Source organism: Bradyrhizobium sp. USDA 4538, assembly GCF_024171045.1.
GTDB lineage: Bacteria > Pseudomonadota > Alphaproteobacteria > Rhizobiales > Xanthobacteraceae > Bradyrhizobium > Bradyrhizobium australafricanum.
In genome coordinates this window covers 6,432,256-6,887,042 of the sequence record NZ_JALJZE010000001.1, presented here as the reverse complement: position 1 = coordinate 6,887,042, position 454,787 = coordinate 6,432,256, and the positions used below count along the sequence as shown (strand labels likewise).

Below are 454,787 nucleotides of genomic sequence, written 5' to 3'. Positions count from 1 at the left end.
CAATAGGCGCCGAAGCGCATCTTGACGATCACCTTATCGCCGATGGCGACACCGGTAGCGTCATTGACCTCGACGACATCGCCGGCGGCTTCCGAACCCGGCGTGAACGGCAGCGGCGGCTTGAGCTGGTACTCGCCGGCGGCCATCAGGATGTCGGGAAAGTTGATCCCGGCGGCCCGGATCGCAACCCGCACCTGGCCCGGCTGCAAGGGCACCGAGGCAAAGTTCTCGAGCTGCAGACGCTCGGGCGGGCCGAGCTCGCGGCAAACGACGGCTTTCGGCATCAGGCGGCCCGCGCCTTGAGGCGTGCCAGCGCCTCGCGGATCAGCGGCAAGCGGTCGTTGCCGAAATACATGTCGGTCTTGTCGAGATAGATCGTCGGCGAGCCGAAGCCGCCGCGCGCCATCACCTCCTCGGTGTTGGCCTTGAGTTGATCCTTGATCGCCTGGTCGCCGATGCCGGCAAGGAATTGCGCCGGATCGATCCCGAGTTTAGTGCAGATCTCGGTCAGCACCGCATCCTGCGAAATGTCCTTGTCGTCACCCCAATAGGCCTCGAACACCGCGCGGGCGAACGGCACCATCTTCTCGTTGCCGAGAAGGATGCAGCCGCGCATCGCCTTGACGCTGTTCACCGGGAACACGGTCGGCGGCATCTTGATCGCAAGGCCGGCCGAGCGCGCCCAGTCGGTGAGATCCTTCTTCATGTAGCGCGCCTTCAGCGGCACCGGCTTCTCGCGCTGCGAGTAGACCGACGGGTTGACGGTGTTGAAGATGCCGCCGACCAGGATCGGCCGCCAGGTGATCGGAGCGTCGAACTCCTTCGCGATCGGCTGGATGTTGTGCCAGGCGAGATAGGTCCACGGGCTGGAGCAGTCGAAGAAGAATTCGATCATGGCGTTTCCCTTTGTCTTTTCCACATTCATTCTCGTCATTCCGGGGTGCACCGCAAGGCGCAGGGCTCGCGACTGTGTCGCGCCGCGGAATAACGGGCATCATTTCTTCTCGACCAATTCCTTCGCACGCTGGCCGAACATGTTCTTGCGCGATTCCTCGTCAAACGGCTCCTTGACGAATTTTCCGATCGCAAGCCCCGCCTGCACCTGCGGGCGGGCGCGCACGGTGGCGTACCAGCGCTTGATGTTCGGGAAATCGTCGAGGGTAAAACCCTGCGCCTTGTGGGTCATGGTCCAGGGGAAGCAGGCGATGTCGGCGATCGAATAGTCGTCGCCGGCGATATAGGCGCCGGTCCTGCCGAGCTGGCGGTCGAGCACACCATAGAGCCGCGCGGTCTCGTCGCGGTAGCGCTCGATCGCGTAGGGAATCTTCTCGGCCGCATAGAGCGCGAAATGGCCGTGCTGGCCGAGCATCGGCCCGAGGCCGCCCATCTGCCACATCACCCATTGGATGACGTTCGACCGCGCACGCAACTCCCGCGACAGGAAACGGCCGGTCTTGTCGGCGAGATAGATCAGGATCGCGCCGGTCTCGAACACCGAGAACGGCCCGCCGCCGCCGGCCGGTTGATGGTCGACGATGGCGGGGATCCGGTTGTTCGGGCTGATCGCCAGGAATTCGGGCCGAAACTGCTCGCCGGCGCGGATGTTCACCGGGATCACCTTGTAGGGCAGCCCCAGTTCCTCCAGCATGATCGAGATCTTCCAGCCGTTCGGCGTCGGCGCGTAGTGCAGATCGATCATCGGCGTTCTATTCCCATCACAAAGACTTTTGTTGTTCTGTACCTCCACCTTAGGACATGGCACACAGGCCCTCAATCAGAACCCAACGGGAGGCACCCATGCTGTTTCCAACGACGATCGCAGGCTCGCTGCCGAAGCCGGAATGGCTGGCGGAGCCGAACATGCTGTGGGCACCCTGGAAGTCGGAGGGCGCCGAGCTCGCCCGCGCCAAGCGCGATGCCACGGTGCTGGCGGTCAAGCTGCAGGAAGATGCCGGCGTCGACATCGTCACCGAGGGCGAGCAGGCGCGCCAGCATTTCGTGCACGGCTTCCTGGAGCGGATCGAGGGCATCGATTTCGCCCACAAGGTCGAGATGGGCATCCGCAAGGACCGCTATAAGGCGATGGTGCCGCAGGTGGTCGCACCGCTGCAGCTCAAGGGACGCGTCCACGAGAGCGAGGCCCGTGCGGCCCGCGCGCACACCAGGAACCGGCTGAAATTCACCATTCCCGGCCCGATGACGATCATCGATACCATCGCCGACAAGTATTACGGCGACCGTGTGAAGATGGCCTTCGCTTTCGCCGAGCTTTTGAATCAGGAGGCGAAGGCGTTGCAGGCCGACGGCGTCGACATGATCCAGTTCGACGAGCCCGCCTTCAACGTCTACATGGACCAAGTGCGCGACTGGGGCATCAAGGCGCTGGAGCGCGCCGCCGAAGGCCTGACTTGCGCCACCGCCGTGCACATCTGCTACGGCTACGGCATCAAGGCCAACACCGACTGGAAGCAGACGCTTGGCGGCGAGTGGCGGCAATACGAGGAGACCTTCCCCGTCATCGACAAGAGCACGATCCAGCAGGTCGCGATCGAATGCCGCAACTCGAAGGTGCCGATCGAACTGCTCGCGGCGCTTCCCGGCAAGATCGTGCAGGCCGGCGTGATCGACGTCGCCAGCGACGAGATCGAGACCGCTGAGGACGTCGTCAAGGTGATCGAGGCGGTCGCGAAGCACGTGCCGAAGAGCAACATCATCGCGACCACCAATTGCGGCATGGCGCCGATGCGGCGGGACATCGCCGAAGCCAAGCTGATCGCGCTGGGCGCCGGGGCCAAGCTGGCGCGGCAGCGGCTGGCGTAACGACTGCGCCGGCCGATCAACCCAGAACGGCCATCGCGCTCGGATGCAACACCGGCCGGTAGCCGGCCTGGAAGGCGCGCAACGTCGATGGCGGCGTCAGCAGCATGGCCGGCTCCGGTACGTCGGCCCGGCTGTAACCGGCGAACGACCAGCGCAACGTGGCGCCGTCGGCGACGAGGTAGCTGTCCCCGCTCGCCTGCAGCATCGTCCCGTCGGGCAAGTCGCGCAATCGCGTCGACACCGGATGCAGCCGCTTCTTGCCGCGGTCGAGCCGCTCGGCATGCAGCACCGCGTCCATCGCCTTGGCGCTGAGATCGCTCACGCCGTTGCCCTGCTCCCAGCAGCTGCGAAACCGCTTGGCATCGTCACGGCGGCAGTAGAAGCAGGGCCGGTGTCCGGCCGCAAACGCGGTGGCCTCATCGAGGAAGAACAGCTCGGTCCAGCTCTGCCGGCTCATCACCTTGCGCCGCCGTCCCCTGAACTCGCAGACGCAGGTGAGCCAGGCCGGGCTCGACCAGCGCTTGTTCAGAAGCGTGCGCGTCGCCGGATCGTGGATGATGCCGCGATTGCCGGTGAAGGTGCCGCGATGGTCGGTCGCGACGATGTCGCCGGTGGGCGTGACGCGGTTTTGCAGGGGCATGGCAAATCCGATCGTTCGTCGCTGTCATTCCGGGGCGATGCGAAGCATCGAACCCGGAATCTCGAGATTCCGGGTTCGCGTCTTCGACGCGCCCCGGAATGACGACGACGTCATGCCGCCCCGTCGCGGATCGGCGGCTGGAACGACAGCGCGGTATCCCAGGGAAAGTAGATCCAGGTGTCCTGCGACACCTCGGTGATGTAGGTGTCGACCAGCGGCCGGCCCTTCGGCTTGGCGTACACGGTCGCGAAATGCGCATCGGGCAGCAATTGGCGCACCAGCCTGCCGGTCTTGCCGGTATCGACCAGGTCGTCGACGATCAAGAGCCCCTTGCCGGTGCCGCCGCCGAGCTTGGCAGTCTGCTCCGAAATGCCCTTGAGCACTTTCAGATCGCCCTGCTTGTCGTGGTCGTAGCTGGCGACGCAGACGGTGTCGATCACCCGCAAGCCGAGCTCGCGCGCCACGATCGCCGCGGGCACCAGCCCGCCGCGGGTGATCGCGATCACCGCTTGGAACGGGCCGACCTCATTGAGCCGCCAGGTCAGCGCCCGGCAGTCCCGATGGAATTGATCCCACGAGACCGGAAACGGCCTGCCGGCTCGCTCCTGTGCACTCGGTTCGGAATTTCGTTCAGCCATATCGTCTCAACCCGCCGGCTTCTTCTGCGCGGCCTGCACTTGCTTCAGCATCTCCTTCACCGCGATCATCGCCGCGGCGAGCTTTTCCGGATCGCGCGAGCGGACCACGAGATTGGTGTTCGGCTTCTGGTTCTCGTCCTGGAACGGATAGCTGCCGATGATGGTGTCGGGATTGGCTTCCGCGATCGCCCGCAGCGGGCCGCCGATGTCGCCTTCCCGCGCGTCGGCCCTGACCGAGTCCGACAACATCCGCACGCCGGATTTCAGGGTCGGCGCCACGATGTCCATCATCGCCTGCATGATGGTGGGGATGCCGGCCATCACGATGACATTACCGAGCTTGAAGCCCGGCGCCAGGATGGTCGCGCTCTGGATCAGCTCGGCGCCGTCAGGCACCCGGGCCATGCGGAGCCGCGCCTCGTTGAGGTCCTGCTCGCTCCAGCGCTCCCTGAACCGCGCCACCACCTCGGGGTGATGATGGATATCGACCCCGAACGCCTTCGCCACGCTGTCGGCGGTGATGTCGTCATGGGTCGGCCCGATGCCGCCGGTGGTGAACACGTAGGTGTACCTATGCCGCAGCGCATCAAGGGCAGAGACGATGTCGGCCTCGTCATCGGCGACGACGCGGACCTCCTTCAGGTCGATGCCGATGTTGGTCAGGTATTCGGCGATGAAGCCGATGTTCTTGTCCTTGGTCCGGCCGGACAGGATCTCGTCGCCGATCACCAATATCCCCGCCGTGACGATCTCGCTCATGGTCTCATTCCCTAACTTGATCCCCTGACATTGCCGATCCAATGCCTTGATGTCACGGGGTTTTGCCGCCGAATTAAGCAGACCTCAGCCGGTTTTTCGGGCAGGCCTTCCACTTCACCCATAGCAAATGCCGCAAGCCAATGCATATCGCGCTGGCCCGCCCCTTGCTACCATCCCATCAAGTCATGCACTGTGTCACATGGCTTGGGAGGGCAGTCGGGCTATATGGCAGTCGCGTTCGATGAGATGAATGGCCTCGGCGAGGATCTCCGCCCGGCCTACCAGGAGCTCTCCCGCTGGCTCAAAGAGACGCCGCCGGATGCGCTCGAATATCGACGCCAGGAAGCGGAGCTCTTGTTCCGCCGGATCGGCATCACCTTCGCGGTCTATGGCGACGCCGAGGCCCAGGAGCGGCTGATCCCCTTCGACGTCATCCCCCGCATCATGTCGGCGACCGAGTGGACGCTGCTGGAGAAGGGCCTCAAGCAGCGCGTGCTCGCGCTCAACATGTTCTTGAAGGACATCTATCACGGCCGCGACATCCTGCGCGCCAACGTCATCCCCGAGGACCTGATCTTCCAGAACCCGGTGTTCCGGCCGGAGATGAACGGCCAGGACGTGCCGCACGACATCTACGTCCACATCGCCGGCATCGACATCATCCGCACCGATCCCGACAATTTCATCGTGCTGGAGGACAATGCGCGCACGCCATCCGGCGTGTCCTACATGCTGGAAAACCGCGAAATCATGATGCGGCTGTTTCCGGACCTGTTCGCGCGGCACCGCGTCGCGCCGGTGGACCGTTATCCGGACGAGCTGCTGTCGGCGCTGCGGTCGGTCGCGCCGCACAGCGCCTCCGCCGAGCCGACAGTCGCGCTGATGACGCCGGGCGTCTACAACTCGGCCTATTACGAGCACTCCTTCCTCGCCGACAAGCTCGGCATCGAGCTGGTCGAGGGGCGCGACCTCATCGTCAAGAACGACGAGGTGTTCATGCGCACCACCGAGGGGCTGAAGCGGGTCGACGTGATCTACCGCCGCGTCGACGACGATTTCCTCGATCCCCTCACCTTCCGGCCGGACTCCGCGCTCGGCGTCCCCGGACTGATGTCGGCCTACGCCGCCGGCAACATCACGCTCGCCAATGCAGTCGGCACCGGCATCGCCGACGACAAGGCGATCTATTCCTACATGCCGGACATCGTAAAATTCTATCTCAGCGAGGAGCCGATCCTGAAGAACGTGCAGACCTGGCGCTGCCGCGAACCGCAGGATCTGTCCTACGTGCTCGACAACCTCGCCGACCTCGTCGTCAAGGAGGTGCACGGCTCGGGCGGCTACGGCATGCTGATCGGCCCCGCCGCAACCAAGGCGACGATCGAGGCATTCCGCGACAAGCTCAAGCGCGAGCCGGAGGGCTTCATCGCCCAGCCGACGCTGGCGCTGTCGACCTGCCCGACCTGCACCGACAAGGGGCTGGCGCCGCGTCATGTCGACCTCCGCCCGTTCGTGTTGACCGGCTCCAGCCACACCACCATCGTGCCCGGCGGGCTGACCCGCGTCGCGCTGAAGGAAGGCTCGCTCGTCGTCAATTCGAGCCAGGGCGGCGGCACCAAAGACACCTGGATACTGAGTGAGTGATTTGAAGCCAAACGCGCTGCGCGAGCCCTCCCTCCCCCTGCAAGGGGGAGGGTCGGGGTGGGGGTCGGCCGCATACGCCGAATGGAGAGAAAACCCCCACCCGCCGCTGCGCGTCGACCTCCCCCTTTCAGGGGGAGGTGAAACACGTTTCGCCTTGTAGGGACTATCGCATGCTGTCGCGCACCGCCGAAAACCTGTTCTGGCTGGCCCGTTATGTCGAACGCGCCGAATATCTGGCGCGTACGATCGATGCGACCTTGCGCGTCACCGCGCTGCCCGCGGCCTATGTCGGCAAGACCAATGAGTGGGATTCCGCACTGCTCACCGCCGGCGTCGGCGCGAGCTTCTACGATCACTATGAGGAAGCCGACGAGCGGAACGTCATCGAATATCTCTCCTTCTCGTCGGACAATCCGTCCTCGATCAAGAATTGCATCGAGGCGGCGCGGCTCAATTCACGCTCAGTACGCACAGCACTGACGTCGGAGATGTGGGACACCATCAATTCGGCCTGGATCGAGCTGCAGGCGGTCTGGAACAAGGGTCCCGCCAACCGCGAGGAGCTGGCCAAATTCCTGCGCTTCGTGCAGGAGACCTCGCTGCGTTTTGACGGCTCGGCCTACCGCACCATGCTGCGCAACGACGCCTACTGGTTCTCGCGGCTCGGGGTGCATCTCGAGCGCGCCGACAACACCGCGCGGATTCTCGACGTGAAGTATCACATGCTGTTGCCCGAGGAGGAGCATGTCGGCGGCCCGCTGGATTACTACCAGTGGACCTCGATCCTGCGCTCGGTGTCGGCAACGACCGCCTATCACTGGGTCTACCGGGAAACCCTGAAGCCCTGGCTGATCGCCGACCTGTTGATCCTCAACGATACGCTGCCGCGCTCGCTTGCCAGCTGCTACAGCAACCTCGTGCGCAACCTCGACCAGATCGGCGTCGCCTATGGCCGCCAGGGCGCCTCGCAACGCCATGCCCGCGGCATCAGGAACCGGCTCGAGCACAGCAACATGGACGATATCTTCCAGCACGGCGTGCACGAATTCATCCAGGAGTTCATCGCGGACAACTCACGGCTGGGTGAGATCATCACCAAGCAATATCTGATCTGACCGGTTTTGAGGCAAAATCTCGTCATGGCCGGGCAAAAGCGCGAGGCGCGTCTTTCGTGACATAGGTGACCCCCGGCCATCGACATCTTGATTTCGCGGCCGATTAGGAAGAAAGACGTGGGTGCCCGGGAAGGGTCCGGGCATGACACTCCTGCCCTGAAAAGACCGATTGAACACCGGTTGAGCCATGCGCCTGCGGATAGCCCACACCACCACCTATCGCTACGAGCCGGCGGCCTCGGGCGTGATCCAGATTCTGCGGATGACGCCCGGCAGCCATGACGGCCAGTATGTCGCGGATTGGCAGATCGACGTCTCGACCGATTCCCGGCTCGACACCCATGAGGACGCCTTCGGCAACGTCACCCATGTGCTGACGCATGGTTCGATCAGTGACCTCACGATCCATTGCGAGGGCCTGATCGAGACCCAGGATACCGGCGGCGTGCTGCGCGGCAGCGACGAGCGGTTTCCGCCGAGCCTGTTCCTGCGTCCCACACCGCTGACCGACCTCAACCCGGCAATGACGGCCGTCGTGCGCGAGCTGCGCGCGGAAGCCGGCGCCGACGTGCTCGGTTTCCTGCACGCGCTGATGGTGCAGATCTACGAGCACATGACCTTCGACGAGGACCCGACCAACAGCGCCACCTCGGCCGCCGAGGCGTTCGCGCTGAAGCGCGGCGTCTGCCAGGACTACGCGCACATCCTGATCGCCTGCGCGCGCGCCGGCGGCGTTCCGGCGCGGTTCGTCTCCGGCCACTTCCTGCGCTCCGATGGCATGGTCAACCAGCAGGCCGGCCATGCCTGGGCCGAGGCCTTCGTGCCCGATCTTGGCTGGATCGGCTTCGACGCCGCCAACGGCATCTGCACCACCGACGCCCATGCCCGCGTCGCGATCGGCCTCGACTATCTCGGCGCCGCCCCGGTCCGCGGCACCCGCTATGGCGGCGGCAACGAGACGCTGACGGTCGCGGTCAAGGTCGACCAGGCCGGCCGTCCAGGACAGTGGCAGAGCCAGACGCAGTCGTAGGGCTGATCCCTCTCCGCGTCCGTCATTGCGAGCCAACGGGTCGCGCGAACGCGCGCCCGATGACAGGCTCCGGGAAGCAATCCATCTGATCGCTTGCGGAGGCATGGATTGCTTCGCCGCTTCGCTCCTCGCAATGTCCGCAGGGGTGCTATGATCGCTGCTTCAAACCACACCAGCGGGACAAGCCATGGCCACCGTAAAACTGCTTTCCGACGACGAGCTCTCGGCGGAGGCACGCGCCGTCTTCGACGACATCCGCAAGACGCGGAACTCGGACTTCGTCAACAATTTCTGGCGCGCGCTGGCGCATGATCCGAAGACCCTGCGGCGGACCTGGGAGAGCATCAAGGAGGTGATGGCACCGGGCGCGCTCGATCCGAAGGTCAAGGAGATGCTCTACGTCGCCGTCTCGGTGGCGCACGGCTGCAGCTATTGCATTCACTCGCACACCGCGAGCGCCCGCGCCAAGGGCATGACCGACGCCGAATATCAGGAAATGCTGGCGATCGTCGGCATGGCCGCCGAAACCAACCGGCTGGTCACGGCGCTCGGCGTGCCCGTCGACGAGGCCTTCCTCGTCGACGCACCTGCGGGACCAAGGCAGGAGCCGTGACGGCCCTGCCTGGCTCGCGCATGAGTGATGTCACGAAATGCGCTCGATGTCGGATTTGAGGACAACCAGGAAACGGGCAGCTTCGCCGCCCGTCACCACCCGATGATCGAAGGTCAGCGATAGCGGCAGCGTGCGTCGGACCGCAACCTGCCCCCGAAGCGCGACCACGCGCTCCGAAATCCGCCCGGCACCGACGATCGCCGTCTGCGGCGGCACGATGATGAGATTAGCAAACCGGCCTCCGATCATTCCGAAGTTCGACAACGTGATCGTCGCACCGCGCAGTTCCTCCGGGGGTATCGCGCGCGCGATTGCGTCGGCTCGCAGACGGTCGAGCCCGGCCCGCAGGTCCGATACGCTCCGCTCCGCGACATTGCGCAGCACGGGAACGATCAGGCCGCCGCCGGTGTCGACGGCGATGCCGAGATCGATGCGCTCGATCAGGCGCCGTTCTCCCGTACCGGAATGATACCAGGCATTGAGCGCGGGCTCTGCCTTGCAGGCAGCGGCGATCGCCCGCGCCAGGCGGATTGTCACGTCCTCGCCCTGCCGCCAATCGTCGATGTCGGCTTCATCGGTAACCGTCGCGGGGACGATTTCCGCATGCGCTGCTGTCATGCGTTGGGCCATCGCGCGGCGCAAGCCGCGCAGCGGCTCGGCGGGTCCGCTGTGAGACATCCGCTTCGCCGCCCTCTCGACATCGGCCCGCGTGATGGTGCCGCCGGGCCCGGTCGCCTCGACGAGATCGAGCGCGACGTCAAGCTTGCGCGCAAGGGCGCGCACTGCCGGAAACACTTGGGCTCCCTGCCCGCTGGGCGGCGAAGCAGTTGCTGGCGCCGGCCGCTGCTCGCCGGTGTCGAGTTCGCCCACAATCGTGCCGGTGTCCTGCCCTGCGTCCTCGGCAAACTCGACGAGCGGCGCGCCGACCTTCACGATATCGCCCTTGGCACCGAACAGGCGCGCGATGCGTCCGCTCGACGGCGCCGGTATCTCGACCACCGCCTTGTCGGTCTCGACCGAAACGAGCGGCTGATCGGTCACGACGTGATCGCCCTCGTTGACGTACCAGGTGACGATCTCGGCTTCTTCAAGACCTTCACCAAGGTCCGGCAACGTGAACTGGCGCATCGCACAAGGTCCGTTGGTGTTCAGTTGTACTGGTGCGCCTTTCGGGCTGCGGTCACGATGCGTCCGACCGACGGCATGTAGCGTTGCTCGAGTCGAGCCATCGGGATGATCGTGTCGTAGCCGGTGACGCGGGTCACGGGTGCGAGCAGCGAGGACAGTCCGCGCTCGGCGATCATGGCCGCGATCTCCGCGCCAAATCCGCCGGTGTGCGCGGCCTCGTGCACGATGACGCAGCGCCCGGTCTTTGTGACCGACCTGAGCACGGTGTTTTCATCGTAGGGCTTGAGCGTGGCGAGGTCGATAACCTCGGCAGCGATGCTCTCGTCGGCGAGCGCGTCCGCTGCGGCCATCGTTTCCTTCAGCATCGCACCCCAGCTGATCAGCGTGACGTCGCGACCTTCCCTCTCGACAAAGGCGCGATCCATCGGCAACGCTTCGCCGTTGTCCTCGACCTCGCCTTTCACGGCGCGGTACAACCGCGTCGGCTCCAGGAACACCACCGGATCGGGATCGCGGATCGCGGCGAGGAGAAGTCTATAGGCGCGCTCCGGCGACGAAGGTATCACGACACGCAAGCCCGGAATGTGGGCCAGCATCGCCTCAGTGCTCTCGGAATGATGCTCGGGTGCGCGAATGCCGGCACCATGCGGCGTGCGCAGAACCATCGGACAAGTGAGCCGTCCCTGGGTACGGTTGCGCATCCGTGATGCGTGGTTCACCAGCTGATCGAGACAGGGATAGATAAATCCCATGAACTGGATTTCGCCGACCGGCTTCAGTCCCTGCGCGGCCATGCCGACGCAAAGCCCGCTGATCAGGAGTTCGGCAAGCGGCGTATCGAGGACGCGCTCCGGACCGAAGCGCTCCTGCAAGCCGACGGTCGCGCGGAAGACGCCGCCATTGACGCCGACATCCTCGCCGAGCACGACCACATCGGGATCATCCGCCATCGCGCGGCCGAGCGCCCGATTGATGGCTTCGACCAACGTGAGTTCAGGCATCGTCCTCTCCCGCAAGTTCGCGACGCTGCGCGGCATACGCCTCGGGCAGATCGGCATAGAGGTTGTCGAACATGGTTTCTGCTCGGCGTGGCGGCGTCTTCAGATAGCGCTCCACCGCCGCCTCGATTCGCTCATGGCACTCGGCGGCAAGCCGCTCCTCATCCGCCTTGGTCCACATCTTCTGACCCACAAGATAGGACCTGAGGCGCGCGATCGGCTCTTCCTTCCAATGCGCCTGGACTTCTTCGGCCGAACGATAGCGCAATGCATCATCTGACGTCGTGTGATCGCCGAGCCGATAGGTGACCGCTTCGATGAAGTGAGGGCCCTTGCCGTCGCGGGCAGCGGCAATGGCCTCCTCGGCCGCGGCACGCATCGCCACCACGTCGCTCCCGTCCACCTGCTCACCGCTGAACCCGGCGCCGATGGCCTTCTGCGCCAGCGTCTCGGAACCCGTCTGCAGACGCAACGGCACCGATATGGCCCATTGATTGTTGGTGGCGACGAACACGAGCGGCAATTTGTGAACGCCGGCGAAATTCATGGCCTCGTAGACATCGCCTTTCGAGGTGGCGCCGTCGCCGAACATGCAGACGGCCACGCGCGGCTCCTTGCGCAACTTCAGGGCGTAGGCAACGCCGGCGGCATGCGGCGCCTGTGATCCGACGGGAACGCAGAACGGGAAATCGTGCACCGGACCGGAGAATTGATTGCCGCGTTCATCGCCGCCCCAGAACAGCAGGATCTCCTCCAGCGCGACGCCACGCCAGAGCAACGCGCCGTTGTCGCGATAGGAGGGCAACAGAACGTCATCCTCCCGCATCGCACTCGCGATGCCGACCGACACCGCCTCCTGACCGAGCGAAATGGCATAGGTTCCCAGCCGACCGGTGCGCTGCAATGCAACAGCCTTTCGGTCGAACAGACGCAAGAGCACCATCGACCGGTAAAGTTCGACCAGCAGCTTGGCGTCGGTGGCGAAGGCAGGAAGCGGCCGCTCTATCGAGCCGTCGGGCGCGAGGTAATTGCGGCGGCGCACCTCAAAGCGCGCAATGACGGGGAGCTCTTCGTTTGCTCTTTTGCTGGCCACGCGCTCATTCCTGGAGCGGTTCTGCCTCCCACATTCAGTTATTTGGTGTTAGGGCCGCGACGATGCAATACCGTAGCAGCATCGCTCTTGGCGCACGCGTCAGCGGCCGGGTCGTGAGGATCGATCGACAGGATCCGTGGAACAGCGCCGCGACTGCGGTATAAGAGAGCATGGCAAATGGTCAGGTTGTCCTCGTAACAACTGCACCGTTGGACGGCGGCCCGCCGGTCCGCTCGGTCTTCTTCGTAGCCGAAGGAGACGCGGCAAAGGCTACGGCGATCATTGCGGACGTGATGGCCCCCAATGAAACGGTCGAAGCGTTGGGGCCGCTTCCCGAAGCGGCTGTGAAGGCGCTCGGGTTGAAACCCGGTGACTACACCCACACCTGACTTGCATCGGATAGCTGTCCGGCGCGCGATGGTCTGCGGCCGCATCCTTGCGCAGAGGGTGTGATCTTGACGCGGCACCCTCGCTTACGCGGTCCCGATCACAACGCGGGGAGCCCTCTTTCTCGAGCAAGGGACATGGCGTAATCTGCAGCGAGCTGCCCTTGGACGGGACGGGCCGACGTCGCCGTTTGAAGTAACGGGCAGCGGTCAGGCCGTCGGCAGGCATCGCAGTCTGAAAGCAGCGCCTGCCTTATGTGGCGCTCCCTCAACTTCAACATGAAGCAGGTTGGCCTGCCGCGCGCGCGGCAGACAAGGGCAATGCTAAACCCTTGGAGGACGACATGGCGACATTCATATTGAGGATCGACTGGACCGACCAGGGAATTCGTAATGTCAAGGAAGCTCCCAAGCGCAGCCGAGCGGCGAAAGAACTCGCCAAGACGCTAGGTGTCGAAATCAAGGAGGTCTATCTCACCTCCGGCGAGCATGACATCCTTCTCCTCGCCGAAGCACCGCTCGGCGACAACATCACAAAGCTCGCGCTTGCCCTCAGCTCTCTGGGAAACATACGCACTTGCACCTCACGGGCCTGGCCGGAGGCGGAGTGGACCAAGCTGATATCCGAGCTCCCGTAGCTACGTCGGATATCCCGATGGATCTCTGCGCGGCCTGACTGACGGGCGCCGTCGCAGACTTGCCCCGGCGATCGGCGCGGGAGTGCGCGCATGCGCAGGACCAGCCGCGGCTTTGGTCGTGTGAATAAATAAGGATACGAAGCGCACGAGGGCAACGGCACACGTCGTCGCCGGCGGGCCACCACGCGCTACTTATCCAGCCAGACATCCTCGAAGCGCAGATTGTTGTACTGGCTGTTGTCGTGCGGATGGAAATTCTTCACGTAGGGCTGCCAGCAATTGCCGGCCGATGAGTGCAGGATAACCGGCCGCGCGGCGTCGTTGACCAGCAGGTGCTCGATGTCGAATACGATCTTGCGGCGCTTGTCCTTGTCGACCTCGCGCGACTGCGCCGCCAGCAGCTTGTCGACCTCGGCGTTGCAATACTGGGTGTAGTTGCGCTCGGAGTTGCAGGAATAGTTCTCGACCAGATTGCCGTCGGGATCGTCGACGCTGACGCCGGTCACGTTGAGGCCGATGGTGTAGTCCTTGCGCTGCAGCCGCGAGTACCAGCGCGGCGTGTCCAGAATGTCGAGCTCGGCTGTGATGTAGATCTTCTTGAGCTGGTCGGCGAGGATCACCGCCGGGTCGCGATAGGTCGGCAGATTGCGGGTCTGGATCTTGATCGACAGCGGCTTGGCGTCGCTGTAGCCGAGCTTCTGCATGATCGCCTGCGCCTCGGCGAGGTTCTTCCCGGTATCGGGGCCGTATCCCATCAGCGTCGACAGGATCTCCGCCGGCATGCCCCACTCGCCTTCGGGCTTGGCCTGCATCGCGCCGCCAGGCCGGCCGGTGCCTTCGAACAGGATGCTGTTGAAGGCCTTGCGATCCAGCGCCAGCGACATCGCCTTGCGGATATCCGGATTGTCGAACGGCGGATTGACGCGGTTGACCAGAAGGTTGACCTGCAGATTGGTCGACGTCATTTCGCAGATCGCGTTCGGCGCCCGCGCCTTGACGTCCTTCATCAGGGGAATGCTGACGTCGGACGGAAAGGTGATGTCGTAGTCGCCGGTCGCGAATGCCAGCATCCGCGTGGCACGGCTGTCGATCGAGCGCACCGTGATCTCGTCGAGATACGGCCGGTCCTTCTTGAAATAATCGGGGTTGCGGATCAGACGGATGGAGTCACCGCGTCGGAACTCGACGAACTTGAACGGCCCGGTGCCGACCGGCTTGGTGCGCATCACCTGCTGCGGCACGTGGCAGGGATAGACCACCGAGAAGGCGCTGGCGAGCAGCGCCAAGAGACCGGGCTGCGGCTCGGTCAGCTCGAACGTCGCCTCATCGTCGCCATTGATGCTGACATCCTTGAGCTTCGAGTACCAGACCTTGCGCGGGTTGCGCTTGAAGTCCGGTGTTTTGACGTCTTGGGTCTCGCTCTTGCCGATCAGCATCCGCCAGGTGCACTGCACGTCCTTGGCCGTGAACGGCTGGCCGTCATGCCACTTCACGCCGTGCCGCAGCTTGAAAGTGAGCTTTGTGTTGGTCTGGTCCCACGACCAGCTCTCGGCGAGATCGGGGATCACGGTGTCGATGCTTTCGTGCACCTTGGCCGGATCGAACACCACGAGGTTGTTGAAGACGGCCGCGAACGGCATCACCGAGGCAATGGTGGATTCCTCGAGCAGCGAGGTCGAGGGCGGATTGTCGTTGTGATAGAGCCGCAGCGTGCCGCCCTGCTTCTGCGCCGATGCAGGGCTCGCGGCCATCGCCGCGATACCCAATGCCACGATGCACGCGGCCAGTTTGAACGACATTCCCGCCTCCCGAAATTTCTTGTTGTCGTCGGTTGCAGGCAGTCGAGCACAACACCCCGCCCCTCGCAACGACGCGAGGCCAAGATCATTGCCGGCTGCGCGCCACGCAGAGCGAGACCGGAATGCTCGCGACCTCGATGGCCGGAACAGGGCACCCGGACGGACCATCGCCAGGACCGGCGGCCCCGACCCGCGCGACCGGCCATCGCACGTCCCGTCACGGGGAATTGGGGTTGGATGCATCCTCGAAATTGGCTACTAGTTTCCCGCCGAGAAACTCGGACCGTCTGAGGGCTTTAAATGACCTATTGCTGCGGAATTCTGGTGCGCGACGGGCTCGTCATGATCGCCGATACCCGCACCAATGCCGGCCTCGACAACGTCTCGACCTTCCGCAAGCTGCACATCTTCGAAAAGCCCGGCGACCGCATCATGGCGATCGCCAGCGCCGGGAATCTGGCGATCAGCCAGTCGGTGCTGTCGACCCTGACCGAGGGCATGGAAAATCCGGACACCGGCGAGCTCGAGACGCTGATGAACGCCCCGACCATGTTCCAGGCGGCGCAGCGGATCGGCCGCGCCATCCGCTCGGTGCACGCCACCGAGGGCGATGCGCTGCGCGCCGAGGACATCTCCTTCGACGTCTCGTTCCTGTTCGGCGGCCAGATCAAGGGCTCGCGGATGCGCCTGTTCATGGTCTACACCGCCGGCAACTTCATCGAGTGCACCACCGACACGCCGTACCTGCAGATCGGCGAGCACAAATACGGCAAGCCAGTGCTCGACCGCGCCATGCACTACGACGTCGAGCTCTACGAGGCGCTGAAGACCGGGCTGATCTCGATGGATTCGACGATGCGCTCCAACCTCGGCGTCGGCCTGCCGATCGACGTGCTGGTCGTGCGCACGGACGCCTGCGAGGCCGATCTCAACCACCGCATCGAGGCCGGCGAGCCTTATTTCCACGACCTGCGCTCGCGCTGGTCGGCGGCGCTGCGCGCGGCGCACCAGAACATTCCACGCCCACCCTACAAGAACGAAACCGAAGCAAAAACCAAGTAAGAGGAAACTCGGATGACTGAGGCAACCAGCAAGATCGCACTCGTGACCGGCGCCGGCACCGGCGTCGGACGCGCCGCGTCGCTCGCTTTGATGGACAAGGGCTACACCGTGGTGCTCGCCGGACGCCGCATGGAGATGCTGGAAGAGACCGCCAAGCTCGGTCCCGCCGGCAAGAGCCTGTGCGTGTCCGCCGACATGGCCAACCCGGCCGCGATCGCGGCGCTGTTCGACAAGGTGAAGGCGACCTATGGCCGGCTCGATGTGCTGTTCAACAATGCCGGCATGGGCGCGCCGCCGGTGAACTTCGAGGATCTGCCGCTCGAGCAGTGGCAGGCCGTGGTCAACACCAACCTGACCGCGCCGTTCCTGTGCACCCAGCACGCCTTCCGCATCATGAAGGACCAGACGCCGCGCGGCGGCCGCATCATCAACAACGGCTCGATCTCGGCGCATGCGCCGCGGCCGTTCTCGGCCGCCTACACCTCGACCAAGCACGCCATCACCGGCCTCACCAAGTCCTCCAACCTCGACGGCCGCATGTATGACATCGCGGTCGGCCAGGTCGATATCGGCAATGCCGCGACCCCGATGACCGACCGCATGGTCAACGGCCCCGGCGTGCTGCAGCCGGACGGCACCACCAAGCACGAGCCGCGCATGGACGCCAAGGCGGTCGGCGACGCCGTTGCCTACATGGCAGGCCTGCCGCTCGACGCCAACGTGCTGTTCATGACGGTCATGGCGACCAAGATGCCGTTCGTCGGCCGCGGCTGATCTGCTCCTTCTCCCTGCTTGCGGCAGGACTATCGCGACGGCCGGCCGGGCTTGTCCCGGCCATGCCGTCGCAGGGGGCGCCGCCAAAATATCGAAAACAACCCCATGCAAAGTAGCCGGCAGCTGCCGGCGTTCGACACGGCAACTTGACACGTCGGGCAAATCAGCGATACTTTTCCATTATTCCGAAATCATGAAAAGCTTGCCCCGGGGCTCATCTTCCCCTTCTCCCCGCGCGCGGGGAGAAGGTCGGGATGAGGGGGAGTCTCCACAAGGACGGTGAGAGACAAACGCGCGGAGAGTCCCCCTCACCCGGATTGCTGCGCAATCCGACCTCTCCCCGCAAGCGCAGGGGTGTCCGGGGAATGATTCACTGTGTCGCGGTGCATGCTCGGCAGGACCGAGGCAAATCGGTCTTTTCTGGTTGTCGAGACACAGAGGGCCGAGCATGCGATATCGCGGTAGCATTTTTGGAAGGCTGCTTGAACCGATCAATCGACGGCAGTTTCAGACGGTTGTGGATCGTCTGGACGGGGATGCCTACGACAAGTCGTTCAGGAGCTGGGATCATCTGGTGGCGCTGATCTATGCCCAGCTTAGCGGCAACAGCAGTCTGCGCGGGGTGGTGACTGGCTTCAACGCCAATTCGCAGCATCACTATCACTTGGGAACCGGCAAGCTGTCGCGCTCGACGTTGTCCGATGCCAATGCCCGCCGTCCGATCGGCATTTTCGCGCAAACCTTTGCGGCGCTGTCGGCGATGGCGCGTCGCCAGCTGCGGAGTGAAGGCATGGAGATGGTGCGTCTGATCGACGCCAGTCCGATCCCGCTCGGCAAGGTCTGCAGTTGGGCGACGTGGAACGGCCGCATCCGCGGCATGAAGCTGCATGTCGTCTACGACCCAAGGAGCGATGTCCCGACCTGCGTCGAGATGACGGCCGCGAACGTCAATGACATCGAGATCGGCCGACAGACCCCAATCCAGCCCGCCACCACCTATGTGTTTGACAAGGGCTATTGCCGTTTCGACTGGTGGCAGAAGATCAATGATAGCAAGGCTTTCTTCGTTACCCGGGCGAAGACGAGCATCCGTCTTCGCTCGCTCAGGCATCGCGCCATCCGCAAGCGTAACGGGGATGGCTTCGAAATCCTTGCCGATGACGAGGTGAAGCTCACCAGCAAGGGCGATTCGCGCCTTCCAATCCCGCTCCGCCGCATCAAGATCAGACGCGAGAAAGGCGGCAAGATCACACTCCTGACCAACGACCTTGTCCGTAGCGCCGTCGAGATCGCCGCCCTCTACAAGAGCCGATGGCAAATCGAGCTGCTGTTCCGCTGGATCAAGCAGCATCTCGATATTCGCAAGTTCCTCGGCGCCAACGACAACGCGATCCGCCTTCAGGTGCTCGCTGCGATGATTGCCTACCTGCTGCTGCGCATCGCCGCTCACACCAACTGCATCAAAATGCTCCCGCTCAGGTTCGCCGAACTCGTCGGCCAGCTCCTGCTCACGCGTCGATCCCTCGCTGCCATCGACAAACCTCCGCCCATCAACCCCAGCCGTCGGAAATCAACCATCTCACCTGACCAGATGGAGCTCCGCTATGCCTGAATTTCCCCGGACACCCCTGCCGCACGCGGGGCGAGGTAAGGGAAGTGCCCTACTCCAGCTTCTCGACGTCCCGCAGCGTCGGGAATAGCTTCATCCAGAGCAGCGCGACCGCAACCGTGGCGACGCCGCCGAGGACGGCCGACGGCACGGTGCCGAGCAGCGCCGCGGTGACGCCGCTCTCGAACTGGCCGAGCTGGTTCGACGCGTTGATGAACAGGAAGTTCACCGCGCCGACACGGCCGCGCATCTCGTCGGGGGTGGCGAGCTGCACCAGCGAGAAGCGGATCACGACGCTGATCGTGTCCGCGGCGCCGAGCACCGCGAGCGCCAGCGCCGACAGCCACAGCCAGTGCGACAGCGCGAACACCACCGTCGCGACGCCGAACACGATCACCGCCTGGAACATGCGCATGCCGACACGGCGGTTGATAGTGTGCCGCGCCAGCACCATCGTCATCAGGAGTGCACCGACCGCGGGCGCGGCGCGCAGGATACCGAGGCCGAGCGGGCCGGCTTGCAGGATATCGCGCGCATAGATCGGCAGCAGCGCGGTGACGCCGCCGAACAGCACCGCGAAAAGATCGAGCGAGATGGTGCCGAGGATCGCCGGATTGCTGCGAACGAAGGTGACGCCGGCAAACAGGTCGTCCGACGACTCGCCGTTCTTCACCGGCGCCTGCTGCAGCCGGCCGATGCCGCCGGTCAGCAGCGCGCCGAACAGCCAGAACACCATCATGATGCCGTAGGGCGCGCTCGGCATCAGGGCATAGGCGAAGCCGCCGAGCGCGGGTCCGGTGATGGTCGCGACCTGCGCCGCGCCGCTCGAGATCGCGGTCGCCCGCTGCAGCGAGCCTTGCGGCGCGATCAGCGGCAACAGCGCGGCGGTCGCCGGACTCTCGAACGCGCCGGCGATGCCGAGCACGAAGGTCGCGACGAAGATCTGGATCTCCGAGATGGTGCCGGCAAAGGTGCTTCCGGCGAGAAACAATGCGGTCAGCGCCTCAGCGATCTGGCAGGCCTGCACCACGCGCTTGCGCTCGAAGCGGTCGGCGGCGTGGCCGGCGACGAACACCAACAGCGCGGTCGGCAGAAACTGCACCAGTCCGACCATGCCGAGGTCGAACGCGCTGCCGGTCAGATCATAGATCTGCCAGCCGATCGCCACCGCGCCGATCTGGCTGGAGAAGCGCGACAGGCTGCGCGACGACAAGAAGAACAGGAACGGTCTGTGGCCGAGCAGATCGCGGGCGCCGGCCGGCGTGGCGGAGGACATGGATGATTGCGTGGCCGAGCGCCTGCAACTTGTCAATGGATACGAGATGAACGCGCAACAGCATTGCGCTGCGCGAGGCCCCTGCCCATAATCCCGCGAGGTTTTTTGGGGGCGTGATGCTGCAGTTGCAATCGGCGTTCGGCGTGGTGGCGTTGCTCTTGATCGCCTGGGCGCTGAGCGAGAATCGCCTGAAGGTGTCGCTGCGCCAGGCGGCGATCGGACTTGCCGTCACGATCGTCACTGCGCTGGTGCTGATCAAGGTGCCGCTGGTGACGCAGGCCTTCGGCGCGATCAATGACGCCGTCGGCACCATCGCCGCCGCGACGCGCGCCGGCACTGCCTTCGTGTTCGGCTATGTCGGCGGCGGCCCGGCGCCGTTCGATCCCAAGGCGCCCGGCTCGGATTTCATCCTCGCCTTCCAGGCGCTGCCGATCGTGCTTGTGATGAGCGTGCTGACGACGCTGTTGTTCTATTGGCGCGTGCTGCCGCCTGTCGTGCGCGGCATGGCCTGGCTGCTCGAGCGCACGCTCGGCGTCGGTGGCGCGGTCGGGCTCTCGACCGCGGCCAATATCTTCCTCGGCATGGTCGAAGCCCCGCTCTTCATCCGTCCCTACCTCGCTCAGCTCACCCGCAGCGAATTGTTTCTGGTGATGACCGGCGGCATGGCCGGGATCGCCGGCACGGTGCTGGTGCTGTACGCCACGCTGCTGGCGCCGCTGATCCCGGATGCGGCCGCGCATTTCGTCATCGCCTCGGTGCTCGGCGCGCCGGCCGCGATCCTGGTCAGCCTGATCATGGTGCCGGAAACGTCCAGCAAGCGCACCGGCGGATCGCTCGACAATCCCGACATCCAGGTGTCGTCGACGATGGACGCCATCGTGAAGGGCACGGCCGCCGGGCTCGAGCTCTTGATGAACATCATCGCGATGCTGCTGGTGCTGGTCGCGCTGGTGTATCTGGCGAACGCGATCATCGGCCTACTGCCGGAGATCGGCGGCGCGAAGATTTCGCTGCAGCGCCTGCTTGGTTACGTCATGGCGCCGGTGTGCTGGCTGATGGGCCTGCCCTGGCCGCAGGCGATCACGGCGGGAAGCCTGATGGGCACCAAGACCGTGCTGAACGAGTTGATCGCCTATGTCGACCTGTCGAAGCTCGGCCCCGACGCGCTCGATCCGCGCTCACGGCTGATCATGCTCTACGCGATGTGCGGCTTTGCCAACTTCGCGAGCCTCGGCATCATGATCGGCGGCCTCGGCATCATGGCGCCCGAGCGACGCGACGAGATCAACGCGCTCGGGTTGAAGTCGATCGTCTCAGGCACGCTGACGACCTGCCTGATGGGCGCGATCGTGGGGATGCTGACACAGCCGTAGACGCAGTAGCCCGGATGGAGCCAACGGGTCGCGCGAACGCGCGCCCGATGACAGGCTCCGCGCAATCCGGGGCGGTGCTGACGCGGTGAAGCTCCCTGTCAAGCGGATCATTGTTGGGCCGGCCGACGGCGCGGACGCACGTAGCCGCGCATTGAGCCGTCGCTTGCAATAACGCGATGACAGGGGATCGATGGGTCGTCATTCGTGCGCATTATGGCACCGACCGCGCGTGCAGCCTTCGGATTGCCGGCTTTGGCAGCGACAGCTTTGTACGTCATGGCCTTCCCCTTTGGGATCTTGCGCACGATGTCGCGGACCTTATCTGAAAAGGTTTTCATAGGCCGAGTGTAGCAGATTTCTCAGAGGGTTTGTGGGCAGCTATTGGCCCCTAGCGTCGTTTGCCGCGCAGTGCCGGCGTGGACGCAAATGGAGCATTGCGGACATCGACCGGCGGCTCAGCCCGATGCGATTCGACGTGAATGGACCCAGCTCGGACATTCGGCAAACGTCGAGCTATTTTTCTGCTACATGTGGCATCGGATTTCCCGGGCGGGGGGGGGGGGGGGGGGCGCCATGAGCGACGAGCGCGTGGAGCGGAGACAAGCAGCCGTGCCGTCTGCAGACGAGGCGAATATCGAGCCCATCTTGCCGGATATGGCTGCACGCACCGAACTGCATTCGATTGACACCTTGACGCTATCGGATACGCAATTTTTGCGCGGTGAGGCCGTCGGGAAGGCAACGACGACTTCTGGACAGCTCCGGCTCGCGACGAACTCTGGTCAGTTGCCGGTCGTGGTCCTGCAGCATGGTTCCGCCGGTATGGCGCCTAACGTCGAGATGTGGGTCAGGGAGCTCAACAAGATCGGCGTTTCGACATTTGCGCTCGACGGCTTCACTGGACGTGGGCTCATCGAGGTAAACACCAATCAAGCCCTGCTCGGCCGCCTCAATTTCATACTCGACATCTATCGTGCCCTCGAGGTGCTGGCGAAACATCCGAGAGTCGATCCGGCACGCATCGCGCTGATGGGCTTTTCGCGTGGGGGCCAGGCCACCCTCTATGCGAGCCTCAAGCGCTTCCATCGGCTGTGGAATAGGTCAGGCGTAGAGCTTGCGGCCTACGTTTCGTTCTACCCGGATTGCGCGACGAAATTCCTGTCAGATACCGATGTCGTCGGTCGACCCATCCGCATCTTCGGCGGTACGCCGGATAACTACAACCCGATTGCCGCTTGTAAGGCGTACGTCGAGCGGCTGCGAGCCGCTGGCGCAGATGTCCAACTGACCGAGTATCCAAACGCCTCGCACGCATTCGACAACCCGCTCGGTGCGCAGCCTGCAGCGATGCAGCCTGCATACCAGAGTGTGCGCAATTGCTTGATCGAAGAGGATGCCGATGGGCTGCTCATTAACACCGACACCAAGCGGCCATTCGCCTATACGGACACGTGCGTCGTGCACGGCGTGCACATCGGCCACGATCCGGTCGCTACCCGTGAAGCCAAGCAAGCCATCAAGGCAATCTTCAAAAAGGCGTTCCAACTCCCATGATCGGGCGACGACCGGATGTCGCCTATTGGCCCATCGCGACATCTTGCGTTGCCGCACGAACTTGGTCGCTATCGGGGCAAAGCGGACGTAGAGTCACGCCGACGGTTTTATGGGTACACGGCCTGGAAAATCGGCATGCCCGCGCTTGACCGGGCATCATCAAAACTGAAAGAGTCTTGCGAAGCAGGATGGATGGCCGGGTCAAGCCCGGCCATGACGAGCGCGTGAGCACTACGCCTTCAGCTCCACCGTCTTGAACTCGGCCGGCAGGATCACCTCCAGCAGTTCGACGTCGTCGGAGTAGTCCAGGATCATGTGCCGGATGCGCGGCGGCTGGGTCCAGGCGCTGCCTTGCTGCATCAGCGTCTCGCCCTCGCCTTCCATGTAGGTCTTCACCCAGCCCTTGAGCACATAGACCATCTGGAAGTCGACATCGTGGAAGTGCAGCTTCGACACCTCATCGGGATTGCACGGTCCCTGCAGCCGGATGACGTGTGCCTGCGCCAGGCCATGCGAGGCGGCGGCGATGCCGAGGTCGCGGTACTTGGCATAGGCGCGCAGCCCGTCGGCCTTGAAATCCTCTTCGCGGTGATGGCTGATCGCGACGCGCTGCTTCGGCCGCGCCTTGGTCGCAGCTTTCGGCGCGCTCTTCTTGGCCGCCGAGACGCGGCCTTTCGACTTGATGGTCTTGCGCGCGGACGATTTCGCGGACGTCTTCTTGGCGCCGGCGCCGAGCCCCGACCATTTCTTCTTCACCGCGGTCTTGGCTGCCGATCTTGATGCCGTCTTCTTGGCCATTGTTTCGCCTCCCGTCTTTTTGTGACGGAGAGAGGCTAACACAAGTCGCGCGCCGCGAGGCGAGCAAAGGCGCACAGCGCGCTTTTGCCCCCTTGCCCACTAATGCAGCCGGAACACGCCGTCGACGGCACGCAGCTCGGCCGGCTTGACCAGCTTGGAATGCGCCACCGTCACCGAAAACAGCGGGCCTTCGAGCTTCGCCTGCCAGAACGCGAGGAAATCCTGCAGCGCCGGGAATTTCGGAAACAGGTCGTAGTTCTGCCAGACATAGGTCTGCAGCAACGAGGGGTGATCCGGCATCCGATAGAGGATTTGCGCCGTCGTCAGCCCGTACCCCAGCAACTGCTTCCGGAAATCGTCGGAAACAACCCCACCAACTCGCGAGACCATGCCAACCTCCTGTGACGGAGCGCATTCACGTGGTGGCCGACCTCCCCCGCCGGACCACCGGCAATGGATGCGCTCACATGAGAGAAATGTGACGCACGCGACTAACCCATCTCAAGCCTAAATGTTTAATAGGTTGTTGAAATTTCTTGCGTTGGCAGCAGCTTACCGCATCTGCTAATAGCCCCGGCGACCCCTCTTGGGCGGCATTAAGGATGCCGAAATGATCTCGGCATCCTTTTGGCAGGCCGCACTCACGAGTGCCAATTTTTCTGCTAGAGGCACTTGCCCGCCGCCAAGGCTTGGCCTATCTCCTGCCCAACCAGTCTGGCACTCGCTTGGCTGGACTGCCAACTCTCCAAAAATCTACAGCATCTGCAAATGTTTAGGAGGACTGCATGAAATTCCGTCCGCTTCACGACCGCGTCGTGGTTAAGCGTATCGACGCCGAAGAGAAGACTGCTGGCGGCATCATCATTCCGGACAGTGCCAAGGAAAAGCCCTCGCAGGGCGAAGTCATCGCCGTTGGCCCGGGCGGCCGCGATGAAGCTGGCAAGCTGATCCCCATCGACGTCAAGGTCGGTGACCGCGTCCTGTTCGGCAAGTGGTCGGGCACCGAGGTCAAGATCGACGGCGAAGACCTGCTGATCATGAAGGAAAGCGACATCATGGGCGTGCTCGACGTCCCCGCTTCCAAGAAGAAGGCGGCCTAAGCGCCTCTTTCCCTCCCAGGTTAAATCTCTCAAGGAAAAACTCAGATGGCAGCTAAAGAAGTCAAATTCTCCGTCGAGGCGCGCGACAAGATGCTGCGCGGCGTCGACATCCTCGCCAACGCGGTGAAGGTCACCCTCGGTCCGAAGGGTCGCAACGTGGTGCTCGAGAAGTCGTTCGGCGCTCCCCGCATCACCAAGGACGGCGTCACCGTCGCCAAGGAGATCGAGCTCGAGGACAAGTTCGAGAACATGGGCGCCCAGATGGTGCGCGAAGTCGCCTCCAAGTCCGCAGACGCGGCCGGCGACGGCACCACCACCGCGACCGTGCTCGCGGCTGCGATCGTGAAGGAAGGCGCCAAGTCGGTCGCCGCCGGCATGAACCCGATGGATCTGAAGCGCGGTATCGACCTCGCGGTCGAAGCCGTCGTTGCGGACCTCCAGAAGAACTCGAAGAAGGTCACCTCGAACGAGGAGATCGCCCAGGTCGGCACCATTTCGGCCAACGGCGATGCCGAGATCGGCAAGTTCCTCTCCGACGCCATGAAGAAGGTCGGCAACGAGGGCGTGATCACGGTCGAGGAAGCCAAGTCGCTCGAGACCGAGCTCGACGTCGTCGAGGGCATGCAGTTCGACCGCGGCTACATCTCGCCCTACTTCGTCACCAACGCCGACAAGATGCGCGTTGAGATGGACGACGCCTACATCCTGATCAACGAGAAGAAGCTCTCCTCGCTGAACGAGCTGCTGCCGCTGCTCGAGGCCGTGGTGCAGACCGGCAAGCCGCTGGTCATCGTCGCCGAGGACGTCGAAGGCGAAGCCCTCGCCACCCTCGTCGTCAACCGCCTGCGTGGCGGCCTGAAGGTCGCGGCCGTCAAGGCTCCGGGCTTCGGCGATCGCCGCAAGGCCATGCTGCAGGACATCGCGATCCTGACCGGCGGCCAGGCCATCTCGGAAGACCTCGGCATCAAGCTCGAGAACGTCACGCTGCAGATGCTCGGTCGCGCCAAGAAGGTGATGATCGACAAGGAGAACACCACGATCGTCAACGGCGCCGGCAAGAAGGCCGACATCGACGCCCGCGTTGCTCAGATCAAGGCGCAGATCGAGGAGACCACCTCGGACTACGACCGTGAGAAGCTGCAGGAGCGTCTCGCCAAGCTCGCGGGCGGCGTCGCGGTGATCCGCGTCGGCGGCGCGACCGAGGTCGAGGTGAAGGAGCGCAAGGATCGCGTTGATGACGCGATGCACGCGACCCGCGCGGCTGTCGAGGAAGGCATCGTCCCGGGCGGCGGCGTCGCCCTGCTCCGCGCCTCCGAGCAGCTCAAGGGCCTGCGCACCAAGAACGACGACCAGAAGACCGGCGTCGAGATCGTGCGCAAGGCGCTGTCGGCTCCCGCTCGCCAGATCGCGATCAACGCCGGTGAAGACGGTTCGGTCATCGTCGGCAAGATCCTGGAGAACAAGACCTACAACTACGGCTTCGACTCCCAGACCGGCGACTATGCCGACCTCGTCAAGAAGGGCATCATCGACCCGACCAAGGTCGTGCGCACCGCGATCCAGAACGCTGCCTCGGTTGCCGCGCTCCTGATCACCACGGAAGCGATGGTTGCCGAGCTGCCGAAGAAGAACGCCGGCGGCCCCGCGATGCCTCCGGGCGGCGGCATGGGCGGCATGGACTTCTAAGCGACGAAGTCGTCCCGGACGGTGCAGCGCGAAGCGGTGCACCGCAGAGCCGGGATTTCGCTCAACGACAACGAAATGCAAAACCCCGGCAGCGATGCCGGGGTTTTTGTTTGCGACAGGCTCGCCCGGCGAATTGCCGCAGCGCGGCCAATGTGAATACGTCCATAATCTCACGCTGTCGCAGCAGCCTCACGCTGCTCTCAGCATGCAGGTTATGCACAACACTCTCCGTAAATATACGTTGGTCTGAGTTGACAATTTCAAAAAAAATTTCGTGCGAGAGTCGCAAACCGAACCGACAGCGTCATCTTCGTCCCGCACAGTAGGCTCGGGACAAGATCGAAGTTCACTCTCAACAATCTGAATTGAGCACGGAGCGTCAGCTCCCGTGACGCGAGCAAGCGTTGCGGAGAATGCTTTCACTTGCGAGGGAGGCAGTGCAGTGAGCGAAAGCGACAAGGTTCTCAGCCGAGCCGCCTGAAGAAGCGGCGTTGAAGTCACATCGAGGATTCGTTCAAGGAGGGACCTGGCCGGTTGGAAGAAGCCCAGTGACGAGAGCATGCAGCCCCCACTGCCCGATGCTCCGTCAACCGCCGCAGGTGCGCGATGCCCCCCCAACTACCCCGCGCACCGACCTAGGGCCAATCCAACCGGCCGGACTATTCTGCAAGGCAAAAGGCAAAAAGCAAAAGGCAATTTGGGAGGGAGGCGCTCATGGGCATGGTGATGGTCAGATGTCCGCAAACCGGGCACGCGATTTCCACCGGAATCAAGACCGATCGCGAGAGCTTTCGACGCAGTACCGTGTTCTTCTCGCGCACGGCCTGTCCATTTTGCCGCGCGGATCACGCCTGGTTTGCGCGGGACGCCTGGGTCGATGAGCCGAGCATCCGCGTGCGGCGACGCCGCGGCGGCGGTTCACCGGCCTGAAAGTGGCCACCACTTTTGACGACCGCGATGGAGGGACACCATGGCGCAGGTACAGATCACGACGGAAACGTCTGCCTGGCTGCTGCAGGCCAAGGACTTTCTCGATGAAGCACGACGGCTGAAGCCCGGTCCGAAGCGCAATGAGTTGCGCGAGACCGCAAAGGTGCTGCGCGAGATTGCGAAGCTCGAAAGGGTATCCTCCCCCACGCGGGAGCTTGATCGGCGGCCAGGAAGCTGATCGCAGCAGGGAACGCGCTTACACGGCGTCGTCAGCCTCGATTTCCGGGATGCGCGGATCGTTGGCCGGCGCCATTCCTCGCGTTCGAACCTTGTCGCCCGAGAAAATCTCCTCGGCCTCGAGACGCATGACGCGATGGCATTCGCACGCCGCCGCCAATAGCCGCGCCCGGTCGATCTCGATCTGGCCTCGTTGATCCGACCTGATCGCACCGCGCTTGCGCAGATTGCCCATCAGCAAGGTCACCGTCGTTCGCCGTACGCCGAGGATTTGCGACAGCGCTTGCTGGGTCAGCGGGAGGACGTCGCTGTCGACGCGGTCGCGAAGCTGAAGCAGCCAGCGCGCCATCCGCGCCTCGACCGGGTGGAGCGCATTGCAAGCGGAGCCGAGCTGAAACTGGATCAGCATCGATCTGACGTGCTTCTGGATTGCCTGCCGAATCCCTGCACTGCGGCCGAAAGCGGCATGAAAGCGCGCCGCCGGAACCCGCGAGGCGGTACCGGCCGCACGAACGACGGCGGTAATGCCTGACGGCGAGGCTCCGAGCACCGAAAGACTGCCCACGGCCCCTTCGCATCCGACCACGCCGGTCGCGACCGTCTGCCCATCCGCCATGTCGATCATCAACAGGATCGCGCCACTGTGAGGAAAGAAGACGTAGTCGATCTCGTCACCGGCGCGCGCCAGGACTGCATCCTGTTCGAGCGCAACGGTCTCAAGTTCGGGTCTCAGGAGGTCCAGATCCGCCGGCGACAATGTCGCGAGAAGGCGATTACAAGTTCCACCGGAATTGCTCACCTGCGGGAACGTCAATGGTCGCACAGCATACTCACTCGAACACGGGATGAAAAACATATTCCAAACGCTTGACCGCAAGGCGGAATTCTCCGCGGCGGCGTCCTTAAAGTTAGATGCAAATGCGCCAGCGGACGCAATAGCAAAATGCGCATTGTCGCACCGTAGAACTTCGGGAACCCAACAGTTCCAGTTTCGTATCGCTCGCGGCGCGCGCGATATCCGAGCCTGCTCTTTCACCATCTGCGCGGGCGTGGGCGGACGCGGTGTGACCGCGCCGCTGCGGCACCCGTCAAGACGCGCGCGAGTGGCGGTCCGGCCACTGATGCGCCTGCGCGAGCAGTTCCTGCGCGTCCTTGATCTCGGCAAGATCAAGCGCCGGATCGAAACCGGCGAGCACCGGCGCCAGCAATTGAGATATCTCCTCTGCGCGGCCGCTGCGGCTGTAAAGACGTGCAAGTCCCAGCGCGCTGCGCAGCTCGAACGTCCTGGTCTGCTGCCTTCGCGCGATCTCGAGGGCGCGATGGAAGGCATCCTCGGCGCCGGACATGTCGGGGCTGTGACGACGCGACAGCAGCCCACCCTGCACGCGGTAGAGTTCGGCATCCAGCCAGTGCTGCCCGGACTGCTCCGTCGCCTCGATCAACTCATTGATGATGTCGAGCCCGGCATCGACATGCCCGGCCTCCGCATTCGCCACGGCAATCTGCAATCCCCAGAACGGTTCACAGAGGTAGCAGTCGTTCTCGTGAAGCAACGACCAGCCACGTTGCATCTCCGCGAGACCTGCGGCGCGGTCGCCGGCACGCCACTTCTCCAGACCATTGAGATAGGTGCCGGCGGCGACATACAACGGCATCGTGTGATCGCGCGCCAGGCCGAGGGCCAGGATCGTGTCGGTCTGGCGCAACCTGCTGCCGCACAACCCGTCGAAGACGGCCTTGTGAACCAGCGCATTGGCGCGCGCGAGCGCGCGCTGTTTCCCGGCGACGTCCACCGCTGCGCCCGCGAGCTGCCGCGCCCGATCGATCTCGCCACGCGGCCAAAGCACCAGGGCGAGGAATCTCATGATGACGAACGGCAAGTCGAGCGTCGACGCCTTGAAGGTTGCCGGATCCGGCTCGGTCGCATAGGCCGCGAAGGCCTGCTCGAGATGGATGCCCGCGTTCACGTACTCGCCCGCGAACCAGGAGGTTACCCCGCTGGTCCAGCGCGCGACGATGCTCGCCACCGGCGACTGCGGATGCCGCTCCGCTGCGCCCATGATCGCATCCGCCAACTCCCGCATCGGCGCGAGCTCGCCGTGGGTCAGGCAGGCGTTGAAGAGGCCCGACTGGATCGGCGCCAGTTCGATCGGATCATCGATGTCGGAGGCGAACTGCCGGGCGCGGGTCCAGGCGGCGACCGTCTCGGGGGCGCTGTGCCCGAGACTGCCCCGCAGCGCGCGGCCGTAGGCGATTTGCAGATGGAGCCGGCCGATCATCCGATCCGGCTCGTCGGGCAGTTCATCGGCGATGGCGACCGCCTTGCCGAGATGCGCGATCGCCTCGCAATAGGCCGAGCGCTTCAGCGCCTGCTGACCGGCCTTGCGCCACCACGCCAGCGCGGTCTCGCCGAGCCCTGCCTCGGTGAAATGGAAGGCGACGACTTCCGGCTCGATCTCGGCCATCTCGGCAAACTTGTCGCGCAACACATCGCCGATATGCTTGTGAAGCAATTGCCGGCGGCTCTTGAGCAAGCTCTCGTAAGCCGCTTCCTGGACCAACGCGTGCTTGAAGCTGTAGCTTGCGTCCGGCGGCACGCCCCGGCGCAGCAGCAGCTCGGCCTCTTCGAGCTGGGCAAGCGCCGCGGCAAGCGTCAGATCATCGCGCCCAGCCACGCTGCGCAGCAGCGCATATGAGAACTCGCGGCCGATCGCGGCGCCGATCTGCGCCACCTCCTTGACCGGCGCCAGCCGGTCGAGCCGTGCCATCAGCGAGTCCTGCAGCGTTGCCGGGATCGCCAGCGGCGGCAGCGGATTGTCGAGGCGATAGCGCCCGGCATTCTCGACCAGCAGCCCCGACTCCATGACCATCTTGGTCAGCTCCTCGACGAACAGCGGGACACCATCCGTCCGCTCGATGATCTGCGCCATCATCTCGCCGGGCAGCAACCGGCCGACGGTCACCTGCTCGATCAGCGCGCGCGTATCCTGCCGGTCGAGCCGATCGAGCCGCAGCAGGCTGACATTGGCGAGCCCCGCCCATGGCGGCTCGAACTCCGGCCTGAACGTCATGAGCATCAGGATCGGCAGCCCCCTGATCCGGTCGACCGCGAGGTCGAGCAGCTCGAGCGACGTGGCATCGGCCCAATGCACATCTTCGCAGACGACAAGCACCGGCTGCTGCCGGGCGAGGCCCTCGAGCTGGTCGAGCAGCGCTGCGAATGTCTGCCGCCGCTGCTGCGCCGGGCTGAGGCCGAGCGGCGGATAGCGGTCGCCGGTCGGGATCGACAGCAGCGCTGCGATCAGCGGTGTCACGGTGGGCACATGCTGCGTGCCGAGCGCCAGCATGGCTTCGAGCTTGTCCAGCTTCTGCTCCGGCGCATCTTCCGACCTGATGCCGGCGGCACGCTCGAGCTGGCCGACAAAGGGGTGCAGCGCGCTGTTGGTGTGATAGGGCGAGCATTGATACCGCACACGGCGGTGTGTTCCGGGCGCCAGGCTGTCGGAGAGCATCGCCACGATCCGCGATTTGCCGATACCCGCTTCGCCCGATATCAGCACCGCCTGGCCCTGGCCCTGCCACGCCAGTTGCTGGCGCGACAGCGCAAATTCGATCTCCGCCTTGCGGCCGACGAAGCCGATCGAGCGCGCGGTGCGCACCGCCTCGAAACGGCTTTCCGATGCCGGCTCGCCTTCGACGGCCCACACCGCGATCGGCTCGGAGATGCCCTTGACCTCGCGGCGGCCGAGGTTGCGAAGCGTGAACAGATTGCCGAGCAGCCGGCGGGTCGAGGCCGCCACGACGACGACGCCCGGCTCCGCCAGGCTCTGCAGCCGCGCGGCGATGTTCGGCGCATCGCCGACCAGCGCCTGCTCCTCCGACGCGCCGCCAGAGACGAGGTCGCCGACCACGACGAGCCCGCTCGCGATCGCGATCCGCACCGCAACGCCCTCGTCCGCGCGGGTCTCGAGCTTGCCGATTGCGGCGATGACGTCGAGGCCGGCGCGCACCGCGCGCTCCGCATCATCCTCGTGGGCACGGGGATAGCCGAAATAAGCAAGGATCCCATCGCCGATAAATCTGGCAACGGCGCCGTCATATGTCGTGATCACCTGCGCACAGGCTGCGCGATAGGCGCGGATCACCTCCCACATGTCCTCGGGATCGAGACGTGCCGATAACGCCGTCGAGCCGACCAGGTCGCAGAACATCACGGTGAGGTGGCGGCGCTCGGCATCGTGCGGTGAAACCGGCGCGGCGATCAGTTCGGCTTGATTGAGATCGGCGATCGCGCGCAGCATCTTGCGGCGATGGCCGAGCAGGACGCCGAGCCTGTCGAAGTCTTCATCCGTCAACTCGGGAAGAACGCCGAGGTCGATCCCGTTCTCGGCAAAACGCAGCGCGTATTGCCCAAGTCCCAGCTTCTCGAGCCATTCCGCAATCTGCTGCACTGGCTTCACCGACGGGTTGACGGCTGGCCGAATGGACCACGGTGCATGAACGTTATCGCAATCTGACCGGAGTGGCACCCTTGTTTTGCGGCGTGGCGCGGGACATGCGAACAGTACCGTGGCGGTGCCCAGTTACAGCCGTCTGCACGCTAACATTCGTACGGGTGCCGGCGGTCCGTCCCGGCGAAAAAAATCGAAGGGCCGCCCGTGGGCGGCCCTTCCTGTCTTACGCGCTCTCGGGCGCCTTGAGACGCACCAGCTTGGTCAGCAGCGCATCGAGGCCCTGGCCCTCCCCCGCATGCAGGTCGATGCGGCCGACCTTCTCGACCAGACGCTCGAGCGACTCCAGCTCCTTGAGCCGCAGCAGCAGAGGGTTCTCCTCCATCAGCCTGGCGGTGTTCAGGAGCGAACGCGTCGCCGCGGTCTCCTCCTGGCGGCGGATCAGGTTGGCCTTCGCCACCCGCTCCGCCTCCACCACCTTGTTGACCAGCTCGCGGATCTCGCCGGGCAGGATCACGTCCTTCACGCCGAGCTCGGTGACCTCGACACCGCTGTCCGCGACACGATCGCGGACGAAGTCGCGAAGCTCCGTATCGAGCGCCGCCTTCGCAGACAGCACCTCGTCCAGCGTGCGGCCGGCCACCGCCTCGCGGATCGCGAACTGCACCAGGCGGTACAGCCACGCATCCACGTCGGGCACCGTTGTCACGACCCGCTCGGGATCGACGATCCGGCGGAACGCGGTCAGCGTCACGCGCAGCGCGATGCGATCCTTGGTCAGCATCTCCTGCGCCGTGATCTCGACCGCCTGGGGACGCAGATCGAGGCGCTTGACCTCGATCTTGCGGCCCGCGATCCAGAACGCGTGCCGGCCGGGCGCGAGCCGCTCGACCAGCTTGCCCTCGACCGTGAGCAGACCGGCCTCGTGGTTCTCGACCACCGCCTCGGTGATGACGCCGGCCCGGTTGGGCTGGATCATCGCGAGATGGCGTGCCGTGACCCGGGGATCGCTGGTGACGTCGATGCGCTCGACCTCGACCGACGTCGCGACCTTCCAGTACACGCGCGTCTGCCAGGGCGTCATCAGCTGCACGGGACGACCGTCGAGGCTGACGATCGCGATCTCGTTCGCGCGGGTTTCGACCGCCTCGAACAGCTCGTCGGCGAGATCAGGGCGCGCGGCCTTGATCACCGCGAAGCGATCCGCGGGGAATTCGGTCCGCACGACGCTGAACAGCTCGGCCTTGAGCTGATGCAGGGGATCGAACAGGCGGTGACGTCCGGGCGCGAGCACCTGCTCGAGCCGGCCGTTGCGCGTCAGCAACGCGCGCTCGCCATCCTTCACCGTCAAATTGGTCGTCAAGAAGTGCCAGGTCATGACACGCCTCCATCGTTTGCCATCAGGCCCATGGGCCTGAGAGCGGGTTGCATTTGGCAAAGGACGTGAGGACGCGAACGCGGCTTCCTGTCAGCCAAGCGGGCCGTGGCTTAAGGCTTGCGCGATGACGGGCGCACGCGCGCGTTCGCGCGACGAATGTCGCGCAGCCGAGCGGAGCCACCCGGCATCAGCGCAAGCGGTATCCACCGCGGCGCAAAGCCGGTCTCACAGTGTCGATGTTCGGACGAAATGCCTTGCGGCAGGACGGCCGGACTGCGACTGAAGCGCGCGTCCGGTCCCCTTCAGAGGTATCAGCTTTACAGGCTGAAACGGAGCGCTTGGAGCGGGAATCGAACCCGCGACCCGATGAGTATCATTCACCTGCTCTAACCAACTGAGCTATCCTTTGTGAGAGACCGGATTCGAACCGATGCCTTCGGGATTTCATCCCCGACGCTCGACCATGAGCTTCATCTCGCGATCTTCATTTCGGCGGAACACGACACCGCAAAGCGGCTCGCGCCAGTCGGGATCTCAACGAGCCCGAACCCGTGGCCGAAGCAAAGGAGCGGGCTAATAGACGAAGCACGTCCGGGTTGCAAGGGGGCTGCGTGTGATTTTTTCATGACGGGGCGCTGCTGTGACCCACGCGTCGCGGCACGTCCCGCCATTGCGAGGGCACCTCACCCCCTCTGCGCGGCATCCTGGAAGCAGGCGCGCAGCCAGTCGATGGTGACGCGCGTTGCCGCGTCGCGCTTGAGATGGTTTTGCACCAGGAGCCAGACGTCGCGTCGCTTCGGCAGCAGCGTGGCGCGCAGACGGCGGTCGGTCAGCAGGCCGGCACAGCTGTGCTCCGGCAACACGCCGACCGCGTGATGCGACTGAATCAGCGTGTGGATGATCCGGACATTGTCGGTGACGCAGCGCGCGCGAAGCCGCTTCGCGCGCAGGAACTGCATTTCCGGAATCCCTCCAAGCTCGTCGGGATAGGCGCACAGCATCGCTTCGCCCGCTGTCGTCGCGGCCGGCTCGAAGAAATACGACCTGACCTCGGCAAGCTTCGAGATCGCAAAGTCGCCCTTGTCCGGCTTGCGCAAGCGGATCGCGAGATCGGCCTCCCAGCGCGAGAATTTTACATTGTCGCTCGACGTCAGAAACTGCAGCGTCAGGCCTGGATGGGCGCGCAGGAATTCACTTGTGCGCGGCGCCAGCACCTCCTCGGCGATCGCGCTGGTGGAGGCGATGCGCAGCCGCCCGACCGGACCAGGCAGGCTTTCGCCGATCCGGCCGATCTCCTCGGCATGCGCCGCCATCGCCTCGATATGCGCGAGCACCATGTCGCACTGCCGAGTCGGCTTGCGGACGCCATCGACGGCCTCGAACAGGCGCAGGCCGAGCGCGCGCTCGATCCGCGCCAGCCTGCGCCCGACCGTGGTCTCGTCGATGCGCAGCCGCGCGCTGGCGCCCGCGTAGGTGCCCTCGTCCCTGACGGCCGCGATGATGCGAAGATCGTCCCAGTTCATGGCGGCAGGCTACATCGCGCGGCTGCCGCCTGCAATAACGCAGCCACTGGCTGCAATATCCCTGCATAACAGCAGGCCGATCTCGGGCTATGTTTTCGGCGACACATCCGCTGGAGAACGACCATGACGTCAGCCAAGACATTGATGCAGCTTGCCGGTATCGACCTCACCCCGCCCCGCCTCGGCGACAGCTGCCTGGTGCTGATCGATATCCAGAACGAATATCTGGCCGGTCCGCTGGCGCTGCCCGACGCCAACCCGGCGATTGCGCGCGCCACCGCATTGCTCGCGCGCGCCCGGGAAAGCGGCGCCGCGATCATCCACATCGCGCACAAGGGCCAGCCGGGCAGCCTGTTCGACCGCAGCGCGGAGCGTGGCGCGATCGTCGCGCCGCTGGCGCCGCGGCCGGGCGAGATCGTGATCGAGAAGCAATTGCCGAACGCGTTCGCCGGCACCGACCTCAACGCGCAGCTTGCCGCGACCGGCCGCAAGGAGCTGGTGCTGGCCGGCTTCATGACGCATATGTGCGTGAGCTCGACGGCCCGCGCCGCGCTCGATCTCGGCTTCCGCACCACGATCGACGCCGACAGCTGCGCCACCCGCGACCTGCCCGACGGCGTCGGCGGCACGATTGCCGCAAGGCTGATTCACGACGTCGCGCTCGCCGAACTGTCCGACCGCTTCGCGATCATCGCCCGCGGCAACGCGCTCGCCTGAGGGCCGCTCCGCTCTGCGTTCGCTACTGAAACGCGACCTCGGCAAAGCTGCGCAGCTTGCGCGAATGCAGGCGTTCGGATTCCTGCTGCTTGAGCCGCTCCAGCGCCCTGAGACCGATCTCAAGGTGCTGGCCGACGCGCTGGCGGTAGAATTCGCTGGCCATGCCTGCGAGTTTGATCTCGCCGTGCAGCGGCTTGTCGGAGACGCATAGCAGCGTGCCGTAGGGTACGCGGAAGCGATAGCCGTTGGCGGCGATCGCCGCCGATTCCATGTCGAGCGCGACCGCGCGCGACTGCGACATGCGCCGGATCACCTGCGGCCCGCTGATCTCCCAGTTGCGGTTGTCGACGCTGGCGACCGTGCCGGTGCGCATCAGCCGCTTGAGCTCGAAGCCGGTGAGCCCGGTCACCTCGCCGACGGCTTCCTCAAGCGCGACCTGCATCTCCGCAAGCGCCGGGATCGGCACCCAGAGCGGCAGCTCGTGATCGAGCACGTGGTCCCCGCGCACATAGCCATGGGCGAGCACATAATCGCCGAGCCGCTGCGTGTTGCGCAGTCCGGCGCAGTGCCCGATCATCAGCCAGGCATGCGGCCGCAGCACCGCGACGTGATCGGTGATGTTGCGCGCATTGGACGGACCGATTCCGATATTGATCAAGGTAATGCCGCGATAGCCGGGCCGGACCAGATGAAAGGCCGGCATCTGCGGGACGCGTTCGGACGGGGTCCCGGTGGTGCCGCCGCCGAGCCGCGCATTGTGCATGATCACATTGCCGGGCGCGACGAAGGCCTCGAGACCGGCCTCGCCCGACGCAAGCCGCTGCTGGGAGAGCTGCACGAAGGCATCGACATAGAACTGGTAGTTCGTGAAGATCACGAAATTCTGGAAGTGCTCCGGATCGGTGCCGGTGTAGTGGTAGAGCCGGCGCAGCGAGTAATCGACCCGCGCCGCGCGGAACAGCGCCAGCGGCTCCGGCACGCCCGGCGTCAGCTCAAAGGTCCCGTCGGCGATCGCATCGTCCATCGCGGCGAGATCGGGCGTATCGAAGATGTCGCGCAGCGACCTTGTGAACGCCGAACTGTCGGCGATGGTCAGCGCCGCCTCGATATTGATGTCCCGGCGGTAGGCGAAATGGATCGGGATCGGTTCGTTCGACTCGCCGATCTCGACCGCCACGCCATGGTTCTTGATCAGGAGCCCGATCTGCTCGGTGAGATAGGTCCGGAAGATATCGGGGCGCGTGATGCTGGTCTCGTGGACGCCGGGTCCTGCGACGAAGCCGTAGGCAAGCCGCGAGTCGAGCCGCGCATGTGACGAGGTCGTGATACGGACGAACGGGTAATGTGCCCGCACCCGCGTCGTGAACGGCACGCCGTTGACATAGGCCTCAAAGCGATTGCGAAGGAAGCCGGTGTTGCGCTCGTAGATCTCTTCGAGACGGACAACGGCGGCTGCGGCATCGACGAACGCTTCGGTCGTGATCGGCGGCGGGATTTCGATGGAGGGTGTGGGAGACATGTTCGCGTTGCACCAGATCCGTTGCCGAGCTTGGACTCGCTCTGGATCAGTGCAGTATAGCGACTATGGCATCCAGTTCCAGACGTCGATCAGGCCGCGGCGGTGGGCCGCTGCCCGCTCTGACTACTGAATCCGCGCGAGCACCGCGAGACGGCGGATGCCCTTGTTACGGTAGGCGTCGAGGAACGCGTAATAGTCCTTGAACGAGACGCAACCGTTGGAGTCGCCGTTCGGACCGAGCATGAAGGTGTGCGCGAGCAAGCCGTCGCGGTTGAAGATCTTGCCCTCGCCGCCGATCGGATTGAGCCGCAGTGCCGGCACGCCGTGGAACAGCGCCTCGCGCGGCTTGAGCTCGTAAATGTGCGGCGGCGTCACGCCGACCATCTTCAGATGCGAGGACCTGGGGTCGTCGAGCCTGGAGCCGAGGCCCGAATGCGCCTCGAGGCGCGTGCCGTCGGGCAGGTACACGGTCTTGGCTGAGATGTCGTAGACCGCGGTCTGACGGTCATAGGGCGGCGAGCCGCCGAGCATCGGGTTCTGGTCCAACGTCGAGGGGATGCTGCCGGTCACGTTCGCATCGGCTGAAGCGAAGGAGAGCAGTCCGCCGCTCGACTCCCGCTTGCCCCACAGTTTTTCGACCATGGTCTGCCGCTCGTTCGATGCGATCGACATCACCGCGGCCTTGGCGCGCGCGGCCATGTCGCGAACGCCGCCGGACTTCGCAGCCTGCTTGGCCTCGGCAGGCTTCGCCTCGGACGCCTTCTCGGCCCCCTTGGGCTGAACGTCCGCGGTGGAATCGTTGAGCGCCACCTTCAGATTGGCGGCGGCCTGCTTCTTGGCGGTCTCGACCGACTTCGGCGCCGGCAACGGCTTCGATGTCTCGGCAAGCTCCGCGGAGGCGACCGCCCTCGCCGCTTCGGCGACCTTGGGAGCAGCGGCCTGCTTGATCGGGTCGATCTGCGATGCGGCGTCAGCCACGACGCTGGACGCGACGCCCTCGGGCGAGGCGGCCGCAAACCGATCGTTAAACATAAGCGACGATGCCGGGACTTCCGACTTCGCGACCTCGGTCTTCGCGGGCGCCGCCGGTGCGGGCGTCAAGGACGCGAACACCTCGTTGAAGGCCGGCGTCGGCCGCGCAGCGACCGCGACGGGCCGCTTCACCACCGGCGCATCGAACGACGCATTGCCCACGGAGGGATAGACGCTCGCCGCAAAAATGTTGGCGTAGACGGTCCAGGCGCAGCCAAGCACCAGCCCCGCCACCGCGGCGCTGCCGAGGAAATGCTGTGGGAGAATTTTTCGGGAGGATTTCTTGCGGCTTGGCGCCCCAAGAACATACGCACTCGCACTCGTACCCATACGCCCGGCGCTCAAAACAGGTCCACCTTTGTCCCTCACTCGACGCGGGGTCGAACGGGTGTTCGGCTCAACGTCGCGCGGGGGCACAGACGGCCATTAAGGCGACTTTTAGTTAAATGCGACTTAACCGGATGCGATCCCCTGCAGCGCGGGAAGTGCCTGTGGCGTAGGGCTTTTTTAAGATGACATTGGACCGCCAAAGCGGCTTTTCTGTCCCATCATGGGACATTCCGGTATGCCGCTCCAGCGCGGCATACCGGAATATATTCAGGGGAGAATTTCCTTGCCGATCGCCCCGTAATCGCGCGGGGATCGAGCAAAAACCATCTCTCAGTAGCTGAGCTTCGGATACCAGTCCTTGCCGCGTCCTTCAGGCGTCGTGTCGAGCAAGGTCCACAGCGGATCCATGTCCGGTGCGCCGCGCGGGTCCTGGCCGGGGTCCATCGTGCCCGCACCCATTTCGCCTGCCCAGAAATGACGGATCGTGCCGTTGTGGCGCGTGAAGACATTGTAGCCCGGCAGGTCGCTGTCATCCTTGCTGACATAGTCGCGCGTGTAATCACCCGACGCATCCGAGTAGATCCTGTGACGCGTCCAGCCGCGCGCCTTCTTCGCCTCGATCAGCCGTGCGATCGGCGAGCGCGCCACGAACACGAACGACACGCGCTGCTCGATATCGGGCAGCTTCTCCTCCCACGTGCTCATGAACGACGTGCACATCGGACACGGCTTCTCGCGCTGCGGGCCGTACATGTAGCTGTAGATGATGAGGGTCGGCTTGCTGCCGAACAGATCGGCGAGCGATGCCGCACCGGCCTCTCCGATGAACTCATAGGACTTGGTCACCTCGCCGCCCGGCGGCAATGCGCGGCGTAGCGCGGCGACGCGCTCGATATGCCGGCGCAGCTCGATCTCTTCGACGAGCAATTCCTGGCGGGCGCTTCGATACTCGGCGCTCTCATTGGGAAAGCGCCTGACATTGGTCGTGGCGAGTTCGGCAGCAGGCTTGAGGACGGAACTGGTCATGTTGGAACCTCGCGTGGTTGACGGGCTGTCTGGAAGACGACCCGGACCCGGACGATCCGACACTCAACGGCGAGGATTTATTGCAGTTCCGGCGGCGGGGAACGGTCGAGGATCTCGCCCTTTGCGCCTTCCAGCAGGTCGAGCGCGTAGGTCTCGATGGTCAACGGCCCCCGCATGCGTTTGGCCTCGGCCACCGTTTCGACACGGGCGAAATTGTCGCGCAGCGAGGCCGGCATCGCCTGCTCGACCTCATGCACATAGAGCAGCTTGCCAGCCAGTTGCGCCGGGCTCGGCTCTTGCATGTTGACCCAGCGAATGCGCTGGCCCTGCTGGGCGACGCAGGTGCCCTTGGGGAGATAGAAGGCGAGCCAGCCGGTGGTGCCGTAGTCCGCCGCCAGCACGCAGCTCGCGCCGGTCCGGACGCGGGTCGCCTCGATCTCGTCCGTAAGCTCCTGCCAGCCGACACCGACGCTGCGCACGGTGGCGTCGCGGCGGTAGCCCGAGAGCAAACCGGTGTTGGCCTGCACGATCAGCAGCGCGAACAGCACGACGCCGACGGGTGCGGCCCAGCGGCGGCAGAAATCGACCGTGCGCTGCTCGCGCGACGCCCACTGCACCTGGACTGCCGCGACCGCGGCCGCTACGGCAAAGGCGGGATAGACCGGCGCGAACCAGTTGGCCTCGACCCGCGCATGCAATGCGTGCCAGGTGAAGTAGACCACGATGGTCCAGAACATCGTGTTGACCAGCACGCGCGCCTCCAGCGCGCCGGCGCGGCGCCGATAGAGCGCGTAGAGGCCCATCACGCCGAGGATGAAGACCAATGGCGTTGCGAACGCAAACTGGGTCGGGATCAACTCGGCGATGTAGGTCGGGCGGAAATCCTCGATCCGCGCGCGGCCCATCTGCTTGATGAAGGACACCCAGTGATGGTCGGCATTCCAGCGGATGACCGGGCTGAACAGGCCGAGCGCGACCAGGCCGCCGAGATAGAGCCAGGGCGACAGAAACCAGCGCCGCAGCTTCGGCACCATCGCAAGCCAGATCAGGATCGCCGGACCAAAGAACAGCGCCGAGTATTTCGACAGCAGCGCCGCGCCGGCGCTGGCGCCGACCGCAAGCCACCATTCGCCGCGACCGCTCTCCAGCACCTTTGCCAGCGCGTACAGCAGGAGGCTGGCAGCGACCAGCAGCGGCGCATCCGGCGTCACGATCAGCGTGCCGACGGCGGCCATCAGCGTGACATTGAGCAGGATCGTTGCGCTCGCGGCGATGCGCCGGCCGCCGAACAGGATGCCGGCCGCCCGGTAGATCGCCCAGCTCATCGGCAGTGCGAGCAGGATCGACACCAGCCGCACGCCGAACGGCGTATCGCCCGCGATCATGGTGCCGAGCCGGATCACCACCGCCACCATCGGCGGATGGTCGTAATAGCCGCCGGCGAGCGACTTCGACCACATCCAGTAATAGGCTTCGTCGAAAGTCAGCGGCGTCCATGCCGCGGCGGCCAGCCGCAACACGACCAGCGCGCACACCGCAAGCGCGGTGTTTCGGGCCAGCCGCGCCTCGCTCGCGTTCATGCCGCCGTCATCGCTTGCGCCAGACGAACAGCCCGGACATCGCGTAGTTCCAAACCACGCCCATCAGCGCGCCGGCTGCGCCCGCCAGCCACCAGATCGGCTCCTGGTCGTAGACCGAGAACGCGACGCCGACATTGGCGAGCAGGCCGACGCTGCAGACCAGATAGAACAGCAGCAGGCCGCGCAGGATGCCAAAGCCCTTCAGCCGCTGATCGCGATAGGTCAGGAAATTGTTGAGGATGAAATTGCTGGTCATGGCGACGATCGCACCGGTGGCCTGGGCCTCCGGGAATGGCGCCTTGAACAGTTCGAGCGCGATGAACAGCATGGTGAGGTGCACCACCAGGCCGAGCCCGCCGACCGCCGCGAACAGAATGAAGCGCAGCGAGATCAGATCATTGGTCAGCTTCGCCAGCACCAGGCCGAGGAAGTCGAGCGCGACCATCGAGTCGAGCTTGCTCTCGCCATGCTGGCGGGCACCGAAGGTGTAGGGAATCTCGACCGCGCGCAGCTTGCCCTCCGCAGTCGCCACGACGTCGAGCAGAATCTTGAAGCCCTGCGTCGACAGCTGCGGCGCGAGCTGTTCGAAACGGTCGCGGCGGACCATGAAGAAGCCGCTCATGGGGTCGGCGATCTCGACCTTCAGCGCGCGGCGCGCGATCTCGGTGGCGAACGCGCTGGCGCCGGCGCGCTGCTTGTTGAAGCCGTCGGCCTTGTAGCCCTCGATGTAGCGGCTGCCGACCACGAGTTCGGCCTCGCCGCTCTGCAGCAGCGCCACCATCTTCGGCAGCTGGGTCTCGTCATGCTGCAGGTCGGCATCCATCACCGCGGCATAGGGCGCGCTCGAGGCCAGAATGCCCTCGATGCAGGCGCCGGACAGGCCGCGCCGGCCAATCCGGCGGATGCAGCGCACGCGGGAATCCTTCCGCGCCAGCGCGCGCACCACGTCCCAGGTTCCGTCGGGCGAATTGTCGTCGACGAAGATGACTTCCCAGGACACGTCCTTCAGGATCGCGTCGAGCCGGCGGTACAGCACCGTGACATTGTCGCGTTCGTTGAAGGTCGGGACGACCACCGAAAGCAGCGGCAAGCTTGCTGCCTGCGATGAGGTTTCGGGGCTCGGCTTGATGGCTTGGTTCATGAGCGCCAGCGTATAGCCGCAGCCTCTCCCGCTGCCAAGGCAGGCCGACCCAAACGCACGCTCGGAAAGCGGGAAAACGGGGCAAAACACCCCTGAAAATGCCAACGACCACGAACAAGGGGCGCGCGTACATCCGGCGCAGCCAATCAATGTCGTGGTCGTCCGGCGCCGGAGCCCTGAAGCTGCAACGTCGCCGTTGGCAGCAAGATAGGAAGGCCCCAGGCGGTCCGCAAGGGGCGCAGGAGGCGCTAGTTGTTCGGGACTTCCCGGATCACCGGGCCGCGTGGCGCCGGGGCTGCCGGCGCGGCCTCGGCAGCTGGAGCCGCCTGCGGCTGTGCGGCGGACCGGGTCGGGTTACGGAGCTGGCTCGGCGACGGCCCGTAGATGAACGCCGCCGCCAGCGCGACGGCCGCGACCAGTGCGCCCAAGAAACCTGCCGTCGATTGTGATCTCATGCCGATGATCCCCTCGCCTGCGCGGATTGATATCAAAAATCGGCCGGCCGCAACAGGATTTGGGAACCTATTTGGCCGCGGCCCTGCGCCGGATGAAGGCGGTCACGATGTCCTTCTGCGCGAGCTCGATCGCACGGTTGGCGGTCGTCAGATTCGCGTCGGCGTCCTGCTTCGGAAATTGCAGCGACAGGAAGTCGATCAGCGACACACGGAAGTTCTGCCGCTCCGACGGACAGACATTGGCGATCAGCGAGGTGAACTCCTGGTCGGACATCGCCTTGTTGCTGTCGCGGGGATATTCGCGGGCGAGACAATTCCAGTAGGCGTCGCGGCCGGTGATCGCGAGCTTGTGCGCATCGTCGACCTCATCGGCCATTGCAGCGGAGGATATGGCGGCGGAGGACATGATCAAGAGGGCGGCCGCAACCAGCATGCGCATTGTTGTTCTCCATTTTGGCGCATCGTAGCGAAGAGCGACAGCGACGATAAGCGCCGCCGTGCCGATCTGGCAAACTGGCCAATCACGATTATTTTGATTAGTCTTGCTTCCTGTTCCCTCCCTCACGATGAGTGCAGTCGTGGCCAAAGCTCCCACCAAGGCGACCAAGACCGACGCAGGCAACATCTATATCGGCATCGGCGGCTGGACCTTCGAGCCGTGGCGCGGGGTGTTCTATCCGGAGAAGCTCGCGCAAGCGAAGGAGCTGTCCTACGCCGCCTCCAAGCTGACCTCGATCGAGATCAACGGCACCTATTACGGCTCGCAGAAGCCGGAGAGCTTTCGCAAATGGGCCAGCGAAGTGCCCGACGGCTTCATCTTCTCGCTGAAGGGACCACGCTTCGCCACCAACCGCCGCGTGCTCGCCGAGGCCGGCGATTCGGTGAAGAGGTTCTATGATTCGGGCGTGCTGGAGCTGAAGGACCGGCTCGGGCCGGTGCTCTGGCAGTTCGCGCCGACCAAGAAGTTCGACGGCGCCGATTTCGGCAAGTTCCTCGAGCTGCTGCCGCGCAAGCTCGACGGCCGCGCGCTGCGCCACGTCGTCGAGGTCCGCCACGACAGTTTTTGCGTGCCCGAATTCGTCGCCCTGATTCGCGAACACGAGGTGCCGGTGGTGTTCGCCGAGCACGGCAAATATCCGGCGATCGCCGACGTCGCGAGCGACTTCGTCTATGCCCGGCTGCAGAAGGGCGATGACGAATTGAAGACCTGCTATCCGCCGAAGCAGCTCGACGCCTGGGCCAAGCGGTTTCAGGACTGGGCCGGCGGCAGCGAGCCCGACGACCTGCCGAAGGTCGACAAGGCCGCGCCCAAGAAGGCGCCCCGCGACGTGTTCGCCTATGTGATCCACGAGGGCAAGGTCCGCGCGCCGGCCGGCGCGATGGAGCTGATCGAACGGGTGAAGTGAGCGAGAACCGATGGCGAAGGCCAGGAAGCTGTTCACCATCGGCTACGAGCAGACGCCGTCGAAGGCGGTGCTCGACGAGCTCGAGCAGGCCGGCGTCAAGCTGCTGGTCGACGTCCGCGCCATCGCCTCCTCGCGCCGGCCCGGCTTCTCCAAGACCCAGCTCGCCGCCGGTCTCGACGAGCGCGGCATCGGCTACGTCCATCTGCGCGGTCTCGGCACCCCGAAAAGCGGACGGGAAGCGGCACGCAGCGGGCAATATGCGCTGCTGCACAAGATCTATTCGGCGCACCTGAAGACGGCGCAGGCCAAGGAAGAGCTCGACGAGCTGTCGGCGCTGGTCAAGCAGTCCGGCCCGGTCTGCATCCTCTGCTACGAGCGCGACCACCAGCACTGCCACCGTCGATGGATCGCCGAGATCATCGAAGAGCGCGACGGCGTCAGGATCGAGAACCTGGCGGCACCGCAGCTCTAGCCTGCCTCGCCCGGCACGTTCAGCGTTCCCTCCATCATCGTCACGCAGCCGCCGCCGACATGCACCGAAGTGATCGCGCCGCCTTGCTTGCGCACGCGCGTCAGCAACAGGCTCGGCCGGCCCATGTCGACGCCCTGCCCGATCCGCAGCCGCAATTCGCCATCGCGCGCGGGATCGATATCGGCGAGCAGCGCCGCGCAAGCCGCGGTCGCGCTGCCGGTGGCGGGATCCTCGGACAGGCCGCTGGCGCCCGGATGGAACATGCGCGCCTGCAGGTCGAGCGGCTGCTCGCTCGCCGGCACGTCGCTTGTGTAGAAATAGACCACGTCGCGGCCGATCTCGGCCAGCGTCCTGGCGAACGCCGCAGCATCGGGCCTGGCGCGCCTCAGCGCCTCGCGCGAGGCGATCTCGACCACCAGGAACGGCAGCCCGACCGAGACGACCTGCGGGGCATGCCGATCGGTCTTCACATCAGCCGCCGTCAGCGACAGGCACGCGGCGGCCGCGGCCGCGCTGACCTCATTGGTCCGCTGCAACGCCTGCGGCGCGGTCAGCTCGGCCCCGATCACATTGCCGCCGTCGGACAGGATCTCGACCGGCACGAGGCCCGCCTTCTCCTCGAACCTCAAGCGCGCCGGCGCCTTCGCGGCCCGGCTTGCCAGCACGAAGGCGGTGCCGACATTGGGATGGCCGGCGAACGGAATTTCCGAGCGCACCGTGAAGATGCGAACCTGGGCGTCGTTGGCCTTGTCCTGCGGCGGCAGCACGAAGGTCGTCTCGGAATAGTTGAACTCGGTCGCGATCGCCTGCATCGCTTCGGTCGACAGCCCTTCGGCGTCGAGCACCACGCCGAGCGGGTTGCCGCCGAAGGCGCGGTCGGTGAAAACGTCGACGGTGATATAGCGCCGCTGCATCTTGCTTGTCCTCGTGCTCCGGTCATTCCGATGACGTCATCGTAGCACGGCGCGCGCGATGCCCTTCAGAGCACTCGGTGCAATCGCGGGTAGTCACATGCAGGCAGCTCGCGCGGCTTGAGGAGCCGTGCGTGATTGCCTCGGATCATGTGAGCGTCGCCGCCTACCCCAACTGCCAGACGTGCACCGGGTGCTCGTAGCCCCGCACCGGGATCTCGCCGCGCGACACCGCGTCCTTGCAGTCATCGCCGAGCGCCTCGCGCACCGCGGAGGAAATCAAAAACTGCGAGCCAAGATCCTTGTTCAGTGCCTCGAGCCGCGCCGCAAAATTCACGGTGTCGCCGATCACGGTGTATTCCTTGCGCCGGGGCGAGCCGATATTGCCGGCGACGACCTCGCCGATGTGGATGCCGATGCCGATGCGCAGCGGCCAGCTCGTCGCCGCGTTGGTGCGCTCGTTCGCGGCGAGCATTTCACGCGCGGCGGCGACCGCCTGATGCGCGGCGTCGCCGGTCTCGAACGGGGCACCGAACAGCGCGAGAAAGCCGTCGCCCAAAAACTTGTTCACGATGCCGCCATGGCGATCGAGGATATCGACCAGCACGGCAAAGGCGCCATCGAGCCTGTCGACCACCTCTTGCGGCGAGCGGGTGCGCGCACCGGCCGTGAAGCTACGGAAATCCACGAACATCACCGCAACACGGCGGATGTCGCTGCCGGTGCCGGCACCCTCCGTCATCAGACGTTCGACCACCTGCGGCGAGACGTGCTGGCCGAACAGATTGGTGATGCGATCGCGCGCGGTGGCGGCCGCGATGCTGGCCGCGAACTGCCGGCGCAGCTGCATGCCGACCGCGCCGGCCAGCATGCCGCAGATCAGGATGATCGAGCTCCGCGCGGCGTGATAGTAGATGCTGGTCTCGGCCGCGCCGCCGCCCGAGGGATGGAAGAACACCGCCATGTAGAACAGCTCGGCCGCCGCGACGAAGCCGGTGAAGGTCGAGAGCCAGAAGTCGAGCCGCAGCGTCGACAGGATGATGAAGACGAAATAGATCAGCGGCGCCACGAAGCCGAGCGCCTCTTGCGGCCCCATGCTATTCATGTGCAGCGCCAGCACGACGGTCGGCAGCGACGTCTCGACCAGCACGCCGATGTAGCGCCGGACCACCGGCAGGTCGCGCCCCTTGCGCATGTGCCAGCTGATTGCCCCGTGCACCCAGAGCTCGAACAGGATCAGCGGAATGGTGACGTAGAAGACGTAGACGGGGCTGAGGTTGCCGTGCCAGACGCGGCTGACCGCGTCGGGCGCAAAGAAATACACCAGCAGACTGATCGCCGCGAGAGCAGCGGCGGTAGCGATCAGCACCTTGATGCGGAGCAGCTCGGTGGTCATCACCTCGCGCATCAGGGCGTGATGGAAATCGGCGGATACGGTTGTGTCTGCCGCTGCGCCGCTTTTGTCCGAAGATTCCGCCATGCCTCCCACCCCGTCATCCCGGGGCGCGAAGCGAACCCGGAATCTCGAGATTCCGGGTTCGATGCTTCGCATCGCCCCGGAATGACGATCATTGATGGCATCCATCATAGCCTCAATCGAGCGTGCGGCGGAAGCGCGTCACCGCGATCGTCATGGCGAACAGCATCAGGGCGACCAATGCGACGGTGTCGTATTGCAGGTTCTGCATCGCCGCCCCCTTCAGCATGATTGCCCGGACGATGCGCACGAAGTGGGTCAACGGCAGCCCCTCGCCGATATATTGCGCCCAGACCGGCATGCCCGCGAACGGAAACATGAAGCCGGACAGCAGGATGCTCGGCAGGAAGAACATCATCGAGAGCTGCATCGCCTGCAGCTGGTTCTGGACGATGGTCGAGAAGGTGTAGCCGATCGACAGATTGGTGGTGATGAACAGTGTGGTGAGCAGCGCCAGCAGCGTCAGGCTGCCGAGGACCGGCACACCGAACAGCACAATGCCGATGGCGATGATCAGCGTGGCCTGGATGAAGCCGACCAGCACATAGGGGATGATCTTGCCGAACATCACCTCGACCGGCTTGATCGGCATCGACAGCAGGCTCTCCATGGTGCCGCGCTCGATCTCGCGCGTCACCGAGAGCGCGGTGAAGATCAGCATGGTCATGGTCAGGATGGTTCCGACCAGGCCGGGCACGATATTGAGACGCGAGTCCGCCGCCGGGTTGTAACGGGCGTGAGCGCGGATCTCGAACGGCATGTCCGGGGGATCGCCGACGTGCAGATCATGCGCCAGCGCCGATTGCACCAGCGGCCCGAGCGCGCCGAGCGCCGAGCCCGACGCCACCGGGTCGGTGGCATCCGCCGCGACCAGCAGCGCCGGCCTGTCGCCGCGCCGCACCGCGCGCTCGAAGCCGCGCGGGATCTCGACGCCGAACAGCACCTTGCCGGATTGCAGCAGCTCGTCGAACTCCTCGACGGTGTGGACCTCGCGGACAAAATGGAAATAGGCGGTGTTCTCCATCGCCTTCAGGATCGAACGGCCGAGATCGCTGTCCTCCTGGGTCAGCACGGCGGTCGGCAGATTGCGCGGCGTGGTGTTGATGGCGTAGCCGAACAACGTCAGCTGCATCACCGGCAGCATGATGATCATGGCGAACGAGACGCGGTCGCGGCGGAGCTGGATGAACTCCTTGACCAGCATCGCGTAGCTGCGCCGCCAGAAGCCGAATGCCGGCTCCCTCGCCTCGCTCTTCTGGATCGTTTCCGTTGCGCTCATCGCAATTATCCCTGGAAATTATCCTTGAAAGTTATCCTTGGAAATTATCCTTGGAGCGCCCCATCAAATCGATGAAGACGTCTTCGAGCGACGGCTCGCTGGCCTGCCAATGCCATTTCGAATTGTCCCGATAGGGCGCAATCGCGGCCTCGAGCGCCGCCTTGTCGCGGCCGGAGACGTGCAGGCTGGTGCCGAACGGCGCCACCATGTCGACGCCGGGCTTGTCCGTGAGTTCGGCCATCAGGCCATTGAAATCCTCACCCGTCACCGTCCAGGTCGACAGCGCGGAGGCGGCGATCACCTCGTCCACCGTGCCATGGGCCAACAGATGGCCGTAGGCGATGTAGGCGATCTCGTGACAGCGCTCGGCCTCGTCCATGTAATGGGTCGAGACCAGCACGGTGAGGCCTTCGGCGGCGAGCGCGTGGATCTCGTTCCAGAAATCGCGCCGCGCCTTGGGATCGACGCCGGCGGTCGGCTCGTCCAGCAGCAGCAATTGCGGATTGGGCAGCGTGCAGGCGCCGAGCGCCAGCCGCTGCTTCCAGCCGCCGGAGAGATTGGCGGCGAGCTGCTCCTCGCGGCCCTTCAGCCCGATCCGCGCGATCATGTCGGCCGCAGCCCCGCGCGCGTCCGGCATGCCATAGAGCCGCGCCACGAATTCGAGATTCTCGCGCACCGACAGATCCTGGTAGAGGCTGAAGCGCTGCGTCATGTAGCCGACCTTGCGCTTGATCTTGTCGGCATCGCGCCGGATGTCGTAGCCGAGGCAGGTGCCCTCGCCGCTGTCGGGCGTCAGCAGGCCGCACAGGATGCGGATGGTCGTGGTCTTGCCGCTGCCGTTGGGACCGAGGAAGCCGTAGATCGAGCCGCGCTTGACCTGCATCGACAGGTCATGGACGACCTCGCGTCCGCCAAACGACTTGGTCAGGCCCTTCACATCGATCGCGATGGAGGGTGCGTTGGACCGCGCGCTGGTGGAGCCGCCGTTCATCTGCGCTCCGCCACCGGCGTCTTGGGATTGAGGTAGATGCTGATCGGCTGACCGACGCGCAGCACATCGGGCCGGCTCGGCCGCGCCTGGATCAGATAGACCAGCTTGTTGCGTTCATCGAGGCTGTAGATGACCGGCGGCGTGTATTCCGCCGTGGTGGCGATGAAGTAGATCTTTGCCGTGAGGTCGGCGGCGCAATTGTCGCAGGTCACCCTCACCTCGTCGCCGAGCGCGAGCTTCGGCAGCTCGGCCTCCGGCACGAAGAAGCGCAGCTTCATGTTGCCGGGCGGCATGATCGACAGCACCGGGCGCTGCGCCTGCACCATCTCGCCCTCGCGGAAATAGATCTGCTGGATCGAGCCCGCGATCGGCGCAAAGCCCTTGCGGCGGTCGAGCCGGGTCTGCGAGGTGTTGACCCGCGCCTCCGCGACGCGCAGCGCCGAGACCGCGGAATCCAGATTGGCCTGGGTGCCGGCGCCGGTGCCGCGCAGCGAGGCCGCGCGGTCATAGCTCTGCCGCGCGTTGGCAAGGGTCGCGTTGTTCTGGTTGAGATCGGCGCGCTGCAAATCGTCGTCGACCGAATAGAGCAGATCGCCGGGCTTGACCTCGTCGCCCTCGCGCACATTGAGCTTGATGACGCGGCCGGATTCATCGGGGCTGACGAAGATCATATCGGCCTCGACCCAGCCCTGGAAGCCGGGATCACGCTTCTCCTGGCAACCGGCCAGCGCCGCCGCCAGCACGACTGCGGTCACGAGCTTCATCATGCGCGAGACGGTCATGACTTGCTCCGTTCGCCGAAGATCAGATCGAGATGAACCTTGAACATCGCGAGAGCATCGAGCGGCGCGTGCCGGGCAAACAGGCTCTGCCAGATCACCGCGACGATCGCGGGCGCCACGACGAGTTGCGGAAACTGCGCGAGCTGGCGCTGCCTGATCTCGCCGCGCGTGATCGCAAGCTGGATCAGCGCCTGCATCGCGGCCATCCCCTTCGACACCACCTCGCGGAAATAGAAGTCGGCGATCGTCGGGAAGCGCGGCCCTTCGGAGACGATCAGGCGGACGATGTCGCCGCGCCGGGTCGACACGATCTCGCGGATGAAGGTCTCGGCAAACCTCTCCACCGCATCGCGCACCGGACCGGTGATGGTGGGCGGCGCGGCCATGCGATTGACCAAGGGCACGACTGCGGTGCGGATCAACTCCTCGAACATCGACTCCTTGTCCTTGAAGTACAGATAGAGCGTGCCCTTGGCGACGCCCGCCCGCTTAGCGACATCGTCGAGCCGCGTCGCGGCGAAGCCGCGCGCAATGAACTCGTCCATCGCCGCCTCGACGATCGCAGCGCGCCGCTCCGCCGATTTCTCGGCGCGGTTCGCGGCGGGCTTCGGCTCAGGCAGCTTTGCCGAGGCCACCTTCGGGATCTTCGCCGCGGCAGCCCGGATCGCGGTGGTCCGGCGCCTGGCAGGCCGGGAGCGGCTCGTTTCTTCGATGCGCTTTGTCATGGCCATAATATGACTGACCAGTCAGTCATTGTCAATGCGTTCAGAGAAAACGCCTGCCGGCCGGAAGCGTTCCTGTCGGCCTTTCCGGGTCCTCAGGATGCGCATAGATTCGCGATCTCGCGGCGCAAATGCCCGAATTTGCTGCTTATTTCCGCCCTTCTGGGAACAGTGGGCGCAGGGAAAGCCGGGTGGCGATCGCACCCGCGGGCCCTGTGCAACAAAAAGGCACAGGGGTGGCACCACAGGTGTAACCGGAGCAATCCGGCTTTCCCTGCGCGATCGGCTACGGCTCACCTCGTGCTCTCCCCGGCGAGATTGGGGGGATTTTGATACAAGTGATCGGCTGGGGGAAACACCTATGAGCGATTGGTTACACAACCTTTCTGTGCCGTGGATGGCCTTCATCGTCTTCGGCTTCACCTATCTTGTTGCCGTTCTCATTTTCGCAGGCGTTGCGATCCTGTCGACCAAGGAGCGCGCAACGTCTTTCAAATCGATCTCTCCCGGCATGTTGCCGGTGCTCGGCATCCTTTTCGGCCTGTTTGTCGCGTTCACCGCGGCACAGGTCTGGAGTGACAGCGATCGCGCCACCGCGGCGGTGAGCCGCGAAGCCAGCTCGTTGCGGGCGGTCATCTTGCTCGCCGGCGGTCTGCCGCCGGAGCAGGAGGCGCGCCTGCGCGGCCTCGTTCGCGACTACGTCAAGGAAACGGTCGCCGTGGAATGGCCGATGATGGCGCGCCAGGCTGCATCGCTCAAGGCAGCGCCTCCCGCGCTGACCGCGGCGTTGCGCCTTGTCGTGTCAACGCCCGCGCAAAACCCGGGCCAGCAGACGACCCAGCACGAGATCATCACCAATCTGAATTCGGCACTCGATGCGCGACGACAACGGATCATCGTCAGCCAGACCGAAGTCGACTCGATCAAATGGTGGTGCCTCTACCTTCAGGCCATCTGCGAGCTATTGGTCATTGCCCTTGTTCACTGCGACAACCGGTTGGGATCCGCCATCGCGATGGGCCTGTTCGCGACCGGCGTGGCCACATCGGTTCTGCTGATTGCCGCGCATGATCGACCATTCACCGGCCAGATATCGATTGCGCCGACGCCGTTGTTGCAGATCATGCCGGACAAGGAGGCGAGCCGATAAGCGCCGGACCGCACTACGCGCGCTGTCCGCTACGTGTGAAACTTCAGCCCATCGAGGATCTTGTCGACCACCTTGCGCTCGGCGCGAATGGCGAGGCCGACCAGGTTGAGCTCGCTGCGCACGACCGCCTTCACCACCTCGCGGTTGGCGGCGTCATGCGTGGTCTTGAACATGTCCTCGGTGTAAAGCGCCGGCTGCACGTTGCGCGCCAGCGCTCGCGATAGCGCAGGCCCGTCGGCGCCGTAGATCAGAATCGGCTGGCCTATCAGGGAGAGATATCTGGTCCCCGAGCCGTCCTGGTAATTCTCGCCGATACATTCGGGGAAGGAAGCCGCGATGCCGCCGGCAAGAAACGACGCCACGTTGAGCTTCTGCCAGACTTCCAGGTCGGTGCGGATCACGACCGCGATCTTGGTGTCGAACTGCATGGCGATAAATCTATCCGCAGGTTGACGACAAACGCCAGTTCTGACCGCGCATCCCTCATCTGCCCGCCAGGCGCTGACGTTAGTTTCTTGAGCAACCCACGTGCGGACCCTGCCCGCCTGCTGATATCGCTGCGGCGAAGAAGCTCAACCCACACGTCGACCGCTAGCCGTGCGACGTCGCAAAGGCCCGATCCGTGCCGGGACGGAAAGCGATAGTCAGCTCCTGCGCCGCGTAGTAGGCTTCGGGCGTTCGATGACCATCAGCATATTTCAGGGCATTGCATCATGATCAGCAAGGCCGATGTTGTTGTTATTGGTTCGGGCGGATTGGGCGCGGCCACAGCCTATTACCTGAGCAAGCGTGGAGGTCTCAGCGTCGCCCTTGTCGACAAGCATGAGATCGGATCGCAAACTTCCCCCCGCGCGGCAGGCATGGTGAGTTGCGCGCGCAAGAGCGACTTGATGATTGGCCTCATCAAGGACGCATGCCGCAAGATCGAGGCGTTCACGGAAGAAACCGGCCAGCCGCTCGACTGGGTGCATTCGGGCAGCCTCAAGATTGCGCGCCGGCCGCAGGACGCCGAAGTAATCGAGGACGACTTCGAGCGCGGACGCCGCACCGGCCTCGATGTCGAGCTGATCTCTCCGGAACAGGCGAGCGGTCTCAATCCGTTCTTGCAGCCGACGGGCGTCGTTGCGGCGATGCGGATCGGCGACGACCGGTATTTCGACCCGGCGCAGGTTGCCGTCGGTTTCGCCACAGCCGCCGCGGCCAACGGTGCAACCTTGCTGCCGAAGACTGACGTGCGCGCCGTCAACATCGTCGGCGGCACCGTGATCGGCTTGACCACCGCGAACGGCGTCATTGAAAGTCCGGTTGTCGTCGATGCGGCCGGCGCGTGGACGCGGCAGGTCGCGGAGGCGAGCGGGATCCGCGTGCCGCTGGTGCCGACCCGGCAGCAGTTGATCGTCACCGAGCCTTTGGATGGCGTCCGTGCCGACCTGCCGATGATCCGCATCATGGATGCTGCGGTGTATGCCCGCCCGTGTCAGGGCGGCTTCCTGTGGGGTGTCTACGAGGAAACGCCGCGCTTCTTCGATATGCAGTCGCTTGGGGCCGGCTTCGACGTCAAGGACATGCCGCTCGACATCGGCGTGCTTCATGCAGCCGCCGATGAGGTCAAGGACCAGCTCCCGTTCCTGCAAACCGCCAAGGTGCGGGAGTTTCGCGGCGGCATTCCGACCATGACCGCCGACGGCCATCATATTCTCGGCCCGGCCGCCGGCGTGACCGGCTTCTATTTTGCGAGCGGGTGCAACGTCGCCGGTCTGTCGATCTCGCCGACCGTCGGCGAGGCGCTTGCGGCCTGGATCGTGGACGGCAAGCCGCCCGTCGATCTATCGCCGATGTCGGTCATGCGGTTCAAAGACCAATCGTGGTCTGAAGACCAATTGGAGCGCGACGCCGCCTGGCAATACCGACACTTCTATGGCGCCGTCTGAGCGCGGCAGCGCGCTTTGCCCACCAGGCGGATTGCGGCGACTGCCCTACCCCTTGGCGTCGCAGGCCCAGGCGCGGATCACGCATTCCTTGCCGCCATAGTCGTAGCATTTCTTGGTCGCGGCATTGAGCGAGCTCGAGATCTTCGGCGCCACGGCATAGCCATGGGCGCCGCAGGGATTCTTCATGTCGATCGAGAGCGCGGCGCAGGCCCGCTTCATGGTCACGGTGGTACAATCGCCCTTGCACTGTTTCAACGCCGCGGCACGCGCCGCGCCTTCCGCCGGATAGTCGTAGGCCTGGCCATAGGCCCCGCACTTGCCGACCGCGAACGCGCCGGCCGCGCGCGCCTTGGGCACGAAGGTTTCCACGGAGAAACGCGTGGCGCCGAGCAGCAATGTCAGGACGAGAATCGTCAACGCGCGACGCTGCGCGGCGGCGGTCGAAATGATCAAGCGGAAATCCCCCAAAGCCCGGCGCGGACTGTACGCAGGGGTCGTTTCCAGATGGTGAATGACGGGTTGAGGGTGAGTTCTATCCGCATGTCGTCCCGGCGAAGGCCGGGACCCATAACCACAGGGTCGAGTTATAGAAGGAAGCTGCGGCCCCAACGTCGCGCAACAATCACCTTCGGTGGTAATGGGTCCCGGCTTTCGCCGGGACGACGCGGATGGAGCTAGCCGCGCCGCGCGGCTTCGAGCGCCTGCGGCGTGTCGATGTCGAGGAAGGCGCAGTCGCCTTCGACCGGGACCTCGGCGACCACCTCGGCATGCTTGGTGATCAAGTGACGCGCGCCGATGTCGCCGTCGAGCGTCATCAACTCCTTGAAGAAGCGCCGCGACCACAGCACGGGATTGCCGCGGCGGCCCTCGCTGACGGGGACCGCGATCAGATGGCCGCGGTCCGGCGCGAAGGTCTCGATCAGGCGATCGATCAGCTTCGCATCGATCAGCGGCATGTCGCCGAGGCAGACGATCGCGCCGTCGGCGCTGTCGGACACAGCCGCAATGCCCGCCTTCACCGAGCTGGCGAGGCCGCCGGCGAAATCCGGGTTGCGGACGAATTTGACCTTGAGGCCATCGAGCGCCTGCTCGACCAGCTCGGCCTGATGCCCGGTGACGACGATGACCTCGGAGGCCTTCGACGCCAGCGCCTGCTCGGCGACGATGCGCGCGAGCTTCTTGCCGTCGAGCTCGGCGAGCAGCTTGTTCGGGCCGCCCATCCGGGTCGAGCGCCCGGCCGCGAGCACGATCGCCGCGACGTTGCGGTTGCCTTCGGTGTCCGGCACGGTGCGCGGCTGCGGCCGCGTCACGATCTCCATCAACAGGCCGCCGACGCCCATGCCGGTGAGATCCGATCGCGTCACCTTGATGCCGGCGAGCAGCCGCATCAAGACCCAGTCAAAACCATTCTCGACCGGCGAGCGCGCGCAGCCCGGCGCGCCAAGGACCGGCACGCCATCGGCGCTGCCGATCAGCAGCAGATTGCCGGGATCGACCGGCATGCCGAAATGCTCGACGGCGCCGCCGATCTCGGTGATCGCAGCGGGAATGACGTCGCGGCGGTCGGCGATCGCGGACGCGCCGAACACGATGACGAGCTCGGCCCCCAAGCCGAGCAATTCCTTGATCGAGGCCGCCAGCACCGTCTCGTCATGCGGCACGCGGCGCTCGGCGATGATGGTGGCGCCGGCCGGCGCGAGCCGTTCGGCGGTGACGCGCAGCGTCTTGTCGATCACCTTCGGCGCGAGGCCCGGCAGCAGCGTCGAGACCACCCCGACCTTCTGGATCACATAGGGCGCGATCCGCAGCGTATCCTTGCCGGCCACCGCGACGGCGGCATCGCGTAAGCGCCCCTCGACGCCGAACGGGATCAGCTTGACGGTCGCGATCATCTCGCCCTCGACCACCGGCTTGAACGCGGCGAGGGTTGCGAAGGTGATGGCCTCGTCGACGTCGTTGATGCGGTCGACCGCGGCGCGATCGATCACCAGCACGCCGGGGCGCGCCGCGAACAGATTGGCGCGGCCGGTGAAGGCGCGCTCGACATTGACGCCCTCGCCGGCCACCGCCTGCGCGATGCTGGCGGCCGCGGCGTCCTCGGAGACGTCGCCCTCGTCGAGCCGCACCACGACGATCTCGTCGACGCCGGCCTTGGTCAGCGCATCGACCTCGGCCGGGCCGATCGTGGTGCCCTTCTTGAGCACCAGCGCGCCCTGGCGGAGGGTATGCACGGTGACGCCGCCAATCGCGTCGGCCGGACTGGCGGGACCGAATTTCATGCCGCTTCTTCTTTTTGCTTGGGAGGCAGGCGCAGCTGCGCGGTGATCTCGGCCATGATCGCGACCGCGATCTCCGACGGAGACACCGCGCCGATGTCGAGGCCGATCGGCGCGTGGATGCGCGCGATGTCGCTGTCTTTGGCGCCCTGCGCGCGCAGCCGCTCGGCGCGCTTGGCGTGGGTCTTTCGCGAACCGAGCGCACCGATATAGAAGCAGTCGCGGTCGAAGGCATGCAGCAGCGCCGGATCGTCGATCTTCGGATCGTGCGTCACCGCGACGAAGGCGGTGTAGTGATCGACGTTGAGCGGCGGCAGCGCGACGTCGGGCCATTCGGCGACCAGCGGCACGTCGGGGAAGCGCTCCGGGCTCGCAAACGCGGTGCGCGGATCGACCACCGTGACGTCATAGTCGAGCGAGCGCGCCAGCGGCGCCAGCGCCTGGCTGATATGGACCGCGCCGATGATCACGAGCTTTGCGGTCGGCGCGTAGACGTTGAGGAACAGTTTTTTGCCTGATACCTCGACATTGCCGCTCTTGCCCATCCGCAGCTGCTTTGCGAGCTCGGCGCGCAGCGGATCGGCGGCGATGTCCGCGGCCTTGACCAGGCGCTGATCGCCATTGGCGGTGTCGGTAACGATGATCACCGGGCGGCGCGCGGCGCGCTCGGCGTTCAGCTCTTTCAGGATCTCGAGTTTCACGGCTAACCGACCTTCTCGACGAAGACGCGGATGGTGCCGCCGCAGGACAGGCCGACATTCCAGGCGGTCTCGTCGGCAACGCCGAATTCGAGCATTTTTGGCTGGCCGCTCGCGATGACGTCGAGCGCTTCCGTCACGACCGCGCCCTCGACGCAGCCGCCGGAGACCGAGCCAAGGAAGGTGCCGTCGTCATTGATGACGAGGCTCGAGCCGGCCGGGCGCGGCGCCGAGCCCCAGGTCTCGACCACGGTGGCGAGCGCCACGCCATGGCCCTCTTTCTGCCAGGTCTCGGCGGCCTGCAGAATGTCTTCGTCGCGGTTGAGCATGAGAGCGTCTCCTCAAGCAACAGAACGGATCAGGCTGCGGTGGTGCGCCGGCGGCGGGGATGACAGCGCCCCGATCAAGCCCTTGATGGACGTCAAGTTATGCACCGGGCGAAATTCGTCAACGTGGGGCAGCATCATTTTGATGCCCTGCGCCTTGGCCTCGAAGCCGGAGTAGCGCAGCAGCGGATTGAGCCAGATCAGGCGGCGGCAGGAACGGTGCAATCGGTCCATCTCGAAAGCCAGTTTGGCATCAGCCTCCCGTTCTAGTCCATCGGATATAAGGAGGACGATGGCGCCCTGCCCGAGCACCCGGCGGGCCCAGAGCTGGTTGAAGCTGTGCAGCGAGGTCGCGATCCGCGTCCCTCCGGCCCAGTCCTCGACCGAGGACGAGCAGCTCGCCAGCGCCTCGTCGGGGTCACGCGCCCGTAACGCCCGCGTCACATTGGTCAGGCGGGTGCCGAACAGGAATACCGAGACCCGCTTGCGGGCATCGGTGATGGCGTGCAGGAAATGCAGGAACAGGCGAGTGTACTCGCTCATCGAGCCGGAGATATCGAGCAGCGCCACGATCGGCGCCGGCTTCTCGATCCGGCCGAGCTTTCGGATGTCGATAATCTCGCCGCCGGTGCGCAGCGAGTTGCGCACGGTGCGGCGCATGTCGAGCCGTAGGCCCCGCGCGTCCGGCTGGTAGCGGCGGGTCACGAGCTCGGCCTGCGGCAGCCGCATCTCGGCGATCTCGCGCGTCACCTCGGCGATTTCCGCCGCGCTCATCTGCGCAAAATCCTTCTTCTGCAGGATCTCCTTGTCGGAGACCGAGAGCTTCAGCTCCTGCTCCTGGGCCTGCGGCCGCTCCTCGCTCCGCGCCGGCTGCGCCATCGCCTCCTGGACGCGGCGCGAGGCCGGCGGCGGCTTCTTCCTGGCGTGGTCGGGCAGCGGCACCGAATCCAGCATGCTCTTCCACTCCTCGGCGGCGCGGAAGAACAGCATAAAGGCCTGGCGGAAGATCAGCGCGTGCTCGTGGCGCTTGACGAAGATCGCTTCCAGCGTGGCGTAGAAATCGGCGCGATGGCCGACCTCGATCAGCTGCAGCGCATCGAGCGCGTCGATCACCGAGCCCGGCCCGACGGGAAGCCCGGCCGCCCGCAGCGCGCGGGCAAAGCCGATCACGTTGTCAGCCATGTGGCCGGTCGGAGGCGCGAGGTGGTTGATCGCCATTGTTGTTTGGCCTCGTCATTCCGGACCGCACGAAGTGCGGATCCGGAATCTGGAGATTGCGGCGCGAGATTCCGGGTTCACGCTTCGCGTGCCCCGGAATGACGGCTAGTCGCTCGTCGCTTCCTTCAATGTCTTCTGCAACGCATCGCCCTGCATGCGCGCGATGTCGTCCTGATACTTCAAGAGCGCGCCCAGCGTGTCGCCGACGACCTGCGGGGTCAGCGAGCGGGCGTCGAGCTCGGACAGCGCGGTGGCCCAGTCGATGGTCTCGGCGACGCCCGGCGACTTGTAGAAATCCTGGTTGCGCAGCGCCTGCACGAAGCGGACGACCTGCTGCGACAGCTTTGCGGAAATGTTCGGCACCCGCGACTTGACGATCGCGAGCTCGCGCTCGGCTGTGGGATAATCCACCCAGTGATAGAGGCAGCGCCGCTTCAGCGCGTCATGAATCTCGCGGGTGCGGTTCGAGGTGATGATCACAATCGGCGGCGCCGGCGCCTTCACGGTGCCGAGCTCGGGAATCGTGACCTGGAAGTCGCTGAGGATTTCCAGCAGATACGCCTCGAACGCCTCGTCGGCGCGGTCGAGCTCGTCGATCAGCAGCACCGGAGGGCCCGCGACATCGGGCTCGAGCGCCTGCAGCAGCGGCCGCTTGATCAGGAAGCGTTCGGCGAAAATGTCGCTGGCGAGCTGGTCGCGATCGGTATCGCCGGAAGCCTCCGCCAGGCGGATCGCGATCATCTGCGCCGCACTGCTCCACTCGTAGACCGCGGAGGCGACATCGAGGCCTTCATAGCATTGCAGGCGGATCAGCTTGCGCCCGAGCGCCGCCGACAGCACCTTTGCGATCTCGGTCTTGCCGACACCGGCTTCGCCCTCGAGGAACAGCGGCCGGCCCATCCGCAGCGCGAGATAGGTCACGGTCGCGAGCGACCGCTCGGCGAGGTAGCCGCGCGAGGTCAGGAGATCCTCGAGCGCATCGACGGAAGTGGGTAACGCCGATGCACTCATGGAACAGCCAGTCTTCGAACAGAGGTCAGCAAAGTCACGCCTTGGTACTTAGTCCTTGGCGTTCGCGGCTTCCACCGCCCGGCGCGTCAAAACGCCGATCAGATGGGCGCGGTATTCCGCACTGCCGTGCAGGTCGCTGTTCAGCCCGTCGGCCGAAACGGCGATGCCGTCGAGCACCTTGTGCGAGAAGCGCTTCTTCAGGGCGTCCTCGAACGCGGTGACGCGGAAGACGCCGTCGGAGCCCGCGCCGGTGACCGCGACGCGCACGTCGGACGGACGCTTGGCCACGAACACCCCGACCAACGCATAACGCGAGGCCTGGTTGCGGAACTTGACGTAGGCCGCCTTCTTCGGCACCGGGAACATCACCTTGGTGATGATCTCGTCGGCCTCCAGCGCGGTCGAGAACAGGCCCTGGAAATACTCCTCGGCCTTGAGGCGGCGCTTGTTGGTGACGATGGTCGCGCCCAGCGCCAGCACCGCGGCCGGATAGTCGGCGGTCGGGTCGTTGTTGGCGAGCGAGCCGCCGATGGTGCCGCGGTGGCGCACGGCGGGATCGCCGATCAGGCCGGCAAGCTCGGCCAGCGCCGGGATCGCCTCGCCCACGACCGCGGAGTTCGCGACTTCGGCATGCTTGGCGGTGGCGCCGATGACCAGCGAGCGGCCCTTCATCTCGATCGTATCGAGACCTTCGATGTGGGAGAGATCGACCAGATGCGGCGGGCTGGCGAGCCGCTGCTTCATGACCGGCACCAGCGTGTGACCGCCGGCAATCAGCTTGGCGTCCTCGTTCTTCACCAGCAGATTGGCGGCCTGCCGCACGGTGCCGGGACGGTGATATTTGAATTCGTACATTGGAATGTCCTGATCGCGCTCGCGATGAATTGCTGACTAGGCGAGGTCCGACTTCGCCATCGCCTTGGCGCCGGCGGCGATCGAAGCAACGATGTTCTGGTAGCCGGTGCAGCGGCACAGATTGCCTTCCAGCTCCTCGCGGATCACCTCGTCGGAGAGCTCGTGGCCCTTGCGATGGACCAGGTCGACCGCGGTCATGATCATGCCCGGCGTGCAGAAGCCGCACTGCAGGCCGTGATGCTCGCGGAAGGCCTCCTGCATTGGATGCAGCGGCGCACCATCGGCTGCAAGCCCCTCGATGGTCTTGACCTCGTGACCGTCGGCCATCACCGCAAGCGTCGTGCAGGACTTCACCGCCCTGCCGTCCAGATGCACGACGCAGGCGCCGCACTGCGAGGTGTCGCAGCCGACATGAGTGCCTGTCAGCCGCAGGTTTTCGCGCAGAAACTGGACCAGAAGGGTACGGGGGTCGACATTCGCGTTCACGGGGTTGCCGTTCACGATCATTGAAATCTTGGCCATCAGCACTCTCTTATCTGCGCCACCGCATATCGGCGAAGCAGGCGGTTTTAAATCATTCCAGACGGCATAATATGGGCGCGCCCCGCGATGGGCAACCTTTCGAGCCACCCATCCAGGACATGGCCGGACCTGAATAATCCAGCCGAAAGGCGGGGCTAACCCTGCACCGCCTTGGCGAAATTTGCAAAGAATTCATCGGCCAGCTTCTTGGCGGCGCCGTTGATCAGGCGCTGGCCGAGCTGGGCGAGCTTGCCGCCGATCTGCGCCTCCACATTGTAGCTCAGAAGCGTACCGCCATCCTTGTCTGCAAGGCCCACGGTGGCGCCGCCCTTGGCAAAGCCGGCGACCCCGCCCTCGCCTTCGCCTGAGATCTTGTAGCCGTTCGGCGGGTCGAGATCGCTCAAGGTGACCTTGCCCTTGAAGCGGGCGGAGACCGGGCCGACCTTCATCTTGGCGGTGGCGCGGAAGCCGCCCTCGTCGGTCTTCTCCAGCTCTTCGCAGCCGGGAATGCAGGCCTTCAACACTTCGGGATCGTTGAGCTTGTCCCACACAGCCTGGCGCGGCGCTGCAAGCTGGACTTCGCCGGTCATTGTCATGGCCATGGGGGACCTCCTCGATCGCTAGAACCTTTTCCCCCAAGTAAAGCAGCCGGGACACAAAGGAAAGGGCACCTTCGGAGGATGAGCGATGCATATTCGCAACCGCAGCAAGCCAAGCCCATTGTTCACGAAATCGCGCAATCCCCGTTGTTGAAAATGCAGGCAGCCCCGGGGCATTGGCATCGACGCGCGACAGTGGTTAGGTCGCCGGCCATGAGCACAGCCCTCTCTCCCCTGCTTGCGCCGATGCTGTCGAGCGCCGCGATGCGCACGGTGTGCGACGACGCCGCCACGCTGCAGAACATGCTGGATTTCGAGGCCGCGCTGGCCCGCGCCGAGGTGGCTTGCGGGGTGATTCCCGCAGCTGGCGCAGGACCAATCGGCGCCGCCTGCAAGGCCGAATCATTCGACCTGGCCGCGCTGGCCGAGGCCGCGACGCGGTCCGGCAATCTGGCGATCCCGCTGGTGAAGGCCCTGACCGCCAATGTCGCCAAGGCGGACGCCGAGGCGGCGCGCTACGTGCATTGGGGCGCGACGAGCCAGGACGTCATCGACACCGCGACGATGCTGTCGCTGCGCGCGGGGATCGACGCGCTGCTGGCCGACCTCGACCGCGCCGTTGCTGGCTTCGCCAAGCTCGCGCGCGCCCATCGCGACACCGCCGTGGTGGCGCGGACCTGGCTGCAGCATGCGCTGCCGATGCCGTTCGCCCTCAAACTCGCCGAATATGCCGCGGCGCTGCATCGCTCCCGCAAGCGCTTGCTGCGCCTGCGCCGCGAGACGCTGGCGCTGCAATTCGGCGGTGCCGCCGGGACGCTCGCAGCGCTCGGCGACAAGGGGCTGGCGGTCGCCGCCGCCCTTGCGCAAGAGCTCGATTTGCCCCTGCCGGATGCGCCCTGGCATACCCATCGCGACCGCATCGCCGAGGCCGCGCCGGTGTTCGCCATCCTCGCCGGCAGCTGCGGCAAGATCGCGCGCGACGTTTCGCTGATGATGCAGACCGATGTCGGCGAGGCCTTCGAGCCTGCCGGCGCTGGCCGCGGCGGCTCCTCCACCATGCCGCACAAGCGCAATCCGGTCGCCGCCGCGAGCGCGCTGGGGGCTGCGACCATGGCGCCGAATCTCGCCGCGACGATCTTCGCCGCGCAGGTGCAGGATCATGAGCGCAGCGCCGGTCCGTGGCATGCGGAATGGCCGACCTTACCGGGCCTGATGCTGGTGACCTCGGGCGCGCTTGCTGCCATCGTCGATCTCGCCGAAGGGCTTGAGGTCGATGCGGCGCGGATGCGCGTCAATCTCGATGCGACTCAAGGGTTGATCATGGCGGAAGCCGTCACCTTTGCGCTCGCCGACAAGATCGGAAAGAGCGACGCCCATCATCTGATCGAGGCCGCCAGCAAGCGCGCGGTCGCGGAGAAGAAGCACCTGCGCGAGGTACTGTCGGCGGACGCCAAGGTCACCGCGCATCTCGACGCGAAACGAATCGCGGAGCTGTTCGAGCCGATGGCCTATCAGGGCGCCTCGCAAGCGCTGATCGACCGCCTGCTGGCTTCACTGGATGAAAAATAGCGACGATGTCATTGCCGGGCAACAGCGCGAAGCGCATGTTCGCGCAGATGACCCGGCAAGCGCATGACGAGAGGGACAAGACGATGCCGATGATCAACGCCGACGGGTGCCTGCTCAACGTCCAGGCGGACGGCCGCGACGGCGGACCGACCTTGATGCTGTCGAACTCGCTCGGCTGCACCTTGCAGATGTGGGAGCCGCAGATGCGGGCGCTGACGCAGCTGTTCCGCGTCATCCGCTACGACCGCCGCGGTCACGGCAAGTCCGGCGTGCCGGCGGGCCCCTACTCCATGGAGCGCTTCGGCCGCGACGTGCTGGCGATCCTCGACGACCTCAACATCGAGAAGGTGCACTGGTGCGGCCTGTCGATGGGCGGCATGGTCGGACAGTGGCTGGGAGCGAATGCCCCGGAAAGATTCGGCAAGATCATCCTCGCCAACACCGCCTGCTACTACCCCGATCCGACCAACTGGCTAAACCGCATCAAGGTAGTGAAGGAAGGCGGCATCGCCGCCGTCGCCGATACCGTGATCGCGGGCTGGCTGACCGCCGATTTCCGCGAGCGCGAGCCGGAGACCGCGGCGCGCATGAAGGCGATGCTGGTTGCCTCGCCGGTCGAAGGCTATCTCGCCTGCTGCGAGGCGCTGTCGACACTCGACCAGCGCGCGCTGCTGCCGAAGATCAAGAGCCCGACCCTGGTGATTGCAGGAAAGCAGGACATGGCGACGCCGGTGTCGGCAGGCGAAATGATCCGCAGCGGCATTCCCGGCGCCAGCATGACGCTGCTCGATGCCGCGCACATTTCCAACGTCGAGCAGTCGCACGCCTTCACCGAGGCCGTGGTCGGCTTCCTGACGCAACGGTAACGGTCATCGTCATTCCGGGGCGATGCGAAGCATCGAACCCGGAATCTCGATCCGCATCCATAACTTCGAGATTCCGGGTTCGGTCCTGCGGACCGCCCCGGAATGACGTAACCGGGAAAGATGCTCTATGGGCGACAATCAGCACGTAGCCCGGATGCAGCGAAGCGAAATCCGGGACAAGTCCTTCGGCCAACGCTGAAGCCCCGGATTGCGCTGCGCTCCATCCGGGCTACGATTTCATGAGGAGACATCCATGGACGACAATCAGCGCCGCGACGACGGCATGACGCAGCGCCGCAAGGTGCTCGGCAATGAATGGGTCGACAAGTCGATCAAGAACCGCAACGCGTTCAACACCGACTTCCAGGACCTGATCACGCGCTATGCGTGGGGCGACATCTGGACCCGGCCGCATTTCGATCACCGCACCCGGCGCGTGCTTGTGATCGGCACCATGGTCGCGCTCGGCCAGTGGGACGAATTCCGCCTGCATGTGCGCGCCGCGCTCGCCGAGGGCGGCTTCACGCCCGAGGACATCAAGGAGATCCTGCTGCAGCAGGCGATCTATTGCGGCGTGCCAGCGGCCAACCACGCCGTCAAGGAAGCCGGCGCGATCATTGCCGAGCTAGGAGCATGATCCGGAAAAGTGCGAAGCGGTTTTCCGAAAAGATCATGCGCAAAAAACGACTAAAGCGCGAAGACTATCGCGCTTTAGGGCTGCTGAAGGGATAGCTGGCCTGCGGGCGTTTCGGTGGTCGTTGCTGCATTGGCAGACGCTTGAGCTCGCTTCGGCGAGGTCTCGAACAGCATCACGATCGCGGTCCCGAGCAGCATCAGAAGCTCGGACGCATGCATGCGCATCGCTTCGACCTCGCCGACCTTGGAAGCCATCATCATGCTGGCGAAGCTCAGCACGCTGCCAAGGCAGAGAGCCACCGCGAGCGCCTCGTCGGCGCCACTGCTGCTCTTGCGCAGCGGCGAGAAAGCGGCCATCGCGAGGAAGACTGTGAAGAACGCCACCACGGTGATCCGCGCCAGCGCGAGCAGCCATGCGAGGCGCACCGTCGCCATCTTGCCGAGGTGCAGATAGTCGCTGGCATAGAACGCGATCGACACGCTCGGCCGCTCATAGAGGCCGTGGATCGGCGACACCATGATGCTGAAGGCGATGATGGTCCAGACCGGAATGAAATAGGCCGCAAGCAGCGCGCCATTGAAGGAGCTGATCCGCCAGTTGTTCGACATTGCCGCTTCCCGTGCTTCCCGCGCCTTTCAGACCGGCGACGGTTCAGGGCGCGAGCTAACGCCGATCAATTGCCGGCAGCAATTTAAACCCTTTGTTAAGGTTAAGCGCGATGCGATGGTTCCGGATCGATGCGATCGGGCCCGGCCGGGATCTGCGCAAGATCGGCGCCGGCCGGGGATAAAGGGGGCAAAATGACCGAAAGAACGCGCGTTTTTGTCGCAACGCCCTGCTACGGCGGCGATCTGAAGATGGCCTATGTGTTCTCCGCCCTGAAGCTTCAGGCCGCGGCCACCGCCCGGGGCATCGACATCCAGTTTCATCTGATCGGAAACGAATCGCTGATTGTCCGCGCTCGGAACGAACTGGCCCACCAATTCCTTGCATCCGGCGCCAGCCATCTCCTGTTCATCGATGCCGATATCGGGTTCGAACCCGAGTCCGTCTTCCGGCTGCTGGATTGCGGTGCCGACGTTTTCCGCCGCGGCCTATCCGCTCAAGCACATCGATTGGGCAAAGGTGCAGCGGGCTGCGGACGCCAAGCGCAACAACCTCGCGTCATCCTCGCTGGACTATGTCGTCACATGGGAGGGCAACCAGATCACATCTCGCGGCGACGGCTTCGCCAAGGTCCGATATGCCGGAACCGGCTTTCTCATGATGAAGCGATCCGCCCTCGTCAGGCTGCGCGACGCCCATCCCGAACTCAAATATCGGGCGAACCACAAGTCCAACGACTTGAACACCGGCGGCCTGGTTCGCGCCGACCTCGACCGCATGTCGCTGTTCGAATGCATGATCGACAAGACGACCGGCGAGTATTTGTCCGAAGATTACGCGTTCTGCCGACGCTGGATCGATCTCGGCGGCGAAATCTGGCTCGACCTTCGGAGCGAGCTCACGCATTTCGGTTCGTACGCCTTCCGCGGCCGCTTCGCCGACCAGTTGGCCTGAACAAGACAGCCCAAGCGAAAAGGGTCTAAGCCTGAACAAGGAAGGCCTCGCCTTTCGGCGAGGCCTCCGTGCTAGTTCGGCTCAATTGTCCGAATTAGCGCTCCGGATTGGGCTTCTGGCCCGGCCGGCCCGGATCCTGCTGTTGCTGGCCGGGCTTCTGGCCGCCGCCCTGCTGCTGCTGGCCGGGCTTCTGATTGGGGTTCTGGTTCGGCTGTCCTGGATTCTGATTTGGGTTGCTCATTCAGCTACTCCCTTTGCTTTCATCAAGCTGGGGACAACGCGCGCGTTGCAAGCGCAGTTGCTCGGGGAACACGGGTTCCGGCGTGATCATTGCAGGGCAAAGCCATGTCGGCCCTGTGACATCGGAACCGCATCCGCCAAACTAGTTATGTACAAGCCCTTTCTGCTACTGCCACGCTGTTGCCGCGGCCGGGGTTCCACTGTTAGAAAACGACACGACGCGACGGATCAGGCTGCCGGGGCCCTCGCCGCGTCACCCTCGATGAAGCGTTTTCGAGCGAAGCGGGAACCGGTTCGCGTGAAGAAAGCGCGTCCAGATCAAAACGAGAGCCTGGTCGGTTCTCAACCGAACGGGCTCTGACGGCAGCGCATGGATTATTTCGCCCAGCAACTGATCAACGGCCTCGTGCTCGGTTCGATCTACGGCCTGATCGCCATCGGCTACACGATGGTCTACGGCATCGTCGGCATGATCAACTTCGCGCATGGCGACATCTTCATGATCGGCGGCTTCATCGCACTGATCTCGTTCCTGGTGCTGGTGTCGCTCGGCCTCACCGCGATCCCCCTGATCCTGCTGATCGTGCTTTTGGTCTCGATGGCGATCACGGCGCTCTACGGCTGGACCATCGAGCGCATCGCCTACCGACCCTTAAGGCATTCGTTCCGCCTGGCGCCGATGCTGTCCGCGATCGGTATGTCATTCGTGCTGACCAATTTCTCACAGGTGTCGCAGGGCGCGCGCGTCAAGCCGGTGCCGCCGATCATCACCGGCGGCTACACGCTGCATGAAGGCTCGTCCGGCTTTGCCGTGCAGCTCTCCAACATCCAGATCATGGTCGTGCTCGCCACCATCGTCGTGCTGGCGCTGTTCACCTGGCTGGTCTCGCGCACCCGGCTCGGACGCGACATGCGCGCCTGCGAGCAGGACCAGACCATGGCCGCGCTGCTCGGCGTCGACGTCGACCGCACCATCTCGATGACCTTCGTGATCGGCGCCGCGCTCGCCGCGGTCGCCGGCATGATGTATCTCCTGTATTACGGCCTGGTCGATTTCTTCATGGGCTTCGTCGCCGGCATCAAGGCGTTCACCGCCGCCGTGCTCGGCGGCATCGGCTCGCTGCCGGGCGCGATGCTCGGCGGGCTCGCAATCGGCCTGATCGAGACGTTCTGGTCGGCCTATTTCTCGGTTGAGTACAAGGACGTCGCCGCGTTCTCGATCCTGATCGTGGTGCTGATCTTCATGCCGACCGGCCTGCTCGGCCGTCCCGAAGTCGAAAAAGTCTGACAGGCACTTCGTGAGCGCGACCTCAGCCCGCCCCTCGCACGCCGCGCAGCCCTCGGGCAGCGCCTTCATTCTCAAGAAGGCCCTGATCAGCGCCCTTGTCGCGCTGGTGCTGTTCTCGCTGATGATCGGCATTCGCACCGAGGCCGGGCCGCAGGGCGGCTTGATCTACTGGACGCGGTTCGGCGACCTCGCAGCCCTTGTCGCTACCGTGTTCGGCGGCAGCATCGTCGTCGAGTTGCTGCGGCAATGGTGGGGACCGGTCGACAAGGACCGCATCGTGCCGAAGCCGGTGCAATCGGCGATGTCGTTCGCCGGCCGCTGGCTGGCGCCGGCGCTCCTGGTGTTCACCTTCCTCGTGCCTGTCATCTTCTACAACCAGCGCTACATTCTCGACCTGTCGATCCTGGTCCTGACCTATGTGATGCTGGGATGGGGATTGAACGTCGTGGTCGGCCTCGCCGGCCTGCTCGACCTCGGCTATGTCGCGTTCTACGCGGTCGGCGCCTATTCCTATGCGTTGCTTGCGACCAATTTCGGATTGTCGTTCTGGGTCTGCCTGCCGCTTGCAGGCATCCTGGCGGCGTTCTGGGGCGTGCTGCTCGGCTTCCCGGTGCTGCGGCTGCGCGGCGACTATCTTGCGATCGTGACGCTCGCCTTCGGCGAGATCATCCGCCTCGTCATCATCAACTGGCAGAGCCTGACCGGCGGCCCCAACGGCGTCTCGGGAATTCCCCGCCCGACCATGTTCGGCATTCCGCTGACGGCGGGTGAAGACGGGCTCGCCGCCAAGCTCGGCATCGAATTCTCGCCGACCCACCGCCTCGTCTTCCTGTTCTATCTGATCCTGGCGATGGCGCTGATCACCAACTGGGTGACGATCCGGCTACGGCGGCTGCCGATCGGCCGCGCCTGGGAGGCGCTGCGCGAGGACGAGGTCGCCTGCCGCGCGCTCGGCATCAACACCACGACGACCAAGCTGACGGCGTTCGCGACGGGTGCGATGTTCGGCGGCCTCGCCGGCGCGTTCTTCGCCACCCGGCAGGGCTTCATCAGCCCGGAATCCTTCACCTTCCAGGAATCGGCGCTGGTGCTGGCGATCGTGGTGCTCGGCGGCATGGGCTCGCAGCTTGGCGTGGCGCTCGCCGCGCTGACCATGATCGGCGGCTTCGAGCTGTTCCGCGGCCTCGATCAATACCGCATGCTGGTGTTCGGCATGGCGATGGTGCTGCTGATGATCTGGCGGCCGCGCGGGCTGATCGGCCATCGCGCGCCGACCGTGTTCCTGGAACGCAACCAGGCGATCTCGTCCGACCTCGTCAAGGAGGGCCACGGATGAGCGGCGACCCTATCCTCACCGTCGACCGCCTGATGATGCGCTTCGGCGGCATCGTCGCGGTCAACGAGCTGTCCTTTGCGGCCGAACGGCGCAAGATCACCGCGCTGATCGGGCCGAACGGCGCCGGCAAGACCACTGTGTTCAACTGCATCACCGGGTTCTACCGGCCGAGCGGGGGCGCGATCCGCCTCGCCCATGACGACGGACGCACCATCCAGCTCGAGCGGCTGAACGATTTCCGCATCTCCAAGCAGGCCAAGGTGGCGCGGACCTTCCAGAACATCCGGCTGTTTCCCGGCATGACGGCGCTGGAAAATCTGATGGTCGCCCAGCACAACGCGCTGATGCGCGCCTCGGGCCTGACCCTGCTCGGGCTGCTCGGCCTGCCGTCCTGGCGCGAGGCCGAGCAGCGCGCCATCGATCTGGCGCGGACCTGGCTCGCGCGCGTCGGCCTGCTCGACCGCGCCGACGATGCCGCGGGCAACCTGCCCTATGGCGACCAGCGCAGGCTCGAGATCGCGCGCGCGATGTGCACTGAACCGGTGCTGCTCTGTCTCGACGAGCCGGCGGCCGGTCTGAACGCGCGCGAGAGCGGCGGGCTCAACGAGCTGCTGCTGTCGATCCGCAACGAACAGGGCACCTCGATCCTCCTGATCGAGCACGACATGTCGGTCGTGATGGAGATCTCCGATCACGTCGTGGTCATGGATTACGGCGTCAAGATCGCCGAAGGCACGCCGCAGACGGTGCGCGACGACCCCAAGGTGATCGCCGCCTATCTCGGCGCCGACGAGGAAGAGGCGATCGCCGTGATGGAGAGCGGCACGTGAGCGCGGCACAGGCAACGACACCCCTGCTCGCGGTGCGCGGCGTGCGCGCGGCGTATGGCAAGATCGAGGCGCTGAAGGGCGTCGATATCGAGATCAATCGCGGGGAGATCGTCGCCCTGATCGGCGCCAACGGCGCCGGCAAGTCGACGCTGATGATGACGATTTTCGGCAGGCCGCGCGCCCGCGCCGGCGCCATCGAATTCGACGGCCGTGACATCACCGGCGTGCCGACCCACGAGATCGCGCGGCTGCGCATCGCACAATCGCCGGAGGGCCGGCGGATCTTTCCGCGCATGAGCGTCGCGGAAAACCTGCAGATGGGCGCCGATGCCACCGAATGCAGCGAGGCCGAGCGCGCAGCCGGGCTGGAGCGGGTGTTCGCGCTATTCCCGCGCCTGAAGGAACGCGTCGCACAACGCGGCGGCACGCTGTCGGGCGGCGAGCAGCAGATGCTGGCGATCGGCCGCGCCCTGATGAGCCGGCCGCGGCTGTTGATGCTGGACGAGCCCTCGCTCGGGCTCGCGCCGCTGATCGCGCGCCAGATCTTCGACGCCATCCGCACGCTGAACCGGCAGGACGGCCTCACCGTCCTGATCGTGGAGCAGAACGCCAACCATGCGCTGAAGCTCGCCCATCGCGGCTATGTCATGGTCAACGGGCTGATCACGCTGGCCGGAACCGGCGCCGAATTGCTGCAGCGCCCGGAAATCCGCGCCGCCTATCTGGAAGGCGGCCGCCGCGGCTAGCTTGACGTTCCGTGCCGCCCCCGCAAGCAAGACGCGGCGGATGCAGCGTCGATTTGCCTGAAAATTGCCGGTGACTTCGCCGCGAAATCAGCTGAGAATGCCCGCGGTTTTGGGGCCCGGCGTGCCGGGCCCTTCCGCAAGAGGCAACGACCACGAGGGACGTCTCATGAAATCACTGAAGCTGATCGGCCTGGCACTTGGCGCTTCGTTCGCATTATCGGCGAGCGCGTTCGCGCAAGACATCACCATCGCCGTCGCGGGCCCGATGACGGGCTCCGAATCCGCTTTCGGCCGGCAGATGAAGAACGGCGCCGAGCAAGCGGTCGCCGACATCAACGCCGCCGGCGGCGTGCTCGGCAAGAAGCTCGCGCTGGAAGCCGACGACGATGCCTGCGATCCGAAGCAGGCGCGCTCGATCGCGGAAAAGATCGGCTCTTCGAAGATCCCGTTCGTGGCCGGCCATTTCTGCTCGTCGTCCTCGATCCCGGCCTCCGAGGCCTATGCCGACGCCAACGTGCTGCAGATCACCCCGGCCTCGACCAACCCGCTGTTCACCGAGCGCAAGCTCTGGAACGTGGCGCGCGTCTGTGGCCGTGACGACCAGCAGGGCCTGGTCGCCGCCGACTACATCATGAAGAACTACAAGGGCAAGAACGTCGCGATCCTGAACGACAAGACCACCTACGGCAAAGGCCTCGCCGACGAGACCAAGAAGGCGCTGAACAAGGCCGGCTTCCAGGAGAAGATGTTCGAGTCCTACAACAAGGGCGACAAGGACTTCAACTCGATCGTCTCCCGCCTGAAGCGCGACAACATCGATCTGGTCTATGTCGGCGGCTACCATCAGGAAGCCGGCCTGATCCTGCGCCAGATGCGCGACCAGGGCCTGCAGACCGTGCTGATGGCCGGCGATGCCATGAACGACAAGGAATTCGCCTCGATCACCGGCCCCGCCGCCGAAGGCACGCTGTTCACCTTCGGCCCCGACCCGCGCAACAAGCCGACCGCGAAGGCGATCGTCGAGAAGTTCAAGGCCAAGAACATCGACCCCGAGGGCTACACGCTCTACACCTACGCCGCGATGCAGGTCTGGACGCAGGCCGTCGCCAAGGCCGGTTCGACCGACGCCAAGAAGGTGATGGACACCATCAAGGCCGGCGAGTGGGACACCGTGCTCGGCAAGATGGCCTTCGACGCCAAGGGCGACATCAAGGCGATCGATTACGTCGTCTACAAGTGGGACGCCAAGGGCAACTACACCGAGATCAATCCGAAGGGCTCCTGAGCCTCTCGCGCGTCTGATCCAATCAGAGATACGAGAACGCCCCGATCCGCCGGGGCGTTTTTCTGTTTGCCGGATGCCTGCAAGTCTTACCGCACGTCTCCGCCCGCCCGTGCCCGACGGTTGATGCATCCGTCGCGGCTGCTATACCGGATCGATCGGACAGCAGGCGGATGGACCCATCGTGAAAAACCTTCTCACCGATATTGCCGGCGTTGCCGTCGGCCATGCCGACGATCCCACAGTCGCCTCCGGCGTCACCGCCATCCTGTTCGAGCGGCCGGCGGTCGCCTCGATCGATGTCCGCGGCGGGGGTCCGGGCACCCGCGAGGAAGCGCTGCTTTCGCCGCACAACGTCGTCGAGGCAATCGACGCCATCGCGCTGTCCGGCGGCTCGGCGCACGGGCTCGACGCCGCCGGCGGCGTGCAGGCCTGGCTCGCCGAGCGCGGCCGCGGCTTCCGCATCCGCGACGCGGTGATCCCGATCGTGCCGGGCGCGATCTGCTTCGACCTGCTCAACGGCGGCAACAAGGCGTGGGGACGCTTTCCGCCCTATCGCGACCTCGGCTACGCGGCGGCCAATGCCGCCTCCGATGACTTCGAGCTCGGCAGCGTCGGCGCCGGCATGGGCGCGACCACGGCCAACCTGAAGGGCGGCCTCGGCTCGGCGTCCGATATGACCGACGACGGCGTGACGGTCGCGGCGCTCGCGGTGGTCAACGCGGTCGGCAGCGTCACGGTCGGCAGCGGCCCCTGGTTCTGGGCGGCGCCGTTCGAGGTCGGCGGCGAATTCGGCGGGCGCGGCCTGCCGCCCTCGTTCACGCCGGACATGCTGAAGGCGCGGCTGAAGGGCGGCGCCGACGCCAGCGCCGCCGAGAACACCACCCTCGTCGTCGTGGTGACCGATGCGCAGCTGACGAAGCCGCAGGCGCGGCGGCTTGCGATGATCGCGCAGACCGGCATGGCGCGCGCGATCTATCCGGTGCACGCCCCGCTCGATGGCGACGTGGTGTTTGCCGCCGCGACCGGCGCCAAGCCGATCGATCCGCTGTTCGGCCTCACCAGGCTCGGTGCGCTCGCCGCCAACACCGTGGCGCGCGCCATCGCCCGCGGCGTCCATTCAGCGACCGCGTTGCCATTCGCCGGCGCGCTGCCGAGCTGGCACGATCGGTTCGGTTAGGCGAAGGGTTTTACAGCCCGGCGCCGCCTTCGTCATTGCGAGCGAAGCGAAGCAATCCAAATCCATCTCGCCGCTTGCGGAGACATGGATTGCTTCGTCGCTTCAGCGCAAAATTGCTTTGCAATTTTGTCGCCGAGCTCCTCGCAATGACGGCTAGTAGCAAATTCGCCTTAGGCCCTGACCGAAATCGCAGCGAAGTCCTGCGCCGAGATCGCCTTCGCCTGGCGCTGGATCAGCTGCTCGACGATATTGTAGGACGAGGCCGCGTTGAGGGTCGCGGAGGATGCGGCCGGCGTCGTCATCGCCACCTTCGAGCCGTCGGCATAGGTCGTCGTCGTCGTGGTCGAGCCGTCGCTGTTGGTCACCGACGTCGAGGTCGCACCGTCGAGCGCCTGCATCAAGGGATCGGAGCTCGATCCGCCCGCGCCGGAGCCGGATCCGTCGGTCGAGCCGCTGGCCATGTGATGGCGATGATGGCCGCCGCCCTTGTGGCCCTGCAAGGCCTGGGACATCTCGTCGAGGCTGACGTTACCGTCGCCATTGCTGTCGAGCTTGGAGAACACGTCGTCGGCCTGCGCCGTGTTGGTGCCGCCGGCGCCGAGCGCGTTCTCGAATTCCGACTGGGTGATCTTGCCGTTGCCGTCGGCATCGATCTGCGAGAACAGGTCCTTGAGCGCATCCGAGCGGCTGGCCGCCGTCGGGCTGTTTGAAACCGCGGTCTGGGACTGGCTTTGCGCGGAAATCAGCGCGCCCATCGTCAGCGGCGAGATCTGCGGAGAGCCGCTGCCCGAGCCGGTACCGGTGCTGCTGCCTGTCGACGTCGATGTACCGGTCGAGGGGGCGAACAGGCCGGTGGTCTTAGTCCCCTGACTGGAGCCGCCGGTCTGGGTCGTCGACTTCGACGACATCAGCGAGCTCAAGAGGTCAATGGCCGACGACGCAGCGCCAAGGGCGAACAGCATGGCAATACTCCAACAGGGCCGCGCCTGGCGGCTCTAACGCTGGTCAGTGGCTGAGCAAAGGGCGTGCCATGGCAAAAACCCAGTAAAACCAGGCGTTCCCACTTCGAAGCGGGTTCCGCGCACCCGGCAAGAGCTGCCGCCGGCGGAAGAATTTTCCGGTCGCAGAGCGCCGTCCGCTCGCATTGCCCGCCACGCGTCCGCATGTTAGGCGGACTCACCCGTCGCCCCCTGAAGTCTTCCGGAACAGCTGACATGACTCAGTCATTCACCCCGCGTCCCCTCGTTATCGCTCCGTCGATCCTGGCGTCGGATTTCTCAAAGCTCGGCGAGGAGGTCCGCGCCGTCGACCAGGCCGGCGCCGACTGGATCCATCTCGACGTGATGGACGGACACTTTGTGCCGAACATCTCCTACGGCCCCGACGTCATCAAGGCGATGCGGCCGCACACCAAAAAGATCTTCGACGCCCATTTGATGATCTCGCCCTGCGATCCCTACCTGGAAGCGTTCGCCAAGGCGGGCTGCGACCACATCACGGTGCATGCCGAGGCCGGCCCGCATTTGCACCGCTCGCTGCAGGCGATCCGCGCGCTCGGCAAGAAGGCCGGCGTCTCGCTCAATCCGGCAACGCCGGCGAGCGCGATCGAATATGTGCTCGACCTGATCGACCTCGTGCTGGTCATGTCGGTCAATCCCGGCTTCGGCGGCCAGGCCTTCATCCGCTCGGCGATCGGCAAGATCAGCGATGTCAGGGCGATGGTCGCGGGCCGCCCGATCGACATCGAGGTCGACGGCGGCGTTGCACCCGACGTCGCGGGCCAGCTCGCGGCCGCCGGCGCCAACGCCTTTGTCGCGGGATCCGCCGTGTTCAAGGGCGGCACGGTCGAGGCTTACAAGACCAACATCGCCGCGATCCGCCATGCGGCGGCCGAGGCACGCGGCGAAGCGATCTGATGATCCGGGGGAGCTAGAACACTGCGGGCGGCGTGGCCGCGGCATTCGCCGCTTGCTCCGCCGCCTCATCGCCCTCGCCGTCGTCCGCTTGCGACGCCAGCCGCGACGGCCGCACCACGGTCACCGTGCACGGCGCTTCCCCCGCGACCCTGGCGGACACGCTGCCGAGCAGCGCGCGCCGCAGCGAGTTCTGCCGCGCGCCGATGATGATGTGGTCGACCAGGTTGACCGCGGCGAATTCCAGGATCGCGGCGGCGGGATCGATCGCCTCCAGCACATGCACGGTCAGCCGCCCCTCCTCGAGCCCGAACGGCCGCGCCCAGTGCTGCAGCGCCACCAGGCGGTCGACATGCTTGTTCTGGCCCTGCTCGTCATGGGTGCGGTCGATCGCCAGGCGATTGAGCTTCAGCACATTCACGCAGGCGAGCCGCGCCGACGGCGAGGTCGACAGCACCCGCTCGGCGGTGACGCGGATGGTGTCGTTCAGTGCCTCGGCACCCTCGCCGATATCGAGCGCGACGGCCACGATCGGGCTCGAGGCGAGCTGGGCCGCGACATCGGACTTCGGCCGCGGCGGCACCGCGCCGAGATTGAAGCGGCGGCGCCAGACCGTGCTGAGCGGATCGCGGCGCAGCCGCTGCGCCCGCGCCGTCAGCTTCACCTGATCGGGATGGCCGAGATCGAAGGCAAGCTGCGCCGCGGTCGGATAGCGCGCGGCGGGGTCGATCTCCAGGCAGCGCAGCACGATCTCCTGCAGCCAAGGCGGATAGTCGGGCTTCAGCTCGCGCGGCGGATAGGGGTCACGCCACAGCCGCCGGCGCATGCCGCGCAGGCTTTCGGTCTCGCCGAACGGGCGCACGCCGGTGGTGAAGAAATAGAGCAGCACGCCGAGCGAAAACAGATCGCTGCGCGGATCGTCGCGGACGCCGAGCAGGCGCTCCGGCGCCATGTAGGGCGCGGTACCGTAAGGCAGCCGAAACTCCTCCTGCAACAAATCGGGCAGATGCCGGTGATGCGAGAGGCCGAAATCGATCAGCACCGCCGAGCCGCGCTCGCGGAACATGATGCTGCTCGGCTTGATGTCGTGATGGATGACGTTCTGCCGGTGCAGGCTGGCGAGCGCGGTGGCGACCTTGCCGCCGATCACCCTCACCTCCTCATACGGCATCGGCAGCTCGCCGAGCCGCTTGTAGAGCGTCTGCCCGGGGATGCGCTCCATCACGACATAGGCCTGGCGTTCGAAGTCGCCGGTGCCGAAACAGGCCGGCACGTGCGGCCCCGACAGCCGCGGCAGGATCATCTGCTCCATCTCGAAGCTGACGATCGCGGCCGGATCCTCGCCCTCCGAGGTGAGCGGCACCTTCATCAGCAGCGGCACGGTGATGCCGGGATGGGTGACGCTCCACAGCGTCGCCATGCCGCCGCGGTGCACGCGTTCGCCGATGGTGAAGCCATCGATCTCGGCGCCCGCCTGCATCGCCAGCGCCGCCATCGGCGTCACCGGCCGAGCGGCAGGCGGTCGGCGAGCCAGTGCGGCAGGCCGTTCGCCTTGATCCGCGCCGCCGCGGTTGCGACGTCGTAGGGCACGCGATGAAAGGTGATCTCGCGGCTTATGGTATCGAACATCGCAAACGACGCCGCGGGATCGCCGTCGCGTGGCTGGCCGACCGAGCCGAGCACCGCAAGCCAGCGCCGCCCCGGCAGCAACTGAACGGCGATGCCCGAAATCGGAACGAAGCTCGTCATCTTGGCGGTCGAGGACATCGAATAGAGGCCGGGACGATGGATGTGGCCGCAGAACGTGATCTGCAGCTCGGTGGCCATCATGCTGCGCGCGGCGTCGGCGGTGTCGCGCACGTAGCGCCACCTCGCAGGCTCCGAAGCTTCGGAGTGCACGTAGAGCCGGTTGTCCTCCTCCCGCGACATCGGAAGCTCGGCGAGGAACGCCTTCTGCTCGCCGCTGAGCCGGCCGCGGGTCCAGTCGATCGCGGCCTGCGCCTCGGCATTCATGCTGTCGCTCGGTACGCCGATCGCATTGTCATGATTGCCGCGCACCGCGACCGCGCCCTTCGCGACGAGGTCCATCACCGTGTCGACGGCCCATTCGGGATCGGCGCCGTAGCCGACGATATCGCCGAGGCAGATCAGCCGCTCGGCGCCGCGCGCATGCGCAGCGTCGAGGCAGGCGGCGAAGCCCTGCCGGTTGGCGTGAATATCGGCGAACAGTGCAAGCCGCATCGTGATCCGCGTTGCTGATCCCTATCCGATATCAAGCACACGCGGCCCCGGGCCGGCAATCGGGCCAAAGGCATCAGGTGGTCAGGGGATGTCGGCAGAAAGCTCAGCTAGGGCTTGCAGACCCGCAGGCCCTTCAGCAGCAGGGCCAGCAGCGCATCGATCCGCCCCGGGCATTCCGGCTTGGCCCATTCCTCAGCATGCGCCGGGTGATGGTAGCGGACGGTGGCGTCGAACACAGCGCGCGCGGTCGCCTTCACATTGTCGATCTCGAACACGCCCTGCGCGACACCGTCGGACAGGATTTTCGCGATCAGATCGACCTGCTTGTCCTTGTAGGCTTCCACCACCTCGCGCGCGTCCTGCGCCAGCGCCAGGTAGGTCGCGAACATCTCGGGATCGTCACAGACCTTCTTCTGCTTGATCGTGAAGGCGGTGCGCAGCCATTGCTCCAGCCGCTCCGGCGCCGGGCCATCGCCGGCTGCGATCTTGCACAGCGGCTCGTTGGCGCGGTCGAGCCAGCGCTTGGCGACGGCATCGCGCAGTGAGGCTTTGCTGGGGAAGTGACGGTAGACGCTGCCGTGGCTGACATCCAGCGCGCGGGCAACGTCGACAACGGTGGCCTTGGTCAGCCCGAAGCGCCTCAAGACATCCTCAGTTGCCTCAAGGATCCGCTCGGGTGTCAAAACCACCGCCTCGTTCATGCGTTTACCGTCTGGTTATCGCTGTCCTGCCCGCGGGTGAACTTGGCGGCCTGGGCGGCCAAGTGGCGGGCGACGCGAAGATTGAGCCACTGTTGAATCTGGGCGGTCAATTGAAAGATTTCTATGGTCATGGAGGTAGTCCTTCGAGGTAGTCAAATTAAGTCCGGCTCCGCCGGCCAAACGCCGGAACAGCCACTGGGCGCCCTCCTCCCTTGGGCTGATGAGTATATACACCATCCCGCTGACAGATTTCAATATCTGTCAGACAATATTTTGTGAAATGACAGCGATCCTCCCGGGCAAGCCCCCGGCTGATGGGCGCTACAACGTTCCGTGAGCAGCGGGGGCGATCTGCCAATCCGCGCCTATGTCTCGCTCGGGGCTACCTGGGAGAGACTTGCATGGACCGGCCAGTGACCTTGAAGGAGATCGCCAAGATCACCGCGGGCGCGGTGGTCTCGCTTGTCATTGTCGGGTGGCTGATGGTTCTTGCGATCGCATTCCTGACGGTGCTGTGAGCCCGCCTCGACGCGCCGGCCCCTCGCCGTACCTTGCCACCGGAATCGAAAGGGGCCGCTTCACGCAGCGGCCCCTTTGCCGGGAAAAATGGCTTGGGGATAAAATCTAGCCCCGGTTAGCTCCAAGAGTACACGCTTCAGGCAATTGAGGAATTCCGGATGATTACTGTCCATCCCGCTGACTGATTATTCCCGATCCCTATTTTTGTGCCACCCTCCCGGGGAGGCATCCCGCTATCGCTGCTCGTCCTTGGGCGGCATCCGGGGCGGCGGCAGCGGCGTGAACACCGACCCTTGCGCGCCGGCCGGCGGGGCCACGAACGTCCCCGTCGTGGAATCACCGCCGGTCGTCTCCAGGATCGTCTTCGGCGTGATGTACTCCCTGACGAAGTCCATGATGGTGCCGTCGCCGCCGCCGAAATCCGCCGCCCGTCCGCCTTGCGGGTGCCCGGCCTTGATCTCGTTCTCGGCGGTGTGGGTCTGCTCCGCCAGCGCGTCGCTATAGGGAATGCGGAAAGCGCGCGGGATCGCGCTCGGCCGGTTGTCCTCGTCAAGCTCCTCGACCCAGAGATAGATCGAGCCGGGGTCGCCCTCCAGCGAATGCGGCTCCACGATCCGCGTCGACAGCAGCTTGAAATTCGCCGGCAATTTTTCCGCGGACGCCCAGCCGAGCAGATCGCGCATGCCGCCGAAGCTGACGAAATAGAACGCGCTGGTCACGACGATGACGACAGCCTTCAGCGACCAGTGCAGCCGCGCATAGACCAGCACGATCAAGAGCAGCGCACCGACCACCGCGTATGCGACCGCAAGCGTGAGGATCACCGACTGCAAGCTAATCATTGCGGAGCACCCTGACGCCGGATTTCGGGACGCCGGTGTTCGGATCGAGGTCGCCGCCGTTGCGCCAGCTGCTGCGGAAGGTCTCGAGCAGCGATTTCGGCCGCCGGTCGACGTTGATCACCTTGCCCTCGGCATCGAGACGAAACCTGACCGCGGTCTTCTCGTCGCCGGTGTGATCGACGGTCAGCTTGTCGTCGAAGATCACCTGCGCGGTCGGATTGAGCTTCTGCACCTTCACATTGGCCTGCACTGGCTGGCCGGTCGTCGCCTGGAAATGCGAGACGTTGACGGTGTATTCGCCGGCGACGACGCCGCGCAGCGTGACGATCTCCTCGCGGATCGGCGATGCGATCTTTTTGCCGTTGACCACGATGAAGTCGTTGGCGCCGCCGCGGTCGTCGCGATCGAGCGTCAGGAAGCCGGCCTCGCGATGCCGGTACCAGGCGATGTTGCCGGCCGGATCCTGCACGAACAGGTCGAGATCGTCAGGATGGTTGTCCGGCCAGTCCATCGTGATGATGAACTCCGCCTTGGATTCGATCTTGCCTTCCTTGGAGTCCGGCGACACCGCAAGCAGCGCCAGGAAGAACAGGAAGGCGATGACCTGCAGCGCCTTGAACAGCATCACGCCGAGCGGATCGAACGGCTCCTCACGCGGATAGAGCCCGAACTCATCCATCATGACGGCGTACCGAGGCGACGTTCCAGGGCCGGCGTGACGTGCGTCTCGGTCAGCACGACGGCGTCGGAAAACACCCGCTGGGTCGCGGAATCGAGCATGTAGTACTGGATCCGGACCAGGATCGATCCGATCAGCCCGGCCAGCGTCGTGTACATCGCGACCGCCATGCCGTCGCTCATCAGGCCCATCGACGATTTCATCGCGACCTTGTCGGCGGCATCCAGCGAAGCGATCGGCGCCAGCATGATGATGAAGCCGATGATGGTGCCGAGCAGGCCGAGCTTCATCAGCGTGTCGGAGACGAAGGCGCCGAAGCCGTTGGACCCGCGCAGCCGGTCCGCCAGCGTCCGCAGCAGCAGGGTCTGGTCGATGCGCCCCTTGGCCTGCGCCTCGGCCTTCTGCACCAGGCTCTTGATGTGATCGGTGACGAGCCCGCCGGGCAGGCCGCGGGCATTTGATGCGAGCGCCCCTGATGCAAGGATCTTGGCGCCATCTGGCGCGGCGAGGATGGTGCGGCAGGAGCGCGCGACCTCGCCTTCCCGCGCGATCGCCCGCGTCCGCCAGAAGCAATGGATGCAGGTGACGATGTAAAGGACGGCGATGACGCTGGAAATGTAGGTGCGGTCGGAACTGATCATGAGGCGGATCAGCCCGTAGCGCCACAGCAGGAATGCGGCGAACACCGAAAGGCCGGTGAAGATCATCCAGAGCAGCAGGGCGCTGCGCTCCGCCGCGTCCGTGCCGGCCGATGCGGCCGCGACGTCGACCTTGGCATCCATGCTGCGTGAGCTCCCTGTGTTCCGTGAGGCGCGGCGCGGGCCTCACCTTCCGTTAGAGCAGAGCCGGCCTGCGCCGTCCAAAGACATCTGCCCAGATTCCGTCAGGCAAATTTCCCGACCTGCATAGCTTCGCATGCTTGCGATTGGCGGGGAACAGCGGTGCTGTTAGCATCGCACCTCTCGTTTGAGCATGACCAGCCGCTTCTCTCCGTTCCGGATCATGCTCTGGCCGTGGAGTGATCGCATGCGCCTTGTGCTTCAACTGGTCGCCCGCCTGCTCGTGATCGTCGCGCTATGCCTCGGCGCGGCCACCGTCTGGGCCACGATCGACGCCTATCGCAGTGTCGATCGTGCCACGCAGGCATCCGCCGAGCGGGTTTCGCAATCGCTCGAGGCGCTGTACTGGCGCGAATTGCTGCTGCGCAGCAACCGGATGCGCGAGCAATTGCTGCCGGCACCGGACTGGCGCACCATCGAAACCATGGGCCTGATCGCGCCCGGGATCTGCGTGCAGTTCGAACCGGCCGGCGCCTTCGAGAAGCCGCTCTGCGGCCAGAGCAAGGGGATCGGCAAGGCGCCGCCGCGCTGGTTCGCGGCCACCGTGCAGATGATACTCGGCGATCACGCCACCGTGGAGCGGCCGATCAGCGCCCGCGCCGCGACCGCGGGAACCGTCCGCGCCATCGCCGATCCGGACGCCGCGATCGCGCTCGCCTGGCAGCACATTCTCGACAACATCCATGTCGCGCTGTTGATGGCCCTCGCCATCGCGCTGCTCGCTTCGCTTGCGATCGCGCACACGCTGGCGCCCGCCCACTCGATCGTGTCGGCGCTGCGGCGGATGGCCGACGGCGAGTACCGTACGCCGCTGCCGCGCGTCCGCTCGATGGAGCTCGCGATGATCGGGCGCGCCGTCAGCGATCTCGGCGACCGCCTCGCGCTTGCCGAGGAGGAACGCACGGTGCTGACCAGGCGGCTGCTCGAAATCCGCAACGACGAACGCCGCACGCTGGCGCGCGAGCTGCACGATGAGTTCGGCCAGAATCTCACCGCGATCCTCGCCTTCGCCAACACGATCGAGGCAAGCGCCGGAGACAAGTACGCCGCCGGCACCGAAATTGCGCAGGATGCACGGATGATCTCGCAGGCGACGCGCCGCATCATGGCGTGCCTGCGCGATACACTGAACCGGCTGCGCCATCCGCCGGCCGAAGAGCTCGGGCTGGAGGCAAGCCTCGTCGATCTCGTCGACAGCTGGCGGTCGCGCACGGCGCAGCCGATGATCCAGCTCGATCTGCAGGGCGACCTTGCCGACATCAGCGGCACGGTCGCCGCCACCGCCTATCGCGTCGCGCAGGAATGCCTGACCAATGCGCTGCGCCACAGCTCGGCGCGCGAGATCGTGCTGCGGATCGAGCGGCGCACCGGAAGCGAGAACGCCCTGCTGGTGCGCGTCGAGGACGACGGCGGCGGCGATGCGGCCAAGGTGGCGCAATCCGCGGGCTTCGGCCTCACCGGCGTCAGCGAACGCGTCACCGCCCTCGGCGGCTCGCTGTCGATCGCGCGCGCCAGCCGCGGCCTGTCGGTCGCCGCCACGATCCCGCTCGCCGCCTGAGATGACAACCGTGACGACGACAACGGCGAAGATTCGGGGCATCTCGATCCTGCTGGTGGACGATCATCCGGTGGTCCGCCAGGGCTACCGGCGCGTGCTCGAGCATCAGGACGATTTCCACGTGGTCGCCGAAGCCGACAACGCCGCCAGTGCCTATCGCGCGTTCAAGTCGCACCAGCCGGACGTGGTGGTGATGGATATCTCGATGCCGGGTGCGAGCGGACTGGAAGCGATCCGCAACATCCGCGCCCGCGACGCCGACGCGCGCATCCTCGTCTTCAGCATGCACAGCGAGGCGGCCCAGGTGAAAGCGGCATTCGGCTCCGGCGCCAGTGGCTTCGTCACCAAGGGCAGCGAACCGGCCGAGCTGATCGCGGCGATCCGCTCGGTGGCGCGCGGCGAGCATGCGATGAGCGACGACGTCGCCCGCGTGCTGGCGATGGAAAGCCTGGTGCCGACCCGATCGGCGCTCGACCAGCTCGGCGAGCGCGAGATCGAAATCCTCCGGCAGCTGGCCGCCGGCAGCACCAAGGAGCAGATCGCCGCCAACCTCAACCTCAGCACCAAGACCGTGCAGAACTATCACTACCTCATCAAGGCCAAGACCGGCATGCGGACCGACGCCCAGCTGGTCCGCCTCGCCGTCGAATGCGGGCTGGCGAATTTGTAGCCCGTTCCCGTAGCCCGGGTGAGCGCAGCGACACCCGGGGCTGGTTGTGCATATCCCCGGATATCGCTTGCGCTCATCCGGGATACTGACGCCATTCCCGCGTGACAAGTCGGCGGGTTACGCTACGCTGACCCGCCCACCAAAGTTCACAAGAAACGGACGCTCCCCATGCCCATCGTCCATCGCGTTGCCGCCCTCTCGGATGAAATGGCCGCCTGGCGCCATGACTTCCATGAGAATCCCGAACTGCTCTACGAAGTCCACCGCACCGCCGGCATCGTCGCCGACAGACTGCGCGAGTTCGGCTGCGACGAGGTGGTGACGGGGATCGGGCGCACCGGCGTGGTCGGCGTGATCCGCGGCCGCAAGTCCACTTCGGGAAAGACCATCGGCCTGCGCGCCGACATGGACGCGCTGCCGATCGCGGAGGCCTCGGGCGTCGCCTACGCCTCGAAGATTCCCGGCAAGATGCACGCGTGCGGCCATGACGGCCACACCGCAATGCTGCTCGGCGCCGCCAAATATCTCACCGAGACGCGCAATTTCGACGGCACCGCGGTCGTGATCTTCCAGCCCGCCGAGGAAGGCGGCGCCGGCGGCAAGGCGATGGTCGACGACGGGCTGATGACCCGGTGGGGCATCCAGGAGGTCTACGGCCTGCACAACATGCCCGGCCTGCCCGAGGGTTACTTCGCGACGACGCCGGGCCCGATGCTGGCCTCGTCAGACACGTTGAAGATCGTGGTCCACGGCAAGGGCGGCCACGCCGGCGCCGCCCCGCACGAGGCGGTCGACAGCGTGCTGATCGGCGCCCAGATCATCAATGCGCTGCAGTCGATCGTATCGCGCAATGTCGACCCGCTGAAATCGGCGGTCATCTCGATCACCATGTTCGAGGCCGGCACCGCGTTCAACGTGATCCCGGAGACCGTGACGCTGGGCGGCACCGTGCGCACGCTCGATCCCGGTGTGCGCGACCTGGTCGAGCGCCGGATCGGCGAGGTCGCCTCCAGCATCGCCAAGGCCTATGGCGGCTCGGCCGAGACGGATTATGGACGCATGTATCCGGTGACGTTGAACCACGCGCGCGAGGCCGGCGTCGCCGCCGAGGTCGCCCGCGATGTGGTCGGCGCCGACCGCGTCAACGACAATCTGGTGCCGGTGATGGGCGCCGAGGATTTCGCCTTCATGCTGGAAGCGCGACCCGGCGCGTTCGTCTTCCTCGGCATGGGCGACGGTCCGATGTGCCACCACCCCGCCTACAAGTTCAACGACAACATCCTCGGCCACGGCGCCTCCTACTGGGTGCGGCTGGTCGAGAAGCAGATGCCGGCGGGCTAGCGCCGCTCGTGCAGCCACGGTCCGGTCGCCCGCTTCGCGACCGGGCCGCCAGCTTTCACAAGCGCGGCTGCTGCTGCGTCACGCAGTGGATGCCGCCGCCACCGGCGGCGATGCCGTCGATATCGAGCTGGATGATTTCCCGGTCCGGGTACAGGTCGCGCAGCTTGTCGCGCGCGTTGCGGTCCGCTGCCGCATCACCGAATTCCGGCGCGATCACGGCACCGTTGCAAACGTAGAAATTGATGTAGCCGGCGGCGAAGCCGTCGTCGTTTCCGTACTTTGGACGGACCGTCGACGGTCCCTGCAACTCCACGACCTTCAGGTGTCGACCTCTTGCGTCTGTCGACTTGCGCAGGATTGCCAGGTGTTCTCTCGTCACCTCGTAATCGTCGAACGACGTATCCATCTCCAGGCCCGCGACAACGACGCCCGGGCTGGTGAAGCGCGCGTAGAAATCGGTATGGCCGTCGGTAATGTCGTCTTTGTTGTGACAGCCGGGTAGCCAGATGATCTTGTCCAGTCCGAGCAGGCGAGACAATTCGTCTTCGCATTTCGCCTTGGGGACGTCGGGATTGCGATTTGGGTTGAGGACGCAGCTCTCGGTGATGATGGCCGTCCCCTCGCCGTCGACCTCGATCCCGCCGCCTTCCAGCACCAGATCGGCCTTCAAGAAGATTGCCTGCGCGGCTCCGGCCAGATGCTCTGCCACCTTGGCATCGCGTGCATATAGATGCTGCTTGCGTGCATACGGTTGCGGCTTGTTGCCCCAGCCGTTGAAATTGAACCCGACGGCGCCGAGCTGCCCGGCCGGATTGGTCACGAAGACCGGTCCGGTATCGCGCAGCCACACATCATCGAGCGGTTGAACGACGAGGCTGACCGAGGGACCGCACAGCCGCGCGGCGATGTCGTAGTCCTCCTCGCGCACGAGCATCTTCACCGGCTCATAGACCGCGATTGTCTTGGCAACGCTGGCGAGATTATTTCTGATGACGGGAAGCAGCTTCGTGCCCCAGAGCTCCACGTCGGCGCCAAAGGCCATCCAGGTGGCGGCATGCGGGGCGCCCTCGTCCGGCATGCGCCAGTTCGTTTGATGTCGTGCAGAATCGTTCATGAGCATTCGAACCGCGATGGCCGCCCCCGTTCGTCACAGGGTAGCGCAGGTGTCCCCGCGCGGGCGACCATTTTTGGAACGCACAGAGCCGGCCGCCCCCGCCTAGCGGGCGGGGTCGACCTCGCTTGTCCCCACCATCCGCGCGGCGACACGGTCGCGCTTGACGAAGTGGTGGAGGGCGACCGCGGCGAGGTGCAGCACGATCAGCGCCAGCAAGACATAGGCGAAGAAGATGTGGCGATCCTCAAAGGCATCCGCCGCCGCCTTGTCGGGCGAGGTGATCTGGGGAACGTGAAACAGGCCGAAGAAGCTCGAATAATCCTGGGCGCGGGCGCCGGAATGCGCCCACCCCAGCATCGCCACCAGGAGGGTGACGGCGTAGAGCGCGCCGTGGCTGACCCGGGCGGCGATCCGCTGCCAGGAGGGCATCTCGGCCGGCAGCGCCGGCGTCGGGTTGACGCCGCGCCAGACCAGCCGCAGCACGGTGAGCAGCAGCACCAGGTAGCCGATATCGGCGTGGATCGAGCGGTAGAAGAACTTGTCCGCCCGCGCCGGGACGTGGTTCATCCACCAGCCATAGGCCAGCATGCCGATGATGGCGATGCCGAGCACCCAGTGGAACGCGCGGGCGAGCGAGCCCCAGCTCGCGGCGGTATTGCGGATCATGTCGCGTGGCCCCCTTGCGGCCGCATTTTTGGATTTCACACGTCGCAGCAATAGTTTGCCGTGATACTTGCAGCTATCGGTCAAGGCCATGTGAAATTCCCGGCTTCACCGCCTTTTGTCGGCCGAAGCGGCCGGATAGCCAAAAACAACTGAATGGTAACCCTGCTTCGGATAGAGTTTTCGCGTGTCCACTCCCCCGACCATCCTTGTGTTCGATTCCGGCCTCGGCGGCCTCACCGTGCTGCGCGAGATCGTCCGCGCCCGGCCCGACGCGCATTACGTCTATGTCGCCGACGACGCCTTTTTCCCCTATGGCCACCACGGCGAGGACGAGATCATCGCCCGTGTGGTGCCGCTGGTCGGTGAGCTGATCGCGGCCCACGCGCCCGACCTCGTCGTGATCGCCTGCAATACGGCATCCACCCTGGTCATGTCGCATCTGCGCGACGCCTATCCTTTGCCCTTCGTCGGCACCGTGCCGGCGATCAAGCCGGCCTGCGCCTCGTCGAAAACGAAGCGCGTGTCGGTGCTCGGCACAAGGGGCACCGTGAAGCGCGAATATACCCGCAAGCTGATCTCGGACTTTGCGCAGGGCTGCGAGGTGACGCTGGTCGGCTCCGGCGAGCTCGCCTCGCTGGCGGAGGCCGCCCTCAGCGGCGCGAGCGTGCGTGACGAGGATATCGCGGCCGAGCTCGCGCCCTGCTTCGTCGGCGATGGCGCCCACGACCCCACCCGCACCGACACCGTCGTGCTCGCCTGCACGCATTATCCGCTGCTGCTGGAACGCCTCAGGAGGCTCGCGCCCTGGCCGGTCGACTGGATCGATCCGGCGCCGGCGATCGCACGCCGCGTCGCCGACCTGCTCGGCCCTGCCGGCCACGAGAGCGACCAGGCCGGCGCCGAGATGATCTTCACCTCGAAGCGCCCGCACGCGCTGACGGAAGCCTTGACGCCATTCTTCGGCGGCCGCGTCCCGGCCTGATCCTTTTCGCCGTCACAACGCGCTGCTAGCCTCTGCTCTCCTTCGAAGGAGGACCGAATTTGACCGCAGCCCCGCTGACGCCGCTCAATCGCCTGCGCGAGGCGTGGCGCGACAAGCGCCCGACCTTCGGCGCGATCGCGACCATTCCGAGCATCCAGACCGTGCAGATCATGGCGCAGTCGCTGGACTGGATCATCGTCGATCTCGAGCACGGGCCGATCGATCTCGGCACCGCCCATGCGATGATCGTGGCGACCTCGGGCACGCCCTGCGTGCCGATGGTGCGGATCGCCGCCAACGAGCCGCATCTCGCCAAGGCACCGATGGACATCGGTGCGCTCGGCATCAATTTTCCGATGATCTGCAACGCAAGCGATGCGGTGAAGGCGGTGCGCAGCGTGCGCTATCCGCCGCAAGGCGACCGGCTCTGGGGACCGTTCCATGCGCCGTTCCGCTGGGGCGTCTCGATGAACGACTACATGGCGACCGCTGACGACGACATGATCTGCATGATCACGATCGAGCACGTCGATGCCGTGAACCGCATCGACGAGATCATGGCGACACCGGGCATCGACCTCGCGGTGATTGGACCCGGCGATCTCGCCACCTCGATCAACAAGCGCGGTCTGCCCGACGATCCCGAAGTGGTCGCGCTGATGCAGCGCGCCGAACAAGGCATCATGAAGAGCGGCGTGCCGATCGGCGGCGTCGCACGCACCGCCGAACAGGCCAATGCGATGATCGAGCGCGGCTACCTCGCGCTCGCGCTCGGCTTCGACTGGTCGCTGTTCCAGCGCGGCATTGCGGCCGCGTTCGCGGGGATCAAGCGGTAGGCGTCAAACGCGGCCGCGCGGCGCTCCGCTTGTTCACAGCTGCCGGCGAGCAGGTTCCAGTCACGTCGTGAAGGAACCGCGGGTGCAACTTCCGGCATCGCGCCTGCGACGGAGTGAACGATGCGTGTCGCCGATACAGCTCGTTCGCCTGAGTAGCTCATGAATAAGCTGCGCAAACCTGCGCTATTGGATGAACCGACTAATCCCAACGTCGCAAGTGCACATCACACATCGCCCGCTTTCCGCCGCGATTCCGCGCTGCTAGAGATTCGCGGGTTGGGAAGAAAATCCATGTTCAGGAAATTACTGCTTGGTCTCACCGTGATTGCCCTTGCCGGTGCCGGCGCTGCGCTGGCGCAGCAGAGCGGCATCAAGCGGACGGCGCTGCAGAAGGTCGATTTTCCGCCGGGCTACAACACGGTCACCGCGATCGCCGAGGTTCCGGCCGGGGGTGCGTCGGGACGTCACACCCGTCCCGGCGCTGAAACCGGCTATTTGCTCGAAGGCGAGCTCGAGCTTCTGATCGACGGCAAGCCGCCGCTGAAGCTGAAGGCGGGCGATTCCTACCAGATCCCGGAAGGCGCGGTGCACGACGCCAAGACGTCCGGCGACCAGCCGCTCAAGGTGCTCGGCGTCTATGTGGTCAAGGCCGGCGAGCCGTTGGCAAAACCAGCGCCGTGAGCAGAACCCCTTGGTCTCCGACCAGTTGGTTCATCTGAGCTTCAGGTGCGGCGAGCAACCATTTGAGCTCGCCGGGCCTTTGATTTTTTGCCTGTTTGCTAAGGAACTGAACCGAACGGATGCGCGGTAAATTTCGTCAAATTTCATTGCCGCGCCGTCTCGTCGCCGATCTGATGCATGCATCGGCCGGCGTGCCGCTGGTCTCCCTGAAGCGCACCCTGAACGTGCGGGCAATCGTCGAGGCTCGTGCACGTGCGGCGCAGGCACCGGGCTGGGCCGCCATCTTCGTCAAGGCATTCGCGCTGGTCGCCAGGACCGAGCCAACCTTGCGCACGCTGCACGTCAAATGGCCCTGGCCTTGCCTCTACGAGTTGCCGCGCAGCGTCGGCATGGTGGCGATTGCCCGCGTCGAGAAGGGCGAGGACTGTGTGCTGTTCGAGCGCGTCTGTGCCGCCGACGAGATGCCGCTCGCCGAGGTCGACGCGCTCATCCGCCGCGCCAAGACCGCGCCGCTGCACGAAATTCCCTCGTTCCGCAAAATGCTCTGCGTGACCCGCCTGCCGCTTCCGCTGCGCCGCCTGGCGTGGGCGATCGGGATGAATTTTGGCCGGCAGCGCGCCAATTTCTGCGGCAGCTTTGGCGTGACCTCGGTCGCGGCCTATGGCCCCGGCGAATTGCACGCGCTGAGCCCCGGGCCATTCCTGTTGAGCTATGGCGTGATCAGGCCGGACCACACCGTCGACGTGGTGGTGCGCTGGGACCATCTGGTCTGCGACGCCGCCCTGATCGCGCAGACCTTGATCCGCCTCGAGCAGGTGCTGGGCGGCGAAATCGCCGCCGAACTGGGCGCGGGCCGGCCGCAAGCCGATGCCCGGCTGGTCCGGGCGGCCGGAAGCCGCCTCTAACGGACGAAATTGGCCAATTTTGACGCCGATTCGGCCCAAAATGCCCTGCGTTTTGTTTGACAGAACCGGACTTTCTCCTTAAGACCACCTTGCTCGCGGGCCGGTTTCGGCCCGCGATGCGTTTCGCGACCCGTGGTCCTCCCCGAGCTTTCGAGGCGGACCTGTCGGTACAGGCCTTTTGGCCGGTACACAGGAGGGCGCGTCTCCTCAAACCCTAGACTGACAAAACGCCGGGCGCTGGGTGCGACGGCTGTACAAAGAGGACGCGATGACAAAGCGCAGTGAGGCGAAGTACAAGATCGATCGCCGCATGGGCCAGAATATCTGGGGCCGCCCGAAGAGCCCCGTGAACCGCCGCGAATACGGCCCCGGCCAGCACGGCCAGCGCCGCAAGGGCAAGCTCTCCGACTTCGGCGTGCAGCTGCGCGCCAAGCAGAAGCTCAAGGGCTACTACGCCAACATTTCCGAGCGCCAGTTCCACGGCATCTATGTCGAAGCCAGCCGCCTGAAGGGCGACACCGGCGAGAACCTGATCGGCCTCCTGGAGCGCCGTCTCGACACCGTGGTCTACCGCGCCAAGTTCGTCTCCACGATGTTCGCCGCGCGCCAGTTCATCAACCACGGCCACATCAAGGTGAACGGCCGCAAGGTCAACATCGGCAGCTACAAGCTGAAGGTCGGCGACCTCATCGAGGTCAAGGACTCCTCCAAGCAGCTGACGCCGGTGCTGGAAGCGGCCCAGCTCCCTGAGCGTGACGTGCCCGACTTCATCGAGGTCGATCACTCCAAGATGACCGCGACGTTCGCGCGCACCCCCGGCCTCTCGGACGTGCCATTCCCGGTGCAGATGGAGCCGCATCTGATCGTCGAATTCTATTCGCGCTGATCACTGCAGCATTGCGATATCCGAAAGGCCCCGGTTTTGCCGGGGCCTTTTTGTTTGCCCACAAGACGACTATGATATTCGGGACTTGGCAGATGACTGCCCGTTGAGGTTTCTTGCCGATGACCCGGTTACTGGAACAGGCCTTCGAGACAGTTTCAAACTTGCCTGACACAGAGCAGGACGAGCTCGCGCGCATCATGCTGCAGCTTGCCGGCGTCGACCAACCACCGCTTCAGCTCGCGCCGGAAGAAGACGCCGATCTGGCTGAAGCCGACTCCGAGATTGCACGCGGCGAGCTGGCAACGGCCGAGGAAGTCCGTGCGATGTGGGCAAAGCACGGGCTGTGAACGTCCGTTACACGCGACGCGCTCTTGTTCAGATTGATCATGCACTCTCCTATATCGAGACACGATCGCCCCAGGGGGCGGTCGACGTGCGGGACCGCATCTTGGCACTTGTCACGCTGCTGCAAGAGCAGCCGCGTGCAGGGCGCCCGACAAGCCGCTCAGGCGTCCGCCGGCTTTCGGCGACACCTTATCCCTACCTGATCGACTATCGCGTGACGCCCACCGAGATCATAATTATGCGGTTTCGTCACGCTGCCCGGAGGCCTATACGCTAGCGGCGATTCCGCACGCCAGCGGAGCGATGAGGAAAGCCCATGCACTACACCCCTGCCCGGCCCGATCCCAAGGCCCCGCCCGTCCGCATCAACCTTCTGTCCGATACGCAGACCAGGCCGACGCCGGCGATGCGCGAGGCGATGGCGAAGGCGGAGGTCGGCGACGAGCAGGTCGGCGACGATCCGACCACCAATGAGCTCTGCGCCCGCGTCGCCGATCTGCTCGGCAAGGAGGCCGCCGTGTTCATGCCGTCGGGCACGATGTGCAACGTCGCGGCGACGCTGGCCTATTGCCGCCCCGGCGACGAGATTTTGGCGCATGCGACCGCGCATATCATCGCGCGCGAGGGCGGCGCCCATGCCGCGCTCGGCGGTTTCCAGATCACGCAGCTGCCGGGTGATGACGGCCAGTTCACGCCTGAGACCTTCCAGGCCGCGCTGCATCCGCGCACCCGCTACCAGCCGCCGCAGGTGCTCGTCAGCGTCGAGCAGACCGCCAATATCGGTGGCGGCACGATCTGGAAGAAGGCGGTGCTCGACGAGGTCGTGCGCATCGCCAAGGCCCACGGCCTTGTCACCCACATGGACGGCGCGCGGCTGCTCAATGCGACCGTGGCGTCCGGCATCACGCCGCGCGAAATGACGGCGGGCTGGGATTCCGCCTGGATCGATTTCTCCAAGGGCCTCGGCGCGCCGATCGGCGGCGTGATCGCCGGCACCCGGGCCTTCATCGACGATGTCTGGCGCTGGAAGCAGCGGCTCGGCGGCTCGATGCGGCAGTCCGGCGTCTGCGCCGCCGCCTGCATCCATGCGCTCGATCACCATGTCGACCGCCTCGCCGACGACCACGCCAATGCCCGGGCGCTGGCGCGCGGCCTGTCGCAGATCAACGGCATCGCGGTGCAGACGCCGGAGACCAACCTTGTGTTCTTCAAGCCCGACGGTGCCGGGGTATCAGGCGACAAGATGGTCGCCGAGCTGCGCAAGCGCGGCGTGACGCTGGCGATGATGGACGGCCGGATCAGGGCCTGCACGCATCTCGATGTCACGGCAGCGATGATCGAGGAAGCGATCGGACACGTCAGGGACATCGTGCGCGCGGCGTAACTCCCGTAGCCCGGATGGAACTGCACGAAATCCGGGCTGCCAAACTACGGCAGCCGCTTTCCGACATGGTCAGTTCCTTCCTGGTGAAGGGTCACTTGCATTGCCGCGTTCCGACCGTCCGTGTCGAATGACAGCACGGCATCGACGACTTTGAAAAAGAACTTGCGATCGCTGGTGGCGAAGATTTCACGCCGCTCCTGCCCTGTCGCCTCGCTGAACAGGCGATTGCCCTCCCTCGTGACGCGGATCGAAAATTCCGGCGTGAACCGATAGGTTCCGACCAGACGATCCAGCGCCTGCGGGCTCACTGCAATGAACTTGCCGACCTTGGCCTGGCGATCCGGCCAGCGGTACTCGGCCGCGATGCTGCGCAGGATCTAGTCGACGAGGATCCGACCGCCCCAACCATTCGTCATCACGACGGCACCATCGCCGTTCTCGAAAATGACCATGGTGTCGATGAAGCCCTCGTTCACCCCGTTGTGCCAGAATTGCCGGTTCGGCGCCGAGCCGCGAACCAGCCAGCCCAGCCCGCGTCGTCCGATCCCAGGGGGTAGCCCGTCGGCACTACCGAGTACCGGCGAGAGCATCGCGGCCGTCATCGATTGCGACAGAACGGGATTGCTCCGACCGGCTAACGAATCCAACACGCCGAGCAAGAGACGGGCGAGATCGGTCGGCGTCGTCCATAATCCCGCGGCGGCCAGTTCGGGATAGACATGCGGGCCGCCAGGCACCGGCGCGCCGTCCGACCGGTACGGTGTGGCGGCCATCGTCAAACGATCCGCAGGCAATGGTTGCGCAAAGCTGGAATGCGTCATCCCGAAAGGCTTGAGGACGACGTCGTCGAGCAGCGCGGGAAACGGCCGTCCCGTCACATCGACGAGCAGTTGCTGAACGATCGTGTAGCCGCTGCCGGAATAGCGGTCCTGCTTGCCGGGCTCGTGCTCGACCCGGACAGGCGCGCTGTTCGCAGGCGGCGTGCCGTCGAGAATCTGGAGGAGCGAGGGGACCGGCTGGCCCGCCTGATAGCCCGGGTAGAACGGCACGTTGGTCCCGGCCGTATGGCTCAGCAACCGCCGAACTGTCACCCGAGATTGGGGATACGGATAGTCCGGAATCTTCCAGCTCTTGAGCGCAGTGTTGACGTCCGCATCGAGATCGAGCTTGCCAGCCTGGGCCAGCGCCAGAGCAGCAATGGCGGTCACCGGCTTGCTGATCGAGGCCGCCTGGAACAGCGTTTCCGGCACCACGGGCGGACCGCCGATGGCGACCGAGCCAAAGCCGCGCACCCATTCGATGGCGCCGCCGTGAATCACCGCGATGCTGACACCGGGAACGTGCAGCTCGTTCATGCGATCGGCAAGCGTCATTGGCGCATCGCCGTCGACGACGATCGCCGTCCTCAGGCCGTTCAAGACATGGTCGATCCGCTGCATGACGTCGGCATCACTGGGGCGGCGAGGTTCTTCGGCCAGAACAGGCCAGCACGCAGTCATGGCTGCAGACGTGACGGCCGCGAGGATGAGCTTGCGGAAAGTGAATGTCATCGCCTGCATGACCACCTCCGCGCGCCACGTCTACCGCCCCATCGCCCGGTAGATCAGCGTCTTCAGCTCCTGCTGGATTCGGCCGCGCTGCGACGGCGTCTGCACCATGAAGATCCCGAACAGGTCATCCGCGGGATCGATGAAGAAGAAGGTACCGCCGACGCCGTCCCAGCGATACTCGCCCAGCGGCCAGTCTGTGTTCGCCGGCACCGAGGTGCGGACCGCGAAGCCGAGGCCGAAGCCGGAATTCGGACCGGGATAGTAGTTCTGGTCGCGCACGACGCCGGTCTCCGGACCGATATGGTCCCTCGCCATCAGCGCGATGGTCTCCGGCTTCAGATAGCGCCTGCCCTCATAGCTGCCGCCATTCAGCAGCATCTGCGAGAAGCGCGCATAGTCGCCGATGGTGCCGACCATGCCGCCGCCGCCGGATTCCCATCGCAGCGGCTTGCGCGGATTGCGGACGTCGGCGACCGGACTGATAGTGCGATCCTTCGGCATCGGCTCGGCGATCAGCGGCCATTTCGCCCGGTCGGCGACATAGAACGCGGTCTCGTTCATCCCGAGCGGGCCGAGCAGCCGCTCCTTCTCGACCTGAAACAGCGATTTCCCCGTGATCACCTCGATGATGCGGCCGAGCACGTCGGTGGAATGGCCGTAGTCCCATTGCGTGCCGGGTTGTTCGGCGAGCGGCAATGCCGTAAGCCGCGCCACGAATTCGGCATTGTCGGGATCGTTGTTGAACAGGCCGGCATCGGCGTAGGTCTTGTTCACGACACCACCGCCGTAATAGCCGTAAGGCAGGCCGGCGGTGTGGCGCATCAGGTCTTCGATGGTGATGGGGCGCCTCAGCGGCTCCAGCGTCATCGCCATCTTGCCCTCATCGCCGCGCTTTTCCACCCCGACCTTCATATCGGCAAAGGCCGGGATATATTTCGACACCGGATCGCCGAGGGCGAGCTTGCCTTCCTCGACCAGCATCATCGCGATGACCGTGGTGATCGGCTTCGACATCGAATAGAGGCGGAAGATGGTATCGGCGCTCATCGAGAATTCAGTGGCGACATCGCGAACCCCGAACTTCTCGTAGTAGACCGGCTTGCCATGCTGCTGCAGCAGCAGGATCGCGCCCGGAATCTTTCCGGTCGCGACCTCGTTTCTGACATAGTCGGAAACCTTGGCGAGGCCTTCCGCCGAGAAGCTGTGCGCGGCCGGCCCCGCGGAGCCGGCCTTCGCAACCGTTGCGACCAACGCGAACGCGAGTGCCGCGACGAACGCGCGGCCCCCACGCGTGCAAGCGCATGAGCCGATCCGCCTGAATCGGATCATGCCGTCATTCCCTTCTTTTCAACGCGCTGCTTCACGCGAATCGGTATCCACTTCGCTCGAAAACGCTCTAGTTTTCCATGGCTTCATAGACGAGCTGCTTCAGCGTCCGCTGGATGCGCTGACGCTCGGTCGGCGTCTGCTCCAGCAGAACGAAGAAGAAGTCCTGCTTGCGGTCGATGACATAATAGCAGCCGCTGGCGCCGTCCCATTTCAGCTCGCCGAGATCGCCGGGCGGTGGTGGCTTCGCAGTGCCGGGATCGGTGCGCACCGCGATCCCAAGCCCGAAGCCGAAGCCGTCGCCGGGGAAGTAGAAAAAGTCGCGCTCGACGCCGGAGCCCGGTCCGACGCGGTCGGTCGTCAGCTCCTTGAACGTCTCGGGCTTCAGGATGGTCTTGCCGTCGAGGGTGCCGCCATTGAGCAGCATCTGCGCGAAGCGCGAATAATCCGCCATGGTCGAGACCATGCCGCCGCTGGCGGACTCCCATTTCTTGACCTTGGTCGGATCGTTGACCCGGCCGACCCGGAAGTCGCTGTCGTTCGGCATCGGCTCGGCCATCAGCTTCTGCTTCTCGGGATCGGTGACGAAGAAGCCGGTGTCCTTCATGCCGAGCGGATCGAGCAGCCTTTCGCGCTCGATCGTCGAGAGCTTCTCGCCGGTGGTCACCTCCATCACGCGCGCCAGAATGTCGGTGGAATGGCCGTATTGCCAGAGCGCGCCGGGCTGGTTGTGCAGCGGCAGCTTGGCGATCCGCTCGGCGAATTCGGCGAGATCAAAATCTCCGCCGTAGATATTGGCTTCCTTGTAGGCTTTGCGGACCAGGCTGTCGCCATAGAAGCCGTAAGTGATACCCGACGTATGCGTCATCAGATCGAGGATCGTGAGCGGCCGCTTTGGCGGCACCAGCTCCAGCGTCTTGGTGCCGTCCTCGGCCTTCTTCTCGACGCCGACCTTCACGTTGGCAAAGGACGGGATGTACTTCGAGACCGGATCGTCGAGCTTGTATTTGCCCTCCTGCAGCAGCTGCATTGAGACGACGGCGGTGATCGACTTGGACATCGAAGCCAGCCGGAAGATGGTCTTGTCCGTGATCGGCACCTTGCTGACCACATCCTGCACGCCGAAGGCCTCGTGATAGACCGGCTTGCCGTGCTGCTGGATCAAGACGATGGCGCCAGGAATCTTCCCGGTCGCGACCTCGTTCTTGAAGAACTCGCTGATCTTGGCGAGCTTGTCGCGGTTGAAATGCGCACCCGCCGGAATCTCGTAGGTGCCCTCGGTGTGCGGGTACGCCGGCGCCGCCAGCACCACCGCGGCGGCCGCGGCCGCGCACGTCAAACGAAATGAATGCATTTGGATTATCCCTCCCCGGAAATCACGGGGAAGTGTAGCGGCGGTATCATCAGGCACAAGGGCTGCCAAAGGCCCCCAGGACCTTCTGATGAAGCTCGCCGCTTTGGGCAGAAAAGCAGCAAAAGATCACCTGCGCGAGGCCGGGTGCGGCGGCCAGGGCATCGACGACGGCCTTGACCGCGATGTCGGCGGCGCGGTCCGGCGGGAAGTGATAGACGCCGGTCGAGATGGCGGGAAATGCGATGGAGCCCAGCTGATTGGCGTGGCACAGCTCGATGCCGCGGCGATAGCAGGATGCGAGCAGCGCATCCTCGTTTTGAATGCCGCCGTGCCAGATCGGGCCGACGGCGTGGATCACGTGCTTCGCCGGGAGCCGATAGCCTTTGGTGATCTTGGCATCGCCGGTCTTGCAGCCGTGCAGGGTGCGGCACTCGGCGAGCAGCTCGGGGCCCGCGGCACGATGGATCGCACCGTCAACGCCGCCACCGCCGAGCAGCGATGAATTGGCCGCGTTGACGATGGCGTCAACGCGCAGGGTCGTGATGTCGGTAACGATGACTTCGAGCCGCGCCTTGCCGATCTGGCGCGCCGTCAAGGTCAGGCAGCCACGTCGACCGGGATGCCCTTGTCGGCAAACAGCTGCTGCAATTCGCCGGCCTGGAACATCTCGCGGATGATGTCGCAACCGCCGACGAACTCGCCCTTCACATAGAGCTGCGGAATAGTCGGCCAATTCGAATAGACCTTGATGCCGTTGCGCAGCTCGGCGGATTCGAGAACGTTGAGGCCTTTGTACCCGACGCCGATGTGGTCGAGGATCTGCACCACCTGACCGGAAAACCCGCACTGCGGGAATTGCGGCGTGCCCTTCATGAACAGCACGACGTCGTTCGACTTCACTTCGTTGTCGATGAATTGCTCGATGCTCATTTTCGCTTCCTTCGGGGGCGGCGCTCTCAGGCCTTGACGGGCCGGCCCACCCTTCTAACCCGTGACTGACTATATATGTAGCTCAAACCATTGTGCATCCAAAGCAAAATGGCGGAAATCTGGCATGCGCCGGGCGCTGGGGGCGCCCAAAATGGGCCGGGATTATCTGACGGCCCCAATATCATCGCGGGGGGAGGCTTTTTTCCCGTAACGGAGCCCCTATCTAGGACGAACTGTCCGTTGGGAACCAGTTTGCCGAAGCAACGTTCTCTCCATTGAATCGGAGACCCCTGTGACGAAACCAGCCTCTGCCGCGGCCGCCCTTCCCGCCGTCCCCCCGTCACTGTCCTCCGAATCCGGACCGCTCACCCAGCGCTTGGTGGACGCCTATCGCGCCGTCCGCGACGAGACCGAACGGCGGGCCGCACCGCTGTCGCCCGAAGACCAGCTGATCCAGTCGATGCCGGACGCGAGCCCGGCCAAATGGCACCGCGCCCATACCACCTGGTTCTTCGAGCAGTTCCTGCTCGGCGAGCATGTCAAGGGCTACACGCCATTCCATCCGGACTACGCTTATCTGTTCAATTCTTATTACGTCAGCGCCGGTCCGCGGCACGCCCGCCACCAGCGCGGCCATTTGACCCGCCCGACCGCCGACGAAGTCACCGCCTACCGCCGCCATGTCGACGCCGAGGTGGTGAAATTCTTCCAGACTGCCGGTGCCGATACGCTCGAGGCGCTGGTGCCGCTGGTCGAGGTCGGCCTCAATCACGAGCAGCAGCATCAGGAGCTGATGTACACCGACATCCTGCATGCCTTCGCGCAGAACCCGATCCCGCCGGCCTACGATCCGGCGTGGCGCTTCCCGGCGTCGCAGCACGGGGTTGAGGAATGGGTGACGCTCAACGAAGGCATCCACACCGTCGGCCATGGCGACGACAGCTTCCATTTCGACAATGAGAAGCCCGCGCATCGCGCTTTGGTCGGCCCGGTCAAGCTCGCGAAGAACCTCGTCACCAATGCAGAGTGGCTCGCCTTCATGAAGGACGGCGGTTATTCCACCGCCACGCTGTGGCTGATGGATGGCTTTGGCACGGTGAGCAACGAGGGCTGGCAGGCACCCGGCCACTGGCGCGAGATTGACGGCGAATGGAGGATCATGACGCTCGGCGGCCTGCAGCCGATCGATCCGTCCGCGCCGGTTTGCCACGTCAGCTATTACGAGGCCGACGCCTTCGCCCGATGGGCCGGCAGGCACCTGCCGACCGAGATGGAATGGGAGGTCGCCGCGCGCGCCGGCCTGCTCAACGACGCCTACGGCATCGTCTGGCAATGGACCCGTAGCTCCTACTCGCCCTATCCGGGCTACCGCGCGATCGAAGGCGCGCTCGGTGAGTACAACGGCAAGTTCATGGTCAACCAGCTCGTGCTGCGCGGCTCGTCGCTGGCGACGCCTTCAGGTCACAGCCGCGTCACCTATCGCAACTTCTTCTATCCACACCATCGCTGGCAATTCACGGGGTTACGCCTCGCAGACTATGCCTGATTGAGTCCTGTCGACATCAATAACGCGTCGGTAAGCGCGTTCGGGAGAGTATCATGAATGTGCATGCCGCCGCTTTGGCCAAAGCGTATCCGTTCGACGAAGCGACATCGGTGTTTGCCGGCGACGTGATTGGCGATCTCGCCCGTCACCCGAAACGGCTGTCGCCGAAATATTTCTACGACGCCACCGGCTCCGAGCTGTTCGAGCAGATCACGGTGCTGCCGGAATATTATCCGACGCGCACCGAGCTTGGCATCCTGCGCGACCGCGGCGACGAGATCGCCGCGATCATCCCTGACGGCGCGGCGCTGGTCGAGTTCGGCGCCGGCGCGACCACCAAGGTGCGCCTGCTGCTCGAGCATTGCGAATTCGGAGCCTATGTGCCGGTCGATATCTCAGGCGATTTCCTGAAAGCCCAGGCCGACGGGCTGCGGAAGGATTTCTCTCGCCTCGGCATCTACCCGGTCGCTGCCGATTTCACCACGCCGTTCACGCTGCCCGAGGCCGTCGCCGCGATGCCGAAGGTCGGCTTCTTCCCCGGCTCGACGCTCGGCAATTTCGAGCCGAGCGAGGCCTTGGCCTTCCTGCGCAGCGCGCGAAAAATCCTCGGCCACGGCGCGCAGATGATCATCGGCGTCGACCTCGAGAAGGACGAGCGCGTGCTGTACGACGCCTATAACGACGCGGCCGGCGTCACCGCGCGGTTCAACCTCAATGTGCTGGTTCGCATCAACCGCGAACTCGGCGGCAATTTCGATCTGTCGGGCTTCACGCACCGCTCGATCTACAACCGCGATCGTCATCGCATCGAGATGCACCTGATCAGCCGCAAGGCGCAGACCGTGCGCATCCTCGGCAACACCTTTGCGTTCCGTCCGGGCGAGAGCATCCATACCGAGAACAGCTACAAATACTCGCTCGAGCGCTTCACCGCGCTCGCCCGTAGCGCGGGCTGGACGGTGCGCGAGAGCTGGACCGACGCCAACACGATGTTCTCGGTGCACGCGCTGGTCGCGGACTAGCGCCCAGACCAAGAGACGGGGCAAATCATGGGCAGGCGTCCGCTGCAGATCGCGACGGCGTTGCTCGCCCTGGTCCCGATCCTGACCGGCATCATCACCATGCTGGGCGTCAGTGATCCGCTCTACGCCTCCGCGGGCGTCCCAGCGCTGCCGGTGCTCGACAGCAATCTGCGCTTCTTCGGCGGGGTCTGGCTCGGTCTCGGCCTCGCGCTGCTCTGGCTGGTGCCGCGGATCGAAAGCGAGAGCGTGCTGTTTCGGGTGGTCTGGGGCGGCATCTTCCTCGGCGGCATCGGCAGGCTGCTGTCGATGCTGATGGTCGGCTTGCCGCCGCTGCCCTTCGTGGGCTTCACCGCGCTCGAAGTGATCGGCGCACCGCTGTTCGTCTATTGGCAGCACCTGGTAGCAAAGGCCGCCCGCAAGTAGCGGCGGCCGCTATCCCTCTTCCCCCGTCGACCGCAGCGAGATCGACTCCCATGCCGCGACCACGATCATGATCGCGGTCGTGACGAGCGAGAGCACCAGCGGCGACATCTCGCGGGCGAAATAGGCCGTGATCGCCAGCGCGACGATGCCGACGCCGTGCGACAGCTGCAGGAAGTTGCGGATCACATATTTGAACAGGATGGTCCCGACCAGGAACAGCATGGGCCCGCCCACCGAGCTGACGATCGTGTTCAGATCGGAATGACCGGACGGGTGCTTCAGCACCAGTTCGTCGGCCACCGCGGTGAGGATGATGCCGCCGACGATCGGCATGTGCAGATAGGTATAGGCGATCCGTGCTACGCGGCCGGATTCCTCTGACCTGGAGATCATATCCGAGCCGGCCTCGGCGCCCTTGTGGAAATAGATCCACCACATCGCGATGCTGCCGACCAGCGCCGAGATGAACGCGGTGACATTCTCCGGCGTCCAGGTCAGCTCGGCAAAGGTCGCGCCATCGACCACGATGGCCTCGCCGAGCGCAATGATGATGAAGCCGGCGCAGCGCTCGGCCATGTGGCCACCCTCGACCGACCACGCCTCGATCGAGGAAAAGCCGAGCCCAGGGGTCCAGAATCGCGCGGCCGGCGCGATATATTCGATGGTCAGCGCCGCAATCCAGAGCCACATCCGCGTCTCATGTTCGGCGAATCCGCCGAGAATCCACAGCACGGCCGAGCAGGACAGCCAGGTCAGGATGCGGATGGCGTTGTGGCGCACCGCCGTCCGGCGCCGCGGCGTCGCCAGCAGCCAGAACGTGGTGCGGCCGACCTGCATTGCCGCATAGGTCCCGGCGAACCACAGCCCGCGGCCCTCGAAGGCGGTCGGTATGGAGGTCGACAGCAACAGCCCGCCCAGCATCAGCACGAACAGCAGCAGGCGGACCGGCGTCAGCTCGGGATTGAGCCAGTTGGTGACCCAAGTGGTGTAGACCCACACCCACCACACCGCGAGGAACAGCAGCGTGACCTGCACCGCCCCAAGCAGGGTGAAGTGGTGCAGCAGCGTATGCGACAGCTGCGTGACGGCGAAGACGAAGACGAGGTCGAAGAACAGCTCGGCATTGGTGACGCGGCTGTGCTGGTTCGGCACGATGACGCGAAACATCGCGCCACGCGGATTGTCCACCATGCTTGAGGCCCCCGCCCGCAGCTTTGCCGGGCCCTAGCCTTCCGGCACGCCGGTCTGCAGGGCCAGCGCGTGCAGCACGCCGCCCATCTGGCCCTTCAGCGACTGGTAGACGATCTGGTGCTGCTGGACGCGGGACTTGCCGCGGAATGACTCGGAAATAACAGTGGCGGCGTAGTGGTCGCCGTCGCCGGCCAGATCGCGGATCGTCACCTCGGCATCGGGAATCGCTGCCTTGATCATCGATTCGATATCACGGGCGTCCATCGGCATCCCAGTCCACCTCCGTCAGGTCGTTCGAATCAGGGCCAGATCGGCCAGATAAACCTAAGGATAAAACCTAGCCCTTGGGGTCTTCTAGGTCATCCCGGGCACACTATATTCCCATTCCCAGCGATTTAAACCTGCATCAATCGGTCACAAGCCATCACACCGAAATGACCAGAAGAGGCGCAGAATCATGAAGCTCCCCGGCCCCGATCATCCCATCACGATCACGCCCAATGCCAAGCGCGTCCGCGTCATCGCCGACGGCGTCGTGATCGCCGAGACCACCCATGCGCTGACCTTGAAGGAAGCGAGCTATCCGGCCGTGCAATACGTCCCCCGGCAGGACGCCAACATGGAGCTGTTGACCCGCACCGAGCGGACCACGCATTGCCCGTACAAGGGGGACGCGAACTACTTCAGCATCAAGGCCAACGGCAAGACGCTGGACAACGCGATCTGGACCTATGAGGAGCCCTTCCCGGCGATGACCGAGATCGCCGGCCACCTCGCCTTCTATCCGGACAAGGTGAAGATCGAGGAAGTCGCCTAGGGTCGCCTGCCGCAAGCGCCGGGCCTCGCCCGGCCTTTGGTCGCGCGCTGACCCAGCCTGCAGAACGGCAATGCCCGGGCGAGGCCCGGGCATGACGTCGGGAGCGCTTGGCCCCGATCCCGGCTATACCCTGAATATCGTGAGCCCGAGGATCAGGAGCACCAGGAAGATCACGACGAACACATAGAACAGAAAGCGCGCGATGTCGGCGGAGGCGGCGGAAATGCCGGTGAAGCCAAGCAAACCCGCGATGATCGATACGACAAGGAAGATCAGCGCCCATTTCAGAATTGTCATTACCCGCTCCTCATCACCGCGCGTGTCCGCCAGGTCGGACGAGAACGCCCGCACCCGACCGCAGTTCCAAAGACGAAACAGCTTCGCCGAGATGACCGACCTCGATACTCCCCCGTCCGGCCGATTGGGCCTTGCTGAATCAGGTTCCCGACTGCAACATCAGGGTGCAGACCCGGCTGGTGGCACCATGAAATCGATTGCTCACGCGGCTCCGGCCGTCGACATCCAGGCAGCACCGAAGCTCCACAAGCGCAATGTCGCGCTGGACCGCGCGCGCACCTTCCTGACCCTGGTCGTGCTGCTGCACCACGCGGTGATCCCCTACACCTATTTCGGGCACACCGACCCGACATCGTGGATCGGCTTCGACTGCGTGGTGCTCGCCACCGACAGCTTCTTCATGGCGATGTTCTTTTTCCTGTCGGGGCTGTTCGTCTGGCCGGGGCTCGGCAACAAGCCATGGCTGATCTTCCTGCGCGACCGGCTGCTGCGGCTCGGCCTGCCGTTCGTGATCTGCGCTGTCACGATCATTCCGATCGCCTATTACGCGATCGCGCTGCGCGCGACGCCGGGGCTGAGCTTCTCCGAATTCTGGTGGAAAACCATGACGGTCGGGCCGTGGCCAAGCGGCCCGATCTGGTTCGTCTATGTCCTGATGGCCTTCGACCTGACGGCGAGCATGCTGTACCGGGTGTCGCCGCGTCTGCTCGATCCGATCAACCGTCTGTCGATCAAGGGATTTCAACGTCCCTCGAAGTTCTGGCTGTTCCTCGTCATCGTCAGTGTCGCCGCCTACCTGCCGATGCTGGTCCATTACGGCCAGAACTACTGGTTCGAGTTCGGACCGTTTTCGGTGCAGGCGAGTCGCGTGCTGCTGTATGCGTCCTATTTCTTCATCGGCGCGGGAATCGGGGCGGCGAACCTCGAGGGCGGCGTGCTCAGCGCGCACGGACGGCTGACCGAGCGCCGCTGGTTCTGGACCGGCATCACGCTGATCCCGTACTGTTTGATGTGGGTGATGATCTACATCAAGCGCATGATCATCGGTAATCCCGATCCGCTGCCCGGCTGGTATCTCGGGATCTACGGTACCTTCTATGTGCTGTTCAGCGCCTCGATCCTGTTCGCGATCCTGGCCTACTTCCTGCAATCGAAATCGTCGGGCCCGACGCTGCTCGACCGTATGCAGGGCGACGCCTACGGCATGTTCCTGGTGCACTATCCGATAGTGCTGTGGCTGCAATACTGGCTGTTCGATATGGATCTGCCTGCCTTCGCCAAGGCCGCGATCGCGTTCTTCGCCACCGTGGCGCTGAGCTGGGCGGTCACGGCCGTGTTGCGCAAGATTCCCGGCTCGAAATACGTGCTTTAGTTCGCAGCACCAAGTATTCGTAACATCGGGACCGTGTCCCCTCTCCCGCAAGCGCAGGGGTGTCCGGGGAAATTCAGGCATAGCGGAGCTCCATCTGGTCAGGTGAGATGGTTGATTTCCGACGGCTGGGGTTGATGGGCGGAGGTTTGTCGATGGCAGCGAGGGATCGACGCGTGAGCAGGAGCTGGCCGACGAGTTCGGCGAACCTGAGCGGGAGCATTTTGATGCAGTTGGTGTGAGCGGCGATGCGCAGCAGCAGGTAGGCAATCATCGCAGCGAGCACCTGAAGGCGGATCGCGTTGTCGTTGGCGCCGAGGAACTTGCGAATATCGAGATGCTGCTTGATCCAGCGGAACAGCAGCTCGATTTGCCATCGGCTCTTGTAGAGGGCGGCGATCTCGACGGCGCTACGGGCAAGGTCGTTGGTCAGGAGTGTGATCTTGCCGCCTTTCTCGCGTCTGATCTTGATGCGGCGGAGCGGGATTGGAAGGCGCGAATCGCCCTTGCTGGTGAGCTTCACCTCGTCATCGGCAAGGATTTCGAAGCCATCCCCGTTACGCTTGCGGATGGCGCGATGCCTGAGCGAGCGAAGACGGATGCTCGTCTTCGCCCGGGTAACGAAGAAAGCCTTGCTATCATTGATCTTCTGCCACCAGTCGAAACGGCAATAGCCCTTGTCAAACACATAGGTGGTGGCGGGCTGGATTGGGGTCTGTCGGCCGATCTCGATGTCATTGACGTTCGCGGCCGTCATCTCGACGCAGGTCGGGACATCGCTCCTTGGGTCGTAGACGACATGCAGCTTCATGCCGCGGATGCGGCCGTTCCACGTCGCCCAACTGCAGACCTTGCCGAGCGGGATCGGACTGGCGTCGATCAGACGCACCATCTCCATGCCTTCACTCCGCAGCTGGCGACGCGCCATCGCCGACAGCGCCGCAAAGGTTTGCGCGAAAATGCCGATCGGACGGCGGGCATTGGCATCGGACAACGTCGAGCGCGACAGCTTGCCGGTTCCCAAGTGATAGTGATGCTGCGAATTGGCGTTGAAGCCAGTCACCACCCCGCGCAGACTGCTGTTGCCGCTAAGCTGGGCATAGATCAGCGCCACCAGATGATCCCAGCTCCTGAACGACTTGTCGTAGGCATCCCCGTCCAGACGATCCACAACCGTCTGAAACTGCCGTCGATTGATCGGTTCAAGCAGCCTTCCAAAAATGCTACCGCGATATCGCATGCTCGGCCCTCTGTGTCTCGACAACCAGAAAAGACCGATTTGCCTCGGTCCTGCCGAGCATGCACCGCGACACAGTGAATCATCCCCCGGACACCCCTGCCGCTTGCGGGGGAGGGCTAGGGCGGGGGCTCTCTCCACGAGTCGCACTGTGGAGAGAGCCCCCACCCGGATCGCATTCGATGCGATCCGACCTCCCCCGCAAGCGGGAGAGGTTACAGCCAGCTCGGCGGCGGACCGACTGAACCAAGGTCCATGCTGCTCTACGCCGCGATCTCGCCCCTCGCCGCCACGCTTTCCAGCCGCGGGGCGGCCGCGGCGCGATGGTCGCGGGCGATCAGGATGTAGAAGGTCGGCAGCACGAACAGCGTGAACAGCGTGCCGATCAGCATGCCCATCACCACGACGATGCCGATCGCGAAGCGGCTCGCCGCACCGGCGCCATCGGCATAGAGCAGCGGCGCGAGCCCTGCGACCATCGCGGCGGTCGTCATCAGCACCGGCCGCATCCGCACCGCGGCCGCCTTCTGGATCGCGGCGACCCGGTCGAGCCCTTCGTGGTGCTGGATCTCGTTGGCAAAGCTCACCATCAGGATGCCGTGCTTGGAGATCAGCCCGATCAGGGTGACGAGGCCGATCTGGGTGTAGATGTTCAGCGTGGTGAAGCCGAAATACAGCGGCAGCAGTGCGCCGCAGACCGCCAGCGGCACCGTGACCATGATCACCAGCGGATCGCGAAAACTTTCGAACTGCGCCGCCAGCACCAGGAAGATCACGATCAGCGCCATGCCGAAGGTGACGATGAGACGGTTGCCCTCCTGGACATATTGCCGGCTGTCCGACAGCCAGTCGACGGTCATCCCCGGCGACAGCTTCTGCGCCTGCATGAACGACACCGCCTGCCCCATGGTGACGCCGGGCCTCAGCACCGCCGAGATCGTCGCCGCGTTCATCTGATTGAACTGCGGCAGCCGGTTCGGCTCCGGCTTGACGTTGACCTTGATCACCGTCGACAGCGGAAACATCTGCCCCGAGCTCGAACGGACGTTGAAGTTTCCGAGCCCTTCGGGCGTGACCCGGTCGGCCTGGCGCACCTGCGGGATCACCTCGTAGGAGCGTTCAAAGAAATTGAAGCGGTTGACATAGTTTTCGCCGACCAGCACCGCGAGAGTGTCGGCGATGGTCTGCATGCTGACCCCGGCCTCTGCCGCCTTGGCGTGATCGATGGTGATTCGCGCGGTCGGGCTGTGGAAGGCAAGATCGCTGTCGACGAAGGCGAACAGCCCGCTCTTCCATGCGGCGCCCTTCAGCGTCTCGACCTCCTGATAGATCGTGGCGAAATCGCCGGCCGAGCGCACCACCATCTGGAACGGCAGGCCGCCGGTCGCCGCCGGCAGCGCCGCCGGCTGGAACGGCGTCACGCTGGCGCCGAGCACGCCGTAGGACATGCCGTAGAGCTGGTTCTGGATGTCGTTGGCCGAGCGCTTGCGCTTGTCCCAATCGGTCAGGGTGATGCCGCCAAAGGCATGGTTCTGCCCATCGGTACCGTTGATGAACCAACTCGCGTGGTATTCGGGAAACGAGCGAAACAGCTGCTCGATCTGGTCGGAGGAGCGCGTGGTGTAGTCGACGCTGGCATATTGCGGCGCGCGGAGCACGGTGAACACATAGCCCTGGTCCTCGGAGGGCGCGAGCTCGCGCTGGCTGCCGAGGAACAGCACCACGATCGCCGCCAGCACGCCGAATGCCACCAGCAGCACCGCTGCGCGCATCTTAAGCGTCGCGGCCAGCAGCCGGCCATAGCCACGCGACAGCCTTGAGAACTGATGCTCGACAAAACGGGCAAATCGGCCGTGCGAGGTGGCTTCGCCGAGCAGCTGCGCGCTCATCATCGGCGACAAGGTCAGGGCGATGACGCCCGAGACCACCACCGAGCCCGCCAGCGTGAAGGCGAACTCGCGGAACAGGCTGCCGGTCAGGCCACCCATCAGGCCGATCGGCGCATAGACCGCGGCGAGCGTGATCGTCATCGCGATCACGGGACCGATGATCTCGCGCGCGCCAATCAAGGCGGCGTCGCCGGGGCTCCGCCCTTCCTCGATGTGACGATGGATGTTCTCCACCACCACGATGGCGTCGTCGACCACGAGCCCGATCGCCAGCACCATCGCGAGCAGGGTCAGCAGATTGATCGAGAAGCCGAGCGCCAGCATCATCGCGGCGGTGCCGACCAGCGACAGCGGCACGGTGACGACAGGGATCAGCACCGAGCGGAACGAGCCCAGGAACAGCAGGATCACCACCACCACGATCGCGATCGCCTCGGCCAGCGAATGCTGTACCTCCGATATCGAGGCCTTGACGAAGTGCACGATGTTGAAGACGTCGGCGACCTTCAATCCGGGCGGTGCCACGCGGTTGAGGTCCTCGATCACCTTGGCGGTGGCGGCGACAATCTCCAGCGGGTTGCCGTCGGGGGTCGGCTGCACCGCGATGTAGACGGTGGGCCTGCCGCTGTCGCGTGCGTTGGAATCGTAGTTCTCGCCGCCGATCTCGAGGGTGGCGACGTCGCCGAGCCGCACCAGGCCTCCGCCGCCGGCGCCGGTCTTGATCACCATCTTGCGGAAATCGTCCAGATTGCGCAGATCGGTCGCCGCGGTGATGTTGGTGACGGTCATCTCGCCGCGCTGCCGCCCCGGCGCCGCCTGCACGTTGTTGGACCGCAGCGCGGCGGAGATATCGGCCGCGGTCAGCCCGCGTGCCGCGAGCTTGAACGGATCGATCCACACCCGCATCGCCAGCGACGATCCGCCCGAGGTGTCGGCCGACGCCACGCCGGGCACCGAGGTGAGCAGCGGCTGCGCCACGCGGGTCGCGAAGTCGGTGATCTGCGCCGGCGTCAGCGTGTCGCTGGTGAAGGCGATGTACTGCACCGCCGAGGCGCCGTCGGTGATCTTGGTGATGACAGGGTCGAACACGCCGGTCGGCATCCGGTACTTGACCTGCTGCACCTTGGCGAGCACCTCGGTCATGGCGCGGTCGGCATTGGCGTTGAGCACCAGCTTGGCCTTGATCTGGCTGAGGCCAAGCGTCGAGTTCGAGGTCATGTACTCGATGCCGTTGGCGGTCGCGATCGACTGCGCGATGACGGACGTGACGAAGCCCTGCATCACGTCCTGGGTCGCACCGGGGAACGAGACGTCGACCTGGATCGTCGCGCTCTCCATGTTGGGATATTGCCGCACCGGCAGCGAGACCATCGCTGCGGTGCCGATCAACAGGATCAGCAGGCTGACGACCGTCGCCAGAATCGGCCGGCGGATGAAGATGTCGGTGAAATGCATGATGCTTGCCTTTGGTCGCCTACCGCTCGCGGGTCAGCGCCCCTTCTCCGGCGTCTCCGCCATGGTCGTCTGGACGGCCGCGCCGGGCATGACGCGGAGCTGGCCCGCGGTGACGATGTGATCGCCGGGCGCAAGCCCCTGCTCCACCACGACACGCTCGCCGATCCGTTGCCCGGTCTTGACAGCGACGCCGACCGCCTTGTTGTCGCGCACCACAAGCACGCTCTCGCCGGATGCGCTGGTCTGGATCGCGGTCACCGGCACCACGATGGCGTCGGCCTGCGGCGGCAGCACGACGTTCACCATCACGAAGAGGCCCGGCCGCAGCAGCCGGTCGGGATTAGGAAACAGGGCTTGCACGAGGACATTGCGGGTGTCCTCGGCGACCTGCGGTTCGATGGCGTTGATCTTGGCCTCGAACACCCGATCGGGGAAAGCATCGGTACGGATCGTCACCGCGCCTCCGACCTTCAGATTTGACAGGCGCTGCTGCGGAACGGTGAAATTGGCATAGAGCTGGTCGAGCGCGGTCAGCGTCGCGAGCGCATCGCCGGCATTGACGTATTGGCCGAGATTGACCTTGCGCAGTCCGATCTGGCCCGCGAACGGCGCGCGGATCGTCATCTGCGCGATCTGCGCATCGAGCTGATCGAGCGAGGCGTCGGCCTGCTTCAGATCCTCCTGCCGCTGCTGCAGCGTCTCCTGGGTCACGAAGCCGGACGGAGCGAGGCCCTGCGAACGCTTCTCCTGCAATTGCGCGAAACGTCCCTTGGAGACCGCAACCGCACGCGCGGAGCGCAGCGGCGCGTCATAGAGCTGCACCAGCGGCGCGCCCTCGGCGACATCGATGCCGGCATCGAAATTGATCGCGGTGACGCGGCCGGCAACCTCGGGCGCCAGAATCACCTGACGCACCGCCTGCAGCGAACCGATCGCCTCGATCGAGCGCGGCAAGGTTTCGGTCCGCACCACCATCGCCGCGACCGGCGTCGGCGGGGCTTCCGCGGTGGGCTTGGCCGAGGCGCTGGATCCGCCTGCGCGCCAGGCAAACAAGCCGGCCGCGGCACAGGCGAGCAACAGAACGGTGATGCCGAACGGCCTGGCACGAAGCCCGAGCCAGCGGCGCGACGAAAATGATGCGGACGGCATATTGCTTCCAAGAACGAACCCCGGCGTGTCGGCCGGAAGCTTGCCCCTGCAAGCCCGCAACTGATATAGAACCTCAAGTATGGTTGAGGTCAAGGCTGACAGCTTGCAGGACTTCTAATCCAGGATTTGCAATGACGCTTGCGCAGGAGCTTTCAGTCGGCGAGGTGGCGCGGCGCAGCGGACTTGCCGTCTCCACCCTTCACTTCTACGAGAGCAAGGGACTGATCGCGAGCCGCCGCACCGGCGGCAACCAGCGCCGCTACATGCGCGGGGTGCTGCGGCGGATCGCGGTGATCAGGATCGCGCAGCGCGCCGGGATCCCGCTGGAAGAGATCAGGCAGACCTTCGCCGCGATCCCGCTCGATCGCGCGCCGACCGTGCGCGAATGGGAGCGCGCGATGCGGGCCTGGACCGAGACGCTCGAGCAGCGCATCAACGATCTCACCGATCTCCGCGACAAGCTGTTCAACTGCATCGGTTGCGGCTGCCTGTCGGTGACCGATTGCCCGCTGCGCAACTGCGACGACAAGCTCGGCGCCCAGGGGCCGGGCCCGCGCATCCTGATCACCGCAGCCGAACGCCGGGCACGGCGCAAACGGCGGGGCTGACGGCATTTTTCGCGGCGGACAAGTTGCGCACAACCTGCCTTTGGTCACATCCCGCCAGGTGATTCTCAGGTATGCTGGCCGGACTGCTTGACCCTAGGGAGTCCTGAGATGAACGACCCTCAAGTTGGATGGATCGCCGCCATCATCGTCGGCGGACTGGCGGGCTGGCTCGCCGAGATGTTCATGAAATCCGGAACCGGCATCTTCATGAATATCATCCTCGGCATTGTCGGCGCCGCGCTGGCGAACTGGCTGTTGGGTCTGCTCGGCGTATCGCTCGGCGGAGGCTGGCTCAGCTATCTCGTCGCCGGCTTCATCGGCGCCTGCATCATCATCTTTGCTTGGCGCGCGGTCCGCGGCGCGACATAAGGCATGATCCGAAGGGATCACGTTCGGAATAGAAATGGCGCGATGATGGGTTCATCGCGCCATTGAATCGTTGCTCGCGGCGCCTGATCCAGCCGGATCAGGCGGCAGTGCCGTGCATGTAGTTCGGCAGCCAGTGCTCGAAGGCGCGCGACAGGCTTTCGACCGCAATCGGCGACTCCCCAGCCACCGCAATCGCGTCGCCGCCGGTGGTGCCGATGCGCGCGCAGGGCACGCCGGCGCCCTTCATCTTGGCCAGCACGAGGCCTGCGTCGGCGGCCGGCACGGTGACGATGTAGCGGGCCTGATCCTCGCCGTACCAGTAGGCATGCGGCACGATCGAGGATGGCGCCGCCATGAGCTGCGCGCCGATGCCGCTGGCGATCGCCATCTCGGCGAGCGCGATCAAAAGACCGCCGTCGGAGACGTCGTGCACCGCGGTCGCGGTGCCGGCATGGATCATGCCGCGCACCACGTCGCCATTGCGCTTCTCGGCGGCGAGATCGACCGGCGGCGGAGCGCCCTCCTCGCGGCCGCAGACGTCGCGCAGATAGACCGACTGGCCGAGCCAGCCCTGCGTGTCGCCAACCAGAAGGATCGCCTCGCCGGCCGCCTTGAACGCCAGGGTCGCGGACTTGGTGAAGTCGTCGAGCAGGCCGACGCCGCCGATCGAGGGCGTCGGCAGGATGCCGCGGCCGTTGGTCTCGTTGTAGAGCGAGACGTTGCCGGACACGACCGGGAAGTCCAGCGCGCGGCAGGCCTCCGAAATGCCCTTCAGGCAGCCGACGAACTGGCCCATGATCTCGGGCCGTTCCGGATTGCCGAAGTTGAGATTGTCGGTGATCGCGAGCGGCCGGCCGCCGACCGCGGTGATGTTGCGCCAGGCTTCCGCGACCGCCTGCTTGCCGCCCTCGAACGGATCGGCCTCGCAATAGCGCGGCGTGACGTCGACGGTGAGCGCAAGGCCCTTCGGTCCGTCCTCGACGCGAACCACCGCGGCATCGCCGCCGGGACGCTGCATGGTATTGCCGAGGATGACGTGGTCGTACTGCTCCCACACCCAGCGCTTCGAGCACAGCTCGGGCGTGCCGATCAGCTTTTCCAGCGCGTCCGCGATGCCGAGCGGCGGCTTGACGTCCTGCCCGCGGATCACCGGCAGCGCATTCGAGGCGACATGCGGACGGTCGTAGACCGGCGCCTCGTCGCCGAGCTCCTTGATCGGCAGATCGGCCATCACGTCGCCAGCATGCTTGACGACGAACCGCTTGGTCGGCGTGGTGTAGCCGACGATGGCAAAATCGAGCCCCCATTTGCGGAAGATCGCCTCGGCCTCTTTCTCCTTCTCGGGCTTGAGCACCATGAGCATGCGCTCCTGGCTTTCCGAGAGCATCATCTCGTAGGCGCTCATGCCGGTCTCGCGGGTCGGCACCGCGCTGAGGTCGAGCTCGACGCCGAGATCGCCCTTGGCGCCCATCTCGACCGCCGAGCAGGTCAGGCCCGCCGCGCCCATGTCCTGGATCGCGATCACGCAACCCTTTTCCATGATCTCGAGGCAGGCTTCCAGCAAGAGCTTCTCGGCGAAGGGATCGCCGACCTGCACGGTCGGGCGCTTCTCCTCGGAGGCGTCGTCGAATTCGGCCGAGGCCATCGAGGCGCCATGAATGCCATCGCGGCCGGTCTTGGAGCCGAGATAGACGATCGGCATGTTCACGCCGGAGGCCGCCGCGTAGAAGATCTTGTCGGCGTCGGCGAGGCCGACCGCCATCGCATTGACCAGGATGTTGCCGTCATAGCGGGTGTGGAAACGCACCTGGCCGCCGACCGTCGGCACACCGAAGGAATTGCCGTAGCCGCCGACGCCCGCGACCACGCCGGACACCAGATGCCGGGTCTTGGGATGCTCGGGCGCACCGAAACTCAGCGCGTTCAGGCAGGCGATCGGCCGCGCGCCCATGGTGAAGACGTCGCGCAGGATGCCACCGACGCCGGTGGTCGCGCCCTGGTAGGGCTCGATGTAGCTCGGGTGATTGTGGCTCTCCATCTTGAAGACCACGGCCTGCCCGTCGCCGATGTCGATCACGCCGGCATTCTCGCCGGGGCCCTGGATCACCCAGGGGGCCTTGGTCGGCAGCCCGCGCAGATGGATGCGCGACGACTTGTACGAGCAATGCTCGTTCCACATCGCCGAGAAGATGCCGAGTTCTGTGAAGGTCGGAACCCGCCCGATCAGCTTCAGGATGCGCTCGTACTCGTCCGGCTTCAGCCCGTGGGCGGCGACGAGTTCGGGGGTGATTTGGGGCTCGTTCTTGGGGTCGTTCTTGGGCGCGTTCATGGGACCCTTAATAGGTAGATAGAACGGGGGCGAAAAGGCCTTTTAGGGCCCATTTCCGGCCTGTCCAGAGCTTTGCGGCAGCTGACCGCGGCCCGGGATCTGCTCCCGGGATTTGCACAATGGGGATGGATCGGATTTAAGGACCCGAACCCGATAATTGAAGGCCATATTTCGTGAACGAGCTCGCCAAAACTGCATTCAACCGCCGCCCCGACCTGCACGTCGAAACCGAGGGCGAATTCGCCGGCTGGCGAACCTGGACCCGGGACAATTTCGAGACCCATACCGGCCCGTTTTACCACCGCATGGACGAGAACGGCCGCATCACCTGCGCGTTCCGGGTCGGCAAGAAGCATCTCAACGGCTCCGGCAACGTCCACGGCGGCTGCTTCATGACCTTCGCGGATTACTGCCTGTTCGCGCTCGCCGGCTCGGTGCTGCAGGGCCCCGGCGTCACGGTGTCGTTCGCCTCGGAATTCCTCGACGCCGCCCGCGAGGGCGACCTGATCGAGTGCACCGGCGAGGTCACCCGCGCCGGCATGTCGCTGATCTTCGTGCGGGGCATGCTGACATCGGCGGAGCGGCCGCTGTTCACCTTCTCCGGCACCATCAAGCGGGTGAAGCGCAGGACGCCGGCGCAGGCAACGGCGTAAAGCGTGTGACGTCTGTGGACGCACGCCGTCATCCAGCCGTTACATCGCCACGGATTGAATCGACAGCACAGCTCTAGCGCGTTGTGTTCACGCGCGTTCTTCGCGTGAGGCAATACGAACTGCGGTTGTGACGCATCGACGCACTGTCGTTGCGTCGTCGCGCGCGCGTCACATGCGCGTCAGGCAAGCCCCCGAAGATTGCTGAACGGTTTCCGTTTGTGCGTTCGCGCAGCGAAGTTGGGGCATTCTCATGAAATTGAAGACGTTCGTTTCCGTTACGACGGCGATGTCGCTTGTCGCATCGCTGGTGTGGACTGCAACTCCGGTGCGCGCCGGTCAAGACGGCGATAATGGTGATCGCGGCGTTGGCGATGCTCGCGGTCATGATCAGGATCAAGACCAGGATCATGACGGCGGTCATCACGGCCGCAAGCCGCGCGTGGTGATGATCTCGCTTGACGGTGCCAAGCCCGATTTCATCCAGAAATTCATCGAGGAAGGCGTACTGCCGCGCGACGGCGGCCTCGCCCGGCTCAGCCGACGCGGCGCAGTGGCGTTGCAGAACGTGACGGCGTCACCGTCGCTCACCGCGGTGTCGCATATCGCGATCGCGACCGGTTCGACGGCGGTCCACAACGACATCCCCTCGAACACGTTCGAGCCGATCGTCGGGCCGATCTCCGGCAGCATCAGCGGCTTTGCGGCGCCGATCGGCGGCTACAGCGAGAATCCGCTCGGGCCGTCGCCGCACCCGACCGCGGTGCCGTTGTGGGTGCAGCTGCGCCAGCAGGGCAAGAAGGTTGTCACGGCGACCTGGCCCGGCGGCGACGGCGCCGACATCTCCATCAACAAGACCGTGGTGCAGCCGGCCCAGCCGACCCGCATCACCGACTTCACGGTCCCGTTCGGCGCGTTCGGCGGCATCGGGGCCCAGGGCTTCTCGCTGTCGCGAGGCGACTTCACGGCCGACCCGAGCATCGTGACGGCGCTGCAGGCTGCCGGCCATTTCTCGTTCAGCCCGGTGCTGGTGACCTCGGCACCGATCGAGACGTTCTCCTGCTCGGCCGCGGCAACCGCGACCTGCACCAATGCCTCGACGCTCGATGTCAAATATTCGATCCGCGTCGCCGCGATCGACACCACCAACGATCGCAAGGTGAACTACGACACGCTGGTGTTCTTCGACGCCAACCGCGGCATCACCGCAGGACCGTTCCACGCGCCGTCGACCGGACCGGCCTATGTCAAGTTCGGCGGCGAGAACGCACCGTTCTTCTTTGAAGGCAGCGGGGCGAAGGTTGGTGCCGCGTACTTCGTCTCTGCGCTGTCTCCCGATCTCTCGGTGGTGCGCTTCGCCCGCTACGGCGCCAATTACATCCCGCGCAATACGCCTGTGCTCGCCGACGTCGACGACATCAACAACAACATCGGGTTCTGGCGTCCGCAGGCCGACTTCCGCATTCCGGAGCGCCTGAGCCCCGGCTTCACCAGCTTCTCCGACGTCGAGATCGAGACGATGTTCGAGGACATGGTGAAGACCTTCGTGCGCTACCAGGCCAATATCGGCGAGCGCGCGATCAAGACCCATCCGGACGCCGACCTCGTTATGGTCTATATCGAGCAGCCCGACGGCTCCGAGCACCAGTTCCTGCTGACCGATCCCCGCCAGGGCACCAACCCGACCGATCCGAATTCGATCGGCGCCAACCAGGATGCTGCCAAGGTCAAGCGCTACGCGTCCTACATCCGTTTCGCCTACCAGACGGCCGACAAGGCGGTGAAGCAGATCGCCGATGCGGCGGGCCGCGACAGCAACGTGATCGTGGTGTCGGACCACGGCTTCGCGCCGTTCCACACCTCGGTCAATCTCACCAACATCCTGCGCAACGCCGGGATCGACACCAGCAAGGTCGGGATCCGCACCTCCGGCCCCGCCGCCGACATCTACATCAACCTGCAGAACCGCGAGCTCGGCGGCACCGTTGATCTGGCGACCTACCGCACCCTGGTGGCGCAGATCACTGACGCGGTGAAGAACGCGGTCGACCCCAATGCCCGCTTCAACTACTCACTCAAGGACCAGCGCATCTTCACCGTCGTCGAGACCCGGCCGCTGCAATGCGACGCCGGAACCGGACAATGCATCAGCAAGACCATCGGCCAGGACTATGGCGACGTATTCGCGCTGATGGCGCCCGGCTACAATTTCGACGGCATCCAGAACCCCGGCGTCGCGCGCCAGGGCGACGCGCCGTTCAACGCGGCAACCACCATGCTGTCGATGCCGAACTTCTATGGCGCCCACGGTCACGACCCCGAGCTTCCGGTGATGAGCGCGACGTTCATCGCCGCGGGCCCGCAGATCCGCAAGGACACCGTGGTGCGGCACATGCGCAATATCGACGTGGCGCCGACCATCATGCGGATCCTCAGTTCGGCACCGCAGCAGGTCGACGGCGAGGTGCTGGGCCAGGTCCTGCGCTAGAGCATGGTCCGGCATTTCAGGCACAGCTCACGCGATGGACGCCGGAGCGGCGTCCATCGCTGATTCGTTCTCGCCAATCCTGCGCCACTGGCGTTCACCGAACGGAAGTGTCAAAATCAAATTTATTCGCCGTTATTTGAAATGACGCCGTGGTGAACCCCTGCCACCCTCCCGGCAGGCCCGAACCAGGGACGACATGTTCACCCGGCTGCACCAGCAGTGACAACCAATTGGGATCAAGTCATGAGCGCGGCAACACCGGAACATATTATGCAGATTGGTCTGGGCTTTTGGGCGTCCAAAACGCTCTTGAGCGCCGTCGAACTGGGCGTGTTCAGTACGTTGGCCGATGGCCCCGCTGACCTGCCGACGCTGCAAAGGACGCTTGCGTTGCATCAGCGATCGGCCCGCGACTTCCTCGATTCGCTGGTGGCGCTTAGATTGCTTGAGCGCGAGAACGGCATCTACAGCAACACCCCGGACACGGACCTGTATCTCGATCGCGCCAAGCCATCCTACATCGGAGGCATTCTGGAGATGGCGAATGCCCGGCTCTATGGCTTTTGGGGATCGCTCACGGAAGCCCTGCGCAGCGGCGAATTGCAGAACGAGGGCAAGGGCGGAGGAGAAGACTTATTTGCGGCATTGTATGCCGATCCGGATCGGTTGCGGGGATTTCTGACCGCGATGAGCGCAATAAGCGCGGGTGCGGCGCATGCTATTGCCGGCAAGTTCCCTTGGAGCGAGTACAAGACTTTCATGGATCTCGGTTCGGCTCAGGGCATGGTGCCTGCCACGCTCGCACACGACCATCCGCACCTCACCGGCATCGGCTTCGACCTTCCCGCGGTCAAGCCGGTGTTCGAGGAATTTATCGCTCAGCGCGGGCTGGAGGATCGGGTGCGGTTTCGGGGAGGAAACTTCTTCGAGGACCCGCTGCCGGAGGTTGACGTCATCATCATGGGTCACATCCTTCATGATTGGGACCTTGCCAAGAAACGGGCGCTTCTCGGCAAGGCATTCGATGCGCTTCCGAAAGGTGGCGCAATCATTGTTTATGACGCCATCATCGATGACGATCGCCGCGAAAACGCTTTCGGGCTTCTGATGAGCTTGAATATGCTGATCGAAACCGCCGGTGGGTTTGACTACACAGGCGAAGACTGTCAGGCTTGGATGCGCGACGTCGGATTTTCCCGAACGCGGGTCGAACCGCTCGTTGGCCCGGATTCGATGGTGATCGGATTTAAGTAGCGTATCCGCGTGGTCTACCGATCAGTCCGCTTTCCGGACGCCGCTGCCGACGCCGTAAGCGCCTCGAAATTATGCTGCCAATACTGCTCGATCTGCTCGACCAGCGTGGCCGGCAGGGGAACGTAGTTGAGCAATTGAGCCTGCGGCTTGCCGCTCTGCAATGACCAGCGCAGGAAGTCGATCGCGGTTGCCGACCCGTCGGGCGATTTCGGCTGCTTGTGCATCAGGACGAAGGTCGTGGCCGTGATCGGGTATGCGTCCTCGCCGGGAGCGTTGGTGAGGACCTGGTAAAAATCCTGCGTCGTCGTCCAGTCCGCACTCGACGCCGCAGCCTGGAACGATGCGGCGTCCGGAGTGACGAAATTGCCGGCACTGTTCTGCACCAGACCGAAGGAAATCCGGTCAAGCCGTTGCAGCGCGTAGGCATATTCGAGATAGCCGATCGCCCCGGGAATCAAACTGACGAGCGAGGCGACGCCATCATTACCCTTGCCGCCGAGCCCTACCGGCCACTCGACCGACGAGCCCTCTCCGACGCTTGCCTTCCACTGCGCACTGACCTTCGCAAGATAGTTCGACCAATTGAACGTCGTCCCCGACCCATCGAGGCGATGCACGACGGTGATCGCCGTGCGCGGCAGCTTCAGATCGGGATTGACCGCCTGGATGGCCGGATCGTTCCACGATTTGACCTTGCCGAGATAGATGTCGGCGAGCAGCTGTCCGGTGAACTGGATCTGGCCGGGCTTGACGCCCGCGATGTTGACCACCGGCACGACGCCTCCGATCACGATCGGGAATTGCACCATGCCGAGCCTGTCCAGCTCTTTCGGATCGAGCGGCATATCGCTCGTCCCGAAATCGACGGCGGCCTTCTTGATCAGGCCGACGCCGATGCTCGAGCCCACCGATTGATAGCTGACCGTGTTGCCGGTCTTGGCCTTGTAGGCATCGATCCATTTCGCCATCACAGGCGACACGAAGGTTGAGCCCGCGCCCTTGGTCTCCGCAGCAAAGCATTGCGTTGCGACGACGAGTGCAGTGAAAATGATCGGTAATTTGAAATGCTTCGTCATGCTGTTGAGCCTAGCAGGACGAGCCAGACGCCCGTGTGGGCCAAGTCACAAAACGGTAGCATACGCCGGAGGCGTCGGATTGGCACCCGGACGACGCCAGCCTCAGTCCCACAGACGCAGCCCGCCAATTCCTCCAAGCGGGATATCGGCGTAAATTCAATACCCTAGCCTTGCATCGCGCCGCCGCGCTAGATTGCTGCTTCGCGCGCCAATGCGCGAAGGGAGCCAAATCAAGGTGCCGAAGAGCACAGCGAAAACGGGCGGCGTGACGGCTCCCGAGAAAGTGCCCACCTCGCCCACGCCAGCGCCGGGCGCGCGCGGCTGGCGCGACTATGCGCTGCTGCTGGCGCTCGCCTGCTGCTGGAGCTCTACCTATCCATTGACCAAGATCGGGCTCGGCTCGATCCCGCCGGTGACCTTCATTTCCGCGCGCTCGCTGGTGGCCGCCGCCTTCCTGCTCATCGTGCTGCGCATTCGCGGCATCCGCATCCCGACCGACCTCAAGGCCTGGAAGCTGTTCGCCTTCCAGCAGACCATCAACTCCACGATCCCGTTTTTGGTGATCACCTGGGCGCAGCTTTACGTGCCGGCATCCAACACCGTGGTGCTGGCCTCGACGACGCCGATCTTCGCCTTCCTCATCACCTGGGCGATCACGCGACACGAGCCGGCCTCTCTGCTCAAGCTGGTCGGCGCGATCCTCGGCCTCGCCGGCACGGTCGCGATCATCGGCCTCGACGCACTCTCAGGCTTCGGCAAGGAGATCTTCGCCGAGATCGCGATCCTGCTCGCCACCGTCTCGTTCGCCTGCGCCACGATCTTCGGGCTTCGGCTGTCGGACTATGATCCGATGGTCGTGGCGGCCGGCTCGCTGTTGTTCGGCGGCACCGTGCTGCTGCCGGTCGCCCTGATCGTCGACCATCCCTGGACCCTGCACCCGACGCCGCAGGCGCTGGTCGCCACCGTCGTGATGGGCATCTTCTCCAGCGCGTTCGGCCTGATGCTGTTCTACATGTGCCTGACGCGGCTCGGCACGCTGACGACGAATGCGCAAGGTTATCTTCGCATTCCGATCGGCGTCGCGCTGTCGGTGATCCTGCTCGGGGAATCCGTGCCGTCGAATCTCGCGCTCGGCCTCGTGCTGGTCATGGCCGGCGTCGCCGCGATGACGGTGCCGGGCGAAGCAGTCAAACGGTGGCTGCGCAGGCTTTAGCTGCTGCTCATCGAATCTGACAGACCCGCTATTTGCGGTCGCCTATCTCGCTTCACAGCGCGCTTTGCGACTCCTCTTCGGCGCGCTTCGCACGCTCCGATCTCGCCTGCTTTTCCTCCGCCGAAAGCACCTCCTCGATGACCTTCGTCTCTTGTGCGGGTCCATCGTAGGCATCAGCGAATCCGGCGAGCGGCACGGTCAAGCTGATCGGCGAATTGGCCTTATCGAAGGCTTCCAGAGTGAGCGCATGCGCTTGCTTGAGCTGGTCGACCATTTCCGGTCCGGCGTCGTAGTCAGCCGTGCAACCGTAGGCAAAGCAGCCCGCGTAGGGCCGCTCAATCGCTTGTCCCTGATCGATAATGATCCGAACACCACGTTCGACTATCACCCGGGTCGGCAAGAAAACGCGCAACGTCTTCCTGGAATCTCCGGTGCGCGCGATCAGCGCGGCTGCCACGACTGCCCCGCAGTCTATGTTCTCTATCTTCGATCGCCCCTCTCGCCCGACAATGCAGGTGTCGGCTATGCAGAACTTCGTCCAGGGGGGATAAGTCAACGTAGCCTGTTCGCCGGCTACTGGGCCGGCAACCAGCCAAGCAAGCGCCATGCCGGCGCAGCAACGCAAGATCACACGGCGCATGGCCGCTTTCCCCGATCAGACCTGAACTCAGGCTCGTCGCGGACTGTGTCCGCATCAGGGCGTTGCACGCCGCAGAAATGCTACTTCTTGTCGTCCTTCGCAACGTCGCGGGTCACGAGTTGCTGCAGCACCTCGGCGCGCGAGTTCATTGGCGTCGGGTACGACCGTCGACAGGTCGACGAATCGCTTCTTCACCGCTTCGCTCGCACTCGGGCGCAGCCATGCGGGCGACGATGCTGGATCCCGGCTTATTGCACGCTGACCAGCGTGAGGTCGACGAACCACGATTGGGGCGACACAAAACCCTTCACCTTCGGACTCATCGCGCGAGGGTTCAGATCGTGGACAATATAGAGCCAGGGCGGATCGTCGACGAGGCGCTCATGCGCCTTGCGGTAAGCCGCCGAGATCACTTTCGGATCGGTCGCTTCCGAAATCGTCTTGAGTGCGGCTTCGAACTCGTCGTCCTTCCATTGCTCGAAATTGAAACCGTTCGGTGAAAAATTGGCGGCCAGGAAATAGCGCGCCATCACGCCGGCGTCCGACGAAGGCGAGCTGATATTGAGCGCCATGGCGCCGCGCAAAGTTGGGCTGTCGGGCGTGGCCCGGGCCGCCGTCAGAAGCACCTGCCACTCGATGACGTCGAATTCCACATCGACCCCGCAGGCTTCCTTCAGGTTCTGCTACAGGAATTCGTTCATCGGCAGGGGCAGCATCTGCCCCGAGCCTGAATTCGAGATCAGCACCTTGAACGCCAATGGCTTCGCCGACGTGTAACCCGCCTCGGCAAGCAGCGCCTTGCCCTTGGTCGGATCGAACTTGTAGTGATTGACCGGCGCGCCGAAATCGGGATCGCTGGCCTTGAGCCAGCCGACCGACGGCTCTGCGGTCCCGTTGAGCAGGGACACCAGCCCGTCCCGATCGATGCAGTAGTTCAGGGCCTGGCGAACCCTGACGTCCTTGAACGGGCTGTTGGCGGCGCCGATGTTGTAGAACCACGGCCAGACATGCGGATAGGAGCCGGTGGTAATGGTGAAGCCGGCGGATTTCAGCGAGTCGACGCCATCGGCCGGCGGCACTTCGATCCAGTCGACCTGGCCGGCACGCAAGGCGGCCAGCCGCGAATTGGCCTCGGGGATCGGCAGCAACACGACATTGTCGACCTTCGCTGTCTTGCTCGTGTCCCAATACTTGTCCCAACGCGCCAGATCTGCCTCTTGCCGCGGCACAATCCTGGTGATGCGGAACGGCCCGGTGCCGGCAGCCGGCAACGTCGCGACCTTGGCCCAGTCGCGGCCGGCCTTTTCGAATGAGGCGGGCGAGGTGAACAGAAGATAGACCGCCATATAGGGAAAATAGGATGCCGGCTTCGTCGTCGAGATCGCCACCGTTGCGTCATCGATCTTCCGGTAACTGCCCATCACCGGGACCCGCGCCCGCGACATCGCCGAACTCGGCGGCTCAAATTGCGGGCTCTCGCTGTTGAAGTAGCGATCGAGATTCCAGATCACGGCATCGACATTGAAATCGGTACCATCGTGGAATTTGACGTCCTGGCGCAGATGGAAAATCCAGGTCTTGTTGTCGACGGGGTCCTGTTCCCATTTCTCCGCGAGTCCGGGACGCAAAGTCGCCAAGCGGTCGGTTCCGCTCAGATTCCACAGCACCAAACCTTCAAAGATCGGATAACCGAGAAAGCGCATGCCTTCGAAGCCGTTATTCGGCAGCCCGGTGGCCGTCGGGATATCGGACGCCGTCATGGCGATGCGCAACGTGGTCTCGGCCATCGCCCAATGCGACCACAGCAGCGCGCATAGGAACGCAATCGTGCAGTGAGCCTTGCGAATGAGCATGATGCGCTCCCGTCCTGATCGATCGGGAGATCACCAGCAAATTTCAGGCCAGTCTGGCGAGCGGCTGACGCAAGGCTCGCCGCCTCGGCGACCGCGTCGAGGGCAGAGCCAACGCAGCGACGATGACCCTCTACTTCTTATCGTCCGCCAGCAGCGTGCGGTATTTCGCGACGTCGCGGGTCACGAGCTGCTGCAGCGCCTCGGGCGCGAGCTCATTGGCGTCGGGGGCGACGGTCGACAGGTCGGCGAAGCGCTTCTTCACCGCCTCGCTCGCAACCGCGGTGCGCGCGGCGGCGTTGAGCTTGGCGATGATCTCGGGCGGTGTGCCCTTCGGCGCGAACAGGCCGTTCCAGCCCTGCGCCTCGAACTCGGGCAGTCCGGCCTCGGCCGAGGTCGGCAGTTCCGGCAGCGAGGCCAGCCGCACGGTCGAGCCAACGACGACCGCTTTCACCAGCTTGTCGTCGATCGCCTGCGACACCGAGGCCGCGGCATCGCAGACGCCGTCGATCTGGCTGCCGATCGCGTCCGTCAGCGCAAGCGCTGCGCCGCGATAGCCGACCAGCTGCACGTCGATGCCGGCGGCATGAACAAAGCTCTTGCAGATCAGGTAATTCGAGGAGCCCACGCCGGCATGGCCGAGATTGACCTTGCCCGGATTGTTCCTGGCGTAGTCGATGAATTCCTTGAGGTCCTTGGCCGGAAAATCCTTGCGCAGCGCGACGATGCCGAAGGTCTTGGCGACCACGGCGATCGGCGCGAAGGAGTCAGGCATAAACGGCAGCTTCGGATAGATCGTGTAGGTCGCGGCGTTGGTGCCGGCATTGCCGATCGCGATGGTGTAGCCGTCCGGCTCGGCGCGCGCGGCGCGGGCGAGCGCGGTCGAGCCGCCGGCGCCGCCGACATTCTCGATGATGATGCTCTGGCCGAGCGCAGCGCTCATCTGGTCGGCGACCGCGCGGGCGATCACGTCGGAGGTGCCGCCGGCCGTGAACGGCACGATCATCGTGATCGGACGCTTCGGGAAGTCCTGGGCGTAGGCCGACGTCGCAAGCACAAGCGCCGCAGCCGCGGCAACGCACCACCGCCGCAGCATTTTATTCTGACGCGTTTTCTTCACGCGAACCGGTCCCCACTTCGCTCGAAAACGCTATGGTGATTACGCCGCCTTTTCGAACTGCTGGACCAGGCCTGCGAACAGGCCGCGGCCGTCGGTGCAGCCCATGATCTCTTCGACGTGGTTTTCGGGATGCGGCATCATGCCGAGCACGTTGCCGCGCTCATTGACGATGCCGGCGATCGAATGCGCGGCGCCGTTCAGATTGGAGGCCTCGTCGACCACGCCCTCCGGCGAGCAGTAGCGGTACAGCACCCGCCCGTCGCCTTCGAGCCGCTTCAGCGTCTCTTCGTCCGCCTCGTAATTGCCTTCGCCGTGAGCCACCGGCACGCGGATCACCTGGCCGGCATTGTAGCCGCGGGTGAACGGCGTGTCGGAACGCTCGACGCGCATATGCACGTCGCGGCAGATGAACTTCAGCCCGGCATTGCGCATCAGCACGCCCGGTAGCAGCCCCGACTCGCAGAGGATCTGGAAGCCATTGCAGACGCCGAGCACGAGCCCGCCCTTGGCGGCGAAGTCGCGCACCGCGTCCATCACCGGCGCGCGCGCTGCGATCGCGCCGCAGCGCAGGTAATCGCCATAGGAGAAGCCGCCGGGCACCACCACGAGGTCCGTGCCTTTGGGCAGCGCGGTCTCGGCGTGCCAGACCATCGCGGTCTCATTGCCGGATGCGAGCTTGAGCGCGCGCGCCATGTCGCGCTCGCGGTTGATGCCGGGGAAGACGAGGACGGCTGATTTCATGGAGTTGGTACTTCGTTCAATTCGAGACGTGTCTCTATGCGGTCAAGACGCCCTTCGTGGCGAACCAGCGTCGCGTGAATACCGGAAATCTCCTGGAACACGCCGGTAATTTCCTGGCGGATACCATTCTGAGACGTTCGCGATGCCTGCATTTCCTGCTTCAACTCATCGATCTTGCCGTCGACCTGAGCCAAACGCGCCTGGACCGATTTCATCACTTCGAACATCAGCTCCATCGTCACGTCGGCCATTTGCTCGCCCCTTACGCCTTCAGTTCGATGGCATAATTCTCGATCACGGTATTCGCCAACAACTTGTCGGCGGCGGCCTTCAGCGCCGCTTCCGCCTTGGCCTTGTCGGTCGCGGCGAGCTCGATGTCGAACACCTTGCCCTGGCGAACGCTGGCGACGCCGTCGACGCCGAGCGATTTCAGCGCACCCTCGATCGCCTTGCCCTGCGGATCGAGGATGCCCGACTTCAATGTCACAGTCACACGTGCCTTCACGGTCGTCCCTTCACCTTAGCTCTTCACCAGCACCGGGCCGCTACCGGCCGGCCGCTCGTTTTCAATCAGAATGCCGAGCCGCTTGGCGACCTCGGTGTAGGCCTCGAGCAGGCCACCCAGATCCCTGCGGAAACGGTCCTTGTCGAGCTTCTCGTTCGACTTGATGTCCCACAGCCGGCAGGAGTCCGGCGAGATCTCGTCGGCGACGATGATCCGCATCATCTCGTTCTCGAACAGCCGTCCGCACTCCATCTTGAAGTCGACGAGGCGGATGCCGATGCCGAGGAAGAGGCCGGTCAGGAAGTCGTTGACGCGGATGGCCAGCGCCATGATGTCGTCGATCTCCTGGGGCGTCGCCCAGCCGAAGGCGGTGATGTGCTCTTCCGACACCATGGGGTCGTTGAGCTGGTCGTTCTTGTAATAGAACTCGATGATCGAGCGCGGCAGCTGGGTGCCCTCCTCGATCCCGAGCCGCTGCGACAGCGAGCCGGCGGCGACGTTCCGCACCACCACCTCGAGCGGCACGATCTCGACCTCGCGAATCAGCTGCTCGCGCATGTTGAGGCGGCGGATGAAGTGGGTCGGCACCCCGATGTCGTTGAGGTGCTGAAACAGGTACTCCGAAATCCGGTTGTTGAGGACGCCCTTGCCCTCGATCACCTGGTGTTTCTTGGCGTTGAACGCGGTCGCGTCGTCCTTGAAGTGCTGGATCAGGGTTCCCGGCTCGGGGCCTTCGTAAAGCACCTTGGCCTTGCCTTCATAAATACGGCGTCGACGGCTCATTGGGATGTACCGTGTTTTGTTGAAATCCATGGATTTGGGTGCTCCGGATGACTTGGGGTTACGACCCACGACGGAGCTGCCGCGGAGGCCTGGAACCTGGGCAATCCAACTGGAAACAGAACAAGAACCATGCCTGTTGGCAACCTATCCGATTGGCCCATCCAGCACAATCGATAGTGCCCCCTTGAGGGCACTTATACCGCCCTATCATAAAGAGCCGATTCCGCCAGTTTTGCCTGCGGCTTAACGGCTCGTTGTCTTGCCGATTCCTCCCACCTATCTAGGCAGGCATCGGGGTTGCCGCAACGCGCGGCGGCCCTCATTCAGCAAGGGAATTGGAACTTCAGCCATGAGCGAATTCAACAAACGCGAGGAAGGTTTCGAGAAGAAGTTCGCCCTCGACGAGGAGCAGAAGTTCAAGGCTGAAGCCCGCCGGAACAAGCTGCTTGGCCTGTGGGCCGCCGAGAAGCTCGGCATCACGGGCGATGCCGCCAGCGCCTATGCCAAGGAAGTGGTCGCCGCCGACTTCGAGGAAGCCGGCGACAACGACGTGCTGCACAAGGTTCTGAAGGACCTCTCCGCCAAGGACCAGGCCGTCACCGAGCGCGATATCCGCGCCAAGATGGACGAGCTGCTGGCGGTGGCCGCGGCCCAGGTCAAGGCGGGAAGCTGAGTTCCCGGTACACCCTACCAAGTCGACTTTTACGCGCGCCGGACACCGTTCCGGCGCGACGTATTTGTGCCCCTCGCCTTGGTGAAGTCGGCACGGAGGATGTCGAACAGACGGCGTGAGGCGGCGCTAAGGAAGCCGCCATGCCGCGTCACGGCGACGACCTCGTGACTTGCGGCGAGATCGCCGACGCGGATCGTCGCGATCCTCGAGCTACCCAATTCCTCCGCCGCATTGCTTTGTGACAGCAGCGCGATCCCGAGCCCGGCCTCGACCAGCCGCTTCTGCGCCGTCAGGCTGTCGACCGGCGTCCAGGCGACCTCGCCGAGCCCGTGCGTCAGGAACAGGGCGAAGACGTGCGAGGCGGTGATTTCGCGGCGTCCCGGCACCTCCGGGAAGGCGATCCAGCGCTCATCCCTGAGATCGGCAAGCTTGCCGACCCGGCGTCCCGCCAGCGGATGGTCCGGCGCGCAGACCACCCCGAGCGGCTCGGCAAACAGCACCTCGCAATCGAGGTCGCGCGAGCGGTCGCGGTCGTAACGCAACCCGATCGTCGCCTCGCCGCGCCGGATCAGGTCGCTGACCTCGGCGCTGGTCGCGGTGCGCAGCGTCAGCGCAACGTCCGGGTGCCGGCGGGCAAAGCGCTTCAATACGTTCGAGAGCCGCTCGCCGGCGAGGGTACCGGTCACCGCCAGCGCCACCGGGCCGGAATTGTCGCGCAGCAGCGCGCGCACCGCGTTCTCGGCATCCTGCGCCGCCGCCACCGCCCGTTCGGCATAGGGCACCATCACCCGCCCGGCATCGCTCAGCCGCGTCTTGCCCGCGATCCGCTCGAACAGGGGCACCCCGAGCTCCTGCTCGAGCAGCGCTATGCGCCGCGAAATCGCCGGCTGCGAGCGGTGCAGCGCCTTGGCGGCATGCGAGATCCCGCCGCGCCGATGCACCACCAGGAACGTGTTGAGCGCGTCGCTGTCCATCGCTCTCCCATGCAAAAAGCTGATGATATCGAGAGAAATAACAAATTTGTCTGATGGGCGAAACCGCCCTATCGCTGCTTTCAGTCGCTTTTGACAACAGCAGGAGTTCACATGCGCACCCAGGCGGACAAGGCAGCACGGTTTCGCGAGCTGCATCAGCGGCCCGGCACCTTCATCATTCCAAATCCGTGGGACGCCGGAACGGCGAAGCTGCTCGCATCCATGGGCTTCGAGGCGCTCGCAACCACCAGCCTCGGGCTCGCCAATACGCTCGGCCGTTCGACGGTCAGCCTCGATGAGATCATCGAGAATTGCCGGGTGATCGCCGAGGCCACCGACCTGCCCGTCAATGCCGATCTGGAAAAATGCGGCGCCGACATGCCGAAGCTCGCGGCCGAGGCGATCCGCTTCGCCGCCGAGGCCGGCGCGGTCGGCGGCTCGATCGAGGACTCGACCGGCGACCCGCAGCGCCCGATCTACGATTTCACGCTCGCCGTGGAGCGGGTCCAGGCCGCGGTCGAGGCCGCACGGGCGCTGCCCTTCCCGTTCACGCTGACGGCGCGGGCGGAAAACTTCCTGCACGGCCGCAAGGACCTCGACGACACCATCAAGCGGCTACAGGCGTTCGAGGCCGCCGGCGCCGACGTGCTGTATTCGCCGGGCCTCTACGATCTCGCCACCATCAAGACCGTGGTGTCATCGATCAACAAGCCGTTCAACCTCGTGATGGGCTTTGCCGATCCGACCCTGACCGTCGAGCAACTCGCCGCCGTCGGCGTCAAGCGCATCAGCGTCGGCGGCGCGATGCAGCGCCACGCGCTGGCTGCGTTCCTGCGCTGTGCCCGCGAGATGAAGGACAACGGCGCATTCAGCTTCGTCCGCGACATGGCGCCGGTGAAGGAGGTCCGCGCGGCATTCGCCGCAGCGAAGGGCGAATAGGGCGCAGCGAATAGCTAATCGGAAAGCATCCATTCGCTATTCGCGCTTCTCTCATCTCCTCGAAATCCGTCTTCCGACAAGTCGCCACTCACGTCGCGGCGTGCCTTGCGCGGCCTCGATTCTCAGTCTGCGCACGACATATATGGTCTCCTCCTCCAGGGTGAGTGAACAGCTTCACACAACCGTCGGTGAATCGGACGTAGAACACGACGGGCGCAGGCGTACGATCAGTTCATTCCAATCGATCCTGCGCACGTCGATCCAATCTACACCGCTGATCAGAGGCGGCGTCTCGTCGCCATGGGGGATTTCCAAAATGAAGAGCTGGTTGTTTTCCCTGCACAAGGGCGTTGGAAACAGTCCGCAATTTTTTACGAACGTCTTCAACGGCGAGGCCTGGAGCGGCGATGTCCCGATGCCGGGGAACACCTGGATCAGCAACACGCCGGCAGCCGTCGTCTTCAACACCAACCTGTATGTGTTCTATCCGATCAACCAGTCCCTCTATTACAGAGTCTATGACGGCGAGCTGTGGACGGCGGCAGCCCAGGTGCCCAACATGGCCGGCGTCGGCGGCGGAGTGGCGGCCGCCGTGTATGACGGCCTGATCTATCTGCTGTACTCGAATCCCGGCCAGTCCGACCTGATGTACAAGACCTACGACGGCACCAGCTTCGGACCCGAGATCAACACATCCGGAACCAACCATCTCATCTCCGTCGCCTACCAGAACGTCGACACCCCGGCCGCGGTCGTGCGCGGCGACACGCTCTACGTGTTCGGCCGCGGGCCCGGCTATAGCGAACCCGGCAACATGAACCGCTTCTGGTACGCGACCTTCGACCGCAGCACCTGGCGAAGCAATCCGGTTGCCGGCACGGAAGGCCTCAGCAACGGTCCGGGCGCGGCTTCCTACAAGGACTGGATCTACCTGTTCTTCAACGACCCCACGGGCCTCTTCTTCTTCAAGCGGTTCGACGGCATTGGCAGCTGGGGAGCCGACCGCCAGGTCCCCGACACGCCGGGCAATTTCGGCAATGCCGCGCCGGTCGTGTTCAACGACACATTGTACGTCCTGCACCAGGGACCCGACGGCCAGTTCCTGTACAAGACCACTGACGGCGAGGACAACTGGACCAGCGACACGGCCGTGCCGAACACGGCCGGCCTGAGCCGCGGACCCGCCGCAGTGACCTTCTCGCTCTGACGCGGGGCGAAGCATGCCTGCGCCGCCCCGGATTGCCCGAGGCGGCGCCTTCCTGAATCTGGTATGCTGGCGCCAGCACCGCAAGCCCGGCCGAGCGTTACCAGACCTGACGATTCATCGCAGGTCGCGGCTTGCAGCCAGCCTCAGGCAATGCCAAGAGAGCGGGATGTCCCAAGATCACATTTCCAACGTCCTCGCCGAACGTTACGCTTCGCCCGCCATGCGCGCCATCTGGAGCGGCGAAGGCAAGGTCCGCCTCGAACGCGACTACTGGATCGCCGTGCTGAAGGCCCAGCGCGATCTCGGCATCGCGGTGCCGGATGGCGTGATCGAAAGCTACGAGCGCGTCAAGGACCAGATCAACCTGGCCTCCATCATGAAGCGGGAGCGCGTCACCCGCCACGACGTCAAGGCGCGCATCGAGGAGTTCTGCGAGCTCGCCGGTCACGAGCACCTGCACAAGGGCATGACCAGCCGCGACCTCACCGAGAACGTCGAGCAATTGCAGGTCTACCGCGCGCTGCAGCTCATCGAGACCAAGAGCATCGCCGCACTCATCCGCTTTGCCACGCGCGCGAAGCAATTGCGCGACATCCCGTTCACCGCGCGCACCCATAACGTGGCCGCGCAGGTCACGACGCTCGGCAAGCGCATCGCCATGTCCGGCGAGGAGATGCTGCTGGCGCATCAGAGCCTGGTCAATGTGCTGCAGACCTATCCCGCCCGCGGCCTGAAGGGCGCGGTCGGCACCCGTCTCGATCAGATCACCCTGTTCAACGGAGATGCCGGCAAGGCGCGCGCGCTCGAGCAGCGCGTCCTCGTTCACCTCGGCCTGCCGAAGGCCCTCGATGCCGTCGGCCAGGTCTATCCGCGCAGCCTCGACTTCCGTGCGGTCAGCGTGCTCACCGAGCTCGCCAGCGGGCCCGGCAATTTCGCCAAGACCATCCGCCTGATGGCAGGCCACGAACTCGCCAGCGAAGGTTTTGCCAAGGGCCAGGTCGGCTCCTCCGCGATGCCGCACAAGATGAACAGCCGCTCCTGCGAGCGCATCAACGGCCTGCATGTGATCCTGAAGGGCTATCTCGCGATGGCCGCAGGCCTTGCCGGCGATCAGTGGAACGAAGGCGACGTCTCCTGCTCGGTCGTCCGCCGCGTCATGCTGCCCGATGCCTTCCTCGCCATGGATGGCCTGCTCGAAACCTTGCTCACGGTGCTTGACCAGATGGAGGTGTTCGAAGCCGTGGTCGAGACCGAGCTCAACCGCTATCTGCCCTTCCTGCTGACCACCACGGTGATGATGGAAGCGGTGAAGAAGGGCGCGGGCCGCGAAGGCGCCCACGAGGCGATCAAGGAGCATGCCGTCGCGGCCATCGGCGACCTGCGCACCGGCAAGATCGTGCAGAACGATCTGCTGCAGCGCCTCGCCGCCGACAAGCGTCTTGGCTTGAGCGCAGCCGAGTTGCAGCACGTGCTCGAACAGGGTCGCGCCAACTCCGGCGACGCCGGCGCCCAGGTCGATTTCTTCGCCGAGCAGGTCGAGGCTTTGGCCAAGGCCAAGCCTGAGGCGGCTCGCTACAACCCGGGCACGATCCTGTAGCGATTGGTGAGGTGCGAGTAGCGAATGGGCAGGAATCCATTCGCTACTCGCCATTCGCCCCCTCGCCTTACTCTTCCTTGAAGCCGTATTCAGGCACGTTGCCGCTGGCGCCGTAATATTTGTACGGCAGGAACTTGCCGCTCATGGTGATCTTGACGCGGTCGCCCTTCGGATTGGCGACGCGCTCCAGCGCCATGTCGAAGTCGATCGCCGACATGATGCCGTCGCCGAATTCTTCTTCGATCAGCGCCTTCCAGGCCGGGCCGTTGACCATCACCATCTCGTAGAAGCGGTAGATCAGCGGATCGGTCGGCGGCATCGGCGTGCCGGTGCCGCGCATCGGCACCTCGTTGAGCATCGCGATCTCGGCCTTCGACAGCCCGAACAATTCGCCGGCATTCGCCGCCTGCGGCTTTGTCAATTTCATCTGGCCGAGGATCGCGCCCGTGATCAGCACGTCGGAATAGCCGCCGATCTTCTCGCAGATGTATTTCCAGCTCCAGCCCTTCTCGCGCTTGATGTCGAGCAGCTTCTCGGTGAGGTCTTCGCGTTTCATCAGGTTTCCTCCTTGGGCTTCAGCGCGCAGCGCTCTGCGCGGGATTGGGTTCGACGGCGCGTGGCGGCGAGACGATCACGGGCTCGCCGACGCCGGGCCGCACCGTCGGCACGCGGCGCGGATCGTGACCGGTCACCTCGGCGGCAAAGCTCTTGCTGCGGCTGACCAGGAAATCGACGATATGGTTGCGCAGCGCATAGTAATAGGGATGGCGGTGCAGGTCGATGCGGCCGCGCTCTTTCGGCAGCGGGTTCTCGACGATCTCGGCCAGCACGGCGCCGGGACCGTTGGTCATCAGGAAGATCTTGTCGGCGAGAAAGATCGCCTCATCGACGTCATGGGTGATCATGAAGGTGGTCTGCCCGGTCTCCAGGCAGATCCGCCGCACCTCATCCTGAAGCGTGCCGCGGGTCAGCGCGTCCAGCGCCGAGAACGGCTCGTCCATCAGCATGATCTTCGGGGTGATCGACAGCGCCCGCGCGATGCCGACGCGCTGTTTCATGCCGCCGGAGAGTTCGGACGGATGCTTTTGCTCCGAGCCGGTGAGCCCGACGAGATCGATGAACTTCTGCGCATGCGCCTTCACCCGCGCACGGTCCCATTTGCGCCATTTCGAGCCGACGGCATAAGCGACATTGCCCGATACGGTGCGCCACGGCAGTAGCGCATGGCTTTGGAAGATCACGGCGCGGTCGAGGCTGGTGCCCTCGATCCCCTGCCCGTCGACGATCACCGTGCCCTCGCTCGGTTCGTCGAGGCCGGCGAGGATGTTCAGCACGGTGGTCTTGCCGCAGCCGGAATGGCCGATCACGCAGCCGAACTCGCCGCGCGCCATCGACAGCCAGAAATTCTCGAACACCGTGGTGGTCCCGCCGCCGGCGCCGGGATAGCGCCGCGCAATGCCCTCGATCGAGATGAACTTGTCGGTCATCCGCGGTAGCTCCACGAATGGACTGCGCTCCCTCGCCCCGCTCTTCGCGGGGAGAGGGTTGGGGTGAGGGGCTTCCTCCGCGAGCACGGCGGCAGATAGACCCGCGGAAACTCCCCCTCACCCGATCGCTTTGCGATCGACCTCTCCCCGCAGGCGGGGCGAGGTGAAGGGGCTGCAATGCGGCTGTCGGTCATCGCTACTCCGGAAACGTTACCATGCGCGTGAATCGCGCCAGCACCTGGTCGAGCAGCATGCCGACAAGGCCGATCAAGAGGATCGCGATGATCACGTTGGTGATCGACAGGTTATTCCACTCGTTCCAGACGAAGTAGCCGATGCCGGTACCACCGACGAGCATCTCGGCGGCGACGATCACGAGCCAGGCGATCCCGATCGAGATCCGCATGCCCGTCAGGATCGTCGGCGCCGCCGCCGGCAGGATCACCGTGAAGGCGCGCCTGACGGTGCCGACCTCGAGCGTGCGCGCAACGTTGATCCACTCCTTGCGCACACCGGCGACCCCGAACGCGGTGTTGAGCAGCATCGGCCAGACCGAGCAGATGAAAATGACAAAGATCGCCGAGATCGAGGAATCCTTGATCGTGTAGAGCGCGAGCGGCATCCAGGCCAGCGGCGAGATCGGCTTCAGCACCTGGATGAAGGGATCGAGCGCCCTGCTGATCAGCGGCGACATGCCGATCATGAAGCCGAGCGGAATCGCGACGACGACCGCGATCAGATAGCCGAGCCCGACGCGCCCGATCGAATAGGCGAGCTGGATGCCGAGCCCCTTGTCGTTCGGGCCATTGTCGTAGAACGGCCGCTTCAGATGCTCCCACAGCTTGGCACCGACATCGAGCGGCCCGGGCATCGCCGACTTGCCCTGCGTCGCGGTCAGCCCCATCAGCCTGGCGTATTCGGGGCTCATCGCCGCCGTCGTGCCGCTGCTGCGGGTGGCGAGGTGCCAGGCGCCGAGGAAGCCGGCAAGCAGCGCGATCGAGACGATGGCGGCGCGGAGACGGAGGGAGAAGGTCACGCGCACTCCCTCCCCGCGTCGTCCCTGCGAAAGCAGGAACCCATAACCACCGGCCCCAATTGTTGCGCTAAGTGTCTCCCCGCGCGCCTAACCGAGAGAGCACGGCGTATGTGTCCCTGCTTTCGCAGGGACGACGCCGTGGAGAAAGCCTCGCCCGTCACGACGATTTCCTGATCTTGAAGCTCGCGAGATAATCGTCGGGCTTGGCCGGATCGAAGCTCTTGCCCATCACCGAGAACGACTTGTACGAGGTGGCGGGTGGCGCGAGGCCCATCTCGGCCATCACCTTCTTGGTATCGGTGGCGAGATAGACCTGCTCGGCGACCGCCTTGTAGTCGACGTCGCCCTTGATCTGGCCCCAGCGCTTCATCTGCGTCAGCATCCACACCGCAAAGGACTGCCAGGGGAACGGATCGAAATCGACGCGCTTCGGATCGGTTTTCACGCCACCGAGCCCGTCGGCATAGGTGCCGGTCAGCACCTGCTCCAGCACCGTCACCGGCGCGTTGATGTAGTTGGCCGGCGCAATCGCTTCCGCGATCTGCTTGCGGTTCTCGGCCTTCGCCGCGTAGCCGGTGGCATCCACGATCGCGCGGGTCAGCGCCGCGAAGGAATTCGGCGCCGTCGTGATGAACTCGCGGCTGGCGGCAAAGCTGCAGCAGGGATGGCCGTCCCAGATCTCCTTGGAGAGGATGTGCAGGAAGCCGACCCCGTCATAGATCGCGCGCTGGCAGATATTGTCGGGCGCGAGGAAACCGTCGATGTTGTCGGCGCGCAGATTGGCGACCATCTCAGGCGGCGGCACCGAGCGAAGCTGCACGTCGGTATCCGGATCGAGCCCGTGCTCGGCGAGGTAATAGCGCAGCAGGTAATTGTGCATGGAGTAGTCGAACGGAATGGCGAACTTCATGCCCTTCCAGTCCTTCGGATCGCGCCTGTCCTTGTGCTTCATCGCCAGCGTGATGCCTTGCCCGTTGATGTTCTCGATCGCAGGGACCGTGAACGGGATGGCGTTGGCGCCAAGGCCGAGCGAGATCGCGATCGGCATCGGCGCCAGCATGTGGGCGGCGTCGTATTCCTTGTTGATGGTCTTGTCGCGAATGACCGCCCAGCCGGCGGTCTTCACCACCTCGACGTTGAGGCCCTGCTTGGCATAGAAGCCGAGCGGCGCCGCCATGATGATCGGGGTCGCGCAGGTGATCGGGATGAAGCCGACCTTGAGGTCCTTCTTCTCCGGCGGTCCGGCGTCGGCGAACGCCTCTGTCGCCGTCTTCAGCGGGAAGAGCTGTGACAGCGCGGCGAGCGCCGTCGCGGCGCCAACCGATTTCAGGAAAGCGCGGCGCGCGACATCCTGCGGAAACACCGCCCGCATCACCGCCGACGCGACGATGCCTTCGTAACGCTTCTGTTCGCTGAGGTCGGCGACCGGCTCGCAGCGCAACGTGCGCGCGGCCTGCTCATGCTCGGCGGCTGAGCGATGCCAGCCGCAGGCGCAACCCGATCGCGTGAGCACGCGGTCGGCGTCGAAGGGATCATCTGACATGGACATACTGCGCCCCATTGTCGCACCGAAACGCGGAGAACTCCGCGATCCGGTTCATTGATCGGCGTCCGGCCGCGTTTTGCGCCGCCGGACACCAACAAACATGCAGGTTCTATGCCGCCTTGCCGGTGACGACGGCCGCGGTCGGCAAGCCCTCGTCGATCGGCAGCGACGGGTCGCGCGACCACTCGTTCCAGGAGCCGAAGTACATCCGCACGTCCTTCACGCCGGCGTTCTTCAGCGCCAGGAAGGTGTTCGAGGCGCGTGCGCCCTTGAAGCAGTAGAGATAGACCGGCGTGGTCTGCGAGATGCCGACGGTGGCGCACTCCGCCAGGATCTCGTCCTTCGACTTGAAACGCGGGCCCTCGGCGGTCGGCTTCATCATGCGGTACCATTCCAGCCACACCGCACCGGGGATGCGGCCCTTGCGCGGGCAGAAATCCTTGCCGTAGGGCGAGGAGCTTTCGCCGATCCACTCGTCGACGTCGCGCACGTCGAGGATCGCAACACCGGGCTTGCCGACCGCCGCCAGCATCGCCTTGGCGTCGATCATGATATCGCCGGCCTCCGGTACGATCGCAAAGGAGGCCTTCGCCGGCACCGCCACGTCGGTGGTCACCGGCAGGTCGGCCGCCTTCCAGGCATCGAAGCCGCCATGCAGCACCTTGATCCTGGGATAGCCCAGCATCGTGAGCAGGTAGTAGCCGCGGCAGGACTGGCCGAAGCCGGAATTCATCGACTGCTCGTAGATCACCGCGGTCTCCTTGCCGGAGAGACCGGCGGCACCGAACGCGTCGGCGAATTTTGTCTTGAGCTCGTGGATGCCTTCCGGCGTCGAGGTCGCGAGGAAGGTGAAGATGTCATGCACATTGACGGCACCGGGCAAATGGCCGGCCGCATAGGCATCCGGATTTCGCGTGTCGATGATGACACACGGGTCTTTCTTGACGAGCTCGGCAAGTTCGCCGGCGGTGATCAGAACGTCCGTCATGGCAGCCTCTCCTGTCTGTGGTTGCAGTTGTGGTGGTCCCGAACTTGTTTGAGCATGATCTCCGCGCAAACGCGTTCCGCGTTTGTCGCGAGGGAAAACCGGTTTCCACTTTTCCGGATCATGCTTCAGCCGTCCGCCAGCATCTTGCGCAGCTGCTTGGTGGCGGGCGTGACGATGGCGACAAAATAGGCCTCGCGCAGCCTGCGCTGGGCGCGGTGGCTCATCAGGTAGCCGCGCGCGCCGCAATGGAGCATCGCGGCATGTGCGAATGCGACGCTGGCATCGCCGATCCGCAGTCGCAGTGCGACGACGCGGCGCCAGTAACTGTCATCGGCATTGTAGGGATCGCTTGCCAGCGCCATTGCCTCCTTCTCGAACTCGGCATGGAGCTCGCGGAATTGCAGCGGCTGTTGCGGCAGATAGCGGTTGACGTGTCCGAGCGGCGCATGGACCTCATCCATGATATTGATGCAATCCTTCATCAGCCCAAGACCCATGCCGGCCTGCAACAGGATGAAGCCGGCGCGGATTTTCTTGACGAACGGCGCAGCCGGCTCGGCCAGGATCAGTTCGTCCGGCACGAACACGTCGCGAAACTGGACGCCATAGGTACCGGTGCCGTCCATCGCCAGGAACGGCTTGCAGGGCGTCAGCGTGATCGCGGGATCGGAGCAGTCGGCGAGGAACATCACGGTGCTGCCCGGCTCGCCGCTTGCGATGCCGCCCGGCTCGCCGCCTGCGGTGCCGCCCGGCTCGCCCTTGGCGCCCTCGTCCTCGCGCTCGAAGATCGTGCCGAAGTAATGGCCGGGACCGAGATTCGACACCCAGGGCAGCGCGCCGCGGACGATGTAGCCGCCCTCGACCTTGCGGCCCTTCAGCTTCAGCCGCTCGATGCCGAAGAAGCTCTTCATCGGGTTGGAAAGCCCGGTGCCGCCGAGCGCGCGCCCGCGGGCAAAGCAGTCACCGAAGCGCGCGGCGAGCTTCATGTTGGTGGAATTGGCGACGTACCAGACCAGCGTGTTCTGGCACCACGCCATGAAGGCGGTGGCGCCGCAGACCTCGCCGAGCGCGGCCATCGACTGGATGGCCCAGCGCAGGTCGGCAGGCCCCTCCTGCGGCACATGGCTGCTCCAAACGCCGACCTTGCCGAGCCGGCGCAGGAATTCGCCGGGATAGACCGAGCCGGCATCGATCGCGGCTGCGATCGGCGCCAGCTCCTGACGGGCAAGGCGGGCAACCTCGTCCGCAATGGTCGGTGCGGGATCTTGAGCTGCGACCCGCGATAAAGCCAGTGAACCCATGGATGATCTCCGCACCTTGAATTGCCGGTCGGGCGTTTACGCGCTGACCTCGAGATTGACGGGACGGGTGAAGGTGTTGGCGACCGGCGACCACTTCTTCACATGCGCCACCAGCGCGTCGATCTCGGCCTGCGAGACCCCCTCGCACTCCATGTCGACCTTGACGCGGACGTCGGTGAAGCCGACCGGCTTCTCGCTGACGTCGCCGGTGCCCCACACCGCGGTGATATTGAGATCGCCCTCGAGCTCGAGCTCGAGCTTGTTGACGATCCAGCCGCGATGCACAGCGTTGGCGTGCAGGCCGACCGCAAGGCAGGAGCCGAGCGCGGCGAGCGAGGCCTCGGAGGGATTGGGCGCGGTGTCGTCGCCGAGCAGGCCCGGCGGCTCGTCGACGATGTAGGGCGCGAGGTTGCGGATGTAGTTGGCGTGACGGAACTTGCCCTCGGCCACCGTCTTGCACTTCAAGGTCTTGATCACCTTCGGGTTGGCCTTGCCATTGGCAATCAGCTGCTCGAGCCCGCCTTTGTCGATCGGCGCGAGGCAGCCGGTCAGTGCGGTTTTCTGGGCGACAGCGGTCATCAGTTTTCTCCCTGGGAGCGATGGAATTGGTCAGGATACCGAACGGTCTGTTTCCTGCACGAAGCGTGCCAGTCCTGCCGCAAATCAAAAGCCGAAATCCCGCAGGCGCTTAGGCGGACCTGCCTGCGGATTGATCAGCGCGCGGCTGCTCAAACGCGGTGCATCTGCGGCGCCGCCGCGATTATTTTGAGCGCAGGACGGCGCACATGCCCGCCCCCGTGAAGATGCGGCTTGATGATTTCGGCGCGCTCCGATTTACTGCCGCGCATGGCCAAATCGCTTGCGAAGAAAAAATCTGCCGCCGCGTTCACCGCCGGCGACGATGAATCGGCGCGCGGGCGCCTGCTGAACGCCGCAACCCATCTGTTCTGCAAGAACGGCATCAACGCCACCGGCATCGATGCGATCATCGACGAGGCCGGAACCGCGAAGACCACGCTCTACAAGCTGTTCGGCTCGAAGACCAACCTCGTGCATGCGGTGCTGGAGAGCGAAGGCCGCCAGTGGCGCGAATGGTTCATCGGCGCGATCGAGGCCGGCGGCGGCGATCCGCAGACCAAGCTGTCGCGGATCTTCCCTGCCCTGAAGACCTGGTTCGCCGAGGAGCGCTTCTACGGCTGCCCCTTCATCAACGCGGTCGCCGAGCACGACAAGGACGCCAAGCAGTTCCGCAACATCGCGCTGAAGCACAAGAAGGTGGTGCTGGCGCATATCGAGAAGCTCGCCGGCGAGATGGGCGCGGCCGAGCCGGCCGTGCTCGCGCACCAGCTCGCGCTTCTGATCGACGGCGCCATCGTCGCGGCCATGGTGTCGTGTGATCCGACCGTCGCCGACACCGCGGGCCTTGCCGCGAGCAATCTGTTCGCGCCCGCCAAGGCGAAGAAGCCGAAGCGCGCCGGCGGCGCGGCGGAACAACAGCTCCTCGCCGTGTAACGCAACGGCCGCCGCAATCCGCGGCAGTCCTGCCCTTCTCACATATCGTAGTCTGCCGACGCGGCGTCCGCGCTGTTTCGGCGCGTCCGCCACCCTGGCAAGGCCGGCATTGGCGCAGACTTCATCCTTCTCGCCGCCGGCCGAACCGATCGTCGCAACCTCCGGCGTCGGTATTTCTGCGGCGCGATCGCCCGCCGGGTTTACCTGCCGTCAATCACGCCGCGCGATCGGCGCCGGCCTTAAACGCCTGTTAGGTCGGGCCGGGTCAGTTGCGCGGTGAAAGTACGAGGCAAGAACAATGCAGTCCGAAAAAGGACGATACAGCCAGCCGCGCTGGGGCGTGACGCGCTGGCTCGCCGACGCCGGACCGGGCGTACCTGACGACATCCGCGCGGCGCTGATCGGGGATCTCTACGGCTCGCTGCCGGTGTTTGCGGCTGGCGCGGTCAATACGGTCGCAGTCGCAGCCGTGATCGCGATCCGCGAGCCGACCGCGCTGTTCATCACCTGGGTCGTCCTCGAACTCGTCATCTGCCTCTCGCGCCTCGCCGTGCTCGTGGTTGCGCATCGCGCCGCGCGCGAGCAGCGGCCGACCCCGACCGATCTGCATCTCGTGCTTGCAGTCGCCTGGAGCGCCAGCGTCGGCTTCGGCATCCTGATCAGCCTCGCAAGCGGCGACTGGGTGGTTGCGCTGCTGGCTTCGCTATCGGCGGCGGCGATGGTCGGCGGCATCTGCTTCCGAAATTTCAGCGCCCCGCGCCTTGCCGGCACCATGATCCTGCTCAGCCTCGGCCCGATCGTTCCGGGCGCGGCCCTTGCCGGCGAGCCGCTGCTCTTCATCGTCGTCATGCAGGTGCCGCTGTATCTCACGGCGATGACGGTGGCAGCCTTCCGCCTCAACAAGATGCTGATCGCCACGATGCGCGCCGAGCGCGAGAACGGCCATCTTGCCCATCACGACACCCTGACCGGCCTGCGCAATCGCGCCGGCTTCGTCGCGGCGCTGAACGCAAAGCTGGCGGCCCCCGCCGAGAATGGCGGGCCCTTTGCGCTGCTGTTCTTCGACCTCGACAATTTCAAGCCGGTCAACGACACCTATGGCCACGCCGCCGGCGATCAGGTGCTGATGCTGACCGCGGAGCGGCTGCGGCGTGCGCTGCCCGAAACCGCGGTAATCGCACGGCTCGGCGGCGACGAGTTCGTGGTGCTGGTCAACGGCGTCACGGCGGAACAGGCGCTCACGGCCGGCCAGCGCATCATCCAGACCGTCACGATGCCCTATCAGCTCGCGGGCGGCATCTCGGCCGAGGTCGGTGTCAGCGTCGGCATCGCGGTGTCGCCTGAGCACGGCACCGAGGCCGAACAGCTGCTGGCGTCCGCCGACGCCGCGCTGTACGAGGCGAAATCCGAAGGCAAGGCGCGGTGCCGGATGGCTTCCGTCGCGACCAATGTCGCCGCGCTGCGCCGCCTCACGCAGCACGGCCACGCGCCCGCCACCGATCGCAGCGCCGCCTGAGGCGCGGCGCTCGCCGTTACAGGTCGAAATTGGTCGGCAGCATCACGACGTCGCGGATGGTCATGCCGCGCGGCCGGGTCAGCATGAACATCACGACCTCGGCGACTTCGCTGGCCTCCAGCAGGCTTCCGGCCGCCTTGGCCTCCGCAAGCTTCTCGGGCGGCCAGTCCGCCAGCAGCGCGCTGATCACGGGTCCTGGCGAGATCGAGCCGACACGGATGCCGTGCTTGAACACCTGGCGCCGCACCGTCTGCACGAAGCAGTTGACCGCCCATTTCGACGACGCATAGACCGGCTCCCACGGCGTCGGGAAATGCGCGGCGAGCGAGCTCGTCACGATGATGTCGCCGGTGCCGCGCGTGATCATGTGCGGCAGCACGTCGTGCACGTTCTTCATCACGACGTTGACGTTGAGGTTCAGCATCCGGTCGATCGCAATCGTATCCGCATCGACGAGGTCGCCGCCGACATAAATGCCGGCATTGGCGTGCAGGATGTCGAGCTGGCCGGTCTTCTCGAGCACCTTGGGCAGCAAGGTTGCACACTGCGCGGGATCGAGCAGGTCGATCACCAGCGGGACCACCGCATCGCCGTGCTTGCGGGCGAGCGCTTGCAGCGCGGTGGCATCGCGGTCGACCATCACCACGCGCGCGCCCGCGGCCAGCATCGCCTCGCTGCTCGCCAGTCCAATCCCCGACGCCGCCCCGGTCACGGCCGCCACCTTGCCTTCCAACACTTTCGCCATCGGTCCACCCTGCTGAGATCACCACGACAGTCGCCGCAGTATAGCAATCCCGGACGGCATGTCGGTAACCGAGGATGGGGGAACGCGGCCTCCGCGGCTGACATCGTGCGAAAATTTCAGATGGTAGCGACTGCACACAAGTCCCAAAGCACCGCTGTGGAATGCTGCGCGCCGACATGCCCGTCAGAGGCTGCCAAACGGCCAACAAGAAGAAGCGGAGGACTACAATGACAAGGAACCGTTCGCCCCGGCTATCGCGCCGTCATCTCATCAAGGGCGCCGCGGCCACGTCAGCCGCGCTGCTGCTCGGCAGGCCCGCGATCGCCAGAGGCAAGACGGAGGGCAAGACCGAGATCGTCATCGGCAACATCGACGCCTATTCGGGACCGGCCGCGGTCTATTCGTCGATCGGCCGCACCCCCGGCGGCTATTTCAAGATGATCAACGAGCAAGGCGGCATCAACGGCCGCATGATCAAGTACATCACCTATGACGATGCCTACAGCCCGGCCAAGACCGTCGAGCAGGCGCGCAAGCTGGTCGAAGGCGACGAGATCGACGTGCTGTTTGCGCCGCTCGGCGCGCCGACCAATGCGGCGATCATGAAGTACATGAACCAGAAGAAGGTCCCGCACCTCTTCATTGCCTCGGGCGCGACCAAGTTCGGCGACTACAAGAATTTCCCCTACACCATGGGTTTCCAGCCCTGCTACCAGATCGAGGGCCGCGCCTTCGCGCAGCATGTGCTGTCGACACAGAACGATCCCAAAATCGGCATCGTCTACCAGAACGACGATTTCGGCCGCGACGTGCTGAAGGGCTTCAAGGACGGACTTGGCGCCAGGACGTCCGCAATCGTGGCGGAGCTGTCCTATGAGACCGCCGACCCGACCATCGACAGCCAGGTGGTCCGCTGCAAATCCGCCGGCGCCAACGTGTTCATGAGCATGACCACGCCGAAATTCGCCGCCCAAGGCATCAAGAAGATCGCCGAGCTCGGCTGGCAGCCGGCACATTACATCGGCAACAACGCCTCCTCCGCCGGCTCGACGCTGAAAGCCGCGGGCTTCGACGTCTCCAAGGGAATCATTTCGAGCGCCTACCTGAAGGATCCCGTCGACGCCGCCTGGGACAGCGATCCCGCCATCCAGAAATGGCGCGCGTTCCTCGACAAATATGATCCGGCCGCCGCCAAGAACGACATCTACGCGGTCACCGGCTATCTCACCAGCCAGATCCTGGTCCAGGTGCTCAAGCAGTGCGGCGACGACGTCTCGTCCGAAAGCATCATCAAGCAGGCGGCCAACCTGAAGGATTTCGAATCCGACATGCTGCTGCCCGGCATCCGGATCAACACCTCGCCATCAGACCATTATCCGCTCGAGCAGTTGCAACTGGTGCGCTTCAGCGGCGAGCGCTACGAGCCGATGGGACCGGTGATCGACGGCGGCATCTCGAAGGCTTGATCGTCCGGGGCGTGCACCGCCGACGCAAAATGCGCCCGTAGGCTTTGTCGAAACCGCGCGCCCGACCCGGGACAAGGACGACAATAAGACATCAACTACGGATTGTAGGCAATCGTTTCAGGCGCTGCGACGCAACAGGCGGGCTTGCCTGCCTGACGTATCCAACCGACGGATTCTGAGGTAGCGTGTAGCGACCTCGAACGTGGCGAGCCATCATGCTCACGCTCTATTCCTATCCGCCGCTGTTCGGCGTCGCCGACAACAATGGCTATGGTCTGAAGGTGTTCGCTTTTCTGAAGCTCGCCGGCGTACCGTTCCGGCACGAACATATTTTCGATGCATCGAAGGCACCGCGCAAGCAATTGCCCTATGTCGTCGACGGCGACGACACTGTCGGCGACAGCGAGACCATCCTCGCCTATGTCACCGGAAAATATGACGTGACGCTGGATGCCGCGCTGACGCCGGCGCAGCGCACGACCAACCTCCTCGTCACGCGGACGCTCGACGATCTCTACTGGGTGATGTCCTATTCGCGCTGGCAGGACGCGCGCTATTGGCCCCAATTCCGCGACGCGCTCAAGCGCGAGCATCCAGCCCTCACCGACGACGGCTTGATGAAGGCCAAGGAGTTCAACGCGCAGCGCTATTATTACCAGGGCATCGGCCGCTTCGAGCCCGACGCCGCGATGGCCCGCGGCCTCGCCGATCTCGCCGCACTGGCGAGCCTGATCCCGAGCCAAGGCTATGTGCATGGCGACAGGCCGACGACTATCGACGCCGGCATCTATGGCTTCGTGGCCAATATCTACTTCTACGACATCGAGACGCCGTTGAAGCAATTCGTGGTCTCGCACGACGCCCTGGTACAACATTGCTGCGCCATCCACGCGGCAGTGAGTACGTGAGCCCGGGCGAACTCAACCTCTAACTCGATAGTTACCTTCGCGGCGGTGAGCGAACAGGCCGTTGCTCCGTCCACGGCGCAGGTGGAAATATCTGCGCTGGCGTGTCGCAGCCGGCCTCTCGCCAATAGATCGATTTCGGGGGTAGTATCCCGTCCTTGCGCTAACTGCGGAGCCGGTCATGGCTTCAAAACTGTCTTCGGGCATTATCGCGTTAGTCCTCGTTGGAGCAGCAGTGCTTTTGGTTGCAGGTCCGCCACCTGCATGGGGCCTGCTGTTGCTCGGCGCCTTCGCACTGGCGGCGCTCTATATTTTTGCGAGAATGAGGTCGCGCTACGATCCGCTCGATCCACGCTTCGGTAGCTGCATCCCTCCGATTTCCAAGCCGAAGGGCGGCGGCAATGAATCCACCACCTGAGCGCCGTCCAGCATCGATCAGATGCGGATCGCGCGAAGACGTCCTGATGGCCTAGAGCCGAGATGCAAAGCACGTCGGCTGCAATTCGCTAATGCCCGGTACGGAGATTCAGCTTCGCGTTCGATCTGGAATTTTGTGCAGTTTGTTTCAGACGACACTCCATTTTCAGCACCAGGAGATTGATCAAATGCAGACGCCCACGCCAAACCCCCGAGGAGCAGAGTTCTGGAACAGCACCATGGGGCACTCATGGGTTTCGCAGCAAGCCGTGATCAGCGAAGTCTTCACGTCGGTCACCAACGTCAGCCTGGGTGCCGCGGCGGCAAAGCCGGGTGAGCGTGTCATCGATATCGGATGCGGCACCGGTGACACAGTGTTGGCGTTCGCCAAGGCTGTTGGTCCGTCGGGTGCTGTGGTGGGTGTCGATATCTCGGTCCCGATGCTGGATCTGGCCAAGCATCGTGTCGCCGAGGCGGGATTTGGCAACGTGACCTGTGCGCTGGCCGACGCAACGATCTACGGCTTCGAACCGCGCTGGGCGGATCTGATGTATTCGCGTTTTGGCCTGATGTTCTTCGATGACCCGGTCAAGGCCTTCACCAACATCCGCGGCGGCATGAAAGCGGGCGGGCGGCTGGTGTTCGTCTGTTTTCGCACCATGCCGGAGTCGCCGTGGTTTCGCGTACCCATCGAGGCGGCCCGACCGCACGTGCCGCCACAGCCGCCGCTCGATCCATTGGCGCCCGGGATGTTTTCGTTCGCGCGCGAGGATCGCGTTCGCGGTATCCTGACCGAGGCCGGGTTTCACGAGATTGCGCTCAAGGCCACCGACGTACCGATCCATGGCGGCGACATCGCGCAAAGCATGGCCTTCATCACGCAGGCCGGCCCGCTGCCTGCGCTGCTCGAGAATGCCACGGACGATCAACGTCATCGCGCCATGGAAGCGGTACGCAACGCGCTCGCCGCAAGCCTCGGAGCTGATGGCCGCGACCTGCATGTGGGTCTGTGGCTCGTGTCGGCACTAGCCTAGCGAGATGCTGCCTTCGGGATTGTGACGGCAGAAATCGTGCCATCTGCGGCGCACCAACACGGTGTCGTCCTGGCGAAGGCCAGGGGACCCATTACCCCAAATCTCAATTGTTGCGCGACGCTGCGGCCTCGATCCCTTTCACAATCCAATGCGGTGGTTGATGGTGTGGACGGCCCCCTACGGCATCAGTGTGCCAGAATGAGGTTGTCTAGATCTCATACAAGGGAGCCGTCCGTGAACCAGATTATCCGCATTGGGATTGATACGTCGAAGTATATTTTTGTGCTGCATGGGGTTGATGCGGCGGAGCAGGTGGTGCTGCGCAAGAAGCTGTCGCGCAAACAAGTGCTGGAGTTCTTCGCCAAATTGCCGCCGACTGTGATCGGGATGGAGGCCTGCGGGGCTTCGCAACATTGGGCGCGTCAGCTTTCCAAGCTCGGTCACGAGGTGAAGCTGATGGCACCGCAATTGGTCAAACCCTACGTGATGCGGAACAAGAATGACGGGCGGGATGCAGAAGGCCTGTGTGAAGCGATGAGCCGGCCGAGCATGCGCTTCGTGCCGGTGAAGACGGCCGAGCAGCAGGCCGCGCTGATGCTGATGGGTGTCCGCGACGGATTGATCGTCCGGCGCACCCAGCTGACCAATACGATACGCGGCCACGCGGCGGAGTATGGCCTGATCGCCCCCAAGGGACTGGACGCGATCGAACCACTGCTGGTGCGGATTGCGCAGGACGAGACGCTTCCGGTTCTGGCGCGCGAGCTGTTTGTGGTGCTGGGCCGGGAGCGCGTCAGGCTCGAGGGTGAGTTGGAGGCGGTTGAGGCCAAGCTGATGGCCTGGCACCGCGCCGATGCCACGGGCCGGCGCTTGGCTCAGATCCCCTCGGTCGGTCCGATCGTTGCAACCGCGCTGGTGATGAAGACACCTGATCCGCGCACGTTCCGTTCTGGTCGTCATTTTGCGGCCTGGCTGGGATTGACACCCAAGGACCACTCCACCGCTGGCAAGACCAGGCTTGGCAAGATCACGCGGGCTGGCGATGAGAACTTGCGCCGTCTGCTGGTGGTCGGGGCCACAGCGGTGATCCAGCAGGCCAGGCGGGGACGCGGTCATCACTCGCGCTGGCTGCTGGCCCTGATCAAGCGCAAGCCGCCGAAGCTTGCGGCCGTGGCGCTCGCCAACAAAGTGGCCCGTATCGCCTGGAAGCTGATGGCAACGGGCGAGAGTTACGAGGCGGCACGGATGAATCCCATGACAGCCGCCGCCTAATCGATTAGCCGGCGGGCTCGCTCGCCGGCCGACCGGAGCTGCAAGAGCAGATGGAGCGATCGATCGAGCAACGATGCGAGACAGTCCGCAGGACCCATCGGCCGCCAACAGGCCGCGTGGTTGTTTGGAACTCGCATCGCGCAAACCATCTTGGCCAGCGATCCATTCGATCGCACCCAACAGGCCGGACATATGGATGCAAGCGATCCGATCTCACCAAACAGCTCTTGTGCCACGGGGGCCGTCCACATATGGGTCCTGGCTTTCGCCAGGACGACGTGTGGAAAGAGTCGCTTACTCGAATCCCGTTCTTGCTCCGCGGACAGAGCAATTGCGTAAGCTACCGCTCCTGCCGCAGCCCCGCCTCCAGCCGGGCGAGCTCGGCGTCGAGGTCGCGCTCGACATCGGCCACCCGCATGTCGACCACCCGATAGTCGCGCGCCTCGAGCCAGGCTCTGCGCTTGGCACGGTCGGCACCGATGGCCTCGCTCTCGTTCGGGTTGACCAGCTCGATTGCAAGCCGGTGCACGAAGGAGACGAAGTCGGGGATGTGGCGGCCGACCGGGGTCTGGCGCTTGAACTGGCCGGCGAAGCGGCGGTCCCGCGTCAGCGCCTGCCACAGGGTCCGTTCGGCGTCGGTCGGGTTGCGGCGGAGCAGCCGGGCGAGCCCGCGCACGGTGCTGCTGCTGTCGGCGGTCGCGCCGCCCTGCCCCTGCTCGGCAAGCAGCGCCCGCAAGCGCGTCGCCTGGGCGCCGTCGAGCACGCCGCCCTTGGCCGGGCCCTTGCGGCCCTCGGCGATCGCCATCACCACGCCGTGCAGCGTGTGCATGTCCTGCTTGGTCGGATCCATCCTCGTGAAGATGTTGCGCAGGTTTACCAGCATGGTGTCGCGCTTCTCCGCCGGCCGCAGGAACTCGACCTTGTCGAGCTCGGCGACGAGATTGTCGAAGAACGCCTGCATCTGGTGCTGGGAGGCCGGCTCGGACCGCTCGGGCATCGCGAACGGCAGCGCGCCCGCGGTCGAGAGCTTGAACCACTCGTAGCCCATCAACAGCACCGCCTGCGCCAGATTGAGCGAGGCGAAGCCCGGATTGACCGGGAAGGTGATGATGCGGTTGGCGAGCGCGACCTCCTCATTGGTCAGGCCGGCGCGCTCGCGCCCGAACAGAATGCCGGCGCCGCCGCCGGATGCGACATGATCGACGATCTCACTCGCCGCGCCTTCCGGCCCGACCACCGGCTTGGCCTGGTCGTGGGCCCGGGCGGTGGTCGCAAACACCAGCGTGAGATCGGCGATCGCCTGCTCGACGGTGTCGAACAGCTCGACGGAACCGATGATGTGGTCAGCACCGGCGGCCGCGCGCTGGGCGGCAATGTTCGGCCAGCCGTCGCGCGGGTTGACGATGCGCATCCTCGACAGCGCGAAGTTGCCCATCGCGCGCGCGGCCATGCCGATGTTCTCGCCAAGCTGCGGTTCGACCAGGATGACGACGGGACCGGCAAGGTCGTGCCCTGCCTTGGTCTTGTCGGTGCCGGACATCTCACTTCACTTTCTGATTCAACGTCTGAAGATTTTGAATCAGCTTCCGAGGAGGCTGATTCAAAATCTCATGCAGGGGCCCAAGACCGCACCGACCAGCTTTGCACCGGTTTTGCGCGAGACCATTTTCTCCAAGGGGATAACAGGGTTAGCGGCGTTTGCGAATCCTCAATCGGAGTCCCAATCGCACGAAGCGAAGGCTGCCGCTTGCGCGCACTTGGCCTTCGGATAGGCTATCAACCACAACCAAAGCGAAGCTGTAAAGGCACGCTTGAGACGCCGGGTTCAACGGCGAGGCACCTTGGGGGGACGACGATGCGGGGCAGATGGACGCTGGCGATTGTGGGCTTGATCTTGGTCGTGGCGGGGGGCCTGCTCGCCCACCTCACGCAGACCGCCGGCGGCATCCGGATCGAGGATGTCCGCTTCAAGGGCGCCAAGGGCAATACGATGAGCGCCCTGCTCTACATCCCGCCGAATGCCACGCCGCAGATCCCGGCGCCCGGCATCCTCGCCGTCCACGGCTATATCAATTCGCGCGAGACCCAGGACGGCTTCGCCATCGAGTTCGCCCGCCGCGGCTACGTGGTGCTCGCGCTCGACCAGACCGGTCACGGCTATAGCGACCCGCCCTCCTTCGCCAACGGTTTTGGCGGACCTGACGGCCTTGCCTATCTCCGCAGCCTCCAATTCGTCGACAAGGAGAATATCGGGCTCGAGGGCCATTCGATGGGCGGCTGGACCGTGCTGGCGGCTGCCGCCGCGATGCCCAACGACTACAAATCGGTGGTGCTGGAGGGCTCGTCCACCGGCAAGCCGTTCGCTGCCGAGGGCACTGCGAGCTGGCCGCGCAATACCGCGCTCGTGTTCGCGCAGTACGAGGAATTCCCCGACCTGATGTGGGGTGTCCAGCTGGCGCGTGACGTCACCACGAGCCCGAAGCTCTGGGCGCTGTTCGGCACACAAGGCGCGGTCGAGCCGGGCAAGGTCTATGGCGATCCGGCCAACGGCACGGCCCGGGTGCTGTACACCCCGGCGATGACCCATCCGGCCGAGCACATCTCACATGAGGCGATCGGCTACAGCCTCGACTGGTTCGCCAAGACATTGAAGGGCGGCACGGCGCGGCCGGTCGACGACCAGATCTGGTTCCGCAAGGAGATCGGCACGCTCATCGCCCTCGCCGGTTTCATTGCCCTGGTCATCGGGACGTTCGACGGGCTGCTGGAAGCGCCGATGTTCTCCCGCCTGCGGCTGCCGGCGGTTGCCGACGGCACCATGCCGCCGCATGCGGCCGCGAGCGGCCGGCGCTGGACCGCGGCGTTCATCCTGTCCGCCTTCATCCCGGCGCTGACCTATTACCCGGCCTTCGCACTGGGCGGCACCTTCGTCACCCCCAGCGCGCTCCTGCCGCAGGGCATCACCAACCAGATCCTGGTCTGGGCCATCATCAACGGCCTGATCACGCTCGCCCTGATGCGGTTCGCCCCGAACCGCGCCAGCCGGACCGGCCTCGTCGGTCAATCCGTCGTGATCGCGGTGGCTTCGGTCGCGGTCGGCTACGCCGCGCTGTGGCTCGCCGACCTCGCCTTCAAGATCGACTTCCGCTTCTGGATCGTCGCACTCAAGTTGATGAGCGCGAAGCAATTCCTCATCTTCCTGATCTATCTGATTCCGTTCACGACGTTTTTCGTCGTGGCGCTGCACGTGCTGCACCGGAATTTCTCGACCATGGATGCGCCGCGCGGGGCGCTGTACCTGACCAACATCCTGGCGCTGACGTTCGGTTTCATCGTGTTGCTGGTGCTGCAATACGGCACGCTGTGGCTGACGGGGAAGCTGTTCAACCCGGTCCCGGACCCCGGTTTCGTGCCGCTCTCGACCATCGTCGCGATCCAGTTCGTGCCCCTGCTCGCGATCGTCGCCGTGATCGCGACCTTCACCTGGCGGCGGACCGGATCGAGCCTGCCGGGGGCCCTGATCGCGGGCCTGTTCGTGACCTGGTACATCGTGGCCGGGACGGCGACGCAGGCGGCGTTCTAGAGGGTTTTCAAGCGAAGTGGGCACCGGTTCGCGTGAAGAAAACCCGTCAAGAACAAGGGCCGAGAGGCGCTATTCTGGTCCGTCCAGAATGGCGGTTCTCGGTGAAAAGATGGGCTGAAAGTGCATAACCCCTCCGCTTCCGCCCGCCCCCGGGCGGTGCTATAGCGCAGGCGTATTTTCCACCCCCGCCGTCAAAAGCGCGCCGTTCCCAAGAGGGCCTCCCCGTCATGGCAAAAATCAAGGTATCCAACCCCGTCGTCGAACTCGATGGCGACGAGATGACCCGGATCATCTGGCAGTACATCAAGGACAAGCTGATCAACCCGTTCCTGGATGTCGAACTGCTCTATTTCGATCTGGGCATGGAATACCGCGATGAGACCAACGACCAGGTGACCATCGACGCCGCCGAAGCCATCAAGAAGGTCGGCGTCGGCGTCAAATGCGCCACCATCACCCCCGACGAGGCCCGGGTGAAGGAGTTCGGCCTGAAGCAGATGTGGAAGTCGCCGAACGGCACCATCCGCAACATCCTCGGCGGCTGCATCTTCCGCGAGCCGATCATCTGCAAGAACGTGCCGCGCCTGGTTCCCGGCTGGACCAAGCCGATCATCATCGGCCGCCATGCCTATGGCGACCAGTACCGCGCCACCGACATCAAGTTCCCCGGCAAGGGCACGCTGTCGCTGAAGTTCGTCGGCGAGGACGGCACCGTGATCGAGAAGGAAGTGTTCAAGGCGCCCGGCGCCGGCGTCGCGATGGAGATGTACAATCTCGACGACTCCATCACCGATTTCGCCCGCGCCTCGTTCAATTACGGCCTGATGCGCAACTACCCGGTCTATCTGTCGACCAAGAACACGATTCTGAAGGTCTATGACGGCCGCTTCAAGGACATCTTCCAGGACGTCTTCGACCGCGAGTTCAAGAAGGAATTCGAGGCCAAGGGCCTGACCTACGAGCACCGCCTGATCGACGACATGGTGGCCTCGGCGCTGAAATGGTCCGGCGGTTATGTCTGGGCCTGCAAGAACTATGACGGCGACGTGCAGTCCGACACCGTGGCCCAGGGTTACGGCTCGCTCGGCCTGATGACCTCGGTGCTGCTCACCCCGGACGGCAAGACCGTGGAAGCCGAGGCCGCCCACGGCACCGTGACCCGCCACTACCGCGAGCACCAGAAGGGCAAGGAGACCTCGACCAACTCGATCGCGTCGATCTTCGCCTGGACCCGTGGCCTCGCCCATCGCGCCAAGCTCGACAACAACGAGGCGCTGGCCAAGTTCGCCACCACCCTGGAGAAGGTCTGCGTCGCCACCGTCGAAGAGGGCTACATGACCAAGGACCTCGCGCTCCTGGTCGGCGCCGACCAGCGCTGGCTCTCGACCACCGGATTCCTCGACAAGGTGTCCGACAACCTCGTGAAGGCGATCGCGGCCTGAGGCCGTCATCCTGGGAAGACAGGTGCGAGCATGACCATGGCCCTTGTCAGAGCCGTCGTGCTCGCATCGTTCTCGCTAACCGCGTCGGCGGCATTCGCTGCCGATCCCCTGCCCGACGCCGTCGCGGCGCCTGGCGAGTCCAAGATCCTCACCGTCCATGCCGAGGGCGTGCAGGTCTATGAGTGCAAGCCGGTCAGCGACGGCAAGCTCGCCTGGTCGTTCCGCGAACCGATCGCGACCCTGATCGCCGACGGTCGCACGGTCGGCCGGCATTATGCGGGTCCGAACTGGGAGCATGTCGACGGCAGTGTCGTGACCGCCCGCACCGCCGGCAGCGCACCCGGCACCACCGCCGCCGATATTCCCTGGCTGAAGCTCGAGGTGATCGCCCACCGCGGCAACGGCCTGCTCTCCGGCGTCGCAACCGTGCAGCGGATCAACACCTCGGGCGGCGAGCTCAGCGGCGCCTGCGACAAATCAGGCGCGCTGAAGAGCGCGGCGTATTCGGCGGATTACGTGTTCCTGCGACGGGACTAGCGTTTTCAAGCGAAGTGGATACCGGTTCGCGTGGAGAAAACGCGCCAAACGAAGAATCGAGAGCCTCGTTCCGATTCAATCGGAATGAGGTTCTAGTCGCGGATGCCGCCGTCGGTCTCGCGCGGCGCCTGGGCGATCTCCGCGGCGGCCAGGTCGCCGCCGGCCGCGAGCGGATCGGCAAGCCGCGCCTCCGCGGTCTCCCGGACATGCGCGGCGAGCGCCGGCATGCGCTCGATCAGGGCATGGAAGTCCTGCGCATCGAGCACCAGGAGCTTGGTCTTGCGCGTCGCCGTCACCGTGCCGGAGCGGCTGGTCCGCCGCAGCAGCGCGATCTCGCCGAAGAACGCGCCGTCGGAAAGCCGCACAAGCTGGCTCGGCAGGTCGATCTCGACCTCGCCCGCGGTGATGAAATACATCGATGACGCCGCATCGCCGCGCCGCACCAGCACCTCGCCGGCCTCGATGGTCTGCGACCGCAGCAAGCGCATGATGTCGGAAATATCGGCAGCGCCAAGATGTGAGAACAGCGGCACCCGCGCCAGCATGCCCCAGGTCACGACGAAGTCGCGGCGCCGGACCTCGTCGGCGAACGCGGTCGAGATGATCGCGACCGGCAGCGCGATCATCGCGAAGCCGACCACGATCGCGACCACCGTGACGGTCCGGCCGAGCGGCGTAATCGGGACGACGTCGCCGTAACCGACGGTGCCGAGCGTCACGATCGCCCACCACATCGCCTGCGGCATGGTGCCGAACTTGTCCGGCTGCACCCTGTGCTCGATGGCATAGAGCAGCGAGGCAAACAGCAGCACGGCGCCGGTCAGGATCACCACGCAGCCGAACAGCGTGCGCCGCTCGGCATGCAGCGCCGCCAGCAGCGAGCGCATCGCGGTCGAGTAGCGCACCAGCTTGAGGAACGGCAGCATGCCGAACAGCACCAGCGCGGTCTTGTCGCCGATGACAAGCGCGACGGCCGATGGCAGGAAGGCCAGCAGGTCGATCACGCCGAGCGCCGAGAAGGCGTATTCCAGCCGTGCCCGTGCCGGCGTCATGTCGCGCAGCGAGTGGCCGACCACGCTCCAGAGCCGCGCGGCATATTCCAGCGCGAAGGCAATGACCGCCGCGATCTCGATGGTCGTCAGCAGCCAGCCGAGCTGTGCGTCGATCTCGGGCACCGAGGCCAGGATCGCCGCCAGCACATCGACGGCGATGATGGCGACGATGATCCGGGCAAAGCGCAAGCCGCCCGAATGCGGCAGATCATCGCGTTCGAGCAGCTCGTAGAGACGGTCGCGCAACCCGGGATCGCTGATCGTGGGCTTGAGCGGAGCCGTCGCCACGATCAGCCTCTCCGTCAGGCGCCGGCCGATGCCTGTTGAGTCATGGCCTGTTCGATCGCCGACAGCGCGGCGTCGGCCTTGGCGCCGTCGGGCCCGCCGGCCTGCGCCATGTCGGGCCGGCCGCCGCCGCCCTTGCCGCCGAGCACCTCGGAGCCCTTGCGCACCAGCTCGACCGCGTTGAACCGCGCGGTCAGATCGGCGGTGACGCCGACCACGATGCCGGCCTTGCCGTCCTCGGTGACGCCGACGATCGCGACCACGCCGGAGCCGATCTGCTTCTTGCCGTCGTCGACGAGACTCTTGAGATCCTTGGTCTCGACGCCCTCGACCGCGCGCGCCAGCAGCTTGACATTGCCGACCTCGCGAACGGCTGAGGCGGCGCCGTTCGACGCACCGCCGCCGCCCATCGCGAGCTTCTTGCGGGCGTCGGACAAATCGCGCTCGAGCTTCTTGCGCTCTTCCATCAGAGCTGTGATGCGCGCCGGCACGTCCTCGATCGTGGTGCGCAGCTCCAGCGCCGCGGTCTTGGCCAGCGCGATGGTGTCGTTGGCGTGCTTGCGCGCATGATGCCCGGTCAGCGCCTCGATACGGCGCACGCCGGACGCGACCGCGCCCTCGCTGGTCACGGAAATCATGCCGATGTCACCGGTGCGGCGGACATGGGTGCCGCCGCAGAGCTCGACCGACCAGCCAAGCGCGTTCTGGCCGTGATCGCGGGCGCCCTTGCCCATCGACACGACGCGAACCTCGTCGCCGTATTTCTCGCCGAACAGCGCGCGGGCGCCGGCCTCGCGGGCATCGTCGACGCCCATGACCCGGGTCGTGACCTCGTCATTCTCCAGCACGACATCGTTGGCGATGTCCTCGATCCGGGCGAGCTCTTCCGGCGTGATCTGCTTCGGATGCACGAAGTCGAAGCGCAGCCGGTCCGGCGTGACCAGCGAGCCGCGCTGCGCGATGTGATCGCCGAGCACCTGGCGCAGCGCCTCGTGCAGCAGATGCGTCGCCGAATGGTTGGCGCGGATCGACGAGCGCCTGGTGTGATCGACCTCGAGCTGCAATGTGGTGCCGACGCCGAGCGTGCCCTGCTCCACCGTGCCGAGATGCACGAACAGATCGCCGGCCTTCTTCTGCGTGTCGGTGACGCGGAACTTGACGCCCTCCCCGGTCAGCACGCCGGTGTCGCCGACCTGGCCGCCGGACTCGCCGTAGAACGGGGTCTGGTTCAGCACGATCGCGCCGCTCTCGCCGGCCTTCAGGCTCTCGACCTCGGCGCCGTCCTTGATCAGCGCCGTCACCGCGCCTTCCGCGCTCTCGGTCTCGTAGCCGAGGAATTCGGTCGCACCGAGCTTCTCGCGCAGCGGGAACCAGATCGCCTCGCTCGCCGCCTCGCCCGAGCCCGCCCACGAGGCACGCGCCTTGACGCGCTGCCGCTCCATCGCGTCGGTGAACGACGCCTGGTCGACGCTGATGCCGCGCGACTTCAGCGCGTCCTGCGTCAGATCGAGCGGGAAGCCGTAGGTGTCGTACAGCGTGAACGCGGTGTCGCCGTCGAACATGTCGCCCTTCTTGAGGCCGGCGCTCTTCTCGTCGAGGATCGACAGGCCGCGCGCCAGCGTCTTGCGGAAGCGCGTCTCCTCCAGCCGCAGCGTCTCCTCGATCAGCTTCTCCGCACGGACCAGATCCGGATAGGCCTGGCCCATCTCGCGGACCAGCGCCCAGACCAGGCGATGCATCAGCGGCTCGCTCGCGCCCAAGAGCTGTGCATGGCGCATCGCGCGGCGCATGATCCGGCGCAGCACGTAGCCGCGGCCCTCGTTCGACGGCAGCACGCCGTCGGTGATCAGGAACGCGGACGAGCGCAGATGGTCCGCGATCACCCGATACGACCCAACGTTCTGCTCGTTCGGACCGTGCCCGAGGGTAGACGCGGCGGCATCGATCAGATTGCGGAACAGATCGGTCTCGAACACGCTCTCGACGCCCTGCAGGATGCAGGCCATGCGCTCGAGCCCCATGCCGGTGTCGATCGAGGGACGCGGCAGCGCTACGCGCTCCTCCTTCGTCACCTGCTCGTACTGCATGAACACCAGGTTCCAGAATTCGAGGAAGCGATCGCCATCCTCATCCGGGCTGCCCGGAGGGCCGCCCCAGATGTGCTCGCCGCGGTCGATGAAGATTTCGGAGCACGGTCCGCACGGGCCGGTGTCGCCCATCGCCCAGAAATTGTCCGAGGTCGGGATGCGGATGATGCGGTCGTCCGAGAAGCCCGCGATCTTCTTCCAGTAGCCGGCCGCCTCGTCGTCGGTGTGGTAGACGGTGACCAGCAGCTTGTCCTTCTTCAGCCCGAAATCCTTGGTGATCAGATTCCAGGCGAGCTCGATCGCGCGCTCCTTGAAGTAATCGCCGAACGAGAAGTTGCCGAGCATCTCGAAGAAGGTGAGATGGCGCGCGGTGTAGCCGACATTGTCGAGGTCGTTATGCTTGCCGCCGGCGCGCACGCACTTCTGCGACGTCGTGGCGCGCTGGTAGCCGCGCTTCTCGACGCCGGTGAAGACGTTCTTGAACTGCACCATGCCGGCATTGGTGAACATCAAGGTCGGGTCGTTGCGCGGAACCAGCGGCGACGAGGCCACGATCTCGTGCCCGTTCTCCTTGAAGAAGTTCAGAAATGTCGACCTGATGTCGTTGACGCTGCTCATGTTCATCCAATCGGAAAAAGGGGCCGGCCAGCCGCAAAAAGGCGTCATTTTCCGGCCGAACGCTTTTAGACATTGCCAGCTGCGGTGTCCAGAAACTGTGCAGGCGGATCATGGGCTTGCCGCGGCAGCACAAAGCCCATTGGATAGTTGCTGCAGCTGCGTTGACAGTCTTGGTGGCGCCGTGTTTTCTACCTACCTATACCTAGTCACGTCGGGAGAGACCGGCCTTACCGCCGGCGCCGAAGGAGCAACCGCCCCGGAAACTCTCAGGCAAAAGGACCGCGTGACGTCTGACATCTGGAAAGAGACGCTGGGGTTCGCCCCGATGCGTCCGCCGACGGGATAATACTCTCAGGCACAGCGACAGATGGGGCTTTCTGCAGGTTTCTCAAGGGGAAATAGGTCCCCGGCGGGAACCGCGAGGGCCCTGTGATGCTTGCGCGCGAAACCTCCCCGCTGAAACAGACCCCGCTGCACGCGCTGCACCTTGCGCGCGGCGCCAAGATGGTGCCGTTCGCCGGCTATGACATGCCGGTGCAATACGCGGCCGGCGTGCTGAAGGAGCACCTGCACACCCGCAAGGAAGCCGGCCTGTTCGATGTGTCGCACATGGGCCAGCTCGTGCTGAGGGCCAAATCCGGCAAGGTCGCGGATGCCGCGCTCGCGCTGGAAAAACTGGTGCCGCAGGACATCGTCGGTATCGCGCCGGGACGGCAGCGCTACGCGCAATTCACTAACAATGACGGTGGCCTGCTCGACGACCTGATGGTGGCGAATTTCGGCGATCACCTGTTCCTGGTGGTCAACGCCGCCTGCAAGGCCGAGGACGAGGCGCATCTCCGCGCGCATCTCTCCGACGCCTGCGAGATCATCTCGCTGGCCGACCGCGCGCTGATCGCGCTGCAGGGCCCGAAAGCCGAATCGGCGCTGGCGAATCTTTGTGCGGATGTCAGTTCGATGAAATTCATGGACGCCGGTCCGCGCCGCGGCGACGTCGACTGCTTCGTCTCGCGCTCCGGCTATACCGGCGAGGACGGCTTTGAGATCTCGGTGCCCGCGGACAAGGTGGAAGCCCTGGTCACCGCGCTGCTCGACAATCCCGACGTGTTGCCGATCGGGCTCGGCGCGCGCGACAGCCTGCGGCTCGAAGCCGGGCTGTGCCTCTATGGCCACGACATCGACACCACGACGACGCCGGTTGAAGGCGCGCTGGAATGGTCGGTGCAGAAGGTTCGCCGCGGCGGCGGCGCCCGCGCCGGCGGCTTCCCAGGCGCCGACAAAATTCTCGCGCAATTCGCAGATGGCGCTGCGCGCCGACGGGTCGGCCTGAAGCCTGACGGCCGCGCACCGGTGCGCGAAGGCGCCGCGCTGTTCGCCGATGCCGGCTCGACCGAGCAGATCGGCAAGGTGACCTCGGGCGGCTTCGGCCCGAGCCTCAATGCGCCGGTTGCGATGGGCTACCTGCCCACGGCCCTTTCCGCCGTCGGCACCACCGTTTTCGCCGAAGTGCGCGGCCAGCGGCTGCCGCTGAAAGTCGCCGCTACGCCCTTCGTCCCCAATACCTACAAACGCTGAACGCCAAAGGATCGACCCCATGACGACGCTGTACACGTCCGACCACGAATGGCTCCGCATCGAGGGCGACGTCGCCACGATCGGGATCACCGACTATGCGCAGTCGCAGCTCGGCGACGTCGTGTTCGTCGAACTGCCCAAGGTCGGCCGCAGCCTGAAGAAGGCCGAGGCCGCCGCTGTCGTCGAATCCGTCAAGGCCGCTTCCGACGTCTACGCGCCGATCGCCGGCGAGGTGGTCGAGGTCAACGACGCGCTCGCCGCCGAGCCCGCGCTGGTCAATTCCGACGCCGGCGGCAAGGCCTGGTTCTTCAAGCTGAAGATTGCCGACAAGGGCGAGCTCGGCGGCCTGATGGACGAGGCCGCCTACGCCGCGCACACCGCCTAAAGGATCACCCCGAGGATCACGTCATGAACGCGCCCTTCAAGCCGATCAACGAAGCCGCCACCGATTTCGTGCGCCGCCACATCGGACCGTCGCCGCGCGACGTCAACGCGATGCTGGAGACGGTCGGCGCCGCGAGCCTGCAGGCGCTGATGAACGAGACGCTGCCGGCGTCGATCCGGCAGAAGGCGCCGCTCGATCTCGGCCGGGCGCTGAGCGAGACCGAGGCGCTCGCGCATATGAGCGAGCTCGCCGCGCAGAACCAGGTGTTCACCTCGCTGATCGGCCAGGGCTATTCCGGCACCATCCTGCCCGCGGTGATCCAGCGCAACATTCTGGAGAACCCGGCCTGGTACACCGCCTATACGCCGTACCAGCCGGAGATCAGCCAGGGCCGGCTCGAGGCGCTGTTCAACTTCCAGACCATGATCTGCGATCTCACCGGGCTCGACGTCGCCAACGCCTCGCTGCTCGACGAGGCGACCGCCGCGGCGGAAGCGATGGCGCTCGCCGAGCGCCACTCGCAGGTCAAGGCGAAGGTGTTCTTCGTCGACAAGGAGGTGCATCCGCAGACGCTGGCGGTGATGCGCACGCGCGCCGCGCCGCTGGGCTGGGCGCTGGTGGTCGGCGATCCCCTGACCGAGCTCGACAACGCCGATGTGCTCGGCGCGCTGTTGCAATATCCGGGCACATCGGGCGCGGTACGCGACCTTAAGCCTGCGATCGCGTCGCTGCGCGCCAAGGGCGCGCTTGCGATCGTCGCGGCGGACCTGCTGTCGCTGACGCTGCTCGCCTCGCCCGGCGAGCTCGGCGCCGACATCGCGATCGGTTCGGCGCAGCGGTTCGGCGTGCCGACGGGGTATGGCGGACCGCACGCCGCCTACATGGCGGTGCGCGACACGCTGAAGCGCTCGCTGCCCGGCCGCATCGTCGGCCTCTCGGTCGATTCGCGCGGTGCGCCGGCCTACCGCCTCGCGCTGCAAACCCGCGAGCAGCATATCCGCCGCGAGAAGGCGACCTCGAACATCTGCACCGCGCAGGTGCTGCTCGCCGTGATCGCCTCGATGTATGCGGTCTATCACGGTCCCGAGGGCCTGACCCATATCGCACGCAGCGTGCATCGTCGCGCCACCGTGCTCGCCGCCGGCCTGCGCAAGCTCGGCTTTGCGCCGACCAGCGAAGCGTTCTTCGATACCGTGACCGTCGAGGCAGGTAGCAAGCAGATCGAGCTCGTCACCCGCGCGCAGGCCGAACGGATCAATCTGCGGATCGGCGCGACCACGCTCGGCATCGCGCTCGACGAGACCTCGACGCCGGAGACGGTCGAGGCGGTGTGGCGCGTGTTCGGCGGCAAGCTCAGCTATGCCGAGATCGAGGCCGGCGCGCACGAGGCGCTGCCGAAGGAGCTGCGGCGCACCAGCGCCTTCCTCAGCCATCCGGTGTTCAATACGCATCGTTCCGAGACCGAGCTGCTGCGCTACATGCGCAAGCTCAGCGATCGTGACCTCGCGCTCGACCGCGCGATGATCCCGCTCGGCTCTTGCACGATGAAGCTCAACGCCACCACCGAGATGATCCCGCTGACCTGGCCGGCGTTCGGCAATCTGCATCCGTTCGCGCCGGCGGATCAGGCCAAGGGCTATCACGCGCTGTTCAAGCGGCTGGAGCAATGGCTGTGCGACATCACCGGCTATGACGCGGTCTCGCTGCAGCCGAATTCCGGCGCGCAGGGCGAATATGCCGGGCTGCTGGCGATCCGCGGCTATCACCTCGCGCGCGGCGAGCCGCACCGCAAGGTGTGCCTGATCCCCTCCTCCGCGCACGGCACCAATCCGGCCTCGGCTGCGATGGTCGGCATGGAGGTCGTGGTCGTCGCGTGCGATGCGCGCGGCGACGTCGACGTCAATGATCTTCGCGCCAAGGCGGAGAAGCACTCCGCCAACCTTGCCGCGGTCATGATCACCTATCCGTCGACCCACGGCGTGTTCGAGGAGCATATCCGCGAGATCTGCGACATCGTGCATGCCCATGGCGGCCAGGTCTATCTCGACGGCGCCAACATGAACGCGCAGGTCGGACTGTCGCGGCCCGGCGATTACGGCGCCGATGTCAGCCATCTCAACCTGCACAAGACCTTCTGCATTCCGCATGGCGGCGGCGGCCCCGGCATGGGCCCGATCGGCGTGAAGGCGCATCTTGCGCCCTATCTGCCGGGCCATCCCGCAACCGACGGGGCAACTGCGCACGCCATCGGCCCGGTGTCGGCCGCGCCGTTTGGCTCGGCGTCGATCCTGACCATCTCCTACATCTACATCCTGATGATGGGCGGCGAAGGTCTGACGCGCGCCACCGAGATCGCGATCCTCAACGCCAACTACATCGCCGCACGGCTGCAGCCGCACTTTCCGGTGCTGTACCGCAACGAGCGCGGCCGCGTTGCGCATGAGTGCATCGTCGATCCGCGGCCGCTGAAGACGACCAGCGGCGTCACCGTCGACGACATCGCAAAACGCCTGATCGACTACGGCTTCCACGCGCCGACCATGAGCTTCCCGGTGGCGGGCACGCTGATGATCGAACCGACGGAATCGGAATCGAAGTTCGAGATCGACCGCTTCTGCGACGCCATGATCGCGATCCGCGACGAAATCGCGGAGATCGAGAAGGGCCGCTGGAAGGTCGAGGCCTCGCCCCTGCGCCACGCGCCGCATACCGTGCACGACATCGCCGACGATGTCTGGAACCGGGCCTACACCCGCGCCGAGGGCTGCTTCCCGGCCAGCGTGTCACGGTCCGACAAATACTGGAGCCCGGTCGGCCGCGTCGACAACGTCTATGGCGACCGCAATCTGGTGTGCTCGTGCCCGCCGGTCGAGGATTACGCGCAGGCGGCGGAGTAAGGAGCTACTGCAGCTATGTGGCGTTGCGTCTCTGACGCCTGATTCACTCGGTGTCATTCCGGGGCTCGCGAAGCGAGAACCTCAGGTGCGCAACTGCGCACCGGGGAATCTCGATCCACGACCTCTGGATTCCCCGATGCGCCCATTGCGCATCTGCGGTTCGCGACTTCGTCGCGCCCCGGAATGACGGACTGGCCCGCCCGCGGCAGGAGGAAACATGCGCGAGGAATTCCGGTTCCATTTCCCGTTTCGCGTCCGCTATTCGGAGGTCGACGCACAGGCGGTGGTGTTCAACGCCCACTACCTCACCTATTTCGACACCGCCATCACCGAATATTTCCGCGCGCTCGGCTACGACTATCTCGGCGAGGTGGCGCGGACTGGCATCGACTTCCACACTGTGAAATCGGTCGTCGAATACAAGGCGCCGATCCGGTTCGACGAGGACATCGAGGTCTGCGTCCGCGTCGCGCGGATCGGCCGCTCCTCGATCAATCTTGCGCTCGCGATCTTCGCCAAGGGCTCCGATGAACTGCGCGCCACCGGCGAGATCATCTGGGTCGCGACCGATCAGAAGACCCATCAGTCGGTCGCGGTGGCCGAGGATTTGCGGGCACTGATCGCAAGCCGGGAGAAGACGCTGGCATAGGCATAGGCTGATTGCGTACACACGTTGTGCGGATCAGGCTTACGGGGCAACCAAGGCTCGGCTCTCGGCGTCCCAGCGCCACAGACGCTCATTGGTCAGTTCGGTGCCGCCCCACCAGCGATGGATCGTGTTGTATTGGCTGAAGTCGAGCTCGCGATCCGACACTTCCTGGCCGAAATCGGTGAGCGACAGCCGACTGTGCAGGAGTCGGTTGTTTCGGGCCTTCAGATCGTCGGGCGCTTCGATCTCCGCGGGGAATCCGGTCAGGACCGGTGATGGACAATAGGCGAGCCGGTCCAGGATCAGCTCCGCTTCCTGAAAATCGAACACGCCGCGTTCCCTGTTCAGCTCGCTTGAAAGGACCTGTGGGCTTGTCTCGCCGTCGGCGACGAGATCCAGCATCCGCAGTTCGGACGCGCCGAGGCCGGTGTCTTGCCCGGGTAGCTCCTCGAGCAACGCAATCAGTGCCGCGCGGAGCTGCGGGATGGCCGACAGATCCTGCATGAGAAGGTCGAAACAGGGCTCGGGCGTCGGAGCGCGATAGGCAGTCCAGGCGCGACCGGCCAATTCCAGCCGATCATCGGTCACCGCAAGTGCAGGCAATCGCCATTTCGCCAAGCTCTCGCCTCGGTACCTGCCGATCTCGACATCGGTCTGGACCAGCTTGAGCTTCGCTACGATGTGGCGGTGCGGGCGGAGCACGTCGAGCAACCAGGCCAGCACCAACTGGTCATTCGGCTGGGGATCAGCCCATAGCTCGACGCTATCGCAACGCTCGCACAACTCGACAAGCCCAATGTCCCGACCGATCGAGCCGGTCCATCTTGAACTGGCGAAGTCGAGCCAGTGCGTGTCGAAATCGACGTGCTTTGCGGAACGCGGTTCCAGCAGGGTCGTGAGGTCATCCGACGAGGGCATTTTCCCCCAAACGAAGCGCGGCCTCAACCCGACGACGATGTCCGCCCTTCCCGCCTGCCTCAGGCGATAGCTCGCGAGTTCACTTGTCGCCAGGATCAGACTTGTCACGATGCTCTCCGGCTACGCGGGATGGCATCAGCACCGCAAGCTGAGGATCAACTGCTTTACAAAAGACACACAAAACCAAACGGGCGCCGAGGACGTCGGCAACTCAACGTCCTCAGCGCCCGCTTGCAGGGAAGTCATGTGATCGCTTGAGCATGATCTCCGCGCAAACGCTTCGCGTTTGTCGCGAGGGAAAACCGCTTCGCACTTTTCCGGATCATGCTGGAGGCTTACTCTTCCGTCGGCTCCTCGCCCTCGGCGTCGCGCTCGGGCGTGCCGGCGAGGATCTGCTCGGAGATCAGGCCGGAGTTCTGCCGGATCGCGGCTTCGATCTTGGCGGTGATGTCGGGATTCGACTTCAGGAACGCCTTGGAATTCTCGCGACCCTGGCCGAGCCGCTGGCTGTCATAGGAGAACCAGGCGCCGGACTTCTCGACGATGCCGGCCTTGACGCCGAGGTCGAGGATCTCGCCCATCTTGGAAACGCCCTCGCCATACATGATGTCGAACTCGACCTGCTTGAAGGGCGGCGCCAGCTTGTTCTTCACCACCTTGACGCGGGTGGTGTTGCCGACGACTTCGTCGCGCTCCTTGATCGCGCCGATGCGGCGGATGTCGAGACGAACCGAGGCATAAAACTTCAGCGCGTTGCCGCCGGTGGTGGTCTCCGGCGAGCCGTACATCACGCCGATCTTCATGCGGATCTGGTTGATGAAGATCACCATGGTATGGGACTTGTTGATCGAGGCGGTCAGCTTGCGCAGCGCCTGGCTCATCAGGCGGGCCTGCAGGCCCGGCAGCGCATCGCCCATCTCGCCCTCGAGCTCGGCCTTCGGCACCAGCGCCGCAACCGAATCGACCACCAGCACGTCGACTGCGCCGGAACGCACCAACGTGTCGCAGATTTCCAGCGCCTGTTCGCCGGTGTCCGGCTGCGAGATCAAGAGCTCATCGATGTTGACGCCGAGCTTGCGTGCATAGACCGGGTCGAGCGCGTGTTCGGCGTCGATGAAGGCGCAGATGCCGCCCTTCTTCTGCCCTTCCGCCACGGTGTGCAGCGCCAGCGTGGTCTTGCCCGAGGATTCCGGCCCGTAGATCTCAACGACGCGTCCCTTCGGCAGACCGCCGACGCCGAGCGCGATATCGAGCCCGAGTGATCCCGACGACACCGTCTCGACATCCATCGAACGGTCGTTCTTGCCGAGCTTCATCACCGAGCCCTTGCCGAACTGGCGCTCGATCTGGGAGAGCGCGGCTGAGAGGGCCTTGGACTTGTCCATGGAGGATCCTTCGACGATACGCAGTGCAGTGGCGGACATTTGGGATGTGCTCCTTATTGCGGGGATTCGCTAGCGGGACAAACGGGCGATGAGATCAGGCGGAATGCATTGTTGATGGGAACCTACGTACCACGTTTGTTCTATGTTCGCAATATGTTCTTCGAGCCAGACCGGTGCTGTCCGTATTTAAGCCCCCGTGTCCTAAATTGAATTTCAGAGTGTCCTAGTTCGGATTAAGCGAACGGAAACCGTAGCTTGGCGGTTGTTCTCAGTAGGACTACCGAGAGCGCCATTGGATGTTCTGGCTCCATCAATTTCCGTGGGACGCTATCTGTTCTTGATTTAGCTCAACGAGCGGAACAGCCGGCGTCTGTTAGCGCGGTTTGTAAATCGCAATGACTTGGCGGAATTCGTCGTCGTCATCGACGGTCAGTAAACCGACGACCATCCAGCCTGCGCATAAGCCGAGAACCATCAGCGCCGTTTTTAGCCACTGTCTCATAAAGGCTAGTATGCTCCGAGAACCAGGCATTTTACCACCCCATGGCGCGTTGCCGTGGCACAAATTGCACTAGCGGCTATCCGGCATTCAGGAATAGGATTTCAACCCCAACCGCAGGGGTTGTGTCATGGGCAGTGACCTACCTTTCAATGCGCTCATTGTGGCGCTCGGGCTGAGCCCCATCGCAATAGTGGCTATCGTCCTATTGATGTGAAAAACGGAGGCCGCCTCAGTTGGCGGCCTCTTTCGGTGCATCAGGCGGCAACGGGATTGGCAACTCAAGCTGATGTTCGAAACCAAATCGTTTGGCGATTTTGTTTTCGTATTCCTGTTTATCCTCGGAGGACTCTGCCATTTCCAGCACTCGCCCTAGGTGCCTGCCCAGCGCGCGCGCTCCGATGATATTCAAAAACTGAAATAGCTTCTTCGCTCGATCTCCTCCGCGCGTCTTATGCGCCTTGAGAAGTTCGAAGATTTTCCCGCTGCTCTGAGCAAGTGGATAATAGACATGGTTCACCATGCCGCAACGGTGAGCCTGTACGTGGCCCACTACAATCTGTGCCGCGTACATGAGGCACTGCGGACCACGCCGGCGGTCGCGCTGGGCATTGCTGAGCGGGTCTGGACGATTGGTGATTTGCTGGACGCCGTGCTGCCGTTGGAGCCCAACCGGCCGGTTCGCGTACAGCGGAACTTCCGGGTAATTGATGGGGGCAAAGGCCAAAGCTAGATTGGAGTTGTGTGACGAATTGAACACAACTCATTAACTATTGAAGAAACCGTAATTTTTCAGGAACATTTAGGTGTTGACAACTGTTTACACATGCCTAAGTTCTGGGTGTGTCGATGGCCGGTAGGCCAAGGCATCCAAACAAGGAAATCGAGGGGGCCGTTCAATATGCAGAAGCAGCAGGTTGGACGGTTACAATCTCTAATGGGCACGCGTGGGGCCGAATGTATTGCGCCCATCATACACGCGAAGGATGCCAAGTCAGTATTTGGTCAACTCCAAAAAATGCAGAGGGGCATGCAAGGTCTTTGAAGAGATCAGTTGATCGTTGTACGTGCGGGAGATGAAGATGAAAAAGTATGAGTTCACCATCATCGCTTCGGGTCTCGATCCAAACTCTCCTGATTTCGAGGATAAGTTTTTCGAAGCTGGATGCGACGACGCCACTATTGCATTTGTGAAGGGCCGCATTCTTGTTGAGTTCGAGCGCGAGGCTCGGAATTTTATCCACGCCCTTGTCTCAGCCATTGTGGACGTACAAAAGACTGGCGCGGTCGTTGAGCACATTGAGCCGGACTATCTTGTGAGCCTGTCAGACATCGCCGACAGGACCAACATGTCGCGGGCCGCCATCTCTCTATTTGCGAAGGGCGAGCGCGGTCAGGACTTCCCTGCCCCTGTTTCGCGCATCACAAGTGAGAGCCCGCTATGGGACTGGTTCCATGTGGCTCGATGGATGTACAAGCGCGGATCGCTGACGTTAGAAAGCGTAATCCGCGCGAAGATGGTAAGGCAGGTCAACCGCGCCGTCTCAGAAACAGGTGGCCGGCTAGAGCAGTCCCGATACGGTCGTAAGCTATTGCAAGAGATTCATGCAGTAGCCGCATGATCCGAGAGCCCGGCGCGAGCCGGGCTTTTTGGGGCCCCAAAGAAACGGCCCCAGCGAGCGGAGGGTTAATCACGCGAACAGAAGCCACACTATGCTGGCAAGAAGCGAGATGAACGAGACCGCCACGAGACCGACGAGAGCAATCTCCACACCGTCTATCCGATCAGAATACAGCCGCATTGAAATCATCCCTCCCAGCGATAAGGGATCGACTTCTGTAACGGATCGGAAGGTGTCCTAGTTCCCGGCAGCGGGTGTCCTAATTAGGACAGCACCAGCAGACCAAGTGCTGTCCGTCTTTAAGCCCCCGTACCCTAATTTGATTTTTGGAGTGTCCTAGTTCGGATTAAGCGAACGGAAACCGTAGCTTGGCCGGTGTTCTCAGTAGGACTACCGAGGCACCCCATTGGATGTTCTATCCCCGTCCCGCCTTTGACCGAGATCAGGGAATTTAATCTTGAGAGAACGAACCGGGGGCAACGGAACGTGATACGATATCACCATCACCGGCCAAGGCTTTGCCCGTAGGCGTCGGTGGCTGAGAGACCAACAGCGCTCCCGCCTGCATAGGAAGGGAGCGCGGCCATGCCGAACCATTCCACAATAGCGCACCGCGAGATGCAGCTTCGCCATTTGGAGCAAGCCGAGCAGCATATTGCCCAAGGCGAGCGACACATCGCCGAGCAAGAGGAACTGATCGAGCACCTTGCCAATCACGGGCATGATCTAGCGGAAGCGAAGAAGCTTCTGGATAACTTCTACTCATGCCAGGTTTTGCACGTTCAGCACCGCGACCGAATCCGCAGAGAGCTGGGAGAGTAAAGGGCCACCTCAGTTGACGGCCTATTCTCATCTAGCGCACGATTAATTTCCTAGCGTGGCACAAACTGCACTTTGTTTTGGTGGTCATCCCGAGTTAGATTCCAACCTCACGCAGAGGTTGTGTCATGACCAGTGACCTACTTTTTAGAGCGAGCATTGTGGTGCTGGGGCTGTGCCCCATTGCTATCGCTGCGATTGCAATACTCATGTGAGAAAGAGGCCGCCCCACCTTGGCGGCCTCTTTCATTACAGGCCCTTCCCGTCGAATCGCTGCGACATATGACGTGAATCCCGGTCGCGTGAATGAGGTGCTGAAAGGCTCTCGACATCGCGGCAGTCGAGAAGCGGCGCTATCTCGCAGGTCAGCTTGAACTATGAAGCCCGGCGCGAGCCGGGCTTTTTTCTTAGTCCAAAGAATGGCCCCAGCGAGGGGGTACACGCTGAGGCCAAGGCGGTTGGATCATCCATGAGATGACAGGCTCACCCGATCAACAGGGCGCCTATGCCTACGATGAGCGCTACGAACGATATCGCCGCCAACGCCCTGAAGCTGTACTCGACGCCGTCGTGGTGACTGAGCCTGAACACACAGGGAGCTTGCGCCACGGCCTTCGTGTCCGCATTAAAGTAGGCATGTCAGCGTCAGCGCCCTAATTGCGGTTCCAGCCTTAACTTAAGCGAAGATTTTTGAAACGATTCCCACGATGCCGCTTTTATTGCTCATGCAACAGGCGACCGAGGTTCATCTAGTCCGCGTGACGACCGATGACGGCGAGGTCCAAATCTGGCTCGCCGCGACCTCGCGCGAAGAAGCCGTTGACCGAGTGCTGGATGCAATCCCGGAGGGATGGGCTGTTAGCCTCATTCAGCGACAGGTGGCCGCCGATCACATCCCAATTCTCAACATGGCGGTCGGAGAAGTTCGCCGGCATCAGGCGTCCTGAAGAAACGGCCCCAGCGCGTTGGAACGAACGCTGAGGCCGCCTCACCGCGCCGCTACTGGGCAGGGACCGCTCCGAGTGTTGCGGCCCCAGCTGAACTGGATTCTACATAAACAAACGGCCCCAGCACCCCGACAGGGAGGCTGAGGCCGAGGAGCGCCCGTGGGGTAGGGAAAGATTCTGGACACCCCCACCTCAAGCTAGAACCTCCATGGCGCGGAAGGGCATTTGCATAAGTGAATGAGTGTCCTGATTTCCCCAAGCGAGCGTCCTAACTAGGCCAGCACCAACGGACCGGTGCCGGCCTGTTTCCATTCACAGTTTGATTTTTCGAGTGGCCCGGTTTGGGTTTAACCCCGTCGTAACCAAGGGTTAGCCGATGTTCTCGGTAGGACTACTGAGAAGGCCCTCAGATGTTCTGGCCCTATAATTTCCTGCGGGTCGCGATCTGTTCTCGCGGAATGTTTACTGGAACAATCGACCCGGCAGTGCCCTTATTTCAGGGCCCCCAGCCAGACAGGTAGCCCCCCGACTGCTGGAGGAAAACCCGCCTCCGGGACGGGTTGGCGGCCCCCTGTCGGGGCCGTTTAAAATTCCGTAGTTCTCCGGCCAAGAACAAAGTTCCGGGCCATGCGACATGCTTCGCGCCCGAAGTTCCCCTGATAATCAACAGGTTAACCTGACAGGCTCGACGGCGTCCGATAACGGCTGGCACAATCTGCATACTACCTTCGTACCCCTCCTGAGCCCTGGAAAAACTCCGTAGCGTTCGACGGAAGACTCAGGTTCCGCCAGTGTTCGTAAGATTGGCCTGCCCAACCAACGCGAATTGCGCGGCGCTGGGCAGCCAACATTGCTGGCGACCGTTCCGTGGCGACGCTGCCGGCGGACGAATCCTTTCCGGAATCCACAACAACGGCTCGAACGGGCGCGGCCTTTCACACGATCTTTTCACGGGTGCTGATCATTACTACAACTAATGGTTTAAATATCGACGACCGCCCTTCATTCGCGGAACCGTTACAGATGATCCACAGGGGCATCGAGTTCAGCGTCACTCAGCTGATGGCCGGCGTCTGGAAATGGCGCTTCCAGATCGGCGATCGCGTCTTCACGGGCAAGACCGAAGCAAAGCTCGATCTTCTGGCAATCCGCCGCGTGCAACTGCGGATTGATCGCGAGCTGAACAATCTGGGGCGGAAACGGACCCGCGGCAGCAATGGGGACTGAGGCACAGTCTATCGTGCACGCCCCGGTGCCCTGACGCGCTGGCCTGCAGAGCTTCGGTTCTAATTAAAATTAGAACACACGAACCGGCGCCCGCTTCGCTCGAAAACGCTTCAATCCGCGCTGGCCAGCCGCCGCATCGTGAACTCGATGTCGCCGCCGGGAAGCTCGCGCCAGCTCTCGACGGCGCTCATATAGGCCGCCTTCGGGTAGCGCTTGAGAAAGTCACGCGCCCTCACGCGGGCCTGATCGCGTGGCAGGCTGAAGGTCTCGCGCAGATAGCCGTCGTCCGGCTTTCGCCGCTCGGCCATCCGGCTGGCGAGATCGCGCGGACGAGACACCATTCCGCAACTCCGGACCAACTGACGACACCCCAATATAGGGGCGGCGGCGGGAGAATCCGAGTCTGCGGGAGACGGACGACGTCGCTCCGAATGGGCGTTACTGGCTGCGCGGCGCGGCGCTTCCCGGCTGCGCCGAGCTTCCGGTCTTGGTCTTCGGCTTGGCGGGATGGGCGGCCGCTTTCGGCGGATCGCTGCGCACGACGCCCCAGGGATCGGACGATCCCTTGGCATCGGGAATCTTGCTGAGCGAGTCCTTGTAGGCCTTGTCCCTGACCGCGTCCTGCTCCTTCTCCTCCTGGGTCCTGGTCTTGACCTCAGGCATCAGGTTGACGTTCGGCATCTGCGCATAGGCCGGCGCCGACAGCAGCACCGCAACCGCAACTGCGCTCAAAACTCTCATAAGAACACTCCCTGCGTTTTCGTCGGCGGTATATCACCGCAAGAAAGCCGCCGCCAAGCGCGCCCGCCCCGGCCCTGGATCATGATGCGTTTCCACGGAATCGCATCATGATCTCATCTCTTTGTTTGAGCATGATCTTTTTCGGAAAACCGGTTTCCACTTTTCCGGATCATGCCCCTAGAGATGGTCTGACTTGCAGGATTTCGGCGACTGCATCCAGTCGTCCCAGATCGGACCGCAGCGCGTGCAACCGCTGAGCGCAAGTCCGATCGCAACCACGCCGCCGAGCACCACCAACCTGCGGAACATGTACGCCCCCACCACTCGCGAGCAGGCGACTGGGCGCCGAAACTGGGGCATTTTCAAGCCGGGCACGGCGCTTGCAGCGCAGCGCAGTGCGCGTCGGAGCGCAGCGCAGTGCGCGTCGGAGCGCAAGCGCGCGTCGGACGGGCTGCCGGCGCGCACTGGTTTGACCGGGCGGCCGCGCAAATTACACTGCGCAACAAAGCAGAAAAGGAATCGATCAAATGACTTTGGCGATGAGCTGGGACGAGTGGACGCAGCACGACGGGACGGCGCTCGCGGAGCGCGTCCGGAACGGCGAGCTGACGCCCCGTGAGCTGGCGTCGCAGGCAGCCAGCGCCGTCGCCAAGGTCGATCCCGCGCTCTGCGGCGTCGTCGAGCTGTTCGACGATGTGATCGCCGATCCGGCACGCGACGGCGCCGACCTCGACGGCCCGTTCGCCGGCCTGCCCTTCCTGATGAAGGACCTCGGCCCGACCTTGAAGGGACGGCTGCAGGAGATGGGCTCGCTGATGATGCGCGGCAATCGCGCCGCGGCGGATACCTTCCTGACGGCGAAGATGCGCAAGGCCGGCCTCAATCTGATCGGCCGCACCACGACGCCGGAGTTCGGGGTCTGCAGCTCGGCGGAAAATCCCGCGGTCTATGTCACGCGCAATCCCTGGAACACCGACTACACCACCTGCGGCTCGTCGGCAGGCAGCGCGGCGATGGTCGCCGCCGGTGCGGTGCCGATCGCGCATGCGACCGACGGCGGCGGCTCGATCCGCATTCCCGCCGGGGTCAACGGCAATATCGGCCTGAAAGTCTCGCGCGGCGTGTTCTCGCTCGCGCCGCATCTGTCCGATCTCACCGGGCTGGTCTCGATCCAGGGCTGCCAGTCGCGCACGGTGCGCGACACCGCTGGCTTCGTCGATGCCTGCCGGGGACCTGCGCCCGGCGAGTTCATGCCGTTCTGGACCTCGCCCGAGCCATATGCCGCGATGATCGCGCGTGATCCCGGCCGGCTCAGAATCGCGCTGTCGCACACATGGGGCGACTATCGCGCGACGCCGCACATCACAGCCGAGCTCGAGCGGGTCGGACGTTTCCTCGAAGGCCTCGGCCATCAGGTCGATTACGCACTGCCGGCGATCGACTATCGGGAAGCCTTCGCGGCGCAGACCACCTGCTACATCAGCAATTTCGCCGTCGTGATCGGCAACATGCTCGCCGCGCGCGGCCTCGAGCGGCCGCCGGCGGAGCTGATCGAGCCGATCAACATCCGCATCTGGGAGCATGGCCGCGACTTCAGCTTCGCCGATCGCGCACGCATGCAGGCCGTCTTCAACACCACCTCGCGCGGCTTCGGCGCCTTCTTCGAGGACTGGGACATCATCCTGACGCCGATCACGGCACTGCCGACGCCGAAGGTCGGCACCACGGAATATCTCACCATCAGCGACAATCCGTCGGTGCTGGACTGGTTCGGCAATCTCTGGCGCAACTTCGCCTTCACGCCGCTCGCCAATCTCTGCGGCATCCCCGCGATCTCGCTGCCGCTCGCGACCAACGAGCACGGCCTGCCGCTCGGCATTCAGGCGATCGGAAAGCAAGCGAGTGACGGGCTGTTGCTGCAGCTCGCCGCCCAGATCGAACGGGCGATCGACGGCAAGTGGAATGCGGGCAACACGCCGGCCGTGCATGTCACGCGCAACTAGAACAAGATAGATAGCATCAACAGAGGGAACGGGACGTCATGCAGCAGCAAGCCGAGGAATTCGGGATCGACGACGCGAAACGCGTGCTCGGCGACGTCTTTGCGCCATGGGTGCAGGACCTCAATCTGTCGATCGAGCAGTTCGACATCACGCCGCCTGCCGGCGATGCCGACTGGCAGCCCGGCGCCATCCTGCGCATGCCGTTTTCCGAGCGGTTGTGCCGCAATGGCGGCATCGTCTGCGGCCAGGCGCTGATGGCGTTCGCCGACACCGCGATGGTGCTCGCCAACCTCGCGGCCAACAAGGGCTACCGGCCGATGACGACGGTCGACCAGACCACGCATTTCATGCGCGCGGTGACGGCGTCCGACGTGCTGGCCGACGCTCGCGTGGTCCGGCTCGGCCGCACCATGAGCTTCGGTCGCGTCACGCTATCTTCCGCCACCGACAACAAGCCGGTGGCGATGGTGTCGAGCGCGTTCGCGATGCTGCCGGGATAGGACGCTGAGGCGACGCGCGTGGAATGAACTACGCTGCCTCACCGTCATCCTGAGAGATGTGAGGCTTTGTCCGCATCTACTGTTGTCGTCGCCCGGCTCGACCGGGCGACCCAGTACGCCGCGGCCTATCGGCTCAAGCACGACCGTCTCTGGAATACTGGATCACCCGCATGCGCGGGTGATGACACTGAGCAAGCTGAGTAAACCAATTCCGTCGAGACGCGCGTTCCGCGCTCCTCACCATGAGGGTTCAGGCTAATCACGCTGCAAGATTTACTTGCCGAGCACGGCCTCCGCCGCATTAACGATGCTGATCGTCGGGTTCTTTCCGCAATAGGTGCCGAACTTCTTGGCGTTCTCGGTGAACACGTCGGTGTCGATGATCGCTTCGTCGGAATCGCCCTTGTACCAGCCGTCCATCCACACCAGCACCATCTTGATGGTGTCGTCGCCGCCGTCGACGAACTGCTTGCAGGTCATGGTCGAGAGATCGAGCACGGCCGCGCTGGCCGGTGCCGACGACAGCGCGAGCGCGGCGGCAAGCATGATCGAGGCAGTGATCTTCATCGCAATCTCCATGGGCAATGATCTGGAATGAACCGGTCGCTGGGAAAGCCAGCGTGTCCGCCCGCGACCCGTAAGCGATGCGTTACATCGAACGCAAGCACGGCATCGCGCAAGTTTGCCTGCACGTCGCTTCAGTGCACGGATTGAGAATTCGTGTTTCTGATTTGTGACGGCGCCGCGCTAAAGCGTGATGAGAACAGGGCGTGTAGTCGAGAATCCAGTGTATGCGAGCGGGGATAGCGAGGTCGGTGTCGCTCTCAAAAGCCGACATCGGCGATGCTGCGGTGAATGTCCGCTCGAGGCCATCAGGCGATATTAGCAGTGTAGCCCGATCTCCCGATCCGTCGTACAATATCTCGTCGGTTGGGTTGAGAGCCATGGTGCAGGAGCGGCCATTCCCTGTCGAGCGGAGGTTGTCGGCGATATTAGCCGCCGATGTGGCTGGCTATTCGCGGCTCATGCACGATGACGAGGAGACGACACACGCCAAATTGACAGCGCTCCTGGCGGACGCTGTTGTGCCAGCAATCGCTGAACACGGCGGACGTATCGTGAAGAACACTGGCGATGGGTTCTTGGCGGAGTTTACAAGCTCAGTTGAGGCTGTCCGAGCCGCCATACAGTTTCAGACCCACATCAAGGAACTAACAATCCAAGAGAAGAAAGAAAGGCGCGTTGCCTTCCGCGTGGGAGTCAACATCGGCGACGTAATCGTCGAGGCCCATGACATATTCGGGGACGGCGTTAACATCGCGGCGCGGCTTGAAGGTTTCGCAGAGCCGGGCGGCATCTGCATCTCGTCTTCTGCCTACGATCAAGTGCGAGGCAAGGTCGGCGTTGAGTTCGTCGATTTGGGCGATCAAAACTTCAAAAACATCACCCGCCCGGTCCGGACCTATGCCGTGACGTGGGATGAATCCGGCCCAACGACACGATCTCACCGCACGGAATCGAGCGCGCTTTCACCGCCTCGTCTTTCCATCGTTGTGCTGCCATTCGCCAACCTCAGCGGCGATCCTGAACAGGACTATTTCGTCGACGGTGTAACCGAGAACTTAACGACAGACTTGTCGCGCATCAGTGGCTTGTTCGTAATCGCCCGGAACAGCGCGTTCTCGTACAAGGGCAAAGCAATCGACGTACGGCAAGTCGGCCGCGAGTTGAACGTCCGGTACGTGCTTGGAGGTTCCATGCAGCTCAGCGGCAAGCGGCTTCGAGTGAACGTGCAGCTCACCGATGCAGAAAGCCGCAAACATCTTTGGGCCGAGCGCTTCGAAAAACCTGTCGCCGATCTTTTCGATATGCAGGACGAAATCGTATCAAGGCTCGCCAACTCGTTAGGTGTCCAGCTCTTTGTAGTCGAGGCACGAAAGGCGGAGCGGTTGCTGCACCCCGACGCAATAGACCTGTTCTTTCAGGGTACTGCCTGCTTCTACAACGGGCCGACCCTTGAACACGCGACCCGGGCGCGCGGCTTTTTTGAGCGTGCTTTGGTGATCGATCCCCGAGGGGCCGGAGCGATTTGGGCGTTGATCGGCATGGCAAACGTCGATCTGACAGTGGGAGCCGACCTGCTAACGGACGAGCGAGCCGCGCTTCTTTCGGCAGCCGAAGCGAACGCGATCAAAGCACTTTCACTAGCTCCCAACATTGCCGCGGCCCGTCTGATACTCGCACTCGTCTACATTAACACAAACCGCGCCGCGCAAGGGATTACCGAATGCGAGCAGGCATTAGCACTTGATCGCAATTTGGCTTATGCTCATGGCGTTATCGGTTTAGCCAAACTCTATATGGGTTGTCCTACCGAGACTGAAGGCCATGTACTCGAGGCTCTCCGTCTGTCCCCTCGCGATCTCGTTGCCAACCGGTTGATGCGTTTTGTGGGCACTGCAAAGCTACAGCTCGGTGCGGATGCCGAAGCGGTCAGTTGGCTGCGACGAAGCATTGAGGCCAACCGCACTCATCCTCTTGCCCATTTTTCGCTCGCCGCTGCCTTGGGCTTGCTCGGCGCGCTGGATGAGGCGCGAACTGCTGCGAAAGCGGGATTTGCGCTCAACCCAGGCTTTACGATCCGCCGCTTGCGCGCCGCCAAGATAAGCGACAATCCTATTTATCTCGCGGGACAAGAGCGCCTTTGCGAGGGCATGCGCGTAGCCGGGGTGCCGGAGGGATGATGTCGGAGATGGGTCAAATGCGGCGGTCGAGGATCGTTGATGAGAAGTCCGGACTGCACCCAATACCGGACCAGTCAGAGGCGGCGAAGAACCTGAATTCATCGCGCTTTAGCGGAGCGAGGCGATGCTTGCACAATTTCGGAATAGTGGAAATATAGCCCTGATTTGCCCGACGTGTCAAGTTGCGTTTCGAACGTTGCGTTTCGAACGTTGCGTTTCGAACGCCGGCAGCCGCTGGCTCCTTTGCATGGGGTTGTTTTCGATATTTTGGCGGCGCGCCTGCGGCAGGCCGCACCTAAGCGGATCGCGAGCGACGGCTCCGCCGCCAGCGCCACAACAGCGCGACGATGGCGACGAGCACAAGACCGCCGGCCACAGCCTTGGCGGTGAACCGCCCGCCGGGACGATCGATCAGGCGGGTCCACAGCGAAGCATCCTCGCCCTGGCGCGGCAGGCGAAACGCCACCACGCTATCGCCGATTGAGGTGCCGGCTTCGGAATGGCCGCCGGCGCCGATCACGACGTACTGCTCGCCCTTCCAGAGATAGGTCATCGGATTGGCGACGCCCGGCACCGGAAGCCGGCCGAGCCACAGCTGCTTTCCCGACCTGGCATCGAACGCGCGCAGATAGGCATCCATCGCGCCGGTGAACACCAGGCCGCCCGCGGTGATCGCGACGCCGTTGACCAGCGGCGTGCCGGTATTGAGCGCGATGCCGAGCGGCGCGAGATCCTCGCTGGTGCCGACCGACGAATGCCAGAGGATCTTGCCGGCCTTGAGATCGACCGCCACCGTCTCGCCCCATGGCGGCTTGTTGCAGGGCGACCCGACCGCCGACTTCGCCAGCGCCCGCGACATCGCGAACGGCGCCCCTTCCTGCTGGCCGAATTCATGACCCGGCGGCGGATTGAAGCCCTTGGCCTGGTCGCGCGGAATCAGTGTGACGATGTGCGCCGCATGACTGACATTGGCGTAGAGGAGCTGATTGACCGGATCGAACGCCGCGCCGCCCCAGTTCACCCCGCCGCCTGTCATCGGATAGATCACGGTGCCTTGCGTCGACGGCGGCGTGTAAAGGCCCTCATTACGGGATTGCGCGAGCAGCGTCTCGCAAGCCGAGCTCCCGGTGCCCGGCAGCAGGCCGTCGACATCGTCGGCCGTCATCCGCTGCGTCAGCAGCGGCGGCACATGGGTCGGGAACGGCTGCGTCGGCGACAGCCTCTCGCCCTCGGCACCGTTCTGCGGCACCGCGCGCTCCTCGACCGGCCACACCGGCTTGCCGGTGTCGCGATCGAGCACGAACACAAAGCCCTGCTTGGTCGGCTGGATCACGACGTCGCGCTGACCATCGCCGGTGTCGATCCGCGCCAGCGTCGGCTGCGCCGGCAGGTCGTAGTCCCAGACGTCGTGATGCACGGTCTGGAATGCCCATGCGAGTTCGCCGGTCTCGATCCGCAGCGCGACCACGGAATTGGCGTGCTCGTCATTGCCGGCGCGCTTGCCGCCCCAGAAGTCCGGACTGGGCGATGTCGTCGGCAGGAACACCAGGCCGCGCTCCTCGTCGACCGACATCGGCGCCCAGACATTGCTGTGGCCGGCCTCGACGCCATTATGCACGAGCGGATCGAAGCTCCAGCGCGGCTGGCCGGTTCGCGCATCGAAGGCGCGCACCGCGCCGAGCGGCGCGTCGACCCGCCGGTTGTCGCCGATCGCGGACCCCACCACGACCACGCCGCGTCCCGTCACCGGCGCCGACGTGATCTGAAACTCGCCCGGCCATTCCAGCTTCATGCCAACGTCGATCTTGATCTCGCCACCGTTGCCGAAATCGGCGCAAGGCTTGCCGGTTCTGGCGTCGAGCGCGATCAGGCGCCTGTCGTTGGTGCCGGTGAAGATGCGTGACTTGCAGGCGGCGCCTTCCGCCGCGCGATCATCCGTCCAGTACGCGACGCCGCGGCAGACAAAGCGATTGGCCGGCCGTTGCGCCATGCTGATCTTCGGATCGAAACGCCATTTCTGCGCACCGGTGCCGGGATCGAGCGCGATCACTTCGTTGAACGGCGTGCAGAGGATCAGGCTGTCCTCGACGAACAGCGGCGTCACCTCGAACTTGGTGCGCTTCATGACCTCGGGCGGGCGAGTATCGAGATCGCCGGTGCGGAATTCCCAGCCGCGCAGCAGCTTGCCGACATTGTCTGATGTGATCTGCGTCAGCGGCGAGAAGCGTTGTCCGCCGCGGTCGCCGCCCCAATACTCCCAGGCGCGCGCCGGCTGACCACACAGCAGCAGCGCGGCAAGCAGGCAAAACAGCGACCGCATCGCGTCCTCCCCCAGGATGCGATCACCGGGCGCCGCATCTCATGCGGGAAAGCATTTACGCGATCGTCGCGTCAGTATCCACCCCGGCGATAGCCGCCGCCGTAGTTACCGCGATAACCACCACCGCCGCCGCCGATGCCGATCCCGATTCCGATTCCGATCGGCGGTCCGGCAGGCTCGTAGACCACGGTTGGAGGCGGACGGCGCACCACCACGACGTCGTCCTCAACGACGACGCGCTGCGGGCGCTTGCCCGCGCGCCGCGGCGGATCGGGATCGGCACGCTTTTTCACCGGCACGTTGGCCCTCTGCTGCAGCGGCTGTTGCGGCGGCGCCGCGTTGCAGGGACAGGTCGGTGCCGCCAGCGCGACGCTGGTCGCGGGCACGCTGAGCGCGACGGCGGGCGCCGGATCGGGACGGTAGCGCAGCCGTTCGATCATCTTGCGCGCGGTCGCTGTCAGGTCGGTGTCAGGATATTGCGCGAGGAAGCCGCGATAGGCCGCCGCCGTGTTGATGAGGATCGCGTTATTCCACGCTAGCATGCGGCGATGCCGGTCGAGCCAGTCGCGCGCCTGCAGGCCGCGCGGCGTGCCGGCGAAGATCGCGGCGAAGGCCTCATAGGATTCGTCGGAGCCATCGATCACCATCAGTTCATTCGCGGCCTCGATCGGCTTGCCCTGCAATTCGCGCTTCCATTCGTCGACGGTGCGTTTGGCCGCGGCCGGCGGCGGCGTCACTGCGGGCGACGCCGCAGCACCCGCCATGAAACGGAAGTCGTCGGTGAGCGAGGACGAGTCCCACGGCGTCTGGCGGCCGTCAGTTGCCTTGTTCACCGCCAGGCGAACGCGCTTGAAGGTGTCCTCGATCGGGATACCCGGCTCCTTGGCCGAGGCCAGCAACGCGGTGGTGTAGGGGCTGTTGGCGCCGCTGCCGTCCTCGGCTTCCGCTCCCGGCGAGGTCGAGAACGAGACAAACGTGCCGGGCGCGCCGACCCTGGCATCGACGATGGCGAGCCCATGCCCCGCGGTCTTGCTGAGTTCCGGGAATGGATTGTTGCGGCAGGCATCGAGCAGCACGATGCGCATCCGACTCGGAACTGAGGTGAGCGTATTCAGGACGTCGTTGAGCCGAACCGCCTGGATCGGGATATCAGCCTCGCGCTTCGGATCGACATCGACCGGCACCAGATAGTTCTCGCCGTCGATCTGCAGGCCATGCCCGGCATAGAACACCAGCGCCACGGTATCGGCGCCTTTCGCCGCCACCTGGCCAGCGAAATCGCTGAGCCGTGCGCGCATCTCGTCCTGCGACAGGTCCGATGCGGCCGTCACCGCAAATCCGGCATCGGTCAGCATTTGCGACACAGCCTTGGCGTCGTTGGCCGGATTCGGCAGCGCGGGCACCGACTTGTAGGCCGACTGCCCGATCACCAGCGCCAGCCGGTTTTCCGCCGACGCCGGCACGGCGCCGAGCAGGATCGCTGCCGGAACGATCAGGCTGAGGAGCGAACGGCGAAGCATGGCGACCTCCGACAATGACATCGAAGATGGGTCGGAGGCCGTCAGGCCAAGGTTCATGCCTTGCGGCAAATGTGCTGCCGACCGACGCCGGTCGAATGTCGAATGGCCGCCGAGACCTGGTGAGGCCGGCTATTTCGGCTTCTTGGCCGGATCCGCTGCCGGCTTGGTGACACCCCAGGGATCGTATTTCTCCTTGGGCTCGGGGATCCGATCGAGCGCGGCCTTGTAGGCCTTCTCGTCGACCTTGGGCTTCTGCTCCGTCTTCGTATCGCCTCCACCGCCCCCGCGCCGGCCCTGGGCCAGGGTGGGTGTCGCGAGCAGCGCCAGAATGACGGCAGCAACCGTGAAGCGTTTCATGTCAGTCTGTCTCCCCGCCGCCGCAGCAACATCCGGTAATACCTCTACCCCAACGATAACTTGTCGCTCGACATTTGTTGATCGACAAAGCGCCGCCTGATGCGAATTCAGCGCCACCAGGGGGCGCAATCCTGACGGCGGCACATTAAATGCGCTGAATGGGACAGGGACAAGTACATCTGGCGGCGCTGCTGGCCGGCGTCGCCTTAATATTGAGTGGCTGCGGGCTGGCGGACAGCCACGCCGTGTGGCCGGAGGCCTTGAAGGTCAAGGCCGCCGAGCCGGCGCCGCTCGAGATGCCTCCGGACGTCAAACGGCTGGTCGCGGGCAAGCTGGATTCGGTGTTCACGGCCGGTTCACAGCCGACCCATGTGCGGGTCTCCGCCCCGCTGCACGACCCGCGCGGCACCGGCTGGACCGCCTGCGTGCGCGCCGAACTGACATCGGTGATCGGCAAGCCGCTGGGGACGCAGACCTATCGCGTCTTCATCAATGAAGGCTCGATCTTCGATCGCCGGCAGGTCGGGGCCGACGACAATTGCGTGACGGAGACTTACGAACCGGTCGAGAGCACCGTTGCGGCGGAAGCGCAACGGAGCGCCAAACCCTAGCGCTTGAGCCGGCGACCCGGCCGGGCCGCCGCGCACCGGTATGCTGAACGGCCCGTTAACACGACCGTTCAAATTGCGCGGTGGCCTCAACGGCATTTTCCATTTCTTTCCACTAGCGTTGCCCTGACGAACGCAAGGCCAATCAGCCTCGCGGACTGGGGAAACAGGGACGTGGCCGATATTGCTGACCAGGCAATGATCCACCGTGCATCGCGCAAGGATGCCACGGACGATCGCACCTTGCCGCCGTTGTCGGCCACGCCGCTCAATGCATGGCGCGCGCTTGCCGCGCGCGCGATCGAGGCCAATGGCTACTATCAGGCGGACTGGGAATTGGCGGTCGATGCCTCCGCGCGCGGCCGCACCGGCGCGGCGCTGCTCAGCGCCGCCGGCGATGCCGGGCAACTGATCGGGCTGTTGCCGGTCGTTCCGATGCGGCGGATCTACCGGATTCCCCTGCCCGCTTTGGTCGGCGCCGAACCTTATGGCACGCTGTGCACGCCGCTGCTCGACCGCGACGCCGCCGAGGAAGCGGTGGGCAAGATGCTGCGGCAGGCGCGCAATGCGGGCGCGCATGCGCTGATCCTGCGCACCATGTCGCTCGAGGGCCCGGCCATGGCGGCGATCCGCGCGGTGCTGGCCCGAGACGGGTTGCAGCCGCGCATAGTGAGCGCCTATCAGCGCGCCCAGTTGGATGCGACGCGCGATGCCGACGAATTGTTGCGCGACGCGCTCGGGCCCAAGAAGCTGAAGGAGCTGCGCCGCCAGCATCATCGCCTGTCCGACCACGGCGCGGTGCGCTTCGATGTCGCCTGCACGCCGCGCGAGGTTGCGACGGCGCTCGAGACTTTCCTTGTCCTCGAAGCCGGTGGCTGGAAGGGAAAGCGCGGCACGGCGCTGAGCCAGCATGCCGGCGATGCGGCCTTCATCCGCCGCGCGACGTCGGCAATGGCCGAAGCCGGCCGCTGCGAGATCATCACGCTGCATGCGGGCGACACGCCGGTCGCGGGCGGCATCGTGGTGCGCCACCAGGACCGCGCCTTCTTCTTCAAGATCGGCGTCGACGAGCGCTTTGCGAAACATTCGCCCGGCACGCAGTTGACGCTGGAGCTGACGCGCCATCTCTGCGCCGATCCCGCGATCAATTCGGCCGATTCCACCGCGGCGCCCGGCCACCCCATGATCGACCCGATCTGGCGCGGCCGCTTCGCGATCGGCGACGTCTTGCTGCCGCTGCGGCGCCGCGATCCGCTGGTGCCGGCCATTCACGCCGCGCTGACCCTGAACAACTTCGCCTACGAAGGGGCGCGCGGCGCCGTCCGCTTCATCCGCAGCCGGCGCGGCAAGCCCGAATAATGCGGTTTACCCTTTCGTAGGCATGCAGACACATCGGGAAACAAGTGACTGCTGCCGTCAGGTTGGTGTCAGCTGGCCCGACTAGCGTTGCGGCGCGCTGGTTCTCAGACGGCGCGCGCCCTTGCTTCGAAAGCCTCATCTGATGGAAACATCGGATGGGGCTTTTTGCCGGCGCTCGCGACGTCCTGACGGCAAACGAAAAGGCCGCCTCAACCGGCGGCCTCTCTGTCTCGCGCTCGGCGCATCATTGGGAAACGCGGCGCGACCAGCGCCTGCCCTTACTGCAACGGCGAGTGCGGTGCCGGCAGCATGATGGTCGAGTGCATCTCCTCGAGCACCTGCGTGCCCTTGCTCAAAAATTCCAGCCAGGCCGGATCCTTCATCGCATTGCCGCGTGCGGCGGCGCGGGCGTTGAGATCGGGATAGGCCCAGATGTGGCAGACCTCGTTGGGCTGCCCGGCTTCGGTGGTCCAGAGACCGACGATCTTGGAGTATTTCTCGCGCTCCGGCATCACGCCGGTGATCAGATCGAGCCATTGCTTGGCGCCGCCGACCGGCTTGGCGCGGTAGTTGCGGAATTCGTAGATGTTGCCTGATGTCGCCGGCGCCACCGGCGGGATGATTGCATTGAGCAGCCGCACCTCCTGCCGCACCAGCAGCGGACGGATCACCGGAATATACTCGCCGGTCCAGCGCGGGTTCTTGGCGAGCTCGGCGCGCAGCCGCGTCCGCTCGTTGAGATCGGCGTAGCTCCACATGTGCATGACCTGATTGAGCGGACCGATCTCGGTGATCCAGTAGCCTTCCAGCTTGCCGAAATTGTCGGCGCGGATATCGCGCGAGATCGTGCTCGCCGCCTTCACCATCTCGCCGACGGCGCCTGGACGGACCGTATAGGTGCGCAGCTCATAGATCATGGTGGTCTCCCCTGATTGTTTCCGATGGATGATGTGGGCAAACGAAAAAGCCCGGCATGAGCCGGGCTTTCGATAGGGATTGCGGACTACTCCGCAGCCTCTGTGTTGATCTCGGCCGAGACCTGGCGGATGGCGCGGGCGAGCTGCTCGGCCGGCTGGGCGCCGGACACCGCGTATTTCTGCGCGAACACGAAGGTCGGCACGCCGGAAATACCCTTCTCGGCGGCCTCCTGGGCCTGCGCCGAGACCAGGGCGACATCCTCGTCGGTGGCAAGACGCTTGCGCACGTCGTCGGCATCGAGCCCGACATCGCTTGCCGCCTGCACCAGCACGTTGCTGTCGGTGAGATCGCCGCCGTCGCGGAAATACAGCTCCATCAGCCGCTGCTTCATCTCGGCCGCCTTGCCCTTGGCCTCGGCCCAATGGATCAGGCGATGGCAGTCGATCGTGTTGGGCTGCCGCTTGACGAGCTCGGGATGGTAGGTGAGCCCCTCCTCATTGGCGGCCGCGACCACGCGGCCGGCGATGCCCTTATAGGCATCGACCGAGCCGAACTTGGCGGTGAGATATTCCTCGCGGCTGATGCCCTCGCGCGGCACCCAATTGTTGAGGAAGAACGGCCGCCAATGCACCTCGACCGGCACATCGGGCACCAGCTTGAGCGCATCCTCGATCCGATGCTTGCCGATATAGCACCAGGGGCAAACGACGTCGGAGACGATGTCGAGGCGAAGCGGCTTCAGATCGCTCATGGCGGGGTTCCCGGCGGAAAATGGAACCCCAAGGTTAGGCCGAACGCGCCCCAAGACAAGCCGCTATTTCATACTGGCTGCCATCTGCCGCATCCGCTCGGCGGTCAGCTCATCGGCCGGGAAGAAGGTCTCCAGCGCCAGTTCCTGCAGCGTGATGTCGACCGGCGTGCCGAACACCATGGTGGTCGAGATGAAGCTCAGGATCTCGCCATTGAGGCGGAGCTTGAAGGGAAGCGCGACGTTGTTGTCGGTGGTGATCGGGGCCGACCGCGCCGGGATCGGATAGGACTTCAGGTCCTGGTAGAGCTTGAGCAGCTCCGGATCGGCCGTTGCCTCGCATTGCCGATGCAGCCGCTCCAGAAGATGCGCGGCCCATTCCGCGAGGTTCACGGTGCGCGGGGCGAGGCCCTCGGGGTGGAAGGCAAGCCGCAGGATGTTGAAGGGCTGGCCGAGCAGCCGCTGCGGCACGCCCTCGAGCAGCGGCGCCACCATGCGGTTGGCGGAGACCAGATTCCAGTGCCGGTCATAGGCCAGCGCCGGATTCGGCTCGTGCGCCTTCAGCACCAGGTTGATGGCCTCGCGCGCCGATTTCAGCGCCGGATCATCCAGCGAGCGTTGCGGGAATGCGGGCGCGAAACCCGCGGCGACCAGCAGTACGTTGCGTTCGCGTAGGGGCACGTCGAGGCGCTCCGCCAGTTTGAGGACCATGTCGCGCGACGGCGCCGAGCGGCCGGTCTCGACGAAGCTCAAATGCCGCGCCGAGATCTCGGCATCGACGGCAAGGTCGAGCTGGCTGAGATGACGGCGCTGCCGCCACTCGCGCAGGTGCTCGCCGATCGGGACGGGTTTGGCGGGCTCGGCCCGCGCCATGGATGCATGTGCGTTCATGGTGCAAAACCTACCATGCGGAATTCGCCCGTTCCATTACGCCTGAGGTAATCGAATTGGCGCGCCGGCCGGATCATCTTCGACGACACAGGAGATGACCATGCTGATGCTGTCCCTTGTCCGCGTCCTCGCCGTCCTGCTCCCGTGGCTGGTGCATCTGGCCACCTGGCTGCTGGCGCGCTCGCTCAACATGCCGCAGCCGCTCGTGCACGCGACCGGCGTGTTCGTCTTCGCGCAGGTCTATGCGGTCGAGATGAGGGTCGGCAAGGCGCTGTGTCCGCTCCGGCTGTGGCGTCAGCTGCAGTCGCAGTTCCGCTGACCACCCCCATCCCAACCAGAGGAGACACTGCCATGATCCATTCGTCCCAGCTGCTGCGCCGCGCCTTGCTTGCCGACGCCGTCTTCAGCGGCGTATCCGCCATAGCCATGGTGCTCGACGCCGGCGCGCTGGCATCGCTGCTCGGCCTGCCGGAAGCGCTGCTGCGCGAGACCGGCCTGTTCCTGATCGCTTATACCGCGCTGGTCGGCTGGCTCGGCACGCGCATGTCGGTGCCGAAGCCGCTGGTGATGCTGGTGGTCGTCGGCAACGCGGCCTGGACGCTCGCCAGCATCGCGCTGCTGCTGTCGGGCGCGGTGTCGCCGAACCTCTTCGGGACCATCGTGATCCTGGCCCAGGCGATCGCCACCGGCGTTTTCGCCGAGCTGCAATATGTCGGGCTGCGCCGCAGCGGTGAGGCGGTCGCGGCGTAAATCGAATGCCGGACGTGACGAGCGGCCGTCGCGGCAAACGCGGCGGCCGTTTCCGTCAGCTCAGCACGACCGCGACGATCATGCCGGCAAAGGTCAGCGCCAGGCCGATGATCAGCATCGGCACCAGACTGCTGCCGGAAAACGGATCGGCCTGATCCTGATGAAACCACGCGCCGTCGATGGCGCGCGCAATTGCCTTCGCCCTGTTCCTCATTGCACTGCTCCTGCTTCGCTTCGCCTGTAACGCTCGCCGACCGCCAGCATCACGCCCTGTCCGCTGGCGACGCCCATCTCGAGGCTCGAGGCGATGCGCCGCGCGCGATCGATGAAATGCGCCGCCGCGTCAGGCGGGCACAGCTCGGCCGCGGTCGCTTCGAACAGTTCGAGCCAGCGGTCGAAATGCGCGGCGTCGATCGGCAGTGGCATATGCTTGATCATCGGCGTGCCGTGATAGCGCCCGGTCATCAGCGCGACCGAGGACCAGAACGCGCACATCTGCGCCAGATGCGGCTCCCAATTGCTGATCCTGGTCTCGAACACCGGCCCGATCATCGGGTCCTTGCGGACCTTGGCGTAGAAGGCGTGCACCAGCTGCTCGATCATGGCCTCGGTGATCCCGGTCCGCGCGACAATCCCGGCGGTGATCTGCTCGCGGCGCTCTGCTCCTGTCATGGCTTACATCCTAAATAGGTATTTCAAATGCCTATTTAGCCTGCTATAGCTGATCCGCCAAGTGCTGATTTCGAAGGGCTTCCATGCGCCTGACATCGTTCACGGATTTTGCGCTCCGCGCCCTGATGCGGCTGGCCGGCGAGCCGGACCGGTCGTTTGCGACCAGCGAGATCGCGGCCGAGTTCGACATTTCCCGCAATCACCTCGCCAAGGTGGTGCGCGACCTTGCCGACGCCGGCTTCATTGCCACCCAGCGCGGCGCCGGTGGCGGGTTTTCGCTGGCACGGCCGGCGGAGACCATCACCCTCGGCCAGGTTGTCCGTGCGCTGGAAGGCGACAGCGCGCTGGTCGAATGTTTCAGGGATGATGGCGGAGATTGTCTGCTGCTGCCGCGCTGCCGGCTGAAGGCGAAGCTTGCGGCGGCACGCGAGGCCTTCATGCGCGAGCTCGACGGAACGACGCTCGCCGAATGCGCCTACCTGCCGCGTCCCGTCCGCCATCCCGCGAGGGCATCATGACGACGATCACATTCTCGGACGGCGCGTTCGAGGTCGACGCCAACATCGTCGCCGAAGGCCTCGGCATCGCGGTTCCGCTGCTGCAGGCCGGGATGCGCTCGGGCGCAATCACGACGCGCTCGGAGCGCGGGCTCGACGCCGATCAGGGGCGCCATCGCCTCACATTCTTCTCGGGGAGCAAGCGTTTCCGTCTCGTTATCGACGAGCACGGCACGATCATCCAGCGCTCGACGCTGGATTTCGGCAATTCCCCGTTGCCACGCGCGGCGCACCGGCCGAGCGGCTAGAGCGTTTTCGGGCGACGTGGTATCAGGCGTTCAGCGCCCGAGCGGTGCCGCGCTTCGACGAGGCAGCCTTCTTGCCCGCCGTGTTGATCAGGCTGTGACCATTGAGGTGACTGCCGTTCAGCGCCGTGCCGTTGGCGAGCTTGCCGTTTGCTTTGGCAGCCTTCTTCGCCTTGCGCTGCCTGGCCCGCTCCTCGGCGAGCTTCTCGGCCTTGCGCTGTGCCTTCCGCTCGGCTCTTTCCTTCAGCCGCACCCGCTCCGCCCTCGCCTCCGCGCGCTTCTTCTTGCGCTTCTTCTCGCAGGCATCGCACTTGCAGCCGATCGGCTTCAGATAGGCTTTGAAATAGTCGGTTCCGTAGTCGTAATTGATTTCGTCGCCCGGCTCGATGTCCTTGATGGCGCGGATGAACACCTTGCGCTTGCGTGGGCGAACGTCGGATTCCGCGTTCGGCCTGCAGGCATGGTTGATGTAGCGGGCGACGTTTTCGCGGATCGAGCCGTCGATGGTCCAGCGGTTGGTGAGCTCGAACAGATATTTGTTCTCGATCTCGTCCTCATCCTTCTTCGAGTCGAGCAACGGCCCGAAATAACGGATGATCTTGGTGCCTTTCTTGATCGGCTTGGTGGCGAAAAGGCCAAGACCGGTACGGGAACGGCCGACGCGATAGGGCTTGTTGGATGATATCGTGGGCATGACGATCGAGGTTACGGCACGCAGGTGCACGCGACAGAAGTTGCGAAGCCGCCCTTCTAGGACGATTCCGCGCGCCTGTCAGGTGTTTCCCGCGTGTCTATTGAACCTTCCCCAGATTGCATATGTCAGACACAAAGTAACGTCCGGATCGCAGGTTTCCCCCGATGAAATACCTTGCTTTTGCAACAGTCTTTATGGCGGCTGCCAGCGCAAATCCCGGTCATGCCGGCTCCGAGACGATCAGCAGCAGCTACACATCGACCGCGCCGAAGGCCTGCCGCATGATCGGCAAGCCCAGCGAAGAGGACGGCAGCACCACCAGGGTCTGTCCGGGAAAATCCGGGCTTGTGGTGCTGATCAACGAGGGCGACCTGCGTGAAGTGGTCTCGGTGGGCCGAAACGGCGAGGCAGCCGCCAGGGAACCGGCCGCGCAGGCCTGGTTCGGCCCGTTCAGTTCGACCGGCGACAGGGTCGAATGGCGTGCAGCCGGCGGCAGGCCGTTTGCGATCATCCAGCGCTGGCAGATCGCCGACAACAGCGAACAGGACAAGCGCGGCGGTCCTGTCTCGCGGGCAATGCTCGCCGTGACCCGGCTGCCGCCGGGCGATGTCTGCCATGTCGCCTTTGTCGACGTCGCGGCCAATCCCAACGCCAACGCGCTGGCGCGGCAGGCCGCCGACGATTTCGCCCGCGATTTCAAATGCGGCACGGATACGGTGAAGACGATCGGACAGAGCGGCCGGACCACGTCGCTTGTGAGGCGCTAGTGTGCTGAATGCGAAGTTCGTGCGATTTCGCGGCAGCCACTTTCACGAACTTCGCATTCATAAAGCACACTAGAATCATAAGTTTGCTAGTGTCCTTATCGAATCCGAACTTCGCTCCGAAGGTGCGGCAAATGATGCGAACTTCGGATTCGGGACACTAGTCCACGGGCAGCACCGGTTATTGCCGCGCCGAGCGGCCCGCGGACAATCGCAGCATTGCGGTCAACAGCGTTTCCGCGGATGTGCCCTCGGGCGACCGATCCAGGATCGTCTTGAGGCGTCCGTCGAGCAGCAGCATGGTGAAACCATGCACCAGCGACCAGGCCGACGCGATCGCGGCGGCCTGATCCAGCGTAAGCTGCTCCTTGGAAATCTGCTCGTGCCGGCTGGCGCCGACGCCGCGGGTCAGCCCTGCGAACGAAGCCTCGGATGCCTCGTGCAGCGACGGGCGCGAATGATCGAGCCGCTCGCTGCGGAACATCAGCCCGTACATGCCGGGATGTGCCTGCGCATAGGCAACATAAGCCTTGGCGCTCGCCACGCCCTTCTCGGGCGTCGTGGCCGCCGAAGCGTCCGCAGCCGCCATCGCGAGGCCAAATTGCCGGAAACCGATCGCCGCGAGTTCGCTGAGCAAACCGGTGAGATCGCCGAAATGATGCGTCGGGGCGGCGTGCGATACGCCGGCCTCGCGCGCCACCGCACGCAATGTCAGCCCCGCCAATCCATCACGCTCGAGCACGCGCTCGGCGGCCTTCAACAGTGCCTCATGCAGATCGCCGTGATGATACGGCGTGTCGTTGGCGCGGCGCCGTTGGACCGGACGAGCTGCCACAGTCCGTCCAACCCGGCGGGTCGGAGCCCGTGCCGGGCGAGTCGCCTTGTTTTCTTTGGAGATTCTTGCCATCGGGCCCTTATAGGTCGCAATTTTTACACTGTAAAGATTTTGCTTGACGATCGGCGGCGTCATCCTTACTGATATCTTTACGATGTAAAGATCATAATGCAGGGAGATGCGGAATGCTCGACCAGGTCACATCCAACGCTGCGCGCACCAATCTGGCGCCGATCCCATTCGAAGCCGACGCGCCGTTCCTGAAGATCTCGGGCGAATTGCCGCGCGAGCTGAACGGCACGCTCTATCGCAACGGCCCCAATCCGCAGTTCGAGGCGCCGGGTGCGCACTGGTTCGTCGGCGACGGCATGCTGCACGCCTTCCATCTCGAGAACGGCCGCGCCAGCTACCGCAACCGCTGGGTCCGTACGCCGAAATGGCAGGCCGAGCACGATGCCGGCCGCGCGCTGTTCGGCGGCTTCGGCCGCAAGATGCCGGATGCGCCGGCCACCACGACGACGGACGGCGGCGTCGCCAACACCAACATCATCTTCCATGGCGGCCGGCTGCTCGCGCTGGAGGAAGGCCATCTGCCGACCGAGATCGAGCCCGGCACGCTCAATCGCCTCGGCTATTGCGACTACAAGGGTGCGATCTCCGGCCCCTTCACCGCGCATCCCAAGATCGATCCGGCGACCGGCGAAATGGTGTTCTTCGGCTACAACGCCGCGGGCCCGCTGACGCCGGCGCTGTCGTTCGGCGCGGTGAGCTCGTCCGGCGTGGTGACGCGGTTCGAACGCTTCGAGGCGCCCTATGCCAGCATGGTGCACGACTTCATCGTCACCGAGAATCATGTGCTGTTTCCGATCCTGCCGATCACCGGCAGCATGCAGCGCGCGATGCGCGGACAGGCGCCCTACGCCTGGGAGCCGGAGAAAGGCGCCTATGTCGGCGTGATGAAGCGCAGCGGCGCGTCAAAGGACATCGTCTGGTTCCGCGCCGAGACCTGCTACGTTTTCCACGTGATGAACGCATGGGAAGACGGCAACCGCATCATCGCCGACGTGATGCAGTTCGAGGAAGCGCCGCTGTTCAATCATCCCGACGGCTCGCCGACGGACCCTCGGAAGAACCGCGCGCGCTATTGTCGCTGGACCTTTGACCTCTCCGGCAACACCGACCGCTTCACGCAAACCTATCTCGACGACCTCACCGGCGAATTTCCCCGCGTCGACGATCGCCGCGCCGGATTTGCCAGCAATCACGGCTGGTACGCCTGCGCCAACCCCGATCTGCCGATGTTCGGCGCGCTGTCGGGCATCGTGCATGTCGACGGCCGTGGCAAGCGGCTCGGCCACTATCTGCTGCCCGCCGGCGATACGATCTCCGAGCCTGTGTTCGTCGAGCGCGGCGCTGACGCCGCGGAAGGCGACGGCTGGCTGCTCGCGGTGGTCTGGCGCGCCCGCGAAAACCGCAGCGACCTCGCCGTGTTCAACGCGCAAGATGTCGAAGCGGGCCCGACCGCGCTGGTCCATCTCGGCCACCGCGTGCCCGATGGATTCCACGGCAATTGGGTGGGGGCGGAGTAGCCAACGATCACCCCGGACGTCAGTGCGCCAACCTCTCCACGCGTCGTGCCCGGGCTTGTCCCGGGCATCCACGTCTTTGCCGCCGCCGACCGAAAACGAGCGGTCGCCACTTTATGTCATTGGCAAATCTTTTATTTTTCCGCCACCTCACGATTTTGACACTGTAAAGATTTCGCTTGACGCCTCCGTTGCTCACCGTTAGGGTATCTTTACATTGTAAAGATAAGCCGATGAGGCTCACCATGACGATCTTCCTGATCCTCGCTCCCTACGGCGCCTTCGCCATGCTGATGCTGGTGACCTCGGCCACGGTGAGCCTGCTCAGTGCTGCACTGATCTGCCTTGCCGTGATCGCGTTCGATGTCGCGCGCGGCCGCAGCATCAAGATCCTCGGCGTCGGTTCGGTCGTCATCTTCGCCGCGATCGGCTTCTACCTCACCTTCGTCGATGCGACGCCGAGCAACACCGCGGTGAAGATCGCGGTCGATGCCGGCATCCTGCTGGTGTCGCTCGGCTCGATCATGATCGGCCGTCCCTTCACGCGGCAATATGCGCTGGAGCAGGTCGATGCCGAGACCGCGAAGCTGCCCGGCTTCCTCCATGCCAACTACCTGATCACCGGCGCCTGGACCGCCGCGATGCTGCTCATGCTGATTGGCAACGTTGCGGTGCTATACGTGCCGGCGCTGCCGCTGTGGACCGGCCTCTTGATCGCCTTCGCCGCACGCAATGCCGCGGTCGGCTTTACCCACTGGTATCCGCACTATCGCGCGGTCAAGGACGCGACGCCGCCGGCCGGCGCGCTGCCCTCACGCTAGACGCTGCCATAACGACATCACCACGATCATCCCGAGGAAACGGAAACCACGACGATGAAGAGCGTATTTGCCAGGCTTGCGAGCGACTTCCTCTCCACCATCGTCTTCCTGGTGGTCTATTTCGCCACCGACAATGTCCTGATCGCCACCGGCGTTGCGATCGCGGGCGCAATCGCGCAAGTGGTCTATGCGCGGGTCAAGGGACAGTCGCTCGGCTACATGACCTGGGCGAGCCTTGGGCTGGTGATCGTGCTCGGCGGCGCGACGCTTTTCACCAACGATCCGCGCTTCGTGCTGGCGAAGCCGGCCATCGGCCACATCGCGATCGGCGCGATCATGCTCAAGCGCGGCTGGATGCTGCGCTATCTGCCGCCGATCGTGACCGAGACAATTCCGGAATACGCCACCCTCGCCGGCTACGCCTGGGCCGGGCTGATGTTCATTCTCGCCGCCGGCACCATTGCGATCGCGGCGACCGGCGACATGAAGCTGTGGGCGTTCTACGTGTCGGTGGTGCTGGTCGGCGCCAAGATCGCCGCCTTCGCGATCCAGTATGTCGCCTTCCGCGTCCTGGTCGGAAGCCGGCTGCGCGCCGCCGCCCGCGCCTGATCGCAGCAAGCCGCGAACTAGGCGCGCGCGGCAAGATGGGCTATACCCGCGCAAGCGTTTTCTTCACGCGAACCGGTAGCCATTTCGCTTGAAGGCGCTTCACCTGGAGGGGAGACATCAATGGCGGTGGACGGAAACTGGAATCTCACGATGACGACGCCGATGGGCGAGCGCAAGGCGACGCTGTCGCTGGCAAGCTCGGGCGGCACGCTCACCGGCACGCAGGGCGCCGAGGGCAACTCCACCGAAATCTTCGACGGCACCGTGAACGGCGACGACGTCGCCTGGAAGGTTTCCATCACCAACCCGATGCCGCTGACGCTCGAATTCACCGGCAAGGTCGCAGGCGACGGCATCTCCGGCGAGATGGGCATCGGCCCGATGGGCAGCTTCCCCTTCACCGGCACGCGGGCATAACCGCGGCACACGCACACGCATGCGCATCCTGGCATCCGTTACCGTCCTGGCGTTGTCAGCCACGACGGCTTCCGCACAGCAAGCAAGCGAAGCCGAACCGGCGTGGCGCGCGAGCGCGGTCGCGCTGGTGCCGGCCGGATATGTTGCGGGCAGCTCTTCCAGCACGGATACCGCCGGCACCACCGGCTACCTCGCGGTCTATGCCGCGAGCGCAGACGACCCGAAGACGCCGGCAAGCGTCTTCGCGCCGCGTCAGATGATGGTTGTGACCCTAAGCAAGGATGGCACGACGGCGCTGTCGGCCGAATTGAAGCCGCGCGGTCCCGGCGACATCGCGACCGGACATGCCGACGGGTCGGACAATGACTTTGCCGCACGCCAGACCGAGCTTGACGCGAACCGAAACGCACTGCCCGCTGGCACCGAGCCATGCGACCTCGGCGCCTGGTCGGAGGACAAGGACCTCGCGGGCCTCAACGTGCGCGCGGAGCCGTCGGTGAAGGCACGCGTGCTCGGCAAGCTGCCGCCACCCTACCATCTCAAGATGGGCGGGGCCGAGAACACGCCGGAGGGCGGCTGGCTCACCGAGTTTCGTATCATCGGCTTCAAGGACGGCTGGTTCCTGATCGAGGGCGCGATGCCGCCGGGCAAGGCCTATGAAGATGACAAGCGCTATCCGCGCAACGCGCCAAAGCCTTATGCCGGACGCGGATGGGTTGCCGCCAACAAGGTCGGCGCGAGCTACGCCAACGGCTACACCCGGATGGGCGGGCTGTTCCAGGCGCCCTTCGTCGATGCCAAATGGACGCCGGCGCTGCGCAAGCTCGGCGGTGAGTTCGATACCGACGATGGTCCGAAACGCATCCTCGCCTGCAGCGGGCACTGGGCGCTGGTGGAGAGCCATGACGGCGTGCGCGGCTGGTGGCGCAGCCTGTGCTCCAACCAGGTGACGAACTGCAGCTAGAACCAGATCTGCATCGGCAGATCGTGCGCGTCTCGCGGCGGCGCTTCGGGAACGCTTCCGCATGGTTCGCGCGCAGCCAGCGCCACTGCACACGCATCCAGCACATCGTCGCGCTTCGCGCCGGTGCCGATGCGCACCTCGATGAGCCAGCGATCGATCTCGCGGAAGCCTGATCGCTTCAGCAGCCTGCAGCGCAGCGCATCGCCCTCCTCCGATTTTTTGCGCGGCAACGGCTCGCCGCCGTTCAATTGCAGGAACACCAGCTCGGGATGCACCTCGCGGATATCGCGCGTGGCGTTCGCGCGCACGAACCCGTCGACCTCCATGATCTTCTTGCCGAGATGCCAGAGCTGGCGCGACACACGGGTCTGGCCGCGGCGCAGTGCTTCCGCATTCGCGAGATCGGGATCGTCAAACTGCTGCCACAGCCAGCGCCGCGCGCCGGTGAAGACGCGCGAGGTGTGCGGGCGCAATCTTACGCGCGCGAGAAGGTCGCAATCGCGCTCGCCGTTATCGGTCAGACCGATCGGGATATCGATCCCGGCCCGATCGAACGGACGCGAAAGCGCGTCCGCAATATCGCTGTGAAAGGAAATCGTACGCTGGTCGCCGTCGATGGTGACGGCGACCCAGCCCTTGGAGAACCCGTCGAGGCCGACCGCAATCAACCCCGATCCTCAACCGAGATTCAATTCCTTGAAGAAGTCGTTGCCCTTGTCGTCGATGATGATGAAGGCCGGGAAATCGACCACCTCGATGCGCCAGATCGCTTCCATGCCGAGCTCGGGATACTCGACCACCTCGACCTTCTTGATGCAGTGCTCGGCGAGGTTCGCCGCGGCGCCGCCGATCGAGCCGAGGTAGAAGCCGCCATGCTTCTTGCAGGCCTCGCGCACCGCGACCGCGCGGTTGCCCTTGGCGACCATCACCATCGAGCCGCCGGCCGCCTGGAACTGGTCGACGAAGGAATCCATGCGTCCCGCCGTGGTCGGGCCGAATGCACCGGAGGCGTAGCCGTCGGGCGTCTTGGCGGGACCGGCGTAATAGACCGGATGGTTCTTGAAATAATCCGGCAACGGCTCGCCCTTCTCCAGCCGCTCGCGCAGCTTGGCGTGCGCCGAGTCGCGCGCCACGATCATGGTGCCGGTCATCGAGACGCGGGTCTTGATCGGATATTGCGACAGCGTCGCCAGGATCTCCTTCATCGGCTTGTTGAGGTCGATCTTGACGACCTCACCGCCAAGCGACTGCTCCACCGCAGGCAGATACTGCGCCGGGTTGTGCTCGAGCTCCTCGAGATAGACGCCGTCCCTGGTGATCTTGCCGAGCACCTGGCGGTCCGCCGAACAGGAGACGCCGAGCCCAATCGGCAGCGAGGCGCCGTGGCGCGGCATGCGGATCACGCGCACGTCATGGCAGAAATACTTGCCGCCGAACTGCGCGCCCACCCCCAAGCTTTGCGTCATCTTGAGGATTTCCTGCTCCATCTCGAGGTCGCGGAACGCATTGCCGTCGGCCGAGCCGTGGGTCGGCAGCGCGTCGAGATAGCGGGCCGAGGCAAGCTTCACGGTCTTCATGCAGAGCTCGGCCGAGGTGCCGCCGATCACGATCGCAAGGTGGTACGGGGGACACGCCGCGGTGCCGAGCGTCAGCACCTTCTCCTTCAGGAAGGCGAGCAGCCGGTCCTTGGTCAGCACCGAGGGCGTCGCCTGGAACAGGAAGCTCTTGTTGGCGCTTCCGCCGCCCTTGGCCATGAACATGAACTTGTAGGCATCATCGCCCTCGGCGTAGATCTCGCACTGCGCCGGCATGTTGTTGGCGGTGTTCTTCTCCTCGTACATCGACAAGGGAGCGACCTGCGAGTAGCGCAGATTGCGGCGCAGATAGGCATCGCGCGCGCCTTCGGACAGCGCAGCCTCGTCGTCACCGTCGGTGATGACGTTGCATCCCTTCTTGCCCATGATGATTGCGGTACCGGTGTCCTGGCACATCGGCAGCACGCCGCCGGCCGCGATGTTGGCATTCTTCAGGAAGTCGAAGGCGACGAACTTGTCGTTGTCGCTGGCTTCCTTGTCCTCGAGGATCGAGCGGAGCTGCTTCAGATGACCCGGCCGCAGATAGTGGTTGATGTCGCCGAAGGCGGCCTCGGAGAGCGCGCGCAGCGCCTCCCGCGACACCACAAGCATGTCCTTGCCCAACACCTTCTCGACCCGGACGCCCTCGCTCGTGACCTTCTTGTAGGGCGTGGTGTCGGCACCAAGCGGGAACAGAGGCGTGTGCTTGTAGGGCGGAACAGGCTTTTGCTGGTCGGGAAAGGCTGAGGGGGCGTTCATGAGCTGCTCGTCGGTTTCGAAAGGCCGGTGCCGGCCGCGGGGCCGCCGGCAATGTAGAGCCGTTCTAAGCCTTTTTCCGACAAAGGAAAGGGAAGCGGGCCGCCTTCCAGCCATGCGCGGGACTGGCAATCCACGTGCTATGTTTCATGCCATCGTAATCCCAAGTTGCCACAACGCCGGCAAGCCGCGGAACGGCCAAGGAAACCATCAGGAAGCCATCAGGAGACCTTCATGAAGACAGCGCTTTTCGTCCGGTTCGCGGCGCTGGCCTTGTTGATCGCGATCCCGACCGGCGCCGATGCCGCCCGCCTCGGCAGGCCCTGCGGCGGCCTTGCCGGACTGCAATGCGGCAGTCGCGGCCAGTTCTGCCAGTTCAAGCCCGGGACCTGCGGCCGCTTCGACCAGACCGGCACCTGCGCGTTCCGCCCGACGATCTGCAACAAGATCTTCAAGCCCGTATGCGGCTGCGACGGCAAGACCTACGGCAATGATTGCGAGCGCCGGGCCGCCGGGGCTTCCAAAGCGCAGGACGGCAGGTGCGCGTCCTGACGTGGCCGTATTGACGCGCTCCGCGGGAGCCTGCATGTAGCTTCGCGTACTTTCATACCGCGGGGGGTATTTCGTGACAGCATCGTTGCGCCGACGCTTGCCTTTGGGCATCCGCTCCACTCTGCCGGCCGCGCTGATCGCGCTGGCGACGGTTTTCGTCGCAGCGCCTGCGCATGCCGATCCCTGCGTGGACATCGCCAAGCAGCTCGCCGGCCAGATCGACGGACTGAAGGTCAATTTCAGCGCCGCCAACATCACCTACCTCACGCATCCGGCGGCAAAGGAATTGTCGCTCGGCTGCCGCGGCAAGGATTATTCGATCGAGCTCTACGCCAAGACCGATCGCAAGATGAAGCCGGAGTTCTTCAACCTGGTCGGCTCCGCCACCGCGCTGATCTTCACCGTGCCGAAGGACGACGCCGTCACCGGCACCTCGCGCTGCCTGAAGCGCATGGGCATCTTGCGCGGCAACACCATCACGATGCGCTATCGCCGCCTCAACCTCGAATGCACCCGCAACAAGACCGACGCCTCGATCACGGTTCGCCGCGGCAACAACGAGTGATCAGCCTTCGCTGGTGATGCGCGCGATGGCGTCGAGCACCCGGCCCCATCCCGGGCTCATCATGTCGAAGGCGAAGCGGTTGCCCGGCAGCACGAAGCCGTCATGCACCATCCGCAGATGGGTGCCGCCCTCGACCGGCGTCAGCGTCCAGGTGACGATCGTGTCGAGCTTCGAGCCGTATTCCGGATTGGTATCAGCGCCGCCCTTCCAGGAGTAGCGCAACAGGCGCGGCGGATCGCAATCCAGCACCTCACAATGCACGACACCGTCCCAGTCGCCCATCGGCTTGGTGTGGAAATTGAAGCGATGGCCAACGGCCGGCACGAAATCGTTCGGCATCAGCCATTTCGTGATCCGATCGCTCGTCGTCAGCGTCCGCCAGATCTTCTCGGCCGCGTAGGGCAGCACCTTCTCGACCGTGATCGCGTGCGTCTCACCCATCACTCACTCTCCTTCAACAGCCGTTCCAGATTTGCGAAGCGCTCGGTCCAGAACGTCTCGTAGTGGCCGAGCCAGTCGATCAGCGGACCGAGCCCCTTCGGCGCGATGCGATAATGGATATGGCGGCCCTCGCGCCGCTCGGCGACCAGCCCGGCATCGCGCAGCGCGCGCAGATGTTGCGACACCGCCGGCTGCGACACCTTTGAACCCTGCACCAGGCCGGTCGCGGCGATCTCGCCTTCCCGCGCGATCCGCTCGAACACCGCTCGCCGCGTCGGGTCCGCGAGGGTCTTCAACACATCGGTCAGCTGCGTGGCGACAGGCATGAAAATATATAAGCAATTGCTTATATGATTGTCAAGACAGTCGCGACGCTGGAACGTCTCGCCTGCTCCGAAAGTTGATCGCTGCGGTCGCATGTTTGCCGGGAAAACGGTGCGATAATATCAACTGGAATCGCGCGGAGCCGCTCATGATCGCAAAGCTCCTTCTGCAGAATACCTTCTTCGTCATCGCCATGGCCGTGCTGCTGTTTGCCTTCGCAGGTACGCTGCACTGGCCCGGCGCATGGGCCTATCTGATCGCCTCGGCCGTGATCGGCCCGGCCTGCGGGCTGTGGCTCGCCAAGGTCGATCCCGGGCTGCTGGCCGAGCGCATGCGCCTCACCGCGCGTGAAGGCCAGCCCACCGAGGACAAGCGGTTCATGCTGGTGTTCCTGGTCGTTGCCGTGCTGTGGTTCGTCGCGATGGGGCTCGAGCGGCGCTTTGGCGACGTCAATGACGGCGTGCCGCTGATCGTGCTCGGCCTTGTGCTGTATCTGGTCTCGACCGTGGCGATCCTGTGGGTGTTCCGCACCAACTCGTTCGCCGCGCCGGTCGTGAAGGTGCAGACCGAGCGCGACCATCACGTCATCTCGACCGGTCCCTACGCGCTGGTCCGCCATCCGATGTATACGAGCGTGATGCTGTTCTTCATCGGCGTGCCGCTGACGCTCGGCTCCTGGTGGGGCCTCGCCTTCGTGCCGGTGTTCTTCGTGATGTTTGCGATCCGCACAGGGATCGAGGAGCGCGCGCTGGTGACGGGGTTGTCAGGCTACGCCGATTATGCGGCACGGGTGCGCTACCGCCTCGTACCCGGGCTGTGGTGAGGGATCATCATGGCAGAGAGCAAGACCTACACCGGCGGTTGCCATTGCGGACAGGTCCGCTTCGAATGCACCACCGATATGGCCATGGTGACGGCCTGCAACTGCTCGATCTGCACCAAGAAGGGCCTGCACTTCGTGTTCATGCCGCCGTCGAGCTTCCAGCTTCGCGCCGGCGCCGAGAACCTCAAGGAATATCTCTTCAACCGCCATGCGATCCGCCATCAGCTTTGCGTCGATTGCGGCGTCGACGTGTTCGCGCGCGGCAAGAAGCCCGACGGCACCGACATCGTGGCGCTGAATGTCAGCTGCATCGATGGCATCGATCTGTCGAGGATCGCGATGACGCCGGTGGATGGGCGGAGCCGGTAGCCTTCCACGCCGTCATTCCGGGGCACGCGGAGCGTGAACCCGGAATCCAGAGATTGTGGCGCGAGATTCCGGGTTCGCTTCGCGCCCCGGAATGACGGCGATCACAAATCCAGTGCCTTGTAGCGCCGGAAAATGCCCTCTTCGTTGAATGGAATCCGCCGCTCGCTCGCCAGATACGCCTTGATGTTCGGCCGCTCGGCGACGCGATCGCGCAGCGCGATCAGGCGCGGGATCTTCTTCTCGAACGCCGCCATCCGCTTCGGAAACGCGTAGCGCAGGCCCTCCACGATCTGGAACAGCGAGAGGTCGGCGTAGGTCAGCCGGCGTCCGGTGACGAACGCACCGCGGTTGGCTTGCACGAGATCCTCGAAATAGCCGAGATATTTCGGCACCCGCGAATCCCAGAACTCCGCGGTGCGCTTCTTCGCCGGAGCCTTCTGGTCTTCGTAATACAGCGATGGCCCGAGCGGATGATGGGTGTCGTGGATCTCCACCACGAAGTCCGCGATCGTCAGCTGCAGCTGGTGCACCCAGAGCTTTCCGCCCTCCGCCTTCGGCGCGAGGCCGTGGCGCGCGCCGAGATAGAGCAGGATGTTGGCGGTCTGCCCGATCACGAGACTGCCGGCCTTGAGGAACGGCGGCGCGAAGGGCGGCGTGCCCTTGTGTGCCTCCATCATCTTCGTCATGGCACCCATGCCGCTCTTGGCGCGCGCGACATCGGTGTAGCCGGCGCCCGCATCCTCGAGCGCGAGGCGGACATATTCGCCGCGGCCCTGGATCATCGGCCAGTAGTAAAGTTGATAGTGCATGCACTTACCTCCGAAAACTTCGCCGCATCGCTTCGCTTCACCTCGATCGTAGCCACGCCGCGGTCAGATCGTCCATCGCGCACCGCTGCCTGTGCGAACCGCACAGAGGCTGCTAAGGTTCCAACGTCGAATCTTTCGATGAGGGATCATCTTATGGCGGACAGCAAGAAGAAGCGGGGCGCGGCAGATCGCGCTCTGATCGCGTTGAGCGAGTCCTACGAAGTTGCGTACTGGTCCAAGAAGTTCAAGGTCACGCCGGCGAAGCTGAAGGCCGCGGTCAAGAAGGTCGGGCATTCCGCCAAGAAGGTGGAAGCCCATTTCGAGGAGCAGCGCCACAAGGCCGCCGACCGCGCGCGGATCGCGATCAGCGAGCCCTACGAGGTCCGCTACTGGTCGAAGAAGTTCAAGGTGACCCCTGCCCGGCTCAAGACCGCGGTCGCCGCGGTCGGACATTCCTCGAAGAAGGTCGAAGCCTATTTCGCGGCGAAGAAAAAAACCGCGAAGAAAAAGAAGGCCGCGAAGAAGACCGCAAAGAAGACCGTCAAGCGCAGGAAGAGCTGAGCGCGATCGTGCTATCCCGTCATTGCGAGGCGCGAGGCGACGAAGCAATCCATCGCTCCGGGCCTATGGTAGGATGGATTCCGTCGCTGCACTCGCAATGACGAAGCAGATGCGCTCTCTCAGTTAGCCGCGAAGCAGTACAGCAGGCCGTCGCCGCCGGTGCTCTTCAGGTCAGCCTGCGAGCAGCCGCCGTCGGGACCGCGCGAGGGATGCGACGTGTTCCAGGATTTTGACGGCTCGTCGTCGCGCAGGCCCTTGCGGTCGAAGTGCCCGAGCATGGCGGCGCCTTGTGTGCTGCTTGTCCAGTTCTTGCAGGTGCGGTCCTCGCCGGCCGCAAACGCTGTACCGTCTGCTTGCGACCCCGTCAGCACGTCGTGGCGGTTCGGCGTGTCGCCGGCACCGTTGACGACCTCGCCCTTCTCGGACAGCGCGGTCTGCTTGGTGAGATTGTTGCCGGCGCTGTGCAGGTCGGCGACGTCCTTGGCGACCACGACGCCCTTTACATTCTTCCACGGTCCCTTGCCGATACGATCGCGCGCATTCTCCGCTGCCTTGCCGTCGGCCGCCTGGGTCGAGAGATAGGCGCGCCAGGTCTTCGGCGCACCGAAGCCGGCGGCCTGCGCCAGCGTCTGGCAATGATTGTCGGCGCCGGCGAGCCCGCCGAGATTGCCGCCGTTGCCGATGCCGTTGCTGGTCAGGAAGAAGCTGGTGTCGGCGGTCTGCGCCGCCGCCGGCGGCGCCGCCACGACGACGAACGCAAGACAGGCCGGAACCGCAATATGCGCAACGATCTTCATCTCAATCCTCCCGATGGTTGTTATGGTCCGCTGAGATCAACCCGCAGGCCCTCCGGATATTCCGGCGCCGCGACATGTGAATGAAGGCACAAAACAAAGGCGCCGCGGACGAGGCCGCGGCGCCTTGTATCTGCCATTCTCCGGCAACCGATCAGTTGGTCTGCTGGATCGCCGAAAGCTCCCAATTGCCGCCGCGCTGGCGTACGAAGGTCCAGACCTCAGTGACCTCCTCCGGCTGCGTGCCGCCGCCGACCTGACGGCCGGTGCCGCGCTCGAGCACGGTGTCGACCAGCGAGTAGCGCATCGCGACCGTCGCATACTCGCTGTCGCCTTCGCGCCAGGCTTCCGCCAGATCGCCCTGCAGCAGCTTCACATTGGTCACCTTGTTGGTGACGTTGCGCGCCTTGTTCTCCTCGAGATCCTTCGAGAAGTACGACACCATCTCCGGCGTCGCGAGCGTGTGCAGCTTCGCGATGTCCTCGTTCGACCACGCGGTCTGGATGTCGCCGAGCAGCCGTTCGAACGTCTCATAGTCGCCAGGCGCGATCTCGACCGGCGCATTCGATCCGCCGCCAAGGCCGAAGCCGAAGCCCGAGCGGGCGTTCGCCTGCGGACCGGGGCCGACGTCGGGGCCACCGGCATAGGCGGCCGCCGGCGTGTTGCGGCGCTGCCACCACGACATCGCAAGGCGAACCACGAGCACGATCAGACCGATCTGCAGCAAGAGGCCGAGCATCGACGACAAGCCGCCGAGACCCGAGAACAACCCGCCGCCGAACAGCATGCCGAACAGGCCGGCGCCAAGGAAGCCCGCGGCCAGGCCGCCGAGCAGGCCGCGGCCCATTCCGCCGCGACCAAACAGGCCGCCGGAATTTGCCGCCGCCGGCGAGCCCATGTTCGGGCTACCAGGCTGGCTGAAGGTGCGGTTCATCGGCGCAACCGAGCCCGGCGCCGTGTTGGTCGAGGGCGGCGCGGAGAATGTCCGCGAGCCGCGCGAGCCGCCGCCGCCAACGCGGGCGTCGGCCGCCGAAACGGTCATCATCACGGGCAGCGCCAGTGCCATCGCGACGGCGATCGCCCGAACAATTCCACGCGTGCGTTGCGAGAAATTCATGTTGGTTTCCTCAAAGGATTCCCCGGCATGGGGAAACGCCCCTAAGATGGGCAGGGACGGTTAAAAGTGAAGCGGGAAACGGGAACCGCGGCTGCGGCCCTCGGTCGCGGAGATGTGACACTATGGTCCTTGTGGATGCGACGGCGCGTCCTACCGCGGGATGAGGCCCGGTTTCAACCACAGTTACCGCGGAATTTCGCCTCGCACTTGCGAGAAGTAAAGCCGGTTGCCGCGGCAACCGGCTAGTTCGCCGTCATGGTTTCCTTCACCGCGGCGACCAGCTGCGTCAACGTGAAGGGTTTCGGCAGGAACGCGAACTGCTGGTTCTCCGGCAGGCTCTTCTCGAATGCGTCCTCGGCATAGCCTGAGACGAAGATGATCTTCAGCTCCGCGTTGCGGCTGCGCATTTCCTTCAGCAGCGTCGGGCCGTCCATCTCCGGCATCACGACGTCGGAGACGACGAGATCGACGGCGCCGTTCTTCTCCTCGAACGCCTCCAGCGCCTCGACGCCGTTCGCCGCCTCGATCACGCTGTAGCCGCGCGAACGCAGGCCGCGCGCATTCAGCGAGCGCAAACCGTCCTCGTCCTCGACCAGCAGGATGGTGCCCTGCCCGGTCAGGTCCGGCTTCGGCTTGGCGGCTTCCGTGACGGCGGCGGTTTCCTTGGCCGCACCGTTGCCGGCCTGGGCCTCCGGTGCGACCTCGTGCTGCTGGCGATGCCGCGGCAGATAGATCCGGAACGTGGTGCCGCCGCCCGGCACGGAATCGACATAGACGAAGCCGCCGGTCTGCTTGACGATGCCGTAGACCGTGGACAGGCCGAGACCGGTCCCCTTGCCGACTTCCTTGGTCGAGAAGAACGGCTCGAAGATCTTGTCGATGATCTCGGCCGGAATGCCGGTGCCGGTGTCGGCGATCTCGATCTTCACATAGTCCGCCGCCGGCATGCCCTTGTTGGCGAGTTGGGCGGCTTCCTCGGTCGGCACATTGGCGGTGCGGATGATCAGCTTGCCGCCGTCGGGCATCGCATCGCGCGCGTTGACCGCGAGATTGACCACCACCTGCTCGAACTGCGAGACGTCGACCTTCACCGGCCACAGGTCGCGGCCATGCACGAGGTCGAGCTTGACCTTCTCGCCGATCAGCCGGCGCAGCAGCATGGTGAGGTCGCTCAATGCATCGCCGAGATCGAGCACCTGCGGCCGCAGCGTCTGGCGGCGCGAGAATGCAAGCAGCTGCCGCACCAGCGTCGCGGCGCGGGTGGCGTTCTGCTTGATCTGCATGATGTCCTGGAACGACGGGTCGGTCGGCTTGTGCGCGTTCAGCAGGAAGTCGTTGGCCATCATGATGGCCGACAGCACGTTGTTGAAGTCGTGCGCGATGCCGCCGGCGAGCTGGCCGACCATCTCCATCTTCTGCGACTGGTTGATCTGGTTTTCCAGCGCGCGCCGCTCGGTGGTTTCGAGCATGTAGACGATCGCGGTCTCGGCGTCGCGCTCGTCCTTCTCGACGGTGGTGACGAAGAACTGGGCAAAGCGCTCCTTGGGCCCGTCGAGCATCACCTCGACCGGCGCGATGTCGCCCTGGCCCTCGGCCGCCTGGTTGATCGCGGCGATCAGCAGGCCGCGGTCGCGCGGATTGACGGCGCGGAAGATCGACTTGGCGGCGCCGCCGTCGCCGTTCAGGCCCTGCGCCAGCTTGGCATAGCGCGCATTGGCGCCGACCACATTGCCGCCGCGATCGACGGTCGCGATCGCCATCGGCGTATGGTCGAAGAAGCGCATGAAGCGCACCTCGGCGGCGCGCTCCGGATCGGAATGCTCGTCGCGGGCGCGGCTGATCACCAGCGTGCGCGAGGCGCCCGCCGCGCCGTCGGAGCCGAAAGCGAGCTTGTGATAGAGCCGCACCGGCACGGTCTTGCCGCCGCGCATCCGCAGGTCGATGTCGAACACCTCGGTCTTGACCTCGCCCGGCACCGCCGCAATCGAGGTCAACAGCGCCGCGCCGTCGCCCGAGACGATGTCGGTCAGTTTCAGGCCGCCCGAGCCGATCTCGGCCAGATCGTAGTCCAGCCAGTTGGCCAGCGTGGCGTTGACATAGGCGATCTCGCCGGCCGGATTGACCGAGAAGAAGCCGCATGGCGCGTGATCGAGATATTCGATCGCGTGCCGCAGCTCCTGGAACACGTCTTCCTGGCGCTCGCGGTCGCGGGTGACGTCGGCGATCGACCAAACCGCATATTTCGCATCGCGCTTGCCCTCGCCGAGTGGGCGTACCCGCAGGCGCAGCCAGCGGCCCTGGCCGGCCTCCTGGCCGGCGACGCGGACCTCCTCCTGCTGCCGCTTGCCCTCGCGGGCAGCCTTCAAAAGGCGGAACACGGCCTCGGAGACGTCGGGGTTGCCGATGAAGACGCGCTCGACCGGACGGACGTCCTGCGGCCCGGCCGCGCCGGTCAGCGTGAGATAGGCGGCGTTGGAATAGACCACGTGGCCGCGGGAGTCGGTGACGACGAGCCCTTCCTGGGCCTGGTCGGCGATCCGCGCCATCACCGGATCATCGGTGGCACGGTCGGAGAAGCGGATGATGCCGGCGGCAAGGGCGAACAGGTTGAACAGCCCGACTGTGGCGAGCAGCGCCAGCACGCCGAGGATATAGGGCTGCGCCTCGGTGCGGCCGATGGTCATCAGCCAGACCGCCACCGCGACGATGCCGGCGGCGATCAGGACCACCAGCAGGATGCTGCCGTTCCGCCGCGCTGGCCCGTGGGCCACGAACGGCTCGGTCACGGAAGGATCGTTGCTATCGGCGGTCATCTGGAGAGACATGGCTCGTCTGCATCACGAAGGCGACCGGCCGGCCACCTCGCCCCTGAGTGCCTGAATCGGACCCGAAAACGCAAGTCCAACAGGCGGCAATTTCGCAAGTTACGCGCATTTCAAGCGGGTTTTCCGCCCCTTACTGCCGCAGGCCGGACAGGCCGCGCCTCAGCCGCATCACGTAGCCGATGATTTCGGCAACCGCGTGATAGTGCTCGACCGGGATCTCCCGGTCGAGCTCGACCGTCGCATAGAGCGCCCGGGCCAGCGCCACGTTCTCCACGATCGGAATGTCGTGCTCCTTGGCGATCTCCCGGATCTTGAAGGCAAGATTGTCGACGCCCTTGGCGACGCAGATCGGCGCCGACATGCTGCGGTCGTAGGCCAGCGCCACCGAATAGTGGGTCGGGTTAGTGATGATCACCGAGGCCTTCGGAACCTGGGCCATCATGCGCTTCTTGGCGCGCTGGACCCGCAATTGCTTGATCCTGCCCTTGACGTGCGGGTCGCCTTCCGACTGCTTGAACTCCTCCTTCATCTCCTGCAGCGACATCTTGTGACGCTCGTACCAGGTCCGGTACTGGAAGAAGTAATCGGCGATCGCGACCGCAGCGAGGATGGCGACCACCGCCGCCAACAGGTGCACCGTCATGCCGGTGATGGCGGGCAGCAGCTCGGCCGGATCGACCCGCAGGAAGGATTCCATCCGCATCCGGTCGGGCCACAGCACCGCGACCATCACGGCGCCGAGCGCAATCAGCTTGAACAGGCCCTTCAGGAAATTCGCCACCGCCTGCTTGCCGAACAGCCGCTTGAAGCCGGCCGCCGGCGAGATCTTGGAGAATTTCGGCTTCAGCTGCTCACCCGACCACACCAGCTGATGCTGCACCATGTTGCCCGCGATCGCGGCCAGCGCCAGCAACAGGAACGGCACGCCGATCGCGGCGACCACCGCGTAGCCGAGCGACTGTGTCAGCGCCAGCAGGCCGGCGCCGTCGGTGCGGATCATCCATGAATTGGCGATCAGGTTGCGCAGCGGCATCAAGATGCCGCTGCCGATCGAGCCCGAGAAGGTCGACAGCACCAAGGTGCCGCCGGCGATCACGAACCAGGTATTGACCTCCTGGCTCTTGGCAACGTCACCTTTCTCGAGGGCTTCATCGAGACGTTTTTGCGTAGGGTCTTCTGTTTTGTCTTCGGTATCGTCCGCCACTGCTTCTCCCCCTAATTCATCGGAGCGAGCTGGCGCATGACGCCGAGGAAATAGTCGAGATAGGTGTTCATCATCGCGGCGAGCACGACGCCGAAGATCAGGAACCCGACCATGATCGAGAGCGGCACGCCGACGAAGTAGACCTGCATCTGCGGCATCAGCCGCGCCAGCACGCCAAGCCCGATGTTGAAGACCAGGCCGAACACCAGGAACGGCGCGGACAGCTGCAGGCCGATCTTGAAGGCGGCGGAGAAGGCCGAGGTCGCAAGCGCTGCGACATCGCCGGTCGGCATGATCTCGCCCGGCGAGAAAATGCGGTAGCTCTCGCTCAGCGCCGCAATGACGAGATAGTGGCTGTCGGTCGCAAACAGCAGCGTGAGGCCGAGGATGGTGAGGAAGTTGCCGATAATCTGGCCCTGCTGCCCCTGGGTCGGATCGACCGCGGTGACGAAGCCGAGGCCGAGCTGCTGCGCGATCACGGAGCCCGCGACGTTGAGCGCCGACAGCGTCACCCGCGCGGTCGCGCCGAGCACGATGCCGATGATGAGCTCATGCACCATCAGGACGCCGAGCGAGGAGATCGACGTCAGGTCGACATGATAGGCGTTGCGATGCAGGGGAAGGATGATCAGCGTCAGCAACAGCGCGATCGACAGCTTGACCCGCGCCGGGATGTTGCTCTCGCCGAAACCGGGCAGCAGCATCACCATCGCGCCCACGCGCGCGAAGACCAGCACGAAGATCGCGGCCAGCGCCGGCAGCAGGGAGACATCGATGCGCATGACCGCGGCATTAGTGCATCAACCGCCGATGATTCGCGATGAAATCCGCATCATGTGGCTACTGAGCGAGTCCGCCATGAACGGCAGCGCCAGCAGCAATGTGACGAAGATCGCGAGGATCTTCGGCACGAAAATCAGGGTCTGCTCCTGGATCTGCGTCAGCGCCTGGAACAGCGACACCACGACGCCGACCACGAGGCCGACCACCATCAGGGGCGACGACACCACCACGATGGTCCAGATCGCATCGCGCGCCACGTCGAGGGTTTCGGGGCCGGTCATTGTTGAGTTCTCGCTGTCAGTTGTTTGCACCGTCGTTCCGGGGTCGATGCAAAGCATCGAACCCGGAACCTCGAGATCTTTGATGTGCAATTGCACATCTGAGGCTCGATGCTGCGCATCGCCCCGGGATGACGTCGCAAGCGACGTCAGATCGGCATCTTCATGATGTCTTCATAGGCCTGGATCACGCGGTCGCGCACCGAGACCAGCGTCGACACCGCAACGTCGGTGTCGGCGACCGCCGTCACCACATCCATCACGTTCGCCTTGCCCGAGGTCATCGCCATGGTCTGCGCGTCGGACTTCTTGCCCGCCTCCAGGACGCTGCCGACGGAGTCCTTCAGCAGCGCGCTGAAGGATGGGCCGGCGACGGCCTGCCCGGCCTTCTCGGCGCCGCCGCGCTCCATCATCTTGGCGAGGTTGGCGTAGGCGTTGGCGGCGACTGTCGGTGAAGCCATGATTTACGTTCCCTGTTCTTGTTGCGTCAGGACTTGAGGATGTCGAGCGTGCGCTGGATCATCCGCCGCGTCGCGCTGATGATGTTGAGGTTGGCCTCGTAGGAGCGCTGGGCGTCGCGCATGTCGGTCATTTCGACCATCGCATTGACGTTCGGATATTTGACGTTGCCCGAGGCGTCCGCCGCCGGATTGCCCGGCTCGTGCTTGACCCGGAACGAAGACTGGTCGGGGCGGATCCGGCCCAGCGCCACGACCTGGGCGTCGAGCGTGCGATCGAGCGTGGAGGAGAAGGTCGGCACCTTGCGGCGGTAAGGGTCGCCGCCCGCGGTCTGCGCCGTCGAATCGGCATTGGCGATATTTTCCGAGATCACCCGCATGCGCCCCGCCTGCGCCCGCAGGCCTGAGGTCGCGATGCTCATCGAGCGGGCGAAATCGCTTGTTCCATCTGCCATGGGATCCTCCTGCCGCCGTCAGGCGGGCTAACCCTTGCTCTAGCCCTTGCCGATCGCAGTCTTCAGCAGATGCAGGCTGCGGCTGTAGAGCGAGGTGACGGCCGCATAGTCCATCTGGTTGGCCGACACTTTCAGCATCTGCTCCTCGAGATTGACCGCGTTGCCGGCCGGACGGGTCTGGAACCCGCTCTTGCCGCGATCGTTGTCGAAGCTGTCGGGCGCGCCGGACGCCGCCATGTGGGTAGCGCTGGTCTGCATCATCGGCAGCGTCCCCACGCCGCCGCCAACCGTGGCGCCGGCCCGGTCGAACTTCGGCTCGACCAGGTCCCGCGGCCGGAAGTTCGGCGTGTCGGAATTGGAAATGTTCTCGGCGAGCACCCGCTGGCGCTCCTGGTGCCACTGCATCTTGGTGCGCAACGCCGACAGGATCGGGAGATCGTTCATGGCCATCGCCGCGGCTCCGTTAACCTCAGGGCTCTTCCGAGGTAGGCAGAATTTGCCCGGTGCATGGTTAACGGGTGGTTAAAATGCCGGACGGATCCGTGGAGAACGCCGCAACTGCGGCCTGCGAGCGCATTTTCGCCACGAATGCTGCGTTAACCAGCACAAACCAAGACAGCGTGGGGCGCTGAGAAGTCGTTTTGGGACAAGCGATTCTTGGTTTATTAATAGAACAGTGGGCTGCAAGCCGCTGGGAATTAAGAAATAAGGCGAATCTCGGGCGCGATTCGCTGCGCAAACCGCACCTATCAATCCGCGCCCGTTGATGGCGAAAGCTGAGGAAGGCCAAGATGGCCGGGGACTCCAATATGCAGGTCATTACATTCGTCTTGGCATTCGTTGTCGTGCTGGCGCTGATCGGCGTGACCGCATGGCTCGTCCGCCGCTTCGCCGGAAACCGCCTCGGGGCCAACGCCAACCGCGGGCGCATGCCGCGCCTGGCGGTGATCGACGCTGCCGCCGTTGACGGGCGGCGCCGCCTGGTGCTGGTCCGCCGCGACAACATCGAGCATCTCCTGATGATCGGCGGCCCCACCGATATCGTCGTCGAGCCGAATATCGTCCGCGCGATGCCCGCGCGCGATCAAATGTCGACCCGCCCCGCGGTCGCAGCCGATGCCGCGCCGCCGCGCGTGGCGCCGCTTCCGGATGCAGCCTGGAACGAGAGCGATGCCGCCCGCTCCGACAATTTCGACCTTCCCGAGCCGGAGCTGCCGCCGCGTCAGACGCGGCCCTCCTTCGCCGACGAGCTGCGCCGGCCCCCGCCGCCGATCGCCGAGCGTCGCAGCGATCCGCTCGCGGGCTTCACGCCCGAACGCGGCGAGCCGTGGCCCGATCCGATGCCGCCACGCCTGCCGCCGCGCTCCGAGCCGGTCGTCCCGCGTCCGCCGCGCGGCGCCGCCGAGCCGCCGAAGGCGCCGCCACCGCTGCGCACAACCGAGCGCGCCGTGACGCCGCCGCCACCGCCTTCCCAGGCACCGCCGCCGGCTGCAACGCAGGCGCCTCCGGCTCCGCCGCCTCCATCGAACGCCGACGCCAATCTCGCCGAGATGGCGCAACGGCTCGAAGCGGCGCTGCGCCGCCCGACCGGCGCCGGCGAGACCGTCGCGCCGCCGGTTGCGCCCGAGGCGCCGCCGGCGCGCCCGCAGCGCAGCGAGCCGCCCGCCCCGCCCGCCGGCGGACAGAAGAGCGGGTTCGAAAATCTCGAGGACGAGATGGCCTCGCTGCTCGGCCGACCGAAGAATCCTTCGTGAGGCCAGGGGCAGTCCCGCGTAGAGTTTTTTTCATCGCTGTCCTGATCGCCGCCGGATCCCTCGCTGATCCGGCGGTGGCGCAGGATATCAGCATCAATCTCGGCGGCGGCAATGGCGGCGTGACCGAGCGCGCGATCCAGCTGATTGCGCTGCTGACGGTGCTGTCGATCGCGCCGTCGATCCTGATCATGATGACGTCGTTCACGCGCATCGTGGTCGTGCTGTCGCTACTGCGCACCGCGCTCGGCACCGCCACCGCGCCGCCGAACTCGGTGATGATCGCGCTTGCGATGTTCCTCACCGCCTTCGTGATGGGGCCGGTGCTGCAGAAATCCTATGACGACGGCATCAAGCCGCTGGTCGCCAACCAGATCGGCGTTGAGGACGCGTTGCAGCGCGCCTCGGTCCCCTTGCGCGGCTTCATGCAGAAGAACGTCCGCGAGAAGGATTTGAAGCTGTTCATGGACCTCTCGGGCGAGCCGCCGCCGGCGACGCCGGAGGAGATGTCGCTGCGCATCCTGGTGCCGGCCTTCATGATCTCCGAGCTGAAACGCGCCTTCGAGATCGGCTTCCTCTTGTTCCTGCCGTTCCTGATCATCGACCTCGTGGTCGCCTCGGTCCTGATGTCGATGGGCATGATGATGCTGCCGCCGGTGGTGGTCTCGCTGCCGTTCAAGCTGATCTTCTTCGTGCTGGTCGACGGCTGGGCCCTGGTCGCCGGCAGCCTGGTGCAGAGTTACGGCGGGTAGCGCCCTGCGAAACATTCATGGCCCGTCAGCTGGATCGGCCACACCGTTGCACTATCATGCGCGGCACCGCATCCAGGGAGCCGCGCCGTGCAGCAACCATTCGACCGCGCCGCAGAAGATCTCGGCAACGCCATCCATCTCGAACATGTCAACGTGCAGGTGCCGGACCAGCGCCTCGCCACGCTGTTCTACGTCGCCGGCATCGGGCTGACGCGCGATCCCTATCTGATGGTCTCCGACAGCAACATGTGGGTGAATGTCGGCCGCAGCCAGTTTCATCTGCCAAGCGGCCGCCAGCAGGTGCTGCGCGGCCACACCGGCATCGTGATCGCCGGGCGGCAGGCCCTGCTGCAGCGGCTCGCCGCCGTCGCGCCCAAGCTCGAGGGCACCGCGTTCAGCTATCGCGAGCGCAATGATCACGTCGAGGCCATCTGCCCCTGGGGCAACCGCCTGCGCTGCTTCGAACCGGACGCCGAACGGTTCGGGCGCATCGCGCTTGGCATACCCTATGTCGAGTTCGAGGTGCCGCGCGGCACGGCTGAGGCGATCTGCAGGTTCTATCCTGAGATCATGGGCATCCCCGCCAGCGTCGTGAACGGCGACGGCGTCGTCGCGCGCGCAAAAGTCGGCAAGGATCAGTACCTGCAATTCCGCGAGAGCGACGCTGCGCAGGGCGAATTCGACGGCCATCACATCCAGATCTACATCACGGACTTCTCGGGCCCCTACCAGCGACTGCGCGAACGCAATCTGGTCTCCCGCGAAGACAATCAATACCAGTACCGCTTCTGCGATATCGTCGATCCGGCCGACGGCCGACATCTGTTCACCGTCGAGCACGAGGTGCGCAGCGCCACGCATCCGATGTTTCTGCGGCCGCTGGTCAATCGCAATCCGGCGCAGACCAACCGCACCTTCGCCAACGGCTATGACCAGGCGCCTTGGGCGATGGGGCCGGACCAGTATGACGGATGAGCGCGCGCTCTTCGGCGTCACGTCATGATCCGCAAATTCCAGCAAACGAGACGACATGCTTCCCTCCCAGCGCCATCTGTTCGAGATTCCACGCGAGGTCTGCTACCTGAATTCGGCGTCCTACAGCCCGCTGCCGCTGAAGACGCTCGATGCCGGCCGCGCGGCGGTGGGACGCAAAGGCCAGCCATGGACCATCGATCCCGGCTTCGCCGGCCGGCAGCATGAGCGCGCCCGTAGCGCGGCGGCCCGCCTGATCAAGGCCGCGCCCGACGATGTCGCGCTGATCCCCGCGATCAGCTACGGCGTCGCGACGGTGGCGAAGGCGCTGAGCATTCCGCGCGGCACCCGCGTCATCGTGCTGGAGAACGACCATTCCTCGCCGGTCCTCGAATGGCACGCCTGCGCCGAGGCGCAAGGGTTCGTCGTCGACACCGTGCGCCAGCCCGCCGACGGCGACTGGACATCGGCAGTGCTTGCAACGATCGAGCGGCCGGGCGCGCCGCCGGTCGGCCTCGCCTCGATCTCCTCGGTGCACTGGTCGGACGGCGGCATGATCGACGTCGACAAGGTGCAGGCCGCGCTTCGGCAGCACGGCGCAATGTTCGTGATCGACGCGACGCAGAGCGCGGGTGTCGTGGCGATGGACGTGACGAGGCTCGACCCCGACGCCGTGATGTTTCCGACCTACAAATGGCTGATCGGCCCCTACGGGCGCGCCTTCCTCTACATTGCAAAACGCCACCAGAACGGCGTGCCGCTGGAGCAGACCTCCAGCGGCCGCCGCAACGTGAACTCCGAGAATCCGGTCTATTTCGGCGATCTCGCCTATGTCGACAACGCCACGCGTTACGACATGGGCGAGCGCGATCATTTCATCACCCTGGAGATGGCCTCGATCGGCATCGAGATGATGGCGGAATGGGGCGCCGCGGCCGTCAGCGCGCGGCTCGCGATGCTGAACGAGCGGATCGCGGGCGGCGTGCGTGACCTCGGGCTCAACGTGCCGGCGCGCAGCGTGCGTGCGCCGCACATCCTGAGCCTCGGCATGGCGGGCGGCATCCCGAAAGAACTTATCGCGCGGCTCGCCGCCGAGAACATCCATGTTGCGCTGCGGCTTGGCCGGATGCGGATCTCGCCGCACGTTTTCAACGACGAGGCCGATGTCGATCGCCTCGTCGCTGTCTTGACCAAAACGTTGCGCGGTTAGCTGGACTTGTGCCGCAGTCCCACGACGCCGAACAGTTCGATCGCCAGCGCGACGACCACTCCGGCCGCGCCGATCGCGAACAGCAGCGCATAGTCGCCGCCGCTGCGTGCGAACAGCCAGGACAGGCCGTAAGCGCCCGCCGCCTGGAACAGCGCGAAGGTCGTGGTGGCCTGCGCCCAGGCTGAACGCTGGCTCGCCGCGGAATGCGGGATCAGCTCGTGGATGCGGCCGATCACCAGCGGCACGATGCCGGGCGTGAAGCCGCCGACGATCAGGCTCGACGCGATCAGCGCAGCAGGCGAATTCGTCACGGCGGGCAGCGCAACCGCAACGGCCTCGATCAGGAACGCCGCGCGCAGCGCCGCGGCAAAGCCGGCGCGATCGGCGAGGTGTCCCGTGAGCAACGGTCCGATCACGGCGCCGATACCGTACAGCACCCAGTAATGCGATCCCGCCGCGATGCCCTGCCCGAGGCCGCGCGCGACGAAGTCGACCAGGAACACCATGTGCGGCACCAGCGCCAGCGCGTTGAGGCCATATTCCAGGCACAGCGCGATCACCAGCGGCGAGCGCAGGCCATGCGACGCGACGGGCTGCTCGACCACGCCACGCGCGGCAGGAGCTTCGGCGGGCCACGCCCTCCAGCTGATCAGTGTCAGCACCGCCGACAGCACGCCAAGGCCGTACCAGGCCTGCTTGACGCCCTGCTGCAGCAACAGCGGCACCAGTGTGCCGGATGCGGCGACGCCGAGGCCAACGCCGGCGAAGATCACGCCGCCGATCAGGCCGCGCTTGCTCGGCGCGGTATGCGGCAGGATCGCGGTTGCCGCCAGCACCATGATCACGCCGCCACTGACGCCGGCGAGAAAGCGGAAGCCGAAGAACCACACGAAGGAGATCGGCACCGCGCAGGCAAAGCAGGTGATCGCGGCGAGCACCATCATGCCGCGCAGCGCCCACACCGAGCCGATGCGCGCTCCGAGATCGCGGGCGATCAGCGCGCCGGCGAGATAGCCGGCAAGGTTGGCCGCACCGAGATAGACCGCTTCCGCCGGCGTGAACCACTTTGCGGCGATCAAAGCCGGGATCAGCGGCGTGTAGGCGAAGCGCGCCAGTCCGAGCCCGACCAGCGAGGCGCACAGCCCCGCGGCCGCGGACAGCCAAAACGGCCCGCCTGCATCGCGATACGGCGCGGCGTGATGATGGCGCGGCTGATGATTGACGTTGGCTGACATGGACATCGCAGTAGGCCCTCCGGCCGTTCGTGAAAAATGATTAGTTGCGATCGCAGCAATCGCTCGCAGCGATCACGGCTCACCTCTCCCGATCGGGAGAGGTGCACATTCGGTTTGGGGGAAGCCTTCAGCGGGAAGATTTGGACGCCGCAGCTGCAGCGAGCTTCTTGCGATAGTCCAGCGCGGGCAGCCCGCCCCAGCCCCAATTATCGGTATCGACTTCTTCGATGATGACGAAGGTCGACTCCATCGGCTTGCCAAGCACGTCACGCAGCAACTCGCTGGCGCCCTTGATCAATGCAGCCTTCTGCTCCGGCGTGGTGGACGACGCCCCCGGCGCCGTCCCCTCACGCGTGACCTGGATGGTGACGATAGGCATGGCACTCTCCGGATCGTGCTCGTTAATGACCGGCGCTCTGGCCACCGTCGACATGCAGGATCTCGCCGGTGACGAAGCCCGCGCCTTCCAGGAACAGCACGGCGTCGACGATGTCCTTGGCTTCACCCATGCGTCCGACCGGATGCTGCTTGGCGAGGAAGTCGTGCGTTGCCGGCGCGTGCATCGGTGTCCTGATCACACCGGGCGAGACCGCGTTCACGCGGATGCCCTTGGCGGCATATTCGATGGCGAGCGACTTGGTGGCGGCGTTCAGGCCGCCCTTGGTCAGCGAGGCCAGCACCGAGGGAACGTTGCTGTTGGCGTGATCGACGAGGCTGGTCGTGATCTGCACGATGTGTCCGGAGCCCTGCTTCTCCATCTCCCCGGCGGCGCGCCGGCTGATGTAGAAGAAGCCGTTGAGATTGGTCGCCAGCACCTGCGCGTAGTCCTGGTCGGTGTAGTCGGTGAACGGCTTGGCCAGGAAGATGCCGGCATTGTTGACCAGCGTGTCGATGCGGCCGAAGCGCCCGAGCGCCTGCTTGACGATGCGGTCGGCAACTTCGGGATCGCCGATGTCGCCGGCGACGGTCAGAATGTCGCTGTCGGTCGACGGCTTGATGCTGCGGGAATTGGCGACGACGCGCCAATTGCGGTCGCGATAGCCCTTGACGATGGCCTCGCCGAGGCCCTGCGACGCACCGGTGATAATGGCAACCTTCTGCTCTGCACCCATGATCTCTCTCCATCTGTTGCTGAAGCGACCCAGCGCCGCTTCGATGGAGAAGAAGCTAGATACATCCGCTTTCCGCGCGAATGTCCGTTATTCGGCAGACACTCTTCCGCGGCGCGAACGAATGGCGCCAGCCTTGCTGGCCTCGCGCGACAGCCGCTCGAAATAGCGTTTCAGCCGCGGCGTCGCGAAATCGACGAAGGCGCGCACCTTGGGCACGTCGAAGCGGCCCTGCGGCGCCAAAAGATGCACCGGCAGCGGCGGATGCTCGTCGCCGGGGAGCAGGATCTGCAACCGCCCGTCACGGATTTCGTCGGCGATGTGATACGAGAACAGCCGGGTGACGCCGTGTCCTTCGCTGGCGGAGGCCACCGCCGCGCGCACCGTGTTGACGACCAGCCGCGGCGTGAACTGGACCGCGCGCGCGATCTTCGACTTCGCGGCCGGCGGGAAGCTCCAGGAGTCGAGCCCGAAATGCGTCATGGCGATGATCTGGTGCTTCGTCAGATCACCCGGCTCGCTGATCAGCGGATGCTGCGCGAGATAGCCGGGCGATGCCGCCACCACGCGGCGCACCTCGCCGAGCTTGATCGCGATGAAACTGGAATCGGCGAGATGGGCGATGCGCAGCGCGACGTCGATCCCCTCGTCGATCAGATTGACGGTGCGATCGAGCATCACGAGCCGCACCGACACCGCCGGATAGTCCGTCATGAAGGCATCGAGCACCGGCCGCAGCAAATCCTCGCCGACCACGACGGGCGCGGTGACGGTCAGCGTGCCGCGCGGCACCGACCGCTCGCCACCCGCCGAGATGTCGGCTTCCTCGAGCTCGCTGAGGATACGACGGCATGCGGCTGCATAGCGCTGGCCGGCATCGCTCAGCTTCAGCGAGCGCGTCGTGCGATGTAGCAGCTCGGCGCCGACATAGTGCTCAAGGAAAGCGATCGCCCGGCTGACCGCCGCCGGCGAGCGCCGCAGTTTCCGGCCGGCACCGGCGAGGCTGCCCTCGTCGACCGCCGCAACGAAAACTTTCATGGCGTCGATGCGGTCCATGACGGCTCCTTCGCTGGAGACACCTTGGACGACATTGACGTCGATCTCTCACTTGTCGCCGAACTGTATCTTGCCGATGACATCGAAATTCGTCCCATTGAGCCGAAGTACAAAGAAATCTCCCATGGCGATCGATGGTTCAAGAACGATGTTTGAGATGTTGAGATCGTGGGTAATCATCACCAGGTTTGCGGAAGACCGATACTCAAGGATGTCTTGCAAGACCCGCTCCTGATCCGAATTCGCCTGGCTTTCGGACAACACACCTGGAGGCATCAGATATTGGACAGGCGTCGCGCGACCGAATGCAAGCTTCCCAGTGTCGATGCAACGGCAATACGGGCTGGTCAGGACCTCTCCGACCGCAATCCCGTGGGCACGGAACGCTTCGCCGATCCGCTTGGCTTGCTCAATGCCGCGGGCGGAAAGGTTTACTTCCTCGGAGCAGTTTCCGGGCGCGAGGTGCCCGATCCCTTCTCGCATATCGACGTGGGTATGGCGCAGCAGGACAACCATGCCGCCTCGCTTCAATGCCACCCAGGCCTGTTCGTCATCGCCAAAGGCGTGACCGGCCGAGATCGCCAGCGAACATGCCAAAGCGAGGAGGACCATTGCTATTCTGCTGCTCAAGACTGAAAGCATTGGTCGGGAATGCTTGGGTTCAACGAGCCCTTAGCGATACCATGGATTCGGTTGAATGATCGAGATCGGGAATGTCGCCGGTTGGCCCATGGCGTCAACATAGGCGTGGCTGCCTGGCGCCGCTCTCGGGGCAAGCGGCCACAGGCATTCGTCGATGCAGGCCTTAGTCGGCCTCCACGTCATACTGCTTGCTGAGATGGTCGCCGATCTGCACCAGCATCGCGACGCATTCGGGATAGCCGGGCCTCGCCACCGTGGCGTCATCGGCGCTGGCGCGAAACTCCCAGCTGTCGCCGTCGCGCAGCACGGAGATGTCGATGCCGTCGGGGCAGTCGGCATGGGCCTTCAACTCGGCCCGCGCCATCGCGATCAGTTCGGCTTCGGTCTTGATCGGCTTGCTCATGTAACGACGTCCTCCCGGCGCTGTGCAACGGACGCCATGGTTGCCGATTTGACGGCACGATGTCGAGAGCATCGCGTGCGATCACAACCAGTTGCAATTGACAAAATACTCGTCCCCGGCGAACATTTGGCAGGGTCGATACCACCCGCCGCTTGCACCCCGCCCGGGGACGGTGAAGGTATCAAGCCATGCTTCAGGCTTCCTTTGCCCGCACGAACGGGTCAGCAACGCAAGCCCCTGACGCTTTCCGTTCGTCGATGCAAAGGTTGATCCCATGCGCGACTTTCGTGATGCCAAGGCCATGGCTCAGACGCTGCGCGAAGCGCTCGGCGCCAAATCGATCCCCCTCACCCACAGCGACAGCCTGGAACTGATCGCCAAACTATTCGGCCAGCGCGACTGGAACACGCTGGCGGCACGGATACGGGCCGCCGGCGGATCCGCCGATGTGCTGCCTTCCGCTCAGCAATCGCCGCCGGACGTCATGCGGCAAGAGATCGCAGTCGCTGTGGCGGTGCTCGACCGCTATGCCGGCTTCTACCAGCTCAGCGAGCAGGCCGTCCTCAGTGTGATGCGCGAGGATCACCACTTGGCTGTACAGCTCACCGGGCAGCGTGCCGTACCGTTCTTTGCGGAGAGCCAGACCGAGTTTTTCGCCAGGGAGGTCGACGCGCAGATCAGCTTTGTCATCGCGGCTGACGGTCAGGCGACGTCACTGATCCTGCATCAAAATGGCGACAAGCCGATGCCGCGCATTGACGCTGCAAGTGCGAAACAAATTGCGGATCGCACCGCAGAGCGTGTGAAGAAACAGTCGCCGGCTCCAGGAACCGAGGCTGCGGTCCGCCGCCTGATCGAGGGGGTCGCATCGGGACAGCCCGACTATGCGGACATGACCCCTGCGCTCGCCGCGGCGACCCGCGAGCAATTGCCACACCTGCAGCCTTTCCTCGCCGACCTCGGCGCGATCGAAGCCACCCGCTTCCTCGGCGTCGGCGCGCAGGGCGAGGATGTCTACAGTGTGCGGCACGCCAACGGCGCCTCGCATTGGCGGATCGCGCTCGACGCCACCGGGATCATTTCGACCGCGTGGGTGTCTGCCGGGCCGTGAGACCCAGCGCGGCTACGGCGCCGCGCTGGCGCGGCGCTCGCCCTTGATCGCCGGCAGCGCGCTCACCGGCGCGACCTTTGGCTTGTCAGTCACCGATCCGGTCGCGACCGGATCGGGCAATGGCGCGCGGGCGGTGGCGTCGGGGAAGCGGGTCTTCATCTCGCGGATGAAGCCGTCGAGCGTGTCGACGCTGGCGGCCATTCGCGCGATCTGGGCGAATTCGGCGCTGGACGTCGCCACCGGCTTGCTGGCCGAGTCGAAGGCGAGCTTGTCGGCATCGCCGGACATCAGCGGCGCGTATTTCTCGCGGAACCGGGACAGCCCGATGGCGTCCTCGGCAAGCGCGTAGCCGACCACGGCGCGGATGATATCGGCCTTCTCGCCCGGATTGAGCGGGGTGAAGTCGCGCCAGCGGTCGCCATAATAGAGCTCGATCTGCTCGGACGCCTCGCGCCAGCGCCGCGACGCCCAATAGATGTCGGAGCGCAGCCGGATTGCCTCGCGGCCGGTGATGTTCGAGATGATGTCGAGCGCGAGATCGTGCCGGCCAACGTCGCTCTGCGCGCGCGCCTCGAGCAGCAGCCGCTGCTGGCGCAGCTCGCCGGAGAGATCCGCGATCCGCGTCGAGCGCAGCGCGGCAATGGCGCGGTCGGGCTTGCGGTTCATCAGATAGACCATCGCAAGGCGCGCCGCGACCTGGGCGCGGGCCGCGCCTTCAAGCCGCTTGTCGACCTGGTATTGCAGGAGGTCGGCGGCCTGGTCGAGCAGATCGACGCCGACCAGGCGGTCGGCGAGACGGCGGATCATCTCGTCGCCGCGGCGGCCGATCGGCGTCAGTTCGCGATATTCGTAGAAGGTGCCGAGCGCATCGATCGGCGACATCTCGTCGCCCCTGGGGCCGAGGTAGAGCTGCACGAACAAGGCCGAGGCGCCATCCTGCGCCTGGCGCGATTCCGGCGCATTCGGCTGCAGCCGGGTCGCCGCACGCGTCACCGCGAAGGCGTCGGCATAGCGCGCCGTCTCGGCGTAGATCTTCGACAGCACATACAGCGTCTTCAGCTCGATATTGTCGCCGCGCCACAGCATCGACAGCAGCTCGAGCTCCTTCAGCACATCGTCGCGGCCGATCTCGCCGCGCTTCTGCTTGAGCAGCGTCTCCAGCAACCTGCCTTCGGCGGCAGCCTGGCGATCGGCCGAATTGGCGGCGAAGCGATAGGCGTCGAGCGCATCCTTCTCCTGGCCGAGCGCCTCGGCCAGCCGGCCGCGCAGCACCGCAACCGCGGGCTTCAGTTCGCCGGGAACGCCGACTACGTCGAGATCGCTCTTGCGCCGCGCGGCGCCGGCATAGTCCTTGACCTCGAGCGAGGCCTTCATCGAGTCCATGGTGACGATGCGCTGCAAATCGGGCGGCAGCGTCGCCACCGCGAATTCGGCGTTTTTGAACTTCTCGCGCGCCTCGGCCCATTTGCCCTCGCGGGCGAAGGCGAGCCCCTTCCACAATTGGGAATCGTAGCCGTTGCCGATCACGGGATTGGCGAGATCCTTGAGGCCCTGCGCCGGGTGGCCGATCAGGATGCTGGCGACCGCGTGCACCATCACCACCGACGCCGTCTCGCTGCCGCGCTTGCTCTCGGACAGGATCAGATTGGCGACACCATGGGCTTCCTGGTACATGCCGCGCGCCATGTAGAAGTCGGCGAGATCGAGCCGCGCCTGCGGCAGCTGCTCGGCATTGGCCGACGCGGTCGCCGCAATCAGGCCGTCGAGCTGCTTGAGGAACGTGTCTGACTGGTTCTTGCGCCACTCGTCCGGATCGAACAACGGCTTCACCGCCGCGGTCGCGCGCTCGGCGGCGACGTCGGCCGATGACAGCGTCAGGCCGCCCGGCCGGCCCAGCATCACCTTGTCGGCGCCGACCTCGGCCTTGACGTCGTCCGCGTTCGGATGAACCACGACGCCGTGGATCGATTCCAGCAGCGAGAGCTCGACGAAATCCTGCCGCTTGATGATGCCGCGGGTCGGCGGCGGCGCGGTCACCACCCAGAGCGTATCGCCGGCGTCGGGATCGACCAGTCTGTGCAGCTGGCCGGGATTGGCGAGCGGTACGCTGACATTGGCGAGCGAGGGCTCCGAGATGTTGCGCACCACGGTGAGCGGCAATGGCGGCTTCTGCACGCGGTCGGCAAAGGTCAGCGTCCAGCTCACGCCGCGCGAGCGGTCGTCGCTTTCGAGCGACGGCATCTGCGGCCGGTTGAGGCGGAAGCGCACCGCCTGGCCTTTCTCCAGCGCGATCCGGCTGACATCTGATATCAGCGAGCCGGCCTTGGCGCGGACCGGATCGACGTCGATTGCCTCAGCCGTGTCGAACACCATCCAAACCGTGTCGGCGCGGCGGAACAGCGCCGCCGGCGTCGCGCCGGGGAATGAGAACGTCACGCGCAGGCCGTCGCTGTCGCGCTGGGCCTCGACCGCGGGCTTGCCGCCGGCACGGGCCTCCGCAGCGGGCGGCGATGGCGCCGCAGCCGCCTCCGGCGCTTCCATCGCCGGCGCGGCGGCGACAGCAGGCCCCGGCCGTGGTGCGTCGGTCACGGGCGCCGTGTTCTGTTCCGCCGCAGAGCCGGCACCACCGTCGTGCGGCGGGGTCGGCGCAGCAGCGTTCTCGGCGTTGGCCGCAGGTGCCGCCGCGATTTTCGGCAGCTCGGGATCGGACGGTTCCGATCGGGGCTGCTCCGTTTTGGCGGGCGCGGCCGCCGGTTGCTCGCTCGTGGCTTGCTCCGGCTTGAGCGGCTCGGAGCGCAGCGGTTCGGACTTGGCAGGCTCGGACTTCGGCGGTTCGGTTTTGGACTGTTCAGGCTTGATCTCGATCTTGGCCTGCTGGGCGATGCTTTCCGACGTCACCGGCGCGATCGCCGCGGCGCCTTTCGGTTTGGCGCGCGGCGTCGGCAACATTGAGCTCAGCGAGGGCTTTGCCGCCTGCTGCTCGTTCTGCTGGAAGGCGACGTCGACGATGTAGTTCTTCTCGTCGCGGAACGAATGCACGTCGACATCGCCCATCAGCGACACGTCGACTGCCGACGTGTCCGTGTCGGCGCGCGCGCTGATCGACGCGACATTCGGTGGGGCGGCGACCTTGGCATCGGCAAGGTCGAAGGTCAGGACCGAGTTGAAGGACAGTGTCAACTTCTGCTCGTTCAGCACCGAGGAGACACTGACCCCGTCGGGCACCTCGAACACGAAACGGACGAAGGTGGGTTGCACCAGCGCGCGAACCCGCACCGGCGGCTTCTTCTTGGCGGCGTCGGCGGCACGCTGCATGCGCAGCAGGCGCTCGGCGGCGCGGGCGCGCTCGGCAAGCTCGCGGATCACCTCCTGCGGCAGCGACGGCGGCGGGCCGGTCCAGCTGTCGGGCAGGAAGTCGATGAAGATGCGCTCGCCGGCGGTCATGGTGTTGATGGAGACGCGGCGCGCCAGCGACAGACGGATCGCCGAGCCGTCGGGATCGCGGCGCGCGGCGCCGACATAATCGGGCACCGCATCCTGCAGTTTCTCGACGGGGATATCGACCGGACGTTTGAAGCGGATCACGATGATCGAGCCGGCGGTCGTGACCTCCGACTCGACATCCTCCTTCAGCTTCAGCACCAGCCGGGCATAGCCGTTCGCGGCAGAGAATGTCGCCTCACCTGGCACCGCGTCTTCGGCCCGCGCCGCAGTCGGATAGGTAAGGGTTGTAAGCGCAAGGGCGGTGGCAAGCAGGCACAGACGCGCGGTCCGCGCCCAGGCGCGGCCTAGCGACCATGTTCCAGCGGCAGCCGTTCGCGCCATCTCGAAACGTTTTCTCGGGACCCCAGCCATACCAAGCGCGAAGCGCCCTCGCCCACGCTTCCCGATCTTGGATCGGGCGGCGTTAAGGAGCTGTTAACGTCAACGGATTGTTTCGGACCGGCCCCTGCCACGGAATGACTGTGTACTATAGTTGACAAATCGACCGCGTTGTGTATGATAATACACCTGATCCAGGTCGTTCAGACCGACGCTTTTGCGCACTGGCTCAACTCGCTAGCCGACATAAAAGCGGTCGCCCGGATCGGCGCACGCATCCGGCGTCTCGAACTCGGAAATCCAGGCGATGTGAAATCGGTGGGCGAAGGCGTGAGCGAGATGCGGATCGATTACGGCCCCGGCTACCGGGTATATTTCACGCGTCGAGGCAAAACCATCGTGCTCCTGCTCTGCGGCGGCGACAAGCGAACCCAAAGCAAGGACGTCAAGGCGGCCCAGAAGATGGTGAAGGAGATTTGAGATGCCGCTCAAGACCACCAAGTTCGACATCAACGATCATCTGAAGACGCTAGAGCAGCAGATCGCCTATCTCGAAGCGGCGCTGGAAGAGGACGATCCCTCGTTCATCGCGACAGCTATCGGCGACATCGCCAGAGCTCGCGGCGTATCGCAGTTTTCGCGCGAAACTGGCTTGAGCCGCGAAGTGATCTACAAGTCATTCCGGCCCGGCGGCAATCCGACTATTGAAACCCTGAACAAGGCGACAAAAGCGCTCGGTTTGAAGCTGAAGCTTGTTCCGAGCGCCGCCTAGCTGCGCAGATCGCGGCGCGCGCTATCCTCGCAGAATTGGAGTCAGCCAGGGGCCCGCTGCGCGGCTGTGACCGGACAGGAATTGGCCTTGCAACGAGCCTTACTCCGCGCTGCCGGGTACCGTGCGCAAATACGCCACGATGGCATCGAGGTCATCTGAACTGATCCGTGCGTAGTAGTGGTATCCCATCGGTCGACCGAGACGGCTGCCGTCGCGGCTGACACCGTCGGTGATCGCACGCTTGATCTCGTCGTCACTCCATGCGCCGATCCCATTGGTCTTGTTCTGCGTGATGTTGCGTGAAACCGAGATACCCCACGGCCCGGAGAATTTGACGCCACCCGCGCCAAGACTGCTCTTGTATTCTCGTCCCCTCGGTCCAATCGGCGTATGGCACGCCATGCAATGCGCGATCGTGACGAGATAGAATCCCTTCTGCACCTTGTCGCTCATCATCGGTTCGGCGAATGGGTTCTCGCCGCCCGGCGGAACGTTCTCGACTTGAGGCACCTTGTAGATCGGATCGGGCACCTTGTTGTGGACCGGCGTGATCGTACGCAAATATGCGACGACCGCGTCGAGATCATTTTCCGTCAGGATGTGATAGAAGCTGGTCGGCATGATCATCGCGGTATGCACGCCCTTTGGGGTTTGCCCGGTCCGCAGCAGTTTCTTGATATCGGCGTCGCTCCAGCTTCCGATGCCTGTTTCCTTGTCTTGCGTGATGTTGGCGGCATGCACTGTGAACGGCGGCTCGTCCCAGTATCCCCCGCCCGAGAACGCCTTCTCCAAAACATCGCCGTTCGGTCCTTTGGGCGTGTGGCAATTGCCGCAAGCCAGAATGCCGTTGACAAGGTAATCGCCCCGCTTGACGAGTTCGGGTTGGGCCCATGCCAGATTGGTGGTGGCGATGACGACAAGCATCATGAACGGGCTACGCATATTGGTTTCCTCGAAATTTCTTGGTGATGAAAAATTCAATTTCTGATCGGGCGCAGCTTCGCGCCCGGCACAAGAGCATTCAATCAATCAACTCAAGCGGCGGTCCATGCGATCGCAATCGCGGAAGGCTCCAAAACAGCGAAGTCACGCTGGCCTTCCTCACGCCAATGCTAGACCCGCATCAAGCACTTTGGCAATGTCCGCGATGGCTCGGTTGCAATGGCCTTGGCGCCGCCAGCGTTGTTCTGCGCCCTTGCTCCCGCGCCAATGGCAACGCGACTGATTTATCGCGGCGGTGGATGCTCCGCCGGATCAAAGCCCAGCAGCCCAGCGCTGGACACTCCCCGCGATGTTACGGAGGTCCGAGTGAGGTACTCCGAACTCAGACCGTCGCGACCTCTCGTTCGCCATGCGCCGCTTGCCCCGTCTGCATGCTCTCCCGGACCAGCAACCAGCAGAACAAGATGATCACCGGAGAACCAAAAGGCAGCGGCTTCACGACCGACAGTTGATAGAGGACAGGTAGGTAGAAGACCATCGGCGCGAGAAACGTCACGCCAAGCACCATTTTCGACCAGGCCGGAAAGCCGACCTTCAACCACTCGCGGAGCATCCAGGCCAGCGGCAGCGCCATGATCAGCATGTCGTAGAACAGGCAGAACGGCGTAATCAGAAGGCAGGCGAGCACGATGATCGAGCGTTCAGTGGCAGCACTGATTTTCTGACGCAACATCCAGACCAGCACACACGTCATGCCCAGCGCCACGAGGCCGTGAATGATAAAGGCCGTGTTGACGCCGGCGCCGAGCAGGCGCGCTGTCGCGTACACACTCTGCAGCAATGAAAACTCGACGTCGCCGTTCTCCAGAGCCTGCCGGGCCGAGTGAGAGACGTCGAGGAAGTTGAGCCACGTGTCCAGGCCGAACAGCAGCGCGGACAGCACGACGAGCGAAATCGACGACATGCCTGCCCAGATCAGCGTGCGCCAGCGACCTGTGACGATCAGGGCGATCGGCACGGCCAACGCCAAATGCGGCTTGATCACCATCAGCCCGAGGATCGCGCCCGCGAGCTTTGGCCTCCGGTCCATGATGTTGAGACCGCACCCAAGGATCGATGCCGTCAGAAAGGCGTTCTGCCCCGCCACGGCATTAAGATAGACCGGCGCATAGGCAAGGATCGCGACCAGGCACCAAGGCGTTCGCAAGATACGCCAGATCACCGCGGCGAACGACGCCGCCGTCATACCAATGAACACGAACAGCGAGACGAAATACGGCGCGAGCGCGAGCGGCACGCACAAAAGCAGCATCGTCGGCGGATAGAAGAACGCCTCGTAGCCCTCTCGCAGGTATGGAGCTTCCGCGAGCAGATGCAATTCGGGCACATAAACCTCGGCGGGATGCCCGGCCAGAACCTGAAGCGAGGCCGCCCAGAACGTCAGGAAGTCCGAGCCGAGCAGAAAGTTATTCGCGCCATAGCCGCCATCGCGGTAAAATAGCAAGAGCGACCTCGCAAGGGTCAGCACCAGCACAATTGCGACGCCACTCACGTATAATCGGGCGCGCGGCGCGGTGAGCCATGGCATGTCTTTCAGCATCGGCAATTCCTGAAACACCACCTTGAGACATAGCGACTTCAATTCCAGAATGACAAATCGGTTGCAACTTAACGCTACCGTTTAAGGCTACCATAACCGGCGTACGCTTCTCGGCGTCGATACGCGTTTGGCTTCGCGGAGACTCCCTCGAGCCCACATCATCGGAGGCGGCGAACATCCGCGTCTGCATCGAGAGGATTACCCCCGGTCCACCAGGCATGCGCGGAACTCCCAGCGATTAACCCAACGCCGCAGGGAGATCGGCCACTCGCTTGCGCCACCGCCAGTTGCGGTATACAACCGCTTACATTTCAAGCAATTCTTAGTTTCTGGCAGTTTCATGAACGGATTTGGAATGGTGCGCGCCCGTGCGGAGCGCAGCGGATACGACCGTGCATTGGCCATTGCCTGCCTCATCGTGTTGGGCTTTACCCTGTACTGCGTGTTACCGAAAGTCGTTGACGGTACCGGCGCGACCGGGCTCGACTTTTCGTGCTTTTGGAGCGCGGGGAAAATGGCTCTCGATGGCCATGCCGCCACCGCCTACGATTGGCCGCGGTTGCGGCAAGCGATCATTCAAATACATCCCAGCTTGAACGACGCTCCGTTCCCCGTTTACGAGGTGCCGATACCGTTTTTCTACCCGCCGTTTTTTCTCTTTGCGGCGACACTGCTGGCACTGCTGCCGTTTCCGACCGCGTTCTGGATCTGGAGCACCGCAAAGCTGCTGTGCTGGGCGCTCGTTGTTTCCGCCATCCGGCTGCGCTTCGCGGTACTGCTGCTGGCATTCGCCGTGCCGGCCGTCCTGTACGATTTCATTGTCGGACAAAGCTCCCTGCTCGCGGCATCGCTGCTCGGCGCGATTCTGCTGACGCTGGACAGGCGTCCGATCGTCAGCGGCTTCCTGATCGCGCTGCTGATCTTCAAGCCGCAATATGGCGTCCTGCTTCCCCTCGTTTTGATCGCTACTGGACGCTGGACCGTCTTCATCACAGCCAGTTTGGTGACACCGGTGCTCTTGCTGCTCACCGGGCTTACCTTCGGCTGGGACACTTTTGAGGGGTTCCGCGAAGCCGCCGTCTTCGCGACGACGCAGTTCCATCTCACCGGCACACTGGCTTGGTACAAACTGCAGAGCGTCTACGGCGTGCTTCGGTTTGCCGGTTTTGGCTATGGATCGGCCATGGCACTGCACGTCGCGGTCGCTGCGGCAGCCGCGACGTGGACGCTGATCATATGGCGCCGCAACGTCAGCTTCGCCGTCAAGGCCGCGAGCCTGCTCGTCGCGACCCTGCTCGTCTCTCCCTACTTCGCGATCTACGATACGGCGCTACTGGCTCTCGCGCTCATCTTTCTGATGAACGCGCCCATGGCCGAACATGGCTCGCTTCTCTCGAATCGCTCCGAACTCCGGATCGGGTTCGGCGTGCTTGTCCTGGCGGGGTTCACCTACCCGGTCGCACTCGTGCCGGTCGGTCCGTTCATGTGCGCGACCCTCATCGCGATGATCTGGATGCGATGCAGGCAACCCGGCGTCAAGTCGGATCTGGCTTACGGCTGAGGAGTCCACCGCCAATTGACGGACTCTCAGATAGCTCCCATCAATTCGTCTTCGGCGTGAGCATCTTGCCTTCGATCTTGGGAAGATCGTCGGTCGAGGCCGACTTGTCGCCGCCGGCACGGCGGGCGAGTTCGACCGTGAGCCGTTCGGCGGCTTCCGGCTGCATCAGGCCGAGGATGTCGGACATCTTGCGCGGCTGGATCTGCGAGGCGATCTGGTAGAGCACGTTCATTTCCAGGCGATCGAACACCTTCGCGGCGTCCTTCGGCTTCATGTTCTCGTACATGGTGACGATGCCCTTGAAGCGCGCGGCATCGGCTTCCGCCTTTGCCGCGGCATCGGCATTCGTCTTGGCATCATTGGCCTTGGCCTCCTCGACCTTGGCCTCGATGCGCTTCTCGGCGGCCTTCAGCAGGCTTTCGCGGATCTCGACCTCGCGCGCACGCGTCTCGAGCTCCTGGCGGCGCGCCTGCAGCCGCTCCAGGATCGCGCGCTCGGATGCCGACACTTGCGGCGGCGCATCCAGGTTGACGACGACGCCATCGGGCTTGGACGGCTCCGCGGCCGGTGCGGCCGGCTTCGGCGCCTCGTCCTTCTTGGCGTCCTTGTGCTCGACCGATCCCGTGATGTCGCCGGGATCGGCCTTGATCTTGCTGTCCACCACCGCCTTGCCGACGCCGGGGAAGTTGAAATTCTGTTGCGCCCAAGATGGGCCAGCCGGGCCGGCCGGCGGCATATCGTCGGCAAACACGTAACCGCCATCGAGCACGAGGCCGGCGACCTTCAGCACCATCAGGCCGAAGATCGCGACCAGCACCACGGGCATCACTCTGATGTCACGAAGCAACTTCATGCAGCGAGGCCGCCGGCCCTCCTGCGCTCGGTGAAGGCTTCAGCCGCCGCGGCAACCGCGTGTGCGGCCGAGACCCTGGGCGCCGGCGCCGCTGGCGCGGCGGGCGCAGCCGCCGGTGCCTGTGCGGGCTCGGACGGCCGCGCGGCCATCGCGATTTTGGACAGGCGGCGCACCACGTGGTCGCCCTCCGCCAGCTGGTTCTTCAGCAGTGCCGACATCTGCGTCGCCGCATCGAGCTGGTTGCCGAGGTTCTCATTGACGTCGCGCACCGCGTGCTTCAACCCGCCGATCGCCCGCTCGGCGATCTCGGTCGCGGTGATCAATTCGGCGATCGTCGCCTTCAGCGAATGCTCGTCGGCCTTCAGCCGCTGCAGGCGCTTGTTGAGCAGCCAGCAATAGCCGATCGTCAGCATCAGCAGCACGGCTACCAGACTCTCGATTGCTAGTCCAAGCACATGACTCATGGTGCCTCCATCATCTTGGTCCGCTCGTCCGCCTTCTCGAACATCGCGAAGGTGGTTTGGGGTTTACGCAAATTCTTGGTGACGCGGATCGCGACACGGTCGCCGACCCGGCCCATGCGCCCTTCGGTCAGGGTGACGTTGCCGCAGCGCACCGAGACCAGCGCGTCGGAGCGGATATCCAGCGGCAGCGTGTCGCCGACCTTGAGCTTCATCAGCTCCTTCAGCGGGATATCGGCCTCATAGAGCACCGCGTCGACCGAGATCTCGGCCTGCGCCACTTCGGTGGCGAAATGGCCTTCCCAGATCGGGTCGCGGCCGAACTTTTCGCCCATGAACATCTGCAACAGCACGTTGCGGATCGGTTCAATGGTGGCGTAGGGCAGCAGCAATTCGACATTGCCGCCGCGGTCTTCCATGTCGATGCGCAGGCGCACCAGGATCGCGGCATTGGCCGGGCGGCTGATCGCGGCAAAGCGCGGGTTGGTCTCGAGCCGGTCGATCGTGAAGGTCACCGGCGACAGCGGCCGGAACGCCTGCTCGGCATCCGACAGCACCACCTCGACCAGGCGCTTGACGAGGTTGGTCTCGATCGTGGTGTAGGGCCGGCCCTCGATGCGCAGCTGGGTCTGGCCGCGGCGGCCGCCGAGCAGCACGTCGATCATCGAATAGATCAGGCTGGAATCGACGGTAGCGAGCCCGAAGTTCTCCCACTCCTCCGCCTTGAACACCGAGAGCACCGCCGGCAACGGGATCGAGTTCATGTAGTCGCCGAAGCGCACCGAGGTGATGCGGTCGAGCGAGACCTCGACGTTGTCGGAGGTGAAATTGCGCAAACTGGTCGTCATCAACCGCACCAGGCGGTCGAACACGATTTCGAGCATCGGCAGACGCTCGTAGGACACCATCGCGGAATCGATGATGGCGCGGATGCCGGAATGGTCGTCGAGGCTAACGTCGCCGACCGTGAAGCCGAGGAGATTGTCGATCTCCTCCTGCGACAGCACGCGCTCGCCATTGGTGCTCTTGCTGCCGAAGTCGCGGCTGCCGTCCTCGACCATGGCGGCCCATTGCAGCGCCATGTTCTCGGTGAGCTCGTTCTTGGCGGCTTCCGCCGCGGCCGCCGCGGGATCCTCGGAATCGAGCGAGGCTTCCCACTGCGCCGCAATGGCGTCCTGGTCCATCTGGTCGTTGCCGGCCATGGCTTTACATCCACCCCGTCACTGGATCACGACTTCCTTGAACAGCACCGCGTTGACCTGGTTAGGTGCCAGCGCAAGGTTGACGCGCTTGGTCAGTTCTTCCTTGAGGCGGAACAGGCCGGCCGAGCCGTTGAGGTCGCTCGGGCGCAGCTCGCGCATGTAGGTCTGGAACAGGTCGGTGACGCGCGGCAGCGCCGGCTTGATCGCCTCGACCTGCTTCTCTTCCTTGACCTCGAGCACGAGCTTCAGCTTGAGATATTGCACGCGCTCGCCGGGCGCGCCGACCAGATTGACCAGCATGTCCGGCACGTCGACGAAGCTCGGCGGCTTCGGCGGCGGCGCTTCGGCGTGCTGCTCCTCGCCGTGGCCGCGCATGAAGACGAACCAGCCGCCGGCGCCCGCGCCGAGCACGACGAGGAAGCCGACGACGGCAATGATCAGCTTGAGCTTGCCCTTCTTCGGAGCGGCCGCGCCCTCGCCGCTGTCCGTCTTTTCCTCGTCCGCCATCGTCCGCCCGCTTCACTCTGAAGGATGCGAACGCGATTTGCCCCAGCCTTGGCCTGAAGACGCGATACAAATGCCGCCGGCGCACACGCGCCCCAATGCCGGCAACACTGGGGTCATAATGGTTAACGGAAGCTTAGGATTTACCATCCACTAGGAAAAAACTGCCGGGCAAACATGGTCAACAAGACCTTTCTGCCGCCCCGGGCCACACCCGATAAAACAACTAAACCATTCAAATAACACACTATTCCAAGTTGGCACGGCTTTCGCTGAGAGGACGGCGTAACCCGCGGGTTTGGGAGAACCCAATGGTTACCGACGGGTCCGGCGTGAAGGTTTGGGAGAACCTGCATTCGGATCGCCTCACAGGGGGAGAACCACCGATGCAGAATACGCTTCTGGTCGGCCTATCGAAGCAGATGGTGCTGGAACGGCAGATGGATGTCGTCTCCAACAACATCGCGAACATGAACACCAACGGCTACAAGGCCGACCGGTCGCTGTTCCAGGAATATCTGTCCTCGAACGCGCATGAGGACAATTTCGCCTCGTCCGACCGCCGCGTCTCCTTCGTGCAGGACCGCGCGACCTTCCACGATTTCGCGCAGGGCCCGACCGAAGAGACCAAGAACCCGCTCGACGTCGCGATCGACGGCAATGCCTTTCTGGTGGTGCAGACGCCGGGTGGCGAGCGCTATACCCGCGAAGGCAGCCTGCAGATCAACAATCGCGGCCAGCTGGTCACCGCCTCGGGCTATCAGGTGCTCGGCACCGCCGGCCCGATCACCTTCCAGCAGACCGACCACGACGTCTCGATCGCCGCCGACGGCAACATCACCGTGCTCGAGGGCACCTCCCGACTCGACTCGATCCGCGGCAAGCTGCGCCTCGTCTCGTTCGCGCAGGCCCAGCGCCTGCTGAAGGAAGGCTCCAACCTCTACGCGCCGGGCGAAGGCACGCAGGCGCTGCCGGACACCAAGGCCCAGATCCGCCAGGGCTTCATCGAGAAGTCGAACGTCAATTCCGTCGTCGAGATGAGCCGCATGATCGAGATCACGCGGACCTACACCCAAATCGCCTCGCTGCTGCAGCAGCAGAGCGACCTGCACAAATCGGCGATCGAGAAGCTCGCCGACGTGCCGAACTGATCCGAGGGATTGACCGATGCGCGCACTTTATACAGCTGCGACCGGAATGGCGGCACAAGAACTCAGCGTTCAGGTGATCTCCAACAACATCGCGAACCTGCGCACCACCGGCTACAAGAAGCAGCGCGCCGCGTTCCAGGACCTGATCTACGACCATGTGCGTCGGGTCGGTGCGCAGGCCTCCGACCAGAACACCATCATGCCGATGGGCATCGACCTCGGCGGCGGCGTCAAGACCGTCGGCACGCCGCGCATGATGACCCAGGGCACGCTGTCGCCGACCGGCAACGATCTCGACATCGCGATCCGCGGCGAAGGCTTCTTCAAGATCCTGATGCCGGACGGCACCTTCACCTACACCCGCGACGGCTCGTTCCAGATGGACAATCAGGGCCGCATCGTCAACGCGCAGGGCAATTTGCTGCAGCCGACGATCACGATCCCGCAGAACGCATCCGGCCTCACCATCAATGCGCAGGGCCAGGTCTCGGTGACGCTGCCGGGTCAGACCGCATCGACCAACATCGGCCAGATCGGCCTGACCCGCTTCATCAACAAGGCCGGCCTGATGCCGATCGGCGACAACCTGTTCCAGGAAACGCCGGCCTCGGGCCAGCCGCAGGACGGCACCGCCAACACCGACGGCTATGGCGACATGCAGCAGAGCAACCTCGAACAGGCCAATGTCGAGGTGGTCTCGGAAATCTCGGACCTGATCGCCGCGCAGCGCGCCTATGAGATGAACTCGAAGGTGGTCTCCGCCGCCGACCAGATGATGCAGTCGACCTCCAACCTGTTCCGCTGAGGATGATGTCGATGATCGCCCGCTCATTCCTGATCGCAGCCGCGCTTCTTGCAGCCTCGATGACTTCGGCTGCCGCGCAAAGCCGCCGCGAGACCATCGCGGTGCCGACGCTGCGCGCCAGCATCACGGTCGCCGACGACATCGTGCGGGTCGGCGACCTCATCGACAATGCCGGCAGCGCCGGCAGCGTCGCGGTCTACCGCGCGCCGGACCTCGGCACGACAGGCACGCTGCCGGTCGCGCAAGTGCTCAACGTGTTGCGCTCGCACCAGGTGATCGGCGTCGACACCCGCGAGCTGAAGGAGATCACCGTCACCCGGCTGGCGCGCACCATCGACAGCAGGGAGATCGAGCAGCAGGTGTCGCGCGCGCTGGAGGGCCGCCACGGGCTCGGCAGGGCCGGCAACATCGCGCTGACCTTCGACCGCGATCCCGGCGACATCCGCCTCGAGGCGACCAATACCGGCGCGATGCAGCCGATCGCCGTGCGCTACGACCCGCGCTCGACGCGTTTCGACCTGACCTTCGAGATCGGCAACGACGCCGGCGCCGCGCCGTCGAAGCTGCGCTTCACCGGAACCGCGATCGAAACCATCGAGGCCGCCGTGCTGACGCGCAATGTCGAGCGCGGCGACGTGCTGAAGGCCTCCGACGTGATCGTCGAGCGCCGTCCGAAAACCGAGATCGGCAACGACGCGGCGGTGCGCGACAGCGCCGTCGGCATGCAGGTCCGCCGCCAACTCCGCCCCGGCCAGGCGCTGCGGGTCGCCGACCTCGCCAAGCCCGATCTCGTCACCCGCGACCAGAACGTCACGCTGATCTATCGCACTGCCGGCCTTTACCTGACGATCCGCGGCAAGGCGATGGATGGCGGCGCCGAGGGCGACACCGTCAGCGTGATGAATCTGCAGTCCAAGCGTGCCGTCTCCGGCGTCGTCACCGGCCGCGGCGAGGTCTCGATCTCGGTCGCGACCCCGCGCCCGGCGCCGACCGCCGACGCCACCGAATCCAATTCCGCTTCCGTCAAGCTGAGTTCAGTCGCACCAAACGCCGAGTAAAGTTCATGTCCCAGTACCGCATCAACCGCCTCGTCCTGACCGGTGCGCTGCTCGCGCTCGGAACGATCGCCAGCGGTTGCTCGTCGATCGACCGTCTCTCCCAGATCGGCGAGCAGCCGAAGCTGTCGTCGATCGACAATCCGACCACCCAGCCCGGCTACAAGCCGGTGCAGATGCCGATGCCGAAGCCCGAGGTCGCCTCCTACAGTCCGAACTCGCTGTGGCGCAGCGGCTCCCGCGCCTTCTTCAAGGACCAGCGCGCCGCGCGCGTCGGCGACATCCTGACCATCACGGTGAACTTCACCGACAAGGCCGCGATCGCCAACGAGACCCAGCGCAGCCGTACCAACTCCGAGGATTCGGGCGTCACCAACTTCCTGGGCTCGCAGACCATCACGCAGCCGAACAAGATCCTGCCCGGCCGCATCCTGACCGCCGACTCCACGGCCTCCAGCGACGGCAAGGGCTCGGTCAACCGCCAGGAAGCGTTGCAGACCAACGTCGCCGCGGTCGTCACCCAGGTGCTGCCGAACGGCAACCTCGTGGTCGAAGGCAAGCAGGAGATCCGGGTCAACTTCGAAATCCGCGAGCTGATCGTGGCCGGCATCGTGCGCCCGGAGGACATCCAGAGCGACAACACCATCGATTCCTCGAAGATCGCCCAGGCCCGCATCGCCTATGGCGGCCGCGGCCAGATCACCGACGTGCAACAGCCGCGCTACGGCCAGCAGGTTCTCGACGTGCTGCTGCCCTTCTAACGGCATGATCCCGCAAAGCGGAAACCGGTTTTCGGAAACGGATCATGCCTGAGTAGGACCTTTACGAGCTCCCACATCTCGTCGCGAACCTAGGCGCGGCGCGGTGTACCAACACGGCCCTCGCTAGCTCCCCTGGCGAGGGTCGTGGTTTTTTGTGACCGGTGGCGTGCGCCGGCGCGATCGCCGCGCACCAGTCCGATACCGCTTCACGAAAGTCGCGCCATCGCCTTGTCGGTTCGTTAACCCTCGCAGCAGCGCACAGTAGAAGTCCCGGCGCTTGCAACGTAGGGAGACGACAACGCAGGGTTTTCTGTTTGTATGACGGTCATGCAAAGAGACGGACGATATGCGGCGTGGTTCCGGACGCCGCGGGGCGAAGGCACCGGAATAGTCCAGCTTGCAAATGGCAGGATCTCGGGCGGCGACGCCATGTTCATTTATGGCGGCACCTATCAGCTCGATCAGGACCGCTTCACGGCGACGCTGACGACGCACCGCTATGCCGACGGCCCGTTCACCACCGTGTTCGGATGCGACGAGGTCGAGGCGCAGCTGACCGGCTCGTTCAACGGCAATCGGGCGGTGTGCTCGGGTACGGCCAAGCAGGCTCCCGGCGTGCTGTTCGAAGCCACGCTGTTTCTGCAGCAACAGGAGCCGGAGCCCGCCCCCGGCCCAAGGACCACGACAACGCGCGCGGGTGTGGCGAGGCTGCCGAAGCTCCCCGGCCGGCGCACGACGGTCGTGAGCAGGCGTTTCAGCTAATCCGTCCGCAATCCCGATGGCGTCGCCACCCGGTCCGGCGTACGATCGCGCATGCGCGAAGCGCAGCCCGATCGATGCAGCCGGAAGGAGGAACGCATGTATGCCGCCATCCGTCACGCCAAGGCGAAGACCGGTAGCGCCGAGGAACTCGCGCGCCGGATCAAGGAAGGCGCAATCCCGATCATCAGCGACGTTGAAGGCTTCATGGCCTATTACGTGGTCTATGCCGGCGACGATACCGTCACCGCGATCAGCGTCTTCAACAACCATGCCGGCGCCGAAGAGGCCAACCGCCGCGCGCTGGCCTGGATCGATGACAATCTCGGCCCATTGCTGGTCGGCCAGGCCACCGCGGTTGCGGGTCCAGTGATCGTGCATACCAAGGCATAACGGCCGCAACCGGGTTGCGGGTCCGGTGATCGTGCATACCAAGGCATAACGGCCGCAACCGGGTTGCGGGTCCAGTGATCGTGCATACCATAGCCTGAAGGCCGCAACCGGCAAACTTCGCCCGGCAGAAGCTGCCGGCTGCGCGTCGTGCGCGCGTGGCGGCGTCGCGATCCCGTTGAAATCACGGCTGCAACGGATGGCACGCCATTTGCTCCACGATTGCAGCATTGCAATGGGGACTGCGCGCGCAGATGACGTCGATCTCGGCCCTTGGATCGGTCACCGCCAGCATGACGACTGGCACATTGAAGAAACCGCTGACCGCCGACGCCACCGGCGGCAGCTCGCTCGGCGACACCGTCGAGCAGAAGTTTCTCAAATATGCGCAGATCAGCCCGATGGACCGGATGCGCGCGAACATCCTCAAAAGCATGGGCATGTCGGAAGAAGATCTCAAGAACATGACGCCGGATCAGCGCGCCGCGGTCGAGCAGAAGATCAAGGAGCTGATCGAGCAGGCGTTCCAGAAGAACGCCGGCAAGGCCGGCCAGGCGGTCGACATCTCGGCGTAGCTTGCCTGCGCGGGAGCGCGACGGCCGCATTCACGCGTCGGGCCTGTCGCTCAGGACAATGAAGACCTTGCCGCCGAAGTCGTATCGCGCGACCTCGCGCATGCCGAGCCGCAGATGCGCCTTGAGCGAACGCGGGTTGTCTTCCCTGATGAACAGGATTGCCTCGCGGCCGGGGAACGTCGCCTGAAGCTTCGCGTACAACGCATCCAGCACGCCAAGGCCGCGCGCGTCCCGCGAGACGCACACCGGACCATAAACATACGCATCTGCCCGCCCCGGCCAGGCCTTCAGCATGGCCTGCACCGGCGGCGCCTCGCCATATCCCTTCTCCGACGTCAGGAGCGCGCCGAGCAGTCTGCCCTCATCGTCGGTCGCGACGACGATCGATTGCCCGCTTGCAATGCGCGTCTCGATCACGTCGCGCGGCCATTGCCCGAGCAGCATGCCACCGTGCTCCCCGTTGTTGGCCGTCAACAGCGCGGAGATGGCGTCCGCATCGGACAATGTGGCGAGCCTGGTCTTGATCATCGCGGATGGATCGCGAGCACCATGGCGGCGCAGCTCACGCCTTCTTCTTTGCGGTCGCGCGGGTACCCGCGGCCTTCTTTGCCGGCTTCTTCGCAGATTTCCTGGATTTGGCCTGGTTGAGTTCGATCGCAGCACGAATGAGCGTCTTCAGCGCAGGGGCGTTGATCTTGTCGCCCTCGAACAGATCGATCGCGCGCCGCGCATTGCCCTCGAAGCCGGTGTTGAACAGCTTGTCGGGGTCGGGCAGCTGCGCGCCATACATGAAGGTCAGCTTGACCTTGCCCTTGTGGGCGTTGCCGACCGCAATGATGCCGTCGCGCGACCACACCGGGCTGCCCATCCACTTCCACTCCTCGATGATCTCAGGATCGGCGGCGAGGATGCTCTTGCGCAGGCTGGCGAGCGTCTTGCCGCGCCAGTCGGTGAGGTCCTCGATCATCTGGTCGATACGTTCCGATGCCGTCATTGCTGTCTCTCGCGCCTCATCCGCCCCAAGTCGTCACGTCATGCAATCACACTTGGGACGCGGACGTCGATCCCCCATGCTGACGCCGCGGCGACAGATATGGCAACGCGAACAGATAAAGGCCGCTGAGCAGCATGAAGATCAGCGGGAACAGCGCTAGCAAGCCGATCCAGACCGCCTGCTGCTGCAGGACCATGGCGACGATGTTGATGATGACGGCGACCGTGAAGGCGATCGAGAGCCAGCGGTGCGATTGCCGGATCCAGTTGTTCCAGTTCAATGTGACCTCCTGTTGGTGAGTGAATGATCCAGCGTCATTGCGAGGAGCTCCCGACAAAATTGCAGAGCAATTTTGCGCTGAAGCGACGAAGCAATCCATCTATCCGTGTATGCGGCACGATGGATTGCTTCGCGGAGCCTGTCATCGGGCGGCGCTATGCGCCGACCCGTTGGCTCGCAATGACGAGAGAGAGAGAGGCCGTCAACCTTGCCGCGCCATCAGCTGATCGAGATTCTCGAGGAACTGCTTCCATCCGGCATGAGCGCCGCCATAGGCCTGCTTCTGATGCGGCTGGAAGCCGGACTGCTCGACGCGCAGATGGGTGCCGGTCGCCGTCGGCGTCAGCGTGAAGACCACAACGCTCTCGAGATTGTAGGCGGCATCCGCATGCACGAAATTCCAGGTGTAGGACAGCGTCCTGTGCGGCTCCACAGCGAGCACCTTGCAGTCCAGCACGCCGCCCCACTCGCCGCGCAGGTTGAAGCTGTGCCCGACCTCGGGCTTGAAGTCGTTCTTCATCAGCCACTCCTCCATCAGATGCGGTTGGGTCAGCGCGCGCCAGAGCTTTTCCGGCGGATGAGGAAATTCACGCTCGACGATCGCGGAACGCGTTTCAGCGGTGGTCTTGTTCATTGGTCCATCCTTTTGAGGAGATCTTCGAGGTGGTCGAACCGGTTCTGCCAGAAGCCCGCCATCTGGCTGGTCCAGTCGATCAGCGGCGCCAGCGCGCCGAGTTGCGCGCTGTAATGGGTCTGCCTGCCTTCATGGCGGTCGCGCACCAGCCCGGCCTGCTTCAGCACGCCGAGATGCTTCGACACCGCCGGCTGCGAGATCCTGGCGCGGGCCGTCAGCGCGCCGACGGTCTGCTCGCCCTCGCGGCACAGGCGCTCGAAGATGGCCCGGCGGGTCGGGTCTGCGAGGGTTCGAAACAGGATGTCGTGAGCGTCTGGCATTTGCGATCAATAACCCATTGGTTATGGATTAACGTATAACCATCCAGCTATGGATAAGTCAACCGCAAACTTCGGCGGCTCGACAGCGGCCGCGCCACCTGAGGCTTTCCGGCTCGATGGCACAACAAGACCGCCCGCGCCTTTCATAACCCGCAGGTTATCCGGTGGCGGCGATCGGCCCGTCGGGCAAATCCGGGCGGAACGAAGAGCAAAGCTCGGGCAAATCATGTCGCGAGAACGCGGAAGTTTGACTCACAACGCGCGCAACACATTCAATGTCGTCCTGGCGAAAGCCAGGACCCATTACCCCAAATGAGAGTTGTTGCGCGATGCTGGGGCCACGATCCCGTTCATCATCAGGTGCGGTGGTGGGTCCTGGCATTCGCCAGGACGACGATCGTGTGTGTGGAATCCGCTCTGTTATCACCCGGCTCGCCGCCTCCGCTGAAGCTTCGGCGCGCCAAGGATGCGTGGCCTCGTCGAAGCCTTGGCGAAGACGGGACCGGGCGATCCAGTACGCCGCGGCCTCTCGGATCAAGCACAGCCGTCTCTGCAATACTGGATCACCCGCTTTCGCTTTAGCGGGTCATCACACCGCGCTGTTTGACATCTTGAATTGCGACTCGTCCTCACCGTCATCCCTGCCTAGTGCGCAATTGCACATGGGAGCAGGGACCGAGCATGAAACCGTGTCGTTGCGGTGGCACTGCGCATGATCTACAACCTTTGCACGGACGCGATTGCTATTCCCGGATAATTTTACGGAGATTTTTGATGTGCCAGCTTTGCGAAATCACAGCTCCCACCCAGACCTCCCGGCGCCGCTTCCTCGCTGCCGCGGCCTGCACCGCAGCCAGTCTCGCCCTTGCACCGCCGGTTTCCGCCAAGGAAACCAAATCGCCGCCGAAGCCGCAGAATGTGCTGGCGCCGGACGCGGCGCTGGAGCGGCTGGTGAAGGGCAATCTCCGCTATGTCGAAGGCGTCTCGCGGCGGCATGATTTCAAGCACGAGCGCGAGGCGCTGGCCGGCGGACAGAATCCGTTCGCCGGCATCCTGAGTTGCGCGGACTCCCGCATCGCACCGGAATACGCCTTCGACACCGGCCGCGGCGATCTGTTCGTCTGCCGCATCGCCGGCAATTTCGCCAGCGACGAGACCATCGCGAGCCTTGAATATGCATCGGCCGTGCTGAACGTGCCGCTATTCATGGTGCTCGGCCACGACAGTTGTGGGGCGGTCGACGCCGCCATCAAGTCGCTGAAGGACAACACCACCCTGCCCGGCCATCTGCCCTCGCTGGTCAATGCGATCGCACCGGCGGTGAAGGCGACCGAGGGCAAGGGAGGCGACCGGCTCGCCAACGCCATCAGGCAGAACGTCATCGACAACGTCGCGAAGCTGAAATCGGCGACGCCGATCCTTAGCGCCGCGGTCGATCAGGGCAAGCTCAGGGTGGTCGGCGCGGTCTATCGGCTGACCGACGGCAAGGTCGAGCTCGTCACGGACGCCAAGCGGCCGACGACTTGAAAGTCAGGTGAATTCAGTAAAGTCAGGTCAAGGTCGCAAGGTCGCGCTGCACACTCGGTGTCGTCCCTGCGAAAGCACTAGCGTATATACATATCCTCCGCAGTCTTTCCGGAGTCTTCTCAAAGAGTTGGCCGAAAACCGCAGAGAACTTACTCATCTGCACTAGGGTTGCGCCCGCCGATTTCGGCTCTCGCCTAGTAGCTAACCCCTTGATGATGAGTCGGTTTTCTAGCCTCGAAGAGATGTGTAAATGCCCTAGTGCGAAAGCAGGGACCCATACCCCGCAGCGGCTGTCGCGAACCGCGCTCGTCGCTCCCGCGCCGCGCAACAATCAGCATTTGTGGTTATGGGTCCCTGCTTTCGCAGGGACGACGTCCTTATGTGGAGGCAGGCTCGCACAACGTCACCTCACGTAAACGCCGCTTCCACGTTGCCGAGACCGTCGAGCTCCATCACGACCGTGTCGCCCGCGTTCAGCCACACCGTCTTGACCAGGCTGCCGGTCAGCACGATCTGGCCGGCATGCAGGCCACGGCCCTCAGTGGCGAGATGATTGGCGAGCCAGGCGAGCGCGTTGTGGGGATGCCCGAGCACGTCGGCGCCGGTGCCGCGGCCTTCTTCCTTGCCGTTGACGATCGCGCGTCCCGCGACCGCGCGCAGATCGGGCACGGTGATGCGCGGCACCTCCTCCCCGAGCACACAACCGGCGGCGAAGAAGTCGTCGGCAATCAGCGTCGGCGCGCCCAATGTCTCCCATTTGACGTAGCGGTCGTCGACGATCTCGATCGCGGGATAGTAGGCATCGATCGCTTCCGCGACCCATTCGGCGGTAAACGGCGCCTCGCTGGGAGCGAGATTGCGGGCGAGCCGCACCGCGATCTCGCACTCGACGCCGACATGGACGAACTCGGCCGCCGGCAGCCGCACGCCACTGTCATGCACGACCTTCTCGAACACGCCACCGACGCAGGGGTGCGGGATGTTGATATATTCCTGCATCACCGCGCTGGTGCAGCCGATCTTGTAGCCGACGAGGCTGCCGACGTGTGGCTGCATCAGAGCGTGCAGCGCGTACTGCACCTGATAGCCTTCGGCCTCGTCGCGCGGCACCACGTCCTTCGGAAGCGCCTTGAGCGGCGCCCGGCTGCGGCGCGCGCTGGCAATCGCCTTTGCGGCCGCGAGGACCCGATCCATCTGCGCAGCCTCCCTGGTGTTCTCGGCGGCGCGGTGGCGCCTCCGTCTGCTCGCTGCAATTCAGCACTCGCCGACGCGTCTGGCAAGCACGCTGCACGGGAGCCGCCGTCAGGCCTTGACGAGGCCGAGCCGGATCAGGCTCTCGGCGGTCGCGACGATCATCTCCTCATTGCCGCGCGGGCGCCAGCCGAGCAGGTGCTGCGCCTTGGCGCTGGTCGCGCGGCGCACCTTGCCGAGCAGCGGCAGCGCGGCACGGGCCATCGGGTTGCGCCGTGCGGCGAGCCGCATCATCCAGTCCGGCGCCTGGAACCGCGGCACGCGCCGCGCCTTGCTGCCGAGCTTTGCGCGCAGCACCCGGGCGACCCCGAGGATCGACATGGTCTCGCCGGCGACCGCCAGGAAGCGCTCACCGCGGGCCTCGGGCGACATCATGGCGCGCAGATGCAGGTCGGCGACATCGCGCACGTCGACGAGCCCGAAATGGATCCGCGGCACCACCGGCATCGCGCCGTCGAGCAGCGCCTTGATGATGCCGATCGACTCGGAGAAATCGGCACCGAGCGCCGGGCCGAACACCGCGGTGGGGTTGACCACGGCAAGCTCGAGGCCATTGCCTTCGCGCGCGACGAAATCCCAGGCGGCGCGCTCGGCCAGCGTCTTGGATTTCGGATAGGCCTGCACGCCCTCGCCATCGAGATTGGACCATACGGTCTCGTTGAACGGCGCCGCCTGCGGCGGATGGCCGTAACCGATTGCCGCGAACGACGACGTCACGACCACGCGCTTGACGCCGGCGTCGCGCGCGGCGCGCAACACCCGCAGCGTGCCTTCCCGCGCCGGGACGATCAGCTCGTTCTCGTCCTCGGGCACACGGGCGCCGAGCGGTGATGCGACATGCAGCACGTAGTCGCACCCGGTGACCGCTTCGCGCCAACCGTCGTCGCGCAGCAGGTCGGCGGTGACGAAGCCGACCTGTTCGGGCGCCAGCGCGCCACCCTCGCGCAGCATCGCGATCACGTCGTTGCTGCGACCCGGATTGCGCACCGTCGTTCGCACCGCATGCCCGTCGGCGAGCAGCTGCAGAATCGTATGCACGCCGATGAATCCCGATCCGCCTGTGACCAAAACCGTGCTCATGTCCCTGCCCTCTTCATGGTTCGGCGGATGGGCCCAACATTGCACTGCCCGCCCTGCACAGGCCGCATCTGGTCACTATCTGATCTTGGACAAGTAGGATGAAATTCGAGACCGGTATGGAAAACAATACCAGCGATATGTGTGACGGCGGTGAATGCGAGAGCTGCCCCACCGACCCCAATGTGCTGATCGAATTCAAGCACGCGATCCATGCGCTCGGGGGGAAATGGAAGCTCGAGATCCTGTTCACGCTGATGAATGGCGGTGTGCGGTTCGGCGCGCTGCGCCGCGCGCTCGCGCCGATCACCCAGCATGCTGACTGCGCAGCTGCGCGAGCTCGAGCGCGACGGCCTGGTGGCGCGCAGGGTGCTCGCCGAGAAGCCGCTGCAGGTCGAATACGAGCTGACGGATTCGGCCTGGAGCCTGACGCCGGCTTTCCGCGAATTGCTGGCATGGTCGAAGACGTTCGGCCCGCGCCGCAATAGCGCGGCAAGCTGAACGTCGTCTCGCCATAAACCGTTTCGGCATAGGAATTACATTCCCTCTCCCGCTTGCGGGGTCCGAGGCGAGCGAAGCTCGCTCTCGAGCCTAGGGTGGGGGTATCTCCACGAATCACATCGCGGAAAGAGCCCCCACCCGCACTGCATCTGTCGATGCAATGCGACCTCCCCCGCAAGCGGGAGAGGTGCAGCGAATGCGTGGCAAGGCTTGAGCACGCGTCATCGCGCCTCACCCCATGCCAAGTGCGCGCCGGATCGCGATCTCGACCGGCGAATACGCGCCGTCCGCACGTTCCAGCCGGTACGGTTCGCCGGCAGCGAGCGACGGCTGGGCCATGAAGCGCGGTGTCGTGCCCCGATGCTTCTGCGCGGCATGCACCAGCAACGGATGGCACAGATAGACCGTGCCGGCCTCCCCGGTCGCGAGCGCGACCTCGCAGTCGGCGCCGACATCGTCGAGCACCATGCGTGCGCGCCCGGCCTCGCCCGCCGGCGCGAGGTAGCGGGCCATCGGCCAATGCGAGCCGACCCTGATCCGGGTCGGCGCGTCGTCCTCGCCGACGTCGGAGAACAGGAACAGCAGCAACAGCGCCCGGCCGCGCGAGACGACATTGGCCCGCCAGGCGGAGAAGTCGCTGCGCTCGTTGGGGTCGCAATCCTCGCCGGGGAAGCTGACGTCGATGTGCCAGCCGGCATCGCCGGGATCGTCCGGATGCGGGAAGCGCACCGGAAAGGTTCCGATGTCGTCGCGCGGGCGCCAGCGGCCGGGACCGGCGATCTGATCGAACGCCCGGTGCAGCAGCGGCGTGTTGATCGCCTGCCGGAACGGCGCGCCGCCGTAGCCGGGCAGCCGGATCACCGGGCGCGTCCAGGTCGCAGGGTCGTGCCCGCTGCACGGCAGGTCACGCCACATGATGGCGCGTCCCTGGTCGGCGAGTTCCCGGGGAAAGGCGCTGTCGATCCGGACAAAGCCCTGTTGGATGAATTGCTCGATCTGCGCGCCGTCAAGCGCACGCGCGTCGTTTCGATGGGTCATGATTGTCTCTCAAACTGTCGCCAGCCATCGATGCTCCGCGATGCGCGGAACCTGACCGGCTCATTCGGTTTCACTGGAATCCCAGGAGCGAAAGCTCGTGGGGCCGCTCAGCGCTTCCAGGAGGAAGCGGGATCAGCCCAGCAAAAACACCGAAGCGATGCTGAGAGTGCGTGTCATCATGGCGGCGCGAACGTACAACCGGTACGCGCCGGCAGCAATCCGTGGCGATCCGTCGCCACTATTCGTCGCGATAGACCTTCTCGCGCTTCTCGTGGCGTTCCTGCGCCTCCACCGACAGCGTTGCGATCGGGCGGGCTTCGAGCCGCTTCAGCGAGATCGGTTCACCGGTCTCTTCGCAATAGCCGTAGGTGTTGTCTTCGATGCGCTGGAGCGCCGCGTCGATCTTGGAGATCAGCTTGCGCTGACGGTCGCGGGCACGAAGTTCGATCGCGCGGTCGGTTTCCGAGGACGCTCGGTCCGCGAGGTCGGGATGATTGACGTTCTCTTCCTGCAACGTCTGCAACGTGACCTTCGATTCGCGGAGGATTTCATCCTTCCAGGCCAGCAGCTTGGCGCGGAAATAATCGCGCTGCCGCTCATTCATGAAAGGCTCTTTTTCAGTCGGCCGGTAGTTCTTCAGCTTTTCCAAAGGCAGCCATGTCCCTGTCAGGCGGAGGGAACACAACTCCTCCGCGCGGCGCCTTATATAGCCACGTCATGTGACAGACAATATCTGCCACCGCGAAAGGCGGGCCGCCCCCAAGGCCTTGCACAGGCAAACTTATCCGCCCTGCCCGGGGACGGCCCTGCCCCTCAATAGCCGACCGTGAAACGCCGGCGGATATGGGCCGGGCGCTCGATTTCGTCGGCGAGTGCAACTGCGAAATCCTCGAACGAGATCGAGCTTTTGCCGTCGGCTGCGGTCAGAAGCTGGTCGGTTCCGAGGCGGAACTTGCCGGTCCGCTCGCCGGCCACGAACAGCGCCGAGGGCGACAAAAAGGTCCAGTTCAGGTCCTTCTCCTGGCGCAGCAGGTCGAGGAATTCAGCCCCCTTGGAGGCCTCGGCCTTGTATTGGGGCGGAAAGTTGGGGGTGGTCACCAGGCGGACGCCCGTCGCCACCTCGAGGCTGCCGGCTCCGCCGACCACGAGATAGCGGCCGACCCCGGATGCCTTGGCAGCCCCGATCAGCTTGGCGGGGTCGCTGACCAGGAAATGGATCGAACTGATCGCGGCATCGTGGCCGGCCCACAGCGCGGCCAGGGCGGCCTGGTCGTTCGCGTCACCCTTGCGGGCGGTGACATTGGGCAGGCTGGCGATCTTCTCCGGGCTGCGGGCGATGGCGGTGACGGCGTGGCCGCGGCGGGCGAGTTCCGCGGTGATACGCGAGCCGGCCTGGCCGGACGCGCCGGCGATGGCGATCTTCATCTCAAGTCTCCGATTGATAGTTTCCAATGGTGACTAGATAGCGAAAAGGATGTAGGTGTGAAGAAGGCACTCTCGCCTCACCTGATCACGCCGGAGTAACCGCGATGAAAGCCACGAGCCTCAAGCCGGACGCCTATGCCGCCAATTGCCCGACGCGCCAGATCCTCGACCGGGTCGGCGACAAATGGGCGGTGCTGATCCTGCTGCTGCTCCGCAGCGAGCCGATGCGCTTCAACCAGCTCCGACGCGCCATCGAAGGCATCTCGCAGAAGATGCTGTCGCAGGTGCTGAAAAGCCTGGAGCGCGACGGGCTGCTGCGCCGCCGGGCGATCGCAACGGTGCCGGTGACGGTGGAGTATTCAATCACGCCGCTCGGATCGACGCTCGCCGAAGCCGTCGATCCGCTGCGCGACTGGGCCGAACGGAATCTGAAGGACGTGCTGGCCGCGCAGCGCCGCTACGACGCGCAGCGCAAGGCGCTGGCGGCCTGAGGCACCTGCAGGCACCAGCGGCGTCGGACAGGTGAGTTGATCGGGAGGAGCCTAGTATTGCCCAGCCTTGGCGAGCTCGACCTCGACGCGCAGTTCGATCTCGCCGAGCACGGCATCGAGGCCGGGGTCGCCGGAGGATTCCTTCAGGCTCGCCGCGGCGTCACGCAGCCGGTTCACCGTGGAGGAATCGAAATTGCCGGACAGCAGGCCGAGCTTGAGCGCATCGAGCACGTCGAGCGCGCCCTTGCCGCGGGCCACCGAGCGCTTGCGGCGCTCGGTCGGGTCTTCGACGCCCTGCAATGCGAGTAGCGCATCGAGGCTGGTGGCGGCCTTCGGCGCTGCGGTGGAGCGGACCTCCTCCTGCGCGGTCGTCGCATCCGGCAGCGAGAAGCCGCTCGACGAGGTGCGCCGCGTGGCGCTGGTGGACGTGCCAAGCGTGGTGCCGTTCGGTCCGTAGATGCGCATCGTCGTGATGATCCCGCAGGCCTGAATGGGCCGAGCATCGCTGTTTTATGGTTAACGGCGCGTAAACGACCCGGCAATTTCTGCCGCCGCGCGGCAGTTTCGCGCTCCCTGGCGAACCGGAGTAAAACGACGCTCCGACAATTTCGATAAATATATCAACACATTGCCAAAGCGAAGCGGAGTGGCACGCAGCTCGCATGGTTAATGGCGGATCGCCGTCATGGGAGTGTCGTTTGATCCGCGAGTTCAGTTCGAGGGGAGCATCGGGATGCCCGGCATCCGCATCGCAAATCTGTTCGGAGTGGCCTGCGCCGCGTTGCTGGCGCTGGCGGCCTCCGTCATGCCGGCGGCCGCGACGTCGCGGATCAAGGATCTCGCCAATATCGAGGGCGTGCGCCAGAACCAGCTGATCGGCTACGGCCTCGTGGTCGGCCTCAACGGCACCGGCGATACGCTCAACAACATCCCCTTCACCAAGCAATCGCTGCAGGCGATGCTCGAGCGCATGGGCGTCAACATCCGCGGCGCCACCATCCGCACCGGCAACGTCGCCGCCGTGATGGTGACCGGCAATCTGCCGGCGTTCGGCACCCAGGGCACGCGCATGGACGTCACCGTCTCGGCGCTCGGCGATGCCAAGAACCTGCAGGGCGGCACCCTGCTCGTCACCCCGCTGCTCGGCGCCGACGGCAATGTCTATGCGGTGGCGCAGGGATCGGTGGCGGTCGCCGGCTTCGCGGCCGAAGGTGCCGCCGCCAGCGTCGTGCGCGGCGTGCCGACCGTCGGCCGGATCGCCAACGGCGCCATCATCGAGCGCGAAATCGAATTCGCGCTCAACCGCCTGCCCAATGTGCGCCTCGCGCTGCGCAACGCCGACTTCACCACCGCCAAGCGGATCGCCGCTGCGGTCAACGACTATCTCGGCGTCAAGACCGCCGAGCCGATCGATCCCTCCACGGTGCAGCTTGCGATCCCGACGGAATTCAAGGGCAACGTCGTCGCCTTCCTGACCGAGATCGAGCAGCTGCAGGTCGATCCCGATCTCGTGGCGAAGATCGTGATCGACGAGCGCTCCGGCATCATCGTGATGGGCCGCGACGTTCGCGTCGCCACCGTCGCCGTCGCGCAGGGCAATCTCACCGTCTCGATCTCCGAGAGTCCGCAGGTCAGCCAGCCCAATCCGCTGTCGCGCGGCCGGACAGTCGTGACGCCGCGCACCAGCGTCGGCGTCAGCGAGGACGGCAAGAAGTTCGCCGTGGTCAAGGACGGCGTCTCGCTGCAGCAACTGGTCGACGGCCTCAATGGCCTCGGCATCGGACCGCGCGACCTCATCAGTATCCTGCAGGCGATCAAGGCCGCCGGCGCGATCGAAGCCGACATCGAGGTGATGTGATGGCGAGCCTGATCAACAGCACCACCGGCAGCATGCCGAACAAGGCGTTGATGCCGATGTTCAACGGCCGCCCCGATCCCGTGCTGCAGGACGCGTTGAAGAAGGTGACGCCGCAGCAGGCCGCCAAGGCGAAGGCGACCGCGACCGATTTCGAATCGATGTTCCTCAATTCGATGTTCTCGCAGATGACGACCGGCCTGAAGGGCGATGGCCCGTACGGCGACACCGTCGGCACCGGCGCGTGGCGGTCGATGCTGACCGACGAATACTCGAAGAATTTCGCCAAGGCCGGCGGCGTCGGCATTTCCAACGAAGTGTTCCGCTCGCTGATCCTGCAGCAGGCGAACGAGAGCTAGGGTTTCAAGGAGCAGCGCGATGAACCAGCGTCCACAGCAGCCGCGGCCAGTAGCATCCGCCTCCGCCGCGCGGTCCGCGACGTCGACGCCGCCGGACGTCGCGCGTCTCGCCAACGAGCTGACCGAAGTGATGAGTGGCCTGCTTGCCGTGATCGAACAGGAGACCGAGTTCGTCCGCGCCGGCAAGATCCGCGAGGGCATGCGGCTCGAGCCGCAGAAGTCCGAGCTGTCGCGGCGCTACATGCTCGCGGTGGAGCATCTGAAATCGATGCAGAAGATGCTGTCGCAGACCGATCCCGAGCTGCTCGCGACACTGCGCCGTCATCACGAGACATTCCGCGCCATGCTGCAGGTCAATTTGACCGTGCTTGCAACCGCGCACGCCGTCTCCGAAGGCATCGTGCGCGGCGTCAATGCCGAGGTGCAGCGCCGCAACATTCCGAACACCTATACCGCGAGCGGACAGCGCGCCACGCCGGGCCCCCGCAACATGACGCCGATCGCGATCAGCCGCACACTCTGACGCCTACGCCTACAATTTAGCTCAATTCGACGCCGCCCCGGCAGCGCGGCATTCAGCGTGTTTTCTAACAGCCTATTGAGAGGTTCCCCGTAGAGTTGCGGACCGTGAGGGGTTGGGATTTGACTCAAGCAAACTAGTGCCTGTGCACTACGAGGCTGCCATGAGTACAGATTTCAGCATCAAGCCGGTGGGGGCACCGGTCGCGGCGCCGATGGTCTCTCCCACGAGCGATACGGCGCAGAAGGCGGTCAAGACTGAACTGCCGGCGAGCCAGAGCGTCACCGCTCCGGAGCCGAGCGTGCGCGTCACCATCGATCCCAACGCCGTCAACGCATCGATTTCAAATCAGGCTCCGTCGGTCAGCGATCAGGTCATCATCGACCGCGACGCGCGCGCCGTGGTCTATCAGGTGGTCGATAATCGCACGAATTTGGTGGTGAGGCAGTTTCCGGAAGAAGCCGTATTGCGCCGCCGCGCCTATTTCCATGCGCTCGATCTCAGCAAGGACGCGCCGACGCGGGTGCGCGCCACCGATCGTCGCGCCTAGGCGCGGAGCAACGACCGCTCAGGTCTTCTGCGTGGCGTAGGCCTTGTCGAGATAGGTCGCTCCGGTGGCCGGATCGGTGACGACATTGGCGATCAACGCCGTCCCCTGCTGCACCAGCGCGAACTTGGTGTCGCCGATCCGGAACCCGCCATCCTTGATCAGCACGTCCTGATACTTGCTGGTGCCGTCGCTCTGGTAGTGGACCTTGGCGCGGAAGCCATCGACGTTCGACACCGAGATGTTGAACGACTTGTTGTTGGCGTACTTGCCGCTCCAGCTGCCCTCATAGAGGTTCGGATCGACGGCCACATAGGGCGTCTTCGACGGGACCGTCAGGCCGGCGGCCTTGTAGTTGGCCGACAGGATGCTCAACACGTCGGCCATGCCGAGGGCTCCGTCAGGAATCGATCGATCAGCCGCGACCCGAGAGGCCGGCGGCGATATTGCAGTTGATATCGATCAGCGACTTCAGTTTCGCCGGATCCGGATTCATCTGGATGTCGACGGTCTGCTTCATCACGAACACGCCGATATTGGCGATGTTCTGGCGAATCTCGAGCGGCTGCGGATTGTCGTCGCCCTGCGCGGCGCTGAGAAAGATCGACCACAGCCGGCGGTTGAACAGCAACGCGTGATCGAGCGCCTTGTCGGGACCGTTCCAGTTCGTCTGGACTTCCTGCAGCTGCCGCGCGGCCTTCAACAGCGCCTGCGCTTCGATTTCACGTGGGGACGCCGTCGTCGTGGAGGTACGAGCGTAGGCCTGGGCTGCATTCGACATTCAATGACCTCGATGGGATGCGGATTTCTCGAGCCGCGAAGACGCAATTCTAGCGCCCGATATTTATGCATCCGGCGCCTTTAAATATGGTTAGCAGCCGTTACGAAATGCGTCGTTCTGACGGCATGGACAGACACCGTAATATCCCGGAGACAAAAGAAAACGGCGGGGTTTCCCCCGCCGTTCTCGAAGCACTTGCCGGCGCGTTTAGCGGAGCAGCTGCAGCACGCTCTGCTGGCTCTGGTTGGCGAGCGCCAGCGCGGAGACCGCGATCGACTGGCGGGTCGACAGCGCCTGGCTGTTGGCCGCTTCCTCGTTGGTGTCGGCCAGCGTCAGGTTGGACGAACCGGTCTGCAGCACGTTGATCAGGTTCTTCGAGAAGTCCTGACGGATCTGCACGATCGACAGGTTCGAACCCAGCGTCGAGGCTTCGCTGCGCAACGCGGAGCTCGCCGAGCTCAGCGACGAGATGACGCTGTTCGCCGAGTTGTTGTCGAGGAAGTCGGTGCCGGCGGTCAGCGCCTTCAGTCCGAGGCCGCTGGCATTGAAGGTGACGCCGGTGATGCTGAGCGTCGACTTGCCGGTCTCGTTGAAGGTCAGCTTTAGGCTGTCGCCGTTCAACAGGTTGATGCCGTTGAACGAGGCGTCCTGCGCCGTGGTCGTGATCTGCGCGATGGTGTTGTTGTACTGCGTCACCAGAGCGGCGCGCGCCGACTGCGAGGCCTGGTCGGCAACCGGCGCCGTGCCGGCCGCGCTGAACGTCGCGGTGCCGCCGCCGGTGTTGGTGAAGGTCACCGCACCGATCGTCGAGGACGCCGCGTCATTGGTCGTGGTGATGACAAGCTTGTTGGAGCTGTCGAGGCTCGCCGTGAGGTTGCTGGCCGCCAGCGACGTGTTCAGCTGCGCCAGCGACGTGCTGGCCCCGAAGGTGAAGCTGAAGGCGGGTTGGCCGGCCGAAGCCGCGATCGCCAGCACGTCACCGCTCTTGATCGTGGTGCCGTCGACGAGGTTGGCAGACGTGCCGCCGAGCGCCGCGGTCGAGGTGACCTGCGACCTGGTGGTGTAGCCGGTCGGGCTCTGCAGCACCTGGTTGGCGATCGACTTCGCGGTATCGACCAGCTTCTGCAGCGAGGTGATGCCGGTGTTGGCGGCCTGCAGCACCTGCACGCCGTTGCCGATGCCATCGAGCAGGTTGTTGATGTCGCTGGCGCGGTTGTCGAGCGACTGCGCGGTGAAGAAGTTGGTCGGGTTGTCGAGCGCCGTGTTGACCTTCTTGCCGGTGGCAAGGCGGTTCTGCGTCGTGGAGAGCAGATCGGCGGTGGATTGGAGGGAGAGGAGGTTCTGACGAACGGAGGAGGAGAGAATGATATCGGACATTTTCATACCTTTCTGGTGTGAAACTGAGGAAAAAGCCGCTCCAATCCTTTCTGATCGGGCGGATGGCCGATCCTGCGGTCTGGCCGCGAAGGAAAAAGAAATCTCCAGCACGGCATTTGAGACAAAGGCCGAAGAATAAAATTGTCGCCATTGGGCGAGGTTCGTCCCGAAAACTACTGAGACGATTGACAATTCCGGCCAGATAACGACGCCAGCGCCCGCCCCTCGTTCACCAAGCATTAACCATCATGGGAAAGGATCGCTGTCGCATCGGCCCCTGCCCGCAACGGCGGCTGCTAAGCAGTGCCGAACCACTTCGCTCCGCCAGCGAAGACATCGCGCGACTGCAGGCAAAGGAGAACGGTCATGGCCCTGAAGGTCGAACTCAAACCGAACGAACGCATCATCGTCGGCAATTGCGTGATCACCAACACCGACCAGCGCGCCCGCCTGCTGATCGACGGCGACCGCATCCCGATCCTGCGCGAGAAGGATATCCTGACGCCCGAGACCGCGGACACGCCGGCAAAGCTGATCTATCTCGCCGTGCAGCTGATGTATCTGTCGCCGGACCCGATGGCGCACCACCCGACCTATTTCAGTCTGGTGCGCGACATCATCACCGCGATGCCGAGCGCCTGGCCCTTCATCGAAAGCGTCAACAACTTCATCCTCAACGGCGACCTCTATCACGCGCTGAAGGAATCCAAGAAGCTGATCGCGCACGAAGAGAAGCTGCTGGAAGCCGCGCGCGACCAGCAGAACGCCGAGCGGGACGACACACGCAAGAGCGCGTAGAGCTTCTTGTTCGGACACGTTTTCTTCACGCGAACCGGCGTCCACTTCGCTTGAGAACGCTCTAGCCCCACTCGCCTCAATCGGGATAGGGGGGAGCCTCGCAGCCCCTCCCCTCCCACACCACCGTACATACGGGTCCGTATACGGCGGTTCGCTGGATTAAGCGGCAAGAGTTGTTCTGTTGCCGCCGTAGTTTGGGTGTCAGCAATCGTCGCGCCAGCTTCGACTCCTCTGATCAGCGTCAGTCAGGGTTTCACCCCTTCCCGCCGTTCCGAGGCCAGTTGCCCGGAATTCAGTCGCATGGCCGATGCGATATCGCTGCATCTACTCGTCACTTCCAGCGTTCAGGCCTTCGGCGAAACTCGTTCCGCCTACTATGCCCTCTGCTGACTTCTGCACTGCGGTCAGATCGCCTTACGACGACCTCAGTCTCGTTGCCGAGACGCAGCGCAGATCTCCCGAGGTAAGATCGACCGCCTTCGCCGCACGCCCGCCGGATTTACCACCCCGGCCCTTGATGACCGTGGACTTCGCGATCACGTGCTCGCTCGTCCGGCCGGGTAGGCCTCGTTATCCGGTTTTTGTCCATCGGGCCGCGGCTTTGCTCCACGCTTCCTTCAGACCCCACCTCGCGATGACGCCCTTGCGCTTCGCTAATCCTTCACCGTCATCAGGCTGGATAGAGGACTTCCACCTCCAAGCTGCCGGTCATGCTCGGCACACACGAAAAAGGCCTCCGCGCGGAGGCCTTTTTGTTTGGCTGGAGATGAAGGGCGCGCGATCAGCTGATCGGTAGGTATTTCAGCAGCGTCGTCTGATACAGCATCGACGTGGTCTGGTACGACGCCTGCAAGCTGGTTTGCAGCGCCAGGATCTTGGTCGCGACCTCGTCTTGATTGACGCCCTCGACGGAGTCGAGCATCGTTTCCGCCATCCCCTTCAGCTGGGTCTGCCGATCGGTGGCCGCCTTGGTCGCGGTCTGCGCACCGGCGAATTCGGCCTGCACGTCCTGGATCTGCTGCTGACCGTTTTGCGGGGCGAGGTTGCCGCTGACGCGCTGCGCGAGCGCCGTCACCTGCGCGCTCGCATTCGGGTTGCTGGCATTGGTGGTGACGGCTGCATACACCGCGACGTTCTGCAGCAAATAGCGGAAGGCCTGCTCGTTGGCGCGCGCGCCATACTGCACGGTGATCGACTGATCGACCTGCGCGACCGCGGTGCCGCGCGCCGACCCCGGGCCGTTCTCGCCGGTGTACCAGTAGACGGTGTTGTCGGGCGTGCCCGCGACCAGGTTGGTGGCGGTGTCGAACGGCGGTCCCCCTACCCTGAGCGGCGCCGGCGCTGCGGTGGTGTTGTTGGCGATGCCGAGTGCGCCGAGTGCGGTCGTGTTGGAGCTCGAGATCGACAGGCTCTCGCCATCGGCGCCGTGCAGGGTGATCGCGCCGTTGTTGATGGTCGACGGGTTCTTGGTGCCGCTGATCTGGTCGATCTTGGCCATCAGCGTCTGCACGCTGTCGGTGACATTGACCTGGTTGCCGGTGGCGCCCGAGGCCACGAAGGTGATCGGCGTGCCGTTCACCGTGATGGTGTCACCGGCGGCAAAGCTCGTCGACAGCGAGTCGGTGCCCGCCGCCCCCGACAGCGCCGTGGCGCCGCTGATCGGCGCCGGCGGCGTGTTCTGGTTATTGACCGCGGCGCCCGAGACGGTCGCGACCGGATTGAAGAAATTGTTCGACGCCGCGACCGCGGACGCCGCGACCAGCGACGTGTCGCTCAATGTCTTGATCGACGAGGTCAGCGTCGACTGCAGGTTGGCCGTCGTCGCCGCGGTGTCGGCGCCGATCAGGAACGAGCCGGCGGGCGGCGGGTTCGTCGTCGTCGCCGTGAGTTCGATCGCTTCGGTGGTGCCGTCCGGCAGCGTGAAGTTGAACTTGATCTTGTCGCCGTCCTTCGGATTGACGGCGCCGAGATCGACCGACGCCGACTTCGGCGTGCCGGTCGGCTGCGTCACCGTGGCGCCACCCGTCAGCGACGACTGCACAGACAGGAGTTTCAGGCCGAACGGCGAGCCGTCCTCGGCGATACTCGTGACCGTCGTGGTCGCCGGCGGCGACGAGACGCTCAGGCGCCCCATCATGCCGGCGCCCTGATCGGCCTGCTTGCGCTCATTGATGAGCTGCGTGAGGCCGGCCTGGGTTGCCGTGCCCTTGAGCATGGTATCGGCGGACACCGTGGCCGGCGTATCCATCGCGCGGCCGGAGAACAGATAGCGGTCGCCCGACTGGCTGTTCAGCATCGCGACTGCGTTGGCGAAGGCCGCCTGCGCCGTGATCTGGCCCGAGGTCTGGCCGCTGTCGTTGAGCGTCAGCGTCGCCGTCGTCGCGGCGTTTTTCACCTGGGTCCCGACGTCGGATAGGCCCTGCAAGGTGAGGTTCGCGACACTCAGGCGCGTGTTGAGGTTGGTGGCGGTATCGGAGAACGCGTTGATGCCGCTGATCTGCGCGCGCAGGCTGAGCGCAAACCCGCGATCAAGCCCCTGCCCCGCATAGGTCGTCGAAACCTTGCCGGTCGCAAGCTGCGTCGTCAGGTCATTGAGCTGATTCCGCAGGTTGAGGATCGTGGTGCCGATATAGGAAGTTCTGCCGCTTACGCCGTCGATCGACATGTTACCCTCACGTGAGCTGCAGCAGCGCGTCGTACATCTGCTTGATCGACGACATCACGCGCGCATTGGCGGAATAGGCGTTCTGCAGCGAAAGCAGATGCGCCATCTCCTCGTCCATGTTGACGCCGGAGGTCGAGTCCATCTTGGTCTGCAGCGTGTTCAGCACGACGTCCTGGCCGTCAGCCAGTTGCTTGGCGGCGGTCGCCGACTCGCCCTGCTGGCTGATGAACTGCTTGGCAAAGTTGAGCAGCGTGCCGGTGAACGGCGCGCCTGACGTGCCAAGGCCGGTCTGCGGCGAATAGCTGTACGAGGCGTTCGACAGCTGGTTCAGAACGAGGTTGGCGCGCGTGGTGTCGCCGGCCGGCGTCTGCGGATTGGTCGAGTACACCACCATGCGCGAGGGATCGCCGATCAGGCCGGTGTTGACGCTGATGCGCGCGGCAAGGCCGGTGGTCTGCGAGCCGTTCGCGGTGATCGCGCCGGTGTAGAGTCCGCCATTGTCGGTGAACAGCGGAAGGTGCGGATCGCCCGAGGTCAGCGACGAAACCGTCGACGTGACCGACGCCGCGGTCACATCGGCCTTGTTGACGGCGCCGTCGTCGAGCACGCGCAGCGTCGATCCGGACGGGTTGGAGAATTGCAGGCCGGTTCCGCCGAGCGCGCCGTTGAGCTGCGACAGCACCGAGCTCATGCCGCCTGAGAAATCGATGCCCAGCACCTCGTCGTTCGGATCGACGGTCGCGGTATTGCTCAGCGGCAGCACGCTCGGATCGTCGACGCGGATGATCGACAGATTATGCGTCAGGCCGGTGGTGTTGTCCTTGTAGGAGACGTGGATGGTGTTGCCGTTCTGCAGCCCCGAGAGGTCGAGGTCGAAGCCGGACTGCGCCCCCGCCGTCGCCGCGGTGCCTGCGGTCGTCTTGTCCGACAGCGCGCTCGACATCGCGGCGGCGAACTGATCGATCTGCGTCTGGGCCTGCGCCAGCGTGTTGTCGCGCAACTCGAGATAGGCGGCGATCTTGCCGGAGCGGATCGAGTTGGTCGACACCATGTCATAGGTGCCGCCATGCGGGAACGTGATGGTGATGGTGCCGACCGTGCTCTTGGTCGGGTCGGTATTGTACAACGTGTTGGGCGTCATCGTGCCCTGGGCGTTGAAGCTGAGCGTCGCGGCCTCGGTGCCGACCAGCTGCACGCCGGAATTGGTGAACACGCTCACCTGGTTCTGGCTGTTGGTGACGGTGCGGATGTCCATCAGCTGCGAGAGCTGCGTGACGTAGCGGTCGCGCTGATCGAGCAATGCCGCGGTCGAGGCGTCGGTCGTGCCGCCATTGGCCGCCAGCTGGACATTGAGGCGAGCAATCTGCTGCAACGCATTGTTGGCGCTGTTGATGGAGTCGCTGATGCCGGCCTCGGCGTTGGCGCGCAGCGTCTGGATTCCCTGCGAGGTCGCGTTGAGCTGCTGCGCCATGGATTGCGCGGCATTGATCACGCCGATGCGGGCCGACTGCGATTCCGGGCTGGTCGACAGCCCCTGCAGCGCGGTCAGGAACTTGTTGTAGGCATCCTCGATCGTGCCGGTGGAGTCGGGATTGCCGTACACGCCCTGCAGATTGGCCAAGAAATCCGAGCGGACGTCGGCGTAGGCCGCGCCCGACGTCTCGGTGCGAAGCTGGGTCTGCAGGAATTCGTCGAGCTGGCGGTTGACGCCGGTGATGAGGACGCTCGATCCGTACTGGCCGGTGGTGCCGGTGACCTGGTTGAGCGTCTTCCTGACGTAGCCGGGCGTCTCCGCGTTGGCGACGTTCGACGACACGAGCGAGAGCGAGGCCTGCGTGGCGCGCAGGCCCGACATCGCGGTGGAGAGGGCTTGGCTCAAACCCATGATGTGTACTCGCCTTTACTTCTTCACACGTGCAGCAACGATGCGATCAGCGCACCACGTTCAGGAGATCCTGCACCATCGAATTGGTTGTGGTGATCACCTTGGTGTTCGCCGAATAGGCCTGCTGGGTCACGATCAGCTTGGTGAATTCGTCGGCAATATCGGTGTTCGAGCTCTCGAGCGAGGAGCCGACGATGGTGCCGGCCTTGCCGAACAGCGCCGCGCCGGACTCGTCGGTTGCCTCGAACGCACCGCCGTCGATGCGCTTGAGGAAGTTGGTGCCGTTGAAGGTCGCCACCGAGATTTCGGCGAGGTCGATGTTGCGGCCGTTGGTGTAGTTGCCGACGATGCGGCCGTTGGTGGAGACGCTGACCGACTGCAGCTGGCCGGCGGGGAAACCGTCCTGCTGGATCTGGTTGACCTGAACGTTGCCGTTGGCGTCGGCGAACTGCGTCACGCCACCGGAGCCGAAATTGATCACGGGGCTGCCGAGCGACACGCCGTTGACGACGGCATTGGTGAGCGCCACCGAGGAGATCGCCGGCGACATCTGGCCGTTCGAGGCGAAGGTGAAGTTGACGTTGACGTTTTGCCAGGAGACCTGCGTGCCGGTCGCATTGGGGTTGACCTGATAGAACAGGTTCCAGGTATCGGTATGTGTGCCGCCCAACGAAGAGCTGTCGGTCTTGGCCCAGCGGAATTGCAGGTTCACCGGCGCGCCCGAGACGTCGTAGGCCGTGACGGCGCCGCCCGAGACGGATTCGTTCAGGAAGGTCGAGTTGTCGTTGCCGATAACCTGGCCGGTGCCGACCGTGCCGCCGCCGCCGCGAACCGCGACCGCCGAGCCGGTGAAGCCGAGCGCCGCGAAGGCGGTCGAGTTCGAGCTCGTCACGTTGAGGTCGGCCAACTTGCCGGAGTGCAGGGTGATCTTGCCGCCGCTGATCGTCGATGGCGTCGTGGTACCGGTAATCGCGTCGATCTTCGCGAGCAGCGTTCCGATGCTGTCGGTGACGTTGAGCTGGTTGCCGGTCGCCCCCGACGCCACGAAGGTGATGACGGTGCCGTTGACCGTGATCGTGTCGGCGGGCACGACGGGCGGGCCCGCAGAGCCGGCGCTGAAGTTGGTATTGATCGAATCGGTGCCGGCTGCGCCCGAAAGCAGGGTCGCGGCGGTAATGGCCACCGACGGCGTCGCCTTGTTGTTTTGCGCGGTGCCGGTGATGGCGGAATCGGTATACGGCGCAGCCGGCGTGCCCAGCACCAACGGATTGTTTCCACTGCTGAACGCGCCCGGCCGGATCAGCTCGGAACCGGGAACCGAAGTGTCGTGCGCGGTGGTCAAGGGATAGGACGCGAGGTTGGCGCGATAGTCGATCTTGGTCGTCTGCTGCGCCGGCAGGAAGTCGTTCTTGAATTGCAGCACCTGCGGCGATGAGCCTGCCGGGTTGCCGGTGGTCGGGTCGATCGGCACGCCCTCGAGATAGTAGCCGGCGCCGTTGACGAGATAGCCGTCCTTGTTGAGCTGGAAATCGCCGCGGCGGGTGTAGCGGTCGACGCCGTCGAACACCGGGGCACCGTCGGTGAAGCTGCCCGGCTTCTGCACCGCGAAGAAACCGTTGCCGTTGATCGCCATGAAGGTCGCGACCGATGCCGACTGGACGTCGCCCTGCACCGAGTTGGTCGAACGGGACTGCGCGGTGACGCCGCCGGCGAGCTGCGCGGTCAGCGCGGTCTGCGGGACGAGATCGAGGAATGAGGTATCGATGCGCTTGAAGGCGGTGGTCTGCGAGTTGGCGATGTTGCCGGAGATGTTTTCGAGCGCGTAAGACCCCGCGCGCAAGCCACCGACAGCCGTCGTGAGAGCGCCGAAGATACCCATGACATGTTCTCCAATTCGATTCCCGGCGGCTGGCAATCACAGGAATGGCCGCATCGGCGGAGCATGTCGCAAAGGTCGTGCCACGAAACAAAACGTAACAAAATCATCCGCTTGAAAAAAATGCCCCGGTCGTTCGACCGGGGCACATTTGCCGGGAGCGGCAACAATTGCCGGGAAGGAATGTCAGGTCGCCGACGGCGCCGCCGGATGAAACACCAGCGCGAAACCGTCCATGCAGTAGCGCAGTCCGGTCGGTTTCGGGCCGTCGTCGAAGACGTGGCCGAGATGGCCGCCGCAGCGGCGGCAATGCACCTCGGTGCGCACCATGCCGAAGGTGCGGTCCGATGTCGTGCCGACCGCATTGTCCAGCGGCTTGTAGAAGCTCGGCCAGCCAGTGCCGCTCTCATACTTGGTCTCGGACGAGAACAGCGGCAGGTCGCAACCGGCGCAGGCGAAGGTGCCCTTGCGGTGCTCCTTGAGCAGCGGGCTCGATCCCGGCCGCTCGGTGCCCTGGTTGCGCAGGATCTCGTATTGCTGCGGCGTCAGCTGGGCGCGCCATTCGGCGTCGGTCTTCTCGATCTCGAATTTCTCGGCGGCCTGCGCCGGCGAGGCGCGCAGCCAGCGGAAGGCGGCGAAGCCGAACAGACCGGCGACGGAAGCAAGCAGGATGCGGCGATCGATCATCAATCATCTCCGGTGCGGGCGGCTCAGGGGGCGCGCCCGAGGTTCGTCAACAGATACGAACCCCGCCGCCGGACGTTACATCCGCCCGTCGGAGATCCGCTCACTTTCTTGCGAGGCATCCGGATACGGCGCCTCACCGTCGTCAATCTGCCTGGGCGCGGGCGGCCGCGCCGGCCGCACGGCCGACGGGGGTGGACGGCGGGGTGCGGGTCCCCTGGTTCCCGCCCTGAGATTGGCCTCGGCGAGCCGCGCCTCGCGCAGGCGTTCCTTCGCACGTGCACCCTCGCGGTAGCGCGCCAGAACACCCGCCACGGACGAGGCCCCCCTCGCCCACAGGCTGACGAAATGACCGGCGACGCGGCCGGTGGCGCCGCCGGCCCAGACCAGCTCGAACGGCGAAAACAGCCGCCAGCGATCGTCGCCCCACAGGATGCTGCGCGCGATCAGCTGCCCGGCGAGCGCCGAGGTGTTGAGTCCCTGCCGGCCGAAGCCGCTCGCCACCCACAGGCCTCGGCGCAACTGGCCGATCTGCGGCATGCCATGCACGGTGACGCCGACCGCGCCGCCGAACATCTCCGCGACCGGAACCTTGCCGAGTTGCGGAAACACCGTGGCGACGCGGCGCTGCACCGCGGTGCCGAGGCGCTTCGGCCGTGCGTCCCAGGTGGTTTCGGGGCTCGCCCACAACAGCCGATCGCCATCGACGACACGGAAATGGTCGATGCCGTCGCTGTCGACGACCGAGCCGGGAAAGGCGATGGACTCCGCCAGCCGCTCCCCGAGCGGCTCGGTCAATGCCGCGTAGCGCCACACCGGCAGCAGCGTATCGGACAGCCGCTTCAACGGCGCACCGAGATGGATATTGCCGGCGAGGACAATATGGTTGGCCCGCAGCCGCGCCGTCGGCGTCACGATGCGTTTGCGGATGCCCGAAAAATCGATGCTGACGACCGGCGTCTCCTCGAAGATCCGCACGCCTGCCCGCGTCGCCAGCGCGGCGAGGCCGTGCACATATTTGCGGCCATCGATCTGGAACGCCTTCGGATAATAGATGCCGTGGAAATAGCGGCCGGTCCTGAGCACGCTGCGCACGCGATCGACCTGCCAGCCCTCGACCTCGGTCGCGAAATCCTCGCCGAGCGTCTGCAGACGGCCGATCAGCGCCTCGCCGACATCGACATTGGAGACTTCCAGCGCGCCATCGCTCGGCTTGATGCCCGGGATCAAATCTTCGGTAGCGGTGGCGCGGACATAGTCGGCGCCCTCCTTCGATAGCGCCCACAATTCGCGGGCATCGTCGCGGCCGACGCGCTCGATCACATCTGATATCGGCAGGCCGAATCCCGGCATCACGGTGCCGAGATGATGACCGGAGGCGTTCCAGCCGATCTGGCGGCCTTCGAGCACCGCAACGCTCGCACCGAGCCGCGCCGCCTCACGCGCCACGGTCAGGCCGGCCAGCCCGGCCCCGACCACGCAAATGTCGACGTCGAGGTCGAACGCCAGACGGTCGCGGAACGGCGAGGCCGCCTGATCGGGGCCGTCCGCCGCACTTGTGGAACTCTCGCTCATGGCGTTTCTTACGGACCGCTGCGGCGCTTGTCACCTTGTCCAGGGCATGAGCCTGTAGAATTAATTCGACCTGACCGAATCGAGAATGGAAGTCCATGCGCCGTTTGCTGCTGCTGCGTCACGCCAAAACCGAACACGACGCGCCTTCGGGGCACGACCAGGACCGCCGTCTCGACGAGCGCGGCCACCGCGACGCAGCGGAGATCGGCGGCTGGATCGCCCGTCATCCACCCCTGCCCAATCTGGCGCTGGTCTCGCCGGCTGTCCGCACCAGGCAGACCTGGGAGATCGTGCGCGAGGTGCTGAAGGGCGCCGGGTCTGCGCCGAAAGTCGAATTCGTGCCGGACCTCTACGGCGCTGATCCGGCGCAATTGCTGACCGCGATCCGGATGGCTTCGGTCACCGATCCGAAGCGGCTGATGCTAATCGGCCATAACCCCGGCATGCACGAGCTCGCGCTGACCTTGACCGGCAGCGGCGACGAGGCCGCAAAGCGCGCGCTCGGCGACAATCTGCCGACCTCGGGGCTCGCCGTCTTCGACTTCGCGACCGACGACTGGAACGACGTCTCGTTCCGGCGCGGCAAGCTCGTCCTGTTCGTCAGCCCTAAACTGTTGAAGCAGGCCTCGCGCAGCTGACGCAAGCGGACAGCGCCGCGCCGCCATGCTATATTGACCTCTGCGCGACAGGGGGACCGGTTCGCGTCGATACCAGACCGACTTCAAGAAAAAGAAGGCGCGCGTCCCGGCACAGGGACCAAACGGCTCCAGACCAATCGCGGACAGGAGGCGCAGATGTACAAGTCCATTCTCGTTCCGATCGACCTCGCCGATACCGACCTGGCGAAGCCGGCGATCGCAACCGCCGCGACGCTGTCACAGACATGGAACGGGGCGGTGCGTCTGCTCAACGTGCTGCCGATGACGCCGGTGATGCTCGCCGAATACGTGCCGGCGGATTTCGACAGCCAGCAACGCGAAACGTCGGAAGAGGCGCTTGCGATCGTCGCGCGCGAATCCGGCATCGCGCCCTCCCGCATCTCGGGCGTAGTCCGTCAGGGCGGCATCTATCACGAGATCCTCGAGGAGGCGGCGGCCATGAAGGCCGACCTGATCGTGATGACCTCGCACCGGCCGGCGATGCGCACCTATTTCCTCGGCTCGAATGCCGGACACGTGGTGCGCTACGCCAAATGCTCGGTGCTGGTGGTGCGGCACTAAAGCGGGATGCGTTACGGGGCCGTCGCAGGCGGCGCTGCCAAAATATCGAAAACAACCCCATGCAAAGGAGCCGGCGATGACCGGCGTTCGACCACGCGACGTTCGACCACGCGACTTGACACGTCGGGCAACTCAGGGGTATTCTTCTAATATTCCGAAATTGCTCCCGCATCCCCTCGCCCCACACGTCGCAGGCGGGAAAGGGAAACGCGCCCTTGCGGGCGCAGCCTAATCTCAGCCTGCTTTAATCCAACCAGGACGTGGACTAGTTGGCGCGTAGCCACAGCCGGATTGACGCGAGTTAGATGAACGCGAGGCAGTTGGCAGCGCGTTTGTCGTAGCGCGTTGCCACACGCCGGCAGTGCTCGAGCGAACTTCGCTGACGAGTTTGGAATAGTGGTCCGATACAGCTGTTTGTTCGCTATCTCCTTAAGGTCGAGGCAATCGCTACCGCCGCGCCAGATTGAGCCTTCAGCACGGCGCCGGTGGCAGCGTTACCGGCGCTGCTATTTCGTGAATCTGGGCCTTGTGGATGTCGGCGGCGTTGGCGCCGCGGGCTGAAGATTGAACGTCAGCCAGACGTTCCAGCCCGCTGGCCGATTTTCATTGGCGAATTCGCCGTAGCCCTTCAGGTTCAGATATCCCTGCATGTCTCCGACCGGGAAAATGTAGCCGACCTGCGGGCCGACGCCGGCCACGCGCGACCGGAAGCAGCCGACGCGATCGCCGGAGCCGCTGTCGCAGCCGAGCTGCTGATAGAAGTAACCGACGAGGCCGACCTGCCACTGCTTGGTCAGGAATTGCGATGCTCCCCAGTCGAGGTGCATGTCGACGCCGCTTTGATATTGGGTGGAGGGGTTGACGAAGTTGTAGGTGAATCCCAGCACCGTCGAAAATTCATGCCCGGTCTTTGGATCGAAATAGGTGTAGCCGCCGCCCGCGTCGACCGCCCAGTGCCCAATCCCCAAATTCGCCAGGCGGCCCGACTGATAGGCGCCGACCGGAAGGTCGGCGGTAATGTACGTCATGTAATTGTTGACACCGGCATTCCAGCGCAGCGCGAACTGCGGGATCAGGTCGCCGAATGCAATGAGCGAGCTGTCGATGCTGTCAAACCGGGAGAAGGGGAACGTGCCGCCGCCCGGTCCCGTCAATGTCCCAACGAGCGATCCCGCCAGCGACGTGGAGTTGGAGCCGTAGGTCGCCAACAGGCTGGCAGAGGCCTGACCGCCCAGCACCGGCGTTGCAAAGGTGTAGGTCCCCGCGACAAGGCCAAGATTCACATTCGCATTGACGCTCGCGTTGACGTTCGCCGTCAGATTCGCAGGAAAGCGACCAAGCGTGATTTCGCGCGACCGCGCCACGTCGCCGCCGGCGGAAACAGAGGTGTGATAATAAACCGTGGTCACCGACCAGCCCGGCGCCTGCTGAGGAACAGCCGCGAGGCTGCCAAAAAATCCGGGTATCCAAAAGCTGATGCCATTTTCATCGGCGCGCGCCGCATCAATGGGGAGCCCAAGTAAGGCAACGACTGCCGCCGCGCCCAACCGCAAAACGAAACTAGTCCTCGATATCGATTTCCTGCCCTTCATCGCGGATCTCCCACCCCTCCACGGCCTGTAACGGACCGAGGTTGCACGACCAGAAATTTTCCGAATCTCACTCGTTGCAGACGGCTTCTATCTCTCCGGGAATAGTAGAGACAATTGGGCTCGCAATTGCCAGTTTGGAGCGCCGGTTGGACGAACGACGTTGTAATAGCCGGCTATATTTGCACTCACTGGCTGGTCGCCGAGCTTGAAGATTCGACCAAAGCCGCCGCCGATTGGGACGGTCCACTGCTGACCCGGCGCCGCCAGCCAGTCCGCGGTGATAACTGGTGAGCTTGTCAGGTACCACCCGTGCGCCATGTTGTAGTTGACAAACGGCTGCGCGAGAAACTCGTTCACGGGCGGCCGCAACGGATTGCCGCCAACTGACCACTGATTGTTAACCAGTACGCCGATCACCCAATGTCCGGGCGTTACGAGGGCAACGGCGGTCGGACCGAACAACGCCTTACCGGTTCCGAGAATCGGATCGGTCGCGGACGGAACCGTAAAGACGGGACCGACGCCCCAGATTAGAGAGCCTGGATGGGTGGGGGTGAAAAAGAACTGCTGAGTGATGTCGCCAATTCCATTCGTGTTGTTGTTGAAGAACGGATTGGGCTGACTGACTACGGGGATGATAGTGCGCGAGATCACGTTCCAGTCCGCGTTGATGCGCAGCGGTATGACTGGCTGAATGTTGAGCACTTCCTGGGTACGGTTGAACGGCCCGGCGTTGAAATTCGTATTGCTTTGGAACGGAACACTGACGAGATCGGCAATAGGATTCTGCGATTTTTGGGCGAGGTCTTCGTTTTCGGAGGGTTCAGCAGAATGCGCGGCTCTTGTCGGCGCGACCGTATCGGCAATGCCGCGCTCAAATTTGTAGTTTGCACCGAACTTGACCATTTGAAGGTCACGATTCAACTGGATTGGCGGGACGGTGGGCGAAGTCCAGCTTCCCAGCCCAATGTAATCGTACTCGAGTCTGAGCGTCCAATTCGGTTTGAAGCCGTACTCGACACCCGCTCCAGCTAACCAGCCGGAGCTGGTGTTGGACCCCTGCCAGGTAACACCGGGGAAGTTCAGCGTTGCATTGCTGTGCACCCAGCCGCCGCCAAGCTTGGCGTAGAGGAGCCACTTATCCTCCACGAGGCCGAAGCGGCCTGCAATCGTTCCCGCCCAGTTCTGCCTCACGGTGCCGAGCGTAGGTGTCGGAAGCACGGAATGACCAAAAGTCGCCCCATCGAAATCGCCTTCCACACCAAGCAAGAGTTGGCCGGCTTGAAAATTGTAGCCGGCCTGAACACCACCGATGAATTCGGTGATGCCGCCATACAAGTTGTTACCTGAAATAGGCAGGCTGCCGCTGGTCCACGCTCCACCGAGATTTGCACCGAGATAAAATCCCGACCAATTGTAGGGTGGCGTTAAAGCGGGCGGAGCCTTCACGTCCGCGGCACGCGCTGTGAGACTCACGCAGACTGCAAACAGACCCACGCTTGCAAGGAATGATTTCATGGAGCCTCCCAAAAAGGGGAATGATGCTGCCATTGCGAAAAAAACCTGCGTCCGAAACCCGGTCCAAAGCACCGCATCGCCGATCCCCGACGCTCGCGAGCCCGCCATCGCTCCGGCGGGGTAGAAACTCGGAAAGAATAAGCTGACGCCGCCGTTCGTCCACGCGAATTCGGCACACTTGAGTTCAGCCGGAGGTTTATTGGAAGGTTGTGTCCATGACGCCACAACCCTGGCACTTTTTGCATAGTCATCAGGGCTCTCGACAAGGCAACAGCCGCCGGCTCGATTGATCTAGATCAATGAAGAAGGGTGCGTTGCTGAAAGCATCTCGTCCGGTCCTTGGTCTGCAGACGTAGCGTTGCCGCTTGGCCACCGCATTTCCATTTCTAACGTCCATCCTACCGGACGTCGCCTAAGGTTCGCTTTCTCTTGTCGTGATGGCGACGTTGAGACTGAAGCCCTCTTCCCCGAAGCAAGCCTTTGATCGGAGGACGCTATGGGTACCTTCTCGCAAACCGTGGCACGACTTGGCGGCATCGGTGCGGGTGCCATGGCAGGGCCGGCCATGGGATTGACCTTGGCAATGCTGATGGCGAGCACGAGCATCCCCTCGGCCTACGCTCAACAAACCACCGGCACGCGAGGCTCGCCCAGCGCCACGACAACGATTGATGGCCGATATCTTCCCGCAGCGCCTCAGCAGTTTCGGGGCGAGATAGGGCTCAACGCCGCGCAGTCGAAGTCGGCGTGGCCGGCGCGTGTGGTGCCGCCGAAGGATGCGCCGAATATCCTCTTGATCATGACCGACGATGTCGGCTTCGGCGCCCCTGCGACCTTTGGCGGGGTCATTCCGACACCAACGCTCGATCGCATCGCTGCCAACGGCCTGCGCTACACCAACTTCCATACGACCGCGATGTGCTCACCGACCCGTGCCGCTATCATCACCGGGCGCAATCACCATAGCGCAGGCTACGGTGTTATCGGCGAGATGGCGACAGGATTCCCCGGCTACAACAGCATCATTTCCAAGGACACCGTTACGATCGGCCGCATTTTCTCGGAGAACGGCTATCGTACCTCCTGGTTCGGAAAGGATCACAACACGCCAACCTATCAAACCAGCCAGGCTGGGCCATTCGATCAATGGCCGACCGGGATGGGCTTTGAGTATTTCTACGGCTTCATCGCTGGCGATACCAGCCAGTGGACTCCGTTGCTGTATCGCAACACGACGCGGATCACACCCTATGTCGGGAAACCGGGGTGGAATCTGACCACTGCCATGGCCGACGATGCCATCGACTGGTTGAATCAATTGAACTCCATCAATCCGTCGATGCCGTTCCTTCTCTACTACGTCCCTGGCGGCACCCACGCGCCGCATCATCCGACACCCGAATGGATCAAGAAAGCGACCGACCTGCACTTGTTCGACAATGGCTGGAACGCGGTGCGTGACCAGATTCTCGCCAATCAAAAGAAGCTCGGCGTCGTCCCCCAGGATGCCAAGCTGACGCCCTGGCCGGACGATCTGCTGAAGAAATGGGACACCCTGTCGGCCGACGAGAAGAAAATGTTCATCCGCCAAGCCGACGTATACGCCGCGTATCTCATGTACACCGACCACGAAATCGGCCGAGTTGTCCAGGCGGTGCAGGATCTGGGCAGGCTCGACAACACGCTCATCATCTTCATCAGTGGTGACAATGGCGGGAGTGCTGAAGGCACGGTGAATGGAACGGTCTCGGAGAATCTTGCGGTCAACGGCGTCAATATGCCGGCCTCCGAACAGTTGAAGTATTACGACATCTGGGGCACCGAGCAGACCTTCCCGCTCTACGCGGTTGGTTGGGCCTGGGCATTCAACACGCCCTACAAATGGACCAAGCAGATTGCGTCATTCTTCGGCGGCACGCGCAACGGCATGGCGATTTCGTGGCCGGCGCGTATCACCGACAAGGGTGGCATCCGCAGCCAGTTCCACCATGTCATCGATATCGTGCCGACGATCCTGGAGGCGACGGGCATTCCTGCGCCGATCATGGTGGACGGCATCGCGCAAAAGCCGATCGAGGGCGTCAGCATGGCCTACAGCTTCGACAAGGCCAACGCCGAGGCGCCGTCGCCGCATCGCACCCAGTACTTCGAGATGATGGGCGTATATGGCCTCTACAACGACGGATGGATGCTCAGCGCGGTCCCCATCCGCCCGCCCTGGCAGATCGTCGGCACGGCAATCGAGAACCCTGCCACCGCTTACAAGATGGAGCTCTACGATATCCTGCACGACTGGACGCAGTACACCGACGTCGCCGCGGCCAATCCTGACAAGGTGCGGGAGATGACAGACCTGATGTTTGGCGAGTTCGCCAAGTACCACGTCCTGCCGCTTGATGCTTCGGCGATCTCGCGCTGGGTGTCCCAGCGCCCCTCGGTGACCGCGGGACGGAAGGTGTTTACCTATTTGATGCCGGTCACCGGGCTGCCCGACAGCGTCGCCCCGCAGTTCCTCAACACCTCCTTCACAATCACGGCGGATATCGACGTGCCGCAGGGAGGCGGCGAAGGCTCGATTGTTGCGGAAGGCGGCCGGTTTGGCGGGTATGGACTGCACTTGCTGAAGGGCAAGCCGGTGTTCAGCTACAACCAGCTTGGCCTCAACTGGGTGCGCTGGGAGGGTCCCGAGGCGCTCTCGCCCGGCAAGCACACCGTCGTGTTCGACTTCAAGTATGACGGGCTCGGCTTCGCCACGCTGGCCTTCAACAATCTGAGCGGGGTTGGACGTCCAGCAACTGGAACGTTGACGGTGGACGGCAAGGTCGTCGCGACGCAGACGATGGAGAAGACAATTCCATTCAGTCTGCCCCTCGACGAGACCTTCGACATCGGCTCGAAGACCGGCACGTCGGTGGACGACCGCGATTATCAAATTCCATTCACGTTCACCGGCAAGCTCAACAAGCTGACGATCTCCGTCGAACCGCCGAAGCTGACGCCGGAGGACGAGAAGAAGCTGGCGGAGGCACGCCGCGCCGCTCAGGACGCGAAGTAAACTGGCAAGGTCGCGCGAGAGCCGAGGGCCTCACGGCCCTCGGGAGCGGACAAGGAAAGCAACTGGCTGCCGGCGCCGAGCGGTCCGTTCTCACTCTACATCCGCGCCTATTGGGCCGATCAAGCCATGATCAACGGCTCCTGGAGGCCGCCAGCGGTGCAGAAGGTCGACGCCGGTGGTGCCACTGTCGGCCGCCAGCAATGAGCTGAGCGACTTGAAGGGGACGAGACAGCGGTTCGCCGGCTTCAAGGCCAGTCCGCGCCAGGGGCGCCTCGCGCAGGGGCGCCCGCACGACCAGCTTACGACTTAAACCCTGTTTGTTTTTGTAAAGGAAAGGATATCCGATGCACCCCGCAATCATGGCTATGGCGGCGGCTACTCAATTGTTGACGCCCATTTCCGATGCTATCCCAAAATTCAACGTTGAGGCTACTTGCAGAGGATCGGTAGAAGCCGATAAGGCGATGGGTTTGAGCCTGCCGCAGAGTTTCGACAAATGTTTGAGCGATGAGAACTCAGCGCGTGAACAGCTGGTCCCGATTTGGTCTTCGTACTCCCCGGCAGTCAGGACCCAGTGTGAGGGAGAGGCGACGATAGGCGAAGCGAGCTATGTCGATCTCTTGACCTGTCTTCAAATGACCGATGGATCAGTCACGACCTCGGCAGCAGCTTTGAAGGGTGCGAGCAAAAAGAAGAAGGCTCCAAACTAAACCGTATTGTCGCCATGACGCCTGCTGCCAGGGCATGATCGGGAAAAGATAAGCCCCCACCGTCGCCGTTGGTGCGTGCGAATTCGGCATACTTGAGTTCAGCCGGAGGCTTATTGAATAGTTGTGTCCATGACGCCACAACCCTGGCACTTTTTGCATAGTCATCAGGGCTCTCCACAAGGAACGGGCGACCTGGCTCGATTGATCTAGATCAATGGGAGAAGGTTGTGCCGCTGCGAACGTACCACCGCTTCAGATGTTCGATTGTCATGTTGACTGACTAAGGTGTTAAGCCGCGCTCCTCCCCGGCAGAATCGGCGCTAAAAAAGCTGCCGAGAGAGAGATTCCTGGGGCGACGCTCGTAATTTTGAAACTCGTTCACTGCGAGTAGCCCATGCACGACGTTGGCGTTGCGGCAGGCGTACCTTTGTCGGATGGGCCCAGTGAGAGGGGCATGATCTGGATTCCGGGCGGCACGTTCCGCATGGGCTCCGACAGCCACTATGCCGAAGAGGCGCCGGTCCATCGCGTCTCGGTGAGCGGCTTCTGGATGGACCGGACGCCGGTCACCAATCGCGATTTTCGCAAGTTCGTCAACGCAACCGGCTACGTGACGTCAGCGGAGACGCGGCCTGACGCAAAGGACTATCCGGGCGCACTGCCGCACATGCTCAAGGCAGGCTCGCTGGTTTTCACGCCACCGAAGCGTCCGGTCGATTTGCGCGACTGGTCGCAATGGTGGAATTTCAAATTTGGCGCCAACTGGCGCCGGCCATATGGCCCCCGCAGTTCGATCAGCGGCCTCGACGATCATCCCGTGGTCCACATTGCCTATCGCGATGCCGAGGCCTACGCGACATGGGCTGGCAAGGACTTGCCGACCGAAGCCGAATGGGAGTTTGCCGCGCGCGGCGGCCTCGACGGAGCCGAGTTCGCCTGGGGCGACGAGCCGATGCCCGGCGGCAGGCCAATGGCGAATACCTGGCAAGGTGTTTTTCCATACCAGAATCTTGGCGACGATGGTCAGGCGCGCACCTCGCCGGTGATGGCGTTCCCACCGAATGGCTACGGCCTTCATGACATGATCGGCAACGTCTGGGAGTGGACCACCGATTGGTGGTCCACCAGGCATGCGCCCGACGCGGCCAAGGCGTGCTGCGTTCCTCAGGATCCACGCGGCGGGCGAGAGCAAGACAGCCACGATCCGTCTCTGCCCAGGATCAAGATTCCCCGCAAGGTTCTCAAAGGCGGCTCGCATCTCTGCGCGCCGAACTACTGCCGTCGCTATCGCCCGGCTGCGCGCCATGCGGAAGCGGTGGATACGTCCACGAGCCATGTTGGCTTTCGATGCATCATGAGGAAGGGAGCAAGTGATGAGCGACGACAAGGATAACGCCTCACGCGATATGAGCCGTCGAAATGTTTTGCTCGCGACGACAAGCCTGGCGGCGGCATCCGCATTAGGCGCCGCCGCATCGGTCGAAAAGGCACTGGCCCAGGCGCAGCAGGCACCGAGCGGCCAGCGGCCCAATATCGTCGTCATCATGGGGGACGATATCGGCATCTGGAATATCGGTGCTTACCATCGTGGCATGATGGCCGGCCGGACGCCGAACCTCGACAAGATCGCCGCAGAAGGCATGCTGTTTACCGATTATTACGCCGAGGCGAGTTGCACCGCAGGCCGCGCCAACTTCATCACCGGCGAGCTGCCGATCCGCACCGGCATGACAACGGTGGGCCAGGCCGGCGCCCCCACGGGCTTGCCGGCGGAGGCTGTGACCATCGCCACCGCGCTCAAGGGCATGGGCTATGCCACCGGCCAATTCGGCAAGAACCACCTTGGCGACAAGAACGAATTTCTGCCGACCGTGCACGGCTTCGACGAGTTCTTCGGCTATTTGTATCACCTCGACGCGATGGAAGATCCGGCTCACCCTGCCTATCCGCAGGAGCTGTTGAACAAGGTCGGCCCGCGCAACATGATCCATTCGTGGGCGACCAATGTGGACGACGCCACCGTGGATCCCCGCTGGGGCAAGGTCGGCAAGCAGAGGATTGAAGACGCCGGAACGCTCTATCCCAAGCGGATGGAAACGGTGGACGATGAAATCCGAGACTTCGCCTTGTCGTTTATTGAAAGGGCCAAGGCCGATAACAAGCCGTTCTTCTTGTGGCTCAATCCGACCCGCATGCACATCGTCACGCATTTGTCGCCGAAGTACGAGGCGATGCGCAACTCCAAGAACGGCTGGTCGATCCATGAAGCCGGCATGGCGCAGCTCGACGACGATGTCGGCCTCGTCATGAAAAAACTCAAGGACATGGGCGTGGATGACAACACCATTGTCATCTTCACCACGGATAACGGCACCGAGGTCTTCACTTGGCCGGATGGCGGGCAGACGCCTTTCGCGCAGAGCAAAGGTACGGTCATGGAAGGCGGCTTCCGCGCGCCAGCGATGATCCGCTGGCCGGGCAAGGTGCCGGCGGGCAAAGTCGAGAACGGCATCATCTCCGGGCTGGACTGGTTCCCGACCTTGCTGGCGGCTGCCGGCAACCCGAACATTGCCGAGGAACTGAAGAAGGGCAAGCAAATCGGGGATCGCAACTACAAGTGCCATCTGGACGGCTATAATCAGATGGACATGATCACCGGCAAGGGGCCGTCGAACCGACACGAAATCTGGTACTTCGGCGAGAGCGAGCTCGGGGCCGTGCGCATCGACGACTACAAGTATCGTTTCATCGACCAGCCTGATGGCTGGCTGGGTGCAAAAACCAAGGTTGACGTCCCCTACCTGATCAACCTTCGCCTGGATCCGTTCGAGCGAACGGGCTGGCCCGATAGCGGGACCAAATACGGCGCGCAACAGTACTTCGACTGGTTCAAGTATGAATTCTGGCGCTTCGTGTTCGTTCAACAGGAAGTCGAGAAGCTGGCCATGACCGCAATCGAGTTTCCGCCGATGCAGAAGGGCGCGAGCTTCAACCTCGATGCTGTGAAGGCGAAAATCGAGGCCGCCAGGACGGCAATGGCAAAATGAGATTCATGATCGTGTTGGGCGGCGTCCATGCCGCCCAACACCGTCTCCTTCAGCCTTTCGATATCGCAGGTCGGTTTACCGAAATCCGCTTCCGGGAGTGGAGCGGGCCAAGAGCGGTGTTCGCCTAGAGGCGATTCCGTTGCGGCTGCATCCGACGCACCTCGCGCTCGATACTGGCGGCGACCAGCGGCGCCTTGTCGGCGGCGATCGGCGGGGAAAACACGAAGCCCTGCACCAAATCGCAATCGAGCCCGCCGAGCACGTCCAATTCGGCGGACAATTCGGCGCCCTCCGCCACGACCGTCATGCCGAGCCCGTGCGACAGGGCGATGATGCCGCCGAGCAGCTTGCGCTTCTCCGGCGCGGTGGAAATGCCATCCACGAAGGCCCGGTCCACTTTCAGGCAGTCGAAAGGAAGGCGCGTCAGATAGCCGAGCGAGGAATAGCCCGAGCCAAAATCGTCCAGCGCCAGCCGCGCGCCTAAACCGGACAGCGCCGTCAGCGTGCGACTGATCCGTTGCTCGGTATGATCCACGAACAGGCTTTCGGTCAGCTCCAGGCAGAGCAGCTCCGCCGGAAAGCCGGTCTCTGCCAGGATGGCCGAGACCGCGGTCTCGAAATCCACGCTCCAGATCTGCGCCGGCGAGACATTGACCGAGATGGAGCGCGGCGGCAGCCCGGCGTCCAGCCAGGCGCGGCCCTGCCGGCAGGCCTCGCGCAGCACCCACAGGCCGAGGTCGACGATGAGGCCGGAGCTTTCGGCGATCGGGATGAACTCCGCCGGCGAGATCGGTCCGCGCTCGGGATGGGTCCAGCGCAGCAGCGCCTCGAAGCCGGTGACGCGGCCGGTCTTCAGGTCCACCTGCGGCTGGTAATGGGCCTCGAGGGCGCCGGCCTCCACCGCGTGGCGCAAATGGCGACCGAGATCGAGCCGTTCATCGACCGCCTGCGCATAGACCGGCTCGAACAGTTGCGCCCGGCCGCGCCCGGCCTCCTTGGCCATGTAGAGCGCGAGGTCCGCGTTGCGCACGGCGGTCTCCGCCGTCGCGCCGTGCTCCGGCAGGCGGGCGATGCCGATGGTGGCGCCGACCGAGGCCTCGCCCTCGGCGAGATCGACGGGGCCGGACAGTTTGCCGACGAGCCGATCGGCAAGCCCGGTCAGCGCGGCGTCGGACGTGTCGCATCCATCCGCCAGCACGGCGAATTCGTCGCCGCCGAGCCGGGCGATGAAGGCGCGCGGCCCCAAGTCCTGCCGCAACGCAGCCGCCACCTTGATCAGCAATTCGTCACCGGCGGCATGGCCGAGGGAATCATTGACCTCCTTGAAGCGATCGAGGTCGATGAGCAGCAGCGCACCAGTCCGGCCTCCCCGGGCGCAGCCTTCGGTCAGGGCGGCGAGCTGGCGCGTGAACAGCGCGCGATTGGCAAGGCCGGTCAACGGATCGCTGTAGGCGAGCTGCTCGAGCTGGCGCTCGGCTTCCTTGCGCTCGGTGACGTCCTGCACGGTGCCGATGATGCCGATGACCTTGTCGTGGGCAACCTCCGCCTTGCAGATCACAGCCAGATCGCGGGGCATACCGTCCGCGTGCAGGATGCGCAGGTCGGTGGCCTCGGTCCGGCGGGTGCGCAGCACCCGTTTCTGCACATCCCGGAAGCGGTCGGCGTCGCCGTCCAGGAAATAGGGCCTCATGTTCTCATCGGTCGGCTCGAACGTGTCGGGCAAGCCGAGGAGCTGGTAGAGTTCGGGCGCCCAGATCGTGCGGCCGCTGTCCAGCCGGTGGCTCCAGGTGCCGATCTTGCCGAGACGGTGGGCTTCCTCCAGCGCCCGCGTGCGCTGGTCGAGCAGCGCCTTGGCCGCCCTGAGCTGGGTGATGTCGCTGGAGGTGCCGCGATAGCCGAGAAAGCTGCCGTCATCGGCGAAGATCGGCTTGCCGCTGGTGCAGATACTGACGCGCGAGCCGTCCTTGCCGATCAGCGTATAGGTGAAGTCGCGAAAAGGGCGATGGGCCTCCATATCAGCCCGGTGCCGCGCCATCGCCTCCCCGTCCTCGGGCGCATAAGTCAGTTCCCAGCGCGCCTTCCTGCCAGCGGCCACCGTCTGGAACGCCGCATTGCCGGCAAGCGATTTGGGATAGGGCAGCAGCCGATGCTCGGCGTCGCTCTCCCAGCACCAGTCCGAGGCGGTGCTCACGAAATCGGCCAGCCGTTGCTCGCTCTCCGCCAGGCGCCGCAGCGCGGAGGTCTCCTCCGTGACGTCGCGGACGATGCCGGACACGCGCCGAACCTGGCCGTCCGCGTCGAATTCCGGCTCGCCATGCACCACGCAGTCGAGCAGGCTGCCATCGAAACTGCGGAGTCTCGCGCGCACCGCATAGGGCCGCCCCTCCGCCCAGCAGGCCGCGTAATGCGCCTCCAGGAGCTTCCGGCTTTCAGGCAAATAGCGCTCGCGCACCGTGGCGATGGGGATGTAGCCGTCGGCGGTGTCGAATTCGTAGAAGGCGGCGAGCTCGGGCGATATCCAGAGATCGGTCGCGGCGGCACTCTGCGACTCCCAGTAGCCCATGCGGGCCAACCGGATCGCACAGCGCAGCGATCGCTCCTCATGCCAGCGGCGACGCGCTTCCCGGGTCGGGGCCTGCCCTTGCGACAATTTGCGAGCGGCCATCGGTCCCCAACTCAACGCTAGCGTACGCAGCTAACAGGCTAGCATAGAGCGTCACAACCTTGGAGCGACGGCGGTGACGAGATGGGGCTCTTCCGCTTCTTTGGTGTAGTTTCGGTGAATTCTGCAACCGGCAGTCGGCGCCCGGCCCTAAAGCGCGACGTGATTGGGTTGAATCGTCATCGCGCTTTAACTCTTTGTTTGAGCATGATCTCCGCGCAAACGCGTCCCGCGTTTGTCGCGAGGGAAAACCGCTTCGCACTTTTCCGGATCATGCATTAGCGCAGCACCGGCATCTTAACGGATCCGCACCAGCTCCAGGTCGAAGTCGCCGGTGACGGCGGTCTCGATCTGGCAGCGCGAGAGTCCGATATCGCGCAACGCCCGGTCATCGAGCTGGCGCAGCGTCTTGATCGCCTCGCGGCGCACCCAATAGGTCGCGAGTGCATCGCCCCACACTCGGAGCAATCGGAGCAATCCGCCCAACATGTTGGACCGCGCGGGCGCTGCGGCGGCTGAGGATATCGCTGACATTGTCATCTCCTTCGCTGCCCATGGGCAAAGCTATGCCGTTGACACAGATGCTGTTTTAGCGCCTGCGCCGTCAGGACCTCGGATTGCTTGCGCGCTCCTCGGTGCAATCATGGGCTTGTTCCCTCTTAAATGATCCGGTACATTGCTCGGAGCAAGTAAAACATTGCTCTCGGTGCAATAATGTCGAGGTTCGAATATCTGAAGCTGGCGGATGCGGTGGCCGCCGAGATCGCCAGCGGCGCGCTGAAGGCGGGCGACCGGCTGCCGCCGCAGCGTCATTTCGCCTATGACCGCAACATCGCCGTCTCGACGGCGAGCCGGGTCTACACCGAACTGTTGCGGCGCGGGTTGGTAGTCGGTGAAGTCGGCCGCGGCACTTTCGTGTCCGGCGAGGCACGCCGCGGCATCACGGCCCCGACCGAGCCGCGCGGCGCCCGCATCGACCTCGAGTTCAACTATCCGCTGCTGCCGCACCAGGCGACGATGATCGCCAAGAGCCTCGAAGGACTGGAGCGGCCCGAGGTGCTCGAGGGCGCGCTGCGGCCGGCGACCAGCTTTGGCACGCGGGCGGCACGCACCATCTCCTCGGAATTTCTGGCGCGCAAAAGCTGGACGCCAAATCCCGACCAGATCGTGTTCACCGCCAATGGCCGGCAATGCATCGCCGCCGCGCTCGCCGCCGTGGTGCCGCCCGGCGGACGCTGCGGCGTCGAGGCGCTGACCTACCCGTTCGTCAAGGGCATCGCGGCGCGGCTCGGCATCTCGCTGGTGCCGCTCGCGATGGACGAGCACGGCGTGCGACCGGATGCGGTGCAGAAGGCGCATCGCGAGGCGCACCTGTCCGCGATCTACGTCCAGCCCACGATCCAGAACCCGCTCAGCATCACCATGCCGGCCGAGCGCCGCGCCGAGCTGTTGCGCGTGGTGGAGAAGCTCGGCCTCATCGTCATCGAGGACGGCGTCTACGGATTCCTCGACGATGAGGCGCCGCTCGCCGCGCTCGCGCCCGACAGCTGCATCGTGCTCGACAGCCTGTCGAAGAAGGTCGCGCCGGGCCTCGCGCTCGGCTTCATCGTGTCGCCGCCGCGGCTGCGCGAGAGCATCATGGCCGCGGTGCGCTCGGGCGGCTGGACCGCGTCGGGCTACGCCTTCGCCGCGGGGCAGCGGCTGATGGCCGACGGCACCGCCGCCGAATTGTCACGGCTGAAACGGATCGATGCCGGCCGCCGCCAGCTTCTGGCGGCCAAGCATCTGGCCGATTTCGAAATCCAGACCAATCCGAAGTCGTATCATCTCTGGCTGACCTTGCCGCCGCATTGGCGCTCGCAGACACTGGTCGCGGCCGCGGCGCGCCGCGACATCGCGCTGACGCCGTCGACGACCTTTGCCGCCACGCCGGGGCACGCGCCCAATGCGGTGCGGCTCGCACTGGCCGCACCGCCGATGGAGCAACTCGACCTCGGCCTGCGGACACTGGCGGGAATGCTGAGCGCGACCGAAGAGGATTTTGACTCGACGGAGTGACATCGCACGTTCACTCCGAAGCAGCGCCGCAGTCCAGAATTGGATAGGAGTGGCACTCGCAGCGGCCCATTTCCAGTGAGCGCCAGGGCATCAAAAGCCACAGGCCGCATACGTCTTTCTCACGAGACGAAAATGCGCGCCCTCGGCTACGAAGTCCACATCCATGCACTGGTTGCCTTTGCGATACTCCCCGATCACGCCGCACTGCAGATATTCGAGGTTTATCCGCCAGCGCTTTTCTTGCGGCGAGTAGGTCGCAAAGTCGTGCTGCGCGACCGGCGTTCCCTTGCAAATTCCGGCAACGTATCGCCGCACGTCGGGCGGCAGATTGTCGACGTGATTGTGATCAAGCGGATCATGTTTGTTGCCCACGCTGCCCTTGGAAAGAGCCGGCGGGATGCTCAGGAGCACAAGGCACAGAGCCAAAAATGGGGTCCGGATTGTCATCTGACGCTCCAGCCAAAAGCAAATCCGTCGCCGAGTTTACAGCGCGTTGCTTACAACCCGCTTACAGTCCGGCCGCGCGAACCGCTGCCTCACCGATTGCGAACCGCCTTCGGCAGCAGCGCATCGGGCAATTGATCGAAGCTGTAGCGCCGCGGCCGGTTGCGCGTGACGAAACCGCCGACCTGCCAGGTGAACAGCGCCGCAAAGCCGACCAGGAACAGCGCCCCCATCCAGTTCGAGGTCAGCAGCGCCGTCAGCAGCAATCCGATCATTGCCACCGCAAGGTAGGCCAGCAGCGCCAGCGCGGCGGTGTACGTCTTCGGTCCGAGGCCTCCGACCAGCCTGGCGTTGCTGCCCGCCGCCTGCATCCGGCGATGCAGCTCGACGATGAAGTCGCGGTAGAGATGGCCCTGCGGCGCCACCAGCGTCGCGGTCTGCCAGGTGGTCGAGAGGATCGCGATCCGCCCGCCCTTGGCGTTGTCGATGTCGGCGCGAAACCGCTGCTGCTGCATCGAGACCGGGCGATAGGACAATTTCACCGCGGAGATGTCGGCATAGTCCCACACGCCCGACCGGCCGGCGATCCGCCACGACAGCCCGTCCTCGGTCAGCTCGAACTGGTGCGCCGAGCCGATCAATGAGGCCTTGTAGGCATAGCGCAGCGGCGAGCCCTCGCCTGCCTCCGATCGATCCTGCAACGTTGTTGGCAAGCCGCCGTTCCACCCGTCCAAATCCATCCAAGCGCTTGCGCGGGACGTCACGGCTATCCTACAAGCGAGCCATGCCCGAGACGACCTATTTTCCGCGCTACCTCATCCTCGGCGGCGCGATGATATCCGGCGTGCTGCTGGCGCTTGCCGTACACATGCTCGGCGCGCGTTATGGGCTCGATCTCGGCGGCCTGTGGCGCTCCGACAGCCACGAGTTCATGCCGGCGGGCGCCGCGATTGCGTGGTGGCTGATCGCGACCGTCGGATTTTCGGGCGGCTACTTCACCGCCAATCTGATGCACAGCGCGGTGGCCGGCCAGATCCCGCAGCGGATGCGTAACTTCCTGATCGTCGTCGGCGTGCTTATGCTGGCCGGCGCCGGCCAGGCCGCGTCGGCGCCAAGCACGGTCTCGACCATTTCCGCCGTGCTCGCCGGCCTTGCCGCCCTGTGCCTCGGCGCGGTGATGGCGTTCTGCGGCGCCTATTTTGCCCTGCGCAAGAGCTAGAGCGTTTTCGAGCGAAGTGGACGCGGTTCGCGTGAAGAAAACGCGTCCAAACCAGAATCCAGCTCCCCGGCCTTCCAACTCAGGCGACCGATCGTTCCGGCACCCTGCGCAACATCTTGGCGACGTCGGCTGCCGGTCGCGGCGGGCTGAACAGATAGCCCTGCGCTTGCGTGCAGCCCTCCCGACGCAGCAGGTCGAACTGGGTATCGGTCTCGACCCCTTCGGCTGTCGTGACGATGCCGAGGCTCTTGCCGAGGCCGGTGACCGCGCGCACGATCGCCATCGAGTCCTCGCGTGTCGCAAGGTCGGTGACGAAGGACCGGTCGATCTTGATCTTGTCGAACGGGAAGCTGCGCAGATAGCTCAGCGAGGAATAGCCGGTGCCGAAATCGTCCAGCGAGATGCGGACGCCGAAGCCGCGCAGCTCATGCAGCACCGCGAGCGTCGCCTCGCTGTTCTGCAGCAGCACCGATTCGGTGATCTCGAGCTCAAGCCGATCCGCCGACAGGCCCGATGCTTGCAGCGCCGCCTTCACCGACGACACCAGGTTCGGGTTCTTGAACTGCACCGGCGAGAGGTTGACGGCAACCGCGACGGCCTCGGGCCAGCCCGCGGCATCCGCGCAGGCCTTGCGCAACACGATCTCGCCAAGCGGAACGATCAGCCCGGTTTCCTCGGCGACAGGAATGAAATTGTTCGGCGCGATCAGGCCACGCAGCGAATGGTTCCAGCGCGCCAGCGCCTCGAAGGCGACGATCCGATCGCCCGCGACATCGCGGATCGGCTGGTAGTAGACCTCGAACTCGTCATGCTCGAGCGCAAGCCGCAGGTCGCGCTCCAGCAGGCGGCGCGCCTGCGCACGCGCATCCATCCCGGTCTCGAAGAAGCGATAGGTGCCGCGGCCGTCGGCCTTGGCGCGGTACAGCGCGAGATCGGCCTTTTGCAGCAATTCGTCGGGATCCTTGCCGTCCTCGGGCGCGAGCGAGATGCCGATGCTGACGCCGATCACGAGCTGATGGCCGCCGATCTCGTAGGGCGCGGCGATCCGCTCGACCACGAGACTTGCCAGCGACGACACGACGGACGGCTCGCAATTGCTGCAGAACTGCACGATGGCGAATTCGTCGCCGCCAAGCCGCGCCACGGTGTCGTGCTCGGTGACGCATTCGCCCAGCCGGCGCGCCACTTCGCGGAGCAGCGCGTCGCCGATCGGATGTCCGAGCGTGTCGTTGATTTCCTTGAAATGATCGAGATCGAGACAGAGCACGGCCAGTTGGTCGGAGCGCTTGGCCAGTCTCGAGGCCTTCTCGAGCTGCTCGCGGAACAGCGTCCGGTTCGGCAAATTGGTCAGCGCGTCATGCCGCGCCATGTGTGAAATCTGTTCCTGGGCCTGCTGCCATTCGGTGATGTCCTCGAAGGTCGCAACCCAGCCGCCGCCCTTCATCGGCTGGTCGACGACACGGATCGCGCGCTCGTTGCGGCTGACGATCCGCGTCGCGCTGTGGCCGGCCTTTGCCTCGGCGACGAGAGCATTGCAGAACTCCTCGGGATCGCCGTCCCACTCGCCGATGGAATGGAGGTCCTGCAGGACATCGATCAGCAGGCGTCCCTGCAGCGGTATGCGACTGCGCCCCATCATCTCGCTGTAGCGCTCGTTGAACAGCATGATGCGGCCGTCGGCATCGAACATGCACAGCCCCTGCGACATGTTCTCGAGCGCGGTATCGAGCACCACCTTCTGCTTGTGAAGTTCGGTCTTGGCGCGACGGTCGAGGATCGAGGCGATCAGCGAGAGGCCGAGGATCGCGAAGGCCGCAACGGCGGTCATGAACGAGAGCACGCGCGGCGAGACCGTAAGTCCGCCGGAAACGATGGTCGGATCCGGGACGAGCGTCACCGCGCCCATCGCGGTGAAATGATGCGAGACGATCGCGACGGTCAGAAGACCGGTCGCGGCGGCGGTGGTGCCGAAACGTTCGCCACGGGTGGCAACGACGAGCGCGAGCGCGCCGAACAGGCTTCCGAACGCGATCGACGAGGCGACGATGCCGGGCGACCAGACGATGCGCGCGGGCAGCTCCAGCCCGAGCATGCCGGTGTAATGCATCGCCGCGACACCGGCGCCGACGATCGCGCCACCGGCCGCAACCGTCTGCCAGCGTCCATCGAGCGTGGCGACGGCCAATCCGACCGCCAGGATCGCAACCGCGAGCACCAGCGACAGCAGCGTGATGGGAATGTTGTACCCGGCCTCGATGCCGGGATCGTACGCCAGCATGGCAACGAAATGGGTGGCCCAGATACCGCAACCGCCGACCGCCGCATCGAGGCCGATCCAGATCTCGCGGGCCCGCCCCTGCGCAGCGCGGGCACGGTGAAACAGGCTGATCGCGACGGCGCTGGCGAGCAGGCAGATCACCCCGCCGAGGACGACCAACCGCCAGTCATGTTCCAAAGTGAGACAGGTCAGAACGCGATACATATAGGCCCCCTTTATGGACCTATAAGAACAGACGCATTCGTGTAGGAACGGTAACCGCACCGCAGCAAGGTTCCACGCATGGTGAAGAAGCCTTGAATGCAGGCGATCGGGTCAGGGCAACGCGGAGATGCCTCGCTGCGGTTCGTCTCAGCGCCGAGCCTCTGACCATGCGCCGATCCAGATCAGCGCAGCGGCCGCCAGCAACACGCCGGCGGAGATGACGAGGGCCGCATGCAGGCCGGTGATGAAGGCCGCGGACCGGCTGACCATCGAGCCGAACAGCGCGACACCGAGCACGCTGCCGGTCTGCCGGGTCGCGTTCAACACCCCGGCCGCGATGCCGGCATGCTGCGGCCCGGCACTGCCGAGCAGCGCCGATGTCAGGGGCGGCACCAGCAGGCCGAGGCCGCCGCTCATGGCCAGCAATTGCAGGCAGATCGCGAGGTAGCTGGTGCCGGGGCCGATGAACAGCATCGCAAGACATCCGGTGGCGGAGAGAGCGGCGCCGAGCGCGATTGTCGCCGGCGCGCCGATCCGCTCCGCGACATGCGGTGCGATCAGGTTGGCGGGCAGCACGGCGCCGAGCATCGGCACGAACGCGAGGCCAGTGGCGAACGCCGACAGCCCGTTGACCTGCTGGAAGTAGAGGCTGAGCACGAAGATCAGGCCGTAGAACGCGACATTGACCAGGAGGCCGACCAGCGAGGTCAGGGCAAACATCCGGTGGCGGAACAGCGAGAGCGGCAGCATCGGCTGCGGCGCGCGCGCCTCACGCCAGACGAACAGCACGGAGAAGACGGCGGCGAGAGCGAAGCCCGCGATCACGAACGGGTTGCCCCAGCCGAGCGCGCCGCCTTCGATCAGCGCGCCGGCCAACGTGCCGAGCGCGGCGATCGCCGCGACCTGCCCCGGCAGATCGAGCCGGTGTTGCTGATGACGCGTGGTTTCGCTGGCAAAGCGCCAGGCGAGCCACAAGCCGGCGAGGCCGATCGGCAGGTTGACCAGAAAGATCGCGCGCCAGCCGACCAGCGCGATCAGTCCGCCGCCGACGAACGGGCCGGCGGTCAGCGCAAGGCTCGCGCCCGCGGCCCAGACACCGACCGCCCGTCCCCGCGCCTTCTCGTCTTCATAGGCATGGCGGAGCAGCGCCAGCGAGTTCGGCACCAGGATGGCCGCGGCCAGCCCCTGCACGCAGCGCGCGGCGATCAGCGTCGCCGCATCAGGCGCGACCGCGCAGGCAACCGATGCCGCGGTGAGGATCGCAAACCCGGCCATGAAGATGCGCTTGGCGCCGATCCGGTCGCCGAGCGCGCCCGCGGTCAGGATGAAGGCCGCAAAGGCAATCGTGTAGGCGCTGACCACCCATTGCAGTTCGGCAACGCCGCCGCCGAGCGAGGCGCCGATCGCGTTGAGCGCCGTGTTGACGATGGTGACGTCGAGCTGCACGACGCCATAGCCGAGACTCATCGCGGCGAGCGTCAACGTCGCCGCGAGCCCGCTCGTTTGCTGATGCAACGTTGCGCGGCGGTCCGGCATGTGCCGGACGTTCAGGGATGTCTGTTGCATGGTCTTGTCCTTGCTCTCGGCAACCAATGCGAGAGATAGGCCTTCGTTTCGCCGCAACACTTCGCCACGGATCGAAGTGTGAAATCTCGTACCCGGCCGATCTGTCCGACGGCGGCCCGCTTGCGCGGCGTTTTGCCTCAATAGACCTACGGACCGCCCTCGCGCGGCTCACCGGCCCGAGCGCAGGGCGCATCATGCGCATGCGCGCGTCGACTTCACACTTTGGTAAACGTCACAGCCGGCTCAGCCGTCCCCATGCTGACGCATATCGTCCATTCGCCTCGCGCCAGCTAACCCGCATCGACGCCGGGACGGCCGCAAAATCGGCAAAAAAGCCGGCGAAACCGCCTGAAACGGCGGTACATGCAGTGGCCCCATCGCGGTCCTGCGACTCACATTCCGCAGAGCGAGAACATATGTAGCCAATATGACAATGACGCTGGACGAGGGCCGAAGGTTGGCTTGTCAAGGGCTGCACAACGCATCGGTTTTGCCTTATGGGTCATCGCGTACGGTGCGTTTGCCCGTCACCCGTCGCCGTCCGTGATCGGGTCCCACTGAAATTTGCCGCCCCGCCGGGAGGATGAATGCTTCGGCTGCTGACCACGCTCGGGCGTGGTTTCAAGGAAAAGATCGGCTGGAAACGGCTCGGGATCGCCGCGAGTGTGTTGATCATCGCGTTCGCGATCACGTCGCTTGTTCACACTCTGAAGGGCGTCGATACCGGCATCATTCTCACCGCGCTCACCAACATCGCGCCGCACCGGATCGCGCTGGCGGCGCTCTGCGTGGTCGGGGCGTTCTGCACGCTGACCTTCTACGACTTCTTCGCGCTGCGCACGATCGGCAAGATCCATGTCCCCTACCGCATCGCAGCGCTGTCGAGCTTCACGAGCTACACGATCGGCCACAATATCGGCGCCACGGTTTTCACCGGCGGCGCGATCCGCTTCCGGATCTATTCCGATTATGGCCTCTCCGCGATCGACGTCGCCAAGATCTGCTTTCTGTCGGGCCTGACCTTCTGGCTCGGCAATTTGTTCGTGCTCGGCTTCGGCATGGCCTGGCACCCGGCGGCGGCGTCGGCGATGGACCTGCTGCCGCCGGCGATGAACCGGCTGATCGCGCTCGGCTGTCTTGCCGGCATCGGCGCCTATTTCGTCTGGCTCCTGACCGGCGAGAAGCGCCGCGAGCTCGGCCAGAACGGCTGGAAGGTGGTGCTGCCCTCGGCCAAGCTGACGCTGTTGCAGATCCTGATCGGAGTGGTCGATCTCGGTTTCTGCGCGCTCGCAATGTACCTGCTGATGCCGACCGAGCCGCATATCGACTTCGTCTCGCTGGCGGTCGTGTTCATCCTGGCGACGCTGCTCGGCTTCGCCAGCCACGCCCCCGGCTCGATCGGCGTGTTCGACGCCGCGATGCTGGTGGCGCTGCCGGAGTTCAGCAAGGAACAATTGCTGGCGACGCTGGTCGTGTTCCGCATCCTCTACTTCCTGATCCCGTTCGGGATTTCGATCTCGATCATGGGCATGCGCGAGCTCTGGCTCAACGTGGTGCAGCCCTGGCAAGAGCGGAAACGACTAAGCCAAGCCTGCACGGCTTCGGCGACCGTGCGGCAACCGATCGAAAGCCGGCAGCAGCGGGTCAGGCAGCTGAAACGGTAACGGACAACGTTATCGGCCCCCTGTGCGGGCCCCTCGACCCCGGATTTTCGATCCTCGCGGCCGCTTCTCTTATTTTCGCCGTACCGCTCGCGTCAAACCGCGCCATGATTGGCTTTTTGGTTCGATTTTCGTTACGGGTGACGGTCTGCAGCGTGCTGCTCGGCAGCGCGCTGGCCGCGGTCTTCGCATCGGCCGCGGAGGCGCAGGACAACCAGCTGCAGATTTCCTGGGAGGTCCGCAACCGCTTCCGCCTGTTCCGAGAGGAACGCGACTTCCGCCTGCATGTCGAAAGCGGGCTTGGCCGCAGCGTGCTGGCCTCGGAACAGACGCTGGAACTGCAAAGCGACGGCCGCGGCTGGGCGCGCAACACCGTGAACCGGCTCTGCATCGACCTGCAGGGCCGCGTCAGCGAGCCCTGCACGCGCGACAACGTCAAGGAAAGCTATCTGACGCCGATCGATCATCCGATCGTCGTACGGCTCACCGGGCCGGTTCCGGTCGGCGCGACCTGCGCCTGGTCGTTCGACGACGGCGATGGGCCGCAATCCTCGACATTCGATTGCGCCGAGCCGATCAACCTGCGCGTCCGCTACGGCCGCACCACGGTCGCGACCGTCGACGTCGCAAGCGGCTCGGACGCCAACCAGCGCGTAACGACGCCGATCGAGGTGCGCGACTTGCTGATCGCGGGCCTCGGCGACAGCATCGCATCCGGCGAGGGCAATCCCGACCGCGCGATTGCGCTCTCCGACGAGGGGTTCTGCTTCCGCTCCTATCTCGGCGGAGCGCAATATTACCGGCCGAGCCGCGCCGGCTACAAAGGCGGCCGCGCCTGCGAAGCACCGGATACCCTGACCAACTGGCAGCGCCAGAGCGCGCTGTGGCTCAACTCGGCGTGTCACCGGTCGCTGTACAGCTACCAGACCCGCACGGCGCTCGCGCTCGCCGTGCAATATCCGCACATCGCGGTGACCTATCTGCCGCTGGCCTGCACCGGGGCCACCATCGCCGACGGCCTGCTCGGCTCGCAGCAGGCGCGGGAATGCCTGCCGACGAAGACAGCCAACACCTGCTCGGGCACCGTCAACGGCCAGATCGCGGAGCTGCGCACGGCACTCGCCGCCGCCAAGCGCCGTCAGCCCGACCGCACCCTCGACCTCGTGCTGCTGTCGATCGGCGCCAACGACATCTACTTCTCCGGCCTCGTCGCCAACGTGATCGTCGACACGCCGACCGAGCGCACGCTGTTCAGCCGCGGCGGCTCGATGGCCAGCGTCGACGATGCCCGTTCGGCGCTGGCGCGCGACCTGCCGGCCGATTTTGCCAAGCTGCGCGACGCGCTGAAGCCGCTGGTCGGAGGCGATCTCTCGCACGTGATCTACACGGCCTATGCCAATCCGGCGCTGGCCAATGGCGGCGCGCCCTGCCCCGGCGGCCGCGCCGGCTTCGAGATCCATCCCTCGTTCAACGCAGATCCCAACCGCCTCGCGTCGGTCTCGAGCTTCGTGCAGAACGAGTTCCTGCCGCAGCTCAAGGCGATCGCGCAGTGCCAGTCCGGCATCATCTGCCGCAATCCGCAGGCCGATCGCATGACCTTCGTCGATGCGCATCAGGACGCGTTTGCGAGCCATGGCTTCTGCGCACGCGCCTCGACCGATCCGGAATTCGACCGCGACTGCTTCGCCGCCAACGGCGACAGCTTCGTCTCGGACATCGTCGCCGCGGCCAACCAGCCGCTGAAATGCGGCCGCAGCGCCGGCGAATACCGCGCCTATCTGCCGCGCGCGCGCTGGATCCGCGACGCCAATGACAGCTACTTCACGGCGATGACCTACCCGCAGGGCCTGCCGTCCTCGATGCAGCCAAGCGACATCCACGACGCGACATGGGGCATCCTGTCGGCGGTGTATGGCGGCGCGGTGCATCCGAGCGCCGAAGGCCATGCCGCGATGGCCGATGCCGCGGTCCCCGCGGCCGCCACCGTGCTGCAGCTGAACACCGCGGTGCCCGAGGTGATTACCGAGCCGGTCGCGCCACTGCCGATGCCGATTGCACCGACGGGACAGCGCTGAACGCTCACGTTGCCACGCAAGAGCGGAGCGTGAGCGTGCGCAGATCGGAGCGTTAGAGAGAAGTGCTAAAGCATGATCCGGAAAAGTGCGAAGCGGTTTTCCGAAAAGATCATGCTCAAACAAAGAACTAAAGCGCGATGACGATTCAACCTAATCTCATCGCGCCTTAGTGCCGCTTCGTCGCGGGCACCGGCGCCGCCGGCTTCGCCACCGCGGCTTGCGCCGGCAGATATTTGGCGACGATCGCGGGATCGAGCTGGGCCACCGCGGTGTCAGGCAGCCGGGTCCAGACCTCATCCTTGCCGAACAGCGAGATGCCGAGAAAGCCGCGCATCGTCAGCGTCTGACCATCGGCGCTCAACGTCATCTTGGCCTTGTAGACCTTGCCGTTGCGCGGATCGAGCACGTTGCCGCCTTCATAGGCGAGCCCGTTGCGCTTCATGTCGCGGATGAGGGGAATGCCGAGCCACGGCATGTCCTTGCGATCGTCGGTGCATTTCGAGCAGACCGGATTGGGCGGATCGCCGGGCGATGAGAACATCTTTGCGATCATGCCTTCGAACAGGCCATTGCGCTCGATCACCAGGAACCAGCCCTCGGGCTTGCCGTCTTCGATCTTTTGCCACAGGCCGGCAGCCGACGGATCGGCCGCCGAGGCCGCAAGCGGAGCAGCTAGCGCAAAGGCCGTGGCGATCGCGAAGATCAGCCGAAGTCTGGATAGCGTGTTCCGCATCATCATCACCTGATCAATCGACCAACTCGACTACAAGCAGACTACGGCCATTTCACGGAGTGTTCCAGTACTCGCGCCGCGCAGGAAATGGCCCATGCCCCTGGCACTGGTCTCCGCTCGAGTGAAATCAGTTCACCCCGAGCTTCTTCTGCAGACTCGATGACGAGGTTGTGTACTGGAACACCAGCCGCTTGTCCGGATACACGTAGCGGTGCGCCTTCTGCGCCATCAGCGCACCCTCGTGGAAGCCGGAGAGAATGAGCTTGAGCTTGCCCGGATAGGTGTTGATGTCGCCGATCGCGAAGATGCCTGACACGTTGGTCTCGAACGCCGCGGTGTCGACTGGCACCAGATTGTTCTCCAGCGCCACGCCCCAGTTCGCGACCGGGCCGAGCTTCATGGTGAGTCCGAAGAACGGCAGCATCGTATCGCAGGCGATCGTCGAGACCGCATTGTCGTTGCCCTTGAGCGCCGCGCCCGAGAGCTGGCCGTTGGCGCCTTCGAGCCCCGTGACCTGGCCGATCTTCAGATCCATCCTGCCGTCGGCAACGAGCGCACGCATCTGCTCGACGCTGTGCGGCGCCGCGCGGAAATCGTCGCGCCGGTGCAGCAGCGTGATGCGCTTGGCGATCGGATGCAGATTGAGCGTCCAGTCGAGCGCGGAGTCGCCGCCGCCGACGATCAGGATGTTCTTGTCTCGGAATTGCTCCATCTTGCGCACGGCATAAAACACCGACGTGCCTTCATAGGCCTCGATGCCCGGCACCGGCGGGCGCTTCGGCTGGAACGAGCCGCCGCCGGCCGAGATCACGACGACCTTGCACTCGAACTCCTTGCCGGCATCGGTCTTCACCCGGAACAGGGGATCGCCGATCTTCTCGATGCTCTCCACCATCTCGTTGAGATGGAAGGTCGGGCCGAACGGCTTGATCTGCTCCAGCAGCTGTTCGGTGAGGCCCTGACCGGTGACGAAGGGAATTCCGGGAATGTCGTAGATCGGCTTCTCGGGATAGAGCTCGGCACACTGCCCGCCGATCTTGTCGAGGATGTCGACCAAATGCACCTTCATGTCGAGCAGGCCCAGTTCGAACACGGCGAACAGTCCGCAGGGGCCCGCGCCAATAATCAGCACATCGGTCTTGATCGCTTCGCTCATGTCCGCTTCTTTTCAGTTGAAATCGACTGGACGGCTTTTTCGCCTGTCCAGCCAAGTGGGCCGGATCGCGACATGCATAATAGGGACAGCGGCTGGCGCGGCAACCCCTTGCCGAGCCTGCGCAACTCGGCTGTATGGGCGGGAAACCGACGGAGATCCCCCTCGTGAATGCCCCTGTCCGTGCTGACGATGCGCCGCGCCTGGAAGACTTTCCCTATCGCCTGTCCGACAATGTGCGCTTTGCCGATCTTGACCCCAACGGGCACGTCAACAACGCCGTCTATGCGAGCTATTTTGAAACCGGCCGCGTCACGCTGGTGAAGGATCGCAGCATGGGGCTGATGCCGGCGGGGCTCGGCTGGATCATGGTGCGCCTCGACATCCATTTCCGTGCCGAGTTGCACTGGCCGGGTCAGATCGAGCTCGGGCTCGGTCTCGTCAAGTTTGGACGCACGTCGACCACCTTCGACCAGGTGGTGTTTTCGGAAGGCAGATGCGTGGCGTCGGCGAAGGCGGTCACGGTGATGATCGATGAGGCCACGCGCAGGCCGGCGCCGCTGCCGGCGGAGGTCAAGCAGAACTTCCGCCGCTGGGTCCGTCGCGGAGTGAATCCGGACGGCGAATAAGGGATCCTAGGCCTGCCGCTCCGGCGTCGACACGACCAGTCCGTCGAGATCGTCGGTCACCTTGATCTGGCAGGACAGCCGCGAATTCGGACGCACGTCGAAGCCGAAATCCAGCATGTCCTCTTCCATCGGTGACGGCGCGCCGACCTTCTCGCGCCAGGCTTCATCGACATAGACATGGCAGGTCGCACAGGCGCAGGCGCCGCCGCATTCGGCTTCAATGCCGGGAATGGCGTTGCGGATCGCGCCTTCCATCACCGTCGCGCCGTTCTCGATGTCAACTGTGCGTTTCTCGCCGGAATGGTCGATAAAGTGGATTTTGGCCATGATTGCTCGTGCTGCCGGAATGCGCCGGACGATGGATGGAAAGGTCCCGGGCAGTCGTATAACGGGTCGGTCCGCACAGCGCTAGCGCGGAGACCGAAAACCTGCCCGCCGGTTGGGATGCCGCCCAAGCTGTGGCGGCGGACCGCCGAGACGCCGGACGCCTAGGAGCGGCCCAGGATCAGCTCGATCGCCGTGCGCGCCTCGGCAATCGCGGCGCCGAGCGCGGCAAGCGGCTGGGCCGCATCGGAACCGCCGCTCAGCGCGGTCTCCAGCTGGGCAGCAGCCTCGGCGACGCCGAAGGCGCCGATCGCCCGCGCCGATCCTTTCAGGGTATGGGCATGGGTCGCCGCCTCGGGCGGCAAGGCGGCCAGTTCACCGAGGATCCGGGCCGACTGGGTCGAGAACATGGCCAGCACTTCCCGCTCGAGGCCCGGATCACCCAGCGTCATGCGCTGAAGATGATCGACGTCGATCGGCCCGGCGCCGGGCGCCAGCGGCGGCGATTGCGTCCATTCGACCCGTTCGAGGTGAAGCGGCATGGCCTGTCCCTGTCGTCTCCGCCGGGCCCTCGCCGGCGGATCGTTGGCCCAGCCAATCACGAAACTGGTTAACGGATTGTTGTTGGGATGATCGGCAAAACCGCCCGATTCTGGACAATTTCCGGACACAATCGGTGCTCCAGAGCGGGAATTTCGAGTGCCCATAAGGCCTTATGGCGCAAAGCTGTTAACGATGATTAAGAAAGTATTAATCGCAAGCATTTCATTCGCATCGCTCTCCCAATAGGATGTTTGCGGATGTAGCGGACAAGCCGCCGAGGGGGCCGGCTTGCGCTCCGCTTGTGGGCACCGGCTTCGAGCTTGCGTGGGGACGATCGCAGGCTCGCCGACGCGTAAAATAGTGAGAGGGCTCAGACTGAACATGGCGAACACTCCCAAGAAGGTCAAAGATCCCACCGAAGTCGCGCTTTCTGCCATCCAGGAAGCCCTCAACATCAGCGAACAGGGCGCGGAGAATCGCAGCCCCCTCAACGAAGGCGCCGCGCCGCCGAACCTGCCGCCCGCTGCCGATTTTTCAGCCGCATCGTTCGAGTCCCGTCCGAATAATACCGATCGTTCGGCGTTCGAGCCGATCGAAGAACCGCGCGCGCCGCGCCGCGCCGCCAATGATGATCGCGAAACCATCGGCCAGATGCTGCAGACGCTGCAGGGAGGACGCGCGCGCAACGCCTTCACGCTGTTCTTTGTCTGCTCCGGCGCCTGGCTGCTGGGCGGCGTCATCCTCACCATCGCGTTCTGGCCGGCCCTGCAGGCCTCGATGGCCCAGGGCACCGGCGTCCTGGTGCTCGCCGGCCTTGCCGCGCTGTTCGCCGTGCCGATCCTGCTGTTCTACTATCTCGCAAGCCTCGCCGCGCACGGTCAGCGCATGCAGATGATCGCGCAATCGATGGCGCAGGTCGCGATGCGATTCTCCGAGCCGGAAAACGCCGCTGCGGATTCCATGGTGACGGTCGGCCAAGCGATCCGTCGCGAGGTCGCGGCGATGGGCGACGGCGTCGAGCGCGCGATCGCGCGCGCCGGCGAGCTCGAGACCCTCGTCGCCAACGAGGTCGCGGCGCTGGAACGCGCTTATTCCGACAACGAGGTGCGCATCCGCGCACTGCTGCAGGACATCGCCCACCAGCGCGACAACCTGGTCGGCCAGGCCGAGCAGGTGCGCAGCGCAATCTCCGGCGTGCAGATCGACCTGCGCCACGACATCGCGCTGATCTCGGACGCGATCGCCTCGCGCGTCGACGAGGTCGCCAAGAGCATCACCGGCGCGCTGGAAGAGCGCGGCCAGCACATCACGACCGCGCTGAGCCATGCCGGCGACAACATGATCCTCGCGCTCGGCGAGCGCGGCGGCGACCTGCTCGACCGTCTCGAGGAAGCCAGCGCCGAGACCACGCGCGCGGTCATGGACGCCTCCGAACGGCTGACCACCAGCCTCAACTTCAAGACCGGCCATGTCCATGACGAGTTCGTCGATCTGGCCGATCGAGTTCACGAGTTGCTGAACGAGCGCATCGACCGCATCACCGGCGAGTTCGAGCAGCGCTCGTCCGTCATCGTCGACGGCATCTCCGATCGCACCGAAGAGGTCCACGACTCCCTGAAGAACTCTGCAGACTCGCTGCTGCTCGAGCTCGAGCTGCGCAGCAACGACCTCGTCAGCAAGATCGACGACGCCGGCAACCGCCTCGCCGGCCAGATCCTGACGTCGGGCGACAAGGCAAGCGAGGCGCTCGACGTCACCGTCAATTCGCTGGTCGCCAAGGTGGTGGGCCAGACCGAGACCGCGCACGACTCGCTGTCGCTGCAGATGAGCGCGTTCGACGACCTGGTGAAGAACCACGGCAGCGAGCTCGCCGAGAAATTCGCCCGCGACTCCGGCACGCTCGGCGCGCTGATCACCCGCCACATCTCGGAATTCGACCGCACAGTGAAGACCTTCGGCGGCGACATCGTCGAACGCATGGGCCAGCGGACCCAGCACATCGCCGACAGCCTGAAGACCTATGTCGACACTTTCGACCACCGTGTCACCAGCAACAGCGGCGAGATCACCGCCTCGCTCGACCAGCGCCTGCTGCAGTTCGAGACCACGCTCGGCAGCCGCGTCACCAATCTCGACGCCTCGCTGACCGACAAGCTGTCGTCGTTCGACAGTTCGCTCGCCAGCAAGATCGGCTCGTTCGATGGCCGTCTGCAATCGCTCGATGACGCGATCGACGGCCGCATGAAGTCCCTCGAGGTCACCTTCGAGAGCCGCGCCAAGTCGGTCACCGAGACCATCGACGGCCATCTCGGCACGCTCGCGACCCAGCTGACCGACGGCGCCTCCCAGGCGATCCAGTCGATCGACTCGCGGCTTGGCCTGCTCACCACCACCCTGACCGAAGGCACCGTGCAGGCGATCGCCGCGGTCGACCATCGCATCAACGGCGTCACCGAGACCATCGACGGCCACAGCGTCCGCCTGGTCGACACCCTCAACGGCCACAGCACTCGCCTCGCCGACACCATCAATGGTCACAGCGCGAACCTGACCGACACCATCTCGGCGCGCTTCGCTGACATCCAGCAGGGCATCGAGAGCCGCGTCGGCGTCATCGCCGGCGACATCGACACCCGCGTCGCGCAGTTCGAGGACCTGCTGGGCTCCCGCGTCGAGGCCGTTGCCGGCCGCATCGAGAGCAGCGGCCGCCAGGCGAGCGAGGACCTGATGTCCCGCGCCGAGCTGTTGTCGTCGAGCATCAAGTCCCATGTCGAGGACGCCGAGCGCTCGCTGACCAACCTCGTGGTCAACACCAGCGAAACCATCCAGACCGGCGCGCGCACCGCGCAGCAGGCGCTGCTCACCGTATCCGCGGACGTCGGCAACCAGCTCAAGCTGAGCTCGGCCGAGGTCGAGAGCGTGCTGACCGCCGTCGGCACCAGCGCCGCCAACTCGATCCTCACCAGTGCCCGCGACGCCCAGGTGTCGCTGGTCTCGGCCTCCGGCGACGTCGCCTCGCAGATCAAGGCGTTGTCCGAGGATGTCGAGCGCACGTTGCAGGCGGCCGGCAGCGCCACCGCAGCCTCCGTGCTGTCCGGCGCCCGCGACGCGCAGACCACGCTGGTCAGCGCCTCGGTCGAGGCTGCAAGCCAGGTCAAGTCGCTGGCCACCGATGTCGAGCAGTCGCTGTCGATGGCCGGCTCTGCCGCCGCCGAGGCGATCATGACCGGCGCCCGCGAGGCCCAGACCACGCTGATCTCGACGTCGACCGACGTCACCGGCCAGGTCAAGTCGCTCGCCAGCGACGTCGAGCGCTCGCTCTCGATGGCCGGCACCGCGACCGCGGAAGCCGTCGTCGCCTCCGCTCGCGAGGCCCAGAGCACGCTTGCCGGTGCATCCACCGAAGCCGCCAACCTGGTCCGCACGCTCGCGGCCGACGTGCAGCACTCGCTCTCGACCGCCGGCTCCGCCACCGCGGAATCCATCGTCGCCTCCGCCCGCGAGGCCCAGAGCACGCTGGCCGGCGCGTCGACCGACGCCACCAATCTGGTCCGAACACTGTCGGCCGACATCGAGCGCTCGCTGTCGATGGCGGGCTCCGCCACCGCGGAAGCCGTCGTCGCTTCCGCCCGCGAGGCCCAGAGCACGCTCGCCGGCGCATCCACCGACGCGACCAACCTGGTCCGAACACTGTCGGCCGACATCGAGCGCTCGCTGTCGATAGCAGGCTCCGCCACCGCGGAAGCCGTCGTCGCCTCCGCCCGCGAGGCCCAGAGCACGCTCGCCGGCGCATCCACCGAGGCCACCGATCTGGTCCGCTCGCTGGCGGCCGATATGGAGCGTTCGCTGTCGATGGCCGGCTCCGCCACCGCGGAATCGATCACGTCAGGCGCGCGTGAGGCCCAGAGCACCCTGGTCAACGCGTCGACCGAGGCTGCGACCAAGGTGTCGGCGCTTGCCGCCGACATCCAGCGTGCACTGTCGATGGCCGGCTCCGGCACCGTCGAGATGCTGACGGCCGGCGCCCGCGAGGCGCAGAACACCCTCGTCACCGCGTCGACGGAAGCAGCCAACCACGTCAAGTCGCTGGCCGTCGATGTCGAGCGCACTCTGACCTCGGTCGGCACCAACACCGCGCAGGCGATCCTCGGCAGCGCCCGCGATGCCCAGAGCTCGTTCGTGGCAACCTCCAGCGAGGCCGCAAGCCAGATCCGGGAGATCTCCGTCGAGATCGAGCGCTCGCTGACCACGGCCAGCGCGGAGACTGCGCAGACCATCCTGGGCAGCGCCCGCGAGGCCCAGAGCTCGTTTGCGGCGACCTCCGCCGATGCCGCCGCCCAGATCCGCACGCTCTCGACCGATATCGAGCGCGCGCTGGGTGCGGTCACGGTCAAGACCACCGACAACATCCAGACCTCGGCGCAGAACGCGCAGGCCGCGCTGATCACCATGTCCAACGAGGTCTCGACCAAGGTCAAGACGACCTCCGCCGACATCGAACGTTCGGTGCTGTCGGCCTCCAGCGCCTTCGGCTCGGCGATGACCGGCAAGACCGACGAGATCGTCACCTATGTGCAGCAGCAGACCGAGCGTCTGTCGCAGATGGTCGACGGCCGCCGCGGCTCGCTGGTTGAGGCGCTGACCGCCAAGACCACGCAGCTGTCGAGCGACATGGATCGCGCCACCGCGGATGCGCTGAAGGCGATCGAAACCCGCGGCCTCGCCTTCTCGCAGTCGATGGCGGCCCATGGCAGCGATGTCGCGCGCAACATCACGTCGGCCGGCGATCAGGCGACCGGCGCGGTGGCGAAGTCGCTCAAGGAGCTCGAGCAGGCCTCGCGCACGGCGATCGACCAGTCGCGCCAGGTCTCGATCTCGGCCGTCACGGAGATGCAGGAGACCAGCAAGATCCTGCGCACCGATACGGTCGCGCTGTTCGAGCGGCTGCGCGAAGGCAACATCCTCTTGCAGGAAGTGTTGACCGGCGCCCACGACAACCTCAACTCGCTGGAGCGCGCGCTGGTGACCCGCGTGGCCGACTTCGTGTCCGCCATGAACGACGTCACCTCGCGCAACGGCGTGGCAACCCAGACGCTGGAAGACCAGCTCACGGTGTTCAACAGCAAGACCGGCAAGGCGCTGGAAGATCTCGGCGCGCTGTCGAGCCAGTTCGAGACCCATGGCAAGGCGCTGATCGATGCGGCTGCCGTGGTCGAGCAGGCCAACCGCTCGACGACGGCCTCCGTGAGCGAGCGCAAGTCGGCGCTGGAAGCGCTGGTCACGACCATCGACCTGCGCACCACCGATCTCGACCAGCGGCTGTCGCGCTTCACCGGGCTGCTCGATGAATCGCTCGGAGCGGCCGAGGAACGCGCCCGCGACATCGCTCGCGTGGTGGCGGAGACCGCAGGCGCCGGTTCGGCTGCGATCAGCAGGCAGTTCGAGGCGGTGCGCCAGGCGGCCGAGAACGAGCGTCAGCAGACCGTCGACGCCATGAACGACCTCTACCAGCAGAGCAACGCCGAGACCGATGCGATGTTCAAGGAATCGACGGAGAAGTTCTCCGCGATGGTCACGGCGATGAAGCAGATGGCGAGCGAGATGCAGAGCGAGCTCGAGGCCACCCGCAACGAGCTGCGCCGCGGCGTGCTCGAGATGCCGCAGGAGGCCGCCGAGAACACCGCGCAGATGCGCAAGGTGATCGTCGACCAGATCGAGGCGCTGGCCGAGCTGAACCGCATCGTCGCTCATCACGGCCGCGGACTCGACGTGGTCTCGACCAACCGCGCCAGCGTTCGCCACGAGGAGCCGGTGGTGGCTGCCGCCGGCGGCCGCGGCGATGTGCGCATGCGGGACAACGGCAACAGCGCCTCGACGCTGCCGCCGCCGGATCTCGGCATGGCGAGCTCGCGCCGCACCGAGGCCCCGCCGGTCAGCCCGGCAGGCTCCAACAACAACGGCGACGGCTGGCTGTCCGACCTGCTCAACCGCAGCGACGCACCGCCGCCGCCTGCCCCGCAGAGCCGCGACGCCCAGCAGCGCCCGCGTCCGCAGCAGCAGCCGGTCAATCCGCTGGAGTCGCTGTCGCTCGACATCGGCCGGCTGATGGACCGCACGCTTGCGGCCGAGATGTGGGATCGCTACCAGCGCGGCGAGAACAAGGCGTTCTCCAAGCGCCTCTACACGCCGGCCGGCCAGAAGGCCTTCGATGAGGTGGCCCGCAAGTACCGCGCCGACCGCGGCTTCAAGCAGACGGTCGACCGCTACATCGCGGAGTTCGAGCGCCTGCTCGACGAAGTCGCCCGCGACGGCCGCGGCCAGCAGGAGCTGAGCAGCCACCTCACCTCGGAGACCGGGCTGGTCTACACCCTGCTCGCGCATGCCGCGGGACGGCTGGGGTAAGCTGGCGAAGTAAGCGAGTAGCGAATAGCAAATGGAAACGGAGGCCGAAGGGCCTCCGTTTTTGTTTGGGGCGACGCCGCAGAGTCTCGCTGTGGCACCGGCGTGCCAGTAACTAACCGCTGTCATTGCGAGGAGCGCAAGCGACGAAGCAATCCATCGCGCCGAGCATGCGGAACGATGGATTGCTTCGCGGAGCCTGTCATCGGGCGCGCGTTCGCGCGACCCGTTGGCTCGCAATGACGGATGCGGCCGACGGCGAACCCTACTCGCTATTCGCCACTCACCATTCTCACGTCATTGCCGCCGCCGCGGCCCCGGTGCGGCCGGAGCCGGCGCGGGCTCGGGTGCGGCATTGTTGCTGCCGCCGAAGATCACCCGGCTCGGGTTGCGGTCGAAATTGTTCACCGCGCGGCTGATGTCGGACAGCGTCCGGCGACCGTCGTTGATCAGGAGATTGGAGCGCTTGTCGAGGTCCTCGGCGAGTTCGCGGATCGACTTCACCATCAGGTTCAGCTCGCTGCCATTGTTGCCGCCCGCGATCGCATTGAGGCCCAGCATCAGGCTGTCGGCCTTGCCCATCACGCCGTCGACCTTGAGCATGACGTTGTCGATCTTCTCGGAATTGCGCGCTAAGGCCTGGGTGAAGACCTCGAGATTCTTCAGCGAATTCTTCACCGACTGCTGATTGTCGGCGACGATGCGGTTGACGTTTTGCAGGGTGGCGCGGATCGCCTCGGTGACGTCCTGCAGCGCATTCGGGTCGGCGGTCAGAACCGGGATGCCGTCCTCGTCCAGCGGCACCGGCGGGGCTGCCTCCTCGCCGCCCTTGAGCGAAATCGCGGCGACGCCGGTGAGGCCCTGGAACTCGAGACCGACCAGGGTGTCCTTGCGGAGCGGTGCGTTGTTCTCGATCATCGCCAGCGCAACCACGCGTCGCGGGTTGTCGAGCTTCACCGAAACCACTTCCCCTATCCGAATACCATTGAAATTGACGTTGCCGCCGTTGCGCAGGCCTGACGCTGGCCCTTCGAAGATCACCCGCAGGGGGCTGCGCTGCTTGGTCGTGTGCAGGCTCTGGAACCACAGCACGAAGCCGAATGCGGCGGCGATCACCGCCAGCGTGAAAGCCCCGATCAAGACGTAGTTCGCCCGCGTTTCCATCAATTGCTCGCGTTAATCACTCTCGGGCCCTCGCGCAGCCGGCTGCGCTCGAGCCCATCGAATTCCCTGTTGGCGCATGATCTCGTCCGAAAGTCGGCATCAGGTTTCGGGATCATGGGCTAGGCCACAACGGAACGGGCGCGCTTGCCGTTGAAATATTGCTGCAGCCATGGATGCTGCGACGCCTTCATGTCGGCGATCGATCCTGCAGCAATGATCTTACCGTTCCCTAAAACGGCGATACGGTCGCACGCGGTGTAAAGACTGTCGAGATCGTGGGTTACCATGAAAACGGTCAGCCCCAAAGTGCGTTGCAGGGTGCGCACCAGCTCGTCAAACTCGCCGGCGCCGATCGGATCGAGACCCGAGGTCGGCTCGTCGAGAAACACGAGCTCGGGATCGAGCGCGAGTGCCCGCGCCAGCGCGACGCGCTTGATCATGCCGCCCGACAATTCCGACGGATAACGATCGGCGACTTCCGGCTTCAGCCCGACCATCACGAGTTTCGCCACCATGATCTCGTCGAGCAGCCGCTGCGAGACGCGCAGATACTCGCGCGCCGGAAACTGGATGTTCTGGCGCACCGTGAGCGAGGAGAACAGCGCGCCCTGCTGGAACAGGATGCCCCAGCGGCGCTCGACGGCGCGGCGCTGCGAGGTGCTCGCGGCGTCGAGATCGACGCCGAACACTTCGATCCGGCCGGCGACTTTCGGCACGAGCCCGATGATGGTGCGCGTCAGCACCGACTTGCCGGCGCCCGAGGGCCCGACGAAGCCGAGGATCTCGCCGCGCCTGACGTCGAGGTTGAGGCCGTCGAGCACCCGCGTGTTGCCGAATTGGACGGTAATGTCGCGGACCCGGATGATGGCGTCGTTGTCCTCTTCCGCCATGATCACATCCCGATCGAGGCGAAGAAGATCGCGAACACGCCGTCCATCACGATCACGAAGAAGATCCCTTTCACCACCGATGCGGTGGTGTGCTGTCCGAGCGACTCCGCCGAACCCTGTACCGCCAGGCCTTCGACGCAGGCGACGATACCGATCACCGCCGCCATGACCGGCGCCTTGACCATGCCGACGATGAAATGGTCGATCGATATGGCATCACGAAGGCGGAGCAGGAAGGCTTCCGGATCGACGCCGCCATAGAGCCAGGCCACCAGGCCGCCGCCATAGAGCGCGGCCATCGCGCCAAGAAAGGCCAGGATCGGCAGCGCCAGCACCAGCGCCAGCATGCGCGGCAGGATCAGAACCTCGATCGGATCGAAGCCCATGGTGCGCAGCGCGTCGATCTCCTCGCGCATCTTCATCGAGCCGAGCTCGGCGGTATAGGCCGAGCCTGAACGGCCCGCGACCATGATCGCGACCAGCAGCACGCCGATCTCGCGCAGCACCAAGACGCCCAGCATGTCGACGACGAAGATGTCGGCGCCGAACCTGCGGAAATGGAAGATGCCCTGCTGCGAGATGATGCAGCCGATCAGGAAGGTGATCAGCACCACGATCGGCACCGCGCGCCAGCATACCTGCTCGAGGTGATGCACCGTCGAGGTCAGGCGGAAGCTGCGCGGATGGATCAGCACCTTCCCGGCGGCCGCCAGCACCGCGCCGAGCATGTCGACGAGGCCGATGATGGTGCTGCCGATCCCGGCCACGGTGCGCCCGATCTGCTCGAGCATGCCTGAGATCGACAGCCGGTCGCTGACGACCCCGGGCGCGGGGCCGACGCGGCGGACCTCGTCGACCAGGCTGGAATAATTGGCCGACAGGCCCGCGATCTCGGCTTCGGCGGTGGCGTCGCTCAGGCTGCGGCGCAGCCGCTCGATCAGCCAGGCGCCGAACGTGTCGAGGCTCGCGACCTGCGACACGTCGATGAAGATGTGCGGCCGGCTGCCGCGCAGCTTCTCCGCGTCGGAGACGATCCGCTCAAGCGCAGGAGCAAAGCGGGCCGTCCAGTTGCCTGCCGCGCACAACGCCAGTCCTTCGCCTTGGGCTATCCGCTCCAGTGTCGGGTCGCCGCTCACCTCTAACCCACCCCTCAAGCCGGCTGGCTGCCGCTAACGCTGATCTCCGGCGCTGCCGGATCGGCTTGTCGAATCTGTCGCTAAACAGCCATAGTTGGTTGCGCGTCGCAAGCTACGGTTCAGGAAATAGTAGACTTTAAAATGACTTCCACCCCTCCCGGAGCGATTTCCCTGACCGGTCGGATCGAGCGCTGGCCGATCGCGGGGACCTTCACGATCAGCCGCGGCACCAAGACCGAGGCTGTCGTCGTGGTGGCCGAGGTGAGCCAGGGCGGCCTCACCGGCCGAGGCGAATGCGTACCCTACCCGCGCTATGGCGAAACGCCCGAGGCGACACTGCAGGCGATCCAGGCCCTACAGGCGCCACTCGCCAATGGCATGGACCGGATCGCCTTGCAGGCCGGGATGGCTGCCGGCGCCGCCCGCAATGCGCTGGATTGCGCGCTGGCGGACCTTGAGGCCAAACGCGCCGGCAAACGGATCTGGAACCTGCTCGGCCGGCCCGCGCCGGAGCCGCGGACCACCGCCTATACGATCTCGCTCGGGACATCAGAGGCGATGGCGGAGGCCACCGCGAAGGCCGCGCATCGTCAGTTGCTCAAGATCAAGCTTGGCGGCGATGGCGACGGCGCACGGATCGCCGCCGTGCGCAAGGCGGCGCCTGGATCCGAGCTGATCGTCGACGCCAACGAAGCCTGGACCGAGGACAACCTCGCCGCCAATCTCGCGGCCTGCGCCGATGCCGGCGTCACCCTGATCGAGCAGCCGCTGCCGGCGGGCAAGGACGAGGCGCTGGCGCGGATCAGGCGGCCGGTTGCGGTCTGCGCCGACGAGAGCGTGCATGACCGCGCCTCGCTCGCCGGCCTGCGCGGCCGCTATGACGCCGTCAACATCAAGCTCGACAAGACCGGCGGATTGACCGAAGCGCTGGCGATGGCGGATGCCGCCCGCGCGCTCGGCTTCGAGATCATGATCGGCTGCATGGTCGCGACCTCGCTCGCGATGGCGCCGGCGATGCTGATCGCGCAAGCCGCGCGCTTCGTCGATCTCGACGGCCCGCTGCTGCTGGCGAAGGACCGCGATCACGGCCTGCGCTACGAGGGCAGCCTGGTCTATCCGCCCGACGCCGCGCTCTGGGGCTAATCGGTAAGACGCTTACGCGCCAGCCACATCACGAGCCCGCCCGTGGCCGCCATCGCGGCCATCATGTCGTAGACGCCGAGCCCGAAGCGCGCATAGACCATGCCGCTGACGATCGCCGTGGTGCTCGCGACAATGCCGCCGCAGGCGGTGAGATAGCCCTGCGCGCGCGCCATCACGTGAACCGGCACGTGATGCACCATCAGGCCCATGATGCCGACCTGGGTCAGGCCGAAGCTCAGTCCATGTCCGAGCTGCACAACTGCAAGCACCGCAAGCGGCGGGTCCTGCGCGGTGATCGCCCAGCGCGCCGCGGCACTGGACGCCGCGATAATCACCAGCACAGCCGACGGCAGCGTGAAGCGCGGCGAGGCCGCAAACAGCACGATCTCGGCGATCACGCCGAGCACCCAGAGACAAGCGATCGTCAGGCCGCTGAAGCCGGCCTGCTGCCAGGCAATCGATGCGAAGATGTAATAGGCGCCGTGGCTGCCCTGGATCAGCGCCGAGGAGACGATGATAGCGAGGAAGGTGGGATTGCGCAGCAGTTTTGGCGCGCTGGCCGCAGGTGTGGCGGCTGCCACCGGGCGGCCCAGCGGCCGCAGCGTCAGCCCGACCAGCGCGCCGAGCACCGTCACGGCCGTGATGATCCAGATCAGGTCGACCTCCGCGACATAGCGAAGCAGGAAGCCGCTCAGCAGCGCGCTGACCGCGAAGGCGGCCGAGCCCCAGAGCCGCAGCGGTCCGTAGCTGAGGCCGAATTGCCTGACGCCGCGCAGTGCATAGGCATCGGTCAGCGGCACCATCGGGGTCCAGACGCAGCAGGTCAGCGCATAGATCGCCAGCAGCACGAACGGCTGATGCTGGGTGCCGATCACGGCAAAGCCGAACGCCGTGGCGAATCCGGTGGCGATGATCGCCCCGCGCAGCATCTGACGCCGCTCCGCCGCTGCGGTGACCAGCGGCAGCACCGTGAAGCGCGTCACCGGCGGCACCGCGGTGATGATGCCGATCCAGGTGGCGTCGATGCCGACCGCCTTCAGCCACACCGTGAAAAACGGCAGGTGAACCCCGGTCATGCCGAACAGCGTGGCATAGAATGCCGCAAGGCTGCGCGCGAATCGCCGCGATGCAACCTTTGCTGCAATGGGGATTTGTGATTCGGAAGACATCAATTCAATTGCGATTCGCGCGATATCGTGGTGATCGTTAGCGTAACGCGTAGTGATTTGCGCGGAGAGATTGTGATGGCCGAGGAAGCATTCGCCCTGTCGCCGATATCCGCCCGCGCGGCCCTGCCGAGCGAGGAGGACTATGCCGCGATCAGCGCGGCCTTCATGGAGACCTCGCGGGGCCGCTGGTTCCTCGGCGAATACGCCAAGCGCAACCGCAATGCCGATACCCGCATGGTGCTCGATGCCGTGGCGCGGATCGAGGAAAGCCTCAGTGCGCAGCGGCAAGCCGCCGCCGCGGCGATCAGGGACGAGCAACTGGCGCAGGCGCTGGCCGCCCTGCGCGGCGCAATCGAAGCTACCCAGGCCTCCGCCATCGCCGCGGTCGACGGCATCAGCTTCGAGCAAAGCCTCGCACCGGTGCGCAAGGGCGTGCGGGTGATCAGGGAGATCTCCTGGCGGCTGCGCGAGATCGGCAATGACGGCCGGATCTGCGACATCATCGATTCGCAGGTCAGCGCGATCGAGGCCGGCGCCGCCGAGGTCTCGATGAACGACGCCAAGGCTGTGCTGGATGCCGCCTTCGCGGCGCTGGCGCGCCGGCTCAGCGAGTTCGATCCGGACAAGGCGGCGACGCCTGCGGCCGAGCCTGACGTGGCCGAGGCGCCGGTTGCGGAGCCGCCGGCAGCGGCCCCCACGCCGCCACCGGTGGCCGAAAGTGCAGGTCCCGATATGCCCGCTACGCCGCCGGTGCCGCCTCAGGAGGCCGCTGCGGCGCCGATCGTCGAAGCCGCGATTCCCGCCGCCGTGCCCGGCACTGAGGCCGCTACGGCCGTGATGCCGCAGCCGAGCGAAGCCTGGATCAAAGCTGAAGCCGCGCTGGCCGAAGCCGAAGCCGCGGAACTCGCCCGCGTCACCGACGAAGCGACGGCCGACGCCCATGACGAGGCGGTGCTCGACCTGATCGCGATGGAGATGGGTGCGCCCGATCCGATCGACGAGGAGGCTATCGCCGAGGAAATGCGTGCCGCCGAGGAGATGCGCGTCGCCGAAGCGATGGACGTCGCTGAGGCGATGGCGGCCGAGCCCGAAATGGTTGCGCCGGCCATTCAGCCCGAGCCTGCACCGGCGCCGAAGGTCGAGGTCAGGGCAGAAGTCAAGATCAAGCCGCCGCCGGTGGCTGTGGCGCCGATTGCCGAAACTCTGGTGATGCCGCCGCCTCTCCGGCCCGCCGTTGAGCCTGCCCCTGCTCCCGCAGCAGAGATCTCACTCGGTTCGACCATCATCGCCAGCGGCCTGCTGAAAAGGCCAAGCGTCGCGGCCAACGATCCACTCGCGCCGATCCGCCGCATGAGCCAGGCTGAGAAGATCGCGTTCTTCTCGTAACCTCGACTGTTCATATCCTGTCATTGCCGGGCTTGACCCGCGCACGACGACTGGCGCGCGAAGCATTCATGTCCCATGGACCTGCGCACGCACGTGAACCAGCTCATGTACCGCGGCAGCATCTGTGCCTAACCCGGTGTCAGGCAACCAGTTTCGCGAACAGGTCGGCGTCGACATTGCCGCCCGACAGCACGATCACGACGTTCTTGCCCTTGGTATCGATCCGCCCGGCAAGCAGCGCCGCGAGCCCGACCGCGCCGCCGGGCTCCACCACGAGCTTGAGCTCGCGGTAGGCGAAGGCGACGGCGGCGCCGACCTCGTCGTCGGAGGCGCTGACGCCATTCGCGAGCAGCTTGCTATTGATGGCGAAGGTCAGTTCGCCCGGCATCATCGCCATCAGCGCATCGCAGATGGTGCGCGGCGCAACCGCATGCGCCTCGCGATGCCCGACCTTGAGCGAAAGGGCATGATCGTCATAGCCCGCGGGCTCGGCGACGATCACCTGGGCTCGCGGATATTTCGCCTTCACCGCGGTCGCAACGCCCGCGATCAATCCGCCACCCGAAGCCGGCGCGACCACGATGTCGGGCGTCAGTCCGAGCGCAGCCATGTCCTCGGCGATCTCGCGGCCGGCGGTGCCCTGGCCCGCGATCACGAAGGGATCGTCGTAGGGGCGCACCAAGGTCGCGCCGCGCTTGCCGGCAATGCCGTTGGCGATCGCCTCGCGGTCGTCGCGATCGCGGTCGTAGAGCACGACTTCGGCGCCATAGGATTTGGTGCGCTCGCGCTTGGTGATCGGCGAGTCCGCGGGCATCACGATGGTCGCCTGCATGTTGAGGATCTTGGCCGCCGCGGCGACGCCCTGGGCGTGGTTGCCCGAGGAGAACGCGACGACGCCGCCGCTCCGCTTGTCCTGCGGGATCGAGGCGAGCTTGTTGAAAGCGCCGCGAAACTTGAACGATCCGGTCCGCTGCAGCATTTCGGGCTTGAGGAAAACCTGGCTGCCGACGCGTTCGTTGAGAACGGGGAAGGTCAGGAGCGGCGTGCGCACCGCGAACGGCGCGACCACCCTCGCGGCGGCATCGATGTCCGCGGCAGCGACGGGTGGATTGAGAACGGTGTCCGTCATTCGCGATTTGTATCGCGGCGCCGGGCTGGCGGGCAAGACGCTTTAGCGTGACCCAACTAGTGCGAGTTTGGCTGAGGTGTCGGCAGGACGGCGAAATGGTGCTCTTCGGCACCAAATTCGAACGCCTCCCCCTCGCCGTCCGGCGGCGCGGGGCGGACGTTCATGCAGCGATCGATGAACACCCGGGCCGACGCCTGCCAGGTGTGGAGCGCGGCAAAGTCGACGCAGGCCTGCCGCGGGATGCTGAGCGCCTCCAGGCAGGCATGGCGCAGATCCTCGTCGAGCACGCCGACCGGCGCCGCGCCGATCACGTCGCGGGGACCGGTGACCGGAAAAGCGGCAACCGGCAGGCCGCTCGCCAATGCTTCAAGCAGCACCAGACCAAACGTATCGGTACGGCTCGGGAAAACGAACACATCGGCCGCGGCGTAGATCTCAGCCAATTCTTCCCCATGACGGGCGCCGAGGAACACAGCGTCCGGATATTTCCGCTCCAGCGCCGCCCGCGCCGGGCCGTCGCCGACCACGACCTTGGTTCCCGGCAGATCGAGATCGAGGAAGGCCTCGAGATTCTTCTCCACCGCCACCCGGCCGACGCTGAGATAGACCGGCTGCGGCAGGCAGAGATCGACGTCGCGCGGATGGAACAGCGCAGTATCGACGCCGCGCGACCACAGCACCACGTTGCGGAAGCCGCGCTGACGCAACTCGGCTGCCAGCGCCGGGGTCGCCGCCATCACCGCCCGGCTCGGCCGGTGGAACCAGCGCAGCGCCCGCCACACCCAGGCTTCCGGGACAGGCGTCCGCGCCGAGACGTATTCGGGGAAGCGAGTATGGAAGCTCGTCGTGAACGGCAGGCCGCGCTTGCGGCAATAGCGGCGCACCGCAAGCCCGATCGGGCCCTCGGTCGCGATATGGATGCTGTCGGGCCTCGCCGCCTCGATCAGACTTGCGACCTTGGCCCGGTAGGGCAGCGCCAGCCGGAGATCGCGATAGCTCGGCATCGCGAAGGTGCGGAACTCGTCCGGCGTCAGGAAGCTCACCTCGACGCCGAGCGATTTCGCCGCCTGTGCCATCATGGTCAGCGTGCGGACAACCCCGTTGACCTGGGGATGCCACGCATCGGTCGCGACCAGGATATGCGTCATGCAGCGCGTGCCGTCACTCGCGGAACCGGCGCGATCCGGCGCACCGGGTCGGTCCAGGTGATGATCTCGAAATGGCCGTCCTCGTGCTCGGCGAGCGCGGTGCAGCTCTCCACCCAGTCGCCGCAATTCATGTAGCGGATGCCGTGCTCATCATGAATCGTCGCGTAGTGGATGTGGCCGCAGATCACGCCGTCGCAGCCGTGGCGCCGCGCCTCGCCGGCAAGCGTCGCCTCGAACGCGCCGATATAATTCACCGCCTTCTTGACCTTCAGCTTGGCCCATTGCGACAGCGACCAGTACGGCACGCCGAACATCTTGCGGAAGAAGTTGACGAAGCGATTCATCTGGATCGCGAAGTCGTAGGCCTTGTCGCCGAGATGGGCGAGCCAGCGCGCGTTCTGCACCACGAGATCGAAAATGTCGCCGTGGATCACGAGGTAGCGCTTGCCGTCGGCGCCGGTGTGAACGGTGTTCTCCACCACGTCGATGCCGCCGAAATGCGTGCCGTAATATTTGCGCAGGAACTCGTCGTGGTTGCCCGGGACGTAGATCACCTTGGCGCCCTTGCGCGCCTTGCGCAGCATCTTCTGCACGAAATCATTATGGGTCTGCGGCCAGTACCAGTTCGACTTCAGCGCCCAGCCGTCGACGATATCACCAACGAGGTAGATCGTGTCGGCATCGTGAGAACGGAGGAAGTCGAGCAGGCGGTCGGCTTGCGAACCGCGGGCTCCGAGATGGACATCGGAGATAAACAAAGTGCGAAAGTGCCGCTCGGGACTTTCTTCACTCAAGGAGTCACTTCCCATGCCTGTGCACCTAACAGATTCCTGTGACAAGGCGATGACGATCCCCGCGACCCAAGGCCCCACAAACAGTTGACGAGAATCAGCAGCACGCCCCTTCCCTGCGGATAACAGCAGCGTGCGACAATCTGGCGACATCGGCGGTCGCGGCTGTGTGGAAGAGGCGTTGTGTTGCCTGCACAGCGCGATGGAACAACGCGCGGTGCGTAGCCCGGATGGAGCGAAGCGCAATCCGGGGTCCTGCATCCGCGGATGAACTGGTCCCGGATTTCGCTGCGCTCCATCCGGGCTACAAGAGCGTCAGTAATATCCGTGGAAGTGATGCACCGGCCCATGGCCGTGGCCGACGGCGAAGCGATCGGCTTCGGCGATCGCCTGCGTGATCCAGGCCTTGGCGTTGCGCACGGAGGTCTCCATGCTCTCGCCCTTCGCGAGCCCTGCGGCGATTGCCGAGGACAGCGAGCAGCCGGTGCCATGCGTATTGGCGGTCGCAATCCGCGGCGCAGCCAGCGCGATGCTGTGCTCGGCGTCGATCAGATAGTCGATGCTCTCGGCGCCGTGCCCATGGCCGCCCTTGACCAGCACCGCGCGACATCCCATCGCCAGCAATCGCTTGCCTTGTCGCTCGACGTCGGCCTCGCTTGAGGCGACCGGCTCGTTCAACAGCGCCGCCACTTCCGGCAGGTTCGGCGTGATCAGCGAGGCCAGCGGAAACAGCAGGACCTTCAGCGCATCGACCGCCTCGGCGGCAAGCAGCCGATCACCGGAGGTTGCGACCATCACCGGATCGAGCACGACATGGCGCGGCGCCCAGCGCCTCAGCCCATCGGCGATCGCAGCGATCGTGTCGGCCTGCGCCACCATGCCGATCTTGACCGCGCCGACCTCGAGGTCGGAGAACACTGCATCGATCTGGGCGGTGACGAATGACGCGGGCACCGGATGGATGCCGCTGACCCCCATGGTGTTCTGCGCGGTCAGCGCCGTGATCGCGGAGGCGCCATAGACCCCGAGCGCGGCAAAGCTCTTGAGGTCGGCCTGGATGCCCGCCCCGCCCGAGGAGTCCGAGCCGGCAATGGTGAGCGCGACCGGCGTCATCTTGCAGCACCGGCGGTTGATACGAGTGAGACCATCACGAACAAGACCATGGCCTGTCCTAGCCCGGCCGCCGATCGGCAGCAAGTTCGCCTGACTTTACCGCAAGTTGGCTCACCTTGACCCCTTGCCTCGCCCCTTGCCTTGGCCGCCCGTTTTGGGCCTATAGTCACGGAAATCCCCCGGAGACGACTTTGATGGTTCCTTTCTTCGTCCAGATCAAATGCAAGCTCGGCCAGTCCTACACCGTCGCCAACGCACTGGCGGAGGCCGAGATTGCGTCCGAGATCTATTCCACCGCGGGCAACTACGACCTCCTGGTCAAGTTCTACGTCGACCACGACACCGACATCGGCCATTTCATCAACGAGAAGGTTCAGGTGATCCCGGGCATCCAGGACACCCTCACGATCATCACCTTCAAGGCGTTCGGCGCGAAGTAGGACGCGCCCGCGAGAGCATGATGAGATTTAGGTCGAGCTTGAACGGCGTCGAAAGTTCACCTCTCCCTTGGGAGAGGTGAACCGAAACCGCGGCGAGCCGATTCAACCAAACCCATCCCGCTTTACAATTCCTTCTCCTTCTCCTTCTTCACCGGCTTCGGCGGTCCCTCGACCGGCGGCAGCGACTTGATGTACTCGGCGATCGCGTCGCGGTCGGACGACGACAGTTGCGAGGTGTTGCGGATCACGCGCACCATGGATCCGCCCGCGCTATCGCCGTCCGGCGTCTGGCCGCTCTCGAGGAAATAGGCGATATCCTTCACACTCCAGTCCGAGATCCCCCTCGGCGTGATGTTGGGCACCCAGCCTTCGCCCTCCGGATTCGGACCACCGGCGAAGCGCTGCGCGGTGACGATGCCGCCGAGGACATTGCGCGGGCTGTGGCACTCGGCGCAATGGCCGAAGCTGTTGACGAGATAGGCGCCGCGGTACCAATGCGCCGAGCGGCTTGCATCCGCGATGAACGGCTTGCCGTTCATGAACAGGAATTTCCAGACCCCGACATTGCGCCTGATGTTGAAGGGAAACGGCAAATCGTGGTCGCGCACCTTGCCGGCGACCGGCGGCAAGGTCTTCAGATAGGCGAACAGGTCGCGCACATCGCTGACCCTGGCGTGCTGATAGGACGGATACGGAAACGCCGGGAAATAGTGCGCGCCCGATGGCGAGGTGCCCTTCATGACCGCGGTGACGAAATCGGCCTCGCTCCAGCGGCCGATGCCGTCGTTCGGGTCGGGCGAGATGTTCGGCGCATAGAAGGTGCCGAATGGCGAGGGGATCGCGAGCCCGCCGCCGAGCTTCGTGCGGTCGTCCTGCTTCGGCACGGCATGGCAGGAGGAACATCCCCCGGCATTGAACGTTGTGAGGCCGTTGGCCAGGTCAGGCTGATAGGCAGGCAGCGCGTCGGCGGCAACGGTCGCGGGGATCGTCAGCCACCAGAACACACCAAAGCCGATTACGCCGGCCAGAATCGCCAGGAGGAAAATTCGTCGCAGCATTCACCGATCCGTCATTGGTCGCGTCAGTTCATGGACCAGTATGATGGCAACCAGTCGGACAAGCTCGCATCAAATTTGCCGCACCCAACGATCATTTGGGGAATAAATCCGAAAAACTGCTGTTTGAAGATTGCAACCATCCTGTGCCGTCAAAGGGGAGAGAACCATGTCGAACAAGACCTTGCTTGCCACACTGACGCTCGGCGCCGCCGTCGCCCTTGCCGGTCCGGCCTTTGCCGAGAAGTTCACGGCGAAGCTGGATAGCAAGAGCGAAGTGCCGCCGAATACCAGCACCGCCACCGGCACCGCCGACATCGACTACGATGCCGCCAGCAAGAAGCTGAGCTGGAAGCTGACCTATTCCGGCCTCTCGGGTCCGGCCACCGCCGCGCATTTCCACGGCCCCGCCGAGGCCGGCAAGAATTCCGGTGTCGCAGTCGCGATCCCGAACGCGACGTCGAGCCCGGTCGAAGGCAGCGCCACGCTGACCGACGCGCAGGCCGCCGATCTGCTCGCCGGCAAGTACTATGTCAACGTTCACACTGCGGCCAATCCGGGCGGCGAGATCCGCGGCCAGGTGACCAAATAACAAGTGACGAAGTAATCGTTCGCGACGCAACGCCAACAAGAAACGGCCGACACAAAAAAGGGCGGACGCCCTAAAGCGTCCGCCCTTTTCGTTGATGGAATGGCGATCAGCCCTTCTTGACGCGATAGGTCTCGTGGCAGCCGCCGCACTGCTTGCCGATCACGCCCAGCTCGGCCTTCAGCGTATCGACGTCCTTGATCTTGCCCTTGGCATCGGTGACGACCTTCGCGAAGCTCGCGGACTGCTGCGCGAAGCCCGCCTTGTCTTCCCAGATTTTCGGCGAAGGGGCGTAATCGCCTTCCAGCTTGACGCCTTTCATGCTCTCGGGGAACAGCGTCGGAAGCTGCTTGGCGGTATCCTCGAACTGGGCCAGCGCGGCATTGACGGTCGCCTGGTCGTAGGGCTTTTCGCCCTTGATGATCGCCGACAGCGCACCCGCATTCTTGCCATTGTCCTTCATCATGGCCTGGGTCTTCTTGACTTGATCCTGCTGTGCAACGACTGCACCGGCACCGAACGCCAGCACCGCAGCAACGACGACAATCCGCTTCATCGGCAAAACCCCTCAATTCCGCTCTGTCCCGGTCCGCGATCTGCGGCCGGCCTGGTTTGCAAAACACCGCGGGCGGAATCTTCATTCCGCCTGCGACAATTTATCAGAGATTATGGCGGCGCTGCGCCTCGCGGATCGCGATCCAGACCCGTTCCGGCGTGGCGGGCATGTCGATGTGGTCGATCTTGTACTCGCGATGCAGCCCCTCGACGATCGCGTTGACGACCGCCGGGCACGAGCCGATCGCGCCGGCCTCGCCCGCGCCCTTCACGCCCATTGGGTTGGTCGTGCAGGGCACGTTATGGGTCTCGAACACGAAGGACGGCCCGTCGGAGGCGCGCGGCAGCGCATAGTCCATGAAGGTGCCGGTGACGAGCTGACCATCGGTCGGGCTGTACACCGCCTGCTCCATCAGCGCCTGCCCGATGCCCTGCATCGCGCCGCCGTGAACCTGGCCGGCGAGCATCAGCGGATTGAGCGTGACGCCGAAATCGTCGACGATGACGTAGCTGACGATCTTGATGATGCCGGTTGAGGGGTCGATCTCGACCTCGGCGAGATGGGTGCCGTTCGGATAGGTGCCGTCGGCGCTGGCGAAGGTCGCGCTGGCATTCATCTTCGACGTATCGCCGCCCGGACGTTTGGCGAGATCGGCAAAGCTGATCGAGCGGTCTGTGCCGGCGATGCGGATGCGGCCGTCGGCGAATTCGAGGTCGCCGGCGCCGGCTTCCAGCGCCTGCGCCGCGAGCTCCTTCAGCTTGTTGCCGAGATCATGCGTCGCCCGCTGCACGCTGACGCCGCCGGACGGAATCGATGCCGAGCCGCCGGTGCCGAGGCCGGTCGCGATCTTGTCGGTATCGCCCTGCAGCACATGGACGCGCTCGGGCGGCACGCCGAACTGCTCGGCGACGATCTGCGCATAGGCGGTCTGGTGGCCCTGCCCGCTCGACTGCGTGCCGATCAGGATCGAGATGTCGCCGTTGGGATCGAGCGCCACATTGGCGGTCTCCTCGCCCATCGTGCCGCAGACCTCGACATAGCTTGCCATGCCGATGCCCCGCACCAGGCCCTCCTTCCTGGCGGCCTTGGCGCGCTTCGGAAATTCCTTCCAGTTGGCAATCTCCATCGCGCGCTTCATATGCGCGACGAAGTCGCCGGAGTCGTAGACCTTGCCGGTCGCGGTCGTGTAGGGCAGCGACTTCGGCGGAATGAAGTTCTTCCGCCGGATGGCGTCCGGCGTCATGCCGAGCTTGCGCGCAGCGGCATCGACGAGGCGCTCGATGACATAGGCGGCCTCCGGGCGGCCGGCGCCGCGATAGGCATCGACCGGCACCGTGTTGGTGAACACGGTGCGGACCCGGCAGTGGAAGGCCTGGATGTCATAGAGGCCCGGCAGCATGCCGGCGCCGCCATGCGGGATGTAGGGCGCGAAGGTCGAGAGGTAGGCGCCCATGTCGCCCATCAGGTCGACATCCATGCCGAGGAATTTGCCGTCCTCGGCGAGCGCCATCTTCGCGGTGGTGAGATTGTCGCGGCCCTGCGCGTCGCCCATGAAATGGTCGGAGCGCTCGGCCGTCCATTTGATGCTCTTCTTGAGCTTGCGCGCGGCCACCGAGATCAGCGCATATTCGCGATAGGGAAACAGCTTGGTGCCGAAGCCGCCGCCGACATCCGGGCAGATCACCCGCATGTTGTCCTTCGGCATCTTCAGGACCATGTCGCAGAGGATCTCGCGCAGGCGGTGGCTGCCCTGGCTGCCGATCGTCAGCGTCAGATGATCCTTCTTGGCGTCGTATTCCGCGACCGCGGCGCGCGTCTCCATAAAATTTGTGATGACGCGCGGATTGACGATGGTGATCTCGGCCACCGCATGCGCCTTGGCGAACGCGTCCTCGGCGGCCTTCTTATCGCCGATCGAGACGTCGAACAGCACATTGCCGGGCTTGTCCGGCCACACCTGCGGCGCGTCCTTCTTCACCGCATTGACGAGGCCGACCGCCGCCGGCAGCGGCGTCCATTTGACGTCGATCGCCTCGATCGCGTCACGGGCATGATCGACGGTGTCGGCGACCACAAAGGCCACCGCGTCGCCGACATGGCGCACCTCGTCCTTGGCGAGGATCGGATAAGGCGGTGCGGTGAACGGATCGGTTTCGAGATTGAACAGGCACGGCAGGCCGCCGAGTTCGGCGACGTCGGCGGCGGTCAGGATCAGCGCCACGCCGGGCATGCCGCGGGCCTTGCCGGCATCGATCGTGTAGGTCGCGTGCGCGTGCGGCGAGCGCAGCATCAGCGCGTGCAATGCGGGAGACGGTGCAACGTCGTCGGTGTAGCGGCCCTTGCCGCGAATCAGAGCGTCGTCCTCCTTGCGCCGCACACTTTGTCCGACGCCGAATTTGATGGGAGCTGCCATCGTCTCTCCAATTGCCTTGGTGTGTTTTGCGCATATTGGCGTGGTTGTCGCCGAAGCGCAAACCGCTTTCCGCCGCGCGCGGCGCTATCACACAGCGGCCTCCTATGCATTTGATTTGACAGGTAAAACTATACGCGGCGGAGCGCGAACAGCCAGCCGCGGCCGAACAGCATGAGGATCAGGAGGGCGTAGACGAAGACGCCGACCGCAATCAGCAGCAGCAGGATCAGTTCGTCGCGAAAGATCTGCATCGGCGCGAACCACACATAAGCGAAATGCGAGGTCAGCCACAGTGCGACCGCGAGCAGCACGCCGCACAGCGCGAAGGTGCCGAACGAGCGGATCAGCGCGCGATCGAGCGCGAGGTAGCCGCGGCGCACGGCAAACGTCAGCACCAGCAGCAGATTGACCCAGGCCCCGACCGCGGTCGCGAGCGCGAGGCCGACCTGCGCCAGCGTGCCGACCAGCGCGATCTTCAGCGCGACGTTGACCGCGACCCCGGTCAGCGCCGCTTTCACCGGCGTTGCGGTGTCCTTGCGAGCGTAGAAGGTCGCGACCGCGCTGCGGATCATCACGAAGGGAATGAGCCCCACCGCATAGGCCGCGAGCGTGGCCCCGGCGCTTGCCGCATCGGCCTTGGAGAACGCGCCGCGGGCGAACATCGCGCGCATGATCGGATCGGCGACCGTCAGGAACGCCGCCACGAACGGCACCGAGAACAGCAGCGTGAAATCGAAGGCGCGGCGCTGCGCGGCCATCGCGCCGGCGTGATCGTCGGCGCTCAGGCGCCGCGACATCTCCGGCAGCAGCACGGTGCCGATCGCGATCCCGATCACGCCGATCGGCAATTGATTGAGGCGGTCGGCATAATACAGCGCCGACAGCGCGCCGGCGGGCAGGAAGGTCGCGATGATGGTGTCGGCGAACAGCGCCACCTGGGTGCCCATCGAGCCCAGCGTCGCCGGTCCCAGCGCGCGGAAGAAGCCGCGGACGTCCTCGTCGAGCCTCAAGGGCGCGAACCGCGGCAGGCCGCCATGGCGCGCGAGGTCGCCGGCGAGCAGGAAGAATTGCAGGAAGCCCGAGATCAGGACGCCCCAGGCCGCGGCGTGGCCCGCGCTCGGGAAGAACGCCGCGAGCGCCAGCGTCATCATCATGGCGAGGTTGAGGAAGATCGGCGCCGCGGCGGCGCTGGCGAAGCGATGCATCACGTTGAGCATGCCGCCATAAAGCGTCACCAGCGTGATCAGCAGCAGATAGGGAAACGTGATCCGCGTCAGCTCGATCGCGAGCTTGCGCTGCGCCGCGTCCTCGGTGAAGCCCGGCGCGAGGATGCTCATCGCCTGCGGCATGAACGCCATCGCCACCGCCAGCAGGATCACCTGCGAGGCGAACAGCAGCGTGAAGATGCGGTCGGCGAACAGCCGCGCCGACGCTTCGCCCTTCTCGCCATGGACATGGGCATAGGCCGGCACGAAGGCGGCGTTGAAGGCGCCTTCGGCGAAGATCGCGCGGAAATGGTTGGGCAGCCGCAGCGCCACGAAGAAGGCGTCGGCAACCGGCCCGGCACCGAGGATCGCCGCGAGCATGATGTCGCGCGCGAACCCGGTGACCCGCGATAGCAGGGTATAGCCGCCGACGGTGAAGATGCGTCCAAGCATGCGCTGCTTCTAGCGCATGATTGCGGTCTGAAAAAGTTTCCTATCAGGCTGAAAGCGCGCTGCGCACAGCCGCGATGACGCGGTCCTGGGCCGCCTCGTCGAGATAGGCGTGCATCGGCAGGCTGATGACGTCGTCGGAGAGGCTTTCGCTGATCGCTAGGCCGCCGTCGGCGACCGGGAAATCACGGTAAGCGGTCTGCTGGTGCATCGACTTCGTGTAGTAGATCGCCGTCGGAATGCCTTGGGTCTTCAGCGTCGAGGCAAAGGCATCGCGGTCGGCCCCTTTCGGCAGGCGGATTGTGTATTGCGCCCACACCGAGGTGCAACCTGGCGCAAGGCGAGGCACGGTCACGATATTGCCGAGTCCGCGCGCGTAGCGCTCCGCCACTTGGTTGCGTGCCACGATCTCGTCGTCAAAAATCTTCAGCTTCTCGAGCAGGATCGCGGCCTGCATGGTATCGAGCCGCCCGGTGAGGCCGAGGCGGACATTGTCATATTTGTCCGAGCCTTGCCCGTGCACACGGATGCTGCGTAGCGCGTTCGCAAGTTCGTCGTCATTGGTAAAGATCGCGCCGCCATCGCCGAAACAGCCGAGCGGCTTTGCCGGGAAGAAACTGGTCGCGGTCGCAAGCCCGAAGGTGCCGAGCTTGCGGCCCTTGTAACTCGCGCCAAAGCCCTGGGCGGCGTCGTCGAGCACGAACAGGCCTTCGGCTTCGGCAACCGCAGCCACCGCGTCATGATCGGCGCTCTGGCCGAACAAATCCACTGGAATGACACCAACCGGCTTTAGGCCACGCGACATCGCGGTGGCGATCCCGCGCTTGAGCGAATTGATATCGATATTGAATGTCGTCTCGTCCACATCGACGAAGAGGGGTGTCGCGCCGGTGAGCGCCACCGCTTCGCCGGTCGCGCAGAACGTGAAAGACGGGCACAGCACGGCGTCGCCCGGCCCGACATTCTTCGCCATCAGGACCATCAAGAGCGCGTCAGTGCCGCTGGAACAGCTCACCACATGCTTTGCGCCGCTATAGTCCGCCAGCGCCTTCTCCAGCGCGGTCACTTCCGGGCCATTGACGAATTGGCAATGGTTGAGCACGCGGGCGACTGCATCATCGACCGATTTGCCGAGCCGCTGGCGCTGCGCGGCAATGTCTATGAAGGGAACAGGCTCTGGACGCATGTGTTGGTTCATGAAGCTTTCGCGCGTGTTTTCAAGTTGCAATTAGCTGGCGATGCGGCGCGGCCCCTTGCGCATCGTCGAGGCGGCGGGCCGCGCGGGCGATTCCAGGCAGCGGATCGCGATCTCGAGGCTCGCCACGCCCTCGTCGCCGGACACCGCCGGCAGCTTGCCGCCGCGTACGGCGTCGAGGAAGGCGATCAGTTCGGCGCGCAGCGGCTCGTCATGCCCGACCGGCAGGTGACGCATCGAATAGCTGCCGTCCGGCTTGAAGCCGAAACATTCGGTGACCTGACGCGTGAGCAGATCGCCCATCACATACTTGCCGCGGGTTGCGACCGTCACGTTGCGCGCCTTGAACGGCGTCAGCCAGTTGGTGTTGATGTGGGCGAGCACGCCGGAAGCGGTGCGGAACTGCAGCAGCGCGATGTCCTCGCGCTCGGCGACGGCGCTCGAGAGCTGCGGCTGCACCTCGACGATATCGGACTCGGTGAACCAGCGGATCAGATCGATGTCGTGCACGGCAAGATCGATCACGACGCCGACATTGGACATTCGCGGCGGGAACGGGCCGACCCGGGTGATGCCAATCGACAGGATGTCCTCGCCCGAGATCGCCTTCTTGATCGCGGCGACCGCCGGATTGAAACGCTCGACATGGCCGACCATCAGCGTGACGCCGGCCCGCTCGGCGGCCGCAACGATCTCGCGGCCCTCTTCGACCGTGGACGCGACCGGCTTCTCGACCAGGATGTGAATGTTGCGCGCGATGCAGGCGAGCGCGATCTCGTGATGCAGATGGGTGGGAGCTGCGATCGTCACCGCATCGATGCCCTCGGCGAACAGCTGATCGAGGCTTTCGAAGGCGCGGCAGCCGACCAGGTCGATGGCGCGGGTGCGATGTTCCGGCAGCGGATCGACGATGCCGATCAACAGCACCCCGGGCAGTCCGGCCAGCACGCGGGCATGGTTGCTGCCCATCACGCCGGCGCCGATCACGCCGACGCGCAATGCGCGGCCAATATCGGCCTTCGCGCCGGCTGCGGACACTTTTGCATTCATATCGTAGACCCCAAGTAACGTTCTGGCGGTTGTCCCGGCTTCTCAGGGAGCCATCCCGGCTCCGAGGGAATCAGCACCAAGGCCCCTCTGCCCGATCCGCGCCTTTGGCGCAAATCACGACCCGCTTCGTTGGCAGCCGCTATAGCACGGCGTCACAAATGTGGCGAATGCCAACGGCGAAATCCGGACACGTTTTGATTCAAAGAGTTACATCGCCCGCGACTCGATCTTGAGCGCGGGGCCCGTTCGCCTCAGGTGCGCCGATAGTCATCCTCGATGCGGATGATGTCGTCCTCGCCGAGATAGCTGCCGGTCTGCACCTCGATCAGCTCGAGCTGGATCTTGCCCGGGTTCTCCAGCCGGTGCACCGCGCCGATCGGGATGTAGATCGATTCGTTCTCGTGCACCGTCTTGATCAGCTCGTTGACGGTGACCTGCGCGGTGCCGCGCACCACGATCCAGTGCTCGGAGCGGTGATGGTGCTTCTGCAGGGACAGCCGTCCGCCCGGCTTGACGACGATACGCTTGACCTGGTGGCGATCGCCATTGTCGACCGACTGATAGGAGCCCCAGGGGCGATGCACCTTGATATGATTCTCGGTCACCTCCGGCGCCGCCACTTTCAATTTCGCGACCAGCCGCTTCAGCCCGTTGGCGTCCTTCTGGCGTGACACCAGCACGGCGTCCTGGGTCGCGACCACGACGAGATCGTCGACGCCTTCGAGCGCAACCAGCGCCCGGTCGGTCGAGACGTTGCAATTGCGGGAGTCCTCGAACACCGCAGTGCCGCGCGCAGCGTTGCCGAGGCTGTCCTTGTCCGACAGCTCCCAGACCTGACGCCACGAGCCGATGTCTGACCAGCCGCACGCCACCGGCACCACCGCGGCACGCGATGTCTTCTCCATGACCGCGTAGTCGATCGAGATCGCCTTCGCCGCGCCGAAGGCCTGCGCATCGAGCTTGACGAAGCCGAGATCGCGCGCCGCCGACGCAACCGACTGCTCCACCGAGGCGACACTGTCCGCATCGACATTGCGGTACTCGTCGAGCAGCACGCCGGCCCGGAACATGAAGTTGCCGCTGTTCCAGAGATAGCCTGCATCGATATAGCCCGCCGCCGTCGCGGCATCCGGCTTCTCGACGAATTTCGCCACCGTGCGCACCTCGCCGGCGACCGCCTCACCCGGATTGATGTAGCCGTATTCGGTGGCCGGCCGCTCCGGCTTGACGCCGAACGTCACGATGCGGCCGGCGTCCGCGGCCACCAACCCGCCGCGGCACGCGGCGACGAAGGCCGCGGTGTCCCGCACAAGATGGTCGGCGGCCAGCGCCAGCACGATCGCTTCGCTGTCGCGGCTCTGCGCGAACGCCGCACCGGCCGCGATCGCCGGCCCCGAGTCGCGACGCATCGGCTCCAGCAGCACGTCGGCCTCGCGGCCGATCTCGGCCAGTTGCTCCAGCACCATGAAGCGATAGGCCTCGTTGGTGATCACGATCGGACGCTCGAAGAGGCCGGCGTCGGAAACCCGCAGCAGCGTCTCCTGGAAGGTCGAGCGGGCCCCGAACAGCGACAGGAACTGTTTCGGATGCACCTCGCGTGACGCCGGCCACAATCGCGTGCCTGCGCCGCCGCACATGATCAGGGGAATAATTCGTCGATCCATCGATGCCTCAAATCCTGTCGTGCAAGTCCTGTCGTGCAAGTCCTGTCGTATCCGCCTGCGGACGACACACCAAATCGGCCCGGGCTGTCGCGGCCGGCGGCCCTGTCGCCTCGGAAGCACTATCCAAGCAGTAGCACGCGCCCCCCGCGCGTCTGGTCGGATTTTACCGGTAACGTAAACCCCCGGTGAGTGGCCGGCCGTCCCCCGTTCCGGCCTCTTTAGCCACCCCTTCGCGCCTGCCGCAATAGGGACCAGTACGGGTATTGCCAGATCGGCGCGGAAACCATACCAAGGCGGCGAATTTGGGCGCGCGAAAGCGTTTTGCGCTGTTTTTGACACATTCTGAAACCTGGCAGCCGAACGGAAATGCGCCGAATCCTGCTTTCGACCGTCAAGATCCTGATCTCGGCAGCGCTGCTCTATTTCTCGCTGCGCAAGGTCAATCTGTACGACCTTGCCTCCCGTATCCAGGCCGAGAGCCTGGGCTGGCTCGGCCTCGCGATCGCGGTCACGTTCCTGCAGATCTTCCTCGGGGTGTTGCGCTGGCGGGAGATCAGCGTGGAGTGCGGAGCCCCGCTGGAGACAGGCCAGGCCATGCGCTTCAACGTGATCGGCACCTTCTTCAACCAGACACTGCCGTCCTCGATCGGCGGCGACGCGGTCCGGCTTTGGCTCGTCGCGCGCGCCGGTGCGGGCTGGCGCGCAGCCACCTATTCGATTTTCGTCGACCGCGCGATCGGACTGATCGCCCTCGCCGTCGTCATCGCCGCCACCCTGCCATGGAGCTATCGGCTGATTTCTGATTCCCACGGCTGGATGGCGTTGCTGCTTCTCGACCTCGCCGCACTCGCGGCCGGATTTGGCTTCCTGCTGATCGGCGTGTTGCCTTGGGTCTGGCTGAAGCAATGGTGGGCGACGCATCACATCCACGCCTGCGCGGTCATCGCGAACCGGGTGTTGTTCAGCCGCAAGCGCGGATTGAGGGTCGCAATTCTCTCGATCGCCATTCACGTGGTGACCGTCGTGATCGCCTGGTGCGTGGTGAAATCGATCACCGCGCCCGTCACCTTCGGCCAGATATTCCAATTGTTGCCGCCGGTGATGCTGATCACGATGATGCCGATCTCGATCGCGGGCTGGGGCGTACGCGAGGCCACGATGGCGCTGGCCTTCGGCTACGCCGGATTGATCGCCAATGAAGGCGTCAACATCTCGCTGTTATTCGGCGCGGTATCGTTCGTGGTTGGCGTGTTTGGCGGCCTGGTCTGGATCCTGAGCCCGGAAAAGGCCGCCAAGGGCACAGAACCGATCGAAGTCCCGGGATCGCAATCGCGAGTCCCGGGATCGCAATAGCCGGACCAGAATGAGCGCTTTCGAAATCCTCCTGTCATTGATCGCGGCGGTTCTGGCTGCGTCGATCTCGGCTGTCCTGATCCAGGCGACGCGGCCGCTGCTGCTGCGTGTGGCGCTGGCGAAGCCGAATGCGCGCTCGTCGCACCGTATTCCAACGCCGCAGGGTGCCGGCATCGCGGTCACGGCGGCGACGCTGCTGGCGGGCGGAATCGTCATCGTCCTGGCCGGATCGCAGAACCTGACTATTCCCTTCATCGTGTTCGCGGCCTGCCTGTTCATCGCGGTGGTGGGTTTTGCCGACGACATCCGCTCGCTGCCCGTCGTCCCGCGGCTGCTGCTGCAGGCCGCCGCCGTTGCGGCCGTGGTGTTTTCCGCGCCTGATGGTCTCAGGCTGGTTCCGGCCGGCCCGGTCTGGCTCGAACGCGGCCTGCTGCTGATCGCCGGCCTCTGGTTCGTGAACCTCGTCAACTTCATGGACGGGCTCGACCTGATGACCGCGGCCGAGGCCGTGCCGATCACCGTGGCGATCGCCCTGCTCGGCAGCTTCGGCTATCTCCCCGCAGCTCCCGCGCTGGTCGCGGCAGCGCTGTGCGGCGCGCTGCTCGGCTTCGCGCCGTTCAACCGACCGGTCGCAAGGATATTCCTCGGCGATGTCGGCAGCCTGCCGATCGGCCTGCTGCTCGGCTGGTGCCTGCTCGAGCTCGCCCTGCACCGGCAGTTCGCCGCCGCGCTGCTGCTGCCGCTGTATTATTTGACGGATGCGACGGTCACGCTGTTTCGCCGCATGGCGCGGCGCGAGCCATTCTGGGCCGCGCATCGCTCGCACTTCTACCAGCGCGCGACCGACAACGGGTTCACGGTGTGGCGCGTCGTCGGCGAGGTGTTTGCGCTTAACGCGGCGCTGGCGCTGCTCGCATTCACCTCGGTCGCCCTCAATTCGCTCACTGCGGACATCGCGCTGCTGCTGGCCGGCGCGCTCACCGTCGCCTGGCAGCTGCGGCGGTTCTCCCGACCGCTCTGATCGCCTCAGCTGTCCGTTTGACGCAGCGCGCGCCGCAGCCCCTCGTCGAGGCTGATCGGCTGCTGCCATCCGGTGCCCGCGATCTTGGAAAGATCAAGCTCGAGCGAGGCGAACAGGCTGTCATAGGCTTCCTTGCGGCCGCTGATCCCGAGCGCCATCTTCAACAGCAGCGGCGGCAGCCAGAACAGACGCGGCGAGGTGTCCGCCGCCCGGGCCAGACGCTCGACGAATTCCCGCGTCGAGACCTGCTCGCGGTCAGCCACCAGGAACACGTCGAAATCATCTCCCGGGTGCGACAACCGGTGCAAGATGAACGACGCGAGGTTTTCCGCCGACAGGAACGCGCGGCGATTCTTCACATAAGCGAGCGGTAGCGGCAAGCCATTGAGCACCGCGCGCTTGAGCAGGGCGAAATTTCCCTTCGCACCGGCCCCGTAGATTAGCGGCGGCCTGATGACGGTCACCCTCATGCCGCTGCCCGGCACAATTTCCTTCAAGCCGACCTCGGCGGCCGCCTTCGAGTTTCCGTAGAGGCCGCGCGGCGTCAGGACATCGTCCTCGCGAAACGGAGGACGCCCGTAATTGCTGCGCCCATGCACCAGGATCGTGCTGACGAAAATGAAATCGCGAATGCCCGCAGCGACCGCGGACCGCGCCAAATGCAGCGTGCCCTCGATATTGACGTTGCGATAGAGCTCTATCGCGCGTTCGTCGGACTGCTGATGAACGCGGGCCGCAAGATGCACAACCGCCTCCACCCCGTCGAGCGCGGCGCGCCAATCGGTGGCGGGACTGAGCGAGCCGATCATCACGTCGTTTGCATCGCGCGGTGGAGTTCGCACCGCGCGTCGCACCACCCAGCCGCCGCGCGCCAGCGCGGGCACCACATGGCGGCCGACAAAGCCGCTGGCGCCCGTGACCAGAACCGTCCGGTGACCATTATTCATACCGTCCGCTCCACATCGCGATTGGATAGCAGCTCCCGGACCAGCGCAGCGTAGCTCGCGAGCGCCCGCTCGGGACTGAAGTTCCGCGCGGTCGCGACGGCGCGCTCGGCCATCGCGGCGTCCCGCGATCGCGACGCCAGGCGGATGGCTTCGGCGAGTTGATCGGGCCTTCCCGGCGTGACGACCCAGCCCAGCCGGTTTTCGCTGACGGTGAGCGCAGCCTCGGCCTCTGGCTCGGAGACGAGAATGACGGGCCGGCCGGCAGCGAGCAGATTGTAGAACCGGCTCGGCACCGACACGCCGGCGACATCCTTGCGATAGGGAATGAGCCAGACGTCTGCGCTGGAGAGCAGCGCATCCAGCTCGCTGTCCGCGACGCGGTCGACCAGCGTGACGTTGGCAAGCCGCGCGGTGGCCCGCAGCTCCTTGAGCCGCGCGAAGCCGATGCCCCACCCCGAGAGCAGAAAATGGATCTCGCCTTCGTCACGCAGCAGCCGCGCGGCCTCGAACACGATGTCCGGATCGTGGGTGAAGCCGAGATTGCCGGACAGCCCGACGACGAAGCGCGCGGCGATCGCCTTGCGAAACGGATTGTCGGGGCTCACGGGACGGTTGCCGGGCGCGAGCGTGGCCCAGTTCGGGATGAACCTGATCTTGTCCTGTGTCATTCCGCCATAGCGCAGCAGCAGCTTCTCGGCGTCGCGGCCGATCACGATGACAGCGTTCAGGGCCCGGAACATCAGCGCGTTGATCGCGCGCATCGCCCGCGCGACCAGCGAGGACGGCCGCAGCAGCCCGGCCATCACGAGCACATCGGGAAACAGGTCGTGCAGGATCAGCGCCGACTTGGCCCCCTTCAACCTTGCCGCGGCGGCAACCGCATAGGGCAGCGCGAAGGGAGCGGTCACCGTCAGCGCCACGTCGCCCCGCTTCAGGCGCGACAACAGCGCAAAAAAGATCCGGCCGGTGAACAGCGCCTCGGCCAGCGCGCGCTTGATCAGCGCCGCCTTTCCAGGCAGCCAGTTCCTGATCTCGACGACGGCGGGACGCCCGGGCGCCGGCGCCCGCGCCGAGCCCGGCATCCCGGAGACCACCATCACCTCCGACTCCTGCGCGATCCGTTCGGCGATCGCAGACATGATCGCGGCGGTCGTGCTGTGGTCCGGCGGATAGTGCTGGCTGACGACCACGACTTTTCGAGAACTACGCATCAATGGCTTTCGAAACGGTCCTGTCTCGGCGTCCGCAGAACGGCGCGGTCAGGCGGCATTCGATCCGAACTCGGGCACGGCGTCCTGAAGGACGGCGCGGATGGTCACACGGTCATCTCTCTCGATCGCATCCTCCAGCGCCGCGAGCCACTTGCGCAGCGTCGACATCGGAGGCTGGTTCGGCTTGGCCGCCATGACGCCGGCGACCCCGATCTCGAGCGTCGGCTCCTGGCTTGCGAACAGGATCTCGTTCAGCCGCTCGCCGGGGCGGATGCCGCTAAATACGATCTCGACGTCGACGCCGGGTTGCAGGCCCGACAGACGGATCATCCGCTCGGCGAGATCGACGATCTTCACCGGTTGCCCCATGTTCAGCACATAGACCGAGACGTCAGGCCGCGCCGGCGTCACGGCGTGCGTCGCCGCGGTGATCACGAGATCGCAGGCCTCGCGGATCGTCATGAAGTAGCGAACCATGTCCGGATGGGTTACCGTGATCGGTCCGCCGGCCTCGATCTGCGCCTTGAATTTCGGCACCACCGATCCGTTGGACGCCAGCACATTGCCGAACCGCACCGAGATCAGCCGCATGTGCGGCTTGCCCTTTGCCTCGGTCATCAGGTCATGGTCCAGCGCCTGGCAATACATCTCGGCGAACCGCTTGGTCAGGCCCAGCATCGACACCGGCTCGATCGCCTTGTCGGTCGAGATCATCACCATCGCGCTCGCGCCCGCGGCATGCGCGGCGTCGGCCACGTTCACCGACCCGAAGATGTTGGTCTTGACCCCTTCGCTCCAGTCGCGCTCCAGGATCGGCACATGCTTGAGCGCCGCGGCATGGAACACGATGTCGGGCTTGAACTCGCTCATCAACCGCGTGATGCGCTCGCGATCTCGGATATCGGCGATCCGGCCCTCGATCTCGGGGCCGGAGTCGCGCGCGGACAGCGCCTCGGTAACCGCATAGAGCGCCGGCTCGGAATTCTCCACGACCAGGAGGCGCGCGGCGCCGAAGGTCGCGACCCGTTCGCAGATTTCGGCACCGATCGAGCCGCCGCCGCCGGTCACGATGACCGACTTGCCCCTCACCAGCGTCTCGAGCCGCGCGTAGTCGATCTTCTGGCTTGGGCGCAGCAGCAGGTCCTCGACGGCGACGTTGGTCAGTCGCGGCGCGTCGCCGCCCTCCAGCGACGGCAGGCGACTGACCATCACGCCGAGCCGCCTGGCGCGCATCAGCACGCTTTCCGGATGCGCTTCGGGTTCGAAGGCCGACGGTGTCATGACCACGCGCTTGATCGGCCGCTGGCGGGTCTCAAAATCCCGAATCACGGCCTCGATGTCGTCGACGCCGCCGACCACGGGAATGTTGCGGATCATCTGGCCGCGGTCGGCGTCCGACGGCGAGAGCACACCGACCGGCCAGAGCCGCTTGATGGCACCATTCTCGATGCCGCGCAGCACGACTTCGGCATCGGCCGTACGTCCGACCAGCAGCGCCGGCGCGGCGTTGTCGGATCGGGCATGCAGCCGCGTGCGCGAATAACGGAAATAACGGTAGCCGAGGCGCAACGCGCTCAGCGCGAACACCTCGAGGAAGAAGAACAGGATGATCGTGACCCGGCCGAGGAACACCGGGCTTTGCGAATTCGTTCCGGTGAAGAAGTAGACGTAGTCCAGCACGACCAGTGCCAGCGTCAGCACGGATGCGACCCGCAGGATATTCACTGCGTCCGGCAGCGAGGTGAAGCGCCATTTCGCCGTGGTCAGATTGGAGAAATAGCTGACGAAAATGCTGAACAGCACGAACCAGGGCAGAATCAGCAGCAGATGCGGCAGTCGATCGGTAAGGAGGCTGCCCTCAAAACGCAGATAGAAGCTCGCCAGCAACGCAAACGTCGTCGCGAGCGCGTCATGCAGCAAAATCAGGAAGTTGCGCAGGGTAAATTGTGAAAGACGCGTCATCTAACGGACGGGTTGCCGGCAACTGGGAGTTTGCGGTGAGACATTTGGCAGGCTGATAGCGTATCTGCAGCGCCCTTGCCAGCGATCATGGACGAGCAGGAGGTTCGGGTTCCATATCGGCCCCCAATTGCCCCTTCAACGCCATGCCGCCCGCGACCCCGACACCCAGCACGTACATCCAGCCTTCGTGAAAGTCGAAGATGTGTGAATTAAACAACGAACTCGTAATATTCTGTACTACGACGAGAAGCCCGATCCAGTTGACGAGACCGTCGCCGCGGAACAGCAAGAGGTGCAGCAGCCACATCGCATACAGGATCGCCACACCCACAATGCCCCACTGCACGGCGACGTTCAACGTTTGATTGTGAGGGTTGCCGATCACTTCGCCGGAGGCCTGGGTCACACCACCCGTTGCCACGCGCTCGAATAGGCCCCGGGTCGCTCCGGTGCCATGGCCGATGACCGGGGCCTCGGCGAAGAAGCCGAGCGACTTTCGCCAGAATTCGAGCCGCAGACCGACCGAGGTCGGCTCGTTGCGCTCCATGTAGAGCTTGTAGTCGCGCTGGAATGACTCGGCCGTCCAGCGCAATTGCGGTGAGCCATACCACGCCACCACGGCTAACGCGGCGGCCGCGCAAAGGATCAGGACGATGCTGCGCCAGCGCAGATGGAGCAGCGCAAACACCGCGAACATAATCGGAACCGTCACCAATGCAGTCCGCGACACCACCACCATCGCCATGTTGGCGAACAGGCTGAGCGCGATCGCGATCAGCAACATGGCCGGCAGGAAGCGTTTGGCCCGCAGCAGCATCACGACCGGATAGGCCAGCGCGACCGCGCATAAGGTGAATTCCTGGCTCTGGTCGATGTAGTTCTTGACGAAGACTCCCTGCTCGCCAGGCGCAGGCGCCCTCAGCGCGAGGTGCGGATAGGCAAGCACCAGCCAGGACATCAGCATCAGGAGCGTGCAGGAGACGAGGAAAGCGACGAACACCCAGGTCCCGCGGGCCGAGCGCTGAAAATGATAGAGCAGGACCGGCAGCACGAGGAGCTTTGCGGTCGGCCCGACCGCGTAGAATCGCGCGCCCCAGGCCGCGTCCGACCAGAGCGTGCCGACAAGCGCGAGGCAAAACAACGCGACCGGCGCCAGGCAGATCGGCCGCTTCAGCAGCGCCCAGAACGCCTTCAGATCGACCGTCGGCGCAATCGCGATCAGCAGCACCACGCCGAAGATGCCGACCAGCGAGGTCGACCACGGCAGCGACAGCACGATCAGGACCGCGACCACATCGGTCGCGGTCTGCCAGCGCGCCGGATCGCGCCAGGCCGGACACGCCGCGGCGCCTGCCGGGGATGCCATGCTTGCGCTCATGCCTTGCCCTCACGGGCCCGCGCAACCAGCGACGTCGTGCTGTGGCCGGGCAGGATCTCGACCAGCACCACCTCGCCGCCGGCGGCTTCGACGATCTCGTGGCCGACCACCTGCTCGCGGGTATAGTCGCCGCCCTTGACCAGCACGCTCGGCCGCACCTGCGTGATCAGATTGATCGGCGTGTCCTCCTCGAAGATCGCGACGAGGTCGACGGCTTCCAGCGCCGCCAGCACCTCGGCGCGGGCGCGCTCGTCCTGCACCGGACGCCCCTCGCCCTTCAGCCGCTTCACCGAGGCGTCGCTGTTCAGCCCGACGACGAGGCGATCACAGGCGCCGCGCGCGGCGGTCAGCACCTTGACGTGGCCGGGATGCAGGATGTCGAAGCAGCCATTGGTGAAGCCGATGCGCAGATCCTGCCTGCGCCACTCCTCGAGGCATGCATCGATGTCGCCGCCGGCCGGGACGATCTTCTCCTCGGCCGCCAGCGAAGCGTGCGGCAGGATCCTTCGGCGCAATTCGGCGGACTTGACGATCGCGGTACCGGTCTTGCCGACCGCAACCGCCGCCGCCGCGCTCGCGATCCGCAGCGCGCCTTCCCAGTCGGCGCCGCCCGCCAGCGCCAGCGCCAGCGCCGCGGCAACGGTATCGCCGGCGCCGGAGACGTCGCGTACCTTGACCGGCAGCGCCGGCACATGGATCGAACCGCCGCCCCGCGTCACCAGCGTCATGCCGCGCTCGCCCTGCGTCACCAGCATCGCCTCGCAATCCGCGAGGTACATCGCATCGGGCGCGGCCTGCGCGATGCTGTCCTGGCTGTCGGCGCGGCTGCGGGTCGCCTCGGCGAATTCCTTGCGGTTCGGCGTCAGCACGGTCGCGCCGCGATAGATCGCGAGATTGGCGCTCTTGGGGTCGACGATGACGCGCTTTTGCGCCTGGCGCGCCGCGTCGATCACATTGCGGATCACCCGCGCGGTGAGCACGCCCTTGGCGTAATCCGACAGCAGCACGATGTCGGCCCGCGCAAGCCGCGGCAGGATCGCGTCGATCAGCTGCTGCTCGATGGCCGGCGCGGCCGGCGCGGCGAACTCCCAGTCGGAGCGCAGCATGTGGGTCGAGAATTGCTCGGAGACGAAGCGCACCTTGCGCGTGGTCGGACGGGCGGCGTCGCGCACCAGCACGGTCTCGATAGCGGCTTCCTTCGCCAGCGCCTCGGCCAGCACCGCGCCGGCGGCGTCCTCGCCGATCAGGCCGACGAAGATGCAGCGCCCGCCAAGCGCAGCGATGTTGCGCGCGACGTTGCCGGCGCCGCCGATATTGGTCTCGCTGCGCCTGACCGCGATCACCGGCGCCGGCGCCTCCGGCGAGATTCGCGACACCTCGCCGTAGACGAACTCGTCGAGCATGAGGTCGCCGACGCACAGCACGGTCTGGCCGGACATCGCACGCGAGATCGCTTCAAAATCGAACATCAGTCACCGTCATCCGCTCTAGCGATAGCGATCCGCGCGGTCGAGAAAGCCCTTCACATAGGCCCCGACTGCGTCTTCCAGGCGGGTGAAACCGCCATTGTATCCGGCGCGCCCGAGACGATCGACTACGCTCTGGGTGAAGTACTGGTAGCTGCCGCGAATCTGCTCGGGCATGTCGACATACTGGATGTTCGGCTCCAGCCCGAGCGCGCCATAGGCCGAGACGATCAGGTCCTTGAAGCTGCGCGCCTTGCCGGTACCGACATTGAACAGCCCGGAGACCCGCGGCGTCGCGATCAGCCACATCATCACCCGCACGACATCGTCCACATAGATGAAGTCGCGGCGCTGATCGCCGTCGGCGATGCCCTCGCGATGCGACTTGAACAGCTGCACGACGCGGCCCGCCTTGATGTCGTCGAAGCGCCGCGCCAGCACGCTCATCATCGGGCCCTTGTGATATTCATTGGGGCCGAACACGTTGAAGAATTTCAGCCCGGCCCATTGCGGCGGCAGAGGCGCGCCCTTCGCCGCGCGCTCGGCGACCGCAAGGTCGAACAGGTTCTTGCTCCAGCCGTACAGGTTCATCGGCCGCAACCGCTTCAGCGCCTCGACCGACGCGTCGTCGTCAAACCCCTGTTCGCCGTCGCCATAGGTCGCGGCCGAGGAGGCATAGATGAACGGCGTGGCATTCGCCGTGCACCAGTCGAGCAGCCGCATCGAGAGACGGAAATTGGTCTCGATCACCAGGTCGCCGTCGATTGCCGTAGTCTCGGAAATGGCGCCGAGATGGATCACGGCGGTGAGCCGCCGCCCTTTCAGCCAGTCGCCGAGCTCGGCCGGCGGAACGACATCGGCAAGCTGGCGCTTGGCCAGGTTCCGCCACTTGCCGTCCTGCCCAAGCAGATCGCAGACCGCGACGTCGCTGCGCCCGGCGTCGTTCAACGCGGCCACGACGTTCGATCCGATAAAACCGGCGCCCCCGGTTACCAGAAACATGATGAAATCCCGCCAGATTCCTTTGCAGCCGTCAGCTTTGCCCCACTCCCGCGTCGCAGGCAACGACGGCTTTACCTCTCATCGCGAACCGGTTACCGACTTGGCCGCGCCCGATCGGCCTTGGCCTATTTAGAAATGAATATTGATTCAATATCTGATATCGAAACACAGGATGCCGGGGATACCAGACCGATCCTCGTGGTGCCCTATGTTTGGATCGGCGATTTCGTGCGCGGCCACACCGTGGTCAGGGTGCTCCGCAAGCGTTGGCCGAACCGGCCGATCGACCTTCTGACGTCCAGGCTTTGCGCCCCTTTGGTCGATTATATGCCCGATGTTCGCGCCGGAATCGTGTCTGACCTGCCGCGCAGCCGGCTGGCGCTGGCCCAGCAGCAGGCCCTCGCGGCCGAGCTTCGCCGACGGAACTACGCCACCGCACTGGTGCTGCCGCGGACCTGGAAGGCCGCTCTCGCGCCGGCGCTGGCGGGCATCCCGGAACGGGTCGGCTTCTTTGGCGAGGTGCGGTTCGGCCTCATCAACGCGATGCGATGGGGGGAAAAGCAGCAGCCGCGCTTCATCGACAAGAACGCGATCCTGGCGCTGCCCGACGGCGCCGCCCGCCCGCCGGAATGGCCGGTGCCGCAGCTTCGGGTTCCCGCGGACGAAATCGAACGCTGGCGGCAGGCTAACGGCCTCGGCCGCGGTCCCGCCATCGCGCTCGGCCCCGGCTCGGTCGGCGCCTCGAAACGCTGGACCTATTATCCGGAGGCCGCGCGCCTGTTCGCCGAACGCGGCTTCGACGTCTGGGTGGTCGGCGGCCCCGGCGAGAAGGCGCTGGCACAGGAGATCGCGGCCGTCGGCGGCGCGCGGGTCCGCGACCTCACCGGCAGCGATCTGCGCAACGGCATCGTTGCGATGGCCGCGGCCAGCGTCGCTGTGACCAACGACTCCGGCCTGATGCACATCGCCGCCGCAATCGGCACGCCGACCATGGGCATCTTCGGCCCGACCGATCCCTATCTCTGGGCGCCCCTCAACGGCCTCGCCGCGACGGTGCTGCAGACCAGGAGCAAGCTGTCGTGCCAGCCGTGCCAGCGCACCGTCTGCACCATGAACGACCATCGCTGCATGCGCGACATCGCACCCGAAGAGGTCGTGGAGATTGCGCAGCGCGTGCTGGCTCAGGTCAGCGCGCGGTAGACCTTGGCGATCGCGTTCGCCTCGGCATCGAGGCTGAACTTATCCACAACTCGTTGCCGCGCCCGCGCCCCCATCGCCGCGGCCGATGCCGGATCGCGCATCAAGGGCTCCAGCGCGGCCACCAGCGCGTCGGCGTCGCCGGGCGGCGTCAGCACCCCGGTGACGCCGTCCTCGACGACGAACTCGGCCGCGCCCGCGCGCGCGGCCACCAGCGCCGCGCCTGCCGACATCGCCTCGATCAGGGTCAGGCCGAAACCTTCATTGCGCGAGGTGAAGGCGTAGATCGTCAGCCGCTGATACCAGCGCATGACGTCCTCGATCGGCAGTTCGCCCGTGATGATGATGCGCGATTGCAGCCCGGCGGCCTCGATCTTCCGCTTCAGCTCGTTGGCAAAGGCGAGTTGCTCCGGCACCACGGCGCCGACAATGACGGCGGTGAAATCGGGATAGCGCGGCAGCAGCCTGCACATCGCCTCGACGAAGACGTCGCTGCCCTTCTGCGCGCGCACCCGCCCGAAGCAGCCGATCGCATAGCGCCCCGGCAATCCGCTCTCGGCGAAGGCTGCCGCGCGATCGACGGGCGGCGCATAGCGATCGGTGTCGACGCCGTGCATCACCACCGTCGCGTCGCGCTTCAGATAGAAGGCCGACAGCGGACTGGTGGCGATGATCGCATCCATGTTGCGGATCAGCCAGCGCGTCAGCCAGGTGTGATGGCGCTGCGCAGCCGAGGTGAAGATCAGCTTCAGCGGCCAGCCGAGCGCCCGCAGCGCGAGCCCGACGATCATCTCGTCGTTGCGCCGCGCGTGCCAGATCAGCGGCGATGCGCGCCGCCACAGCCGCAGGAGATCGGCGAATCCGATCGCGTCGATGCCGTCGGGCCGATGCGAGCCGAGCCAGGCTGCGCGAAGCATTTTGGCGAGCTTCGGCGCGACCATGCGGTTGGTCGCGGTGACACCCGAATAGCGTCGGTGCAGATTGGGCACGATGAGCTCGAGCTCGCCGGCAGGTGTGTTCTCGATCGGCACTCAAGTCTCCGTTTCGTGCCAGTTCCTATACGCAACATTAAGCATAGTGGCCAGTTCGGCCGCGGCGAAACCCCCTCTTCACCGCACTCCCGCTAGCATCACCGGTTAAAGAATATCGGGAGAGCTCTATCCATGACCGTGCTCGTGACCGGCGGCGCCGGCTATATCGGAAGTCACATGGTTCATGCGCTGGTCGATGCCGGCGAGAGCGTCGTCGTGGTCGACAACCTTTCCACCGGCTTCTCCGCGTTCCTGCCCGAAGGCGTGCCGCTGTTCATCGGCGATGCCGGCGACGAGAATCTCGTCGAGGGCGTGATCGCCCAGCACGGCATCGACAGCATCATCCATTTCGCGGGCTCCGTCGTGGTGCCGGACTCGATGCGCGATCCACTCGGCTACTACCGCAACAACACCATGACGACCCGCAGCCTGCTCAACGCGGCGGTGAAGGGCGGAGTCAGCCGCTTCATCTTCTCCTCGACCGCGGCCGTCTACGGCAACCCGGACCAGGTGCCGGTGCCGGAGATCGCACCGACGCGTCCGCTGTCGCCCTACGGCTCATCGAAGCTGATGACCGAGATCATGCTGCACGACGTCGCGTCCGCTCATGGCATGAGCTACGTCGTGCTGCGCTACTTCAACGTCGCCGGCGCCGACCCGAAGGGCCGCGTCGGCCTTGCCACCATCGGCGCCACCCATCTGCTCAAGATCGCGGTCGAGGCCGCGACCGGCCAGCGCGCCAAGATCGATGTGTTCGGCACCGACTATCCGACCCAGGACGGCAGCTGTATCCGAGACTTCATCCATGTCAGCGACCTCGTCGAGGCGCATCGCTCGGCGCTGTCCTATCTCCGCGCCGGCGGGCAATCGGTGACGATGAATTGCGGTTATGGCCGCGGCTATTCCGTGCTCGAGACGATCGAGGCGGTGCGCCGGGTCTCGATGCGCAATTTCGCGGTCGCCCACGCCGCGCGCCGGCCTGGCGACATCATGACCATGGTGGCCGACACGACCCGGATCCGCTCGCTGCTCGACTGGACGCCGCGCTACGATGATCTCGAGACCATCGCGAGCCACGCACTGGCCTGGGAGGAGAAGCTGTTCCGGGAGCGCGCCGGCTCCGCGCGACACGCGGAATCGGCCTAAAAAACAAACCGTTATCAAGCAGTTATTGTACTTGAAAAAGCCCCGCCAAGCGGGCAAGGAGGTCCCGCAACCCTGACGGCCGGCGCTGCCCGCCGTCAATGGAACGCGGATGGCCCAGTTTCCAAAGAAAATTACCGACGATCCCTATGGCGCGGCGATCCTGATTCGCCGCCTGGTCATGGAACAAGGGATTACCTATTGGCGGCGCTATCTGACAGCGTTCGCCCTGATGGCCATTGCGGCCGGCTCGACGGCCGGCGCCACCTACGTGCTCGGCCAGGTGATCAACCAGGCCTATGTCGACAAGAACATCCCCGGCATCGCCATGTTCGCCGGGATCACGGTGGTGCTGCTGTTCATCAAGGGCGTGGCGACCTACGGCCACATGGTGATCCTGAACAAGATCTCCAACGCCATCCTCGCCAGCAACCAGCGGCAACTGTTCGCCAAGCTGATGAGCGAGAGCATCGGCTTCTTCTCGCAGCGGCACTCGTCGGAATTCCTCGCGCGGCTGACCGCCGGCGCCAAGTCGATCACCGACGTACTCAACATGCTGGTCAATGCGATCGGCCGCGACTTCCTGATGCTGATCAGCATGGTCGCCGTCATGGTCTGGCAGGACCCGCTGATGTCGTTCATCGGGCTCGTGGCGGTGCCGCCGGCGATGCTGATGCTGCGCAGGCTGGTGAAGCGGATCAAGGGGCTCGCCTACAACCAGTTCACCGGCACCGCCGACATCATGGAGACGATGCAGGAATCGCTGCAGGGCATCCGCACCGTGAAAGCGTTCACGCTGGAAGGCACCATGCAGCAGCGGATCGACGAGCACATCGCAACCGTCGAGAGCAATGCCAACAAGATGGCGCGCGTCGCCAACCGCTCCAATCCGCTGATGGAGATGCTCGGCGGCTTCGCGGTCGCCGGCTGCCTGATGTATGGCGGCTACAGTGTGGTGGCGCTCGGTTCCACGCCGGGCCAGTTCTTCACGTTCCTGACCGCCTTCCTGATGGCGACCGAGCCGGCCAAGCGGCTGGCGCGGCTCAACATCGATCTCAACAGCCAGCTGGTCGGCGCGCGGATGCTGCTCGAGGTGGTCGATAGCCCCGCGAGCGAGCAGACCGATGACGACAAGCCTGCGCTGAAACTCTCCGAGGCGCAGATCGAACTGCGCGACGTCAGCTTCGCCTATCGGCCGGGCGAGCCGGTGCTGAACCGCATGAGCTTCGTGGCCGAGCCCGGCAAGGTGACCGCGCTGGTCGGCCCCTCCGGCGGCGGCAAATCGACCGTGCTGGCCTTGCTGCTGCGTTTCTACGAGACGCGCGAGGGCGACATCCTGATCGACGGACAGCCGATCTCGTCAGTGTCGCGCAAGTCGCTGCGGCAGCAGACCGCCTATGTCGGACAGGACGTCTATCTGTTCCGCGATACCATCCGCGCCAACATCGCCTTCGGCAAGCAGGGCGCCAGCGAGCAAGAGATCGTCGACGCCGCCAAGGCCGCCTGCGCACACGACTTCATCATGAGCTTCCCGCTCGGCTACGACACGCCGGTCGGCGAGCACGGCACCCAGCTGTCCGGTGGACAGCGCCAGCGCATCGCGGTCGCCCGCGCGCTCATCAAGAACGCGCCGATCATCCTGCTCGACGAGGCCACTGCCGCGCTCGACTCCGAGTCCGAGAAGCAGGTGCAGGAAGCGATCGAGCATCTCTGCCAGGGCCGCACCACGATCGTGATCGCGCACCGCCTGCACACCATCATGCATGCCGATGCGATCCTGGTGGTCGAGGGCGGCGAGATCGTCGAGCGCGGACGGCACGAGGAGCTGCTGCGCCGCGGCGGCCGCTACGCCTCGTTCTTCCGCTTGCAGCACCACCACGACCCGTCGCCGCTGGCGCTGGCGCCGGTCAGCGCCACCGGCTAGGGCGTCTCACCCCCTCGGGACAATGCCTGCGCGCAGCACGCGCAGGACATTGCCGCCCATGACCTTGCGGATGTCGTCCTCCGAGAACCCGCGCGACATCAGCGCCTGGGTCACGGCGACGATCTCGCTGGCATCGAAGCCCGTCGTGGTCGAGCCGTCGAAATCCGAGCCGAGGCCGACATGGTCGATCCCGACCAGGTCGCGGACATGGGCGATCGCCCGCGCGACATTGTTCGGATCGAGCGAGCAGACCGCCCCTTGCCAGAAACCGATGCCGACCACGCCGCCGGTCCGCGCGACACCCCGGACTTCGTCGTCGGTGAGGTTGCGGTTGACCTTGCACGTCGCCTGAACGCCGCCGTGGCTCGAGACCACCGGGCGCGTCGCCATCGCCAGCACCTCGCCGACCGCCGCGTGGCTGGCATGCGCGAGGTCGACGATCATGCCCATCGCCTCCATCCGCTGCACCACCTGCCGCCCGAGCGGCGTCAGTCCGCCCTTTGCGACGCCATGCATCGAGCCCGCGACGTCATTGTCGAAGAAATGCGCGAGACCGGCCATTCTGAATCCGGCGCCGTAGAGCACGTCGAGATTGGCGATGTTGCCCTCGATGTCCTGCAAACCCTCGATCGAAAGCATGCCGCCAACCACCGTCGCGCCGCTCTTGCGGTCGGCGAGCAGGCGGTCGAGGTCGGCCGGCGTTGCGATCAGGCGCAGCCGCCCGGCGGACTGTTCGGCGAAGCTCCGCAGTTTCTCGGCATGCCACAGCGAGCGCTGCAGCAACGAGAACCACGTCCGCGGCGGCTGCAGATCGATGATGGCGAGGTTCGTGATAGTGTCGGTATCGGCGCCGTTGGCATCATAGTTCTGGCCCTTGGGCGACTTGGTGACAGACGAGAACACCTGCAGCGCGTAGTGTCCCTCGATCAGTCGCGGCAGATCGATATGGCCGCGATCGGATCGCGCGATCAGGTCACGCTTCCACAGCAGGCTGTCCGCATGCATGTCCGCCACGTCGAGCGTCGCTTGCAAGGCCGTTGCGGCGGGCGTGATATCCTGCGCCACGCGCTGGACCCTGTTCTGCGCCCGGTCGATCCGCTCCGGGACGACCGTGAAAAACCGAACGGCGGCGGCGATCAGGGCCACGACGATCAGCACCAGGCCGATCGAAAGCCATTTCCTCATGGGCCCCACCGCCATTGTCGACCAAAGGCGGCCGCGCTCGGCGGAAAGCTGGCCTCACCTCTGCGCCGGATGCAGCCGCGGCCACTAGCCCTGAGCGGCGTAAGCGCGTAAATACCGCCCGCGCTCCCTCCTTCAACCCTCCGGGACCCGTTCATGAACGCCGCATCCACCGTCATTCCGCTTCCCCCGCAGCCCTCGCTTCCCGTCGTCGGCGAATCCGGCACCTATCCGGTCCGCCGCATCTGGTGCGTTGGCCGCAACTATCTCGAGCATATCAGGGAGATGGGCAATGACGAGCGCGCGCCGCCGTTCTTCTTCGGCAAGCATGCCGACATGCTGGTGCCCGATGGCGCGACCATCCCCTATCCGCCGCTGACCAAGGACCTGCATCACGAGGTCGAGCTGGTGGTGGCGATGAAGAGCGGCGGGCTGAACATTCCCGCCGACAAGGCGCTCGAGCATGTCTACGGCTATGCCGTCGGCATCGACCTGACCCGCCGCGACCTGCAGATCGCCTCGCGCAAGAAGGAGCGGCCCTGGGAGATCGGCAAGTCGTTCGACTATTCCGCACCCTGCTCGGCGATCCAGCCGGCCGCGAAGATCGGCCACCCGACCGCGGGCAAGATCTGGCTCACCGTCAACGGCAAGGAAGCCCAGAAGGGCGACCTCACCGAGCTGATCTGGAACGTGCCTGAAATCATCTGGCAGCTCTCGCAGCAGGTGAAGCTTGCCGCCGGCGACATCATCATGACCGGCACGCCAGCCGGCGTCTCGCAGCTGCAGGTGGGCGACAAGCTCGAATGCGGCGTCGACGGCGTCGGCAAGCTCGCGGTGACGATCGGCAAGCCGGAATAACCGCCTCAGGAACGAGGCCAGGCCCAAAGCCCCGGACTTCAGGTCCGGGCCTTTTTGCTGTGCGCCGTCAGCGCATCGTGCCGGGCATGCAGGGTGGCTCGGTGAACGGGGCGGTCGCGAACGATCCGACCTTCGGCGCGCGCACGCAATCGGTGGTCTTGCTGCTGACCGTCGTTGTCGTCATCGCAGCATTGGCGCGCCGCACCGCAGCGTTGTTGCCGGCAGCGGACGCCTGAGCCGAACAGGAGGCTGCCGCAACCAGCGCAAGCGCCGCGAGGGTCAATTTGGTCATGGGATTTCTCCGTACGGTGGTGAAGCCGACCTAGCTCGGCTCCTGTGATCAAGGACCGCGAGTGCCCGGGAATTATTTCATCACGCGCGATCACCGCGCCGCGAGCGCCCGATCACATCAGATGGAGCGGGGAATACCGGAGCGACCGGGGCACTCCATGTCATCAAGGCCGCGCGCAAACGCGGCGACGACTGTATGACGACTGTATGGAGATTTTCATGATCGATCTTCGACGACCCGGCGTACGGCTTGGCTTGGCTGCGATTATGTCCGCGGCAATGGCGACCGCTTGCTTCGCACAGGCGGCGGTCCAGCAGCCCCGCGCCTACGCGTCAAACGAAACCGCGAGCAGGCCGTGGTCGGCGCCGGTCGGCCATCGCCAGCCGCGCGCCGCCGATGTTCCGGCGACGACATCGATATCGCAGCAGATCATCGATCAGGAGGACGCGATCGTCGACCGCAAGATCAAGGGCATTTGCCGCGGCTGCTAGAGCATGATCCGGAAAAGTGCGAAGCGGTTTTCCGAGGAGGTCATGCTTAAAGACAAGGAGCCACACCTCGGTCTCGCCAGCGGCGGATCCTACTGCCTTTCGGCGGCGTGCGGCGCTGCCGGGCCGAAATGCGTCTTCTCGTATTCGAGCCACAGCTCGAGCAGCGCCATGAACGCCACCACCGCGCCGGCGGCGATGGCAAAATGCATCGCGCGGGTATGCGCGAAGCCGAGCAGCCAGGGCGAGACGATCAGCCAGCAGCCGACGACCAGGTTGATCCATTCTTCCCAGATCGAGAACGCGACGATCGCCGCCAGCGACATGATCGCGATCGCCGCGCCGCTGATCCTGAGATCGATCGCCGCGGTCGGATTGGCCTGCACGAACAGCCACGGCGCAGCGAGCAGGAAAATCGCTGCGATGAGGTTATAGAGATCGAGCGCGGATTCTTTTCGCCACTTCATCATCGATTGCTCCCTTGCTACTCAAACCCGCTGCTGATGCGCCTCGGGCGCATTGATGTCCCTGCCCGTGTAGTCGGTCATCATCGCGGTCGCGACCAGCGTGATGATTGCGCAAGCCGCGATATAGGCCGCGATCGCGGTCGCCGAATGGAACGTGCCGAACAGCCAGGTCGCGATCAGCGGTGCCGGACCGCCGGCGATCACGGAAGCAAGCTGATAGCCGAGCGAGGCGCCGCTGTAGCGCAGGCGACCAGTAAAGCTCTCTGCGATCAGGGCCGCCTGCGGGCCGTACTGCATGTCGTGCGGAATCAGCGACAGGAAGATCGCAAGGAAGATGATCGTTTCCGATCCGGTGTTAAGCATCGCGAAATAGATGAAGCCGAACACGCCGGTCACGGCAGCGCCGATCATGTACATGTTCTTGCGGCCGATCTGATCGGAGATGTGCCCGCACAGCGGGATCGAGACGAACGACAGCACCGAGGCCGCGAGCACCGCGGTCAGCAGGAAGTCACGCGACACGTGCAGCGTTCCGACGCCGTAGGAGAACACGAAGGCGGTGAAGATGTAGAACGGCGCCTGCTCGGACATCCGCGCGAAGGCGGACAGCAGGATCTCCTTCGGATGATCGCGGATCACCGTCAGCATCGGCGTGCGGTCGAGCTGACGCTCGGCCAGCAGCTTGCTGAACACAGGCGTTTCCAGAATGCCGAGCCGGATGTAGAGGCCGACACCGACCAGGACGATGCTGAGCGCGAAAGGAATGCGCCAGCCCCACGACAGGAACTGGTCGCCCGACATCTGGCTGAAAGCCAGCACCGCGAGATTGGCGAGGAACAGTCCGCAGGGCACGCCGAATTGCGGCCATGAGGCGATCAGGCCGCGGGAGCGATCGTTGCGCGCCCATTCCATCGACATCAGCACCGAGCCGCCCCATTCGCCGCCGACGCCGACGCCCTGGATGAAGCGCAACACGGTCAGGATCACCGCGCCCCAGATGCCGATGCTGGAATAGGTCGGCACCAATGCGACCGCCGCGGTCGCCAGTCCCATCAACAGCAGCGTCGCGATCAGCGTCGACTTGCGGCCGATGCGGTCGCCATAGTGCCCGAAGATCGCAGCCCCGATCGGCCGCGCGACGAAGCCGACCGCATAGATGGCGAAGGCCTCGAGCGTGCCGACCCAGGGATCGGAATGCGGAAAGAACAGTTTTGCGAAAACCAGGCCGGTGACAGTGCTGTAGAGAAAGAAGTCATACCACTCGATCGCGGTCCCGACCGTGGAGGCGATCACCGCTCGGCGCAGCTGCAGCTGATGCTCGGATGCCGTGAGCCGGTTGGCGTCGAGGCCGGAGGTTGGACGAAGCGTTGGGCCGAATGTTGCCATGGGGGTGTCTCCCTCGCACAGGCCCCCGGACGGATATTGACTGTGGTTCGTTTGAGTACGAACGATAACGCGCCCCGGAAAGTTCCACGGGAAGGGACCGTCGAGACTTGAACTTTAGTCGGCCTTCAGTCGGCCATGGCGAGCGACAGATCGCAGCGCGCCGAAGGCGTCGTCCGCCACCGCTCGCCCACCGGGTGGCGGACCATGCTTCGCAGATGGCTGCCGGATGCGCCCGGCAGCCGCCGGGCGCTCCGTCAATCGGACGCGCTTCGTCTCATGACAGCCCGAGGGCCCGCCCGTCGCTGCGCGGATCATGCGCCCCGGTGATGCTCCCGTCGGCGTCGATCCGGATCGCACCCGGATGTCCCGCGAGCGGGCTCTGGGCCGGTATCGGACTTATTTCGTGGCCGCGCTCGGCGAGCGCCTTGAACACCGCTTCACCGGCATCCTTCTCCAGCTTCAGGCTGTCGCGCGCATCGGAGAACGTCTTGCCGAGCAGGAAGCGCGGTCGCGACAGCGCGGTAAGCGGATCCATGTTGTAGTCGATCAGCCTGGTCAGCACCGCCGCGAGCGTCTGCGGCTGCCCGTCGGCTCCCTGCGTGCCGTACAGCAGATGCGGCCGTCCGCTCTTGAGGTAGATTCCCGGATTGAGCGTGTGGAACGGCCGCTTGCCCGGCTTGAGGCAGTTGGGGCTCGCCGGGTCGAGGTTGAACGACGCACCGCGGTTGTGCCAGATGATGCCGGTGTCGCCGGCCACCATGCCGCTTCCCCAATCGTAGTAGACGGTTTGCAGCATGCTGACGCAATTGCCGTCCCGGTCGGTCGCGGCGAGATAAACCGTGTCGCCCTTCTTGAACACGTGCGGCCACGGCATCGCCTTCTCGAGGTTGATCGCCTTCGCGCGCGCGTCGAGGTAGCTCGCCGAGAGCAGCTGATTGACCGGAACGTCGACGAATTCCGGATCGCCGATGTAGCGGCTGCGGTCGATGAAGGCCTGCTTCACCGCTTCGACCAGCAGGTGATAGTAGTCCGCGCTCCCTTCCGGATATTTCGCGAGCTCGAAGCGGTCGAGGATACCCATGATCTCGAGTGTCGTGAGACCCTGCGTCGGCGGGCGCAGCCCGAGCAGCTCGCCGCCGCGATAGCCGACGCGCAACGGCGTCTCGTCGCGCGCGCGGCAGCGTGCCAGATCGTCGGCGGTCAGCGGCGAGCCGATCTGCTTCAGTCCGGCCGCAATGCGCGCGGCGAGCTTTCCTTCGTAGAAATCACGCCCGCCATTTGCCGCCAGCATCTCCAGCGATTTCGCGAGTTCAGCCTGGACCAGCGGCTCGCCGATTTCAGGCATCCGGCCGGCGGGCATGAAGATGCGCTGGATCTCTGGCCAGTCCTTCAGGTTCTTCGCTTCCATGTCCTGCCAGAAGCGCTGCGACGGCGTGACCGGGAAGCCCTTGCTGGCGTATTCGATCGGGCGCGCGAACAGCGACGCCCAGCTTTGCTTTCCGGCCCAGGATTTGCGGCTGAAATCGAACGCCTGATCCCAGACGTCGACGGTCGTGGCCGCGGTCAACGCCGACCCCGGCCCCCGGATCGGGACCGAGCCGCTGTAGTTCGGCAGGTTGAGCGCAGCCTGACCTGCGCCGGACAGCGTCCGGACGTTTCCCTTGCGGTCACTGATCACCATGAAGCTGTCGCCGCCGAGGCCGCTGAAATGCGGATAAGTCACGCACAGCGTGGCGCCGATGGCGATGACGGCCTCGATCGCATTGCCGCCCTTGCGCAGCACCTCGAGTCCCGCCTGCGTGGCGAGCTCGTGCGGGCTCGTCACCATGCCGGTCTTCGATCGCGCCAGCGCACCGGTATTGTCGAGGGCCCAGAGCGGTCGCGGCGCCGCCGCGGCGACCGCCGTAAGCATGGACCCGACCAGCAACTCCCTGCGCGACATGCCAAGATCGGCCATTCGACTTCCCTCCCCGTTTCCTCGTTGTGTCGATGTTGTGCGATCGCGGGCTGCGGACACCGCGACGTCCAAATCCCTGAAGGACCGCCACTGGCATTTGGCATGCCAAGATTGAAGAAAATTCTTACTTCGGTCAAGCCCGTTGAGAAGGCGCGAGCGAGGTCGAGCCCACCCTGACCCGATCATGATGGTCATAAATCGATGCCGCGCGCGGCCCGGAGGATCGCGCCGCGCCGACGCGCCGAGCTCTAGGCCCGATCGCTGCGGCGGTACGGCACGTAGCGCGGCGTCCAGACCTTGGCGTGAATCCGCGCCTCGACCTGGTCGATCGGAACGTCCCTCGCCAATCCCTCCTTGTGCGCCTGCAGCGCGACCGCAAGCGCCACGGTCTGCGAGACGTCGCGCAACGCGCTGACCGGCGGCAGCAGATTGTGCTTCGGGTTGTCGCGCGCCGGCGAGACGCTGGCCAGCGCCTTGGCGGCGGCCATGAACATGCCGTCGCTGACCCGGCTGGCACCGACCGCGAGCGCGCCGACGCCGACACCCGGGAAGATGTAGGAGTTGTTGGTCTGGTCGACCTTGAAGCGCGCGCCGTCGCGCATGATCGGCGGGAACGGGCTGCCGACGCCGATCAGCGCCCGCCCCTCGGTCCACGCCTCGATATCGACCGGCGTCGCCTCCTCGCGCGAGGTCGGATTGGACAGCGGGAAGATCACCGGTCGCTTGTTGCATTCGGCCATCGCGCGGACGATCGGTTCGGAGAATGCGCCGGCCTGGCCGGAAACGCCGATCAGCACGGTCGGCCTGGCATTGCGCACGACGTCGAGCAGCGCGATCTTGTCGGGATGGCTGAGCTGCCAGCCCGCGATCGCCTGCCTGTCCTGCACGAACGGAAGCTGGAACGGGGCGAGCCCGCTCATACCCTCGAGCAGCAGCCCGTCGCGGTCGACCATGAAGAAGCGCTTCGCCGCCTCGCTCTCCGACAGGCCGGCATCGACCATCGCGGCGCGGATCAGGCTGGCGATGCCGCAGCCGGCCGAGCCTGCGCCCAGCACGGCGACGCGCTGCTCGGTGAGCGGCACGCCGGTGACGTTGATCGCGGAGAGCAAGGCGCCGGTCGCCACCGCCGCGGTGCCCTGAATGTCGTCGTTGAAGGTCAGGAGCCGGTCGCGATAGCGCTCGAGCATGCGCGTCGCGTTGTTCTTGGCGAAATCCTCCCACTGCAGCAGGACGCGCGGCCAGCGCTTCACCACCGCCGCGACGAAAGCCTCGATGAAGTCGTCATAGGCCTGGCCGCGGACGCGCTCGTTGCGCCAGCCGACATAGAGCGGATCGGCGAGGCAATCGGGATTGTCGGTGCCGACGTCGAGCATGATCGGCAGCGTCGTCGCCGGATGCAGGCCGCCGCAGCCGGTATAGAGCGCGAGCTTGCCGATCGGGATGCCCATGCCGCCGGCGCCCTGGTCGCCGAGGCCGAGGATGCGCTCGCCGTCAGTCACCACGATCGCCTCGACGTGATCGAAGCGCGGATGGGCGAAAATGCGATCGATCCGGTGCTGATGTGGGATGCTGAGGAACAGCCCGCGCGGCTTGCGGAACAGCCGACTGAATTTTTGGCAGCCCTCGCCGACGGTCGGCGTGTAGACGATCGGCAGCAGCTCTTCCAGGTTGCCGACCAGGAGCGCGTAGAACAGCGTCTCGTTGGTGTCCTGCAGCTCGCGCAGAAAGGCATAGCGCTCGATGTCGGTCTCAAAGCCGCGCAGCGCCTCGAGGCGGCGCGAGACCTGCTCGTCCAGCGTCAGGATATTGGGCGGCAACAGGCCATGCAGGTCGAACGCCTCGCGCTCAGCCTCGGAGAACGCCGTGCCCTTGTTCAGCTGCGGATCGGCCAGCAGCTCGTAGCCGCTCAGCGCAGTGGTCGCAAAAGCTCCTGATGACTCCGACATGGCAAGGTCCCCTCAATGCGAAACGCCAGATGGGACGTTATCACGCCCACGTAACGGATCGGAGCGCGAAGGCGCGCCGCCGCGCAAAGTTGAACGGCCCCGACGCTGCGGCTGCACCTCCTGATCGACACCAACATACCTTGGTATAGCCCGCCTGATTCCTTGTGATGGCCCGTGCTTACGCCCGTACAGTTGAGCGATGGCGAGAGATTTTTACACTCGCGGCTACTCCAACGTGATCAGGATCACTGCTCCGAGCCGTCAATCGCAAGACTGTCACGCGTGGCAGGTGTCGACTGGAACGCGGGTTTCGAGGACCACTCAGATGATCGTCAACATTCAGAAGCTGAACGGCCTGTGGCACCTGATCGTCGGGTCGTGCAAGATCCGAACTCCGTTCCTGGAGACCCAGGACAGGGAGTGGGTCGTCGCCTATGCCAGGCGAATCTACCCTGGCGCCAAGGTTTTCGAGCGCGACTGACGCTGTTCCGCCTCACAGCTCTCGTCCCAGACAAAAAGCCCCGGAGCATGCTTCGGGGCTTTTGCTTCCAACGCGGCAACGCCGCCGCGGTCAGTGCAGCGCCGACATCACGATCAGGCCGAGGATCAGCGCGGTCGCGGAATATTTGAGCGCGTAATACACGTTCCGATTCCACTCCTTCACCTTGCGGCTGGCGAGATGGATCTCGTAGAGCTTGCCGAACACCTTGTTCAGCGCGCCGACGTGCTCGCCGTCAACGTTCTGGGTCGCCGACGCCTTGACGATGTTGTGGCTGACCCAGCGGTTCATCGCCGTCATGAAGCCGAACTTCATCGGGCGCTCGACGTCGCAGAACAGGATGATGCGGTTGACGTCGGTCTTGTTCTCGGCGCTGTGGATGAAGGTTTCGTCGAACATGAAGGCCTCGCCGTCGCGCCAGACGCATTCGACGCCGTCGACGAGGATGCGGCACTGGTTCGAGTTCGGCGTCACGAGGCCGAGGTGATAGCGCAGCGAGCCGGCGAAGGGATCGCGGTGCGCCCCGAGCTTACCGCCCGGCGGCAGCATCGCGAACATCGCGCCATGCACGTTCGGAATCGAGTTGAGCAGCTCCACCGTCTTCGGGCACAGCGTCCGCGCCGACGGCAGGAAGTCGTCGTACCATTTCAGATAGAAGCGCTTCCAGCCGCTCTTGAAGAAGGAGTAGAAGCCCCAGTCGTTGTTCTTGGCCGCGGCACGGATGAAGCCTTCGTCGAACAGGCGCGTGGCCTCGTCGCGGATCGTCTCCCAATTGTCGGAGAGCTTCTTGAGCTCGGGAAACTGCTCAACCGGAATCACCGGCGTGTTGGGCACGGCGGAGCCGGCATACATCAGCACATTGTAGGGCGCGAGGTAGGTCGAGTGATCGCCGAGCTGGCGAGCGAAGCGCAACCGATGCTTGCCGCGGAAGTGGACGTAGAGCGTAGAGGACACCAGCACGTAAAGAATGACGAGCTGCGGCGCGAAGAGCTGTCTCAACATGATCCGTCTATGATCGCTGCCCCGCCGACGCCCTTCATGCCCCGCCCCGCAGGAGCCTTGCCCTTCACGGGTGGCCCAGTCCGGGCGGCGAAACGCGTCGCCGTCCGCGAAAATTCCCCTGTTTCATAGTGACTTGGCACTGCGGCGCGGTCTGGCAAATGAGCCGGACTCGTTGCCGCGGTGCCGTCCCGGACGAGCCATGTAAGCGTTCGCTCACCAAATGTGAAGCGTCGCGCCGCACGGGTGCCAACTTTGTGACACTATTCACACACCTAATTCGCCATTGACAAACTGATTAGACAATTCCTAATCCTGAGTGACCCGCCGAAGAGCGCGGACATCCAAAGGGAGGAATGATGAGACAGTTTCTGGCGGCAGCCCTTGTCGCGGCGATGACCACGGCCGCTCACGCCCAGGTTTCCGATGACGTCGTGCGCATCGGCGTGCTGACCGACCTGTCGAGCTGGGGACGCGACAATTCGGGCCCGGGCTCGGTCGAGGCGGCCAGGATGGCGGTCGAGGAATTCGGCCCCACCGTGCTCGGCAAGCCGATCGAGATCATCTCCGCCGACCACCAGATGAAGACCGATGTCGGCGTGCAGATCGTGCGTGGCTGGTTCGACAACGGCAAGGTCGACGCCGTCGTCGACATCCCGAATTCCGGCATCGCGATCGCCGTGCACAACATGGTGCGCGAGCGCAACAAGATCGCGCTCTTGTCCGGTCCCGGCGCGAGCTCGCTGACCGACGAATTGTGCAGCCCCAACACGGTGCATTTCGCCTACGACACCTACGCACTGTCGAAGGTGACGGCCTCGGCCGTGATCAAGGAAGGCGGCAAGTCCTGGTTCTTCGTCACCGCGGATTACGCCTTCGGCCAGCAGCTCGAGAAGGACGCGACGCGCTTCATCAACGAGATGGGCGGCAAGGTGCTCGGCAGCGTCAAGCATCCGACCAACACCGCCGACTTCTCCTCCTTTGCGCTGCAGGCGCAGAGCTCGAAGGCCGACGTGGTGGCGTTCGCCAATGCCGGTCAGGACACCGACAATTCGATCAAGCAGTCCGGCGAGTTCGGCCTCGTGCAGGGCGGCCAGAAGCTGGTCGGGCTCTTGATGTTCGACACCGACGTGCATGCGATCGGCCTCAACGCCGCGCAGGGCACCTATATGACGACGGCATCGTACTGGAACATGGACGGGAAGACGCGCGCCTGGTCGAAGAAGTTCTACGCCCGCGCCAATGTGATGCCGACCATGATCCAGACCGGCGTCTACGGCTCGGTGCTGCATTATCTCAAGGCGATCCAGGCCGCCGGCACCGACGATCCGAAGGCGGCGATGGCCAAGATGCGCGAGCTGCCGATCGAGGACACCTTCGTGCATGGCGGCAAGCTGCGCGAGGACGGCCGCGTGATCCGCGACATGTATCTGGCGAAGGTGAAGAAGCCGTCGGAGTCCAAGGAGCCGTGGGATTATCTCGACATCGTCAAGACGGTGAAAGGCGAGGATGCCTATCGTCCGATCTCCGAGTCGAAGTGCCCGCTGCTCAAGAAATAGGATCGATCGCGTGGCCAACGAACAAACCCAGGAAACGTATCATTGCGACGCGCTGGTCGTCGGCTCCGGCTGCGCCGGGCTGTCGGCGGCGGTCACCGCCGGCCATCACGGCCTCAAGGTCCTGGTGGTCGAGAAGGAGCCGCGGTTCGGCGGCACCACCGCGCGCTCCGGCGGCTGGCTGTGGATCCCCGGCACCTCGCTGGCCAAGGCCTGGGGCATCGAGGAGAGCCCCGATCAGGCCAAAACCTATCTGCGCCACGAGGCCGGCAACAGCTTTGATGCCGCGCGCGTCGATGCGTTCCTGACCGAAGGGCCGAAGGCGGTCGACTTCTTCACCACCAGCACCGCGGTGCGCTTCGACATGCCGCTGACCTTCCCGGACTATCATGCGGAAGCGCCGGGCGGCGCGCAGGGCGGCCGCTCGATGGTGACGCGGCCGTTCGACGCCCACGAGCTCGGCGACGCCCTCAAGAATCTCGGCAGCCCCCTGCCCGAGCTCACCGTGTTCGGCATGATGCTCGGCTCCGGCAAGGAGATTGTGCATTTCATGCGCGCGACGAGATCGCTGACCTCGGCGGCCTATGTCGCCAAACGGCTGTCGAAGCACGCCATCGACGTGATGCGCAACGGCCGCGGCATGACGCTGACCAACGGCAACGCGCTCGCCGGACGGCTGGCGAAATCCGCCTTCGACCTCAAGATCCCGCTTTGGCTCAACTCGCCGGTGCGCGAATTGATCGTCGAGAACGGCGTGGTCCGCGGCGCGGTCGTCGTGCGTGAAGGGCGCACGATCCGCGTCAACGCCAAGCGTGGCGTGGTACTCGCCTGCGGCGGTTTTCCGCATGACGTCGCGCGACGGCAAAAGATGTTTCCGCATGCGCCGACCGGAAAAGAACATTATTCGCCGGGCCCGACCGGCAACACCGGCGACGGCTTGCGCCTTGCGGAATCCGCCGGCGGCCGCGTCGACGACTCGCTGCCGAATGCCGCGGCCTGGGTGCCGGTCTCAGTCACGACGCGCAAGGACGGCTCGAAAGGCGTGATGCCGCATTTCATCGATCGCGCCAAGCCGGGCGTGATCGCGGTGATGGCCGACGGCAGGCGCTTTGCCAATGAAGGCAATTCCTACCACGACTTCGTGCAGGCGATGATCAAGGCGGCGAAGCCCGGCGAGGAGATCGCGGCGCATCTCATCTGCGATCACGAGACGCTGCGCAAATACGGCCTCGGCTGCGTGCCACCGCGCCCGATGCCGCTCGGCCATCACCTGAAGACCGGCTATCTCAAGCGCGGCGCGACGCTGGCGGAGCTCGCCGCGCAGGCCGGCATCGACGCCAAGGCGCTCGAGGCGACGGTCGCGGAGTTCAACACCACCGCGGCGGAGGGACGCGATCCCGTCTTCGGCAAGGGCTCGCGTGCCTATAACCGCTATCAGGGTGATGCGCTGCAAGGGCCCAATCCCTGCATCGCGCCGATCCAGCACGGGCCGTTCTACGCCATCAAGATGGTGATCGGCGATCTCGGCACCTATGCCGGCATAAGGACCGACGCCAATGCCCGCGCGCTCGACACCGACGGCCAGCCGATCGCCGGCCTCTATGCCGCCGGCAACGACATGGCGAGCATCATGGGCGGCAACTATCCCGGCGCCGGCATCACACTCGGGCCTGCGCTGACCTTCGGCTACATCGCGGGCAGACACATCGCCGGCGTGGCGGCGGAAGGAAGCGCGCCATGAGCGCAATGGCGACCCTGCTCGCAGGCAAGCGCGCGCTGGTGACCGGCGCTGCGCACGGCAACGGTCGCGCCATCGCGCTTGGCCTCGCGGCGCATGGCGCGGACGTTGTAGTGACCGACATCGATCGCGCCGGCGCCGAGCAAACCGCGGCCGACATTCGCCAGCACGGCCGCGCGGCATGGCCGTTCGAGCTCGATGTCACCGATGCGGAGGCGTGCTCCGCGCTGGCGCAGCGTGCGGCGCGCGAGGTCGGGCCGATCGCGATCCTGGTCAACAATGCCGGCATCATCATCCGTGAGGGCATCGGCTCGCCCCGTGCACGCGAGAATTGGCGGCGGGTGCTCGACGTCAACCTGACCGGCACATTCAACGTCACCCACGCCTTCCTGTCGGCATTGCGCGAGACGCGCGGCACGATCATCAATCTCGGCTCGATCGCGTCCTTCCTCGGCGTTGCCGATACGCTGGGCTATGCGCCGTCCAAGGGGGGCGTCAAGCTCCTCACCCAGGCGCTCGCCCGCGAGCTTGCCGCCGACGGCATTCGTGTCAATGCGATCGCGCCCGGCGTGATTGAAACGGCGATGACCGAAGCGACCCGCAACGACCCGGGCCGGCTCGCCGGATTTCTGGGCCGCACACCGCTCGGCCGCGTCGGGCAGCCGGAGGAGCTGGTCGGCCCGGTGGCGTTCCTCGCATCGGAGCTGGCATCTTATGTGAACGGCGTGACCATGCCGGTCGACGGAGGGTTTCTCGCCGTATAAGCACATTGTCGGAGCTGGCAGGGCCACATGACGAGAGAGAGCCGCGGCATACAGTCGATCGAGGTCGGCGGAGAATTGCTCCGCGCGCTGGCCCGCAGCGGCGAACCGATGATGCTGCGCGATCTCGCCCGCGAAGCCGGCATGCCGCCAGCCAAGGCGCATCCCTATCTCGTCAGCTTTTCCCGCATCGGCCTGATCGAGCAGGACGAGACCACTGGCCGTTACGAGATCGGGGCGCTGGCGCTCGAGCTCGGCCTGATCAGCCTGCGCCGGCAGTCGGCGGTACGGATCGCAACGCCGCGGATCGCAGCGCTCGCCGACAGCATCAATCACGCGGTGTCGCTGTCGGTCTGGGGCACCCACGGTGCGACCGTGGTGCGGCTCGAGGAGCCGAGCCATCCGGTGCATATCGCGATGCGCGTCGGATCGGTGGTGGCGCTGCTCGAGACCGCGACCGGCCGCGCCTTCGCCGCCTTCATGCCGCCGAACGCGATCAGGACCGCGCTCGACAGTGGCCTCGATCGCCTCGGCGTCGGCTACAATCCGAAGCGTCCGCCGGCGGACGCGAAGACGGCCGATATCCTCGCCGAGGTCCGCAGCCGCGGGCTGGCGCGGGCGATCGGCGATCCCTTGCCTGGCGTCAACGCCTTCGCCGCGCCGGTGTTCGATCACGCCCGCCACGTCGCGCTGGTCATCACAGCGATGGGCCCGGAGGGCACCTTCGACGCCAGCTGGGACAGCGCAATTGCAACTGCGCTGCGCGATTGTGCGGGCGAGATCTCACGGCAACTGGGGCACGGCACAGCGCCGGCGACCGAAAGACCGTGACCTAAGCACGCTCGTCCGGCTCCCTCCTCGCGCGCAAGTGCCACTGAGTTGCCCTACATGGCAAGTCCTCCGGTGCTTATCCGGAGCACAACTCAGTGTATGATGTGTCCGTCTCACCCGATCGAGGGGGGCTGCGCATCGTCACGGATGTTACGGTGAGATGCGGTTGACGCCCGAGCGCACGTAGTGGCTGGTGTCTTCAAAGCGCGCAGCGCCTTTGCGAAAGAAAGTACGTCCGATCGGCGCATCAAGCTAACATCGAACCAGATTTAAGACTTGTCGGCAACACTCTCCGAATCGGCGCGCGGCACTCCAGCCTCCACGACCTCCCGGGATACTGCGCGGCTGCATCCAACAGCGAAACACGACACCGACCGGTGACGAAATGACACGATTGATGAAATCAGCGACCATCACCAGGTTCATGAGCGAGCTGTGGTGCCGTTCACTCATGCTCTGTTCAAGCTATTAGAACTGCGAACGGATCGGGAAGCAATATCGATACGTCCGCAGCCAGCTCGAGACGGTGCTTCATCAGGTTCTTCCAGTAAACTCGTCCGCGTGACCAATATATAGCCGACTCGCTCACAGCTTGCAGAGGTATTGACGTCCATTCGTATTTGGATCGGATCCGTCGCTAGACGACAAGAAGAGCGCTCCACCCCAATGCGAATATGCGCCTCGCCCAATTTTCTGGATCGTGTCATGAGCTGAGTGGGGTGGTCCAAGGAGCTTACCATCCTCGAACAATGCGAGGCTAGAACTTATGGGGCTCGTACTGTCGTCACCCCGCGGAAGATAATCCGGCAGTGTCGCACCCCACATTAAGCCGCCGTTGCTCGCAAACGACTCGATACGAAACTCGGTCGGTTTACCGGACTCGATCCGGCGACCGTTCTCAATCTCGAAGGGACTGAACCACTCGATCGCGTCGGATAGATGGCGTTGACCTGTAAATTTCCGGCCGTACAGGCTTTGGATTGGGATTGCCCAATCGAGGGAATCGGGACGCTTGCGGGCGACGAGCATGTGGAAGGCGATTCTTTGGTCGAAGGTGCCGATAAGGCCTTCGCCGTACGAGCCGAGCAGGGCTGGTTTAACGAGCCAGCGCGGCGACTGCGGAGAGAAGTGAAGCGAAATCGAGTTGAGCAGGTCGAATTTCGCCGCCGCATAATAGTCAAGCATGAGCGTAGGGCTGAATTGATAGAAGCCATGATCAACGCAATTGCTCATCGGCAAGATATGGACGGCAAGGCCGCCGGGACGCAGCATGCGCGAGATGTTGGTGAGCGCGTTCGGAACGTGAAAGACGTGCTCCAGCGTCCCGCCGTTAAGCACCACGCCGAAGCGGCCGATCAATTCAGGTGGAAGACTTTCATTGTTTAGATCAAACTCGAAATCGGCGCCCTCGTATTTGCTGATGTCGATGCTTGACAGATCATTTAGCCCTCCGCACATTTGAAAATAACGAGCCGCGCTCATAGGGCGATCGGCGGATGCCCATAGCGAAACCTTCTCTATGGCTTTAGTAAAGGCTTTCTCTGAGAAGCCGCAGTCCATCACACCAAGCGTTGCGACCGGCCCGTTGGCATGGTGTGCCAAAAGCCACCCGCGCAATAGGACTGCAACGTTGAGCGCCAAACCCATGATGATGCCTCACTTTGGAGGGGCAGCGCATTTGCCTCCCCTACTGACTAGCCGATTGCGGGGTAAGAGCCGCAGGGCAAGTAGCTCTGTAACCCGAGAGAGCCGACCCTAGCAACCCGAGCCTTGGCAGGCCATCTCTGATTTCCCGAATCCGAAAAGGACCTTATTGCACGGCCCATTTTGGTATGACCGGTCCTCGACCGGTGCACGGGGGCGACCAGTCAAATTGCGTGCGGCATCCCAGCTTGATGCACGAGCCTGCCTAGCAAAAAGCCCCGGGCGAGGCCGGGGCTCTTCACGTGATCGATTGCTGCGGGCGCGGATCAGTAGCGGTAGTGATCCGATTTGTACGGACCTTCCTGCTTCACGCCGATATAGTCGGCCTGATCCTTGCGCAGCTCGGTCAGCTTGACGCCGATCTTGGCGAGGTGCAAGCGGGCGACCTTCTCGTCGAGCGTCTTCGGCAGCACGTAGACCTTCTTGGCGTACTTGCCGTCCTTGTTGTTGGCGAACAGCTCGATCTGCGCCAGCGTCTGGTTGGTGAAGGACGCCGACATCACGAAGGACGGATGGCCCATCGCATTGCCGAGGTTCACGAGGCGGCCTTCCGACAGCATGATGATGCGGTGCTTGTCGGGGAATTCGATCTCGTCGACCTGCGGCTTGATGTTGGTCCACTTCAGATTGCGAAGGCTCGCGATCTGAATCTCGTTGTCGAAGTGACCGATGTTGCAGACGATGGCGCGATCCTTCATCGCGCGCATGTGATCGATGGTGATGATGTCCTTGTTGCCGGTGGCGGTGACGAAGATGTCGGCGCGCGGCGCCGCGTCTTCCATGGTCACGACCTCATAGCCTTCCATCGCCGCCTGCAGCGCGCAGATCGGATCGACTTCGGAGACCATGACGCGGCAGCCGGCCTGGCGCAGCGAGGCGGCCGAGCCCTTGCCGACGTCGCCGAAGCCGGCGACCATCGCGACCTTGCCCGACAGCATCACGTCGGTGCCGCGGCGGATGCCGTCGACCAGCGACTCGCGGCAGCCATAGAGGTTGTCGAACTTCGACTTGGTGACGCTGTCGTTGACGTTGATCGCCGGGAACAGGAGCGTGCCTTTGTTGGCCATCTCGTAGAGGCGATGCACGCCCGTGGTGGTCTCTTCCGAGACGCCCTTGATGTTCTTGGCGATCTCGGCGAACCAGCCCTTCGGCTTCTCCTTCAGGAGGCGCTTGACCAGCGCGTAGAAGATCTCCTCTTCCTCGGAGCCCGGCTTGTCGAGGAAGGCGGTGTCGCCCTGCTCGGCGCGGTATCCGGCATGCACCAGCATGGTGGCGTCGCCGCCGTCATCGAGGATCATGTTCGGCGTGCCGCCGCCGTGCCAGTCGAACAGCTTTGCGGTGTAGTCCCAGTACTCGGTCAGCGTCTCGCCCTTGACGGCGAACACCGGAATGCCGGCGGCGGCGATCGCGGCCGCGGCGTGATCCTGGGTCGAGTAGATGTTGCAGGAGACCCAGCGGATATCGGCGCCGAGCGCGGCCAGCGTCTCGATCAGCACTGCGGTCTGGATCGTCATGTGCAGCGAGCCCGCGATGCGCGCGCCCTTCAGCGGTTGCTTGGGGCCGAACTCCTCGCGGGTGGCCATCAGGCCGGGCATCTCGGTCTCGGCCAGCGAGATCTCCTTGCGGCCGAAATCGGCGAGCGCAATGTCCTTGACGATGTAGTCGGTGAAGCCGGGCTTCGTGGGGGCGTTCATTTGAGCGTCCTGTTGTTGAACTGGTCGTTCCGGGGCGCCTCGAAGAGGCGAACCCGGAATCTCGAGGTGATGATTAGGGATTCCGGGTTCGCTCGCTCCCGCGGGCGCCCCGGAATGACGCAAGTATCAGAGCGCGCGCTTCAGCTGCTCGACGAGATCGGTCTTCTCCCAGGAGAAGCCGCCCTCATTGTCGGGCGTGCGGCCGAAATGGCCGTAGGCCGAGGTGCGCGCGTAGATCGGGCGGTTGAGGTCGAGATGGCTGCGGATGCCGCGCGGCGTCAGATCCATCGCCTTGGCCACCGCCTTCTCGAGCTGATCCTCCGACACCTTACCGGTGCCGTGGGTGTCGATGTAGATCGACAGCGGACGCGCCACGCCGATGGCATAGGCGAGCTGCAGCGTGCAGCGGTCGGCAAGACCGGCCGCGACGATGTTCTTGGCGACATAGCGCGCGGCATAGGCGGCCGAGCGGTCGACCTTGGTCGGATCCTTGCCGGAGAACGCGCCGCCGCCATGCGGAGCCGCGCCGCCATAGGTGTCGACGATGATCTTGCGGCCGGTCAGGCCGGAGTCGCCGTCGGGACCGCCGATGAAGAACTTGCCGGTCGGATTGATGTGCCAGATCGTCTTGTCGGTGATCCACTCCTTCGGCAGCGCCTCGCGGACGTAGGGCTCGACGATGTCGCGGATCTGCTTGGACGACAGGTCCTCGACCAGATGCTGGTGCGAGACCACGATCTCGCGGACGCCGACCGGCTTGCCGTTCTCGTACTGCACCGTGACCTGGCTCTTGGAGTCCGGACCCAGCACCTTCTCGCGGCCGGAGTGGCGCGCTTCGGAGATCAGCCGCAGGATCTTGTGGGCGTAGAAGATCGGCGCCGGCATCAGGTCCGGCGTCTCGTTGGTGGCGTAACCGAACATGATGCCCTGGTCGCCGGCACCCTCTTCCTTGACCTCGCCCGGTTGCAGCGCGTCGACGCCCTGCGCGATGTCGGCCGACTGCGGATGCAGCAGGATCTCGATGTCGCAGTTCTTCCAGTGGAAGCCGTCCTGCTCGTAGCCGATGTCCTTGATTGCAGAGCGAACCACGCTCTCGATGTGGTCGTTGGTGACCGAGCTCGGGCCGCGCGTTTCGCCGGCGATCACCACCTTGTTGGTGGTCGCGAGCGTCTCGCACGCCGCGCGGATCTGCCACGGGTCGATGCCCGCTTTCGGTCCCTCGCGATAGAACAGATCGACGATCTCATCCGAAATACGATCACAGACCTTGTCCGGATGGCCTTCCGAGACCGACTCGCTGGTGAACAGGTAAGACGCGCGCATCAAGCAAACCCCTTGTTAAGTCGAAGTCCGACGTTGGTTGGTGAATATGTCCCCGGCATGTCAGTCTCGTCGCCGCGAGATGACGTAGGATTCGTCGTAGAACCACAGCCCGTTGTGTTTGCGGAGAACTTCGCGCGTGGCCTCGAGAGCTCGTCCGTTTTCGGTCGTTTCGGTCAACCGCTCATCTTCGATCTGCGCGACATACACCGCCGCATTCCACGCAGCAAAGGCCGTCGAGGTTCCGATCGAGCCGGTTACCTCATTGGGCAGCGCTTCCATATCATATCGGAAGATCGAACGGTTATCGGCGTAGGCGTTGAAGTTCAGCTCGCGGCCGGCGGAGCCCAGTTCGTATTTCACCGCGCGCAGTATCTCATGGCGGCTGACGGCGAAAGGATTTTCTCCGGGCCAGACCGCTTGAATCATTTCAAGCCCGGGATCGCCGCCGTGGGAGTGGATTCCTATCAGCCGCCCGCCGCCGCGCAGCGCGCGGGCCAGCGGCGCGATAATCCGCTTGGCGCGGAAGTTCACCGAGGATTTGGCACGGTAAGGTTGCGAGGCGATCACAAGATCGAAATTGGCTTCGGTGCGGCCGGCCCGCGGAATGATGGAATCGAGCAGGAACCGGTGATCGTCCCGGTACAGGACCAGCGCCACCGGCCGCTCATAGATCGGCATCGCATTGCCGGGGCTGAGATTGGCGCGCCAGTTCTGCTCCAGAAACGGACCGAGTTCGGCGATCTGGGCCTCGAACTCACCCGACGACGCTCCCCGCAGAGCTACCTCGTGCCAGATCATGCTGGCGGCCGCCGCGGAGTTCTTGGGCGTCAGCCACGGCGCCTCGGCGTAATACATGTTGGTGAACACGAAGACGCTGGCCGGATGCTCGAACAGGCGGTCGGGGACCTTGTCGAGGGTGAGGCGGACGTCCTCCAGGCTCAGTTCCTTGCCGGCGACATAGAACGGCATATGTGGGAAGCGGCCATGCATGGCGCGCAGGACCCGGGCCAGCACCGTGCCGTCGCCCATCCCGGCATCGAACACCCGCAGCGCCGGCGGCCGCGGGTGGATGGCCGCCAATTCCAGCGCAACCCGGTCGGCGATCACCCGCTTCTCGCTGCAGGTGTGGACGAACAGCAAATAGCGCTGGCGGTTCTCGAAGAACCGGAAATTGCCCCGCGGATCGCGCTTTTCGGGCGGCACCACGAGGCCGCGCGGCGGCGCCACGCCGCCCGGCGTCGAGGTCGCGATGAAGGCGTTGATGCGGTCGAGCGTATCGATGGTGATGCGCTTGCCCTCCCGCAGCCGGTACACCAGCTTGCCGTCATTGACGGCGCGGCGGCCGAACGTCGTCTCCGCCATGTCGGAGCGACGGCAGAAATCCGTGATCTGGCTGAGGATTTCGTCGTTCTTCATGGCGCCTTGGGCGGGCAGCGGCGAGTGGGACGGAAGTGGGCAGAAATGATGACTGGTAGCGTCTTATCACCATTTTCCCACCAGTTGAACCCCCTCTGCTGCCCGATCACCAAACAGTCATGGACCGCCCCTGGACCGGTCTCTTGGACCGCCCTGCCGTCATCGATCGCCATGACGGCCTTACCCCGGATGACCGATGCGCCGCCTGCTCCTGATCCCCACCCTCCTTGCCGCTTTGCTCTGGTCGGCGCCCTGTTTCGCCCAGGCGCGCTCCCAGCTCGGTCCGCTCTGCACGACCGAGACCACGCCGGCCGACCAGATGATCGACGCCTGCACCAAGATCATCGCGCTGAAGGTGTTTTCCGGCGAGAAGCTCGCGACCATCTATTTCTGGCGCGCGGTCGGCTGGAACAAGAAGGGCAACTACGCCCAGGTGATATCCGACGCCACCGGGGCGCTGCGCCTCAAGCCCAGCACCGCTGTCTACAATTTGCGCGGCTCAGCCTATTTCGACAAAGGCGAGTACGACTTCGCGATCGCCGACTTCGACGATGCGCTGCGCCTGGGGCCGCCGAGCGGCATCATCTTCCACAACCGCGGCAACGCCTATCGCAGCAAGGGCGACTATGCCAAGGCGATCGCCGACTATGACGCCGCGATCAAGGCCGGTCCGAAGTCAGCCTTCTCCTATCAGAACCGCGGCGCTTCGAAGCGGGCGCTCGGCGATCTCGACGGCGCGCTCGCCGACATCAACGAGGCGGTCAGGATCGACCCGTCGCTGCCGCAGCCCCTGATCAGCCGCGCCGTGATCTGGCGTGCCAAGGGCGAGATCGAGCGCGCGATTGCGGATACTTCGGAGGCCATCCGGCTCACCAAAGCCAAAGCGCCCGTCAACATCATGACGCCGCCCGGCAGCGTGCTGATCTCGGCCTATACCCAGCGCGGCCTCAGCTATGAAGCGAAGGGCGATGCTGCGCATGCCAAGGAAGATTACGCCGCGGTGCTCGAAGGCGTGGCGTCCGATGCCGGCAGCAAGGCCAACCAGGCCACCGCGAAGGTGCGCCTCGCGCTGCTCAAGGAGGCCGACGCGGCACCGCGCAAGCCCGCGGCGGCGCCCGCCGCCGAGAGCAGCCGGGCCGCGCCACCGGCCTCCTCCGTCACGGCACCCGCCCCGCCCGCCGCGCCGGCAGCAACCGGCCGGCGCGTCGCGCTGGTGATCGGCAACGGCGCCTATGCGCATGTCAAGGCGCTGCCCAATCCGCCCAACGATGCGCGCGCCATCGCCAGGAGCCTGCGCGACATCGGCTTCACCGTCTCCGAAGGGCTCGATCTCGATCGCGACACGATGCAGAAGACGATCCACGATTTCCTGCGCGAGGCGGCGCGGTCGCAGATCGCCGTGGTCTACTATGCCGGTCGCGGCGTGCAGGTCGACGGCCGCAACTATCTCGTGCCGGTCGACATCGAGTTCAGGGCGGGCGGGCGCATGACCGACGCGATGGTCGACATGGACACCATCATGGCCGGGCTCGACGACCAGATCCGCACCAACATCCTGATCCTCGATGCCTGCCGCAACAATCCGATGGCCCCGCAACTGGCCTCCGCAGGTCCAAGCCGCGGCATCGAAGCGGGCTCCGGCCTTGCCGCGCCCGCCTCGCTCGGATCGGGCTCGACGCTCGGCGCCGGCACGCTGATCGCGTTTGCGACCGCGCCTGGCCAGGTCGCGCTCGACGGCGAAGGCGCCAACAGTCCGTTCTCGGCGGCGCTGTCGCGCCATGTCGGCACGCCCGGCCTCGAGGTGCAGCAGATGCTGACCCGGGTTCGCGCCGAGGTCGTCGCCGCGACCAAGGGCAAGCAGGTGCCGTGGTCGAACTCCTCGCTGCTCGGCGAGGTCTACCTGGCGGAGAAATGAAACACGGCTCTCTCCCCGTCATTGCGAGCGAAGCGAAGCAATCCACGCCTCTACGGAAGGAAAGAGTGGATTGCTTCGTCGCTTCGCTCCTCGCAATGACGCGAGGATATAGCGGGGGCTATTTCCCCCACACCTCGTTCGCGACCTCGACCGCGAGCCGCAGCTTGGCCCACTGCTCTTCCTCGGAGAGAATGTTGCCTTCCTCGGTCGAGGCGAAGCCGCATTGCGGCGACACCGCGAGCTGCTCGATCGGGGCGAACTTGGATGCCTCCTCCAGCCGCCGCTTGATGTCGTCCTTCTTCTCGAGCTCGCCGAACTTCGAGGTGATGACGCCGACCCCCACGACCTTGTTGCCCTTGGGCAGGAAGCGCAGCGGCTCGAAGCCGCCGGCGCGGTCGGAATCATATTCGAGAAAGTAGCCGTCGTAATTGGTGCCGGCGAGCAGGGTCTCGGCGACCGGCTCGTAGCCGCCGGAGGAGATCCAGGTCGAGCGGAAATTGCCGCGGCAGACATGGGTCGTAATCACCATGTCGGACGGACGGTCGGCGATCGCGTAGTTAATGACGCGGGCGTAGATCTCCTGCAGGCAGTCCGGATTGTCGCCGCGGTCGCGCGACTTCCGCAATTCCTCCTGCGAGCACAGATAGGCCCACACGGTGTCGTCGAATTGCAAATAGCGGCAACCGGCGTCGTAGAACGCCTTGACCGCCTTGCGATAGGTCTTGCCGAGGTCCTGATAGAATTCCTCGAGGTCCGGATAGACCTCCTTCGAGATCAGCTTGCGGCCGCCGCGGAAATGCAGCACCGCCGGCGAGGGGATCGTCATCTTCGGCGTGACGTGCGCCTGGTCGGCGTATTTCTTCAGGAACCTGAAGTGATCGAGCATCGGGTGATGATCGGAGAAATCCAGCTTGCCGATCACCCTGATGGCATCGTGCCGGGTCTGCACGCCCGCGAACTGGATGCCCATGTCGGGATGGAACAGCTCGCAACCGGTCAGATGGCTGAGGAAATCAAAGTGCCACCAGGAGCGGCGGAACTCGCCGTCGGTCGCAAGCTTCAGGCCGACCGAGGCCTGCTTGTGCACGACCTTCTCGATCTCCATGTCCTCGACCTTGCGCAGCTCGTCGGCGGAAATCTCGCCCTTCTCCAATCTGGCGCGGGCCTCCTTGATCTTCGGCGGCCGCAACAAGCTGCCGACCTCGTCGGCGCGGAACGGAGGCTTGGTTCGCTGCATGGTCAACTCCCGGACGTTTCTCACGTGCCTTCTAATGTGCCTTGCCCCCGGAGACGCCGAGGTGGCGCTCGAGGACGGAGGGATCGGCTTTCAGCGCGATGCTTGCGGCATCGTGCACGATCGTGCCGCGTTCCAATATCACAACGCGGTCGGCCAACCCCAGAATCTTTTGCGCGTTCTGCTCGACGATGATCGAGCAGATGCCGCCTGAGCGCGTGATGGTTCCGATCGCCTTTAACAATTCCTCAACGATGATCGGCGCGAGGCCTTCGGTCGGCTCGTCGAGCAGCAGCACTTTCGGATTCAGCGTCAGCGCCCGGCCGATCGCCAGCATCTGCTGCTCGCCGCCGGACAGCTGGTTGCCGAAATTGCGCCGCCGCTCCTGCAGCCGCGGAAACATCTCGTAAACCCGCTCGACCGTCCACGGCCCGGGCTGCGCCACCGCGGTCATGTTCTCTTCCACCGTCAGCGAGCGGAAGATGTTGCGCTCCTGCGGCACCCAACCGATCCCGGCGCGGGCGCGCTGGTCGGGCCGCATCGCTGTGATGTCGCGGCCTGCGAGCGCGACGCTGCCGCCGAAGCGCCTGACGATGCCGACGATCGAATTGATCAGCGTGGTCTTGCCGGTACCGTTGCGGCCGAGCAGCGCGAGCACCTGGCCCTCCGCAAGCGCCAGCGACATGTCGGGCAGCACCACCGCCTCGCCGTATCCGGCACGCAGGCCCTGGATGGAAAGAAGGTCAGGCATCGGCGGCCTCGCCGAGATAGACCGCCCTCACCTGCGGATCGCGCGCGACCTGGTCGGGCGCGCCCTCGGTGAGCAGGCCGCCATTGACCAGCACCGAGATGCGGTCGGCGAAGGAGAATACGAGGTCCATGTCGTGCTCGATCAGGAGCACGGTGACGTCGCGCGGCAATGCCGCCACCGCCGCCAAAATGTCGTGGCGCTCGCTCTCGGGCACGCCCGCGGCGGGCTCGTCGAGCAGCAGCACCCGCGGCTTGGCGGCGATCGCGACCGCGATCTCGAGCAGGCGCTGCTTGCCATAGGGCAAGGTCGAGGTGAGCTCCGTCATCACGTCGAGCAGATGGAAGCGCGACAGGATCTCGGCGATCTCGGTGTTGACGTCGCTCCGCGTTCCCATCCGTCGCCACCAGTCGCCACCGCGGCCCATCCGTTCGGAGACCGCAAGCCCGATGGTTTCGAGCGGGGTCAGGTCGGGATAGAGCTGGTTGATCTGGAACGTGCGCGACAGCCCGCGCAGCACCCGCTTGTGGACGGACAGGCCGGTGATGTCGCTGCCTTCGAGCAGGATGCGCCCGCTGTTCGGCGTCAGCACGCCGGTCAGCTGATTGATGACGGTGGTCTTGCCCGCGCCGTTCGGCCCGATCAGGGCGTGGCGGGCGCCCTGCATCACCTTGAGCGAGAGATCGCGGGTGACGCGAAGGGCGCCGAAGGATTTTTCGAGGCCTCGTGTTTCCAGCGCGATCGTCATGACGCGTCGCTCTCCGGCACGGCAACGGCGGCCTTGCGGCCGGCGAACTGGCGGATGATCAGGTTGGGCACGAACAGCACCCAGCGATGGATGCGCACGCGGCCGACCAGCACGATCACGACCAGCACGAGGCCGATCCAGAACAGCCAGTATTGCGGGGTGATGCTCTGAAACAGCTCCTGCAGCATCTTGAACACGACGGCGCCGATCAGGCCGCCATAGAGATAGCCGGTGCCGCCGATCACCAGCACCAGCATCAGGTCGGCCGAGCGCTCGAAGGAAAACACGTCGAGCGAGGCGAGCGCCGTGGTCTGGGTGAACAACGCCCCGGCGATCCCTGCATAGAATGCGGCCAGCGTATAGACCGCGATCAGGCGGCGGTTGACCGGCACGCCGATCGCGGCCGCGCGCAGCGGATTGTTCCGGATCGCGCGCAGCGACAGGCCGAACGGCGAATGCACCACGCGCCGCGCGAGCAGAAACAGGATGAACAGCACGATCAGCGAGTAGAAGAACCCGGTCTTGCCGAACATGTCGAACGTGAACAGACCGAGGATCGGCTGCACCTCGATGCCCTGCAGCCCGTCGGTGCCGCCGGTGATGTTGGAGAAGCGTTCGGCGAGCGCTTCCAGCAGCAACGCGATACCGAGCGTCACCATCAGCCGTGTCAGGTCGACGCCGCGGATGACCAGGAAGCTGGTCAGGAGGCCCATCACCGCCGCAACCAGGCCGGCGGCGACCAGTGCGATCACAGGCTCGTTGATGATGCCGTGCAGCGCCAGCAAGCCGGCCGAATAGGCGCCGACGCCGAAGAAGGCCGCGTGGCCGAGCGAGACGATGCCGGCGTAGCCGAGGATCAGGTCGAGCGACAACGCGAACAGGCCGAGCCGTACGATGTCGGTCATGATCAAATAGCGCGACGGGAACAGGAAGGCGCAGGCGAGCGCCAGGCCCCAGAACGCGACCTCGCTGACCCGCCAGCGCGCACTGGCCATCGCGTAAGTGGAAACGTCGGATAGCGCCGTCATGACCGCCTCACCGTGCCGCGGTACGGCCGAATAGGCCGTTCGGACGCCAGAGCAGGATCACGATCATGACCGTGTAGATCACGAAGGAGCCGAGCTTCGGCACGTAATACTTGCCGGCGACGTCGGCGATGCCGAGCAGCAGCGATGCCAGGAACGGTCCGGTGATCGAGGAGGAGCCGCCGACGGTGACGACGATCAGGAAGTAGATCATGAATTTCAGCGGGAAATACGGATCGAGCCCGAGGATCTCCGCGCTCAGCGCGCCGCCGAGGCCGGCGAGGCCGCAGCCGAACGCAAAGGTGAAGGCGAACACCTGCGGCACGTTGATGCCGAGCCCGATCGCAGCGCGCGGATCGTCGACCGCGGCGCGCAGCCGGCTGCCGAACCGCGTCTTCGCCAGGATCAGTTGCAGCGCCAGCGTGAGCAGGCCGCAGATCACCACGATCATCAGCCGGTAACGGCCGATGCCGACGCCGAACAGGTCGATCTGGCCTTCCAGCGCCGCCGGCAGCTTGATGAAGACCCGCGACGATCCCATGATGTAGTCGACCGCCGCGACCGACATGAACACCAGACCGATCGAGAACAGCACCTGATCGAGATGGCTGCGGCTATAGAGATGGCGGTACAGCGTGCGCTCCAGCGCAATGCCGATCACGGCGCTGCCGACAAAGGCGAGCGGCAGGCCAGCGAAGAACGGCCAGCCGGAATTATTCACCAGCACGGCGCAGATATAGCCGCCGGCCATCGCGAAGGCGCCATGCGCGAGGTTGACGAAATTCATCAACCCGAGCGTCACCGCAAGCCCGCAGGCGAGCACGAACAGCAGCATGCCGTAGGCGACGCCGTCGAACAGGTTGGTGAGGATAGAGGCCATGGAGTCAGCTTAGCCGTGAGGACGCAACAAGAACAACAGCTCGAACGTCAAGGTCATCGTCATGGCCGGGCCTGTCCCGGCCATCCACGTCTTTCTGCTCGCCGGGAAGAAAAACATGGATGCCCGGCACACCTGCACGAAGACGCGCTTCGCGCTTTTGGCCGGGCATGACGTGGTGAGGGCCGGAGCGCACGCCGCCGATGACGATGCTATTTCTTGGTCTTGCCGGAATCCTTGACGGCCTCGAAGGTCGCGAACTCGACATTGTAGAGCTCACCGTCGACCTTCTCGACCTTGCGGATATAGATGTTCTGCACGATGTCGCGGGTCTCCGGATCGATCGAGATCGGGCCGCGCGGGCTCTCCCACTTCATGCCCTTCATCGCCTCGATCAGCTTGTCGCCGTCGGTCGCACCATTGGTCTTCTTCAGCGCCTCGTAGATCAGATGGATGCCGTCATAGCCGCTGACCGCCATGAAGCCGGGGCGGTTGCCGAACGCCTTCTTGTAGGCGGCGACGAACTCCTTGTTCATCGCGGACGGATGGGCGGCCGAATAGAGATGCGCCGTCACCGCGCCGAGCGCGGCATCGCCCATATTGTTGAGCAGATCGTCGTCCATGACGTCGCCGGGTCCGATCACCCTGATGCCGCTCTTGTCGAGCCCGCGCTCGGCATATTGCTTCATGAAGTTGCCGCCCTGCCCGGCCGGCACGAATACGAACATTGCGTCGGGCTTGGAGTCCTTCATGCGCTGCAGGAACGGCGCGAAGTCCGGATTGGCGAGCGGGACCTTGACCTCTTCGACGATCTCGCCGCCGCCTGCGGTGAAGTGCTGCTTGAAGAAGGTCAGCGCATCGTTGCCGGGCGCGTAGTCGGAGGTCAGCGTCGCGACCTTCTTGATGCCGTTCTTCACCGCCCAGTCGCCGATGATGGTGGAGGACTGCGCCAGCGTGAAGCTGGTACGCACGATATAGGGCGAACGCTCGGTGATGATGGAGGTGCCGGCCGCCATCACGACTTCCGGGATCTTGGCCTGCGTCGCCAGCGGCGCCGCGGCGAGCGCCGCGGGCGTCACGCCGAAGCCAGCGATGAAATTGACCTTGTCGTTGACGATCAGTTCCTGCGCAAGCCGCTTGGTGTTGTCCGGCACCGCGGCGTCGTCCTTCAGGATGATCTCGATCTTCTTGCCGGCGACGGTGTCGCCCTTCTGCTGCATGTAGAGCTTGATGGCGTTATCGATCTGCTTGCCGGTCGATGCCTGACCGCCGGTCATCGGCAGGATCAGCCCGATCTTGACGGCGTCGTCCGCCCACGCCGGCACGCTGGCACACAACCCGGGAAGCACGGCCGAAGCGGCGCCCCACAGCAACATTTTGCGACGATTGAACATCGACGTCCCTCCCCCTTCCGTTCTTCTGCATCGAGCCTTGGTCCCGGCTCTTGCCTTGTTTTAACTCAAGCATGCACGGCCAAGCCGCAACGCGACAAGGCGTCTCCCCGTGCCCTCTGTCAATCGGACGATGGACGTGTGCCGCGCGCGACGCGATCGGGCCTGGCTGCGGAGACAAGTATCAGGATACCAATATCGCTCCACCGGACTCAATGCCTCCGCGAGAGCCGGTCTCGCGCATTCAAGGCCGCCACCGGCTCGATTCATTTGTACGACCGTACAAACGCAGCGACAATGTCAACAAACAAGCACAATTGCAGCCGAACGGTCGCGCCCGAGATCATCATCCATAAAGACCAGGGCTGTTTCCTGCTTCCCATGCCAATCGTCTCGCGTCCCATCGCTGTCCTGACTGCCCTCGCGCTCGCGGCCGGCGCGCTCGGGGGATGCAGCTCCATGAACCAGAAGCTCTCGGCCGGCATGGCCGATACCATTCCATCCTGGGCCGGCGGCCTGCCGGCGGATGCGCCGCCGCGGCCGGGCACCCCCGAATACGACAAGTTCATGCAGGATCGGGAACGCAAGCGGCTGATGCCTGCGGCCCAGCGCGGCGACGACGCCAAGCCGGCAACGGCACCGCAGGACGCGGCACGCTGAGCGCACGGTCGGCCGGCAAAGCCCGCATCGCCTTATACGGGCGAGCGAAGTGCGGATCAGTCCACGAACACCACGGTCTTGCGTCCGTTGAGGATGACGCGATCGGCGAGATGGTAGCGGATCGCGCGCGCCAGCACCCGGCGCTCGATGTCGCGCCCCTTGCGCACGAGATCCTCAGGCATGTCGCGATGGCTGATACGCTCGACGTCCTGGTCGATGATCGGCCCCTCGTCGAGATCGCTGGTGACGTAATGCGCCGTGGCGCCGATCAGCTTGACGCCGCGCTCATGCGCCTGATGGTAGGGCCTGGCGCCCTTAAAGCCCGGCAGGAAGGAATGATGGATGTTGATGCAGCGGCCCGACAGCCGTGCCGACATCTCGTCCGACAGGATCTGCATGTAGCGGGCCAGCACCACGAGGTCGGTCTTGGTATCCTGGGCCAGCTGCCACACCGCGTCTTCCTGCTGCCGCTTGGTCTCTTTCGTCACCGGCAGATGATGGAACGGGATATCGCCGAAATCGAGCGAGCCGTAGGTCTCGCGCGGATGGTTGGAGACAACAGCGGTCGGGATCATTTCGAGCTCGCCGGTGCGCCAGCGGTAGAGGATGTCGACCAGGCAGTGATCGGACTTCGACACCAATAGCATCACCCGGCGGCGGCTGGCGCGATCGCGCATCTGCCATTCCATGCCGAACCGTTCGGCGATCGCGGCAAAGCCGGTCTGCAGCGCCGCGAGCTCGACCGCGAGGTCGGCCGCGGTGAACACCACGCGCATGAAGAACTTGCCGGTTTCGACGTCATCGAACTGCTGGGCGTCCAGGATGTTCTGGCCGTTATGGGCAAGAAACGTCGAGACCGCCGAGACGATCCCCGGACGATCCGGACAGGACAGGGTCAAAACGAATTGATGGTCGGGCATGCCAATTGACCAAAGCTTGAGCAGATTGGTGGAACGGTCATTTTCGGCCCTCGTCTACACCGCAGGCGGCCTTGCGCCAATCCCGGCGCGGGGGTCAAATCGAACAAATGACGACAATGTTTGTTAGGGACCATCATGGCTGAACGGCTGAACGGCTACCGCATCCTGATCCTCGAGACGCGCGAGGAGGCGCAGTTTTCCCGCCTGCTCGCCGAGCAGGGGGCCGACGTGCTGCAATGCCCGATGTTCACCATCCACGATGCGCCTGATGCGGCGCCGATCGAGGCCTGGATTCGCCGCGCTATCGAACGGCCGCTCGACGATCTCGTGCTGATGACCGGCGAAGGCCTGCGCCGGCTGATGAAGGTCGTGCGCCGGATCGGCGTCGAGCGGGAGTTCGTCGATGGCCTCGCCAAGGCGCGCAAATTCGCCCGCGGCCCCAAGCCCGGCCGGGCGCTGCGCGAGATCGGCCTGGAGCCGCAAATGACGACCGAGAAGCCGACGTCGGAAGGCGTCGCGGAGATGCTGTCGAAGCTCGACCTCGCCGGCCATCGGCTCGGCCTGCAGCTCTATCCGGACAAGGATCACGCCACCCTGATCGACGCGATCAAGGCACAGGGCGCCGAGGTCGATACGGTGCTGCCGTATGTCTATGATGCGCAGGCCGCCGACGCCAACATCGTCACCGCGATCGAGGAGATGGCGCAGGGCCGCATCGACGCGATCGCGCTGACCAATCTCGGCCAGGTCCGTCGGCTCATCGAGGTGGCACGGGCGCGCGGTTGCGAGGACAGGTTACGCCAGGGGTTCGAGCGTACGCCGATCGCTTCCGTCGGACCGGCGGTATCGGACGAGCTCAAATCCCACGGCCTGCGCACCGACATCTACCCGGCCGAAGACGCCTTCTTCATGCGGCCGCTGATATCGGCGATGGCGGCGGCGCTTTCAAAAAATCCACCGCGCGCGACGGCGCGAAGCTAAAGCATGATCCGGAGAAGTGGGAAGCGGTTTTCCGGGAAGACCATGCTTAAACAACAAGTTAAAGTGCGATGACGATTCGACCGAATCTCATCGCGCTTTAGTCCACTTTGGCACCGGCGAACTTGACCACCTTGCCCCACTTCTCGGTCTCGTCGGCCACTAGTTTGCCGAAGTCGGCAGCCGAGCCCGGCAGCATGATCGCGCCGATCTCGGTAAACCGCGCCTTGGCCTTAGGATCGGCGAGGATTTCATTGACGGCCTTGTTGAGCCTGTCGACGATTTCAGGCGGCGTGTTCTTCGGCGCCGCGAGGCCGTACCAGGCGCTGGCCTCGTAGCCCGGCAGGAAGTCGGCGACCGGCGGCAGGTCCGGAAGCACGTCCGAACGGGTCGTGCTGGTGACCGCAAGTCCGCGCAGCTTGCCGGATTTGACGTGCTCGGCGCAGGTCGGAAGATTGTCGAACATCACCTGCATCACGCCGGACAGCATATCGGTGAGCGCCGGCGCTCCGCCCCGGTAGGGCACGTGCTGCATGTTGATGCCGGTCAGCATCTTGAACAGTTCACCCGACATGTGGATCGTCGAACCGTTGCCTGAGGACGCCATGTTGAGCTTGCCGGGATTGGCCTTTGCATAGGCGATCAATTCGGGAATCGACTTGATCGGCAGCGAGGGGTGCACCACCACGACGTTGGGAAAGCGAATGATGCCCGCGATCGGCTCCATCTCGCGCATGAAGTCGAACGGCAGCTTCTGGTAGAGCGTCGCGTTGATCGCATTGGCCGGCGCGACCAGCAGCAGCGTGTAGCCGTCGGGTGCCGCGCGCAGCGCCTGCTCGGTGGCGATGTTGGTCCCGCCGCCCGGCCGGTTCTCGACAATGAAGGATTGCCCGAGCTTTTCCGACAGCCACTGCCCCATCAGGCGCGCCGTCAGGTCCGCCGAACCGCCGGGGGTATAGCCGATCACGAGGCGAACCGGCCGCGCCGGATAGGCCTCGGCAATCGCTTTTCCAAATGTGAGCGGAAGCGCAGCCGTAGCGGCTGCAAGTTGCAGGAACTGGCGGCGTAGAACCTTCATAATATCTCCTCCGACGCACTGGCGGCTCTTGCGGCACACTCGGGCACGCGCATCCTAGCCGCGCAGCGTCGCCAAGCCGACAGATATTCTCAGTCGGAGGGCGGGAGGTTTACCGCGTCACTTCGTCTCGCGCAGATAGGCCTGGTACGCGAGGGCGATGCCATCCTCGAGCGAGGTGCTGGCGCGCCAGCCGAGCCTCGCCAGCCGACCGACGTCGAGCAGCTTGCGCGGCGTGCCGTCCGGGCGCGATGTGTCGAAGCTGATCTCGCCACGATAGCCGACGGCGGCCGCGACGACGCGCGCGAACTCGGCGATGGTGATGTCCTCGCCGGTGCCGATATTGACCAGTTCGGGCGATGAATAGGTCTTCATCAGATGGATGCAGGCGTCGGCGAGATCGTCGACATAGAGGAATTCGCGGCGCGGCGTGCCGGTGCCCCACACCGCGACGTTGCCGGCGCCCGAAACCTTGGCCTCGTGGAAGCGGCGGATCAGCGCGGCGACGACGTGGCTGTATTCGGGGTGATAATTGTCGCCGGGGCCGTAAAGATTGGTCGGCATCACGCTGATGAAATCGGCGCCGTACTGGCTGCGATAGGCCTCGGCCATCTTGATGCCGGCGATCTTGGCGATGGCATAGGGCTCGTTGGTCTGCTCCAGCGGGCCGGTCAGCATCGAATCCTCGCGCAACGGCTGCGGCGCCAGGCGCGGATAGATGCAGGACGAGCCGAAGAACATCAGCTTCTCGCAGCCATTGGCGTGCGCTGCCTGGATCACGTTGCTCGAGATCGCCAGATTGTCGTAGAGGAATTCGGCCCGCAGCGTGTTGTTGGCGACGATGCCGCCGACCTTGGCGGCGGCGAGGAACACGGCCTGCGGCCGCTTCGCGGCAAACCAGGCGTTGACCGCGGTTTGGTCGCGCAAATCGACCTCGTTGCGCGACACCGTCAGGAGATCGGACTCCTCGCGCGCCAGCCGGCGCATCAGCGCCGAGCCGACCATGCCGCGATGGCCGGCGACGAAGACCGTCTTGCCCTTCAGCTCAAAGGCCGTGCTTGCCATTGGCCGCGTCCTGCCTGGCCTCGACGAGATCGCTGGCGACCATTTCCTTCACCAGCTGCGCGAACGGCGTCTTCGGCGTCCAGCCGAGCTTGGCGCGCGCCTTGCTGGCGTCGCCGATCAGAAGATCGACCTCGGTCGGGCGGAAATAGGTCGGATCGATCTGCACCAGGGTGTTGCCGGACGCCTTGTCGACACCGATCTCCTCGACGCCCTTGCCGCGCCATTCGATGCTGCGGCCGACCTCGGCAAACGCCAGCTCGACGAACTCGCGGACCGACCGCGTCTCGCCGGTCGCGAGCACGAAGTCGCCGGGCTCGTCGACCTGCAGGATCCTGTGCATGCCCTCGACATAGTCGCGGGCGTGGCCCCAGTCGCGCTTGGCGTCGAGATTGCCCAGATAGAGCTTGTTCTCGAGGCCGACCTCGATGCGGGCGACGGCGCGGGTGATCTTGCGCGTCACGAAGGTCTCGCCGCGGATCGGGCTCTCATGGTTGAACAGGATGCCGTTGCTGGCGAACATGCCATAGGCCTCGCGGTAGTTCACCGTGATCCAGTAGCCGTAGAGCTTGGCGACGCCATAGGGCGAGCGCGGATAGAACGGCGTGGTCTCCTTTTGCGGCACCTCCTGCACGAGCCCGTAAAGCTCCGAGGTCGAGGCCTGGTAGAACCGCGTTTCCTTTTCCATGCCGAGGATGCGAATCGCCTCCAGCAGCCGCAGCACGCCGATCGCGTCGGCGTTGGCGGTGTATTCCGGGCTCTCGAAACTGACCTGGACGTGGCTCTGGGCGGCGAGGTTATAGATCTCGGTCGGCCGGATCTGCTGCACCAGGCGGATCAGATTGGTCGAATCCGTCATGTCGCCGTAGTGCATCACGAACGGCACGTTGCCGGCATGCGGATCCTGGTAGAGATGGTCGACGCGCGCGGTGTTGAACGAGGACGACCGCCGCTTGATCCCGTGCACGGTGTAGCCGAGACCGAGCAGATATTCGGCGAGATACGCGCCGTCCTGCCCGGTCACGCCGGTGATCAGCGCAACGCGCCGCTTTGAATCCTGAGCCGCCGAATCTTTAACCGCCATGTCATCTCCAGAGAGCGCGAAAACCGCGCGATCCCGACGAGGCCGGTCTGTAGCATCCAGCCTGCCCCAAGTCTAATGGCTTAATCGTTTGAAATCAGGACTTTAGGACAGCGAAAACGGCTCAATGCGCCCGGAACCCGTCACTCGCCGTAGTGCCGCAGCCGGTCGAGGTTGAGGATGGTCACCCCGCCATATTCGAGCCGCAACAGCCCTTCCCGCTCAAGCCGCTTCAGGCACTGGTTGGCATTCTGCCGGGAGATTCCCGACAGCGCCCCGATCTCCTCCTGGGTGATCTCAAGGTGCAGCGTCAGGTCGGGATAGAGAATCGGATTGAACAGCGAGGCGATCGAGCGCGCCAGCCGTGCCGTGGCGTCCAGCGTGCGGCCATATTCGAGCAGCGCAATGAACTGGCCGAGCCGCTCATTGAGCGAGCCGACCAGGAACCGGTTGAAGCCGACACTATTCTCGAACAGCCAGACGAAGGTCCGGCGATCCATCATCGCGAGGCGCGTGTCGCGCAGCGCGACCACATCGTAGCGCCGGGGCTCATTCTTGAGCACGGTCCCCTCGCCGAACCACGCGCCTGCGGTGAGACCCGCGAAACTCGCCGCCTTGCCGCCGCGCGAGACGATGCCCATGCGCGCCAGCCCGGTGACGATGCCGGTCCAGTACTGAAAATTGTCGCCGCGCATGAAGATGAATTCGTTGGCGCGATAGGATTTCTCGGAAATGCCGGCGCGCGCGATTTCGATTTCTTGCTCGCTCAGTTCGCGCGACCAGGCCGCGATGCGCCTCAAGTAATCAGCAGCAATCATTCTAGCGACGGCGTCCTACCCGAAGAGATTGCAACGATATTGCACCGCAGCAACGCCGTGCACGAAGCCAGGGACCCGAGGCCTGGAATGCCAGCGAAAATTCCTGACCAAATGTCGGGCACATGACAATTCAACCTATCGCTTTCTCGTATTCAGAGCCACCTCGCGTAACGTCGCGCAGCTCCTTGATGGATCGCTGAAGGCGGACGACGCAAGGGACGGGCTTGCAGGCGGGTGCGGCGTTACCGCGCATGACGCAGGCGATCGGGTCAAGCGATGCTCCCGAACGCCGGCATCATTAGTCGGATGGTCTCCCTTCGGCGGCCCATGTAAGATCGAAGTGTAAGATCGAAGCCAAGATCAAAGAGCGCGCCAAAGCGCCCGTATCTGGAGGGAACAGGGTGGCTAATAGTCTCGAGGTGCGCGGAGTCTCATTGCGCTTTGGCGGCGTCCGCGCGCTGACCGAAGTGAGCTTCGGCGTCAACGAGGGCGAGCTGTTCTCCATCATCGGCCCGAACGGCGCCGGCAAGACCTCGATCGTCAACTGTATCTCCGGCCGCTACCGGCCGACCGAAGGCCAGCTGTTCTATCGCGGCCAGGACATTACCGGCCTCAACCCGAACGCGCGGCCCCGGCTCGGCATCGGCCGGACCTTCCAGAATCTCGCGCTGTTCCACCACATGAGCGTGCTCGATAACATCATGGTCGGCCGCCATCACCTCCTGAAGAACAACTTCATCACGGGGTCGCTGTACTGGCTGACCGGCGCGCGCCGCGAGGAGCTGGAGCACCGCCGCAAGGTCGAGGAGATCATCGACTTCCTCGATCTGCAATCAGTGCGCAAGGCGACCGCCGGCACCCTGCCCTATGGCCTGCGCAAGCGCGTCGAGCTCGCCCGCGCGATGGCGCTCGAGCCGCAACTGATCCTGCTCGACGAGCCGATGGCCGGCATGAACTTCGAAGAGAAGGAAGACATGGCGCGCTACATCGTCGATCTCAACGAAGAGTTCGGCATGACGGTGATGATGATCGAGCACGACATGGGCGTCGTGATGGACATCTCCCACCGCGTCATGGTGCTCGACTTCGGCCGCAAGATCGCCGAGGGCGATCCGGCCACCGTGCTCGCCGATCCCCATGTCAAGCGCGCCTATCTCGGCGAGGAAGACGAAGTACTGGTCGACCCCGACGACAAGCCGGCGGTGCGGGAGAGTGCGGCATGATGGACTATGCCGGTCGCGCCGCGCAGGCCGACACCTTTCCCAAGATGCTGCGCCTGAACGCGAGGGAGCACGGCCAAGAGATCGCGCTGCGCGAGAAGGATTTCGGGCTGTGGCGCGAATTCACCTGGAACGACTACCAGACCCGCACCCATGATTTCGCGCTCGGCATGGTCGAGCTCGGGCTTGGCCGCGGCGACGTGATCGGCATCATCGGCGACAACCGGCCGGACTGGGTCGCCGCCGAGATCGCGGCCCACGCGATCGGCGCGATGAGCCTCGGCCTTTACCGCGACGTGCTGGACGAGGAAGCCGCCTACCTCCTGACCTATGGCGAGGCCAAGCTGGTCTTCGCCGAGGACGAGGAACAGGTCGACAAGATGCTCGGCCTGGCCGATCGCGTGCCCCACCTCAAGTACATCGTCTATTCCGACCCGCGCGGCATGCGCAAATACGACGATCCGCGATTGATGGAGGCGAGCAAGCTCGTGGCGCTGGGCCGCGACCGCGCCGAGCGCGAGCCTGGGCTCTACGAGCGGCTGGTCGATGCCACTGATGGCGAGGACGTCGCGATCCTCTGCACCACCTCGGGCACGACAGCCAATCCGAAGCTTGCGATGCTCTCGGCCGGACGCGTGCTGCGGCACTGCGCGACCTATCTCGCCTTCGATCCGAAGGGGCCGGACGACGAATATGTTTCGGTGCTGCCGCTGCCCTGGATCATGGAACAGATCTACGCGCTGGGCAAAGGGTTGCTCTCCCGGATGAAGGTCAACTTCGTCGAAGAGCCCGACACCATGATGCACGACTTCCGCGAGATCGCGCCGACCTTCGTGCTGTTCGCGCCGCGGGTCTGGGAATCGATCGCGGCGGACGTCCGCGCCGGGGTGATGGACGCCTCGCCGTTCAAGCAGCGGCTCTATGACCTCGGCATGAAGACCGGGCTGACCGCGCTCGCCGAGGGCAAGCGCTCTGTTTTCGCCGACCAGCTCTTGTTCCGCGCGCTGCGCGACCGGCTCGGCTTCACGCGGCTGCGCTCGGCGGCGACCGGCGGCGCGGCGCTCGGGCCGGATACCTTCAAGTTCTTCCAGGCGATGGGCGTGCCGCTGCGCACGCTGTACGGCCAGACCGAGCTGCTCGGCGCCTACACGCTGCATCCTGAAGGCAAGGTCGATCCCGACACCACCGGCGTGCCGATGGCCGACAACATCGAGATCCGCATCGACAATGCCGACGTCAACGGCGTCGGCGAGATCGTGGTGCGGCATCCCAACATGTTCCACGGCTATTACAAGAACCCCGAAGCCTCCGTCGCCGACATCAAGGACGGCTGGATGCATTCGGGCGATGCCGGCTACTACAACGACAACCGCCAGCTCGTGGTGATCGACCGCATCAAGGATCTCGCCGAGACCTCGCGCGGCGAGCGCTTCTCGCCGCAATACATCGAGAACAAACTGAAGTTCTCGCCCTATGTCGCCGAAGCAGTCGTGCTCGGCGCCGGCCGCGACGCGCTCGCCGCGATGATCTGCATCCGCTACTCGATCATCTCGAAATGGGCGGAGAAGAACCGGATCTCGTTCACGACCTACACCGACCTGTCCTCGCGGCCCGAAGTCTATGCTCTGCTCAAGAAGGAGGTCGAGACGGTCAATGCCACCCTGCCGCCGGCGCAGCGCATCTCGCGCTTCCTGTTGCTCTACAAGGAGCTCGATGCCGATGACGGCGAGCTGACCCGGACCCGAAAGGTCCGCCGCGGCGTGATCAACGAGAAATACGCCGACATCATCGATGCGATCTACCGCGGCAAGGCCAGCATCCCCGTCGACACGGTGATCCGCTTCCAGGACGGCTCGACCCAGCGCGTCCGCACCACGCTCGAGGTCGTCGACCTCGGCCGCGCCGTGCTCGCGGAGGCCGCGGAATGAGACCGTCGATGATAGCAAGCTCGATCGTCATGCGCGGACTTGACCCGCGCATCCATCCTCTTCGCAAGGACGGCTTTCTTGCGCGACGGATCGCCGGGTCAAGCCCGGCGATGACGAGCCACAAATTCGGCGAGACCCCATGAACATCCAGTTCCTGATCCAGCTGATCGTCAACGGCCTCGTGGTCGGCACGCTGTATGGCGTGGTCGCGATGTCGTTCGTGCTGATCTACAAGGCGACGCAGGTCGTGAACTTCGCGCAGGGCGAATTGCTGCTGGTCGGCGCCTGGGTGTGCTGGGCGCTGCTGACGAAATATCAGGTGCCGTTCTGGGTCGGCATGCCGATCACGCTGGTGTTCATGTTCATCTTCGGCATCGCGATCCAGGTCGTGATCCTGCGTCCGATGATCGGCGAGCCGATCATCTCCGTGATCATGGTGACGATCGGCCTGTCGACGGTGTTCCAAGCCGCGCTGAAGTGGATCTTCGGCGTCAACCCGCAGCCGTTCCCGCGCGTGTTCCAGAGCCAGTCGGTCAGCCTGTTCGGGCTGCAGATCCAGACCGTCTATGTCATGAGCCTCGTGGTCTCGCTCGCCATGATGGTCGGCATGGCCTGGTTCTTCCGCGCCTCCAAATATGGCCTTGCGATGCGCGCCACCGCTTTCAACCAGCAGGTCGCGCAGTCGCTCGGCATTTCCGTCAAGAACGTGTTCGCGATGGCCTGGGCGATCTCGGCCACGGTCTCGGCGGTCGCCGGTGTCGTGGTCGCCGTGGTCAACGGCGTGTCGTCCGGCCTCTCCGCCTACGGCATCAAGGTGTTTCCGGCCGCGATCCTGGGCGGGCTCGACTCGGTCGGCGGCGCCGTGCTCGGCGGCATCATCATCGGGCTGTTGGAAAACGTCGCCCAGTATGTCGACAGCCAGTACCTGCACTGGGGCAATCTCTACGAGATCGCGCCGTTCTACGTCCTGATCATCATCCTGATGATCAAGCCGTACGGCCTGTTCGGCACCAAGGATATTGAGCGGGTCTGATCAATGGCGACAAGCACACTCATCCCCTCGGGCGATTTCCGCACCAGCTATGCGGCCGACACCACGATCTTCCCGACCGCGACCAGCCGCAATTTCGCGATCCTCGGCATCGTGCTCGCCTGCTTCGCGCCGATGCTGCTGTCCAATTACCTGCTCTCGATCGCGATCCAGATCGGCATCTTCGCGATCGCGGCCCTCGGCCTCAACGTCCTGGTCGGCTTCACCGGCCAGATCTCGATCGGCCACGCCGCGTTCTTCCTGTTCGGCGCGTTCACCTCGGCCTACATCTCCAACAACGCGCCGATCCCGGTGTTCTTCGCCATCCCCCTCGCCGGCGTCGTCACGGCACTGGTCGGCCTGATCTTCGGCGTGCCGGCGGCGCGGCTGAAGGGACTCTATCTCGTGATCGCGACGCTCGCCGCGCAGTACATCCTGCTCGACTTCTTCTCGCGCGCCGAATGGTTCTCGGGCGGCTCGGTGCCCGCCAGCGCCAATCCGTTCTCGATCTTCGGCTACACCCTGCGCGGCGACCGGCAGTATTTCTACGTCGTGCTCGCCTACATGGTGATCAGCTATCTGCTGGTCACCAATCTGATGCGCACCCGCGACGGCCGCGCGCTGGTCGCGATCCGCGATCACTATCTCTCCGCCGAGATCATGGGCATCAACCTCACCAAGTACCGGACGCTGTCGTTCGGGCTTGCCGCCTTCTTTGCCGGCATCGCCGGCGCGCTCTACGCGCACTATCAGCTCGTGGTCTCGCAGGAAGGCTTTGGCATCGAGCGCTCGGTGTTGTTCCTCGCCATGGTCATCATCGGCGGCACCGGCTCGGTGATGGGCACGCTTATGGGCACGGCCTTCGTGGTGCTGCTGCCGGAATCGATGGAATGGCTGAGCGCCTGGCTGAAGGGCGGCGCCATCGACAAGGCGCTGCGGCTCAACAACAACATCACCTTCCTGCGCGAGATCGCGATCGGCCTGATCATCATCGGTTTCTTGATGTTCGAGCCGGACGGCCTCGCGCATCGCTGGCGGCAAATCAAGGCTTACTGGAAGCTCTACCCGTTCTCGCATTGACGCAAGGCACGGAACGCAACTCAAAATTCGGTTCAACGAATAAGCAGGAGGAAAGCAAAAATGACGATTAGATCCCTTTTGAGCTCGGTCTCCGTTGCGCTGCTGATCAGCAGCGCGGCCGCCACCGCGCAGGCGCAGATCGCCATCGGCCATCTGCAGGACCTCTCGGGCGGCACGTCCGACGTCGGCACCCCCTATGGCCAGGGCGTCGCCGACACCTTCGCCTGGGTCAACAAGAATGGCGGCGTCGGCGGCAAGCAGCTCAATGTCGACAGCAACGACTATGGCTACCAGGTGCCGCGCGCCATCGCGCTGTACAAGAAGTGGTCGGCGCCCGACGGCAAGGTCGCGGCGATCATGGGCTGGGGCACGGCGGATACCGAGGCCCTCACCGGCTTCCTGGCGCAGGACAAGATCCCGGACATCTCCGGCTCCTACGCCGCCGCGCTGACCGATCCGGAAGGCACCAGCGGCAAGGCCAAGCCCGCGCCGTACAATTTCTTCTACGGCCCGAGCTATTCGGACTCGATGCGCGCGATGCTGACCTGGGCCGCCGAGGACTGGAAGGCCAAGGGTAAGCCCGGCAAGCCGAAATTCGTCCACATGGGCGCCAACCATCCGTATCCGAACGCGCCGAAGGCGGCCGGTGAAGCGCTGGCGACCGAGCTCGGCTTCGAGGTGCTGCCGCCGCTGGTGTTCGCGCTGTCGCCCGGCGACTACTCTGCGCAGTGTCTCAGCCTGAAGAGCTCGGGCGCAAATTATGCCTATCTCGGCAACACGGCGGCCTCCAACATCTCGGTGCTGAAGGCCTGCAAGACCGCCGGCGTCGACGTCCAGTTCCTCGGCAATGTCTGGGGCATGGACGAGAACGCGGCCAAGACCGCCGGCGATGCAGCCGACGGCGTGATCTTCCCGCTCCGCACGGCGGTGAGCTGGGGCGGCAACGCGCCCGGCATGAAGACGGTGATGGAAATCTCCAAGATGTCCGACCCGTCCGGAAAGGTCTATCGGCCGGTGCATTACATCGCCGCGGTCTGCAGCGCGCTCTATTTGAAGGAAGCGCTCGACTGGGCCGCCAAGAACGGCGGCGCCACCGGCGAGAACGTCGCCAAGGGCTTCTACCAGAAGAAGGATTGGGTGCCGGCCGGCATGGACGGCGTCTGCAATCCGTCGACCTGGACCGAAAAGGATCACCGCCCGACCACGAAGGTCGACCTGTATCGCTCGAAGATCTCGGGCGCGACCGATGGCGACATCAACGACCTGATGGGCAAGGGCACGATCAAGCTCGAGAAGGTGAAGACCGTCGACCTGCCGCGCAAGCCGGAATGGTTTGGGTGGTGAGGCGGCAGCCGAACACGTCCACACATCGTCATGCGCGGGCTCGACCCGCGCATCCATCAAGCGAAGACGTATTCCGATCGATGGATTGCCGGGTCAAAGGCGAGCGGAAGCGACGCCGTCCTTCTGACGGCTATGCTCGGCAATGACGTCGAAGGGTAACACAGGCCATGAACGAAACCCTCGAAGCCACCCGCCCGATGCCGACGGCCGTCCCGCCGCCGCCGCTGCTCAGCGTCAACAACATCGAGGTCGTCTATGACGACGTCATCCTGGTGCTGCGCGGCCTCAGCCTCGAAGTGCCGAAGGGCGCGATCGTGGCGCTGCTCGGCGCCAACGGCGCCGGCAAGTCGACCACGCTGAAGGCGATCTCCGGCCTGCTCAAGACCGAGGACGGCGAGGTCACCCGCGGCGAGATCCTGTTCGAAGGCCAGCGCATCAACGGCATCGATCCGGACAAGATCGTCCGCCGCGGCATCTTCCAGGTGATGGAAGGCCGCCGCATCGTCGCCGATATGACGTCGCTGGAGAACCTGCGGCTCGGCGCCTTCACCCGGCGCGACGGCGAGGTCTCCGATGACATCGACATGGTGTTCAAGTATTTCCCGCGCCTGAAGGAGCGCACCGGCCTCGCCGGCTATCTTTCCGGCGGCGAGCAGCAGATGCTCGCGATCGGCCGCGCGCTGATGGCGCGCCCGAAGATGATCCTGATGGACGAGCCGTCGATGGGGCTGTCGCCTCTGCTCGTCAAGGAAGTGTTCGCGATCATCAAGGAGATCAACCGCGATCTCGGCGTCACGATCCTCCTGGTCGAGCAGAATGCGCGCGCCGCGCTCTCGGTCGCGAGCCATGGCTACATCATGGAACAGGGCAAGGTCGTGCTCGACGGCTCCGCCGACGAGCTGCGCGACAACGAGGACGTCAAGGAATTCTACCTCGGCGGCGCCGGCGACCAGCGCAAGAGCTTCAAGAACCTGAAGAGCTTCAAGCGGCGCAAGCGCTGGCTGTGAGGATATCGAGCGTTTTCGGGCGGAGTTGCGTGTGCAGAAAACGCGTCAGACCAGGAAGGCGGTTCTATCCGAGCACCTGCTCGGCTTCAGTGACCGCGCAAAGCACATGATAGAACGACGACGCCGGAATCGTGGCGACCAGCGAATTGCCGTCGCGGTCGAACTGGTCGTACCAGCCGCCGGCCACGGCATGGCCGAGATAGTGCCGCTCGAGCAGCACCAGCGCCGCACGCGCCTCGTCCGCCGCGCCGGCTTCGCCCGACTCGGCCTGCGCGGTCCAGGCCTTCGCCAGCTCGCTCTGCGGCCACAGCCGACGTGTGTGGCGACGGATGTTGCCCTCAGCGTCGCCCTCGTCGACCAGGCAGCCGGTGGCCGCGTCGCGATAGCGCAGCGCCGACGCCAGCAGCTCGCCGCGCGGTCGCCCGGTCGGACAGCCGGTGATGCGCTCGAATCCCTTCAGCAGCCAGACCCATTCCGCGAGGTGCCCGGGCTCGACGCTGACCGGCGGGATCTTCGACCAGTCTTCCTCGAAATATTCGCCGAGGGTGCGCGTCTGCTTGTCGTAGAGGTTGGCGAGGAACAGCGCGAAGAAATCGCCGGCGCGGTTCTGGAACGACAAATCGTGGGTCGCGTCGAAGCAGGCGATCATCGCCTCGAACAGATGCATCTGCGGGTTCTGCCGACGCGGCATCGAGGGCGGCAGCCCCTCGTGGAAGCCACCATGGGGCGAGCGCAGCTGGGTATCGAGGAACGACAGCAGCGCGTCGATCTCGGCGCGGATCTGGGCGTCCTGGTCGAGGCCGTAGACGGTCGCGAGCGCAAGCAGCACGAAGGCGTGGCCGTAGGTGTCGCGCAGCGGGTCGTGCACGCCGCCCTCCGCGGTCAGGCTGTAGACGAAGCCGGGCCGGCCGTCCGGCGCCTTGGCCTTGGCCAGCAGGTAGTCCAGCCCCTTCAGCGCGACCGCGCGCCCCTCCGGATACCAGCCCAGTTGGGCCGCCTTGGCGTAGCAATAGATCTGCCGCGCCTGCACCATGATCCGGCGCGGGGCGGCCCGGTCGGCTGTCCCATCGTGGTGCAGCCGATCGACAAAGCCGCCGCCGGTGCTGTCCCAGCCTGCGGTCGACCACAGCGGCAGGGCCTGGTCGACGATGCGGCGCTTCAGCCTCGCGACGACGTCGGCGGCCCCGTCCGCCGCAACGCTCTCTGCCTCAGCCATCGTGCTCCCTGGAACCGTCCCAATGTCAGCGGTCACCGTCTGATAGCACGGGCGGACCGGCACGCAACCCGCGCACATCCTCCCAAGGACCTGCCATGACCGACCATTACGACGCCCTTGAAACGCGCGATCCGGCCAAGCGCGAGGCCGCGTTGTTCGCCCGGCTGCCTGAGGTGCTGCGCAAGGCGATGGCAGCGCCCGCCTATGCCAACCTGTTGAGGGGCATCGATCCCGCCTCCATCACCAGCCGGGAGGCGCTGGCGGGGCTGCCGGTGCTTCGCAAGTCGGAACTGCCGGCTCTGCACAAGGCCGCTCCGCCGTTCGGCGGCTTCGTGGCCGACACGCCCGGCTCGTTCGCCCGGCTGTTCACCTCGCCCGGGCCGATCTTCGAGCCCGAGGGCCGCCAAGCGGATCCCTGGCGCGGCGCCCGGGCGCTGTTTGCGGCAGGCTTTCGCGAGGGGGATGTGGTGCTGAACACCTTCAGCTATCACCTCACCCCCGGCGGCTTCATCTTCGACGCCTCGGCGCGGGCGCTCGGCTGTGCGGTGATCCCGGCGGGCCCCGGCAACACCGAGCAGCAATTCGAGCTGATCGAGGCCTATCGCCCGGTCGGCTATAGCGGCACCCCGGACTTCCTGAAGATCTTGCTCGACGCCGCCACCACCGCCGGCCGCGACCTGTCCTCGATCAAGCGCGCGCTGGTGTCAGGCGCGGCATTTCCGAAATCATTGCAGGAGGAGATTAAGTCGCGCGGCGTCGAGGCTTACCAGGCCTTCGGTACTGCCGATCTCGGCTTGATCGCGTTCGAGACGGCGGCGCGCGAGGGAATGACGGTCAACGAGGACCTGATCCTGGAGATCGTCAAGCCCGGCACCGGCGATCCGGTTGCGCCGGGGGACGTCGGCGAGATCGTGGTGACCTCGCTCGATCCGCACCATCCCTGGATTCGCCTCGCGCTCGGCGATCTGACCGCCGCCCTGACCGGCCCAAGCCGCTGCGGACGCACCAACATGCGAATCAAGGGCTGGATGGGCCGCGCCGACCAGACCACCAAGGTGAAGGGGATGTTCGTGCGACCCGACCAGATCGCGGAGATCGGCAAGCGCCATCCCGAGCTCGGACGGCTGCGCCTTGTCGTCACGCGCGCCGGCGAGGCCGACGCCATGACGCTGAGGGCCGAATGCGCCTCGGCGGCGGATGCCCTGCAGAGCGAGGTCGCGGCAACGCTGCGTGCCGTGACAAAGCTCGGCGGCACCGTCGAGCTGGTCGGCACCGGCTCGCTGCCAAACGACGGCAAGGTGATTGCAGACGAGCGTTAGGCCTTGAGATCACCCGGCGTTTGATCAGTCCGCATTTGTCGCGCGCGGCGTTGTGAACTATTGAGCTAGCTCGTGCCCCGTGGAGATGGACGGATCATCACCTCATGAGCAGCGCTTCCGGAGATCAGCCGCGAAAGCCGGCCGTCTTCTTCGATCGGGACGGCGTCCTGAACCAGGACATCGGTTACCTGTTTGAAAGCCACAGGCTGGTCTGGATCGACGGCGCGCGCGAGGCGGTCAAGGCGGTCAACGACATGGGGTATTTTGCGTTCGTCGTAACCAACCAGTCAGGCGTCGCAAGGGGTCTCTACGAGGAGACACATGTCCAGGAGCTTCACGACTGGATGGCCGATGAGCTTCGCAGGATCGGCGCGCATATCGACGCCTTTGAATACTGCCCGTTCCATCCTGAAGGGACGGTTGAACGATATCGGCAGGTCAGCCACCGGCGCAAACCGTCGCCGGGCATGATCAATGATCTGCTGGAACGCTTTCCGGTCGACGTCGAACGCAGCTTCCTGGTCGGCGATCAGCCGACGGATCTCGAGGCGGCACGAGCGGCCGGGCTGAAGAGCTACCTGTTCTCAGGCTCCAATCTGGAAAAGTTCCTGAGGCCTCTGCTGCTCGGGAGCTGAAGACCACAGCGTCAAGCGCGAGGCCGCGCGATCGCGGTCAGAACTTCCGGATCAGCTCAATCACCTCGTCCTGCTGCCGGCGCGTGATCTCGGCGAACATCGGCAGCGAGAGAATCCGGCCCTGATCGCGATGCGCGTTAGGGAACTGCTCCGGCCGATGATCGAACCGCGCATAGGCCGGCAGGAACGGCAGCGCAGTGGGATAGTTGATGGCGGTCTGCACGCCATTGGCGTTGAGATGAGCGGCGAGCGCGTCGCGGCGCGGATGCCTGATCGTGTAGAGGTGATAGACGTGGCTGCGCGCCGGCGCGACTTCGGGCACCACGACATCCTCGATCTGATTGAGGCCGGCATCATAGATCTCGGCGGCGGCCTGCCGGGCCTCGGTCCAGGCGGCAAGATGCGGCAGCTTGGCCGAGAGGATCGCGGCCTGCATGCCGTCGAGCCGGCTGTTGATGCCTTCGATGTGGTGCTGGTGCTTCACCAGTCCACCATGGCGCGCCAGCATGGCCATCTGCTCGGCGAGCGCCGCGTCGTTGGTGACGACCGCGCCGGCATCGCCCATCGCGCCGAGATTCTTGCCGGGATAGAAGGAATAGGTCGCGGCCTCGCCGAAGGTGCCGACCATGCGGCCCTTGTAGCGCGCGAGATGGGCTTGGGCGCAATCCTCGATCACCCACAGCTTGTGCTTCTGCGCGATCGCCATGATCGCGTCCATATCCGCGGGCTGGCCATAGAGATGCACCGGGATGATGCCGACCGTGCGCGGCGTGATGGCGGCCTCAATGGCCGCCGGATCGATCGTGAACGTCGCCTCGTCGGTGTCGCAGAAGACGACGGTGGCACCGGAGTGGGTGATCATCGCAGCGGTCGAGATCCAGGAATGCGCCGTCGTGATCACCTCGTCGCCCGGCTTCACCTTCAGCGCGCGCATGGCGAGGTAAAGCGCGTCGGTGCCGTTGGCGCAGGACACGCAATGAGCGACCTCGGCCGCCGCCGCAAATTCGCGCTCGAAGGCGTCGACATAGCTGCCGCGAATGAAGGCGTTGTCACGGATCACGCCGGCGATCGCAGCGTCGATCTCGCCCTTGATGGACTGGTATTGCAGTTGCAGGTCGGCATACGGCACCGCCATCGATATTCCCCTATTGCCCTATTGGCTTGTCAGCAGCCGGCGCGCCGGATTGCCGGCATAGGTGCCAGGCGTCGTGATGTGCTTGGTCACCACCGATCCGGCGCCGATGACGACGTCGTCGACGATCCTGACCGGCATGATCGTCGCATTGGAGCCGATCGACACCCGGTTGCCGATCACCGTCTCGCGCCACAGCTCCTTGCGTCCACGCGCCGGGCCGCCGGTGGAGAACGTGTCGTTGACGAACATCACACCGTGCCCGATGAAACAATCCTCGCCGATGGTGACGAGCTCGCAGACGAAGGCATGCGACTGCACGCGGGTGCGCGCCCCGACGATCACGCCCTTCTGGATTTCGGTGAAGGGGCCAACGAAGCAGTCGTCGCCGAGCTTGCAGCCATAGAGGTTGCAGGGCTCGACGATCTTGACGCGTTCGCCGAACGCGACATCGCGCACGTTGGCCTGATGCACGTCCGGCCGGTTCACGAAGCGACGCCCAGCCGGCTTAGCCGTGGCGTGAAGCGCAGCGCGACTTCCTCGCCGGTCTCGATCGACTCGTAGAGGGCCGAGATCAGCTCCAGGCTCTTGCGGCCCTCGAGCCCGTCGACCAGCGCGGCGCGCTGGTTCTCGAGGCAATCGACCACATGGTGATAATAGGCCTGATGGCCGAAGCCGTAGACGTTGGGCGGGTTGACCGAGAACTTCTCCACGACGTCCTTGTCGGACGGCAGCTCGTCGACAAAGCGCCAGTGCCGGATCTGGTTGACCGCAAAGCCCGAAATCTCGACCGTGCCCTTTTCGCCCAGGATCGAGAGCGAGCCCTCGAGATCGGTCGGGCGCGCCGCGGTGGTCGCCTCGATGATCCCGAGCGCGCCATTGCGGAACTTCAGCGTTGCAACCGCCGTATCTTCGGTTTCGATATTGGCCAGCGCCGTTGCCGCGCGCGCATGCACGCTCACGACGTCGCCGAAGAACCACTCTAGCATGTCGACATGGTGGCTCGCCTGATTGGTCAGCACGCCGCCGTCATAGGCCCAGGTGCCGCGCCAATCGTCCTGGTCGTAATAGGCCTGGTCGCGGCACCAGCGCACCCTGACCGTCCCCAGGATGAGCTTGCCGAAGCGGCCGGCGTCGAGCGCCTCGCGCGCCTTGACTACCGGCACGTTGAAGCGGTTCTGCTTGACGATGAACATCTTGACGCCGGCCTGGTCGCAGGCCCGGATCATGTCGTCGGCGTCCTGCAGACGCAGCGCCATCGGCTTCTCGACCACGACGTGCTTGCCGGCCCTCGCGCAGGCGATCACATGCGCGGGGTGCTGACCGCTCGGCGTCAGCACGGCGATGGCATCGATGTCCTTCCGCGCCAGGAATTCGTCCATGTCGTAATGGGCCGCAACGCCGAACTTCCCGGCAACCGCATCGGCGCGCGCGCGGATCGGATCGCAGACCGCGACCAGGCTCGCTCCTTCGATGTGATTGCCACCCAGGAGATCCGAGTGACGCTTGGCGATACGCCCGCACCCGAGCAGGCCAAATCTGATCATGCAACAGGCCCTGTCTTGTCTCGTGGCTGGCCAGTGCAACCAGCCGAAGAGCCGAGGGAACAAGCGGCCTTGCGAGCCGCACGGTAGCGTTCCATTACCCAGAAAACCCGGGATAAAGCAAGGCCATGCGCCGATCAGGTGGCGGACGGCACGCCGATTCCGCCATGTTCGTCGCCGGGCAGTGGGGAGCAAGCCCGATCCGCGCCGACGCCCGAATGTCGGCTCCCTGTCAAACCTTGTGGTACTCGCGGTACCACTTGATAAATCGCGCGATCCCATCCTCGATGCTGGTCGCAGGCCGAAATCCGATGTCCCGCGCCAGATCTTCAATGTCTGCATAGGTCGCCGGCACATCGCCGGGCTGCATCGGAAGCAGTTCCCTGATTGCTTTCCGGCCGAGCTCCTTCTCCAGCAGAGAGACGACGTGCAAGAGCTCCTCGGGGTTATTGTTGCCGATATTGTAGATCTTCCAGGGCGCCCTGCTGCTCGAAGGATCGGGCGCGGCTGTGGGGGGGATTGATTGCCCCTGAGGTGGCCGCGCCATGAGGCGGATGATCGCTTCGGCGATATCGTCAACAAAAGTGAAGTCACGGCGCATATCACCGTTGTTGAACAATTTGATCGGCGTTTCACTCAAAATCGCTTTCGCGAAAATGAACATGGCCATGTCCGGGCGGCCCCACGGACCATAGACCGTGAAGAACCGCAGGCCGGTAGCAGGGATGCCGTACAGATGGCTGTACGAGTGCGCCATCAACTCATTGGCCTTCTTTGACGCGGCGTACAGGCTGATCGGATGGTCGACATTGTCATGCACCGAGAAGGGCAGTTTTGTATTGCTGCCGTAGACCGATGACGATGATGCAAACAGCAAGTGTCCGCACCCGTTGTGGCGACATCCTTCAAGAATATTGATGAAGCCTTCCAGGTTTGCATCCACATAGGCATGTGGATGCTCCAGCGAGTAGCGCACGCCGGCTTGGGCGGCGAGATGGACAACGACAGGAAAACGATACGCGGCAAAGAGCGACTTGATACCCGCGCGATCAGTCAAATCGAGCTTCACAAAAGTGAAGTTCGGGTCGCGCTTCAGGATCTCGAGACGTGCTTCCTTCAGTTGAGGATCGTAATAGTCGTTGACGATGTCCAGGCCGACGACCTTGCGGCCCGCCGCCAAGAGGCGCTGGGCAACATGAAAGCCAATGAACCCGGCAGCTCCAGTGACCAGTGGTGTATCGTGCGACATCGCTTTCTCAGCCATTGTTCTATAGCCGCCAGAGCTCGATGCCGGCGGGAGCTACGCTACGGTCGAGCTTCGCTTTGACATCCAGAATGAGGCCCGTGCCGCCATCCAATAGGCGCTGAAAGAGCGGCCAGCCACCGGCGAGATAGCTATCATGCGCGACGGCCAGGATAACCGCATCCGCCGGGCGCAGGTCATCGAGATCAGTCAGCGTCAGCCCATATTCATGGCTTGCATCCTCCGCATTCGCGAGAGGATCGTGCACCTGAACGTGAATACCAAATGTCTCAAGCTCACGAATGATGTCGACCACACGGGAGTTGCGCGTATCCGGGACATTTTCCTTGAAGGTCAGGCCAAGTACCGTGACGGTGCTTTTGCCCCCCTTGCCCTTCCCGCGAAGCAGCATTCGAACACATTCACGCGCAATGCGCTGACCCATGCCGTCATTGATCCGGCGACCGGCCAGAATCACCTCCGGATGGTAGCCCGCCCGCTCGGCACGAAAAGTCAGATAGTAGGGGTCGACGCCGATGCAGTGGCCGCCAACGAGGCCGGGCTGAAACGGCAGAAAATTCCATTTTGTGCCCGCGGCCGCCAAAACGTCGCCAGTGTCGATATTCAGCACCTGAAAGATCAGCGATAGCTCGTTCATAAACGCGATGTTCAGATCGCGCTGCGTGTTCTCGATGACCTTGGCAGCCTCGGCCACCTTGATGGAAGGTGCGCGATGGATGCCGGCCGTTACGACGGACCCATAGACATTAGCAACGATGTCGAGCGTTTTCGGATCCTGAGCAGAGACGACCTTCATGATGGTCTCGAAACGGTGCAGTTTGTCACCGGGATTGATCCGCTCGGGAGAGTACCCGACCGTGAAGTCCACGCCCGGCTTCAAATGGGAGACCTCGGCCAGGATGGGGATACATTCCTCCTCGATCGCGCCCGGATAAACCGTCGATTCGTAGACGACGATGTCACCCTTCTTGAGCGCACCGCCGACCGTGCGCGATGCGGCAATCATTGCCCCCAAATCCGGCCGGTGCGCATCGTCGATTGGCGTCGGCACAGTGACGATGAAGAAATCCGAGTCCCGGATCGCCACCGAATCCACGGAGAACGTCAGCGACGGATGGCGAAGATCTTCGGCGTCGACTTCACGCGTACGGTCATATCCCTTGCTGAGCTCGGCAACACGGCTGCGGTCCACGTCAAAACCAACGACGGGTATTCTTTTGCGGGCGAAGGCAACCGCAACGGGAAGGCCGACATAGCCCAACCCAATAACTGCAATCTTTCGGAAATGTGACATAAAGGAAGTTCCGGCTCAGGCGTACCATCGAGGCCGGTTGTTTAGCCGCCATACAGCCGACGTCGCAAGAGCGAAAGTCCTTAAGATACCAAGGATTCTGCCGCAAAAAATGAGCGCTATTGCCAGGGCGACCTAAAGAGAATACGAAGGCGTATTAACCTCTTCGGCCCCTCTTGCATCCTTTGAGACACCTGCGACACGGCCAAAATGCGTCGGCTCTGAGCTTCGTCGACCCAATACCGGCGTCGCCAACTTTGCCTTATCCGGTTCCCTCGGGATAACCTTCGCGCCTATTGGTTCGCGCCTGAGCCAGGTCATCAACCGTGGATGCCGTCTTATTGTCGTGGTTTAGATGCGATATGAGCTAATTCTGCTGGACGGGCAATCTCCCTGGCTCGGCCCCTGCCCGCTGACCGATTTGCAAGCCTTCCAGTAGGGCACGATGTGCGGAATCGCCGGATTTCTCGCGGACCCCAGCAGTCGGACATCGGTCGAACAGCTTAAATCCATCGCCGACGCCATGGACGTCAGCCTGGAACATCGCGGTCCCGACGACCACGGCATATGGGTCGATGCCGAAGCTGGTGTTGCCCTCGTTCACCGCCGCCTGTCGATCGTGGATCTTTCGCCCGCCGGACACCAGCCCATGCACTCGGCCGATGGCCGCTTCGTGATGGTCTACAATGGCGAGGTCTACAGCCACCTTCCAATCCGAGCCGAGATCGAAGCGACCGGCCACCGTTTTCGCGGACACTCGGACACCGAGGTCCTGCTCGAATCGTTCGCGCGATACGGAATCCGCGCCACGGCTGACCGACTGATCGGCATGTTTGCGATCGCGATCTGGGACAGGCAAGAGCGAACCCTGAAGCTCATTCGCGATCGACTCGGCATCAAACCGATCTATTGGGCCAAGGTCGGCGGGCTGTTTATGTTCGGCTCGGAGCTCAAGGCGCTGCGCCGGCATCCGGGATGGACGCCGCGGATCGAACCGGCGGCGGTCGCCTCGTTCATGCGACACAACTATATTCCGGCTCCGCACACCATCTATCGGGATGTCTACAAACTCGAGCCGGGGACTATTCTGACCCTGGAATTCGGCCGCGAACAACAAATTGATAAGTTCTGGGATGCCCGGCAGGTGGCTCTCGACGGCCTGAGCAACCCGCTCTCCGGAGACGAGGCGTCGCTGGTCGAACAACTCGAGACGCTTCTTGTCGATGCCATCCGCAAGCGAACGATGGCGGACGTGCCGCTCGGCGCATTCCTTTCCGGCGGAATCGATTCATCGACCGTCGTCGCGTTGATGAAGGCCGCAAACGTCGGACCGGTAAAGACGTTCTCGATCGGCTTTGAGCAAAAGGCCTTTAACGAGGCACCTCACGCCGCTGCGATCGCCAAGCATCTCGGAACCGAGCACACCGAACTCATCGCAACCTCGCAGCAAGCGCTCGAGGTCGTACCGAAGCTTTCCGAAATCTTCGACGAGCCGTTCGCTGACTCGTCACAGATTCCGACCTACCTGGTTTCGGCGATGACACGCAAGCACGTCACCGTCGCACTTTCGGGCGATGGCGGCGACGAACTCTTCTCGGGCTACAATCGATATCAGCTGACCCGGCGTTCCTGGAGGATGCTTTCGCTGGTGCCGACCCCCGCGCGAAAGGCACTCGCAGCGGGCCTGACTTCGGTAAGCTCGGAGCGATGGAACGCGATTTTCGACTACCTTCCGGAGCACAGCTATCCACGACTGCCGGGCGACAAGATTCATAAATTCGCGAACGTGCTCGGGTTGAACGATGCCGATGAGCTGTACAGAAAGCTGATCAGCCATTGGGACCCGGATAGCATTGCGCCCGGCGTGGCGGAAGCCCGTGGGGTCTTGTGGGACAATTCCGTACGGACCGACTTTCCGAACTTGCTCGATCGAATGCAATTCCTCGACTCGGTGACCTATCTTCCCGACGATATCCTGACGAAGGTCGATCGTGCGAGCATGGCGGTCGCTCTTGAAGCGAGAGTGCCGCTGCTCGATCACCGCGTTGTCGAAATGGCCTGGCGGCTCCCGCACTCCGTCAAGATCCGGCGCGGCGTCAGCAAATGGCTGTTACGTCAGGTTCTGTACCGTCACGTCCCGAGAAATCTCGTCGAGCGTCCAAAGATGGGCTTTTCTGTTCCACTCGACGAATGGCTGCGCGGGCCGTTGCGGCAGTGGGCGGAAAATCTGCTTTCCGAGAAGCGGTTGCGGGAGACGGATTTCTTCGACGTCGCGCTCATTCGCCGGCACTGGACCGAGCATCTGTCGCGCAAGCGCAACTGGCAATACGCGCTCTGGGACGTCTTGATGTTCGAAGCCTGGCGTGAACGGTGGGGATAGATTACTTCGAAAGCCGGATGCTCGGGATATCATTCGGAATCTTGCCCTCCAGCAAGCCGCGATAAAGATCCTCATAGCGCGACACACAAGCATCCAGGCTGAAGGTCTTTTCAGCCCGGTCTGCCGCCTTCATGCCCATTCTGGCGCGCAATGCCCCGTCCGCGGAGAGAAGAAGTATTGCCTTGCTCATCGCTTTGGGATCACGCGGCGGCACGATGAACCCGGTTTCTCCGTTGATATTCGCCTCGGGATTTCCTCCCACGTCGGTTGCGATCACCGGAAGTCCGGCCGCCATGCTCTCGAGCACCGCGTTCGAGAACCCCTCCTCGTGCGAGGACAGAACACCGATGTCCGCGCCACACAGGAGATCAGGCACGTCGCTTCTTGAATCGAGAAAGAGCACGTTGTCGGCTATTTTGAGATTCGTCGCTTGCTCACGCAGCGCCCCGCCGATTCCGTCGTCGCGCCCCACCACTAAGAGCCTCCAGCCGGCGGGCAAATGAGGGCAAGCCATCGAAAAGGCCACGAGCAAATCCTGATGTCCTTTGTAAGGGATGAGGTTTGCCACCATAATGAAAACAAGCGCGTCTTGATCGATTTCGAGGGAGGCACGCACGCCCTGCCGCACCATCGAAGACTTTTGATACTTTGCGAAATCGATGCCGTTGTAGATCAGGCCGAGCCGATCTGCCTGGACGTTTTCGTCATCATGCAGTTGGCGCACCACGCTGTTTGAATTGCCGAGAATGGCCGTCATATGGGGATGCAGCCAGCCTTCGATCGCAGGACTAAAGCGAATGTTGCGCTGATAGTAATTGAGGCTTCGTCGGCTCATGATCCGAACGGGAACGCGAGCCAGAATCGACGCCGGAGCCCCCAGGATGTATGCCCCAGGCAAAAAGAAATGAGCGATTGCCGGACGAAATCGGCGCATGACCCGGCAAAGCCAGAGTACCGTCTCAGCGAGACGCACGAAGCTTCGGATCCGAGACGCGCCGCCGGAACGCCGCGCGACCGGACGGGCTATCACCTCGAAGCCGGCCGCCTCCAGACCGTCTGCGAGCTTGCCTCTTTCGGTCATGCAACAAACGACCGGCTTCCATCGGCCGCGATCAAGTCTCGGGATGATCTGTGCCAGATGCCGCTCGGCTCCCCCGACATCGAGGGAGCCGATCACGTATATGATCGGGAGTGGGCTCATTGTCTGAAAATCAATGACATCCTCGCCGCGACCGCGAACGCCTTGTCGCGATCCCATGCGGCAGAGCACGTAGCATCGTTCCTCTACGCATTCCGAACAAACAGGAATTCGGAATTTGCTTCGCCGGTTGCGATCTTCTCGAGCTTGAAGCCCATCTTCTCGACAAAATCGATGGCGTCCTTGTCGTAGACGAACTCCATGGGCCAGCCGCCGAGCCAATCGCGGATGTCGGTAAACTTGTTCATGCCGCGCATTTTCTTGTATTCCCGCACCCGCCGCAGGAACGCGGGCAAATTGCGCGGATCTCGGTACATCTCGAAACGCCAGACGTACCAACCGTCCATGAGCCTGCGCCGCAGCCAACCGGAAGCAACGTATCGGCGCTTCACATCAAGCCAGAACTCCGGAGTCGGGTCTTTCTGCACGTCGGCCGAGTAGAGTGCGATGTAGAACAGTCCTCCCGGCTTCACTCGGCTGGCTGCATTTTGAATCGCATGCCAGACCTCGCCCGTGTGATGCAGCACACCCCACGAATAGACCAGATCGTAGAGCGGCAATTTGGCGACGTAGGCATCGTCGAGAACCGACCCCTGCTCCGCGGTCCAATTGGCAGGGTTGCCAGCTTGCGACTGGACAAATTTGCTGGCCCGGACCGAATCCGGATCATAGTCGAAGCCGTCCACCCGGGCGGCGCCTGCATCCAGCATGGCAATCGAATGCAGCCCGCTGCCACAGCCAATATCGATAACCGTCAGGCCATTGAGATCGGAACGCCCCATGAACTGAAGGATATGACGCTTCGAAGTCTGAACCTTCTCCGCGTCAAAATTCTTCTGAATGAAGTCATGCCAATTCTTTCCGAACTCGAAGCGCTTCTCTTCTACCTGGTCCATCAAATTGTCCTCTGGAATCCGTTTAACCATACACCGCGAGCGTTTCATCGATCGCACGCTGAACCCCGAAGCGCTTGAACGCGAACTCAGGACCATCTTTCGCCGCGGCTTCTCGCCAGTGGCCGTCTCGCAAAAGGCGCACGATTTGGCAAGCACTCGATGCCGCGTCCCAGCCTTGGAGAACCCACCCTGACTTGCCGTGATTGACAGCCTCTGGCGCGCCGCCGGCGGGCGTCGTCACGGCGGGCACCCCCAGGAACTGCGCTTCGACCAAAACGTTCGGAAGCCCCTCCGCACGGGAGGTCAGAAGCATCAGGTCCATGCTGGCAATAGCGGCCATCGACTCCTTCAGATGGCCCGCGAAAAACACGGCTCCTGCCAAATCGTCAGCAGCCGCGCGAGCCTCCATGACCGCGCGCAAAGGTCCATCTCCAACGATCAGAAAGCGCACATCAGGCAGTTCCCGGCGGATGAGCGCTGCGATCTCCAGCCACAGCATGGGGCACTTTTCCTCGGTGAAGCGCATCACGGTCCCCACAACCTGCGCGCCGGGTTCAATCCCGACGCGCTGTCGGAGCTTGGCGCAATCCGCCTTGTACCCCGCCAGCTCGGACTCATCAAAGGCATAACCATTGCGGACAACGCCAATCGAGTCCTTGGCCAATCCAAGCCACGCCTCGTAAGCCCTCGCGCCGGCCGCACTGTTGTTGATCATCTTGACACCCGGCTGACGCGCGAGCCAGCGGTAGCTTTCACGCATGTATGGCTGATGAAAAACGAAATTGATCGGCGGCAAACTACGTTGCGAGATGATGATCTTTGGCACGCCGGTCAGCACCGCCGCGATACCCCCTTTGATGTTGACTTCGTCGAGCCACAGATGGGCAATCTCGGGGTTCTGCGCCGCCAATGTCTTGGCATAGAGGGCCACGTCGTCCCGCAGTTCCGGCGGTAAGGCATCGACGACGGCCCGCCGCGCCGGTTCGAGGTTGCTGTCCACCTCAGCGCCGATGACGCTGGCTGCAATATCCCTGGACTCCAGCTCCGGCAGAAAAAACCTGCTGACTGGGGAGGATAGATTGACGCATGCCACGCGGATGCTTGGCTTCCGGCCTTCGCGAAGCCCCCGCGCCGTGACCACCAATTGGCGCTCTGCACCGCCTGGGCCAAGCGTGCCGATCATCATCGTCACACCGTGCTGCTGCGCAATCGATCTCCCCGCGGCCGAGACACCTTGCCTCTCCAGCTGGATACCGAACTGCCTGAGCGCGCGACGATGTCGTCCATCAGGCATCGCCAGGACGAGCTTGAGAATTCCACGCTCGACCCGCTCCACCATGCTGAGTTCTGCCGGATCGCGCGCCAACAAGGGACGACAGCGAGCCATCTTCGACCAAGCGAACAAATACGCATCTTTGAACGTGACGGTTGGAGGTCGACGCGGCCGGTACTGCCGAATACGAGCCATCTTCGACCAGGCGAACAAATACGCATCTTTGAACGTGACGGTTGGAGGTCGACGCGGCCGGTACTGCCGAATAAATGCAATCGTGCGGTGCGGCAGATTGCGACGGACCGCCACGGCGAATGCCCTCGCCACGATTTTTGGACCCATTGCAAACATGGAAGAAACGGTCCGCGCCGGCGGCCGCCATGCAGCATTGCCCTTCGATGTCGCTTGTTCCTCCTTGCCCACGTTCTTCGCCCCCTAGACAAATGGCCTGGCCGGCCCCCGTTCAAATCTTGCGGTCATGGGTTTGCTCGATCCTGCTTAATACGCACGATGGGTTCGGCACTACCTTCGGCCCGGTCGCCCGCTCACGATCGATAGATCCAGGACGGGAGCTTGGCTGCAAACCACCGCAGCGCCCAAGGTCGTTGCGGTCGATCTGCCTTCTCCACAACAGGATCAGCCGACGGACCCGCCTCAACAACCTCGCTATCAACTGCCGAACCGACCGCAATTTCATCGCGGGCGGCCAGCATCCCGTCGGTCATGAGCTCTATATTAAAAGAAGTCTTGACCTGTCGCGGGGCCAGTTGCGCAGCTTTTTCTCTCCAGCGCAAGTTGCCTAGCAAGTCAACGATAGTATCAGCCATAACCCGCGCTGTCGCATCGGGCTTGAATATCTGCCCCGTCTTGCCATCCAGCACAGCCTCGGGAGCGCCTCCAGCGGAGGTCGTAGCGACGGGAACCCCAAGGGCCTGAGCTTCGAGAATGACGTTTGGAAGACCCTCGATACGAGACGCCAGAAAGAACAGGTCCATTGCTGCGATTGCCGCGGCCGGGCGCAGTTCCAGATCGGCAAATATCAATGCGCCGGTCAACCCAAGCTGCTCGGCGCGAGCGCGAACATCATCGAACCGCGCACCATTCCCCACCAGCAGGAAGCGCACATTCGGCATCTTCTCACGTATCATCGCAGCGACATCGAGCCAGAGGAACGGACGTTTCTCCGTCATCATCCTGAAGACACCGCCAACAATCAGCATCTTCTCATCGATGCCCAACGCGGCTCGGTATTGTTTTCTCAGGACCTTGGGTGCAGCATCATTGTCGAGGTCAATTCCGTTGTGCACGACCTTGATCGCTCCCTCTGGGAGCTCCAGCCACGCGGCATACGCGCGCGCACCAGCATGGCTGTTATTTAGCATCTGCAGGTTCGGTTGCTCTGCCAAGAACCGATAACAATCACGATGGTACCCGTGATAGTAAGGGAAATTGTAGGATGGCATATTGCGAAAGCAGAGCAATGTTCGGGGGATCTGCAGTACGGTCGCTGCAATGCCTCCTTTGATGCACACTTCGTCCATCCAGAGATACACCGTCTCGGGATTTACATCCGAGAGAACGTCGTAGTAGGCCCTTACGTCAGCGAGCTCCGGCGACAACACTTCAAATGGATCGGGATCCGCCGTCTTCCCGGATCCGGTCGGAGATTTGGCGGCAGAGAAGCCGTCGATGATTTTGACGCCCGCCTTCTGCAGCCTGGCTCTGAAGAAATTCTCCCGTTCCGTCGCCGGCGGATGGACGAGCGCCACAGTAACTGAATCAATCCCTCTCGATACGATCTGTTCGACCAAGGCGACCATTTGCCGTTCGGCGCCACCCGGGCCCAACGAACCAATGATCATCAGGATTCCACTGCGATGCGGCGACGCCTTTGCCGACGCGCTCGACATCGCCTGCGCAGCAAGGGCCTGAAAGGCCGTTAATTGCTCCTGATAGTCGGTCGCTCGCCCCTTCTGCCCAATGTACAGAAGTCGATTCCCCGCCCCAGCCTGAGTTGGCTTGTTCTGGCGCATGTTCTCAAGCCAATCCGGCAGAGGATCAACGAGCGGCTTTCCGCTCCAGAAGGCATCGTTCGGGACAAAGATGTTGTCGTCGAACCCCACCTGATGCGTCACCACCTCATCGAAGCCGAACCGGGAGAGAAGCGCTTTCAGTGACGATTGATCGAGTGAGCGAACGTGCTGCCAGCGATGGAACAGCAAATTGCTGACTGGGCAGTACGCCATGTCCAAATCGAGATCTTCGTTGTTGGGCGTCGTGATGACCAACACGCCCCCGGGCCGCACAAAGCGCGCCAGACGATCGAGCGTGACGTCCATGACCTCGTCCAGAACATGCTCGATGACCTCGGACATGATTACGACATCAAAGGTCTCCGTCGAGTCGTCGCCCACGACGCCCAGGAATCCATCGAAATTCTCCAGCGCACGCTGCAGATTTGCCGCGCGTCCTTTCGACGGCTCGTATCCCGCCACGGTCAGGCCCCGCTGGGCCATGAAGCGAAGAAGGTGGCCATCGCCGGCACCGAAATCGAGAATGCGTCCGTGCTTTGGAAGTATGTGATCAATAGCCGTAATGACACTACGGCCGCCAAGCTTCGCGAAACTGAGTTCGGTCAGCCGGGTTTGCCCCACATTGTCCCAGAACCGGTTGACCAGTTCGGGGGTCCACTTCAAGCGTTCCGCAGCCATGTCAGAGCTTTCTCACCATTGTACGAAGCAGCTAAGCCCCATCCTACTGCTTGATCGTGAAGGCCTGCCCCGTTGGCAAAAGCGCGAGATTCTCGGCCTTCGATTCGAAGAATTCGTCAGCTGCTTGTTTCGCACCTGGGCATGATTTGAACCCGTGGTCATCAAGCAGGATAATGCCACCCGCAACCATGCGAGGATAGAAGAACTGAAGCGAGTCGAGCGTGGGCTGGTAGAGATCGACATCGACGTGCACAAAGCGAAACCTGCAGTCGGCCGCTTCGGCAAATCGCGTGGGAATCCAGCCCTTGTAAATCCGATAGTTGTCGAACTCTCGCAAGCTCTGCGTCAACTCATCTTCGGCCGCGGTCAGAGAGCCCTTTCGCCAGTACGTGCCATCGACGGAAGCCGGCTCGGACAACCCCTCGAAACTGTCGAAGAGATGAATCAACATCGGTATCTTCCTGAAGGCCTGGCACAGCAAGTAGGCCGTAGCGCCCCTGTACGTGCCGCATTCGGCGGCATCGCCTTCGAGATGAAGCACGAGCTTCAGCAACTCGTTCATCGCATATTTGCGATCAAGCGAATGCCAGTTCCCTACATCCATGAACCTCATGTAGTAGGCAAGGAATGCTTCATCCTCGAGGAATATCCGAGCAAATTCGGAGAATTTGAACTTCGGATAGATGGCTGTCGTCAGCGCCTCCGCCGAAAGATAGCGTTCGAATTCGGAGGATTGAAACTCCAGCCCACGCTTCAAGAGCGTAAGAAGCTGAACAGCCTTGTCCGGCGCAAGGCTCTCGATCTCCGCCGCCAGCCGCGCAGCATCAGAACTGTAGACCGGGGCCGGAGCGGGTTGCACCGGGGCCGCGCTCTCGGTCTTCGCGCGCTGTCCCAGCAACGGCGCCATTATTCGCTTCAACATCCTGCGACAGCTCCGCTTACCCGGGCGACATCCTCTTGTTCAGAGGAGATCACGATTTCACTCTCCAGATTGACCAAGGCTGTCGTGAAAGCCCCTTTTGTGCCAACAACCCGGAATTGAATGGCATCCTCGACGAAATCGATTTTTGCACCATCGTGGAGATGCGCGGCGCCGAGCGTTAGAAAGAAGTCGCCCGCCGCCAACCACATCGTGCAATCGCACGCTATCGTCAGGACATCACCGGCACGGGCTTGCCACGCCACGCCATGGCTGGTCAGGTTGGTTGCCCCCCATACGACAGTTCCCCTGCGGTCCTTGATTGCAAAACCACAGGACAGTGCCGGAATGTCCGCATCGCACCGAAACCGCATCGAAAAGCGATAGTTACTTCCACTCTGAAGGAGCGTTGCGCGCCGTCCGTGCTCATCGAATACCCCCCAATCGAGCAAACGCCCCTCACCCGATCCATATCGAACCTTCGGCGCGATCTCCTCCGCCGGCAGCTCGGAATCGTCGGCATTCTCGACGGTTCTTTGACTGATCGCGTTCTCCAGCCCCGGCGACGGCGCCTCTTCGGCCGCGGTCGCCGTGCTCGCTTCCGATTTGCCAAACAGCAGATTGTGATAGACCACCGATATCGGCCCGGCCTCGCCTTCCGCGAAGACTCGTCCGCCTTCCAGAATCAGGGCGCGATCGCAGAAAGTCGTAATCGTGTTGGTATCATGGGACACGAGCAAGATCGTCGCGTTCTTCTGCTTCAGACGCTGGATCCAGCCGAAGCACTTCATTTGAAACCGCGCGTCGCCAACCGATAGAGCTTCGTCAACGATCAGGATATCAGGCTCGACGCTGATCGCCGTGGCGAACGTGAGACGCGCCTGCATCCCGGTCGAATAGGTCTTGAATGGCTGGTCGATCACGTCCCGCAACTCGCTAAATTCGATGATCGAATCGAGCTTGCGTTCGATTTCCGCCTTGGGCATGCCGAGGCACAGCCCACCCATGAAAATGTTCTCTCGGCCGGTGTAGTCCGGGTGAAAGCCGGTTCCCAGTTCGAGGATGGCGGTGATCCGGCCGTTGACGTCCAAATCACCCGACGAGCGCTCGAGTGTTCCAGCGATGATCTTGAGCAGCGTCGATTTTCCGGCCCCATTGCGCCCAAGAATTCCGACAATCTCTCCACGCTTGAGATCGAGATCGACGGCCTGAAGGGCCACGCGCTCGGTGTGGCGCGGAACGCGGCGAATAACTTCCACCAGCGGATCGATTGCATGCTCATAGACGCGGTACGCCTTTCGCAGCCCGCGCGCACGGATGGCGATTTCGGATCCGGTCATAGCGCGTCACCAAAGCCGTGCTGCAGGCGAGAGAATACCGCGTAGCCGATTGCCAGGCAGGAGACCGCCCCAAAGGGAAAAACAATCCAAGCCGCCGGATGTTGAAAGGCTCCGAAATAGAGCGCGTCCTGCCAGCACCAAACCTGGTAGCTGAACGGATTGAAATGAAAAACCCAATTCATCCAGCTCGGCGTCACATACGGGTTGAACAAGATGGGTTGTGCGAACAGGTTGACCGCACAGAAGATCGTCACGATGTCGCGCAAATCGCGAAAGAAGATACCGAGGGCCGATAGCATGAGAGCAACGCCGGTCATCGCAATGAGTTGGATCGCAATCAGGAACGGGACGGCCAGAACCATGAAGGTCAGGGTTCCGCTGACCGCAGCGTAGCCGATCGTGAACAGAAGCGCGATTGAGTATGGAAGCGCCGAAGCGATCGCAGTCTTGATCGGCAATACCACGACCGGAAAAATGATCTGCTTCACGAGGCTTGCATGAGCGGTCAATATCGTGGTGGAGCGCGCCAGCAAATCCTGAAACGCCAGCCAGGAGACTATTCCGATCAAGACATTGACGGCAAAATCGGGATGCCCGCCGCTGCTACCGACGCGGGTCGGGAATACGTAGGCGAACAGGAGCGAGTACATCAGCATGAGCAGCAGCGGATGGCCATAAGCCCACAGTGCGCCCAGCAGCTGTCCGGTGTGACGATCACGCAACTCACGCTTCACGAGTTCAGCAACGAGCTCGCGGTGTCCGTACACCGAACCAAGAAGTGACTGCGCCGCGATCACAGCGAGACCTCCGGATTGGCCGACAGCCACGCTTGCGCCATCAAGACATTCCACAGCGGATAGGCCCAGTTCGCGCCAGCCAGATGCGCTTGCCATCGCTCTCGGATCGGTGCGGGAGTGAACAATTCCTGGTCCTTCAATCTTTTCTCAGCCAACAATTCTTCCGCCCAGTCCCTCAGCGGTCCCCTCAGCCACTCCGCCAGCGGCACGCCAAATCCCATCTTTGGACGGTCAAGCAGTGCACGCGGGACACGGCGATAGAGCACCTCGCGCAACGCCCATTTGGCAACGCCATCGCGATACTTCATATGCCTTGGAAGGGTCCAGGAGAATTCCACGACCCGGTGATCCAGTAGCGGAACCCGCGCTTCGAGGCCGACGATCATGCTGGCGCGATCGACCTTCGTCAGAATGTCGTCAGGTAGATAGGTGAGAGTGTCGATAAGCATCATCCGGTCGAGAAAATTCGGAACGCTGGCCGGGAGATGCGTATCCCAAAGCACCCCCTTGGTCTCGGAAGCTCCGATCACCAGATCGTCCGGCGTGTGCCAATGGCTCAGCATCCCGCGATAGAGCGTGTCGGGATCACCCTCGAGAATGGCCGGGGCGTACCGTTCAACCTTCGAACCAAGACCGTTTATCCGCCAGCGGCCCGGCAGCACCTCGCCGATCTGATCCAAGGCACGCCTTGGAACAGCACGGAGACCTCGAGCCAGCACATTGCGCAAAGCCCCTGGGGCGGGGCTGGCGACCTTTCGCATATCCAGCGCGTAGGCATAGCGGGAGTAGCCCGCGAACAATTCATCGCCACCATCTCCCGAAAGCACGACCTTAACATGCTGACGGGTCAGCTCGCACACCAAGGCGGTCGGCAGTTGAGAGGAGTCGGCGAACGGTTCGTCGTACCATTGCGGGAGATGCTCAACCATATCCAAGGCATGCGAGGCATCAGCATACAATTCGGTGTGGTCAGTTCCGAGATGGCGCGCGACCTCGCGCGCAAAGGGCGCCTCGTCAAATCCCTTCTCCGCAAAACCGATCGAGAATGTATTGATCTTTCGATCTGCGGTCTCTGCCATCAGCGCAGTCACGAGCGAGGAGTCTATCCCTCCCGACAACAGCGAACCAATCGGCACGTCGGCAACCAGCCGGCGCCTCACCGCATCGGACAGCAGAGCATCAAGGCGATTGATCGCCTCGCCCTCGTCGATTTTCGATTTGCCGCCTACCGACGTCTCAACGAGGCCTCTGAGATTCCAGAAACACTCAGTCGAAACTTCGCCGCCAAGCTTGGTCTTGAGCATGGTGCCCGGTTCAAGCTTGTAGGTATCCTTATAGATCGTAAAAGGCGCCGGGATATAGTTGTGGCGCATGAACGAAGCCATCGCGTTGCGATCCAGGGCTGGCGCCCAGCCCGGAACAGCGCGCAGCGCTTTCAATTCCGAGCCGAAGGTCAGCACCCCGTCAATTACGCTCCAGTAAAGCGGCTTGATTCCAAGGCGGTCGCGCACAAGAGTCAGATCGCCAGTCTGCTTGTCATAGAGCGCGATGGCGAACATGCCGATCAGGCGCGGCACCACGTTTTCGATGCCCCATTCCGCGCAGGCCTCGAGGATAACTTCAGTATCCGAGTGACCTTTGAGCCGACGATTGGTCCGCTCAAGATCGGCCGCAATCTCGTTATGGGAGTAAACCTCACCATTGTAGACGATGACGAACCGCCCACATCCCGACGTCATCGGTTGAGCGCCCGTGGGGGTCAAATCACGGATCGCCAGACGTCGGTGACCGAAGCCCACACCTCGTTCGCTGTCGAGCCAAGTGCCGCGCGAATCCGGCCCACGATATGCAAGGCTATCGGTCATTTCGTCGAGGACCCGCTGCGATAGAGGCCCGCGGCCGCCTGGCCGAAGTCGCATGAAACCCGCAATGCCGCACATTACTGCGCCCCTCTCCCCCTGGCCGTAGACACTGTTCAGATCACTGAAAAAAGCAGAGCAGCAAGGAACGTGTATTTGACGCAATCATTGCGCTGCATCCTGATGCTCCCGGTGATTCAAGCCCAGCAAGCTTGGAGCCAGTACACGGCCTGGTCCGTAGAGGCGTACCGCTTCATCGAAAGCCCGACTGGGATTGGCTACATCGGTGATCATCACAGCATCAAATGGAATGGCAACACGATCGTAGCCAGCAACGACCTGGACCCCGACGAAACGCGTGTCGCCTGCATTTTCATCAACAATTGCGACGATCGAGACACCGCAATCGACAGCCGACAGCATGGCAATCTCGGCCAAGTCCGACCTTCCACAAAGCACCAGATTCTGGAAATGCTGCGCCTTCGCCAATTGAAGGACCTGCGCACAATCGGCCTTGGCCTGACGAAAAAACGAGAAAGAGGACGACAGATATTCCACGGTCAGGCGCGATTTCTCAGCGAAGCCCTTTGGCGTCAGGTAATAGGCGTAGCGACGCGCCGGCGCCTGGCTGACTTTGACAAGGCCCTTCTTGATGCATCGCTTGAGGTAGGCGTTAACGAGGCCAAGCGCGATACCAAGCTCCTCCGCAATGCGGCGCTGCGATTGCGCGCCATCATCGACGGAATTCAGCAAATTAAGGACGATCCGTTCATCCTCCCCGCTAGAATCCGGCAACGTATGGTCCATTGAGACTCCCCTCCGTCGACGACAGATAGTCCGTTCATGCCGTGAACGTCAAGTCGAACGTTCACGATGTGAACAATTCAATCAATTGAATTTGTTGAAGAATTTTATGGCTAGCTAATTGAGCCTGCAAATTGGCATGTTCGGACGGGCGCCTTTTCTTAGCCTGGATGCAAATGCCCACTCACTACGGCTTACCGATAGTATTCGCTCGGCGCTGCCACCGGCCGCGTTCGAACGCCGCCAAATGGACTGACCATACCCCTGCCCCCAGTAGTTGCGTTCGATGAATAACATTCCAGAGTGCGCTGACCGCAATGTCGACGAACAACGACGCCTCGGAATGAGCGGTCACCACATCCGATAGGTGCCTGTACTGGGCGGTTGGAGCTGGCGCAAATCAAGAGCAACCGCGTCGAATCGTCCGCGCAGCAGCAGCCGGCTGCTGTGATAGACCCAGGCGGCACAAGCAGCGCATCGCTCGAACTTCGTACCCATCTGATGATGTTGCACCCGAACCATGCGGCAGGCCGCCGCACTGCTGGTGGACGTGCGTCATCCCGTGGTATGACTGCGGCCCTTCGTGACGTTGGCGACGATGCTGATGGCCTACTTGCGGTCCTGCCGCTCCCTTCGAGACGACACAGATTTTTCATGCTCCCGATTACCCATGACATCCGGGCTTCCGACAATCCTGCTTCGACTGATCAATGAATCCCCTAGAAATCAAGCTGAAGGGTCGCATCCTCTACATCGCTAACGAGGACTGGGCGTTCTTGCTCAATCGCCTGCCAATGGCGCGGGCAGCGCGTGACGCCGGCCTTGAGGTTCATGTGGCGACCAATGTAAGCAGCGGCGCCGCCTCCATCAAGGCGGAGGACTTTGTACTTCACCAGATCCCCTTCCAACGTGGTCAACGGGCGATGCTCACGGCTGCTGCGGCGCTGAAAGCTATCCGGGAGGTGGAGCGCGCGATCAAGCCAAGCATCGTGCACCATTCCGGGGTGCAATGCTGCGTCTTTGGTTCGCTGGCTGCGCTCGACCGGGGATTCCCCGTCGTCAATGCGATCACCGGGCTCGGCTATATCTTCACGTCATCGAGTTCGCAGTCACGTCTGCTGAAGCGCGTCCTGACCCGACTGCTGCCTTGGCTGCTCAATCGAAATCGCAGCTACACAATCGTGCAAAATCCCGACGACCGCGAGGCGCTGATGGCGCTCGGTGCCAAGCCCGACCGCATGACGTTGATTCCGGGATCTGGCGTTGATGATGAATCATTGCAGCCGCTACCTGAGCCGGCAGGCCCGATCACGATCGGATTCGCGGGGCGGCTGCTGGTCGACAAGGGCATCCGCACTCTGGTTCGCGCCCACGGTCTACTGCGCGATCAAGGACACGATATCAACCTTATCATCGCAGGAAATCCTGACCCGGCGAATCCATCGTCCGTGTCACACGAAGAGATCGAAGCCTGGATCGCACGACCGGGCATCACGTGGCTCGGGCACATCGACAACATCGCCTCGCTGTGGCGCGCTTCACACATCGCGGCATTGCCTTCGTATCGTGAAGGGCTTCCGGGATCGTTGATGGAAGCAGCCGCCTGCGGCAGGCCCCTGATTGCGACGGACACGCCTGGCTGCCGCGAGATTGTGCTTGCTGATCAAACCGGCCTCTTGGTACCACTCGAGGACCCAATAGCCCTGGCAAGCGCAATTCTGCGGCTTGCTGAAGCGCCTGAGTTGCGGGCGAGGTTCGGTGCTGCGGCGAGACGACGCGTGTCGGAGCGATTCTCTGCAAGGATCATCGGCTACACGATCACTCAGCTCTATGGTGACATATTGGCGCGCAGTGAGACACCACTGACCGCTTCGAACGCCCGAACCGATCGATAACCGCGACCTCGCCGATCGCGGCCCACTGAACAAGCGAACTGACGCAGCCGGCGTCAAAGCGATGTCCCTCACTGGCTGCGGCCAACGTGTCGCGCCGTGCTTGATATCACCACTATTCTCCGGGCTCCTGCGCCGGCGGCCGGCCTGTGAATGCGGCAGTTGCCAAGGAAATCTCATGAACTCCTCCATGGGACTCGCCCACAGAAACGCCCGCGCAAGCGGAGGCTGGCTGAATTGCTTTGCTGCTCGTTCGACAATTGGCGACTTGTCAACCTGCTTCCTAGTGTTTACAGGACAACGCAATCGTCAAGCACGACCAGAGAGTTCCGCTCTGGAAGCAACTCGGCTCACTCGAAATCTTGGGTGCCTTCGGTCCTGGGACCAGCCATACCTGTGATGACCGGGAGAGCCCAAGCGAACGAAGCAAGCACGGCGTCGCCGCGGAATTGCGGCGCGGTTCGTTGATCCGGCCCAGCCGCGCAGCGGCGCCGGCCGAACTCAAGATACGCTGCACCATGTTCGCAAGGCTCCGCATCCGCGAAAGATGACGAACGTCATCACGGCAATTGTTGGCAATTGTTGCTTCGTTGAGATAACAGAGGCTTACTCTTGGCACCAAGCAGGTTAAGTTCTCGAATCTTCGAATCCGCAGGCCGCCAGCCACACTCACCGGCCGCGTATGACCTGCAACGGGACTGGCAGCATGAATACGAACGAGATCGCGGTAGCGGGCAAGATTTCAACGCGCGTGAGCTTGGGCGTATTGATCAGCTTCCATATCGTCGCCTGCTGCATCTCGCTCGGCTATCTCAGCCGCAGCTACGGCAACTTCCATATTTTTTATGATGCCGAACTGCTCAACGGGGCGATTGCAACGATCGCCGCGTTTGCTGCTCTCTCCTACCTTTTCCTCCTCGTTCCATTCAGCTTTGGTTATTTTCTCAGCTTTTATTTTTACACCATGATCCTTGGATACCTCTGGCTAAATTGTTTCTCCCGCTTCGAGTACAATCACTGGCTCAGCGGAGCCTCTGCCGTCGCGTCCATGATAGCATTCATGGCGCCATCACTCCTCGTGACATCTCCGATCCGACGAGTGTTCACGATTAGCGAAACAACCTTCTACCGCGCATTGACAATTATCTTGGCAGTCGGCGTGGCCACGATCCTGATAGCCGCAAGCTATAGCTTCAAAATGGTCTCGCTCGGGCAGATGTACGACTTCCGCGACAAGATCAACATGCCCTCCCCGCTCGTCTACTGCATTGGCGTCGTTTCGAACGCCCTGTTGCCCTTCACCTTTGCCTGCTTTGTGGAGCGGCGGAATTACTGGCGAGCTGGACTGACGCTTGTCCTATTGCTGCTTGTCTACCCAATCACGCTCAACAAGATCGCGTTCTTCACACCAGTGTGGCTTCTGGCCATGGCTGTACTGACGCGCCTGCTCGATTGCCGAATTGCAGTTGTGCTCTCGCTATTCGTACCGCTGATTATCGGCGTCGTCTTGTACGCCATCCTCGGCATAAGCGACACGCGCTATCTCGATATCGTCAATCTTCGAATGATTGCTACGCCTTCAAATGCGATGGATATCTACAACGACTTCTTCTTCAACCACCCTCTCACATCCTTCTGCCAGATTACATTTGTCAAAACCCTCGTCTCTTGTCCCTATCCGGTTCAGTTGGGAGAAGTGATGCAGCAGGCCTACCGGCTCGGTAATTTCAATGCCTCCCTTTTCGCGACCGAAGGGATCGCTTCGGTCGGCGTTCTCCTGGCGCCGATCCCGGTTTTGGCATGCGGACTTGTAATCGCTCTCGTCAATCGATTTTCCTCGGGCCTTCCTCCTCGCTTCGTCCTTGTATCTGGTGCGATCCTTCCTCAGATCCTCTTGAACGTGCCATTCACGACAACCCTCCTCTCTCACGGCGCCGCCGTACTTTTTCTGCTATGGTATCTGACGCCGCGCTCAGTCTTTGCATCGCAGAGTGGGTCTGTCGCCGTCGAGAGGAAGCTTGAAGAGCACCTCGCATGACCATCAAGCGGTCGATGTTGGTTAGCGATCGCATTTGGTGCGAGCCAACACTGCATTTTGCCCTGATCCACGCCGCATCCTGATCTGCAAACTGGACACAACATGTCGAAGCGATTTCAGCGGAGGCTCGTTCTCGCGACCATTTTTGGAGCGATCTTATACATTCCGCTCGGGCTCTACCTCGATACGCTTCCGCCTTGGCGTGAGCCGGACCCGGGCCTCATCCGCCCGCCATTCAAACATTTTGGCGGCAACGCTTGGCAATATCTGACACTTATCCCAGGCGCCGTCTCGGACAGCAATGAGGCACCCAGTCGGTCTCGGCTTGAAGTGACAGAAGACCGTCACGCTCTCGGACCAGCTCATACGACGCACGTCGATATCGCCGAGAAAGGAAACGGACGATACTCTCATTGGCAATCGTCCTTGATTTTCTCGACGAGCGACAACAGCGACCCGAATACAAACGGGCGAGCCTACCGAGTCATTGATCCAGACGCGAAGGACCCCTTCGTTTCGCTCCGAATTCCTCATCGTCCAAGTTTGTTGAGCCGGCTATTCCCATCGAGGTTCGATCACTGAACCTCTCGCCCCTCCAACTTGCGCGTTTTGCATATGGAAGCAGATATTCACGAGCGGTCAGAACACGAGGTGACCAAGAAGCGGATCGAGCGATCTTTGACCGAACACCAAAAGCAGCGCACGGAGCCAGCAAGATCAGTCCTATTGCGATTGCATTGGCATAGTGGAAAACGACGTCCTGCATGTTCTCAATGTGCAAAACGTACTCGGGATTCAAATAGTCCTCATTGTCGGATCGACTCGATACGTAGCGGTAGATCTCGTTGGCGTTCGCCCAACCTGCTTTTGTGTACTTCGCGGCAATCTCCGCTCGCAAGACGCCGCGCCGCACGTCGTACCTGTAAGCCGAAATCCCATAGTCTGGATCAACCAGGTAGTCGTGCCCACCGGCAGCAAACTTTACGAGCACATGGCCACCGACACCGAACGCCCACGCTTGAATTCCATTTTTGCGAAGAATCTCGGAAGTGATCACTGCGCGCTGGCCACAGAAGCCGCATATCAGCGTACGTTTCTGAAGAAGGCCCTCGCTCCAAATTAGGCTCGCGTCGATTAGTGCTAACTGAGCAAGAGTTGCAGAAAGAACACGCTCAATCGGTGTCAACGAGAAGTCGCCCGGTTCGCAGTTGTAGCTGGTGTAGTGCACCGCGAGCGCGATCCGGTTCGCGTAGGCGACATCGTCGGTCTCAGAAGGACGTCGGATGAGTTCGGCGTCCGGAATCTCGCTAAGTGTGCGCCCGCTCACATAGTCGTATCCGGGTACACCAACTTGCCTGCCTCGCGATTGCCTAGGCAGAAGCTGCGAAGCAGAGACGGCCACCAGCAAGATAGCGACGACGGTCCGCAGCAGGGTCGGCCTTCTGAGCCTCGGCAGGGTCCTCAGCCAGTTCATCGCCGGCGACGCTCTTTGTTGGGGGCGCTCTTAAGCTCCGTACTGCACCCGCATGAGACGCAAGACGCTTCTTGTGCTTGAACACATTATTTTCAAACGGTGAAAGCGTGAATAGCTCAATTGAGCTATTCACCGTGCAGATTTGGCCCGCCAGAAACCTACAGAAACACTGGTGCAATCTGAAACCCAAGAACCACATTGGCTAACCAGGTGACGGAGCGCTTGGTGACTCTGCCGGCGCGCTTGGAAAATCGTGGAGGGCTAGCAGGCAGCAAGGATTGCTGCCGAGCGCAACTCAAATATCAATCGATGAAGGGCAAGCTATCTTCCTGAATTGCGAAGCTCAGCAGCGTCGATGGCCGGCTCGGCGATCATGGTGGTCGCTTATGAGGTAGCGTGGGGTCACGTCTTGCCGCCCCCAGGAAGCTGGCCTTCAACTCACGGCGGTTTGCCGGATAGCGTCCGAAAAGCTTCGCGCGAACGCACGGACATTGTCGTCCTGATGCGGGACAATGTTTCGTACCGTCGGAGGGCTATTCATCTCCGAAATCTGCATCAGATGATCCGCCAGCGCGACCGGGTCATCGACGCCGAAATAGCGGGCGGCACCTGAGGTCTGCTCGCGGTGCACGTCGATATCCGACAGGATCACTGGAACGCCAAACGACTTCGCCTCCTCGACGGTCGTGCTCCAGCCCTCGAAGCGCGATGGGTTGATCAGGGCTGTTGAAGCGCGCAGCAGCGCGTAGACATGCGGCAGCGGGATAACGCCAAGGTGGCGGAACTGCGCTTCAAGGCCGCGTTTTTGGATCTCGGAGTTTACCAGATCATAGTAGCCCGGCTCGCGCCGGTCTTCCTTGCTGCCGGATGCACAGATCACCACGTCGATCGCCCGCCCCTTCAGGATCGTCAAGGCGTCGACGACGAGCTGGTGGTTCTTGTGGCGATAAAACTGATTGGGCAGGTAGAAATAGTTCGCCGGCAGATTATATTCCGCGATTACGTCCGACGGGTCGGTGTTCAGGAACGCGGCCGGTGGCTGGGTCGCGAAGCGAACGACGCAGACCTTGTTTCTTGCGCCTGGATAGTAGGCCTTGAAATCACGCAGCGCGCTCTCGCTGCTCAGCATGATGGTTCGGCCCGAGGCGATTTGCATGCGAAAGCCAAGCTCGCGGCGCCAGCGTGCCGTCGTTGGAAACAGTTGCGGCAGCGAGCGGTGCTGCAGATCCGGAATCCACGCCACTGCCGGATGCGCGAGCCGCCAACCAAAGAAACGTGCCGATTCGACGACGACATCAATCCCGGCGCCTCGAAACGCCGCCGCGGCTCCCCGATCCAGACCGATCCCGAGTGCCGCGGCCAACCCTGGCTGTCCATCGAATGCCTCCGATCGAACGACCTCGACACCCGGTATTGCGGCAAGCTCCGCGAGCTCATTCTCCTCGGCCCTGTTCCCGGCAAAGACGATCGGAACAAATTCGCCGGGCAGAAACCTGGCAAGCGCCGCAAACAGATTGCGCTGATAATTGTAGCCGCCGGCCCATAGCCGTCGCGAAATGTGACTGAACGCGAACCGCAATGGGCGCGGCGTCACGAAGCTTGGCCCTTGAACCACGCCACGTAATCGGCAAGGCCCTGATCGAGCGAAACGCGCCAATCGAACCCGACCTGACGCAGCATTGCATCGTCGGCCAACAGGCTCACGGGATCACCGGGCCGGCTCACTCCGGAGTGCCGCACAACGGTGTTGCTGCCCCACTGCCGGATAAGGCCGGCGGCGATATCGGCAACGCTGGTCCCTCGGCCTGAACCGCCGTTGATGACCCGGAAGCTCTCTTGCGACGGGTCCGCGACGCTCGCAAGCAGCCTCGCGACATCGCGCACGTCGGTCCAGTCGCGGATTTCGTTGCCCGTCCCGCCGAGCGTGAGCACCTGCTCCCTCGCTTCCAGCCGTGAGCAGATGTCCCAGAGCAATTGTTTGCGCAAATTGGGGCCATAGACCGAGAACAGCCGCACGATGGTGCAGCGGATGCCAAACGACTGCGCGTAGCTCCGGCACAATTGCTCCATCATGAACTTGTGCTGCCCATAGGGCGACATCGGAGTCGGGATGACACTTTCAGGGATTGGGCCAAAATGGTCGGCGCCATAAACGGCCGCACTCGACGCCGCGATCACTGCGCAGTTCGGCGCGGATCCGCGTAGCCATTCGAGCAGCCGCGCCGTGCTCACGACAGTCCGCGAGAAATCCTCGAATGGGCGTTCGATCGAGACGCCGACGGACGATGCGCCGGCCAGATGAAAGACGTGCGTCGGCAGCCCGTGCGCAGCCGCAAGCGCGTTAAGATTGGCCGCGTCGATTTCACCATTGGTCCAGCTCGCCAAGCCAAGCCGCCGGGCTTCCGCTGCGTCAAGCGCCCCGTGTCCGACGCCATGCACCGCACGGTCCGCCCCCGCCAACGCGTGCGCGAGATAGCGGCCGATGAATCCTTTCGCGCCTGTAACCCAGACGATCATCCTCAGGCCTTGCGACAGACAAAGGAGTAGAGCCGGCCCGGCCGATTGTCGAAACGTTCGGCCATCGATAGCAGCGAGATAAAGATCGAGCGTGACCCGAGCGCGGTTCGCCACAGCGGCGCCACTGGAATCTTCTGCGTCAGCTTCGTCACGATCGCCGTCCTCAGGCTCTCCAGCGTATAGGGAAACAGGTTGATCGGGCTTTGGAGCGGCGCCAGTGTGTCGACCGAGGAAAATCCTGCGGTGGCCAGCGCGCCGGTGTAGCGATCGAGCAGGAAGGCATGCTCGCCGCCGTAAAGGTGGTGCAACGGATGCTGTGCAAGGAACTGCGGAAGATCGGCCTCCTTGCTGATGACGTGCTCGCGCGCCGCGATCATCATGCCGCCGGGGCGCAGCACGCGAAACATCTCCCGGCACGCGCCCTCGAGATCGCGCGTGTGATGCAGCACGGCCCGGGCAAAGACGAGATCGAACGTCGCATCGGCGAACGGCAACCGCTCGGAAAACTCCTCAACCACCTGGATCGGCAATTGCGCCTGTTGCGCCAGCCCCCGGATCGCCGCAGCCCCCACGATTGCGCTGGGATCCGGCTCGAGCGCCGTCACGGCAAAGCCGCTTCGGGCAAGCGCGTAGCTTGCAATGCCACGGCCGGCGCCGACGTCGAGTGCGGTGCCGGTCCGGCCAGCCAGCAGCGCGGCGACCGCCTGCCACTCGGAGCTCAGGAAATAGCGTTCAGCAGCGCCAGCCAGGGGATCGTCGTAAAATGCGTCGAGCACAAGCTGGCCCTGGTCGGGCTGATTGCGCAGCCAGACGACCGCTTCCTCCCAGGTGGCAAACTTGCGCTCACCGCTCATCGGGGCCAAGCTCCCTTACCTGCACGGCCGGATTGCCCGCCACGATCGAAAACGCTGCGACGTCCTTCGTCACGACCGCGCCGGCCGCGACGATAGCGCCCTGCCCGACCGTCACTCCGCGCAACACCATCGCACCCGCTCCGATCCAAGCGTCATCGCCAATTCTAACCGGGCTCTCGTTAAGCGAGATATCGCTCGGATGCCCACGCGTGAAAATCTGCTGGACCTGCCGGTGCCGCTCCGCCGCGCGCAGCGGATGCGTGAGATTGTCGAAGACATTCGCCGAATGCGAGATCAAAACGCGGTTGCCGATCTCGATCGAGGCAGCAGACCAGATCCGGGTTCCCTCTCCGACGTAGCACCACTCGCCGATTCTCAGCTCGCCACCGTGCGCGAAGGTCATCAACTCCCCGCGGATGATGCTATTTTCGCCAATGACAATCCGATCGCTGTCGCGACGAGTGTTGCGGATGCGCGCAGTCCGCATCAATTTCGCGCCCGCTCCAAGCCGGCACGTCGCACGCCCCACCAGCCGCTGCAGGCAATAGTCGAGATTCATTTGCTCAGCTCGATCTACGCAAAGGCGTCAGCATGGTTTGCTCTCTCGTCGAACGCCCGCGTGCGGGTCAAACGGACTTGCATCGGAAACATCGCCTCCCACCGCCGCGTAACCTGTACAATGCGGCAGGGCAAGCCGGTCGGCCACCCTGCACCGTCTAGCACGGCTCAATCCGCGCGACGAGATCGATAAACTGGGCCCATTGCGAGGCCTTGCTGTAGGTCTCCTGCACGCGGCGCCGGCCGGAACCAGCGATCCCGGCCCATTGCGGCCAATCCTGCAGGCTGCTTGAAATCGTGGCGGCGGCCTTTTCCGGCGCGTCGTAGGTACGCATCGTGACCCCGTCCCGCATCGCCTCCGGATAATTACCGGCATCCGACACCAGCAGCGACCCGCACCCCATCGCCTCGAAGCAGCGCATGTTGCCGCGATCGTTGCCGGCCATGTCGATTGCACCGTTGAGCACGATCTTCGCCGATCCGAACAGCTCGTAGAGGTCCCGGCCGAACAGCGGCATCCTTGCGATTCGCGCGATGACGTCGGGGCGGCGGTGCTTCCCCAGCGGCAGCAATCGCCCGACCGCGCTCTCGGCAAGCCGTGTCAGCCGCGAGGCATCGAGGCAGAACACGATGTTGCGATTGGTCGCCAGGGCGGCGACCTGTTCGAGGGTCCTGCCCCGCGCGCTATGATGCCGCGAATATCCCCCGACAAACGCCACGTCGATCGGCCGTTCGCCGTGGCCGTACTGCTCCATGACGGGGTCGATCGCGGGAAAGAAGAGCTCCGCCCGGCACCCCTTGCTGCGCCACGCCTCGAGGATCGAGGGGAAGTTTCCAAGCACCGCGCCATAGGCGGTGAGATCAGCATTTCCGGAAGGCGCGGCGCGCCAGCACAGCGTCTTCTTCACGCAGCCGGGAAGCTTGGCGACAAACGCACTCGGATAGCGCACCGGATCGAGATTGTAGAACACCTCGGTTCTATGATGCTCGATCTGCGCGAGCAGAATGGCCTCGAGCGTCGGCGATTCCTTCATGCCCTGCTCACGCGCCCACTGGCGCTGCAGCACTTCATCGTCGCCATTCGTGAAGAAGGCTTCAGCTGCGCCGTCGAGCACGGGCTTGAGAAAATGCGCGGCGCCAAACCGATCGTGCAGAAACACGTCGCGGCGCGCGTCGAAACTTGACGCCTTTGCCGCGAGCTGGTTCAGCCTCGGCAAATAGGACGGATAGAGACCGCTATTCTGGAACAGACGCATTGGTTACGCGGACCTTGCCAACATCCATTTCATGTTCAGATAAGGCCAGATCCGGCCGACACTCTTCCAATCCCAGCTCTGCGACGCCGTCAAGCGGCCGACCGCCTTTCGAAGGGGCGTTTCGTCGACGAACTCGGCAAATGCCGGAACATTCCGCTCGAGCAGCTCTGCTGTCCAGCCCGCCAATGGCCCGTTCAGCCATTCCGGCATCGGCGAGTTGAAGCCTACCTTGCGGCGCGCGGTGCGGATGCTTTCGGGCATCAGGTTCGCCATCGCCTGCCGCGCCACCACCTTGGTCAGGCCGTCTGCCGACTTGCTCGTTTCCGGCAGCGCCATCGTGTAGGTGACCAACCGCCAGTCCATGAACGGCATGCGGACCTCGATCCCGTGCGCCATCGAGAGCCGGTCGAAATTGCGCAGGATGGTGGGCAGCGTGGTCGAATGGAACATGCGGTAGAGGCGCCGGTTCAACGCACCCCATGTATCAGGCAATTCGTCATCCTCGGCGACCAGCGGCAGCGGCGCGGGCGCGGCCGTAGCGCCTCCGCGCAGGAAGTAGTGCCCCTCGCGCCTGATCATCTGCGCGCGCAGGAAGTCGATGCCGCGTTGCGCCAGCTGCGATCGTGAGGTGAGCGCGGCTGCTGCATTCCGGATCCGGAATGCGGCCGACTGTCCCTCCTGCAGGTAGGCGCCCATCAATTCGTCCGCGCCGTGGCCGTCGAGTGACACGGTGACGTTCTGGCGCCGGAGTTCGCGATAGATCAACCACGGCGCGCTCGGCAGTCCGATATAGACGTCGTCATTGTCGTCGAGAATGCGGTCAAGGTCGGTGAGCGCGTCGGAGCGCCCGATCTCGAGGAAGCTCGGTGCCACCTCGGCCCACGCGGCCGCTTCCTCCGCCATCGGCCGCTCGTCATTGCTGGCGCCGGGAAAGGTCGCGACAAAGGCGTGCCGCCAGGCGGTCGAGTCACGCGGCCCCATGCCGGCTTTCTCATGGGTCGCCATGGCGCAGATCACCGCGGACGAATCGAAGCCGCCGGACAGGCAGGTCCCGATCGGAACGTCGCTGCGCATCCGCAGCGCGACGGAATCCTGAAACAGGTCGCGAAAGCGCTCGACGCGCGCGGTCTCGGTGTCCGGGATTGCCGGCAGATGGTCCACGGTTCGCCACCAGCGGCGCACCTGCACACGCCCCTGGCGCAACCACATGCAGTGGCCGCCCTGCAGGCGGCGCAGTTGCGCGAACAGCGTCCGCTCGCTGCCTTCGATCCCGAACGGGTCAAGCAACAGCCGCCGCGCCACGTCGACATCGAGCGACGTCTCAACCAGCCCACTCCGCGCCAGCGCGCGCTGCTCGGACGCGAACACGAACCGCTCGGATGAAAACGCATACAGCATCGGCTTGATGCCGAAGCGATCGCGCGCCAGGAACAAATCATCCGTGGCCGTGTCGTAGATCGCCAGCGCCCACATGCCGTTGAAGCGCAGCAGCATGTCCTCGCCCCACGCCTGCCAGGCGGCGAGGATCACTTCGGTATCGGACTGGCTGCGAAAGGCTGCGCCCTTCGCCTCGAGTTCGCGGCGCAATTCGAGGAAGTTGTAGATCTCGCCATTGTAGACGATCACATGGCGGCCGTCGCCTGATGCCATCGGCTGATAGCCACCCTCGCCTAGATCGATGATGGCGAGCCGGCGATGGCCGAAGGCGACGTTTCGCTTGGCATTGAACCAGGTGCCCTCGCCGAACGGACCGCGATGCGCGATCAAATTGGTGAGCCGCGAGATGTCAGCCGGCTCCACGGGAGCGCCGCGCAGATTGACGATGCCTGCGATACCGCACATGTCTAGACGGCCTTGAAGGGCAAGAAGCGAGTGATGATGACGTGGAGATCGCGCCAGCAGACGGCGCGGTAGGGACCCAGTTGCGACACGGCAACGGCGGCAACAAAGATCGCCGCCGCCGACATACCGTACAGCGACACCACATACCACCATGACGGCGCCTGGTCGAATGACACATGGCCGAGCTGCGAGCGCAGCGCCAGCGCAACGGCGATCCCCGTCCCGAGCGGGATCAGGACGAAATGCAGCATCCGTGACCACATCCCCGAAAGCCTGAAGGTACGCCGCAACAGCAGCACCGTGATCACCATCTGCGCAACCATCCCGACACAGGAACTCCAGCCGGCCGCCTGCCAGCCGAAATACGGCAGCGCAATGGCGCTGGTCGCCAGCGTGAAGATGCCCGTGACGAGCGAGATCAGCGCGTTGGAACTGGAGCGCCCCTGCGACAGCAGATAGAACGCAAACACATTGGCGCTGGACCCCAATATTCCGCTGATCGCAAGCACCACCAACACCAGCTGGGCCTCGGCGGCGACCTCGGCGCCGGTCCATCGATGCAGCAATGCGCCTGCGACCGGGATCAGGCCACCCAGCGCGCTCGCGGCAAGCACATTGAGAATCCAGGACGAGCGAAGCAGGAGGTCGACCTTGCGATCGTCATCCTCTCTCTGCAGGGTGCTGAAGAACGGGAACAAGATCTCGCCGATCTTCAGCACACCGATATAGACAGCCTCCTCCAGCCGCTGCGCGACGCTGTAGAAGCCGACGAATTGCGGTTGCAGCAGCGCGCCGAGCAGATAACGGTCCGCCTGGCCTGCGAACAGCGCGCCGCTTTGCGCCGCGACCTGCCAGCCGCCAAGCTTCACCAGTGCACGCAACGCACCGCGATCGAGCGCCGGCCGTGCCAGCCAGTCACTGATTGCGCGTCGCGACCAGGCGACGACCATCAGGAGATTGGTTGCGAAGCCCAAGGCCTGACAGCCGATGAAGGTCGAGGCGCGCGGTGCGTGCGGGATCAGCAGCAGCATCGACATCGTCGTCACCACCGTGCCCGTGATGCTGATCGACGCGATCCGCCGATAGTCCTGACGCGCCGTGAACAGCGAGAGGAAGACGGCGAACAGGCACTGGAACAGCCAACCGGCGCCCGCCAATGCGAAGGCGAGCCCGAGGTCGTCGGCGGCCGGGCCGCCGAGGTGGAATCCCAGCCGTGCGAGCGGCGCGCCGGCAAAGGCAAGCAACGCCGCGATCAGGCCGCCAAGGACGATGGCAAGCGCGAGAGCGGTCGCGAAAAATCGCCGCGCCTGGTCGTGGTCGGACGGTTCCAGCCTTTGCGCGAGTTCCCGCGCCGTCGAAAGGCCGAGCGCATTGCTGAACATCAGCGCCGGCGCGACACAGGCCGTCACCAGACCCGCAACGCCGAACGCGGCGAGACCGAGCCGGAAAATCACGAACGGCAGGATCGCGAGGTTCAGCAGCACCGCAACCGCGAAGGCGGTCGCGTTCCATGCCGAGTTACCGAGCAGATGGGATGGACCCTTTTTCACCGCCATGCCCGCTTTCGGTCCATCGCTCCGATACGCCTCAAGTGCCTCTTCCGTAAGGGCAAAACCCATTCGGCATGACGACGGGCTAGCAGCCGGCGCGGTGATTGTCGAGGGTTGGCAGACGGCGGGGAGCCGTGGGACCAGGCCAGGGCCGCAGCAAAGGCACGAGCCGATCTCCACGGAACCATGGCTGGTTGCTTGCGGCCTGGCTTGTCGTTCAAGCAACAATTGGAAAGGCCTGTCTAAATTCTAAAGCAGATAAGCACAGACCCAAAGCCGCCCGTTCAAACAAGAGGTATCTAAATGCCCTTTCCGCCACATCCCGAGCCCTGTCGGGCTTCGGCATGCTCGATCTGACCCAGGCACGTTCCGGGCTCACTGCGTGCGCCAGCTCGAGCACCGTCATCACGCGGCGGGCCTGCGCGCGTGACGAAGGTCTCTCGGCCGCCGCGCAAGGACCGCCGTGAGGCCGTAGAGGCCGCCGGATGATGCAGAGATAGAACGAGAAGTGACCGGGTTCGAGCCCGGTCGCATCCCAGGACGCGCCTGTACGCCAATTGTCGTAGCCGCGCGCTGACGCGAGCGCGCGCAGCAGAACGGCCATCGGCCTAACGGCAGGTCAAGCTAGCGAAGCGCCTCAAGCCCAACCGCTCATCGAGGGGCTCTCAGCCAATGTGCTGACGGCGATGCGACCTACGATTCGGATGCGTTGCGATCCGCCATCGGCGCAAAAGGCACACAAGCCATCGTGCCCCCTCATGGGCAATCAAACATCCGTTCAACAAGCCTCTCCATGCCGAGCGTCACGTGATCGAACGCTGCTTCTCAAAACTGCAGCGGTTCAGGCGCATCGCAACGCGCTACGAAAAACCTCCCGAAATTACTTCGCCATCTTAACGATCGCTACCGCTCCGCTCTGGCTAAGGCAACTGTCCACACGGCCTAATGGACAATGAAGTAGCCCGTGTTCAGGTCGGCCATACGTACGTTGGTTGTATCCCGCCCCATGACGGCATCATGAAAATCGCTCCCTAACTCGGACATGGCGTGGGATTGATCGCTCGGCGTTTCGTGCAAGAGCTCCATCAGCTGTTTACAGGTAGTAACCAAAGAAAATCCATCAGGTGCGACAATTTCCGCGCTTCCGGCATTCACTACACCGCCCCCATCGATGTCCCGGTGAAATACGAAACTATCATTGCTAGCTGCGATCCAGGCCCCTTGCGATGCAGGACATGGAGTCACCGATGTCTGGCCGGTTACAGCAATCATAAGCGTGGAAATGCCAATCACTCCGTTGCCATCCAAGTGCTGTTGGACATTTGGCTCCAAGTGTTCCAGCGCGGCGCTACTTCCGGACACCACACCAATAGTATCGGAGATAGCGTTGCCGCTGCTGTCCGTGTTCCAAACGGTATGCCGATCGGCGCCCGAAACTTTCCAAGCAATTTCATATCCGTTTGCCGTCTGCTCCGCCCCGGTCGGCGTCCAGGCTCCGACCTGAGTGGATGCAGCAAAAGGCGTCCCGACATGTTTGACTGATGGGCCCGTACCGCCGCTGACGGCATCGAGAAAATAGTAGCTGCCGATCTGGTCCAGTTTGGTCGAGCCGGCGGCTTCGACCACGGTTACGCTCGCCGCAGGTATGCCGCTCACGCCGTCGGCGTTGAGGTCCTGATGGAAGCTGCTCTCAAATGCTTCAAGGATTGTACTGCTTCCTGAGACAACCGCGGTCGCAGAGGAGACATAGTTGCCGTTGCTGTCGGCGTTCCAGACCAAGTACTGATCCGAACCGATCACCTTCCACGCAATCTGATATCCGCTTGCCGTCTGCTCCGCCCCGATCGGCGTCCAGGCTCCGACCTGAGTGGATGCATCAAAAGGCGTCCCGGCATATTTGACTGATGGGCCCGTACCGCCGCTGACCGCATCGAGAAAATAGTAGCTGCCGATCTGGTCCAGTTTGGTCGAGCCGGCGGCTTCGACCACGGTTACGCTCGCCGCAGGTATGCCGCTCACGCCGTCGGCGTTGAGGTCCTGATGGAAGCTGCTCTCAAATGCTTCAAGGATTGTACTGCTTCCTGAGACAACCACGGTCGCAGAGGAGACATAGTTGCCGTTGCTGTCGGCGTTCCAGACCAAGTACTGATCCGAACCGATCACCTTCCACGCAATCTGATATCCGCTTGCCGTCTGCTCCGCCCCGATCGGCGTCCAGGCTCCGACCTGAGTGGATGCATCAAAAGGCGTCCCGGCATATTTGACTGATGGGCCCGTACCGCCGCTGACCGCATCGAGAAAATAGTAGCTGCCGATCTGGTCCAGTTTGGTCGAGCCGGCGGCTTCGACCACGGTTACGCTCGCCGCAGGTATGCCGCTCACGCCGTCGGCGTTGAGGTCCTGATGGAAGCTGCTCTCAAATGCTTCAAGGATTGTACTGCTTCCTGAGACAACCGCGGTCGCAGAGGAGACATAGTTGCCGTTGCTGTCGGCGTTCCAGACCAAGTACTGATCCGAACCGATCACCTTCCACGCAATCTGATATCCGTTTGCCGTCTGCTCCGCCCCGATCGGCGTCCAGGCTCCGACCTGAGTGGATGCATCAAAAGGCGTCCCGGCATATTTGACTGATGGGCCCGTACCGCCGCTGACCGGATCGAGAAAATAGTTGCTGCCGATCTGGTCCAGTTTGGTCGAGCCCGCGGCTTCGATGACGATCGGCGGGATCACCGAGGAGCCCGCGATCGTGCGATCGGCAAACTGGAAATACTCAACGCCAGTGACGTTATCAATGCCCTCCGGTGAACCGGCGCGCTGGTCGCTTATCGTGAAGGTCTGCGAACTTGCGTTGTAGCTAACTGTGTAGTTCGCCCTGTTGCCCAAATACACAGCGGTGTCGGTGCCGGAGCCGCCGAAGATGGTGTCGTTGCCGCCGCCGCCGGTGATCGTATCGTTGCCCGAGCCGCCGTTCAGGACGTTGCCAATTGCGTTGCCCAAGATCGTGTCGTTGCCGGACCCGCCGTTGGCATTGTCGATGTAGGAACGCGCGTCGCCGTTATAGAGATAGGCGTTGTAGACGTTGCCCGATGCGTAATGGCCATCGCCGAGATAGGCTAGTTGAACGGAGGAGAATACCGACGACGCACCGGGGTTGAGGTTGATGCTCAGGTTCGTCGTGTAGTTCGACAGATCGTAGGTGTCGACGCCGCCGCCGTCCCACACAGTCTCGTAGATCCGGTTGGCCGAGCCGCCGACGCCCCCGCCGGGCGCGAGCTGCCCGACACCGTTGATGAACTCCTGCCCCGTGGTCGGATTCCAGGTGTAGACAGTGTTGCTGCTCTGGGTCGTGAAGTTCGCGCCGTACATCGTCTGGAGCGCGAGGATATCGTTGGCCATAAAGGTCTGCGGATATCCATAGGCCTCATTGGTGTAGCCGCTCGTCGCGGACGCCCCGACATAGCTGCGATAGCTCATGACGGTGTATTCGCTGTCGTCATGTGCGCTCGGCACGGCCACGTTGGCAACTCCGCCGGTCTCCTGGCTGTGCTTGAGACCAACGGCGTGGCCGAGTTCGTGGAGCGCGGTCGTGAAATAGTAGTTGCCAAGCTTGGCGAGCGAGTAATTGTATTGGGTCCCGAACCAGATGTCGCCGCCGGACGCATAATTGCCGGGGTAGTAGGCGTAGGAAGTCGGGTTAGCCGACGGCGATTGCGCGATCATGATGTCGGCGCCGTTCGTGCCCGCGTATTGGATGTTGGCGTTGGCGTAGCCGTTGATCAATCCAATGGCGTAGTTGACCGCAGCCTGCATTTGGGTCGGCGCCGAGGCAAAGCCCGACGTGGTCGGCTCGCTGCTGCCGCCAGCGTACGGATTGGCGTAGTCGCTGGGCGAATCCGGGAAACTATAGGTTATCGGGCCCGACCATTTGTAGCCCGACAGCAGGCCGTCTATGTCGGCGTCGTTGGTCTTGGTGACCGTGACAGCGGTAGCCAAAGGGAAACTCCGAAGCAGCAAGCCCATCCGATGCGAGCCGTTAACAGATGATTCTAGCTAGAGAGTTGAACGTTTGGTTTAAATGCGGCGAGAGCGCCCGGACCTCTGCCATAATGCGCGGTTAGCTATCAAACCCCGTACTCATACGAGGCGCAAGCAAGAACCTCGGTTCCCGCGGCGCCGGTAATTTGCAGGGTTTCATGAAACGATCTTCACTCGCGGCCGGCCTGTTTGGCGCCCTTGCGGCGCTCGCCGGATACAATCACACGCCCTTCGGAGGACTGCCCGTCATGGTGGAGAAGGCCAATGCGGATGACAGCGGCAAGGCGGGACGCTCGCCCACCATGCCAATGGCCCGCGATCCTGCTGCCGCGGTGGCCGAGGAATACGAAGCCGCCCGCCGGAAAGGAACGCGGGAGGCCTTTGAGCTTTTCATTGCGCGCTACGGCGATGACCCGCTGGCCGAGAAGGCGCGCTTGGAACTGAAGCGCCTGTCGCGCTGATCCCTTCACGCAGCGCAGCAAACCGCGCCAGCCATTGCATTTCGACAGGCGGCATCCGCGCTGGCCCAGGCTTGCCGCAGGGTCTTTCGGCGCTATGGTAGGCCCGCAATCTGTCCCGGAGCCACAATGCCCTTTCCGCATGCCTCGGAAGCCCTGTCGCGTTTAACCGTGCTCGATCTGACCCGGGTCCGCTCCGGGCCGACCTGCGTGCGGCAGCTCGCGGATTGGGGCGCCAATGTCATCAAGATCGACGCGCTGACCGAGGATGCCGGTGGCGAGCAGCCGGGCGGCCCCCGGCGGGGTTCCGACTTTCAGAATCTGCACCGCAACAAGCGGGCCATGACGCTGAACCTGAAAGACGAGCGCGGGCTCGCCGTGTTCAAGCGCCTCGCCGCCAAGGCCGACGTCGTGGTCGAGAATTTCCGCCCCGACGTGAAGAAGAAGCTCGGCATCGACTATGAGAGCCTCGCCGCGATCAACCCGCGCATCGTCTATGGCAGCATCTCCGGCTTCGGCCAGGACGGCCCCTATCACAAGCGGCCGGGCTTCGATCAGATCGCGCAGGGCATGGGCGGCTTGATGTCGGTGACCGGCGCGCCCGGCGGCGGACCGATGCGGGTCGGCATTCCCGTCGCCGACCTCACGGCGGGCCTGTTCTGCGCCATGGGCATTCTCACCGCGCTCCTCGAGCGCGAGGTCTCCGGCAAGGGCCAGTGGGTGCAGACCTCGCTGCTCCAGGCACAGATCTTCATGCTCGACTTCCAGGCCGCACGCTGGCTGATGGAGAGAGAGGTGGCCAAGCAGGCCGGCAACAACCACCCGACCAGCATCCCGACCGGCGTGTTCAAGACCTCGGACGGCTACATCAACATCGCCACCACGGGCGGGCGGATCTGGGAGCGTTGCGCGCAGGCGATCGGTGCGCCGGAGCTCTTTGGCCATCCCGACTACGCGACGGCCTCTGCCCGCTCAAAAAACCGCGACGCGCTCAACGCCGAGATCGAGAGGTGCACCGTGACGAAGTCGACCGAGACCTGGGTCCGCGAGCTCAACGAGGCCGGCGTGCCCTGCGGGCCGATCTATGCCATCGACCAGATGTTCGAGGACGCGCAGGTCAAGCATCTCGGGATCGCGCAAGACGTGCCGAACGATGAAGACCGCCCCATCCGCCTGGTCGGCCAGCCCGTGACGCTGTCGCGCACGCCGAGCAAGATGGTGGTGCGGCCGCCGGAATTCGGCGAACAGACCGACGAGGTGCTGAAAGAGTTCGGCTTCGGCTCCGACGAGATTGCCAAGCTCAGGGACGCCAAGGTGGTGTGAGCCAGGTCAGAAACAACAATGCCCGGCAAGATTGTCGGGCATCGAAGGGAGTTCGCGCTGCGCAGCTCAGTATTTTGCAACGACCGGTGTTGGAGTGAACGCATAGTTGAAGCCGACACGCAGAATATGATTGTGGAAAGCTGACGTCCGCCTGGTTAGCGGCTCCGACGAAGTAAGTCTTACTTCCGAAATGCGTATTCGAGCTTCGCCGACCAATTCCGGGTGAACTTGCGCTCGACGCCCGATCGAACCGACTCGGGTATCGGTGCTACTCACCGCCGCACCGATTGAAAAGCTGAACGCGCCGAACGGAGTCGTGCCGCCGAGATCCGCCCCGAAGACTTGGATCCCAAGGTTGACCGCGGACGAATACTTGAGCTCCCCAACAGCGAGACCACCGGTCGCATACCAGAGAGTCTGCGGACTAGATAGAAATCACCATTTGAAAAAGATAAGAAGTCCCACAAGAATCCAGAGGGGAGAGAAACTGAACAACAACGATGCCCAATAATAAAACTCTTTTCGAGTAGTCGCACGCCCACTCATTACGCTTACTCCCGCTCACCGATTCACCGTAAAAATACGGTAGTGACCGCCTCCGCCAAGGGATAGGAGTCCTTATATTCAAAAAACTCTTTCACCGCTATTATGTTCGAGCTGCCGTCGACGTTGGTCGACGCCTTACCATTGGCTGGCCTGCATGATAACTTGGCTCATTCTCGCGGCAATTTCGATTTTGATCCTCGCACTGTGCGTCCGGGCGACATATCGATTTGCCTTTCGCGAGGGCCGCGAGCAGGGTTTGTCGGAGTCGTTTCAACTCTACGGAGGTACCCGGCGGGCACTCGACAAGGCTCCCCCACAGCGAGATCCTGATTGAGGTGTCGTTCTCTAAAATTTCACGGTATGTCATACAGCGCTGGTGGCGACCGGCTCACACCGTTCGCTTTTGCTGCTGTGGTCTATCTGATCGCCTTGCTGCCTTCGATTGCCGTCATTGCGCATCTTCTGCCTCGGGCAAGGAAACTGTTCATGACAATTTCTACGCGAGCTATCGTTACTGCTGCCGTCGTTATTAATATCATCTCGATTGGCTTCTCTGAGGTGCAGCGAAGGCAATTGGGCTCGACAGCGATAGATGCCACACTCGAGCTGCGTCGAATTGAGCAACAGCGGCTAGCCCAGCAGAGCATTGAGTTGGACCGAACCTACAAATTGGTTGCAGAGGTCAACAATCGCATTAGCATGATCCAAGCTCAATTGCTCGGCCTTCAGGCGAGGGCGCAAGCCGTAAATGATGCCAAATAGCTATCAAGTGAGTGCCCTGCTTTTTGATTGGGAGAAGATGGTTCCGGCTCTCATGATCGCCGCGGGCCTCGCGCTGGTGCTGATAGGGTCTATTGCCGCGGCCCGGCACAAGCGATCGGAGAAGACTTGGGAAGACGGGGAAGCTGCAGCGCCGCGCCCCCGGATGGCGCCACTGCCGCGCCTGCTATCCACTCAACGGGACCGGAGCGAGTAAATTGCCATTTTTTCCCGTTCTCGTAATTTCACGGAGATGCTTCTCTAAGTTGCATCGTGTTACGAGCAATCCGGGCCGGATACGGGACCACCGGCGCAGGTGTTGATAGACCAAAGTTATTGTTGTTCAAGGGGTGGAAAACAATGCCTTCATTCAAGCTGCTCGCGCCATTTTTCCTTATCTACGCGCTGGGCATACTGGCCACGGCGGGGCACTTCTACCGCAAGCACGAAGGACGCTTAGGTGCACGCCAGACCTTGTGCGTACTCTTTTGGCCGGCTTGGTGGTTCCTGGAGCATAGTGTCCGAGAGACTATTGACGTCATTTCAGACGCGACCATAGGAACGGACGAGCGAGCGACACTTTCGTTCGGAGTTGGATTATTTGCGGCAGGACAATTTTTGTTTTCTAATTGGGAAATGTGCAGTGGGCTAACATGCACCGGCGTTCTACTGAAAAGCTCTGCCATGCTCTTCCCGCCGGTCGGCGCAATGTATCTAACTTGGCTTATCGCGCAGCTTGCATAGCACTCAGATGACGACACGGATCATGAACACGCCTGAAGAACTTCGGGGCAGACCATTTTCAGGGCACTTGATCCGACGATTCAAAGCCTTTCGTCTACGGACCACTCTGGAAATCCCGTGCCCCCCCCTCTTCAGGACGTGACGACGCGGATACTGAAACTCAACAAATGGCACGCGCTCGCCGCGGTGCTGATCATGTACATCCCGATCGGGCTCTATCTGGACACTCTACCGCCCACCGATCCAACAATCATGTACGGGCCGTTCGAGTACTATGGCGGCTACGCTTGGCGCTACCAGCCATCCGTTTCGCGAGCAATAGCCGATACCGCTGAAGCACCCCATCAATCGCGACTTGAACTGACCGAGGATGGCCGTCCCCTCGGGCCGGCCCACTGCGCGGACATCGAAATTGGAGACATAGGACACGGTCGGTTTTCCTACCGGAAGGATGATTGGGTTTTTCTCTATTTCTCGACAAGCGACAACAGTAATCCAAACACAAATGGCCGCATATATCGCGCCGTAGAACCGGCAGATGTTGACCCGTTCCAGTCGATTAGAATTCCTCCGCGTAAGCCCTGGATCTTCTGGCTGCTAGAAAAGATCCATTTTCATTCTTGAAGGTCAATATCGAAGCGAAGCACTAACGGCACCGCTAGAAGCGCGGTATTATGGCGCAAACGCCACAAGCCAAAGAATCGTGTCACCCCGGCGGGAGCACTTGGCCTAGTTCAAATTTGAAGTCGGCTTGTTTTGAGACGAGCGATTTGACCGGATCAACAATACTATTGTCAGAGCAACCATCAGAGCCAGTACCGGCAGACCAATCGTCAGCACGGCGAAAACCGCCGGGTTGACAGTACCGAACAGCCACATAGCGCCTATTACCAACTCAACCGCGGCCATTCGCGTAGCCGAGCCCATTGTATTGCTCGACCATCGTCAATGTGCCGCCGATCGACCAATCCTTGTTCTTTCCCGCCCGCGGCGCGCAGTTGACCAGCGCATCAATGGCAGCCTCTTCCCACGACGAGAACGGCCCTCTCCCCGCCGGCACATGCGTTGAGACCTTGTTCCATGGATCGCCTTGGGCGAGAGAACCGGACCAGTCCTGCGAACTCTCACGCTCGTGGGCGACCGTGATGAAGGCCCAGGGAACTCCGGTCTTCACCTCGACAGCTTGGTAACGAGCCTTCGCCTCCCGGAGCGACAAGCCGCTTCGCCACGCCGGTAAAGTTCCGGGTCAGCTTGGCTTTGGCCCAGCGAGCCTCATTCGCCGCCTTCAAGGCTGCGAGGTCGGTCATTGATGCACCTGTCAAAGAAAAAGCCGCTCGAAAGGCGGCTTGGTGTGTCTTAGTGGTCACGCTCAGCGCTTGCTCGGGCGGGTTGTGCCGAGTAAGTTGCCGCACCCAGTTAGGAACGGGCGGGCACTAATCTTGAAATACCGCGCTGACATCGATGGCTTGCGATCCATCGCCGTACTGTCTGTGTTGGCCTTCCATTACAATTTAGCTCTGGCGGGCGGCTTTACTGGCGTCGATGTTTTCTTCGTAATCAGCGGGTTCCTGATAACGCAGCAACTCGCTGGCGAGATCGCAAACGGCACCTTCTCTATCCTTAACTTCTACGACCGTCGCATTCGACGCATTGTGCCCGCGTTGGTTGTAGTTTTGTTGACCGTCTTATTGCTCGGCAAGTTCCTGCTGTTGCCCGGCGACTACAAATCGATGGCAGCGAGCGCGGCATACGCAGCATTCGGCGCCTCGAATTTCTTTTTCCAGTCGAACACCAGCTATTTCGACCAAACTTCCGACCTGATGCCGCTCCTGCACACATGGTCGCTCGGCGTCGAGGAGCAATTCTATCTGGCTTGGCCATTGCTCCTGGCTCTCCTCGCCGCGGGCCGAAAGCAAATCGACCTCGCCGCCATCGTCGCTTCCGCTGTCGTGATCGGTTTCGGCGCAAGCCTGCTCTGGCTCGACGCGGATCCCAAGGGCGCCTTCTACATCGTGCTGCCGCGGGCGTGGGAACTCGGACTCGGCGCACTCTTGGTGTTCCTGCCGCCTTTGTCGCGACGGCTCGGCGCCGCGGCTATCGCGGCTGGCCTCGCGTCGATTGGCGCGGGCTTCGTCTTCGTCAGCGCGAGCGCATTCCCCGGCACGGCCGCACTCTACCCCTGCGTCGGCGCCGCGCTCGTAATCTGGCCGCGCCGGGACGAACCAAGGTTCAGCCATTGGCTCGGCAAGCTGCGCCCGATCGGGCTGATTTCCTACAGCCTGTATCTCTGGCACTGGCCGGTGTGGGTGTTGTTCCGCCACTACATCAACAATGCAGAGCCCAGCCGCCTTGAGGCGGTCGTGCTCGCAGCCGTCTCGATCGCCCTGGCAGTGCTGTCATTCCGCTTCGTTGAGAAGCCCTTCCGACAAGGCCGTTGGTTGCCGACGCGAACGGTGCAGGCCGGCCTCGCGGCCGGAATGACTGTCTTTTGCCTCGGAATGTATGTGAACAGCACCGATGGACTTCCGGAGCGTATTCCGCCGGCCGTCTATTCGATGCGCAGCCTCGACGCGATGTGGGAGTGGCCGTGCCCTAAATACGAACAATTGGCCGAGCTCAATAGCCAATACTGCTCGTTCGGACATCCGTGGACCACCGCTAAATCAAAAGCCCTTCTTTGGGGGGATAGCCACGCTGGCCATTTAGCCCCTCTAGTCCAAGTGGCTGCGCGACCTGACCAAGGAGTTCTCCTCTATACCAACTGCCCAGCCTCTTTCGGGGGCCGCGCGCAGCGACTTCAGTTCGACGGAGTACCGAATTTTGCCGAGTATTGCACTGATCAGCGGAAGCGCGCCGTTCAGTTGTTACGAGACGATCTTTCTATCGACACGGTGATCCTGGCAGCCTCTTGGAGCCCTATGCCAAATCAGGTTATCGGCGATACCAAGCTGAGCCCGAGCGCACGCATTGCCCTCGTCGCGGCAGGAATCGAGGACTTAATAAACGATACATCGATCCCAGGACGCCGTTTCGTTTTGGTCGGCAGCGTCCCGCAGTTCGACAAAGACCCCGTTCCTTGCGCCGTAAACAACCTGCTAGGCCTCATGCGCCGGCCGTGCAGCGCAGACAAAGTGACGATCGAACACCTGAGGACATTCACGCTGCCTACCGACGCCATGCTGAGAGATATCGCGGCGCGGCATCCCAATGTGACGGCCCTGATACCTAGAGATACATTATGCGCCCCCACTTGCCTGACCTATCTCGATGGCGAGTTTCTTTACCGTGACATTTCACACATCAGACGCAACCTGAACGAAAGCACCCGTCGAGATCTGGCAACCACCATCGGGCTTCAGTCGGCAATGAATGCGCAGATTAGCTCCGCAAGCCGGGACTAGATATAACCCCAAGCATGCCAACAAACCGCATCCATAGACGCTCCCGCGTTATTGATCTGGAAACCCGTTGTCGAAATTGACGCAGCATTGATCGGCACCGCGGTTCCACCGTACGCATCCGGCCAGCACCCCGGGCAGTCGCGCCGGTCTGCCGCGGCGCCTCAGGCAGTAGCCGCTTTGGACTGTTGGGTCGCCTTCCAATTCCACGGGAGCAGGTCGGCGACTCTGTTGACGGGGTGATCTGGAAGCCTGGCCAACACGTCAGCGAGCCAGGCTTGCGGATCAACGTCGTTCATCTTGCAGGTTTCGATCAGGGTATAGACAGCGGCGGCACGATTGCCGCAGCATCTGAACCGGCGAAGGTCCAATTTCGTCTTCCGACAGCCACACCGCGTAACGCTCGTTCGGCAGCGTTGTTCGAGAGGCAGATGCGGCCATCGTCCAGGAAGCGGGTGAACGCCGCCCAGCGGTTGAGCAGGTAGTTGATCGCCTTTGCAGTATCGTTGCCTGATGAGAGCAAGGTTCGCTGCTGGCGCATCCAGATTTCGGGATCGGCGACGATCGGCCTCGACTTATCACGACGTGCCGCAAGCCGCTGTTCCGGCGTTTGGCCGTTGATGGTGCGCTCGATCTCGAACAGGATATCGATGCGCCGCACCGCCTCGCTGGCAATCGGCGCCTCTCCAGATTTCGCCAGGTCGAAGAACTTTCTGCGGCCGTGGCTCCAACACGCCGCTTCAAGGATCGGAGCCGGCTTCCTTTGGGCCTTGTAGAGCTGGTTATATCCATCAAAGGCGTCGGCCTGCATAAGGCCGACGTAGCCGGCAAGATGGCTTTGCGGATGCTCTCCAGCCCGGTTGCGTGAGTAGTAGAACAAGGCCGCCGGCGGATCCGTGCCGCCAAACGGCCGGTCATCGCGAACATAAGTCCAGATCCGGCCGGTAACCGTCTTAAGCTTGGCCAGTACCGGCACCGTCGGGTGAGTAGGCCGGAGGGATTTCACCTCCAGCCTCTCGCAGAACCGGGCGTGAGACTCTCGCCTCACCCGGCTCCCATCAGGCAAGCTTTCCGCCATCGCCGAGCTGCCAATGCACAAAGAGCCTGCGCTTCTCACGCGCGATCTTCTCCAGGAAGAGACGCGCGCGCCCTAAACGGTGATGGAAGCGCTTGTACTTTCGCTTCAGCCAAATAGCTAACGTCTGGTTGATGTAGCGTGCCAAAGGATAAAGCGCTGAGCGCGTGTATCCCATAATAAGCGATCCACCTGTCGCGCGGCGATCAGGATGGAAGAGCGCGTCAATCAAGGAGAGAGAGTTTCGCCGGGCTCGTGACGTAGGGAGGGCGTAGCCCGACCGGAGTTACGAGCCCGGCGTCGGCGCGATCCACGAGGGACCGCGCCGATTGGTGATCGCGGCCGGCAGGTTATGCAAGTGGTTCTTCCGCCAAGAGGAATCACTCGCTTGCCCGGCCGACACATCACAGATCACCAAATGAGGCTCTACATGAAGTACCGTCAGACCGATAGCCCGCCAGTGGCGGCGGCCAAGGCGTCGTTCAGTGCGTCGACCGGTTATCGGATCGAGAGAGATCCCGACGTCCATCGCAAAAGAAAGCTCCTCGCGGCCGACGTCGGCCGGATCCGTTGAGCGAGGTGTTCGAGACCGAGATCGTCCCGATCCTGAAGTCGGCACCTGGCTTACGCCCGGTGGCGGTCTTCGAGGAGATGCTCCGACGTCATCCGGATCTCGGCACCGGTATCCGTCGCACCCTGGAGCGTCGGATCCGCGCCTGGCGGGCGATCCACGGCGAGGAGCAGGAGGTGATCTTCCGCCAAACCCACGAGCCTGGCCAATAATTCATACAGGAGATGAGTTATGTTTCGTGTGGGGCAGAAGGTGGTTCGGTTTAGTGGTGGCCCAGGCTGCGTCATCACCAACCATCTGAGCAGGAAGGACTATACGTATCCACAGCTTGTCTGGCCGGCATCGCGCAGCGGCAACATTTGGAACCAATGACGAGGCGCCTGGATAAGACTATGGCGACATAAGAGAACTGGGACACTGATCTAATTCAGTTCTCATGGTGTCTCCGTTTTTCTCCGCTGCCTCCAACTGACACAGCCGACCAAACCATCGATCAAGGGCCAAAACAGCAGCACGATTGCCAACGTCGTGATCGAGCCGACCAGTCCGTTCGACCAGAACACCTTCATGTCGCCGCCGGAGCCGATCATCGAAAGGCGGAACGCATCCTCGGCGCGGTTGCCGAGCACCAATGCGAGGGTGAACGGCGCGAGCGGGATCCCGATCTTCTTGAAGACATAGCCGACGACGCCGAAGCCCAGCATCAGCCAGATATCGAACATCGCATTCTGGATCGCATAGGCGCCGATCGCGCAGGACACCACGATCATCGGCGCTACGGCCGCGAACGGCACGCGCAGGATCGAAGCGAAGATCGGCACCGTGGTCAGCACCAGCACCAGGCCGACGACATTGCCGAGATACATCGAGGCGATCAGGCCCCAGACGAAATCCTTGTGCTCGACGAACAGCAGCGGCCCCGGGTTGAGGCCCCACACCATCAGGCCGCCGAGCAGGATCGCAGCCGTTCCCGAGCCGGGAATGCCGAGCGCCAGCATCGGCAACAGCGCCGAGGTGCCCGAGGCATGCGCGGCGGTCTCCGGCGCGAATACGCCCTCGATCCGGCCCTTGCCAAAGCTCTCCTGATCCTTGGCGAAGCGCTTGGCGAGGTTGTAGCCCATGAAGGAGGCGGCGATCGCGCCGCCCGGCGTGATGCCGAGCCAGCAGCCGATCACCGACGAGCGCAGCAGCGTCACCCAGTATTTCGGCAGGTCCTTCCACACCGAGAGCACGACGCGCAGGCTGATGCCGGCGGCATGTCCGCGCAGCGCGAGGCGCTCCTCCATCGTAAGCAGGATCTCGCTGATGCCGAACAGGCCGATGACCGCGACGAGGAAGTTGATGCCGCGCAAGAGCTCCGCGGAGCCGAACGTCATGCGCAGCTGCCCGGACACCGTATCCATGCCGACGCCGGCGAGCAGCAGCCCGAGCGACATCGAGATGACCGTCTTGTGCTTGGCCTCGCGGCCGAGGCCGACGAAGGAACAGAAGGTCAGGAGATAGACGGCGAAGAATTCCGGCGGGCCGAACCTCAGCGCAAACGACGAGATCATCGGCGCCAGGAAGGTGATCAGCAGCACCGCGACCAGCGAACCGACGAAGGAGGAGGTGAACGCCGCGGTGAGCGCTTCGGCCGCTCTGCCCTGCTGCGCCATCGGATAGCCGTCGAAGGTGGTCGCGACCGACCAGGCTTCGCCCGGGATGTTGAACAGGATCGAGGTGATGGCGCCGCCGAACAGCGCACCCCAGTAGATGCACGAAAGCATCACGATGGCGGACGTCGGATCCATCGTGAAGGTCAGCGGAAGCAGGATCGCGACGCCGTTGGGGCCGCCAAGCCCGGGCAGCACGCCGACGAAGATGCCGAGCACCAGTCCGACCGTCATCAACAGCAGCGTCTTCCACGTCAAAAGGACGGCAAAGCCGTGCAGCAGGAGACCGAAAGCTTCCATGGTTCGACTCGGTTCGCTAGCGGCCGAGAGCCGCTTCGAGCGGCCCCTTCGGCATGATGACGTCGAACGCGACGTCGAACGTTATGAACATCGCGGCGGTGAAGACGAAGGCGGTCAGCAGCGACTTCCACAGCGCGATCTTGCCGACGAGGCGCATGAAGCCTGCGATCAAGAGAAAGCTCGCGACGTAGAGGCCGAGATATTGGGTGGCGAGGCAGAACAGCAATGTCGGCACGAACACCGCCATCACCCGGCGAAGCTGGGCCCGGGTGACAAAGGTCTCGGCGGCTTCCCGGCGCGAAAGAAAGGCGGCGCCGAGACCATAAAGGCTCGCACCGCCGAGGATGACCGAGAGGTAGAACGGAAAATAGCCCGGCTGCGGCCCGGTCGAGTCCCACGACGCACCGGTGCGCCAATTGTCCCAGCCGAGCACCACGGCGAGCGCAAGCAAGAGCAGCGACACGACGACGTCGACGACGCCGGTGCTGACGACCGCCGGCGAGTTATCTTCAGGTGCGGTCGGATCGTCGACGACGATCTCAAGTTCGGTATTGGACATGGATGAGACGGTCTGGGTTGCGAGGGCAACGATTGGGATAGCGTGCTGATGCAACCACCGTCAATGCAGCCTTCAGTTAAACGGTGGAACGTTCGGGAAAGGCGCTCGCAAGTGCAGCACGCTCCGGCTTGAGAACGCCGCGCTCGGTGATCAATCCGGTCACCAGCCGCGCCGGCGTCACGTCGAAGCCGAAATTGGCCACCGACGAGCCGTCCGGCACCACGCGCACGGTCTCGATCCGGCCGTCCGCCGTGCGTCCCGTGAGGTGCGTCACCTCGTCGGCCGCGCGCTGCTCGATCGGAATCTGCCTGACACCGTCATCGATACTAAAGTCGATGGTCGGCGACGGCAGCGCAACATAGAACGGCACGCTGTTGTCGTGGGCCGCGAGCGCTTTCAGATAGGTGCCGATCTTGTTGCAGACGTCGCCGTTGGCAGCGACGCGATCGGTCCCGACGATCGCGAGATCGACCATGCGATGCTGCATCAGGTGGCCGCCGGTGTTGTCGGGGATCACGGTGTGCGGCACGCCGTGGTGCCCGAGTTCCCAGGCGGTGAGCGAAGCGCCCTGATTGCGCGGCCGGGTCTCGTCGACCCAGACATGGACCGGAATGCCGCGATCGTGCGCCTGGTAGATCGGCGATGTCGCCGTTCCCCAATCCACGGTTGCAAGCCAGCCGGCGTTGCAATGCGTCAGGACGTTCACCACCCCGCCCGGCTTCTTGGTCGCGGCGATCGTCTCGATCAGGCCGAACCCGTGACGGCCGATCTCGCGGTTGATCTCGACATCCTCATCGGCGATCTCGCGCGCGCGGGCATAGGCCGCCTCGGCGCGGGCCGAAGCCGCGAGCGGCGCCAGCGCGCGCTGCATCTCGTCAACGGCCCATTTCAGATTGACCGCGGTCGGCCGGGTCGCAAGCAGCATCTTGCCGGCGCGCTCGAGCGCCGCATCGGAGGCATCGGCGCGCATCGCAAGCGCCATGCCATAGGCTGCGGTCGCGCCGATCAGCGGCGCGCCGCGGACCAGCATCGAGCGGATCGCCTCGCCGGCCTCGTCCGCGGTGGTGAGTTTGGCGACGATGAATTCATGCGGCAGCCGGCGCTGATCGATCGCTCCGACCGACCAGCCGTCGGGCTCGAGCCAGATGCTGCGAAAATGTCGACCATCGACTTTCATGTCCTACGTCCTTCGCGTCGCGCGCTCCTGGAGGACTTCTTCACGACCGTAGCACCCGCCCGGCGACGGCATCGAGCTTGGCCAGCAGCTGCGGATCGCGGGCCGCGGGCGCCGTGATCAGCGCGGTATCCAGCGCCCGATCCGAACCGACCGGGCACGGCTCGTGCTCGCGCGGGAAATCCCGCGCCAGCCGCGCGACCAGCGCCTTTGCTTTCTCGGCGTTCGAATTCAGCACACGGATGATATCCTGCACCGTCACGGCATCATGCGCCGGATGCCAGCAATCGAAATCGGTGACCATCGCCACGCTGGCGTAGCAGATCTCGGCCTCGCGGGCGAGCTTGGCTTCCGGCATGTTGGTCATGCCGATCACCGAATAGCCCTGCGCCTTGTAGGTCAGGCTTTCGGCGAGCGAGGAGAACTGCGGCCCCTCCATGCAGAGGTAGGTGCCGCCGCGGGCGAAGGCGATGGCTTCGGCTTCGGCCGCGGCGGCGACGTGCCTCGCCAGCAACGGCGACACCGGATGCGCCATCGAAACATGCGCGACGCAGCCCTTGCCGAAGAACGAGCTCTCGCGCTTGTGGGTGCGATCGACGAACTGGTCGACCAATACAAACGTGCCCGGCGGCAGCTCTTCCTTGAACGAGCCGCATGCGGACAGCGCGACGAGGTCGGTGACGCCTGCCCGCTTCAGCACATCGACATTGGCGCGATAGTTGATGTCGGACGGCGACAGCGCGTGTCCATGGCCGTGCCGCGGCAGGAACACGATCGGCAGCCCCGCCATCTCGCCGCGTCGGAGCGGCGCGGACGGCTCGCCCCAAGGGCTTGTGATCGCCTCCTCGCGGACATGTTCCAGGCCCGGCAGGTCGTAGATGCCGGATCCACCGATGATCCCCAACACAGCTTTGGTCATGATCGCTCCTCACGGCCCCGCAACGGCGCCGGAGGGATGACCCAGCCCGATCGGGCTCGCCGGACGTTCGGCCATACTGCGGCGCAGTAATCACTGCGCCGCAGCCGCTTGCAAGGCAATTCCAAGCTAACAGGAAAGCAGCCGGCCCAGGCACCCGAAGGGTGAACCCGGAATCTCGCGATTTCCCCGATGCGCAATTGCGCATCTGAGGTTCGCTGCTTCGCATCGCCCCGGAATGACGGCGAATCCGCTATTTTGCGACGAACCCTGCCGCATTCATCAGCGAGGCATTCTGCTTGTCGTCATCCTCGAGGAACTCGACCATGTCCTTGCCGGTGAGGAAGATCGGCTTCAGTGCCTGCTTCTCCATGTAGTCCTTGTATTCAGCCGTCTGCGTCACCTTCTGGAACAGGTCGACATAGAACGCCTGCTGCTCCTGCGTGACCTTGCCCGGCAGGAACATCGCGCGCAGCATCAGATACTGCACGTCGAGCCCCTCTTCCTTGCAGGTCGGGATGTCGTTCCAGGATTGCGTGTCGGTGACCTTGCTCTTGTAGGAGATGCGCTCCTTGTCGAACACGCAGAGCGCGCGAACCTGTCCGGCGCGCCAGACTTCGAGGTTCTCGCTGGGATTGTTGACGTTGGACTCGGTGTGGCCGCCGACCAGCTGGGTCGCGGCCTCGCCGCCGGACTTGTACGGCAGGTAGGAGAATTTTGCGCCGGTCTTCTGCTCCATGAACACGGTCAGCACGTGATCCTCACGCTTGGAGCCGGTGCCGCCCATCTTGAACGGCGCACTGGCCGCCTTGGCGGCAGCGATGAAATCCTTCACGGTCTTCGGACCGGAGGCGTTGTCCCACAGCACGAACTGGTCGAGCGCGATCACCGACACCGGGGTGAGGTCGCGCCAGTTGAACGGAATCTTGGCCGACAGCGGCAGCATGTAGATCAGCGAATAGGCGATCAGCACCTTGTTGGGATCACCCTCGCTGGACTTCATGTACATCAGCGCTTCGGCACCCGACGCACCGCCCTTCAGCGACACCACCATCGGCTGCTTCATCAGATTGTTCTTCTGGATCGCCGCCTGCATCATGCGCGCCATCTGGTCTGAGGCGCCGCCGGCACCGGCCGCGACCACGATTTCGACCGGCTTGCTCGGCTCCCAGCCGGCAAAGGCCGGCGTGCTCAGCAAGAGGGCCGCGATTGCAGCCGTGGTTTTTACAATCTGTCCCACGTGTTTCTTCCCTATCTATTTGTTCGGCTTGGTAAAACCTGCGAGGTGCCGGGCTCGCGTCATTGTGCCGAGAATGAAGGTGAGTTCAAGCCGCGAACTGCCGCATGGCCTATGACTTTGGAATGAGGTGGGGACGCTCAGGACCAACAATCAAAACAGCGCGGAGTCTGTCTCGGGCCCATGCTTTCTGACAACGGGGATCAATGCGAAAAGCGCGCTTTCCGCCAGGAATCCAGGACGACCGTTACTTGCCTTTGAAGTTGGGCGCGCGCTTGTTGAGGAAGGCGTCCATGCCCTCGCGGAAATCCTCGCTCATATAGGCGCGCAGGATCAGGTCCTCGCCCTCCTCGCGCGACAACGTGCGGCGGATGCGGCGGACCGCTTCCTTGGTCACTTCGAGCGTGATCGGCGCGTGGCCTGCGACGAGCTTCGCCGTCTCGTTGGCGCGGCGCTGCAACGTCTCCACATCGGGGACGACTTCATTCAACAGCCCGAGCGCCAGCGCTTCCGGCGCCTCGACGAGGCGCGCCTTGAAGATCAGATCCTTGGTCCGCGCCGGACCGATCAGCGACACCAGCCGCGAGATGTTGGACATCGAGAGGCAGTTGCCGAGCGTGCGCGCGATCGGGAAGCCGATCCGCGTCGCCTCAGTGCCGATCCGGATATCGCAGCAGGCGGCGATGCCGGCGCCACCGCCGGTGCAGGCGCCGGCGATCGCCGCGATCACAGGCACACGGCACTGCTCGAGCGTTCCCAGCACGCGATCGATCCGCGCCTCGTAGTCGAGCGCATCCTGCGCCGTCTTGAACGCGCGGAACTGCGAGATGTCGGTGCCCGAGGCGAACGCCTTGTCGCCGGCGCCGGTCATGATCAGCGCCTTGATGGAGTGATCCTGATTGATGTTCTCGCAGATCGCCGCCATCTGCTCGTACATTGCAAAGGTCAGCGCATTGCGCGCCTGCGGGCGGTTGAACGTGATGCGTGCGATCCCGTCCTCGACGGAATAGATCAGGTCTTCGGTCGAAGTGACGGACGCGTTCATGTCTCGCTCCTTCTGTTGTTTGCGTTTCGATTTCAGGCGACAGCCTTTTAAGCGACAGCCTTCGACTGCGCGGCGTCGCGGCCCTTCAGGACCTCCATCGCCGCCAGCACGCCGCCGCCGCGATGCGGCACCTTGGCCAGATCGAGGCCCATCTCGACGCCGGACAGCGTGCCCATCAGCATCAGGTCGTTGAAATGGCCGATATGGCCGATCCGGAACACCTTGCCCTTGACCTTGTTGAGACCGGTGCCGAGCGACATGTCGAAATTCTCCAGCACGACCTTGCGGAAGTGGTCGGCGTCGTGGCCGTCGGGCACCCGCACCGCGGTCAGCGCCGGCGAGTGTGCGCCCTGCTCCTGGCACTGCGTCTCGAGGCCCCAGACCTTGATCGCCGCGCGGGTCGCCTCGCTGTGGCGCTTGTGGCGGGCGAAGACGTTCTCGAGGCCCTCTTCCTCCAGCATCTTCACGGCCTCGCGCAGGCCGAACAGGAGGTTGGTCGCAGGCGTATAGGGCCAGGTGCCGGCCTTGTTGATGTTGATGACTTCCTGCCAATCCCAATAGGAGCGCATGCCCGGATTGGCCTTGGCCACGGCGAGCGCCTTCTCCGACACGGCGTTGAAGCCGAGGCCGGGCGGCAGCATCAGCCCCTTCTGGGAGCCGGCGATGGAGACATCGATGCCCCAGGCGTCATGCTCATATTCCAGCGAGCCGAGGCCGGAGATGGTGTCGACCATCAAGAGCGCCGGATGCTTCAGCGTGTCGAGGATCTTGCGGACGTCGCGCGGATAGGTGACGCAGGCGGTCGAGGTCTCGTTATGGACCACGCAGACCGCCTTGATCTTGTGCGCCTTGTCGGCGGACAGCCTGGCCTCGATCTGCTCGAGGTCGGCGCCGTGGCGCCAGTCGCCCGCGATGAAATCGACGTCGAGCTTGAACTTGTCGGCAATGCCATGCCACAGCACCGCGAACTGGCCGGTCTCGCACATCAGGACCTTGTCGCCGGGCTGCAGCGTGTTGACGATCGCAGCCTCCCAGGCGCCGGTCCCCGACGACGGGTAGATGATCACGGGCTGCTTGGTGCGGAACACACGCTGCATCGCAGAAAGCACGGCGAAACCGATCTCGGCAAACTCGGGACCGCGATGGTCCATGGTCGGCATATCCATGGCCCGCAGCACCCGGTCCGGCACGTTGGTCGGTCCCGGAATCTGCAGAAAATGCCTTCCAGTATGCACGGTCATGAGCGTCTTTCCCGGTCTCGTCTTGGTCGTGGTGAGCCGCTCGCATATCACTATTCGCCGGGTTTGTCCTAGGCCCGGCGGGGGTCCGTCATGCATATCTGACGGCGCTCCGCCGGGCCGGCAGCGCCTCATTCGGCGGCTACCACCTTGCCCGGCACCACCGATTCGTTCGTCTCCTCGAACGGCCTTTCGGGACGCATCAGAAACGCCGAGAAGCCGCCGACCAGCAGCAGTCCCATCGACATCAGGAACGGCAGGTACCAGTTTCCGGTGGCGTCGATGACGAAGCCGGCGACCAGCGGCGAGACGATGGCCGCGAAAGCCGAGCCGGTGTTCATGATCCCGGCGGCGGTGCCGGAATATTTCGCCGCGATGTCCATCGGGATCGACCACATCGGCCCGATCACGAGTTCGGCGCAGAAGAAGCCGGCCGACAGGCAGAGCGCCACCACCGTGATGTCGTGGACGAACAGGATCGGCATCAGCGACAGCAGCGCGCCGGCGAAGCCCACGACCGTCACGCTGAGTCGTGCCAGCCGTACATTGCCGGTGCGCTCGAGAATGCGATCGGAGATGACGCCGCCGATGCTGTCCCCGACGACGCCGGCAAAGAACACGCCGGATGCGAACAGCGCCGAGTTCTTCAGATCAAGGCTGTAGTTGTTTTTGAAGAACAGCGGCAGCCAGTTGAGATAGAGCCACAGGCACCAGCCGTAGCAGAAATAGGTCAGCGTCACCGGCCACATCCGCTGCAGCAGCGGTCCCCACGGCACCTTCGGCCGCTCGCCTTTCGGCCGCGGCGGCAAGGTCGCAAGCTCGGCCGCGGTGATCGAGCCATGGTCCCGCGGCTCGTTGCGGAAGTACCAGACCCACGCAACGCCCCAGATCAGACTGACAAAGCCAAGCACGACGAACGCGCCGCGCCAGGTCAGCCAGAGGATCAGCAGCGCGACCACCGGCGGAGTGATGGCATTGCCGAGCCGCGCGAATGAATGCGTCAGGCCTTGCGCGAAACCGCGGCGGTTCGCCGGCGTCCAGTACTGCATCGCGCGCGTCGCGGTCGGAAACGTCGCGCCTTCGCCGAACCCCAGCGCGAAACGCGCGACGAACAGCGCGGCAAGGCCATGGACAAAGCCGGTCATGATGGTCGCCGCGGCCCAGATCATGCCGCACCAGAACAAGGTCTGGCGCGGCCCGAAGCGATCGCCGACCCAGCCGCCGATCACCTGGAACAGCAGGTATGGATAGGCAAAGGCCGAGAACACCAGGCCGAGTTCGGTGTTGGACAGGCCGAGCTCCTTCTGGATCTCGCCGGCCGCGGTGCCGATGTTCACCCGGTCCACATAGGTGATGAAATACATCACGCAGAGCATGGCCAACACGACATGGGTGGCCTTGAACCGAAGCCTCATATCCCCTCCCCCGCGATTTTTTTGAGTTTGTTGAGGCGCTGGCTGCTAGGTGCCGACGACTTTCAGATGCGGCGGTGTATTGCGCTGGTCGCGCTGTTCGAGAAGCTTCATCGCCGCCTCGACGCCGCCCGAGCGGTGCGGCACACCGGCGACCGACAATCCCATCTCGACTCCGGTCAGCGCGCCAAGCAGCGTCAGCTCGTTGCACTCGCCGAGATGACCGATGCGGAACACCTTGCCTGCGACCTTCGACAGGCCGGCACCGAGCGACATGTTGAAATTGTCGAGCACGACCTTGCGGAACTGATCGGCATCATGTCCGGGCGGCATCATCACCGCGGTCAGCACCGGCGAGAATTCCGAGGGCTCCTGGCACAGCACCTCGAGCCCCCACTGATTGACGGCGGCGCGCGTGGCGGCGGCCAGCCGCAGATGGCGGGCGAACACGTTGTCGAGCCCCTCCTCCAGCAACATCGCGATCGCCTCGCGCAGCCCGTAGAGCAGATTCGTCGCCGGCGTATAGGGGAAGAAGCCCTTGGCGTTCGGCTTCAGCATTTCCTCCCAGTCGAAATAAGAGCGCGGCATCTTATTGGTGCGCGACGCGGCGCGCGCCTTCTCCGAGATGGCGTTGAAGCCAAGGCCGGGCGGCAGCATGAAGCCCTTCTGCGAGCAGCTGACGCTGACGTCGACCTTCCACTCGTCGTGCCGGTAATCGACCGAGCCGAGTGAGGAAATGGTGTCGACCATCAGGAGCGCCGGATGCGCGGTGCGGTCGATGGCAGTACGGATGTCCGCGATCCGGCTGGTCGCACCGGTCGAGGTCTCGTTGTGGACGACCATCACCGCCTTGATGCTGTGCGCGGTGTCGGCGGCAAGCCTTGCTTCGATCTGGGCGGGGTCCGCGCCGCGGCGCCAGTCGCCGGGTATGAAATCCACCTCGATGCCGAAGCGGCCGGCCATCTGCCGCCACAGTGTGGCGAAGTGGCCGGTCTCGACCATCAGGACCGTGTCGCCCGGCGACAGGGTGTTGACGATCGCGGCCTCCCAGGCGCCGGTCCCGGACGACGGGAAGATCACCACCGGCCCTTTGGTCTGAAACACCTTCTGGCTGCCCTCGAGCACGGCACGGCCGAGCGCGGCGAATTCGGCGCTGCGGTGGTCGATGACCGGCATATCCATCGCCCGAAGGATGCGATCTGGGACCGGGCTTGGCCCTGGAATCTGCAGAAAATGGCGCCCTTGATGCATGAGAACCTCCCAATCGCCGGATTTCGGCCCCTCGGCGATCTATTCTGCATTCATTTTTTGTCTTTTCAATCGAATTTTGGTATTCGATTGAGAGCATCGACGCGACCGCGCCGGCAAATTATTGTTCAGAATATGAAATCCGCGATTCCCGAAGCCGGGGTTCCAATCAGCCCGCCAGCCGCCGGCAATGGCAGCGACCGCCAGGAGGCCTCGCTTCACGGCGAGATCCTGCTGCGGCTCCGCGACTATGTGGTGGAAGGCAACATTCCCGAGGGCGCCCGCGTTCCAGAGCGGCAGCTCTGCGAGATGCTGGGGATCTCAAGGACGCCGCTGCGCGAAGCGCTCAAGGTGCTGGCTGCCGAGGGCCTGATCGAGCTCTTGCCCAACCGCGGCGCGCGGGTGCGCCGGCTCAGCCCGCGCGACCTCGAGGAATTGTTCGACGTCATGGCCGGGCTCGAGAGCCTCGCCGGACGACTGGCATGCGAGATCATCACCGACGAAGAAATCGTCGCGATCGAGCGGCTGCATTACGAGATGTACGGCCATTATCTGCACCGCGACATGCACGGCTATTTCCAGACCAACCAGCAAATCCACGAGAGCATCGTTGCGGCCGCGCGCAACGAGACGCTGAAGGCGACCTATGCCAACTTCGCCGGCCGGATCCGCCGCGTCCGCTATTCCGCCAATTTCGCCCGCAAGCGGCAGCGTTGGGCCGAGGCGATGCGCGAGCACGAGGCGATCCTCGATGCGCTGCGCCGACGCGCGGCAAGCGAGCTCAGCGACATCCTGTTCCAGCACCTGCGCAACAAGCGCGCCGCCGCCATCGATCACCTCGCGGAGGGGCCGGACAGCGGCCTGGAGACGACGCCCCAGAACGACTAAAGGGGCCAGCTCAAGGATGGTTGGAGGGCAGCCATCCTTGCCCATTATGAATTCATAATGTAATTCTCACGTCGAGAGAATGCATAATCCATGAGCAATCACCGTGGCGTCATGGATCACATCGGATCTGGGATGAAGAACGCCTCCTCGCTCGAACAGCGCCTGCGGTCCGAACTGGCCGGCGACGTCTTTTTCGACGCCTTCAACCGCGGCCGCTACGCGACCGACGCCTCGTTCTACCAGATCATGCCGGCCGGCGTGGTGGTGCCGCGAACCGTCGACGAGGCATTGCGGGCGCTTGCGATCGTCCGCGACGCCGGGCGGATCGTCACCCCGCGCGGCGGCGGCACCTCGCAATGCGGCCAGACCGTCAATGACGGCATCGTGGTCGACCTGTCCAAGCACCTGAATCGGGTCCTCTCGCTCGACGTCGAGCATCGGACCTGCGTGGTCGAGCCCGGCATCGTGCTCGACGATCTCAACCGCCAGCTCAGGAAGCACGGGCTGTGGTTTCCGGTCGACGTCTCGACTGCATCGCGCGCCACGATCGGCGGCATGGCCGGCAACAATTCCTGCGGCGGCCGTTCGCTGCGCTACGGCACGATGCGCGACAACACGCTGTCGATGGATGCCGCGCTCGCCGACGGCACGCTGCTGCATTTCGGCGAGGTGCCGCGCGACCTGACGCGGGTCAATTCGTCCGACAACGGACTGAAGCTGTTTCGCGACATGCTCGATCTCGGCGAGCGCGAGGCGCTCGAGATCGCCGACAAATTCCCCAAGGTGCAGCGCCGCGTCGGCGGCTATAACCTCGACGCGCTGGTGCCGCGCAACGCGCCGAACAACCTGGCACATCTGTTGGTCGGCTCGGAGGGCACCCTCGCCTTCACGACGCAGGTCGAACTCAAGCTGTGGCCTGCGATCCGCAACAAGGCGCTCGGCGTCTGCCATTTCGGCAGCTTCTACGAGGCGATGGACGCGGCCCAGCATCTGGTCAAGCTGCGACCCATTGCCGTGGAGCTGGTCGACCGCACCATGATCGCGCTCGGCCGCGAGATCGCGATGTTCCAGCCGATCATCTCGGCTGCGGTGCGCGGCGATCCAGACGCCATCCTGGTGGTCGAGTTCGCCGAAGAGGACCAGGCCGACAACCTCGCCCGCCTCAGGCAGCTCGGCGAGCTGATGGCCGACCTCGGCTTCGGCTGGGACAAGCCGCAGCGCAAATGGGGCGGCGTGGTCGAGATCATTGAGCCCGCGCTGCAGACCGGCATCGCCGATTTCCGCGCCGCCGGCCTCAACGTCATGATGTCGATGAAGCAGGAGGGCAAGCCGGTCTCGTTCGTCGAGGATTGCGCGGTGCCGCTGCCGCATCTCGCCGATTACACCGAGCGGCTCAATGCCGTGTTCGCCAGGCACGGCACCCGCGGCACGATGTATGCGCATGCCTCCGAAGGCTGCCTGCATGTGCGCCCGGTGCTCAATCTCAAGCTCGAGAAGGACGTCAAGGCCATGCGCGCCATTGCCGAGGAAGCCTTCGCGATGGTGCGCGAATACAAGGGCTCGCATTCGGGCGAGCACGGCGACGGCCTGGTGCGCTCGGAATTCCACGAAGCGATGTTCGGGCAGCGCATCGTGGCCGATTTCCGCGAGGTCAAGCAGCGCTTCGATCCGACCAACACGCTCAACCCGGGCAAGATCGTCGATCCGCCCAGGATGGACGACCGTTCGCTGTTTCGTTTTTCGCCGGATTATCGCGTCGGCGAATTGAAGACGGTGCTGGACTGGTCGGCCTATCCCGGCGCCGGCGGCGGCTTCCAGGGTGCCGTCGAGATGTGCAACAACAACGGCGCCTGCCGGAAGCTCGAAGGCGGCGTGATGTGCCCGTCGTATCGTGCCACGCGCAATGAGAAGGACGTCACCCGCGGCCGCGCCAATACGTTGCGGCTCGCGATCTCAGGCCAGCTGGGTGCGGACGCGCTCGCCTCCGACGAGATGATGGAGACGCTAAAACTCTGCGTTTCCTGCAAGGCGTGCCGCCATGAATGCCCGACCGGCGTCGACATGGCCAAGATGAAGATCGAGGTGCTGGCGGCGCGCGCGGCGACCCATGGTCTAACGCTGCGCGACCGGCTGGTCGGCTATCTGCCGCGCTACGTCGATCTCGCCTCGCGCTTTGCGCCGATCGCGAACTGGCGCAACCGCAGCCCACTGTTGCGCAGCCTGTTCGAGAGGCTCGCCGGGATCAGCGCCAAGCGCGCGCTGCCGGAATTTCGCAGCGACACCTTCCGGCCGGACGCCGAGGTGCTGGGTCCAGCCGACGGCCGCGAAGTGGTGCTGTTCGCCGATACGTTCAACCGCGGCTATGAGCGGGAAAATCTCGACGCCGCGATCGAAGTCCTGGTCGCCGGCGGCTATCGCGTGCATCTGCCGAGGCCATCGGACGGCGGGCGGCCGCCGTGCTGCGGGCGAACGTTCCTGTCGGCCGGACTGGTTGAGGAGGCTCGCGCCGAGCTTGACCGGCTGGTTGCGACCTATGTCCCGTTCGCGGCCCGCGGCGTGCCGATCATTGGTCTCGAGCCAAGCTGCCTGCTGACCCTGCGCGACGAGCTGCTGTCGCTGCGTTCGGATGAGGCCGCCAAGACCGTCAGCGCGCACGCGCTGCTGTTCGAGGAATTTCTGGTGCGCGAGGCCGAGGCCGGGCGGCTCGCTTTGCCGCTCGGCGCGGTCGCCGGCAAGGCCGCGGTGCACGGTCATTGCCACCAAAAATCCTTCGGCGCGTTCAAGCCGGTGGAGAAGGTGCTGCGCCTGGTACCGGGCCTCGACGTCAAGACCATCGAGTCGAGCTGCTGCGGCATGGCCGGCGCGTTCGGCTACGGCGCAGACACCTATCAGGCCTCGATCGAGATGGCCGAGCTGTCGCTACTGCCAACGGTTCGCAGCGCCGATCCGGACACCCTGATCGTGGCCGACGGCACCTCCTGTCGGCACCAGATCAAGGACGGCAGCGGGCGCACGCCGCTGCATGTCGCCAGCGTATTGGCGATGAGCCTGAAACGTGCGAAATCGCAATCCGATCAATCATTGCCGACAAAGGAAAAGGCCCATGGCTGAGCTCACTCTCGAAACTGCCCGCAAGATTCTGGATGCCGCGCTGGCCAAGGGGGTCGAGAAGAAGTTCAAGCCGCTGGTCGTCACCATCCTCGACGCGCGCGGCGCGGTGAAGGTGACGGCGGCACAGGACGGCACCAGCCTGATGCGGGCCGAGATCGCCCATGGCAAGGCCTATGGCGCGCTGGCGCTCGGGATGGGATCGCGGGCGCTGTTTCAGCGCGCCCAGGAGCAGGCCTATTTCATCGATTCCGTGAACACGCTGGCGCAGGGCCGGCTGGTGCCGGTCCCCGGCGGCGTGCTGATCATGGACGGTTCTTCCCTGCTCGGCGCCGTCGGCGTCAGCGGCGACACCTCGGACAATGACGAGATCTGCGCCGTAGCCGGCATCGAAGCTGCCGGCCTGAAGGCCAACATCGGATGACAACAACTGTTTGGTCTTCGCCGCTCTCGCCGCTTGGTTCAAACAAGTACAGCTTCAATTTTAGGACGATGACCGACCGGATCGTCAATCCGGTTCCACGGGAGAAGTCCTTCCTGCCGCCGGGAATCTCCGCGCACCAATGACCTATCCACAGGGGCTGCGATGCGAGGCCCGATCCGATCGGATAGACTTGCGAGCTATCAAACAAGCTCAATGTTCTCACACGGCCCAATATGATCGTTCAACCGACTCTTGCCGAGATCGCCGGCATGCTGGAGCAGTCACCCGATTACCGGGTGCTGCGGCGGCTCGTTCCCCGCTCCGAATTTGCTCCAAGCGACGGGCAATCGACCAAGATCGCAATCCTGCTCGATGTCGAAACCACCGGACTCGATACGGCCAAAGACGAGATCATCGAGCTCGGGATGGTCAAGTTCACCTATCTTTCCGACGGAAGGATCGGCCGGGTCATCGATACTTTCAGTTGCTTCAATCAGCCGTCGATCGCAATTCCCATCGAGATCACGGCGCTGACCGGTATCACCGACGAGATGGTCAAGGACCACGGCCTCGATGAGGAGCGCATCAACGCCTTCGTCTCCGATGCGGTCGTGGTCATCGCCCACAATGCCGGCTTCGATCGCAAGTTCATGGAGCGCTATGCACCCCTGTTGACGCAGAAGGCCTGGGCCTGCTCGGTGAGCGAGGTCGAATGGCGCGGCCTTGGCTTCGAGGGATCGCGCCTGTCCTATCTCCTGATGAAAGCCGGGCTGTTTCACGAGGCGCACCGGGCGGTCGACGATTGCCTGGCGCTGCTCGAAATCCTCGCCATGACCCTGCCCCAGCTCGATCGCACCGTGCTCTCCGTGCTGCTCGAGCGAGCCCGCCGCAAGACGATCCGGATCTGGGCTGAGCAGTCGCCGTTCGAGCTCAAGGACGAGCTCAAGCGCCGCGGCTATCGCTGGAGCGACGGCGCCGATGGCCGGCCGCGGTCCTGGTACATTGACGTCGATGAGCCCAATCAGACAGCCGAGATCGAATATCTGCAGGGGACGATCTATCAAAGGGAAGTTGAGGTGCGGATCCAGACACTCACCGCATTCGACCGCTTTTCAGCGAGGGCATAGGGCGCTTTCGAGCGCAAATAAAACGCTCCAGCCCGAACGTTGACCATGTGGGAGTTACCAGGCGAAGCGTTATCGGATGCCCTTCCAGGGGCCGCCGCCTGGGGTGGCAGCGACGGCTTCGGTCGATGTCCGGCGCGCAACGGGCTTCGCTGGAGGGCGTGCCGGGGTGGCAGCAGCCACCGACTGCGAAAGATCCGTCAGTGCCAACATAAGGCCCCGCAAGCTCGCCATTATCGTGATGGGCTTGCCAACTCGCTCGAACACGATCGTGGCGCGGTCCTCACGTCCCAGCAACGAGATCAAAGCGGCGTCCGCGGGAAACGTTGCGGCGCATAGCGCCTGGTCGCAGATCAGCGGCTTGATGACGCGCGTGAAGCCGCCAAAGGAGACCGTGGCGCCGACCTCCACACTGCTGTCGCGTGGCAGCATGATCAGCGCCATCGATCGTCCATCCTTGGTGAGCGCGATACGCCAGTCCAATCGCGCGGCATCACCGTGCGAGATCGTCTCCAGATAGCAGATGCGCCGCGCGTTGCGGACCTCATCGCAAACCTGGATCCAATCGAGGAAAGGCCTGATCGTGCGGGTGTAGTCGCCCGCCGCGGCCGATTTTCCTGGCGCGAAGACGCTCGCCCACTCGAATCCAAGCGAAGTTGCCTTTGTCGGCTCGGATACAATACTGGCAGGGGCCGCTCCAGTCAGGCTCGAAGGCCGGGGTGCAGGGTCAGACGCGATCGCCGCCGACAAGCCGGCCAAGGCCAATGGCAAGAGCCAAGCAGCAACACGAGGCAAGCGTGATCTGGGCATGGCTTGTTTCCGGATTGATGGCGGCGGATTCGAGCGACAATGGTGCTGCGCCGAGGAGGTCAGAATCTGACGCCGATTGAGCCGGAAGCTCCAACGTCGCCCGTGTCCGGCGTGTAGGACACACTTGCCTTGAGGCGCACCGCATCACTCGCGCGGTAGGCAAGACCTCCCGCCAATGAGACTGAGTCCCGGAAAGCGCCGACCGCGATTGCTACGGAGCGGTCGCCTTTGGCCTCATCCGAGAACGCAAGTCCCGCCGCTGCCATCGCTGCCGAACCAGCCGCTCGCGCGCGCCGGCCCACCGCGGCCACCTTTCGATCTGTATACATCCGGTCTTCAGTGCCCAGCGCGGCGAGACCATCATTCAGTTGCTTCATGTTGGTCGCATCGTTCGCCGCGGTACCCGCGGCCACATTGTGCAGTGCTACAGCGCCGGGAGAGCCGCCCTGCAAAGTTACCGAATTCAGGCGATGACCGTCTGCTGCGACGTCATATCGGATGCTGTTCACAGACGCAGCATTCAAGGCAGAGGCGACGTCATGATAGGTGCTCCCGAGGATCGTATACGAGGGCTGCGACACGGTTCCGTCGGAATTGACGTGCGAGCCCCCGCCAAGCCAGGTCGCGACCGAATCGGCTGACCGGTACAGCTGCTGCCCCGTGAGCGCATCAGACGATTGCGCTGAGACAATGCCATTTGTGATGCCCGTCAAGGTCCGACGGCCGTCGCTGCCGGTCAGATCGACGAGCTTGCCACCCGTCTTGGCAGCTATGGTCACGGCCGCTGTTGGGTCCCTCTGCCGGACCAGCCCGACCGCGCCGCTTCCGATGTCGTTGATCATGGAGGAGCTCATCGTGGCAATCTGCTGCTCGATCGCTTCGAGCGCGCCGCCGACATTGGTGGAGGGCATTCCGTTCACGAGTGTCGAAAAGTGAGTAACCTGTCCGGTCGTGGGGTCAAAGATGGCCCCTCCTCCGAAGGTCGAAGCTGTCGATCTGCCGAGATTATCATTATTGGACGTGACAATGTCCTTCGGACTTGGAGGTTGGATCACCGGCTGCGGCGTCGACACCGGCTGCGGGGCCGGGATCGATTGTGCAGTCGCGGGTGGGGCCGGCACCGGCACCGGCTTCTGTTCGGCGCAGTCCAGTTCGCCGCCCATCGCCTTCCACTGCTGCCTGAGCTGGTCTGTGCAGCCGCCGGGCGGCCGAAATTTCTGCACTGCCGGTGTTACCACGCCGTGTTGGACCTGCGCCATTGCCGGTGCAGAAATTTCTTCGAGCCGCCAACGTGGGCTCGCAATGAAGGCTGCCCTGTCACAGCTGAAGCACTGGGAGAAGACTATGCAATCGCTCTCAACAGAACCAAGAATATTCTGCTGCCTGCCTTCGACAGCTGGCGTTCGGGCGGATTGACCGACATGGTCCCGGCGTCTCCCGTGCCTGGCACTTTTGATTGGCTTGTCGGCGTTTTCAAAGCCAACCACCGATGGCGTGAAATCGATTTCAAGACCCAACGCTTATACGACCAAGGCCTGGCGCTATTCGCCAACCACGAATTGAACGACGGTAGCCGCGCGGGCTCGAAACAGATTGCCGATTTTTCCAAAGCATTTGTCGATGCGGTTTATGCAAATCTGCTCGTCGTTCAATACAAGGACGCGGATGGAAACATCGTCAAGCGCGAGCGTCGGCGTTTCGCAAACGCTGCCATGACCGCATGCAGGCGCGCCTGGTTCGTTGGTCAGCGCGCCCAGGAAACGAAAGTGCCAGCCATCAACCCATTCTCGCGGATGGGCTTAAAATCGCGTGCCCCTGGTCAGGCCCTGCGAGAGACGCCAACCGCAACCTGGGACGAGCTTGCCGCCTTCAGGCAAGCCGCAAAGAGACTGGGGTACCACTCGATCGCAACCGCTGCATTGCTGACCTGGGAATGGCTGCAGCGCGAGGAACATATATTTGGAGTCTTCGAAATCGAGCACTATCGACCGAAAGAACGCCCCAACAGCGTGAGGATTATGCACCCAAAGAATGGCGAAGAAGCCTGGTGGCCTTTGGTCGATGAGAACAGTGTGCTGCTCTTCCCCGAGCTGATGGCGGAGCTTGATGCTCTCAAAGACTCAGTCGCTTCAGGACTGGCGTTTCGCCGTGATCATGCTCATCGCAGGTCGCCTACTCCTCTGCCGTGGATCACCGAGCGCAAGGATCTGCGCTACCTTCGGCATGTCGTTAAAAAGATAATCATAGCAGCGGGACTTCGGAACGAGCTCTCATTTACGTCCTTTCGCCACGGCGGCTTCACCGAAGGCGCAGACAGCGATCTTACGGACGCTGAACTGCGTGCTGCCGGCCGCCATCGCTCGAGACTACAACTACCCACCTACGCCAAACGCACGCGGAAGCAACTGATCGTGGCCGCCAAGAAACGTCGCGAGGAGCGAGCCAGAACGCCCCTCCTGTCAGAAGGCGTGCTCGCTCCTCATTCTTCAATCGTTTCGAGCAATCGACACGCTTGATTTTCATGATTCACGCCGGCGCGAGATACCGGGCGGAAGACCAGGATTGGGTTTCCACTTAGCGCCCGGTCCAAGTCGGTTTGCGCTTCTCGCCGAAGGCCTTGAGGCCCTCCTTGGCGTCCTCGGTCATCGCGAGTAGCGCGATCTGGCTTTCGGTGTAGGCGATGCTCTCGTCGAACGACATCGAGGCGATCGCCCGCATCGCGTATTTGCCGCGGCGGATCGCCGTCGGCGACTTGTCGACGATGCGGCCGATCAGCCAATCGACCTTGGCATCGAGCTCGGCTGCCGGCACGACGTAGTTGAGAAGACCCGCAGCCTTGGCCGTCGCGGCGTCAAACGGCTCGCCGGTCAGCGCCCATTCGTTGACGAGGCGCGCGGGGGCGATCGCCTGCAACAGGCTCAGCACCTGCATCGGGAACACGCCGACCTTCACCTCAGGCAGACCGAAGATCACGCCATCGGCGGCGACCGCCATGTCGGTCATGCACAACAGTCCCATGCCGCCGGCCATGCAGACGCCGCCGACCCGCGCGATCGCGGGCTTGGTCGCATTCTGCGACAGCCGCAGCAGATCGGCGTAGTCGACATTGGGGCGCGAGAAATCCATCGAGAACGCCGCGCCGCTGTTCTGCAGATCGGCACCGGCGCAGAACGCCTTGTCGCCCGCGCCCGTCAGCACGATGACGCGCACGTCCTTGTCGTCATGCGCCTCGCGATAGCCCTTCGCAATGCCGGCGATCACGCCGGCATTGAGCGCGTTGCGCTTGTCCGGGCGGTTGATGGTGATCCAGAACGCCTGCCCGCGCTTTTCGAGAAGAACGCTGTTGTCGGTCATGTTTCCTGCCTGTTTTCTTGGCCAATGTGCCGTTGTCAGCCGACATTTGCGGCGGGATCGGCGCCGACTGCAAGCAGGATTTATGCGGCCATCGATACCTTCCGGATCCAGACCTTGTTGTCGTGGAACGCGGCGCCGCCGAGCGGCGCGACGGCCTCCGCCCCAGTCAGCATGTTGATGCCGCGCCCGCCGATATGGGACTTGTTCGGATGGATCGACTCGGCGATCAGCACGCCGCGGCGAACGCCATCGAACAGTTTTGCGGTCAATGTGGTCTCGCCGCGCATGTTGCCGAGCGTCACCGCGTCGCCATCGGCGATCAAGAGCGTCGCCGCATCGTCGGGATGAATCATCACGGTCGGCGCGCCCTCGCGGGCCTGCGACGACGGCGTTTCGTTGAAGCTGGTGTTCAGGAAGCTGCGCGAGGGTGACGTCGCGAGCCGGAACGGATGCTGTGCGTCCGCCTCCTCGATGATGGTCCAGTGGTCGGGCAGCGAGGGCATCTTGTCCCACGCCCCCATTAGCCCGCCGGTGCCGACGGGCACCTTGCCCCAATCCACCTTGAAGTGGAACTTCTTGTCGGCATGGGCAAAGCCGTCGAGATAATGCGACGTGCGGAAATCAGGTTGCAGGTCGCGCCAAATGTCGGCCTCCAGGGCCTCGATCGTGCCGTGCCCGCTCTTCTTCAGCGTCGCATCGATCAGCTGGCGCGGCGTCATGTCGAAGCCGGGATGCACGGCGTTGAGCCGGCGGCCGAGCCCCTGCATCACCTCGTGATTGGAACGACACTCGCCGGGCGGATCGATCAGCTTCGGGCCGACCGAGATGTGCTGATGACCGCCGCCGTAATAGAGGTCGTCGTGCTCCATGAACATCGTCGCCGGCAGCACGATATCGGCCATCTGCGCCGTCTCGGTCATGAACTGCTCGTGCACCGCGACGAACAGATCCTCGCGAGCAAAGCCCTGGCGCACCAGCGCCTGCTCGGGCGCGACCGTCATCGGATTGGTGTTCTGGATCAGCATCGCCTTGACCGGCCCGCCGCCGCGGAGCGCCTCGGCATCGCCGGTCAGGATGCGGCCGATCTTGGACTGATCGAGCACCCGCGTCGAGGGATCGATCGCGTCGTGGCCTTCGATGATCGACTCGTCGAAACGCCAGATTGCGGCGTTATTGAAGAACGCGCCGCCGCCCTCATATTGCCAGGCGCCGGTGACCGCGGGGATGCACGAGGCAGCGTGCATCTGGGCGGCACCGTTGCGGCTGCGGGTGAAGCCGTAGCCAAGACGGAAGAACGAGCGCTTGGTCTGTCCGACCAGCCGCGCGAACGCCTCGATCTCCTCGACTGGCACGCCCGAGATCACTGAGGCCCATTCCGGCGTGCGGGTCTTGAGATGCGCTTCCAGCTCGTCGGGGCAATCGGTATAGCGCGCGAGATATTCGCGATCGGCAAATCCCTCGCGGAACAGCACGTGCATCACGGCGCAGGCAAACGCGCCATCGGTGCCCGGCCGCAGCAGGATCTTGATGTCGGCCTGCTTCATGGTCTCGTTGTTGTAGACGTCGACCGCCGCGATCTTCGCGCCGCGCTCCTTCCGCGCGCGCGATGCATGCGTCATTACATTGACCTGGGTGTTCACCGGATTGGTGCCCCAGATCACGACGAGGTCCGAGACGCCCATCTCGCGGGGATCGACACCGGCGATCTTGCCGGTCCCGGCCGCAAAGCCGATACGCGCGATGGTTGCGCAGATCGTGCCGTAGAAGCGCGAATACTTCTTCACATGCGACAGCCGGTTGAGGCCGTCGCGCATCACGAGCCCCATGGTGCCGGCGTAGTAATAGGGCCAGACCGACTCGGCGCCGAATTCCCGCTCGGCCGCATCGAACCGCGCCGCGATCTCGTCCAGCGCCTCATCCCAGGAGATCCGCGCGAACTGGCCGGAGCCCTTCGGCCCGGTCCGGCGCAGCGGGACCATCAGCCGCTCGGCATGATGAATCCGCTCGGCATAACGCGCGACCTTGGCGCAGACCACGCCGGCGGTGTAGGTCTGCTGTTTGGAGCCCCTGACGCGGCCGATCGAGCGTCCCTCGATCACCTCGACGTCGAGCGCACATGCCGACGGGCAGTCGTGCGGACAGGTTGAATGGCGGATATCGACCTTGGCATGCTGGTTCATGGCCAAATTGGTAACATCAAATATCCCCCGCGCCGAGGGGCATTATTGACCCAGTCCGCGCGAAATCCGGGCACGTGCCATGCGGCAGGCGCCCGGACGGGCAGTTATTGGTCTGAGCAGTCCCATCAGACTCGGAAGATGCGGGTGTAGTGCGATTTGATCGATTCCCCTTCCCGTTCCACCGCCACCGGATCGTCCTTCATCGTCTTGATGTCCTTTAGCGGTCTGCGTCCAGCCTTCTCCTTGGCCTGCGCGTGGACGGATCTGAGGCCGCCGATCTCGACATTGAGCTGCTGCCCCTCACGCCCGAGCGCGAAGGACTGGAACAGCCTGGCGGCATTCGGATGCGGACAGTCCTTGAAGATCCCGTTCGGGCCGACAATAATCGGCGACCCCTCGGTGGCATAGACCGGCTCGACCGGGCGGCCGGCCTCCTTCATCTGAAAGATGTTGTATTCGTTGCCGTCGGCCATCACAGCACGCTCGCCGAGATCGAGCTTCTTGGGTGGATCGGTCGAGGACTGCACCTGCATGATGTTCTGCTTGGCGAGCTTCTCGAAAAAGCTCCAGCCGAGATCGCGCTGCAACTGGTAGGTTGCGGTCATGATGGTGCCGCTATAGCCGGGATGCGCCTTGACGATTTTGCCCTTCCATTTCGGATCGAGCAGATCGGCAAAGCTCTTCGGCGCCTCCTCGGCCTTCACGAGATTGGTGTTGTAGGCAATGATCGAAAGCCAGACCCGGAAGCTTGCGAATTGCCCGTCCGCGTCGCGATGCTCCTCGGGGTAGTATTTTGCGACCTCTTCCGGAACATAGGGCGCGAGAATGCCGTCGCGCTTCCACACGATGAAATGCGCGGCGTCGGAGGAATTGACGACGTCGACGGCATGAATGTTGCTGGAATATTCCTGGCCGACCCGCTGGAACACGCGCTCCGCGCCGGTGCGTTCGACGCGCACGGTGATATCGGGATACTTCGCTTCAAATGCCCTTGCCAGCTTCTCGGCAACCGGCAGATCGGTCGACGTGTAGTAGACGACCTGCCCCTCTTTCTTCGCCGCTTCGATCAACGTCGGCGTCACCGGTTCCGCAGGCGGCGCGGCGGCCATCACGCGCGTTGAAAGGGCGGCCCCAGCCAGCACCGCGCCCGAGCCCTTCAGCATGTCGCGGCGCGATAGCCCAGGATGTTTCCTCATATGATTCCCCGCACGCGATGGCGAAGTTTGAGTACACCGTCCTCCCGCTCTTATTCCAATGCGCGAAAACGGAGTCTGTCGTCGACAGAGGCTTCAGGTTGCAGCTAGACTTCTGATCAAGAAACAAGACTAAAGTTGGGGGATTCAGTCAATGGCGAGCCTGCGATACGCCTTGGTGTTTGTCACCGTCAGAGTCCCGGTTCCCGGCAGAGAACTCGTGAGGAAGCCATGGGACAAATCCGGTGCCGATTTAAGCAGGTACACTCCTTGAAAGAGCGCCTTGCCGCAGAGGCCAGAAGCTTGCGCGAGGCGGCGAAATCGCTGCCCCAAGGCGCGAAGAAAGAAGCTCTTCTGGAAAAGGCCAGGCAGGATGAAACAGCCGACCACATGACAGGATGGCTGACTTCTTCTGACTCACGGCCATCGACTTGAGTATTTTGGCAGATGACCGCGCTCAATCATGCGCGTGATCGAGCTATTGGAGGCACTACGTGAGCGCACACCCGAGGAAATCACGATTGCCTCGCTCGCGCTTGGGGGAAGTTTCACTCCGGAGATGTGGCATGCATTGGAGCTGCTTTCAAAAGGAGCGAAGTAACCGCGATAAAAAGGCCGCCTCCTGAGCCGGTCATCGCGATTTGATCTATATCAAGGCCGCCCAGTCGACCAGGTTCAGCCATACTAACATGGCGAAAGAGCGCTTCGCCGGACCAACGATGTCGCCTTTTGACCCTGGCTGTGTGAAAACGCTGGGCTGCTGTTATGATTCTCCTGTGATTCTTTGGGGGAATCGATGAGGCGCTTCGTTGAAGAGGCGGATCGTGGACAGCGGTCGCTGTTGCCCGAATGCCTCGATGACTTCATTGACGAGAGCAACCCTGTTCGCGTGATCGACGTATTTGTCGATGCGCTCGGTTTGGCTGAGATGGGCTTTGAGGGTGTGGAGCCGGCGGCCACCGGTCGGCCGTCGTACCATCCCTCGGTGCTCCTGAAGCTTTACATTTACGGTTATCTGAACCGGGTACAGTCGAGCCGGCGGCTGGAACGAGAGGCCGGGCGCAACGTCGAGGTGATGTGGCTGCTGGGTCGGCTCGCTCCCGATCACAAGACGATTGCGGACTTCCGCAAGGACAACGGCCTGGCGCTGCGCAGGGTATGTGCGCGCTTCGTCGAACTCTGCCGAGAGATGGGTCTGCTGGCGACGGCGAGCGTCGCCATCGATGGCAGCAAGTTCAAGGCCGTGAACAACCGGGACAGGAACTTCACGCGCGCGAAGATGGAGCGACGGCGTGCTCAGTTGGAGGAGAGCGTCGCGCGCTATCTGAGCCAACTTGACACGGCCGACCGCCAGGAGCCGACCGAGGCCCTGGCCACGAAGGTGACGAGGCTTACCGAGAAGCTGACGAAACTGAAGGAGGAAATGGGCAAGCTTGCCGTCTACGAGAAGCAGATGCTTGCGTCACCCGACCAGCAAATCTCCCTGACCGACCCCGACAGCCGCTCGATGGCGACGAGCGGGCGCGGCTCTGGTGTTGTCGGCTACAACGTACAGGTCGCCGTAGACACCGAACACCATCTGATTGTGACGCACGAGGTGACGAACAGCGGCTCGGATCGGGCACAACTTGCCAATATGGCCAAGCGGGCGAAGGCTGTTCTGAAGACTGAGACGCTCGAAGCTGTAGCCGATCGCGGCTACTTCAACAGCCCAGAGATCCTTGCGTGCCACGAAGCGGGCATCACGGTAACTCTGCCCAAACCGCTAACGTCCGGCGCTAAGGCAGACGGACGCTTCGGTAAACAGGACTTTGCCTATTTGCCAGAGGAGGACGTCTATCGCTGCCCGGCCGGGGAGCGGCTATCATATCGCTATACGAATGAAGAAGACAGCAAGGTGCTGCGGCGCTACTGGACCACGGCCTGTCAAAGCTGTTCGCTCAAGACCCAATGCACGCCTGGGTCAGAACGGCGGATTACGCGATGGGAGCATGAGCATCTGCTCGAGGCTGTGCAGCAGCGCCTTGATGCAAGCCCGCACGCCATGCGTCAGCGCCGCGAAACTGTCGAGCATCCGTTCGGCACCATGAAGGCCCGCATGGGAGCGACACACTTCCTCACCAAAACGCTTCCGAAAGTGGCGGCCGAAATGGCGCTCTCCGTCCTGGCCTACAATCTGACACGGGTCATGAACATCGTCGGGATCAAGCCGCTGATGGCTGCGATCGCGGCATGACACCAATCCAGTCCCGACTGCCTCGGGACTGGCGTTTTTACACGACCAAGACCCACTGCGAAAGCTTCGCTCAAGCTCACGTTTGACGATCCTGCAGCAGAGGCGGATTTTCAACGAGACCGCCAAACGCGAACATCGAAGTTCATAGCAAACGCAATTGCATTCAGCGCGTTCCTGTGGGGTTCGTTCGGAATAGGGCAGATGAATTTGCGGTTTAAGACGTCGAGCAATGGGCTGAGACGTTCGCCGTCGCTTCCACGCTGGACGCACGACCTTCCCCGTCGCCGGCTGGTTTGCTCTGGCTACTTCTGTCCCGCGCGGCGGATCAGCACGTTTTCGAGGAAGAGATACTCGATGCCGGTGCTAAGGAAGGTGTCGATGGCTTCGCGCGGGGTGTTGACGATCGGCTGCCCCTTCACGTTGAAGCTCGTGTTCAGCACCATTTCGCGGCCCGTCGCCCGGCCGACGGCCTGCAACAGCGCGTGGAACTCTGGATTGTCCCCGGCGTCGACCGTCTGCACGCGGGCCGAGCCGTTGACGTGGGTGATCGCCGGCAGCGCGGCGCGATGCTCGGGGCGCACGTCGGCGGTCATGATCATGTAGGGAAGCTTGAGACCTTTCGGCACCTCGAACCAGTTCTCGACCTGCTCGAGGGTAACCGCCGGCGCAAACGGGCGGAAGGCTTCGCGCATCTTGACCATAGCGTTGATGCGATCGCGCATCTCCGGATGACCAGGATCGGCCAGGATGCTGCGGTGTCCCAAGGCACGGGGGCCGAATTCCATGCGTCCGCGGTACCAGCCGAGCACGCGCCCGGCCGCGATGAGCCTGGCCGCCACCGCACAGGTCTCGTCCAGATCCGGAAAGCGCGTGATCTCGATGCGGCCGGCGGTGTCGGCGAGCGCCCTGTCGATCTCGCTCTGCGAGTGTGCGGGGCCGAGGAAGGGGACCGGCATCCGGACGTTCTCCACGCCGCGGTCGCGCGACGCCGACCAGAGCGCGGCACCGAGCGCGGAGCCGTCGTCGCCGGCGGCCGGTTGAACGTAGATCTCGTCGAACAGGCCGGACTGCAGCAGGCGGCCGTTGGCGGTGCAGTTGAGCGCGACGCCGCCCGCCATCGCGAGCCTGCGCAGGCCGGTGCTGCGGCCGAAATGGCCACAGATGTGGAGCATGACTCTGTCGAGGCATTCCTGCAGCGCCGCGGCGACGTCGCGGTGGTCGTCGGTGACGTCGCCGTCGGGCGCGCGGGCCGGGATCAGGTGCTCGTCGAGATGGCGTCGCGTCGCACCGTAGGTTTCGCGATCGTGGCGCTCGGTATTGAGGCGAAGCAGAGGAATCCTGATCAGCCCGTCGTCGCGCAGCTCCACGGTGCGCTCGAAGAAAGGACGGTGGCGGGCGGGGTCGCCGTAGGGCGCGAGGCCCATGATCTTGTATTCGTCGGAGTTGAAATCGAAGCCGAGATGCAGCGTCAGGGTGGAATAGAGGATGCCGATCGAATCCTGGGCGGTGATCTCTGCGAGCTTGTCGATCTCGCTGTCGTGCGCGTGATAGACGCTGACGGCGTGGACCTCACCCATGCCGTCGAGGACCACCACCAGGCAATCGTCCCATCCGGAGGTGTAGTAGGCGCTGGCGGCGTGGGACAGATGGTGATTGACGTGGTGGACCTTGCTGGCGGGAAATCCGGGCAGGTGCTCGTCTACTTGCGACAGCAGTTTTTCGCGCGAGAAGACCTCCCTGTATTGTCGGGCGGAGGTCGGATCGAGCATGAAGGCGGCTTTGTAAGGGGAATAGTCGAAGCCGTGAGAGATCGCGTCGATGTCGGCCGGCTTCAGGCCAGCGGTCTCCAGGCAGTAGCTGATAGCGCCGATCGGGAAGTCGCCGGTATGTTTCTTGCGGCTGAAGCGCTCTTCGGCGGCACCGGCGACGATCCTGCCGTCGACCACCAGCACCGCAGCCGAATCGTGGCCTTGCGAGATCCGATATTCGCGTTCCTCCAGCCCCGGCCAGTGCTTCTTCTTGAAGGGGATCGAGCTCTCGAATCCACTGATGCCGATTACTTTCGCCATATTCAACAACCCCTCGACGGATCACGCGCAAGCGAAATTCGAGCAGGTTCCGCGACATCGTTGCAGAGAAACCGGAGAATTCAAGGTCCACAAAAGTGCAGTGCCGTAGCCCCCGGAATAGTCGGCCGCGCATCCGTTCCCATCGCTCGACGGAGTACCACCTTTGCGTCGGGGGACCTCGCGAGCATCTGCTACAATATGACGCACAGTACTCCCAACCCACAGCGTTCCTGCGCCTTTTTGGATGGAGGTGGCTGATGGATGCGCTTTCCGATATCCGCTTTGAAGTCTTTAGCACGTGCCCGCAATCCGGCACGGTCCCGGCGGCTGACTATGTCGAACGGGTGCAGGCCATAGCCCGCTGGAGCGAAGAGGCAGGCTGCAAGGGGATCCTAGTCTACACGGAGAATTCCCTGGTCGATCCCTGGCTCGTCTCGCAGGTCATCTTGCAGGGCACCAAGCAGCTCTGTCCGCTGGTGGCGGTGCAGCCCGTCTACATGCATCCGTACAGCATCGCGAAGATGGTGAGTTCGCTGGCGCATATGTACGGACGCCGGCTCTATCTGAACATGGTCGCGGGCGGCTACACGACCGAGCTGACGGCGCTCGGCGACGCGACGGCGCACGACAAGCGGTACGCCAGGCTCGTCGAGTACACCGGCATCATCAAGCTGCTGCTGGAGAACGCCGAGCCGGTGACCCTCGAAGGGGAATTCAATGTCGTCCGGAATCTCAGGATGACGCCGCCGCTGCCGCCGGAGCTGCTGCCCGGCGTGTTCGTGTCGGGCTCCTCGGAAGCGGGGCTCGCGGCCGCCAAAGCGCTGGGCGCGACGCCGGTGAGATATCCCAAGCCGTCCGCAGAGTACGGACCGGCGGACGCCGCCGACTGCATGGGTTCGGGCGTGCGCGTCGGCATCATCGCCCGCCCGAGCGCCGACGAGGCCTGGCGGGTCGCGCACGAGCGCTTCCCCACGGACAAGAAGGGGCAACTGGCGCACAAGCTGGCCATGAAGGTTTCGGATTCGGCGTGGCACAAGCAGATGTCCGATCTTGCGGCCGAGACGGCCGCTCAGGATACGCCTTATTGGCTCGTCCCGTTCGAAAACTACCAGACCTTCTGCCCGTATCTGGTCGGCAACTACAGTGTCGTCTCCGACGAACTCGCGCGCTACGCCGCGGCCGGCTACGGAACGTTCATCCTGGACATCCCGCCCACACGCGAGGAACTAGTCCACACGGGCGAGGTCTTCGGATTGGCGCTGACGAAAGCCCGGCGTCGGAAAGCGTCCGTGCTTCGCGATTCGGCGCGTCAGGGATTGGCAGGCTAAACGAGGATCGCTCGATGGAGTTGCGCACGGACCGATCACGGCGAGGGCTGTGGACAGGCTTCCTGCGCTCGGCAGAGCTGTTTCCCGACCGTCCTGCCGTCGTTGCGCAGGGCGCATCGCTGTCGTATCGGCAGCTTCGCGAGGTTGCCGTCCGCATCGCGGCTTGCATCCAGGCCCATCGCGAGGTGTCATGGACGCCCCTGACTGCCGTGTTCGCGCATCGCAGCGCAACAGCGTTCGCCGGCGTGCTCGGATCGCTTCTTGCGGGGAACGGCTACGTGCCGCTGAACCGCACGTTCCCGGTCGAGCGGACCAAATCGATGTTCGTCCGTTCGGAGTGCCGCTCAATCATCGTCGACGCAGAATCCTTGCCGCAGATGGACGCGCTCATGGAGGGCGTGGACGAACGGCTGCTCGTGATCGCGCTCGGTCTCAAGGATCCGCACCCCTATCGCGAACGATGGCCACGGCACGTCGTCGTCGGGGCGGCCGATCTCGAAGAATACACCGACTGGCGCGAGCCGGAGGCGTGCGAGGACGCGATCGCCTATCTGCTGTTCACATCCGGCAGCACCGGAACCCCGAAGGGGGTGATGGTTGCGCACCGCAACGTCGTCGCCTATGTCGATCATGTCGCGGTGCGCTTCGCCATCACGGAGCTGGATGTTGTCTCGCAAACGTTTGACATGACGTTCGACCTGTCGGCCTCCGACATGTTCGTGGCGTGGGAACGCGGCGCGTGCGTCTGCTGTCCCTCGCAGAAGACCCTGATCAATCCGGGGCGATTCATCCGCGAGCAGGGGCTGACGGTCTGGTTCTCGGTGCCCTCGATGGTCGCCCTAATGAAGCAGTCCGGCCTCCTGAAGCCGGGAGGGTTTCCCTCGCTCAGGCTGAGCTTGTTCTGCGGTGAGCCGCTTCCCGTCAGTTGCGTCGAGGCTTGGACGATGGCCGCGCCGAACAGTGTCGTGGAAAACGTCTATGGACCCACGGAGTTGACCATCGCATGCACCGGCTATCGATGTGATCCAAACCGCGCGCTAGCCGAATCGGAGATGGGAATTGTGCCGATCGGCGCTCCGTTCCCGGGAATGGACGTGCTCGTCGTTGACGAGCGTCTAAACCAGGTCGAGCCGGGCGCGGATGGCGAACTGCTGATGCGCGGTCCGCAGATGTCACTCGGCTACTGGAAAGATCCCGAGAAGACCGCTGCGGCCTTCGTTGTCCCGCCTGGACGGGAAGACGTATTCTACCGTACCGGTGACCGTGTGCGCCGGCCCGCTGGCGACGGTCCCCTGACCCATCTCGGCCGCATGGATTCCCAGGTGAAGATCCTCGGGCACAGGGTCGAACTCGGCGAGGTCGAGGCGGTGGTGCGCGAGGCCTCAGGCGTCGACGGCGTCGTGGCGATCGGCTGGCCCATCACGTCGAGCGGCTATGTCGGCATCGAAGTGCTCATCGAAGGAGGGGCGGTCGATCTCGACCGGCTGCGCGAGGCGGTCGCCGCCCGCCTGCCC

General features: G+C 64.2%; 423 protein-coding genes, 2 tRNA genes, 4 pseudogenes and 1 riboswitch (2 of these 430 only partly in view). Of the genes and pseudogenes, 178 read left to right on the top strand and 251 right to left on the bottom strand.

The window, feature by feature from the left end; translation table 11 throughout:
* The 3 genes from J2R78_RS31380 to J2R78_RS31370 all read right to left on the bottom strand — a co-directional run.
* Positions 1 to 284, bottom strand: partial view of an NADPH:quinone oxidoreductase family protein gene (locus tag J2R78_RS31380; protein WP_253608004.1) — the 5' portion only. The gene continues 694 nt to the left of window position 1, outside the view; 284 of the gene's 978 nt are visible here — the first part of the coding sequence; its start codon is at positions 282 to 284; the stop codon falls past the left edge of the window.
* Positions 284 to 895: a 2-hydroxychromene-2-carboxylate isomerase gene (locus J2R78_RS31375; RefSeq protein WP_253608003.1), complete on the bottom strand. Its 612-nt coding sequence runs from the start codon at positions 893 to 895 to the stop codon at positions 284 to 286. Before J2R78_RS31375 ends, J2R78_RS31380 begins: the two co-directional genes overlap by 1 nt.
* Before the next feature lie 99 nt (positions 896 to 994).
* Positions 995 to 1,699, bottom strand: a complete 705-nt coding sequence (locus tag J2R78_RS31370) for a glutathione binding-like protein (protein WP_253608002.1) — start codon at positions 1,697 to 1,699, stop codon at positions 995 to 997.
* A gap of 98 nt (positions 1,700 to 1,797) precedes the next feature.
* Here J2R78_RS31370 and J2R78_RS31365 point away from each other — a divergent pair, with 98 nt between their 5' ends.
* A complete protein-coding gene (locus J2R78_RS31365; RefSeq protein ID WP_253608001.1) occupies positions 1,798 to 2,820 on the top strand; it encodes a methionine synthase in 1,023 nt (340 codons plus the stop codon).
* 16 nt (positions 2,821 to 2,836) lie between these two features.
* Here the strand turns inward: J2R78_RS31365 and J2R78_RS31360 are convergent, their stop codons facing one another.
* From J2R78_RS31360 to J2R78_RS31350, 3 genes are all read right to left on the bottom strand, one after another.
* Positions 2,837 to 3,460 carry a hypothetical protein gene (locus tag J2R78_RS31360; protein ID WP_253608000.1) on the bottom strand — a complete coding sequence of 208 codons (624 nt, stop codon included), beginning with the start codon at positions 3,458 to 3,460 and terminating at the stop codon, positions 2,837 to 2,839.
* Between the two features lie 110 nt (positions 3,461 to 3,570).
* Positions 3,571 to 4,098, bottom strand: coding sequence for a xanthine phosphoribosyltransferase (gene gpt, locus J2R78_RS31355; RefSeq protein ID WP_057019092.1), 528 nt, complete (start codon positions 4,096 to 4,098; stop codon positions 3,571 to 3,573).
* Positions 4,099 to 4,104: 6 nt separating this feature from the next.
* Positions 4,105 to 4,857 carry a molybdopterin-binding protein gene (locus J2R78_RS31350; RefSeq protein ID WP_028342907.1) on the bottom strand — a complete coding sequence of 251 codons (753 nt, stop codon included), beginning with the start codon at positions 4,855 to 4,857 and terminating at the stop codon, positions 4,105 to 4,107.
* A 225-nt stretch (positions 4,858 to 5,082) separates the two neighbouring features.
* Between J2R78_RS31350 and J2R78_RS31345 the strand changes: the two genes are divergently transcribed.
* From J2R78_RS31345 to J2R78_RS31330, 4 genes are all read left to right on the top strand, one after another.
* Positions 5,083 to 6,501, top strand: a complete 1,419-nt coding sequence (locus tag J2R78_RS31345) for a circularly permuted type 2 ATP-grasp protein (RefSeq protein WP_168856780.1) — start codon at positions 5,083 to 5,085, stop codon at positions 6,499 to 6,501.
* Positions 6,502 to 6,671: 170 nt separating this feature from the next.
* Positions 6,672 to 7,616: an alpha-E domain-containing protein gene (locus J2R78_RS31340; protein WP_057019095.1), complete on the top strand. Its 945-nt coding sequence runs from the start codon at positions 6,672 to 6,674 to the stop codon at positions 7,614 to 7,616.
* A gap of 187 nt (positions 7,617 to 7,803) precedes the next feature.
* Positions 7,804 to 8,646, top strand: a complete 843-nt coding sequence (locus tag J2R78_RS31335) for a transglutaminase family protein (protein WP_253607999.1) — start codon at positions 7,804 to 7,806, stop codon at positions 8,644 to 8,646.
* A 187-nt stretch (positions 8,647 to 8,833) separates the two neighbouring features.
* Entirely contained in the window at positions 8,834 to 9,259 is a 426-nt protein-coding gene (locus tag J2R78_RS31330; protein WP_253607998.1) for a carboxymuconolactone decarboxylase family protein, read from the top strand.
* A 30-nt stretch (positions 9,260 to 9,289) separates the two neighbouring features.
* On the opposite strand, the gene J2R78_RS31325 is transcribed toward J2R78_RS31330, so the two are convergent.
* From J2R78_RS31325 to pdhA, 3 genes are read right to left on the bottom strand one after another with little or no spacing between them, the layout of a single operon-like run.
* Positions 9,290 to 10,387 (bottom strand): dihydrolipoamide acetyltransferase family protein, encoded by a 1,098-nt coding sequence (locus J2R78_RS31325; protein WP_253607997.1) that lies wholly within the window; start codon positions 10,385 to 10,387, stop codon positions 9,290 to 9,292.
* 20 nt (positions 10,388 to 10,407) lie between these two features.
* On the bottom strand, positions 10,408 to 11,388 hold the full coding sequence (locus J2R78_RS31320; protein ID WP_253607996.1) for an alpha-ketoacid dehydrogenase subunit beta: 981 nt from the start codon (positions 11,386 to 11,388) through the stop codon (positions 10,408 to 10,410).
* The gene (gene pdhA / locus J2R78_RS31315) at positions 11,381 to 12,478 is read right to left on the bottom strand and encodes a pyruvate dehydrogenase (acetyl-transferring) E1 component subunit alpha (RefSeq protein WP_176937213.1); all 1,098 of its coding nucleotides are present in this window, start codon (positions 12,476 to 12,478) and stop codon (positions 11,381 to 11,383) included. Before pdhA ends, J2R78_RS31320 begins: the two co-directional genes overlap by 8 nt.
* A 170-nt stretch (positions 12,479 to 12,648) precedes the next feature.
* Between pdhA and J2R78_RS31310 the strand changes: the two genes are divergently transcribed.
* Together J2R78_RS31310 and J2R78_RS31305 are read left to right on the top strand one after the other, a co-directional pair.
* The gene (locus J2R78_RS31310; protein WP_253607995.1) at positions 12,649 to 12,867 is read left to right on the top strand and encodes a hypothetical protein; all 219 of its coding nucleotides are present in this window, start codon (positions 12,649 to 12,651) and stop codon (positions 12,865 to 12,867) included.
* A 341-nt stretch (positions 12,868 to 13,208) separates the two neighbouring features.
* Positions 13,209 to 13,502 (top strand): GYD domain-containing protein, encoded by a 294-nt coding sequence (locus J2R78_RS31305; protein ID WP_026192964.1) that lies wholly within the window; start codon positions 13,209 to 13,211, stop codon positions 13,500 to 13,502.
* 188 nt (positions 13,503 to 13,690) lie between these two features.
* On the opposite strand, the gene J2R78_RS31300 is transcribed toward J2R78_RS31305, so the two are convergent.
* Complete coding sequence (locus tag J2R78_RS31300; protein WP_253607994.1) at positions 13,691 to 15,301, bottom strand: ABC transporter substrate-binding protein; 1,611 nt, start codon at positions 15,299 to 15,301, stop codon at positions 13,691 to 13,693.
* Positions 15,302 to 15,601: 300 nt separating this feature from the next.
* Between J2R78_RS31300 and J2R78_RS31295 the strand changes: the two genes are divergently transcribed.
* The 3 genes from J2R78_RS31295 to J2R78_RS31285 all read left to right on the top strand — a co-directional run bounded on the left by J2R78_RS31295 (position 15,602) and on the right by J2R78_RS31285 (position 18,749).
* Positions 15,602 to 16,363, top strand: coding sequence for a hypothetical protein (locus tag J2R78_RS31295; RefSeq protein ID WP_057019101.1), 762 nt, complete (start codon positions 15,602 to 15,604; stop codon positions 16,361 to 16,363).
* 12 nt (positions 16,364 to 16,375) lie between these two features.
* A complete protein-coding gene (locus J2R78_RS31290) occupies positions 16,376 to 17,137 on the top strand; it encodes an SDR family oxidoreductase (protein ID WP_050385914.1) in 762 nt (253 codons plus the stop codon).
* Positions 17,138 to 17,585: 448 nt separating this feature from the next.
* Entirely contained in the window at positions 17,586 to 18,749 is a 1,164-nt protein-coding gene (locus tag J2R78_RS31285) for an IS4 family transposase (RefSeq protein WP_253605569.1), read from the top strand.
* Positions 18,750 to 18,798: 49 nt separating this feature from the next.
* Here J2R78_RS31285 and J2R78_RS31280 read toward each other — a convergent pair whose 3' ends face one another.
* Positions 18,799 to 20,022: an MFS transporter gene (locus J2R78_RS31280; protein WP_253607993.1), complete on the bottom strand. Its 1,224-nt coding sequence runs from the start codon at positions 20,020 to 20,022 to the stop codon at positions 18,799 to 18,801.
* A 116-nt stretch (positions 20,023 to 20,138) separates the two neighbouring features.
* Here J2R78_RS31280 and J2R78_RS31275 point away from each other — a divergent pair, with 116 nt between their 5' ends.
* Positions 20,139 to 21,395, top strand: coding sequence for a NupC/NupG family nucleoside CNT transporter (locus J2R78_RS31275; protein WP_253607992.1), 1,257 nt, complete (start codon positions 20,139 to 20,141; stop codon positions 21,393 to 21,395).
* Positions 21,396 to 21,502: 107 nt separating this feature from the next.
* On the opposite strand, the gene J2R78_RS45445 is transcribed toward J2R78_RS31275, so the two are convergent.
* Positions 21,503 to 21,733, bottom strand: coding sequence for an MGMT family protein (locus tag J2R78_RS45445; RefSeq protein WP_076830218.1), 231 nt, complete (start codon positions 21,731 to 21,733; stop codon positions 21,503 to 21,505).
* A 235-nt stretch (positions 21,734 to 21,968) separates the two neighbouring features.
* Here J2R78_RS45445 and J2R78_RS31270 point away from each other — a divergent pair, with 235 nt between their 5' ends.
* The gene (locus J2R78_RS31270) at positions 21,969 to 22,949 is read left to right on the top strand and encodes a dienelactone hydrolase family protein (protein WP_253607991.1); all 981 of its coding nucleotides are present in this window, start codon (positions 21,969 to 21,971) and stop codon (positions 22,947 to 22,949) included.
* 231 nt (positions 22,950 to 23,180) lie between these two features.
* On the opposite strand, the gene J2R78_RS31265 is transcribed toward J2R78_RS31270, so the two are convergent.
* Together J2R78_RS31265 and J2R78_RS31260 are read right to left on the bottom strand one after the other, a co-directional pair.
* Positions 23,181 to 23,747, bottom strand: coding sequence for a cupin domain-containing protein (locus J2R78_RS31265; RefSeq protein WP_253607990.1), 567 nt, complete (start codon positions 23,745 to 23,747; stop codon positions 23,181 to 23,183).
* A gap of 99 nt (positions 23,748 to 23,846) precedes the next feature.
* Positions 23,847 to 24,137, bottom strand: a complete 291-nt coding sequence (locus J2R78_RS31260; protein ID WP_026192965.1) for an usg protein — start codon at positions 24,135 to 24,137, stop codon at positions 23,847 to 23,849.
* A gap of 395 nt (positions 24,138 to 24,532) precedes the next feature.
* Here J2R78_RS31260 and groES point away from each other — a divergent pair, with 395 nt between their 5' ends.
* The 4 genes from groES (at position 24,533) to J2R78_RS31240 (ending at position 27,701) form a co-directional block, all read left to right on the top strand.
* Positions 24,533 to 24,847, top strand: a complete 315-nt coding sequence (gene groES / locus J2R78_RS31255; RefSeq protein WP_021077770.1) for a co-chaperone GroES — start codon at positions 24,533 to 24,535, stop codon at positions 24,845 to 24,847.
* A 45-nt stretch (positions 24,848 to 24,892) separates the two neighbouring features.
* Positions 24,893 to 26,533 carry a chaperonin GroEL gene (gene groL, locus J2R78_RS31250; RefSeq protein ID WP_157343304.1) on the top strand — a complete coding sequence of 547 codons (1,641 nt, stop codon included), beginning with the start codon at positions 24,893 to 24,895 and terminating at the stop codon, positions 26,531 to 26,533.
* 714 nt (positions 26,534 to 27,247) lie between these two features.
* The gene (locus J2R78_RS31245; protein WP_092090127.1) at positions 27,248 to 27,463 is read left to right on the top strand and encodes a hypothetical protein; all 216 of its coding nucleotides are present in this window, start codon (positions 27,248 to 27,250) and stop codon (positions 27,461 to 27,463) included.
* A gap of 40 nt (positions 27,464 to 27,503) precedes the next feature.
* Positions 27,504 to 27,701, top strand: coding sequence for a hypothetical protein (locus J2R78_RS31240; protein WP_253607989.1), 198 nt, complete (start codon positions 27,504 to 27,506; stop codon positions 27,699 to 27,701).
* An 18-nt stretch (positions 27,702 to 27,719) separates the two neighbouring features.
* Here J2R78_RS31240 and J2R78_RS31235 read toward each other — a convergent pair whose 3' ends face one another.
* The 6 genes from J2R78_RS31235 to J2R78_RS31210 all read right to left on the bottom strand — a co-directional run bounded on the left by J2R78_RS31235 (position 27,720) and on the right by J2R78_RS31210 (position 35,052).
* Positions 27,720 to 28,739, bottom strand: coding sequence for a Crp/Fnr family transcriptional regulator (locus J2R78_RS31235; protein WP_375167076.1), 1,020 nt, complete (start codon positions 28,737 to 28,739; stop codon positions 27,720 to 27,722).
* A gap of 49 nt (positions 28,740 to 28,788) precedes the next feature.
* On the bottom strand, positions 28,789 to 32,151 hold the full coding sequence (locus J2R78_RS31230) for an adenylate/guanylate cyclase domain-containing protein (RefSeq protein WP_253607988.1): 3,363 nt from the start codon (positions 32,149 to 32,151) through the stop codon (positions 28,789 to 28,791).
* Between the two features lie 226 nt (positions 32,152 to 32,377).
* Positions 32,378 to 33,529 carry a slipin family protein gene (locus J2R78_RS31225; RefSeq protein WP_253607987.1) on the bottom strand — a complete coding sequence of 384 codons (1,152 nt, stop codon included), beginning with the start codon at positions 33,527 to 33,529 and terminating at the stop codon, positions 32,378 to 32,380.
* A 338-nt stretch (positions 33,530 to 33,867) separates the two neighbouring features.
* Positions 33,868 to 33,934: transfer RNA gene (locus tag J2R78_RS31220), tRNA-Ile, on the bottom strand.
* A gap of 2 nt (positions 33,935 to 33,936) precedes the next feature.
* Positions 33,937 to 34,008, bottom strand: a tRNA-Phe gene (locus J2R78_RS31215).
* A gap of 204 nt (positions 34,009 to 34,212) precedes the next feature.
* Positions 34,213 to 35,052 carry a LysR family transcriptional regulator gene (locus tag J2R78_RS31210; RefSeq protein WP_253607986.1) on the bottom strand — a complete coding sequence of 280 codons (840 nt, stop codon included), beginning with the start codon at positions 35,050 to 35,052 and terminating at the stop codon, positions 34,213 to 34,215.
* Between the two features lie 123 nt (positions 35,053 to 35,175).
* On the opposite strand from J2R78_RS31210, the gene J2R78_RS31205 reads away from it, so the two are divergent.
* On the top strand, positions 35,176 to 35,769 hold the full coding sequence (locus J2R78_RS31205) for a cysteine hydrolase family protein (RefSeq protein WP_028336826.1): 594 nt from the start codon (positions 35,176 to 35,178) through the stop codon (positions 35,767 to 35,769).
* 22 nt (positions 35,770 to 35,791) lie between these two features.
* On the opposite strand, the gene J2R78_RS31200 is transcribed toward J2R78_RS31205, so the two are convergent.
* The 7 genes from J2R78_RS31200 to J2R78_RS31170 form a co-directional block, all read right to left on the bottom strand.
* Positions 35,792 to 37,288, bottom strand: coding sequence for an AMP nucleosidase (locus J2R78_RS31200; RefSeq protein WP_253607985.1), 1,497 nt, complete (start codon positions 37,286 to 37,288; stop codon positions 35,792 to 35,794).
* Between the two features lie 123 nt (positions 37,289 to 37,411).
* Positions 37,412 to 38,554 carry a DUF2778 domain-containing protein gene (locus J2R78_RS31195; RefSeq protein WP_253607984.1) on the bottom strand — a complete coding sequence of 381 codons (1,143 nt, stop codon included), beginning with the start codon at positions 38,552 to 38,554 and terminating at the stop codon, positions 37,412 to 37,414.
* Between the two features lie 426 nt (positions 38,555 to 38,980).
* Positions 38,981 to 39,676: a DUF899 family protein gene (locus tag J2R78_RS31190; protein WP_253607983.1), complete on the bottom strand. Its 696-nt coding sequence runs from the start codon at positions 39,674 to 39,676 to the stop codon at positions 38,981 to 38,983.
* Positions 39,677 to 39,753: 77 nt separating this feature from the next.
* On the bottom strand, positions 39,754 to 41,256 hold the full coding sequence (locus tag J2R78_RS31185; RefSeq protein ID WP_253607982.1) for a glycosyltransferase family 39 protein: 1,503 nt from the start codon (positions 41,254 to 41,256) through the stop codon (positions 39,754 to 39,756).
* Positions 41,257 to 41,263: 7 nt separating this feature from the next.
* Positions 41,264 to 42,397, bottom strand: coding sequence for a glycosyltransferase family 2 protein (locus tag J2R78_RS31180; protein WP_253607981.1), 1,134 nt, complete (start codon positions 42,395 to 42,397; stop codon positions 41,264 to 41,266).
* 248 nt (positions 42,398 to 42,645) lie between these two features.
* Entirely contained in the window at positions 42,646 to 42,852 is a 207-nt protein-coding gene (locus J2R78_RS31175; protein ID WP_057018442.1) for a hypothetical protein, read from the bottom strand.
* Between the two features lie 67 nt (positions 42,853 to 42,919).
* Positions 42,920 to 43,291 (bottom strand): hypothetical protein, encoded by a 372-nt coding sequence (locus J2R78_RS31170; RefSeq protein ID WP_253607980.1) that lies wholly within the window; start codon positions 43,289 to 43,291, stop codon positions 42,920 to 42,922.
* A 139-nt stretch (positions 43,292 to 43,430) separates the two neighbouring features.
* On the opposite strand from J2R78_RS31170, the gene J2R78_RS31165 reads away from it, so the two are divergent.
* Both J2R78_RS31165 and J2R78_RS31160 read left to right on the top strand, forming a co-directional pair.
* Positions 43,431 to 44,258: a DUF72 domain-containing protein gene (locus tag J2R78_RS31165; protein ID WP_253607979.1), complete on the top strand. Its 828-nt coding sequence runs from the start codon at positions 43,431 to 43,433 to the stop codon at positions 44,256 to 44,258.
* Between the two features lie 10 nt (positions 44,259 to 44,268).
* Positions 44,269 to 44,730: a DUF488 family protein gene (locus tag J2R78_RS31160; protein WP_057018441.1), complete on the top strand. Its 462-nt coding sequence runs from the start codon at positions 44,269 to 44,271 to the stop codon at positions 44,728 to 44,730.
* On the opposite strand, the gene J2R78_RS31155 is transcribed toward J2R78_RS31160, so the two are convergent.
* The 6 genes from J2R78_RS31155 to J2R78_RS31130 all read right to left on the bottom strand — a co-directional run bounded on the left by J2R78_RS31155 (position 44,727) and on the right by J2R78_RS31130 (position 50,730).
* Positions 44,727 to 45,644 carry a PhzF family phenazine biosynthesis protein gene (locus J2R78_RS31155; protein ID WP_253607978.1) on the bottom strand — a complete coding sequence of 306 codons (918 nt, stop codon included), beginning with the start codon at positions 45,642 to 45,644 and terminating at the stop codon, positions 44,727 to 44,729. The two genes, J2R78_RS31160 and J2R78_RS31155, sit on opposite strands and share 4 nt — an antisense overlap.
* A gap of 163 nt (positions 45,645 to 45,807) precedes the next feature.
* Positions 45,808 to 47,121, bottom strand: a complete 1,314-nt coding sequence (locus tag J2R78_RS31150; RefSeq protein WP_253607977.1) for an adenylate/guanylate cyclase domain-containing protein — start codon at positions 47,119 to 47,121, stop codon at positions 45,808 to 45,810.
* A 112-nt stretch (positions 47,122 to 47,233) separates the two neighbouring features.
* Positions 47,234 to 48,397 (bottom strand): ABC transporter permease, encoded by a 1,164-nt coding sequence (locus J2R78_RS31145; protein WP_253607976.1) that lies wholly within the window; start codon positions 48,395 to 48,397, stop codon positions 47,234 to 47,236.
* A 31-nt stretch (positions 48,398 to 48,428) separates the two neighbouring features.
* Positions 48,429 to 49,388 (bottom strand): ABC transporter ATP-binding protein, encoded by a 960-nt coding sequence (locus J2R78_RS31140; RefSeq protein WP_057018437.1) that lies wholly within the window; start codon positions 49,386 to 49,388, stop codon positions 48,429 to 48,431.
* The gene (locus J2R78_RS31135) at positions 49,385 to 50,170 is read right to left on the bottom strand and encodes an HlyD family secretion protein (RefSeq protein WP_253607975.1); all 786 of its coding nucleotides are present in this window, start codon (positions 50,168 to 50,170) and stop codon (positions 49,385 to 49,387) included. The genes J2R78_RS31140 and J2R78_RS31135 overlap by 4 nt, the downstream gene beginning before the upstream one ends.
* Positions 50,167 to 50,730: a TetR family transcriptional regulator gene (locus J2R78_RS31130; protein WP_253609975.1), complete on the bottom strand. Its 564-nt coding sequence runs from the start codon at positions 50,728 to 50,730 to the stop codon at positions 50,167 to 50,169. Before J2R78_RS31130 ends, J2R78_RS31135 begins: the two co-directional genes overlap by 4 nt.
* Between J2R78_RS31130 and J2R78_RS31125 the strand changes: the two genes are divergently transcribed.
* Both J2R78_RS31125 and J2R78_RS31120 read left to right on the top strand, forming a co-directional pair.
* On the top strand, positions 50,702 to 50,908 hold the full coding sequence (locus tag J2R78_RS31125) for a hypothetical protein (RefSeq protein WP_253610085.1): 207 nt from the start codon (positions 50,702 to 50,704) through the stop codon (positions 50,906 to 50,908). The genes J2R78_RS31130 and J2R78_RS31125 overlap by 29 nt on opposite strands.
* Before the next feature lie 495 nt (positions 50,909 to 51,403).
* Positions 51,404 to 52,042 (top strand): DUF4239 domain-containing protein, encoded by a 639-nt coding sequence (locus tag J2R78_RS31120; RefSeq protein ID WP_253607974.1) that lies wholly within the window; start codon positions 51,404 to 51,406, stop codon positions 52,040 to 52,042.
* A gap of 29 nt (positions 52,043 to 52,071) precedes the next feature.
* On the opposite strand, the gene J2R78_RS31115 is transcribed toward J2R78_RS31120, so the two are convergent.
* Complete coding sequence (locus J2R78_RS31115) at positions 52,072 to 52,470, bottom strand: DUF2000 family protein (RefSeq protein ID WP_253607973.1); 399 nt, start codon at positions 52,468 to 52,470, stop codon at positions 52,072 to 52,074.
* Positions 52,471 to 52,755: 285 nt separating this feature from the next.
* Here J2R78_RS31115 and J2R78_RS31110 point away from each other — a divergent pair, with 285 nt between their 5' ends.
* On the top strand, positions 52,756 to 53,973 hold the full coding sequence (locus J2R78_RS31110; RefSeq protein ID WP_253607972.1) for an FAD-binding oxidoreductase: 1,218 nt from the start codon (positions 52,756 to 52,758) through the stop codon (positions 53,971 to 53,973).
* 45 nt (positions 53,974 to 54,018) lie between these two features.
* Here the strand turns inward: J2R78_RS31110 and J2R78_RS31105 are convergent, their stop codons facing one another.
* From J2R78_RS31105 to J2R78_RS31065, 9 genes are all read right to left on the bottom strand, one after another.
* Entirely contained in the window at positions 54,019 to 54,375 is a 357-nt protein-coding gene (locus tag J2R78_RS31105; protein WP_050999583.1) for a DUF4189 domain-containing protein, read from the bottom strand.
* 272 nt (positions 54,376 to 54,647) lie between these two features.
* Complete coding sequence (locus tag J2R78_RS31100; protein ID WP_253607971.1) at positions 54,648 to 56,252, bottom strand: NTP transferase domain-containing protein; 1,605 nt, start codon at positions 56,250 to 56,252, stop codon at positions 54,648 to 54,650.
* Entirely contained in the window at positions 56,249 to 56,950 is a 702-nt protein-coding gene (locus J2R78_RS31095) for an XdhC family protein (RefSeq protein ID WP_225163161.1), read from the bottom strand. The genes J2R78_RS31100 and J2R78_RS31095 overlap by 4 nt, the downstream gene beginning before the upstream one ends.
* Before the next feature lie 2 nt (positions 56,951 to 56,952).
* Positions 56,953 to 57,276, bottom strand: a complete 324-nt coding sequence (locus tag J2R78_RS31090; protein WP_018272401.1) for an XdhC family protein — start codon at positions 57,274 to 57,276, stop codon at positions 56,953 to 56,955.
* Between the two features lie 12 nt (positions 57,277 to 57,288).
* Positions 57,289 to 58,491, bottom strand: coding sequence for a VWA domain-containing protein (locus J2R78_RS31085; RefSeq protein WP_253607970.1), 1,203 nt, complete (start codon positions 58,489 to 58,491; stop codon positions 57,289 to 57,291).
* Positions 58,492 to 58,596: 105 nt separating this feature from the next.
* Positions 58,597 to 59,502 (bottom strand): MoxR family ATPase, encoded by a 906-nt coding sequence (locus J2R78_RS31080; RefSeq protein ID WP_076828515.1) that lies wholly within the window; start codon positions 59,500 to 59,502, stop codon positions 58,597 to 58,599.
* Between the two features lie 48 nt (positions 59,503 to 59,550).
* Positions 59,551 to 60,357 carry a xanthine dehydrogenase family protein subunit M gene (locus tag J2R78_RS31075; RefSeq protein WP_050383296.1) on the bottom strand — a complete coding sequence of 269 codons (807 nt, stop codon included), beginning with the start codon at positions 60,355 to 60,357 and terminating at the stop codon, positions 59,551 to 59,553.
* 36 nt (positions 60,358 to 60,393) lie between these two features.
* Positions 60,394 to 60,879: a (2Fe-2S)-binding protein gene (locus J2R78_RS31070; RefSeq protein WP_028336799.1), complete on the bottom strand. Its 486-nt coding sequence runs from the start codon at positions 60,877 to 60,879 to the stop codon at positions 60,394 to 60,396.
* Between the two features lie 155 nt (positions 60,880 to 61,034).
* Positions 61,035 to 61,481 carry a carbon monoxide dehydrogenase subunit G gene (locus J2R78_RS31065; RefSeq protein ID WP_016840413.1) on the bottom strand — a complete coding sequence of 149 codons (447 nt, stop codon included), beginning with the start codon at positions 61,479 to 61,481 and terminating at the stop codon, positions 61,035 to 61,037.
* A gap of 210 nt (positions 61,482 to 61,691) precedes the next feature.
* On the opposite strand from J2R78_RS31065, the gene J2R78_RS31060 reads away from it, so the two are divergent.
* The 3 genes from J2R78_RS31060 (at position 61,692) to J2R78_RS31050 (ending at position 64,550) form a co-directional block, all read left to right on the top strand.
* Complete coding sequence (locus tag J2R78_RS31060; RefSeq protein WP_253607969.1) at positions 61,692 to 63,047, top strand: 3-carboxy-cis,cis-muconate cycloisomerase; 1,356 nt, start codon at positions 61,692 to 61,694, stop codon at positions 63,045 to 63,047.
* Between the two features lie 83 nt (positions 63,048 to 63,130).
* Complete coding sequence (gene pcaD / locus J2R78_RS31055) at positions 63,131 to 63,913, top strand: 3-oxoadipate enol-lactonase (protein WP_253609974.1); 783 nt, start codon at positions 63,131 to 63,133, stop codon at positions 63,911 to 63,913.
* A gap of 253 nt (positions 63,914 to 64,166) precedes the next feature.
* Entirely contained in the window at positions 64,167 to 64,550 is a 384-nt protein-coding gene (locus J2R78_RS31050; protein WP_028336796.1) for a carboxymuconolactone decarboxylase family protein, read from the top strand.
* A 74-nt stretch (positions 64,551 to 64,624) separates the two neighbouring features.
* Here the strand turns inward: J2R78_RS31050 and J2R78_RS31045 are convergent, their stop codons facing one another.
* Entirely contained in the window at positions 64,625 to 65,158 is a 534-nt protein-coding gene (locus J2R78_RS31045) for a hypothetical protein (protein WP_253607968.1), read from the bottom strand.
* Between the two features lie 463 nt (positions 65,159 to 65,621).
* Here J2R78_RS31045 and J2R78_RS31040 point away from each other — a divergent pair, with 463 nt between their 5' ends.
* A complete protein-coding gene (locus J2R78_RS31040) occupies positions 65,622 to 66,110 on the top strand; it encodes a hypothetical protein (protein ID WP_253607967.1) in 489 nt (162 codons plus the stop codon).
* A 94-nt stretch (positions 66,111 to 66,204) separates the two neighbouring features.
* Here J2R78_RS31040 and J2R78_RS31035 read toward each other — a convergent pair whose 3' ends face one another.
* Positions 66,205 to 66,351, bottom strand: coding sequence for a hypothetical protein (locus J2R78_RS31035; protein ID WP_253607966.1), 147 nt, complete (start codon positions 66,349 to 66,351; stop codon positions 66,205 to 66,207).
* A 369-nt stretch (positions 66,352 to 66,720) separates the two neighbouring features.
* Here J2R78_RS31035 and J2R78_RS31030 point away from each other — a divergent pair, with 369 nt between their 5' ends.
* The 6 genes from J2R78_RS31030 to J2R78_RS31005 all read left to right on the top strand — a co-directional run bounded on the left by J2R78_RS31030 (position 66,721) and on the right by J2R78_RS31005 (position 73,012).
* Positions 66,721 to 67,638 (top strand): branched-chain amino acid ABC transporter permease, encoded by a 918-nt coding sequence (locus J2R78_RS31030; RefSeq protein ID WP_028339921.1) that lies wholly within the window; start codon positions 66,721 to 66,723, stop codon positions 67,636 to 67,638.
* Between the two features lie 10 nt (positions 67,639 to 67,648).
* Positions 67,649 to 68,974: a high-affinity branched-chain amino acid ABC transporter permease LivM gene (livM, locus tag J2R78_RS31025; protein WP_309145024.1), complete on the top strand. Its 1,326-nt coding sequence runs from the start codon at positions 67,649 to 67,651 to the stop codon at positions 68,972 to 68,974.
* Positions 68,971 to 69,804 carry an ABC transporter ATP-binding protein gene (locus J2R78_RS31020; protein WP_028336791.1) on the top strand — a complete coding sequence of 278 codons (834 nt, stop codon included), beginning with the start codon at positions 68,971 to 68,973 and terminating at the stop codon, positions 69,802 to 69,804. The genes livM and J2R78_RS31020 overlap by 4 nt, the downstream gene beginning before the upstream one ends.
* Entirely contained in the window at positions 69,801 to 70,550 is a 750-nt protein-coding gene (locus J2R78_RS31015) for an ABC transporter ATP-binding protein (RefSeq protein ID WP_018272406.1), read from the top strand. The genes J2R78_RS31020 and J2R78_RS31015 overlap by 4 nt, the downstream gene beginning before the upstream one ends.
* A gap of 166 nt (positions 70,551 to 70,716) precedes the next feature.
* Entirely contained in the window at positions 70,717 to 71,835 is a 1,119-nt protein-coding gene (locus J2R78_RS31010; protein ID WP_028339917.1) for a branched-chain amino acid ABC transporter substrate-binding protein, read from the top strand.
* A 181-nt stretch (positions 71,836 to 72,016) separates the two neighbouring features.
* Positions 72,017 to 73,012, top strand: a complete 996-nt coding sequence (locus tag J2R78_RS31005; protein ID WP_253607965.1) for a P1 family peptidase — start codon at positions 72,017 to 72,019, stop codon at positions 73,010 to 73,012.
* 170 nt (positions 73,013 to 73,182) lie between these two features.
* Here the strand turns inward: J2R78_RS31005 and J2R78_RS31000 are convergent, their stop codons facing one another.
* Positions 73,183 to 73,974: an EF-hand domain-containing protein gene (locus tag J2R78_RS31000; protein ID WP_253607964.1), complete on the bottom strand. Its 792-nt coding sequence runs from the start codon at positions 73,972 to 73,974 to the stop codon at positions 73,183 to 73,185.
* 252 nt (positions 73,975 to 74,226) lie between these two features.
* On the opposite strand from J2R78_RS31000, the gene rpe reads away from it, so the two are divergent.
* On the top strand, positions 74,227 to 74,928 hold the full coding sequence (gene rpe / locus J2R78_RS30995) for a ribulose-phosphate 3-epimerase (RefSeq protein ID WP_028339914.1): 702 nt from the start codon (positions 74,227 to 74,229) through the stop codon (positions 74,926 to 74,928).
* A 13-nt stretch (positions 74,929 to 74,941) separates the two neighbouring features.
* Here the strand turns inward: rpe and J2R78_RS30990 are convergent, their stop codons facing one another.
* From J2R78_RS30990 to J2R78_RS30965, 7 genes are all read right to left on the bottom strand, one after another.
* Positions 74,942 to 76,420, bottom strand: coding sequence for a bifunctional serine/threonine-protein kinase/universal stress protein (locus J2R78_RS30990; RefSeq protein ID WP_253607963.1), 1,479 nt, complete (start codon positions 76,418 to 76,420; stop codon positions 74,942 to 74,944).
* Between the two features lie 5 nt (positions 76,421 to 76,425).
* Positions 76,426 to 77,166: a metallophosphoesterase gene (locus tag J2R78_RS30985; protein ID WP_253607962.1), complete on the bottom strand. Its 741-nt coding sequence runs from the start codon at positions 77,164 to 77,166 to the stop codon at positions 76,426 to 76,428.
* Between the two features lie 107 nt (positions 77,167 to 77,273).
* A complete protein-coding gene (locus J2R78_RS30980; protein ID WP_028336783.1) occupies positions 77,274 to 77,867 on the bottom strand; it encodes a TetR family transcriptional regulator in 594 nt (197 codons plus the stop codon).
* Positions 77,864 to 77,998, bottom strand: a complete 135-nt coding sequence (locus tag J2R78_RS44825) for a hypothetical protein (protein ID WP_016843141.1) — start codon at positions 77,996 to 77,998, stop codon at positions 77,864 to 77,866. The genes J2R78_RS30980 and J2R78_RS44825 overlap by 4 nt, the downstream gene beginning before the upstream one ends.
* A gap of 621 nt (positions 77,999 to 78,619) precedes the next feature.
* A complete protein-coding gene (locus J2R78_RS30975) occupies positions 78,620 to 79,228 on the bottom strand; it encodes a hypothetical protein (protein WP_253607961.1) in 609 nt (202 codons plus the stop codon).
* Entirely contained in the window at positions 79,221 to 79,910 is a 690-nt protein-coding gene (locus tag J2R78_RS30970) for a hypothetical protein (protein ID WP_076828495.1), read from the bottom strand. Before J2R78_RS30970 ends, J2R78_RS30975 begins: the two co-directional genes overlap by 8 nt.
* Positions 79,907 to 80,689: a MotA/TolQ/ExbB proton channel family protein gene (locus J2R78_RS30965; RefSeq protein WP_253607960.1), complete on the bottom strand. Its 783-nt coding sequence runs from the start codon at positions 80,687 to 80,689 to the stop codon at positions 79,907 to 79,909. Before J2R78_RS30965 ends, J2R78_RS30970 begins: the two co-directional genes overlap by 4 nt.
* 244 nt (positions 80,690 to 80,933) lie before the next feature.
* On the opposite strand from J2R78_RS30965, the gene J2R78_RS30960 reads away from it, so the two are divergent.
* The 3 genes from J2R78_RS30960 (at position 80,934) to J2R78_RS30950 (ending at position 84,315) form a co-directional block, all read left to right on the top strand.
* Entirely contained in the window at positions 80,934 to 82,304 is a 1,371-nt protein-coding gene (locus tag J2R78_RS30960; protein ID WP_076828560.1) for a histidine kinase, read from the top strand.
* 1 nt (position 82,305) lies between these two features.
* Complete coding sequence (locus tag J2R78_RS30955; RefSeq protein ID WP_253607959.1) at positions 82,306 to 82,974, top strand: response regulator transcription factor; 669 nt, start codon at positions 82,306 to 82,308, stop codon at positions 82,972 to 82,974.
* 168 nt (positions 82,975 to 83,142) lie between these two features.
* Complete coding sequence (locus J2R78_RS30950) at positions 83,143 to 84,315, top strand: M20 aminoacylase family protein (RefSeq protein WP_253607958.1); 1,173 nt, start codon at positions 83,143 to 83,145, stop codon at positions 84,313 to 84,315.
* 55 nt (positions 84,316 to 84,370) lie between these two features.
* Here J2R78_RS30950 and J2R78_RS30945 read toward each other — a convergent pair whose 3' ends face one another.
* Positions 84,371 to 85,393 (bottom strand): agmatine/peptidylarginine deiminase, encoded by a 1,023-nt coding sequence (locus tag J2R78_RS30945; protein ID WP_057018413.1) that lies wholly within the window; start codon positions 85,391 to 85,393, stop codon positions 84,371 to 84,373.
* 138 nt (positions 85,394 to 85,531) lie between these two features.
* Entirely contained in the window at positions 85,532 to 86,095 is a 564-nt protein-coding gene (locus J2R78_RS30940) for a cytochrome b (protein WP_253607957.1), read from the bottom strand.
* A 184-nt stretch (positions 86,096 to 86,279) separates the two neighbouring features.
* On the opposite strand from J2R78_RS30940, the gene murI reads away from it, so the two are divergent.
* The 8 genes from murI (at position 86,280) to J2R78_RS30900 (ending at position 92,114) form a co-directional block, all read left to right on the top strand.
* Entirely contained in the window at positions 86,280 to 87,077 is a 798-nt protein-coding gene (murI, locus tag J2R78_RS30935; RefSeq protein WP_057018411.1) for a glutamate racemase, read from the top strand.
* Between the two features lie 59 nt (positions 87,078 to 87,136).
* Complete coding sequence (locus tag J2R78_RS30930; RefSeq protein ID WP_092088568.1) at positions 87,137 to 87,913, top strand: HpcH/HpaI aldolase/citrate lyase family protein; 777 nt, start codon at positions 87,137 to 87,139, stop codon at positions 87,911 to 87,913.
* A 291-nt stretch (positions 87,914 to 88,204) separates the two neighbouring features.
* On the top strand, positions 88,205 to 88,594 hold the full coding sequence (locus J2R78_RS30925; protein ID WP_253607956.1) for a cupin domain-containing protein: 390 nt from the start codon (positions 88,205 to 88,207) through the stop codon (positions 88,592 to 88,594).
* A gap of 119 nt (positions 88,595 to 88,713) precedes the next feature.
* Positions 88,714 to 89,499 (top strand): acyltransferase, encoded by a 786-nt coding sequence (locus tag J2R78_RS30920; RefSeq protein ID WP_253607955.1) that lies wholly within the window; start codon positions 88,714 to 88,716, stop codon positions 89,497 to 89,499.
* Positions 89,500 to 89,767: 268 nt separating this feature from the next.
* Positions 89,768 to 90,385 carry a 30S ribosomal protein S4 gene (gene rpsD / locus J2R78_RS30915; protein ID WP_076828559.1) on the top strand — a complete coding sequence of 206 codons (618 nt, stop codon included), beginning with the start codon at positions 89,768 to 89,770 and terminating at the stop codon, positions 90,383 to 90,385.
* 119 nt (positions 90,386 to 90,504) lie between these two features.
* Positions 90,505 to 90,732 carry a hypothetical protein gene (locus J2R78_RS30910; protein ID WP_076828477.1) on the top strand — a complete coding sequence of 76 codons (228 nt, stop codon included), beginning with the start codon at positions 90,505 to 90,507 and terminating at the stop codon, positions 90,730 to 90,732.
* The gene (locus J2R78_RS30905) at positions 90,711 to 91,007 is read left to right on the top strand and encodes a type II toxin-antitoxin system RelE/ParE family toxin (protein ID WP_092088560.1); all 297 of its coding nucleotides are present in this window, start codon (positions 90,711 to 90,713) and stop codon (positions 91,005 to 91,007) included. The genes J2R78_RS30910 and J2R78_RS30905 overlap by 22 nt, the downstream gene beginning before the upstream one ends.
* A gap of 39 nt (positions 91,008 to 91,046) precedes the next feature.
* Positions 91,047 to 92,114 (top strand): low specificity L-threonine aldolase, encoded by a 1,068-nt coding sequence (locus J2R78_RS30900; protein WP_253607954.1) that lies wholly within the window; start codon positions 91,047 to 91,049, stop codon positions 92,112 to 92,114.
* Positions 92,115 to 92,158: 44 nt separating this feature from the next.
* Here J2R78_RS30900 and J2R78_RS30895 read toward each other — a convergent pair whose 3' ends face one another.
* The 6 genes from J2R78_RS30895 to grxD all read right to left on the bottom strand — a co-directional run bounded on the left by J2R78_RS30895 (position 92,159) and on the right by grxD (position 97,274).
* Positions 92,159 to 92,422 (bottom strand): DUF3471 domain-containing protein, encoded by a 264-nt coding sequence (locus J2R78_RS30895; protein ID WP_253607953.1) that lies wholly within the window; start codon positions 92,420 to 92,422, stop codon positions 92,159 to 92,161.
* 69 nt (positions 92,423 to 92,491) lie between these two features.
* Entirely contained in the window at positions 92,492 to 93,673 is a 1,182-nt protein-coding gene (locus J2R78_RS30890) for a serine hydrolase (protein ID WP_253607952.1), read from the bottom strand.
* Positions 93,674 to 93,694: 21 nt separating this feature from the next.
* The gene (locus tag J2R78_RS30885; protein WP_253607951.1) at positions 93,695 to 94,993 is read right to left on the bottom strand and encodes a serine hydrolase; all 1,299 of its coding nucleotides are present in this window, start codon (positions 94,991 to 94,993) and stop codon (positions 93,695 to 93,697) included.
* A gap of 67 nt (positions 94,994 to 95,060) precedes the next feature.
* Positions 95,061 to 96,344, bottom strand: a complete 1,284-nt coding sequence (locus J2R78_RS30880; protein WP_176937136.1) for a serine hydrolase — start codon at positions 96,342 to 96,344, stop codon at positions 95,061 to 95,063.
* A 49-nt stretch (positions 96,345 to 96,393) separates the two neighbouring features.
* Positions 96,394 to 96,945 (bottom strand): O-acetyl-ADP-ribose deacetylase, encoded by a 552-nt coding sequence (locus J2R78_RS30875; RefSeq protein WP_057018462.1) that lies wholly within the window; start codon positions 96,943 to 96,945, stop codon positions 96,394 to 96,396.
* Positions 96,942 to 97,274: a Grx4 family monothiol glutaredoxin gene (gene grxD / locus J2R78_RS30870; protein ID WP_016843475.1), complete on the bottom strand. Its 333-nt coding sequence runs from the start codon at positions 97,272 to 97,274 to the stop codon at positions 96,942 to 96,944. Before grxD ends, J2R78_RS30875 begins: the two co-directional genes overlap by 4 nt.
* 292 nt (positions 97,275 to 97,566) lie before the next feature.
* Between grxD and egtB the strand changes: the two genes are divergently transcribed.
* Genes egtB through J2R78_RS30855 form a run of 3 tightly spaced genes read left to right on the top strand, consistent with a single transcriptional unit; the run spans position 97,567 to position 100,265 of the window.
* The gene (gene egtB, locus J2R78_RS30865; protein ID WP_092088548.1) at positions 97,567 to 98,820 is read left to right on the top strand and encodes an ergothioneine biosynthesis protein EgtB; all 1,254 of its coding nucleotides are present in this window, start codon (positions 97,567 to 97,569) and stop codon (positions 98,818 to 98,820) included.
* Positions 98,821 to 98,873: 53 nt separating this feature from the next.
* A complete protein-coding gene (egtD, locus tag J2R78_RS30860; RefSeq protein ID WP_253607950.1) occupies positions 98,874 to 99,842 on the top strand; it encodes an L-histidine N(alpha)-methyltransferase in 969 nt (322 codons plus the stop codon).
* Positions 99,843 to 99,869: 27 nt separating this feature from the next.
* Entirely contained in the window at positions 99,870 to 100,265 is a 396-nt protein-coding gene (locus J2R78_RS30855) for a DUF4345 domain-containing protein (RefSeq protein ID WP_253607949.1), read from the top strand.
* A 9-nt stretch (positions 100,266 to 100,274) separates the two neighbouring features.
* Here J2R78_RS30855 and J2R78_RS30850 read toward each other — a convergent pair whose 3' ends face one another.
* A complete protein-coding gene (locus J2R78_RS30850; RefSeq protein WP_253607948.1) occupies positions 100,275 to 101,456 on the bottom strand; it encodes a low temperature requirement protein A in 1,182 nt (393 codons plus the stop codon).
* 33 nt (positions 101,457 to 101,489) lie between these two features.
* The gene (locus tag J2R78_RS30845; RefSeq protein WP_016843470.1) at positions 101,490 to 101,726 is read right to left on the bottom strand and encodes a BolA family protein; all 237 of its coding nucleotides are present in this window, start codon (positions 101,724 to 101,726) and stop codon (positions 101,490 to 101,492) included.
* A 187-nt stretch (positions 101,727 to 101,913) separates the two neighbouring features.
* Between J2R78_RS30845 and J2R78_RS30840 the strand changes: the two genes are divergently transcribed.
* Complete coding sequence (locus tag J2R78_RS30840; protein ID WP_057018401.1) at positions 101,914 to 102,273, top strand: DUF427 domain-containing protein; 360 nt, start codon at positions 101,914 to 101,916, stop codon at positions 102,271 to 102,273.
* A gap of 123 nt (positions 102,274 to 102,396) precedes the next feature.
* Here J2R78_RS30840 and J2R78_RS30835 read toward each other — a convergent pair whose 3' ends face one another.
* Positions 102,397 to 102,570, bottom strand: a complete 174-nt coding sequence (locus J2R78_RS30835; protein ID WP_024582607.1) for a DUF1328 domain-containing protein — start codon at positions 102,568 to 102,570, stop codon at positions 102,397 to 102,399.
* A gap of 187 nt (positions 102,571 to 102,757) precedes the next feature.
* Here J2R78_RS30835 and J2R78_RS30830 point away from each other — a divergent pair, with 187 nt between their 5' ends.
* Entirely contained in the window at positions 102,758 to 103,942 is a 1,185-nt protein-coding gene (locus J2R78_RS30830) for an acyltransferase (protein WP_253607947.1), read from the top strand.
* A gap of 73 nt (positions 103,943 to 104,015) precedes the next feature.
* On the opposite strand, the gene J2R78_RS30825 is transcribed toward J2R78_RS30830, so the two are convergent.
* From J2R78_RS30825 to J2R78_RS30815, 3 genes are all read right to left on the bottom strand, one after another.
* Positions 104,016 to 105,179: an IS4 family transposase gene (locus J2R78_RS30825; RefSeq protein WP_057015126.1), complete on the bottom strand. Its 1,164-nt coding sequence runs from the start codon at positions 105,177 to 105,179 to the stop codon at positions 104,016 to 104,018.
* 260 nt (positions 105,180 to 105,439) lie between these two features.
* Positions 105,440 to 108,520 carry an efflux RND transporter permease subunit gene (locus J2R78_RS30820; RefSeq protein WP_253607946.1) on the bottom strand — a complete coding sequence of 1,027 codons (3,081 nt, stop codon included), beginning with the start codon at positions 108,518 to 108,520 and terminating at the stop codon, positions 105,440 to 105,442.
* A gap of 33 nt (positions 108,521 to 108,553) precedes the next feature.
* Positions 108,554 to 109,669 (bottom strand): efflux RND transporter periplasmic adaptor subunit, encoded by a 1,116-nt coding sequence (locus J2R78_RS30815; RefSeq protein WP_253607945.1) that lies wholly within the window; start codon positions 109,667 to 109,669, stop codon positions 108,554 to 108,556.
* Positions 109,670 to 109,800: 131 nt separating this feature from the next.
* Here J2R78_RS30815 and soxR point away from each other — a divergent pair, with 131 nt between their 5' ends.
* Both soxR and J2R78_RS30805 read left to right on the top strand, forming a co-directional pair.
* Positions 109,801 to 110,277, top strand: coding sequence for a redox-sensitive transcriptional activator SoxR (soxR, locus tag J2R78_RS30810; RefSeq protein WP_057018397.1), 477 nt, complete (start codon positions 109,801 to 109,803; stop codon positions 110,275 to 110,277).
* Between the two features lie 108 nt (positions 110,278 to 110,385).
* Entirely contained in the window at positions 110,386 to 110,646 is a 261-nt protein-coding gene (locus J2R78_RS30805; protein WP_016843463.1) for a GlsB/YeaQ/YmgE family stress response membrane protein, read from the top strand.
* A gap of 97 nt (positions 110,647 to 110,743) precedes the next feature.
* Here J2R78_RS30805 and purL read toward each other — a convergent pair whose 3' ends face one another.
* The gene (purL, locus tag J2R78_RS30800) at positions 110,744 to 112,975 is read right to left on the bottom strand and encodes a phosphoribosylformylglycinamidine synthase subunit PurL (RefSeq protein ID WP_253607944.1); all 2,232 of its coding nucleotides are present in this window, start codon (positions 112,973 to 112,975) and stop codon (positions 110,744 to 110,746) included.
* Positions 112,976 to 113,148: 173 nt separating this feature from the next.
* Here purL and J2R78_RS30795 point away from each other — a divergent pair, with 173 nt between their 5' ends.
* The 3 genes from J2R78_RS30795 (at position 113,149) to J2R78_RS30785 (ending at position 117,367) form a co-directional block, all read left to right on the top strand.
* Positions 113,149 to 113,628 (top strand): PaaI family thioesterase, encoded by a 480-nt coding sequence (locus J2R78_RS30795; RefSeq protein WP_092088532.1) that lies wholly within the window; start codon positions 113,149 to 113,151, stop codon positions 113,626 to 113,628.
* Positions 113,629 to 113,878: 250 nt separating this feature from the next.
* Positions 113,879 to 116,113: an alkaline phosphatase family protein gene (locus J2R78_RS30790; RefSeq protein ID WP_253607943.1), complete on the top strand. Its 2,235-nt coding sequence runs from the start codon at positions 113,879 to 113,881 to the stop codon at positions 116,111 to 116,113.
* 243 nt (positions 116,114 to 116,356) lie between these two features.
* Complete coding sequence (locus tag J2R78_RS30785; RefSeq protein ID WP_057018393.1) at positions 116,357 to 117,367, top strand: methyltransferase; 1,011 nt, start codon at positions 116,357 to 116,359, stop codon at positions 117,365 to 117,367.
* 14 nt (positions 117,368 to 117,381) lie between these two features.
* On the opposite strand, the gene pstS is transcribed toward J2R78_RS30785, so the two are convergent.
* Entirely contained in the window at positions 117,382 to 118,443 is a 1,062-nt protein-coding gene (pstS, locus tag J2R78_RS30780; protein WP_253607942.1) for a phosphate ABC transporter substrate-binding protein PstS, read from the bottom strand.
* A gap of 235 nt (positions 118,444 to 118,678) precedes the next feature.
* On the opposite strand from pstS, the gene J2R78_RS30775 reads away from it, so the two are divergent.
* On the top strand, positions 118,679 to 119,656 hold the full coding sequence (locus J2R78_RS30775; RefSeq protein WP_253607941.1) for a DMT family transporter: 978 nt from the start codon (positions 118,679 to 118,681) through the stop codon (positions 119,654 to 119,656).
* 52 nt (positions 119,657 to 119,708) lie between these two features.
* On the opposite strand, the gene J2R78_RS30770 is transcribed toward J2R78_RS30775, so the two are convergent.
* The 8 genes from J2R78_RS30770 to purC all read right to left on the bottom strand — a co-directional run bounded on the left by J2R78_RS30770 (position 119,709) and on the right by purC (position 125,295).
* Positions 119,709 to 120,296 carry an invasion associated locus B family protein gene (locus J2R78_RS30770; RefSeq protein ID WP_253607940.1) on the bottom strand — a complete coding sequence of 196 codons (588 nt, stop codon included), beginning with the start codon at positions 120,294 to 120,296 and terminating at the stop codon, positions 119,709 to 119,711.
* Between the two features lie 248 nt (positions 120,297 to 120,544).
* Positions 120,545 to 120,949: a hypothetical protein gene (locus J2R78_RS30765; RefSeq protein WP_253607939.1), complete on the bottom strand. Its 405-nt coding sequence runs from the start codon at positions 120,947 to 120,949 to the stop codon at positions 120,545 to 120,547.
* Positions 120,950 to 120,979: 30 nt separating this feature from the next.
* Positions 120,980 to 122,149 (bottom strand): ABC transporter substrate-binding protein, encoded by a 1,170-nt coding sequence (locus tag J2R78_RS30760; protein WP_253607938.1) that lies wholly within the window; start codon positions 122,147 to 122,149, stop codon positions 120,980 to 120,982.
* A gap of 130 nt (positions 122,150 to 122,279) precedes the next feature.
* The gene (locus tag J2R78_RS30755; RefSeq protein ID WP_253609965.1) at positions 122,280 to 123,242 is read right to left on the bottom strand and encodes a tripartite tricarboxylate transporter substrate-binding protein; all 963 of its coding nucleotides are present in this window, start codon (positions 123,240 to 123,242) and stop codon (positions 122,280 to 122,282) included.
* Positions 123,243 to 123,305: 63 nt separating this feature from the next.
* Positions 123,306 to 124,007, bottom strand: a complete 702-nt coding sequence (gene purQ / locus J2R78_RS30750) for a phosphoribosylformylglycinamidine synthase subunit PurQ (RefSeq protein ID WP_057018388.1) — start codon at positions 124,005 to 124,007, stop codon at positions 123,306 to 123,308.
* Positions 124,004 to 124,258, bottom strand: a complete 255-nt coding sequence (locus J2R78_RS30745) for a hypothetical protein (RefSeq protein WP_057018387.1) — start codon at positions 124,256 to 124,258, stop codon at positions 124,004 to 124,006. Before J2R78_RS30745 ends, purQ begins: the two co-directional genes overlap by 4 nt.
* Before the next feature lie 11 nt (positions 124,259 to 124,269).
* Complete coding sequence (purS, locus tag J2R78_RS30740; RefSeq protein WP_057018386.1) at positions 124,270 to 124,512, bottom strand: phosphoribosylformylglycinamidine synthase subunit PurS; 243 nt, start codon at positions 124,510 to 124,512, stop codon at positions 124,270 to 124,272.
* A gap of 15 nt (positions 124,513 to 124,527) precedes the next feature.
* Positions 124,528 to 125,295 carry a phosphoribosylaminoimidazolesuccinocarboxamide synthase gene (purC, locus tag J2R78_RS30735; protein ID WP_016843454.1) on the bottom strand — a complete coding sequence of 256 codons (768 nt, stop codon included), beginning with the start codon at positions 125,293 to 125,295 and terminating at the stop codon, positions 124,528 to 124,530.
* Between the two features lie 349 nt (positions 125,296 to 125,644).
* Here purC and J2R78_RS30730 point away from each other — a divergent pair, with 349 nt between their 5' ends.
* Positions 125,645 to 125,968, top strand: a complete 324-nt coding sequence (locus tag J2R78_RS30730; RefSeq protein WP_057018385.1) for a DUF1476 domain-containing protein — start codon at positions 125,645 to 125,647, stop codon at positions 125,966 to 125,968.
* A gap of 29 nt (positions 125,969 to 125,997) precedes the next feature.
* Here J2R78_RS30730 and J2R78_RS30725 read toward each other — a convergent pair whose 3' ends face one another.
* The gene (locus tag J2R78_RS30725; RefSeq protein ID WP_253589906.1) at positions 125,998 to 126,942 is read right to left on the bottom strand and encodes a LysR family transcriptional regulator; all 945 of its coding nucleotides are present in this window, start codon (positions 126,940 to 126,942) and stop codon (positions 125,998 to 126,000) included.
* A 111-nt stretch (positions 126,943 to 127,053) separates the two neighbouring features.
* Between J2R78_RS30725 and J2R78_RS30720 the strand changes: the two genes are divergently transcribed.
* The 3 genes from J2R78_RS30720 to purB all read left to right on the top strand — a co-directional run bounded on the left by J2R78_RS30720 (position 127,054) and on the right by purB (position 130,685).
* The gene (locus J2R78_RS30720; protein WP_253607937.1) at positions 127,054 to 127,881 is read left to right on the top strand and encodes an oxaloacetate decarboxylase; all 828 of its coding nucleotides are present in this window, start codon (positions 127,054 to 127,056) and stop codon (positions 127,879 to 127,881) included.
* Positions 127,882 to 128,197: 316 nt separating this feature from the next.
* Positions 128,198 to 129,088, top strand: a complete 891-nt coding sequence (locus J2R78_RS30715) for a hypothetical protein (protein ID WP_253607936.1) — start codon at positions 128,198 to 128,200, stop codon at positions 129,086 to 129,088.
* A gap of 166 nt (positions 129,089 to 129,254) precedes the next feature.
* Entirely contained in the window at positions 129,255 to 130,685 is a 1,431-nt protein-coding gene (gene purB, locus J2R78_RS30710; protein ID WP_253607935.1) for an adenylosuccinate lyase, read from the top strand.
* Positions 130,686 to 130,752: 67 nt separating this feature from the next.
* Here purB and cynS read toward each other — a convergent pair whose 3' ends face one another.
* The 7 genes from cynS to J2R78_RS30675 form a co-directional block, all read right to left on the bottom strand.
* Entirely contained in the window at positions 130,753 to 131,241 is a 489-nt protein-coding gene (gene cynS, locus J2R78_RS30705) for a cyanase (RefSeq protein ID WP_050387665.1), read from the bottom strand.
* 19 nt (positions 131,242 to 131,260) lie between these two features.
* A complete protein-coding gene (locus tag J2R78_RS30700) occupies positions 131,261 to 132,172 on the bottom strand; it encodes an ABC transporter ATP-binding protein (protein WP_253607934.1) in 912 nt (303 codons plus the stop codon).
* 196 nt (positions 132,173 to 132,368) lie between these two features.
* Positions 132,369 to 133,208, bottom strand: coding sequence for a nitrate ABC transporter permease (gene ntrB, locus J2R78_RS30695; RefSeq protein WP_253607933.1), 840 nt, complete (start codon positions 133,206 to 133,208; stop codon positions 132,369 to 132,371).
* Between the two features lie 157 nt (positions 133,209 to 133,365).
* Entirely contained in the window at positions 133,366 to 134,757 is a 1,392-nt protein-coding gene (locus tag J2R78_RS30690; RefSeq protein ID WP_253607932.1) for a CmpA/NrtA family ABC transporter substrate-binding protein, read from the bottom strand.
* A gap of 106 nt (positions 134,758 to 134,863) precedes the next feature.
* Positions 134,864 to 135,742, bottom strand: coding sequence for a sulfurtransferase (locus J2R78_RS30685; protein ID WP_253607931.1), 879 nt, complete (start codon positions 135,740 to 135,742; stop codon positions 134,864 to 134,866).
* Positions 135,743 to 135,867: 125 nt separating this feature from the next.
* A complete protein-coding gene (locus J2R78_RS30680) occupies positions 135,868 to 137,043 on the bottom strand; it encodes an acyl-CoA dehydrogenase family protein (protein ID WP_253607930.1) in 1,176 nt (391 codons plus the stop codon).
* Positions 137,044 to 137,079: 36 nt separating this feature from the next.
* Positions 137,080 to 137,622: an OsmC family protein gene (locus tag J2R78_RS30675; RefSeq protein ID WP_225164216.1), complete on the bottom strand. Its 543-nt coding sequence runs from the start codon at positions 137,620 to 137,622 to the stop codon at positions 137,080 to 137,082.
* 267 nt (positions 137,623 to 137,889) lie between these two features.
* Between J2R78_RS30675 and J2R78_RS30670 the strand changes: the two genes are divergently transcribed.
* Positions 137,890 to 138,555, top strand: coding sequence for a TetR/AcrR family transcriptional regulator (locus J2R78_RS30670; protein ID WP_253607929.1), 666 nt, complete (start codon positions 137,890 to 137,892; stop codon positions 138,553 to 138,555).
* 298 nt (positions 138,556 to 138,853) lie between these two features.
* Positions 138,854 to 140,071, top strand: coding sequence for a GGDEF domain-containing protein (locus tag J2R78_RS30665; RefSeq protein ID WP_253607928.1), 1,218 nt, complete (start codon positions 138,854 to 138,856; stop codon positions 140,069 to 140,071).
* 16 nt (positions 140,072 to 140,087) lie between these two features.
* Here J2R78_RS30665 and J2R78_RS30660 read toward each other — a convergent pair whose 3' ends face one another.
* Positions 140,088 to 140,816 (bottom strand): SDR family oxidoreductase, encoded by a 729-nt coding sequence (locus J2R78_RS30660; protein ID WP_253607927.1) that lies wholly within the window; start codon positions 140,814 to 140,816, stop codon positions 140,088 to 140,090.
* Positions 140,817 to 141,043: 227 nt separating this feature from the next.
* Between J2R78_RS30660 and J2R78_RS30655 the strand changes: the two genes are divergently transcribed.
* The 5 genes from J2R78_RS30655 (at position 141,044) to J2R78_RS30635 (ending at position 145,910) form a co-directional block, all read left to right on the top strand.
* Positions 141,044 to 142,282 carry an ABC transporter substrate-binding protein gene (locus tag J2R78_RS30655; protein WP_253607926.1) on the top strand — a complete coding sequence of 413 codons (1,239 nt, stop codon included), beginning with the start codon at positions 141,044 to 141,046 and terminating at the stop codon, positions 142,280 to 142,282.
* 215 nt (positions 142,283 to 142,497) lie between these two features.
* Positions 142,498 to 143,190 (top strand): glutathione S-transferase C-terminal domain-containing protein, encoded by a 693-nt coding sequence (locus J2R78_RS30650; RefSeq protein WP_253607925.1) that lies wholly within the window; start codon positions 142,498 to 142,500, stop codon positions 143,188 to 143,190.
* Between the two features lie 178 nt (positions 143,191 to 143,368).
* Complete coding sequence (locus J2R78_RS30645) at positions 143,369 to 143,605, top strand: hypothetical protein (RefSeq protein ID WP_253607924.1); 237 nt, start codon at positions 143,369 to 143,371, stop codon at positions 143,603 to 143,605.
* A gap of 187 nt (positions 143,606 to 143,792) precedes the next feature.
* Positions 143,793 to 144,638 (top strand): class I SAM-dependent methyltransferase, encoded by an 846-nt coding sequence (locus J2R78_RS30640; protein ID WP_253607923.1) that lies wholly within the window; start codon positions 143,793 to 143,795, stop codon positions 144,636 to 144,638.
* Between the two features lie 234 nt (positions 144,639 to 144,872).
* The gene (locus tag J2R78_RS30635) at positions 144,873 to 145,910 is read left to right on the top strand and encodes an IS110 family transposase (RefSeq protein WP_253605065.1); all 1,038 of its coding nucleotides are present in this window, start codon (positions 144,873 to 144,875) and stop codon (positions 145,908 to 145,910) included.
* 340 nt (positions 145,911 to 146,250) lie between these two features.
* Here the strand turns inward: J2R78_RS30635 and J2R78_RS30630 are convergent, their stop codons facing one another.
* Positions 146,251 to 147,450: a TrmJ/YjtD family RNA methyltransferase gene (locus J2R78_RS30630; protein WP_253607922.1), complete on the bottom strand. Its 1,200-nt coding sequence runs from the start codon at positions 147,448 to 147,450 to the stop codon at positions 146,251 to 146,253.
* A 315-nt stretch (positions 147,451 to 147,765) separates the two neighbouring features.
* On the opposite strand from J2R78_RS30630, the gene J2R78_RS30625 reads away from it, so the two are divergent.
* The 3 genes from J2R78_RS30625 to J2R78_RS30615 all read left to right on the top strand — a co-directional run bounded on the left by J2R78_RS30625 (position 147,766) and on the right by J2R78_RS30615 (position 151,472).
* Positions 147,766 to 149,493, top strand: coding sequence for a S9 family peptidase (locus J2R78_RS30625; protein WP_253607921.1), 1,728 nt, complete (start codon positions 147,766 to 147,768; stop codon positions 149,491 to 149,493).
* Positions 149,494 to 149,720: 227 nt separating this feature from the next.
* The gene (locus J2R78_RS30620) at positions 149,721 to 150,935 is read left to right on the top strand and encodes an NADP-dependent isocitrate dehydrogenase (RefSeq protein ID WP_253607920.1); all 1,215 of its coding nucleotides are present in this window, start codon (positions 149,721 to 149,723) and stop codon (positions 150,933 to 150,935) included.
* Positions 150,936 to 150,965: 30 nt separating this feature from the next.
* Positions 150,966 to 151,472, top strand: coding sequence for a DUF3455 domain-containing protein (locus J2R78_RS30615; protein ID WP_375167075.1), 507 nt, complete (start codon positions 150,966 to 150,968; stop codon positions 151,470 to 151,472).
* A gap of 92 nt (positions 151,473 to 151,564) precedes the next feature.
* On the opposite strand, the gene J2R78_RS30610 is transcribed toward J2R78_RS30615, so the two are convergent.
* On the bottom strand, positions 151,565 to 152,815 hold the full coding sequence (locus J2R78_RS30610) for a cyclic nucleotide-gated ion channel (RefSeq protein WP_253609964.1): 1,251 nt from the start codon (positions 152,813 to 152,815) through the stop codon (positions 151,565 to 151,567).
* Positions 152,816 to 152,826: 11 nt separating this feature from the next.
* Positions 152,827 to 155,514: an alanine--tRNA ligase gene (gene alaS / locus J2R78_RS30605; RefSeq protein ID WP_253607918.1), complete on the bottom strand. Its 2,688-nt coding sequence runs from the start codon at positions 155,512 to 155,514 to the stop codon at positions 152,827 to 152,829.
* Between the two features lie 202 nt (positions 155,515 to 155,716).
* Positions 155,717 to 155,805, top strand: a riboswitch (glycine riboswitch).
* Positions 155,806 to 155,946: 141 nt separating this feature from the next.
* Here alaS and gcvT point away from each other — a divergent pair.
* The 4 genes from gcvT (at position 155,947) to J2R78_RS30585 (ending at position 161,020) form a co-directional block, all read left to right on the top strand.
* Positions 155,947 to 157,089 (top strand): glycine cleavage system aminomethyltransferase GcvT, encoded by a 1,143-nt coding sequence (gcvT, locus tag J2R78_RS30600; protein WP_253607917.1) that lies wholly within the window; start codon positions 155,947 to 155,949, stop codon positions 157,087 to 157,089.
* A gap of 19 nt (positions 157,090 to 157,108) precedes the next feature.
* The gene (gene gcvH, locus J2R78_RS30595; protein ID WP_253607916.1) at positions 157,109 to 157,474 is read left to right on the top strand and encodes a glycine cleavage system protein GcvH; all 366 of its coding nucleotides are present in this window, start codon (positions 157,109 to 157,111) and stop codon (positions 157,472 to 157,474) included.
* A 23-nt stretch (positions 157,475 to 157,497) separates the two neighbouring features.
* Positions 157,498 to 160,371: an aminomethyl-transferring glycine dehydrogenase gene (gene gcvP, locus J2R78_RS30590; protein ID WP_253607915.1), complete on the top strand. Its 2,874-nt coding sequence runs from the start codon at positions 157,498 to 157,500 to the stop codon at positions 160,369 to 160,371.
* A gap of 217 nt (positions 160,372 to 160,588) precedes the next feature.
* Complete coding sequence (locus J2R78_RS30585; protein WP_253607914.1) at positions 160,589 to 161,020, top strand: thioesterase family protein; 432 nt, start codon at positions 160,589 to 160,591, stop codon at positions 161,018 to 161,020.
* Positions 161,021 to 161,059: 39 nt separating this feature from the next.
* Here J2R78_RS30585 and J2R78_RS30580 read toward each other — a convergent pair whose 3' ends face one another.
* The 3 genes from J2R78_RS30580 to J2R78_RS30570 all read right to left on the bottom strand — a co-directional run bounded on the left by J2R78_RS30580 (position 161,060) and on the right by J2R78_RS30570 (position 164,345).
* Positions 161,060 to 162,046 carry a hypothetical protein gene (locus tag J2R78_RS30580; RefSeq protein WP_253607913.1) on the bottom strand — a complete coding sequence of 329 codons (987 nt, stop codon included), beginning with the start codon at positions 162,044 to 162,046 and terminating at the stop codon, positions 161,060 to 161,062.
* 227 nt (positions 162,047 to 162,273) lie between these two features.
* A complete protein-coding gene (gene recA, locus J2R78_RS30575; protein WP_092090369.1) occupies positions 162,274 to 163,362 on the bottom strand; it encodes a recombinase RecA in 1,089 nt (362 codons plus the stop codon).
* Positions 163,363 to 164,054: 692 nt separating this feature from the next.
* Positions 164,055 to 164,345: a hypothetical protein gene (locus J2R78_RS30570; RefSeq protein WP_253607912.1), complete on the bottom strand. Its 291-nt coding sequence runs from the start codon at positions 164,343 to 164,345 to the stop codon at positions 164,055 to 164,057.
* Here J2R78_RS30570 and J2R78_RS30565 point away from each other — a divergent pair.
* The 5 genes from J2R78_RS30565 (at position 164,334) to J2R78_RS30545 (ending at position 168,437) form a co-directional block, all read left to right on the top strand.
* Entirely contained in the window at positions 164,334 to 164,555 is a 222-nt protein-coding gene (locus J2R78_RS30565) for a hypothetical protein (RefSeq protein ID WP_253607911.1), read from the top strand. The two genes, J2R78_RS30570 and J2R78_RS30565, sit on opposite strands and share 12 nt — an antisense overlap.
* A gap of 349 nt (positions 164,556 to 164,904) precedes the next feature.
* Positions 164,905 to 165,444: a hypothetical protein gene (locus J2R78_RS30560; protein ID WP_253607910.1), complete on the top strand. Its 540-nt coding sequence runs from the start codon at positions 164,905 to 164,907 to the stop codon at positions 165,442 to 165,444.
* A 585-nt stretch (positions 165,445 to 166,029) separates the two neighbouring features.
* Complete coding sequence (locus tag J2R78_RS30555; RefSeq protein WP_253607909.1) at positions 166,030 to 166,266, top strand: hypothetical protein; 237 nt, start codon at positions 166,030 to 166,032, stop codon at positions 166,264 to 166,266.
* 704 nt (positions 166,267 to 166,970) lie between these two features.
* Positions 166,971 to 167,210 (top strand): hypothetical protein, encoded by a 240-nt coding sequence (locus J2R78_RS30550; RefSeq protein WP_253607908.1) that lies wholly within the window; start codon positions 166,971 to 166,973, stop codon positions 167,208 to 167,210.
* Between the two features lie 1,023 nt (positions 167,211 to 168,233).
* The gene (locus J2R78_RS30545) at positions 168,234 to 168,437 is read left to right on the top strand and encodes a hypothetical protein (RefSeq protein WP_253609962.1); all 204 of its coding nucleotides are present in this window, start codon (positions 168,234 to 168,236) and stop codon (positions 168,435 to 168,437) included.
* Between the two features lie 110 nt (positions 168,438 to 168,547).
* Here the strand turns inward: J2R78_RS30545 and J2R78_RS30540 are convergent, their stop codons facing one another.
* The 3 genes from J2R78_RS30540 to J2R78_RS30530 all read right to left on the bottom strand — a co-directional run bounded on the left by J2R78_RS30540 (position 168,548) and on the right by J2R78_RS30530 (position 169,487).
* The gene (locus tag J2R78_RS30540) at positions 168,548 to 168,778 is read right to left on the bottom strand and encodes a hypothetical protein (protein ID WP_016848527.1); all 231 of its coding nucleotides are present in this window, start codon (positions 168,776 to 168,778) and stop codon (positions 168,548 to 168,550) included.
* Positions 168,779 to 168,875: 97 nt separating this feature from the next.
* Positions 168,876 to 169,178, bottom strand: coding sequence for a hypothetical protein (locus J2R78_RS30535; RefSeq protein WP_076828393.1), 303 nt, complete (start codon positions 169,176 to 169,178; stop codon positions 168,876 to 168,878).
* Between the two features lie 177 nt (positions 169,179 to 169,355).
* Positions 169,356 to 169,487 (bottom strand): peptidylprolyl isomerase, encoded by a 132-nt coding sequence (locus tag J2R78_RS30530; protein WP_253607907.1) that lies wholly within the window; start codon positions 169,485 to 169,487, stop codon positions 169,356 to 169,358.
* A gap of 218 nt (positions 169,488 to 169,705) precedes the next feature.
* Between J2R78_RS30530 and J2R78_RS30525 the strand changes: the two genes are divergently transcribed.
* Together J2R78_RS30525 and J2R78_RS30520 are read left to right on the top strand one after the other, a co-directional pair.
* Positions 169,706 to 171,181: an amidase gene (locus tag J2R78_RS30525; protein WP_253607906.1), complete on the top strand. Its 1,476-nt coding sequence runs from the start codon at positions 169,706 to 169,708 to the stop codon at positions 171,179 to 171,181.
* A 38-nt stretch (positions 171,182 to 171,219) separates the two neighbouring features.
* The gene (locus tag J2R78_RS30520; protein ID WP_253607905.1) at positions 171,220 to 171,681 is read left to right on the top strand and encodes a PaaI family thioesterase; all 462 of its coding nucleotides are present in this window, start codon (positions 171,220 to 171,222) and stop codon (positions 171,679 to 171,681) included.
* A gap of 273 nt (positions 171,682 to 171,954) precedes the next feature.
* Here J2R78_RS30520 and J2R78_RS30515 read toward each other — a convergent pair whose 3' ends face one another.
* Entirely contained in the window at positions 171,955 to 172,248 is a 294-nt protein-coding gene (locus J2R78_RS30515; protein WP_253607904.1) for an HdeA/HdeB family chaperone, read from the bottom strand.
* 377 nt (positions 172,249 to 172,625) lie between these two features.
* Here J2R78_RS30515 and J2R78_RS30510 point away from each other — a divergent pair, with 377 nt between their 5' ends.
* Complete coding sequence (locus tag J2R78_RS30510; protein ID WP_253609960.1) at positions 172,626 to 174,425, top strand: adenylate/guanylate cyclase domain-containing protein; 1,800 nt, start codon at positions 172,626 to 172,628, stop codon at positions 174,423 to 174,425.
* 295 nt (positions 174,426 to 174,720) lie between these two features.
* Here J2R78_RS30510 and J2R78_RS30505 read toward each other — a convergent pair whose 3' ends face one another.
* The 3 genes from J2R78_RS30505 to J2R78_RS30495 all read right to left on the bottom strand — a co-directional run bounded on the left by J2R78_RS30505 (position 174,721) and on the right by J2R78_RS30495 (position 178,622).
* The gene (locus tag J2R78_RS30505) at positions 174,721 to 176,745 is read right to left on the bottom strand and encodes a pyrroloquinoline quinone-dependent dehydrogenase (protein ID WP_253607903.1); all 2,025 of its coding nucleotides are present in this window, start codon (positions 176,743 to 176,745) and stop codon (positions 174,721 to 174,723) included.
* A gap of 71 nt (positions 176,746 to 176,816) precedes the next feature.
* A complete protein-coding gene (locus J2R78_RS30500; protein WP_253607902.1) occupies positions 176,817 to 178,265 on the bottom strand; it encodes a caspase family protein in 1,449 nt (482 codons plus the stop codon).
* 129 nt (positions 178,266 to 178,394) lie between these two features.
* Positions 178,395 to 178,622 carry a hypothetical protein gene (locus J2R78_RS30495; RefSeq protein WP_016848541.1) on the bottom strand — a complete coding sequence of 76 codons (228 nt, stop codon included), beginning with the start codon at positions 178,620 to 178,622 and terminating at the stop codon, positions 178,395 to 178,397.
* A 158-nt stretch (positions 178,623 to 178,780) separates the two neighbouring features.
* Between J2R78_RS30495 and J2R78_RS30490 the strand changes: the two genes are divergently transcribed.
* Positions 178,781 to 179,233 (top strand): hypothetical protein, encoded by a 453-nt coding sequence (locus J2R78_RS30490; protein ID WP_253607901.1) that lies wholly within the window; start codon positions 178,781 to 178,783, stop codon positions 179,231 to 179,233.
* 171 nt (positions 179,234 to 179,404) lie between these two features.
* Entirely contained in the window at positions 179,405 to 180,589 is a 1,185-nt protein-coding gene (locus tag J2R78_RS30485; protein ID WP_253607900.1) for a GNAT family N-acetyltransferase, read from the top strand.
* A 278-nt stretch (positions 180,590 to 180,867) separates the two neighbouring features.
* Here J2R78_RS30485 and J2R78_RS30480 read toward each other — a convergent pair whose 3' ends face one another.
* From J2R78_RS30480 to J2R78_RS30470, 3 genes are all read right to left on the bottom strand, one after another.
* The gene (locus J2R78_RS30480; RefSeq protein WP_168854961.1) at positions 180,868 to 181,506 is read right to left on the bottom strand and encodes an NIPSNAP family protein; all 639 of its coding nucleotides are present in this window, start codon (positions 181,504 to 181,506) and stop codon (positions 180,868 to 180,870) included.
* An 86-nt stretch (positions 181,507 to 181,592) separates the two neighbouring features.
* Positions 181,593 to 182,258: a DsbA family oxidoreductase gene (locus tag J2R78_RS30475; protein WP_253607899.1), complete on the bottom strand. Its 666-nt coding sequence runs from the start codon at positions 182,256 to 182,258 to the stop codon at positions 181,593 to 181,595.
* A gap of 63 nt (positions 182,259 to 182,321) precedes the next feature.
* A complete protein-coding gene (locus J2R78_RS30470; RefSeq protein ID WP_038385984.1) occupies positions 182,322 to 183,146 on the bottom strand; it encodes a helix-turn-helix domain-containing protein in 825 nt (274 codons plus the stop codon).
* 94 nt (positions 183,147 to 183,240) lie between these two features.
* Between J2R78_RS30470 and J2R78_RS30465 the strand changes: the two genes are divergently transcribed.
* Both J2R78_RS30465 and J2R78_RS30460 read left to right on the top strand, forming a co-directional pair.
* Entirely contained in the window at positions 183,241 to 183,465 is a 225-nt protein-coding gene (locus J2R78_RS30465; protein WP_253607898.1) for a hypothetical protein, read from the top strand.
* A gap of 32 nt (positions 183,466 to 183,497) precedes the next feature.
* On the top strand, positions 183,498 to 183,896 hold the full coding sequence (locus J2R78_RS30460; RefSeq protein ID WP_157343192.1) for a hypothetical protein: 399 nt from the start codon (positions 183,498 to 183,500) through the stop codon (positions 183,894 to 183,896).
* 55 nt (positions 183,897 to 183,951) lie between these two features.
* Here the strand turns inward: J2R78_RS30460 and J2R78_RS30455 are convergent, their stop codons facing one another.
* On the bottom strand, positions 183,952 to 184,110 hold the full coding sequence (locus J2R78_RS30455; protein ID WP_016844794.1) for a hypothetical protein: 159 nt from the start codon (positions 184,108 to 184,110) through the stop codon (positions 183,952 to 183,954).
* On the bottom strand, positions 184,107 to 184,568 hold the full coding sequence (locus J2R78_RS30450; protein WP_253607897.1) for a group III truncated hemoglobin: 462 nt from the start codon (positions 184,566 to 184,568) through the stop codon (positions 184,107 to 184,109). The genes J2R78_RS30455 and J2R78_RS30450 overlap by 4 nt, the downstream gene beginning before the upstream one ends.
* A gap of 83 nt (positions 184,569 to 184,651) precedes the next feature.
* On the opposite strand from J2R78_RS30450, the gene J2R78_RS30445 reads away from it, so the two are divergent.
* A complete protein-coding gene (locus J2R78_RS30445) occupies positions 184,652 to 185,086 on the top strand; it encodes an Rrf2 family transcriptional regulator (protein WP_057018350.1) in 435 nt (144 codons plus the stop codon).
* A complete protein-coding gene (locus J2R78_RS30440) occupies positions 185,083 to 185,373 on the top strand; it encodes a DUF6522 family protein (RefSeq protein WP_057018349.1) in 291 nt (96 codons plus the stop codon). Before J2R78_RS30445 ends, J2R78_RS30440 begins: the two co-directional genes overlap by 4 nt.
* A 22-nt stretch (positions 185,374 to 185,395) precedes the next feature.
* On the opposite strand, the gene J2R78_RS30435 is transcribed toward J2R78_RS30440, so the two are convergent.
* Entirely contained in the window at positions 185,396 to 186,064 is a 669-nt protein-coding gene (locus J2R78_RS30435) for an SET domain-containing protein (protein WP_253607896.1), read from the bottom strand.
* A gap of 194 nt (positions 186,065 to 186,258) precedes the next feature.
* Here J2R78_RS30435 and J2R78_RS30430 point away from each other — a divergent pair, with 194 nt between their 5' ends.
* Positions 186,259 to 186,831, top strand: a complete 573-nt coding sequence (locus J2R78_RS30430) for a hypothetical protein (protein ID WP_375167141.1) — start codon at positions 186,259 to 186,261, stop codon at positions 186,829 to 186,831.
* Between the two features lie 178 nt (positions 186,832 to 187,009).
* On the opposite strand, the gene J2R78_RS30425 is transcribed toward J2R78_RS30430, so the two are convergent.
* Positions 187,010 to 187,735, bottom strand: a complete 726-nt coding sequence (locus J2R78_RS30425; RefSeq protein ID WP_253607894.1) for a TetR/AcrR family transcriptional regulator — start codon at positions 187,733 to 187,735, stop codon at positions 187,010 to 187,012.
* 113 nt (positions 187,736 to 187,848) lie between these two features.
* On the opposite strand from J2R78_RS30425, the gene J2R78_RS30420 reads away from it, so the two are divergent.
* From J2R78_RS30420 to J2R78_RS30400, 5 genes are all read left to right on the top strand, one after another.
* Complete coding sequence (locus tag J2R78_RS30420) at positions 187,849 to 189,252, top strand: carotenoid oxygenase family protein (protein WP_253607893.1); 1,404 nt, start codon at positions 187,849 to 187,851, stop codon at positions 189,250 to 189,252.
* Between the two features lie 242 nt (positions 189,253 to 189,494).
* Positions 189,495 to 190,070, top strand: a complete 576-nt coding sequence (locus J2R78_RS30415) for a hypothetical protein (RefSeq protein ID WP_253609959.1) — start codon at positions 189,495 to 189,497, stop codon at positions 190,068 to 190,070.
* Between the two features lie 54 nt (positions 190,071 to 190,124).
* A complete protein-coding gene (locus tag J2R78_RS30410; RefSeq protein WP_028337137.1) occupies positions 190,125 to 190,679 on the top strand; it encodes an inner membrane-spanning protein YciB in 555 nt (184 codons plus the stop codon).
* A gap of 120 nt (positions 190,680 to 190,799) precedes the next feature.
* On the top strand, positions 190,800 to 191,096 hold the full coding sequence (locus tag J2R78_RS30405) for a hypothetical protein (RefSeq protein ID WP_021077922.1): 297 nt from the start codon (positions 190,800 to 190,802) through the stop codon (positions 191,094 to 191,096).
* Positions 191,097 to 191,115: 19 nt separating this feature from the next.
* Positions 191,116 to 192,060: an SH3 domain-containing protein gene (locus J2R78_RS30400; protein WP_253607892.1), complete on the top strand. Its 945-nt coding sequence runs from the start codon at positions 191,116 to 191,118 to the stop codon at positions 192,058 to 192,060.
* Here the strand turns inward: J2R78_RS30400 and J2R78_RS30395 are convergent.
* Positions 192,057 to 192,728, bottom strand: a complete 672-nt coding sequence (locus tag J2R78_RS30395; RefSeq protein ID WP_253607891.1) for a DUF429 domain-containing protein — start codon at positions 192,726 to 192,728, stop codon at positions 192,057 to 192,059. The genes J2R78_RS30400 and J2R78_RS30395 overlap by 4 nt on opposite strands.
* Positions 192,729 to 192,737: 9 nt before the next feature.
* A complete protein-coding gene (locus J2R78_RS30390; RefSeq protein WP_038386003.1) occupies positions 192,738 to 194,393 on the bottom strand; it encodes a fumarate hydratase in 1,656 nt (551 codons plus the stop codon).
* Between the two features lie 231 nt (positions 194,394 to 194,624).
* On the opposite strand from J2R78_RS30390, the gene J2R78_RS30385 reads away from it, so the two are divergent.
* Entirely contained in the window at positions 194,625 to 194,942 is a 318-nt protein-coding gene (locus J2R78_RS30385) for a Kazal-type serine protease inhibitor family protein (RefSeq protein WP_253607890.1), read from the top strand.
* A gap of 103 nt (positions 194,943 to 195,045) precedes the next feature.
* Entirely contained in the window at positions 195,046 to 195,507 is a 462-nt protein-coding gene (locus J2R78_RS30380; protein WP_225164254.1) for a hypothetical protein, read from the top strand.
* Here the strand turns inward: J2R78_RS30380 and J2R78_RS30375 are convergent, their stop codons facing one another.
* Positions 195,508 to 195,948 carry an SRPBCC domain-containing protein gene (locus J2R78_RS30375; protein WP_225647937.1) on the bottom strand — a complete coding sequence of 147 codons (441 nt, stop codon included), beginning with the start codon at positions 195,946 to 195,948 and terminating at the stop codon, positions 195,508 to 195,510. It lies immediately after the preceding gene.
* Positions 195,948 to 196,274 (bottom strand): helix-turn-helix transcriptional regulator, encoded by a 327-nt coding sequence (locus tag J2R78_RS30370; RefSeq protein ID WP_253607889.1) that lies wholly within the window; start codon positions 196,272 to 196,274, stop codon positions 195,948 to 195,950. The genes J2R78_RS30375 and J2R78_RS30370 overlap by 1 nt, the downstream gene beginning before the upstream one ends.
* A gap of 146 nt (positions 196,275 to 196,420) precedes the next feature.
* Here J2R78_RS30370 and J2R78_RS30365 point away from each other — a divergent pair, with 146 nt between their 5' ends.
* Positions 196,421 to 197,095, top strand: coding sequence for an isoprenylcysteine carboxylmethyltransferase family protein (locus tag J2R78_RS30365; RefSeq protein WP_253607888.1), 675 nt, complete (start codon positions 196,421 to 196,423; stop codon positions 197,093 to 197,095).
* A gap of 9 nt (positions 197,096 to 197,104) precedes the next feature.
* Complete coding sequence (locus J2R78_RS30360; RefSeq protein WP_253607887.1) at positions 197,105 to 197,464, top strand: GFA family protein; 360 nt, start codon at positions 197,105 to 197,107, stop codon at positions 197,462 to 197,464.
* Positions 197,465 to 197,565: 101 nt separating this feature from the next.
* On the opposite strand, the gene J2R78_RS30355 is transcribed toward J2R78_RS30360, so the two are convergent.
* A complete protein-coding gene (locus J2R78_RS30355; RefSeq protein ID WP_253607886.1) occupies positions 197,566 to 198,273 on the bottom strand; it encodes a glutathione S-transferase in 708 nt (235 codons plus the stop codon).
* 153 nt (positions 198,274 to 198,426) lie between these two features.
* Here J2R78_RS30355 and J2R78_RS30350 point away from each other — a divergent pair, with 153 nt between their 5' ends.
* Entirely contained in the window at positions 198,427 to 198,834 is a 408-nt protein-coding gene (locus tag J2R78_RS30350; RefSeq protein WP_253607885.1) for a DUF3606 domain-containing protein, read from the top strand.
* Between the two features lie 119 nt (positions 198,835 to 198,953).
* Here the strand turns inward: J2R78_RS30350 and J2R78_RS30345 are convergent, their stop codons facing one another.
* The 9 genes from J2R78_RS30345 to flgB form a co-directional block, all read right to left on the bottom strand.
* Positions 198,954 to 199,631, bottom strand: coding sequence for a lectin (locus J2R78_RS30345; RefSeq protein ID WP_076825625.1), 678 nt, complete (start codon positions 199,629 to 199,631; stop codon positions 198,954 to 198,956).
* A gap of 151 nt (positions 199,632 to 199,782) precedes the next feature.
* Positions 199,783 to 200,745: a Tim44-like domain-containing protein gene (locus J2R78_RS30340; RefSeq protein ID WP_028337150.1), complete on the bottom strand. Its 963-nt coding sequence runs from the start codon at positions 200,743 to 200,745 to the stop codon at positions 199,783 to 199,785.
* A 242-nt stretch (positions 200,746 to 200,987) separates the two neighbouring features.
* Positions 200,988 to 203,558, bottom strand: a complete 2,571-nt coding sequence (gene cckA, locus J2R78_RS30335; RefSeq protein WP_253609957.1) for a cell cycle histidine kinase CckA — start codon at positions 203,556 to 203,558, stop codon at positions 200,988 to 200,990.
* Positions 203,559 to 203,700: 142 nt separating this feature from the next.
* Positions 203,701 to 204,774: a flagellar biosynthesis protein FlhB gene (gene flhB / locus J2R78_RS30330; RefSeq protein ID WP_057018335.1), complete on the bottom strand. Its 1,074-nt coding sequence runs from the start codon at positions 204,772 to 204,774 to the stop codon at positions 203,701 to 203,703.
* An 11-nt stretch (positions 204,775 to 204,785) separates the two neighbouring features.
* The gene (gene fliR, locus J2R78_RS30325; protein WP_016844767.1) at positions 204,786 to 205,556 is read right to left on the bottom strand and encodes a flagellar biosynthetic protein FliR; all 771 of its coding nucleotides are present in this window, start codon (positions 205,554 to 205,556) and stop codon (positions 204,786 to 204,788) included.
* Between the two features lie 18 nt (positions 205,557 to 205,574).
* A complete protein-coding gene (gene fliQ, locus J2R78_RS30320) occupies positions 205,575 to 205,838 on the bottom strand; it encodes a flagellar biosynthesis protein FliQ (protein ID WP_016844766.1) in 264 nt (87 codons plus the stop codon).
* A 146-nt stretch (positions 205,839 to 205,984) separates the two neighbouring features.
* Positions 205,985 to 206,296, bottom strand: a complete 312-nt coding sequence (gene fliE / locus J2R78_RS30315; RefSeq protein ID WP_057018333.1) for a flagellar hook-basal body complex protein FliE — start codon at positions 206,294 to 206,296, stop codon at positions 205,985 to 205,987.
* 26 nt (positions 206,297 to 206,322) lie between these two features.
* Positions 206,323 to 206,748, bottom strand: coding sequence for a flagellar basal body rod protein FlgC (gene flgC, locus J2R78_RS30310; protein WP_018272466.1), 426 nt, complete (start codon positions 206,746 to 206,748; stop codon positions 206,323 to 206,325).
* A gap of 39 nt (positions 206,749 to 206,787) precedes the next feature.
* Positions 206,788 to 207,198, bottom strand: coding sequence for a flagellar basal body rod protein FlgB (gene flgB / locus J2R78_RS30305; protein ID WP_028337153.1), 411 nt, complete (start codon positions 207,196 to 207,198; stop codon positions 206,788 to 206,790).
* Between the two features lie 359 nt (positions 207,199 to 207,557).
* Between flgB and J2R78_RS30300 the strand changes: the two genes are divergently transcribed.
* From J2R78_RS30300 to J2R78_RS30285, 4 genes are all read left to right on the top strand, one after another.
* Positions 207,558 to 208,502, top strand: a complete 945-nt coding sequence (locus tag J2R78_RS30300; RefSeq protein ID WP_253607884.1) for a flagellar biosynthetic protein FliO — start codon at positions 207,558 to 207,560, stop codon at positions 208,500 to 208,502.
* Entirely contained in the window at positions 208,499 to 209,251 is a 753-nt protein-coding gene (gene fliP / locus J2R78_RS30295) for a flagellar type III secretion system pore protein FliP (protein WP_253607883.1), read from the top strand. The genes J2R78_RS30300 and fliP overlap by 4 nt, the downstream gene beginning before the upstream one ends.
* A gap of 87 nt (positions 209,252 to 209,338) precedes the next feature.
* Positions 209,339 to 210,226, top strand: a complete 888-nt coding sequence (locus J2R78_RS30290; protein WP_253607882.1) for a hypothetical protein — start codon at positions 209,339 to 209,341, stop codon at positions 210,224 to 210,226.
* 55 nt (positions 210,227 to 210,281) lie between these two features.
* Positions 210,282 to 211,433 carry an aminotransferase class V-fold PLP-dependent enzyme gene (locus J2R78_RS30285; RefSeq protein WP_253607881.1) on the top strand — a complete coding sequence of 384 codons (1,152 nt, stop codon included), beginning with the start codon at positions 210,282 to 210,284 and terminating at the stop codon, positions 211,431 to 211,433.
* On the opposite strand, the gene J2R78_RS30280 is transcribed toward J2R78_RS30285, so the two are convergent.
* The 6 genes from J2R78_RS30280 to J2R78_RS30255 form a co-directional block, all read right to left on the bottom strand.
* Positions 211,430 to 212,674 carry a YbfB/YjiJ family MFS transporter gene (locus J2R78_RS30280; RefSeq protein WP_253607880.1) on the bottom strand — a complete coding sequence of 415 codons (1,245 nt, stop codon included), beginning with the start codon at positions 212,672 to 212,674 and terminating at the stop codon, positions 211,430 to 211,432. The two genes, J2R78_RS30285 and J2R78_RS30280, sit on opposite strands and share 4 nt — an antisense overlap.
* Positions 212,675 to 212,795: 121 nt before the next feature.
* A complete protein-coding gene (locus J2R78_RS30275; RefSeq protein ID WP_038385470.1) occupies positions 212,796 to 213,047 on the bottom strand; it encodes a 4-oxalocrotonate tautomerase family protein in 252 nt (83 codons plus the stop codon).
* A gap of 22 nt (positions 213,048 to 213,069) precedes the next feature.
* Complete coding sequence (locus tag J2R78_RS30270) at positions 213,070 to 213,780, bottom strand: SDR family NAD(P)-dependent oxidoreductase (protein ID WP_253607879.1); 711 nt, start codon at positions 213,778 to 213,780, stop codon at positions 213,070 to 213,072.
* A gap of 87 nt (positions 213,781 to 213,867) precedes the next feature.
* Positions 213,868 to 214,833 carry a LysR family transcriptional regulator gene (locus J2R78_RS30265; RefSeq protein WP_253607878.1) on the bottom strand — a complete coding sequence of 322 codons (966 nt, stop codon included), beginning with the start codon at positions 214,831 to 214,833 and terminating at the stop codon, positions 213,868 to 213,870.
* A 48-nt stretch (positions 214,834 to 214,881) separates the two neighbouring features.
* Complete coding sequence (locus J2R78_RS30260; RefSeq protein WP_253607877.1) at positions 214,882 to 215,445, bottom strand: histidine phosphatase family protein; 564 nt, start codon at positions 215,443 to 215,445, stop codon at positions 214,882 to 214,884.
* 193 nt (positions 215,446 to 215,638) lie between these two features.
* Positions 215,639 to 215,878, bottom strand: coding sequence for a hypothetical protein (locus J2R78_RS30255; RefSeq protein ID WP_253607876.1), 240 nt, complete (start codon positions 215,876 to 215,878; stop codon positions 215,639 to 215,641).
* Positions 215,879 to 216,152: 274 nt separating this feature from the next.
* Between J2R78_RS30255 and J2R78_RS30250 the strand changes: the two genes are divergently transcribed.
* A complete protein-coding gene (locus J2R78_RS30250) occupies positions 216,153 to 216,989 on the top strand; it encodes a glyoxalase superfamily protein (protein WP_253607875.1) in 837 nt (278 codons plus the stop codon).
* A gap of 12 nt (positions 216,990 to 217,001) precedes the next feature.
* On the opposite strand, the gene J2R78_RS30245 is transcribed toward J2R78_RS30250, so the two are convergent.
* The gene (locus tag J2R78_RS30245; protein WP_253607874.1) at positions 217,002 to 220,814 is read right to left on the bottom strand and encodes a tetratricopeptide repeat protein; all 3,813 of its coding nucleotides are present in this window, start codon (positions 220,812 to 220,814) and stop codon (positions 217,002 to 217,004) included.
* A 174-nt stretch (positions 220,815 to 220,988) separates the two neighbouring features.
* On the opposite strand from J2R78_RS30245, the gene J2R78_RS30240 reads away from it, so the two are divergent.
* Both J2R78_RS30240 and J2R78_RS30235 read left to right on the top strand, forming a co-directional pair.
* A complete protein-coding gene (locus tag J2R78_RS30240) occupies positions 220,989 to 221,291 on the top strand; it encodes a type II toxin-antitoxin system RelE/ParE family toxin (RefSeq protein ID WP_309145023.1) in 303 nt (100 codons plus the stop codon).
* Between the two features lies 1 nt (position 221,292).
* A complete protein-coding gene (locus tag J2R78_RS30235) occupies positions 221,293 to 221,583 on the top strand; it encodes an addiction module antidote protein (protein ID WP_092084956.1) in 291 nt (96 codons plus the stop codon).
* A 99-nt stretch (positions 221,584 to 221,682) separates the two neighbouring features.
* Here J2R78_RS30235 and J2R78_RS30230 read toward each other — a convergent pair whose 3' ends face one another.
* Entirely contained in the window at positions 221,683 to 222,525 is an 843-nt protein-coding gene (locus tag J2R78_RS30230) for a c-type cytochrome (RefSeq protein WP_253607873.1), read from the bottom strand.
* Positions 222,526 to 222,907: 382 nt separating this feature from the next.
* Positions 222,908 to 224,125 (bottom strand): glycosyltransferase family 87 protein, encoded by a 1,218-nt coding sequence (locus tag J2R78_RS30225; protein WP_253607872.1) that lies wholly within the window; start codon positions 224,123 to 224,125, stop codon positions 222,908 to 222,910.
* 355 nt (positions 224,126 to 224,480) lie between these two features.
* Here J2R78_RS30225 and J2R78_RS30220 point away from each other — a divergent pair, with 355 nt between their 5' ends.
* A complete protein-coding gene (locus tag J2R78_RS30220) occupies positions 224,481 to 225,686 on the top strand; it encodes a glycosyltransferase family 87 protein (protein ID WP_253607871.1) in 1,206 nt (401 codons plus the stop codon).
* A gap of 40 nt (positions 225,687 to 225,726) precedes the next feature.
* Here the strand turns inward: J2R78_RS30220 and J2R78_RS30215 are convergent, their stop codons facing one another.
* From J2R78_RS30215 to fliL, 4 genes are read right to left on the bottom strand one after another with little or no spacing between them, the layout of a single operon-like run.
* Positions 225,727 to 226,539 carry a MotE family protein gene (locus J2R78_RS30215; protein WP_253607870.1) on the bottom strand — a complete coding sequence of 271 codons (813 nt, stop codon included), beginning with the start codon at positions 226,537 to 226,539 and terminating at the stop codon, positions 225,727 to 225,729.
* On the bottom strand, positions 226,536 to 227,003 hold the full coding sequence (locus tag J2R78_RS30210) for a DUF6468 domain-containing protein (RefSeq protein ID WP_225160169.1): 468 nt from the start codon (positions 227,001 to 227,003) through the stop codon (positions 226,536 to 226,538). Before J2R78_RS30210 ends, J2R78_RS30215 begins: the two co-directional genes overlap by 4 nt.
* Positions 227,000 to 228,202, bottom strand: a complete 1,203-nt coding sequence (gene fliM / locus J2R78_RS30205; protein ID WP_057018625.1) for a flagellar motor switch protein FliM — start codon at positions 228,200 to 228,202, stop codon at positions 227,000 to 227,002. Before fliM ends, J2R78_RS30210 begins: the two co-directional genes overlap by 4 nt.
* Positions 228,203 to 228,220: 18 nt before the next feature.
* A complete protein-coding gene (fliL, locus tag J2R78_RS30200) occupies positions 228,221 to 228,709 on the bottom strand; it encodes a flagellar basal body-associated protein FliL (protein ID WP_225160168.1) in 489 nt (162 codons plus the stop codon).
* A 383-nt stretch (positions 228,710 to 229,092) separates the two neighbouring features.
* Between fliL and flgF the strand changes: the two genes are divergently transcribed.
* The 7 genes from flgF to J2R78_RS30165 all read left to right on the top strand — a co-directional run bounded on the left by flgF (position 229,093) and on the right by J2R78_RS30165 (position 234,202).
* Complete coding sequence (gene flgF / locus J2R78_RS30195) at positions 229,093 to 229,857, top strand: flagellar basal-body rod protein FlgF (protein WP_057018627.1); 765 nt, start codon at positions 229,093 to 229,095, stop codon at positions 229,855 to 229,857.
* Between the two features lie 16 nt (positions 229,858 to 229,873).
* The gene (gene flgG, locus J2R78_RS30190; protein ID WP_028337173.1) at positions 229,874 to 230,662 is read left to right on the top strand and encodes a flagellar basal-body rod protein FlgG; all 789 of its coding nucleotides are present in this window, start codon (positions 229,874 to 229,876) and stop codon (positions 230,660 to 230,662) included.
* 2 nt (positions 230,663 to 230,664) lie between these two features.
* Positions 230,665 to 231,720 carry a flagellar basal body P-ring formation chaperone FlgA gene (flgA, locus tag J2R78_RS30185; RefSeq protein ID WP_253607869.1) on the top strand — a complete coding sequence of 352 codons (1,056 nt, stop codon included), beginning with the start codon at positions 230,665 to 230,667 and terminating at the stop codon, positions 231,718 to 231,720.
* Between the two features lie 5 nt (positions 231,721 to 231,725).
* Complete coding sequence (flgH, locus tag J2R78_RS30180; RefSeq protein WP_028337175.1) at positions 231,726 to 232,478, top strand: flagellar basal body L-ring protein FlgH; 753 nt, start codon at positions 231,726 to 231,728, stop codon at positions 232,476 to 232,478.
* Between the two features lie 429 nt (positions 232,479 to 232,907).
* Positions 232,908 to 233,240, top strand: coding sequence for a hypothetical protein (locus J2R78_RS30175; protein WP_375166679.1), 333 nt, complete (start codon positions 232,908 to 232,910; stop codon positions 233,238 to 233,240).
* A 96-nt stretch (positions 233,241 to 233,336) separates the two neighbouring features.
* Positions 233,337 to 233,630 carry a hypothetical protein gene (locus J2R78_RS30170; protein ID WP_028337177.1) on the top strand — a complete coding sequence of 98 codons (294 nt, stop codon included), beginning with the start codon at positions 233,337 to 233,339 and terminating at the stop codon, positions 233,628 to 233,630.
* A gap of 251 nt (positions 233,631 to 233,881) precedes the next feature.
* A complete protein-coding gene (locus tag J2R78_RS30165) occupies positions 233,882 to 234,202 on the top strand; it encodes a hypothetical protein (protein WP_253607868.1) in 321 nt (106 codons plus the stop codon).
* A 30-nt stretch (positions 234,203 to 234,232) separates the two neighbouring features.
* On the opposite strand, the gene J2R78_RS30160 is transcribed toward J2R78_RS30165, so the two are convergent.
* The 5 genes from J2R78_RS30160 to J2R78_RS30140 all read right to left on the bottom strand — a co-directional run bounded on the left by J2R78_RS30160 (position 234,233) and on the right by J2R78_RS30140 (position 236,429).
* Positions 234,233 to 234,730: a GNAT family N-acetyltransferase gene (locus J2R78_RS30160; RefSeq protein WP_076825662.1), complete on the bottom strand. Its 498-nt coding sequence runs from the start codon at positions 234,728 to 234,730 to the stop codon at positions 234,233 to 234,235.
* Between the two features lie 34 nt (positions 234,731 to 234,764).
* Positions 234,765 to 235,196 carry a DUF1801 domain-containing protein gene (locus J2R78_RS30155; protein WP_253607867.1) on the bottom strand — a complete coding sequence of 144 codons (432 nt, stop codon included), beginning with the start codon at positions 235,194 to 235,196 and terminating at the stop codon, positions 234,765 to 234,767.
* A 46-nt stretch (positions 235,197 to 235,242) separates the two neighbouring features.
* Complete coding sequence (locus J2R78_RS30150; protein ID WP_076825666.1) at positions 235,243 to 235,476, bottom strand: hypothetical protein; 234 nt, start codon at positions 235,474 to 235,476, stop codon at positions 235,243 to 235,245.
* 201 nt (positions 235,477 to 235,677) lie between these two features.
* A complete protein-coding gene (locus J2R78_RS30145) occupies positions 235,678 to 236,109 on the bottom strand; it encodes an SRPBCC domain-containing protein (RefSeq protein WP_057018633.1) in 432 nt (143 codons plus the stop codon).
* Positions 236,106 to 236,429, bottom strand: a complete 324-nt coding sequence (locus J2R78_RS30140; RefSeq protein ID WP_016846748.1) for a helix-turn-helix transcriptional regulator — start codon at positions 236,427 to 236,429, stop codon at positions 236,106 to 236,108. Before J2R78_RS30140 ends, J2R78_RS30145 begins: the two co-directional genes overlap by 4 nt.
* Before the next feature lie 774 nt (positions 236,430 to 237,203).
* On the opposite strand from J2R78_RS30140, the gene J2R78_RS30135 reads away from it, so the two are divergent.
* Positions 237,204 to 237,956 (top strand): carbonic anhydrase, encoded by a 753-nt coding sequence (locus J2R78_RS30135; RefSeq protein ID WP_253607866.1) that lies wholly within the window; start codon positions 237,204 to 237,206, stop codon positions 237,954 to 237,956.
* Between the two features lie 408 nt (positions 237,957 to 238,364).
* Here J2R78_RS30135 and J2R78_RS30130 read toward each other — a convergent pair whose 3' ends face one another.
* On the bottom strand, positions 238,365 to 239,150 hold the full coding sequence (locus J2R78_RS30130) for a 2-keto-4-pentenoate hydratase (protein ID WP_253607865.1): 786 nt from the start codon (positions 239,148 to 239,150) through the stop codon (positions 238,365 to 238,367).
* A gap of 108 nt (positions 239,151 to 239,258) precedes the next feature.
* Positions 239,259 to 240,287 carry an aldehyde reductase gene (locus J2R78_RS30125; RefSeq protein ID WP_253607864.1) on the bottom strand — a complete coding sequence of 343 codons (1,029 nt, stop codon included), beginning with the start codon at positions 240,285 to 240,287 and terminating at the stop codon, positions 239,259 to 239,261.
* Positions 240,288 to 240,403: 116 nt separating this feature from the next.
* On the opposite strand from J2R78_RS30125, the pseudogene J2R78_RS45440 reads away from it, so the two are divergent.
* Positions 240,404 to 240,785: pseudogene (locus J2R78_RS45440) on the top strand (winged helix-turn-helix transcriptional regulator).
* Positions 240,786 to 241,016: 231 nt separating this feature from the next.
* Here the strand turns inward: J2R78_RS45440 and J2R78_RS30115 are convergent.
* The 3 genes from J2R78_RS30115 to J2R78_RS30105 form a co-directional block, all read right to left on the bottom strand.
* On the bottom strand, positions 241,017 to 241,823 hold the full coding sequence (locus J2R78_RS30115; RefSeq protein WP_253607863.1) for a phytanoyl-CoA dioxygenase: 807 nt from the start codon (positions 241,821 to 241,823) through the stop codon (positions 241,017 to 241,019).
* A gap of 238 nt (positions 241,824 to 242,061) precedes the next feature.
* The gene (gene dksA, locus J2R78_RS30110; RefSeq protein WP_170991616.1) at positions 242,062 to 242,427 is read right to left on the bottom strand and encodes an RNA polymerase-binding protein DksA; all 366 of its coding nucleotides are present in this window, start codon (positions 242,425 to 242,427) and stop codon (positions 242,062 to 242,064) included.
* Between the two features lie 209 nt (positions 242,428 to 242,636).
* Positions 242,637 to 243,248 carry an NAD(P)-dependent oxidoreductase gene (locus tag J2R78_RS30105; protein WP_253607862.1) on the bottom strand — a complete coding sequence of 204 codons (612 nt, stop codon included), beginning with the start codon at positions 243,246 to 243,248 and terminating at the stop codon, positions 242,637 to 242,639.
* Positions 243,249 to 243,352: 104 nt separating this feature from the next.
* Here J2R78_RS30105 and J2R78_RS30100 point away from each other — a divergent pair, with 104 nt between their 5' ends.
* A complete protein-coding gene (locus J2R78_RS30100) occupies positions 243,353 to 243,739 on the top strand; it encodes a helix-turn-helix domain-containing protein (protein WP_028337693.1) in 387 nt (128 codons plus the stop codon).
* Between the two features lie 51 nt (positions 243,740 to 243,790).
* Here J2R78_RS30100 and J2R78_RS30095 read toward each other — a convergent pair whose 3' ends face one another.
* Positions 243,791 to 244,204 carry a flagellar assembly protein FliX gene (locus J2R78_RS30095; RefSeq protein ID WP_173637572.1) on the bottom strand — a complete coding sequence of 138 codons (414 nt, stop codon included), beginning with the start codon at positions 244,202 to 244,204 and terminating at the stop codon, positions 243,791 to 243,793.
* A gap of 268 nt (positions 244,205 to 244,472) precedes the next feature.
* Here J2R78_RS30095 and J2R78_RS30090 point away from each other — a divergent pair, with 268 nt between their 5' ends.
* The 4 genes from J2R78_RS30090 to J2R78_RS30075 all read left to right on the top strand — a co-directional run bounded on the left by J2R78_RS30090 (position 244,473) and on the right by J2R78_RS30075 (position 247,023).
* Entirely contained in the window at positions 244,473 to 245,597 is a 1,125-nt protein-coding gene (locus J2R78_RS30090) for a flagellar basal body P-ring protein FlgI (protein WP_038385504.1), read from the top strand.
* A complete protein-coding gene (gene flgJ, locus J2R78_RS30085) occupies positions 245,597 to 245,953 on the top strand; it encodes a flagellar assembly peptidoglycan hydrolase FlgJ (protein WP_375167074.1) in 357 nt (118 codons plus the stop codon). Before J2R78_RS30090 ends, flgJ begins: the two co-directional genes overlap by 1 nt.
* Before the next feature lie 19 nt (positions 245,954 to 245,972).
* On the top strand, positions 245,973 to 246,476 hold the full coding sequence (locus J2R78_RS30080; RefSeq protein ID WP_092084913.1) for a hypothetical protein: 504 nt from the start codon (positions 245,973 to 245,975) through the stop codon (positions 246,474 to 246,476).
* A 160-nt stretch (positions 246,477 to 246,636) separates the two neighbouring features.
* A complete protein-coding gene (locus J2R78_RS30075; RefSeq protein WP_253607861.1) occupies positions 246,637 to 247,023 on the top strand; it encodes a hypothetical protein in 387 nt (128 codons plus the stop codon).
* Positions 247,024 to 247,041: 18 nt separating this feature from the next.
* Here the strand turns inward: J2R78_RS30075 and J2R78_RS30070 are convergent, their stop codons facing one another.
* The 3 genes from J2R78_RS30070 to J2R78_RS30060 form a co-directional block, all read right to left on the bottom strand.
* Entirely contained in the window at positions 247,042 to 247,407 is a 366-nt protein-coding gene (locus J2R78_RS30070) for a hypothetical protein (RefSeq protein ID WP_016846761.1), read from the bottom strand.
* Between the two features lie 28 nt (positions 247,408 to 247,435).
* Positions 247,436 to 247,801, bottom strand: coding sequence for a flagellar biosynthesis regulator FlaF (flaF, locus tag J2R78_RS30065; RefSeq protein WP_016846762.1), 366 nt, complete (start codon positions 247,799 to 247,801; stop codon positions 247,436 to 247,438).
* 207 nt (positions 247,802 to 248,008) lie between these two features.
* Positions 248,009 to 249,178: a flagellin gene (locus tag J2R78_RS30060; RefSeq protein ID WP_028337699.1), complete on the bottom strand. Its 1,170-nt coding sequence runs from the start codon at positions 249,176 to 249,178 to the stop codon at positions 248,009 to 248,011.
* Positions 249,179 to 249,544: 366 nt separating this feature from the next.
* Between J2R78_RS30060 and flbT the strand changes: the two genes are divergently transcribed.
* A complete protein-coding gene (gene flbT, locus J2R78_RS30055; RefSeq protein ID WP_076825678.1) occupies positions 249,545 to 249,976 on the top strand; it encodes a flagellar biosynthesis repressor FlbT in 432 nt (143 codons plus the stop codon).
* Positions 249,977 to 250,757: 781 nt separating this feature from the next.
* On the opposite strand, the gene J2R78_RS30050 is transcribed toward flbT, so the two are convergent.
* The 5 genes from J2R78_RS30050 to J2R78_RS30030 all read right to left on the bottom strand — a co-directional run bounded on the left by J2R78_RS30050 (position 250,758) and on the right by J2R78_RS30030 (position 258,661).
* Complete coding sequence (locus J2R78_RS30050; protein WP_253607860.1) at positions 250,758 to 252,641, bottom strand: flagellar protein; 1,884 nt, start codon at positions 252,639 to 252,641, stop codon at positions 250,758 to 250,760.
* Positions 252,642 to 252,648: 7 nt separating this feature from the next.
* The gene (gene flgK, locus J2R78_RS30045) at positions 252,649 to 254,526 is read right to left on the bottom strand and encodes a flagellar hook-associated protein FlgK (RefSeq protein WP_253607859.1); all 1,878 of its coding nucleotides are present in this window, start codon (positions 254,524 to 254,526) and stop codon (positions 252,649 to 252,651) included.
* A gap of 46 nt (positions 254,527 to 254,572) precedes the next feature.
* Positions 254,573 to 256,405, bottom strand: coding sequence for a flagellar hook-basal body complex protein (locus J2R78_RS30040; RefSeq protein ID WP_253607858.1), 1,833 nt, complete (start codon positions 256,403 to 256,405; stop codon positions 254,573 to 254,575).
* 183 nt (positions 256,406 to 256,588) lie between these two features.
* The gene (gene msrB, locus J2R78_RS30035) at positions 256,589 to 257,089 is read right to left on the bottom strand and encodes a peptide-methionine (R)-S-oxide reductase MsrB (protein WP_057016674.1); all 501 of its coding nucleotides are present in this window, start codon (positions 257,087 to 257,089) and stop codon (positions 256,589 to 256,591) included.
* Positions 257,090 to 257,164: 75 nt separating this feature from the next.
* Positions 257,165 to 258,661, bottom strand: a complete 1,497-nt coding sequence (locus J2R78_RS30030) for an FAD-binding oxidoreductase (protein ID WP_253607857.1) — start codon at positions 258,659 to 258,661, stop codon at positions 257,165 to 257,167.
* A 95-nt stretch (positions 258,662 to 258,756) separates the two neighbouring features.
* Between J2R78_RS30030 and J2R78_RS30025 the strand changes: the two genes are divergently transcribed.
* Positions 258,757 to 259,299 carry a histidine phosphatase family protein gene (locus tag J2R78_RS30025; RefSeq protein WP_253607856.1) on the top strand — a complete coding sequence of 181 codons (543 nt, stop codon included), beginning with the start codon at positions 258,757 to 258,759 and terminating at the stop codon, positions 259,297 to 259,299.
* Between the two features lie 156 nt (positions 259,300 to 259,455).
* A complete protein-coding gene (locus tag J2R78_RS30020; RefSeq protein WP_225160142.1) occupies positions 259,456 to 259,881 on the top strand; it encodes a universal stress protein in 426 nt (141 codons plus the stop codon).
* A gap of 506 nt (positions 259,882 to 260,387) precedes the next feature.
* Here J2R78_RS30020 and J2R78_RS30015 read toward each other — a convergent pair.
* Entirely contained in the window at positions 260,388 to 261,473 is a 1,086-nt protein-coding gene (locus J2R78_RS30015) for a transporter (protein WP_253607855.1), read from the bottom strand.
* Between the two features lie 87 nt (positions 261,474 to 261,560).
* Complete coding sequence (locus J2R78_RS30010; protein ID WP_253607854.1) at positions 261,561 to 262,991, bottom strand: outer membrane protein; 1,431 nt, start codon at positions 262,989 to 262,991, stop codon at positions 261,561 to 261,563.
* Positions 262,992 to 263,556: 565 nt separating this feature from the next.
* On the opposite strand from J2R78_RS30010, the gene J2R78_RS30005 reads away from it, so the two are divergent.
* The 4 genes from J2R78_RS30005 (at position 263,557) to J2R78_RS29990 (ending at position 269,803) form a co-directional block, all read left to right on the top strand.
* Positions 263,557 to 266,046 carry an arylsulfatase gene (locus J2R78_RS30005; protein ID WP_253609954.1) on the top strand — a complete coding sequence of 830 codons (2,490 nt, stop codon included), beginning with the start codon at positions 263,557 to 263,559 and terminating at the stop codon, positions 266,044 to 266,046.
* A 344-nt stretch (positions 266,047 to 266,390) separates the two neighbouring features.
* Positions 266,391 to 266,756 (top strand): hypothetical protein, encoded by a 366-nt coding sequence (locus J2R78_RS30000; protein WP_253607853.1) that lies wholly within the window; start codon positions 266,391 to 266,393, stop codon positions 266,754 to 266,756.
* A 394-nt stretch (positions 266,757 to 267,150) separates the two neighbouring features.
* A complete protein-coding gene (locus J2R78_RS29995; protein WP_253607852.1) occupies positions 267,151 to 268,149 on the top strand; it encodes a formylglycine-generating enzyme family protein in 999 nt (332 codons plus the stop codon).
* Positions 268,150 to 268,162: 13 nt separating this feature from the next.
* A complete protein-coding gene (locus tag J2R78_RS29990) occupies positions 268,163 to 269,803 on the top strand; it encodes an arylsulfatase (RefSeq protein WP_375166683.1) in 1,641 nt (546 codons plus the stop codon).
* A gap of 124 nt (positions 269,804 to 269,927) precedes the next feature.
* On the opposite strand, the gene J2R78_RS29985 is transcribed toward J2R78_RS29990, so the two are convergent.
* Positions 269,928 to 272,453: a bifunctional diguanylate cyclase/phosphodiesterase gene (locus tag J2R78_RS29985; protein ID WP_253636028.1), complete on the bottom strand. Its 2,526-nt coding sequence runs from the start codon at positions 272,451 to 272,453 to the stop codon at positions 269,928 to 269,930.
* A 309-nt stretch (positions 272,454 to 272,762) separates the two neighbouring features.
* The gene (locus tag J2R78_RS29980; RefSeq protein ID WP_253607849.1) at positions 272,763 to 272,999 is read right to left on the bottom strand and encodes a DUF1127 domain-containing protein; all 237 of its coding nucleotides are present in this window, start codon (positions 272,997 to 272,999) and stop codon (positions 272,763 to 272,765) included.
* A gap of 180 nt (positions 273,000 to 273,179) precedes the next feature.
* On the opposite strand from J2R78_RS29980, the gene J2R78_RS29975 reads away from it, so the two are divergent.
* Positions 273,180 to 274,523, top strand: coding sequence for a PLP-dependent aminotransferase family protein (locus tag J2R78_RS29975; RefSeq protein WP_229159674.1), 1,344 nt, complete (start codon positions 273,180 to 273,182; stop codon positions 274,521 to 274,523).
* Positions 274,524 to 274,613: 90 nt separating this feature from the next.
* Here J2R78_RS29975 and J2R78_RS29970 read toward each other — a convergent pair whose 3' ends face one another.
* Together J2R78_RS29970 and J2R78_RS29965 are read right to left on the bottom strand one after the other, a co-directional pair.
* Complete coding sequence (locus J2R78_RS29970) at positions 274,614 to 274,970, bottom strand: hypothetical protein (protein WP_156436156.1); 357 nt, start codon at positions 274,968 to 274,970, stop codon at positions 274,614 to 274,616.
* Positions 274,971 to 275,059: 89 nt separating this feature from the next.
* Positions 275,060 to 275,707, bottom strand: a complete 648-nt coding sequence (locus J2R78_RS29965; protein ID WP_375167073.1) for a hypothetical protein — start codon at positions 275,705 to 275,707, stop codon at positions 275,060 to 275,062.
* A gap of 44 nt (positions 275,708 to 275,751) precedes the next feature.
* Here J2R78_RS29965 and J2R78_RS29960 point away from each other — a divergent pair, with 44 nt between their 5' ends.
* Positions 275,752 to 276,186 (top strand): hypothetical protein, encoded by a 435-nt coding sequence (locus J2R78_RS29960; protein WP_016840859.1) that lies wholly within the window; start codon positions 275,752 to 275,754, stop codon positions 276,184 to 276,186.
* Positions 276,187 to 276,265: 79 nt separating this feature from the next.
* Here J2R78_RS29960 and J2R78_RS29955 read toward each other — a convergent pair whose 3' ends face one another.
* Both J2R78_RS29955 and J2R78_RS29950 read right to left on the bottom strand, forming a co-directional pair.
* Positions 276,266 to 278,668, bottom strand: coding sequence for an EAL domain-containing protein (locus J2R78_RS29955; protein WP_076825716.1), 2,403 nt, complete (start codon positions 278,666 to 278,668; stop codon positions 276,266 to 276,268).
* 147 nt (positions 278,669 to 278,815) lie between these two features.
* On the bottom strand, positions 278,816 to 280,204 hold the full coding sequence (locus J2R78_RS29950; protein WP_253609952.1) for an MFS transporter: 1,389 nt from the start codon (positions 280,202 to 280,204) through the stop codon (positions 278,816 to 278,818).
* 617 nt (positions 280,205 to 280,821) lie between these two features.
* Here J2R78_RS29950 and J2R78_RS29945 point away from each other — a divergent pair.
* Together J2R78_RS29945 and J2R78_RS29940 are read left to right on the top strand one after the other, a co-directional pair.
* The gene (locus tag J2R78_RS29945; protein WP_028337716.1) at positions 280,822 to 281,898 is read left to right on the top strand and encodes a YbhN family protein; all 1,077 of its coding nucleotides are present in this window, start codon (positions 280,822 to 280,824) and stop codon (positions 281,896 to 281,898) included.
* Positions 281,899 to 282,002: 104 nt separating this feature from the next.
* The gene (locus J2R78_RS29940; protein ID WP_375167072.1) at positions 282,003 to 283,970 is read left to right on the top strand and encodes a hypothetical protein; all 1,968 of its coding nucleotides are present in this window, start codon (positions 282,003 to 282,005) and stop codon (positions 283,968 to 283,970) included.
* Between the two features lie 166 nt (positions 283,971 to 284,136).
* Here the strand turns inward: J2R78_RS29940 and J2R78_RS29935 are convergent, their stop codons facing one another.
* Together J2R78_RS29935 and J2R78_RS29930 are read right to left on the bottom strand one after the other, a co-directional pair.
* Positions 284,137 to 284,703 carry a DUF2147 domain-containing protein gene (locus J2R78_RS29935; protein WP_375167071.1) on the bottom strand — a complete coding sequence of 189 codons (567 nt, stop codon included), beginning with the start codon at positions 284,701 to 284,703 and terminating at the stop codon, positions 284,137 to 284,139.
* 127 nt (positions 284,704 to 284,830) lie between these two features.
* Entirely contained in the window at positions 284,831 to 285,859 is a 1,029-nt protein-coding gene (locus J2R78_RS29930) for an NAD(P)/FAD-dependent oxidoreductase (protein WP_168855018.1), read from the bottom strand.
* 164 nt (positions 285,860 to 286,023) lie between these two features.
* On the opposite strand from J2R78_RS29930, the gene J2R78_RS29925 reads away from it, so the two are divergent.
* Positions 286,024 to 286,485 carry a thioesterase family protein gene (locus tag J2R78_RS29925; RefSeq protein ID WP_092085034.1) on the top strand — a complete coding sequence of 154 codons (462 nt, stop codon included), beginning with the start codon at positions 286,024 to 286,026 and terminating at the stop codon, positions 286,483 to 286,485.
* A 6-nt stretch (positions 286,486 to 286,491) separates the two neighbouring features.
* Here J2R78_RS29925 and J2R78_RS29920 read toward each other — a convergent pair whose 3' ends face one another.
* Complete coding sequence (locus J2R78_RS29920; protein ID WP_016841525.1) at positions 286,492 to 286,812, bottom strand: 2Fe-2S iron-sulfur cluster-binding protein; 321 nt, start codon at positions 286,810 to 286,812, stop codon at positions 286,492 to 286,494.
* Between the two features lie 161 nt (positions 286,813 to 286,973).
* On the bottom strand, positions 286,974 to 287,351 hold the full coding sequence (locus J2R78_RS29915; protein WP_076825720.1) for an Hpt domain-containing protein: 378 nt from the start codon (positions 287,349 to 287,351) through the stop codon (positions 286,974 to 286,976).
* A 382-nt stretch (positions 287,352 to 287,733) separates the two neighbouring features.
* On the opposite strand from J2R78_RS29915, the gene J2R78_RS29910 reads away from it, so the two are divergent.
* Positions 287,734 to 293,754: a negative regulator of septation ring formation gene (locus tag J2R78_RS29910; RefSeq protein ID WP_253607845.1), complete on the top strand. Its 6,021-nt coding sequence runs from the start codon at positions 287,734 to 287,736 to the stop codon at positions 293,752 to 293,754.
* A gap of 294 nt (positions 293,755 to 294,048) precedes the next feature.
* Here J2R78_RS29910 and J2R78_RS29905 read toward each other — a convergent pair whose 3' ends face one another.
* From J2R78_RS29905 to J2R78_RS29895, 3 genes are all read right to left on the bottom strand, one after another.
* Positions 294,049 to 294,915 (bottom strand): MlaD family protein, encoded by an 867-nt coding sequence (locus J2R78_RS29905; protein ID WP_018272595.1) that lies wholly within the window; start codon positions 294,913 to 294,915, stop codon positions 294,049 to 294,051.
* A 119-nt stretch (positions 294,916 to 295,034) separates the two neighbouring features.
* The gene (locus J2R78_RS29900; protein WP_253607844.1) at positions 295,035 to 295,805 is read right to left on the bottom strand and encodes an ABC transporter ATP-binding protein; all 771 of its coding nucleotides are present in this window, start codon (positions 295,803 to 295,805) and stop codon (positions 295,035 to 295,037) included.
* Positions 295,806 to 295,807: 2 nt separating this feature from the next.
* Positions 295,808 to 296,941, bottom strand: a complete 1,134-nt coding sequence (locus J2R78_RS29895) for an ABC transporter permease (protein ID WP_253607843.1) — start codon at positions 296,939 to 296,941, stop codon at positions 295,808 to 295,810.
* A 141-nt stretch (positions 296,942 to 297,082) separates the two neighbouring features.
* Here J2R78_RS29895 and dgcA point away from each other — a divergent pair, with 141 nt between their 5' ends.
* Positions 297,083 to 298,084: an N-acetyl-D-Glu racemase DgcA gene (gene dgcA, locus J2R78_RS29890; RefSeq protein WP_253607842.1), complete on the top strand. Its 1,002-nt coding sequence runs from the start codon at positions 297,083 to 297,085 to the stop codon at positions 298,082 to 298,084.
* Here dgcA and J2R78_RS29885 read toward each other — a convergent pair.
* Positions 298,081 to 299,253: an MFS transporter gene (locus tag J2R78_RS29885; RefSeq protein WP_253607841.1), complete on the bottom strand. Its 1,173-nt coding sequence runs from the start codon at positions 299,251 to 299,253 to the stop codon at positions 298,081 to 298,083. The genes dgcA and J2R78_RS29885 overlap by 4 nt on opposite strands.
* A 75-nt stretch (positions 299,254 to 299,328) precedes the next feature.
* On the opposite strand from J2R78_RS29885, the gene J2R78_RS29880 reads away from it, so the two are divergent.
* Positions 299,329 to 300,639 carry a hypothetical protein gene (locus J2R78_RS29880; RefSeq protein ID WP_253607840.1) on the top strand — a complete coding sequence of 437 codons (1,311 nt, stop codon included), beginning with the start codon at positions 299,329 to 299,331 and terminating at the stop codon, positions 300,637 to 300,639.
* A 139-nt stretch (positions 300,640 to 300,778) separates the two neighbouring features.
* Here the strand turns inward: J2R78_RS29880 and J2R78_RS29875 are convergent, their stop codons facing one another.
* The 4 genes from J2R78_RS29875 to thiD form a co-directional block, all read right to left on the bottom strand.
* Entirely contained in the window at positions 300,779 to 301,768 is a 990-nt protein-coding gene (locus J2R78_RS29875; RefSeq protein ID WP_253607839.1) for a threonine/serine dehydratase, read from the bottom strand.
* A gap of 56 nt (positions 301,769 to 301,824) precedes the next feature.
* Complete coding sequence (locus J2R78_RS29870) at positions 301,825 to 302,916, bottom strand: glycosyltransferase family 1 protein (protein ID WP_253607838.1); 1,092 nt, start codon at positions 302,914 to 302,916, stop codon at positions 301,825 to 301,827.
* Positions 302,913 to 303,725, bottom strand: a complete 813-nt coding sequence (locus J2R78_RS29865; protein WP_026193024.1) for a UDP-2,3-diacylglucosamine diphosphatase — start codon at positions 303,723 to 303,725, stop codon at positions 302,913 to 302,915. Before J2R78_RS29865 ends, J2R78_RS29870 begins: the two co-directional genes overlap by 4 nt.
* A gap of 297 nt (positions 303,726 to 304,022) precedes the next feature.
* Positions 304,023 to 304,820, bottom strand: coding sequence for a bifunctional hydroxymethylpyrimidine kinase/phosphomethylpyrimidine kinase (thiD, locus tag J2R78_RS29860; RefSeq protein WP_168855027.1), 798 nt, complete (start codon positions 304,818 to 304,820; stop codon positions 304,023 to 304,025).
* Between the two features lie 194 nt (positions 304,821 to 305,014).
* Here thiD and J2R78_RS29855 point away from each other — a divergent pair, with 194 nt between their 5' ends.
* A complete protein-coding gene (locus J2R78_RS29855; protein ID WP_016845986.1) occupies positions 305,015 to 305,260 on the top strand; it encodes an Lrp/AsnC ligand binding domain-containing protein in 246 nt (81 codons plus the stop codon).
* Positions 305,261 to 305,382: 122 nt separating this feature from the next.
* On the opposite strand, the gene J2R78_RS29850 is transcribed toward J2R78_RS29855, so the two are convergent.
* Positions 305,383 to 306,318, bottom strand: a complete 936-nt coding sequence (locus J2R78_RS29850) for a cytochrome c (protein WP_253607837.1) — start codon at positions 306,316 to 306,318, stop codon at positions 305,383 to 305,385.
* Positions 306,319 to 306,484: 166 nt separating this feature from the next.
* On the opposite strand from J2R78_RS29850, the gene J2R78_RS29845 reads away from it, so the two are divergent.
* Entirely contained in the window at positions 306,485 to 306,907 is a 423-nt protein-coding gene (locus J2R78_RS29845) for a CHRD domain-containing protein (RefSeq protein ID WP_253607836.1), read from the top strand.
* A gap of 106 nt (positions 306,908 to 307,013) precedes the next feature.
* Here J2R78_RS29845 and J2R78_RS29840 read toward each other — a convergent pair whose 3' ends face one another.
* From J2R78_RS29840 to J2R78_RS29815, 6 genes are all read right to left on the bottom strand, one after another.
* Positions 307,014 to 307,460, bottom strand: coding sequence for a cytochrome c (locus tag J2R78_RS29840; RefSeq protein ID WP_141340701.1), 447 nt, complete (start codon positions 307,458 to 307,460; stop codon positions 307,014 to 307,016).
* A 103-nt stretch (positions 307,461 to 307,563) separates the two neighbouring features.
* Positions 307,564 to 309,873, bottom strand: a complete 2,310-nt coding sequence (locus J2R78_RS29835) for a xanthine dehydrogenase family protein molybdopterin-binding subunit (RefSeq protein WP_253607835.1) — start codon at positions 309,871 to 309,873, stop codon at positions 307,564 to 307,566.
* A gap of 128 nt (positions 309,874 to 310,001) precedes the next feature.
* Positions 310,002 to 311,531: a murein biosynthesis integral membrane protein MurJ gene (murJ, locus tag J2R78_RS29830; protein WP_253607834.1), complete on the bottom strand. Its 1,530-nt coding sequence runs from the start codon at positions 311,529 to 311,531 to the stop codon at positions 310,002 to 310,004.
* Between the two features lie 43 nt (positions 311,532 to 311,574).
* Complete coding sequence (locus J2R78_RS29825; protein WP_229159036.1) at positions 311,575 to 312,726, bottom strand: DegT/DnrJ/EryC1/StrS aminotransferase family protein; 1,152 nt, start codon at positions 312,724 to 312,726, stop codon at positions 311,575 to 311,577.
* A 30-nt stretch (positions 312,727 to 312,756) separates the two neighbouring features.
* Complete coding sequence (locus J2R78_RS29820; RefSeq protein WP_229159034.1) at positions 312,757 to 313,773, bottom strand: Gfo/Idh/MocA family protein; 1,017 nt, start codon at positions 313,771 to 313,773, stop codon at positions 312,757 to 312,759.
* Positions 313,774 to 314,024: 251 nt separating this feature from the next.
* Positions 314,025 to 315,437 carry a mannose-1-phosphate guanylyltransferase/mannose-6-phosphate isomerase gene (locus tag J2R78_RS29815; RefSeq protein ID WP_028341623.1) on the bottom strand — a complete coding sequence of 471 codons (1,413 nt, stop codon included), beginning with the start codon at positions 315,435 to 315,437 and terminating at the stop codon, positions 314,025 to 314,027.
* Between the two features lie 366 nt (positions 315,438 to 315,803).
* Here J2R78_RS29815 and J2R78_RS29810 point away from each other — a divergent pair, with 366 nt between their 5' ends.
* Both J2R78_RS29810 and J2R78_RS29805 read left to right on the top strand, forming a co-directional pair.
* Positions 315,804 to 316,790, top strand: a complete 987-nt coding sequence (locus J2R78_RS29810; RefSeq protein ID WP_253607833.1) for a lysylphosphatidylglycerol synthase transmembrane domain-containing protein — start codon at positions 315,804 to 315,806, stop codon at positions 316,788 to 316,790.
* A gap of 10 nt (positions 316,791 to 316,800) precedes the next feature.
* The gene (locus tag J2R78_RS29805; RefSeq protein WP_253607832.1) at positions 316,801 to 317,811 is read left to right on the top strand and encodes a glycosyl transferase; all 1,011 of its coding nucleotides are present in this window, start codon (positions 316,801 to 316,803) and stop codon (positions 317,809 to 317,811) included.
* Between the two features lie 5 nt (positions 317,812 to 317,816).
* On the opposite strand, the gene J2R78_RS29800 is transcribed toward J2R78_RS29805, so the two are convergent.
* From J2R78_RS29800 to rfaD, 6 genes are all read right to left on the bottom strand, one after another.
* Complete coding sequence (locus J2R78_RS29800; RefSeq protein WP_253607831.1) at positions 317,817 to 318,758, bottom strand: NAD-dependent epimerase/dehydratase family protein; 942 nt, start codon at positions 318,756 to 318,758, stop codon at positions 317,817 to 317,819.
* Positions 318,755 to 319,969, bottom strand: a complete 1,215-nt coding sequence (locus J2R78_RS29795; RefSeq protein WP_253607830.1) for a glycosyltransferase family 4 protein — start codon at positions 319,967 to 319,969, stop codon at positions 318,755 to 318,757. Before J2R78_RS29795 ends, J2R78_RS29800 begins: the two co-directional genes overlap by 4 nt.
* 48 nt (positions 319,970 to 320,017) lie before the next feature.
* Positions 320,018 to 321,931, bottom strand: a complete 1,914-nt coding sequence (locus tag J2R78_RS29790; RefSeq protein ID WP_028338296.1) for a nucleoside-diphosphate sugar epimerase/dehydratase — start codon at positions 321,929 to 321,931, stop codon at positions 320,018 to 320,020.
* Between the two features lie 85 nt (positions 321,932 to 322,016).
* Positions 322,017 to 323,297 carry an O-antigen ligase gene (locus tag J2R78_RS29785; RefSeq protein ID WP_253607829.1) on the bottom strand — a complete coding sequence of 427 codons (1,281 nt, stop codon included), beginning with the start codon at positions 323,295 to 323,297 and terminating at the stop codon, positions 322,017 to 322,019.
* Between the two features lie 8 nt (positions 323,298 to 323,305).
* Positions 323,306 to 324,778: a D-glycero-beta-D-manno-heptose-7-phosphate kinase gene (rfaE1, locus tag J2R78_RS29780; protein ID WP_253607828.1), complete on the bottom strand. Its 1,473-nt coding sequence runs from the start codon at positions 324,776 to 324,778 to the stop codon at positions 323,306 to 323,308.
* 18 nt (positions 324,779 to 324,796) lie between these two features.
* On the bottom strand, positions 324,797 to 325,777 hold the full coding sequence (rfaD, locus tag J2R78_RS29775; RefSeq protein WP_253607827.1) for an ADP-glyceromanno-heptose 6-epimerase: 981 nt from the start codon (positions 325,775 to 325,777) through the stop codon (positions 324,797 to 324,799).
* Between the two features lie 135 nt (positions 325,778 to 325,912).
* On the opposite strand from rfaD, the gene waaF reads away from it, so the two are divergent.
* On the top strand, positions 325,913 to 326,977 hold the full coding sequence (gene waaF, locus J2R78_RS29770) for a lipopolysaccharide heptosyltransferase II (protein ID WP_253607826.1): 1,065 nt from the start codon (positions 325,913 to 325,915) through the stop codon (positions 326,975 to 326,977).
* On the opposite strand, the gene J2R78_RS29765 is transcribed toward waaF, so the two are convergent.
* Positions 326,959 to 327,999 carry a glycosyltransferase family 4 protein gene (locus J2R78_RS29765; protein ID WP_253609951.1) on the bottom strand — a complete coding sequence of 347 codons (1,041 nt, stop codon included), beginning with the start codon at positions 327,997 to 327,999 and terminating at the stop codon, positions 326,959 to 326,961. The two genes, waaF and J2R78_RS29765, sit on opposite strands and share 19 nt — an antisense overlap.
* Positions 328,000 to 328,137: 138 nt before the next feature.
* Between J2R78_RS29765 and galE the strand changes: the two genes are divergently transcribed.
* Together galE and J2R78_RS29755 are read left to right on the top strand one after the other, a co-directional pair.
* Positions 328,138 to 329,151 carry a UDP-glucose 4-epimerase GalE gene (gene galE / locus J2R78_RS29760; RefSeq protein WP_253607825.1) on the top strand — a complete coding sequence of 338 codons (1,014 nt, stop codon included), beginning with the start codon at positions 328,138 to 328,140 and terminating at the stop codon, positions 329,149 to 329,151.
* Positions 329,152 to 329,260: 109 nt separating this feature from the next.
* Positions 329,261 to 331,072, top strand: a complete 1,812-nt coding sequence (locus tag J2R78_RS29755) for an ABC transporter ATP-binding protein (protein ID WP_253607824.1) — start codon at positions 329,261 to 329,263, stop codon at positions 331,070 to 331,072.
* 6 nt (positions 331,073 to 331,078) lie between these two features.
* On the opposite strand, the gene J2R78_RS29750 is transcribed toward J2R78_RS29755, so the two are convergent.
* Positions 331,079 to 332,257, bottom strand: a complete 1,179-nt coding sequence (locus J2R78_RS29750; RefSeq protein ID WP_253607823.1) for a dipeptidase — start codon at positions 332,255 to 332,257, stop codon at positions 331,079 to 331,081.
* 153 nt (positions 332,258 to 332,410) lie between these two features.
* On the opposite strand from J2R78_RS29750, the gene J2R78_RS29745 reads away from it, so the two are divergent.
* Positions 332,411 to 333,112 (top strand): fumarylacetoacetate hydrolase family protein, encoded by a 702-nt coding sequence (locus tag J2R78_RS29745; protein ID WP_028341609.1) that lies wholly within the window; start codon positions 332,411 to 332,413, stop codon positions 333,110 to 333,112.
* A 67-nt stretch (positions 333,113 to 333,179) separates the two neighbouring features.
* On the opposite strand, the gene J2R78_RS29740 is transcribed toward J2R78_RS29745, so the two are convergent.
* Complete coding sequence (locus tag J2R78_RS29740; protein WP_253607822.1) at positions 333,180 to 333,404, bottom strand: hypothetical protein; 225 nt, start codon at positions 333,402 to 333,404, stop codon at positions 333,180 to 333,182.
* A gap of 218 nt (positions 333,405 to 333,622) precedes the next feature.
* Between J2R78_RS29740 and J2R78_RS29735 the strand changes: the two genes are divergently transcribed.
* Positions 333,623 to 333,895 (top strand): hypothetical protein, encoded by a 273-nt coding sequence (locus J2R78_RS29735; protein ID WP_253607821.1) that lies wholly within the window; start codon positions 333,623 to 333,625, stop codon positions 333,893 to 333,895.
* An 89-nt stretch (positions 333,896 to 333,984) separates the two neighbouring features.
* On the opposite strand, the gene J2R78_RS29730 is transcribed toward J2R78_RS29735, so the two are convergent.
* The 4 genes from J2R78_RS29730 to J2R78_RS29715 all read right to left on the bottom strand — a co-directional run bounded on the left by J2R78_RS29730 (position 333,985) and on the right by J2R78_RS29715 (position 339,648).
* Entirely contained in the window at positions 333,985 to 334,359 is a 375-nt protein-coding gene (locus tag J2R78_RS29730) for an SPW repeat protein (protein WP_233443110.1), read from the bottom strand.
* A 21-nt stretch (positions 334,360 to 334,380) separates the two neighbouring features.
* A complete protein-coding gene (locus J2R78_RS29725) occupies positions 334,381 to 335,745 on the bottom strand; it encodes an MFS transporter (protein WP_253607820.1) in 1,365 nt (454 codons plus the stop codon).
* A gap of 274 nt (positions 335,746 to 336,019) precedes the next feature.
* A complete protein-coding gene (gene ggt, locus J2R78_RS29720) occupies positions 336,020 to 337,702 on the bottom strand; it encodes a gamma-glutamyltransferase (protein WP_375167070.1) in 1,683 nt (560 codons plus the stop codon).
* Positions 337,703 to 337,950: 248 nt separating this feature from the next.
* The gene (locus J2R78_RS29715; protein WP_253607819.1) at positions 337,951 to 339,648 is read right to left on the bottom strand and encodes an NAD-dependent malic enzyme; all 1,698 of its coding nucleotides are present in this window, start codon (positions 339,646 to 339,648) and stop codon (positions 337,951 to 337,953) included.
* 325 nt (positions 339,649 to 339,973) lie between these two features.
* Here J2R78_RS29715 and J2R78_RS29710 point away from each other — a divergent pair, with 325 nt between their 5' ends.
* On the top strand, positions 339,974 to 340,129 hold the full coding sequence (locus J2R78_RS29710; RefSeq protein WP_016843659.1) for a hypothetical protein: 156 nt from the start codon (positions 339,974 to 339,976) through the stop codon (positions 340,127 to 340,129).
* A gap of 90 nt (positions 340,130 to 340,219) precedes the next feature.
* Here the strand turns inward: J2R78_RS29710 and J2R78_RS29705 are convergent, their stop codons facing one another.
* Positions 340,220 to 341,149, bottom strand: a complete 930-nt coding sequence (locus J2R78_RS29705) for an aspartyl/asparaginyl beta-hydroxylase domain-containing protein (RefSeq protein WP_253607818.1) — start codon at positions 341,147 to 341,149, stop codon at positions 340,220 to 340,222.
* Between the two features lie 353 nt (positions 341,150 to 341,502).
* On the opposite strand from J2R78_RS29705, the gene J2R78_RS29700 reads away from it, so the two are divergent.
* From J2R78_RS29700 to J2R78_RS29685, 4 genes are read left to right on the top strand one after another with little or no spacing between them, the layout of a single operon-like run.
* Positions 341,503 to 342,705 (top strand): ABC transporter substrate-binding protein, encoded by a 1,203-nt coding sequence (locus J2R78_RS29700; RefSeq protein WP_375167069.1) that lies wholly within the window; start codon positions 341,503 to 341,505, stop codon positions 342,703 to 342,705.
* A gap of 10 nt (positions 342,706 to 342,715) precedes the next feature.
* Positions 342,716 to 344,443: an FAD-dependent oxidoreductase gene (locus tag J2R78_RS29695; protein ID WP_253607817.1), complete on the top strand. Its 1,728-nt coding sequence runs from the start codon at positions 342,716 to 342,718 to the stop codon at positions 344,441 to 344,443.
* Positions 344,440 to 345,204 (top strand): SDR family NAD(P)-dependent oxidoreductase, encoded by a 765-nt coding sequence (locus tag J2R78_RS29690; RefSeq protein ID WP_253607816.1) that lies wholly within the window; start codon positions 344,440 to 344,442, stop codon positions 345,202 to 345,204. The genes J2R78_RS29695 and J2R78_RS29690 overlap by 4 nt, the downstream gene beginning before the upstream one ends.
* Positions 345,205 to 345,231: 27 nt before the next feature.
* On the top strand, positions 345,232 to 346,032 hold the full coding sequence (locus J2R78_RS29685) for an IclR family transcriptional regulator (protein ID WP_225644480.1): 801 nt from the start codon (positions 345,232 to 345,234) through the stop codon (positions 346,030 to 346,032).
* A gap of 585 nt (positions 346,033 to 346,617) precedes the next feature.
* Here J2R78_RS29685 and J2R78_RS29680 read toward each other — a convergent pair.
* The 4 genes from J2R78_RS29680 to J2R78_RS29665 form a co-directional block, all read right to left on the bottom strand.
* Positions 346,618 to 347,679, bottom strand: coding sequence for a methyltransferase domain-containing protein (locus J2R78_RS29680; RefSeq protein ID WP_051376449.1), 1,062 nt, complete (start codon positions 347,677 to 347,679; stop codon positions 346,618 to 346,620).
* A 323-nt stretch (positions 347,680 to 348,002) separates the two neighbouring features.
* Positions 348,003 to 349,430 (bottom strand): adenosylhomocysteinase, encoded by a 1,428-nt coding sequence (ahcY, locus tag J2R78_RS29675; protein ID WP_253607815.1) that lies wholly within the window; start codon positions 349,428 to 349,430, stop codon positions 348,003 to 348,005.
* Positions 349,431 to 349,556: 126 nt separating this feature from the next.
* A complete protein-coding gene (gene metK, locus J2R78_RS29670) occupies positions 349,557 to 350,753 on the bottom strand; it encodes a methionine adenosyltransferase (RefSeq protein WP_253607814.1) in 1,197 nt (398 codons plus the stop codon).
* 60 nt (positions 350,754 to 350,813) lie between these two features.
* Entirely contained in the window at positions 350,814 to 352,169 is a 1,356-nt protein-coding gene (locus J2R78_RS29665; RefSeq protein ID WP_016843649.1) for a hypothetical protein, read from the bottom strand.
* A gap of 196 nt (positions 352,170 to 352,365) precedes the next feature.
* Between J2R78_RS29665 and J2R78_RS29660 the strand changes: the two genes are divergently transcribed.
* A complete protein-coding gene (locus J2R78_RS29660; protein WP_253607813.1) occupies positions 352,366 to 354,084 on the top strand; it encodes a caspase family protein in 1,719 nt (572 codons plus the stop codon).
* A 118-nt stretch (positions 354,085 to 354,202) separates the two neighbouring features.
* Here J2R78_RS29660 and J2R78_RS29655 read toward each other — a convergent pair whose 3' ends face one another.
* The 6 genes from J2R78_RS29655 to J2R78_RS29630 form a co-directional block, all read right to left on the bottom strand.
* Complete coding sequence (locus J2R78_RS29655) at positions 354,203 to 355,321, bottom strand: cobalamin-independent methionine synthase II family protein (protein WP_253607812.1); 1,119 nt, start codon at positions 355,319 to 355,321, stop codon at positions 354,203 to 354,205.
* A 31-nt stretch (positions 355,322 to 355,352) separates the two neighbouring features.
* Positions 355,353 to 356,069, bottom strand: coding sequence for an ABC transporter ATP-binding protein (locus J2R78_RS29650; RefSeq protein WP_168855053.1), 717 nt, complete (start codon positions 356,067 to 356,069; stop codon positions 355,353 to 355,355).
* Positions 356,062 to 356,814: an ABC transporter ATP-binding protein gene (locus J2R78_RS29645; RefSeq protein ID WP_168855054.1), complete on the bottom strand. Its 753-nt coding sequence runs from the start codon at positions 356,812 to 356,814 to the stop codon at positions 356,062 to 356,064. The genes J2R78_RS29650 and J2R78_RS29645 overlap by 8 nt, the downstream gene beginning before the upstream one ends.
* Positions 356,811 to 357,842 (bottom strand): branched-chain amino acid ABC transporter permease, encoded by a 1,032-nt coding sequence (locus J2R78_RS29640; RefSeq protein ID WP_253607811.1) that lies wholly within the window; start codon positions 357,840 to 357,842, stop codon positions 356,811 to 356,813. The genes J2R78_RS29645 and J2R78_RS29640 overlap by 4 nt, the downstream gene beginning before the upstream one ends.
* 7 nt (positions 357,843 to 357,849) lie before the next feature.
* The gene (locus J2R78_RS29635) at positions 357,850 to 358,719 is read right to left on the bottom strand and encodes a branched-chain amino acid ABC transporter permease (RefSeq protein ID WP_253607810.1); all 870 of its coding nucleotides are present in this window, start codon (positions 358,717 to 358,719) and stop codon (positions 357,850 to 357,852) included.
* Between the two features lie 209 nt (positions 358,720 to 358,928).
* Entirely contained in the window at positions 358,929 to 360,110 is a 1,182-nt protein-coding gene (locus tag J2R78_RS29630; RefSeq protein ID WP_141343202.1) for an ABC transporter substrate-binding protein, read from the bottom strand.
* A gap of 456 nt (positions 360,111 to 360,566) precedes the next feature.
* Between J2R78_RS29630 and J2R78_RS29625 the strand changes: the two genes are divergently transcribed.
* Positions 360,567 to 360,767, top strand: a complete 201-nt coding sequence (locus J2R78_RS29625) for a hypothetical protein (protein WP_375166674.1) — start codon at positions 360,567 to 360,569, stop codon at positions 360,765 to 360,767.
* Between the two features lie 56 nt (positions 360,768 to 360,823).
* Here the strand turns inward: J2R78_RS29625 and purU are convergent, their stop codons facing one another.
* Positions 360,824 to 361,687, bottom strand: coding sequence for a formyltetrahydrofolate deformylase (gene purU, locus J2R78_RS29620; RefSeq protein WP_253607809.1), 864 nt, complete (start codon positions 361,685 to 361,687; stop codon positions 360,824 to 360,826).
* Positions 361,688 to 361,822: 135 nt separating this feature from the next.
* On the opposite strand from purU, the gene J2R78_RS29615 reads away from it, so the two are divergent.
* The gene (locus tag J2R78_RS29615) at positions 361,823 to 362,668 is read left to right on the top strand and encodes a uroporphyrinogen-III synthase (protein ID WP_229191351.1); all 846 of its coding nucleotides are present in this window, start codon (positions 361,823 to 361,825) and stop codon (positions 362,666 to 362,668) included.
* 97 nt (positions 362,669 to 362,765) lie between these two features.
* Here the strand turns inward: J2R78_RS29615 and J2R78_RS29610 are convergent, their stop codons facing one another.
* The 4 genes from J2R78_RS29610 to J2R78_RS29595 all read right to left on the bottom strand — a co-directional run bounded on the left by J2R78_RS29610 (position 362,766) and on the right by J2R78_RS29595 (position 366,701).
* Entirely contained in the window at positions 362,766 to 363,743 is a 978-nt protein-coding gene (locus J2R78_RS29610; RefSeq protein WP_038380769.1) for a tripartite tricarboxylate transporter substrate binding protein, read from the bottom strand.
* Positions 363,744 to 363,860: 117 nt separating this feature from the next.
* A complete protein-coding gene (locus J2R78_RS29605) occupies positions 363,861 to 364,805 on the bottom strand; it encodes a GDP-L-fucose synthase (protein ID WP_305884495.1) in 945 nt (314 codons plus the stop codon).
* Complete coding sequence (gmd, locus tag J2R78_RS29600) at positions 364,786 to 365,886, bottom strand: GDP-mannose 4,6-dehydratase (RefSeq protein ID WP_253607808.1); 1,101 nt, start codon at positions 365,884 to 365,886, stop codon at positions 364,786 to 364,788. The genes J2R78_RS29605 and gmd overlap by 20 nt, the downstream gene beginning before the upstream one ends.
* A gap of 140 nt (positions 365,887 to 366,026) precedes the next feature.
* A complete protein-coding gene (locus tag J2R78_RS29595) occupies positions 366,027 to 366,701 on the bottom strand; it encodes a Crp/Fnr family transcriptional regulator (protein ID WP_028343069.1) in 675 nt (224 codons plus the stop codon).
* Between the two features lie 401 nt (positions 366,702 to 367,102).
* Between J2R78_RS29595 and J2R78_RS29590 the strand changes: the two genes are divergently transcribed.
* From J2R78_RS29590 to J2R78_RS29565, 6 genes are all read left to right on the top strand, one after another.
* Positions 367,103 to 367,924 (top strand): ABC transporter ATP-binding protein, encoded by an 822-nt coding sequence (locus J2R78_RS29590; protein WP_016847995.1) that lies wholly within the window; start codon positions 367,103 to 367,105, stop codon positions 367,922 to 367,924.
* A complete protein-coding gene (locus J2R78_RS29585) occupies positions 367,921 to 369,849 on the top strand; it encodes a long-chain fatty acid--CoA ligase (RefSeq protein ID WP_253607807.1) in 1,929 nt (642 codons plus the stop codon). The genes J2R78_RS29590 and J2R78_RS29585 overlap by 4 nt, the downstream gene beginning before the upstream one ends.
* 139 nt (positions 369,850 to 369,988) lie before the next feature.
* The gene (locus tag J2R78_RS29580; RefSeq protein ID WP_016847993.1) at positions 369,989 to 370,882 is read left to right on the top strand and encodes a branched-chain amino acid ABC transporter permease; all 894 of its coding nucleotides are present in this window, start codon (positions 369,989 to 369,991) and stop codon (positions 370,880 to 370,882) included.
* 3 nt (positions 370,883 to 370,885) lie between these two features.
* On the top strand, positions 370,886 to 371,959 hold the full coding sequence (locus J2R78_RS29575) for a branched-chain amino acid ABC transporter permease (protein ID WP_253607806.1): 1,074 nt from the start codon (positions 370,886 to 370,888) through the stop codon (positions 371,957 to 371,959).
* 60 nt (positions 371,960 to 372,019) lie between these two features.
* Positions 372,020 to 373,303, top strand: a complete 1,284-nt coding sequence (locus J2R78_RS29570; protein WP_253607805.1) for an ABC transporter substrate-binding protein — start codon at positions 372,020 to 372,022, stop codon at positions 373,301 to 373,303.
* A gap of 167 nt (positions 373,304 to 373,470) precedes the next feature.
* Positions 373,471 to 374,310 carry an ABC transporter ATP-binding protein gene (locus J2R78_RS29565; protein ID WP_028338343.1) on the top strand — a complete coding sequence of 280 codons (840 nt, stop codon included), beginning with the start codon at positions 373,471 to 373,473 and terminating at the stop codon, positions 374,308 to 374,310.
* A 64-nt stretch (positions 374,311 to 374,374) separates the two neighbouring features.
* Here J2R78_RS29565 and J2R78_RS29560 read toward each other — a convergent pair whose 3' ends face one another.
* Entirely contained in the window at positions 374,375 to 375,526 is a 1,152-nt protein-coding gene (locus J2R78_RS29560; protein ID WP_253607804.1) for an AGE family epimerase/isomerase, read from the bottom strand.
* 95 nt (positions 375,527 to 375,621) lie between these two features.
* Here J2R78_RS29560 and J2R78_RS29555 point away from each other — a divergent pair, with 95 nt between their 5' ends.
* Together J2R78_RS29555 and J2R78_RS29550 are read left to right on the top strand one after the other, a co-directional pair.
* Entirely contained in the window at positions 375,622 to 376,845 is a 1,224-nt protein-coding gene (locus J2R78_RS29555) for a phenylacetate--CoA ligase family protein (RefSeq protein WP_253607803.1), read from the top strand.
* A gap of 104 nt (positions 376,846 to 376,949) precedes the next feature.
* A complete protein-coding gene (locus J2R78_RS29550) occupies positions 376,950 to 377,480 on the top strand; it encodes an HAD family hydrolase (RefSeq protein WP_028338346.1) in 531 nt (176 codons plus the stop codon).
* A gap of 37 nt (positions 377,481 to 377,517) precedes the next feature.
* Here J2R78_RS29550 and J2R78_RS29545 read toward each other — a convergent pair whose 3' ends face one another.
* From J2R78_RS29545 to J2R78_RS29525, 5 genes are all read right to left on the bottom strand, one after another.
* Complete coding sequence (locus tag J2R78_RS29545; protein ID WP_253607802.1) at positions 377,518 to 378,615, bottom strand: DegT/DnrJ/EryC1/StrS aminotransferase family protein; 1,098 nt, start codon at positions 378,613 to 378,615, stop codon at positions 377,518 to 377,520.
* An 18-nt stretch (positions 378,616 to 378,633) separates the two neighbouring features.
* A complete protein-coding gene (locus J2R78_RS29540; RefSeq protein ID WP_253607801.1) occupies positions 378,634 to 379,101 on the bottom strand; it encodes an acyltransferase in 468 nt (155 codons plus the stop codon).
* Entirely contained in the window at positions 379,098 to 380,159 is a 1,062-nt protein-coding gene (locus J2R78_RS29535) for a Gfo/Idh/MocA family protein (RefSeq protein ID WP_229158739.1), read from the bottom strand. The genes J2R78_RS29540 and J2R78_RS29535 overlap by 4 nt, the downstream gene beginning before the upstream one ends.
* Positions 380,160 to 380,388: 229 nt before the next feature.
* A complete protein-coding gene (locus J2R78_RS29530; RefSeq protein WP_028338350.1) occupies positions 380,389 to 381,405 on the bottom strand; it encodes an NAD-dependent epimerase in 1,017 nt (338 codons plus the stop codon).
* 19 nt (positions 381,406 to 381,424) lie between these two features.
* Complete coding sequence (locus tag J2R78_RS29525; protein WP_028338351.1) at positions 381,425 to 382,714, bottom strand: nucleotide sugar dehydrogenase; 1,290 nt, start codon at positions 382,712 to 382,714, stop codon at positions 381,425 to 381,427.
* A 442-nt stretch (positions 382,715 to 383,156) separates the two neighbouring features.
* On the opposite strand from J2R78_RS29525, the gene asnB (J2R78_RS29520) reads away from it, so the two are divergent.
* Positions 383,157 to 385,091, top strand: coding sequence for an asparagine synthase (glutamine-hydrolyzing) (gene asnB / locus J2R78_RS29520; RefSeq protein WP_253607800.1), 1,935 nt, complete (start codon positions 383,157 to 383,159; stop codon positions 385,089 to 385,091).
* Position 385,092: 1 nt separating this feature from the next.
* On the opposite strand, the gene J2R78_RS29515 is transcribed toward asnB (J2R78_RS29520), so the two are convergent.
* From J2R78_RS29515 to J2R78_RS29475, 9 genes are all read right to left on the bottom strand, one after another.
* Entirely contained in the window at positions 385,093 to 386,268 is a 1,176-nt protein-coding gene (locus J2R78_RS29515; RefSeq protein WP_253607799.1) for a glycosyltransferase, read from the bottom strand.
* Positions 386,269 to 386,375: 107 nt separating this feature from the next.
* Positions 386,376 to 387,185: a bifunctional 2-polyprenyl-6-hydroxyphenol methylase/3-demethylubiquinol 3-O-methyltransferase UbiG gene (locus J2R78_RS29510; protein ID WP_016847978.1), complete on the bottom strand. Its 810-nt coding sequence runs from the start codon at positions 387,183 to 387,185 to the stop codon at positions 386,376 to 386,378.
* Between the two features lie 22 nt (positions 387,186 to 387,207).
* On the bottom strand, positions 387,208 to 388,881 hold the full coding sequence (locus tag J2R78_RS45045) for a glycosyltransferase (protein ID WP_253607798.1): 1,674 nt from the start codon (positions 388,879 to 388,881) through the stop codon (positions 387,208 to 387,210).
* A gap of 122 nt (positions 388,882 to 389,003) precedes the next feature.
* Positions 389,004 to 391,169 (bottom strand): methyltransferase domain-containing protein, encoded by a 2,166-nt coding sequence (locus tag J2R78_RS29500; protein ID WP_253607797.1) that lies wholly within the window; start codon positions 391,167 to 391,169, stop codon positions 389,004 to 389,006.
* A 43-nt stretch (positions 391,170 to 391,212) separates the two neighbouring features.
* The gene (locus J2R78_RS29495; protein WP_253607796.1) at positions 391,213 to 392,076 is read right to left on the bottom strand and encodes a TylF/MycF/NovP-related O-methyltransferase; all 864 of its coding nucleotides are present in this window, start codon (positions 392,074 to 392,076) and stop codon (positions 391,213 to 391,215) included.
* A gap of 8 nt (positions 392,077 to 392,084) precedes the next feature.
* Positions 392,085 to 393,428, bottom strand: coding sequence for an ABC transporter ATP-binding protein (locus J2R78_RS29490; RefSeq protein WP_253607795.1), 1,344 nt, complete (start codon positions 393,426 to 393,428; stop codon positions 392,085 to 392,087).
* Positions 393,425 to 394,225 (bottom strand): ABC transporter permease, encoded by an 801-nt coding sequence (locus J2R78_RS29485; protein WP_253607794.1) that lies wholly within the window; start codon positions 394,223 to 394,225, stop codon positions 393,425 to 393,427. Before J2R78_RS29485 ends, J2R78_RS29490 begins: the two co-directional genes overlap by 4 nt.
* Positions 394,222 to 396,165 (bottom strand): asparagine synthase (glutamine-hydrolyzing), encoded by a 1,944-nt coding sequence (gene asnB, locus J2R78_RS29480; protein ID WP_253641403.1) that lies wholly within the window; start codon positions 396,163 to 396,165, stop codon positions 394,222 to 394,224. Before asnB (J2R78_RS29480) ends, J2R78_RS29485 begins: the two co-directional genes overlap by 4 nt.
* An 84-nt stretch (positions 396,166 to 396,249) precedes the next feature.
* The gene (locus J2R78_RS29475) at positions 396,250 to 396,891 is read right to left on the bottom strand and encodes a winged helix-turn-helix transcriptional regulator (protein ID WP_253607793.1); all 642 of its coding nucleotides are present in this window, start codon (positions 396,889 to 396,891) and stop codon (positions 396,250 to 396,252) included.
* Between the two features lie 707 nt (positions 396,892 to 397,598).
* On the opposite strand from J2R78_RS29475, the gene J2R78_RS29470 reads away from it, so the two are divergent.
* Complete coding sequence (locus J2R78_RS29470) at positions 397,599 to 398,783, top strand: glycosyltransferase family 4 protein (protein WP_253607792.1); 1,185 nt, start codon at positions 397,599 to 397,601, stop codon at positions 398,781 to 398,783.
* A 703-nt stretch (positions 398,784 to 399,486) separates the two neighbouring features.
* A complete protein-coding gene (locus tag J2R78_RS29465) occupies positions 399,487 to 400,818 on the top strand; it encodes a hypothetical protein (protein ID WP_253607791.1) in 1,332 nt (443 codons plus the stop codon).
* 484 nt (positions 400,819 to 401,302) lie between these two features.
* Here J2R78_RS29465 and J2R78_RS29460 read toward each other — a convergent pair whose 3' ends face one another.
* The 10 genes and pseudogenes from J2R78_RS29460 to J2R78_RS29420 all read right to left on the bottom strand — a co-directional run bounded on the left by J2R78_RS29460 (position 401,303) and on the right by J2R78_RS29420 (position 414,862).
* Positions 401,303 to 402,145, bottom strand: coding sequence for a hypothetical protein (locus J2R78_RS29460; protein WP_253607790.1), 843 nt, complete (start codon positions 402,143 to 402,145; stop codon positions 401,303 to 401,305).
* A 580-nt stretch (positions 402,146 to 402,725) separates the two neighbouring features.
* The gene (locus tag J2R78_RS29455) at positions 402,726 to 403,949 is read right to left on the bottom strand and encodes a glycosyltransferase family 1 protein (RefSeq protein WP_253607789.1); all 1,224 of its coding nucleotides are present in this window, start codon (positions 403,947 to 403,949) and stop codon (positions 402,726 to 402,728) included.
* A complete protein-coding gene (locus J2R78_RS29450) occupies positions 403,883 to 404,809 on the bottom strand; it encodes an NAD(P)-dependent oxidoreductase (RefSeq protein ID WP_253589791.1) in 927 nt (308 codons plus the stop codon). The genes J2R78_RS29455 and J2R78_RS29450 overlap by 67 nt, the downstream gene beginning before the upstream one ends.
* A 2-nt stretch (positions 404,810 to 404,811) precedes the next feature.
* On the bottom strand, positions 404,812 to 405,663 hold the full coding sequence (locus J2R78_RS29445) for a class I SAM-dependent methyltransferase (RefSeq protein WP_253589790.1): 852 nt from the start codon (positions 405,661 to 405,663) through the stop codon (positions 404,812 to 404,814).
* Positions 405,653 to 406,222 (bottom strand): DapH/DapD/GlmU-related protein, encoded by a 570-nt coding sequence (locus tag J2R78_RS29440; RefSeq protein ID WP_253589789.1) that lies wholly within the window; start codon positions 406,220 to 406,222, stop codon positions 405,653 to 405,655. Before J2R78_RS29440 ends, J2R78_RS29445 begins: the two co-directional genes overlap by 11 nt.
* A gap of 157 nt (positions 406,223 to 406,379) precedes the next feature.
* On the bottom strand, positions 406,380 to 407,477 hold the full coding sequence (locus J2R78_RS29435; protein ID WP_253607788.1) for a glycosyltransferase: 1,098 nt from the start codon (positions 407,475 to 407,477) through the stop codon (positions 406,380 to 406,382).
* Between the two features lie 3 nt (positions 407,478 to 407,480).
* Positions 407,481 to 409,319 (bottom strand): asparagine synthase (glutamine-hydrolyzing), encoded by a 1,839-nt coding sequence (gene asnB, locus J2R78_RS29430; RefSeq protein WP_253607787.1) that lies wholly within the window; start codon positions 409,317 to 409,319, stop codon positions 407,481 to 407,483.
* Positions 409,320 to 409,321: 2 nt separating this feature from the next.
* Positions 409,322 to 410,875, bottom strand: a complete 1,554-nt coding sequence (locus tag J2R78_RS29425; RefSeq protein WP_225647036.1) for a lipopolysaccharide biosynthesis protein — start codon at positions 410,873 to 410,875, stop codon at positions 409,322 to 409,324.
* 478 nt (positions 410,876 to 411,353) lie between these two features.
* Positions 411,354 to 411,434 (bottom strand): annotated as a pseudogene (locus tag J2R78_RS45435) (tripartite tricarboxylate transporter TctB family protein); the annotation flags it as partial.
* A 377-nt stretch (positions 411,435 to 411,811) separates the two neighbouring features.
* Entirely contained in the window at positions 411,812 to 414,862 is a 3,051-nt protein-coding gene (locus J2R78_RS29420; RefSeq protein WP_253607786.1) for a M10 family metallopeptidase C-terminal domain-containing protein, read from the bottom strand.
* A 200-nt stretch (positions 414,863 to 415,062) separates the two neighbouring features.
* On the opposite strand from J2R78_RS29420, the gene J2R78_RS29415 reads away from it, so the two are divergent.
* The 5 genes from J2R78_RS29415 (at position 415,063) to J2R78_RS29395 (ending at position 419,358) form a co-directional block, all read left to right on the top strand.
* Positions 415,063 to 415,365, top strand: a complete 303-nt coding sequence (locus J2R78_RS29415) for a hypothetical protein (protein ID WP_253607785.1) — start codon at positions 415,063 to 415,065, stop codon at positions 415,363 to 415,365.
* 126 nt (positions 415,366 to 415,491) lie between these two features.
* Positions 415,492 to 416,685, top strand: coding sequence for a CaiB/BaiF CoA-transferase family protein (locus J2R78_RS29410; RefSeq protein WP_229158105.1), 1,194 nt, complete (start codon positions 415,492 to 415,494; stop codon positions 416,683 to 416,685).
* A 906-nt stretch (positions 416,686 to 417,591) separates the two neighbouring features.
* Positions 417,592 to 417,993, top strand: a complete 402-nt coding sequence (locus J2R78_RS29405) for a hypothetical protein (RefSeq protein ID WP_253607784.1) — start codon at positions 417,592 to 417,594, stop codon at positions 417,991 to 417,993.
* 357 nt (positions 417,994 to 418,350) lie between these two features.
* Entirely contained in the window at positions 418,351 to 418,734 is a 384-nt protein-coding gene (locus J2R78_RS29400) for a hypothetical protein (protein ID WP_253607783.1), read from the top strand.
* Positions 418,735 to 418,851: 117 nt separating this feature from the next.
* Positions 418,852 to 419,358: a hypothetical protein gene (locus J2R78_RS29395; RefSeq protein WP_253607782.1), complete on the top strand. Its 507-nt coding sequence runs from the start codon at positions 418,852 to 418,854 to the stop codon at positions 419,356 to 419,358.
* A gap of 271 nt (positions 419,359 to 419,629) precedes the next feature.
* Here the strand turns inward: J2R78_RS29395 and J2R78_RS29390 are convergent, their stop codons facing one another.
* The gene (locus J2R78_RS29390) at positions 419,630 to 419,950 is read right to left on the bottom strand and encodes a hypothetical protein (protein ID WP_253607781.1); all 321 of its coding nucleotides are present in this window, start codon (positions 419,948 to 419,950) and stop codon (positions 419,630 to 419,632) included.
* A 223-nt stretch (positions 419,951 to 420,173) separates the two neighbouring features.
* Here J2R78_RS29390 and J2R78_RS29385 point away from each other — a divergent pair, with 223 nt between their 5' ends.
* Positions 420,174 to 422,135: an acyltransferase family protein gene (locus tag J2R78_RS29385; RefSeq protein ID WP_253607780.1), complete on the top strand. Its 1,962-nt coding sequence runs from the start codon at positions 420,174 to 420,176 to the stop codon at positions 422,133 to 422,135.
* 161 nt (positions 422,136 to 422,296) lie between these two features.
* Here J2R78_RS29385 and J2R78_RS29380 read toward each other — a convergent pair.
* Together J2R78_RS29380 and J2R78_RS29375 are read right to left on the bottom strand one after the other, a co-directional pair.
* Positions 422,297 to 423,177 (bottom strand): annotated as a pseudogene (locus J2R78_RS29380) (IS66 family transposase); the annotation flags it as partial.
* 13 nt (positions 423,178 to 423,190) lie between these two features.
* Complete coding sequence (locus J2R78_RS29375; RefSeq protein WP_253607779.1) at positions 423,191 to 423,439, bottom strand: hypothetical protein; 249 nt, start codon at positions 423,437 to 423,439, stop codon at positions 423,191 to 423,193.
* Between the two features lie 120 nt (positions 423,440 to 423,559).
* On the opposite strand from J2R78_RS29375, the pseudogene J2R78_RS29370 reads away from it, so the two are divergent.
* Positions 423,560 to 423,987, top strand: a pseudogene (locus tag J2R78_RS29370) (IS21 family transposase); the annotation flags it as partial.
* 225 nt (positions 423,988 to 424,212) lie between these two features.
* Here the strand turns inward: J2R78_RS29370 and J2R78_RS29365 are convergent.
* The 9 genes from J2R78_RS29365 to J2R78_RS29325 all read right to left on the bottom strand — a co-directional run bounded on the left by J2R78_RS29365 (position 424,213) and on the right by J2R78_RS29325 (position 434,562).
* Positions 424,213 to 425,730 carry a tripartite tricarboxylate transporter permease gene (locus J2R78_RS29365; protein ID WP_253607778.1) on the bottom strand — a complete coding sequence of 506 codons (1,518 nt, stop codon included), beginning with the start codon at positions 425,728 to 425,730 and terminating at the stop codon, positions 424,213 to 424,215.
* 16 nt (positions 425,731 to 425,746) lie between these two features.
* A complete protein-coding gene (locus J2R78_RS29360; protein ID WP_229158109.1) occupies positions 425,747 to 426,289 on the bottom strand; it encodes a tripartite tricarboxylate transporter TctB family protein in 543 nt (180 codons plus the stop codon).
* Between the two features lie 76 nt (positions 426,290 to 426,365).
* Positions 426,366 to 427,466, bottom strand: coding sequence for an S-methyl-5-thioribose-1-phosphate isomerase (gene mtnA / locus J2R78_RS29355; RefSeq protein ID WP_253607777.1), 1,101 nt, complete (start codon positions 427,464 to 427,466; stop codon positions 426,366 to 426,368).
* A 40-nt stretch (positions 427,467 to 427,506) separates the two neighbouring features.
* On the bottom strand, positions 427,507 to 428,382 hold the full coding sequence (locus J2R78_RS29350; protein ID WP_253607776.1) for an S-methyl-5'-thioadenosine phosphorylase: 876 nt from the start codon (positions 428,380 to 428,382) through the stop codon (positions 427,507 to 427,509).
* Positions 428,383 to 428,632: 250 nt separating this feature from the next.
* Positions 428,633 to 429,610 (bottom strand): Bug family tripartite tricarboxylate transporter substrate binding protein, encoded by a 978-nt coding sequence (locus J2R78_RS29345; protein ID WP_375167140.1) that lies wholly within the window; start codon positions 429,608 to 429,610, stop codon positions 428,633 to 428,635.
* A 253-nt stretch (positions 429,611 to 429,863) separates the two neighbouring features.
* Positions 429,864 to 430,661, bottom strand: a complete 798-nt coding sequence (locus tag J2R78_RS29340; protein ID WP_253607775.1) for an enoyl-CoA hydratase/isomerase family protein — start codon at positions 430,659 to 430,661, stop codon at positions 429,864 to 429,866.
* A 47-nt stretch (positions 430,662 to 430,708) separates the two neighbouring features.
* Positions 430,709 to 431,902 carry an alanine--glyoxylate aminotransferase family protein gene (locus J2R78_RS29335; RefSeq protein ID WP_253607774.1) on the bottom strand — a complete coding sequence of 398 codons (1,194 nt, stop codon included), beginning with the start codon at positions 431,900 to 431,902 and terminating at the stop codon, positions 430,709 to 430,711.
* A 128-nt stretch (positions 431,903 to 432,030) separates the two neighbouring features.
* The gene (locus tag J2R78_RS29330) at positions 432,031 to 433,314 is read right to left on the bottom strand and encodes an MFS transporter (protein ID WP_253607773.1); all 1,284 of its coding nucleotides are present in this window, start codon (positions 433,312 to 433,314) and stop codon (positions 432,031 to 432,033) included.
* A 45-nt stretch (positions 433,315 to 433,359) separates the two neighbouring features.
* Positions 433,360 to 434,562 (bottom strand): alanine--glyoxylate aminotransferase family protein, encoded by a 1,203-nt coding sequence (locus J2R78_RS29325; RefSeq protein ID WP_225647022.1) that lies wholly within the window; start codon positions 434,560 to 434,562, stop codon positions 433,360 to 433,362.
* 132 nt (positions 434,563 to 434,694) lie between these two features.
* On the opposite strand from J2R78_RS29325, the gene J2R78_RS29320 reads away from it, so the two are divergent.
* From J2R78_RS29320 to J2R78_RS29305, 4 genes are all read left to right on the top strand, one after another.
* Positions 434,695 to 435,447, top strand: a complete 753-nt coding sequence (locus tag J2R78_RS29320) for a GntR family transcriptional regulator (RefSeq protein WP_253607772.1) — start codon at positions 434,695 to 434,697, stop codon at positions 435,445 to 435,447.
* 132 nt (positions 435,448 to 435,579) lie between these two features.
* On the top strand, positions 435,580 to 438,558 hold the full coding sequence (locus tag J2R78_RS29315) for an FAD-binding and (Fe-S)-binding domain-containing protein (protein WP_253609942.1): 2,979 nt from the start codon (positions 435,580 to 435,582) through the stop codon (positions 438,556 to 438,558).
* Positions 438,551 to 438,979 carry a heme-binding protein gene (locus tag J2R78_RS29310; protein WP_076833912.1) on the top strand — a complete coding sequence of 143 codons (429 nt, stop codon included), beginning with the start codon at positions 438,551 to 438,553 and terminating at the stop codon, positions 438,977 to 438,979. Before J2R78_RS29315 ends, J2R78_RS29310 begins: the two co-directional genes overlap by 8 nt.
* Positions 438,980 to 439,212: 233 nt before the next feature.
* Positions 439,213 to 440,106: a 3'-5' exonuclease gene (locus J2R78_RS29305; protein WP_253607771.1), complete on the top strand. Its 894-nt coding sequence runs from the start codon at positions 439,213 to 439,215 to the stop codon at positions 440,104 to 440,106.
* Between the two features lie 69 nt (positions 440,107 to 440,175).
* On the opposite strand, the gene J2R78_RS29300 is transcribed toward J2R78_RS29305, so the two are convergent.
* Complete coding sequence (locus J2R78_RS29300) at positions 440,176 to 440,913, bottom strand: invasion associated locus B family protein (RefSeq protein ID WP_253607770.1); 738 nt, start codon at positions 440,911 to 440,913, stop codon at positions 440,176 to 440,178.
* Between the two features lie 59 nt (positions 440,914 to 440,972).
* On the bottom strand, positions 440,973 to 442,172 hold the full coding sequence (locus tag J2R78_RS29295; protein ID WP_253607769.1) for a YadA-like family protein: 1,200 nt from the start codon (positions 442,170 to 442,172) through the stop codon (positions 440,973 to 440,975).
* Between J2R78_RS29295 and J2R78_RS29290 the strand changes: the two genes are divergently transcribed.
* The gene (locus J2R78_RS29290) at positions 442,155 to 443,429 is read left to right on the top strand and encodes a hypothetical protein (protein ID WP_253607768.1); all 1,275 of its coding nucleotides are present in this window, start codon (positions 442,155 to 442,157) and stop codon (positions 443,427 to 443,429) included. The genes J2R78_RS29295 and J2R78_RS29290 overlap by 18 nt on opposite strands.
* Before the next feature lie 58 nt (positions 443,430 to 443,487).
* Here J2R78_RS29290 and J2R78_RS29285 read toward each other — a convergent pair whose 3' ends face one another.
* The 3 genes from J2R78_RS29285 to J2R78_RS29275 all read right to left on the bottom strand — a co-directional run bounded on the left by J2R78_RS29285 (position 443,488) and on the right by J2R78_RS29275 (position 447,643).
* Positions 443,488 to 444,267 carry an enoyl-CoA hydratase/isomerase family protein gene (locus tag J2R78_RS29285; RefSeq protein ID WP_253607767.1) on the bottom strand — a complete coding sequence of 260 codons (780 nt, stop codon included), beginning with the start codon at positions 444,265 to 444,267 and terminating at the stop codon, positions 443,488 to 443,490.
* Between the two features lie 80 nt (positions 444,268 to 444,347).
* Entirely contained in the window at positions 444,348 to 446,447 is a 2,100-nt protein-coding gene (locus J2R78_RS29280; RefSeq protein WP_253607766.1) for a molybdopterin oxidoreductase family protein, read from the bottom strand.
* 125 nt (positions 446,448 to 446,572) lie between these two features.
* A complete protein-coding gene (locus J2R78_RS29275) occupies positions 446,573 to 447,643 on the bottom strand; it encodes a substrate-binding domain-containing protein (protein WP_253607765.1) in 1,071 nt (356 codons plus the stop codon).
* 793 nt (positions 447,644 to 448,436) lie between these two features.
* Here J2R78_RS29275 and J2R78_RS29265 point away from each other — a divergent pair.
* Positions 448,437 to 449,876: an IS1182 family transposase gene (locus J2R78_RS29265; protein WP_253607763.1), complete on the top strand. Its 1,440-nt coding sequence runs from the start codon at positions 448,437 to 448,439 to the stop codon at positions 449,874 to 449,876.
* 302 nt (positions 449,877 to 450,178) lie between these two features.
* On the opposite strand, the gene J2R78_RS29260 is transcribed toward J2R78_RS29265, so the two are convergent.
* Positions 450,179 to 451,945, bottom strand: coding sequence for a carbamoyltransferase C-terminal domain-containing protein (locus tag J2R78_RS29260; RefSeq protein WP_256558684.1), 1,767 nt, complete (start codon positions 451,943 to 451,945; stop codon positions 450,179 to 450,181).
* 257 nt (positions 451,946 to 452,202) lie between these two features.
* Here J2R78_RS29260 and J2R78_RS29255 point away from each other — a divergent pair, with 257 nt between their 5' ends.
* Entirely contained in the window at positions 452,203 to 453,273 is a 1,071-nt protein-coding gene (locus J2R78_RS29255; RefSeq protein ID WP_253607761.1) for an LLM class flavin-dependent oxidoreductase, read from the top strand.
* 14 nt (positions 453,274 to 453,287) lie between these two features.
* On the top strand, positions 453,288 to 454,787 hold the 5' portion of the coding sequence (locus J2R78_RS29250; protein ID WP_253607760.1) for an amino acid adenylation domain-containing protein. 108 nt of this gene lie beyond the right edge of the window; only the first 1,500 of its 1,608 coding nucleotides appear in the window; its start codon is at positions 453,288 to 453,290; the stop codon falls past the right edge of the window.

Bases quoted from the DNA above. Each gene is read 5' to 3' on its own strand.
- J2R78_RS31375 (WP_253608003.1), bottom strand. From the start codon at position 895: ATGATCGAATTCTTCTTCGACTGCTCCAGCCCGTGGACCTATCTCGCC.
- J2R78_RS31370 (WP_253608002.1), bottom strand. From the start codon at position 1,699: ATGATCGATCTGCACTACGCGCCGACGCCGAACGGCTGGAAGATCTCG.
- J2R78_RS31365 (WP_253608001.1), top strand. From the start codon at position 1,798: ATGCTGTTTCCAACGACGATCGCAGGCTCGCTGCCGAAGCCGGAATGG.
- J2R78_RS31360 (WP_253608000.1), bottom strand. From the start codon at position 3,460: ATGCCCCTGCAAAACCGCGTCACGCCCACCGGCGACATCGTCGCGACC.
- gpt (WP_057019092.1), bottom strand. From the start codon at position 4,098: ATGGCTGAACGAAATTCCGAACCGAGTGCACAGGAGCGAGCCGGCAGG.
- J2R78_RS31350 (WP_028342907.1), bottom strand. From the start codon at position 4,857: ATGAGCGAGATCGTCACGGCGGGGATATTGGTGATCGGCGACGAGATC.
- J2R78_RS31345 (WP_168856780.1), top strand. From the start codon at position 5,083: ATGGCAGTCGCGTTCGATGAGATGAATGGCCTCGGCGAGGATCTCCGC.
- J2R78_RS31340 (WP_057019095.1), top strand. From the start codon at position 6,672: ATGCTGTCGCGCACCGCCGAAAACCTGTTCTGGCTGGCCCGTTATGTC.
- J2R78_RS31335 (WP_253607999.1), top strand. From the start codon at position 7,804: ATGCGCCTGCGGATAGCCCACACCACCACCTATCGCTACGAGCCGGCG.
- J2R78_RS31330 (WP_253607998.1), top strand. From the start codon at position 8,834: ATGGCCACCGTAAAACTGCTTTCCGACGACGAGCTCTCGGCGGAGGCA.
- J2R78_RS31325 (WP_253607997.1), bottom strand. From the start codon at position 10,387: ATGCGCCAGTTCACGTTGCCGGACCTTGGTGAAGGTCTTGAAGAAGCC.
- J2R78_RS31320 (WP_253607996.1), bottom strand. From the start codon at position 11,388: ATGCCTGAACTCACGTTGGTCGAAGCCATCAATCGGGCGCTCGGCCGC.
- J2R78_RS31310 (WP_253607995.1), top strand. From the start codon at position 12,649: ATGGCAAATGGTCAGGTTGTCCTCGTAACAACTGCACCGTTGGACGGC.
- J2R78_RS31305 (WP_026192964.1), top strand. From the start codon at position 13,209: ATGGCGACATTCATATTGAGGATCGACTGGACCGACCAGGGAATTCGT.
- J2R78_RS31300 (WP_253607994.1), bottom strand. From the start codon at position 15,301: ATGTCGTTCAAACTGGCCGCGTGCATCGTGGCATTGGGTATCGCGGCG.
- J2R78_RS31295 (WP_057019101.1), top strand. From the start codon at position 15,602: ATGACCTATTGCTGCGGAATTCTGGTGCGCGACGGGCTCGTCATGATC.
- J2R78_RS31290 (WP_050385914.1), top strand. From the start codon at position 16,376: ATGACTGAGGCAACCAGCAAGATCGCACTCGTGACCGGCGCCGGCACC.
- J2R78_RS31285 (WP_253605569.1), top strand. From the start codon at position 17,586: ATGCGATATCGCGGTAGCATTTTTGGAAGGCTGCTTGAACCGATCAAT.
- J2R78_RS31280 (WP_253607993.1), bottom strand. From the start codon at position 20,022: ATGTCCTCCGCCACGCCGGCCGGCGCCCGCGATCTGCTCGGCCACAGA.
- J2R78_RS31275 (WP_253607992.1), top strand. From the start codon at position 20,139: ATGCTGCAGTTGCAATCGGCGTTCGGCGTGGTGGCGTTGCTCTTGATC.
- J2R78_RS45445 (WP_076830218.1), bottom strand. From the start codon at position 21,733: ATGAAAACCTTTTCAGATAAGGTCCGCGACATCGTGCGCAAGATCCCA.
- J2R78_RS31270 (WP_253607991.1), top strand. From the start codon at position 21,969: ATGAGCGACGAGCGCGTGGAGCGGAGACAAGCAGCCGTGCCGTCTGCA.
- J2R78_RS31265 (WP_253607990.1), bottom strand. From the start codon at position 23,747: ATGGCCAAGAAGACGGCATCAAGATCGGCAGCCAAGACCGCGGTGAAG.
- J2R78_RS31260 (WP_026192965.1), bottom strand. From the start codon at position 24,137: ATGGTCTCGCGAGTTGGTGGGGTTGTTTCCGACGATTTCCGGAAGCAG.
- groES (WP_021077770.1), top strand. From the start codon at position 24,533: ATGAAATTCCGTCCGCTTCACGACCGCGTCGTGGTTAAGCGTATCGAC.
- groL (WP_157343304.1), top strand. From the start codon at position 24,893: ATGGCAGCTAAAGAAGTCAAATTCTCCGTCGAGGCGCGCGACAAGATG.
- J2R78_RS31245 (WP_092090127.1), top strand. From the start codon at position 27,248: ATGGGCATGGTGATGGTCAGATGTCCGCAAACCGGGCACGCGATTTCC.
- J2R78_RS31240 (WP_253607989.1), top strand. From the start codon at position 27,504: ATGGCGCAGGTACAGATCACGACGGAAACGTCTGCCTGGCTGCTGCAG.
- J2R78_RS31235 (WP_375167076.1), bottom strand. From the start codon at position 28,739: ATGGTGAAAGAGCAGGCTCGGATATCGCGCGCGCCGCGAGCGATACGA.
- J2R78_RS31225 (WP_253607987.1), bottom strand. From the start codon at position 33,529: ATGACCTGGCACTTCTTGACGACCAATTTGACGGTGAAGGATGGCGAG.
- J2R78_RS31210 (WP_253607986.1), bottom strand. From the start codon at position 35,052: ATGAACTGGGACGATCTTCGCATCATCGCGGCCGTCAGGGACGAGGGC.
- J2R78_RS31205 (WP_028336826.1), top strand. From the start codon at position 35,176: ATGACGTCAGCCAAGACATTGATGCAGCTTGCCGGTATCGACCTCACC.
- J2R78_RS31200 (WP_253607985.1), bottom strand. From the start codon at position 37,288: ATGTCTCCCACACCCTCCATCGAAATCCCGCCGCCGATCACGACCGAA.
- J2R78_RS31190 (WP_253607983.1), bottom strand. From the start codon at position 39,676: ATGACCAGTTCCGTCCTCAAGCCTGCTGCCGAACTCGCCACGACCAAT.
- J2R78_RS31185 (WP_253607982.1), bottom strand. From the start codon at position 41,256: ATGAACGCGAGCGAGGCGCGGCTGGCCCGAAACACCGCGCTTGCGGTG.
- J2R78_RS31180 (WP_253607981.1), bottom strand. From the start codon at position 42,397: ATGAACCAAGCCATCAAGCCGAGCCCCGAAACCTCATCGCAGGCAGCA.
- J2R78_RS31175 (WP_057018442.1), bottom strand. From the start codon at position 42,852: ATGAGATCACAATCGACGGCAGGTTTCTTGGGCGCACTGGTCGCGGCC.
- J2R78_RS31170 (WP_253607980.1), bottom strand. From the start codon at position 43,291: ATGCGCATGCTGGTTGCGGCCGCCCTCTTGATCATGTCCTCCGCCGCC.
- J2R78_RS31160 (WP_057018441.1), top strand. From the start codon at position 44,269: ATGGCGAAGGCCAGGAAGCTGTTCACCATCGGCTACGAGCAGACGCCG.
- J2R78_RS31155 (WP_253607978.1), bottom strand. From the start codon at position 45,644: ATGCAGCGGCGCTATATCACCGTCGACGTTTTCACCGACCGCGCCTTC.
- J2R78_RS31150 (WP_253607977.1), bottom strand. From the start codon at position 47,121: ATGGCGGAATCTTCGGACAAAAGCGGCGCAGCGGCAGACACAACCGTA.
- J2R78_RS31145 (WP_253607976.1), bottom strand. From the start codon at position 48,397: ATGAGCGCAACGGAAACGATCCAGAAGAGCGAGGCGAGGGAGCCGGCA.
- J2R78_RS31140 (WP_057018437.1), bottom strand. From the start codon at position 49,388: ATGAACGGCGGCTCCACCAGCGCGCGGTCCAACGCACCCTCCATCGCG.
- J2R78_RS31135 (WP_253607975.1), bottom strand. From the start codon at position 50,170: ATGACCGTCTCGCGCATGATGAAGCTCGTGACCGCAGTCGTGCTGGCG.
- J2R78_RS31125 (WP_253610085.1), top strand. From the start codon at position 50,702: ATGAACTCGTCCATCGCCGCCTCGACGATCGCAGCGCGCCGCTCCGCC.
- J2R78_RS31120 (WP_253607974.1), top strand. From the start codon at position 51,404: ATGTTGCCGGTGCTCGGCATCCTTTTCGGCCTGTTTGTCGCGTTCACC.
- J2R78_RS31115 (WP_253607973.1), bottom strand. From the start codon at position 52,470: ATGCAGTTCGACACCAAGATCGCGGTCGTGATCCGCACCGACCTGGAA.
- J2R78_RS31110 (WP_253607972.1), top strand. From the start codon at position 52,756: ATGATCAGCAAGGCCGATGTTGTTGTTATTGGTTCGGGCGGATTGGGC.
- J2R78_RS31100 (WP_253607971.1), bottom strand. From the start codon at position 56,252: ATGAAATTCGGTCCCGCCAGTCCGGCCGACGCGATTGGCGGCGTCACC.
- J2R78_RS31090 (WP_018272401.1), bottom strand. From the start codon at position 57,276: ATGCTCAACCGCGACGAAGACATTCTGCAGGCCGCCGAGACCTGGCAG.
- J2R78_RS31085 (WP_253607970.1), bottom strand. From the start codon at position 58,491: ATGGCGATCAACCACCTCGCGCCTCCGACCGGCCACATGGCTGACAAC.
- J2R78_RS31080 (WP_076828515.1), bottom strand. From the start codon at position 59,502: ATGAGTGCATCGGCGTTACCCACTTCCGTCGATGCGCTCGAGGATCTC.
- J2R78_RS31075 (WP_050383296.1), bottom strand. From the start codon at position 60,357: ATGTACGAATTCAAATATCACCGTCCCGGCACCGTGCGGCAGGCCGCC.
- J2R78_RS31070 (WP_028336799.1), bottom strand. From the start codon at position 60,879: ATGGCCAAGATTTCAATGATCGTGAACGGCAACCCCGTGAACGCGAAT.
- J2R78_RS31065 (WP_016840413.1), bottom strand. From the start codon at position 61,481: ATGGCCATGACAATGACCGGCGAAGTCCAGCTTGCAGCGCCGCGCCAG.
- J2R78_RS31060 (WP_253607969.1), top strand. From the start codon at position 61,692: ATGAGCACAGCCCTCTCTCCCCTGCTTGCGCCGATGCTGTCGAGCGCC.
- pcaD (WP_253609974.1), top strand. From the start codon at position 63,131: ATGCCGATGATCAACGCCGACGGGTGCCTGCTCAACGTCCAGGCGGAC.
- J2R78_RS31050 (WP_028336796.1), top strand. From the start codon at position 64,167: ATGGACGACAATCAGCGCCGCGACGACGGCATGACGCAGCGCCGCAAG.
- J2R78_RS31045 (WP_253607968.1), bottom strand. From the start codon at position 65,158: ATGTCGAACAACTGGCGGATCAGCTCCTTCAATGGCGCGCTGCTTGCG.
- J2R78_RS31035 (WP_253607966.1), bottom strand. From the start codon at position 66,351: ATGAGCAACCCAAATCAGAATCCAGGACAGCCGAACCAGAACCCCAAT.
- J2R78_RS31030 (WP_028339921.1), top strand. From the start codon at position 66,721: ATGGATTATTTCGCCCAGCAACTGATCAACGGCCTCGTGCTCGGTTCG.
- J2R78_RS31020 (WP_028336791.1), top strand. From the start codon at position 68,971: ATGAGCGGCGACCCTATCCTCACCGTCGACCGCCTGATGATGCGCTTC.
- J2R78_RS31010 (WP_028339917.1), top strand. From the start codon at position 70,717: ATGAAATCACTGAAGCTGATCGGCCTGGCACTTGGCGCTTCGTTCGCA.
- J2R78_RS31000 (WP_253607964.1), bottom strand. From the start codon at position 73,974: ATGCTGTTCGCCCTTGGCGCTGCGTCGTCGGCCATTGACCTCTTGAGC.
- rpe (WP_028339914.1), top strand. From the start codon at position 74,227: ATGACTCAGTCATTCACCCCGCGTCCCCTCGTTATCGCTCCGTCGATC.
- J2R78_RS30990 (WP_253607963.1), bottom strand. From the start codon at position 76,420: ATGGCGGCGCTGGCGATGCAGGCGGGCGCCGAGATCGATGGCTTCACC.
- J2R78_RS30985 (WP_253607962.1), bottom strand. From the start codon at position 77,166: ATGCGGCTTGCACTGTTCGCCGATATTCACGCCAACCGGCAGGGCTTC.
- J2R78_RS30980 (WP_028336783.1), bottom strand. From the start codon at position 77,867: ATGAACGAGGCGGTGGTTTTGACACCCGAGCGGATCCTTGAGGCAACT.
- J2R78_RS44825 (WP_016843141.1), bottom strand. From the start codon at position 77,998: ATGACCATAGAAATCTTTCAATTGACCGCCCAGATTCAACAGTGGCTC.
- J2R78_RS30975 (WP_253607961.1), bottom strand. From the start codon at position 79,228: ATGATTAGCTTGCAGTCGGTGATCCTCACGCTTGCGGTCGCATACGCG.
- J2R78_RS30970 (WP_076828495.1), bottom strand. From the start codon at position 79,910: ATGATGGATGAGTTCGGGCTCTATCCGCGTGAGGAGCCGTTCGATCCG.
- J2R78_RS30965 (WP_253607960.1), bottom strand. From the start codon at position 80,689: ATGGATGCCAAGGTCGACGTCGCGGCCGCATCGGCCGGCACGGACGCG.
- J2R78_RS30960 (WP_076828560.1), top strand. From the start codon at position 80,934: ATGCGCCTTGTGCTTCAACTGGTCGCCCGCCTGCTCGTGATCGTCGCG.
- J2R78_RS30955 (WP_253607959.1), top strand. From the start codon at position 82,306: ATGACAACCGTGACGACGACAACGGCGAAGATTCGGGGCATCTCGATC.
- J2R78_RS30950 (WP_253607958.1), top strand. From the start codon at position 83,143: ATGCCCATCGTCCATCGCGTTGCCGCCCTCTCGGATGAAATGGCCGCC.
- J2R78_RS30945 (WP_057018413.1), bottom strand. From the start codon at position 85,393: ATGCCGGACGAGGGCGCCCCGCATGCCGCCACCTGGATGGCCTTTGGC.
- J2R78_RS30940 (WP_253607957.1), bottom strand. From the start codon at position 86,095: ATGATCCGCAATACCGCCGCGAGCTGGGGCTCGCTCGCCCGCGCGTTC.
- J2R78_RS30925 (WP_253607956.1), top strand. From the start codon at position 88,205: ATGTTCAGGAAATTACTGCTTGGTCTCACCGTGATTGCCCTTGCCGGT.
- J2R78_RS30920 (WP_253607955.1), top strand. From the start codon at position 88,714: ATGCGCGGTAAATTTCGTCAAATTTCATTGCCGCGCCGTCTCGTCGCC.
- rpsD (WP_076828559.1), top strand. From the start codon at position 89,768: ATGACAAAGCGCAGTGAGGCGAAGTACAAGATCGATCGCCGCATGGGC.
- J2R78_RS30910 (WP_076828477.1), top strand. From the start codon at position 90,505: ATGACCCGGTTACTGGAACAGGCCTTCGAGACAGTTTCAAACTTGCCT.
- J2R78_RS30900 (WP_253607954.1), top strand. From the start codon at position 91,047: ATGCACTACACCCCTGCCCGGCCCGATCCCAAGGCCCCGCCCGTCCGC.
- J2R78_RS30890 (WP_253607952.1), bottom strand. From the start codon at position 93,673: ATGCAGGCGATGACATTCACTTTCCGCAAGCTCATCCTCGCGGCCGTC.
- J2R78_RS30885 (WP_253607951.1), bottom strand. From the start codon at position 94,993: ATGATCCGATTCAGGCGGATCGGCTCATGCGCTTGCACGCGTGGGGGC.
- J2R78_RS30880 (WP_176937136.1), bottom strand. From the start codon at position 96,344: ATGCATTCATTTCGTTTGACGTGCGCGGCCGCGGCCGCCGCGGTGGTG.
- grxD (WP_016843475.1), bottom strand. From the start codon at position 97,274: ATGAGCATCGAGCAATTCATCGACAACGAAGTGAAGTCGAACGACGTC.
- egtD (WP_253607950.1), top strand. From the start codon at position 98,874: ATGAATGTGCATGCCGCCGCTTTGGCCAAAGCGTATCCGTTCGACGAA.
- J2R78_RS30855 (WP_253607949.1), top strand. From the start codon at position 99,870: ATGGGCAGGCGTCCGCTGCAGATCGCGACGGCGTTGCTCGCCCTGGTC.
- J2R78_RS30850 (WP_253607948.1), bottom strand. From the start codon at position 101,456: ATGGTGGACAATCCGCGTGGCGCGATGTTTCGCGTCATCGTGCCGAAC.
- J2R78_RS30845 (WP_016843470.1), bottom strand. From the start codon at position 101,726: ATGCCGATGGACGCCCGTGATATCGAATCGATGATCAAGGCAGCGATT.
- J2R78_RS30840 (WP_057018401.1), top strand. From the start codon at position 101,914: ATGAAGCTCCCCGGCCCCGATCATCCCATCACGATCACGCCCAATGCC.
- J2R78_RS30835 (WP_024582607.1), bottom strand. From the start codon at position 102,570: ATGACAATTCTGAAATGGGCGCTGATCTTCCTTGTCGTATCGATCATC.
- J2R78_RS30830 (WP_253607947.1), top strand. From the start codon at position 102,758: ATGAAATCGATTGCTCACGCGGCTCCGGCCGTCGACATCCAGGCAGCA.
- J2R78_RS30825 (WP_057015126.1), bottom strand. From the start codon at position 105,179: ATGCGATATCGCGGTAGCATTTTTGGAAGGCTGCTTGAACCGATCAAT.
- J2R78_RS30820 (WP_253607946.1), bottom strand. From the start codon at position 108,520: ATGCATTTCACCGACATCTTCATCCGCCGGCCGATTCTGGCGACGGTC.
- J2R78_RS30815 (WP_253607945.1), bottom strand. From the start codon at position 109,669: ATGCCGTCCGCATCATTTTCGTCGCGCCGCTGGCTCGGGCTTCGTGCC.
- soxR (WP_057018397.1), top strand. From the start codon at position 109,801: ATGACGCTTGCGCAGGAGCTTTCAGTCGGCGAGGTGGCGCGGCGCAGC.
- J2R78_RS30805 (WP_016843463.1), top strand. From the start codon at position 110,386: ATGAACGACCCTCAAGTTGGATGGATCGCCGCCATCATCGTCGGCGGA.
- purL (WP_253607944.1), bottom strand. From the start codon at position 112,975: ATGAACGCGCCCAAGAACGACCCCAAGAACGAGCCCCAAATCACCCCC.
- J2R78_RS30790 (WP_253607943.1), top strand. From the start codon at position 113,879: ATGAAATTGAAGACGTTCGTTTCCGTTACGACGGCGATGTCGCTTGTC.
- J2R78_RS30785 (WP_057018393.1), top strand. From the start codon at position 116,357: ATGAGCGCGGCAACACCGGAACATATTATGCAGATTGGTCTGGGCTTT.
- pstS (WP_253607942.1), bottom strand. From the start codon at position 118,443: ATGACGAAGCATTTCAAATTACCGATCATTTTCACTGCACTCGTCGTC.
- J2R78_RS30770 (WP_253607940.1), bottom strand. From the start codon at position 120,296: ATGCGCCGTGTGATCTTGCGTTGCTGCGCCGGCATGGCGCTTGCTTGG.
- J2R78_RS30760 (WP_253607938.1), bottom strand. From the start codon at position 122,149: ATGCTCATTCGCAAGGCTCACTGCACGATTGCGTTCCTATGCGCGCTG.
- J2R78_RS30755 (WP_253609965.1), bottom strand. From the start codon at position 123,242: ATGCTGCGGCGGTGGTGCGTTGCCGCGGCTGCGGCGCTTGTGCTTGCG.
- purQ (WP_057018388.1), bottom strand. From the start codon at position 124,007: ATGAAATCAGCCGTCCTCGTCTTCCCCGGCATCAACCGCGAGCGCGAC.
- J2R78_RS30745 (WP_057018387.1), bottom strand. From the start codon at position 124,258: ATGGCCGACGTGACGATGGAGCTGATGTTCGAAGTGATGAAATCGGTC.
- purC (WP_016843454.1), bottom strand. From the start codon at position 125,295: ATGAGCCGTCGACGCCGTATTTATGAAGGCAAGGCCAAGGTGCTTTAC.
- J2R78_RS30730 (WP_057018385.1), top strand. From the start codon at position 125,645: ATGAGCGAATTCAACAAACGCGAGGAAGGTTTCGAGAAGAAGTTCGCC.
- J2R78_RS30725 (WP_253589906.1), bottom strand. From the start codon at position 126,942: ATGGACAGCGACGCGCTCAACACGTTCCTGGTGGTGCATCGGCGCGGC.
- J2R78_RS30720 (WP_253607937.1), top strand. From the start codon at position 127,054: ATGCGCACCCAGGCGGACAAGGCAGCACGGTTTCGCGAGCTGCATCAG.
- J2R78_RS30715 (WP_253607936.1), top strand. From the start codon at position 128,198: ATGAAGAGCTGGTTGTTTTCCCTGCACAAGGGCGTTGGAAACAGTCCG.
- purB (WP_253607935.1), top strand. From the start codon at position 129,255: ATGTCCCAAGATCACATTTCCAACGTCCTCGCCGAACGTTACGCTTCG.
- cynS (WP_050387665.1), bottom strand. From the start codon at position 131,241: ATGAAACGCGAAGACCTCACCGAGAAGCTGCTCGACATCAAGCGCGAG.
- J2R78_RS30700 (WP_253607934.1), bottom strand. From the start codon at position 132,172: ATGACCGACAAGTTCATCTCGATCGAGGGCATTGCGCGGCGCTATCCC.
- J2R78_RS30690 (WP_253607932.1), bottom strand. From the start codon at position 134,757: ATGTCCATGTCAGATGATCCCTTCGACGCCGACCGCGTGCTCACGCGA.
- J2R78_RS30685 (WP_253607931.1), bottom strand. From the start codon at position 135,742: ATGACGGACGTTCTGATCACCGCCGGCGAACTTGCCGAGCTCGTCAAG.
- J2R78_RS30680 (WP_253607930.1), bottom strand. From the start codon at position 137,043: ATGGGTTCACTGGCTTTATCGCGGGTCGCAGCTCAAGATCCCGCACCG.
- J2R78_RS30675 (WP_225164216.1), bottom strand. From the start codon at position 137,622: ATGACCGCTGTCGCCCAGAAAACCGCACTGACCGGCTGCCTCGCGCCG.
- J2R78_RS30670 (WP_253607929.1), top strand. From the start codon at position 137,890: ATGGCCAAATCGCTTGCGAAGAAAAAATCTGCCGCCGCGTTCACCGCC.
- J2R78_RS30665 (WP_253607928.1), top strand. From the start codon at position 138,854: ATGCAGTCCGAAAAAGGACGATACAGCCAGCCGCGCTGGGGCGTGACG.
- J2R78_RS30660 (WP_253607927.1), bottom strand. From the start codon at position 140,816: ATGGCGAAAGTGTTGGAAGGCAAGGTGGCGGCCGTGACCGGGGCGGCG.
- J2R78_RS30655 (WP_253607926.1), top strand. From the start codon at position 141,044: ATGACAAGGAACCGTTCGCCCCGGCTATCGCGCCGTCATCTCATCAAG.
- J2R78_RS30650 (WP_253607925.1), top strand. From the start codon at position 142,498: ATGCTCACGCTCTATTCCTATCCGCCGCTGTTCGGCGTCGCCGACAAC.
- J2R78_RS30645 (WP_253607924.1), top strand. From the start codon at position 143,369: ATGGCTTCAAAACTGTCTTCGGGCATTATCGCGTTAGTCCTCGTTGGA.
- J2R78_RS30640 (WP_253607923.1), top strand. From the start codon at position 143,793: ATGCAGACGCCCACGCCAAACCCCCGAGGAGCAGAGTTCTGGAACAGC.
- J2R78_RS30630 (WP_253607922.1), bottom strand. From the start codon at position 147,450: ATGTCCGGCACCGACAAGACCAAGGCAGGGCACGACCTTGCCGGTCCC.
- J2R78_RS30625 (WP_253607921.1), top strand. From the start codon at position 147,766: ATGCGGGGCAGATGGACGCTGGCGATTGTGGGCTTGATCTTGGTCGTG.
- J2R78_RS30620 (WP_253607920.1), top strand. From the start codon at position 149,721: ATGGCAAAAATCAAGGTATCCAACCCCGTCGTCGAACTCGATGGCGAC.
- J2R78_RS30615 (WP_375167075.1), top strand. From the start codon at position 150,966: ATGACCATGGCCCTTGTCAGAGCCGTCGTGCTCGCATCGTTCTCGCTA.
- alaS (WP_253607918.1), bottom strand. From the start codon at position 155,514: ATGAGCAGCGTCAACGACATCAGGTCGACATTTCTGAACTTCTTCAAG.
- gcvT (WP_253607917.1), top strand. From the start codon at position 155,947: ATGCTTGCGCGCGAAACCTCCCCGCTGAAACAGACCCCGCTGCACGCG.
- gcvH (WP_253607916.1), top strand. From the start codon at position 157,109: ATGACGACGCTGTACACGTCCGACCACGAATGGCTCCGCATCGAGGGC.
- gcvP (WP_253607915.1), top strand. From the start codon at position 157,498: ATGAACGCGCCCTTCAAGCCGATCAACGAAGCCGCCACCGATTTCGTG.
- J2R78_RS30585 (WP_253607914.1), top strand. From the start codon at position 160,589: ATGCGCGAGGAATTCCGGTTCCATTTCCCGTTTCGCGTCCGCTATTCG.
- recA (WP_092090369.1), bottom strand. From the start codon at position 163,362: ATGTCCGCCACTGCACTGCGTATCGTCGAAGGATCCTCCATGGACAAG.
- J2R78_RS30565 (WP_253607911.1), top strand. From the start codon at position 164,334: ATGGTTCACCATGCCGCAACGGTGAGCCTGTACGTGGCCCACTACAAT.
- J2R78_RS30570 (WP_253607912.1), bottom strand. From the start codon at position 164,345: ATGGTGAACCATGTCTATTATCCACTTGCTCAGAGCAGCGGGAAAATC.
- J2R78_RS30560 (WP_253607910.1), top strand. From the start codon at position 164,905: ATGAAAAAGTATGAGTTCACCATCATCGCTTCGGGTCTCGATCCAAAC.
- J2R78_RS30555 (WP_253607909.1), top strand. From the start codon at position 166,030: ATGCCGAACCATTCCACAATAGCGCACCGCGAGATGCAGCTTCGCCAT.
- J2R78_RS30550 (WP_253607908.1), top strand. From the start codon at position 166,971: ATGCCGCTTTTATTGCTCATGCAACAGGCGACCGAGGTTCATCTAGTC.
- J2R78_RS30545 (WP_253609962.1), top strand. From the start codon at position 168,234: ATGATCCACAGGGGCATCGAGTTCAGCGTCACTCAGCTGATGGCCGGC.
- J2R78_RS30540 (WP_016848527.1), bottom strand. From the start codon at position 168,778: ATGGTGTCTCGTCCGCGCGATCTCGCCAGCCGGATGGCCGAGCGGCGA.
- J2R78_RS30535 (WP_076828393.1), bottom strand. From the start codon at position 169,178: ATGAGAGTTTTGAGCGCAGTTGCGGTTGCGGTGCTGCTGTCGGCGCCG.
- J2R78_RS30530 (WP_253607907.1), bottom strand. From the start codon at position 169,487: ATGTTCCGCAGGTTGGTGGTGCTCGGCGGCGTGGTTGCGATCGGACTT.
- J2R78_RS30525 (WP_253607906.1), top strand. From the start codon at position 169,706: ATGACTTTGGCGATGAGCTGGGACGAGTGGACGCAGCACGACGGGACG.
- J2R78_RS30520 (WP_253607905.1), top strand. From the start codon at position 171,220: ATGCAGCAGCAAGCCGAGGAATTCGGGATCGACGACGCGAAACGCGTG.
- J2R78_RS30515 (WP_253607904.1), bottom strand. From the start codon at position 172,248: ATGAAGATCACTGCCTCGATCATGCTTGCCGCCGCGCTCGCGCTGTCG.
- J2R78_RS30510 (WP_253609960.1), top strand. From the start codon at position 172,626: ATGGTGCAGGAGCGGCCATTCCCTGTCGAGCGGAGGTTGTCGGCGATA.
- J2R78_RS30505 (WP_253607903.1), bottom strand. From the start codon at position 176,745: ATGCGGTCGCTGTTTTGCCTGCTTGCCGCGCTGCTGCTGTGTGGTCAG.
- J2R78_RS30500 (WP_253607902.1), bottom strand. From the start codon at position 178,265: ATGCTTCGCCGTTCGCTCCTCAGCCTGATCGTTCCGGCAGCGATCCTG.
- J2R78_RS30495 (WP_016848541.1), bottom strand. From the start codon at position 178,622: ATGAAACGCTTCACGGTTGCTGCCGTCATTCTGGCGCTGCTCGCGACA.
- J2R78_RS30490 (WP_253607901.1), top strand. From the start codon at position 178,781: ATGGGACAGGGACAAGTACATCTGGCGGCGCTGCTGGCCGGCGTCGCC.
- J2R78_RS30480 (WP_168854961.1), bottom strand. From the start codon at position 181,506: ATGATCTATGAGCTGCGCACCTATACGGTCCGTCCAGGCGCCGTCGGC.
- J2R78_RS30475 (WP_253607899.1), bottom strand. From the start codon at position 182,258: ATGAGCGATCTGAAGCCGCTTCGCCTCGACATCGTCTCCGACGTCGTT.
- J2R78_RS30470 (WP_038385984.1), bottom strand. From the start codon at position 183,146: ATGAACGCACATGCATCCATGGCGCGGGCCGAGCCCGCCAAACCCGTC.
- J2R78_RS30465 (WP_253607898.1), top strand. From the start codon at position 183,241: ATGACCATGCTGATGCTGTCCCTTGTCCGCGTCCTCGCCGTCCTGCTC.
- J2R78_RS30460 (WP_157343192.1), top strand. From the start codon at position 183,498: ATGATCCATTCGTCCCAGCTGCTGCGCCGCGCCTTGCTTGCCGACGCC.
- J2R78_RS30455 (WP_016844794.1), bottom strand. From the start codon at position 184,110: ATGAGGAACAGGGCGAAGGCAATTGCGCGCGCCATCGACGGCGCGTGG.
- J2R78_RS30450 (WP_253607897.1), bottom strand. From the start codon at position 184,568: ATGACAGGAGCAGAGCGCCGCGAGCAGATCACCGCCGGGATTGTCGCG.
- J2R78_RS30445 (WP_057018350.1), top strand. From the start codon at position 184,652: ATGCGCCTGACATCGTTCACGGATTTTGCGCTCCGCGCCCTGATGCGG.
- J2R78_RS30440 (WP_057018349.1), top strand. From the start codon at position 185,083: ATGACGACGATCACATTCTCGGACGGCGCGTTCGAGGTCGACGCCAAC.
- J2R78_RS30435 (WP_253607896.1), bottom strand. From the start codon at position 186,064: ATGCCCACGATATCATCCAACAAGCCCTATCGCGTCGGCCGTTCCCGT.
- J2R78_RS30430 (WP_375167141.1), top strand. From the start codon at position 186,259: ATGGCGGCTGCCAGCGCAAATCCCGGTCATGCCGGCTCCGAGACGATC.
- J2R78_RS30425 (WP_253607894.1), bottom strand. From the start codon at position 187,735: ATGGCAAGAATCTCCAAAGAAAACAAGGCGACTCGCCCGGCACGGGCT.
- J2R78_RS30420 (WP_253607893.1), top strand. From the start codon at position 187,849: ATGCTCGACCAGGTCACATCCAACGCTGCGCGCACCAATCTGGCGCCG.
- J2R78_RS30415 (WP_253609959.1), top strand. From the start codon at position 189,495: ATGACGATCTTCCTGATCCTCGCTCCCTACGGCGCCTTCGCCATGCTG.
- J2R78_RS30410 (WP_028337137.1), top strand. From the start codon at position 190,125: ATGAAGAGCGTATTTGCCAGGCTTGCGAGCGACTTCCTCTCCACCATC.
- J2R78_RS30405 (WP_021077922.1), top strand. From the start codon at position 190,800: ATGGCGGTGGACGGAAACTGGAATCTCACGATGACGACGCCGATGGGC.
- J2R78_RS30400 (WP_253607892.1), top strand. From the start codon at position 191,116: ATGCGCATCCTGGCATCCGTTACCGTCCTGGCGTTGTCAGCCACGACG.
- J2R78_RS30390 (WP_038386003.1), bottom strand. From the start codon at position 194,393: ATGAACGCCCCCTCAGCCTTTCCCGACCAGCAAAAGCCTGTTCCGCCC.
- J2R78_RS30385 (WP_253607890.1), top strand. From the start codon at position 194,625: ATGAAGACAGCGCTTTTCGTCCGGTTCGCGGCGCTGGCCTTGTTGATC.
- J2R78_RS30375 (WP_225647937.1), bottom strand. From the start codon at position 195,948: ATGGGTGAGACGCACGCGATCACGGTCGAGAAGGTGCTGCCCTACGCG.
- J2R78_RS30370 (WP_253607889.1), bottom strand. From the start codon at position 196,274: ATGCCTGTCGCCACGCAGCTGACCGATGTGTTGAAGACCCTCGCGGAC.
- J2R78_RS30365 (WP_253607888.1), top strand. From the start codon at position 196,421: ATGATCGCAAAGCTCCTTCTGCAGAATACCTTCTTCGTCATCGCCATG.
- J2R78_RS30360 (WP_253607887.1), top strand. From the start codon at position 197,105: ATGGCAGAGAGCAAGACCTACACCGGCGGTTGCCATTGCGGACAGGTC.
- J2R78_RS30355 (WP_253607886.1), bottom strand. From the start codon at position 198,273: ATGCACTATCAACTTTACTACTGGCCGATGATCCAGGGCCGCGGCGAA.
- J2R78_RS30350 (WP_253607885.1), top strand. From the start codon at position 198,427: ATGGCGGACAGCAAGAAGAAGCGGGGCGCGGCAGATCGCGCTCTGATC.
- J2R78_RS30345 (WP_076825625.1), bottom strand. From the start codon at position 199,631: ATGAAGATCGTTGCGCATATTGCGGTTCCGGCCTGTCTTGCGTTCGTC.
- J2R78_RS30340 (WP_028337150.1), bottom strand. From the start codon at position 200,745: ATGAATTTCTCGCAACGCACGCGTGGAATTGTTCGGGCGATCGCCGTC.
- cckA (WP_253609957.1), bottom strand. From the start codon at position 203,558: ATGACCGCCGATAGCAACGATCCTTCCGTGACCGAGCCGTTCGTGGCC.
- fliR (WP_016844767.1), bottom strand. From the start codon at position 205,556: ATGCGCATCGATGTCTCCCTGCTGCCGGCGCTGGCCGCGATCTTCGTG.
- fliQ (WP_016844766.1), bottom strand. From the start codon at position 205,838: ATGACCGGCCCCGAAACCCTCGACGTGGCGCGCGATGCGATCTGGACC.
- fliE (WP_057018333.1), bottom strand. From the start codon at position 206,296: ATGGCTTCACCGACAGTCGCCGCCAACGCCTACGCCAACCTCGCCAAG.
- flgC (WP_018272466.1), bottom strand. From the start codon at position 206,748: ATGGCAGATGGAACAAGCGATTTCGCCCGCTCGATGAGCATCGCGACC.
- flgB (WP_028337153.1), bottom strand. From the start codon at position 207,198: ATGGCCATGAACGATCTCCCGATCCTGTCGGCGTTGCGCACCAAGATG.
- J2R78_RS30300 (WP_253607884.1), top strand. From the start codon at position 207,558: ATGCAGGTCATTACATTCGTCTTGGCATTCGTTGTCGTGCTGGCGCTG.
- J2R78_RS30285 (WP_253607881.1), top strand. From the start codon at position 210,282: ATGCTTCCCTCCCAGCGCCATCTGTTCGAGATTCCACGCGAGGTCTGC.
- J2R78_RS30280 (WP_253607880.1), bottom strand. From the start codon at position 212,674: ATGTCCATGTCAGCCAACGTCAATCATCAGCCGCGCCATCATCACGCC.
- J2R78_RS30275 (WP_038385470.1), bottom strand. From the start codon at position 213,047: ATGCCTATCGTCACCATCCAGGTCACGCGTGAGGGGACGGCGCCGGGG.
- J2R78_RS30270 (WP_253607879.1), bottom strand. From the start codon at position 213,780: ATGGGTGCAGAGCAGAAGGTTGCCATTATCACCGGTGCGTCGCAGGGC.
- J2R78_RS30265 (WP_253607878.1), bottom strand. From the start codon at position 214,833: ATGGACCGCATCGACGCCATGAAAGTTTTCGTTGCGGCGGTCGACGAG.
- J2R78_RS30260 (WP_253607877.1), bottom strand. From the start codon at position 215,445: ATGGTCCTCCTCGCTTTGGCATGTTCGCTGGCGATCTCGGCCGGTCAC.
- J2R78_RS30255 (WP_253607876.1), bottom strand. From the start codon at position 215,878: ATGAGCAAGCCGATCAAGACCGAAGCCGAACTGATCGCGATGGCGCGG.
- J2R78_RS30250 (WP_253607875.1), top strand. From the start codon at position 216,153: ATGCGCGACTTTCGTGATGCCAAGGCCATGGCTCAGACGCTGCGCGAA.
- J2R78_RS30245 (WP_253607874.1), bottom strand. From the start codon at position 220,814: ATGGCGCGAACGGCTGCCGCTGGAACATGGTCGCTAGGCCGCGCCTGG.
- J2R78_RS30240 (WP_309145023.1), top strand. From the start codon at position 220,989: ATGATAATACACCTGATCCAGGTCGTTCAGACCGACGCTTTTGCGCAC.
- J2R78_RS30235 (WP_092084956.1), top strand. From the start codon at position 221,293: ATGCCGCTCAAGACCACCAAGTTCGACATCAACGATCATCTGAAGACG.
- J2R78_RS30230 (WP_253607873.1), bottom strand. From the start codon at position 222,525: ATGCGTAGCCCGTTCATGATGCTTGTCGTCATCGCCACCACCAATCTG.
- J2R78_RS30225 (WP_253607872.1), bottom strand. From the start codon at position 224,125: ATGCTGAAAGACATGCCATGGCTCACCGCGCCGCGCGCCCGATTATAC.
- J2R78_RS30220 (WP_253607871.1), top strand. From the start codon at position 224,481: ATGGTGCGCGCCCGTGCGGAGCGCAGCGGATACGACCGTGCATTGGCC.
- J2R78_RS30215 (WP_253607870.1), bottom strand. From the start codon at position 226,539: ATGAAGTTGCTTCGTGACATCAGAGTGATGCCCGTGGTGCTGGTCGCG.
- J2R78_RS30210 (WP_225160169.1), bottom strand. From the start codon at position 227,003: ATGAGTCATGTGCTTGGACTAGCAATCGAGAGTCTGGTAGCCGTGCTG.
- fliM (WP_057018625.1), bottom strand. From the start codon at position 228,202: ATGGCCGGCAACGACCAGATGGACCAGGACGCCATTGCGGCGCAGTGG.
- fliL (WP_225160168.1), bottom strand. From the start codon at position 228,709: ATGGCGGACGAGGAAAAGACGGACAGCGGCGAGGGCGCGGCCGCTCCG.
- flgF (WP_057018627.1), top strand. From the start codon at position 229,093: ATGCAGAATACGCTTCTGGTCGGCCTATCGAAGCAGATGGTGCTGGAA.
- flgG (WP_028337173.1), top strand. From the start codon at position 229,874: ATGCGCGCACTTTATACAGCTGCGACCGGAATGGCGGCACAAGAACTC.
- flgA (WP_253607869.1), top strand. From the start codon at position 230,665: ATGATGTCGATGATCGCCCGCTCATTCCTGATCGCAGCCGCGCTTCTT.
- flgH (WP_028337175.1), top strand. From the start codon at position 231,726: ATGTCCCAGTACCGCATCAACCGCCTCGTCCTGACCGGTGCGCTGCTC.
- J2R78_RS30175 (WP_375166679.1), top strand. From the start codon at position 232,908: ATGTTCATTTATGGCGGCACCTATCAGCTCGATCAGGACCGCTTCACG.
- J2R78_RS30170 (WP_028337177.1), top strand. From the start codon at position 233,337: ATGTATGCCGCCATCCGTCACGCCAAGGCGAAGACCGGTAGCGCCGAG.
- J2R78_RS30165 (WP_253607868.1), top strand. From the start codon at position 233,882: ATGACGTCGATCTCGGCCCTTGGATCGGTCACCGCCAGCATGACGACT.
- J2R78_RS30160 (WP_076825662.1), bottom strand. From the start codon at position 234,730: ATGATCAAGACCAGGCTCGCCACATTGTCCGATGCGGACGCCATCTCC.
- J2R78_RS30155 (WP_253607867.1), bottom strand. From the start codon at position 235,196: ATGACGGCATCGGAACGTATCGACCAGATGATCGAGGACCTCACCGAC.
- J2R78_RS30145 (WP_057018633.1), bottom strand. From the start codon at position 236,109: ATGAACAAGACCACCGCTGAAACGCGTTCCGCGATCGTCGAGCGTGAA.
- J2R78_RS30140 (WP_016846748.1), bottom strand. From the start codon at position 236,429: ATGCCAGACGCTCACGACATCCTGTTTCGAACCCTCGCAGACCCGACC.
- J2R78_RS30135 (WP_253607866.1), top strand. From the start codon at position 237,204: ATGTGCCAGCTTTGCGAAATCACAGCTCCCACCCAGACCTCCCGGCGC.
- J2R78_RS30130 (WP_253607865.1), bottom strand. From the start codon at position 239,150: ATGGATCGGGTCCTCGCGGCCGCAAAGGCGATTGCCAGCGCGCGCCGC.
- J2R78_RS30125 (WP_253607864.1), bottom strand. From the start codon at position 240,287: ATGAGCACGGTTTTGGTCACAGGCGGATCGGGATTCATCGGCGTGCAT.
- J2R78_RS30115 (WP_253607863.1), bottom strand. From the start codon at position 241,823: ATGACCCATCGAAACGACGCGCGTGCGCTTGACGGCGCGCAGATCGAG.
- dksA (WP_170991616.1), bottom strand. From the start codon at position 242,427: ATGAATGAGCGGCAGCGCGATTATTTCCGCGCCAAGCTGCTGGCCTGG.
- J2R78_RS30105 (WP_253607862.1), bottom strand. From the start codon at position 243,248: ATGAAGATCGCCATCGCCGGCGCGTCCGGCCAGGCCGGCTCGCGTATC.
- J2R78_RS30100 (WP_028337693.1), top strand. From the start codon at position 243,353: ATGAAAGCCACGAGCCTCAAGCCGGACGCCTATGCCGCCAATTGCCCG.
- J2R78_RS30095 (WP_173637572.1), bottom strand. From the start codon at position 244,204: ATGCGCATCTACGGACCGAACGGCACCACGCTTGGCACGTCCACCAGC.
- J2R78_RS30090 (WP_038385504.1), top strand. From the start codon at position 244,473: ATGCCCGGCATCCGCATCGCAAATCTGTTCGGAGTGGCCTGCGCCGCG.
- flgJ (WP_375167074.1), top strand. From the start codon at position 245,597: ATGGCGAGCCTGATCAACAGCACCACCGGCAGCATGCCGAACAAGGCG.
- J2R78_RS30080 (WP_092084913.1), top strand. From the start codon at position 245,973: ATGAACCAGCGTCCACAGCAGCCGCGGCCAGTAGCATCCGCCTCCGCC.
- J2R78_RS30075 (WP_253607861.1), top strand. From the start codon at position 246,637: ATGAGTACAGATTTCAGCATCAAGCCGGTGGGGGCACCGGTCGCGGCG.
- J2R78_RS30070 (WP_016846761.1), bottom strand. From the start codon at position 247,407: ATGGCCGACGTGTTGAGCATCCTGTCGGCCAACTACAAGGCCGCCGGC.
- flaF (WP_016846762.1), bottom strand. From the start codon at position 247,801: ATGTCGAATGCAGCCCAGGCCTACGCTCGTACCTCCACGACGACGGCG.
- J2R78_RS30060 (WP_028337699.1), bottom strand. From the start codon at position 249,178: ATGTCCGATATCATTCTCTCCTCCTCCGTTCGTCAGAACCTCCTCTCC.
- flbT (WP_076825678.1), top strand. From the start codon at position 249,545: ATGGCCCTGAAGGTCGAACTCAAACCGAACGAACGCATCATCGTCGGC.
- J2R78_RS30050 (WP_253607860.1), bottom strand. From the start codon at position 252,641: ATGTCGATCGACGGCGTAAGCGGCAGAACTTCCTATATCGGCACCACG.
- flgK (WP_253607859.1), bottom strand. From the start codon at position 254,526: ATGGGTTTGAGCCAAGCCCTCTCCACCGCGATGTCGGGCCTGCGCGCC.
- J2R78_RS30040 (WP_253607858.1), bottom strand. From the start codon at position 256,405: ATGGGTATCTTCGGCGCTCTCACGACGGCTGTCGGTGGCTTGCGCGCG.
- msrB (WP_057016674.1), bottom strand. From the start codon at position 257,089: ATGATCGATCGCCGCATCCTGCTTGCTTCCGTCGCCGGTCTGTTCGGC.
- J2R78_RS30030 (WP_253607857.1), bottom strand. From the start codon at position 258,661: ATGAGCGAGAGTTCCACAAGTGCGGCGGACGGCCCCGATCAGGCGGCC.
- J2R78_RS30025 (WP_253607856.1), top strand. From the start codon at position 258,757: ATGCGCCGTTTGCTGCTGCTGCGTCACGCCAAAACCGAACACGACGCG.
- J2R78_RS30020 (WP_225160142.1), top strand. From the start codon at position 259,456: ATGTACAAGTCCATTCTCGTTCCGATCGACCTCGCCGATACCGACCTG.
- J2R78_RS30015 (WP_253607855.1), bottom strand. From the start codon at position 261,473: ATGAAGGGCAGGAAATCGATATCGAGGACTAGTTTCGTTTTGCGGTTG.
- J2R78_RS30010 (WP_253607854.1), bottom strand. From the start codon at position 262,991: ATGAAATCATTCCTTGCAAGCGTGGGTCTGTTTGCAGTCTGCGTGAGT.
- J2R78_RS30005 (WP_253609954.1), top strand. From the start codon at position 263,557: ATGGGATTGACCTTGGCAATGCTGATGGCGAGCACGAGCATCCCCTCG.
- J2R78_RS30000 (WP_253607853.1), top strand. From the start codon at position 266,391: ATGCACCCCGCAATCATGGCTATGGCGGCGGCTACTCAATTGTTGACG.
- J2R78_RS29995 (WP_253607852.1), top strand. From the start codon at position 267,151: ATGCACGACGTTGGCGTTGCGGCAGGCGTACCTTTGTCGGATGGGCCC.
- J2R78_RS29990 (WP_375166683.1), top strand. From the start codon at position 268,163: ATGAGCCGTCGAAATGTTTTGCTCGCGACGACAAGCCTGGCGGCGGCA.
- J2R78_RS29980 (WP_253607849.1), bottom strand. From the start codon at position 272,999: ATGTCAGCGATATCCTCAGCCGCCGCAGCGCCCGCGCGGTCCAACATG.
- J2R78_RS29975 (WP_229159674.1), top strand. From the start codon at position 273,180: ATGTCGAGGTTCGAATATCTGAAGCTGGCGGATGCGGTGGCCGCCGAG.
- J2R78_RS29970 (WP_156436156.1), bottom strand. From the start codon at position 274,970: ATGACAATCCGGACCCCATTTTTGGCTCTGTGCCTTGTGCTCCTGAGC.
- J2R78_RS29965 (WP_375167073.1), bottom strand. From the start codon at position 275,707: ATGGATTTGGACGGGTGGAACGGCGGCTTGCCAACAACGTTGCAGGAT.
- J2R78_RS29960 (WP_016840859.1), top strand. From the start codon at position 275,752: ATGCCCGAGACGACCTATTTTCCGCGCTACCTCATCCTCGGCGGCGCG.
- J2R78_RS29955 (WP_076825716.1), bottom strand. From the start codon at position 278,668: ATGTATCGCGTTCTGACCTGTCTCACTTTGGAACATGACTGGCGGTTG.
- J2R78_RS29950 (WP_253609952.1), bottom strand. From the start codon at position 280,204: ATGCCGGACCGCCGCGCAACGTTGCATCAGCAAACGAGCGGGCTCGCG.
- J2R78_RS29945 (WP_028337716.1), top strand. From the start codon at position 280,822: ATGCTTCGGCTGCTGACCACGCTCGGGCGTGGTTTCAAGGAAAAGATC.
- J2R78_RS29940 (WP_375167072.1), top strand. From the start codon at position 282,003: ATGATTGGCTTTTTGGTTCGATTTTCGTTACGGGTGACGGTCTGCAGC.
- J2R78_RS29935 (WP_375167071.1), bottom strand. From the start codon at position 284,703: ATGCGGAACACGCTATCCAGACTTCGGCTGATCTTCGCGATCGCCACG.
- J2R78_RS29930 (WP_168855018.1), bottom strand. From the start codon at position 285,859: ATGAGCGAAGCGATCAAGACCGATGTGCTGATTATTGGCGCGGGCCCC.
- J2R78_RS29920 (WP_016841525.1), bottom strand. From the start codon at position 286,812: ATGGCCAAAATCCACTTTATCGACCATTCCGGCGAGAAACGCACAGTT.
- J2R78_RS29915 (WP_076825720.1), bottom strand. From the start codon at position 287,351: ATGCCGCTTCACCTCGAACGGGTCGAATGGACGCAATCGCCGCCGCTG.
- J2R78_RS29910 (WP_253607845.1), top strand. From the start codon at position 287,734: ATGGCGAACACTCCCAAGAAGGTCAAAGATCCCACCGAAGTCGCGCTT.
- J2R78_RS29905 (WP_018272595.1), bottom strand. From the start codon at position 294,915: ATGGAAACGCGGGCGAACTACGTCTTGATCGGGGCTTTCACGCTGGCG.
- J2R78_RS29900 (WP_253607844.1), bottom strand. From the start codon at position 295,805: ATGGCGGAAGAGGACAACGACGCCATCATCCGGGTCCGCGACATTACC.
- dgcA (WP_253607842.1), top strand. From the start codon at position 297,083: ATGACTTCCACCCCTCCCGGAGCGATTTCCCTGACCGGTCGGATCGAG.
- J2R78_RS29885 (WP_253607841.1), bottom strand. From the start codon at position 299,253: ATGTCTTCCGAATCACAAATCCCCATTGCAGCAAAGGTTGCATCGCGG.
- J2R78_RS29880 (WP_253607840.1), top strand. From the start codon at position 299,329: ATGGCCGAGGAAGCATTCGCCCTGTCGCCGATATCCGCCCGCGCGGCC.
- J2R78_RS29875 (WP_253607839.1), bottom strand. From the start codon at position 301,768: ATGACGGACACCGTTCTCAATCCACCCGTCGCTGCCGCGGACATCGAT.
- J2R78_RS29870 (WP_253607838.1), bottom strand. From the start codon at position 302,916: ATGACGCATATCCTGGTCGCGACCGATGCGTGGCATCCCCAGGTCAAC.
- J2R78_RS29865 (WP_026193024.1), bottom strand. From the start codon at position 303,725: ATGGGAAGTGACTCCTTGAGTGAAGAAAGTCCCGAGCGGCACTTTCGC.
- thiD (WP_168855027.1), bottom strand. From the start codon at position 304,820: ATGACGCCGGTCGCGCTCACCATTGCCGGCTCGGACTCCTCGGGCGGG.
- J2R78_RS29855 (WP_016845986.1), top strand. From the start codon at position 305,015: ATGGTTCCTTTCTTCGTCCAGATCAAATGCAAGCTCGGCCAGTCCTAC.
- J2R78_RS29850 (WP_253607837.1), bottom strand. From the start codon at position 306,318: ATGCTGCGACGAATTTTCCTCCTGGCGATTCTGGCCGGCGTAATCGGC.
- J2R78_RS29845 (WP_253607836.1), top strand. From the start codon at position 306,485: ATGTCGAACAAGACCTTGCTTGCCACACTGACGCTCGGCGCCGCCGTC.
- J2R78_RS29840 (WP_141340701.1), bottom strand. From the start codon at position 307,460: ATGAAGCGGATTGTCGTCGTTGCTGCGGTGCTGGCGTTCGGTGCCGGT.
- J2R78_RS29835 (WP_253607835.1), bottom strand. From the start codon at position 309,873: ATGGCAGCTCCCATCAAATTCGGCGTCGGACAAAGTGTGCGGCGCAAG.
- murJ (WP_253607834.1), bottom strand. From the start codon at position 311,531: ATGCTTGGACGCATCTTCACCGTCGGCGGCTATACCCTGCTATCGCGG.
- J2R78_RS29825 (WP_229159036.1), bottom strand. From the start codon at position 312,726: ATGAACCAACACATGCGTCCAGAGCCTGTTCCCTTCATAGACATTGCC.
- J2R78_RS29820 (WP_229159034.1), bottom strand. From the start codon at position 313,773: ATGAATGCAAAAGTGTCCGCAGCCGGCGCGAAGGCCGATATTGGCCGC.
- J2R78_RS29815 (WP_028341623.1), bottom strand. From the start codon at position 315,437: ATGGATCGACGAATTATTCCCCTGATCATGTGCGGCGGCGCAGGCACG.
- J2R78_RS29810 (WP_253607833.1), top strand. From the start codon at position 315,804: ATGCGCCGAATCCTGCTTTCGACCGTCAAGATCCTGATCTCGGCAGCG.
- J2R78_RS29805 (WP_253607832.1), top strand. From the start codon at position 316,801: ATGAGCGCTTTCGAAATCCTCCTGTCATTGATCGCGGCGGTTCTGGCT.
- J2R78_RS29800 (WP_253607831.1), bottom strand. From the start codon at position 318,758: ATGAATAATGGTCACCGGACGGTTCTGGTCACGGGCGCCAGCGGCTTT.
- J2R78_RS29795 (WP_253607830.1), bottom strand. From the start codon at position 319,969: ATGCGTAGTTCTCGAAAAGTCGTGGTCGTCAGCCAGCACTATCCGCCG.
- J2R78_RS29790 (WP_028338296.1), bottom strand. From the start codon at position 321,931: ATGACGCGTCTTTCACAATTTACCCTGCGCAACTTCCTGATTTTGCTG.
- J2R78_RS29785 (WP_253607829.1), bottom strand. From the start codon at position 323,297: ATGGCATCCCCGGCAGGCGCCGCGGCGTGTCCGGCCTGGCGCGATCCG.
- rfaE1 (WP_253607828.1), bottom strand. From the start codon at position 324,778: ATGTTCGATTTTGAAGCGATCTCGCGTGCGATGTCCGGCCAGACCGTG.
- rfaD (WP_253607827.1), bottom strand. From the start codon at position 325,777: ATGTTTCTGGTAACCGGGGGCGCCGGTTTTATCGGATCGAACGTCGTG.
- waaF (WP_253607826.1), top strand. From the start codon at position 325,913: ATGAATATTGATTCAATATCTGATATCGAAACACAGGATGCCGGGGAT.
- galE (WP_253607825.1), top strand. From the start codon at position 328,138: ATGACCGTGCTCGTGACCGGCGGCGCCGGCTATATCGGAAGTCACATG.
- J2R78_RS29755 (WP_253607824.1), top strand. From the start codon at position 329,261: ATGGCCCAGTTTCCAAAGAAAATTACCGACGATCCCTATGGCGCGGCG.
- J2R78_RS29750 (WP_253607823.1), bottom strand. From the start codon at position 332,257: ATGAGGAAATGGCTTTCGATCGGCCTGGTGCTGATCGTCGTGGCCCTG.
- J2R78_RS29745 (WP_028341609.1), top strand. From the start codon at position 332,411: ATGAACGCCGCATCCACCGTCATTCCGCTTCCCCCGCAGCCCTCGCTT.
- J2R78_RS29740 (WP_253607822.1), bottom strand. From the start codon at position 333,404: ATGACCAAATTGACCCTCGCGGCGCTTGCGCTGGTTGCGGCAGCCTCC.
- J2R78_RS29735 (WP_253607821.1), top strand. From the start codon at position 333,623: ATGATCGATCTTCGACGACCCGGCGTACGGCTTGGCTTGGCTGCGATT.
- J2R78_RS29730 (WP_233443110.1), bottom strand. From the start codon at position 334,359: ATGAAGTGGCGAAAAGAATCCGCGCTCGATCTCTATAACCTCATCGCA.
- J2R78_RS29725 (WP_253607820.1), bottom strand. From the start codon at position 335,745: ATGGCAACATTCGGCCCAACGCTTCGTCCAACCTCCGGCCTCGACGCC.
- ggt (WP_375167070.1), bottom strand. From the start codon at position 337,702: ATGGCCGATCTTGGCATGTCGCGCAGGGAGTTGCTGGTCGGGTCCATG.
- J2R78_RS29715 (WP_253607819.1), bottom strand. From the start codon at position 339,648: ATGTCGGAGTCATCAGGAGCTTTTGCGACCACTGCGCTGAGCGGCTAC.
- J2R78_RS29710 (WP_016843659.1), top strand. From the start codon at position 339,974: ATGATCGTCAACATTCAGAAGCTGAACGGCCTGTGGCACCTGATCGTC.
- J2R78_RS29705 (WP_253607818.1), bottom strand. From the start codon at position 341,149: ATGTTGAGACAGCTCTTCGCGCCGCAGCTCGTCATTCTTTACGTGCTG.
- J2R78_RS29700 (WP_375167069.1), top strand. From the start codon at position 341,503: ATGATGAGACAGTTTCTGGCGGCAGCCCTTGTCGCGGCGATGACCACG.
- J2R78_RS29690 (WP_253607816.1), top strand. From the start codon at position 344,440: ATGAGCGCAATGGCGACCCTGCTCGCAGGCAAGCGCGCGCTGGTGACC.
- J2R78_RS29685 (WP_225644480.1), top strand. From the start codon at position 345,232: ATGACGAGAGAGAGCCGCGGCATACAGTCGATCGAGGTCGGCGGAGAA.
- J2R78_RS29680 (WP_051376449.1), bottom strand. From the start codon at position 347,679: ATGGGTTTGGCGCTCAACGTTGCAGTCCTATTGCGCGGGTGGCTTTTG.
- ahcY (WP_253607815.1), bottom strand. From the start codon at position 349,430: ATGAACGCCCCCACGAAGCCCGGCTTCACCGACTACATCGTCAAGGAC.
- metK (WP_253607814.1), bottom strand. From the start codon at position 350,753: ATGCGCGCGTCTTACCTGTTCACCAGCGAGTCGGTCTCGGAAGGCCAT.
- J2R78_RS29665 (WP_016843649.1), bottom strand. From the start codon at position 352,169: ATGAAGAACGACGAAATCCTCAGCCAGATCACGGATTTCTGCCGTCGC.
- J2R78_RS29660 (WP_253607813.1), top strand. From the start codon at position 352,366: ATGCGCCGCCTGCTCCTGATCCCCACCCTCCTTGCCGCTTTGCTCTGG.
- J2R78_RS29655 (WP_253607812.1), bottom strand. From the start codon at position 355,321: ATGCAGCGAACCAAGCCTCCGTTCCGCGCCGACGAGGTCGGCAGCTTG.
- J2R78_RS29650 (WP_168855053.1), bottom strand. From the start codon at position 356,069: ATGCCTGACCTTCTTTCCATCCAGGGCCTGCGTGCCGGATACGGCGAG.
- J2R78_RS29645 (WP_168855054.1), bottom strand. From the start codon at position 356,814: ATGACGATCGCGCTGGAAACACGAGGCCTCGAAAAATCCTTCGGCGCC.
- J2R78_RS29640 (WP_253607811.1), bottom strand. From the start codon at position 357,842: ATGACGGCGCTATCCGACGTTTCCACTTACGCGATGGCCAGTGCGCGC.
- J2R78_RS29635 (WP_253607810.1), bottom strand. From the start codon at position 358,719: ATGGCCTCTATCCTCACCAACCTGTTCGACGGCGTCGCCTACGGCATG.
- J2R78_RS29630 (WP_141343202.1), bottom strand. From the start codon at position 360,110: ATGTTCAATCGTCGCAAAATGTTGCTGTGGGGCGCCGCTTCGGCCGTG.
- J2R78_RS29625 (WP_375166674.1), top strand. From the start codon at position 360,567: ATGAACCAGAAGCTCTCGGCCGGCATGGCCGATACCATTCCATCCTGG.
- purU (WP_253607809.1), bottom strand. From the start codon at position 361,687: ATGCCCGACCATCAATTCGTTTTGACCCTGTCCTGTCCGGATCGTCCG.
- J2R78_RS29615 (WP_229191351.1), top strand. From the start codon at position 361,823: ATGGCTGAACGGCTGAACGGCTACCGCATCCTGATCCTCGAGACGCGC.
- J2R78_RS29610 (WP_038380769.1), bottom strand. From the start codon at position 363,743: ATGAAGGTTCTACGCCGCCAGTTCCTGCAACTTGCAGCCGCTACGGCT.
- J2R78_RS29605 (WP_305884495.1), bottom strand. From the start codon at position 364,805: ATGGCAAGCACGGCCTTTGAGCTGAAGGGCAAGACGGTCTTCGTCGCC.
- gmd (WP_253607808.1), bottom strand. From the start codon at position 365,886: ATGGCGGTTAAAGATTCGGCGGCTCAGGATTCAAAGCGGCGCGTTGCG.
- J2R78_RS29595 (WP_028343069.1), bottom strand. From the start codon at position 366,701: ATGATTGCTGCTGATTACTTGAGGCGCATCGCGGCCTGGTCGCGCGAA.
- J2R78_RS29585 (WP_253607807.1), top strand. From the start codon at position 367,921: ATGATGGACTATGCCGGTCGCGCCGCGCAGGCCGACACCTTTCCCAAG.
- J2R78_RS29580 (WP_016847993.1), top strand. From the start codon at position 369,989: ATGAACATCCAGTTCCTGATCCAGCTGATCGTCAACGGCCTCGTGGTC.
- J2R78_RS29575 (WP_253607806.1), top strand. From the start codon at position 370,886: ATGGCGACAAGCACACTCATCCCCTCGGGCGATTTCCGCACCAGCTAT.
- J2R78_RS29570 (WP_253607805.1), top strand. From the start codon at position 372,020: ATGACGATTAGATCCCTTTTGAGCTCGGTCTCCGTTGCGCTGCTGATC.
- J2R78_RS29565 (WP_028338343.1), top strand. From the start codon at position 373,471: ATGAACGAAACCCTCGAAGCCACCCGCCCGATGCCGACGGCCGTCCCG.
- J2R78_RS29560 (WP_253607804.1), bottom strand. From the start codon at position 375,526: ATGGCTGAGGCAGAGAGCGTTGCGGCGGACGGGGCCGCCGACGTCGTC.
- J2R78_RS29555 (WP_253607803.1), top strand. From the start codon at position 375,622: ATGACCGACCATTACGACGCCCTTGAAACGCGCGATCCGGCCAAGCGC.
- J2R78_RS29550 (WP_028338346.1), top strand. From the start codon at position 376,950: ATGAGCAGCGCTTCCGGAGATCAGCCGCGAAAGCCGGCCGTCTTCTTC.
- J2R78_RS29545 (WP_253607802.1), bottom strand. From the start codon at position 378,615: ATGGCGGTGCCGTATGCCGACCTGCAACTGCAATACCAGTCCATCAAG.
- J2R78_RS29535 (WP_229158739.1), bottom strand. From the start codon at position 380,159: ATGATCAGATTTGGCCTGCTCGGGTGCGGGCGTATCGCCAAGCGTCAC.
- J2R78_RS29530 (WP_028338350.1), bottom strand. From the start codon at position 381,405: ATGTCGCACGATACACCACTGGTCACTGGAGCTGCCGGGTTCATTGGC.
- J2R78_RS29525 (WP_028338351.1), bottom strand. From the start codon at position 382,714: ATGTCACATTTCCGAAAGATTGCAGTTATTGGGTTGGGCTATGTCGGC.
- asnB (WP_253607800.1), top strand. From the start codon at position 383,157: ATGTGCGGAATCGCCGGATTTCTCGCGGACCCCAGCAGTCGGACATCG.
- J2R78_RS29510 (WP_016847978.1), bottom strand. From the start codon at position 387,185: ATGGACCAGGTAGAAGAGAAGCGCTTCGAGTTCGGAAAGAATTGGCAT.
- J2R78_RS29500 (WP_253607797.1), bottom strand. From the start codon at position 391,169: ATGGCTGCGGAACGCTTGAAGTGGACCCCCGAACTGGTCAACCGGTTC.
- J2R78_RS29495 (WP_253607796.1), bottom strand. From the start codon at position 392,076: ATGGCGCCGTTGCTGGGACAGCGCGCGAAGACCGAGAGCGCGGCCCCG.
- J2R78_RS29490 (WP_253607795.1), bottom strand. From the start codon at position 393,428: ATGACCGGATCCGAAATCGCCATCCGTGCGCGCGGGCTGCGAAAGGCG.
- asnB (WP_253641403.1), bottom strand. From the start codon at position 396,165: ATGTGCGGCATTGCGGGTTTCATGCGACTTCGGCCAGGCGGCCGCGGG.
- J2R78_RS29475 (WP_253607793.1), bottom strand. From the start codon at position 396,891: ATGGACCATACGTTGCCGGATTCTAGCGGGGAGGATGAACGGATCGTC.
- J2R78_RS29470 (WP_253607792.1), top strand. From the start codon at position 397,599: ATGAATCCCCTAGAAATCAAGCTGAAGGGTCGCATCCTCTACATCGCT.
- J2R78_RS29465 (WP_253607791.1), top strand. From the start codon at position 399,487: ATGAATACGAACGAGATCGCGGTAGCGGGCAAGATTTCAACGCGCGTG.
- J2R78_RS29450 (WP_253589791.1), bottom strand. From the start codon at position 404,809: ATGATCGTCTGGGTTACAGGCGCGAAAGGATTCATCGGCCGCTATCTC.
- J2R78_RS29445 (WP_253589790.1), bottom strand. From the start codon at position 405,663: ATGAGCGGTGAGCGCAAGTTTGCCACCTGGGAGGAAGCGGTCGTCTGG.
- J2R78_RS29440 (WP_253589789.1), bottom strand. From the start codon at position 406,222: ATGAATCTCGACTATTGCCTGCAGCGGCTGGTGGGGCGTGCGACGTGC.
- J2R78_RS29435 (WP_253607788.1), bottom strand. From the start codon at position 407,477: ATGCGTCTGTTCCAGAATAGCGGTCTCTATCCGTCCTATTTGCCGAGG.
- asnB (WP_253607787.1), bottom strand. From the start codon at position 409,319: ATGTGCGGTATCGCAGGCATCGTCAATCTGCGCGGCGCTCCCGTGGAG.
- J2R78_RS29425 (WP_225647036.1), bottom strand. From the start codon at position 410,875: ATGGCGGTGAAAAAGGGTCCATCCCATCTGCTCGGTAACTCGGCATGG.
- J2R78_RS29415 (WP_253607785.1), top strand. From the start codon at position 415,063: ATGAAACGATCTTCACTCGCGGCCGGCCTGTTTGGCGCCCTTGCGGCG.
- J2R78_RS29410 (WP_229158105.1), top strand. From the start codon at position 415,492: ATGCCCTTTCCGCATGCCTCGGAAGCCCTGTCGCGTTTAACCGTGCTC.
- J2R78_RS29405 (WP_253607784.1), top strand. From the start codon at position 417,592: ATGTCATACAGCGCTGGTGGCGACCGGCTCACACCGTTCGCTTTTGCT.
- J2R78_RS29400 (WP_253607783.1), top strand. From the start codon at position 418,351: ATGCCTTCATTCAAGCTGCTCGCGCCATTTTTCCTTATCTACGCGCTG.
- J2R78_RS29365 (WP_253607778.1), bottom strand. From the start codon at position 425,730: ATGGAAGCTTTCGGTCTCCTGCTGCACGGCTTTGCCGTCCTTTTGACG.
- J2R78_RS29360 (WP_229158109.1), bottom strand. From the start codon at position 426,289: ATGTCCAATACCGAACTTGAGATCGTCGTCGACGATCCGACCGCACCT.
- mtnA (WP_253607777.1), bottom strand. From the start codon at position 427,466: ATGAAAGTCGATGGTCGACATTTTCGCAGCATCTGGCTCGAGCCCGAC.
- J2R78_RS29350 (WP_253607776.1), bottom strand. From the start codon at position 428,382: ATGACCAAAGCTGTGTTGGGGATCATCGGTGGATCCGGCATCTACGAC.
- J2R78_RS29340 (WP_253607775.1), bottom strand. From the start codon at position 430,661: ATGAACGCGTCCGTCACTTCGACCGAAGACCTGATCTATTCCGTCGAG.
- J2R78_RS29335 (WP_253607774.1), bottom strand. From the start codon at position 431,902: ATGACCGTGCATACTGGAAGGCATTTTCTGCAGATTCCGGGACCGACC.
- J2R78_RS29330 (WP_253607773.1), bottom strand. From the start codon at position 433,314: ATGAGGCTTCGGTTCAAGGCCACCCATGTCGTGTTGGCCATGCTCTGC.
- J2R78_RS29325 (WP_225647022.1), bottom strand. From the start codon at position 434,562: ATGCATCAAGGGCGCCATTTTCTGCAGATTCCAGGGCCAAGCCCGGTC.
- J2R78_RS29320 (WP_253607772.1), top strand. From the start codon at position 434,695: ATGAAATCCGCGATTCCCGAAGCCGGGGTTCCAATCAGCCCGCCAGCC.
- J2R78_RS29315 (WP_253609942.1), top strand. From the start codon at position 435,580: ATGAAGAACGCCTCCTCGCTCGAACAGCGCCTGCGGTCCGAACTGGCC.
- J2R78_RS29310 (WP_076833912.1), top strand. From the start codon at position 438,551: ATGGCTGAGCTCACTCTCGAAACTGCCCGCAAGATTCTGGATGCCGCG.
- J2R78_RS29305 (WP_253607771.1), top strand. From the start codon at position 439,213: ATGATCGTTCAACCGACTCTTGCCGAGATCGCCGGCATGCTGGAGCAG.
- J2R78_RS29300 (WP_253607770.1), bottom strand. From the start codon at position 440,913: ATGCCCAGATCACGCTTGCCTCGTGTTGCTGCTTGGCTCTTGCCATTG.
- J2R78_RS29295 (WP_253607769.1), bottom strand. From the start codon at position 442,172: ATGGCGCAGGTCCAACACGGCGTGGTAACACCGGCAGTGCAGAAATTT.
- J2R78_RS29285 (WP_253607767.1), bottom strand. From the start codon at position 444,267: ATGACCGACAACAGCGTTCTTCTCGAAAAGCGCGGGCAGGCGTTCTGG.
- J2R78_RS29280 (WP_253607766.1), bottom strand. From the start codon at position 446,447: ATGAACCAGCATGCCAAGGTCGATATCCGCCATTCAACCTGTCCGCAC.
- J2R78_RS29275 (WP_253607765.1), bottom strand. From the start codon at position 447,643: ATGAGGAAACATCCTGGGCTATCGCGCCGCGACATGCTGAAGGGCTCG.
- J2R78_RS29265 (WP_253607763.1), top strand. From the start codon at position 448,437: ATGAGGCGCTTCGTTGAAGAGGCGGATCGTGGACAGCGGTCGCTGTTG.
- J2R78_RS29260 (WP_256558684.1), bottom strand. From the start codon at position 451,945: ATGGCGAAAGTAATCGGCATCAGTGGATTCGAGAGCTCGATCCCCTTC.
- J2R78_RS29255 (WP_253607761.1), top strand. From the start codon at position 452,203: ATGGATGCGCTTTCCGATATCCGCTTTGAAGTCTTTAGCACGTGCCCG.